Origin of the sequence: Pseudomonas silensiensis (assembly GCF_050434865.1) — a bacterium.
Classification (GTDB): domain Bacteria; phylum Pseudomonadota; class Gammaproteobacteria; order Pseudomonadales; family Pseudomonadaceae; genus Aquipseudomonas; species Aquipseudomonas fluorescens_W.
In genome coordinates this window covers 1-410,985 of sequence record NZ_JBNDJH010000004.1, presented here as the reverse complement: position 1 = coordinate 410,985, position 410,985 = coordinate 1, and the positions used below count along the sequence as shown (strand labels likewise).

General features: G+C 57.2%; 365 protein-coding genes and 10 pseudogenes. 177 read left to right on the top strand and 198 right to left on the bottom strand.

All coding sequences use genetic code 11. The features are described from left to right. Positions 1–158: 158 nt before the first annotated feature. The 4 genes from QF010_RS08420 to QF010_RS08405 all read right to left on the bottom strand — a co-directional run bounded on the left by QF010_RS08420 (position 159) and on the right by QF010_RS08405 (position 6,787). Positions 159–695 carry a hypothetical protein gene (locus tag QF010_RS08420; RefSeq protein ID WP_033055210.1) on the bottom strand — a complete coding sequence of 179 codons (537 nt, stop codon included), beginning with the start codon at positions 693–695 and terminating at the stop codon, positions 159–161. Between the two features lie 105 nt (positions 696–800). Next, entirely contained in the window at positions 801–2,723 is a 1,923-nt protein-coding gene (locus tag QF010_RS08415; RefSeq protein WP_429532873.1) for a hybrid sensor histidine kinase/response regulator, read from the bottom strand. 99 nt (positions 2,724–2,822) lie between these two features. Further along, a complete protein-coding gene (locus QF010_RS08410) occupies positions 2,823–5,123 on the bottom strand; it encodes an ATP-dependent DNA helicase (RefSeq protein WP_429532872.1) in 2,301 nt (766 codons plus the stop codon). Further along, a complete protein-coding gene (locus QF010_RS08405) occupies positions 5,120–6,787 on the bottom strand; it encodes a VRR-NUC domain-containing protein (RefSeq protein WP_429532871.1) in 1,668 nt (555 codons plus the stop codon). The genes QF010_RS08410 and QF010_RS08405 overlap by 4 nt, the downstream gene beginning before the upstream one ends. 207 nt (positions 6,788–6,994) lie before the next feature. Between QF010_RS08405 and QF010_RS08400 the strand changes: the two genes are divergently transcribed. After that, positions 6,995–7,219, top strand: a complete 225-nt coding sequence (locus tag QF010_RS08400; RefSeq protein WP_033054933.1) for a YgdI/YgdR family lipoprotein — start codon at positions 6,995–6,997, stop codon at positions 7,217–7,219. Between the two features lie 114 nt (positions 7,220–7,333). Here QF010_RS08400 and QF010_RS08395 read toward each other — a convergent pair whose 3' ends face one another. The 13 genes from QF010_RS08395 to QF010_RS08335 all read right to left on the bottom strand — a co-directional run bounded on the left by QF010_RS08395 (position 7,334) and on the right by QF010_RS08335 (position 27,081). Then, positions 7,334–9,187 carry a polyurethane esterase gene (locus tag QF010_RS08395; RefSeq protein ID WP_429532870.1) on the bottom strand — a complete coding sequence of 618 codons (1,854 nt, stop codon included), beginning with the start codon at positions 9,185–9,187 and terminating at the stop codon, positions 7,334–7,336. An 85-nt stretch (positions 9,188–9,272) separates the two neighbouring features. Further along, positions 9,273–12,317 (bottom strand): autotransporter domain-containing protein, encoded by a 3,045-nt coding sequence (locus QF010_RS08390; RefSeq protein ID WP_429532869.1) that lies wholly within the window; start codon positions 12,315–12,317, stop codon positions 9,273–9,275. A gap of 220 nt (positions 12,318–12,537) precedes the next feature. Next, the gene (gene eprS / locus QF010_RS08385) at positions 12,538–15,495 is read right to left on the bottom strand and encodes an autotransporter serine peptidase EprS (protein WP_429532882.1); all 2,958 of its coding nucleotides are present in this window, start codon (positions 15,493–15,495) and stop codon (positions 12,538–12,540) included. Positions 15,496–15,681: 186 nt separating this feature from the next. Beyond that, on the bottom strand, positions 15,682–17,046 hold the full coding sequence (locus QF010_RS08380) for a TolC family outer membrane protein (protein WP_429532868.1): 1,365 nt from the start codon (positions 17,044–17,046) through the stop codon (positions 15,682–15,684). 2 nt (positions 17,047–17,048) lie between these two features. Beyond that, the gene (locus QF010_RS08375) at positions 17,049–18,383 is read right to left on the bottom strand and encodes an HlyD family type I secretion periplasmic adaptor subunit (RefSeq protein ID WP_033054944.1); all 1,335 of its coding nucleotides are present in this window, start codon (positions 18,381–18,383) and stop codon (positions 17,049–17,051) included. Then, complete coding sequence (locus QF010_RS08370) at positions 18,380–20,155, bottom strand: type I secretion system permease/ATPase (RefSeq protein ID WP_429532867.1); 1,776 nt, start codon at positions 20,153–20,155, stop codon at positions 18,380–18,382. Before QF010_RS08370 ends, QF010_RS08375 begins: the two co-directional genes overlap by 4 nt. A 187-nt stretch (positions 20,156–20,342) precedes the next feature. Continuing rightward, positions 20,343–20,768, bottom strand: coding sequence for an AprI/Inh family metalloprotease inhibitor (locus QF010_RS08365; protein WP_429509921.1), 426 nt, complete (start codon positions 20,766–20,768; stop codon positions 20,343–20,345). Positions 20,769–20,835: 67 nt separating this feature from the next. Next, complete coding sequence (locus QF010_RS08360; RefSeq protein ID WP_429532866.1) at positions 20,836–22,293, bottom strand: serralysin family metalloprotease; 1,458 nt, start codon at positions 22,291–22,293, stop codon at positions 20,836–20,838. A 478-nt stretch (positions 22,294–22,771) separates the two neighbouring features. After that, the gene (locus QF010_RS08355) at positions 22,772–23,230 is read right to left on the bottom strand and encodes an REP-associated tyrosine transposase (RefSeq protein ID WP_429509917.1); all 459 of its coding nucleotides are present in this window, start codon (positions 23,228–23,230) and stop codon (positions 22,772–22,774) included. A gap of 42 nt (positions 23,231–23,272) precedes the next feature. Beyond that, positions 23,273–24,358, bottom strand: a complete 1,086-nt coding sequence (locus tag QF010_RS08350; RefSeq protein ID WP_033054952.1) for a polyamine ABC transporter substrate-binding protein — start codon at positions 24,356–24,358, stop codon at positions 23,273–23,275. Between the two features lie 68 nt (positions 24,359–24,426). Next, complete coding sequence (locus QF010_RS08345) at positions 24,427–24,768, bottom strand: cupin domain-containing protein (RefSeq protein ID WP_429532865.1); 342 nt, start codon at positions 24,766–24,768, stop codon at positions 24,427–24,429. Between the two features lie 43 nt (positions 24,769–24,811). Beyond that, complete coding sequence (locus QF010_RS08340; protein WP_429532864.1) at positions 24,812–26,215, bottom strand: NAD(P)/FAD-dependent oxidoreductase; 1,404 nt, start codon at positions 26,213–26,215, stop codon at positions 24,812–24,814. 50 nt (positions 26,216–26,265) lie between these two features. Then, positions 26,266–27,081, bottom strand: a complete 816-nt coding sequence (locus tag QF010_RS08335) for a helix-turn-helix transcriptional regulator (RefSeq protein ID WP_033054956.1) — start codon at positions 27,079–27,081, stop codon at positions 26,266–26,268. A 263-nt stretch (positions 27,082–27,344) separates the two neighbouring features. On the opposite strand from QF010_RS08335, the gene QF010_RS08330 reads away from it, so the two are divergent. Then, on the top strand, positions 27,345–27,617 hold the full coding sequence (locus tag QF010_RS08330) for a DUF1652 domain-containing protein (protein WP_008156356.1): 273 nt from the start codon (positions 27,345–27,347) through the stop codon (positions 27,615–27,617). 66 nt (positions 27,618–27,683) lie between these two features. On the opposite strand, the gene QF010_RS08325 is transcribed toward QF010_RS08330, so the two are convergent. Continuing rightward, entirely contained in the window at positions 27,684–30,158 is a 2,475-nt protein-coding gene (locus tag QF010_RS08325) for a UvrD-helicase domain-containing protein (protein WP_429532863.1), read from the bottom strand. Between the two features lie 280 nt (positions 30,159–30,438). On the opposite strand from QF010_RS08325, the gene QF010_RS08320 reads away from it, so the two are divergent. Next, positions 30,439–31,134, top strand: a complete 696-nt coding sequence (locus tag QF010_RS08320) for a pirin family protein (RefSeq protein WP_429532862.1) — start codon at positions 30,439–30,441, stop codon at positions 31,132–31,134. A gap of 62 nt (positions 31,135–31,196) precedes the next feature. Here the strand turns inward: QF010_RS08320 and pgm are convergent, their stop codons facing one another. The 4 genes from pgm to QF010_RS08300 form a co-directional block, all read right to left on the bottom strand. Continuing rightward, positions 31,197–32,843 (bottom strand): phosphoglucomutase (alpha-D-glucose-1,6-bisphosphate-dependent), encoded by a 1,647-nt coding sequence (gene pgm / locus QF010_RS08315; protein ID WP_008156361.1) that lies wholly within the window; start codon positions 32,841–32,843, stop codon positions 31,197–31,199. Positions 32,844–32,954: 111 nt separating this feature from the next. After that, positions 32,955–34,355, bottom strand: coding sequence for an aminotransferase-like domain-containing protein (locus QF010_RS08310; RefSeq protein WP_429532861.1), 1,401 nt, complete (start codon positions 34,353–34,355; stop codon positions 32,955–32,957). Between the two features lie 67 nt (positions 34,356–34,422). Beyond that, positions 34,423–35,913, bottom strand: coding sequence for a hypothetical protein (locus QF010_RS08305; protein WP_429532860.1), 1,491 nt, complete (start codon positions 35,911–35,913; stop codon positions 34,423–34,425). A 577-nt stretch (positions 35,914–36,490) separates the two neighbouring features. Beyond that, complete coding sequence (locus tag QF010_RS08300; protein ID WP_033054963.1) at positions 36,491–37,513, bottom strand: zinc-dependent alcohol dehydrogenase family protein; 1,023 nt, start codon at positions 37,511–37,513, stop codon at positions 36,491–36,493. A gap of 268 nt (positions 37,514–37,781) precedes the next feature. Between QF010_RS08300 and QF010_RS08295 the strand changes: the two genes are divergently transcribed. Further along, positions 37,782–38,699, top strand: coding sequence for a LysR family transcriptional regulator (locus QF010_RS08295; protein ID WP_008156370.1), 918 nt, complete (start codon positions 37,782–37,784; stop codon positions 38,697–38,699). A 70-nt stretch (positions 38,700–38,769) separates the two neighbouring features. On the opposite strand, the gene QF010_RS08290 is transcribed toward QF010_RS08295, so the two are convergent. Genes QF010_RS08290 through QF010_RS08275 form a run of 4 tightly spaced genes read right to left on the bottom strand, consistent with a single transcriptional unit; the run spans position 38,770 to position 42,765 of the window. Next, positions 38,770–39,858, bottom strand: a complete 1,089-nt coding sequence (locus tag QF010_RS08290) for an ABC transporter ATP-binding protein (protein WP_429532859.1) — start codon at positions 39,856–39,858, stop codon at positions 38,770–38,772. Between the two features lie 32 nt (positions 39,859–39,890). Further along, positions 39,891–40,688 carry an ABC transporter permease gene (locus tag QF010_RS08285; protein WP_429532858.1) on the bottom strand — a complete coding sequence of 266 codons (798 nt, stop codon included), beginning with the start codon at positions 40,686–40,688 and terminating at the stop codon, positions 39,891–39,893. Next, positions 40,685–41,614 (bottom strand): ABC transporter permease, encoded by a 930-nt coding sequence (locus QF010_RS08280; protein ID WP_033054967.1) that lies wholly within the window; start codon positions 41,612–41,614, stop codon positions 40,685–40,687. Before QF010_RS08280 ends, QF010_RS08285 begins: the two co-directional genes overlap by 4 nt. A 23-nt stretch (positions 41,615–41,637) precedes the next feature. After that, entirely contained in the window at positions 41,638–42,765 is a 1,128-nt protein-coding gene (locus tag QF010_RS08275; RefSeq protein WP_429532857.1) for an extracellular solute-binding protein, read from the bottom strand. A gap of 417 nt (positions 42,766–43,182) precedes the next feature. Between QF010_RS08275 and QF010_RS08270 the strand changes: the two genes are divergently transcribed. From QF010_RS08270 to QF010_RS08260, 3 genes are all read left to right on the top strand, one after another. Continuing rightward, on the top strand, positions 43,183–43,965 hold the full coding sequence (locus tag QF010_RS08270; protein WP_429532856.1) for a creatininase: 783 nt from the start codon (positions 43,183–43,185) through the stop codon (positions 43,963–43,965). A gap of 71 nt (positions 43,966–44,036) precedes the next feature. After that, positions 44,037–45,416 carry a GABA permease gene (gene gabP / locus QF010_RS08265; protein ID WP_429532855.1) on the top strand — a complete coding sequence of 460 codons (1,380 nt, stop codon included), beginning with the start codon at positions 44,037–44,039 and terminating at the stop codon, positions 45,414–45,416. Between the two features lie 266 nt (positions 45,417–45,682). Next, entirely contained in the window at positions 45,683–46,699 is a 1,017-nt protein-coding gene (locus QF010_RS08260) for a GlxA family transcriptional regulator (protein ID WP_033055213.1), read from the top strand. A 136-nt stretch (positions 46,700–46,835) separates the two neighbouring features. Here QF010_RS08260 and QF010_RS08255 read toward each other — a convergent pair whose 3' ends face one another. From QF010_RS08255 to QF010_RS08245, 3 genes are all read right to left on the bottom strand, one after another. Next, complete coding sequence (locus QF010_RS08255; RefSeq protein WP_429532854.1) at positions 46,836–48,176, bottom strand: MFS transporter; 1,341 nt, start codon at positions 48,174–48,176, stop codon at positions 46,836–46,838. Positions 48,177–48,400: 224 nt separating this feature from the next. Further along, a complete protein-coding gene (locus QF010_RS08250; protein ID WP_033054978.1) occupies positions 48,401–49,612 on the bottom strand; it encodes a M24 family metallopeptidase in 1,212 nt (403 codons plus the stop codon). A 246-nt stretch (positions 49,613–49,858) separates the two neighbouring features. Further along, on the bottom strand, positions 49,859–50,824 hold the full coding sequence (locus QF010_RS08245; protein ID WP_429532853.1) for a GlxA family transcriptional regulator: 966 nt from the start codon (positions 50,822–50,824) through the stop codon (positions 49,859–49,861). Positions 50,825–51,257: 433 nt separating this feature from the next. On the opposite strand from QF010_RS08245, the gene mexE reads away from it, so the two are divergent. From mexE to QF010_RS08230, 3 genes are read left to right on the top strand one after another with little or no spacing between them, the layout of a single operon-like run. Next, on the top strand, positions 51,258–52,511 hold the full coding sequence (gene mexE, locus QF010_RS08240) for a multidrug efflux RND transporter periplasmic adaptor subunit MexE (RefSeq protein WP_033054979.1): 1,254 nt from the start codon (positions 51,258–51,260) through the stop codon (positions 52,509–52,511). A 12-nt stretch (positions 52,512–52,523) separates the two neighbouring features. Beyond that, positions 52,524–55,706 carry an efflux RND transporter permease subunit gene (locus QF010_RS08235; RefSeq protein ID WP_033054980.1) on the top strand — a complete coding sequence of 1,061 codons (3,183 nt, stop codon included), beginning with the start codon at positions 52,524–52,526 and terminating at the stop codon, positions 55,704–55,706. After that, a complete protein-coding gene (locus QF010_RS08230; protein ID WP_033054981.1) occupies positions 55,703–57,124 on the top strand; it encodes an efflux transporter outer membrane subunit in 1,422 nt (473 codons plus the stop codon). The genes QF010_RS08235 and QF010_RS08230 overlap by 4 nt, the downstream gene beginning before the upstream one ends. Positions 57,125–57,265: 141 nt before the next feature. On the opposite strand, the gene QF010_RS08225 is transcribed toward QF010_RS08230, so the two are convergent. Genes QF010_RS08225 through QF010_RS08215 form a run of 3 tightly spaced genes read right to left on the bottom strand, consistent with a single transcriptional unit; the run spans position 57,266 to position 60,573 of the window. Continuing rightward, a complete protein-coding gene (locus QF010_RS08225; RefSeq protein ID WP_429532852.1) occupies positions 57,266–58,231 on the bottom strand; it encodes an HlyD family secretion protein in 966 nt (321 codons plus the stop codon). A 4-nt stretch (positions 58,232–58,235) separates the two neighbouring features. Then, positions 58,236–58,436 carry a DUF1656 domain-containing protein gene (locus QF010_RS08220; protein WP_033054985.1) on the bottom strand — a complete coding sequence of 67 codons (201 nt, stop codon included), beginning with the start codon at positions 58,434–58,436 and terminating at the stop codon, positions 58,236–58,238. Then, positions 58,426–60,573: an FUSC family protein gene (locus tag QF010_RS08215; protein WP_429532851.1), complete on the bottom strand. Its 2,148-nt coding sequence runs from the start codon at positions 60,571–60,573 to the stop codon at positions 58,426–58,428. Before QF010_RS08215 ends, QF010_RS08220 begins: the two co-directional genes overlap by 11 nt. A 203-nt stretch (positions 60,574–60,776) precedes the next feature. Here QF010_RS08215 and QF010_RS08210 point away from each other — a divergent pair, with 203 nt between their 5' ends. From QF010_RS08210 to QF010_RS08200, 3 genes are all read left to right on the top strand, one after another. Then, positions 60,777–61,832, top strand: a complete 1,056-nt coding sequence (locus QF010_RS08210) for a tetratricopeptide repeat protein (protein ID WP_033054989.1) — start codon at positions 60,777–60,779, stop codon at positions 61,830–61,832. Positions 61,833–61,949: 117 nt separating this feature from the next. Then, the gene (locus QF010_RS08205) at positions 61,950–63,452 is read left to right on the top strand and encodes an ATPase domain-containing protein (protein ID WP_429509886.1); all 1,503 of its coding nucleotides are present in this window, start codon (positions 61,950–61,952) and stop codon (positions 63,450–63,452) included. Between the two features lie 14 nt (positions 63,453–63,466). Continuing rightward, positions 63,467–65,119 carry an ATP-binding protein gene (locus tag QF010_RS08200; RefSeq protein WP_429532881.1) on the top strand — a complete coding sequence of 551 codons (1,653 nt, stop codon included), beginning with the start codon at positions 63,467–63,469 and terminating at the stop codon, positions 65,117–65,119. A gap of 6 nt (positions 65,120–65,125) precedes the next feature. Here the strand turns inward: QF010_RS08200 and QF010_RS08195 are convergent, their stop codons facing one another. From QF010_RS08195 to QF010_RS08175, 5 genes are all read right to left on the bottom strand, one after another. Next, positions 65,126–65,503, bottom strand: a complete 378-nt coding sequence (locus tag QF010_RS08195; RefSeq protein ID WP_008146959.1) for a response regulator — start codon at positions 65,501–65,503, stop codon at positions 65,126–65,128. Positions 65,504–65,580: 77 nt separating this feature from the next. After that, positions 65,581–66,762, bottom strand: a complete 1,182-nt coding sequence (locus QF010_RS08190) for a hybrid sensor histidine kinase/response regulator (RefSeq protein WP_033054991.1) — start codon at positions 66,760–66,762, stop codon at positions 65,581–65,583. Beyond that, positions 66,756–67,349, bottom strand: a complete 594-nt coding sequence (locus QF010_RS08185; protein WP_429509884.1) for a chemotaxis protein CheB — start codon at positions 67,347–67,349, stop codon at positions 66,756–66,758. The genes QF010_RS08190 and QF010_RS08185 overlap by 7 nt, the downstream gene beginning before the upstream one ends. Beyond that, positions 67,346–68,179 (bottom strand): CheR family methyltransferase, encoded by an 834-nt coding sequence (locus tag QF010_RS08180; protein ID WP_429532850.1) that lies wholly within the window; start codon positions 68,177–68,179, stop codon positions 67,346–67,348. The genes QF010_RS08185 and QF010_RS08180 overlap by 4 nt, the downstream gene beginning before the upstream one ends. Next, positions 68,179–71,670 (bottom strand): response regulator, encoded by a 3,492-nt coding sequence (locus QF010_RS08175; protein WP_429532849.1) that lies wholly within the window; start codon positions 71,668–71,670, stop codon positions 68,179–68,181. The genes QF010_RS08180 and QF010_RS08175 overlap by 1 nt, the downstream gene beginning before the upstream one ends. A 261-nt stretch (positions 71,671–71,931) precedes the next feature. Between QF010_RS08175 and QF010_RS08170 the strand changes: the two genes are divergently transcribed. The 14 genes from QF010_RS08170 (at position 71,932) to QF010_RS08105 (ending at position 91,459) form a co-directional block, all read left to right on the top strand. Continuing rightward, a complete protein-coding gene (locus QF010_RS08170) occupies positions 71,932–72,291 on the top strand; it encodes a response regulator (RefSeq protein WP_033054995.1) in 360 nt (119 codons plus the stop codon). Between the two features lie 165 nt (positions 72,292–72,456). Next, complete coding sequence (locus QF010_RS08165; protein ID WP_429532848.1) at positions 72,457–73,962, top strand: PhoPQ-activated protein PqaA family protein; 1,506 nt, start codon at positions 72,457–72,459, stop codon at positions 73,960–73,962. 381 nt (positions 73,963–74,343) lie between these two features. Then, positions 74,344–78,108, top strand: a complete 3,765-nt coding sequence (locus tag QF010_RS08160; RefSeq protein ID WP_429532847.1) for a hypothetical protein — start codon at positions 74,344–74,346, stop codon at positions 78,106–78,108. Between the two features lie 114 nt (positions 78,109–78,222). Continuing rightward, entirely contained in the window at positions 78,223–79,518 is a 1,296-nt protein-coding gene (locus tag QF010_RS08155; RefSeq protein ID WP_429532846.1) for a glycosyltransferase, read from the top strand. A 138-nt stretch (positions 79,519–79,656) separates the two neighbouring features. After that, positions 79,657–80,514: a phosphatidylinositol-specific phospholipase C domain-containing protein gene (locus QF010_RS08150; RefSeq protein WP_429532845.1), complete on the top strand. Its 858-nt coding sequence runs from the start codon at positions 79,657–79,659 to the stop codon at positions 80,512–80,514. A gap of 191 nt (positions 80,515–80,705) precedes the next feature. Continuing rightward, positions 80,706–81,581 (top strand): phosphatidylinositol-specific phospholipase C domain-containing protein, encoded by an 876-nt coding sequence (locus QF010_RS08145; RefSeq protein ID WP_429509870.1) that lies wholly within the window; start codon positions 80,706–80,708, stop codon positions 81,579–81,581. Between the two features lie 79 nt (positions 81,582–81,660). After that, positions 81,661–82,566 (top strand): AraC family transcriptional regulator, encoded by a 906-nt coding sequence (locus QF010_RS08140; RefSeq protein WP_056740114.1) that lies wholly within the window; start codon positions 81,661–81,663, stop codon positions 82,564–82,566. 354 nt (positions 82,567–82,920) lie between these two features. Beyond that, a complete protein-coding gene (locus QF010_RS08135; protein ID WP_429532844.1) occupies positions 82,921–84,231 on the top strand; it encodes an ABC transporter substrate-binding protein in 1,311 nt (436 codons plus the stop codon). Positions 84,232–84,279: 48 nt separating this feature from the next. Further along, positions 84,280–85,206 (top strand): carbohydrate ABC transporter permease, encoded by a 927-nt coding sequence (locus QF010_RS08130; protein ID WP_046055095.1) that lies wholly within the window; start codon positions 84,280–84,282, stop codon positions 85,204–85,206. Between the two features lie 10 nt (positions 85,207–85,216). After that, entirely contained in the window at positions 85,217–86,047 is an 831-nt protein-coding gene (locus tag QF010_RS08125; RefSeq protein ID WP_033055010.1) for a carbohydrate ABC transporter permease, read from the top strand. 146 nt (positions 86,048–86,193) lie between these two features. Next, entirely contained in the window at positions 86,194–87,297 is a 1,104-nt protein-coding gene (locus QF010_RS08120; RefSeq protein ID WP_429532843.1) for an ABC transporter ATP-binding protein, read from the top strand. A 15-nt stretch (positions 87,298–87,312) separates the two neighbouring features. Further along, entirely contained in the window at positions 87,313–88,794 is a 1,482-nt protein-coding gene (locus QF010_RS08115; protein WP_429532842.1) for a mannitol dehydrogenase family protein, read from the top strand. A gap of 219 nt (positions 88,795–89,013) precedes the next feature. Then, positions 89,014–90,510 (top strand): xylulokinase, encoded by a 1,497-nt coding sequence (xylB, locus tag QF010_RS08110; protein ID WP_429532841.1) that lies wholly within the window; start codon positions 89,014–89,016, stop codon positions 90,508–90,510. A 13-nt stretch (positions 90,511–90,523) separates the two neighbouring features. Next, on the top strand, positions 90,524–91,459 hold the full coding sequence (locus QF010_RS08105) for a carbohydrate kinase family protein (protein ID WP_429532840.1): 936 nt from the start codon (positions 90,524–90,526) through the stop codon (positions 91,457–91,459). Positions 91,460–91,561: 102 nt separating this feature from the next. Here the strand turns inward: QF010_RS08105 and QF010_RS08100 are convergent, their stop codons facing one another. Further along, complete coding sequence (locus QF010_RS08100; RefSeq protein WP_429532839.1) at positions 91,562–92,863, bottom strand: OprD family porin; 1,302 nt, start codon at positions 92,861–92,863, stop codon at positions 91,562–91,564. Positions 92,864–93,105: 242 nt separating this feature from the next. Here QF010_RS08100 and QF010_RS08095 point away from each other — a divergent pair, with 242 nt between their 5' ends. The 8 genes from QF010_RS08095 (at position 93,106) to QF010_RS08060 (ending at position 103,392) form a co-directional block, all read left to right on the top strand. Continuing rightward, positions 93,106–95,160 carry a type VI secretion system Vgr family protein gene (locus tag QF010_RS08095; protein ID WP_429532838.1) on the top strand — a complete coding sequence of 685 codons (2,055 nt, stop codon included), beginning with the start codon at positions 93,106–93,108 and terminating at the stop codon, positions 95,158–95,160. Next, complete coding sequence (locus QF010_RS08090) at positions 95,151–96,014, top strand: DUF4123 domain-containing protein (protein WP_429532837.1); 864 nt, start codon at positions 95,151–95,153, stop codon at positions 96,012–96,014. The genes QF010_RS08095 and QF010_RS08090 overlap by 10 nt, the downstream gene beginning before the upstream one ends. Before the next feature lie 36 nt (positions 96,015–96,050). Continuing rightward, positions 96,051–99,353, top strand: coding sequence for a hypothetical protein (locus tag QF010_RS08085; protein ID WP_429532836.1), 3,303 nt, complete (start codon positions 96,051–96,053; stop codon positions 99,351–99,353). An 11-nt stretch (positions 99,354–99,364) separates the two neighbouring features. Continuing rightward, positions 99,365–100,339 carry a tetratricopeptide repeat protein gene (locus QF010_RS08080; protein ID WP_429532835.1) on the top strand — a complete coding sequence of 325 codons (975 nt, stop codon included), beginning with the start codon at positions 99,365–99,367 and terminating at the stop codon, positions 100,337–100,339. Positions 100,340–100,463: 124 nt separating this feature from the next. Next, a complete protein-coding gene (locus QF010_RS08075) occupies positions 100,464–101,429 on the top strand; it encodes a tetratricopeptide repeat protein (protein WP_429532834.1) in 966 nt (321 codons plus the stop codon). A gap of 83 nt (positions 101,430–101,512) precedes the next feature. Further along, positions 101,513–102,481: a tetratricopeptide repeat protein gene (locus QF010_RS08070; RefSeq protein WP_429532833.1), complete on the top strand. Its 969-nt coding sequence runs from the start codon at positions 101,513–101,515 to the stop codon at positions 102,479–102,481. A 273-nt stretch (positions 102,482–102,754) separates the two neighbouring features. Then, a complete protein-coding gene (locus tag QF010_RS08065; RefSeq protein WP_429532832.1) occupies positions 102,755–103,237 on the top strand; it encodes a DUF3304 domain-containing protein in 483 nt (160 codons plus the stop codon). Further along, the gene (locus tag QF010_RS08060) at positions 103,234–103,392 is read left to right on the top strand and encodes a hypothetical protein (RefSeq protein WP_429532831.1); all 159 of its coding nucleotides are present in this window, start codon (positions 103,234–103,236) and stop codon (positions 103,390–103,392) included. The genes QF010_RS08065 and QF010_RS08060 overlap by 4 nt, the downstream gene beginning before the upstream one ends. 260 nt (positions 103,393–103,652) lie before the next feature. Here the strand turns inward: QF010_RS08060 and QF010_RS08055 are convergent, their stop codons facing one another. Further along, a complete protein-coding gene (locus QF010_RS08055; RefSeq protein ID WP_429532830.1) occupies positions 103,653–103,949 on the bottom strand; it encodes a hypothetical protein in 297 nt (98 codons plus the stop codon). Positions 103,950–104,454: 505 nt separating this feature from the next. Between QF010_RS08055 and QF010_RS08050 the strand changes: the two genes are divergently transcribed. Next, positions 104,455–104,724 (top strand): DUF2790 domain-containing protein, encoded by a 270-nt coding sequence (locus tag QF010_RS08050; protein WP_046047138.1) that lies wholly within the window; start codon positions 104,455–104,457, stop codon positions 104,722–104,724. A gap of 92 nt (positions 104,725–104,816) precedes the next feature. Then, the gene (locus tag QF010_RS08045; RefSeq protein ID WP_429532829.1) at positions 104,817–105,212 is read left to right on the top strand and encodes a hypothetical protein; all 396 of its coding nucleotides are present in this window, start codon (positions 104,817–104,819) and stop codon (positions 105,210–105,212) included. On the opposite strand, the gene QF010_RS08040 is transcribed toward QF010_RS08045, so the two are convergent. Then, positions 105,209–105,478, bottom strand: a complete 270-nt coding sequence (locus tag QF010_RS08040; RefSeq protein WP_033055035.1) for a DUF1652 domain-containing protein — start codon at positions 105,476–105,478, stop codon at positions 105,209–105,211. The two genes, QF010_RS08045 and QF010_RS08040, sit on opposite strands and share 4 nt — an antisense overlap. Before the next feature lie 305 nt (positions 105,479–105,783). Between QF010_RS08040 and eco the strand changes: the two genes are divergently transcribed. Beyond that, complete coding sequence (gene eco, locus QF010_RS08035) at positions 105,784–106,266, top strand: serine protease inhibitor ecotin (RefSeq protein ID WP_033055036.1); 483 nt, start codon at positions 105,784–105,786, stop codon at positions 106,264–106,266. 29 nt (positions 106,267–106,295) lie between these two features. Beyond that, positions 106,296–106,601: an NIPSNAP family protein gene (locus QF010_RS08030; protein WP_033055038.1), complete on the top strand. Its 306-nt coding sequence runs from the start codon at positions 106,296–106,298 to the stop codon at positions 106,599–106,601. 24 nt (positions 106,602–106,625) lie between these two features. Here the strand turns inward: QF010_RS08030 and ilvA are convergent. Next, a pseudogene (gene ilvA, locus QF010_RS08025) lies at positions 106,626–107,621 on the bottom strand (threonine ammonia-lyase, biosynthetic); the annotation flags it as partial. A 248-nt stretch (positions 107,622–107,869) separates the two neighbouring features. Between ilvA and QF010_RS08020 the strand changes: the two are divergent. Further along, positions 107,870–108,205: a DUF2834 domain-containing protein gene (locus QF010_RS08020; protein ID WP_429532828.1), complete on the top strand. Its 336-nt coding sequence runs from the start codon at positions 107,870–107,872 to the stop codon at positions 108,203–108,205. A 26-nt stretch (positions 108,206–108,231) separates the two neighbouring features. Here the strand turns inward: QF010_RS08020 and QF010_RS08015 are convergent, their stop codons facing one another. Both QF010_RS08015 and QF010_RS08010 read right to left on the bottom strand, forming a co-directional pair. Continuing rightward, positions 108,232–109,383: a PQQ-dependent sugar dehydrogenase gene (locus tag QF010_RS08015; protein WP_429532827.1), complete on the bottom strand. Its 1,152-nt coding sequence runs from the start codon at positions 109,381–109,383 to the stop codon at positions 108,232–108,234. Positions 109,384–109,434: 51 nt separating this feature from the next. Continuing rightward, positions 109,435–109,791 (bottom strand): hypothetical protein, encoded by a 357-nt coding sequence (locus QF010_RS08010; RefSeq protein ID WP_033055042.1) that lies wholly within the window; start codon positions 109,789–109,791, stop codon positions 109,435–109,437. Between the two features lie 203 nt (positions 109,792–109,994). On the opposite strand from QF010_RS08010, the gene ku reads away from it, so the two are divergent. Continuing rightward, positions 109,995–110,843, top strand: a complete 849-nt coding sequence (ku, locus tag QF010_RS08005; RefSeq protein WP_429532826.1) for a non-homologous end joining protein Ku — start codon at positions 109,995–109,997, stop codon at positions 110,841–110,843. Positions 110,844–110,963: 120 nt separating this feature from the next. Here the strand turns inward: ku and lpxO are convergent, their stop codons facing one another. Next, positions 110,964–111,863: a lipid A hydroxylase LpxO gene (lpxO, locus tag QF010_RS08000; RefSeq protein WP_429509825.1), complete on the bottom strand. Its 900-nt coding sequence runs from the start codon at positions 111,861–111,863 to the stop codon at positions 110,964–110,966. A 497-nt stretch (positions 111,864–112,360) separates the two neighbouring features. Between lpxO and QF010_RS07995 the strand changes: the two genes are divergently transcribed. Continuing rightward, on the top strand, positions 112,361–113,950 hold the full coding sequence (locus tag QF010_RS07995; protein ID WP_080943075.1) for an ABC-F family ATPase: 1,590 nt from the start codon (positions 112,361–112,363) through the stop codon (positions 113,948–113,950). A 261-nt stretch (positions 113,951–114,211) separates the two neighbouring features. Beyond that, positions 114,212–115,402, top strand: a complete 1,191-nt coding sequence (locus QF010_RS07990; protein WP_033055046.1) for an MFS transporter — start codon at positions 114,212–114,214, stop codon at positions 115,400–115,402. Here QF010_RS07990 and QF010_RS07985 read toward each other — a convergent pair whose 3' ends face one another. Further along, the gene (locus QF010_RS07985) at positions 115,403–116,440 is read right to left on the bottom strand and encodes an alpha/beta hydrolase family protein (protein WP_033055047.1); all 1,038 of its coding nucleotides are present in this window, start codon (positions 116,438–116,440) and stop codon (positions 115,403–115,405) included. It abuts the gene before it with no gap. 179 nt (positions 116,441–116,619) lie between these two features. Further along, positions 116,620–117,231, bottom strand: coding sequence for an FMN-dependent NADH-azoreductase (locus QF010_RS07980; protein WP_429532825.1), 612 nt, complete (start codon positions 117,229–117,231; stop codon positions 116,620–116,622). Positions 117,232–117,360: 129 nt separating this feature from the next. Between QF010_RS07980 and QF010_RS07975 the strand changes: the two genes are divergently transcribed. Together QF010_RS07975 and QF010_RS07970 are read left to right on the top strand one after the other, a co-directional pair. Beyond that, positions 117,361–118,269 (top strand): LysR substrate-binding domain-containing protein, encoded by a 909-nt coding sequence (locus tag QF010_RS07975; protein WP_033055051.1) that lies wholly within the window; start codon positions 117,361–117,363, stop codon positions 118,267–118,269. After that, positions 118,266–118,625, top strand: coding sequence for an MmcQ/YjbR family DNA-binding protein (locus QF010_RS07970; RefSeq protein WP_008149946.1), 360 nt, complete (start codon positions 118,266–118,268; stop codon positions 118,623–118,625). The genes QF010_RS07975 and QF010_RS07970 overlap by 4 nt, the downstream gene beginning before the upstream one ends. Here the strand turns inward: QF010_RS07970 and QF010_RS07965 are convergent. Both QF010_RS07965 and QF010_RS07960 read right to left on the bottom strand, forming a co-directional pair. Then, positions 118,622–119,038: a DUF1294 domain-containing protein gene (locus QF010_RS07965; RefSeq protein ID WP_429532824.1), complete on the bottom strand. Its 417-nt coding sequence runs from the start codon at positions 119,036–119,038 to the stop codon at positions 118,622–118,624. The two genes, QF010_RS07970 and QF010_RS07965, sit on opposite strands and share 4 nt — an antisense overlap. After that, the gene (locus QF010_RS07960) at positions 119,035–119,865 is read right to left on the bottom strand and encodes an undecaprenyl-diphosphate phosphatase (RefSeq protein ID WP_033055054.1); all 831 of its coding nucleotides are present in this window, start codon (positions 119,863–119,865) and stop codon (positions 119,035–119,037) included. The genes QF010_RS07965 and QF010_RS07960 overlap by 4 nt, the downstream gene beginning before the upstream one ends. A 294-nt stretch (positions 119,866–120,159) precedes the next feature. Between QF010_RS07960 and QF010_RS07955 the strand changes: the two genes are divergently transcribed. The 9 genes from QF010_RS07955 to QF010_RS07915 all read left to right on the top strand — a co-directional run bounded on the left by QF010_RS07955 (position 120,160) and on the right by QF010_RS07915 (position 128,814). Further along, positions 120,160–121,794 (top strand): methyl-accepting chemotaxis protein, encoded by a 1,635-nt coding sequence (locus QF010_RS07955; RefSeq protein WP_033055055.1) that lies wholly within the window; start codon positions 120,160–120,162, stop codon positions 121,792–121,794. Positions 121,795–122,030: 236 nt separating this feature from the next. Continuing rightward, a complete protein-coding gene (pnuC, locus tag QF010_RS07950; protein ID WP_429532823.1) occupies positions 122,031–122,594 on the top strand; it encodes a nicotinamide riboside transporter PnuC in 564 nt (187 codons plus the stop codon). Next, complete coding sequence (locus QF010_RS07945; protein WP_429532822.1) at positions 122,591–123,115, top strand: AAA family ATPase; 525 nt, start codon at positions 122,591–122,593, stop codon at positions 123,113–123,115. The genes pnuC and QF010_RS07945 overlap by 4 nt, the downstream gene beginning before the upstream one ends. 329 nt (positions 123,116–123,444) lie before the next feature. Continuing rightward, positions 123,445–123,882 (top strand): hypothetical protein, encoded by a 438-nt coding sequence (locus QF010_RS07940; protein WP_033055058.1) that lies wholly within the window; start codon positions 123,445–123,447, stop codon positions 123,880–123,882. 1 nt (position 123,883) lies between these two features. Then, positions 123,884–124,456, top strand: a complete 573-nt coding sequence (locus QF010_RS07935) for an adhesin (protein ID WP_429509811.1) — start codon at positions 123,884–123,886, stop codon at positions 124,454–124,456. A 51-nt stretch (positions 124,457–124,507) separates the two neighbouring features. Further along, positions 124,508–125,968, top strand: coding sequence for an autotransporter outer membrane beta-barrel domain-containing protein (locus QF010_RS07930; protein ID WP_033055060.1), 1,461 nt, complete (start codon positions 124,508–124,510; stop codon positions 125,966–125,968). 63 nt (positions 125,969–126,031) lie between these two features. Then, on the top strand, positions 126,032–126,712 hold the full coding sequence (locus QF010_RS07925; protein ID WP_033055061.1) for a C39 family peptidase: 681 nt from the start codon (positions 126,032–126,034) through the stop codon (positions 126,710–126,712). Between the two features lie 34 nt (positions 126,713–126,746). Next, a complete protein-coding gene (locus tag QF010_RS07920) occupies positions 126,747–127,487 on the top strand; it encodes a hypothetical protein (protein ID WP_429509810.1) in 741 nt (246 codons plus the stop codon). 46 nt (positions 127,488–127,533) lie between these two features. Further along, positions 127,534–128,814, top strand: coding sequence for a transporter (locus tag QF010_RS07915; protein ID WP_033055063.1), 1,281 nt, complete (start codon positions 127,534–127,536; stop codon positions 128,812–128,814). 61 nt (positions 128,815–128,875) lie between these two features. Here QF010_RS07915 and QF010_RS07910 read toward each other — a convergent pair whose 3' ends face one another. Then, positions 128,876–130,201 carry a sigma-54 dependent transcriptional regulator gene (locus QF010_RS07910; protein WP_033055064.1) on the bottom strand — a complete coding sequence of 442 codons (1,326 nt, stop codon included), beginning with the start codon at positions 130,199–130,201 and terminating at the stop codon, positions 128,876–128,878. Between the two features lie 342 nt (positions 130,202–130,543). Between QF010_RS07910 and QF010_RS07905 the strand changes: the two genes are divergently transcribed. The 3 genes from QF010_RS07905 to nhaB all read left to right on the top strand — a co-directional run bounded on the left by QF010_RS07905 (position 130,544) and on the right by nhaB (position 133,923). Continuing rightward, positions 130,544–130,813, top strand: a complete 270-nt coding sequence (locus tag QF010_RS07905; RefSeq protein ID WP_008149930.1) for a hypothetical protein — start codon at positions 130,544–130,546, stop codon at positions 130,811–130,813. Positions 130,814–131,052: 239 nt separating this feature from the next. After that, positions 131,053–132,342 carry an NHL repeat-containing protein gene (locus QF010_RS07900; protein WP_429532821.1) on the top strand — a complete coding sequence of 430 codons (1,290 nt, stop codon included), beginning with the start codon at positions 131,053–131,055 and terminating at the stop codon, positions 132,340–132,342. A 78-nt stretch (positions 132,343–132,420) separates the two neighbouring features. Then, the gene (gene nhaB / locus QF010_RS07895) at positions 132,421–133,923 is read left to right on the top strand and encodes a sodium/proton antiporter NhaB (protein WP_429509805.1); all 1,503 of its coding nucleotides are present in this window, start codon (positions 132,421–132,423) and stop codon (positions 133,921–133,923) included. Positions 133,924–134,050: 127 nt separating this feature from the next. On the opposite strand, the gene QF010_RS07890 is transcribed toward nhaB, so the two are convergent. From QF010_RS07890 to gnd, 3 genes are read right to left on the bottom strand one after another with little or no spacing between them, the layout of a single operon-like run. After that, positions 134,051–134,872 (bottom strand): HAD family hydrolase, encoded by an 822-nt coding sequence (locus tag QF010_RS07890; protein WP_429532820.1) that lies wholly within the window; start codon positions 134,870–134,872, stop codon positions 134,051–134,053. After that, a complete protein-coding gene (zwf, locus tag QF010_RS07885; protein WP_429532819.1) occupies positions 134,869–136,392 on the bottom strand; it encodes a glucose-6-phosphate dehydrogenase in 1,524 nt (507 codons plus the stop codon). The genes QF010_RS07890 and zwf overlap by 4 nt, the downstream gene beginning before the upstream one ends. Beyond that, complete coding sequence (gnd, locus tag QF010_RS07880) at positions 136,389–137,369, bottom strand: phosphogluconate dehydrogenase (NAD(+)-dependent, decarboxylating) (RefSeq protein WP_033055072.1); 981 nt, start codon at positions 137,367–137,369, stop codon at positions 136,389–136,391. Before gnd ends, zwf begins: the two co-directional genes overlap by 4 nt. Positions 137,370–137,640: 271 nt before the next feature. Between gnd and QF010_RS07875 the strand changes: the two genes are divergently transcribed. From QF010_RS07875 to QF010_RS07865, 3 genes are all read left to right on the top strand, one after another. Continuing rightward, positions 137,641–137,823: a DUF6026 family protein gene (locus QF010_RS07875; protein ID WP_033055075.1), complete on the top strand. Its 183-nt coding sequence runs from the start codon at positions 137,641–137,643 to the stop codon at positions 137,821–137,823. A 297-nt stretch (positions 137,824–138,120) separates the two neighbouring features. Beyond that, positions 138,121–140,358, top strand: a complete 2,238-nt coding sequence (locus QF010_RS07870; RefSeq protein ID WP_429532818.1) for a TonB-dependent siderophore receptor — start codon at positions 138,121–138,123, stop codon at positions 140,356–140,358. 96 nt (positions 140,359–140,454) lie between these two features. Continuing rightward, on the top strand, positions 140,455–140,661 hold the full coding sequence (locus QF010_RS07865) for a hypothetical protein (RefSeq protein WP_429532817.1): 207 nt from the start codon (positions 140,455–140,457) through the stop codon (positions 140,659–140,661). 48 nt (positions 140,662–140,709) lie between these two features. Here the strand turns inward: QF010_RS07865 and QF010_RS07860 are convergent, their stop codons facing one another. The 5 genes from QF010_RS07860 to QF010_RS07840 all read right to left on the bottom strand — a co-directional run bounded on the left by QF010_RS07860 (position 140,710) and on the right by QF010_RS07840 (position 144,168). Continuing rightward, positions 140,710–141,201, bottom strand: coding sequence for a GNAT family N-acetyltransferase (locus QF010_RS07860; RefSeq protein ID WP_429532816.1), 492 nt, complete (start codon positions 141,199–141,201; stop codon positions 140,710–140,712). A 113-nt stretch (positions 141,202–141,314) separates the two neighbouring features. Further along, positions 141,315–141,896, bottom strand: a complete 582-nt coding sequence (locus tag QF010_RS07855; RefSeq protein WP_429532815.1) for a DinB family protein — start codon at positions 141,894–141,896, stop codon at positions 141,315–141,317. 16 nt (positions 141,897–141,912) lie between these two features. Continuing rightward, the gene (zapE, locus tag QF010_RS07850) at positions 141,913–143,031 is read right to left on the bottom strand and encodes a cell division protein ZapE (RefSeq protein ID WP_429532814.1); all 1,119 of its coding nucleotides are present in this window, start codon (positions 143,029–143,031) and stop codon (positions 141,913–141,915) included. Positions 143,032–143,057: 26 nt separating this feature from the next. Then, positions 143,058–143,399, bottom strand: coding sequence for a nuclear transport factor 2 family protein (locus QF010_RS07845; RefSeq protein WP_008069241.1), 342 nt, complete (start codon positions 143,397–143,399; stop codon positions 143,058–143,060). Positions 143,400–143,451: 52 nt separating this feature from the next. Further along, entirely contained in the window at positions 143,452–144,168 is a 717-nt protein-coding gene (locus tag QF010_RS07840) for a helix-turn-helix transcriptional regulator (RefSeq protein ID WP_033055086.1), read from the bottom strand. A gap of 205 nt (positions 144,169–144,373) precedes the next feature. On the opposite strand from QF010_RS07840, the gene QF010_RS07835 reads away from it, so the two are divergent. Continuing rightward, positions 144,374–145,426 (top strand): aldo/keto reductase, encoded by a 1,053-nt coding sequence (locus tag QF010_RS07835; RefSeq protein ID WP_429532813.1) that lies wholly within the window; start codon positions 144,374–144,376, stop codon positions 145,424–145,426. A 101-nt stretch (positions 145,427–145,527) separates the two neighbouring features. Here the strand turns inward: QF010_RS07835 and speB are convergent, their stop codons facing one another. Beyond that, complete coding sequence (gene speB / locus QF010_RS07830; protein WP_429532812.1) at positions 145,528–146,487, bottom strand: agmatinase; 960 nt, start codon at positions 146,485–146,487, stop codon at positions 145,528–145,530. Between the two features lie 13 nt (positions 146,488–146,500). Next, complete coding sequence (locus QF010_RS07825) at positions 146,501–147,592, bottom strand: polyamine ABC transporter substrate-binding protein (RefSeq protein ID WP_429532811.1); 1,092 nt, start codon at positions 147,590–147,592, stop codon at positions 146,501–146,503. A 101-nt stretch (positions 147,593–147,693) separates the two neighbouring features. Between QF010_RS07825 and QF010_RS07820 the strand changes: the two genes are divergently transcribed. Further along, positions 147,694–148,596: a LysR family transcriptional regulator gene (locus tag QF010_RS07820; protein WP_033055090.1), complete on the top strand. Its 903-nt coding sequence runs from the start codon at positions 147,694–147,696 to the stop codon at positions 148,594–148,596. Positions 148,597–148,847: 251 nt separating this feature from the next. Further along, on the top strand, positions 148,848–150,281 hold the full coding sequence (locus QF010_RS07815) for a nucleobase:cation symporter-2 family protein (RefSeq protein WP_429532810.1): 1,434 nt from the start codon (positions 148,848–148,850) through the stop codon (positions 150,279–150,281). On the opposite strand, the gene QF010_RS07810 is transcribed toward QF010_RS07815, so the two are convergent. Further along, on the bottom strand, positions 150,271–151,194 hold the full coding sequence (locus QF010_RS07810; RefSeq protein ID WP_429532809.1) for a carbon-nitrogen hydrolase family protein: 924 nt from the start codon (positions 151,192–151,194) through the stop codon (positions 150,271–150,273). The two genes, QF010_RS07815 and QF010_RS07810, sit on opposite strands and share 11 nt — an antisense overlap. An 85-nt stretch (positions 151,195–151,279) precedes the next feature. On the opposite strand from QF010_RS07810, the gene QF010_RS07805 reads away from it, so the two are divergent. Continuing rightward, entirely contained in the window at positions 151,280–152,215 is a 936-nt protein-coding gene (locus QF010_RS07805) for a LysR family transcriptional regulator (RefSeq protein ID WP_429532808.1), read from the top strand. On the opposite strand, the gene QF010_RS07800 is transcribed toward QF010_RS07805, so the two are convergent. After that, positions 152,190–152,441, bottom strand: coding sequence for a hypothetical protein (locus QF010_RS07800; protein ID WP_008155229.1), 252 nt, complete (start codon positions 152,439–152,441; stop codon positions 152,190–152,192). The two genes, QF010_RS07805 and QF010_RS07800, sit on opposite strands and share 26 nt — an antisense overlap. A gap of 164 nt (positions 152,442–152,605) precedes the next feature. On the opposite strand from QF010_RS07800, the gene QF010_RS07795 reads away from it, so the two are divergent. Continuing rightward, complete coding sequence (locus QF010_RS07795; RefSeq protein WP_033055096.1) at positions 152,606–152,923, top strand: ElaB/YgaM/YqjD family protein; 318 nt, start codon at positions 152,606–152,608, stop codon at positions 152,921–152,923. A gap of 92 nt (positions 152,924–153,015) precedes the next feature. On the opposite strand, the gene QF010_RS07790 is transcribed toward QF010_RS07795, so the two are convergent. Continuing rightward, positions 153,016–154,056 carry an Ldh family oxidoreductase gene (locus tag QF010_RS07790; RefSeq protein WP_033055098.1) on the bottom strand — a complete coding sequence of 347 codons (1,041 nt, stop codon included), beginning with the start codon at positions 154,054–154,056 and terminating at the stop codon, positions 153,016–153,018. A gap of 231 nt (positions 154,057–154,287) precedes the next feature. On the opposite strand from QF010_RS07790, the gene QF010_RS07785 reads away from it, so the two are divergent. After that, complete coding sequence (locus QF010_RS07785; protein WP_429532880.1) at positions 154,288–159,108, top strand: dermonecrotic toxin domain-containing protein; 4,821 nt, start codon at positions 154,288–154,290, stop codon at positions 159,106–159,108. Between the two features lie 99 nt (positions 159,109–159,207). Then, positions 159,208–160,209 (top strand): FecR family protein, encoded by a 1,002-nt coding sequence (locus tag QF010_RS07780; RefSeq protein ID WP_429532807.1) that lies wholly within the window; start codon positions 159,208–159,210, stop codon positions 160,207–160,209. Between the two features lie 55 nt (positions 160,210–160,264). Here the strand turns inward: QF010_RS07780 and pvdQ are convergent, their stop codons facing one another. Beyond that, on the bottom strand, positions 160,265–162,610 hold the full coding sequence (pvdQ, locus tag QF010_RS07775; protein WP_429532806.1) for a bifunctional acylase PvdQ: 2,346 nt from the start codon (positions 162,608–162,610) through the stop codon (positions 160,265–160,267). Between the two features lie 244 nt (positions 162,611–162,854). Between pvdQ and QF010_RS07770 the strand changes: the two genes are divergently transcribed. After that, on the top strand, positions 162,855–163,226 hold the full coding sequence (locus QF010_RS07770; RefSeq protein ID WP_033055102.1) for a fe2+ zn2+ uptake regulation protein: 372 nt from the start codon (positions 162,855–162,857) through the stop codon (positions 163,224–163,226). Positions 163,227–163,245: 19 nt separating this feature from the next. On the opposite strand, the gene QF010_RS07765 is transcribed toward QF010_RS07770, so the two are convergent. After that, complete coding sequence (locus tag QF010_RS07765; RefSeq protein ID WP_033055104.1) at positions 163,246–163,434, bottom strand: hypothetical protein; 189 nt, start codon at positions 163,432–163,434, stop codon at positions 163,246–163,248. Between the two features lie 157 nt (positions 163,435–163,591). Here QF010_RS07765 and QF010_RS07760 point away from each other — a divergent pair, with 157 nt between their 5' ends. The 6 genes from QF010_RS07760 (at position 163,592) to QF010_RS07735 (ending at position 171,110) form a co-directional block, all read left to right on the top strand. Beyond that, positions 163,592–163,729, top strand: coding sequence for a hypothetical protein (locus QF010_RS07760; RefSeq protein WP_008155215.1), 138 nt, complete (start codon positions 163,592–163,594; stop codon positions 163,727–163,729). A gap of 274 nt (positions 163,730–164,003) precedes the next feature. Beyond that, positions 164,004–165,245, top strand: coding sequence for an MFS transporter (locus QF010_RS07755; protein ID WP_429532805.1), 1,242 nt, complete (start codon positions 164,004–164,006; stop codon positions 165,243–165,245). 21 nt (positions 165,246–165,266) lie between these two features. Beyond that, positions 165,267–166,397, top strand: a complete 1,131-nt coding sequence (locus tag QF010_RS07750; RefSeq protein ID WP_429532804.1) for a LuxE/PaaK family acyltransferase — start codon at positions 165,267–165,269, stop codon at positions 166,395–166,397. Between the two features lies 1 nt (position 166,398). Then, positions 166,399–168,801, top strand: coding sequence for an aldehyde dehydrogenase family protein (locus QF010_RS07745; protein ID WP_429532803.1), 2,403 nt, complete (start codon positions 166,399–166,401; stop codon positions 168,799–168,801). Between the two features lie 66 nt (positions 168,802–168,867). After that, the gene (locus QF010_RS07740) at positions 168,868–170,157 is read left to right on the top strand and encodes a phenylacetate--CoA ligase family protein (protein ID WP_429509769.1); all 1,290 of its coding nucleotides are present in this window, start codon (positions 168,868–168,870) and stop codon (positions 170,155–170,157) included. After that, a complete protein-coding gene (locus QF010_RS07735) occupies positions 170,157–171,110 on the top strand; it encodes a GNAT family N-acetyltransferase (RefSeq protein WP_429532802.1) in 954 nt (317 codons plus the stop codon). The genes QF010_RS07740 and QF010_RS07735 overlap by 1 nt, the downstream gene beginning before the upstream one ends. Here QF010_RS07735 and QF010_RS07730 read toward each other — a convergent pair. Beyond that, the gene (locus QF010_RS07730) at positions 171,099–172,025 is read right to left on the bottom strand and encodes a LysR family transcriptional regulator (RefSeq protein WP_429509766.1); all 927 of its coding nucleotides are present in this window, start codon (positions 172,023–172,025) and stop codon (positions 171,099–171,101) included. The genes QF010_RS07735 and QF010_RS07730 overlap by 12 nt on opposite strands. A gap of 118 nt (positions 172,026–172,143) precedes the next feature. Between QF010_RS07730 and QF010_RS07725 the strand changes: the two genes are divergently transcribed. The 5 genes from QF010_RS07725 (at position 172,144) to QF010_RS07705 (ending at position 176,319) form a co-directional block, all read left to right on the top strand. Then, positions 172,144–173,139, top strand: a complete 996-nt coding sequence (locus tag QF010_RS07725) for an aldo/keto reductase (protein WP_429532801.1) — start codon at positions 172,144–172,146, stop codon at positions 173,137–173,139. 221 nt (positions 173,140–173,360) lie between these two features. Next, on the top strand, positions 173,361–173,807 hold the full coding sequence (locus QF010_RS07720; RefSeq protein ID WP_429532800.1) for a DUF411 domain-containing protein: 447 nt from the start codon (positions 173,361–173,363) through the stop codon (positions 173,805–173,807). Continuing rightward, complete coding sequence (locus tag QF010_RS07715; protein ID WP_429532799.1) at positions 173,807–174,241, top strand: YqaA family protein; 435 nt, start codon at positions 173,807–173,809, stop codon at positions 174,239–174,241. The genes QF010_RS07720 and QF010_RS07715 overlap by 1 nt, the downstream gene beginning before the upstream one ends. An 85-nt stretch (positions 174,242–174,326) precedes the next feature. Then, entirely contained in the window at positions 174,327–175,352 is a 1,026-nt protein-coding gene (locus tag QF010_RS07710) for an alpha/beta fold hydrolase (RefSeq protein WP_429532798.1), read from the top strand. A gap of 13 nt (positions 175,353–175,365) precedes the next feature. Continuing rightward, complete coding sequence (locus QF010_RS07705; protein ID WP_033055120.1) at positions 175,366–176,319, top strand: D-2-hydroxyacid dehydrogenase family protein; 954 nt, start codon at positions 175,366–175,368, stop codon at positions 176,317–176,319. Here QF010_RS07705 and QF010_RS07700 read toward each other — a convergent pair. Next, positions 176,316–176,662: pseudogene (locus tag QF010_RS07700) on the bottom strand (hypothetical protein). The gene QF010_RS07705 and the pseudogene QF010_RS07700 sit on opposite strands and share 4 nt — an antisense overlap. A gap of 187 nt (positions 176,663–176,849) precedes the next feature. Here QF010_RS07700 and QF010_RS07695 point away from each other — a divergent pair. The 4 genes from QF010_RS07695 to pncA are packed head-to-tail and all read left to right on the top strand — an operon-like array spanning position 176,850 to position 179,391. Further along, entirely contained in the window at positions 176,850–177,386 is a 537-nt protein-coding gene (locus QF010_RS07695) for a tetratricopeptide repeat protein (protein ID WP_429509759.1), read from the top strand. A gap of 54 nt (positions 177,387–177,440) precedes the next feature. After that, positions 177,441–177,938: a sigma-70 family RNA polymerase sigma factor gene (locus tag QF010_RS07690; RefSeq protein ID WP_197281712.1), complete on the top strand. Its 498-nt coding sequence runs from the start codon at positions 177,441–177,443 to the stop codon at positions 177,936–177,938. After that, positions 177,935–178,711 carry an anti-sigma factor family protein gene (locus QF010_RS07685; protein ID WP_429532797.1) on the top strand — a complete coding sequence of 259 codons (777 nt, stop codon included), beginning with the start codon at positions 177,935–177,937 and terminating at the stop codon, positions 178,709–178,711. Before QF010_RS07690 ends, QF010_RS07685 begins: the two co-directional genes overlap by 4 nt. Before the next feature lie 50 nt (positions 178,712–178,761). Then, a complete protein-coding gene (pncA, locus tag QF010_RS07680) occupies positions 178,762–179,391 on the top strand; it encodes a bifunctional nicotinamidase/pyrazinamidase (protein WP_429532796.1) in 630 nt (209 codons plus the stop codon). A 166-nt stretch (positions 179,392–179,557) separates the two neighbouring features. On the opposite strand, the gene QF010_RS07675 is transcribed toward pncA, so the two are convergent. Further along, positions 179,558–180,859 (bottom strand): ATP-binding protein, encoded by a 1,302-nt coding sequence (locus QF010_RS07675; protein WP_429532795.1) that lies wholly within the window; start codon positions 180,857–180,859, stop codon positions 179,558–179,560. A 4-nt stretch (positions 180,860–180,863) separates the two neighbouring features. After that, the gene (locus QF010_RS07670; protein ID WP_033055126.1) at positions 180,864–181,565 is read right to left on the bottom strand and encodes a response regulator; all 702 of its coding nucleotides are present in this window, start codon (positions 181,563–181,565) and stop codon (positions 180,864–180,866) included. A 291-nt stretch (positions 181,566–181,856) separates the two neighbouring features. Between QF010_RS07670 and QF010_RS07665 the strand changes: the two genes are divergently transcribed. From QF010_RS07665 to QF010_RS07640, 6 genes are all read left to right on the top strand, one after another. Next, a complete protein-coding gene (locus QF010_RS07665) occupies positions 181,857–183,014 on the top strand; it encodes an efflux RND transporter periplasmic adaptor subunit (protein ID WP_033055128.1) in 1,158 nt (385 codons plus the stop codon). Positions 183,015–183,029: 15 nt separating this feature from the next. Then, positions 183,030–186,128, top strand: coding sequence for a multidrug efflux RND transporter permease subunit (locus tag QF010_RS07660; RefSeq protein WP_429532794.1), 3,099 nt, complete (start codon positions 183,030–183,032; stop codon positions 186,126–186,128). A gap of 190 nt (positions 186,129–186,318) precedes the next feature. Further along, positions 186,319–186,960, top strand: a complete 642-nt coding sequence (locus QF010_RS07655) for a DUF1345 domain-containing protein (RefSeq protein ID WP_033055131.1) — start codon at positions 186,319–186,321, stop codon at positions 186,958–186,960. Positions 186,961–187,036: 76 nt separating this feature from the next. Beyond that, entirely contained in the window at positions 187,037–187,876 is an 840-nt protein-coding gene (locus tag QF010_RS07650; RefSeq protein WP_033055133.1) for an AraC family transcriptional regulator, read from the top strand. A gap of 51 nt (positions 187,877–187,927) precedes the next feature. After that, positions 187,928–188,548: a LysE family translocator gene (locus QF010_RS07645; protein WP_033055134.1), complete on the top strand. Its 621-nt coding sequence runs from the start codon at positions 187,928–187,930 to the stop codon at positions 188,546–188,548. A gap of 158 nt (positions 188,549–188,706) precedes the next feature. After that, positions 188,707–189,195 carry a hypothetical protein gene (locus QF010_RS07640; protein WP_033055136.1) on the top strand — a complete coding sequence of 163 codons (489 nt, stop codon included), beginning with the start codon at positions 188,707–188,709 and terminating at the stop codon, positions 189,193–189,195. A gap of 77 nt (positions 189,196–189,272) precedes the next feature. Here QF010_RS07640 and QF010_RS07635 read toward each other — a convergent pair whose 3' ends face one another. From QF010_RS07635 to QF010_RS07625, 3 genes are all read right to left on the bottom strand, one after another. Beyond that, a complete protein-coding gene (locus QF010_RS07635) occupies positions 189,273–191,516 on the bottom strand; it encodes an autotransporter outer membrane beta-barrel domain-containing protein (protein ID WP_429532793.1) in 2,244 nt (747 codons plus the stop codon). A gap of 217 nt (positions 191,517–191,733) precedes the next feature. After that, on the bottom strand, positions 191,734–193,737 hold the full coding sequence (locus QF010_RS07630) for a hypothetical protein (protein ID WP_429532792.1): 2,004 nt from the start codon (positions 193,735–193,737) through the stop codon (positions 191,734–191,736). 96 nt (positions 193,738–193,833) lie between these two features. Further along, the gene (locus tag QF010_RS07625) at positions 193,834–194,634 is read right to left on the bottom strand and encodes a hypothetical protein (RefSeq protein ID WP_429509747.1); all 801 of its coding nucleotides are present in this window, start codon (positions 194,632–194,634) and stop codon (positions 193,834–193,836) included. Between the two features lie 226 nt (positions 194,635–194,860). On the opposite strand from QF010_RS07625, the gene QF010_RS07620 reads away from it, so the two are divergent. From QF010_RS07620 to QF010_RS07600, 5 genes are all read left to right on the top strand, one after another. Then, a complete protein-coding gene (locus QF010_RS07620) occupies positions 194,861–195,883 on the top strand; it encodes a LacI family DNA-binding transcriptional regulator (protein ID WP_429509745.1) in 1,023 nt (340 codons plus the stop codon). Between the two features lie 56 nt (positions 195,884–195,939). Next, a complete protein-coding gene (locus tag QF010_RS07615) occupies positions 195,940–196,722 on the top strand; it encodes a sugar phosphate isomerase/epimerase family protein (RefSeq protein ID WP_429532791.1) in 783 nt (260 codons plus the stop codon). Beyond that, positions 196,715–197,764 carry a sugar kinase gene (locus QF010_RS07610; protein WP_429532790.1) on the top strand — a complete coding sequence of 350 codons (1,050 nt, stop codon included), beginning with the start codon at positions 196,715–196,717 and terminating at the stop codon, positions 197,762–197,764. The genes QF010_RS07615 and QF010_RS07610 overlap by 8 nt, the downstream gene beginning before the upstream one ends. A gap of 62 nt (positions 197,765–197,826) precedes the next feature. Further along, entirely contained in the window at positions 197,827–199,125 is a 1,299-nt protein-coding gene (locus tag QF010_RS07605) for an MFS transporter (protein ID WP_033055143.1), read from the top strand. Positions 199,126–199,146: 21 nt separating this feature from the next. Further along, positions 199,147–200,124, top strand: coding sequence for an NAD(P)-dependent oxidoreductase (locus QF010_RS07600; protein WP_429532879.1), 978 nt, complete (start codon positions 199,147–199,149; stop codon positions 200,122–200,124). A gap of 126 nt (positions 200,125–200,250) precedes the next feature. Here the strand turns inward: QF010_RS07600 and QF010_RS07595 are convergent, their stop codons facing one another. The 4 genes from QF010_RS07595 to QF010_RS07580 form a co-directional block, all read right to left on the bottom strand. Further along, positions 200,251–201,438 carry a pyridoxal phosphate-dependent aminotransferase gene (locus tag QF010_RS07595; RefSeq protein WP_033055144.1) on the bottom strand — a complete coding sequence of 396 codons (1,188 nt, stop codon included), beginning with the start codon at positions 201,436–201,438 and terminating at the stop codon, positions 200,251–200,253. A gap of 41 nt (positions 201,439–201,479) precedes the next feature. Next, positions 201,480–203,105 (bottom strand): methyl-accepting chemotaxis protein, encoded by a 1,626-nt coding sequence (locus tag QF010_RS07590; protein ID WP_033055145.1) that lies wholly within the window; start codon positions 203,103–203,105, stop codon positions 201,480–201,482. Between the two features lie 384 nt (positions 203,106–203,489). After that, the gene (locus QF010_RS07585) at positions 203,490–204,632 is read right to left on the bottom strand and encodes a glycerate kinase (protein WP_033055146.1); all 1,143 of its coding nucleotides are present in this window, start codon (positions 204,630–204,632) and stop codon (positions 203,490–203,492) included. Positions 204,633–204,903: 271 nt separating this feature from the next. Beyond that, positions 204,904–206,034, bottom strand: coding sequence for a sugar diacid recognition domain-containing protein (locus tag QF010_RS07580; RefSeq protein ID WP_429509736.1), 1,131 nt, complete (start codon positions 206,032–206,034; stop codon positions 204,904–204,906). A 169-nt stretch (positions 206,035–206,203) separates the two neighbouring features. Here QF010_RS07580 and QF010_RS07575 point away from each other — a divergent pair, with 169 nt between their 5' ends. The 3 genes from QF010_RS07575 (at position 206,204) to rarD (ending at position 209,870) form a co-directional block, all read left to right on the top strand. Beyond that, on the top strand, positions 206,204–207,514 hold the full coding sequence (locus QF010_RS07575; protein WP_033055148.1) for an MFS transporter: 1,311 nt from the start codon (positions 206,204–206,206) through the stop codon (positions 207,512–207,514). Positions 207,515–207,639: 125 nt separating this feature from the next. Further along, positions 207,640–208,653 (top strand): aldo/keto reductase, encoded by a 1,014-nt coding sequence (locus QF010_RS07570; RefSeq protein ID WP_429532789.1) that lies wholly within the window; start codon positions 207,640–207,642, stop codon positions 208,651–208,653. Positions 208,654–208,982: 329 nt separating this feature from the next. Continuing rightward, the gene (gene rarD / locus QF010_RS07565) at positions 208,983–209,870 is read left to right on the top strand and encodes an EamA family transporter RarD (RefSeq protein WP_033055150.1); all 888 of its coding nucleotides are present in this window, start codon (positions 208,983–208,985) and stop codon (positions 209,868–209,870) included. 64 nt (positions 209,871–209,934) lie between these two features. Here the strand turns inward: rarD and hppD are convergent, their stop codons facing one another. Together hppD and QF010_RS07555 are read right to left on the bottom strand one after the other, a co-directional pair. Next, the gene (gene hppD, locus QF010_RS07560) at positions 209,935–211,011 is read right to left on the bottom strand and encodes a 4-hydroxyphenylpyruvate dioxygenase (protein ID WP_429532788.1); all 1,077 of its coding nucleotides are present in this window, start codon (positions 211,009–211,011) and stop codon (positions 209,935–209,937) included. A 252-nt stretch (positions 211,012–211,263) separates the two neighbouring features. Further along, complete coding sequence (locus QF010_RS07555; protein WP_429532787.1) at positions 211,264–212,208, bottom strand: DMT family transporter; 945 nt, start codon at positions 212,206–212,208, stop codon at positions 211,264–211,266. A 78-nt stretch (positions 212,209–212,286) separates the two neighbouring features. Between QF010_RS07555 and QF010_RS07550 the strand changes: the two genes are divergently transcribed. Then, entirely contained in the window at positions 212,287–213,159 is an 873-nt protein-coding gene (locus QF010_RS07550) for a LysR family transcriptional regulator (RefSeq protein WP_033055153.1), read from the top strand. Between the two features lie 372 nt (positions 213,160–213,531). Beyond that, positions 213,532–213,894 (top strand): histone-like nucleoid-structuring protein, MvaT/MvaU family, encoded by a 363-nt coding sequence (locus QF010_RS07545; protein WP_008155126.1) that lies wholly within the window; start codon positions 213,532–213,534, stop codon positions 213,892–213,894. A gap of 175 nt (positions 213,895–214,069) precedes the next feature. Here QF010_RS07545 and QF010_RS07540 read toward each other — a convergent pair whose 3' ends face one another. Beyond that, entirely contained in the window at positions 214,070–214,594 is a 525-nt protein-coding gene (locus QF010_RS07540) for a DUF4946 domain-containing protein (protein ID WP_033055154.1), read from the bottom strand. Between the two features lie 145 nt (positions 214,595–214,739). On the opposite strand from QF010_RS07540, the gene gloA reads away from it, so the two are divergent. Continuing rightward, the gene (gene gloA / locus QF010_RS07535; protein WP_033055156.1) at positions 214,740–215,261 is read left to right on the top strand and encodes a lactoylglutathione lyase; all 522 of its coding nucleotides are present in this window, start codon (positions 214,740–214,742) and stop codon (positions 215,259–215,261) included. Between the two features lie 82 nt (positions 215,262–215,343). Here gloA and ahpF read toward each other — a convergent pair whose 3' ends face one another. From ahpF to QF010_RS07520, 3 genes are all read right to left on the bottom strand, one after another. Then, positions 215,344–216,906 (bottom strand): alkyl hydroperoxide reductase subunit F, encoded by a 1,563-nt coding sequence (gene ahpF / locus QF010_RS07530; RefSeq protein WP_033055157.1) that lies wholly within the window; start codon positions 216,904–216,906, stop codon positions 215,344–215,346. Positions 216,907–217,044: 138 nt separating this feature from the next. Then, on the bottom strand, positions 217,045–217,608 hold the full coding sequence (ahpC, locus tag QF010_RS07525) for an alkyl hydroperoxide reductase subunit C (protein WP_010460707.1): 564 nt from the start codon (positions 217,606–217,608) through the stop codon (positions 217,045–217,047). A 145-nt stretch (positions 217,609–217,753) separates the two neighbouring features. After that, positions 217,754–218,698, bottom strand: a complete 945-nt coding sequence (locus tag QF010_RS07520; protein ID WP_429532786.1) for a site-specific integrase — start codon at positions 218,696–218,698, stop codon at positions 217,754–217,756. Between the two features lie 178 nt (positions 218,699–218,876). On the opposite strand from QF010_RS07520, the gene QF010_RS07515 reads away from it, so the two are divergent. After that, the gene (locus tag QF010_RS07515) at positions 218,877–219,896 is read left to right on the top strand and encodes a DNA-binding protein (protein ID WP_033055159.1); all 1,020 of its coding nucleotides are present in this window, start codon (positions 218,877–218,879) and stop codon (positions 219,894–219,896) included. On the opposite strand, the gene gorA is transcribed toward QF010_RS07515, so the two are convergent. Together gorA and galU are read right to left on the bottom strand one after the other, a co-directional pair. Next, positions 219,893–221,251, bottom strand: a complete 1,359-nt coding sequence (gene gorA / locus QF010_RS07510; RefSeq protein WP_429509727.1) for a glutathione-disulfide reductase — start codon at positions 221,249–221,251, stop codon at positions 219,893–219,895. The genes QF010_RS07515 and gorA overlap by 4 nt on opposite strands. A 132-nt stretch (positions 221,252–221,383) precedes the next feature. Further along, positions 221,384–222,223, bottom strand: coding sequence for a UTP--glucose-1-phosphate uridylyltransferase GalU (galU, locus tag QF010_RS07505; protein ID WP_033055161.1), 840 nt, complete (start codon positions 222,221–222,223; stop codon positions 221,384–221,386). A 266-nt stretch (positions 222,224–222,489) separates the two neighbouring features. Between galU and QF010_RS07500 the strand changes: the two genes are divergently transcribed. Together QF010_RS07500 and QF010_RS07495 are read left to right on the top strand one after the other, a co-directional pair. Next, entirely contained in the window at positions 222,490–222,678 is a 189-nt protein-coding gene (locus tag QF010_RS07500; protein ID WP_033055162.1) for a hypothetical protein, read from the top strand. A 138-nt stretch (positions 222,679–222,816) separates the two neighbouring features. After that, positions 222,817–223,098 (top strand): lipoprotein, encoded by a 282-nt coding sequence (locus QF010_RS07495; RefSeq protein WP_033055223.1) that lies wholly within the window; start codon positions 222,817–222,819, stop codon positions 223,096–223,098. Positions 223,099–223,109: 11 nt separating this feature from the next. Here the strand turns inward: QF010_RS07495 and QF010_RS07490 are convergent, their stop codons facing one another. Both QF010_RS07490 and QF010_RS07485 read right to left on the bottom strand, forming a co-directional pair. Continuing rightward, positions 223,110–223,340, bottom strand: coding sequence for a hypothetical protein (locus QF010_RS07490; RefSeq protein ID WP_008155098.1), 231 nt, complete (start codon positions 223,338–223,340; stop codon positions 223,110–223,112). Between the two features lie 72 nt (positions 223,341–223,412). Further along, positions 223,413–223,769, bottom strand: a complete 357-nt coding sequence (locus QF010_RS07485) for a hypothetical protein (protein WP_033055163.1) — start codon at positions 223,767–223,769, stop codon at positions 223,413–223,415. A gap of 212 nt (positions 223,770–223,981) precedes the next feature. Here QF010_RS07485 and QF010_RS07480 point away from each other — a divergent pair, with 212 nt between their 5' ends. The 6 genes from QF010_RS07480 (at position 223,982) to ada (ending at position 227,655) form a co-directional block, all read left to right on the top strand. Further along, positions 223,982–224,284, top strand: a complete 303-nt coding sequence (locus QF010_RS07480) for a DUF1883 domain-containing protein (protein ID WP_024164534.1) — start codon at positions 223,982–223,984, stop codon at positions 224,282–224,284. A 29-nt stretch (positions 224,285–224,313) separates the two neighbouring features. Continuing rightward, positions 224,314–224,490 carry a hypothetical protein gene (locus tag QF010_RS07475; RefSeq protein ID WP_156363902.1) on the top strand — a complete coding sequence of 59 codons (177 nt, stop codon included), beginning with the start codon at positions 224,314–224,316 and terminating at the stop codon, positions 224,488–224,490. 126 nt (positions 224,491–224,616) lie between these two features. Continuing rightward, positions 224,617–225,123 carry a methylated-DNA--[protein]-cysteine S-methyltransferase gene (locus QF010_RS07470; RefSeq protein ID WP_033055164.1) on the top strand — a complete coding sequence of 169 codons (507 nt, stop codon included), beginning with the start codon at positions 224,617–224,619 and terminating at the stop codon, positions 225,121–225,123. Further along, positions 225,120–225,824, top strand: coding sequence for a 2OG-Fe(II) oxygenase (locus QF010_RS07465; RefSeq protein ID WP_033055165.1), 705 nt, complete (start codon positions 225,120–225,122; stop codon positions 225,822–225,824). The genes QF010_RS07470 and QF010_RS07465 overlap by 4 nt, the downstream gene beginning before the upstream one ends. A 4-nt stretch (positions 225,825–225,828) precedes the next feature. After that, complete coding sequence (gene alkB, locus QF010_RS07460) at positions 225,829–226,494, top strand: DNA oxidative demethylase AlkB (protein ID WP_033055166.1); 666 nt, start codon at positions 225,829–225,831, stop codon at positions 226,492–226,494. 87 nt (positions 226,495–226,581) lie between these two features. After that, positions 226,582–227,655, top strand: a complete 1,074-nt coding sequence (gene ada / locus QF010_RS07455) for a bifunctional DNA-binding transcriptional regulator/O6-methylguanine-DNA methyltransferase Ada (protein WP_033055224.1) — start codon at positions 226,582–226,584, stop codon at positions 227,653–227,655. Here ada and QF010_RS07450 read toward each other — a convergent pair. Both QF010_RS07450 and acuI read right to left on the bottom strand, forming a co-directional pair. Next, positions 227,619–228,107 carry a GyrI-like domain-containing protein gene (locus QF010_RS07450; protein ID WP_033055167.1) on the bottom strand — a complete coding sequence of 163 codons (489 nt, stop codon included), beginning with the start codon at positions 228,105–228,107 and terminating at the stop codon, positions 227,619–227,621. The genes ada and QF010_RS07450 overlap by 37 nt on opposite strands. 52 nt (positions 228,108–228,159) lie before the next feature. Continuing rightward, entirely contained in the window at positions 228,160–229,143 is a 984-nt protein-coding gene (gene acuI / locus QF010_RS07445) for an acrylyl-CoA reductase (NADPH) (RefSeq protein ID WP_033055169.1), read from the bottom strand. A gap of 189 nt (positions 229,144–229,332) precedes the next feature. Between acuI and QF010_RS07440 the strand changes: the two genes are divergently transcribed. The 8 genes from QF010_RS07440 (at position 229,333) to QF010_RS07405 (ending at position 235,551) form a co-directional block, all read left to right on the top strand. Beyond that, positions 229,333–230,397 (top strand): NAD(P)H-dependent flavin oxidoreductase, encoded by a 1,065-nt coding sequence (locus QF010_RS07440; RefSeq protein WP_033055170.1) that lies wholly within the window; start codon positions 229,333–229,335, stop codon positions 230,395–230,397. A 263-nt stretch (positions 230,398–230,660) separates the two neighbouring features. After that, positions 230,661–231,428 (top strand): molybdate ABC transporter substrate-binding protein, encoded by a 768-nt coding sequence (modA, locus tag QF010_RS07435; protein ID WP_033055171.1) that lies wholly within the window; start codon positions 230,661–230,663, stop codon positions 231,426–231,428. Continuing rightward, positions 231,429–232,109, top strand: a complete 681-nt coding sequence (gene modB / locus QF010_RS07430) for a molybdate ABC transporter permease subunit (RefSeq protein ID WP_008153716.1) — start codon at positions 231,429–231,431, stop codon at positions 232,107–232,109. Positions 232,110–232,112: 3 nt separating this feature from the next. Further along, on the top strand, positions 232,113–233,192 hold the full coding sequence (modC, locus tag QF010_RS07425; RefSeq protein ID WP_429532785.1) for a molybdenum ABC transporter ATP-binding protein: 1,080 nt from the start codon (positions 232,113–232,115) through the stop codon (positions 233,190–233,192). 75 nt (positions 233,193–233,267) lie between these two features. After that, positions 233,268–234,308: a DNA topoisomerase IB gene (locus QF010_RS07420; RefSeq protein ID WP_429532784.1), complete on the top strand. Its 1,041-nt coding sequence runs from the start codon at positions 233,268–233,270 to the stop codon at positions 234,306–234,308. A 71-nt stretch (positions 234,309–234,379) separates the two neighbouring features. Next, complete coding sequence (locus QF010_RS07415) at positions 234,380–234,601, top strand: hypothetical protein (RefSeq protein ID WP_033055174.1); 222 nt, start codon at positions 234,380–234,382, stop codon at positions 234,599–234,601. Positions 234,602–234,728: 127 nt separating this feature from the next. Then, the gene (locus tag QF010_RS07410; protein WP_010460746.1) at positions 234,729–234,959 is read left to right on the top strand and encodes a hypothetical protein; all 231 of its coding nucleotides are present in this window, start codon (positions 234,729–234,731) and stop codon (positions 234,957–234,959) included. A gap of 307 nt (positions 234,960–235,266) precedes the next feature. Next, entirely contained in the window at positions 235,267–235,551 is a 285-nt protein-coding gene (locus tag QF010_RS07405) for a hypothetical protein (protein WP_429509720.1), read from the top strand. Here the strand turns inward: QF010_RS07405 and QF010_RS07400 are convergent. Then, a pseudogene (locus QF010_RS07400) lies at positions 235,548–235,997 on the bottom strand (TetR/AcrR family transcriptional regulator); the annotation flags it as partial. The gene QF010_RS07405 and the pseudogene QF010_RS07400 sit on opposite strands and share 4 nt — an antisense overlap. A 136-nt stretch (positions 235,998–236,133) precedes the next feature. On the opposite strand from QF010_RS07400, the gene QF010_RS07395 reads away from it, so the two are divergent. Further along, positions 236,134–236,343, top strand: a complete 210-nt coding sequence (locus tag QF010_RS07395; RefSeq protein ID WP_033055177.1) for a hypothetical protein — start codon at positions 236,134–236,136, stop codon at positions 236,341–236,343. Between the two features lie 148 nt (positions 236,344–236,491). On the opposite strand, the gene QF010_RS07390 is transcribed toward QF010_RS07395, so the two are convergent. The 3 genes and pseudogenes from QF010_RS07390 to QF010_RS07380 all read right to left on the bottom strand — a co-directional run bounded on the left by QF010_RS07390 (position 236,492) and on the right by QF010_RS07380 (position 237,943). Further along, positions 236,492–236,746: a hypothetical protein gene (locus QF010_RS07390; RefSeq protein WP_033055178.1), complete on the bottom strand. Its 255-nt coding sequence runs from the start codon at positions 236,744–236,746 to the stop codon at positions 236,492–236,494. Between the two features lie 526 nt (positions 236,747–237,272). Continuing rightward, positions 237,273–237,800 (bottom strand): annotated as a pseudogene (locus QF010_RS07385) (acyl-CoA dehydrogenase family protein). Beyond that, complete coding sequence (locus QF010_RS07380) at positions 237,749–237,943, bottom strand: transposase (RefSeq protein ID WP_429532783.1); 195 nt, start codon at positions 237,941–237,943, stop codon at positions 237,749–237,751. The pseudogene QF010_RS07385 and the gene QF010_RS07380 overlap by 52 nt, the downstream one beginning before the upstream one ends. A 232-nt stretch (positions 237,944–238,175) precedes the next feature. On the opposite strand from QF010_RS07380, the gene QF010_RS07375 reads away from it, so the two are divergent. After that, positions 238,176–238,319: a DUF2790 domain-containing protein gene (locus tag QF010_RS07375; protein WP_429532782.1), complete on the top strand. Its 144-nt coding sequence runs from the start codon at positions 238,176–238,178 to the stop codon at positions 238,317–238,319. A gap of 171 nt (positions 238,320–238,490) precedes the next feature. Here the strand turns inward: QF010_RS07375 and QF010_RS07370 are convergent, their stop codons facing one another. Both QF010_RS07370 and QF010_RS07365 read right to left on the bottom strand, forming a co-directional pair. Then, the gene (locus QF010_RS07370; RefSeq protein WP_429532781.1) at positions 238,491–238,964 is read right to left on the bottom strand and encodes a hypothetical protein; all 474 of its coding nucleotides are present in this window, start codon (positions 238,962–238,964) and stop codon (positions 238,491–238,493) included. Positions 238,965–239,024: 60 nt separating this feature from the next. After that, positions 239,025–239,432 (bottom strand): annotated as a pseudogene (locus tag QF010_RS07365) (DUF4113 domain-containing protein); the annotation flags it as partial. 271 nt (positions 239,433–239,703) lie between these two features. Here QF010_RS07365 and QF010_RS07360 point away from each other — a divergent pair. After that, entirely contained in the window at positions 239,704–240,606 is a 903-nt protein-coding gene (locus QF010_RS07360; RefSeq protein WP_429532780.1) for a helix-turn-helix domain-containing protein, read from the top strand. Positions 240,607–240,696: 90 nt separating this feature from the next. Here QF010_RS07360 and QF010_RS07355 read toward each other — a convergent pair whose 3' ends face one another. The 14 genes from QF010_RS07355 to QF010_RS07290 all read right to left on the bottom strand — a co-directional run bounded on the left by QF010_RS07355 (position 240,697) and on the right by QF010_RS07290 (position 253,842). Then, positions 240,697–241,254 carry a flavin reductase family protein gene (locus QF010_RS07355; RefSeq protein WP_429532779.1) on the bottom strand — a complete coding sequence of 186 codons (558 nt, stop codon included), beginning with the start codon at positions 241,252–241,254 and terminating at the stop codon, positions 240,697–240,699. A 79-nt stretch (positions 241,255–241,333) separates the two neighbouring features. After that, entirely contained in the window at positions 241,334–242,098 is a 765-nt protein-coding gene (locus tag QF010_RS07350) for an SDR family NAD(P)-dependent oxidoreductase (RefSeq protein ID WP_429532778.1), read from the bottom strand. A 268-nt stretch (positions 242,099–242,366) separates the two neighbouring features. Beyond that, complete coding sequence (gene pqqE / locus QF010_RS07345) at positions 242,367–243,518, bottom strand: pyrroloquinoline quinone biosynthesis protein PqqE (RefSeq protein WP_429532777.1); 1,152 nt, start codon at positions 243,516–243,518, stop codon at positions 242,367–242,369. A 128-nt stretch (positions 243,519–243,646) separates the two neighbouring features. Then, positions 243,647–243,718 carry a pyrroloquinoline quinone precursor peptide PqqA gene (pqqA, locus tag QF010_RS07340; protein ID WP_080290718.1) on the bottom strand — a complete coding sequence of 24 codons (72 nt, stop codon included), beginning with the start codon at positions 243,716–243,718 and terminating at the stop codon, positions 243,647–243,649. Positions 243,719–243,947: 229 nt separating this feature from the next. Further along, positions 243,948–245,135: an MFS transporter gene (locus QF010_RS07335; RefSeq protein WP_429532776.1), complete on the bottom strand. Its 1,188-nt coding sequence runs from the start codon at positions 245,133–245,135 to the stop codon at positions 243,948–243,950. 159 nt (positions 245,136–245,294) lie between these two features. Continuing rightward, positions 245,295–246,569, bottom strand: a complete 1,275-nt coding sequence (locus QF010_RS07330) for an OprD family porin (protein WP_429532775.1) — start codon at positions 246,567–246,569, stop codon at positions 245,295–245,297. A gap of 143 nt (positions 246,570–246,712) precedes the next feature. Next, complete coding sequence (locus QF010_RS07325) at positions 246,713–247,216, bottom strand: MaoC family dehydratase (protein WP_429532774.1); 504 nt, start codon at positions 247,214–247,216, stop codon at positions 246,713–246,715. 10 nt (positions 247,217–247,226) lie between these two features. Then, positions 247,227–247,985 (bottom strand): SDR family NAD(P)-dependent oxidoreductase, encoded by a 759-nt coding sequence (locus QF010_RS07320; RefSeq protein ID WP_429532773.1) that lies wholly within the window; start codon positions 247,983–247,985, stop codon positions 247,227–247,229. Next, on the bottom strand, positions 247,982–248,599 hold the full coding sequence (locus tag QF010_RS07315; RefSeq protein ID WP_429532772.1) for a hypothetical protein: 618 nt from the start codon (positions 248,597–248,599) through the stop codon (positions 247,982–247,984). The genes QF010_RS07320 and QF010_RS07315 overlap by 4 nt, the downstream gene beginning before the upstream one ends. Continuing rightward, the gene (locus QF010_RS07310) at positions 248,596–249,744 is read right to left on the bottom strand and encodes a thiolase family protein (protein ID WP_429532771.1); all 1,149 of its coding nucleotides are present in this window, start codon (positions 249,742–249,744) and stop codon (positions 248,596–248,598) included. The genes QF010_RS07315 and QF010_RS07310 overlap by 4 nt, the downstream gene beginning before the upstream one ends. Next, on the bottom strand, positions 249,741–250,163 hold the full coding sequence (locus QF010_RS07305) for a Zn-ribbon domain-containing OB-fold protein (RefSeq protein WP_429532770.1): 423 nt from the start codon (positions 250,161–250,163) through the stop codon (positions 249,741–249,743). Before QF010_RS07305 ends, QF010_RS07310 begins: the two co-directional genes overlap by 4 nt. Before the next feature lie 20 nt (positions 250,164–250,183). Next, the gene (locus QF010_RS07300) at positions 250,184–251,344 is read right to left on the bottom strand and encodes an acyl-CoA dehydrogenase family protein (RefSeq protein ID WP_429532769.1); all 1,161 of its coding nucleotides are present in this window, start codon (positions 251,342–251,344) and stop codon (positions 250,184–250,186) included. A gap of 16 nt (positions 251,345–251,360) precedes the next feature. After that, positions 251,361–252,206: an HTD2 family dehydratase gene (locus QF010_RS07295; protein WP_429532768.1), complete on the bottom strand. Its 846-nt coding sequence runs from the start codon at positions 252,204–252,206 to the stop codon at positions 251,361–251,363. 43 nt (positions 252,207–252,249) lie between these two features. Beyond that, positions 252,250–253,842, bottom strand: coding sequence for a class I adenylate-forming enzyme family protein (locus QF010_RS07290; RefSeq protein WP_429532767.1), 1,593 nt, complete (start codon positions 253,840–253,842; stop codon positions 252,250–252,252). 402 nt (positions 253,843–254,244) lie between these two features. Between QF010_RS07290 and QF010_RS07285 the strand changes: the two genes are divergently transcribed. From QF010_RS07285 to QF010_RS07265, 5 genes are all read left to right on the top strand, one after another. Continuing rightward, positions 254,245–255,591, top strand: coding sequence for an MFS transporter (locus QF010_RS07285; RefSeq protein WP_429532766.1), 1,347 nt, complete (start codon positions 254,245–254,247; stop codon positions 255,589–255,591). 65 nt (positions 255,592–255,656) lie between these two features. Then, a complete protein-coding gene (locus QF010_RS07280) occupies positions 255,657–256,532 on the top strand; it encodes an SMP-30/gluconolactonase/LRE family protein (protein WP_429532765.1) in 876 nt (291 codons plus the stop codon). A gap of 22 nt (positions 256,533–256,554) precedes the next feature. Beyond that, positions 256,555–257,733, top strand: a complete 1,179-nt coding sequence (locus QF010_RS07275) for a thiolase family protein (RefSeq protein WP_429532764.1) — start codon at positions 256,555–256,557, stop codon at positions 257,731–257,733. Beyond that, a complete protein-coding gene (locus QF010_RS07270; RefSeq protein ID WP_429532763.1) occupies positions 257,730–258,143 on the top strand; it encodes a Zn-ribbon domain-containing OB-fold protein in 414 nt (137 codons plus the stop codon). Before QF010_RS07275 ends, QF010_RS07270 begins: the two co-directional genes overlap by 4 nt. Positions 258,144–258,191: 48 nt before the next feature. Then, the gene (locus tag QF010_RS07265) at positions 258,192–258,998 is read left to right on the top strand and encodes an HpcH/HpaI aldolase/citrate lyase family protein (RefSeq protein WP_429532762.1); all 807 of its coding nucleotides are present in this window, start codon (positions 258,192–258,194) and stop codon (positions 258,996–258,998) included. Between the two features lie 5 nt (positions 258,999–259,003). Here the strand turns inward: QF010_RS07265 and QF010_RS07260 are convergent, their stop codons facing one another. The 10 genes from QF010_RS07260 to QF010_RS07215 all read right to left on the bottom strand — a co-directional run bounded on the left by QF010_RS07260 (position 259,004) and on the right by QF010_RS07215 (position 270,857). Beyond that, positions 259,004–259,804 carry an IclR family transcriptional regulator gene (locus tag QF010_RS07260; RefSeq protein ID WP_429532761.1) on the bottom strand — a complete coding sequence of 267 codons (801 nt, stop codon included), beginning with the start codon at positions 259,802–259,804 and terminating at the stop codon, positions 259,004–259,006. Between the two features lie 165 nt (positions 259,805–259,969). Beyond that, positions 259,970–260,806, bottom strand: a complete 837-nt coding sequence (locus QF010_RS07255) for an SDR family oxidoreductase (protein WP_429532760.1) — start codon at positions 260,804–260,806, stop codon at positions 259,970–259,972. 110 nt (positions 260,807–260,916) lie between these two features. Beyond that, on the bottom strand, positions 260,917–261,687 hold the full coding sequence (locus tag QF010_RS07250; protein WP_429532759.1) for an alpha/beta fold hydrolase: 771 nt from the start codon (positions 261,685–261,687) through the stop codon (positions 260,917–260,919). Positions 261,688–261,765: 78 nt separating this feature from the next. Next, positions 261,766–263,253 (bottom strand): aldehyde dehydrogenase family protein, encoded by a 1,488-nt coding sequence (locus tag QF010_RS07245; protein ID WP_429532758.1) that lies wholly within the window; start codon positions 263,251–263,253, stop codon positions 261,766–261,768. A gap of 75 nt (positions 263,254–263,328) precedes the next feature. After that, entirely contained in the window at positions 263,329–265,560 is a 2,232-nt protein-coding gene (locus QF010_RS07240; RefSeq protein ID WP_429532757.1) for a PQQ-dependent dehydrogenase, methanol/ethanol family, read from the bottom strand. Between the two features lie 182 nt (positions 265,561–265,742). Then, positions 265,743–266,672 carry a transporter gene (locus QF010_RS07235; protein ID WP_429532756.1) on the bottom strand — a complete coding sequence of 310 codons (930 nt, stop codon included), beginning with the start codon at positions 266,670–266,672 and terminating at the stop codon, positions 265,743–265,745. 362 nt (positions 266,673–267,034) lie between these two features. Then, positions 267,035–268,366, bottom strand: coding sequence for a dicarboxylate/amino acid:cation symporter (locus QF010_RS07230; protein ID WP_429532755.1), 1,332 nt, complete (start codon positions 268,364–268,366; stop codon positions 267,035–267,037). 257 nt (positions 268,367–268,623) lie between these two features. Next, positions 268,624–269,283, bottom strand: a complete 660-nt coding sequence (locus tag QF010_RS07225) for an HAD-IA family hydrolase (protein ID WP_429532754.1) — start codon at positions 269,281–269,283, stop codon at positions 268,624–268,626. A 21-nt stretch (positions 269,284–269,304) separates the two neighbouring features. Then, on the bottom strand, positions 269,305–269,679 hold the full coding sequence (locus QF010_RS07220; RefSeq protein ID WP_429532753.1) for a RidA family protein: 375 nt from the start codon (positions 269,677–269,679) through the stop codon (positions 269,305–269,307). Positions 269,680–269,726: 47 nt separating this feature from the next. Next, positions 269,727–270,857 carry an alanine racemase gene (locus QF010_RS07215; protein ID WP_429532752.1) on the bottom strand — a complete coding sequence of 377 codons (1,131 nt, stop codon included), beginning with the start codon at positions 270,855–270,857 and terminating at the stop codon, positions 269,727–269,729. An 87-nt stretch (positions 270,858–270,944) separates the two neighbouring features. On the opposite strand from QF010_RS07215, the gene QF010_RS07210 reads away from it, so the two are divergent. Beyond that, positions 270,945–271,850 (top strand): LysR family transcriptional regulator, encoded by a 906-nt coding sequence (locus tag QF010_RS07210; protein WP_429532751.1) that lies wholly within the window; start codon positions 270,945–270,947, stop codon positions 271,848–271,850. A 43-nt stretch (positions 271,851–271,893) separates the two neighbouring features. Here the strand turns inward: QF010_RS07210 and QF010_RS07205 are convergent, their stop codons facing one another. The 17 genes and pseudogenes from QF010_RS07205 to acnA form a co-directional block, all read right to left on the bottom strand. Further along, a complete protein-coding gene (locus QF010_RS07205) occupies positions 271,894–272,250 on the bottom strand; it encodes a hypothetical protein (protein WP_429532750.1) in 357 nt (118 codons plus the stop codon). A gap of 251 nt (positions 272,251–272,501) precedes the next feature. Beyond that, the gene (locus tag QF010_RS07200) at positions 272,502–274,628 is read right to left on the bottom strand and encodes a TonB-dependent siderophore receptor (RefSeq protein WP_429532749.1); all 2,127 of its coding nucleotides are present in this window, start codon (positions 274,626–274,628) and stop codon (positions 272,502–272,504) included. Positions 274,629–275,180: 552 nt separating this feature from the next. Beyond that, entirely contained in the window at positions 275,181–276,263 is a 1,083-nt protein-coding gene (locus tag QF010_RS07195; RefSeq protein ID WP_429532748.1) for a helix-turn-helix transcriptional regulator, read from the bottom strand. Between the two features lie 253 nt (positions 276,264–276,516). Beyond that, on the bottom strand, positions 276,517–277,488 hold the full coding sequence (locus QF010_RS07190) for a SphA family protein (RefSeq protein ID WP_429532747.1): 972 nt from the start codon (positions 277,486–277,488) through the stop codon (positions 276,517–276,519). 160 nt (positions 277,489–277,648) lie between these two features. Next, positions 277,649–278,617 (bottom strand): amidohydrolase family protein, encoded by a 969-nt coding sequence (locus QF010_RS07185; protein WP_429532746.1) that lies wholly within the window; start codon positions 278,615–278,617, stop codon positions 277,649–277,651. 18 nt (positions 278,618–278,635) lie between these two features. After that, a complete protein-coding gene (locus QF010_RS07180; RefSeq protein WP_429532745.1) occupies positions 278,636–280,477 on the bottom strand; it encodes an FAD-dependent monooxygenase in 1,842 nt (613 codons plus the stop codon). 65 nt (positions 280,478–280,542) lie between these two features. Beyond that, on the bottom strand, positions 280,543–281,580 hold the full coding sequence (gene dmpG, locus QF010_RS07175) for a 4-hydroxy-2-oxovalerate aldolase (RefSeq protein ID WP_429532744.1): 1,038 nt from the start codon (positions 281,578–281,580) through the stop codon (positions 280,543–280,545). Continuing rightward, on the bottom strand, positions 281,577–282,518 hold the full coding sequence (locus QF010_RS07170) for an acetaldehyde dehydrogenase (acetylating) (RefSeq protein ID WP_429532743.1): 942 nt from the start codon (positions 282,516–282,518) through the stop codon (positions 281,577–281,579). Before QF010_RS07170 ends, dmpG (QF010_RS07175) begins: the two co-directional genes overlap by 4 nt. After that, complete coding sequence (locus QF010_RS07165; protein WP_429532742.1) at positions 282,515–283,297, bottom strand: 2-keto-4-pentenoate hydratase; 783 nt, start codon at positions 283,295–283,297, stop codon at positions 282,515–282,517. The genes QF010_RS07170 and QF010_RS07165 overlap by 4 nt, the downstream gene beginning before the upstream one ends. Then, on the bottom strand, positions 283,290–284,135 hold the full coding sequence (locus QF010_RS07160; RefSeq protein ID WP_429532741.1) for an alpha/beta fold hydrolase: 846 nt from the start codon (positions 284,133–284,135) through the stop codon (positions 283,290–283,292). The genes QF010_RS07165 and QF010_RS07160 overlap by 8 nt, the downstream gene beginning before the upstream one ends. Before the next feature lie 19 nt (positions 284,136–284,154). After that, positions 284,155–285,057, bottom strand: a complete 903-nt coding sequence (locus tag QF010_RS07155; protein WP_429532740.1) for a VOC family protein — start codon at positions 285,055–285,057, stop codon at positions 284,155–284,157. Between the two features lie 395 nt (positions 285,058–285,452). Further along, a pseudogene (locus QF010_RS07150) lies at positions 285,453–285,560 on the bottom strand (hypothetical protein); the annotation flags it as partial. 112 nt (positions 285,561–285,672) lie between these two features. After that, positions 285,673–286,410: a transporter substrate-binding domain-containing protein gene (locus tag QF010_RS07145; protein ID WP_429532739.1), complete on the bottom strand. Its 738-nt coding sequence runs from the start codon at positions 286,408–286,410 to the stop codon at positions 285,673–285,675. After that, a complete protein-coding gene (locus QF010_RS07140) occupies positions 286,407–287,117 on the bottom strand; it encodes a TerC family protein (RefSeq protein WP_429532738.1) in 711 nt (236 codons plus the stop codon). Before QF010_RS07140 ends, QF010_RS07145 begins: the two co-directional genes overlap by 4 nt. 30 nt (positions 287,118–287,147) lie before the next feature. Further along, on the bottom strand, positions 287,148–288,374 hold the full coding sequence (locus QF010_RS07135; RefSeq protein ID WP_429532737.1) for a lactonase family protein: 1,227 nt from the start codon (positions 288,372–288,374) through the stop codon (positions 287,148–287,150). A 77-nt stretch (positions 288,375–288,451) separates the two neighbouring features. Continuing rightward, entirely contained in the window at positions 288,452–289,600 is a 1,149-nt protein-coding gene (gene prpF, locus QF010_RS07130; RefSeq protein WP_429532736.1) for a 2-methylaconitate cis-trans isomerase PrpF, read from the bottom strand. Positions 289,601–289,630: 30 nt separating this feature from the next. After that, the gene (gene acnA, locus QF010_RS07125) at positions 289,631–292,231 is read right to left on the bottom strand and encodes an aconitate hydratase AcnA (RefSeq protein WP_429532878.1); all 2,601 of its coding nucleotides are present in this window, start codon (positions 292,229–292,231) and stop codon (positions 289,631–289,633) included. 354 nt (positions 292,232–292,585) lie between these two features. On the opposite strand from acnA, the gene QF010_RS07120 reads away from it, so the two are divergent. From QF010_RS07120 to QF010_RS07095, 6 genes are all read left to right on the top strand, one after another. Then, complete coding sequence (locus QF010_RS07120) at positions 292,586–293,902, top strand: CitMHS family transporter (protein WP_429532735.1); 1,317 nt, start codon at positions 292,586–292,588, stop codon at positions 293,900–293,902. Positions 293,903–294,019: 117 nt separating this feature from the next. Continuing rightward, positions 294,020–294,907, top strand: a complete 888-nt coding sequence (locus tag QF010_RS07115; RefSeq protein WP_429532734.1) for a GntR family transcriptional regulator — start codon at positions 294,020–294,022, stop codon at positions 294,905–294,907. A gap of 813 nt (positions 294,908–295,720) precedes the next feature. Next, positions 295,721–296,497: an enoyl-CoA hydratase gene (locus QF010_RS07110; RefSeq protein WP_429532733.1), complete on the top strand. Its 777-nt coding sequence runs from the start codon at positions 295,721–295,723 to the stop codon at positions 296,495–296,497. A 90-nt stretch (positions 296,498–296,587) separates the two neighbouring features. Then, positions 296,588–297,772: an acetyl-CoA C-acyltransferase family protein gene (locus tag QF010_RS07105; RefSeq protein ID WP_429532732.1), complete on the top strand. Its 1,185-nt coding sequence runs from the start codon at positions 296,588–296,590 to the stop codon at positions 297,770–297,772. Positions 297,773–297,794: 22 nt separating this feature from the next. Next, positions 297,795–298,646, top strand: coding sequence for a 3-hydroxybutyryl-CoA dehydrogenase (locus tag QF010_RS07100; RefSeq protein ID WP_429532731.1), 852 nt, complete (start codon positions 297,795–297,797; stop codon positions 298,644–298,646). Beyond that, positions 298,591–299,259, top strand: coding sequence for a TetR/AcrR family transcriptional regulator (locus QF010_RS07095; RefSeq protein ID WP_429532730.1), 669 nt, complete (start codon positions 298,591–298,593; stop codon positions 299,257–299,259). Before QF010_RS07100 ends, QF010_RS07095 begins: the two co-directional genes overlap by 56 nt. Positions 299,260–299,331: 72 nt before the next feature. Here QF010_RS07095 and QF010_RS07090 read toward each other — a convergent pair whose 3' ends face one another. The 5 genes from QF010_RS07090 to QF010_RS07070 all read right to left on the bottom strand — a co-directional run bounded on the left by QF010_RS07090 (position 299,332) and on the right by QF010_RS07070 (position 306,880). Further along, positions 299,332–300,822, bottom strand: a complete 1,491-nt coding sequence (locus tag QF010_RS07090) for an aldehyde dehydrogenase family protein (protein WP_429532729.1) — start codon at positions 300,820–300,822, stop codon at positions 299,332–299,334. Positions 300,823–300,870: 48 nt separating this feature from the next. Then, positions 300,871–302,322, bottom strand: coding sequence for an MFS transporter (locus QF010_RS07085; protein ID WP_429532728.1), 1,452 nt, complete (start codon positions 302,320–302,322; stop codon positions 300,871–300,873). Between the two features lie 64 nt (positions 302,323–302,386). Continuing rightward, on the bottom strand, positions 302,387–304,135 hold the full coding sequence (locus QF010_RS07080; protein ID WP_429532727.1) for a thiamine pyrophosphate-binding protein: 1,749 nt from the start codon (positions 304,133–304,135) through the stop codon (positions 302,387–302,389). A 52-nt stretch (positions 304,136–304,187) separates the two neighbouring features. Further along, positions 304,188–305,219 (bottom strand): zinc-dependent alcohol dehydrogenase, encoded by a 1,032-nt coding sequence (locus QF010_RS07075; protein ID WP_429532726.1) that lies wholly within the window; start codon positions 305,217–305,219, stop codon positions 304,188–304,190. A 38-nt stretch (positions 305,220–305,257) separates the two neighbouring features. Next, positions 305,258–306,880: a class I adenylate-forming enzyme family protein gene (locus QF010_RS07070; protein ID WP_429532725.1), complete on the bottom strand. Its 1,623-nt coding sequence runs from the start codon at positions 306,878–306,880 to the stop codon at positions 305,258–305,260. A gap of 358 nt (positions 306,881–307,238) precedes the next feature. Here QF010_RS07070 and QF010_RS07065 point away from each other — a divergent pair, with 358 nt between their 5' ends. From QF010_RS07065 to QF010_RS07005, 13 genes are all read left to right on the top strand, one after another. Beyond that, on the top strand, positions 307,239–307,889 hold the full coding sequence (locus QF010_RS07065) for a TetR/AcrR family transcriptional regulator (RefSeq protein ID WP_429532724.1): 651 nt from the start codon (positions 307,239–307,241) through the stop codon (positions 307,887–307,889). A 26-nt stretch (positions 307,890–307,915) separates the two neighbouring features. Continuing rightward, on the top strand, positions 307,916–308,956 hold the full coding sequence (locus tag QF010_RS07060; protein ID WP_429532723.1) for a phosphotransferase family protein: 1,041 nt from the start codon (positions 307,916–307,918) through the stop codon (positions 308,954–308,956). A 17-nt stretch (positions 308,957–308,973) separates the two neighbouring features. Further along, entirely contained in the window at positions 308,974–310,248 is a 1,275-nt protein-coding gene (locus tag QF010_RS07055) for an acyl-CoA dehydrogenase family protein (RefSeq protein WP_429532722.1), read from the top strand. Further along, positions 310,245–311,030 carry an enoyl-CoA hydratase/isomerase family protein gene (locus tag QF010_RS07050; protein WP_429532721.1) on the top strand — a complete coding sequence of 262 codons (786 nt, stop codon included), beginning with the start codon at positions 310,245–310,247 and terminating at the stop codon, positions 311,028–311,030. The genes QF010_RS07055 and QF010_RS07050 overlap by 4 nt, the downstream gene beginning before the upstream one ends. 115 nt (positions 311,031–311,145) lie before the next feature. After that, positions 311,146–311,964 carry an alpha/beta fold hydrolase gene (locus QF010_RS07045; protein WP_429532720.1) on the top strand — a complete coding sequence of 273 codons (819 nt, stop codon included), beginning with the start codon at positions 311,146–311,148 and terminating at the stop codon, positions 311,962–311,964. A gap of 10 nt (positions 311,965–311,974) precedes the next feature. Beyond that, positions 311,975–312,763, top strand: a complete 789-nt coding sequence (locus QF010_RS07040) for a fumarylacetoacetate hydrolase family protein (RefSeq protein ID WP_429532719.1) — start codon at positions 311,975–311,977, stop codon at positions 312,761–312,763. A 34-nt stretch (positions 312,764–312,797) separates the two neighbouring features. Continuing rightward, positions 312,798–313,718 carry an acetaldehyde dehydrogenase (acetylating) gene (locus QF010_RS07035; RefSeq protein ID WP_429532718.1) on the top strand — a complete coding sequence of 307 codons (921 nt, stop codon included), beginning with the start codon at positions 312,798–312,800 and terminating at the stop codon, positions 313,716–313,718. 1 nt (position 313,719) lies between these two features. After that, on the top strand, positions 313,720–314,769 hold the full coding sequence (gene dmpG / locus QF010_RS07030) for a 4-hydroxy-2-oxovalerate aldolase (protein ID WP_414907040.1): 1,050 nt from the start codon (positions 313,720–313,722) through the stop codon (positions 314,767–314,769). A 214-nt stretch (positions 314,770–314,983) separates the two neighbouring features. Beyond that, on the top strand, positions 314,984–316,141 hold the full coding sequence (locus tag QF010_RS07025) for a DUF1214 domain-containing protein (RefSeq protein ID WP_429532717.1): 1,158 nt from the start codon (positions 314,984–314,986) through the stop codon (positions 316,139–316,141). A gap of 3 nt (positions 316,142–316,144) precedes the next feature. Continuing rightward, on the top strand, positions 316,145–317,332 hold the full coding sequence (locus tag QF010_RS07020) for a sulfotransferase family protein (protein WP_429532716.1): 1,188 nt from the start codon (positions 316,145–316,147) through the stop codon (positions 317,330–317,332). A 21-nt stretch (positions 317,333–317,353) separates the two neighbouring features. Next, positions 317,354–318,148, top strand: coding sequence for an SDR family oxidoreductase (locus QF010_RS07015; RefSeq protein ID WP_429532715.1), 795 nt, complete (start codon positions 317,354–317,356; stop codon positions 318,146–318,148). 18 nt (positions 318,149–318,166) lie between these two features. After that, positions 318,167–318,649 (top strand): SRPBCC domain-containing protein, encoded by a 483-nt coding sequence (locus tag QF010_RS07010; RefSeq protein WP_429532714.1) that lies wholly within the window; start codon positions 318,167–318,169, stop codon positions 318,647–318,649. Positions 318,650–318,659: 10 nt separating this feature from the next. After that, positions 318,660–319,622, top strand: a complete 963-nt coding sequence (locus tag QF010_RS07005; RefSeq protein ID WP_429532713.1) for an acetyltransferase — start codon at positions 318,660–318,662, stop codon at positions 319,620–319,622. A 29-nt stretch (positions 319,623–319,651) separates the two neighbouring features. On the opposite strand, the gene QF010_RS07000 is transcribed toward QF010_RS07005, so the two are convergent. Further along, positions 319,652–320,890, bottom strand: coding sequence for a helix-turn-helix transcriptional regulator (locus tag QF010_RS07000; protein WP_429532712.1), 1,239 nt, complete (start codon positions 320,888–320,890; stop codon positions 319,652–319,654). A gap of 290 nt (positions 320,891–321,180) precedes the next feature. Between QF010_RS07000 and QF010_RS06995 the strand changes: the two genes are divergently transcribed. The 3 genes from QF010_RS06995 to QF010_RS06985 are packed head-to-tail and all read left to right on the top strand — an operon-like array spanning position 321,181 to position 324,539. Further along, a complete protein-coding gene (locus tag QF010_RS06995) occupies positions 321,181–321,528 on the top strand; it encodes a VOC family protein (protein ID WP_429532711.1) in 348 nt (115 codons plus the stop codon). Positions 321,529–321,586: 58 nt separating this feature from the next. Then, positions 321,587–322,561, top strand: a complete 975-nt coding sequence (locus tag QF010_RS06990) for a flavin reductase (protein ID WP_429532710.1) — start codon at positions 321,587–321,589, stop codon at positions 322,559–322,561. A 22-nt stretch (positions 322,562–322,583) separates the two neighbouring features. Beyond that, positions 322,584–324,539, top strand: coding sequence for a pyrroloquinoline quinone-dependent dehydrogenase (locus QF010_RS06985; RefSeq protein WP_429532709.1), 1,956 nt, complete (start codon positions 322,584–322,586; stop codon positions 324,537–324,539). A gap of 559 nt (positions 324,540–325,098) precedes the next feature. Here the strand turns inward: QF010_RS06985 and QF010_RS06980 are convergent. The 3 genes and pseudogenes from QF010_RS06980 to QF010_RS06970 form a co-directional block, all read right to left on the bottom strand. Then, positions 325,099–325,585, bottom strand: a pseudogene (locus tag QF010_RS06980) (reverse transcriptase domain-containing protein); the annotation flags it as partial. Positions 325,586–325,726: 141 nt separating this feature from the next. Continuing rightward, positions 325,727–327,103: a DUF1329 domain-containing protein gene (locus QF010_RS06975; RefSeq protein ID WP_429532708.1), complete on the bottom strand. Its 1,377-nt coding sequence runs from the start codon at positions 327,101–327,103 to the stop codon at positions 325,727–325,729. A 21-nt stretch (positions 327,104–327,124) separates the two neighbouring features. Then, a complete protein-coding gene (locus tag QF010_RS06970; RefSeq protein ID WP_429532707.1) occupies positions 327,125–328,687 on the bottom strand; it encodes a DUF1302 domain-containing protein in 1,563 nt (520 codons plus the stop codon). Positions 328,688–328,969: 282 nt separating this feature from the next. Between QF010_RS06970 and QF010_RS06965 the strand changes: the two are divergent. Both QF010_RS06965 and QF010_RS06960 read left to right on the top strand, forming a co-directional pair. Beyond that, a pseudogene (locus QF010_RS06965) lies at positions 328,970–330,061 on the top strand (HAMP domain-containing protein); the annotation flags it as partial. Beyond that, complete coding sequence (locus QF010_RS06960; RefSeq protein WP_429532877.1) at positions 330,047–330,919, top strand: methyl-accepting chemotaxis protein; 873 nt, start codon at positions 330,047–330,049, stop codon at positions 330,917–330,919. The pseudogene QF010_RS06965 and the gene QF010_RS06960, both read left to right, overlap by 15 nt. Positions 330,920–330,989: 70 nt before the next feature. On the opposite strand, the gene QF010_RS06955 is transcribed toward QF010_RS06960, so the two are convergent. The 8 genes from QF010_RS06955 to cysD all read right to left on the bottom strand — a co-directional run bounded on the left by QF010_RS06955 (position 330,990) and on the right by cysD (position 340,100). Further along, positions 330,990–332,369, bottom strand: coding sequence for an FAD/NAD(P)-binding protein (locus QF010_RS06955; RefSeq protein ID WP_429532706.1), 1,380 nt, complete (start codon positions 332,367–332,369; stop codon positions 330,990–330,992). Positions 332,370–332,438: 69 nt separating this feature from the next. Beyond that, positions 332,439–332,903, bottom strand: a complete 465-nt coding sequence (locus QF010_RS06950) for a nuclear transport factor 2 family protein (protein ID WP_429532705.1) — start codon at positions 332,901–332,903, stop codon at positions 332,439–332,441. Next, on the bottom strand, positions 332,903–333,382 hold the full coding sequence (locus tag QF010_RS06945; protein ID WP_429532704.1) for a nuclear transport factor 2 family protein: 480 nt from the start codon (positions 333,380–333,382) through the stop codon (positions 332,903–332,905). Before QF010_RS06945 ends, QF010_RS06950 begins: the two co-directional genes overlap by 1 nt. Before the next feature lie 29 nt (positions 333,383–333,411). After that, entirely contained in the window at positions 333,412–335,523 is a 2,112-nt protein-coding gene (locus tag QF010_RS06940) for an oxidoreductase (protein ID WP_429532876.1), read from the bottom strand. Between the two features lie 79 nt (positions 335,524–335,602). Beyond that, entirely contained in the window at positions 335,603–336,358 is a 756-nt protein-coding gene (locus QF010_RS06935) for an SDR family NAD(P)-dependent oxidoreductase (protein WP_429532703.1), read from the bottom strand. Between the two features lie 67 nt (positions 336,359–336,425). After that, positions 336,426–337,157, bottom strand: coding sequence for an SDR family NAD(P)-dependent oxidoreductase (locus QF010_RS06930; RefSeq protein ID WP_429532702.1), 732 nt, complete (start codon positions 337,155–337,157; stop codon positions 336,426–336,428). Between the two features lie 79 nt (positions 337,158–337,236). Beyond that, positions 337,237–339,141: a sulfate adenylyltransferase subunit CysN gene (gene cysN, locus QF010_RS06925; protein ID WP_429532701.1), complete on the bottom strand. Its 1,905-nt coding sequence runs from the start codon at positions 339,139–339,141 to the stop codon at positions 337,237–337,239. Next, positions 339,141–340,100, bottom strand: a complete 960-nt coding sequence (gene cysD / locus QF010_RS06920; protein WP_429532700.1) for a sulfate adenylyltransferase subunit CysD — start codon at positions 340,098–340,100, stop codon at positions 339,141–339,143. The genes cysN and cysD overlap by 1 nt, the downstream gene beginning before the upstream one ends. A 303-nt stretch (positions 340,101–340,403) precedes the next feature. Here cysD and QF010_RS06915 point away from each other — a divergent pair, with 303 nt between their 5' ends. Next, positions 340,404–341,282: a VOC family protein gene (locus QF010_RS06915; RefSeq protein WP_429532699.1), complete on the top strand. Its 879-nt coding sequence runs from the start codon at positions 340,404–340,406 to the stop codon at positions 341,280–341,282. Between the two features lies 1 nt (position 341,283). Here the strand turns inward: QF010_RS06915 and QF010_RS06910 are convergent, their stop codons facing one another. The 34 genes and pseudogenes from QF010_RS06910 to QF010_RS06745 all read right to left on the bottom strand — a co-directional run bounded on the left by QF010_RS06910 (position 341,284) and on the right by QF010_RS06745 (position 378,299). Then, entirely contained in the window at positions 341,284–342,513 is a 1,230-nt protein-coding gene (locus QF010_RS06910; protein ID WP_429532698.1) for an MFS transporter, read from the bottom strand. After that, entirely contained in the window at positions 342,510–342,914 is a 405-nt protein-coding gene (locus QF010_RS06905) for a nuclear transport factor 2 family protein (protein WP_429532697.1), read from the bottom strand. The genes QF010_RS06910 and QF010_RS06905 overlap by 4 nt, the downstream gene beginning before the upstream one ends. A gap of 28 nt (positions 342,915–342,942) precedes the next feature. After that, positions 342,943–343,710 (bottom strand): SDR family NAD(P)-dependent oxidoreductase, encoded by a 768-nt coding sequence (locus QF010_RS06900; RefSeq protein ID WP_429532696.1) that lies wholly within the window; start codon positions 343,708–343,710, stop codon positions 342,943–342,945. A gap of 77 nt (positions 343,711–343,787) precedes the next feature. Further along, positions 343,788–345,185 (bottom strand): DUF1329 domain-containing protein, encoded by a 1,398-nt coding sequence (locus QF010_RS06895; protein ID WP_429532695.1) that lies wholly within the window; start codon positions 345,183–345,185, stop codon positions 343,788–343,790. Positions 345,186–345,209: 24 nt separating this feature from the next. Then, positions 345,210–346,757 carry a DUF1302 domain-containing protein gene (locus QF010_RS06890; protein ID WP_429532694.1) on the bottom strand — a complete coding sequence of 516 codons (1,548 nt, stop codon included), beginning with the start codon at positions 346,755–346,757 and terminating at the stop codon, positions 345,210–345,212. Positions 346,758–347,048: 291 nt separating this feature from the next. Further along, the gene (locus tag QF010_RS06885) at positions 347,049–348,203 is read right to left on the bottom strand and encodes an LLM class flavin-dependent oxidoreductase (protein WP_429532693.1); all 1,155 of its coding nucleotides are present in this window, start codon (positions 348,201–348,203) and stop codon (positions 347,049–347,051) included. A 241-nt stretch (positions 348,204–348,444) separates the two neighbouring features. Beyond that, positions 348,445–349,881: an NAD(P)(+) transhydrogenase (Re/Si-specific) subunit beta gene (locus QF010_RS06880; RefSeq protein WP_429532692.1), complete on the bottom strand. Its 1,437-nt coding sequence runs from the start codon at positions 349,879–349,881 to the stop codon at positions 348,445–348,447. Continuing rightward, positions 349,878–350,231, bottom strand: a complete 354-nt coding sequence (locus QF010_RS06875) for an NAD(P) transhydrogenase subunit alpha part 2 (RefSeq protein WP_429532691.1) — start codon at positions 350,229–350,231, stop codon at positions 349,878–349,880. Before QF010_RS06875 ends, QF010_RS06880 begins: the two co-directional genes overlap by 4 nt. Positions 350,232–350,246: 15 nt before the next feature. Then, positions 350,247–351,368 (bottom strand): Re/Si-specific NAD(P)(+) transhydrogenase subunit alpha, encoded by a 1,122-nt coding sequence (locus tag QF010_RS06870; protein ID WP_429532690.1) that lies wholly within the window; start codon positions 351,366–351,368, stop codon positions 350,247–350,249. 88 nt (positions 351,369–351,456) lie between these two features. After that, positions 351,457–353,793, bottom strand: coding sequence for an efflux RND transporter permease subunit (locus QF010_RS06865; RefSeq protein WP_429532875.1), 2,337 nt, complete (start codon positions 353,791–353,793; stop codon positions 351,457–351,459). Between the two features lie 58 nt (positions 353,794–353,851). After that, positions 353,852–354,922: a WD40/YVTN/BNR-like repeat-containing protein gene (locus QF010_RS06860; RefSeq protein WP_429532689.1), complete on the bottom strand. Its 1,071-nt coding sequence runs from the start codon at positions 354,920–354,922 to the stop codon at positions 353,852–353,854. 117 nt (positions 354,923–355,039) lie between these two features. Continuing rightward, positions 355,040–355,495, bottom strand: a complete 456-nt coding sequence (locus tag QF010_RS06855; RefSeq protein WP_218473654.1) for a nuclear transport factor 2 family protein — start codon at positions 355,493–355,495, stop codon at positions 355,040–355,042. A gap of 63 nt (positions 355,496–355,558) precedes the next feature. Further along, on the bottom strand, positions 355,559–355,948 hold the full coding sequence (locus QF010_RS06850; RefSeq protein WP_429532688.1) for a nuclear transport factor 2 family protein: 390 nt from the start codon (positions 355,946–355,948) through the stop codon (positions 355,559–355,561). A gap of 17 nt (positions 355,949–355,965) precedes the next feature. Then, positions 355,966–356,424, bottom strand: coding sequence for a MaoC family dehydratase (locus QF010_RS06845; RefSeq protein WP_429532687.1), 459 nt, complete (start codon positions 356,422–356,424; stop codon positions 355,966–355,968). A gap of 10 nt (positions 356,425–356,434) precedes the next feature. Further along, positions 356,435–357,220 (bottom strand): SDR family oxidoreductase, encoded by a 786-nt coding sequence (locus QF010_RS06840; RefSeq protein WP_414907073.1) that lies wholly within the window; start codon positions 357,218–357,220, stop codon positions 356,435–356,437. A 17-nt stretch (positions 357,221–357,237) separates the two neighbouring features. After that, positions 357,238–358,452 (bottom strand): acyl-CoA dehydrogenase family protein, encoded by a 1,215-nt coding sequence (locus QF010_RS06835; protein ID WP_429532874.1) that lies wholly within the window; start codon positions 358,450–358,452, stop codon positions 357,238–357,240. A gap of 12 nt (positions 358,453–358,464) precedes the next feature. Continuing rightward, positions 358,465–359,547: pseudogene (locus QF010_RS06830) on the bottom strand (acyl-CoA dehydrogenase family protein); the annotation flags it as partial. A 38-nt stretch (positions 359,548–359,585) separates the two neighbouring features. Further along, positions 359,586–360,464 carry an SDR family oxidoreductase gene (locus QF010_RS06825; RefSeq protein ID WP_429532686.1) on the bottom strand — a complete coding sequence of 293 codons (879 nt, stop codon included), beginning with the start codon at positions 360,462–360,464 and terminating at the stop codon, positions 359,586–359,588. Positions 360,465–360,475: 11 nt separating this feature from the next. Continuing rightward, positions 360,476–361,630 (bottom strand): acetyl-CoA C-acetyltransferase, encoded by a 1,155-nt coding sequence (locus QF010_RS06820; RefSeq protein ID WP_429532685.1) that lies wholly within the window; start codon positions 361,628–361,630, stop codon positions 360,476–360,478. An 8-nt stretch (positions 361,631–361,638) separates the two neighbouring features. Beyond that, a complete protein-coding gene (locus QF010_RS06815) occupies positions 361,639–362,703 on the bottom strand; it encodes an acyl-CoA dehydrogenase family protein (RefSeq protein WP_429532684.1) in 1,065 nt (354 codons plus the stop codon). Between the two features lie 10 nt (positions 362,704–362,713). After that, entirely contained in the window at positions 362,714–363,877 is a 1,164-nt protein-coding gene (locus QF010_RS06810; RefSeq protein WP_218473675.1) for an acyl-CoA dehydrogenase, read from the bottom strand. A 15-nt stretch (positions 363,878–363,892) separates the two neighbouring features. Next, positions 363,893–364,663, bottom strand: coding sequence for an enoyl-CoA hydratase family protein (locus QF010_RS06805; RefSeq protein ID WP_429532683.1), 771 nt, complete (start codon positions 364,661–364,663; stop codon positions 363,893–363,895). Continuing rightward, positions 364,660–365,751, bottom strand: a complete 1,092-nt coding sequence (locus QF010_RS06800; protein ID WP_429532682.1) for an NAD(P)H-dependent flavin oxidoreductase — start codon at positions 365,749–365,751, stop codon at positions 364,660–364,662. Before QF010_RS06800 ends, QF010_RS06805 begins: the two co-directional genes overlap by 4 nt. Then, complete coding sequence (locus QF010_RS06795) at positions 365,748–366,653, bottom strand: enoyl-CoA hydratase (protein ID WP_429532681.1); 906 nt, start codon at positions 366,651–366,653, stop codon at positions 365,748–365,750. The genes QF010_RS06800 and QF010_RS06795 overlap by 4 nt, the downstream gene beginning before the upstream one ends. A gap of 27 nt (positions 366,654–366,680) precedes the next feature. Next, positions 366,681–367,490: a CoA-transferase subunit beta gene (locus QF010_RS06790; protein ID WP_429532680.1), complete on the bottom strand. Its 810-nt coding sequence runs from the start codon at positions 367,488–367,490 to the stop codon at positions 366,681–366,683. Positions 367,491–367,521: 31 nt separating this feature from the next. Next, positions 367,522–368,397, bottom strand: a complete 876-nt coding sequence (locus QF010_RS06785; protein ID WP_429532679.1) for a CoA transferase subunit A — start codon at positions 368,395–368,397, stop codon at positions 367,522–367,524. An 8-nt stretch (positions 368,398–368,405) separates the two neighbouring features. Beyond that, a complete protein-coding gene (locus tag QF010_RS06780; RefSeq protein WP_429532678.1) occupies positions 368,406–369,314 on the bottom strand; it encodes a VOC family protein in 909 nt (302 codons plus the stop codon). Positions 369,315–369,573: 259 nt separating this feature from the next. Next, positions 369,574–371,148 carry a FadD3 family acyl-CoA ligase gene (locus QF010_RS06775; RefSeq protein WP_429532677.1) on the bottom strand — a complete coding sequence of 525 codons (1,575 nt, stop codon included), beginning with the start codon at positions 371,146–371,148 and terminating at the stop codon, positions 369,574–369,576. 37 nt (positions 371,149–371,185) lie between these two features. Then, a complete protein-coding gene (locus QF010_RS06770) occupies positions 371,186–372,217 on the bottom strand; it encodes a 2Fe-2S iron-sulfur cluster-binding protein (RefSeq protein ID WP_429532676.1) in 1,032 nt (343 codons plus the stop codon). A 17-nt stretch (positions 372,218–372,234) separates the two neighbouring features. Next, positions 372,235–372,972, bottom strand: a complete 738-nt coding sequence (locus QF010_RS06765; RefSeq protein WP_429532675.1) for a glucose 1-dehydrogenase — start codon at positions 372,970–372,972, stop codon at positions 372,235–372,237. 198 nt (positions 372,973–373,170) lie between these two features. Then, positions 373,171–374,025, bottom strand: coding sequence for an SDR family NAD(P)-dependent oxidoreductase (locus QF010_RS06760; RefSeq protein ID WP_429532674.1), 855 nt, complete (start codon positions 374,023–374,025; stop codon positions 373,171–373,173). After that, positions 374,018–375,727, bottom strand: coding sequence for an FAD-dependent oxidoreductase (locus tag QF010_RS06755; protein WP_429532673.1), 1,710 nt, complete (start codon positions 375,725–375,727; stop codon positions 374,018–374,020). Before QF010_RS06755 ends, QF010_RS06760 begins: the two co-directional genes overlap by 8 nt. A 51-nt stretch (positions 375,728–375,778) precedes the next feature. Further along, positions 375,779–376,981 (bottom strand): acyl-CoA dehydrogenase family protein, encoded by a 1,203-nt coding sequence (locus QF010_RS06750; RefSeq protein WP_429532672.1) that lies wholly within the window; start codon positions 376,979–376,981, stop codon positions 375,779–375,781. Between the two features lie 199 nt (positions 376,982–377,180). After that, positions 377,181–378,299: a 3-ketosteroid-9-alpha-monooxygenase, oxygenase component gene (locus QF010_RS06745; RefSeq protein WP_429532671.1), complete on the bottom strand. Its 1,119-nt coding sequence runs from the start codon at positions 378,297–378,299 to the stop codon at positions 377,181–377,183. A 227-nt stretch (positions 378,300–378,526) separates the two neighbouring features. Here QF010_RS06745 and QF010_RS06740 point away from each other — a divergent pair, with 227 nt between their 5' ends. Both QF010_RS06740 and QF010_RS06735 read left to right on the top strand, forming a co-directional pair. Then, entirely contained in the window at positions 378,527–379,327 is an 801-nt protein-coding gene (locus QF010_RS06740) for an SDR family NAD(P)-dependent oxidoreductase (protein WP_429532670.1), read from the top strand. 29 nt (positions 379,328–379,356) lie between these two features. Continuing rightward, on the top strand, positions 379,357–380,301 hold the full coding sequence (locus QF010_RS06735; RefSeq protein ID WP_429532669.1) for an alpha/beta hydrolase: 945 nt from the start codon (positions 379,357–379,359) through the stop codon (positions 380,299–380,301). A gap of 56 nt (positions 380,302–380,357) precedes the next feature. Here the strand turns inward: QF010_RS06735 and QF010_RS06730 are convergent, their stop codons facing one another. From QF010_RS06730 to QF010_RS06710, 5 genes are all read right to left on the bottom strand, one after another. After that, on the bottom strand, positions 380,358–381,566 hold the full coding sequence (locus tag QF010_RS06730) for an MFS transporter (RefSeq protein WP_429532668.1): 1,209 nt from the start codon (positions 381,564–381,566) through the stop codon (positions 380,358–380,360). Positions 381,567–381,632: 66 nt separating this feature from the next. Next, positions 381,633–382,055, bottom strand: coding sequence for a hotdog family protein (locus tag QF010_RS06725; RefSeq protein ID WP_429532667.1), 423 nt, complete (start codon positions 382,053–382,055; stop codon positions 381,633–381,635). Then, positions 382,052–382,579, bottom strand: a complete 528-nt coding sequence (locus tag QF010_RS06720; protein ID WP_429532666.1) for an FAS1-like dehydratase domain-containing protein — start codon at positions 382,577–382,579, stop codon at positions 382,052–382,054. Before QF010_RS06720 ends, QF010_RS06725 begins: the two co-directional genes overlap by 4 nt. 2 nt (positions 382,580–382,581) lie before the next feature. Next, entirely contained in the window at positions 382,582–383,784 is a 1,203-nt protein-coding gene (locus QF010_RS06715) for an acetyl-CoA C-acyltransferase (protein WP_429532665.1), read from the bottom strand. A 100-nt stretch (positions 383,785–383,884) separates the two neighbouring features. Then, positions 383,885–384,664: an SDR family oxidoreductase gene (locus tag QF010_RS06710; RefSeq protein ID WP_429532664.1), complete on the bottom strand. Its 780-nt coding sequence runs from the start codon at positions 384,662–384,664 to the stop codon at positions 383,885–383,887. A 355-nt stretch (positions 384,665–385,019) separates the two neighbouring features. On the opposite strand from QF010_RS06710, the gene QF010_RS06705 reads away from it, so the two are divergent. The 11 genes from QF010_RS06705 to QF010_RS06655 all read left to right on the top strand — a co-directional run bounded on the left by QF010_RS06705 (position 385,020) and on the right by QF010_RS06655 (position 394,757). Then, the gene (locus tag QF010_RS06705) at positions 385,020–385,769 is read left to right on the top strand and encodes a hypothetical protein (protein WP_429532663.1); all 750 of its coding nucleotides are present in this window, start codon (positions 385,020–385,022) and stop codon (positions 385,767–385,769) included. A gap of 112 nt (positions 385,770–385,881) precedes the next feature. Continuing rightward, a complete protein-coding gene (locus QF010_RS06700; protein ID WP_429532662.1) occupies positions 385,882–386,112 on the top strand; it encodes an AlpA family phage regulatory protein in 231 nt (76 codons plus the stop codon). Between the two features lie 4 nt (positions 386,113–386,116). Next, positions 386,117–386,944, top strand: coding sequence for a ParA family protein (locus QF010_RS06695; protein WP_429532661.1), 828 nt, complete (start codon positions 386,117–386,119; stop codon positions 386,942–386,944). A 100-nt stretch (positions 386,945–387,044) separates the two neighbouring features. After that, positions 387,045–387,254, top strand: coding sequence for a hypothetical protein (locus tag QF010_RS06690; protein WP_429532660.1), 210 nt, complete (start codon positions 387,045–387,047; stop codon positions 387,252–387,254). A gap of 14 nt (positions 387,255–387,268) precedes the next feature. After that, positions 387,269–388,855: a ParB family protein gene (locus tag QF010_RS06685; RefSeq protein WP_429532659.1), complete on the top strand. Its 1,587-nt coding sequence runs from the start codon at positions 387,269–387,271 to the stop codon at positions 388,853–388,855. After that, positions 388,852–389,400, top strand: coding sequence for a DUF2857 domain-containing protein (locus tag QF010_RS06680; protein WP_429532658.1), 549 nt, complete (start codon positions 388,852–388,854; stop codon positions 389,398–389,400). Before QF010_RS06685 ends, QF010_RS06680 begins: the two co-directional genes overlap by 4 nt. Beyond that, on the top strand, positions 389,397–390,587 hold the full coding sequence (locus tag QF010_RS06675) for an STY4528 family pathogenicity island replication protein (protein WP_429532657.1): 1,191 nt from the start codon (positions 389,397–389,399) through the stop codon (positions 390,585–390,587). Before QF010_RS06680 ends, QF010_RS06675 begins: the two co-directional genes overlap by 4 nt. Positions 390,588–390,825: 238 nt before the next feature. Further along, the gene (locus QF010_RS06670; protein WP_429532656.1) at positions 390,826–391,581 is read left to right on the top strand and encodes a PFL_4669 family integrating conjugative element protein; all 756 of its coding nucleotides are present in this window, start codon (positions 390,826–390,828) and stop codon (positions 391,579–391,581) included. Beyond that, complete coding sequence (locus tag QF010_RS06665; protein ID WP_429532655.1) at positions 391,578–392,096, top strand: DUF3158 family protein; 519 nt, start codon at positions 391,578–391,580, stop codon at positions 392,094–392,096. The genes QF010_RS06670 and QF010_RS06665 overlap by 4 nt, the downstream gene beginning before the upstream one ends. Next, the gene (locus QF010_RS06660) at positions 392,093–392,548 is read left to right on the top strand and encodes a single-stranded DNA-binding protein (RefSeq protein ID WP_429532654.1); all 456 of its coding nucleotides are present in this window, start codon (positions 392,093–392,095) and stop codon (positions 392,546–392,548) included. Before QF010_RS06665 ends, QF010_RS06660 begins: the two co-directional genes overlap by 4 nt. Positions 392,549–392,789: 241 nt before the next feature. Beyond that, the gene (locus tag QF010_RS06655; protein ID WP_429532653.1) at positions 392,790–394,757 is read left to right on the top strand and encodes a DNA topoisomerase III; all 1,968 of its coding nucleotides are present in this window, start codon (positions 392,790–392,792) and stop codon (positions 394,755–394,757) included. Positions 394,758–394,800: 43 nt separating this feature from the next. Here the strand turns inward: QF010_RS06655 and QF010_RS06650 are convergent, their stop codons facing one another. Next, on the bottom strand, positions 394,801–395,058 hold the full coding sequence (locus QF010_RS06650; RefSeq protein WP_429532652.1) for a hypothetical protein: 258 nt from the start codon (positions 395,056–395,058) through the stop codon (positions 394,801–394,803). Positions 395,059–395,267: 209 nt separating this feature from the next. Here QF010_RS06650 and QF010_RS06645 point away from each other — a divergent pair, with 209 nt between their 5' ends. The 13 genes and pseudogenes from QF010_RS06645 (at position 395,268) to QF010_RS06585 (ending at position 405,955) form a co-directional block, all read left to right on the top strand. Further along, positions 395,268–395,609, top strand: a complete 342-nt coding sequence (locus QF010_RS06645) for a helix-turn-helix domain-containing protein (protein WP_429532651.1) — start codon at positions 395,268–395,270, stop codon at positions 395,607–395,609. An 898-nt stretch (positions 395,610–396,507) separates the two neighbouring features. After that, the gene (locus tag QF010_RS06640; protein WP_429532650.1) at positions 396,508–397,089 is read left to right on the top strand and encodes an STY4534 family ICE replication protein; all 582 of its coding nucleotides are present in this window, start codon (positions 396,508–396,510) and stop codon (positions 397,087–397,089) included. 70 nt (positions 397,090–397,159) lie between these two features. Continuing rightward, on the top strand, positions 397,160–397,417 hold the full coding sequence (locus tag QF010_RS06635) for a hypothetical protein (protein ID WP_429532649.1): 258 nt from the start codon (positions 397,160–397,162) through the stop codon (positions 397,415–397,417). Between the two features lie 100 nt (positions 397,418–397,517). Further along, positions 397,518–398,012 (top strand): annotated as a pseudogene (radC, locus tag QF010_RS06630) (RadC family protein). Positions 398,013–398,064: 52 nt separating this feature from the next. After that, positions 398,065–398,811 (top strand): DUF5983 family protein, encoded by a 747-nt coding sequence (locus QF010_RS06625; RefSeq protein ID WP_429532648.1) that lies wholly within the window; start codon positions 398,065–398,067, stop codon positions 398,809–398,811. A 105-nt stretch (positions 398,812–398,916) separates the two neighbouring features. Further along, positions 398,917–399,459 (top strand): PFGI-1 class ICE element type IV pilus protein PilL2, encoded by a 543-nt coding sequence (gene pilL2, locus QF010_RS06620; protein ID WP_429532647.1) that lies wholly within the window; start codon positions 398,917–398,919, stop codon positions 399,457–399,459. Further along, the gene (locus QF010_RS06615) at positions 399,456–400,127 is read left to right on the top strand and encodes a chemotaxis protein (protein ID WP_429532646.1); all 672 of its coding nucleotides are present in this window, start codon (positions 399,456–399,458) and stop codon (positions 400,125–400,127) included. The genes pilL2 and QF010_RS06615 overlap by 4 nt, the downstream gene beginning before the upstream one ends. A 9-nt stretch (positions 400,128–400,136) precedes the next feature. Next, on the top strand, positions 400,137–400,856 hold the full coding sequence (locus QF010_RS06610) for a TIGR03759 family integrating conjugative element protein (protein WP_429532645.1): 720 nt from the start codon (positions 400,137–400,139) through the stop codon (positions 400,854–400,856). Continuing rightward, entirely contained in the window at positions 400,838–401,386 is a 549-nt protein-coding gene (locus QF010_RS06605; protein ID WP_429532644.1) for a lysozyme family protein, read from the top strand. Before QF010_RS06610 ends, QF010_RS06605 begins: the two co-directional genes overlap by 19 nt. Next, entirely contained in the window at positions 401,383–401,898 is a 516-nt protein-coding gene (locus tag QF010_RS06600; RefSeq protein WP_429532643.1) for an integrating conjugative element protein, read from the top strand. The genes QF010_RS06605 and QF010_RS06600 overlap by 4 nt, the downstream gene beginning before the upstream one ends. 9 nt (positions 401,899–401,907) lie before the next feature. Then, positions 401,908–404,067 (top strand): type IV conjugative transfer system coupling protein TraD, encoded by a 2,160-nt coding sequence (gene traD / locus QF010_RS06595; RefSeq protein WP_429532642.1) that lies wholly within the window; start codon positions 401,908–401,910, stop codon positions 404,065–404,067. Positions 404,068–404,107: 40 nt separating this feature from the next. After that, positions 404,108–404,836 carry a TIGR03747 family integrating conjugative element membrane protein gene (locus QF010_RS06590; protein WP_429532641.1) on the top strand — a complete coding sequence of 243 codons (729 nt, stop codon included), beginning with the start codon at positions 404,108–404,110 and terminating at the stop codon, positions 404,834–404,836. Between the two features lie 138 nt (positions 404,837–404,974). Next, entirely contained in the window at positions 404,975–405,955 is a 981-nt protein-coding gene (locus QF010_RS06585) for an integrase domain-containing protein (RefSeq protein ID WP_429532640.1), read from the top strand. 281 nt (positions 405,956–406,236) lie between these two features. Here the strand turns inward: QF010_RS06585 and QF010_RS06580 are convergent, their stop codons facing one another. The 7 genes from QF010_RS06580 to QF010_RS06550 form a co-directional block, all read right to left on the bottom strand. After that, entirely contained in the window at positions 406,237–406,785 is a 549-nt protein-coding gene (locus QF010_RS06580; protein WP_429532639.1) for a hypothetical protein, read from the bottom strand. A 125-nt stretch (positions 406,786–406,910) separates the two neighbouring features. Beyond that, positions 406,911–407,126 carry a hypothetical protein gene (locus tag QF010_RS06575; protein WP_429532638.1) on the bottom strand — a complete coding sequence of 72 codons (216 nt, stop codon included), beginning with the start codon at positions 407,124–407,126 and terminating at the stop codon, positions 406,911–406,913. Beyond that, positions 407,123–407,647: a hypothetical protein gene (locus QF010_RS06570; RefSeq protein ID WP_429532637.1), complete on the bottom strand. Its 525-nt coding sequence runs from the start codon at positions 407,645–407,647 to the stop codon at positions 407,123–407,125. The genes QF010_RS06575 and QF010_RS06570 overlap by 4 nt, the downstream gene beginning before the upstream one ends. Before the next feature lie 37 nt (positions 407,648–407,684). Next, entirely contained in the window at positions 407,685–408,347 is a 663-nt protein-coding gene (locus QF010_RS06565) for a hypothetical protein (RefSeq protein WP_429532636.1), read from the bottom strand. Between the two features lie 96 nt (positions 408,348–408,443). Further along, positions 408,444–409,142: a hypothetical protein gene (locus QF010_RS06560; protein WP_429532635.1), complete on the bottom strand. Its 699-nt coding sequence runs from the start codon at positions 409,140–409,142 to the stop codon at positions 408,444–408,446. 470 nt (positions 409,143–409,612) lie between these two features. Then, complete coding sequence (locus QF010_RS06555) at positions 409,613–409,882, bottom strand: hypothetical protein (protein ID WP_429532634.1); 270 nt, start codon at positions 409,880–409,882, stop codon at positions 409,613–409,615. Between the two features lie 188 nt (positions 409,883–410,070). Next, the gene (locus QF010_RS06550; protein ID WP_429532633.1) at positions 410,071–410,652 is read right to left on the bottom strand and encodes a hypothetical protein; all 582 of its coding nucleotides are present in this window, start codon (positions 410,650–410,652) and stop codon (positions 410,071–410,073) included. Between the last annotated feature and the right edge of the window lie 333 nt (positions 410,653–410,985).

Here is a 410,985-nt window from a genome sequence, read left to right as displayed (position 1 = left end):
GCTTTTTCATGGCCTCGCCCTCGCTGTCGTTGGCTTCTATAAGAATGCCACCGTGGCGCACAGACGCCTCGGCTTGGGCGAGTCCATTCAATTACGGATTGTGTCGTTCCTGAACTGATCGGCATTAGGTATATACCGGGCCTTTTCGGGTGTTCGATTCACCCGCCAGGGTTGGTCACCTGGATATAAACCGCGTAGCTGCCCAACAGCACCCAAAAAGTGGCGAAAATCCACGGCGTACGCACGGAAAACAGCAACGACTTGCGATATCCCTTATGGGACGATTCCATCTCACTGAACAGTGGCGACTCATCGTAAGCAAGCCCCATCAAGGGCTCACTGTGCAGCAACTGACTCTGTTTGAAATGCCAGTGATCAATGATGTCGTATGCCGCGCGAATCCCCGGCCAGGCGTTGAGCGAACTGAGCAGCCCCAACAGTGCTAAAAAGGGTGGCACCACCAGCGTGAAGAGTTTTCCCCACTCAGGGTTGAGGTTAGACATGCACGATGCGAAGGCAATCACCAGAAACGATTGCGCCGCCAGGTAGGCGTCGGTGCGATTGGCCAGAATGCTGGTTTCATACTGGATTTCCCGGCGGTAGAAATCCAGACGCTCCTTGGGGGACCCGAACATCTTGGCGTTGTGTTCGGTCAGGGTTTCTTCAGCCGGGGCCTCGGTCAATATTCTGGGCACAAGAGTCACGCACGGGATGGAAAGCGTTTAGAAGTAACGTCTCCCGACAAGTTCAGCTGGAATGACAGACAAAGGAATCCGCGACCGAACTTTGAGCTCGCTTGGTCATTTCATGGTCGTGGCGATGATTTCCACCAGATTGAGTTGGGTAAAGGGTTTGGACAGGCGCGGAAGTCTGGTGGCGAAACCTTCCAGGCGTTCGGCGTAACCGGTGGCAAGGATGATCGGCAGGCTAGGCTTGATGATTCGGATAGCCTGCGCCAGTTCCGCGCCATTCATCTGTGGCATGGCCATGTCGGTGATGACCAGATCAATCGCCTGTTCACTGTCGAACATAGTCAGCGCCTGTGCGCCGGACGCGGCACTGATCACTCGATGCCCCAGGTCTTCGAGCAACAGACAGGTACTGGTCAACACCAGGCTGTCGTCGTCCACCACCAACACACACAGTCGGGGCACGGGCGGTGCGGCTTGCTCCTCGGCAACAGGTTTGGCGACTGAACCAGCGGTGGCGAAGGGTATCCACAGTTCGGCGGTTGTGCCTTTGTCCTTCAGGCTCTTGAGGACGAATCGGCCGCCCAACTGCTCGATAAAACCATGAACCATCGACAGCCCCAGGCCAGTACCTTTGCCTACTCCCTTTGTGGTGAAAAAAGGGTCCGTCGCCGATGCCAGCGTCACGTCATCCATGCCCTCACCGGTATCGGTGACACTCAGGCAGACATAACGACCGGGCGCCAGGCAAAGCTTCGTCTTGTCCAGAACAGCATCTGTCTGGGCACTGATCACGATTTTTCCGCCATGAGGCATTGCATCTCGAGCGTTGGTCACCAGGTTCAGTACCGCCAGTTCGAGCTGATTGACGTCGGCCAGGACCGGTTCAAGGTCTGGCGAAAAGCGCGTTTCGAGCACCACGGAAGGCCCGAGGGAGCTGCGCAACAGTCCGGTAATCCCTTGCACCAGCTTCGGGATCTCGACAGGTTCGGACTTGAGCTCCTGGCGTCTGGCAAACGCCAGCATGCGCTGAGTCAGGGTTACGCCACGCAGGGCACCCTGGGTGGCGTTGTCCACCAATCGGGTAATTCTCGGATCGTCCCCGACGCGTTTGCGGATGATCTCCAGATTGCCAAGGATGACGGTCAGCAAGTTGTTGAAGTCGTGGGCAATGCCACCACTGAGTTGACCGATGACCTGCATTTTCTGCGCCTGAAACAGCGCTTCACGGGTTTGCTCCAGGGTTTGCTGGGCTTGTGTGACTTCGGTGATATCACGGGTGATCTTGGCAAAGCCGAGTAACGTGCCGGTGTCGCCCCAAATCGGGTCGACCACGACATGTGCCAGGAACCGCGTACCGTCCTTGCGCACGCGCCAGCCTTTGTTTTCGAATCGCCCCTCACGTACTGCAATGTCCAGGGTCCGTTGTGGTTCGCCGGCCTCGCGGTCCTCCGGGGTGTAAAACATCGAAAAATGCTGGCCGATGACTTCTTCGGGCAAGTAGCCCTTGATGCGCTGAGCCCCGAGGTTCCAGTTGGTCATTCGGCCATCCGGGGTGAGCATGTAGATGGCGTAATCAGTAACGCTTTGAACCAGCAGGCGGAACTGCTGTTCGCTTTGCTTGAGGACTTCTTCGGCCATCTTGCGGTCGGTCAGGTCGCGGGTAATCTTGGCAAACCCCAGCAACTTACCCGACGGGTCGAGAATCGGATCAATGACGACGTGGCACCAGAAATGCGTGCCGTCCTTGCGAACCCGCCAGCCTTCCCCCTCGAAACGCCCCTCTCTGGTCGCCGTGTTCAGCGCTCGCTGGGGCAAACCGGCACGGCGATCCTCTTCGGTATAGAACCGCGAAAAGTGCTGCCCGAGGATTTCGGACTCCTCGTACCCCTTGAAGCGCCTGGCGCCGGCGTTCCAGCTGGTGATGATGCCATCGGGATCAAGCATGTAGATCGCGTAGTCAATCACAGCATCGATCAACAGGCGAAAACGACTGTCGTCGATGGCGTCGGCTTTGGTCCGATCCTCGTTCATTGATCTCTCACGTCGTTATCGTTTTTCTGGAGTATGCGACAAACCAGAAATTTGGAAAGTTCGAAAAAAACGCTGGGTGGCGGCTCTGGAACTTATGCCTCAGATTATTGGGTGGTCAGACGTTCGCTGAGTTGCAACAGAGGCTGGCGCAATCGACCACCAGCGCGGCAACAACTGCTTGACCTTACTATCGCCAAACCGGTCATCGATCAACATGACCACCCCTTGATCCTGCTGGGTGCGGATCACCCTCCCCGCCGCCTGCACCACTTTCTGCACGCCGGGAAACAGGTAGGTGTAGTCATAACCGGCACCGAAAATCGCCGCCATGCGCTGTTTCAACTGCTCGTTGACCGGGTTGAGTTGCGCCAGCCCGAGGGTGGCGATGAACGCTCCGATCAGTCGCGCGCCCGGCAAATCAATGCCTTCGCCAAACGCCCCGCCCAGCACCGCAAAACCGACGCCCTGACTGTCGGCGGTGAACTGATCGAGGAAGTCCTGACGCTGCCCTTCCCCCATGCCCCGGGACTGCGACCACAGATTGATGTGTGGGTGTTTCTCGGCCAGCAACTGCGCCACTTGCTGTAAATAATCGAAGCTGCTGAAAAACGCCAGGTAGTTGCCGGGACGTTGGCTGAACTGCCGGGCAATCAGCTCGACGATCGGCGCAAGGGATGACTGGCGATGGACGAACCGCGTGGAGATCTGGCTGACGATGTGCACTTGCAGCTGATCGGCGTGAAATGGCGATTCAACATCGATCCACACCGTGTCCGCCGGCGTGCCGAGCAGATCGGCATAGTAGTGGCGAGGGCTCAGGGTCGCGGAAAACAGCACGGTGCTGCGTGCAGCCGTCAGGCGTGGGCGAATGAAGCCGGCGGGTACCACGTTGCGCAGGCACAGCTGCGACAGGTTGCGTTGGCGGTCGAGGTCGCGCTTGCTGATGTCGAACAGGAACTGTTGATCAAAGAGCTCGGCCACCCGGCAAAATTGCAGCATGTCGAAATAGAAGTTCTGTAACGCGCCGTCCAGGCCTTGCGGATGATCGTTCAGGTAATCGCCGATGCTCGCGCTGCACGACGACAATGCCTGGAGCAGTTTTTCCGGCGCCTTGTCATAGGCCTGATAGGCGCCGAGTTGCAGGTTATGCAGGGCATTCCACTCACGGTTGACCCGTTGCAAGGGTTTTTTCAACGCATCGGGCGCGGTTTTTCGTACGCCGTTGAGGGTCGACTGGTCGAGGCTGGCGCTGTACATCTGCCGGCCGCGCTCCACCAGGTTATGCGCTTCGTCCACCAGCACCGCGACTGTCCAGTTATTGGCCTGGGCCAGCCCGAACAACAGTGCGCTGAAATCGAAATAGTAGTTGTAATCGGCGACCACCACGTCTGCCCAGCGGGCCATTTCCTGGCTCAGGTAATAGGGACAGACATCGTGTTGCAGGGCGACCTCACGCAAAGCGTTCTGGTTCAGCAGGGACAACTTGCTGGCCGCCTGGCGAGCGGCGGGCAAGCGATCATAAAACCCTTGGGCCAACGGGCAGGATTCGCCGTGACAGGCTTTGTCCGGATGCTCGCAGGCCTTGTCCCGGGCGATCATTTCGAGCACCCGCAAGGGTGGCGCGTCGGCGCTGTCGAGGATCACTTGCGCGGCGTCCAGCGCCAGTTTGCGCCCCGGGGTTTTCGCTGTGAGGAAGAACACCTTGTCCAGCTGCTGCGGCGCCAGGGCCTTGAGCATCGGGAACAGCGTGCCGACCGTCTTGCCGATCCCCGTGGGCGCCTGCGCCATCAAGCAACGACCGGTGCTGACGGCCTTGAACACCGATTCCGCCAGATGACGCTGTCCCGGTCGAAAGTCGGCATGGGGAAACGCCAGTTGTTGCGCCGCCCGATTACGCCCTTCGCGATGAGCCATTTCCTGTTCGGCCCAGTGCAGGAACAAGGCGCAATGTTGTTCGAAGAACAACCGCAGTTGCTCGACGCTGAAAGCCTCGACCAGGCAGGTTTCCTTTTCGCTGATGATGTCGAAATAAACCAGGGCCAGATTGATCTGCGCCAACTCCAGTTTCTGACACATCAACCAACCGTAAATCTTCGCCTGCGCCCAGTGCAGCTGACGGTGGTTGGCCGGTTGCTTGCTCAAGTCGCCGCGATAGGTTTTGACTTCTTCCAGGCAATTTTGCGCGGGGTCATAGCCGTCCGCCCGGCCCTTCACCTTCAACGTTTGATACAGGCCTTCAAGGGCGACTTCACTCTGGTAGCCCTCGCTGCGCCGGGACGCCACCGTACGGTGCCCGACAATCCCTTCCAGCGCCGTCGGCGAAGGCGTAAAACGCAGGTCGAGGTCACCGACCTTGGCGGTGAATTCACACAGCGCCCGCACCGCGATGTTGTAACTCAAGCGCCCTGCTCCGCCCATTGCACGTAGCAGACGGCAATCGGCATCTGGTGCTCATGACAGAACTCGAGCCAGCGCAATTGATTGTCTTGCAGGCGATCACCGGGGCCTTTGACTTCGATCATCCGATAGGTTTTGTCCTGCGGCCAAAACTGGATCAGGTCCGGCATGCCGGCGCGATTGGCCTTGATGTCCAACAGCAGTCGATTGAACCAGTGCTTGAGGTGTTCGGCCGGCAGGCAATCGAGTGCCTGATCGAGCAATTCTTCGCTCAGCACACCCCAGAACACGAAGGGCGACTGCACGCCCCACTTGTTGGCATAGCGTTCACGAATCGTCTGGCGGTAACGCCCGTCATCGAGTTCAGCCAGGCAGCTTTGGAACAGTTCCGCGCGACGTTCGTGAAAGTCCTCATTGAGCAGATCCACCGGCCCACGCTGGAACGGGTGGAAAAACGCCCCCGGCAACGGCGCGAAGATCGCCGGCCAGCACAGCAGACCGAACAGCGAGTTGATCAGGCTGTTTTCGACGTAATGCACCGGCGCCGACTCTTGCGCCAAATGCGCCTGAACGTATGACTCCACCGACAACGCCGGGTCGGTTCTGGGCAGTTGCAGGTCCAGGCGCAGCATTTCCCGTGGGGATCCGCGCTTTATCACCGGACCGCCCAGCTTGCGCCGCAGCCTGGGCAGCACACGCAGCAATTGTTGCTGCTCGGCGGCACTTTCCGGCGATTGCTCCACCGCGACGGCCAGGTCCATGGCCAGTTGGTATTCACCGCAGCGCTCCAACACGCGAATCAACCGCAGGCGCGCGCCGGGAAAAGCGCATTCGCGGTAGATCGTCAGTGCGGTAGAGAAATCCGCTATGCGCTCGCAGTGCTGACCGATATGGAACAACAGTTTGCCGCGACGTCTTTGCAGCCAGGGATTGCTCAGCGCCAGCCCTTTGATCTGCTCGACAATCTCTTCCACTGCTTCGCCGGCCTCGAAATGCTGCTGACACTTATGAAGAAAGAGGCAGGCGTCCACGTCTTCGCGACTGCGCAGGCCACGGGAGTCGGCGCAGAACTCGACTTTTTCATAGGTAAAGATGCCCAGGTCAGCCAGCACGAACTCGGACCAGTCCTGGTAAAGATTGCCGAAAAACATCAAGCGCAGCCGGTCGCACAGGCCCATGATGGTCAGGCTGAACAATCGGTCATCCAGCGACGGGCACCACTGGCCGAAGCTTTGAACCTGAGGAAACTGTTCGCTCAGTGCGGGCAGCCAATCGGTCTTCTTTCCCTTGGGCTGATCGATGGTGGCGCCAAAACATTGGAGAATTTCCGCCTTGAGCAGCATCTCGAACAGCGCTTCTATCGACAGCGGCAATTGCTCATCGATCCAGCCCAGCGCCAGCAGTGGGCCGGCGGCAATGGCGGTGTCGCCGATCTCGAGGTAATGCAGCTTGCTCGCCCGGAAGTGATTGCCCTTGCGCATCACCATCCTGACCAGCAACGCCCTGGACTCACGGGGCATCCGCTTGAACTCGCGGATGAAGTGTTGCTCTTCGACACTCAATACATCGGCATAGCGATGCTCAAGCCAATCAAGCACTTGCATGAAGTTGTTCAAGTAGTAGAACGGATCGTCGAGAGGGTTTGCAGTCACAGGGAAAAAGGCCATGGCGAGCGAGTACTGGTTATGCGTACAGATACCAGCTACGCCCTGCCCGGTGCAAACGGAAAAGGATAAGCGGCGGCGTTAATCGGTAATTTTTCGGATGGCTATGAACTTTCTGCCGATCCATCGCACAAACCGCCTTAGAGGTACAGTGACGATTGATTTCGCTCGTGGCAGTCGCGCTGCTTTTTTGAAGGATGAGAGGTAGTTATGAATATCAAGACTCTTGGCTTGCCCCTGGCGGTAGCGGCCTTTCTGGCCCTGGCCGGTTGCTCGACGCCAACGGTTGTGACGTTGCAGAACGGCACCCAGTATTTGACCAAGGACACGCCGAAAACCAAGACCAAGGACGGCTTCTTTGAGTTCGAAGATATTTCCGGGGCGAAAGTGAGGGTCAAGGCCGATGAAGTGACCACGATTCGGCAGGAAGACTAAATACCGCATTATCGTTCTTCGTCGGAACGCCGCCCGGAGCCGGCTCACTCCTACAAGGGATTTGTGAACGCCACAGATCCAATGTAGGAGCGAGCCTGCTCGCGATGAGGCCCGTCAGGCAATAACAACCCCTGAGCCGGACAAGCTATCCAGCCCAACCCCGACCAACGTCACCGAATCCCCCCCAAACGTCAGCACCGTGTCGTGCCCCACCGCCGTGGCATGCGCCCGATAGTCATCGTTCGGCGTCACCCCCTGAACCCCGAGAAACACCAGTTTGTCGCTGGCCTGGTAGCCAACCACCCGGTCCTGACCAAACGCGCCGCTAAACAGGAACGTATCGATTCCGCCCCCCGACTCCAGCAGGTCATTACCGGCGCCGCCGACAAACACGTCGTTACCGGTGCTGCCGATCAAATGATCATTGCCGTCCAGTCCAAACAGCCAATCGCCGCCAGCGTGTGCCTTGAGCGTATCGGCACCGGCGCCGCCCTTTACCGTTGACGCGTACTGGGTAAGGTTGTTGCCCGCCTTGAGGCCTTCTGCCGTGACGCTGTGGGTCACGTCATCCTTGAACAGCCCCCACAGAAACCCCGGCTCCTTGGTCACAATGCTGCCGATGTCGCGGGTCATGCTGATGCCGCCATTGGCGTCGCGGATGTACAGGTTGCCGGCGCCATCATTGGCGAAGTCGAAGTTTTTCACCGACTGCTGCACATCCAGCACGTTGTAGCCCTTGCCGCCCAGCAAGATGTTGTAGCCACCACCGTCGCGGAAGGTGTCGTTGCCATCGCGGCCTTCCAGATAGTCGTTGCCCCGGCCACCCTGGATCAGGTCATCGCCGTCACTGCCGATGATGAAGGTGCTGCCCTTGTGGGTTTCAGCGTTGCGATTCAGGTCCTGAACCCAAGTGTTGGCGCGCGCCGGATCCGACAGGTTGGCAACGATGATCGTCGAGTCTTTGCTGGTGAGGTCGTAGAACTTCGACTCGATCACCCGGTTCATGCCGTCGCCATAGGCGGTCGGCAAGTGCGAGATCCAGGTCGGGATGTTAAGGATGGAAAACGGCAGAACATTCCACGCGGTCGAGGCGTAGTGGTCGTTGAAGCTGACGATGTTATCGGTCGCCGACACCTTGGCGGCATCGTGCACGCCCACCGATGACAGGTTGAACGATGAGCCGTCGAGGGCGCGGTACACCGGATCGTTCTCGTAGCCGACGTTGAGCACTTTGTCGGTACTGCTTTGGGTCGGCGAGGCGTAAGCGATGTAGTTGGAATCCTGGTAGAACCCGTTCCACTTGCCGCTGCTCAAATCCGCCAGGCTGTTGACCGCCAACCCGCCGAGGCTGTGGCCGCTGACCAGCACGTCCTTGCCCGACAGGCCATTGGCCTGGGCAAACGCCGCGACGTCGCTCAGCAGATTACCGAAGGCTTCGCCGACGTAGTTTTTTGCATAATCCTTGGGCCCTAGCGCCGCCAGCAGATCGTTGATCACATCGCCGATGGAGTCGCTGATCTGGCTTTCCCGTGGGCCGCTGGTGCCGCGAAAGGCGATACCGATTTCGCTGAGATGACCCTGCGCGTCGTACTTGCCGAGGATTTCCACCTGAGCGCTGGTGTACCCGGCCTTTTCGCCGAAGAACGTTCCCCGTGCATCGACCTTGCCGTCATAGCCCAGTTGCGTGGCGGTGATGGGCGTCCAGCCGGCTTTCTGCACAGCATCCAGCGCGGCTTTTTCCGAATCGGGGTTCCATGGGATTCCGGGAATGACGCCCTGGGAGTCGGTCCCGCCGATCAGCGCGGTCACCAGTGTCGCCGGCAAGCCAAGGCCGAAGCCGTTGTGCTGATAGCCGGTGGCAAAGCCGTTATCCAGGTTGTGATAGGAATACAGCGTGATCGCCATTGCGTCGGTAAATAACGCTTTGGAATCGGCTGTACCGAAGTTTTTGTAGTCGTACACACCCATTGGTATTGCCTCTCTCTTTGTTGGAATTGTTAGAGATAGCTCACAACCAGGACGCCCCATCACGAGGCGCCCCGGAGCATTTAAATCAGAACTGCCAGTCAAGCGTCAGACCCACTCCGTGGTCTTTCTCGCGGGAGCCGAGCAGTCCGTTGTAATCCAGGCTCAAACGAACGTCCTGCGCCACCGCCAGACCGGCCCGCGCACCGATGACGGCAGCGTTACGGTCCAGGGACACGCTCTGCACGCTGAACGCGGTGTTGCCGTTGGCGAAGGCCAGGTGATCTTCGGAACGGGTGTTGCTCAGGTTGTGCTGCCAGCCCAGCGTGCCGGACAGTTCCAGTTGCTTGTCCGACAGGGCTATCGCTTTGCTCGCCCGCAGGCCGAGGGTCGAGAGCACAGCGTCGCGGTTGTCTTCGCCGCCCTTGAGCGCGGCGGCATCACCTTTCTCGGTGAAGCTGTCGCTGTTGAGGTGCACATAAGCCAGGTTGGCGAACGGTTCCAGCGCCAGCGGTTGCAGGTCCAGGCGATACGCCGCTTCGGTAAACAGTTGTGCGGTTGTGGCATCGCGTTTGGATTTCTGTTTGCCGCTGACGTCGCCCAATTGCAGGTCACGCTTCACATCAATGCGATGCCAGCTGTAAGCGCCGCCGACGCTCAGACGCAGTGCATCGATTTCATGGCCCAGATAAGCGCCCAAGTGGTAGCTGTCGACCGAGGCGGACGAATGCGTGCCATCGCCCATGCTCAACGAACTGTCGCTGTAGCCGGTCACGAAACCCAGCCGCGTATCTTCAGTGATCAGACCGTCGACACCGGCCAGCAAACCGCCGATGGAGCTGTTGGAGCTGGCGTTGTCATGCCCGCCATCGCTCTTGCCCCAGGCGCCGAGGACTTTGACCCAGGCGTTGCTACGGTCATCGGTCGGTGCCGCAGCGTTGAACAGATCTCGCTCACGCAGACGCTCGCCGACGGCATCGCGCAGGTAACGGCTGTCGTTGATCAGCAGCGTGCCGATCGCCGGGTGAATCTCACCAGACAGCTGCTGGAAGGCTTGTTGCGCGACGGCAGCGGTCGGCGAAAGCAGCAAGGTTTCATAGAGCGGATTGCCGGCGCCCAGTTGCTCGGCGGCCGCGGCGACGGCGCGTTGATTCGGGGTTTGGCCGACGCTGGCGAAGGACGCTGCATTGCGCTCTACCGCCAGTTGGATGCCATTGGCCGAGTAATCGAGCGTGCCTCCGATGAACAGGTAATCCGGGAGCACCGCGCCGAAACGCCCTTCGATCCCGCCGGCCGCTTGCAGAATGTTGTATTGGTTGCCGAGCAAGGATTTCACTTCGCGGGTGGTCAGCAAGGTCGGGCTGTTTTCCAGGGACAGGCTGACGGTAGCGCCGTCGATCACCGCTTTGCCGCCCGCCACGATCCGATCGCTGCTGGTCGGCGACAGCTCCACGGCGTAGGTCGAGCCAGGTTCGAAGATCACGTCGCCCGCCACCTGCAAGGTGCCGATGGAATTGCCTGGCGCTACGGTGCCACCGCTTTTCACGTTCAATGCGCCGATGCGGCCATTACCGCCGAGGATCCCGCTGTCGTTGACGGTGACCGCCGAGAGCAGCGAGCCGTTGATTGCCAGGCGGCCCTGATTGACCAGGGTCGGGCCGGCATAGGTGTTGGCGCCGGTCAGCACCAGCGTGCCGATGCCCTGTTTGGTCAGGCCACCATGACCGGAAATGTCGTTGCGCCACGTGTCGAGGCCGCAGTGCACGTCATTGCACACGCGTTCGGTCGGTTTGCCCGCGTCGATAATCGCGCCGATGCCCGGCAAATCCGCGACAAACTGGCTCGAACCGTAGGCACCCTGGATGCGGAACTCCTCGGGAATGTCTTGCTCGGTGACCAACATCGCCGGGCCATCAATGCCTTTGCGCAGGTTGATCATGCCCCAGCCGTACAGCGAATCGACACCTGGTGCACCGAGGTCGGTGGCCGTGGTGCGCAACACGCTGGCGACCTGGGCGCCGGTCATGTACGGGAAGCGTTCCATCAGCACGGCCATGGAACCGGCGACATGCGGCGCCGCCATCGAGGTGCCGTTGTAATTCTTGTAGCCGGTGGTCAGGTTGTCGGCGTTGGTACCACTGATGATCGAGCTGTAGATCTTGCTGCCCGGTGCGGACACGCAAAAGCTGGCGGTGTAGCCGCAGCGTGAAGAGAAGGTGCTGATGTTGTAGAGGTCCGGGCTGTTGAGGTCCGGGTTTTTCTGCAACGCCGCCACGGTCACCCAGTTCGGTGCGATGTCCGGGACGAAATAGCCCAGGCCTGCGATAGCGTCCGGGTTGTTGAGGTTGTAGTCGTTGCCAGCCGCGAAGATCGTCACGATACCGCTGCGGGCCGCCGCGATGGCGCCATCGTAGGCTCCGCCCGGTTTGGTCCCGAGCAACGGACGGATCTCGTTGAACTGCAATTGCGCGTCCTGCACGGTGAAATGCGGGTACGCGGGGTTGCGTCCGCCGAGGTCGAAGCGATCGGTGATGCCGATGCCCCAACTGTTGTTGATGATTCGCGCGCCGCTGGCGATCAAGGCATCCCAACCGGCCTTGTAGACCGCGCCGTCATTGCCGCGAATGATGCCGTCTTCAGGGCCCGGATCGCCGTTGTCCGCACTGATGATCTGCGAGCCGAACGCCACGCCATGCATCGGGCCGCCATCGCGACTGCCGGCAGCAATCCCGCCAACGTGGGTGCCGTGGGCACCCAACTTGCCGTCGGAACCGATCGAGGGCGAACCGTCGTAGCGAAAGGCGTCTCCCGCTTTGACCGGGATGTACGGGTCGGTGTATTCGCGGATGCCGCTGGTGACCAGCGTGATCACTTTGTTGGGGCCGGAAAACTCCGGATGCGCGGCGTAGACCGGTTGGTCGAAGATCCCCAGTTTCACGCCTTTGCCGGTGTAACCGGCGGCGTAGGCGTCTTGTGCGTTAACCGCTCCCAGCCCCCAATCGGCATTGAATTCAGTGCTGCGCCAACTGTTGGGATCGCCTGCTCTTCCGTTTTCCACGTAAGGCGCCGCTTGTGCGGTACCGAGGGTGGCCAATGCGCAGAGCATGGCCAGGTTATTGTGCTTGTTATTCATCCAGCTACCGTCCTTAGTTGTGTTGCCAAAATCCCTGTGCCTTGAAAAGCACCCATTTCTATTTGTGAAACACGCTCCCTGTAGCAGCTGGCGCAGCCTGCGTCCGGCTGCGCAGCAGTCGTAAATCCTGAATGCACGGTGTAACTGACGGACCGTGTTGTCTGGTTTTGCGACTGCTGCGCAGCCGAACGCAGCCTTCGGCAGCTACAAGGGGTCTGCGTTAAAACTGCCAATTGAGGCTGAGCCCTACGCCATGGCTCTTCTCGCGACTGGCCAGTTGGCCGGTGTAATCGAGGTTCAAGCGGATGTCCCGGCTCAGGGCCAGGCTGGCATGGGCGCCCACCAGCGCGGCATCACGCACCATTGACGAACTCTCCACGGAAAACGCTGTGCTGCCGCCGGCAAACGCCAGATGCTCTTCAGAATCGGTTTGGCTCAGGTTGTGCTGCCAGCCGAGGCTGCCGCTCAGGTCCAGTTTCTGCTGGCCGGACAGGTTCACGGTTTTCAATGCGCGCACGCCCAACGTGCTGAGCACCGCGTCACGCGTGTCGCCACTGCTTTTCAGTGCGGCGGCGTCACCTTTCTCGGTGAAACCTTCGGTGTCGAGGTGCACGTAGGCCAGATTCGCGAAAGGTTCGAGCGCCAGCGGTTGCAGGTTCAGGCGATACGCCGCTTCGCCGAACACTTGGGTGGTCCCGGCATCGACCTTGGCTTTCTGTTTGGCACTGACGTCGCCGTATTGCAGGTCACGTTTGACGTCGGCCCGATGCCAGCTGTAGGCACCACCGGCACTCAGACGCCAGGCACCTGACTCGCGGCCGGCATAAGCACCCAAGTGATAGCTGTCGACCTTGGCCGATGAGTGAGTGCCAGAGCCCATGCTCACCGAGCTGTCGCTATAACCGGTGACCAGACCGATCCGGGTTTGCTCATCAAGCGCCCCGTCGACACCGGCAAGCAAGCCGCCAATCGAGGTGGTGTAACCGGCGGTGTCATGGCGCTCATCGGTCTTGCCCCAGGCGCCCAGCGCTTTGATCCAGCCATTGCTTTGCGTGCCTTGAGCGTCAATCAGTCGCTCGCCGACAGCATCACGCAGGTAGCGGCTGTCGTTGATCAGTACCGAGCCCAGCGCCGGATAGATTTCCCCCGACAACTGCTGAAACGCCTGTTGCGCGGACGTCGCGGTGGGCGACAGCAGCAGGCTTTCGTAAACCGGATTGCCCGCCCCGAGGCCTTCCACGGCGGAGGCTACGGCGCGCTGGTTCGGCGTTTGGCCGACGCTGGCGAAAGTCGTGTCGTTGCGCTCGACACTCAATTGAATACCGGTGGCGGCGTAATCGAGGCTGCCGCCGATGAACAGGTAGTTGGGCAGCACCGCACCGAACTGACCTTGAATGCCGCCGGCCGCTTGCAGGATGTTGTACTGATGACCGAGCAGGCTTTGCACTTGTTGAGTGCTGAGCAAGGTCGGGCTGTTTTCCAGAGACAGGCTAACGGTCGCGCCGCTGACCGTGGCCGTACCGCCCACGACGATCCGGTCGCTATCGGTCGGCGACAGCTCCACCGCGTAGGTCGAACCCGGCGCAAACGTGACGTCGCCGCTGACCTGCAAGGTGCCAATGGAATTGCCGGGCGCAACCGTCGCGCCGCGGTTGGCGGTCAGTGCGCCGACGAGCCCCGATCCACCCAGCGTGCCGCTGTCATTGACGGTCACTTGCGATGCCAACGAACCGTTGACCGACAGCAGACCGCCATTCACCGTGGTCGGCCCGCGATAAGTGCTGTTGCCGGTCAGCATCAGGCGTCCGGTACCGGACTTGATCAGGCTGCCTTCGTAGACCCGAGTGGATGCGGCAAGATCGCGTGCCATGCCCACCGCATAATTGGTCTGATCCTGCTGGCTGGCACCGACCGGTACACCGCTCTCCCACCCTTTGGTCTGCAGTGTCTGTTGCCAGGCGCTGTGTTCCGCCGCGTCTTCGCTCTGACGCTGCATCAGCGCCTTGTCGGTGATGTTGTTGCTCCAGACATCACTCTGCCCTGCCCCCAGATTGGCGTCGAAACGTCCGAGCAATTGCCCCGGCCCGCGCATCGCCCGTTCGAGGTTGGCCACGCCCCAGCCGACGCGGGTATTCGGCGCCTCGGTGATCGAACCGTCGAGCTGGGTGGCGGTGGTCAGCAGGGTTTCCAGCGCCTGCTGGTTGTTCATGTACGGGTAGCGCTCCATCACCAGCGCCAGGGCACCGGTGGCATGCGGCGCGGACATGGAGGTGCCGGACTTGATCGCAAAGCCTGCGCCGGGAATGGTGCTGTCGATCTTCGCGCCAGGGGTGGTGATGCACCAATACTTGGCGATCCCGCACTGGTTGTATTTCTGCTGATTGCCTTGATCCAGACCCGACACCGCCAGCCAGTGGCCTTCCAGGTCCGGCTCAAAGTAAGGCAAGGCTGAGCGCACGCTGGCGTTGGGGTAGCCGCTGTTGCCGGCGCTGAACACGTTGATTACGCCGCGTCGGGAAACGTCCGCCGCCTCATCGAGCCAGGTGCCTTTGTTCCAGTGCTGGGCGTAGGCCGCCTGCAGATCGGCGAGGGTCCGATAGCTGACGTCCGGCGGTTGGCTGCCCCAGCTGTTGTTGATCGCTCGCACACCGGCATCCGCCAACGCGTTATAGACCGCTTTGAAGTAGCGGGGATCAGGATTGGGGCCAAACAGGAAGCTGTCGTTCTTGTTGGTGTTGCCGACGTAGACCTGCGCGTTGTAAGCCACGCCGTGCATGCCGGTACCATCGCGGGAAGCCCCAATGGTGCCGGCGACGTGCGTGCCATGGGAATCGTTGTTGGCGTTGAGTGCGCCGTCGACATTGAACCGGGAGCCGTCAACGTAACTGCCGCTGGCGGTCACCGCGTGGTAACGGCCGGTGGCGAATTCGGGATGGGCCGCATCGAAGCCTGAATCGAGCTCGCCGATTTTCACCCCTTTGCCAGTGATGCCGGCGGCATAGGCTTGATCGGCTTGCATACGGGCAAGTCCCCAGTCACGCTGGAACTCCGCTGAGCGCCAACTGGCGGCATCACCGGGCACGCCGGTTTCCAGGTAAGCGGCTTGCACCGAGACGGGCATTGCTGACACCAGGAGTAATAGCGTGCCGACCGACATCGGCTTGATCTGTACGTCCATGTTCATGACTTCTCGCTTTTTTGGCGTTTTTAGAATTCTGGTTGGGTGCTGCTTTCCTCAGGTTGTCGCTGTTCCTGTGGCGAGGGAGCTTGCTCCCGCTGGGCCGCGAAGCGGCCCTTGACGGCGGTTGCTGCGCAACCGAACGGGAGCAAGCTCCCTCGCCACATGTGGTGTTTCTTCAGGAATTCATTGAGTTCTGGGGCCTTGGCCGAAGGCCTCGTCAACCTTGGCCAGATCCTGCTCATTCAACGTCCCGGCGTAGTAGTGCAACTTGGTCCAGGCCATCAGGTAGTCGTAGCGTGCCTGGGCCAAATCCCGGCGGGTGGTAAAGAGTTGTTGTTCGGCGTTCAGCGCATCGAGGTTGACCCGTTCACCGCCCAGGATGCTTTGCTTGGTCGACACCACCAGCGCTTCGGCAGATATCAGGGCCTTCTGATAAGCGCGCAGCTTGTTCACACCGGACAAACAGGCGCTGAACTGGCGACGCAGCTGGATCAGTGTGTCCCGGGTCTTGCCGTCCAGTTCGTACTCAGCCTGTTCCATGGTGCGGCTGGCCTGGCGGGTCGATGCGGACACCCCGCCACCCGCATACAACGGCACGCTGACTTCAATCCCGATGGTGTTGGTGTCGTAACGCTGGTTGTAGGTGTTGCCGCTTTCCGACTCGTTCTGGCGCACCGAGGCGTAGGCACTGACTTTGGGCAGGTGTCCGGCGCGGTTGCGTTCGACTTCATACCGCGCAACTTCCACGGCATGGCGCTGCGAAGCCAGATTCGGGTTGTTGGCCACGGCCATCTCGTGCCAGGTGTCGTAATTGGCCGGTTGCAGCGTGAACGTCTGGAAACGCTGATCCAGCGGCGCCAAATCCCCGATGTTGATTGCCGGCTCGCCGATCAGCGCGCCCAGTTCTCGTAACGACGCGTCCTGCTCGTCACGGGCTTCGATTTCCTCGGCCGTTGCCAGTTCATAGCGGGACTCGGCCTCAAGGATGTCGGTACGCGTGCCCTCGCCCTGACGGAACATGTGTTCGTTCTGCTGGAATTGTTGCTCGAACGCCTTTTTCTTGGCCTGCGCGATGTCGATCTGATCCTGAGCAAACAGCGCCTGGGTGTAATGCTCCAGCACCCGAACCAGCAATTCCTGGCTCTTGCCGCGAAAGGCTTCGTCGGCAAACAGTGATTGCGCCACGCCTTTGCGGTACGACGCGTAAGCCTCGTAGTCGAGCAGCGGTTGTTGCAAGGTCAGGGTCGAGCCGTAACTGCTGTAGTTGCGGTCATCGCTCTGGCTACGACCGCGATCGTTCAGGTACGTCACCTTTGAGGAGTTGCGCCCCTTGTTGTAGTTGTAACCGATCCTGGGCAACAGCCCGGCGCGGCCAATGACGCGGTTTTCAAGGCCGGCATCGCGTTCCTTGAGGGCGCCGAGAAACACCGGATCATTGCGCAATGCTTGTTCGTAGATGTCGAACGGTCCCATCGCCAGCACACTGTTGCAGGTCAGCAACGCCAGGGTCGCTGCGAGCATGGAAAGCTTATTCATACAGCGGAACATCCTTATTCCTCAGTCAACGCGGAACCTGCCCGGTCGAGCAGCGGTTTGAACAAATAGTTGAGGAGTGAACGTTCACCGGTGCGCACGAACATTTCCGCCGGCATGCCGGGCTTGATCACCAGACCGTTGAGTTTTTCCATGGCCTGATCGCTGACGCTGCTGCGCAGCACGTAATACGGCGCACCGGTTTTCTCGTCGATCATCTGGTCAGCGGAGATCAGGCTGACTTCGCCGGGCACACGCGGCGTGCGGCTCTGGTTAAACGCCGTGAACAAAATGTCCACCGGCAAGTGAGTACCGACCTTGTCGACCAGGTTGACCGGCAGGTGCCCTTCCACCTCCAGACTCGTCCCCTGAGGCACGATCTCCAGCAGGGTTTCGCCCTGACGCACCACAGCGCCCACCGTATGAACCCCGAGGTTGACCGCAATGCCATCGGCCGTGGCGATGATCTCGCTGTGTTGCAGATCGAACCCGGCGGAAGTCAGCTGCTCTTCCAGCGTCACGCTTTTCAATTGCGCATCGGCCAGTTGGGTGCGGACTTCTTTCTGGTACTCCTCGATGTGCTGCTGCAGTTTCAGCCGCGATTCGAGGATGCCCTGCTCCACACGGCCGCTGTCGCCGGTGTTTTCTGCCAATTGTTGCTGAACCTGCGACAGCTGACGCTGGTACTCCATCAACCGATTGCGCGGGATGTAGCCGTTATCCGCCAAGGGCTGAAGGTTGCTCAGCTGTTGTTGCAAAGAACTGGCTTGGGCAGTCAGGTCCGTGCGGGCGCGGCGCATGCCGGCCAGTTGCGCGCTGGCGCCTTCGATGCTGGCGCGCAAGGCAGCCTGCTCGCGGGAAAACGCTTCACGGCGGCTGCTGAACAACTGCCGTTGACCTTCCAGCACCAAGGCCAGGCGCGGGTCAGGATTGTTGCTCAGTTCAGCAGGGAAACTCACCTGTTTGAGGTTGTCTCGTTCACTCTGCCACCGCGCCAGACTGGCCCAGGCCATGCGGTATTGCGCTTGCAGCGATTGCACGTCCGCGGCGACTTGCGTCTGGTCGAGCTGGAACAATGGCTGGCCCTGCTTCACCACTTGGCCCTCGCGCACCAGAATCTGGCTGACCACCCCACTGCTCATCGATTGCACGGCTTTGCGCTTGCCCGACACCACGACCGTGCCTTGCACCGGAATGCCTTGGTCGAGCGGCGCGAGGCTGGCCCAGGTGAAGAAACTGCCGGCCCCGACGATCGCCAGAATCCAGCCCATGCGGACGAAGAAACGCGCGTCGCGCTCAGGGCGTTCGGCGATGTAGTCGTGTTCCAGGGTGGCTTCGCTGATGTTACTCATACGCCCGAGTTCCTTGTCGAGGGCTGATACTGCCGGCTCATGCTGAGCCCGCCCGGTGCTTGCGCGGGTTTCTCCCGCTGCTGCTCCTGATTGCCTGCGAGTGCCTTGAGCACGTCCTGGCTTGCACCGAAGGCTTGCAAGCGCCCTTCGTTGAGCACCAACAACTTGTCGGCCTGGGCCAGTGCCGAGGAGCGATGGGTCACCAGAATCACGCTGGTGCCTTGGGCTTTCATTTGCGCGATGGCGCTGGCCAATGCGGCTTCGCCCACGGTGTCGAGGTTGGAATTGGGTTCGTCCAGCACCACCAGGCGCGGGTTGCCATACAGGGCGCGGGCCAGTGCCACACGCTGCTTCTGCCCCCCGGACAAGCCGCTGCCATCCTCGCCGAGCACGGTGTCGTAGCCTTGCGGCATGCGCAGAATCAGTTCGTGAACGCCAGCCTGCTGCGCGGCTTCAACGACTTTTTGCGGGTCCGCCTCGCTGAACCGGGCGATGTTTTCGGCGATGCTGCCGCTGAACAGCTCGATGTCCTGCGGCAGATAACCGATGTAGGGGCCAAGATCGTCGCGGTTCCAGCGATGAATGTCCGCGCCGTCGAGCCGCACCGTACCGCCCAGCGTCGGCCAGACGCCAACGAGCACCCGGGCCAATGTCGATTTGCCGGAACCGGATGCTCCGAGCACGCCCAGCACTTCCCCGGCACCGAGGCTGAAATTGACCAGGTGCAGCGTGGCCGCCCGTTGCCCTGGCGGCGCGGCGCTGACCTGCTCGAACGCGATCTGGCCTTTCGGCGCTGGCAGCGCCATGGCTTCGTCACTCGGTGGGAACGCTTGCAACAACGAATCAAGACGACGGTAAGCGAGCTTGGCGCCGCTCCACTGCTTCCACACGGCGATCAACTGATCGATGGGGCTCAGCACGCGGCCCATCAGAATGGAGCCGGCGATCATCATCCCGGCTGTCATATCACCCTTGATCACCAGCAAGGCACCCAGCCCCAGCACTAACGATTGCAGGCACAGGCGCAGGGTTTTGCTCAGAGAGCTGATGACGGCACCGGTGTCGCTGGCCTGGTTCTGCAAGCCGAGGAACCGTGAATGGACCTGAAACCAGCGTGTACGCAAAGCCCCGAGCATGCCCATGGCCTGAATGGTTTCGGCGTTGTGCAGGTGACTGGTGGCCAGTTGGCTGGATTTCTGGGAAAACCCTGCGGCTTCGCCCAAGGGCTTTTTGGTCATTGCCTCGTTGAGGCAAGCAAGGCCGATCAACAGCACCGTGCCCACCGTCGCAAACACGCCGAGCCAGACATTGAACAGGTAGATCACAAACAGATAGACCGGAAACCACGGCGCATCGAAGAAGGCAAACAGCGCAGGACCAGTAACGAATTGGCGAATTTGCGTCAGATCCCCCAAGGCTTGCCCGGCGTTGCCCTCGCCCCGAAACAGGTTGCGTTCGAATGCAGCCTGATAAACCCGCAGGTTGAAGCGGCGCTCCAGCTGGCTGCCGATGCGGATGACGATGAAACTGCGCAGGATCTCAAGCAGACCGATGAAGGCAAAGAACCCGACCACCATCAACGACAGCATCGCCAAGGTGGTTTCATTTTGCGAAGACAGCACGCGGTCGTAGACCTGAAGCATGTAAATCGACGGAACCAGCATCAGCACATTAATTAACGCGGTAAAACAACCGACGCTGATCAGGATGCTCTTATAGTCGCCCAGCGCCTTAATTAACGGTGCGGTGGCCGGGCTCTTTGCCATCTTCATGGGTTATTCCTGAGGTGTTATTCCTCGCCCTGTCTGGCGAAGTTTCCATTAACTGTCCGCGCAGGGGCGGATATAGGCCTTGCGGTAGTGCTTACAAACTAATAACAACTTTTCGTGGGCGACAGAGCGCCTGGACTAGTTGTGTTGTGCTTATGTCGGCAATGACGAGCGTTATATCCGAATCGTGTTATTGCACCTGGCGCACAAGTGTTATGACCAGATCGGATTTCAATGTGGCTTTATACGATCCGTCGCGTTGGCGACTGAGAAATAGAATCTTCGAACCTTCTTTGCCGGTGATCGCCAGGCCATCCGGCTCAGGGAACCAGCCGATCGCCGATTCGCCGCTCAGCCAGGCGCTGAGACAATCGGCGCCCTCACCCAGCGTCTGTTTCGGTTGAAAGTCGATGACGCAGACGTTGGACGGTTTGTCCTGCAACGCCTGGGACTCTGGCGAGTCCTCCTTGGCGATCAGGGTCGCCTGCCATTTGCCCGCCAATTCCGAGGGGTCTGCTAATTTCAGGCTGCTTGCCATGGCTGAATCTCCAAAAAACATCATGAACGTCGCCAATAGCCACGCGGTTGTTCTGCAGGTGAAGCCGTTATCGATCATAAGGCGCTTTACTCCGAGCAAGGTGCAGAGAGCAGCGCGTCTGCGCCGCCCTCCTTGTCACCTCAGATTACGCAGCGATGTCGGAGTAAGCCGCCTGGCCCACGGTGCTGACCAGGAAATCAGCCACGCCATGCCCGGAGAAGTCCACCGACAACAGGCTGTTGCCATCCGAAGAGGTCAACACCGCATCGCCTGCCGCACCGGTGAACGAGTTCACGAAATGCAGTCCTGCGCCGTTGGTGATGCCGGTCAGGTCGATCTTGTCCAGGCCGCTGACAAAGTCGAGGATCTGGTCGACAGCACCGGGTTTGGAATCGCTGCTGGCCGCGAAAACAAAGGTGTCCGAACCGGCGCCACCCCACAGTTTGTCCGCGCCGCCCGCGCCGAAGAGGATGTCGTTGCCGGCACCGCCCTTCAGTTCGTTGGACACGCTGTTGCCGATCAGCAGGTCGCTGCCCGAACCGCCGATAGCGTTCTCGACGGTGACGCCCTTGGCGATGGACACGTTACCCACCAGACCGCCAACGTCGGAGAACGAGGCCTCATTGAGGTTGATCTTCTGGTTCTGAGTAAAGCCGGAGAAGTCCAGGGTGTCCTTGCCGCCCGCATCCCATACCGAAAATACAACCTTGTCCGACGACGACGTCGCGCTCAGGAAGTCGCGCCCGGCATTGGAGTTGAAGCCATAGGTGGTGTCACCGGTACGGGTGGTGGTGTTGGCGCCGTAGAGCTTTTGGATGGCCGCGATATCGTCCATCAGCGGACCGGACGAATAGGCTTCGACGCCGCCCTTGCTGAAGTTCTGGCTGGTATTGCTTTCACTCCAGTAGCTCATGACGCTGTAACCGCGGGTGTCTTGCCCGTAGGAAGCGTCGTTGTAGGTCGGCGCGCCCTCGCCGGCGTTGTAGTCGCCAGGGTGGGCCATGCCCAGGGTGTGACCGATTTCGTGAGTCAGGGTTTGCCGGCCGTAATTGTTCAGGTCCGGCGTCTTGTTTGGCGTGTAGCTGCTGTTGGTCAGGTACCAGGAAGTACCGTCATAACCCGCACCCGTGCCAGGCAGATAGGCGAAGGCCGCTGCGCCATCCTGACCGCCGCTGTAGTTGCCGAAGGTCATGTGACCGTCGCCGCCCGTAGCCTTATCGGTGAACGTAACATTGGCCACATCGGCCCAGGATTGCATGGCAAGCACAGCCTGGCCTTTCTGCTGAGCACTGAACTGGCTGAACCCGGTGATCCCGTGTTTGTTCATGGTGCTCGACGACGCCGAGGTCAGGAACGTGTAGGTGAGTTCGATTTTGCCGCTGCCGTCCTTGTCCTGGTAGGCAGCGCCATCGCGCAGCAATTGGGTCGCTGCCTGGTCGACGGAGAAGGAGGGTTTGCCATTGACCATGAGGTTACCGCCCCGATCATACTGATGGCTGAAGCTATTGATCTGGTTGAACGCAGAACTGGATGCAGCCAATGCTTGCAGTGGCTGGAACGCCTGTTCGGCGGTATCAATAGCGTTGTCTTTTACTTTCGACATAAACACACTTCCTTGTTTAGCTATGGAACAGTTTTTTGTCAGACAGCGACAATCTCTGGCGAGATCGTCCTATCACTCGCCCAATGAAGGCGAAAGAAAACTGACACAATTTGAAATCAACCGTCTACATTTTTTTTGACGTCAAATTGAGTTGTTCCTGCAAGTACCCGGAAACAATGCCTGTGCTGTCGAAATATTGTTTGTTAGATGGCGGTTTGCGCAAATTGTCTGACGATTTGTTATTTAATTATTAAATAGAGGTAAGTTTCTTTTTTGTCGATGGGGTCTCACTTTGAGTGAGTTATTAATATGAGTGCCAGCGCATTGATATCAGTTGGAGATTTGTTGGGGTTTAGGTTTTTACGACTGCTGCGCAGCCGAACGCAGCCTTCGGCAGCTGCTACACGGATTGTGGCGTACGCGAAACTTGTAGCAGCTGGCGCAGCCTGCGTTCGGCTGCGCAGCAGTCGTCAGATACTCACAACCAACACGCATCCCAAAGTGGGTAGTCATGAACCCGTGTCACCAGTCCCGCTCGAATCGGATTGGCCACGACATACCGGGCAAGATCCTTCACATCTTCCTCTCGCCGAACCGCACGATCGTGATACCCCTTTTGCCAGAGGCGCCCTCGCCGCCCTAACGCCTGATTGACCGCCAAGCCACTCCGGGATTTGACTCGGCACATCAGCTCCGCCAGCGTCTTGTCATGCAGCTGCACCAGGCAATGCATATGATCCGGCATCACAACCCACGTCAAAAAATCCGCCCAACCCTCCTCCTGCACCTGACGCAACTCCTGAACGACCAACCTCCCCAGTCGCCAATCAACAAAAAACGGCTGCCGTTGGTCAACGACAGCCGTTATCAAATAAATACGCCCTGGCTCAGAGAAGCGACCAATACGCAGATGACCAGCATTCAAGCAGACAGGCATTCCATTGCCTCCTAACCATTGAAAAGAGGCCAGGAATCTACCTCAACTCCCGGTACGAATCTTGTTCCACACCCGCGTACGAACCCGGTCGATGTTCAGCGGCATCGCCTCCAGCGCAAATAATTTCCCCATCATCTCCGGGCTCGGATAGACCTTGGTGTCGTTCTTGATCGCCGGGTCGATCAGGCTGTCGGCCTGTTCGTTACCGTTGGCGTAGTGCACGTAGTTGCTGATGCCGGCCATCACGTCCGGGCGCAGCAGGTAGTTCATGAAGGCGTAGCCGGCCTTTTCGTCCGGGGCGTCTACCGGCATGGCGACCATGTCGAACCAGATGGCGGCGCCTTCCTTGGGAATCGAATAGCCGATGTCGACGCCGTTCCTGGCTTCTTTCGCGCGGTTTTCGGCTTGCAGAATGTCACCGGAGAAGCCGACGGCCACGCAGATGTCGCCATTGGCCAAGTCGCTGGTGTACTTGGACGAGTGGAAATAGCTGACATACGGGCGGACTTTCATCAGCAGCGCTTCAGCCTTTTTGTAGTCTTCCGGGTTCTTGCTGTGATGCGGCAAGCCCAGGTAGTTCAGTGCCGCCGGCAACAGTTCGGGGCCGTTGTCGAGGATGGCCACGCCGCACTTCTGCAGCTTTTGCATGTTCTCGGGTTTGAAAATCAGGTCCCAGGAGTCCACTGGTGCGTTATCACCCAACACGGCCTTGACCTTGGCGATGTTGTAACCGATGCCGGTGCTGCCCCAGAGGTAGGGGAAGCCGTGTTCATTGCCCGGATCGTTGGTTTGCAAGGCCTTGAGCAGCGCCGGGTTGAGGTTTTTCCAGTTCGGCAGTTGGCTCTTGTCGAGTTTCTTCAGCGCCACGCCTTGAATCTGCCGCGCCATGAAGTGGTTGGACGGGAAGACCACATCGTAGCCGGATTTGCCGGTCATCAATTTGCCGTCGAGGGTTTCATTGCTGTCGAAGACGTCGTAGCTGAACGCGATGCCGGTTTCTTTCTGGAAATTTTTGGTGGTGTCCGGGGCGATGTATTCCGACCAGTTGTAGATCTTGACGATCTCGGCCGCGTGGCCGAGGGTCGCGAAGAGCGCAAGTGGAGCCAGAGCCAGTGTCTTTCGGATCATGAGTCGATTCCTGTTGGGTTTGTCTTCTTTTTATTGGAGAGTTGGCAGGCAATCAGAGGATCAAAAAATCAAAAAATCAGAACGTAGGTCTTGCGCACGGTTTCCTGGATATCCCAGATCCCGAGGCTGTTGGCTGGCAACATCAGTGCATCGCCGGCTTCTATGTGCAGCGTTTCACCGTCATCCGGGGTAAACGTGCAACGCCCCTGGATGAAGTGACAGAACTCCTGGGCGACGATCTGCCGCCGCCAGCGGCCGGGCGTGCATTCCCAGACGCCGGTTTCGACACCATCGTCGCGTTCGACACTGGTGGTCGAGGCGATCGCCACGGGGGTGCCCAGCGGCACGGCGACCGGATTCGATTCTTCCAGCTTCAGGGTTGCGGTGTTCTTGAATTGCGTGATGCTCATGGGAGTACCTGTCGATTGAGCCTAGAGATGAAGAGCGCACCGTTTACTGCATGAAACCTTCCATGAAACCGGCAATACCCGTGGCCAGTTTGCGACGCCAGGGTGCGGTGGTCGGATTGGCCAGGGTCTGGTCTTCGTGGACGAAGCTGCGGATGATCGCGTTGTAACCGAGCCAGCGGCAGGGCTCCGGCTCCCAGGCCCTGAGCGCGTCGAGCCCTCCCTGGATGACCCACGGCTGGCGAACCAGCTCGGTGTCGCGCTGCAGAATCAGGTCGGCCAGGGTCCGGCCACCCAGGTTGCTGGCACCGACGCCCTCCCCGCCATAGCCACCCGACAAGGCGATGCCGCTGGCCTGATCGCACAGCATGTGCGGTTTGAAACGCCGGGACATCCCCAGATTGCCGCCCCAGGCATGGGTAATCCGCACGTTCTTGAGCTGCGGGAAAAGTTCGCCAAACAGATAACGCCGCAGCTCCACCTCGCTGGTGGTCAAGTCGAAGTCATGGCGCAACTTGGCAGCGAACTGGTAACCGCCCCGTGCGCCGAACACCAACCGGTTGTCAGCCGTGCGCTGACCGTAAGTGACCTGACGACTGCTTTCGCTGAAGGCCTGGCCGCGATTCAGGCCGATTTCGTCCCACGTGGCAGCGGATAGCGGCTCGGTGGCGACTATCAAGCTTTGCACCGGCAGTTGATAACGCCCCAACGGTGGCAAGGTGACCGAGTAACCTTCGACCGCCGGCACAATCCAACGGCTTCGAACCGAGGCTTTCGCCGTGCGCAGACCACCCGATTGCCACTGGGTGACCGGGCTGTTCTCGTAAATTCTGACGCCCATTTTCTCCACCGTCCGAGCCAGACCTCGCACCAACTTTGCCGGGTGAATGGTCGCGACGTGCGGTGCATAGATACCGCCATAAGGTTTGGCGATTCTGATCTGTTGCGCCAACTGCTCGGGGCTGAGCCAGCGGTAATCGCTTTCGGTCAATCCCTGGCGATAGAGCGTGTCGAGATAGTGCCGAAGACTGGCTTCCTGTTCCGGGTAGCGGGCAGCGCAATACAGCGCCCCGCCTTTGCGGTAATCGCAGTCGATGTCTTCACGTTCAAGGACAATCCCGACTTCATCCGGAATGCCGTGCAGCAAATCGAACGAAGCCCGGCGCTGTTCGGGCGACAGGTCGGCGAGCAATCGGTCTTCGCCCAGCACATTGCCCATCAGCCAGCCGCCGTTACGCCCCGAGGCGCCAAAACCGGCGGTTTGCGCTTCAACGATGGCAATGCTCAGGTCGGGCGCCTGGCGCTTGAGGTAGTACGCGGTCCAGAGCCCGGTGTATCCCGCGCCAATGATGGCGACGTCGACGTCCAGATCCTGTTCCAGCGCCGGACGCGCCAATAATGGCTCGTCGAGTTGATCCATCCACAAACTGATAGTGCGCCACGCCGGCATGCAAGACTCCGCCACTCAAACTTCGATGGCGTCGATCCTAGTGCGTGGGCTTAGAGGCTGTCTTGCGCGCGTGCACGCAAAGAAATTTGTTTTACGTAGGCCTTGGGCGACTGGCCGGTGTGCTGACGGAAACAGCTATAAAACGCCGAAAGCGAATTGAACCCGGCGGCAAACGCCAGTTCGTCGATACGCAGTGGCGGCGTGGCGTTATCCAGTGCCGCGAGCAAATGCTGCAGGCGTGCCTGGTTGACGTATCGATAGAAGCTTTGGCCAAGCACCTGATTCAGCAGGTAGGAAATCTGATTGCGGCTATACCCGCACTCCTTCGCCACCCGTTGCAGGTCGAGTTCGGGATCGAGGTAAGGTTGTTGGCGCTGAAAATACTGTTGCAAGTCTTCAGCCATGAAACTCAGCTGGCGTGCAGACAGCCCGAGTCGACTGACCGCCGGGCGTTGGCTGCTGGCGACCTTGCTGGAGGGCTGTTCATGCACCAGCGAGGCGTATTCGTTGACCCGCCAGATCAGTCCGTCGCGGACGGTAATCGCCTCGCTGGCCCGGAACGACACCAGGCCTTCACCGCCGCGAAGGGTTATACGGTACTGAATGAACGCCGTGTTGCCGTCCAGACGAATACGGTCCGAGTGCTCAAGGGCTTCATCGGGATCGCGGGGCATGCTGCTGCGCACGTATTCACGTAATTCGGACAGCCCCATCACACGGTTCTGGAAAAAATCGCTGTACTGAATCTCTGGGTGATAGAGCGCCATCACCCCGTCCAGATCCCGGTGTTTCCAGCGCAAGTGATAACGCATCACCGTGTCGCCCGTGGCCTGGGTTTGCAGCGGACCATCATCATCGGCGTGCATAAAGGACTCGGCGAGAAAAAGCCGAGCTTGCCGAAATTCCGTCTCAGCTTCAATGACCAACCCGTGGAGGCCAACGGTCGAACCCCGGCCATTACAGTGACCTGCATCAAAAAAACTGAACCAATCGCTAAACGGCCTGAAAAATCCACATTAATTTCACATCTGGATGCTACTTTTAAAGGCAGTCACCGGTTGAGCCATTGAAGGCTCTTCCCTCCTAACATGAGCTAAAGGAAGCGCTCGATGAATGAGGCGGGCTACATATGAATAAAGGGTTCAGTAAAGTCACCTTTCCAAACGCCTGCCAGCTGATGCGCTGGCATTTTCATCCCATGGGTTTCGAGGCGAGCATGGATGCGCCGGGCAGCATGATTGCCCGTCTATTTGACCGTGCCAGTGGCGAGACCATGATCGCCATCGCCGGCATTCCTTGCGCGACGGTAATGAATGCTGCGGATGTAGAACGCATAATCGAAGCGGTGGAAGATGAGCTTGAGGCTTTCATTCCGCCAGCCGCCCTCAGGAGCTATGCCTGAAGGCTGAACACTCAACAACAAGCCCACATTAAGTGGGCTTTTTTGTGCGCGACGATTTTTTACGGTTCACGCCGATGTCTTGCCCTGCCGGTGATCGGCAAAGAACGCCTTGCCCTTGCCGATCCGATCGGAAGCTTTAGGCAGGTTGGCTGCTTGGGTGTCTTGCCCATCGACATACCAGTAGCAATGACTCACCGCCCGAGTGATGCCGACGTAAGCCAGTCGCAGGATCTCGTCTTTTTGTGCGCTGTCATACGCTTCGCTGTCGCCTGACTTGCCCAGACCTGCCATGCGGTAGACCTGGTTCTTGTACGGTGAACTGGTCAGGTGCTGACAATCACCCAGCAGGAACACCGCGTCAGCCTGAAGTCCCTTGGCGCTGTGATACGTCAGTTGCTTCAGCCGCCGGGCTTCGTATGGCAAGCTAGAATCCACATTAACTACAGACTGAATATGCTCTTCTATCAATGACTTATCGCTGCTTTTTCGATAAAGCATCAAGATTGAATCGCCCTTTCTGTAGTGCTCCATCAGGCGCTTGGCCATGCCTTGATCGTCGCGATCGAGGACGTTAACCGGCAGCAATGCCTTCGGCTCGCCACTGGCCTTGGCCTTCTTGCCTGCGATTGCCGGTGCCGCACGAACGATGTGTTCGGCGGCATCGATGATGTGCTGATGGCTGCGATAGTTGTCGCTCAGCATGACCTTGGTGGTGCTCGGCGAAGGGAATTCCTTGTTGAATTCCATGAAGTACGTCGGCGAACTGCCCCGCCAGCCATAGATGGACTGCCAGTCATCGCCGACACAGAGCAACGACGAACGTTGTGCGCCGCGCCCTACGTGCATGGCGGGCCCGCGACTGCGGATTTCCGTCAGGCTCGCGCGAATCCAGGAAACGATCTGCGGTGAGACGTCCTGAAATTCGTCGATCATCAAGTGCGACATCGGCCTGAGCAGCTCATCGCTCAGCAGTTTCAGGTTTTCCGGCGAATGTTCGCTGAACAACGCGAACATACGGTTGTAGGTCATCACCGGTGGTTTCTGATCAAGCAGATGATCTTCCAGCGCTCGCCAGTACAGGCTCAAGGCCTCGAAGAAAAACCGGTCCGGGTCGTCCTTGGCAAAACTCATTTGGCCCACGGCATTGGGTACATCCAGGCCAAGATTCTCGATAAATCCGGCAGCAGCGACAAAACAGTCCAGTAACGGCGCAGAGCTGAGCTCGCCCTTGACCTTGTAATCGAAGCCTGGCCCGGCACTGGCATCGCCTCCAAGGGACGCCAACACACGTTTTGACGACTCGTAACTATCCAACCATATCAATGGCTTACGACAGAAAGCTTGAAACAGAGTGCGCTTTACTGCCCATTCCGCGCGCACGCTCAATTTGGCATTGGGGCGGCTGACCTGCGGGTTTTCCCGGGGGTCGAATCCCAGCACCACCCAAGCGTCCAGGCTCGGAATATAGCCATGGCAATGAAACGTTGAGCCTTTGATTTCGAACGTCTGGCGCTTCGGCTCGATGCCTTTGATTGGCCAGGCACCCGCGCGAAACCACAAATCTTCGATAGCGTCGCAGAGTTCTTCATCACGCTTGGCGGCGAGTTCGGTCACGGCCATGCGCTTCTGCACGTCCGGGTGATCGCGTTCCAACTCCTTGAGTTGCAGCGCGTGACGGGACAATGGCTTGATCAATTCGCGGAAACGCTCATCACGGGTGTGCAGCTTGTGATAGCAGGCGTTGAGTTGTTGGCGCTGGGCGTCGTTGATGCGCAGGTCGAAAGGATTGCTGTCGACCTCCTCATCGCCGTTTTGCGGACGGTGACTGAGGTTTTCGAAAGCTTGCAGCCGCTCGAAGCCCGGCAGGCTGCGAACCATCGGCAGGATTCGCGAATGGAAGGTGCGCACCAGTTCACGCGCTTCTTTGAAACTGAGCGACCGGCCCCAGAGTGCGAACAGCTCGATCAGTTTGTTGATGAAGTCTTTGCGCGATTCACGGGTAAAGGTCACCACCGTCATCGAACTCAGCTCGAACCCCAGATAATGGGTCAGCAGCAAAATGCGCAACACCAGCGTGGTCGACTTGCCCGCACCCGCGCCGGCAATCACCGAGGTCGAGGGCGTGTCGCTGAAGATCATTTTCCACTGTGCGGCGCTGGGCTGGGCGTGCGCTGGCAGCAGTCGTGCGACATCCGTCTTCATGCGCTTCTTCAACTCGGCGCTCAACGGCAGACGCCAATCGTCGAACAGATTCTCGTCAACGTTGGGTGGCCGGTGTTCGGTCGAGCGCGAGTCGCGGATCAGCAATACCTGCCGGCCTTCCTCCAACCCTTCAAGTTTGCCTTCCTTATAGCCGTAATCCACCCCGGCACTGTGCCCACTGCGAAAGCCGTCAGCCTGGCCGTGCAGCCAGGATGCCCGGTGTTGTGCGCGCAGACGCGTCAGGCCATGACCAAAGAACCGGGCGGCCAGGCGCTTGAGCAGCGGCATCTCGGCCAGGGGACGAAGTTCAGGAGGAAGATCGGGGGTGTGTTGCGGCACGCGGGCTGACTCCAGGGTGTGAGGCTGTTGAGGGCTATGGTGTCTGCATTTGCCGTTCAGTTCTAGTGAAATGCTTACAGGTCATTGGCTTATGCGATGAAGTGAAGGTTGGGTGAGAATCTTTCGAGGTCATTTGATATCAAATTATTCGATTGTATTGAGGCATTTTTTACGCTTTTTATCGATCAGTTCCTGATAGATGATGCTCGCCATCAACCACCGGTTCGCGTTTCGTGGCTCAGGCGCTCTGCCCCATGACGAACCTTTTCAGGAGACGATCATGCTTGAACTCAGACCCTTCAAATCCCTGGGCGGCGCCAACCATGGCTGGTTGGATGCTCACCACCACTTTTCGTTCGCCGAATACCATGACCCAAAACGCATGAACTGGGGCAACCTGCGGGTGTGGAACGACGACGTGATTGCCTCTGGCACCGGGTTCCCGAAACACCCGCACCGGGACATGGAAATCATCACTTATGTCCGTGAAGGCGCAATCACTCACGAAGACAACCTGGGCAACAAGGGTCGTACCGAAGCGGGCGACGTTCAGGTCATGAGCGCCGGCACCGGGATCGCCCACAGTGAATACAACCTGGAAGCGACCGAAACCAAGATCTTCCAGATCTGGATCATCCCGAACGAAACCGGTTTGGCACCGTCCTGGGGCGCCAAGCCCTTCCCCAAAGGCCAGCGCGAAGGTTTCGTGACACTGGCAAGCGGCAAGGCTGGCGACGATCAAAGCCTGCGGATTCGAGCCGATGCGCGATTGGTGGCTGCAAACCTGAAGGCTGGTGAATCTGCCGAGTATCACCTGGACAATGGCCGTCGCGCCTATCTGGTACCGGCCACCGGTATCATTGAAGTCAATGGCTTGCGCGCACAAGCTCGAGACGGTATTGCAGTTGCCGATGAGCAGGTGTTGCGGGTGACTGCGATCGAGGACAGTGAAATCGTCCTGGTGGACCTGGCTTGATCGGGTAAACGCGGGGCAAAAAAAGGGGCGACCGTCATGGTCGCCCCTTTTTACATTCTGGATTACTTCGCAGAGATCGCGCCGTCCACCAGTGTTTGCGCTTCTGCCACCAATTGCTTGAGGTGTTCGTCACTGACGAAGCTTTCAGCGTAGATCTTGTAAATGTCTTCGGTGCCCGACGGACGCGCCGCGAACCAGCCGTTCTCGGTCATGACTTTCAGACCGCCGATCGCCTGGTCGTTACCCGGTGCGTGACTGAGGATGCTCTGGATCGCTTCGCCCGCCAGTTGGGTCGAGGTGACCTGATCCGGCGACAACTTGCTCAGCAGTGCTTTCTGCTCGGGATTGGCCTTGGCATCGACGCGCACCGAGAACGGTTCGCCCAGTTCATCGGTCAAGGCGCGATAGGCCTGGCTTGGGTCGCGGCCGGTGCGGGCGGTCATTTCTGCCGCCAGCAGTGCCGGGATCAAGCCGTCCTTGTCGGTGCACCAGACGCTGCCATCCTTGCGCAGGAACGAAGCACCGGCACTTTCTTCGCCGCCAAAGCCCAGAGAGCCGTCGAACAGGCCGTCAGCAAACCACTTGAAGCCGACCGGCACTTCGTACAGGCGACGCCCCAGACGTTTTGCCACGCGATCGATCAAGCCGCTGCTGACCACGGTTTTGCCCACGGCCGCATCGGCGCGCCATTGCGGACGGTTCTGGAACAGGTAATCGATCGTGACCGCGAGGTAGTTGTTCGGCGCGAGCAAACCACCGGACGGGGTCACGATGCCATGACGGTCGTGGTCCGGGTCGCACGCGAATGCTACGTCGAAACGCTCTTTCAGACCGATAAGGCCCTGCATGGCGTGAGTGGACGATGGGTCCATGCGGATCTGACCATCCCAGTCGACCGTCATGAAGCGGAAGGTCGGATCGACCTGTTTATTGACCACTTCCAGATCCAGACGGTAATGCTCGGCAATCGCCGACCAGTAGCGCACCCCGGCGCCGCCCAGCGGATCGACACCCAGACGCAGCTTGGCATCACGGATGGCGTCGAAGTCGATCACGTTGATCAGGTCGGCGACGTAAGTATTGAGGTAATCGTGACGATGGGTCGTGCTGGCCTTCAGCGCCTGCTCGTAGCTGATGCGTTTGACACCGGCGAGCTTGTTGCTCAGCAGTTCGTTGGCCTTGGCTTCGATCCACTTGGTGATGTGGGTATCGGCTGGGCCACCGTTGGTAGGGTTGTATTTGTAGCCACCGCTTTGCGGCGGATTGTGGGACGGCGTGATGACGATGCCGTCCGCCAGGCCCGACGTGCGTCCGCGGTTGTAGCAAAGAATGGCGTGGGAAATGGCCGGTGTCGGGGTGTATTCGTCACCTTCGGCGATCATAACCGTCACGCCGTTGGCGGCCAGCACTTCAAGGGCACTGGCGCCGGCCGGGGTGGACAGCGCGTGGGTGTCGATGCCGACGAACAGCGGGCCGTCGATGCCCTGGGCTTCGCGGTACAGGCAGATCGCCTGGCTGATCGCCAGGACGTGCCATTCGTTGAAACTCAAGTCGAACGAGCTGCCTCGGTGCCCGGACGTGCCAAAAGCTACGCGCTGGGTCGAAATGGCGGCATCGGGTTGGCCGGTGTAATAGGCCGTCACCAGTCGCGGGATGTCGACCAACAGTTCTACCGGTGCCGGTTTGCCCGCAAAAGGACTGAGTGTCATGCAAAACCTCTGAAGTCGAGTGGTTCAGGAATAGGAACGCAGTTTACTGGCAGTTCGACCGCAACGCGATGGGATCGATCCATGAGTGTCACGCAGGGTATACGGCCCCGTTCAATCGATCGACTCCAGACGCAAGGCGTCCCCTAACCAGCCCATTGCCGCGCCAAGGTCGTGATCGCCGCCGAAGGTATGACTCAGGCGCAGGTGTTGCGCATGCAAGCCCTGGAGACTGAACAATTCTCCCGGTGCGATCACCACCTGGTGCTTGAGCAGGCGCTGGAACACCCGACGGACATCGACCTGGCGCAGCGAACGAACCCAGATGGTTGCACCGCCCTGAGGTTCGACAAAGTGCAAGGCATCGCCCAGACGCTCCTGCAACAACTGCGTCATCTGCACCTTGCGGTCCTTGAGCATCCGCCGTAATACCTGAAGGTGCTGATCGACACGTCCGTTGCCGTACAAGCGAGCGATAGCTTTCTGGCGAATCGGAGACAAGCGGAAAGACCGCAGCAGAAAGTACCGTTGCAGCTCAGCACTGAAATGCCGCGACAGCAGATAGCCATATGGCGCTTCCGGCCCGATGATTTTCTCGAAGGTGGAAAACACGATCAGCCGATCGGGGTCCAGCAAGTCCCGAAATCGCTGGTTGTCCGGTTCGAATCCGAGTTCGCCGTAGCAGTCGTTTTCCAACACCCAGCTGCCATGTCGCTCCAGCAACTGCGCGACGACTTGTCGGTTGTCGTCGGGTGCCAGGCTGCCTCGCGGCATGTTCAGCCCGGATGACACCATCACCAGCCGCACCGGCTCGGTCTCCAGCAGCTCCTTGAGCCATTCGACGTCCAGGCCACCGCTGGATTGCACCGCCAGCTCGATCACTCGCACCTGCGCCGCCTGGAGCAACCGCAGAATCGCCCAGTCGCACGGCGACTCGACCAACACCGTGGCGTCCTTGAGATTCAACACCGCGATCAGTATTTCCAGCACGCCACGCAGGTCGGCGCCAATATAGACATCGTCGGCATGCCAGCAGCGCAGCGGCGAAGTGGTGTAGCGCGCTGCCAGGGCAATGCGCAACTCCGGTTCGCCGCAAGGTTGCGATGCCGGTTGCGGCTGACGCGGATACTGGCGCAGCAGTTCTCGCTCCAGCAGTAACAACGGACTGTCGAGGGGTTGCAACAACGCCGGTTCATCGGCGCTCAAGACCAGCATTCCGGGGCGTCTGGCGTTGACATAAACGGTTTCGAGCAGGTCGTTGCCACTGCTGAGCGTGCTGATGGAGGACACCGGTAACGCGTAATAGCCGGACTTGGCCACCGAATAAACGCGCCCTTCCTTCTCCAGAAGCGAATAAGCGTACTGAATGGTCGAGATCGACACGCTCAGACGCTCCGCCAACTGTCGCAACGAAGGCAGACGGACTCGTGTGTCACTGACCGGTTCGTTGATCAAGTTGGTCAGATATCGGTACACAGCCTGATACGCGAAGTCAGTTTCTCGTGGCCCTTTCATGGTCGAGGGCCGAATGCCATGTAAACGTCATCACGCATCGTCAAGAAATCTGTCAAACCACGCACTTTCAGCGCCCCGCTGACCAGTCATCCGCCACCGCCGTGTCGTCGTCATAGTCGCCTGCTTCGGCTTGCAAACCCACGCCGCCGAGTTCCGGGGCGCCTGCCCTGCCCTCATCCGCAGACACCGGGCCCATGCGGTAAAGCGTGCCGATCAAGCTGACAGGCAATCCGCTGACGTCAGTCATCCATTGCAGGACCTGCTCCGGCACCGGATTGCCCTGCATTGCCCGGTGCAGATCAGGCATCGCCACGAGCATGCCGGGGTGACACTGGCGCAGAAAACGCTCAAGCGCCGCGCCATTCTCGACGAAAGGTGAAAAGAGCAGGCACACCAGTTGAGCTTCGCTCAGGCCAAGTTTTTTTTGAGCCTCAGCCGCTGCCAGAACGCGCTGCTCGGCCCACGTTGCCGGATTGCCGAACGCCTCTACCGCCTGTTCGCACAACCGTTCCGCCAGTTGTTTGCGCCGCATCATCACCAATGCCCGTTGCAGGTATTCGGCGACACCCGTCTCGTAGCCGCGGCCGTGCACGAAGCACGACTGCAAACCCTGCATGTGTGCAGAGATAGAAAGGCTGACGTACTCGTTGTCGCTGAGCTGAGCCGCCAGTTCGTCAGGTTGAAAACCGAGAAACTCCGTGAGCAGCGGCCAACGCTCTTCCAGGTTGCTGACCAGCATGTCGTGAATGTCGATGTACGTGGCGCGACGACAGGCCTCAAATCGTTCGGCCGGACGCCACGCCACCTGGTCATGCTCCGCATAAAAAGCGCGGTAGCAGTCGCTGCCCAGCTCATCGAGCAGCGCGAAAAGCTGCTCATAGCCGGTTTCGTGGTGATTCGAGGTCTTAAGCCCGGCCTTGGAGGCAGCACGTTTCAAGCCGTCGAGAAACTGCTTCTGCTGACGAGGTGAGTCGCTGCTGATCAATGCATCGACACCGCTGTCCCAACGCGCTATTTGCCCATAGAACTCGCCGGTGGCCAGATAGCCGTCGTCCCACAGATCAAGCGGCCCGCTCCAAGCGCGACGATGACCCACCATCAAAAGATTGAGCCGATTCGACTCACGGCCGCCTTCGGAAATCGGCGTCAGGTGGCTGAACGGCAGGACTTCCCGGTTATCAACCATCAACACTTCGACCCGAGGATCGTCGTAGAGGAACAAGGCGCTGTAGCTGCGATGAATGTTTTCCAGGGCCGTCGGGGTTGCGTCGTTCAAACGCAAGGATGCCACCCGCAACTGGAATGTCGCTGGCGCCCGGCCGGCGATACTCAGCTGGGCAGCGCGCAGCAGCGCCAGGGTGTAACAACTGTCACGGGACCCGGACTGAATCGCCAAGACCTTGTACTCGCCAATACGCTCCATGCCCCCGGCGGCCACCACCAGTCGCTGAATCATCAGTTGCAATGCCGTGCGCTCGGCACGCGAGAAGAAACTCAGCAATCGCTGCAGCACTTGCTGATAGACATAGTTCATTGCTTGGTCATGGATATTGGTCATCTTTATTTACCTGATGCTTGTAAGTTCGATATCGCGCCAACAACGACACGCATTGCGCAATGGGTTGCTTGCCACGATTGAAGTACTGGACGCTATTGCCAAATGCTAGCACTTAAGCCTTTAGTAATTATTTGAAATAACTGGAAGTCTCCCCTGCTCCCGCCAGAGACAGATGGTCGCCAACCCCTGTAGAACCGGCCTCTTGCGGTTGCGAGCGACGTCCTAGGAAATGTCCGACAGCGTCCCACAGACAATTAGCACAAGAAATAGAGAAAGAAGTCACCCATGTTTTTTTGGTAACTGCGCAACGACGAACTATTGGTCGGATATGTATTAACAGTGTGTATTGAAAAGTATCAAGCCGATACCCAGCCATGACTCATTCCTTGAGATGAAAGTAATCATTCAATTATCAAGGCTTATATGATGATTAGAAGATACAGATCGAGAGCAAAAACCAGTTCAGTTGCTGAACTGACCCATTGACGGGGCAATGGGACGTCTCATTTTGGCAGGTGCTGAAAACAGAAGAGTCCGTGGGGGCACGGACTCTTGCAGAGGGGGTTACATGAAGGGTTTATGCAGGTTCGACCTGGAGGGCGACCCGTTCGCGGCATGGGCATTCGTCCATGTAGCGGTGTGCTTCGACAAACTCGGAAAACGGGAAGACCCGAGTCTTGAGCGGCAGCAGCACGCGGTCGGCAGTCATCTGGTTGATGTCGCGCAAGGCGCGTTGCAGTGCGACCTGGTCCTGGATGATGCCCAGTTCAGGCTTGCCGGTAAAGTTGCCGATGCAATGCACAAAGAACTGGATGTTCTTCTGGAACGCTGCGCAGGCCGGGAATGGCGTCTGGTTGCCACCTTGCAGGCCGTACAGCACGAGGCTGCCGCGAGGTGCAAGCACATCGCCAAGCAACGACATCTGTGGACCGCCGAGACCGTCGAACACGACGTCTACGCCGCGATTGTCAGTGATCTTGTTGATCCGCATCAGCAGATCTTCTTCCTCGGTGACGATGACTTTCTCGGCACCCAGCGACAGCAGGTATTCACGTTCGTCAGCTGTCTTGGTGGCGGCAATCACCCGTACACCCAAGGCCTTACCCAGCTGTACAAAGGACGGACCTGCACAGTGACTGGCGTCGGTGACCAAGGCGAACTGCCCAGGCTTGACCCGTGCCAGATCGGCATAAGCGAAGTAAGCAATCAACAACGGCGTGTAATGCACGCTGGCTTCGATCGGGCTGAGCACGTCCGGGTAACGGGTCAGTGCCGAGCGCGGCAGAACGATCTGCTCGCCGTAGACCGGATAATCGTTGGGGCTTTCAGCCGGGAAGCTGGCGACCTTGTCGCCGACTGCCAGATCATCGACGCCTTCGCCGACCGCCGTCACGACGCCGGACATTTCATGGCCAAGGCCTGAAGGCAGACGAGCGTGGGATGAGGCCAGGTTCTGGCGCCAGAGAATGTCGTACCAGCTGATGCCAATCGCCTCGACACGCACCTGCACTTCGCCCGGCGCAGGGAGAGCGGCCGCATGCTCTTCGCATTTGAGCACCTCGGCTGGACCAAACTTGTGAAAACGGATCGTGCGGGACATCGCAAACCTCGTCAAAGAAACCTCTAATGCCATGAACTCTATCTGGGCTTTCTACCCAAGACTATCAGTGGCTATTAATAGTCGACATGCCTGTCATTGATTCCGCAGCGACGGTGACATTCGCAAATGTCGTGAAAACCGAAGCGCCCTTTCAGGAAAAACTGAATTACTCGGTGCAGAGTAGCAGCCTTTCCCCGTAATATTCATGCCGGCCATTGTTCTCATATGGCCGCTCTCGTCAAGCTTGATGACTCTGCCAGGACTCCAGATGAATCGTAATGACCTGCGTCGTGTCGACCTGAACCTGTTGATCGTTTTCGAAACATTGATGCACGAACGCAGTGTGACCCGCGCTGCGGAGAAATTGTTCCTCGGCCAGCCAGCCATCAGTGCGGCACTCTCGCGCCTGCGCGGGCTGTTCGATGATCCGTTGTTCGTGCGTACCGGTCGCAGCATGGAACCGTCCGCCCGGGCGGTGGAAATCTTCGCCCTGCTCTCTCCTGCGCTGGATTCTATTTCCACCGCGGTCAGCCGTGCGGCAGAGTTCGACCCGGCCACCAGCACCGCGGTGTTTCGCATCGGTCTGTCGGACGATGTCGAGTTCGCGTTGCTGCCGATGTTGCTCAAGCGCCTGCGCGCCGAATCACCGGGGATCGTGCTGGTGGTGCGTCGGGCCAACTACATCCTGATGCCGAGCCTGCTGGCCTCGGGCGAAATTTCCATCGGCGTCAGCTACACCGCCGACCTGCCGGCCAACGCCAAGCGCAAAGTACTGCGCCGCAGCATGCCAAAGCTATTGCGGGCCGACACGGTGCCGGGGCCGTTGAGCCTGGATGATTTCTGCGCTCGGCCTCATGCGCTGGTGTCGTTCGCCGGCGACCTGAGCGGCTTTATAGATGAAGAACTGGAAAAGCTCGGACGCAAACGACATGTGGTGCTCGCGGTGCCGCAATTCAACGGACTCAGCACACTCATCAGCGGCACCGATATTGTCGCGACCGTGCCGGATTACACGGCTGAAGCGTTGACGGCGGCTGGCGGTGTAAGGGCTGAAGATCCGCCGTTGCCGGTGCGCAGTTTTGAATTGCACATGGCCTGGCGCGGGTCGCAGGATAATGATCCGGGTGAGCGTTGGTTAAGGTCGCGGATTCAGATGTTCTTTGGTGATCCGGATAGCCTGGCATAAAGGGCCATCCGAATGTCCTCGCGAGCCCTGCATCCGCATGCCCGACTGGCGACAGCCGGGTGACCGATCCTCAGTCGCCGCGCAGAATCAGCGCATGTGCATCGTCCCACTCAGCGAAGATTTCCTGGCCACAGTGCATATTAAGCAGGCTGTAATCGGCATGCGGTTTCTGCACTTGCAGCTCGAGCCCGCCGCTGGCTTCGAGGTAAATGTTTACCATCGAGCCGATGAATTCTTCACCGACCACGGTGCAGGCCAGCCGGTTGCGCCGCACAGGTTGCGCGGTCAGGTCGATGTGCTCGGCGCTGATGCAAACAGCGACACGCTCGCCGGGGGCGACCGACTTCCCCTCCGGCAGCCGTGCCAGGAATCCGCCTTGGTTCGAATCGAGACGGACCAATCCCCCATGATCGAAGCCGACGACCGTGCCGTACAGAATGTTTTTACCGCCAATGAATTCGGCGACGAAGCGGTTGTGTGGTTCCAGGAAAACCTCCTGGGGCGAACCTATCTGTTCAACCCGGCCCTGACTCATGATCACCACGCGATCGGCCATCGCAAACGCTTCGGACTGACTGTGGGTGACGTAGACGAAGGTGATGCCAAGGTCTTTCTGCAGCCCGGTCAGCACGCCTTGCATGCGTACGCTCAAATGCGCATCGAGCGCGCTCAGCGGCTCATCCAGTAGCAGGATCGGTGGTTCGGTGACCAGCGAACGAGCGAGCGCCACGCGTTGGCGCTGACCACCGGAGAGCAGGCTGATATCGCGAGTGGCGAAGTCCTGCAGTCCAAGCCGCTCAAGCCAGAGCAGCGCTTTCTTGCGGCGCTCAGCCTTGGCCATGCCCCTCATTCGCAAACCGAACTCGACATTCTCGAGCACGTTGAGAAACGGGAACAACGCCAGGTTTTGCCAGACCAGCGGCGTTTCCCGCTCCCAGGAGCAGAGGTCGTTGATACGTTCACCGTTGAGTCGAATTTCGCCCTCGCTAGGTTTATCGAGGCCCGCCAGCATGCGCAGCGTTGTAGTCTTGCCGCAGCCACTCGACCCCATGATCGCGACGAACTCGCCTTTGTAAATTTCCAGGTTCATACGCTCAACGGCCTGGTAGCTGCCGAAATGCTTGACCACGTTGTCGAAAACCACCAGCGGTTGAGTCATGGCTTCATCCTCGGAAGATTGTCAGGGTGGTATCAGGCGCTCGCAGGCTTGCGCCGCCGCATCAATAGGAGTTGCGCGAGGATCACCAGGGTCATGGTCGTTACAAAGACGATCGTGCCGATCGCGTTGATGGTCGGGCTCACTTGCCCTTGCAACGTGTTGAGGACGCGCACGGGCACCGTCTCGTTAAGCCCCGACACGAACCAGGCGACGGCGAATTCATCGAAGGACACGGCCATGGTCACAAACAGCGCGGCGAACAGGCTTGGCGCGGTGAATGGCAGGATCACATACCGCATGGCTTTCCACTGACTGGCGCCCAGGTTCCAGGCCGCGGCCTCAATGTTGGGGTCCATCTGCGCCAGACGCATCCTGATCACCGCCATCGCGAAAGGCGCGCACATCACGATGTGGCTGATCATCACCGCATAGATCTCTCCGGAAAGTCCGACTCGCGACAGAAAAGCCAGCATCGCCAACCCCATGATCACCACTGGGATAGTGGGCGGCAGCATCGCGAGCGCCATGTACATCGACTTGCCGAAGAACTGGTAGCGAAAGTCGGTGTAGGCCGCGGTGAAGCCAAGCAGAGTCGAGACCAGCGAAACGACCACACCCACCGTGAGACTGTTCTTGAATGCCTGCCAGACTGCCGGGTCGGCGGCGATGGCTTCGTACCAGTGCAGGCTGAATCCACCCAGGGGCAAGGACGGGAAACGGTCGATGTTGAACGAGAACACGAAGCTGCCGGCAATGGGCGTGAAGATGAACATGAACACCAGCACGACAAAGCAGCGCAGCAGGAAGTTAATCAAGCGATGCTCGTTCATGCGCGCCTCCGGTAAGCGAATCGAACCGCGCCAAAAGCCGCGATGAGCAGCGTTACGATCATCATCGTGGCGATCACCGCGGCGCGCGGCCACTGTTGACCGGACTTGGTGGTGTCAGTGATCAGCGTGCTCAAGGTCGGCGGCTGCCCCCCGCCCAGGTAGAGCGGGCTCACGAAGTCACCGAAGGTCAGGATGAAGCAGAACAGTGCCGCAACGACAATGCCGATTCGCGCCGACGGAATCACCACCAGCCACACTGTTCGCAGCCTTGCGCAGCCGAGGTTGTGCGCAGCCTCGATCAACGAGCGATCGATGTACATCAGGCTGAACAGTTGCAGCAACACCACCAGTGGCAGGCACAGCGTAAAGTAGCCGACGTAGGTGCCGAACGTGGTGTTCAGCATCGCAAACGGCTCCAGTCCGATCAGGCCAAGCGCGGCGTTGAAAATGCCGTTATCGCTAAGGAACACCTGCCACGAATAGGTTCGCACCAGGTAACTGGTGAAGAACGGCGTGATCAGCAGCAACACCAGCAACTGCTTTGTCGACTCGCGGAACTTGAAGGCAATCGCGTAGGCACAGGGAAATGCCACCAGGCTGACCAGCACGGTGGCGCCCGCCGCCATTGCCAGGGTATGCACGTAGGCGTCCCAAAAGAAGCCGCGGCTGAGCATGTAGCTCCAATTCAGCCATTCGAATGTCGGCACCATTCGAAAATTGCGCACCACCCAGAAGCTGATCGCCACCAAAAATGCCAGCGGGAATAAAAAGAAGATCAACTGCCAGATCAGGATCGGCATCGAGAAACTGAGGCCGTACCAGGGCATGCGGAAAACCTTCTTGCCAGCGCGCTGACGCATCGACCTCTCGGCAACAGCGTTATCGGTGAGCACCGGCGGCGAAATCTTTAATTTGTCTGACAGCATTGCGATCACCTCCACGCGTCTCGTCAAGCACCCTTGTATTGCGACCAGAAGTCGTTCCACTCCTCCAGGCTCTGCTGGATCGGGAGCTCGCGGTACTTGATGCGGCCATCGCGGATGTCATCCATGACGTTGCGCTGACCGAGCACCATGCCTTGGCGCTTTGCTTCGGCGGGATCGGTCTGGTTCAGCAACTCCCAGCCTTTTTTGCTGGGGATGAGCGCGGGATAGGCGGCCATCTTCGCCGACTTGACCTGGCCTTGCGGTGAGGTGATGTATTGGATGAACTTCTTCGCCAGGTCCGGGCTATGCGCCTTCCTGGCGATGCAGTAAGACTCCGTCCATTGCAAACCGCCCTCCTGTGGCAGCACGGTTTTTACCGGTGCACCGGCGCGCTGCAAGACACCGGTTATCCAGTCGCCGATGCCGCACATGGCATGGATCTGACCGTTTTTCAGCGAAGAAAAGGTTCCGCCATAATCGAAGAACCCCCCAATCTGCGGGCGCAGGCTCATCATTTTCTGCTGGACGGTTTGCCAGTGCGCCGCGTCGATGTCGTAAGGACGCGCGTTGCCACTCAACAGACTGACCTGCCCAAGGTTCGGCAGGTGCCAGTCGAAATGCCCGACCTTGCCCTTGAGGCTTGGGTCCCAGAACACGTCATAGCTGCGAACTTTGGCTTCGGGAACAAGCTGGGTGTTGTAGGCGATGCCCAGAAATCCAAAGCGAATCAGCACCGAATAGAGCTTGTCACCCTGCCAGTGACCGGGGAAATGCTGGAATTGCGGGTAGAAGTCGTCAAACGGGTAGTCCGCGGGGTCGAGTTGTTCGATGTATTCGGCGGCGTTGAGTTGCTGAACATATTCGGCGTCGGACAGGATCAGATCGAAGGTGCCGGGCGGGGATTGCGCGATCAGCCCCAGCATGTTGTCCCCACCGGTGTAGTACTTGGCCCGGACCTTGACCCGGTATTGGCGTTCGAAATCGGCGACGATGTCCGGCTCGGCGTGTCCGGCCCATGCCAGGATGACCAGTTCTTTTTCCGCAGCTGCAAAGCTTCTCAAGGGCAGGAAACCGGAAAGCGCTGCCGTGCCTGCCAGGATGCTGGTGGTCTTGAGAAATGTACGGCGTGAAAGGTCGATGCGATTTGTCATTGTTGTCTCTCCCGGGTGATGGAAAGTGCGTCTGTCCGTTTCATCCTTTTGCCTTGCCTCCTGCTGCCGCTGCCAACCCCCAAGCATCAATGGCTGGCTGGATGCATTGCAGCAGATCGCCATCACCCATTTTTGTACGCGCCCGACCCGGACTTTGTCAGATCCGACCCCGACGCCTTCTTACCCGATTGCGGCGAATGCCGGTCCGATAACCGGACAGAAACGTCAAACCACAGGGTGTTTTGTCAATTACGGGTCGGATTTAGACAAATCGGCGCTCTCCCCCTCTGATCGAATTGTTCTACGCGCCACCTGTGATTTCTGCCATCCGAAAGGGCTGGTCAGACACCAGGCAAACGCCCCCCATCCAACGGTGAGCAGTCACCCAGCGGTCAATCACTTTCAGAGGGTGTGTAGATGAACAACAGCGTGGTTATTGGAGAGCTCACGTGGCCGGAGTATGCCGAGAAGGTCGCTACCGGCTGCCCGATCTTTCTGCCAGTAGGCGCACTCGAACAGCATGGCCATCACATGTGCATGGAGGTCGATGTTCTGCTGCCGACTGCGATATGCAAGGCGGTCGCGCAAAATGTCAGCGGCCTGGTTCTGCCTGCACTCGCCTATGGCTACAAGTCCCAGCAGAAATCAGGAGGCGGCAACCACTTTCCCGGAACGACCAGTCTCGATGGCGCCACGCTGACCCATACCGTGCAGGACATCATCAGAGAACTGGCGCGCCACGGCGCACGCAAACTGGTGATGATGAACGGTCACTATGAAAACTCGATGTTCATTGTCGAGGGCATTGACCTTGCGCTGCGGGAACTTCGTTACGGCGGCATCAATGACTTCAAAGTCGTGGTGCTGTCCTATTGGGACTTCGTCAACGATCCGGGCGTCATCGAAAAGCTGTACCCCGATGGATTCCTCGGATGGGACATCGAACATGGCGGCATTTTCGAAACGTCCCTGATGCTGGCGCTTCACCCCGACAAGGTCGACCTGAGTCGCGCCGTCGATCACCCGCCAGCGACTTTCCCGCCTTACGACGTCTTCCCCATCATCCCGGCGCGCACTCCGGCCTGCGGAACACTGTCATCCCCTAAAGGTTCCAGTCGCGAGAAAGGCGAGTTGATTCTTGAAGTGTGTGTCTCAGGCATCAGTGCCGCCGTACGAGAGGCTTTCGATTTAGAGACATAACGAGCACAAGGACGCGCCAAAACAACAACCCGCCGTTAACCCTCCAAAGCATAATAAAAAGGGTAAGTCTCATGTCCAGCAGCTCAACTCTGGCCCCAGGCCTCAAACAACGTCACGTCACCATGTTGTCCATTGCCGGTGCCATCGGTGCCGGCCTGTTCATCGGCTCGGGACACGCCATCGCGTCTGCGGGACCGGCCGCCATTCTGGCGTACATTTTTTCCGGCACCCTGGTGGTGCTGGTCATGCGCATGCTGGGAGAAATGGCCGTCGCATCGCCTGATACAGGCTCATTTTCGACCTATGCCGAGCGGGCGATGGGACGTACCGCCGGTTTTACCATTGGCTGGCTGTACTGGTGGTTCTGGGTGCTGGTCATTCCCATCGAAGCCATTGCCGCTGCTGCGATTTTGCACGCCTGGTTTCCCTCGATACCCACCTGGGAATTCGCGATTGCCGTAACCGGTCTGCTGACATTGACCAACCTGTTCAGTGTCGCTCGTTACGGGGAGTTCGAATTCTGGTTCGCCATGCTCAAAGTCATTGCTGTACTGGGCTTTATCGCGCTTGGCGCACTTGCCCTGGCCGGTGCTTTACCTGATACGAGCGTCAGTGGTGTCGTCCAGTTGAGTAAAGAGTTTGGTGGTTTCATGCCCAATGGCATGACCGCTGTTATCGGTGCGATGCTCACCACAGTGTTCAGCTTCATGGGCACGGAAATCGTCACCATCGCAGCGGCAGAATCGCGCAACCCCTCCAAACAGATCACCCGCGCGACCAACTCTGTTGTCTGGCGCATGGGGATTTTCTACATCGTCTCGGTGTTCCTCATCATCTCCATCGTGCCCTGGAACGACCCGATGCTGATGCAAGTCGGCTCTTATCAGAGAGCGCTTGAGTTGATGAACATTCCACACGCGAAAATGATTGTAGATATCGTCGTCCTGATCGCTGTCGCCAGTTGCCTTAACTCAGCCATTTATACGGCGTCTCGCATGGTCTTTTCACTGAGCAAGCGCGGAGATGGCCCCCGAATCCTGGAAAAGACCTCATCTTCAGGGGTGCCCTACATTGCCGTGCTGGCCAGTACAGCGGTTGGCTTCCTGACCACGGCACTGAATTATTTTGCCCCTGACGAAGTGTTCTCCTTCCTCTTGGCCAGCTCGGGCGCTGTCGCACTGCTGGTCTACCTGGCCATTGCTGTTTCTCAATTGGTACTTCGTAAAAAGATGAATGCTTCAGGGCAGCCGATCGTCTTCAAGATGTGGTTTTACCCTTGGCTCAGCTACCTGGTTATCTTCTGCATCTTGAGCATTTTGATTGTCATGCTGATTCTGCCCGAGCACCGCATGGAGGTGATTGCCACAGGTGCGCTCACGCTGTCCATTGTCTGTATGAGTGCCATTTTCAACGCCAGGAAGGGCACCGTGCGCACAGCCGAACTGGCGTGAACACCTCAATCCTCGACGCATCATTTACAGTCCGCGCCAACGATTAACCGTTCACCTCTTTCCGGCCCGCTTCCCACGATGAGCGGGCCGGTTTTTTTTACCCTTCTTCCCCTCCTTCTTCCTCCCCGACAGGCCTAATGATCCGGGACACGGTGTAATATCCGCCTACCCGCAAGCAGGGTTAACAACCATAAAAACGAGATGATGTTGCCGAGTCGGCGGCTTGCCGAAGAGCACGTCACTTTTGCAGTTGAGGAGCGGTAATGATGGCGAAACTCCAAGTGGCGAAAACCGCTGCCGGACGTTCGGCTAATGAACAACGACCGGTAAAAACCGTGGGTTTTCTGGTCATCCCCAACTTCACCACCATCGGCTTCGCCTCCGCCGTGGAAACCTTGCGCATGGCCAATATGGCAGCACGCAAACCGATGTTCCGCACGGTGATCATCGCCGCCAGCCTGGAGCCGGTCACCGCCAGCAATGGCATGCGCATACTGCCCGACTACACCATCAACGACGCACCCAAGCTCGACATTCTGTTCGTCGTCGGCTCCAACCCGATCGTTTCCAACCACAGCAGCCGACCGTTGCTCAATTGGCTACGCAAGCTGGCACATGATCAGGTGCCGCTGGGCGGGATTTGCACGGGCAGTCATTTGTTGGCACGTGCCGATTTGCTCAAAGGCTATCGCTGCACGATTCACTGGGAAGACATCGAAGCGCTGAAGGAGCGTTTCCCGGGGATCATCATTTCCAACCAGCTGTTCGAGCTGGATCGGGACCGCTACACCTGCTCCGGTGGCGTGGCGTCCATGGACATGACGCTGCAATTGATTGCCCGCGAACCCGGTGGTCGGGACATCGCAGCCCATGCGGCCGAGCTGTTGCTGTGTGATCGGGTGCGGGGGGCGCAGGAGCAACAGCGGGTGCCGTTGCGGCAAAAACTCGGCACCTCCCAACCCAAGCTCAGTCAGATGGTGGCGATCATGGAGGCCAACCTCGAAGAGCCGGTGGGTCTTGAGGAGCTCGCGCGGTTGAATGAGGTGTCGGTGCGGCAACTGGAACGGCTGTTTCACAAACACCTGCAGCGCACGCCCAGCCAATACTACCTGGAGCTACGCCTTTCACGGGCTCGTCAGTTACTGCTGCGTAGCGAGTCGCAGGTACGCGACGTCGCCCTCGCCTGCGGGTTTGTATCGCCGGCGCATTTCTCCAAGTGCTACAGCCGTTTCTTCGGCATATCGCCCATTGGTGAGCGCAAGCAAGTGGCGGCGGTGCATTGAGTGCTGCCATTGAACATTGATGTTAGCTGCACTGGCCTCTTCGCGAGCAGGTCCGCCCCCACAGTCAGCCGAGTTGCCCAGGAGGACGCGGCTTGATGTGGGAGCGGGCTTGCCCGCGAAGAGGCCGTGGGGTCGCCTAGTCCTGCAATGCCTTATGCGCCGTTTCCCGGCTCGCCAGCATGGCAACCAACGCCACCGCCGCTGCCGCCAGCAGGTACCAGGCCGGGGCCATTTTGTTGCCGGTCAGCTGGATCAACCAGGTGGCAATAAACGGCGCGGAGCCACCGAACACGGCATTAGCGATGTTGAAGCTGAAGGCAAAGCCACTGAAGCGTACGCGGGTGGGGAATATCTCGGCGAGGAAGCACGGCAAGGTGCCGTCGTTCATCGCCAGGATGGCGCCGAAGGCAATCTGGATCATCAAGATCACGATCAGCGGTTGGTTCTCCAGCATACCGAACAGTGGAAAAGTCAGTGCCAGGAACAGCACCGAAGCGGTCAGCAACATGGTCTTGCGGCCGAACCGGTCCGACAGCTTGCCCATCAGGAAAATCAGGCCGATGTAGGTCGCCAGCGACACCGTCGACGCCAGGAACGAATCACTCTCGCTCATGCCCATCTCAGTGGACAGATACGTCGGCATGTAGCTGAGCAGCAGGTAAAACGCCACGGCGTTCAGGCAGGTCACGCCAATCCCGATCAATACGCTACGCCGATGTACGGTCAGCAATTCGCGAACAGGTGCGTGGGTCGCGCACTCCTTCGCTTCCAGGCGCTTTTCCATCTCCAGAAACTTGGGTGTGTCTTGCAAACTCATGCGGATGTAGCGCCCCACCAGCCCGAACGGCGCTGCCAGCAAAAAGGGCAAGCGCCAGCCCCAACTGTGCAGGTCTTCGACGCTCATCCACGCATGCAACCCCGCCACGAACACCGCACCAAACAGCAGACCGGCCGCCGTGCTCGCCGGGACAATGCTGGTGTACAAACCGCGTTTACCCTCGGGGGCGTACTCGGCGAGAAAGGCCGATGCCCCGGCGTATTCACCCGAAGCCGAGAAGCCCTGGCACAAGCGAATCAGCAGCAACAACGCCGGTGCCCACAGGCCAATATGGTGGTAAGTCGGCAGGATGCCGATGCAAAAGGTCGAGATCGACATGATCAGGATCGACCAGGACAATGCACTGCGCCGCCCGTACTTGTCGCCAAAGTGGCCCCAGACCAGGCCCCCCAAAGGGCGAACGATAAACGACAGCGCGAACACCGCGAAGGTCGCCAGCAACGCGCTTGCCTTGTCGGTTTGCGGAAAAAACGTCAGCGCGATCACGGTGGCCAGATAGCCGTAGGCCGCATAGTCGAACCACTCGACGAAGTTGCCCATGAAGCTGGCACTGGCAGCGCGCCGCAAGGCCTTGCGCTCGGCGGTCTGTTCAAGTTTTTGCGCCAGGGTCGGCGTCAGGCTTGCACTTTGAGTGCTCATTGGGCACCTCCAGTGTTAGAGGTACTGTGATCAGGAAAAAGCGTCGGGACGTAGTACATGACAAAACCCTCTATTGTTTTACTTGGCAGGGTTAAGGCTCGTTAGATGCTGCGCGCTCTTGAGTGCGTATGCGTCGTTTTTTCCGGTTTATCTAAACCACCGGGAAGATTTTTCCCACTCATCAACATAAAACGCCGCACAGGTTCACTGTGCGGCGCAAAGTCTTACTTCTTGATGATGTTGTGTTCCGGGCCGTACGGGAACTTGGTGATGTTCTCCCCGCCCTGTTCATTGACGATCAATATGTCGTGCTCACGATAACCGCCGGCCCCCGGAAGGCCTTCGGGCAACATGATCATCGGTTCAATGGACACCACCATTCCTGGCTCCAGTACCGTGTCGATGTCTTCGCGCAGTTCCAGCCCGGCTTCACGGCCGTAGTAATGGCTCAGCGTACCGAAGGAGTGACCGTAGCCGAAGGTACGGTATTGCAGCAGATCGTGTTCCAGGAAAATCTCGTTCAATTGCTGGGCGATATCACAGCAGCGCATGCCCGGTTTGATCAGTTTCAGACCGGCCTCGTGCACTTTGACGTTCACTTCCCACAAACGCAGATGCTCGTCGGAACAGTGATCCAGGAACAGGGTACGTTCCAGCGCGGTGTAGTAACCGGCAATCATCGGGAAGCAATTGAGGCTGAGAATGTCGCCCTTGTTGACCTTGCGCGACGTCACCGGGTTATGGGCGCCGTCGGTGTTGATGCCGGACTGGAACCAGGTCCAGGTGTCCATCAGTTCGGAGTCCGGGAACGTACGGGCAATCTCGCGGACCATGGCTTGGGTGGCGTGCAGGGCCACTTCGTATTCTGGAACCTGATCACGCAAGGCTTCGACGATGGCAGCGCCGCCGATGTCCGCCACGCGTGCACCATGACGGATGATCGCGTGTTCTTCGGCGGACTTGATCATGCGCATACGCATGCAGGGCGCGGCGATATCCACCAGCTCGGCCTGCGGATAACGACTGGCAAGCTTGTCGCGGTTGAGCAAATTCAGATGGTCGAACTCAATACCGATACGCCCGGCCTTGGGTAACGCTTGCTGGATCGCAACGAAATAGTTATCACGCTGCCAGTCGGTGTAGACAATATTCTCAGTGCCCATGGTGCGGCGCCATGGTTGACCGCCATCGATGTTGGCGCTGATGGTCACGGCACTGTCCTGGGTCACGACCAATGCGTACTGGCGACCGAACGAGCAGTAGAGAAAATCGCTGTAGTAATTGATGTTGTGATAGGACGTGAAGACGGCCGCGTCGATGTTGTTCTGCGCCAGATACGCCCGTAATTTGGCCTGGCGATTGGCATATTCTTGCGCCGAGAACGTCGGTGCCACTTTTTCGCCGTTCTTGATCTGGATGGTTTTCGGCATTTGCATATCATTTATCCTTGTCAGTGATTGATCGACGGGAAGCGCCACTCTGGCGGGCCGCTGAAGATCATTCGAACAGATGCAAGGTGAGGTTTTTTGCGCGAATCCGACCTGTAGTTGACCAGATCCGCTCTTCGCCAACGTGGTCCAAAAGGCCATACACCAGAAACGACAATGCCCCCGGCAAGCGCAGTGAAAGCCGCTTGGCGGAGGCATTGGAATTGGCACAGTGAATTGCGGTTTGACGGCCTCTCAGGACCTCGTCGCGGGTTGATCCGCTTCCATATGATCGCGCGCGTGCGCACCAAAGTATTGACGGTAGCAACGGAAAAAGTGCTGCAGTGAAACAAATCCGCATTGTTGCGCGATATCTTTCATTGGCCGTTTAGTGGTCTGCAGTAACTGACGTGCCTGTTGCAAGCGCAAGTCCAGATAATGCCGCGACGGCGAACAACCCAGGTTGCGTTTGAACAGCCGCTCCATATGCCGGCGGGAAATGCCCATGGATTCGGCCAGTTCGTCGATAGCCAATGTACGAGTCAGGTGCTCATTCATCAACGCCAGCGTCGCCTGAAGTTTTGCTGGCGCGTTGTACACCGATTGCAGTGGCCGGGCCTGCCGGGTCACGTGTTTTTCCATACGCAGCACCAGGCCGCGACCGTGGGACCGGGCCAGCAGTTCGTGCATTAACCCTTGGACGGCCTGTGGGCCGACGCATGTCAGACGTTGGCGGTCGACACAAAAAGGTGCGGCCACCGGGCTCAAATCGCTGGAAGTCGTAAACGACAGCGACGGATCGGGTTCAGGCAGGCTGCAACGGAAACCGTCCAGCGCGCCAGTCTGCGCCAGCAGCCAACCGGCCTTGCCTAATGCGCCCAGGCCCACCGGCTGCGCAGCCCAGTAGTGCAACTTTTGGCGCACTGCTGGAGACTCCGCCTGAGCGTGCAGGTTGTCGCCGCCACAGAGGATCAAAACGTCCAGGGGTTGTACCTGATCCAGTCGGGTAGTGGCGGTGGTAATGCCGTTGCTGGCGTTCAGATCGCGACCTTCCAGACTGAGAATCTGCCATATACAGACGCTACGTCCAGCCATCTGGTTGGCCAGGCGCAAGGGTTCCAGCGCATTGGCCAGAGCATAAAAATCAAAGTCTTCCAGCAACCAGAAGCCGATGCGCAGTGTCGGCGGGTGTTGCCGACAAGATTCAGTCAGTGTCAGCATGTAGCGCTCTCCTGTTGCTCAGGGTGGTTCCGTCCCCAATCGAGTTCACTGCCAGCCTGCCACGGGAGGTTTCTTTATGTTTGTCATGCATGCCGGCGCGCCGATTCGAGGTTCTCAGGAACGAATTGTGGGCGTCGAGGATCAGCCGGAAGTGCCAGAAATCGACCCCCAAATGTTCGTCGCTACCACTTGAGGTCAACACGAGGCCATAGGCATTGGTGCGGCCGTGGCCCCGGCCTGGACTTTTGCAGTCCAGGCAACACTGAATTGTCATCAGCCCAATTGATAGCCGCCTAACGAAAGGTGCATGCTAGAGAGCTTGGCTGGCGCTTATATCATTCCGAATGATAGTTACCTTTGCCTCATTCGATTCGTGCGATACAACCTCGCCGAGCATCATCCGTCCATTCTCAATACATTGGCGGATGCATCCATGGAACAATCACTCAAACATTTACGCTTCCCATTGGCCCTGTTGGCCGTACTGGTGATGAGCGCCTGCGGCAAGACTCCGGACACGGCCGCCACTATGCCCGCAGCCAAAGTCAGCGTGGCCAAGGTGCTGGAACAACCGGTTAACGAGTGGGACGAATTCACCGGGCGCCTCGAAGCGCCGGAAACCGTAGAAATACGTCCACGGGTCTCTGGTCAGATCGATGAAGTGGCCTTCACTGAAGGCGCTTTGGTCAAGAAAGGCGATCTGTTGTTCCAGATCGACCCGCGTCCATTCCAGGCCGAGGTTCGCCGCCTCGAAGCCCTGGTTGCCCAGTCCCGCGCCAACGCCACCCGCAGCGAAAACGAATCCCAGCGCGGTGAGCGTCTGCGCACCAGCAACGCGATCTCCGCCGAGCTGGCCGATTCGCGCACCAGCGCTGCTCAAGAAGCCCGCGCTGCCGTCGGTGCCCTCCAGGCGCAACTGGACCTGGCCAAACTGAACCTGAGCTTCACCCGTGTCACTGCACCGATCAGTGGTCGTGTCAGCCGCGCGGAAATCACCGCCGGCAACCTGGTGACCGCCGATACCACCGCGCTGACCAGTGTGGTGTCCACCGACAAGGTCTACGCCTACTTCGACGCCGACGAGCGTGTGTTCCTCAAATACACCCAGCTCGCTCGCCAGGGCAAACGCGGTGCCACCACGCCGGTTTACCTCGGTCTTTCCAACGAAGACGGAAACCCACACCAGGGCGTGATGAACTTCGTCGACAACCAGGTCAACCCGAAAACCGGCACCATCCGCGGTCGTGCCGTGTTCGACAACAGCGACGGCGCCTACACCCCAGGCCTGTATGCCCGCCTGAAACTGGTCGGCAGCGGCACCTATTCCGCCGTGCTGATCAACGACGAAGCGGTCGGTACCGATCTGGGTAAAAAGTTCGTGCTGGTGATGGATGCCGACAACAAGACGGTGTACCGCTCGGTCGAGCTGGGTCCGAAGATCGAAGGTTTGCGCATCGTGCGCAGCGGCCTGAGCAAGGACGACACCGTCATCGTCAAGGGTCTGCAACGGGTTCGCCCTGGTTCGCCGGTCACACCAGAAGTGATCCCGATGGCCAGTGAACAAACCCTCGCGGCACTCGCACAACAACGACAAGCGCTGGAAGCCAGCAACCTGCCCCAAGTCGCACCTGCCAAGGTCGCGCCGGGTTCGGTTGTGAAACTGGCTGCTGCGACACCACGCGGTTAAGGGATCTCTACGATGAATTTTTCCCAATTCTTCATTTCACGGCCGATCTTTGCAGCGGTACTTTCGCTGCTGATCCTGATCGCCGGTGCCATCTCGCTGTTCCAGCTGCCGATCAGCGAATACCCGGAGGTGGTTCCGCCGACCGTTGTGGTTCGTGCGAACTTCCCGGGTGCCAACCCTAAAGTCATCGGTGAAACCGTGGCCGCTCCACTGGAGCAAGCCATCACCGGCGTCGAGAACATGCTGTACATGTCCTCGCAGTCCACCGCTGACGGCAAGATCACCCTGACCATTACCTTTGCGCTGGGCACTGACCTGGACAACGCACAGGTACAGGTGCAGAACCGCGTGACCCGGACCGAGCCAAAACTTCCCGAGGAAGTGACGCGCATCGGTATCACCGTGGACAAGGCTTCGCCTGACCTGACCATGGTTGTGCACTTGACCTCGCCGGACAAACGCTACGACATGCTCTACCTGTCCAACTACGCCTTGCTCAACATCAAGGATGAGCTGGCGCGTCTGGGCGGTGTCGGTGACGTGCAACTGTTCGGCATGGGCGATTACTCGCTGCGGGTCTGGCTCGATCCGAACAAGACCGCTTCGCGTAACCTGACCGCCACCGACGTCGTGACCGCAATTCGTGAACAGAACCGTCAGGTGGCTGCCGGTGCACTGGGTGCGCCACCTGCGCCGAGTGCCACCGCGTTCCAGCTGTCGGTCAACACCCAAGGCCGTCTGGTTTCTGAAGAAGAGTTCGAGAACATCATCATTCGCTCCGGCGAAAACGGTGAAATTACTCGCCTGAAAGACATCGCTCGCATTGAGTTGGGTTCCAGCCAATACGCGTTGCGTTCGCTGCTGAACAACCAACCGGCGGTGGCGATTCCGATCTTCCAGCGTCCTGGTTCCAACGCGATCGAAATCTCTAACGAAGTGCGCGACAAGATGGCGGAGCTGAAAAAGAGCTTCCCGGAAGGCATGGACTTCAGCATCGTCTATGACCCGACGATCTTCGTGCGCGGCTCCATCGAGGCGGTGGTTCACACCCTCTTTGAAGCACTGATCCTCGTTGTTCTGGTGGTGATCCTGTTCCTGCAAACCTGGCGTGCCTCGATCATTCCGTTGGTGGCAGTGCCAGTTTCGCTGATCGGTACGTTTGCCGTGATGCACCTGTTTGGCTTCTCGCTGAACGCCCTATCGCTATTCGGCCTGGTACTGGCTATCGGTATCGTGGTGGACGACGCCATCGTGGTGGTGGAGAACGTCGAGCGAAACATTGGACTGGGACTAACGCCGGTCGAAGCGACCAAGCGCGCCATGCGTGAAGTGACCGGTCCGATCATCGCGACGGCGCTGGTGCTGTGTGCGGTGTTTATCCCGGCGGCCTTCATCTCCGGGTTGACCGGGCAGTTCTACAAGCAGTTCGCCCTGACCATTGCGATCTCGACCGTGATCTCTGCGTTCAACTCACTGACCCTGTCGCCAGCGCTGGCTGCTGTGTTGCTCAAAAGCCATGACGCACCGAAGGACCGTTTCTCCAAGGTCCTCGACAAGATCTTCGGTGGCTGGCTGTTCCGTCCGTTCAACCGCTTCTTTGACAAGGCCAGCCACGGTTATGTCGGCACGGTAGGCCGGGTTATCCGCAGCAGCGGTATCGCCCTGCTGTTGTACGCAGGCCTGATGGTGCTGACCTTCTTCGGTTTCGCCAACACCCCGACCGGTTTCGTGCCCGGCCAGGACAAGCAATACCTGGTGGCCTTCGCACAACTGCCGGATGCCTCGAGCCTGGACCGTACCGAAGACGTGATCAAACGCATGTCCGACCTGGCCCTGAAACAGCCTGGCGTGGAAAGTGCCGTGGCCTTCCCTGGCCTGTCGATCAACGGTTTCACCAACAGTCCTAACGCCGGCATCGTGTTCGTCACCCTGAAACCGTTCGACGAGCGTAAAGACCCGAGCATGTCCGCCGGTGCGATTGCCGGTGCATTGAACGGCCAGTTCGCCGGGATTCAGGAAGCCTACATGGCGATCTTCCCGCCGCCGCCGGTACAAGGCCTGGGCACCATTGGTGGTTTCCGCCTGCAGATCGAAGACCGGGGCAACCTGGGTTATGACGAGCTGTACAAAGAAACCATGAACATCATCACCAAGAGCCACAACGTGCCGGAACTGGCCGCCCTGTTCACCAGCTACACCGTGAACGTGCCACAGGTCGATGCCGCTATCGACCGCGAAAAAGCCAAGACCCACGGCGTGGCCGTCAGCGACATCTTCGACACCCTGCAGATTTACCTGGGTTCGCTGTATGCCAACGACTTCAACCGCTTTGGTCGTACCTATCAGGTCAACGTTCAGGCTGAACAGCAGTTCCGTCTCGAACCGGACCAGATCGGTCAGCTGAAAGTACGTAACAACAAAGGCGAGATGATCCCGCTGGCGACCTTCATCAAGGTCAGCGACACCTCGGGGCCGGACCGCGTGATGCACTACAACGGCTTCATCACCGCTGAAATCAACGGTGCGGCAGCCCCCGGCTACAGCTCCGGCCAGGCCGAAAAAGCCATCGAGAAACTGCTCAAGGAAGAACTTCCGAACGGCATGACCTACGAGTGGACCGACCTGACCTACCAGCAGATTCTGTCCGGTAACACCGCACTGTTCGTGTTCCCGCTCTGCGTACTGCTGGCGTTCCTGGTACTCGCGGCTCAATACGAAAGCTGGAGCCTGCCACTGGCGGTGATCCTGATCGTACCGATGACCTTGCTGTCGGCCATCACCGGTGTGATTGCTTCGGGAGGCGACAACAACATCTTCACCCAGATCGGCTTGATCGTACTGGTGGGGCTTGCCTGTAAGAACGCGATTCTGATCGTCGAGTTTGCCAAGGACAAACAGCAGGACGAAGGCCTCAGCCCGCTCGCCGCGGTACTGGAAGCTTGCCGCCTGCGTCTGCGGCCGATCCTGATGACGTCCTTCGCGTTCATCATGGGTGTTGTGCCTCTGGTCTTCTCCAGCGGTGCCGGTGCCGAAATGCGTCATGCCATGGGTGTGGCGGTGTTCTCGGGGATGCTCGGGGTGACCTTCTTCGGTCTGTTGCTGACGCCAGTGTTCTACGTATTGATTCGTAACTTTGTGGAGCGCGGTGAAAAGCGCAAAGCGGCCAAGGCCCTGAAACTGGAGGCGCAACAATGAGCCTGAAAGCCTTCCTGCCGAGCCTTCTGGTACTGGCCCTGAGTGCCTGCGCCGTCGGCCCGGACTACAAGACCCCAGCCACTGAGCCGGCCAACATCACCACCGCCACCGATGGCAGCGCCGGTCAGAAGAACTTCGACCGCTCGCGTTTCGAAGGCATCTGGTGGCAGCAGTTTGAAGATCCAACCCTCAACCAGTTGGTGACTCAATCGCTGCAAGGCAACCGTGATTTGCGCGTAGCCTTCGCTCGCTGGAAAGCGGCCCGGGCCATTCGCGATGACGTCAGCAATGACGCCATGCCAACCATCACCAGCCGGGTCAGCAGTGACCTGGCCAAGGGTCAGATCCCGGGCCAGACCACCAAGCGGGTCAATAGCGAACGCTACGACCTCGGTCTGGACATGGCGTGGGAGATCGACCTGTTTGGCCGTATCCAGCGCAACCTGGAATCGGCCGACGCCGAACAGCAAGCGCTCGAAGCCGATCTGTACCAACTGCAAGTCTCGATGATTGCCGAACTGGTGGATGCCTACGGACAACTGCGCGGTGCACAGCTGCGGGAAAAGATCGCCCTGGCCAACCTGAACAATCAGCAAGAGTCGAGCAAGATCACCGTCAGCCTGCGTGATGCCGGCGTCGGCGATCAGCTCGATGTGGTTCGCGCCGATGCACGCCTGGCGTCCGTCGAAGCCAGCGTGCCGCAATTGCAGGCCGAACAGGTTCGACAGAAAAACCGCATCGCTACCCTGTTGGGTGAACGTCCGGACAAGCTGACCGTCGACCTGAGTCCAAAAGACTTGCCGGCGATCGCCAAGGCCCTGCCGATCGGTGATCCGGGAGAACTGCTGCAGCGTCGTCCGGACATTCTCAGCGCCGAACGCAAATTGGCTTCCGCCACTGCCCGTATCGGCGTGGCCAAGGCTGATTTGTTCCCTCGGGTCAGCCTAAGCGGTTTCCTGGGCTTCACCGCCGGGCGCGGTTCGCAAATCGGTTCCTCGGCGGCCAACGCCTGGGCGCTGGGCCCAAGCATTACCTGGGCGGCGTTCGACCTTGGCAGCGTGCGCGCCCGTTTGCGGGGCGCCGATGCGGATGCCGAAGGCGCCCTGGCGACCTACGAGCAGCAAGTACTGCTGGCGTTGGAAGAATCGGAAAACGCCTTTAGCGACTACGGCAAACGTCAGCAGCGCTTGATCTCGCTGATTCGTCAGAGCGAATCCAGTCGCGCTGCGGCCGACCTCGCCGAAATCCGCTACCGCGAAGGCACAGCGGACTTCCTCGTTCTGCTCGACGCCCAGCGTGAGCGCCTGGCGGCTGAAGACACTCAGGCCCAGGCCGAAGTCGATCTGTATCGCGGCATTGTCGCGATTTACAAAGCCCTGGGCGGTGGCTGGCAACCAGAGACGGTCGCCAGCAAGTAAAGTTTTAACGAGCTCCTTTGGTTGGTCGCAATCAACCAATTTCTTTGCCCCGCGCCTCATTCGGTCGCGGGGCTTTTTTTTGCCTGCAGGCTTGTTTAATCCACCACATTCCCCTGTGGGAGCAAGCCCGCTCCCACAGGGTTAGCGGTGTTCTTGAGTCTCGCGGTTTTCCAGGACCGTTACGGTGGCCGTGGTCCCGGCACGCAGTCGGTTTTTGGCCGCGTAATCGGGGTCGATCTGTATCCTCACCGGCACCCGTTGCGCCAGCTTGACCCAGGTGTAACTGGGGTTGATGTTGGCCAGCAGGCGACCGCCGGGCAGGTTCTCCCGGTCGGAAATGGCGAAGGCAATGCTTTGCACAGTGCCGCCGAAGGTTTCGCCACTCATCAATTCGATCCGGACCCGGTCGCCCTCTTCGATTCGCGGCAGCTTGGTTTCCTCAAAGTAACCGCTGACATAGAACGAGTTGCTGTCCACCAGCGCCAACAGCGCGCCGCCGGCTGCGGCGTAGTCACCCTGACGGGTCAGCAGGTTGGTGACGTAACCCGTCACGGGCGCTTCGACCCGCGTACGCTGCAAGTCCAGTTCGGCCTGGGTCAATGCGGCGATGGCCAATTGCACGTTGGCCCGGGCCAAACCGAGGTTGGCCTGGTTGCGCAGCAACTCGGCCTGCGCCACCGCCACTTCCGTGCTGGATTTCTCCCATTCTTCGCCAGAAATGGCGAACCGCTGCTTGAGCGTGCGCCGTCGGCGCTCTTCACTCTGACGCTGGCGGAGCAACGCTTCACTGGCGACAATCGTTGCCTCGGACTGGCCAAGGGTGGCTTTCGCCACTTCCACCGAGCGCTTGGCATGCTCAACCGCCAGGACATAGCGTGCCGGGTCGATTTCCAGCAGCAACTGGCCTTTCTCCACATGCTGGTTGTCCTGCACACCCAGGCCGACGATGCGCCCCGAGACATCGGCGGACAAGGTCACCACATCGGCACGCACCCGCGCATCGCGGGTCCAAGGGGCGCGGGTGTAATGTTCCCAGGCAAACCAGCCGAGAACTAAGGCCAGCAACACCACCGCCACCGTCGCAAGTCGGGCAAGGATCTTCTTCAAAGCATCAAGCTCCCATTACCAGAATCAGCGTTGCGCAAACGCAGGCGTACAACGCGCCTTCGAACAAGGCTTCATGCCAGACGAACCGCAGCACGCCGAGGCGGCGCAAGATCCAGTCCAGCACCAGGTAAATCGGTAGCGCCAGCAATAACGCCTGGGCAATCGGCGGCAAGTAGACGCCACCCAACTCAAAATCAATGGGCAAGGGCCGACACTCCTTCCGTTTCTGCGGGTTGAAAGTATTTGCGATGTCGCTCCAGAAACGACACCACAATCAACAACGCCACGCGCATCCGGAATACCGACCACAAGTGTTCATGAACGTCTAAATGCAAGTCGTCCATTTCATCGCCCAAGACACGCAGGTTTCCGAGCAGTTGCTCAAGGTCAATCCCGGGCCGCCCGGCGATCAATCGTCCGGTCTCACGGACAGCAGCCAGCAAACGGTTTTGCTGTTCAGTACTGAGCAACGTGTTGCTCTGCCCCTGTTGCCTGAGCTGGTTCAGCGCCACACCCAGCGCCATGCACCCGAGGCTGACTTCGAACAGCTCGCTGGATTGCTTGTCGTTGGTGGACGGAAGCAGCCCCAACATCATGGTCAGGCGATCGACCATGCGGCTTTCAAACGCAAATTGCTGCTCATCGGTGGCCGGTGTCTTCAGCAAAGCGTAGACCTGTTCACAGTTCTCATTGAACAGTCGGCGCATCCGCAAATCGGGCCTGAACGGGAAGATCAAGGCGTAGACACTGAGCGCCAGCGCGGCTGCGCAGATATAGGAACCGGCAAACTCGAACCACTGAATGGCACTGTTTTGGCCGATTTCTGTGTTTTGCGGGCCCAACAACAGCATTGTCGTCAGTCCAAGACCAATGCCTGTGCCCGTGGTTGGCGGACTGGACAACCCCACCGCGACGGCATACAGCAAGGGGGTCAACAACAAGGCGAGTAACTCGAAGTCACTGATCATCGGTATCAGCAGGAACAGATACAGCGCCGATACCACCAAGGCCAGGCCCAGCCCCCTGGCAAAGCTTTGGCTGGCCAGCATCGGCCGCGGAAACGTCGCCATCAGTGAACAAAGAATTCCCGTCACGATCATCCCTCCACGTGCGCCGTCCCAAGCAGTTTCGATCCAGATCAGACCGGCCACCACCAATGCGGTAAATGCGCGGATCGCGTTCATTGCCGCCAGCGTGAAGTCCAGATGCAAGGGGTTGTCCTGGCCGCGAAACATGCTACTGGCCGCACGCCCGTCCTGGATTGCGTCGCTCAGTTCGAGAATCTGGCCGAGCTGCTCCAGCATCCGCGCCTGTTCCCAGCGCAGCGCCCAGGCCAGTGAACGCAGGGTGGCTGGCATTGTCTCGGTGAGTTGTTCGGCCTTGTAGGCCTGGTCATCGAAACGCTGTTGCAGTGCCGAGAAACGCTGCCGGGCCTTGGTCGACAATGATCGCCCCTGCAAGGCCAATTCATCGAGAAAGACCAGTTCTTCGGCGCGTAATCGCTGTACTTCCTCCGGCAAGGCACCTTTCCAGCGCTCGGCAAGCAGCTCCCGCTGGTGACGCAAAGCCGTCAGCCGCGACGTCAACAACACCAGCTGATTGCCCAGCAACTGCACCAACTCATTGGAGCTGCGCAACCGGGGTGCATCGAAATACAAATGCCGCCGTACGCCTTCCAGGGCACTGATCGCGCCGAGCAGTTGCATCTGCCGTCGATGGAAATCGGCTTCGCTTTCCTCGGTCCGAATGACCGCCGCGGCGTGGGTCGCGAGCAGCTTGATGACCTGATCGATCTTCGCGAAGTAATCCCGGGCCACGGCTTCCGGTCGCGCCGTAAGCAGGCTGACCACGCACACGCAAGCCACGGCCAATAGCGTCTCGGTCACGCGGGTGACGGCGAGAAGGAACGTACCGTCCTGATCGGGTATTGCCAGCAGTGCCACGACCACCGCCGTGTACCCGCTCAAAACAAACGCCTGGGAACTGGTGTAGCGCAACAAGGTGCCACCGGCGGTACAGAGCGCCAGCCACAAGGCCAGGGTGAGGATGAAAGGCAGGGGCGCCTGGGGAAAGATCGCCATGATCAACACCGCCACCACCGCCCCGAGCGTGGTGCCGATGACCTGGCCGAAACTGCGGGCCAGGGCCATGCCGCCCAATGGCTGGCTGACGATGACCACCGCCATGATCGACCACTTGGGTTGCTCAAGGTCGAACAGGAACGCCAGATATAACGTCAGCAACCCGGCCGCGATGGTCCGCAGGGCGAACAACGCCACTCCGGGGCCGGGGTTGAGTATCGCTTTGAAGTACTGAAGCAGCGGTTGCATGGGAACGCTCATCGAGTCATCTCCAGCAAGCGTAGTCACTGCCAAGGCGCCTCGACGGGTTTCAATGTCGACGCAACCTGTAGGCAAAATCATCGAAAATGCAGACCGCGTTGAATCGACTGACTCACGTATCGAACAAGTCTGGGTTTGACTCACAGCCTTGCCTGACCGAAGCTGGCTACTTTGCAACAGCTTGCCAGCTCCCGGATTCCTGCATGCCCCAGTCTCGCCGCTACTTGCTCATCAGCCTCTGCGTTCTGTTTGCCATCGGCCTTGCCTGGTTTTTCCTGCGCAGCACAACCCCCGTGGTGCCGGAGGCGATCAAGCGCGGCTACAGCGAGGCGCTGAATCAGGCGCGCGCAGGCCAGCCGGGTGCAGCGCGGGTCCTTTACCAGCAATTGGGCCGCTCCGATATATCGGTCAAACGCCGCGTCTGGTTGCATGCCGAACTGCCCAACTACCCCAGCTCCGTGGCCCTGAAACTGGCGGATGCGGACTTGCAGCATGAATCGCCGGACGTGCGCATCGCGGCGATCAGAAGCATCAGCGGCCTGGTGCCCAGCGGTCAACGCAGCCTGCTGCTCGGCCCGTTACTCGATGACAGCGAACAGCGCGTCCGCTATGCCGCCGTGAACGCCTTGCTGGGGCTGTCGCCGGACGATCTCGGTTTGTACTTCGGGCCGCTGGAGCAAGCCATCGACGCCTGGGAACAAGACCTGAAGAGTCAACCGGAAAGCGCCGACAACCAATATCAACTGGCTCGGCTGCATCTGCACAATGCCGAATTGAAAGAGGCGCAGCAGGCGCTAGAGAACACCTTGCGTCTTGCGCCCGGCAACCTGCCCGCGCTGGTGATGCAAATCGACGTGCTGGATCGCCTGGGCCAAAACGATGCTGCCCGGCAACTGTTGGCCAAGCAGCTAAAAGCTCAGCCCGACTCGGCCTACCTGCAACATGCCTTGGGACTCTGGCTGCTGCATCACGGGCAAAGTGAATTCGCCCTGCTCGGCCTTTCCAAAGCCGTGGAGCTGGAGCCGGACAACAAGGATTACCGCTACGACCTGGCCACCACGCTTCACGATGAACAGGAGCTGGAAGCGGCGCAGAAACAGTTGCAGGAGATCGTCCAGCGCCACCCGGCCGACCGGAGAGCCCGGGTATTGTTGATCAACTACTGGAAAGAAAGCGGCCAACTGCAGAACGTGCAGATTCTGCTGGCGCAACTTGAACAACTCAATCCCGACGACCCCGCCTTACAGCAAGGGCTTTAACAACAACAAAAAATTTCGTTGAACTCGTCGTCTCGGCCCAGGGTCAAGAGAACAGGCAGCTCATACAGGCACTCACGGCCTGCTGCCTCGTTTCCCCTAGTCATGAGAGGGCATTTTTTGTCTACATCTAACGAGTTGATCAGTGCAAAAGCCGCCACCGGCATCGAAGGTCTGGATGACATCCTGGCCGGTGGCTTGTCCCGCGGGCATGTGTTTTTACTGGAGGGTGAACCCGGTACCGGCAAAACCACCGTCGCTTTGCATTTCCTGTTGGCCGGCGCTCGTGCCGGCGAGCGCTCGTTGTACATCACCCTGTCCGAGACCGAACGCGAATTGCGCCAAGGGGCTTTGTCCCACGGCTGGGAACTGGATGAGAACATCCACATCTTTGAGCTGACGCCCCCGGAAAGCCTGCTCAATGCCGAGCATCAGCAGAGCTTGTTGTATTCCTCGGACCTTGAACTGGGCGAAGCCACCAAGCAGATTTTCGAAGTGGTCGAACGGATCAAGCCGACCCGCGTGGTGCTCGACAGTCTTTCCGAGATCCGTCTGCTGGCCCAAAGCTCATTGCGCTACCGTCGCCAGATCCTCGCGATCAAACATTACTTCGTGCGCTATGACGCCACGGTGGTGTTACTGGACGACCTGACCACCGAATCCCTCGACAAAACCGTGCACAGTGTGGCCCACGGCGTTGTTCGCCTTGAAGAACTGACCCCCAACTATGGCGCCGAGCGGCGGCGCATCCGTGTGGTGAAATATCGCGGTCAGAAGTACCGTGGCGGTTATCACGACTTCACCATCATGGGCGATGGCGTGCATGTTTTTCCGCGTCTGGTGGCCGCCGAACATCGCGGTCGCTATGTCCGCCAGCAATTGTCCAGTGGCATCAAGGCCATGGACGCCCTGCTCGGCGGCGGGATCGAGACCGGTTCCAGCACGTTGATCCTCGGCCCGGCCGGTACCGGCAAATCGCTGATCTCGATGATCTTCGCCGCTGCCGCCGTGGCCCGAGGCGAAAAAGCCGCGCTGTTCATTTTCGATGAAGAGCTTGGGTTGCTGTTCGAGCGCATGAAGAACATCGGCATCGACCTCAAGGCGCTGCAAGACACCGGCAACCTGATGATCGAGCAAGTGGACGCGGCTGAGTTGTCCCCCGGCGAGTTTTCCTACCGGGTTCGTCGCTGCGTCGATGAGGGCAATATCAAGACCGTGGTGATCGACAGCATCAATGGCTATCAGGCGGCGATGCCCGAAGAAAACGCGCTGGTACTGCACATGCACGAGTTGCTGCTGTACCTCAATCGCCAGGGTGCCGCGACCTTCATGACCGTCGCCCAGCATGGACTGGTCGGTGACATGCAAGCCCCCGTCGACATCACCTATCTGGCCGACACGGTCATCCTGCTGCGCTACTTCGAGGCATTGGGCAAGGTTCGCCGGGCGATCTCGATTATCAAGAAACGCACGGGCAGCCATGAGTCAACCATTCGGGAATACCGCATCAGCGCTCAGGGCATGACCATTGGTGAACCGCTGGATGCCTTTCAGGGGGTATTGCGGGGTGTCCCGACCTATCTGGGTGCCAGCAATCCTTTGCTTGAGGAGCAAAACCCGTGATTGCCAAGGACGCAATGTCCGAGCGCGCGATCATTCTCGCACCGCTGGGTCGCGACAGCCAGATTGCGCTGATGATGCTCAACGAAGCGGGTTACGACGGGGTGATTACTCGGGACCTGGTGGCGTTATGCCGCGAGCTGGAGCAAGGGGCTGGCTTGCTGTTGATCTCTTCCGAGGCGTTGTTGGGGGGTGATCTTGAGCCCCTGCTCGGGCTGATCGAGCAACAACCGACCTGGTCGGACCTTCCGATTGTATTGATGACCCACCATGGCGGCCCGGAACAAAACCCGGCGTCGCGCTACGGCCCACAGCTGGGGAACGTGACCTTTCTTGAGCGCCCTTTTCACCCGGTCACATTGATCAGTCTGGTGACCACCGCATTGCGCGGACGTCGACGACAGTACGAAGCCAGGGACCGCCTGATCGATCTGAGTCAAAGCGAACTGCGGTTGCAAAACACCCTCGAAACCCTCGAACAACAGGTCGAGGAACGCACCGCCCAACTGCGCAACAATGAAGAAGCCCTGCGCCAATCGCAGAAAATGGAAGCGGTCGGCCAGCTCACCGGTGGCATTGCCCACGACTTCAACAACATGCTGACCGGCATCATCGGCAGCCTGGAGCTGCTGCGCCGACGTCTGGCCCGTGGGCGCACCGAAGATCTGGACAGCCTTATCGACCTGGGTGTGACCTCCGCCAACCGCGCGGCAGGCCTGACCCACCGCCTGCTGGCGTTCTCCCGGCGTCAGTCGCTGGACTCCAAACCCGTGAACATGAACACTCTGGTGGTGTCCATGGGCGAGTTGCTTGAGCGCAGCATCAACGAAACCATTCAGCTGGACATGCAACTGAACGAGCAACTCTGGGTGGCCGAGGCCGATCCCAACCAATTGGAAAGCGCCCTGCTCAATCTGGTGATCAATGCTCGGGATGCGATGCCCGATGGCGGCAAACTGGTGGTGAAAACCAGCAATCAGTATCTGGACATTGGCTTCACCAAGACCCAAAGCAACCTTCAACCGGGTGATTACGTGGTGCTGAGCGTCACCGACACTGGGTGCGGCATGCCGCAAAGCACCATCAGCCGAGCCTTTGATCCGTTCTTTACCACCAAGCCAATCGGCCAGGGCACAGGCCTCGGATTGTCGATGATCTATGGCTTCAGCAAGCAATCACGCGGCCACGTCGCCATTCACAGTAAAGTGGGCGAAGGCACCACGGTGAGCCTGTTTCTCCCGCGATTCGGCGGTGACGTGCCTCAGGACAGTCCGGTGAACGTGCAGCACGCTCCGTTCGCGCAGAATGGCGAAACGGTGCTGATCGTCGAGGACGATCCGGCGGTGCGAGTGCTGGTCAGTACGGTGTTGAGTGATCTGGGCTATGCCTTCGTCGAGGCTGGCGATGCCGCCAGCGCGGTGCCGATTCTGGATTCCGGGCAACGTATCGATCTGTTGATCAGCGACGTGGGATTGCCCGGCATGAATGGCCGGCAACTGGCGGAAATCGGCCGGCAATACCGACCGAATCTGAAGGTGTTGTTCATCACCGGCTACGCCGAACACGCGGCGGTGCGCGGCGGATTCCTTGATCCCGGCATGCAGATGATCACCAAACCGTTCACCTTCGACCTGTTGACGGCGAAGGTGCGGGAGATGATCCGCGTCTGAAAGTGCTTACGAGAGCATTTCCTGCATAAGCTCCTGCAGCACATCCAGATCGAACGGCTTGGCCAGGATCGGCGCCTTACGGGTGATCGGGCTGTCCGTCTCGCGGATCTCCTGCGGATAACCGCTGATAAAGATCACCTTGAGTTCCGGTCGCAGCTTCACGGCAGGTTCGGCAATCTGGACGCCAGAGATTCCGCCCGGCAGGCGGAAATCGGTGATCATCATGTCCAGGTGCGGTTTGCTCGACAGAATCTCGAAGGCCTGCTCGCCGTTTTCGGCCTGCAATACCCGGTAGCCCTCACCCGACAGATAGGCCGACAGCACCATCAAAATCGAGGGGTCATCTTCGACGATCAATACGACGTCTTGTGCATCTTCACTCATGGGAAGCCTTTGTTCGATCAATAGCTGCTGATACGACCGTGGGGTCGATCAGAGGTTGCGTTTATCCGGCTATTTTCCTACAGCGGCAGACAAACGCGAAACAAGGCGCCTTCGCCAATCCGGCTTTCGACGGTAATGGAACCGCCATGGGCGGCCACAATCTGCTCGGAAATAAACAAGCCCAGGCCCAACCCCGCGACAGCGTGTTTGGCCGTGACGCGTTCGAACTGCTGGAAAATACGCTTCTGGTTCTCTTCGCCAATGCCGATCCCGAGATCGCGCACTTCCACCCGAGCCTGACCGCTCTCACTGTACACCTTAACGGTGATCGGACTCTTGGCGCCGTAACGCAAAGCATTGGTCAGCAAGTTGGAAATCACCTGTTCAATGCGGAATTCGTCCCAGCTACCCACCACCGGTTGCTCGGCCTCCAGGGTGATCGAGGACTCGGCAGCATCGACCTGTGGGGCAAAGTTTTGCAACAAACTGCGAACCAGCGCCGACAGATCGAAGCGCGTCGGCCGGATCGACAACTTGCCGGTGCGAATGCGCGATACATCGAGCATGTCTTCGATCAGCCGGATCAGGCTTTTGATCTGCCGCTCGTCGCGATCGACCATCGCGTGCATCTTGTCCAGCGTGAACGCCGCGGCGTTATCCCGGGCCAGGTGCATCTTGCGCAACTGGGTTTCGAGGATCAGGCCATTGAGCGGCGTGCGGACTTCGTGGGCGACGATGGACATGAAGTCATCACGCATGCGCACCGCTTGTTCCAGTTCCAGCTGGGCGCTCTGTAACTGCTTGAGCAGCGCTTCCTGCTCACGGCGGCTTTGCTCCAGCTCTTCGACCTGTTGTTTCATCGCTTTGCTTTGGCGATAAAGCTCGACGAACACGTTGACCTTGCTCTTGACCGCATGGATATCCAGCGGCTTGTAGAGGAAGTCCACGGCGCCGCTCTCATAGCCCTTGAACGCGTAGTTCAGCTCACGACCGGCGGCACTGACGAACACGATCGGGATGTTCTTGGTCTTTTCCGTGCCGCGCATCAGCTCGGCCAGTTCGAAGCCGTTCATGCCGGGCATCTGCACGTCGAGAATGGCCATGGCGAACTCGTGTTGCAGCAACAGCGACAAGGCTTCGTCGGCGGACAAGGCTTTATAGACGATACGGTCTTCGCGCCTGATCAACGCTTCAAGCGCCAACAAGTTCTCCGGCAGATCGTCGACGATCAGCAATTTGGCCTGGGTAGTACTTAGCATGCGATTCGTTCCAGCTCGACAAGCAGACGGCCGATGCCGCGTATAGGGAGGATGTGGTCTGGCTGGTGTAAATCAAGTGCAGCCCGGGGCATGGTTGCGACCTGGGCTTCATCCGGGTCCTGGACGATGGTCATGCCGCCACGGCGCTTGACCTGGGCCAGGCCGTGGGCGCCATCACGGTTGGCGCCGGTCAACAACACCGCGGCCAAGGCTGAACCGTAAGCATCGGCGGCCGACTCGAACAGGTAATCAATGGCCGGGCGCGAATAATGCACGCGGGCTTCCAGGCTCAAGGAAAAACTGCGGTCCTGCTCCACCGACAAGTGATAACCCGGTGACGCGAAATACAGCGTTCCGGCTTCGACCAGCGTCTTGTCGCGGGCTTCCAGCACAGGCATGGATACTCGCCGTGCGAACACCTCGGTCAGATGGCTTCGACGTACTTCCGGCAGGTGCAACACCACGATGATCGGCAGCGTGAAGCCTTCTCGCAATGGGCTGAGGATACTCAGCAACGCCTCCACACCGCCGGCCGAGGCGCCGATCACGATAGCCTCTATAGAAGGCAAATCCGCTGCACTGTTCATGATTTGCGGTAAATCCGTTCTTGTTTGACCAACGGTTCGAACTGGTTGCCGTAGGCCGAGAAATCCACGGTTTCCTTGCTGCCCAGCACCAAAAATCCTCGATGGCAAAGGGAATCATGAAACAAACCGAACGCACGATCCTGAAGCTTTTTGTTGAAGTAAATCAAAACATTACGACACGAAATTAATTGAGTTTCTGAAAAGACACTGTCAGTCGCCAGGCTGTGATCGGCGAAGGTCACGTTCTCACACAGCGTCTTGTCGAAAATGGCGTAACCGTAAGCCGCGGTGTAGTAGTCGGCGAACGAACGCTGGCCACCTGCCTGCTGGTAGTTATGAGTGTAGGCGCGGACATTCTCCATGGAGAAAATCCCCTGCTTGGCTTTGTCCAGTGAGCGCGGGTTGATGTCGGTGGCGTAGATGATGGTGCGATCGAGCAAGCCTTCTTCGCGCAGCAGAATCGCCATCGAATAGACCTCTTCACCCGTGCTGCAACCGGCGATCCAGATCTTGATCGAGGGGTAAGTCTTGAGCAGCGGCACCACTTCCTGACGGATCGCGAGGAAATGCGAAGGGTCGCGGAACATCTCGCTGACCGGGATCGTCAGCAGTTGCAGCAACTGCATGAACGCCGTCGGGTCGTGCAGGACCTTTTCCTGCAACGCTGAAATGGTCGTGCACTCGAACTGGTTCAACGCGTGATTGACCCGGCGCTTGATCGAAGCGCCGGAGTAATCGCGGAAGTCATAGCTGTATTTGAGGTAGATCGCCTCGATCAACAAGCGAATTTCGATCTCGCTATTTCGTTCCACTGAAAAATTGCGTTCCACTAAATGCGTTCCATCTTCGGTAACCACACGCGAATCAGCGAGAACAGGCGATCCAGGTCAATGGGCTTGGCCAGGTAATCGTTGGAGCCCGCTTGCAAGCAGCGCTCCTGATCGTCCTTCATGGCCTTGGCCGTCACCGCAATGATCGGCAGCTTGCGCCAGCGCGGGTCCTTGCGGATCTCGATGGTGGCTTCGTAACCGTCCATCTCCGGCATCATCACGTCCATCAACACCAAATCGATGTCCTCGACTTCATTCAGTCTTTCAATCGCTTCACGACCGTTTCGGCCGATGACCACGACTGCACCCTTTTGCTCCAGGGCACTGGTGAGGGCGAAGATATTGCGTACATCGTCGTCCACCAGCAGCACCTTGCGACCCTCGAAGACCTTGTCGCGACTGCGCGCGGTCTTGAGCATCCTCTGGCGTTCATGGGACAACCTGGATTCGACTTTGTGCAGAAAGAGTGTGACCTCATCCAGCAAACGCTCTGGCGAGCGCGCGCCCTTGATGATGATCGAGCGCGAATACTTGCGCAGCTCGGCCTCTTCGTCCCGGGTGAGGTTGCGCCCGGTGTAGACAATCACTGGAGGGAACGAGCAGATATCTTCGGTGGACATGCGCTTGAGCAGGTCGTTGCCGAGCATGTCCGGCAACTTCAGGTCGATGATCATGCAATCGAAAATCGTCGTGCGCAGCAAGTTCAGCGCGTCCTGCGCCAGGCCAACGGCAGTGATCTCGATGTCATCGTCGCCGATCAGCCGGGCAATGCTGTCACGCTGCAGATCATCGTCTTCGACCAGCAGGACGCGTTTGACCTTTTGGGTCAGCTTGGCCTCAAGGCGGGCAAACACGTCCTTGAGCTCTTCACGGGTAGTCGGTTTGACCGCATAACCGATGGCGCCCATGTGCATCGCGGCTTCGGCCCGGTCTTCCGACGAAATCACATGCACCGGAATGTGCCGGGTTTCAGCGTGCTCCTTCAGGCGTTGCAACACACTCAACCCGGAGTGATCCGGCAGACGTATGTCCAGCAGAATGGCGTCCGGGATGAATTCCCTGGCCAGGTCGTAACCCTCGTCCCCCCCGTGCGCCACCAGGCACTGATAACCCAGCTCATGCGCCAGGTCGTAAAGGATATTGGCGAAGTTCGGCTCGTCCTCCACCACCAGAATGCAACGAGTGGCGAATGGGGCCTTGGTGCGATCGTCGTCGAAACGCGGGATATCGACTTCGGCAATCAACGGCACCAGCGCGGCGGGCGTCACTCTCGGCGTAATGGCCACCGGCGTGGCTCTCATCGGTTCGACAGGCTCCTCGCCCGGTTCAACGTAATGCTGCGGCAAAACCAGCGTGAACACACTGCCCTGCCCCGGCTCGCTGGTGACACTGATGGAACCGCCGAGCAAAGCGGCCAGGTCACGGGAAATCGACAAGCCCAGGCCGGTGCCGCCGTAACGGCGATTGGTGGTGCCATCGGCCTGGCGGAAGGCTTCGAAAATGCTGTCCTGCTGATCCGCGGCAATGCCTATCCCCGAATCGCGAATGATAAAGGCGATACCGTCGCCTGGCTGGCTGGCAACCGTCAGGCTGACCGTGCCTTTTTCGGTGAATTTCACCGCGTTGGACAGCAGGTTCTTGATGACCTGCTCCAGACGCTGGCGGTCGGTGTAGATCATCATCGGCGCACCGGCCTGCACCTCGACCTGGAAATCCAGTTTCTTGTCCGTCGCCAAGGGCTCGAACATCCCCCGCAAGCCATCCACCAGACGGGCGACGCTGGTGTTCTCCGGTCGCATCTCAAGCTTGCCGGCTTCGACCTTGGAAATGTCGAGAATGTCGTTGATCAAGTTGAGCAAATCATTGCCGGCGGAATAAATCGACTCGGCAAACTTGACCTGCTCGGCGCTGAGGTTTTCCTGGGGGTTTTCCGCCAGCAACTTGGCCAGGATCAACGAACTGTTCAGCGGCGTGCGCAACTCGTGGGACATGTTGGCGAGGAATTCAGACTTGTACTTGCTCGAGCGCTGTAACTCTTCGGCGCGTTCTTCGAGCTGGATCTGGGCCTGATTGAGTTCGGTGTTCTTCAGGTCCATGACGTCGCGCTGGTCGGCGAGGATCTGCGCTTGTTCGGCGAGTTGCTCATTGGTTTGTTCAAGCTCGACCTGCTGGGTTTCCAGGTGCGCCTGAGATTCCTTGAGAATCCGCGACTGCTCTTCCAGCTCTTCGTTGGCGGTCTTGAGCTCTTCTTGCTGAACCTGCAGCTCTTCGTTGAGCTGTTGGGTTTCGGCCAGCACTTCTTGCAAGCGCTGGCGATAGCGAGCGGCCTCGATGGACGTGCCGATGTTGCCGGCAATCAGTTCAAGCAATTCGACATCACGGTCCGTCAGCGGGCGCAGGAAGCCCAGTTCGATCACACCGTTGACCCGGTCGTCGTCACTGGTCGGCACGACCAGCACGCTATGGGGCAACCCTTCGCCCAGGCCGGAGCTGACCTTGAAGTAATCGCTCGGCACGTCATCAAGACGAATCAAGCGAGCCTGGTTCGCCACCTGGCCGACAATGCCTTCATCGCTGTAAATCTGCTGTTCGCGCGCTTCCTGCTCGCGGGAAAAACCGTAAGAGGCAATGCGCTTGAGACCGCCATGTTCTTCGCGGACATAGATGGCTGCGACGGCGGTGCCCAAGTACTGCGCGCAGAACTGCAGGATGTTGCGGCCCAGCAGATTAAGCGACAGTTGCCCCAGCACTTGCTCGGCCAGTTCGGTCTGGCCATTGCGCAGCCAGGCCTGTTGTTTCAGACGCTTGGCGCTGGCCTGTTGCGCGGCGAGGTTGGCGCTGTAGCTTTGTGAAAGGTTGAGCAAATCCCGACGGCCAATATAAGCCAGCAATGCGCTGATCCCGGCGATGAACAACAGATAAAGGCTGATGCTCCAGATCGTGGTGCGGCGCACGTCCTCGTTGCGCGTGGCGCGCAACTGCTGCTCCATATCGATCACGTCTTCGAATTGCTTGCGGATCTCATCAGTCAGCCGCTTGCCGCGCCCGGCCTTGACCGCGCTGCGGTAATCGCCGCTGGCGCGCTGCAATTCAATGAGTGTCTGCGCGTAAGTGGCCCACTCATTCTGCAAGGCTTGGAGCCGGTGCAGACGGTCGGTCTGCACCGGGTTGTCCGCGGTCAGTTCAAGCAACGTATTGAGGGCGACAGCGATTCGCGGCTTGGCCGTTTCGTAGGGTTCAAGGAAGTGCTCGTCGCCAGTGAGCAGGAAGCCGCGCATACCGGTTTCCAGATCGACGGTCAGTTTGATCGATTCATTGGCGTTATTGATCACCCGGTCGGTGTGTTCGACCCACTGGATCATCGACAACAGATAAGTGATCAGAGAAACAAAGAACACTGCGCTGAGCACGCCGACACCCAATGGCAGGCTGACGTTGCGGCTCAGGAGTTTGCGGAATCGTTGCTCATCAACCGAAGACGCGGATGTCATGGGGGAAACCTTGTCGAACTGTTGAAAACCAAGGAGTTTGCCCCAAAAGCGCCGGATTGATCCAATTTTCTGACACCTTTTCGCGCAAAATCCCACATTCCACTGCTCCAGCGCAAAGGAGCGGTTATCCTTGCCAACACTTGTGCGGCTATTCTTTTTTCTACCGCGTGGGAACTTGTCGGGTTCCGAAACTTACTCAAGCAAGAGCCCGGCGATCTAGATCGGCCGACAACCGCGAATTCAACCTCTGAGAACCCCACTATGTCCGCCACCGCGTCCATCATCCTTGTAGTCGAAGACGACGCCATCGTGCGCATGCTGATTGTCGATGTGCTGGAGGAACTCGAGTTCAAGGTGCTCGAGGCCGATGGCAGTGAAAAGGCACTGGAATTCCTCAACGATGAAGACCAGTACATCGACTTAATGATGACCGATGTCGGTTTGCCGGTGATGGATGGGCGTCAACTGGCCACCCAGGCCCGGATGCTGCGCCCCGAACTGCCCATCCTGTTTGCCAGTGGTTATGCCGAAACCCTTGATGTGCCCGCAGGCATGTCAGTGATCGGCAAGCCGTTTTCGATTGATCAGCTGCGCGACAAGGTCAAAGGCATGCTGGCCTGAGACAGTTGACTGGGCATCCTGGCCCCACCACTTTTCTGCATAAACCAACGTAAGGCTGCATTTTTCGGCGTTTTTGGGCGCTGACCTGTCAAGTTTGACAGTAGAAAAGACCGCCCGCCTGGCGTTTGATTGGACCGGTGACCCCACTCATAAGGAACCGAGTCCATGCCGAGTCGAACTGAACGCTACGCACGTTATTTGAAAATCAGCGGATTATTGCTGATGCTCATCGTCGGATACGGTTGCCAGTCAGCCTCTTCCGACAATCCCCAGCACTGCTTTGAACAGAGCGGACAGGCGTTCAGCGAAGTATTGAGCTGCTATCGCAAAGCCCAAGCGACGCAACCGCTGCGCTACATCAGTAAGGGACAAGAGCAACAACCCGGCGTCAACATCCGACGCTTCGAGCTGACGTCACAGTCCTGGGGCCAGGGCGGTCAAGTCACTCCGGCGGACTGGACTCATGGCGTCGACCTGTACATTCCCGACAACGTCAACGGTACGCGCGCCGTGCTGGTCGCCAATGACGGCGTCAACAACCCTTTGCCCGGTGAGTCTCCGGCAGCACCCAACAACTTTTCGCAGCAGACACTGCTCAACATTGCCCGGCAAACCGGTTTGATCGTAGTGGCTGTCAGTAATGTCCCTAACCAGTATTTGACCTACAGCGATGACGGCGTGCCGCGCACAGAAGATGGCAGCGTTGCCCACAGCTGGAAACTATTCATGCAGGCCCCGGAACAACAGCCCTTTATGTCGCTGCATGTGCCGATGATGGAAGCGCTGGTCAAAGCCATGGACCTGGCGCAAAAGGAGACGCAACCAGGCCAGGTGGTGAGTTTTCTTGCCACCGGCGCGTCGAAACGCGGTTGGGCGGTATGGCTGTCCGCCCTTGCGGACTCACGCGTCGATAGCATCGTGCCGTTTGTCATCGACGTCTTGAACACGGACAAAGTGTTCGACCAGACGTTTCTGGCCTACGGCGATAACTGGCCACTGGCGTACATCGACTACTACTTGCAAGGTGTGATCGCCCAGCGCAAGACCGAGCCGTTCAAGAAACTGATGCAGGTCGAGGATCCGATGACCTATCGGAATCTGTCCGGCTACACCGACCGCTTGAAGATCCCGAAATACATCGTCAACGCCAGTGGCGATGACTTTTTCATCCCGGATGCTTCACGTCAGTATTTTCCGGACCTGCCGGGTGACAATACACTTCGGGTCATTCCCAATTCCGCCCACGATGTGCGGGCGTTTGTTGAAGCGAACCTGATTCCTTATATCAAACGGCGGCAGACCGGCCATACCGCACCAAGGTTAAAAGCACAGGAACAGCGCCTGGACGCCACATCGTCCAAGTTGCACCTGACCTTCTCCGAAATACCGATCAGGTTGACCCAGTGGACAGCCCGTAATCCGCAGGCTCGGGACTTCCGGTACAACTGCGGCGTGCGCTACACCGCAGCACAATTGCCGGTCTCAATGGACGTCCAGACGACTCTCCGTGCTCCCAAGGTGGGTTGGAGCGCAGAGTTCTTCGAAGCTGAGTACGCGGACGGCGTTGTCGAAACGACGATGGTCAAGGTTCTTCCGGAAACGTATCCGAATCAGGCACCACCCGCCGATGAGGCGTTTTGCAGAACGCTACCCGCCACCCAGGGTCAGTAAATCAAGACACGACAATCTCAACCCTTTTGCTCTGTGGGGTTGTCGTGTTTCTTTTAGACAAATCAATATAAGAAACGAGCATGGCAATACTCAGACACCTGCCTTTCAAATAATGGATTTAGCTCAGAACAGGTCACAATGTTAACAGGATGAAAAATAGTCCAGTCGATTGTGGTTCAATCTCATTCTGCCTGCCTTCAACCCGCTGTTCGCATCCAGTTATAGCGAAGAGCTCCCTAACAACATGGCAGCAAACTAAAGCCGTCATTATTTTCATTTTCAGGAAAATGCAACACGCACTTACATACACTCACTTGCGACCATTCAAACATTAAAAGAGGATGCCTCAAACACACCACCCAGAAATTAGATAGACTCACCATGACCATTATAAATTCAGACACTACCTTTCAAAGACACCTATCAAGACCTTCAGGTTATATCCAACCCAAAGACCACAACAGTCAAAAAGATAATATCGAACGACAGGAAATCCTCAGCAAATTAAAGCGTCGCGCGCAAGACCAACGTTACTCCAAGGAAGTCAGTCTGGAAGGTGCTTCCATCTCCCTGGAGTCTGGCTCATCGCTGGAAGAAGCTCTCCAGCCGGCAAGGGTCATGTTGCGAAACATGGTCGAAAAAGCCTCTTTCAAAAAACTTTTGATGAAACTCCAGCTCTCCGAACATTCACTGTTTGAAGTGACCGCTGATGGTCAGGTCAAGGCACACTATGCAGGCAAAACCTTGAGTTTTGAGGGTGCATCCAAACTGGCTCCGGACCTGAACGATGATCTTGTTGTATTGGTTGAAATGGCTCAATTGACCGGTGGCGTCGTCACCCTTGATGACCAGGTCAGCCTGACTCAATGGTTGAAATTCCATCGTTACCTCCTCCCTCGGACGGTCATCGATGCCCAGAACCTGATTGCATTCCTGGAACAGCGAAATCCCGTCAGTCCGACATTCGGCAACTATTGGGAATTGATAAAGGCGGGGAAAAACAATCCACTCACTATGTCATCAGCACAGTGCAACCGGCTTCGAGCGCTTATCAAGGAATACATCAGGGGCCAGTCATTATTGGAACATCTGTCAGGCACTATTCTGGGTGGACAATCCACTCCCTTCAAACGATCTGATGCGGAGTTTTATCTGAAAACGCTTGTTTCCAGCTCCATTGCTCTTATCTGGGCAAAAGGTTTTGTACGAGACTTGGACTGGTATGGTGCGCAAGATAATCAGCCCTTATCGGACGAGTCTCTCCAGCAAATACTTTTGACCGCGCTATTGTTGGATCTCCATCCGATGGTCGGGGGGCAAGAGCCGCGCAATCAAGTGGCCGGTTTCGATCTCTATGCGGCCCAACACATAGAGAAGTCTTTTGCCAGTGTTCAAACGGAATTCGAAAAACATCTGATCAATAACCATCGGATCACTGAACAAAACGCAGCACTGGCCTCGCATTTATTGCTGGCCGGCACCGCGCCGGAGTTCCTGGTCAAGGACTTGCCGCCTACTCTGCTATTAGGCACCCCGCAATGGGTTGATTACTGCCGGACCATCGCGGTGCAGGAAATCATTTCACCGGGATCGTCGCGCTCAATGACCCATGCGCAAATACAACACCTGATGAAGTCCGACTCAGTCACCGAGTCGCAACAGACACTCAATGCCTTGGCTGCTGTAGACCCAGTGATCGACTGGGCGTTGCTCAACGGCATCGTCACCCACAGTGAAGTGAATCGGTCAGCCAAGGATTCGCTTGAAGTGGCAGTGGCCGCTTACGCCCGCCATGCGAAAACCTTTGCTGAAACGGCTGATGCGTTGTCTCGCCCCTTGCCGACCCGCAAGAGCGTCGCCCTGGACATCCTCAAGCAAGTCGCCAAGGGATGCACCTATCTTGAAATTGACGTCCTTCACCAAAAGCGCAATCGAACACTGGTAGACGCCTATGCCAAACCGTTTCTCATATCCCCTGTAGAACTGCACATGTCCAACGACCTGCAGACAGGTGATTGGGACTTGAAACATGGAGAGAGTATTTATCAAGCGTTTCCAAAGATGCTCCCCAATCTGATTTCCCCTGATGGAGAGTTTTACCGCCAATTCAATCGGGACTATGTGTCACATGCACAGGCCATGAGTACGCATTTGAAACTGGCCCTTTCATCCTTGCCGCTTCCTGACCGGGCGCAGCTGCTGCGCGGACAGGTGACGATATTCGCTGTACGGCCTTCAGTCGCCAAGCTTCATCCAATCACCCGCCCCCCCATGAATCCATTATCGGCAACCCTTGACGTCATCCTGAAAGTGCAGAATCGGGTTCCCATGGAGAGTCAGAAAGACAAAGAGCAGGCCACCGGTCGTTACGGCGTGGTGGTGTGTACCTACTTCGAAGGACGACTGAGTTGTTATGAGTTGTTCACCTTGCACGGCGTCTGTCGTGAAAACGCGGAGCTGGCCGAGCTGATCGAAAGGGAGAACCTGTTACACACAAGCCCCCGCAGCAGTGGAAAATACCACTCCCATCCGGCACCGGTGCATCAACTGCCCACGGACATTGAGTGCTACACCCATGCAGTCACACCTGGCCTCGTCAATACCAGTCGCGGCGTCATTGAAAAAATCGGTGAACTATCAGCGACACACCTGCCTTCGAACACTGAAAGCAAAGGCTATTACCAAAGTTTCTATTCAAGTGAATTCGACCCGCTCGTGAACTTCGTCCTCAAGCACCGGCCAATCGCAACCTACGATGAGTTGGTGAAAGAATGTTGGGGGCAAACCCGACTGGAGGCATTGCGCGCAGAACGTGAAGAAGATCTGAACACGTTTCTCAATATTGTCGTACCGTTTAAATCATGCATCGAAGACATCAGCTCAGACGACCTGGATCGACAGTTCCAAGGAGTAGCTGCGTGCACCCTGGAAGCCGCGATGACACTTCTGTTAGTGGTCGGAGCCATCGCTAAGGTAGCCAGTATTGCCGCCAGAAGCATGACCCTTGCAACGAAAGCCAGCGCCATGGCCAAGACTGGCCTGGGTCTGGTGAGCAGCTTGCTGAATCCGCTGGATGGCGTTCCGGACTTGCTTAAGGGTGGCGCAAAACTGTTGCGCAAAGGTTTTAACGGGAGTATCGCGGCCTTGGAAAACGCCACTTCCGATTTTCGCAAGTTGACGAGTCAGACTCAATTCGAGCAGTTGGCCAGAGCCGGCGATCCAGACATCATTCGTCTTGGAACCTGGCGCCCCGTGGAGTCTTCGAAAGACCTTTTCCGGGTCTGGGGTATACGCCAGAACGACCATTGGTACGCACTCAACCGGCACGGTCAGCCATGGGGAGCGAAGCTCAAAAACTTCGAACCAACGAAAATCTGGCATCTGTTCAAGCTGGATAAGCTGATGCCGGCATCGTACACCCGCAAACTGCTCAAGGACGCGTTGCCAGCCTCTAAAGCAAAGGTCGACGATGCTATCAGAGTCCTGACGGACGCCTCACTTGAAACCGACTCCGGGAAGATTGTGAAACTGCTGTTAGGTGACAACTCCAGCCAAGGTAGACGCAAACTTCTGAATCACCTGAACGAAGTAAAAAACGATGTTGCCAAAGTCACACCCGACAACTTTGTCCTGGACACCGCGGAGTCGCAAAGTTACGCAGCCCTGAACCCGGCCTGGTATGCAGAATGGGCACGCGCAACCCCGAAAGACGCAGCCCAAAAGAAGTTCATGCGCATCTATACTCATAACTTCAATCGGCAGTACCGTACTGAAGGCTATAGCCATGATGTACTCGCCGATGACATTGTTCATGAGTTGTTTCATGGCGCCCCCAACACACTGGATCACTCCTATGCCCACAATCCAATATCCGGACGCCAAGGTAACTACCAACGAGTGGATGTTGCTCCGCTGATGAACCTGGCATCCGGCCACCTGCGTGATCTGGACACCCTGAAAGTGATCGACAAGGCCAACGCTTTCAATAATGCGGATTCGTTCGCACTGACCACTTCACTGCTTAGCCAGTTATCGAAAGATCCAGTCTCGTACCGGCTAAACATTGAGACGATGTTGAAGGCGCTCGAAAGAAGCCAGAACGGCTACATCGGCTGGGAGGTGCTTGTGAAGTTGAATCCGGTTTAAGCCGCACGATCTGCCGCAGGGGGGGCCTGCGGCAGATTGACTGAATGGAAAGAACTGACTGTGGTTTAATTGCGCGCTTTTTCGACGCCCAGTGCCCGCATCAAGGAATGCCCCATGAGTCAGCCCTCCTCCACCAAAGTCCTGATCATCGGTTACGTCTGGCCCGAGCCTCGCTCTTCGGCGGCCGGCGGGCACATGATGCAAATTCTCGAGACGTTCTTGCAGCAAGGCTGGGACATTACTTTCAGTAGCCCGGCCGGCACCGGTGAGCACCGGGCAGACCTGACGGTCTTGGGCATTCGCGAAGTCCCGATCGAATTGAACAACAGCAGTTTCGACACGTTCATCAGCGAACTGGCCCCGGATATCGTTCTGTTCGATCGGTTCATGATGGAAGAACAGTTCGGCTGGCGCGTCGAAAAACACTGCCCCGATGCCTTGCGCGTGCTTGAGACCTCCGACCTGCAAAGCCTGCGGGATGCCCGCCATCAACGCCTCAAGGAGCGATTGAAGGCCAGTGACGACGCCAATGACTTCAATCAACTGTTCGCGCCGGCGTTACGTGAAGAGTTTGAGCTCATGGCCGAGACCGATCTGGCCAAACGGGAAATCGCAGCGATTTATCGTTGCGACTTGAATCTGATGATTTCCGAAGTAGAGATTGAGTTGCTGGCCGAGCAATTCAAACTACCGCGCCACTTGCTGCACTGGTGCCCGCTGATGGTCGATCTACCGAGCATGCCATCGGTTTCTTTTGACGACCGCGAGCACTTCCTCAGCATCGGCAACTTCCGTCATGCGCCCAACTGGGATGCGGTGCTCTGGATGAAAACCACTATCTGGCCGCTGATCCGCGAACAACTGCCAAAGGCTCAATTGCACATCTACGGTGCTTACACACCGCCCAAAGCGACTGCGCTGCACAACCCTGGGCAGGGGTTTCATGTAATGAACTGGGCGGAAGATGCGTTAAAAGTCATGTCTGGCGCACGGATTTGTCTGGCCCCCCTGCGCTTCGGTGCCGGCATCAAAGGCAAGATTGTCGACGCCATGTTGTGCGGCACGCCCACCATCACAACGCCAATCGGCGCAGAAGCGATGCATGGTGAACATCTCTGGCCGGGCGCTGTCACCCGAACAGCACAGGCGTTCGCCGATTGCGCGGTTCAGCTGTATAAGGACAAGGCTCTGTGGACGGACGCCCAATCCCAAGGGAAGACATTGCTGGCCGATCGTTATCGACAATCGGAACATGGCCCCGCATTGATCGAAAAGTTATTGTATTGCCAACAACACCTGGCACAACTTAGAAGCGACAACTTTACGGGAAGCATGTTGCGTCATCATCACCATAAAAGCACGCAATACATGGCGCAATGGATTGAAGCGAAGAATCGAATTTCGTTATAACCCCCACACTAACAACAAACATTTTGCATTATCACTATTATTGACCGACCCCAGCATCCTCCTTATAAACACCTGACCGAACTTAATTAAGTTCGGCACCACCAACCCTTCTTATAAATTAATGCAAGGATGCATTAAATGAGCAACTACGCCAATAATAACTGGATGGCCGCCACGCCAGCCATTGACACTTTATCGCTCTGCGAACTGACGCTGCCTGGCACTCATAATGCTGGCTGCGACTGGAAAGCCCCCTGGCCGTTATTCGGCCCTCCCGCCCACTGGGTAGCCTGTCAGCATGAATCGTTCTACCACCAGCTGTGTCATGGGTCCCGAGCACTTGATGCCCGTTTGATGTATGACGCCACTGCTCCGGGGTTAGGAAAATTCATATTTTTACATGACCGTCACCGTTCTAACCGCACGTTGGGACACCTGGTAACCGATCTGAATAAATTCCTTATGGAAAACCCTGATGAGTTTGTCATTCTGGATTTCCACCAACTCAAGGACGGCGAGCATCCATTTGACTTCAAATACTTCAACGACATGATGTTGAGGTTTATCGGCCATCGGATGATTCCTGCCCAAAACCAGGGCCTGAGCCTTAATAGCCTCAAGAAAATCAGCCCACTGCAAAGGGTACTGGTCGCGGCCCCATGGCACAGTGCACTTGATCGAAATGTGTTTCACGAGCAGATCGGGCACAAATGGTCTGGCAGCGGTATCACCAATACCGCTGATTTGAAACAGCACGTTATTAATGTACTGAAAAACCCGCCAGGCACATGGGCACCGTGGTCGCTTTCCGCCACCAGCTACAGCGCTCTTGGGGGCCCCGTAGATATTCATGACGAACTTAACGCCTGGTTCGATCCGAAGAAAAGCGACTGGGCGTCAAAGTGCAACATCATCAATGTCGACTTTATGGAAGAGTCCAACATGGTCTCTTATTGCCGAACTATAAACCTGACCAAAGCGAGCAAGCGAAATTAACCATTTTCGCGCCATCAAATAGCTATTCTTGTGTAAGTGTTTCCGACGCTGGCAATACTGCCACGTACTCCTATGCTGGGTCATGAAAGCCTTTTTTCTCAGGCGAATGATACGGATGTGGCACCCAGCCACATCCGACACATGAACTTTTTTTCCCCACGGACGGGGCGAATCAACGACAAGGAACTGTCATGACCCGCAATACAGCAACCACACTCGACAAACAGAAATGGATGAGCAACGTACTGGATATCGGTCGGTTGAAGCTGACCGATATTATCTGGCCCGGCACGCACAACGCTGGCATGGACAAAAAAGCACCCAACTATGAGGTGGTGGTAGGCAACTGGACGACGTGCCAGAACGACTCATTTGCCTGGCAACTGGCCAACGGCGCACGGGCGTTCGATATCCGGCTTGGCTGCACCGCCGGCCCGGTGGTCCCGGTGTTCTACTTCCATCACAACGGCTATCAGTCCCACCGCATTCTTGATGAACTGATCGACGCGGTGACGACATTCCTCGACCGAAACCCGAACGAATTCATCGTCCTCGACTTCCACCAGTTAGGGGATGCGGCGAAGCCTTTCGACTACCAACAACTCAATAAACTTCTGATGCGCGGCCTGGGCTCGCGCTTGATCCGACCTTCGCACGCGCGCAGTACCGTGGAACAGCTCAAGCGCGCCAGTTCGCAGCGCCGCATTGTCATGGCCGCCCCGGCGAAACCAGGACTCGACAGTGAGTATTTCTGGCCGAAAATACCTCACAAATGGAACGGCAAGGTATTCACCGACACCCTCGATCTGCAATCGCATATCCAGACCACCCTTTTGGGGGCACCTTACGAGACATTTCTATGGTCGTTGCCTGCGACCTGCTATTCGCTGCTGGGTGGCCCGCAGCACATCAAAAACCAAATCAATGACTGGTTCCACACCTCCCGCGACTGGGTCACCCGTTGCAGCATCATCAGTACCGATTTTTTTGATGAGGCAGATATTGTCCGCTACTGCTGGAGCGCCACCAGCATGAAAGCCGTTTACGGAGACAGGTTGCATGCATAGGCGAAAGCCAAAGCAAGCTGGCACAGCAGGCGCCAAAAGAGGCATGATCCGACAGCGATAACAAGAAAAGCGTCCTGACATGACCCGAACAGCCCGTGTGACAGACCCCTCCTACGAACTGATGGACGACCACAACGGGTTGTCCATCATCTACCGCCAGCACGGATTCCCCTGCCCGTTGGTGCGCTGGCATTTCCACAAGGAATACGAACTGCACCTGATCGTCGCCAGCTCCGGCAAAGTGTTCATCGGTGACTACATCGGTAACTTCTATCCGGAATCGCTGTTCCTCACCGGCCCCAACCTGCCCCACAACTGGATCAGCCAGGTGGCCGAAGACGAAGTGGTGCCCAAGCGCGACATGCTGGTCAATTTCACGGACGAGTTGTTCGACAGCGGCCACTTGGTGTTTGCCGAGCTCAAGACGCTGGCGCCGCTGTTGGAGCGCGCCCAGTACGGCATCGAGTTTCGCTGCAAGCGCACCATCCGCCAGGCCATGACTTTGATGCAGCGCATCGCCGACACCAAAGGCGTAACGCGCCTCGGGCACTTTTTCATTCTGCTGGAGTTGCTGGCGACCTCTGACGACTATCAGCTGCTGTCCGGGGCCACGACACCGCAATTGGCCGACGAGCACAATATCGATCGCACCAACCGGGCGGTGGATTACATCTTCGCCCATTACGCCCGTGAACTGCCGCTGGAGGAAGTCGCCGAGCACCTGGGCATGAAGCCGACTTATTTCAGTCGAGTGTTCAAGCAAGCCACCGGCCGCTGCTTCATCGAATTCGTCAATCGACTGCGCATCAGCAAATCCTGTGAGCTGTTGGCCGACGGTGACAAACCGGTAACCGATGTGTGTTTCGAATCGGGCTTCAACAATATTTCCAATTTCAATCGGCGCTTTCAGCAACTCAAGGGCATGACGCCATCGCATTACCGGCGGTTGGCGGTGCAGCGGTTGACTGAGCAAAATCAGCACTGACTTTGTAACACGGACGATCCCTGTAGCAGCTGCCGAAGGCTGCGTTCGACTGCGCAGCAGGCGCTAAACCTGCGACTCCATTACGCCAGGATCACCGCGTACTCTGCTCCAGCGAGAACTTCGTCCGAACGCGGCCCGACTCGAACGCAGCCTTCGGCAGCTGCTACCGGGCGCCAGGCGCCAAATCCTGCCTTTCCAGACTTCAGTGCAAAATAGTATCGATTCAAGTGCGATGGATGATTTGTCTCGCCATCAATAGAAGGCTGTAATCAGCGCACATTCTTCCTCCGCCGGAAGACACAAAAACAATAACTGTCCTTCTGTAACCCGCCGGGTGCAGAAAAGGAGTGCACGATGCAACCTTCTGTAAAAGCTCTGCTTGCCCTTACCTGCATGACCCTCAGCAGCGTCAGCCTCGGCGCCCAGACCCTGACCATCGCCACCGTCAACAACAGCGACATGATCCGCATGCAAAAACTCTCGAAAACCTTCGAGGCCGAGCATCCGGACATCAAGCTCAACTGGGTGGTGCTGGAAGAAAACGTCCTGCGCCAACGCCTGACCACCGACATCGCCACTCAGGGCGGGCAGTTCGATGTACTGACCATTGGCATGTACGAAGCCGCACTCTGGGGCACCAAAGGCTGGCTGGAGCCGATGAAGGACTTGCCGGCCAGTTACGCCCTAGACGACGTGTTCCCATCGGTGCGTGAAGGGCTGTCGGTCAAGGGTTCGCTGTATGCCTTGCCCTTTTACGCTGAAAGCTCCATCACCTATTACCGTACTGACCTGTTCAAGGAAGCCGGGCTGACCATGCCCGAGCACCCGACCTGGACCCAGATCAGCGAATTCGCCAGCAAACTCACCAATAAGGATAAAGAACAGTACGGCATTTGCCTGCGCGGCAAGGCCGGTTGGGGCGAGAACATGGCGCTGATCACCACCGTCGCCAATGCCTATGGTGCGCGCTGGTTCGATGAGCAGTGGAAGCCGGAATTCACCGGCCCCGAGTGGAAAAACGCGCTGAACTTCTACGTCGACACCATGAAGAAATCCGGCCCGCCGGGTGCATCGAGCAACGGTTTCAACGAAAACCTGGCGCTGTTCAACAGCGGCAAATGCGCGATCTGGGTCGATGCCAGCGTCGCCGGTTCCTTCGTCACCGACAAGACCCAAAGCAAGGTCAGCGACCACGTCGGCTTCACCTACGCACCGCACGAGACCACCGACAAGGGCTCGGCCTGGTTGTATTCCTGGGCGCTGGCCATTCCGACCAGCTCCAAGGCCAAGGACGCCGCGAAAACCTTCAGCGCCTGGGCCACTTCCAAAGAGTATGGAGCGTTGGTTGCCGAGAAAGACGGCATTGCCAACGTGCCGCCAGGTACTCGGGCCTCGACCTACAGCGAGGCCTACATGAGCGCCGCGCCATTTGCCAAGGTCACTCTGGAATCGCTGAAAGCTGCAGACCCGAGCAAGCCGACCCTCAAGCCCGTGCCGTATATCGGCATCCAGTTGGTGACCATCCCTGAATTCCAGGCCGTGGGCACCCAGGTCGGCAAGTTGTTCTCGGCAGCGCTGATCGGTCAGACCACGGTCGAACAGGCCCTGACCGCTGCCCAGTCAACCACCGAACGTGAAATGAAGCGCGCCGGTTACCCCAAGTAACCCCACAGTTTGATCTTCATTTGTCTGTTCCTTATCGGTTCTATCGCCATGAATATTTCAACTGCCAAAGCTCACATGGACATTCCCCAACCGGTGCGTAAAAGCCGGTTGGCCAACCCCGGCTGGTTTCTGGTCAGCCCCTCGGTGGCGTTGTTGCTGCTGTGGATGATCGTGCCGCTGGGCATGACCGTTTATTTCTCGCTGATCCGCTACAACTTGCTCTACCCCGGTGAGAACGAGTTCGTCGGGCTGGAGAACTTCAGCTACTTCCTCAGCGACTCGGGGTTCCTGCCCGGCGCCACCAACACCTTGTTGCTGGTCGGCAGCGTGCTGCTGATCAGCGTGGTGTTCGGCGTGTTGATCAGTGCGCTGCTGGAGGCCAGTGAGTTTCTCGGTCGCGGCATCGTGCGGGTGATGCTGATCTCGCCGTTTTTCATCATGCCCACCGTCGGTGCGCTGATCTGGAAGAACCTGATTTTCCACCCGGTCTCGGGGATTCTCGCCTACGTCTGGAAGCTGTTCGGCGCGCAGCCGGTGGACTGGCTGGCGCACTACCCGCTGCTGTCGATCATCATCATTGTGTCCTGGCAATGGTTGCCGTTCGCGATCCTGATCCTGATGACCGCCATGCAGTCCCTCGACCAGGAACAGAAGGAAGCCGCACGCCTCGACGGGGCCGGGCCGATTGCGATTTTCTGGCACCTGACCCTGCCGCACCTGGCCCGGCCGATTGCGGTGGTGGTGATGATCGAAACCATCTTCCTGCTCTCGGTGTTCGCCGAAATCTTCACCACCACCAACGGCGGCCCCGGCTACGCCTCGACCAACCTCGCCTACCTGATCTACAACCAGGCGCTGGTGCAGTTCGACGTCGGCATGGCGTCCGCCGGTGGCTTGATCGCGGTGGTGATCGCCAACATCGCGGCCATCGTGCTGGTGCGCATGATCGGCAAAAACCTGACAGACAAAGCCTGAGGCCTGCGCCATGACCCTTCAACAATCCCGCCGTCTGCAAAGCCTGCTGCTCGGCACCCTGGCCTGGGCCATCGCGATCCTGATCTTCTTCCCGATCTTCTGGATGGTGATGACCAGTTTCAAAACCGAAATCGATGCGTTCGCCACGCCGCCGCAGTTCATCTTCACGCCGACGCTGGAGAACTACCTGCACATCAACGAGCGCAGCGACTACTTCAGCTTCGCCTGGAACTCGGTGGTGATTTCCTTCAGTGCTACGGCGCTGTGCCTGCTGATCGCGGTGCCGGCGGCCTACTCGATGGCGTTCTACGAAACCAAACGCACCAAAGGCACGCTGCTGTGGATGCTCTCCACCAAGATGCTGCCACCGGTGGGCGTGCTGATGCCGATCTACCTGCTGGCCAAGAGTTTCGGCCTGCTGGATACGCGCATCGCGCTGATCGTGATCTACACGCTGATCAACCTGCCGATCGTGGTCTGGATGATTTACACCTACTTCAAAGACATCCCCAAGGACATCCTCGAAGCCGCGCGCCTCGACGGTGCCACGCTGTGGCAGGAAATGGTCCGGGTGCTGCTGCCGATTGCCAAGGGTGGCCTGGCGTCCACGGTGTTGCTGTCGCTGATCCTGTGCTGGAACGAAGCGTTCTGGTCCTTGAACCTGACCTCGTCGAAAGCCGCACCGCTGACCGCATTGATCGCCTCCTACTCAAGTCCCGAAGGTCTGTTCTGGGCCAAGTTGTCGGCGGTGTCGACGCTGGCCTGCGCGCCGATCCTGATCTTCGGCTGGATCAGCCAGAAACAATTGGTCCGCGGCCTGTCGTTCGGCGCCGTGAAATGAATATCCCTGTAGGAGTGAGCCTGCTCGCGATAGCGATGTGTCAGGCACCGATGATGTCGACTGACACGGCCCCATCGCGAGCAGGCTCACTCCTACAAAAAGCCTGTTCGGCTTAATCGAATAACAACATGCGGAGGCCCATCATCATGGCCAACCTGAAAATCAAGAATCTGCAAAAAGGCTTCGAAGGCTTTTCCATCATCAAAGGCATCGACCTGGAAGTGAACGACCGCGAGTTCGTGGTGTTCGTCGGCCCGTCGGGCTGCGGCAAATCCACGTTGCTGCGCCTGATCGCCGGCCTGGAAGAGGTCAGCGGCGGGACGATCGAACTGGATGGCCGCGACATCACCGAAGTCAGCCCGGCCAAGCGCGACCTGGCGATGGTGTTCCAGACCTACGCCTTGTACCCGCACATGAGCGTGCGCAAAAACATGTCGTTTGCCCTCGACCTGGCCGGTGTACCAAAAGCCGAAGTCGAGAAGAAAGTCGGCGAAGCGGCGCGCATCCTTGAACTCGGGCCGATGCTCGAACGTAAACCAAAACAGTTGTCCGGCGGTCAGCGTCAACGCGTGGCCATCGGCCGGGCCATCGTGCGCAACCCGAAGATCTTTCTGTTCGACGAACCACTGTCCAACCTCGACGCCGCCCTGCGGGTGCAGATGCGCCTGGAACTGCTGCGCCTGCACAAAGAACTCAAAGCCACGATGATCTACGTGACCCACGACCAGGTCGAAGCCATGACCATGGCCGACAAGGTTGTCGTACTCAATGGCGGAAAAGTCGAACAAGTCGGTTCGCCCCTGGACCTGTATCACCAGCCGGCCAATCTGTTTGTCGCCGGATTCCTTGGCACGCCGAAAATGGGTTTCCTCAAGGGCAAAGTCACCCGCGTCGAAAGCCAGAACTGCGAAGTGCTGCTGGACGCCGGCACCCGCATCACGTTGCCGTTGAGCGGCGCCAACCTGAGCGTCGGTGGCGCAGTCACCCTGGGGATTCGCCCGGAACATTTGAATCTCGCGCAAACCGGCGACTGCACCTTGCAGGTCACGGCGGACGTCAGCGAACGCCTGGGCAGCGACACCTTCTGCCACGTGGTGACCTCGTCCGGCGAAGCGCTGACCATGCGCGTTCGCGGCGACCTGGCGAGCCGTTATGGCGAGTCGCTCAGCCTGCATCTCGACGCTGAACACTGCCATTTATTCGATGCCGACGGCGTGGCGCTGACCCGCCCTCTACGCGCTGCGGCCTGATTTCGAGACCTTGTGATGAAACTCAATAAACAGAACCTCAACCGCCTCGCCCCCGAGGTGGTCCTGCCCGCCTATGCCCTGAGCGACACCCGCCAAGGCATCGCGCACATCGGCGTCGGCGGTTTCCATCGGGCGCATCAGGCGTATTACACCGATGCGTTGATGAATACCGGTGAAGGCCTGGACTGGGCGATTTGTGGCGTCGGCCTGCGCGCCGAAGACCGGCGCGCCCGAGACGATCTCAAAGAGCAGGATTATCTTTTCACCCTGTTCGAACTGGGCGATACCGACGACACCGAAGTCCGGGTGATCGGCGCGATTCGCGACATGCTGCTGGCCGAAGACGGCGCGCAAGCGCTGATCGACAAACTCGCCAGCCCCGAGATCCGTATCGTTTCGCTGACCATTACCGAAGGCGGCTACTGCATCGACGACAGCAACGGCGAGTTCATGGCCCAGCTGCCGCAGATCCAGCACGACCTGGCACACCCGAGCGCACCGAAAACCGTGTTCGGTTTTCTCTGCGCCGCGCTGGCTAAACGCCGTGCAGCTGGCACGCCCGCATTCACCTTGATGTCCTGCGATAACCTGCCGCACAACGGCGCGGTCACTCGCAAAGCGTTACTGGCGTTCGCCGCCCTGCGCGATACCGATCTGCGGGACTGGATCGCCAGCAACGTGAGTTTCCCCAACGCGATGGTCGACCGCATCACGCCGATGACCAGCACCGAACACAAGCTGCAACTGCACGACAAACACGCTATCGACGATGCCTGGCCGGTGGTCTGCGAACCTTTCGTGCAATGGGTGCTGGAAGACAAGTTCGTCAACGGCCGTCCGGCCTGGGAAAAGGTCGGCGTGCAGTTCACCGACGACGTCACGCCTTATGAAGAGATGAAGATCAAACTGCTCAACGGCAGTCATCTGGCGCTCACTTATCTGGGGTTTTTGAAGGGTTACCGCTTCGTCCACGAAACCATGAACGACCCGCTGTTCGTGCGCTACATGCGTGCCTACATGGACCTGGACGTGACCCCGCAACTGTCAGCCGTGCCGGGGATTGACCTGACCGAGTACAAAAACACCCTGGAGGCGCGCTTCTCCAACCAAGCGATTGCCGATCAGCTGGAGCGCGTGTGTTCGGACGGTTCGTCGAAGTTTCCGAAGTTCACCGTGCCGACGATCAATCGCTTGATTGCTGATGGACAGGAGACCAAACGAGCGGCATTAGTCGTAGCGGCTTGGGCGCTGTATTTGAAGGGCGTGGATGAGAACGGCGAAACCTACAGCATTCCTGATCCGCGGGCGGCGTTTTGTCAGGCGCTGGTGGCGGATGATGCGTTGATCACGCAGCGGTTGCTGACGGTTGAGGAGATTTTTGGAGCGGCGATTGCGCATTCGCCCGAGTTTGTGGCGGCGTTTGAGTGGTGCTGTAACAGCTTGCGCGATGTTGGGGTGTCGCGGACGCTGGAGCGGGTGCTTGCGGATGTTAGTTGAGTGTCAGCGGGAACCACCCCTCACCCTAACCCTCTCCCCAGGGGGTAGAGGGGACTGACCGAGTTGTTTTTTAGACATGCATCGACCTGAAAAATCGAGTCGAACTCTGGCTTGAAAAACACACAGATCGGCCCCCTTTCCCCCTCTCCCCACTGGGGAGAGGGCTGGGGTGAGGGGTGGTTTTCGGAACAGACTTGTATTCAACGTTTGGGACATTCTATGGCAACCCAACATTTATTCCTCGGCATCGACTGCGGCACCCAAGGCTCCAAAGCCATCATCCTCGACGCCGTCAGCGGTCAGGTGCTGGGCCAGGGAGCCGCCGCGCACAGCCTGATCAGTGGCGCCAATGGCCGCCGCGAGCAAGACCCCTCGCAATGGCTGGAGGCCTTCGCGCTGGCCAGCCACCGCGCATTGCTCGCGGCGAACGTCGACGGCCAGGACATCCTCGGCATCGGCGTTTCCGGCCAGCAACACGGGCTGGTGCTGCTCGACGATCAGGGCCAGGTGCTGCGTCCGGCCAAACTCTGGTGTGACACCGAATCCACCCCCGAAAACGACCGTCTGCTTGCCCATCTGGGTGGCGAAAAAGGCTCCCTGGAACGCCTCGGCGTTGTGATCGCGCCGGGCTACACCGTCTCCAAACTGCTCTGGACCCAAGAACAACACCCGCAGATTTTCGCTCGCATCGCGCGCATTCTGCTGCCCCATGACTACCTCAACTATTGGCTCACCGGCCGCAGTTGCAGCGAGTACGGCGACGCCTCGGGCACCGGCTATTTCAATGTGCGAACGCGTCAGTGGGATTTGCAGCTGCTGCGTGACATCGATCCCACCGGGCGACTGCAAGCCGCGCTGCCGGAGCTGATCGACGCTCATCAAGCCGTTGGCACGATCCTGCCAAGCATCGCCGAACACCTGGGCATCAACCCGAAGGCGCTGGTCTCCAGTGGCGGTGGCGACAACATGATGGGCGCCATCGGCACCGGCAATATCAAGCCCGGCGCTATCACCATGAGCCTCGGTTCTTCGGGGACGGTCTACGCCTATGCGGATCAACCGAAGGTCAGTCCGGACGCGTCAGTCGCAACGTTCTGCTCCTCCAGTGGTGGCTGGCTGCCGCTGATCTGCACCATGAACCTGACCAACGCGACCGGGGTAATTCGCGAGCTGTTCGAGCTGGATATCGAACAGTTCAACGACCTCGTCGCGCAAGCACCCATCGGTGCCGAAGGCGTGTGCATGCTGCCGTTCCTCAACGGCGAGCGCGTCCCCGCCCTGCCCCATGCCACCGGCAGCTTGCTGGGGTTGACGATGACTAACCTGACTCAGGCCAACCTGTGCCGCGCGGTGGTCGAAGGCACGACCTTCGGTTTGCGTTATGGGCTGGACCTGCTGCGCCAGAATGGCTTACAAAGCCGCAGCATCTGCCTGATCGGCGGCGGCTCGAAAAGCCCGGTGTGGCGGCAAATCGTCGCCGACATCATGAACACCCCGGTGATCTGCACCAAACAAAGCGAAGCCGCGGCCCTTGGCGCCGCGATTCAGGCGGCGTGGTGCAAGTCCTGGGATAACGGGCATGAAGACAGCCTGGAGGATCTATGCGAGCGTTGTGTGAAGCTCGATCCAGCCAGCGAAACCTTGCCGATCGCAGACAATGTGATGGCCTGTCAGCAGGCCTACGAACGCTATCAACAGCATGTCGCAACCCTTTAAAGAGTGAATAACTATGTACCTGGTGTGTGGCGAAGCGCTGTTCGATTTCTTCAGTGAAGACGATGCCAGCAGCCTGGCTTCAAAAGTGAATTTCAAGGCGATTGCTGGCGGCTCGCCGTTCAATGTTGCGGTGGGTTTGCGCCGTTTGGGAGTGGATGCGGCGCTGTTTGCCGGCCTGTCCACCGACTACCTCGGTCGGCGCTTGCAGCAGGTGCTGCAGGATGAAGGCGTGCGCCCGGATTACCTGGTGGATTTCGCTGCGCCTACGACGCTGGCGATGGTGGCCGTCGGGGCCAATGGTTCACCGCATTACAGCTTCCGGGGTGAAGGCTGCGCGGATCGGCAACTGAAAGCCGAGCACCTGCCGGAACTGGGACCTGAAGTACGCGGCCTGCACATCGGCTCGTTCTCGCTGGTGGTGCAACCGATTGCCGACACATTGCTGGCGCTGGTGCAGCGGGAAAGCGGCAAACGCTTGATCAGCCTTGATCCCAACGTGCGGCTCAATCCTGAGCCGAATATCGACCTGTGGCGTTCGCGGATTGCGACCTTGGTTGAGCTGGCTGACCTGATCAAAGTCAGCGATGAGGATTTGAGCCTGTTGTACCCCGAGCAGGATCCGCAACGGGTAATCGAAGGCTGGCTGCAGCATCGCTGTCAGTTGGTGTTTCTGACCCGTGGTGGCGAGGGGGCGACAGTGTTCAGCCGTATGCACGGCGCCTGGTCGGTGCCGGCGAGTTCAGTGAAAATCGCCGACACCGTGGGCGCGGGCGATACGTTCCAGGCGGCGGTGATTACCTGGCTGACGGAGCAGCAGCTGGATTCGGTTGAGGGCGTGCAATCGCTCGGCCGCGAGCAGATCGACGGGATGTTGAAGTTTGCGGTGCAAGCCGCGGCACTGACGTGCAGCAAGACCGGGCCGGACTTGCCATATCGCCATCAGCTGTAAATGCGCTGTGGCTGAAGGCCTCTTCGCGAGCAAGCCCGCTCCCACAGGTTGTGCGCTGAACCTGTGGGAGCGGGCTTGCCCGCGATGGCGTTCTGTCAGGCGCTACAACACCGAAAAGTTGTAACTCACAATCAACCGGGTCTCATCGACATCCCGGGCAAACTTCTCGTAGTTGGTCCGGTACGTCGCATTACGCAGTCGCAGGCTGACATCTTTGAACGTCCCGCTCTGCACCACGTACTTGAGCTCGCTGTCGCGTTCCCACTCCTTCCCTTCCTGATCACTGCCCAGCACCTTGATGTGGTCACCGTTCACATAACGGGTCAGGAAGCTAAGGCCATTGATGCCAATCGCCTTGAAGTCATAGTCATACCGCAATTGCCACGAGCGCTCCTGCGCAGCGGCAAAGTCGTTGACCTGAACATAGTTGACCAGGTACGGATTGGTCCCATCCAGATACGGCATCGAATTGTCGCCGTTCATGCGCTGCCAACCGGCGCTGAAAGTGTGGCCGCTGATGGCGTAAGCAAGCATGCCGCTCAGGGCACGGTTGTCGATGGAACCTGCACGCGCGGCGCCGCTGTCGGCACTCTTGAGCAGTCGAAGGTCAGCCTTGAGCACGCCCTCGCCCAACGGCTGGTTGGCCAGCAGACCGACGAAGTGCTGACGGTAGATGTCTTCCAGCTCGGCGTAGTGATATTGGCCGGTCAGGCGCTCGTTGATCTTGTAGTCGAAGCCGTACATGTCGAAATGATCGGCGGTGACGTTGCAGGCATAACGTTTGTTCTTGCAGTGCACGCGGATGTCCTGGGAGTCGGTGGAATCCCGGGCGGTGTACTTGTCCAGCCGCGCCGCCATAAAGGTCAGGTCCTTGACCTCTTTGGAAGTGAGCATTGCGCCGTTGAACATCGTCGGCAGCAACCGACCATCGTTGTACTTCAGCAGCGGCACGTCCGGCAGCAGTGCGCCGTACTTCAATACACTTTGCGAGAATCGCACTTTGGCGGTCAGGCCCAGTTTCGCGTATTCATCTTTCGACCCACGCGGATCCTGCCCCGTGGACGGCAGCAAACCGCTGTTGCTGCTGTCGGCGCTGGAGTCGAGCTTGAGCCCCAGCATGCCCAAGGCATCGATGCCGAAACCGACGGTGCCTTCGGTGTAACCCGATTGCAGATTGAGAATAAAACCTTGAGCCGACTCGTCACGTTTCGAAGCGCCCTGCTCGTTGGACGTGTGCCCATCCCGGAAGTCGCGATTGAAGTACACCGTGCGCGACTCGAGTTTCGCCGTGGTGTCGTCGATAAAACCGCTCGCGAAAGACGACCCGGTAAAACCGGCGCACAGGACTAAAGCGCCGAAGCCGAGTGACTGGCGCGCGGTGATGAGAGTAAAGGGGGGACGCATGAAAAAAAGCTCCAACAGTGCAGCGTTTGCGCAAGGCGCAATAAGCCAAAGAAATAGCCTTCGTCCCGGACAAGTAACTTGCCAGGATGAAGTGGACACACAGAAGTGAGCGGCGATGATGGCAGAAGGCTGTTACGGGCTACAGACGACTTTAGTCGGTAAATGACTGTTCGTTTCCTTGAACGAGGCGCTTTAATCCTGCACCATCCGCCCCAGCTTATTCAAAGGACGGAATTAAAGGCATGCTGGACGCGAACGCAACCCATATTTCCCTGACGCTGGAAGGCGTTTCCGTTGACCTTCAGGTACTTAGCTTCGTCGGTCGCGAAACCCTCAATCAACCGTTCTGTTTCGACATCGAACTGGTCAGCACGCGCCCCGACCTGAAACTCGAAGAGTTGCTGCACAAGCCCGGCTGCCTGACCTTCGGCGCCACCGGCAAAGGCATCATCCACGGTCTGGTGTACCGCATCGAGCAAGGCGACTCCGGCAAAAGCCTGACCCGTTACAGCATCAGCCTGGTGCCGCAACTCGCCTACCTGCGCCACAACCATGACCAGCAGATCTTCCAGCATTTAAGTGTGCCGAAGATCATCGCTCAGGTCCTCGAAGCGCGCGGCATCCTGGCCGACGCCTACAGCTTCCAGCTCGGCGCGATCTACCCGGAACGCGATTACTGCGTGCAGTACGACGAATCCGACCTGCATTTCATCCAGCGTCTGTGCGAAGAAGAAGGCATTCACTTCCACTTCCAGCACTCGTCCAGCGGTCACAAACTGGTGTTCGGCGATGACCAGACGGTGTTCCGCAAACTCGCGCCCGTTGCCTATCAGCAAGATTCCGGCATGGCCGCCGAGAAACCGGTGATCAAACGCTTCAACCTGCGCCTGGAAACCCGCACCACCCGCGTCAGCCGCCGCGACTACGACTTCGAGAAACCGCGCATCCTGCCCGAGGGCTCCGCCAAAAGCGCGTTCGCCCCGGACCTGGAAGACTACGACTACCCCGGCCGCTTCACCGACCGCGAACGCGGCAAGCAACTGGCAACCCGCGCCCTGGAACGCCACCGCAGCGACTACAAGCTTGCCGAAGGCAAAAGCGACGAGCCAACCCTGGTCAGCGGCCACTTCCTGGCCCTGAGCGAACACCCGCGCGCCGAGTGGAACGACCTCTGGCTGCTGCTGGAAGTGGTGCACGAAGGCAAACAGCCGCAAGTGCTCGGCGCAAACGTCACCAGCGACGTCACCCAGAACAAAGACGATTTCCACCAGGGCTACCGCAACCGCTTCCTCGCCACCCCGTGGGACGCGCACTTCCGCCCGGCCCTCGAACATCCGAAACCCAAAGTCCTGGGCAGCCAGACCGCCATCGTCACCGGCCCCAAGGGCGATGAAATCCATTGCGATAAATACGGCCGCGTCAAAGTCCAGTTCCACTGGGACCGCGAAGGCCAGGCCGACGACAACACCAGCTGCTGGCTGCGCGTCGCCACCGGCTGGGCCGGCAATGCCTACGGCGGCATCGCCATCCCGCGCATCGGCATGGAAGTGCTGGTGTCATTCATGGAAGGCGACCCCGACCAACCGCTGATCACCGGCTGCCTGTACCACAAGGAAAACGTCGTCCCGTACGACCTGCCGGCGAACAAGACCCGCAGCACTTTCAAGACCCTGAGTTCACCGGGTGGCAACGGTTACAACGAGTTTCGGATTGAAGACAAAAAAGGTGCGGAACAGATTTATCTGCACGCCCAGCGCGATTGGGATGAAAACATTGAGCACGACCAGAAGATTCGCATCGGCAACGAGCGACACGACACGGTCGAGGCCAATGTTTTCAGTGAGTTCAAGGTTGAAGAGCATCGGATTACCCACCTCGATCGTAAAACTGAAACGCGGGCGAATGATCACCTGACAGTTGCTGTGACTCAGCATGTAAAGGTGGGGACGGCGCAGTTTGTCGAGGCCGGTCAGGAGATTCACTACAACGCTGGGGAAAAGGTTGTGGTTGAGGGTGGCATGGAGCTGACGGCCAAGGCTGGCGGGAGCTTTGTGAAGGTGGATGCGGGGGGCGTGACGATCAGTGGCGCGCAGGTGAAGGTTAACTCGGGCGGCGGACCAGGTTCGGGGACGCCTGCTGCGCCGTTGTTGCCGGGGCCGATGAAGGTGGCGGATGCGGATAAGGCCGGCAAAGTCCCGATACCACTGCCCAAACGCCTGAACGAGTCCGGCATCACTCCGTTGTGCGGAAAACAGAGCAACGGCGCCTGCAGCCGTAAGGATTGCACATGCATGTAAAAGCGTTGAACGCCCTCCTCGCCGAACCCCGCCATTCGTTCGAGCAACTGCCGAGAGAACCGTCGAGCCAGACGCTGTGCTTCATCATCGATCGCACCCGCCAGCCTGAGGCCATGAGCCGCCTCTACCGTGTCGGCGAACCGATGAACTCCCAAGGCTTGTTCATCGGCACCGATTTCGCCGAGATCGCCGCTGACGGCCCCTTGTGGCTCAACGCGCCATGGGGCAGCCGCCTGGCCGCCGAAGCCGCAAAGCTATGTGAAGAAAACTTTTCCGGCATCGCCTTGACCACTGACGACCCAGTCAAAGCTTTGGCCCATGCACGCTGGCTGTTGCGCGCCAATGACGGCTCCGGCGGCCAAAGCCTGCTGAGCTACCACAAACCAAGCCTGTGGGCCGCACTGGCCTACACCGCTGGCGAAACCTCGCATCAACTCTTCGGACCTTGGCAACACGTCTACACCCCCGCCCCTGCTCATTTCGGTGCCGGCAACGGTAATTGGTTGAGCTGGCGTCCAGTCTCGGAACTCGAATGGCTGGGCGACGTCTCAGCGTTCAACATCCCGGACGATGCACCAAAGGTTCAAGAGCGATTGGGTTGGGTCTATTGGGTCGATGAGCAATACGCCGCATTTGGCGAGCCGACTGACGAAGAGCTGCCCAATGTCGCAGAAAACCTTGATGTGCTGGTCAATCACAACATCTACGAAGGCCGGCATTTGCTCAAGCTGGCCCACATCGCCAATGGCCCGCTGCTCGAAACACAGCCCCAGGCCATGGCCATCCTGCAATCCAGGGAAGAGTCGTTCATCAAGGTTGAACAGCTGAAGCAACTCGCTACCAGCGCCGCCTGATGAACCCGTCCGCGTAACGAATGAATGGAAGCATTTATGGAATCCAATACCAGCGCTGTACCCAAGGCCGACTTATCTACTCCCGCCACACAGCCATTGGCAGGCGCCGCCTCCGTCAAAAAACAGCCAGCTCAGGAACTAGATCCGCAGCCGGAAGCACCTCAAAGCTGCTCGAACGCTTTCGACAAGGTAAAAACGCCCTGCTCGACGACTTATGGCGAAGTGATTTACGCCACGAAAGAAAAAATGTTCTACCTGTTGCCCGAAAAAGCGGCGAGTTCCATTAAAGAAGCGATGAATGAGCTGGAACAGCATGTCAGTGCCAGCAAATCGCCGGAGGAACGGCTGAAAGGGATGAATGCAACGGGATTGCTGGAGTACTTTCTGGAACCCAAGCTGACAAACTTCCTGAAAGGTGAACAACAAAGCAGGATGCTGGAGATTGAGGCGCAAGAGCCAGATATCGCGCAGCCGACTATGGCAATGCGCTTGAAGGCAGTTAGCAGAGAAGCCGCAAATGCAGCCCAGCTCGACAAAATGCCTGACCAATCCGATTACTCCCGCAATCGTGAACTGGCCAACCAGCAACAGGACAGCTTGCTTGAAGCCAACAATCAGGGACAAAAGCTACAGAAGCTTTATCACGAGTGGACGAAGCTGAAAAATATCGCTGTCGCTCAAGCTAAGGAAGAAGGTTACTTCTATGAAAGTGGCAACCTGTTCTCGCCCGGCGCTATAGAGGCACGCAAACGCGTACAGACCTATCTGAAGGCTCGCCAAGCCCTTACGGTGAGCGGAAAGCTGACCACGTTGAAGGAAGAAGACTTCAAGAAAAACAAGAAGGCTTATGCCGACGCTACCAACTGCGTAATCGACGGCAAAGCTCGCATGTGCAGTTACTTGGAAGGCGTCGCCAGTGAGCGCAAAAAAGTCGAAAAAGACTTCGCCGCCTATATCGATTCGATTTTGAAGGTTGCAGATTACGGCTTGGCATTGCCGGAGTTCGCATTCATTCCAGACACCGGAGACATTAGCGCTGGGGTCGAGAAGTTCAAGTCGTATCTTGAGATGGAGCAACAGCAAACAAAACTCAGTGAGCAGATTCGGTCGAAATATAAAGCTTGGATCGACGCGAGCGGTCAAAACGTCGCCGCGCCCGCAGGCATCGTGGAGGCAGAGGAAGCTGAATGGCAGCGTATTCAACAGGCTCGTTTCCAGCTTCGGGAAGACGCTGAAGCTGCCGTCGCTGCTGCATTGCCACTACGACATCTGCTTTGGGAACCTGAACAGTTCCAGCCAAAGCCTGAAGAGCGCCTGGTCAAGGCGGGTTTTCCGCTGCGGGAGGTTGCCCTTTTCAACAGTCCGAACTCGGCCTTGAAACACTTGAGTCTTCTGAACCTGGAAGGCATCGAAAAATCGTTGAAGAAAGACTGGAGTGAAGTCGGCGCCAGTGCAAAGAAAGGACTGAGTAAGGCCCCCGGTGATAGCACTGCTAAAGCGGGAACTGATACCGAAGACAACCCCTTCCATGAGTGGCTACGCCTACAAGGCGCCGTCGCCATCAAGGACCAACAAAGTAACTGGTTTGACGAAAAGGGTTGGTTTGATGTTGAAATCTTTCACACCTACCTGAAATCGAAAAACTATAAAGTCGACACATTGGATGACGAAGGTGCACGCAAAGCCTGGGGCTTGCGCCTGCGCCAGCTTCTATTCAAAGAAGAGGTCCGAAGCTCCCTTCGACTGTTCGACAATAGCCCGCAAGCGCAATTGGTTCGGTGTCTGACACCACCTCAATCGTCAATCCATGTCTCTGCAAAGGTCACCGGCCCTAGTTTCAGCGTGGCGGATAACTTCAAGGCGTCTGCCAAAGCAGAAGTGAGCTTAGGTATCGACCTCGCTCGTGGCGAAGTCGAGTTGATGAAACTGGATCTTCCGGGCAGAGATCAGGCCAAAGACATCCTGATTCCGTACCTTGATTACGAGAAAAATCGCAAAAACTTGAATCTTGGCAGGTTCTCCCTTCACTTAGGTGCCAGAGCTTGGGGCTATACCGGCGCATCCCTACTCCTTTCATCCAGCGTGCAGCTAGGACGAGCCAACGTACAAGGCGGCCTGAATCTTCCAGAAATCCAGGACGCCAAACGGCCAGAAACCTCTAAAGCAACAGCCGCAACGGTACGTAGTGGGCAAGAACTTACCGGGGACGCAGCGAAAGTCAGGATCGAAGACGCTGGTAAAGCGGAATTCAACCTGTTCGCCGGTGTACAGGCAGGGATCTTGTTGACCGGTGCGTTGAACTGGGCACCTCCCAAAGAAATCGCGGCCCTGCGCACCCCACCTGCACCGGGAATGGCAAACAGTGCAAACAACGCGAAAACCAGTCAATGGTTCAGCTTGGCGCGACTGACAGCAGGCTTCACCGCTGCATACGGCTTGGGGGTAAATGCCGATGTCGCCATTTCTCTGAACGAAGGCCGCTTTATCATGCGGTTCAAGGCATCGCTCATCGTCGGGCCGGGGGCTGGTGGAGAATTCCAGTTCGAAGTGGGCTACGACGGTGTCACTGACCTGATCAACTTGCTACGCCGCGAAATGCATAAAAACCAGGATAAATCCCTGATATTTGTGACCGATGAGGCAGCCGACTATATCGATAAACTAAACTTCCTCGGTGCTGCCGGCATGGAAGTCGCCATGGTTTATATGGTGGGTATTGATATGGTGATGTCATTGTATGAGGTGTTGACTGGTGGTGGTCGTGGTGGATCTATTGCTCACACTATCATGACATACCGTAATCAGGCGGAACTTGAGCAATGGGTAGTAACGGCTACTCCCGGCGCTCTGGGGCCAATGTTGATGACACTCATCAGTGCGGCAAGCGCCTTCAAAATTGCGGTGGGAACGTCAACTAGTGGAACCGTACAGAGTCAAGCAAATGAATATAGCCATGACCAATCGCACCTACTTCAACAAAAAGCCATTGAACGAATTTTAGGTTGGATCGTGAACCGTGCAAAACAAGACGGCTCCATATCCAAAGCTCAAAGTCAGTTTGTAGAAGCATGCATGTGCATGAATAGATTCGGCACCAAAGAAATCAATTACAACCAATATTACTGCGAGAATCGACTCCATTTGGATAACTTCATGGGGGAAGCAGTTATGAGACTTCAAGATCGTACGGGAGACGAAGTTCGATCCCGATATAAGTCTCACGCCAGTTTGCTAGGCCAAAGGCTCGACGGATACTGCACTCGAATCAAACACTACGGGCGAACATATCTACCAGGCGGACAAGCATCCTATACTGGGCCAGACGGCCAGGCCAAATGAAGGAATACAAGATGCATTTCAAACACTTAATAACCACAGCACTTATGGCTCTGGCAATTACAGCTCACGGTGCTATCAATCTTACAGCTTCTCAACAATCTGCAAAAGAAAAAGGCATAACACTATACAACCAATACAAGCCGTCTGAACCGGAGTTGCGAATTGCCGCTGAAGCAGGCGATGCCGAAGCACAGTTTTATCTAGCTGAAGAACTTCGTCAAAAAAGCCAGTACATTACTCCTGAAGCAACAAAGTGGTTCGAAGCGGCGAGCGCTCAAGGAAATCTTTACGCGATGCTTAGACTCGCTCGATCAGAAGGGGACCTATGCGCAACGATGAACAATTGTTCCCCAGGAAAAAAAACACCTGCGGAATGGCTGAAACAAGCTAGAGAACTAGCAGCATCGAAAGCTAGCAAAGGTGACGCAGAGGCAGCATACGTAATGTATCTCGCGACCGCTGAACTTGAATGGCTTGAAAAGTCCGCCGAATCTGGCTATGCACTTGGTCAGTGGCTATTGGCCACCCGATACAAGGAGGGTGACGGTTCATTTCTCCTGCCTTGGAAACGCGCTGAAGCAGTTGAACACTGGGCAAAGGAATCTGCCATAGGTGGAAACCCCAAAGGGATGATGGAGTACGCCGCAATACTTTTCGAAAAAGGTGACGCAGAAGGATTTCGTCATTGGAACGAACAAGCCGCACTAGTAGGTTACGCCACAACTGTATACGGATATGGGTCGGATCTTGCTCATGAACCTGATACGTATGGTTTTCCCTACGATGTAGTCAAGGGATATGCTCTTATTTATCTTTTAAAAGAGTTGGACGGTGGAGGCGGCATGGACGCTAACGTCAACGACAAGCTACCCAAGATAGCTAAAAAAATGACTCCGGAGCAAATTGACGAAGCCAAGAAGTTTGCAAAAGAATGGAAAAACACTCATCCGCCACTTTCATTTTATCCTGACAAACTTGGATACTGAGAGACCAATAGCTTGACGACTAGAGCTCAGTTGCGGGGCGACTTTTCCTGAAGTAATTATTTTTTGCAGATATATCGCCGACTTTATCGCCGGCGCTTATAGTAAAAGTGAGTCGCAAGTGCCTATGAAACGTCTCCGAATAACAGCGCTGTTCGTACTATTTTTTTCAGGCTCTTCATGCGCAGACCTCACCGTTGTTGAGCAAGCAGCAAAAACTCGGGGATTGATGCTGTTCAATCAATATAAAGGTGCCCAACCCGAATTGCGGATTGCAGCAGAAGGCGGAGATGCAGAGGCTCAATTCTATTTGGCCGAAGAACTGCGTAAAGAAAAGCAATATATCTCTACCGAAGCCTATAAATGGTATGAGGCTGCCGCTGAACAAGGTGATCTTTACGCAATGATCCGACTTGGCAGGAGTTACAGCGATCTATGCAGGACCATGAACAATTGCCCAAGTGGAAAAAAGAAACCAGAGGAATGGTTGGCAGAAGCGACAACGATCGCACAAGAAAAAGCTGATCAAGGTGACGCTGAATCACTATATATAATGTATGAATTAACAGCCGACCGGAAATTGTTAGAAAAATCTGCTAATGCTGGAAGCCCCGTCGCGCAATATCGGATGGCTATCGGTGACCGTCAAGGAGAAGGTTTTTTGCTACCTTGGAAGCGCCAGCAATCGGTTGAGACTTGGTTTTTGGCCTCCGCAAAAGGCGGAAACCCTAAAGCAATGATGCAGCTCTTTGGAATATACCGAGAAAAAGGAGATCTAGAACAGGCCCGATATTGGGTAGAGCAAGCGGCTTCTACTGGATATGAATCCGGCGTTTATAACTATGGCTATTTTCTGGCTGTCGAGCCTAATACATTAGGCTTTACGATGGATAAAACTAAAGGCTACGCATTAATTTCGCTATTGAAAGAACTAGGCGGCGGAGGAACTGCTCAGGTTGACGTCGAAGAAACGCTACCGCAAATAGCAAAAGATATGCCCCCCAAAGAAATTGAACTTGCAATGCAGCTTGCTAAAAAATGGAAAAATGAGCATCCCCCGCTGTCTTTTTATCCTGAAAAAATCGATTTCTAATATCAGCCTCCATCCATAGGAGTTTCAGCGTGTTTAATCTTGCCCTTGGAAGGAAGCTAGATAGCCTATCTCTGAGATGTGAAATGAAAAAAATCATTATTGGTGCGTTACTTATTTCAGCTTTATCAGGCAACGCAAACGCACACCTTACTCCGGATGAGCAAGCTGCCAAATCGCGAGGAATCTTGCTATTCAATCAATATAAAAATGCGCAACTTGAGTTGCGTATTGCAGCTGAAGCTGGAGATGCAGAAGCACAGTTTTATTTAGCCGAAAGGCTACGCAAAGAAAAGCAGTTTATGACCGCCGAAGCTCAAAAGTGGTACGAGGAATCAGCAAACCAAAATAACGTTTATGCGATGATTCAGCTCGGACGAAGTGAAGATAATCTTTGCGTCAACATGGGCAACTGCCCTGCAAGTACAAAAACACCGGCGCAATGGTTGAAACACGCGCTAGATTTGACGAAACCTGTTGCTGAAAGTGGTGACCCCGAAGCGATGTACTTAATGTATGAACTAACACTTAAGGAGGAATGGCTTGAGAAATCTGCAAATTCTGGATATGCATTAGCTCAATACTGGATGGCAATTGGAACTCGGCAAGGAGACGGTTTTTTCTTGCCGTGGAAGCGGCATGAGGCAGTTGGAAACTGGTTGAAACTATCTGCAGAAGGAGGATACCCGCCTGCAATGATGGAATACGCTGCGTTTATTTATGAAGACCAAGGTGATTTAACAGTCGCTCGCCATTGGATTGTCGAAGCAGCTAAAAAGGGGTACAAGTCAGGCGTCAGCAGTTATGGCGCATATTCGGCCCACTCACCATCGCTTTACGACTTCCCATTAGATAGGGTTAAAGGTTATGCGTTAACCTCGCTACTATCTGAACTTGACGGAGGCGGAGATGTACAGGTCTACGTAAATGAAACCCTTCCGGAAATTGCCGAAAAAATGACATCGGATGAAATTTCAGAAGCTAACGAATTTGCAAAAAACTGGAAAGCGACTCATCCACCCCTGTCGTTTTTCCCGGAAAAGTTGAGCCGTTAACATTGATTAAGAACTGGCCACAGTGGCTGCAGGCGAAAGACCTTGTTCGCGACGAGAAGCTGCCGCTGGGGATCGCGATGAGGCAGCTTTCGGAATGAGCATTACGCTTGACTCACCTGCGCAACGCCGTTGGTGTCGTCGCAGTCTTGTCATTGTTTTTTTTAGTTCTTCTACTTCCTACTATTGGCTTCTATCTTTATAGAGTACTGCGTACACCTGGTGGCGCGTTGATCTCGCATAATTACACAGACAAACCAATAGGAACTTCTCCGCATGAGCCTGACAATGAATACGTCTCGGCAACGTCGATGGAACCGGCGCATCCTGATCATTACCGTTCTGATTCTGCTGGTACCTGCCTTGGGTTTTTATCTTTACAAGCTAATCCGCACACCAGGTCCAGCATTAATGTCCCACAACTATACGGATCGACCCGTTTTTAGTTACTGGGTCAATGATAACTGGGGTGGAAACGGCGGCGTCACCTGCTGTTGGCATTTGGATGGATCAGTCGCGAAGGTTGTCTGGATCCTCGATATGACACGTAAACAGCAGTTAGAGGGAGCGGTAGAAGAGCGTCATGAAATAACGGTCCCCATGCCTCCGCGCAAATCGGGCGACGATACGTTGCATGTGTATTTTTTTCCCGATAATCGTGTCGAGTTGATATGGGCCTCAACGATGCTGAGTCCGTTGCACTACCCGAACGGAGTTCCCGCCGGTGACAATATTAATGAACAAGGAAGTCGTCTATGAGTAGTCCGGCCAATCTCGACAACGCCCAAGCAATCAGCGCTCGCTCAAGTGCAGCAGCCGGAACCAAAAATACTGCGGCGCTACCCTGCAACGCGTCATTGCATATTGGTTTCTTTTTCGATGGTTTTGGCCGCAACCTCGAGGATGACTTATGAGAGGATCGGCTGAGCAATGTGGGTCGATTATTTTTGGCCCACCCTTATGACCAAACAACTCCTCCTACCGTGATGAGTCAGATGCCGCAAACTCAAACCACCATCAAGTACTTCCTGGTGCGAGAGTTCGACAGCCCCGATCTCACCAAAACCAAAGGTATGGCTCCGGATTACCTGGAGCAGATCAAAGGCTGACTCTGCACAGTTCACAAACAAGCCAGGCTCCCACAAGAGCCTGGCTTGTTTGTGAAAGTGTGGCGTCAGACCGGAGCCTTCCACCCCATCATCTGCTGCTGCGCAACCAGCAGCAAATCGGACCCATCCTGCGTCAGCAAATAAAGCGCGTGAGTAATGTGCGGAATATCTTGAACATCACCGTTCTTGAAACACTGGCAATGAAGCGTTTCGAGTAACTGGCTAGCGGCTCGGACACGCTGTAAAGCGGCTTCGAGAATGTCTTGGGGATCGGCCTGTGTATCGATGACCATTGGGTTTGAGTCAGTAACGCTGCTTTTGATTGAGCGATAGCGATCGGGAAATGGATTTAGCGTTGGCATAGTAATTACTCGAGCATTAATTAGTAATCGCCAGCACCGTGACCAAACGATGGAGGCGGCTGTGTACAGGCTTGGTCAACCGCTAACACTCAAAACGGCTCGCCCGAAAGCGTCCTGCACACAGCCACCATTGCAACGCACTACGAGACGTAGAAGTCCGCAGCGCGAATGATGGCACATATGTGCAGTGTTAATCAGGTGACCAAACCTGTTCGCTGATTTTGCAGCGACGCCAAACAGTAAGCGTTAGTGACCGGCAGGCGAAAGACGACAAAGAGTCCGAGCGTGTAGGAACTCGCCGAACCTCCCTCAGTTTTTTTACCTACATGAAACCTCTGACAGAAACCTCCTCACGACAGGCGGCATTCAGTCGGGTTAACCATCGCTTAACCCCGCGGTCCAAAACTTTACTGGACCGCACGCCCTCAGAGTTCTCTGACGCCCAGTGCGGCAGGTTCGACGCCTTAACGTCGAGCTGACTTTAAGCCTGCATCGGAGATCGTTCATGAACATGCGCACCTTGCTGATCACCACCGCCCTCGCCTGCACCGCGTTTGCCGGCCTGGCCCAGGCCAATGACACTTCGAGCTCCCAGGCGGTGCCGTACCACTACGGTATGCCGCTGCACGTGGGCAAGGTCATTACCTTGACCGAACCGTCGACGCTGGACTGCAAAGTGGTCACAGCCGATATGAAGTACATCGATAGCACCTCGGGCAAGCCTGCGGAAATCTCCTATCGGAAGCTTTCCGACGCTTGCAGTTATCAAAACTGACGGAAAGGTCTGATTCAATACTTTGCGGTATTCCTGTGAGGGGTTCTGGCGCTATGCTCTAGCGCCTCCCCCCACTGCCGCAAGGATTCGCCATGCAGTTATCGTTTCGTGCCTTGTCGACCTTCACTTCCCTTCTGTGTTTTGTGCTGGCCCTGGTTTGGGGTTTGATGCCCGACTGGTTGCTGTCAATCTGGAGCATCGAATACTCGTTAGCGGTTGGTGTTGTCGCGCGGCGCAGTGCAATGCTGTTTGCGGCATTGGGTGTGATGTTTTATCTGGTTCGAAACGAGTCGCCTTCGATCACCCGCCATGCGCTGAGCAATGGCTTCATGGTCGGCTGCTGGGGGCTGACAGCACTGGGCTTCGGCGAATGGCTCAATGGCCATGCCGGTCCGGGGATTTTGCTTGCGGTGGTGTTCGAACTGGCGCTGGGTCTGGCATTTCTCCAGACCCAGCGCGTGTCGATGGAACTCGAAACCGTGGGTTAAAGCGCTTTTCTGTCTGGATGCAGGGTCTGGGCAATGGTTTGGCGCTGCATGTCAGAGCGCAGTCCAGCAATCAGGTCATTGATTTCCCGGCAACCATTCAGCTGTTTGGCATTTATTCCTGTTTTCATTAGATCGAGGTGATCGGTTTCACGATCGGAATACACCTTGACGGTCATCGACAGGTCCGGCGACAGCGTGCATTGACAACGTTTCGGCAAAAAACTGCTTTCAATGATATTGCGAAGTTCCAAGGCAGAAAGAAACATGACGACCCTCTCCTTAATGTGAGACTGCCAATCAACGATCGACACTGACTCAATGAAATCCCTGGTCAGCTTAAGACCAGCTACAGCATAAAACATGCCTTGGATTTCGCACTGCAGCTCATCGGTAAATCAACGATTTAGCGAAACCGCGCGTAAATAGCCCATGCAATATGCAAGAAAGGCGTTGTGGTGCCCCTGCAATTTGCATACATCCAGCGACAAGTTTGCATTGGCCGACGACGCCAGTAAGAATGCGGCCAATCAATTCAGTATCCGCTGACCCCACTCGCACGCAAGGAGGCACCATGGGTTCTTTGACCTGTATCACTACCGTCGGGCTGATTGTTGCCGGGATGTCGACCATTGCTCACGCCGCGAAACTCGAAGAAGTTGCGCCGTTTCCGAAGCCCGAGAGCGGTTTCGCCCGCCAGGTCATTCACCTTGCCCCGCAGGCTCAGGAAGACAGCTTCCAGGTCGAGGTCCTCGCCGGCAAAACCCTGACCGTCGACTGTAATCGCCAACGCTTGGGCGGCATTCTCGAGGAGAAAAACCTCGAGGGCTGGGGCTACCCGTTCTACCGACTGGAAAAAGTCATCGGCCCGATGAGTACGCAGATGGCCTGCCCTGACGGCAAAAGTAAAAAGGACTTTGTGCCGGTGGTCGGTGACGGTTTCATGCTGCGCTACAACAGCAAACTGCCGATCGTGCTCTACGTGCCCAAAGACGTCGAAGTCCGCTACCGGATCTGGTCGGCGTCAAGCAAGGTCGAGAAAGCCGCCCAGGAATAACCTTCCTATCCCGTTACAGGAGCGCCATTTTGATTACCTGCCACGTCAAATATGTGATCGATCCGTATCAACTCAGCGAATTCGAAGCCTACGCCAAGGCCTGGCTCGGCATCGTCGAGCGTTTGGGCGGTACGCACCACGGGTACTTCCTGCCTTCCGAGGGCGCGAGCAATATCGCCTACTGCCTGTTCAGCTTTCCTTCGCTGGCGGACTACGAAAGCTACCGGCATATCGCGATGACTGACGCCGAAAGCACCGCGCTTGTAGCTTCGCTGGTCGAGAAGAAGTTTATCGTCAGTTACGAGCGGACCTTCCTGCGCCCGCTGCTGGCCTGACACCGCTCACGCCGGGGCGCCGCTCAATGCGGCGCGCTCGGCCACATGGCGCAAACTGTCGAAATTGATATTGGCGCCCGAGTCGATGGCTACCAGTGTCTGACCACACGCACCGGTTTGCGCCACGTATTTCTTGATTCCGGCCACGGCCAAGGCACCGGAAGGTTCGGTGATCGAGCGGGTATCGTCGTAGATATTCTTGATCGCGGCGCAGAGTTCGTCGTTGCTGACGGTCAACACCTCATCGACGCAAAACCGGCAGACTTCGAAACCATAAGCACCGATCTGTGCGACGGCCACACCGTCGGCGAAAGTACCTACGGTTGGCAGGACAACTCGCTCGCCGACCTGTAATGCCGCATGTAAACAGGCGGAATGCTCCGACTCGACGCCGATGATGCGGACTTCAGGTCGCAAGTATTTGACGTACGCCGCGATGCCGGCGATCAGGCCGCCACCGCCGACCGGGACGAAGATCGCGTCCAGTGGACCTTGATGCTGACGCAGGATTTCCATGGCGACGGTGCCCTGCCCCGCGATCACGTCCGGGTCGTCGAAGGGCGAGACAAAGGTGCGACCGGTTTGCTGCGCCAGGTTCAGCGCATAGTCCAGCGCAAACGGAAAACTCTCGCCATGCAGCACGGCATCGGCGCCTCGACTGCGTACGCCCAGCACCTTCAGTTCCGGCGTCGTACACGGCATGACGATAGTCGCCGCAATTCCCAGTTCACGGGCCGCTAATGCCACGCCTTGGGCATGATTACCGGCGGAAGCGGTGATGACCCCGCGAGCCCTTTGCTCATCGCTCAACTGCACCAGTTTGTTGTAGGCGCCGCGGATCTTGAAGGAAAAGGTCGGTTGCAGGTCTTCGCGTTTGAGCAGGATTTGATTACCGAGCGCCTCGGACAACGCTGGCGCCGGTTGCAGCGGCGTACGCACCGCGAGTTCGTACACGGGCGCGGCGAGGATCTTTTTCACGTAGTGCTCAAGCAAGGTCTGCTGGGCGGTGGTGTTGCTCATGGTCGTCTCCTGACTTTGATCGGAGCCCAAGAGACAGAAAGTAAAAACCCGCCTCTAGGGCGGGTTGGGTGCTGCAGTCGTGAGCTAGCCCGCCAAATAAGGAATGGCGGTAATAATGCTTGGCTGGCAGCGCAATACAGTAGAAGTCATGTCCGGAAATTAGCCGGACGCTGATGGCAAGTCAATGGCCAATTTTACTCGGCCTCTGTAGGCTGGCGACTCTGCTCATTGTCCCAAGGAAGGAAACCATGAAGTCTGTCGCCCTGCCCCTCATTGCCCTGATTGCGTTCGCCGGCTACACCGTTTCGGTGATGCTCCAGGCTGAACAGTCATTGATCGACTTCGGCCTCAGCCTGATGTCGCGCCCCGACACGGCGCAGGTGGTGATTGATTTGTACCTGCTGGCGACGCTCGCGGGCATCTGGATGTACACGGATGCACGCAAGCGTGGCCAGTCAGGGTGGACAGTGATTCCTTATCTTTTGATCACCGCACTATTCGTTTCCATCGGGCCGTTGTTGTACTTGGTGGTGCGTGGGCTGCAGGATCGAAAGAAAGCCGTAACAGTCCATCAAGAGACCTGATCCTGGAGTTTTGGGGCGGTGGTTTTTCACTTCAATCCGACTTTGTACAACGCCCCGTCATCCTCATCGGTCAACACATACAAATACCCGTCCGGGCCTTGCCGCACATCGCGAATTCGCTTGTTGAGTTCGCCCAGCAATCGTTCTTCGTGAACGACCTTGTCGCCATCGAACTGCAAGCGGATCAACTCCTGGCTCACTAACGCGCCGATAAACACGTTGTGCTGCCAGGCCTTGAAGCGGTCGCCATCGTAGAACGCCATGCCGCTGAGGCCGGGGGACTTTTCCCAGACATGGTGCGGGGCGACGGTGCCTTCGGCGGTCTTGCCCTTGGCTTCCGGAATCGGCTGGCCGGAATAGTTGATGCCATGGGTTGCCATCGGCCAGCCGTAGTTCTTGCCACGCTCGATGATGTTGATTTCATCGCCACCCTGGGGACCGTGTTCGTTTTCCCAGAGGGTGCCGGTCCAGGGATTGAGCGCCGCGCCTTGCGGATTGCGCTGGCCGTAGGACCAGATTTCCGGGCGTACGCCGGCCTGGCCGACAAAGGGGTTGTCATCCGGCACCTTGCCGTCCGGGTAGATCCGCACGACCTTTCCTTGCAGCTTGTCGAGGTCTTGGGCGGTCGGCCGGTCATTGTTCTCGCCAAGGGTGATGAACAGATAGCCGTCGCGATCGAATACCAGGCGCGAGCCAAAGTGGTTACCGAGTGAAAGCTTGGGCTCCTGGCGAAAGATCACTTTGAAATCCTTTATGGCTGTCAGGTCGTCAGACAGACGTCCGCGACCCACCGCCGTCCCGGCCTTGTCGCCCTCACCGCCACCTTCGGCATAAGACAAGTAGACCGTGCGGTCTTGCTTGAAGTCGGGCGACAACGCGACATCCAGCAAGCCGCCCTGCCCCTTGGCCCAAACCTTTGGCACACCGCTGAGCGGAGCAGAAAGTTTACCGTCGGCGCTGATCACCCGCAGGTTGCCGGGCCTTTCGGTCACCAGCATCCCTTGGCGATCGGGAAGAAACGCCAAGGCCCAGGGATGTTCAAGCCCCTTGGTCATTGTCGTCACCTCGAGGGTGCCCTGTTCGCTTTTGAAATTCTGGGTTGGCGCTGCGAAAACGGGCGCCGTGACAGTGATCAGTGCGCTGGCACACAGTGTGGCCAGAAGGGTTTTACGCAACATGCACGATTCCTTTTGTCGTTTGAATGGCTGGCAAGAACGCTGTTGTGCCGTTCAACGGTTGCTGGTGCCTGAGTCTCGAGGAGGTGGATTGGGAATGAATTTCGGTGGAGTGGCGGAAGGCGAGCGATCCTGGGGATAGCGGTTGCCGATGCCACCATTATCAAGCGTCGGTGGCCGCGGCACGGGCACTGTGTTTGGGCCTCGGATGGCCGGCGCGCTGGGTTGCGTGCCTTGCATGCTGTTGGGATTGGCCCGGCGAATCGGACTGTTGTAAGGATTGCTGGTGTGGCCCGTCGGGCTCTGGGCCAACAGCAGTGAAGAAGGTGGCGATGCGGTGTTAGCCTGGGCCAGATGGCTCAGCACGCCACTCAACGCCAACGCGGTGCAGCCGAGCACAAATCTGTTCATGGGGAGCCTCTCGCCATCAGCGTGGATAGGAACTTCGATATCACGCTACGCCCGGGGTTCGGATTTGTTAACTAAAACCTCCTTCACAAGATGTAACACGAGTTGACACGACCGCCGATACGCCCGCAGGACCGGGTCGCAGCCCGCGGAAACTTTTACACCGCGTCACAGGTCACCTGAACATCACTCGCGAGAAGACGACCATGGCACGGGCAATCTGGAAAGGCGCGATCAGTTTCGGTCTGGTGCATATCCCTGTGGCGCTGGTCTCGGCGACGTCCTCGCAAGGGGTGGATTTCGACTGGCTCGACAGCCGCAGCATGGACCCGGTGGGCTACAAGCGCGTCAACAAGGTCACCGGCAAGGAAGTGACCAAGGAACACATCGTTAAAGGTGTGCAGTATGAGAAGGGTCGGTATGTGATCCTCAGTGAAGAGGAAATCAAGTCGGCGCACCCGCTGTCCACTCAAACCATCGACATCTTTTCCTTTGTCGACAGCGACCAGATTCCCCTGCAAAACATCGATACGCCCTACTACCTCGCGCCGGACAAACGCGGCGGCAAGGTCTATGCGCTGTTGCGCGAAACGCTAAGCAAAACCAATAAAGTCGCCCTCGCTCATGTTGTGCTGCACACGCGCCAGCACCTCGCCGCGCTGATGCCGCTGGAATCGGCAATGGTCTTGGTGATGCTGCGCTGGCCCGCCGAAGTGCGAAGTCTGGATACGCTGGAGTTGGGCAGTGAAGTCACCAAGCCCGAACTGGCCAAAGGTGAACTCGATATGGCCAAACGATTGGTTCAGGACATGAGTGCCGACTGGAAACCCGAGGACTATCGCGACAGTTTTGAAGACAAGATCATGGCGCTGGTCGAGAAGAAGGCTAATGAAGGCAAGATTGAGGATGTCGAGACTGCGACGGGTGAAGAGGAACGCAAAACCGCGGATGTTATTGATTTGACCGAGCTGCTCAAACGTAGCCTTGGCGGTAAGAGCACGGGGAAAACGAAGCCGGCCGCAAACAAAAAAGCCACGAAGACTTCTCGTGGCTGATTGATGATTTTGCGGTGAATGTCAGGCCCTCTTCGCGAGCAGGCTCACTCCTACAGGTGATCGCGATTAACTGTGGGAGCGGGCTTGCTCGCGAAGGCGTCATACGCCACAACGCGGAAATCAGATCAGCACCAAAATCGCCAGCAAACCACCAAAAATCGCCCACTTCTCCAGGTAATACAGCTTGCGATTGCGCTTCTTGAGCGCTTTGCCGCGAAGGCGAATCTTGTAGATTTTGGCGAACAAGCGGTTGATAGCGCCGGTCTTGTCACTCGAATCGTTCGGTGCGCCCGCCGCCGACATCACATTACGGCTGAACCAGCCATTGAACGCCGCCGCCCAGCGATACTTCATCGGCCGCTCAACGTCGCAGAACAGAATGATGCGGTTCTGCTCGGTGGTGTTTTCGGCGTAATGAATGAAGGTCTCATCGAACATGACCGCTTCACCGTCACGCCAGTGGTAGTGCTCGCCATCGACGTTGATGTAGCAACCGGCATCGTTCGGCGTTTCCAGGCCCAAGTGATAGCGGTAGGAACCGGCATACGGATCGCGATGACGGACCAGTTTCGAACCCGGGGGCAATTCGGCGAACATCGCAGCCTTGATCGAGCCGATGCTTTGCACCAGTTCGGTGGTGCGCGGGCAGAGTTTCATGGCCGAAGGATGGCTGTCGCCGTACCACTTCAGGTAGAAACGTTTCCAGCCAGTCTTGAAGAACGAGTTGAAGCCGACGTCGTCGTATTGATTCGAGCGCTTGATCTCCCCGGCCCTGAGCAGGTTTCGGCCCTCGGCGCGAATTTCTTCCCAGTGGTCCTGCAACGGACTCAGATCAGGAAAGTCGGCCGGGTTGAGATAAGGCTTGTTGGGGATTTTCGAGAACATATAAAGGAAGCAGTTGATCGGCGCCAAAAATGTCGAGTGGTCGCTCAGTTGGCGGCCCAGCTTGTGGCGCACACGTCCGCGCAAGTGGACGTACGCAATGGATACAACGTAAATAGCGGCAATGATCAATTTCACAACAAATCGTCACACGTCAGAAGTGAACATACTGCGTCCCTTGCCGGCCAATCGGCCCAAAGGTCTTGTGCAGCGTCTGAATACGAAATAGCGCTCCCGAATGGCGCGTCCTTGAGCCTGTGCCGCCTGTCGGCATCAGTTGATAGATGGCATTTTAGCCACAGTTTGTAACCAATAGTTAACCTTCAGATGTGAAAATCTGTCCACTGATGCTGCCAAAGTGGCCGTGCGGCCCTAACGCCCTATCGTTTAAAGAGCCAGACCAGTACAATCGCCGCCAAACATTACGCGCCCCCCTTGGTTGATGACGGGAATGAACCCCGTCTCAGCGCACTTCGACTCGGGCCAAGCGCTCCATATGCTGCTGTCCACTTATTGCCAGATGGACCTTCCGCTTCTGACCGGGATGCATTTCCTGTGGTTCGAAAACCGGAAACGGGTACTGAATCGGTACTGCCGCAACCCTAGCTACTCTGAATGCTTCGCAGGAAAAACCTTTGATCTCTACAGCTAACATCACGATGCAGTTCGGCGCCAAGCCGCTATTCGAAAACGTTTCGGTCAAATTCGGCGCGGGCAACCGCTACGGCCTGATCGGCGCCAACGGTTGCGGCAAGTCGACTTTCATGAAAATCCTCGGCGGCGACCTCGAGCCGTCCGGCGGCCAGGTCATGCTCGAGCCGAACGTGCGTCTGGGTAAATTGCGCCAGGACCAGTTCGCTTACGAAGAATTCACCGTGATCGATACCGTGATCATGGGCCACGAAGAACTGTGGAAGGTCAAGGCCGAGCGCGACCGTATCTACTCGCTGCCGGAAATGACTGAAGAAGACGGCATGGCCGTGGCCGAGCTGGAAACCGAGTTCGCCGAAATGGACGGCTACACCGCCGAATCCCGTGCTGGCGAACTGCTGCTGGGCCTGGGTATCGGCATCGAGCAGCATTTCGGCCCGATGAGCGAAGTGTCCCCGGGCTGGAAACTGCGCGTATTGCTGGCTCAGGCGCTGTTCTCCGATCCTGAAGTGCTGTTGCTCGACGAACCGACCAACCACCTGGACATCAACACCATCCGCTGGCTGGAAAACATTCTGACCCAGCGCTCCAGCCTGATGATTATCATCTCTCACGACCGTCACTTCCTGAACAGCGTGTGCACCCACATGGCTGACCTGGATTACGGCGAGCTGCGCCTGTTCCCGGGCAACTACGACGAGTACATGACCGTGGCGACCCAGTCCCGCGAGCAACTGCTGTCGGACAACGCCAAGAAGAAAGCACAGATTTCCGAGCTGCAATCGTTCGTCAGCCGCTTCTCGGCCAACGCCTCGAAAGCCAAGCAGGCCACTTCCCGCGCGAAGGCGATCGACAAGATCCAGCTGGCCGAAGTCAAGCCTTCGAGCCGTGTGAGCCCGTTCATCCGTTTCGAACAAACCAAGAAGCTGCACCGTCAGGCGGTCATCGTCGAGCGCATGGCCAAAGGCTTCGACGGCAAGACACTGTTCAAGGACTTCAGCTTCCAGGTTGAAGCTGGCGAACGCGTGGCGATCATCGGCCCGAACGGTATCGGTAAAACCACCCTGCTGCGCACCCTGGTCAACGAACTGACCCCGGATGCCGGTACCGTGAAGTGGACCGACGCCGCGGAACTGGGCTACTACGCCCAGGACCACGCGCACGACTTCGAAGACGACTGCAACCTGTTCGACTGGATGGGCCAATGGACCCAGGGCGGCGAGCAAATCGTTCGCGGCACCCTCGGCCGGATGCTGTTCTCCAACGACGAGATCCTCAAGTCGGTCAAGGTCATCTCCGGTGGTGAGCAAGGTCGCATGCTGTTCGGCAAGCTGATCCTGCAAAAGCCGAACGTGCTGATCATGGACGAACCAACCAACCACTTGGACATGGAATCCATCGAGGCGCTGAACCTGGCGCTGGAGAACTATCCGGGCACGCTGATCTTCGTCAGCCACGACCGTGAGTTCGTATCGTCCCTGGCCACCCGCATCATCGAGTTGAGCCCTAGCGGCGTGATCGACTTCAGCGGCACTTATGACGACTACCTGCGTAGCCAGGGCGTTGTGTTCTAAGTAAGCCTGCTTCAATAGAAAGCCCTGTCCTGGTGACAGGGCTTTTTGCATTTCAGGATTTAATAATTCTGTGGTGCTGAAACCTTCGTCGGAACGCCGCCCGGAGCCGGCTCGCTCCTACAGTGGATTGCGGTCACCTGTAGGAGTGAGCCTGCTCGCGATGAAGCCCAGAAGTGCAACGAATATAGTTAGCCTGCTTTCTTTTATTTCATGCCCGCGCCATGATGCAGTTCTCCTACCGCCGCCCGCGAACGAGCCCTCATGTCTGTGCAGCAACTGCCCCCACAAAGCTCCATGGCGATCACTCGGCAGATCGTCTCCATCGTCTTTTATACCTTTATTGCCTTCCTCTGCATCGGCCTGCCGATTGCGGTATTGCCAGGCTACGTCCACGAGCAGCTCGGTTTCAGCGCGATCATCGCGGGGCTGACCATCGGCTCGCAGTACCTGGCCACCCTGCTCAGCCGCCCGATGGCCGGGCGCATGTCGGACAACATCGGCACCAAGCGAGCGATTGTTTACGGCTTATCGGGGATTGTGTTGAGCGGCGTGCTGACGCTGATCTCAACGCTGCTGCAAAGTTTTCCGTTGCTGAGCCTGGTGGTCCTGATCGCCGGCCGCTTGTTGCTGGGCGTTGCCCAAGGCTTGATCGGGGTCGGCACCATCAGTTGGTGCATGGGTCAGGTGGGGGCTGAACATACCGCGCGCTCGATCTCCTGGAACGGCATCGCCTCCTATGGCGCCATCGCCATTGGTGCGCCGCTGGGCGTGGTGATGGTGGGCGAGCTGGGGTTCGCCAGTCTTGGGATCGCGCTGTCGGTGCTGGCGCTGGCGGCGCTGTTGCTGATCCGAAACAAACCCTCGGTGCCGGTGATTCGCGGCGAGCGCCTGCCGTTCTGGGCGGTGTTCGGGCGAATTGCACCGTTCGGCGCGAGCCTGAGCCTCGCCTCCATCGGTTACGGCACCTTGACCACTTTTATTACCCTCTATTACGTCAGTCGTGGCTGGGCCGGTGCGGCTTACTGCCTGACGGTGTTTGGCGTGTGTTTCATTCTGGCGCGATTGCTATTCATCTCCAGCATCAGCCGTTTCGGTGGATTCACCTCGGCCATTGCCTGTATGAGCATTGAAACGGTGGGCCTTGCATTGCTATGGCTTGCACCTTCGACCGGTTATGCACTGATCGGCGCAGGCCTGACCGGGTTCGGTCTGTCGCTGGTGTATCCGGCGTTGGGGGTCGAAGCGATCAAGCAAGTGCCCAATTCCAGTCGCGGGGCGGGACTGAGTGCTTACGCGGTGTTTTTCGATCTGGCGCTGGCGATTGCCGGGCCATTGATGGGCGCGGTGGCGTTGAACCTGGGGTACACGTGGATTTTCTTTAGCGCGGCGTTGTTGTCGGTAGCAGGATTGGGCCTGACGCTGTTGTTGAAACGTCGTGCGATGAACGCCTGATTATTGATCCGCCGTCTGCATTCCTGCCCGGGTCGGTTTGCTCAGCGCGTGAGAGAAGAAACGCCCGGCTTCGGACACCATGTTGCGATGGATGTCTTTGCGATCGACGCCATCGGCATCGGTACACAGCGCCGGCATGGCGAGGATCTGCTCTTCATTGCAAGGCGCCAGGAACACAAAGTGCCCTGCCCCCGCCAGCAACTTGAAGTCCGGTGCGATCGGCAGTTTGCGCGCCAGGGCGGCGGCATTTTTGTCGAACGCCACCAGTTTGTCGCCGTCGCCGCTGTAGAGCAGCACCGGCACATGCACGTCGGCCAGGGTATGGCGGCCAAACTTCAGGCTCAGCGGCGCCATGAGCAGCAAGGCGCGCACCCGCGGGTCAGCCACCGGTTGCAAGTCATCACGGTCAGCAATCAATTCGCCCTGGGTGTTGCAGGCATCGTGGTCGTCCGGGCGTTCCTGACAGTAACGGCGCAGACGGTCCAGGTCTGGTGTCGCGCCGGACAGAATCAGCGCCGTCTCCCCACCCGCCGAATAGCCGATCACACCGACCTGATCGGCATTGACGAAGGGCGCGAGCATACGATCGCCGAGTGTCGCGGTAATAGCTTCGGAAATCTGGATGGGCCGACCGTAAAGGTTACTTAACGTACCAAGGCGGCTGTGGTCTTTGGAGTTGTCACCGGGGTGGATCACCGCCACCACCACAAACCCTTTGCGTGCCAGCGACGTGGCCAGGTCGTGCAAGGCCAGCGGGGTTCCGGTGTTGCCGTGGGACAGCATCAGCATCGGGAAACGGCCGATGGCGACTCGGGTGTCTTCGCCCGCTTCGACCGTGTAGCCCTCGAGGATGCTGGAGTGCTCCTTGTCACTGGAGGGGTAGAAGGCGATGGCGCGCATCGGCTGCAAGTCCAGAGGGTCGAGAAAGCTCATCTCATGGAAGCCGACGCTCCAGCGAGGCTGCGGCACAGGCGCGGCGTGCACTGAATTCAGGCTGCTGAGCAGGCAAATCAGTAAGGTTGCACAAAGACGCACCATGGGAGGCTCCACCTGGCTACTGACCGGGGACGTTAACCCTCGACTGCATAACTCGGGCCACTGTTTAATGAAATTCCGAAACAGCCAGAAACAAAAAACTCTGTATCTGGCACTTGCGTGATCAGAATACAGAGTTTTTTGAATGTTGCTCGAGCTGTTTGATTTTCTTTACAGAAGCCTTACGCAGCGGCGAACAACTGCTCGCTGATTTGCGTGTGAGCGTCGCTCATGGCTTTGGTGCGGACTTCGTCGCCGTAGGCAAGACCATGGGCACGGACGAACTCGATGTCAGTGATGCCGATGAAGCCGAACAGCACTTTCAAGTACTCCTCGTGAGCAACGCCAGTCGCCTGACCCGCATGCAGACCGCCGGAAGTCGATACGATCACGACTTTCTTGCCACCGCACAGGCCTTCAGGGCCGGCTTCGGTGTAACGGAAGGTCTGACCGGCAACGGCGATGCGGTCGATCCAGGCCTTGAGTTGGGTCGGGATGGTGAAGTTGTACATCGGAGCTGCAATCACCACGGCATCGGCGGCGAGGAATTCGGCCAGGGTGGTGGCGCTCAGCTCGGCTTCGTGTTGCTGCGCGGCGTTGCGCAATTCAGCGGCGGTGCCGGCGGCAACCAGGGTGGTGGCGGAGAAATGGCTGATGGAATCGGCGGCCAGGTCGCGGTAGCTCACCACGGCGGTCGGCTCGGCGGCTTGCCAGGCTTTAACGACTTCGCTACTCAGCTGACGGGAAGCCGAGTTGTCACCAAGAATGCTCGAATCGATATGCAGCAGTTTCATGTGGGATCTCCAGGTGAGGATCGCTACGAGGCGATCTGATGGGGAGAATCCTACAGGCGAAACCAATAGCTGATTAGACTGCAACAATGCGATAGTTCGTCCCACTGATAGAACAATCGAGCTCGCACCATGCAAGATCTCAATGATCTCTACTACTTCGCCAAGGTGGTTGAAGCCGGTGGCTTCGCGGCGGCCGGGCGTTTGCTCGGCATTCCCAAGTCGCGGTTGTCGCGGCGCATCGCCGAGCTCGAAGAGCGTCTCGGCGCGCGCCTGCTGCAACGCACCACCCGACAACTGAAGTTGACCGCCGTGGGTGAACGTTACCTGCGGCACTGTCAGGCGATGCTGCTGGAAGCCGAGATGGCCGATGAAGCCGTCGCCAGCATGTCCAGCGAACCTCGGGGGCGCTTGCGGGTGTCCTGCCCCGTCGGTCTGGCCCATGAGATGTTGCCGACGGTGATCAGCAAATTTCTTGAAAAGTACCCTCAGGTTCAACTGGAAGTCATGCTGCTCAATCGCCGCGTCGACCTGGTGACCGAGGGCGTCGATGTGGCGCTGCGGGTGCGTGAGTTGGGCGATGAGGATCCGCTGCTGGTCACCCGACGTTTGCGCCAGGCGCAGATGGCAATGGTCGCCAGCCCTGGTTTTTTGCACGGACGTGAAATCAGCCACCCCGAAGACCTGAAAAACCTGCCCGTGCTCGGCGCCCTGGAAGCCGACCGCCTGGTGCATATCCGTATGCTCGACCAACAGGGCAAAAGCTGCGATCTCACCCTCGAAGCGCGATTAGGCATCGATGACTTTATCGTGCGCAAGGCCTGCACCCTCGCCGGCCAGGGTTTTACCATGCTGCCGATGATGTATTGCGAGCAGGAACTGGAAAACGGCTCGCTGGTGCAATTGCTGCCCGATTGGTCGCTGCCTGGCGGCTGGCTGCAAGCGGTCTACCCTCATCGGCGCGGGGTGATGCCGGCCGTACGCGCCTGGCTCGACCATTTGATCGAATCATTCAATGCCTGTGGGGACCGACTGATATGAAGGCTGGACGTATGAGCGAAGAGGATGTCGCGCAATTCTGTCTCGCGCTGCCGGGTGCGCGGGAAGACTACAAATGGGGTGGCGTACGGGTGTTTTCGATTGCGGGGAACAAGATGTTCGCCTTACAGAATCTGCGGGGCGAATCCCTGGCGTTCAAGGTCGACAAGGACTTGTTTCTCGGTCATTGCGACCGCCCGGGAATCCGCCCGGCGCCGTATCTGGCGCGGGCTCAGTGGATCATCATGGAAACGCCCTACCCGCTGGGCCCTGAAGAGCTGCAAGGCTTGTTGCAGCGTTCCCATCAATTGGTGGTGAGCAAGCTGCCCAAGCGCACCCAGGTCGGACTGCTGCTTTAAAACAGCGCGAACAGATGGGCGCCGAGAAACAGCTGGTCGATCCAGAACACCTGATGCATCAGCACGATGATCCAGAACACCAATTGAAACGAGAGCTTTCGCGTCTTGTGCCGAAACACCTGTTGGGCCAGTAAGGCACCCGGCCAGCCGCCGGCGAGTTCCAACGCATGCAGCACGTTCTCGGGTGTGCGCCAATCGTCGGCGCGCGCCTTGCGCTTGTCGCTCCAGTACAGCAAGAACGCCAGCAGGCTGACGACCCCGTACGCAGCCAAGGGAATCACGGAAACCCCGCGCAGCCACAACGACATCGAGCCGTACAGCGGCAGCGCGCACAGGACCGCAAACACCGACAGTTTCAGCCGAAGATTGCGGATCTCTCCACCGGCCTTGTTGCGCGCGCTGCCATCATTCATGGCTTGACCGCGGTCCAGTCGACCCAGCCGAACTGCCAGGTGGCCAGGATGACCAGGCCGAACGCGATGCGATACCAGGCAAACGCTGCGTAGCTGTGGCTGGCGATGAACTTGAGCAAGCCCTTGACGGCAATCATTGCAAAGATGAACGCGGTGACGAAGCCGATTGCGAACACCGGAAAATCCGACGGGACGAACAGGTGGCGGTATTTGTAGCCCGAGTAAACGGCCGCGCCGACCATGGTCGGCATCGCCAGGAAGAACGAGAACTCAGTAGCGGTCTTGCGCGACAGCCCGAACAACAAGCCACCAATGATGGTCGAGCCGGAACGCGAAGTTCCGGGAATCATTGCCAGGCACTGGGCGAAGCCGACTTTCAGGGCGTCTTTCCAGGTGATGTCATCAACCGTTTCGGCATGCACTTCATGCTGACGCTTTTCGGCCCACAACATGATGATCCCGCCCACAACCAACGCCGTCGCGACGGTGATCGGGTTGAACAGGTATTGGTGGATCAAATCGGAAAAAATCACCCCCAATACCACGGCCGGCAGGAAGGCGATCAGCAGGTTCGCGGTAAAGCGTCGAGCGCTCGGCTGCGTCGGCAAACCGATAACCACATCGAAAATCTTGCGGCGAAACTCCCACACCACCGCCAGAATCGCCCCCAACTGAATAATGATGTTGAAGGCCATGGCCCGTTCGCCGCCGAAGTCGAGCAGGTCAGCCACGATGATCTGGTGGCCGGTACTGGAAATCGGCAAAAACTCCGTCAGCCCTTCTACAACCCCAAGTATCAATGCCGAAAAGGCAGTCCAAAGATCCATCAATCCCCCAAGAAGCCATGCGCCACGGCATGCCCCGTTAATATTTGTTCAGAACGTTTACTGCGATCAGCCTAGCTGAAGTCCCGCGCGCACAGGATCCAGACGGAACCATCAAAATTCCGTGAAAAATCAACTTGGACTCAGGTTTTTCCGCGCGGGGCCGAAATCCTATCAGACAAGCCCGATTAGCGCTGCCGCGTTATTGGACTTGGGTCGGATATGACCGATCGGCAAAGTGTGGTTGGATGCTGGCGATCATTTATTACAAGAAAAAGAAACCGGAGTGACAGCGTTATGAACAGCTTGCGCAGTATGTCGATCAGCCGACGTTTGTGGCTCATCTTGATCGTGGCCGTCCTGATGCTATTGACGTTGGGCGTCTTGATGCTCAAGCAGATTCACGATGACCTGTACCACGCCAAGGCTCAGAAAACCCAGCATGTGGTGCAAACCGCCAGTGGCATTCTGACCTATTACCACGACCTCGAAACTGCCGGCACCCTCACCCGCGACGCTGCGCAGAAGCAGGCATTGAGCGCCGTTCGTGGTTTGCGTTATGACCAGAACGACTACTTCTGGATCAATGACCTGACGCCGGTGATGATCATGCACCCGGCCAACCCGAAGCTCGATGGCCAGAACCTCTCGGCGATTCGCGACCCGGACGGTTTTGCCCTGTTTAACGAAATGGTCGCCGTCGCCAAGTCCAAGGGTGCCGGCACCATCGACTATCGCTGGCCAAAACCGGGCGCCAGCGCGCCTGTAGAAAAAACCTCCTACGTCAAACTGTTCGAGCCTTGGGGTTGGGTGATCGGTTCGGGCGTGTATATCGATGACATGCAGGCCGAGTTCTATGGCCAGGTCTGGAAGGCCTCGTTCATAGGGCTGGTGATCGCCCTGATCATGGCGCTGCTGGTGATCCTGATTGCCCGCAGCATCGTGCGTCCACTGCAGGAAACCGTGAACGCCATGGCCAACATCGCCAGTGGCGAGAGCGATCTGACCCGCAGCCTCGATACCCATGGCCAGGATGAAGTCACGCAACTGGCACGCCACTTCAACGCCTTCACCGCCAAGCTGCGACTGGTGATCAGGGAACTGCAAGTGTCCGCCAGTGCCCTGGGCCAGTCTTCCAGCGAACTGGGCAACGACGCCGCGCAGGCCCAGCAACGCAGTCAGCAACAGTCCCAGCAAATGGAACTGGTGGCCACGGCAATCAATGAAGTGACGTATGGCGTACACGACGTCGCGAAAAACGCCGAGCACGCCGCCAGCGAAATGCGCGATGCCGAGTCTCAGGCGCAGCAAGGCCAGGTCAACATCGATGGCAGCCTGCAACAGATCGACAAGCTGTCGTCGACCATCGACCAGGCGGTGGAAGTGATTCGTACCCTGGCCGCCGAAAGCACGCAGATCGGCAGCGTCCTCGAAGTGATCCGCTCCATCGCCGAGCAAACCAACCTGCTGGCCCTCAACGCGGCCATCGAAGCCGCCCGGGCCGGCGAGCAAGGTCGGGGTTTTGCGGTGGTGGCCGACGAAGTGCGACTGCTGGCCCAGCGTACCCAGAAGTCCACGGCCGAGATCCAGTCGATGATCGAACGCCTGCAAAGTCACTCCGAAGCGGCGGTCAAAGTGATCAGCGACAGCAGCCGTGCTTCGCAGTTGACCATCGAACAGGCCGGCCTGGCCGGTGCAAGCCTGAATGCCATTGCCCAGGCGCTGCGCAACCTCAACGGATTGAACGCCTCCATCGCCAGCGCAACCTTGCAACAGGCGCATGTGGTCGAGGACATTAACCAGAACGTCACCCAGGCGGCCGGTTTGTCCCACAGCACGGCGCTGGCGGCCGAACAGTCGAGCGTGGCCAGCGTTCACCTGAAGGAATTGAGTGAGCAATTGAACGGGCTGCTCAAGCAGTTCCGGGTGTAACCATAGATGTAGCAGCTGCCGAGCCTGCGAGGCTGCGTTCGGCTGCGAAGCAGTCGTGAAATCAGATACCGCGGTGTGTCAGAAAGAACTTGCATACCGGTTTGGCGACTGCTTCGCAGCCGAACGCAGCCTCGCAGGCTCGGCAGCTGCTACAAGAGGGGGCGCACGCCGGTTCTACTTGGCAGCGCCTGCCGTTACAATCCGCCCCCTCTTCGACTTTTCCCCAAGGAACCTCCATGTCCGGGCTTGAACTGTTCGCCGCTGCCCTCGGTGTCATTGCCGTCTGGTTGACGGTCAAACAGAACCCCTGGTGCTGGCCGATCGGTCTGGTCATGGTGCTGCTTTATAGCTGGATCTTTTTTGAGGTGAAGCTCTACTCGGACATGCTCCTGCAGGTGATCTACGCCGCATTGCAGCTCTATGGCTGGTGGCAATGGACGCGTGCGGGGGACGCGCGCCATGGTCGGCAGGTCAGCCTGCTCGACGGAAAATCGGTCGCTATCAGTCTGGTCATCGGAGCGGTCGGCAGTCTGTTGCTGGGCGCTGCAATGGCGAACTGGACCGATGCCGCACAACCCTGGCTCGATGCGGCACTGACTGGCTTCAGCCTGGTGGCGCAGTTATGGATGGCGCAAAAACGCGTTCAATGCTGGCCGCTGTGGTTCACGCTGGATGTGATCTTCGTCGGGCTGTTTATCTACAAAGGCCTGTACCTGACCGCCGGGCTCTACGCGCTGTTCGCAATGATTGCCGTGCAAGGCTGGCGGGAATGGCGGGCCGATCCGGCGTTGCGCACATGAAAGTCCTGGTACTCGCAGGCCCCGAATCCAGCGGTAAAAGTTGGCTGGCAGCCGAGTTACAACAGCATTTCGGCGGGGTCCTGGTAGACGAATATGTACGCTGGTTCATCGAACAAAACCCACGAGACACCTGCCTGGCCGACATTCCGGAAATCGCCCGAGGGCAGCTGAAATGGGAGGACGAAGCACGCGCCCGACAGCCACATTTGCTGATTCTCGACACTCACTTGCTGAGCAACATCCTCTGGAGCCAGACCTTGTTTGGCGCCTGCCCGACGTGGATCGAGCAAGCATTGCTGGCACGGCACTACGACCTGCATTTGCTGCTGAGTCCTGAAACCGTGGCCTGGCATGACGACGGGCAGCGTTGCCAACCGCAACTGGCAGAACGCCAGGCGTTTTTCCAGGCCAGCCGCCAATGGCTTGACCTGCACCACCAGCCTTTCCAGGTGCTGCAAGGTGATTGGCAACAACGCAAGGACACAGCCTTCGAGGCCGTGATGCGCCTGCTCAAAGCCTGACAGCGCTACCGCGTCCTGTCGAAAACGTCCACTCCTGAAACACCAACCCCTGCGCAAACCCGCGAGCTAAAGCGGCTAAAGCACTCCAGCAAGAATATGTTAAGCCACTGATACAACCTGCCTTCAGCGCCCTTAGCGAGCAATATCGCCTGCTTGGACGGCGTTTTTGCGTGGATCTGTCTCAGAGGCGTTACAAAACTTATTGACCACCTCGACAATTAAAGCCAAGCCACTGTTTTCAATAGATAAACGAAAACCGGCACACCTTCTGCTCTCTTCCTCGCAACGCTATAAGGGCCAGCGTTCCACTTACAGAAGGAATTGCCGCTGTGGGGAAACTTGAAAACAACTTCTTTAGCCTCCTGCTGATCGGATGCGCATTGGGCTCAAGTGTTTGCCTGCCTGTACAAGCTGACAACGGCATCATCATTATCAAACGCGATGTTCAGCCGCGCATGGCAACGCGTGCGCCGATAATTCCCGATCCGAGTCCCACGACTGCCAATGCCAACCCGTCCAAACAAATCCTCAGTCAAACGAACGAGTTGAGCGACGGCGACTTTGCCGGTGTCGCCAGTGGTGCAGGCATCTCCCGCCTGGTCACTCAAAACACCAACAACCTGGGCGGCAATATCAGCAACCAGACCCAGCTTTCCAACCTCCCCGCCGGACGTTCGGGAAATGCCGGCAACGGTATTGCCAACATGGTCAATTCAAGCGTCCAGCAAGGCCTGGGTGCTCTGAAAGTCATAACGGGAGACCGTTAAGATGAATCGTACGCTGCTGATTATCGCCATGTTTTGCAGTGCATCGACCTTTGCCCAATCTCCCGTCATCAACAATGCCGAAATCGACGGTTCGGGCGCGCAGTACCAAGGCAACCTCGGGGTCAACCAGGCCGCCGGCGATTTACAGCAACAGGCTAACGCCCGGGCTATCGCCGTGGGCCATGGAGCCAGCGCGACCACACAGATCCGCCAACGGCTGCGTACGGTGGTCGACCCCAGGATCGATGCTCGATCCAGCATTCAAGGCGACTCCTTCAGCCACGGCAACGGCGTACTGGGCGTCAACCAGAGCGCGGGCGCCAGCAACCAGCAAGCCAATGCCGTGCGAATAAGCATTGGCGCACAGCCGCAAAGCATCGACGACAGCGTCCTCAGGCAACAGAACGTGACGCTGATCATCAACTCCGATCCAACTGACTCTGAACCAGGCTATCGCCAGATCGCTACCAGCGATCAGGCCTTCACCGGTAGCCGTGGGGTGATTCAGTTGAATCAGAGCGCCGGGGTGGGAAACCGAACGGCCAATACCCTGAGCGTACGGGTCACGGACTGACCCAAACAGGTAGGTACAACACTTAACCTAAAATAAGTACGGAGAACCACCATGAAACCTTCGATGGCAATAAAACCTCTGGTTTTTGCAATCGCTGCGGTCTTGGCTGTTGCTGCACAAGCTGGACAGAACGATCGGCGTGGTCACCATCACAATGGCCACCACACTCCTCCTCCAACAGTGATCCATACCGACGCGACCGCCACTGCGCACGACAGGCAGACCAGTACCGGCAACCGCATCTACAACGAAGGGACTGAGAACTCAGCCGAGATGAGCAGCTCTGCCTCAGGCGCGAGCGGCAACGTCGGCGTCAACGTGGCAGCAGGCGCCGGCAACCAACAAGACAACGCGGCCGCCATCGCAAACGCCGGTTCCACCTCCAGCCTCGATAACAGCTTCGTGTTCGGCAATGCCGACGCCAGCGCTCGAGTCACGCAATACAGCAACAACAACAAGGTGTGGAACTACGGCACTCAAAACTCTGCTGTGATGAGCGGATCGGCCGATGGCAGCAGCGGTAATATGGGGGTCAACATTGCTGGTGGCGACCTTAACCAACAGAAAAACACCATGGCAATTGCCAACTCCAACGCCCCGTTGGGTAACGCAACAGCCAGCGCCTCTGCCAATCAAAGCGGTCCTGGCCTGACAGTGAATAACAACGCTGATCGGACCTATCGCGTAGATACCATTACGGTAACTAAAACGGCCAGCGGCAGTTTCTCTAAAGATAAGTCGTTCGAGGTTAGCGGCAGTGAAAGCGCTTCTTCGAGCTGGTCCGCGTCCGGTGCCAAGAGCTCTAATTCCGCCGGTTCCCTTAGCGTTGATATAAGCGGTTCGAAGAGCAGCAATGCGAGCGGTTCCAACAGCAGTTCTGCGAGCGGTTCTAACAGCAGTTCTGCAAGCGGTTCCAACAGCAGCAGTGCAAGCGGTTCTTCGAGTGCATCCCTGGATGCTTCCTTGACCGCTAATTTGGACGCTGCTGCGGCGGCTTCCCATTCCACTACCGTCAACAATGGCTATGGCGATCGCACCCGCAGCAGGAGTTCCGAAGCATCGCTTACCGCATCGCTTGACGCATCGCTTAGCGTATCGGTAGACAAATCGTTCGATAAATCGCGCGAATCCTCGTTCGACAGATCTCACGACTCCTCGTTCGACAAGTCTCGTGAATCTGCGTACAACAAATCGCGCGATTCGTCGTTCGAAAAATCGTTCGATAAGTCGTTCGAGAAATCGAACTCCTCCTCGTTCGAAAAATCGGCCAGTAAATCGTCCGAATCCGAGTTCGCAAAAGCGGGAAGCTTCAGTGAAAGCAGTTCATTTGATTTGAGCAACACCTACTCCTATCAAGTGCTGACTCCAACTGGCTGGGCTAACCCTGTGACCAACACTGCAACCCTGAGCGGTTCGGTGAATGGTGGCAGTGGCAACCTGGGCGTCAACGTGGCTGCCGGTGTGGGTAACCAACAAAGCAACTCGCTGTCCATTGCCAACCAGTCGTTCTAATTGTTGTCTCTTGAGGCCCCCTTACGGGGGCCTTTTTCAACACAACCAGAAGGGCGTCCCACTATGCGCATAATCGCCTTGGCATTTTTGCTTTGCGTGGCCAGTGTGATCGAGGCTGCACAACTGCCGCTTTCCGTCTTGCCGGGCGGCGCGGTGGTGTATAAGCCGATCCAGAGCATCCGCGAGCGTAAATTTGCCGACCTGGTGCAACAGAAAACCGACTTCAGTTGCGGCGCGGCTGCGCTGGCGACCGTATTGCGCCAGGCCTATTGGCTGGACGTGAACGAAGAACAAATCATCGAAGGCATGCTGGCACACTCCGATCAGGATCTTGTCCGCGTCCAGGGCTTTTCCATGCTCGACATGAAGCGCTACGTGGAAAGTATCGGCATGCGGGCCCGTGGCTACCGGGTAGCGACGGAAACGTTGAGCCAGATCAGAATTCCGGTGGTGGTGCTCATGGATATCCGTGGCTACAAACATTTTGTGGTCATGCAAAGAGTCCATGAGGGCTGGGTCTATATCGGAGATCCGGTACTCGGTCATAAACGTTACAAAGTCGACGACTTTGTTAAAGGCTGGAACGGCATCATCTTTGCCGTGATCGGCCAGGGCTACGACAAAACCAATGCGTTGCTCACCCCCCCGCTACCACTGACCGCCAAGAACCGCATCAACACCTTCAGCCCGGTGCAAGACGCAGAGTTGATGGATTTCGGATTCATCCAAAGCGACTTCTTCTAATAGCAAGGGAGCACGACGCTCCGGGAGCATTCCAATGAAGACTCCAATCTGGCTGGCCGTGGTTTGCCTGGCCGCCAGCCTGCCGACCCAGGCACAGACGTTCAAACCCATTGAACTGAATGATCAGGAACTGTCGATCTTGCGAGGCCGCTATGTGATGCCGGGACGGATCGTCAGTTTCGGCATTGTCATGACCAGCACTTGGCAAAATGCCAACGGTGAAGTGATCGGGGCAACTTCCTCGATGCAAATTCAACAATCGACCCTCCAGCCACAGTTCTATGTATCGATGATCGACGAAAAAGGTAATGGTTCGGCGAGTTCGCAAGGCACCGGCACCGTCACTGGCGGCAACGGCCTCAACAGCACCGAAGGCGTTACTCAAGTCGTGCGCGCTGCCGGCGACCATAATACTGCCTACAACAACGTTGATATCAACGTCACAAAGGGTAACCAGGCACCCACAACGCAACAGCAGGGCCAGGCACTGGGCGCAGGCCAGACGTTGGTCGGCGCCAATGGCGCGGGCTCGCTGAGCGTTTCCTCGACCGGTACCGGTGTGCAACTCAACATCGTGGCCAACAACAACCAGGGCAGTACCGTACAACGCCTTGCCCAAGGTGGGCTGATGCAGAATGCGACGTTGCTCGGCGGTGGCAACCAGGTCCGCAACTTCACGTCCCTCAATGTCGTGCTGCGTGACAACGTGGCGACAACCGGATCGCTGAACGGCAACCTGGACCAGCTTAAAGGTCTTCGCACTCAAGGATTCTGATCTACGCTCAGTCTCATCAGATGTACTCAGAAGGGACGGCTAACCCATGCACCGATCGTTAACGTTCAGAGCTATCGTTTGTTTGAGTAGCCTGGCCCCGGCGACACTGCTGTACGCAGCACCGGACCCCCAGGTCGAGATACTAAAACAAGAACTCATGGAGTTGAAACAGCGTTACGAAGCACAACAGAACGCGCTGATGGTACTCGAGCAACGCGTTCGCCAAGTCGAAGAAACACCGGCGCCACCGCCTCCCAAACGCCTGACCAAATCCCCTGCGGAACCGACCAGGGGTGCCCAGACGGTGGCCGCCGGTGCGCCGGGAACCACAGGCAGTTCATACGGCCAATCGCTCAAGGATGATTCGGAGCCTGCGCAAAGCGTTTCCAACCTGTATGACGAAGCCAGCGGCTTCTTCGGTGGCGGCAAGTTCAGTTTCGAAACCGGCCTGACCTACACGCACTACGATACCCGTGCGTTGGTACTTAACGGGTTCCTGGCACTGGACTCGATTTTCCTCGGCAACATCAACCTCGACCGTATCAAGGCCGACAACTGGACACTGGACCTGACTGCCCGCTACAACACGGGGCAACGCTGGCAGTTCGACATTAACGTCCCCGTGGTTTATCGCGAATCAACGTACTCCTCCGGTGGCGCTGGTGGCGCAGGCCCGGTGACGTCGGACGCAACCGTTACCCGCGACCCGACCATCGGCGATGTGAACGTTGGTGTTGCTTACAAGTTTCTGGATGAGTCGGCCAATCTGCCCGACGCGGTCGTTACACTGCGCGTCAAGGCCCCGACCGGTGATGACCCTTACGGCATCAAGCTGGTCAATGATCCGTCCAACGATAACCTCTCGGTACCCGAGGACTTGCCTACCGGCAATGGTGTCTGGTCGATCACCCCGGGTATCTCGCTGGTCAAGACCTTCGACCCGGCCGTACTGTTCGGCAGCCTGGCCTACACCTACAACATGCAAGACTCTTTCAGCGACATCAGCCCTCAGGTCAACTCCAAGGTGCCCGGGGACGTGAAACTGGGCGATTCCTGGCAGGTCGGCGCTGGTATTGCATTCGCCTTGAACGAGAAGATGAGTATGTCGTTCTCGTTCACCGATCAGTTCGCCCGCAAGAGCAAGATCAAGCCGGACGGAGGTGATTGGCAATCGATTACCAACAGCGACTACAACTCGGCCAACTTCAACATCGGCATGACCCTGGCAGCAACCAATAACCTGACAATCGTTCCCAACCTGTCCATCGGTCTGACCGACGACTCGCCAGACTTTTCCTTCAGCCTGAAATTCCCGTATTACTTCTAATCCACAACAACAAAGCCCCGCCGCGACTTCAATCCCGGCGGGGCTTTTTTGTTGTTTGCGTCTAACGTATCTGATGCTTGTGCAACAAACGGTAGAAGGTAGGCCTGGATATCCCCAGCACCTTGGCGGCGATGCTCAAATTATCGCTGTGGCGGTTAAGTACATCGCACAAGGCCTGGCGTTCTGCCCGGTGTTTGTAGTTTTCCAGTGTGCCCATCGGCGCGGCAATGGCCTGCTGGCTGATCAGCCCCAGGTCTCGCGCTTCGATCTGACGGCCTTCGGCCAGTACCAACCCGCGACGTACCCGGTTGGCCAGCTCACGCACATTGCCCGGCCAGTCATGCTTGCCCATGGCAATCAACGCGTCTTCACTGAAGCTGCGCGGACGGCGGCCGGTTTCATGGCTGTAGAAATGGGAAAAGTGGTTGGCCAGCATCGACAGATCGCCATTGCGCTCACGCAGCGGCGCGGTCGCGACCTGCAACACGTTCAGGCGATAATACAAATCTTCGCGAAAGCGTTTCTTCTCGATCGCGGCCTCAAGATCGACATGGGTCGCAGCCAACACCCGCACATCCACGGGAATCGGCTGACTGCCGCCCACCCGCTCGATGTGTTTTTCCTGGAGGAAACGCAACAGGTTCGCCTGCAGCTCCAGGGGTAGATCACCGATTTCGTCGAGAAACAGCGTGCCGCCGTTAGCCGCTTCGATCCGCCCGACCTTGCGTTGATGGGCGCCAGTAAAAGCCCCCTTCTCGTGGCCAAACAGTTCGGACTGGATCAAGTGTTCGGGAATTGCGCCGCAATTGATCGCGACAAAGGGTTTGCTGTGACGTTGGGATTGTCGATGGAGCGTGCGGGCGACCAGTTCTTTACCGGTACCGCTTTCACCACGGATCAATACCGGAGACTCGGTGGGCGCCAGTTTGCTCAGCAACTTGCGCAGTTCACGAACGGGTTTGCTGTCGCCAAGTAGCTCGTGTTCAGGCTGATCAATGTGAACCGTGCCCTGCCCACGCAAGCGTGCCATCCCGAATGCCCGGCCCAGCGTCACCTGAACCCGGGACACATCGAATGGCAAGGTATGGAAATCGAAAAACCATTCGCAGACAAAGTCCCCGACATTCTGCAATCGCAGGACTTCCTGGTTGAGTACGGCGATCCACTCGGTACCGCTACGGCTGATCAGCTCTTTGACGGCTTCCGGGCGTTCGAGGTGAAAAGGCTGTAAACGCAACAGGCCGACATCGCAGGTTTTGTCGGCAACGTTTTCCAGGGTGCAACTGTCAACGTCCCAACCCACAGAGCGCAAAACCGGCAGCAGACGATGGCAGTCGTCGCAAGGATCCACTACTAACAGACGTCGTAACGCAGGCGCTTCGATCATGACTGTTCCTTGGCGCCAAATTTATCAAATATTATTAAAAACAGTCGTTTGGCGGGCCTGGCTGTAACGTTAGCAATAATTTGACGTGACCTTGTACCGTTTGACTATAGAGCAGTTGCGTTATTAGTTATAAGAAGCGATTTAGTTAGTGACCTAACGACTCCTTCTTTTCATTCAGCTTTCAAACCCTGCCCACACCTTGAGCCAATGAAAGAAAGTTGATATTTCTTTTAATTGTATGTGACCCGCCCCCCGGTTGCGGGCATCAGTACAAGTAACCAGCCGAACGGTAAGCCCAGCCGACGGCACATCACTTGATTGGGCATACAGAGAGAAAAACCCATGAACGCCCCGCTCCGCATCAATGAAGCTCTTTTGATTGCCGACCGCGCATTCCAACCGTTCCAATGCGTGGCCTGGGCCCCACAAGACGGCAATGGCGAACTCAGCCTGACCGTCATCGATCGCACCAATACCCGCAGCATCGGCCGTAAGCAAATCCCAAGCAGTGCCTATACCGATCCTGCGCAACTTGAATGCCTGCTTGAAGCGGCACGTGCGGAATTGAGTGAGGAGGGTTACAAACTCCAATCATGGTCGATGCCGCACTAAGCGTTTTGCGGGTTACTAAACGGTAACCCGCCCCCTCCCCCGATTAATATTCGAACTTACACGCGGCCAACTACTTGGCAGGCTTGTCAGTGGGTCGAAAAGACACTGTTCTGGCACACAGCGACCCTCCGCCTGTTAGTTATGACAGTTGTGCATCCAGGCGTTCAGGGATTGAATGTTTCCTTATAAAGTCGCCGCCCAAACTCCCGGTTCAGGACGACTCGCAAGGAGCTGCGTGCATGTCAATCCAGACCGCGTTTGCGTTACCGGAAACACTGAGCGACGCCGGAAAACTTGATCCTACCTTTGCCTCGGCCGGCAAAACCCAGGTGTATTTCGCTGGCAGCCTCTCAAGCATGGCCAACGGGGTCGCGATTGATTCACGTGGCAGGTTGTTAGTCGCAGCGAAGGTAGGAACGCCAGGCGGTAGCCGCTTCGGCGTGGCACGTTTGCTCGAGGACGGCTCGGCAGATCTGGCATTCGGCAATCAAGGCAGCGTCATCGGGCAATTCGAACACGGCTTCGAGGCCATGGCGGGTAAAGTCCACGTACTGCCCGATGGGCACATTCTGGTAGCCGGCCTGCACTACGAAAATGCTCACCGGACACTGCCCGCCCTCGCCCTGTTTGATCAGCAGGGTCGGCCGGCTCACGGTTTTGGCGACAATGGCCGCTGCGTCGTGCGCCTGCCGGGCGGTCTTTCCCAAGGCGTGCGTGATACCTGGCTCCCCCCCGGCGTACCGGGTGCAGAGGCTTGTGATTTCTGCGTGCAGGAAGATGGTCGAATCCTGCTGCAGGCCAATCATCACTTCGAACTGTCCGATCATGTCGGCATCCTGATACGGCTCAACACCGACGGTTCGCTGGACGACACCTTTAATGGTCGTGGCTTCGTGATGGTCAGGCACTTGTTGATGAACACTTGGCTCAGCAGCCTGATGGTGCAACGAGACGGGCGGATCCTGGTGGGCGGGTCGATCAACTTTCCTGAAGAAGGTCTGCTGGCCCGCTATCACACCGACGGCAGGCTCGACGATTGTTTTGCCGTGGATGGTTTCATGACCTTCAAGGCCCGTGGGTATAGCGCTCAGGTCAGCCAGATCGTCCAACAGGAAAATGGCGATGTGCAGTGCTTTGGCAGCAGCCGCGACCCGATGCATTGCCTGGCACTGAAAGTACACAGCAACGGCCGCCCGGACATTCATTGCAATGGAGGCCAGGCCCAACTGCTGGAAATCGGTCACAGTGGCTGCCAGTGGACCGACGCAACGGCACTGCCGGACGGCGGCGTGGTGACGGTCGGGGCCACGATCGGCGGCGTCGAGGCGGATTTCATTCTGGCGCGGCATCTGCCCGACGGGCAACTCGATCGCAGCTTCGGCAATGGCGCCGGCTGGGTTCGCACCCGCCTGAGCCGCAGCCTGGATACCGCGACTTCAGTGGTCATGCAGGCCGATGGAAACATCGTCGTCGGAGGCTATTCACTGGACGGCAACTATCGAGCGATCGTCGCACGCTATCTCGGGTAAGCCCGCACAGTATTCCTACACTTGATCTTCCCTTCCGCTTACGGCAAGTTGCGCGCTTCTTAATACAAGGAGTAGCCGATGCCCGGTTCAATGGCTCAGGCGTTCGCGCACAATTTTCTCGGGCATTCACCCCGCTGGTACAAGGCAAGCATTATCGGCTTCCTGATTCTCAACGCCTTGGCGCTGTGGACCGTAGGCCCAGTGGTAGCCGGTTGGCTGCTGGTGCTGGAGTTCATCTTCACCCTGGCGATGGCGCTCAAGTGTTATCCGTTAATGCCCGGCGGCCTGCTGTTGATCGAAGCCCTGTTGCTGAAGATGACCACGCCCCAGGCACTCTACGACGAGCTGGTGCACAACTTCCCGGTGATCCTGCTGCTGATGTTCATGGTGGCCGGCATCTACTTCATGAAAGACCTGCTGCTGTTTCTGTTCTCACGACTGCTGCTCGGGGTTCGTTCCAAGGCGCTGCTGGCGTTGATGTTCTGCTTTCTGTCGGCGTTTCTGTCGGCGTTTCTTGATGCCTTGACCGTGACCGCCGTGATCATCAGCGCCGCCGTCGGGTTTTACTCGGTGTATCACCGCGTCGCCTCCGGCAATGATCCGCGTCAGGACAGCGCGTTTGGCGATGACCAGCACCTGCCCGCCCTCCATCACGCCGACCTCGAACAATTCCGCGCCTTTCTGCGCAGCCTGCTGATGCACGGTGCCGTGGGTACCGCACTGGGCGGCGTGTGCACATTGGTCGGCGAGCCGCAGAACCTGCTGATCGGCCACGAGATGGGCTGGCACTTCTCTGAGTTCTTTGTGAAAGTCGCCCCGGTTTCATTGCCGGTCCTGGTGGCAGGCCTGGTGACCTGCGTCCTGCTGGAGAAACTTCGCTGGTTCGGTTACGGCACGCTGTTGCCGGACAACGTGCGTGCGGTGCTGGCCAATTACGCTGCAGAAGACAATGCCGAACGCACCTCGCGCCAACGTGCAGCGCTCATCGTGCAGGGATTGGCAGCGCTGATTCTGATTGCGGGGTTGGCGTTTCATATTGCTGAGGTCGGCCTGATCGGTTTGATGGTGATCGTGCTGATCACCGCATTCACTGGCATCACCGACGAGCACCGTATCGGCAACGCGTTCAAGGACGCCATGCCGTTCACTGCGCTGCTGGTGGTGTTTTTCGCGGTGGTGGCGGTGATTCACGATCAGCAGCTGTTCACGCCTTTGATCCAGTGGGTGCTGGCGCTGCCAGCGGATCAACAACCGGGCATGCTGTTTATTGCCAACGGCTTGCTGTCGGCCATCAGCGATAACGTGTTCGTCGCGACCATTTACATCACTGAAGTCAAACAGGCCTTCATCTCTGGCCACATGAGCCGTGAGCATTTCGAGACGCTGGCGATTGCGATCAACACCGGCACCAACCTGCCTAGCGTGGCGACGCCCAATGGTCAGGCTGCGTTTCTGTTCCTGCTGACTTCGGCGATTGCACCGCTGATTCGCCTGTCGTACGGGCGGATGGTGTGGATGGCGTTGCCGTACACCGTGGTGATGGGTGTTCTGGGGTGGTATGCAGTGAGCTTCTGGCTGTAACACCAATCAACCTGTAGCAGCTGTCGAGTACAACGAGGCTGCGATCTTTTGATGTTGCTTTTACAAGCGAAGATCAAAAGATCGCAGCCTCGTTGCACTCGACAGCTGCTACAGAGGTTTCAGCGTTTCAGCGTTTCAGGATATAGCGTTCGATTGCCTGGGCCGCACCGTCTTCGGTGTTGGTTCCAGTGACAACATCGGCCTGGCGCTTCACCGCTTCTTCCGACTGCCCCATGGCAATCGACAAGCCTGCGCGATGGAACATCGGCGGGTCGTTGCCGCCGTCGCCCAGCGCCGCGGTCTGCTCCAGCGGTACACCGAGGAACTCTGCCAGTGTCGCCAGTGCTGCACCCTTGTTGGCTTGCATCGCGGTCACGTCCAGATAAATCGGCTGTGAACGGGAGACCTGTGCCTGGCCTTCCACTTCGGGCAGCAGGAGCGCTTCCAGCTCAATCAACAACTGCGCGTTGTTGCTGGTGGCGACGATCTTGTCGATGCGTTCCAGGTATGGCTCAAAACTCTCGACCACCACTGGCGGATAACCCAGGCCGTGCTGTTCACGCGGCACCATTGGGCCGTCCGGATCTTTCAGCAACCAGTCGCCACCACTGAACACCCAGATTTCGATGTCCGGCCGGTCGGCAAACAACGTCAATGCCGTCAGCGCCGCCGTTGCCGGCAAGTAATGCGCGACCAGCAAACTGCCGTCCGGGTTGACGATAGTGCCGCCATTGAAGGCTGCCGTCGGCAGGTCGACACCCAGGGCTTCAATCTGCTGCAACATGGCTTTGGGTGGACGACCGGTGGCCAGGCTGAACAGCACGCCGGCTTCGCGCAAGGAGCGGACTGCTTCGATAGTGCGTTGGCTAAGGCTGTGATCGGGCAGCAACAAAGTGCCGTCCATGTCACTGAGCAGAAAACGGATGGGCTGTTGCGTCGGCTCACTCATCCGAGGCCGTGCCAAACGCGACCGTCGCGAGTCAGCAGATCTTGCGCAGCCTGCGGGCCGTCTTCGCCAGCGGCATAGCTCTGCACGCTCGTGTCCTGCTGCCAGGCATCAAGGAAAGGCTGCACGGCGCGCCAGCCGTTCTCGATGTTGTCGGCACGCTGAAACAGCGTCTGATCGCCGGTCAGGCAATCGTAGATCAGGGTTTCGTAGCCGGTAGACGGCTGCATTTCAAAGAAATCCTTGTAGGCAAAGCCCAGTTCGATATTGGCCATTTTCAAGGCCGGGCCGGGCCGTTTGGCCAGCAGATCGAACCACATGCCTTCGTTAGGCTGAATCTGGATTCGCAGATAGGTCGGTTGCAGCTCATCGACCTCGGTATCACGGAACTGCGCATACGGAGCCGGTTTGAAGCAGATGACAATCTCGGTATCGCGCACGCTCATGCGCTTGCCGGTGCGCAGGTAAAACGGCACGCCGACCCAGCGCCAGTTGTCGATCATGACTTTCAGCGCAACGTAGGTTTCGGTATTGCTGTCAGGCGCCACGTTGTTTTCCTGGCGATACCCCGGCAACTCTTTGCCGTCGACTTCACCAGCGGTGTATTGGCCGCGCACCGAGTTGGCCAGCGCCTCCTCGACCGACCAGGGGCGAATCGCACCGACCACCTTGGCTTTCTCGCCGCGTACCGCATCGGCGCCAAAGGCGGCCGGCGGCTCCATGGCGACCATCGCCAGCAATTGGAACAGGTGATTGGGCACCATGTCCCGCAAGGCGCCGGTGTTTTCGTAAAAACTGCCACGGGTTTCCACGCCAACGGTTTCGGCGGCGGTGATTTGCACGTGGTCGATGTAGTGATTGTTCCAGAACGCTTCAAACAGGCTGTTGGAGAACCGGCTGATCAAAATGTTCTGCACGGTTTCCTTGCCCAGATAGTGATCGATCCGGTAGATCTGGTTTTCCGTCATCACCTTGAGCAAGCAAGCGTTCAAGGCTTCGGCCGTTGGCAGATCGGAACCGAAGGGTTTTTCGATCACTACCCTTCTGAACGCTTCTGGCGATTCCTGCAGCAAGCCGGCGGCGCCGAGACGACGCACCACTTCGCTGAAGAATCGTGGCGCGGTAGCCAGGTAGAACACCGCGTTGCCAGTGCCGCTGTCGGCAATTTTCGCCGCCAGCGCTTGATAAGTGCTGTCGTCCAGGAAGTCGCCCTGGACGTAGCTGATGCCTTTGGCCAACTTGGCCCACAAGTCCGGGTCAAGGGCTTGATCGCCCTTGCCGACCTTGGCGGCCACTTCGGCCCGAATGAAGTCTTCGAGTTTTTGCGCAAAGGCTTCATCGGTTATGGCGTTGTGGTCAACGCCGATGATCCGCAGTCCATCCCCAAGCAGACCGTCACGACTCAGGTTGTACAGCGCCGGCATCAGCAGACGCTTGACCAGATCACCATGGGCACCGAACAGAAACAGCGTGGTCGGTGGTGCGGGCTCTGCCTTGGATTTATTGCGGATCAGACGGGTCATTTTTTCGAAGTCTCCACGTGGCCACCGAAGCCGAAGCGCTGGGCCGAGAGAATCTTGTCGCCAAAGGTGCCTTGCCCGCGCGAACGGTAGCGGGAGAACAGCGAGTTCGACAGCACCGGCACAGGCACCGATTGCTCCATGGCGGCTTCGATGGTCCAGCGACCTTCACCGCTGTCAGCCACCGAACCCGAGTAACCGTCGAGTTTCGGATCGCTGGCCAGCGCGTCGGCGGTCAGGTCGAGCAACCAGGACGACACGACGCTGCCACGACGCCAGACTTCGGCGATATCGCCAACGTTCAGGTCGAAACGCTGGTCTTGCGGCAGGTTGGTGCTGGCCTTGGTCTTGAGGATGTCGAAGCCTTCGGCGAAGGCCTGCATCATTCCGTATTCAATGCCGTTGTGGATCATTTTCACGAAATGGCCCGAACCGGCCGGGCCTGCGTGGATGTAACCGCGCTCGGCACGATCGTCTTCTGACTTGCGGTCCTTGGTCCGCGGAATGTCGCCCAGGCCCGGTGCAAGGCTGTCGAACAGCGGATCAAGGCGTTTAACCACCTCGGCTTCGCCGCCGATCATCATGCAGTAACCACGCTCCAGGCCCCAGACGCCGCCGGAGGTGCCGACGTCGACGTAGTGCAGACCTTTTTCCGAGAGGGTTTTCGCCCGGCGGATATCGTCCTTATAGAAGGTGTTGCCGCCGTCGATGATGGTATCGCCAGCTTCGAGCAAGGTGCTCAGGGTGTCGATGGTGTCTTCGGTCGGTGCGCCAGCCGGCAGCATGACCCACACCGCACGTGGCTTGGCCAGGCCAGCGACCAGCGCCGGCAGGTCGATGACGCCAGAGGCGCCCTCTGCGGCCAGGGTGTCGACAAAGGCGGTATTGCGGTCGTAAACAACGGTGGTATGCCCGTTGAGCATCAGGCGCCGCGCAATATTGCCGCCCATGCGGCCCAGTCCAATAATCCCGAGTTGCATGTGCTGATGCTCCCTACTACAAATAATGTGTGTCAAAAGGTTATAGCCCAACGCGACTATTGAGGGTTAGTCCAGAGCGCTGCCACATAGTTTCCGGGCATTGTGCCCGATCCAGATTGATAACGTCGGGAATCGTGCCGAAGACACAACGACCATGAAAAATAAAAAAGTTCCCTTCAGGGGCAAAAGAAATCAAAATCGCAGCCGATAGTAAATAAGCACCGATGTCGGGGCGGATTTACAGTTGAGGCAGCCATTTGCGAGGTGAGCAATGGGCACAGTACACGCAGCACGACCAGCACAAACCCTTTACGTCACGATCCGTCGCGATGAATTGCGCCAGTTGAAAGACGAGCGCGACCAGTTGAAGCAGGAGCTCGCGCAATTGCGCTTGTTGACACAAAGCAATCAGGCCCAGCCTTTGCCCGTCACTCACCGTGTGCCTCACGCCTGATCCCCTCGCTTGATTCGGAAGCAGCCCACTGCTGTTTCCGACCTGCCATCCCCTTTTTGACAGCCCCGTCAACTCACGAAGTTTTCACATCTGCCTGTTGATACTCCCGCGCCCTATGGCCGCTCGGTATCCGCGACTGGCATTAGCTCCGGCCCCCTTTTCCTACGCCATTGCGCGACTGTGCTGTCCGATACTTCGCAAAGATAACAATTATTCTCGTTTACAGCTAAATCCCGTCCCTCCCCTTCGTCTTTGAACAAACGGAATTTTTTCCTCGAAGACAAGGAGTCGGCTGCGATGTTCGCGCCTATCACCCGTTCCATGACCTTTACCCTGGGCCTGTGCAGTGCCGCCCTGTGCCCCGACTTGCTGGCTGAAACCGGACCTGAGAAAGAGCCCGGCCGCACCCTCGAACTGGGCGCCACCCATGTCACCGCCCAAGGTTTAGGCAGCACCACCGAAAACACCGAGTCGTACACCACCGGTGCCATGAGCACTGCGACGCGCTTGAACCTGTCGATCAAGGAAACGCCGCAATCGGTGTCCGTGGTCACGCGACAGCAAATGGACGATTTCAAACTCGGCACGCTGTCCGAAGCCATGAGCCAGACCACCGGCATCGTCGTTCAGCACAACGATTCGGACCGGGTCAGCTATTCGTCCCGGGGTTACTCGATCACCAATTTCCAGATTGATGGCATGCTGAACACCTTCAGCTACATGAAGTCCGATTCCGACACCATCATCTACGACCGCATCGAAGTGGTTCGCGGTGCCACCGGCCTGACCACCGGTGCGGGCGACCCTTCCGCCACCATCAACATGGTGCGTAAACGGCCGACGGCGCAGTGGCAAGTCCAGACCGGTGTCAGCGGCGGCAGTTATGACGACTACTACAGTTATCTGGATGTCGGCGGCCCGCTGGCGTTCGACGGCCGTTTGCGCGGACGCAGTGTGCTGGCCTATCGCGACAGCGATTCGTTCCGCGACAAGTACCAGCAACAAAGGGAGGTCGGTTACGGCATTCTCGAAGCCGACCTGACCGATGACACCGTGTTGGCCGTGGGTTACGACTATCAGAACAAACACGTCCAGGGCACGTCCTGGGGCACGGTGCCGTACTGGAACGCCGACGGTGGCAAGGCCAACCTCGGACGCTCCACCAACATGGCCACGTCGTGGAGTTCCTGGCCACTCAAGGACAAAACCGCGTTCGCCACGCTGGAACACCAACTGGGTGCCGGCTGGCACGCCAAGGCCGCCTACACCCATCGAGAGAGCGACACCGACGGCAAGATCTACTACGGCGGCGGGGGTTTTCCTGAAGCAGATCGCAGTGGCATGAGCGCCAACGTCAGTCACATGCTCAGTACGCAAAAAATGAAGGCTTATGACTTCAACGTGGCGGGCCCTTACTCGCTGTTCGGACGGGAACACGAAATGATGATCGGCTATGGCGAGGCCGAGCGCCGGGAAGACTCCCCCTACATGGTGGACGGCCCAAGGGCGGAGGATTACGAAAGCATCCGCGACTGGAAATACATGGGCAACATCGCCAAGTTTCCCGACACGGTCACCCGCCTTTCAGGTTCAAAAGACAGTACCCGCCAGAAGGCCGGTTACCTGGCCACTCGCCTGAGCCTGACAGATGACCTGCACGCCGTACTCGGCAGTCGTTATGGCAGCTGGAAAATGTCGAGCAAGACCAACAAGTACGACGCCAACCTGCAATTGAGCAGCGTCGATGCCACCCGCCAGGAACACAACGACATGTGGACGCCCTACGCCGGGCTGCTCTACGACCTCACCCCCGAATACACGGCGTACGTCAGTTACACCGACATCTTCAACCCGCAAGACAATCGCGACAGCCATCGCAAATACCTCGAGCCAGTGGTGGGCAGCAACTATGAACTGGGGCTCAAGGGCAGCCTGCTTGAAGAACGTCTGAACCTCGCCACCGCGCTGTTCTGGAGCAAACAGGACAACGTTGCCGAACTCGACGATTCGGTGCCGCCGGACCCGGTCACCGGCGAGGAGTTCTTCAAGTCAGGCGGTAAAGGCAACAAGGTTCAGGGCTTCGAAGCCGAGCTCTCGGGCGAGCTCATGGCGGGCTGGAACATGACGGCCGGCTACACCTACACCCACTCGGCCAATGGCGAAAAGAAACGCGCCAATACCAACCAGCCGCTGAACATGTTCCGGCTCTCCACGGCCTATCGTCTGCCCGGCGACTGGCAGGCACTGACCGTGGGTGGCGCGGTGAACTGGCAGAGCGATGTGTTCCGCGCCGCCAGTCATCCGGTGGGACGTAATGCCAACGGTGCGGTGATCACCGAAAGGACGAAGATGCGGCAAGAGGCCTACACCGTGGTCAAACTGATGTCGCGGTATGAGTTCGACCAGCACCTGTCTGCCTCGCTGAACGTCGATAACCTGTTCGACAAGAAGTATTACGACAACGTCGGGTTCTATAACGGTGTGTTCTGGGGTGACCCGCGCACGGTGACCCTCAGCCTGGACTGGAAGCTCTAGGTGCTGGTAATTCCCATTTGACGGAATCGGCGGATAATGTCCCTTCGACACTGCTTCATGGAAGAAAGGACCCGACAACTCGTAGTGGGGCACACCATGAAACGTACAACCATGATCCTCGCTGGCCTGATGATGTTCAGTTCAACCGCTGCATTCGCCGAAGGTGGTGCTGAACGCATGCGGTATTACTTTGAGAGCCTGCGGCTCAGCCAAGCAGCCAATCAAAGTAACGCCAGCAACACGACTGAAATCAGGGTTCCGGATGATCAAACCGCGCAAGTGACCGAGCACTACAAACCGTAACGACAAAGGGCGTCCTGATGGACGCCCTTTTTCTTTGCTCGTAATACCTTAAAGCGCTTTGGTCCAGAACAGCATCCGACCGTGCGCCGGGTCGAACATGCCTGCGGCAAAACCGAACTTGCCATAGGAAGCCTGGGCGACCGCATTACCTTCCAGCACCTCCAGTGTGATTTTGCAGCAACCGCGCTGGCGAGCGATGTCCTCGACCTTTTGCAGCATCTTCTGGCTCAACCCCAAGCCGCGAAACTTCTTCACCACCATCACATCGTGCACATTAACCAGCGGTCGACAGGCGAAGGTCGAGAAACCTTCAAAGCAATTGACCAGCCCGGCCGGCTCGCCACCGACAAAGGCCAGAACGCTGAACGCGTGGGGACGTTTGGCCAGTTCCGCCGGCAGTTGCTTCAACAAGTCGGCGGGCAACGAGTGGCCGCCACCCATCGGGTCTTCGGCGTAAGCATTCAGCACCAGTCCAATAGCCTCGGCATGCACCGCATTGGTGTAACTGGCCTGAAGCACAAGAATTTCTGCGGATTCCATTTCCACCCTCGTTCACACATTAAGTTGCCCCAGTGCATCTCGCACTGAAGGGCCGACCGACAATATCGCGGGCACAGTTGTGTCGACAACCCGATCCTGCGGTAATTTTTCGCTCAAGCGCCCCAGATCAGCGCCTCGGTCCACCCCAGCTCGGCAAAATCCTCAGCCCTCAGGCCTGACTCACCGGCACAGAAAAACTCGTCCAGTTGCGGTGGTTTGACCGGGGTGCCGCTGAGCATGGCGTGAACCTGCCCGCGATGATGGATCTGGTGCTCGAACAGATGGGACAGCAGGCGCAAGCGGCTGTCATGTTGCGGCGTGTCCCGGGCGATGGTCACGATCTTGCCGAGGTCTGCATCGCGCATTTGCTCGCAATAGGCGATCAGTCGACGGTCCACCAGCGCTTGTTCACGCTTAAGGTCCCCGGCGTGCGTAAACGGCTCGTCCTGGTTGAAAAACACATAGCATTCGGGATGCGGATCATCACCGCGCAACTCGCGCTCCAGCGCATCCACGTAAAACCAGTCGCAGGTCAGGATGTGATTGAGGGTGGCGCGCAGACTGGGAAAGAAGCTGACCCGCGGTGCCGCCAGATCGGCCGGAGTCAACTGGCTCCAGGCCTTGGCGAGACGATGATTGGCCCAGGCGTTTTGATAGGCCATGGTCAGCAAATGGTGCGACAAAGGCTGATTCATGTTCGCGGCTCCTTGTTCAAGCTTCGGCGAAGCGTTGCAGCTGCATTTCCTGTAAACGGCTGAGGGTGCGGCGGAACGGAAACTCCAGATAACCTTCGGTGTACAACGACTCCATGGGCACCTGCGCTTCGAGGCACAGCGGCACCTTGCGGTCGTAGCACTCGTCCACCAGGGCGATGAAACGCCGTACACCGTCGTCATGCACCGACAATTGCGGCAACTCGCGATCGCCCGCCACCACCCGTTCGACGCCGTCTTCAGTGCCTCGGGCGATGCGCCCTTCGCGCTTTTGCGCGCTGAGGTTGGGCACGTCACTCAACAGAATAGCGCTGAAGGTGTCGCACAGGGCGATGAAATCCATGGCGGCAAACGGCTGTTCACAGAGATCGGCGTAACGAGTCCAGAGCACGGTTTGACTGGCCTGAACGACATTGAGAGAGCGGTAGCCCACCTTGATCGGGTCACTGGACACCGACTGGCCGACGGTCAATGCCTTGAACACTTCACCCAGCGCGCTGGGCTGCCCGGGCGCCGCCACCCAGTAACGTTGCAAAGCTTTGCCTGGGTGCAGGCGATGATCTTCGCCGCCATCCACCGCGATCACCTGCATATGTTTCTTGATGGCTTCGATGGCGGGCACGAACCGATCGCGATTGAAGCCATCGGCGTACAGCTGGTCCGGTGGCTGATTGGAGGTGCAGACCACCACCACGCCCTGCTCGAACATCACCTGAAACAAACGCCCGAGAATGATCGCGTCGCCAATGTCGTTGACGAACAGTTCGTCAAAGCACAGGACCCGCACTTCCTCGCTCAGTTCGCGAGCCAGCGCCTTCAACGGGTCGGCGGTGCCGGTCAGCTGGAACGAACGCTGATGGACCCAGCCCATAAAATGGTGAAAGTGTTGGCGACGGGCCGGAACCTTCAGACTTTGGTAAAACTGATCCATCAACCAGGTCTTGCCGCGCCCGACCGGGCCCCAGAGGTACACGCCAGTGATCGGGGTGCGCCCTTCATGCAGCGCCTCGTAGCATTTCTGCAGCGCCCACACGGCATGTTCCTGGGCTTCGTCCTGGACGAAGCCCTTCTGTTCGATGGCGTGTTGCCAGGCGCTTAAGGGGGAGTCGACATTCATGCGCGGCAGTATGCCATGCCCCTTGGTTAGAGAGAGATGTCTAGCCGGGCAATCTTGCCCTGTTCATTCAGGCGAAACATGTAGCGCAATTCCAGCGGGCTGCCCGGAAACGTTCCGGAGATCAGGTTATGCACCAGCACTTTGCCGGTGCGCAGTTGCACGTCGAGCACTTCGACCCGTGGCTGATAACGCTGGGCGGTGTCTTGCATCCATTGCGCGATGGCGTGAGTGCCGACCTGGTGCTGGCCTTCATCGAACACATTGGCATCCTCAGCGAAAAAACTGGCGACCCGCGAGGTGTCGCGAGCATTGGCGGCAGCAATGTAGGCGGCGATGGCGGGTGCCAGTGAAGAGGCGGGATTGGACATGGTTACGGCTCCTTGTTTGTTGATTCTGGAGCCATGCTAAAACAAGCCTGTGTCAGTTCTTGTCAGGAGTGAAGCGCCCTGCTTCGTCCAGTTGCATCTGCTTGCGCCAGGTGCGCAGCAGGTCGCTGCGCCGCCCCGGATAACGCTCGCCCTGCTCGTTCGCCGCCGAGATCCGGTCGGTGCGAAAGGTGCGATAGGCGCTGCGCAATTCACACCAGGCGACGATGATTCGCACCTCGTTCAGAAACCCCAGGGCCAGCGGCCAGATCAGCCGTTGGCTCGGCACCTGATGGGCGTCCGCGTAATCAATGTGCAGCTTGATCTGATCGCGGATGGCCTGGCGAAACACATTCAGTGGCACCGCGTTGGGCGCAAAGCCATAACCGGGCGGCCCCGGCAACACTGTCGGGTTGCGTAACGCGTCCAGCGCTTCAGGCGCCAATACCGCAGCAATCTTGGCCAGCGCATCCGCCGCCGCCTTGCTCAACACCTCATCGCCGCGCTGATCGACATAGCGCAACCCCAGCACGATGGCTTCGGTTTCATCGGCGTTGAGCATCAACGGCGGCAGAAACAAACCGCTGCGCAGCACATAGCCGATCCCCGCTTCGCCGTAGATTGGCGCGCCGAGCGCGGTGAGTTCGGCGATGTCGCGGTACAGCGTGCGCTCGGAAATCTCCAATTCACCGGCAAGCGTCGCCGCGGTCACCGGTCGACTTTTGCCACGCAGCACTTGCAACAAGGTCAGTAAACGAGTGGTCCGCGACACGATTGGCAGGCTCTGTCCGTAAAAGTTGTCGGAGCTTAGCAGAGGACCCTGTCAGAAAGTGGCAGTAGCAATGAGGCCGGTGGTCGGCCTTTCTCTTGCGAACGGAAAAGCCCCTTGACGCCAAATATTACTCGCATCATATTAAATACATGTCGACAGACATTTATATTCGACCCCCAACGCTTTTTCCTTCAGGAGTCATCCCATGCATTACAAAGTCTTCGGCCGCAAAACCGGCTTGCGGGTCTCGGAACTGGCGCTGGGCGCCGGTAATTTCGGCACCGGTTGGGGTCATGGCGCCGAGCGTGACGAAGCCAAACGCATTTTTGATGGCTACCTGGAGGCCGGCGGCAATTTCATCGACACCGCGAACGGCTATCAGGCGGGCCAGTCGGAAGCCATGCTCGGCGAGTTCATCGCAGCGGAACGGGATCGTCTGGTTATCGCCACCAAATACACCCTGGGGACCACGCCGGCTGCGGGCATTTCCCACACCGGCAACAACCGCAAGAACATGGTTCGCGCCGTGGAAGAAAGCCTGAAACGACTCAACACCGACCACATCGACCTGTTCTGGGCGCACATGAGCGATGGCGTAACGCCGATGGAAGAAATCCTGCGCGGTTTCGACGATCTGGTGCGCGCCGGCAAAATTCACTACGCAGGGCTGTCGAACTTCCCGGCGTGGCGCATCGCGCGAGCCGATGTGCTGGCCGAAGTACGTGGTTTCTCACCGATTGCTGCGATTCAGGTGGAATACAGCCTTGCCGAACGCACCGCCGAACGTGAACAGCTGCCGATGGCCGAAGCCTTGGGCCTAGCCGCGACGTTATGGTCACCGTTGGGTGGCGGCTTCCTCACCGGCAAGTACCGCACCAACGATGGCGACAACCGCGCCGCCAAACTCGGCGTGCTGATCCACGCCGAGAAAAGCGCCCGTGAAACCGCCCTGCTCGACACGTTGCTGGCCGTCGCCGCAGAACTGGGCGCCAGCCCGACGCACGTGGCCATTGCCTGGCTGCGGGAAAAAGCCAAGCGTTCGACCACGGCGCTGATTCCGATTCTCGGCTCGCGCACCCGTGAACAACTCGATGCGACCTTGGGTGCTTTGGATGTGCAATTGAGTGGGGATCAACTGTCGCGGCTTGATGGGGTCAGTGGTGTGGAGATGGGCGTGCCCCATGAATCCATTGCCGGGTCGATGGCGCGATTTACCGGGGCTGAAACCCTGGATCTGCCTATCATCCCAGTGGCCTGAAAAAGCTTCGCGGGCAAGCCTCGCTCCTACAGGATATCGGCGAACACAAATGTGTGAACGCCACAAAACTTGTAGGAGCGAGGCTTGCCCGCGAAGGCGTTTTACCGGTCGACCTTATGCTTCGCTGCATAGAGGCACAGCATTTCCATCGCCAACATCGCCGCCGCCAGTGAGGTAATGTCCGCACTGTCGTAGGCCGGCGCCACTTCCACGACGTCCATCCCCACCAGATTGATCCCGCGCAAGCCACCGAGGATTTCCAGCGCCTGCACCGTGCTCAAGCCGCCGCACACCGGCGTTCCGGTGCCTGGAGCGAAAGCCGGATCGAGGCAATCAATGTCGAACGTCAGGTACACCGGGTTATCACCGACCCGCGCCCGAATGGCTTCGACAATCGCATCAACACCACTTCGATGCACTTGCCGCGCATCCAGCACTTGAAAGCCCTGGTGATCGTCATTGGTGGTGCGCAACCCGATCTGCACCGAACGCGACGGATCCACCAAACCTTCCTTGGCCGCGTGCCAGAACATCGTGCCGTGATCGACGCGCTTGCCGTCTTCGTCCGGCCAGGTGTCGCTGTGGGCGTCGAAGTGGATCAACGACAGCGGACCATGTTTACGCGCATGAGCCTTGAGCAGCGGATACGTGATGAAGTGATCCCCGCCGAACGTCAGCATCGCGCTACCGGCATTGAGAATGTGCTCGGCATGGGCTTCGATGCTTTCCGGCACCGACTGCGGTGTGCCGTAATCGAAGTCGCAATCGCCGTAGTCGATGACCGCCAGATGGTCGAACGGGTCGAAGGTCCATGGCCAATGGCGTTCCCAGGCAATCCCGGTGGACGCGGCACGTATGCCGCGTGGTCCGAAACGCGCGCCGGGGCGGTTGCTGGTGGCGGTGTCGAACGGGACACCGCTGACCGCTACATCAACGCCGCGCAAGTCGCGACTGTAGCGACGACGCATGAAACTGGTGATGCCGGCGTAGGTACTTTCGGCGGCAGTGCCGTAGAGGCTGTCGCGGGTCATGGCCTGATCGTTTTGCATCGGGACGTCCATCTCGGGTTCCTTATTATTGGCGGCTACGGAAAGTGGTCCACACACGGGTGCGCTGACGCATGTCCTTGAGGCTCATGCTGCGGTCGGCGTACAGCCGGTCACGCACGTCGGCGGGTGGGTAAATGTCCGGATCGGTGCGCACGGCCTCATCCACCAGCGGCGTGGCGGCCTGGTTGGCGGTGGCAAAGAACAAGGTGTTGGTCAGCGCCGCGACGGACTCCGGACGCAACATGAATTCAATGAACTGGCGGGCGGCTTCGGGATGTGGCGCGTCCTTGGGGATCGCCAGGTTGTCCTGCCACACGAGGGTGCCTTCCTTAGGAATCCGGTAGGCGATTTCATAGGGTTTGTTGGCCTTGCGCGCCTGATCGGCGGCCATGCTCGCGTCACCGTTATAGGCCAGGGCCAGACAGACGCTGCCGTTGGCCAGATCGTTGATCTGCCGTCCGCTGGCGACGTACAACACGTTAGGCTGCAACTGATGCAGCAACGCTTGCGCCGCGTCCAGGTCGTTCTTGTCCGTGCTGTAGGGATCTTTACCCAGATAGTGCAACGCCAGACCGATCACCTCCTGTGGCGAGTCGATGATCGCGATGCCGCAGTCCTTCAGTTTGCTGGCGTACTCCGGTTTAAACAGCAGGTCCAGGCTGTTGAGCGGCACGTTCGGCAAGCGCTTGCGCACCGCTTCGACGTTCATCCCAAGCCCCAGCGTGCCCCAGGTATAAGGCACACCGTAGAGATTGCCCGGGTCGACCGCGGCGAGTTTTTCCAACAGATCCGGATCAAGGTTGGCGTAGCCCTTCAGGCCTTCGTGAGGAATGGCCTTCAGCGCACCGGCCGCCAACCCGCGTGCCAGAACACTGGACGACGGCACCACCACGTCATAACCGCTGCCACCGGTGAGCAGTTTGGTTTCGAGCACTTCCGGTGCGTCGAACGTGTCGTAACGCACGTGAATGCCGGTTTCCTGCTCGAACCGCTGCAAGGTTTCCGGCGCAACGTAATCGGCCCAACTATAGAGATTGATGACTCTTTCCTCGGCCTGAGCCGATACGGCCATGGCGAGAAACAGCGCGGATAAACACAACTTGAAGGTGGGAGCCATGACGAACACCTGACCAGAGGAAGTGGATGCAGAATGCGTCGTCGGATACATTGGTGAAATATCAAGTTTGTTATCCTGACTTTATCCCGGAGTAATGTTTGATGCTCGGCCAACTCCATGATCTCGACCTGCAACTGCTGCGCCTGTTCGTCAACGTGGTGGAGTGCGGCGGTTTCAGCGCGGCTCAGGGTGAGTTGGGCTTGAGCCAGTCGAGCATCAGCCAGCAAATGGCCAAACTGGAAACCCGGCTCGGCTATCGCCTGTGCAGTCGTGGCAAGGGTGGTTTCAAGATCACGCCCAAGGGCGAACAACTGCTCAGCGCGACTCGCAGCCTGTTCGAGTCCATCGAAGCCTTCCGCCACCAATCCAATGGTGTGGCCGGGCGTTTGATCGGCGAGGTTCGTCTGGGGCTGTCCGAAGCACTCGATCAATCCGTGCTGCAACGGGTCGCCGATGCGATCCGGCGCTTCCGTGAACGGGACGAATCGGTTCGCATCGAGTTGATCAGCGCCATGCCTGGCGAAATGGAACGGTTGCTGCTGCAACAACGACTGGACCTGGCGATCGGCTATTTCTCACAAGTGCAAAGCGCTTTTGACTATCGCGAACTGTTTACTGAAACCCAGCACTTGTATTGCGCCCCTGGCCATCCGCTGTTCACCGACGATGCGCCTGATGATCTGGCGCTACAGGCTTGTGACCGGGTCGATCACCCTTACCGTTTCCTGCGCAGCGACGAGCCCTTCCAGGGGAAGATGTGTTCGGCGCGCTCGGAGCAAGTCGAAGGCACCCTCGCCTTCATTCTCTCGGGCAAGCATGTCGGTTATTTACCCGAACACTTTGCCCGCAGCTGGGAAGACAAGGGACTGCTGCGCGCCGTGCGCCGTGGCGATATGAGTTTTGATGTGGCCTTCCATCTGGCCCGCCATCGTGCGCAGGTGCCGGGGGATGCGCAGAAGGCGTTTGAAGAGGATTTGTTAGCAGCGTTCGCGGCGCCCGTTTGATCTCCACTGCACCCTGTGGCGAGGGAGCTTGCTCCCGCTCGGCTGCGCAGCAGCCGTAAATCCGTCACATACGGTATGACTGAAATACTGCGATAGCCGATTTTGGGGCCGCTTCGCAGCCCAGCGGAAGCAAGCTCCCTCGCCACAGGTTCTGCGTACACCGCCTCTGTATCGTTTGCCCTCGATGCCCGCTGCTGGCATCCTGCGCCTCCATTTTTTGACCCGGCCCGCCTTCTGGCATGCACACCACCATGACCGCCTCTGAAAAAGCCCCCGCCCCGCGTAATAACGACCTGATTTACGGCCTCGACGACCGCCCGCATCTGACCGCCACCGTCTTCGCCGCCCTGCAACATGTGCTCGCCAGTTTCGTCGGCATCATCACCCCGACCCTGATCATGGGGGGCGCCCTCGGTCTGCAAAGCGAAGTGCCTTACCTGATCAGCATGGCCCTGTTCGTTTCGGGGCTGGGCACGTTTGTTCAGGCACGACGTTTCGGCCCGATCGGTTCTGGCCTGCTGTGTCTGCAAGGCACCAGCTTCTCATTCATCAGCGTGATTCTCAGTGCCGGTTTCATGGTCAAGGCCCGGGGTGGCGGCACCGATGAGATCCTGTCGACCATCTTCGGTGTGTGCTTTTTCGCTGCCTTCATCGAAGTGGTGTTGAGCCAGTTCATCGGCAAATTGCGCATGCTGATCACCCCGGTAGTGACCGGCACGATCATCACGCTGATGGGCCTGTCGCTGATCAAAGTCGCCATGACCGACATCGCCGGCGGCTTCGGTGCGGCGGACCTCGGCGCGGCCAGTCATCTGGCCCTGGCCGCCCTGGTGCTCGGAACGATTGTGGTATTGAACCGGGTCGATGTGCCGTTCCTGCGTCTCGGTGCGATCGTCATCGGCCTGACCCTCGGTTATGTCGTGGCCTGGCTGATGGGTGACGTCAACTTCGCCAGCCTGCCCGACGTACCGCTGATGAGCGTACCGGTGCCGTTCAAGTACGGCTTTAACTTCGATTGGGTGGCGTTTGTGCCGGTGGCGGTGATTTTCCTCGTGTCGCCACTGGAAGCCGCCGGTGACTTGACCGCCAACTCAATGATTTCGCGGCAGCCGGTCAAAGGCCCGATCTACCTCCGCCGAATCAAGTCCGGCCTGCTCGCCGATGGCCTCAACTCGGCCATGGCCGCCGTGTTCAACAGCATGCCGATGGTGACCTTCGCCCAGAACAACGGCGTGATTCAGCTCACCGGCGTGGCCAGCCGCTACGTGGCGTTCTTCATTGCCGGTTTGTTGGTGGTGCTGGGGTTGTTCCCGATGATCGGCGCGGTGCTGCAACTGATGCCCAAACCGGTACTCGGCGGTGCTGAACTGGTGATGTTCGGCACCGTCGCCGTCGCCGGGATCAAGATCCTCGCCGAAGCCGGCCTGCATCGGCGCAACATGCTGATCGTGTCGATTTCGCTCGGCATGGGCCTGGGTGTCGCGGCGGTTCCGGAAGTGCTGCGCGAGTTGCCGAAGGCGCTGCACAACATCTTCGAATCGCCGATCACCGTCGGCGCGCTGTGCGCAATCGTGCTGAATATCTTCCTGCCCGAAGAGTTCATTGAGCTGGAAGAGGACGATTTCGATCCGGAAGCCTCGATCCTGCGGGTCATGGAGAACCCGGATGTCCCGGTCACGCGGTGAAGCGCACACCAGGCTTGGCCCGCTCATCCACCGTTAACTCAAACACGTCCGGGCGCGCGTAGTGCCCGACCACGTCGTAGTCGTAACGGGCGCGGACCAAGTCATCGGTGTCGATTTCTGCGGTGAGCAAACCGGCGCTGTCACGCAACGGTCCCGCCAGAATATCGCCCATCGGCCCGACGATCACGCTGCCACCGGCAATCAATGGCCGGTCCGCCGGCCAGTTGGCGATCGCCACGCCCAAGGCTTGCGGTGAATCCTGGACCTGACAGGCGCTGACCACAAAGCAGCGTCCTTCATGGGCGATATGGCGCATGCTGACCTGCCACATTTCTCGCTCGTCCACCGTTGGCGCGCACCAGACCTCCACGCCTTTGGCGTACATCGCGGTGCGCAGCAGCGGCATCATGTTTTCCCAACACACCACCGCGCCGATCCGCCCGACCTGACTGTCGATCACCGGCAGCGTCGAGCCATCGCCTTTGCCCCAGATCAACCGCTCGGTGCCGGTGGGCATCAGTTTGCGGTGCTTGGCGACCAGCCCGGCCTGCGGATCGAAATACAACGCGGTGCAGTACAAGGTGCTGCCGGCGCGTTCAATGACGCCGATCACCAGGTTGGCGCCGGTGCGCGCAGACAGCCCGGCCAACGTTTCGGTTTCCACGCCGGGCACGTCGATCGCATTGGCGAAATACCGGGCAAAGGCTTCACGCCCTTCCGGCAGTCGATAACCCAGCTGAGTACCAAAGCCCTCGCCTTTGGGGTAGCCACCGAGCAACGCTTCCGGCATGACCACCAGCGCGGCGCCGGATTCGATAATCGCGTTTTCCCAAGAAAGGATCTGTTCCAGGGTCTCGGCTTTGCCGCCGGGTAAAGAGCCGATTTGCAGTGCAGCAACGATTGACTTGGGCATCGCAGTAACTCCGAAAGCAATGAGGTGTTGCTCATTCTCAGGCGCCACGGGATCATCAATAAAGCCCCGTTCACTGCTGAATGATATGAACCAAATGAATATCGCCACCGTCGATCTCAACCTGCTGAAAGTCTTCGAAGCACTGCATGAAGAGTCCAGCGCCAGCCGGGCCGCGTTGCGTCTGGGCGTGACGCAATCAGCCGTCAGCGCCGCATTGCGAAGGCTGCGCGAGGTGTATGGCGATCAGTTGTTTGTGCGAACCGGCCGAGGGCTCGCGCCTACGCTCAAGGCTAATCAGTTGAAACCGGTGGTCAGCGATGCCCTGAACAAATGCCGGCAGAGCCTGGCGATGGTCGATCCGCACGCTCACCATTACGACGGGCGTTCGGTGACCGTGGGTATGTCCGATGATTTCGAAATCGCTTATGGGCGCCGGCTGATCGAGGAAATCGCCTGCGTCGCGCCGAAGCTGCGGTTGATCTTTCGTCAGACCCATAGCCAGATCGTCGCCCAGGCGTTGATGGAACGCAGCATTGATCTGGCGATCACCGCAGGCGGATTTGCCGAGCGCTTGCTCAGCCGTCAGGTGTTGGGAGAAGGCGGTTATCTGTGCCTGGTGGACCCGCTCAGCCTGGCCGAGGGACAGCAGACCCTCAGCCTTGATGAGTTCGTCGCCCGCGAGCACATTCTGGTGTCGTCGGGCGGCTTTATCGGGATCACCGATGAGGGGCTGGCGGCGCTGGGGTTGAGTCGGCGTGTGTGCGCCTCGACCACACATTTTGCGGCATTACCGCACTTGCTCAAGGGCAGTCAGGCCGTGGCGACCATTCCGGCCCATGCGGCCCAAAGCATTGCGGCGCTCAGCAGACTGGCACTGCTGCCCTGCCCTCTGGCGTTGCCGCGTTACCCGATCGAACTGGGCTGGCGCACCAGTACGCAGCTCGATCCGGTGGTGCTGAAAGTGCGGGAAGCGATTGTCGCGAGTTTTACGAGCGCTACTTGGCAGCCATCAGGCGATTGACTTCACTGCGCACCATGTTCGCAAATTCCGGGGGCGACATGCCGTCAAGTTCGGCACGGACCCACTCCGCCCATTTGCCTTTGCGCTTGGCGCGTTCACCGAACAGTCGTGCGGCCTCGCCCTTGGACTTGCCCAGGTTGCTTTGCCAGAGATCGAACAGACGGGATTTCTCATCTTCAAGCGCAGCGCGCTCGGCAAGGGGTTTGTCGGCCAGATTGAAGCTCATGGGAGTTACCTGCTGCGTAAAATAGGCGACATCTTACACTGTAGGAAGAAATGTCCGACTCAGGATTTTTCGTCAGGGTTGGGTAAACGCGAAATCCACTGCAACTTTTTCGCTGACGACAGACTCCACTGTTCACTGTCCATTTATCTGCAAGGAGTACCTCAATGGCCCGGAAAACCGCCGCACAAATCGCCGAAGACCAGATCAAGGATCAAGCCTTCAGCGAACTTCAGGCTCTGATCGAAGAGTCGGAAAAGTTGCTCAAAAGCAGTGCCTCACTGGTGGGTGAGGAAGCGGACACCCTTCGTGGGCAGATCGCCCTGAAACTTCAGCAGGCTCGGGACTCTGTCACCAGCGTTCGTGACCGGACCAAACCTGCGGTCGAAGCCACTGAAACCTACATAGGTGGTCATCCGTGGCAAACCGTGGCGATCTCTGCCGGTTTCGGCCTGGTAGTCGGGTTGTTGCTCGGTCGGCGGTAAGCGGTTCTGCTTTAGGTACAAAAGCAAAAAGGCGAGCATTGAGCTCGCCTTTTTCTTGCCCGGCTTTTATGCAGACTGAGAGTATGCAGACCTCAGAGCCCGGCCAATGCCCGTAAATTCGCCAATGTCTGCGCGTCGAGCGGGATGCCATCGGTGCTGGCCTTGGCTCGCTGGTAGTGACGTCGATCACCCGGCAAACGCTTGAGCCCTACCCCGTGCATCTGCCGGACCAGTTCCTGACTGCGCTCGGCAAAGTTCTGCCCGGCCGCCTTGCTCGGGTCGATCACGATCAACAGTTGGCCCGTCCACGGCGTCTTGGCGCCCGGATGATTCGACCAATCGAACTCGAAGGAAAAATTGCCACCGGTCAACGCCGCCGCCAACAGCTCCACCATCATCGACAGCGCCGAACCTTTATGCCCGCCAAACGGCAGCAACGCGCCGCCCTCGAGAATTGCTTTCGGGTCTTGGGTCGGCTGGCCAAGACCGTCCACACCCATGCCTGGCGGCAAACGCTCGCCCTTGCGTGCGGCGATCTGCACATCGCCATGGGCAATGGCGCTGGTCGCCAGGTCGAAGACTATCGGATCGCCGTCAGCCCGAGGCGCGGCGAAAGCAATCGGGTTGGTCCCGAACAGCGGACGATCGGCGCCGTGCGGCACCACGCAGGTCATGCTGTTGACCACGCTCAGCGCCACGAGCCCTTCATAGGCAAAGGGCTCGACATCCGGCCACAAGGCGGCGAAATGGTGGGAGTTACGAATCGCCAGCACCGCAATGCCAGCGCTGCGGGCCTTCTCAACCAACAGTGCGCGTGCTGCCGCGAGGGCCGGTTGGGCGAAACCATTACCGGCGTCGACCCGGACAAAGCCCGAAGCCACGTCCTCGACCACCGGCACGGCCTGGCCATTGACCCAGCCGCTCTGGAGCGTTGATACGTAACCGGGAATGCGGAACACGCCATGACTATGGGCGCCATCGCGTTCGGCGCCGGCGCAGTTGAGGGCCAGTGTCCTGGCTACCTCAGCGGAGGTGCCATGGCGCTGAAAAATCTGCTCAAGCAAAAGAACGAGCGCGTCGAAATCGAGCGTTTGAGTGTTCGAACTGACGGCCACTTCGGGCGTTGCGGTCATCTGAAGCTCCAGTTTTATTATTGAGTACGGGCAACAGGGTGAAACAAGGTTGCAAAGCAACCCAAAACAGTTGTCGATTAAGCGCTGTTTTACCGGCGTCCTGTCAAGTCTCGACAGCCTGTTTGGCTCAAGCAATATGTACCGCACTCGAGCCTTCCATTGACCGTACTGTTTTTCCTCAATCCAACGGCCTGCGATCACCCGCCGATCGCAGCACATCGAGGAAAAACCATGAGTAGTCCATTACCGTATTTTTTCGACGAGGCAGAAATTGCATCCAGAGCCAGACAGCCCGATGAACGCGAAAATGAACTGTCCTTCACGATTGATGACCTGAAGTGGTTGCAGGTTGTTTATCTGGCGACGCATCAAATCCGTATCGCCAATAGCAAGCCCATGCACGTCGACCAGCTGCTTTTAAGCGTACCTGATGCACCCGATATCCCCCTGGCCGGCGCTTTTGCCATGAGCCGGCCCAACGCTGGAGAAGTCACGCTCTACACCCCGTGGAAAGGCCTGGTCAAATTCGCGGACATGGAGGACCTCAAAAGCAGACTCAAGGAATGGTTGGCACAGCCCACCGGGAAGCGTGAGCTGCTGCGCTTTCTCTCCATCGAACAACGCAGCGCTTTAGCGGCCGCCACTGCGCCAGACATTGCCACGAAAACAATCGAAGGGGCAGTGTTCCAGGACCAGCAACTCACCCTCGAGCGCAATCAGGCTCAGAACCTCAAGACGATGATGGGCGAACTGGCCAAGCTGCCAACACTGCAATCGATGCTGGACGAGACCCTCAAGAACGCGTTGCACAATCCGTTCCCCAAACTGGACCAGCGCCTTACTCGACTGAGGAGCTTTGTCAGGACTATTTCAGCCTCCAATGGCCGCGATGACCCGCACACGCTTTCCTCGCTTTCACTGAGTGATGCCCTGCTGCATTACTACCTGACCAACCAGTGGCCGGCTGGTGACTCCAGAGTCTTTTCCAATCCCCAACACAGTGTGAGCAGCGACGCCGATAACCGGGCCTGGGAAAGCGCAGTCAAAGAGATCGCGCAAAGTTTTACCCCTCACTTGCAGAGCCTGCTCAAGACGTTCTGGAACACACCGATGATCAACGGGCAGTCACGCTCGGCGTTTTTTGCCGAGGGTTTGCGCGATACCTTTCACGTGAAGCTTTTGCTTCAGCGTCAACAAGGTGTTCTAACGACGCAGGAATACCTGAGACTGATGAATGTCAGCCTCGAGCCTGAAACCGTCGATCCTCTTCGCATCGAAAAAGTGCGTATCACCGCGCCCTTCAAGCATTACGCGCAGCTGGCCTTGACCCTGATGATCGGCAGCCGCGAAACCCTGGGCTTTCTGTACACACAGTCCAGGGGCATCGAGGCGACGAGCGATCTGCCCGCTGTCAGGAGAATCGTCCTGGAGATGATGAAAAGCGAAGGCCACGAAGACACGCTGCTCAACTTCATGTCTTCGGACGAGCGCGGCACGTTTCTGTCATTGACCGCGGATGAGCGTGTCATCGTCGGTGAGCCGATCATCGGCCCGGTATTTGAACAATTAATGGATGACATCCTTGGCAAACAACGGGAGAACCTGTCCCACGCGCTGAGCCGTTACCGTGAAAGCGACGGTACACAGGATCCTCAAGCCTTGATCGACAAGGCGCTGGATGTCCGGGGACTGATCGACGATCGACTGCTGGCGGCCGATACCGAAGGACGCTGGAGTACACACGCTGACCAGCGCTGGAGCGCGCAACCGGCCACCGTTCGCGCCGAGTCGGCCAAAGAGCAGCTGGCGCGACTCTCCTCCGTTGAGCATGCGCTCGACCATCTCCTCGACAACCATCCAGTCATTCCCACAACAACCCGCACAATTGCCGAGGCACAGCGCATCGTCGAGTCGTCGCTCGGGAGCTTGCAATCGAGTTTTACTCACGCCCTGTCAACGGCATTGCGCAGTGAATTGAATCTGCACGCTGTCATGCGCACCTTGAGTGCGACGGAACAGGCGATCATCAAAACCGTACTCGATACTCCGGTACGCTTGCAGCGAGCTGCATTGAACGGCTTTTTGCCGGACGTATTTTCCTTGGCGTTGAAGGCAAACGAAGCCACAGCCCCGTTGAAACTGGCCAGTTGTTTTGTGCTGACTGAACGTGGAGGCCTGGACCCGAAGCATTCGGGCAAGGCAATTTTGTGGACGCCGGCGTCGGGATTTGAAGCCTTCAGGGCATTGACTCCGTTGCTGAGCGAGCTGGATCGACGCCTCAAGGACGCCGATGTTCGCACCACTCTTCTGGAGAACCTTGGACGTAGCGAGAGAGTGGCCGGAAAGACTTACACCCTGGCGCCGCTGCAGCGAATAGATGAGCATTTTCTCGATCACGTGCAAAAGCCCTATGTCCAGCTGGACCAGGTGTGCGTCACCGGTGCGCTGGCTACGAAGCTCCCCGCGACAACCCTGGCCAGTCTTCTGAAGCTGGTGGCGCTACGCCAACCGATGACTGGGTTGGACCGTGCGGCGGACATTGCCCTATCCCTGACGACCCAGCAAAAACTGCCCGCATGGCTGGCCAAGGCGTCCATCAAAGATCAGATATTGCATGGGGAGTTGCTTCAGCAATACCTCAACAATGTCACCGACGACCAGGACTACCTCACCGGCATACGCTCCCTGGCTCGCACGGCACACCATGCACTTGAAAAACAACTCAAGGCAGATACGTTCGACATTGATCCGGACAAGATCCAGATCCTGATCAACGCAAGCCCGAGGTCTGCGGCCAGCACTCAAACCTTGAGCGACTTTGCATTGACCCATTTCAAGGATTTGGACATAACCCATTTCAGACTGGAGTCGCTTGATAACACCGAGATTCCCGAGGACATGGACCAACGCTACATCAGAGACCTGATACGAAACTTGAAGCTGGGTGAACATCAACAAACGACATTGAACGAAGCCTTTGCAGACAGCCAGGCGAATGCAACGGACCGCCGGAAGCGGTTTTACGCACAATTACCCTGGCAGCTGATGCATTACGCCCATTCGGAAAAACTACAAGAGCGCCTGAGCGAAACCGGGTTTGACCTTATTCGCCAAGTCATGGATATGCCCGACGCCATCGCCCGCGCGGCTGTCGACGGTGCCCACGCGATCATCCGCCCACTTGAAATCCTGGGTATCAAGAGCGAACAGGCGATTAAAATACCGGGGGTCTATCTGATTGGATCATCGGCCGATAGTGCAGCGCCACAGGTCCTTCTCGCGCCTCACAGCCCTCGGCACGGCGTGAAAGAATACAAGAATGAAACACAACTGCTGACAGAACTTAAGACTCGCGGCGGCCTGCTCGACTGGGTACTCATGAACCTTGCGCAGCCTGATCGGATACAGCTTGAGTACAGGATGGCGACCTCCAGTAACCGCCTCCCCGAAGTGACGCTGGCGTCCAATCCGATCAAGGGGAATCTGTTCGAACACCTGTTCAACGACAACGTCGGGTTATTAACCCGATTGCTCGGTTGTCAGACCGATGACAGCAAGCAGGGTGAATGGGCAACCATCAAGCATGTGCTGGGTGAAGATTTGCATGAGGCCTTTACGTTCTTGACCGGCAAGCTTGCCTACCCGATCACGGTGTGGCGCATTTATCGCGACATCAAGCAGTCCGCCGAGGACCTACAAACGCACAAATGGGGGGCGGCGATAAAGGAATTTATCAGCGGCATTGCACAACTGGCCTCATTGCGGCAATCGATGGAGGATCCAGTGACGGAGCCTTCGACGACCAGCGTGCCGGCGCCAGAAACGCCCGCCCCCCGACTCAAATGGCAGGCCATCGACATCACCGCACCCGAGCGCACGCAGTTGAAGCGTCATGAAAGCATTGACGTCGATCTAGGTTCGCTGGCACACGACTCCAGGCTTGGGCTCTACTCTCATCCGTCGACAAAAAAACACTACGGGCCGGTTGAAGGCAAAGTGTATCCCGTCGAAAAGCACGGCACCCGCTGGCGCATCAGCGACACAAAAAACCGTGGCCCTTATCTACGTCTGAACGAATCGAAGCAATGGGTTCTGAACAGGGAAACACCGGCGCCCCGCTTCAGCCTTGTAAACCGGGTACAGAACGCTATTTCGGTGTGGGTAAGCATTAATGTCGAAGCTCGTGGAATGCCCCAAATCCGTCAAATTTTTCCGCAAAAGGCTCGTCAAATTGACGAGGCGCTGGATCTGGCAACCACCTATGCATGGAACAGCTTCCGCAACCTGCAACTGCTGAAAACGTCAGACGGCACGGTCACCCCCGTGCATCGCCTCATCATGGATTTTATCGATGTGCCCGCAGTGACGGACGCACATGTGGAGAAGCTCGAAAAAGCCTTGGGCGACATTTTTGCGGCCCTGTTGGACCCCTCACTCAGAAAGCCGAACTCCAAGCGTTTTGTGATCGGCAAGCTGCTCAATCACGAGGAAAACTCCTACGCCTTCACCCTTCCCAAGGACCTGAAAAGGAAAATTTACCTGACAGAGAAATTCTTCTTCCCCAATTTCGACTTCTACCATCCACACCTGTCCGACTCCGCCTTCCCCATCAACACTCATGCCCGGGCGGCAACCCTGATCCATGAGGTTTCGCACATTGCCTGCAATACCGAAGACATTTCTTATCTCGATACCGGCAGACCGTTCGTCGACCTGATAGGAGCGGCCAGTCCTTACGCCACTGAGCTCAAGACTGCCTTAAGCGATCTTCAGGGCAGCGCATTGTCAATCAAGACGCCGTATACACAGCTGTTCAAAGTCCTGAACCCTGATGACGGTGAATGGGAGGACCTGGGTCATACTTCTGATGGAAATACGGATCGGATAAAGAAACATATCTTGACCTTGACCGGCCAGGACAACCTCAGCGGTGCCCGCACAACCTTCAAAAAAGACCCACTGATCAGACTGGGGGTGCAACTCGCAAACGCCGACAGCGTGACCTGGCTGATCACTCATCTGGGTCGCCAATTGCACACCAGCACCCCTTAAATTTTTAATAATAAGCGCCAGTTTGATGGGTAATTGCCATGACGGTTGTTCTCGCAGACTTCCTCACAAGGTTAGAATGCAGGAAATCAGGATGAGTCAATGACCGACAACCCTCTCTCGCAAGCCCAATATGACGCAATCACCGATGCCGCTGCGCATTGGTGCATGCGTCTGCACGCCAACGATTGCACTGCTGAAGAGCGGCTGGCGTTCGAGCAATGGCATGACGCTCATCCGCTTCACGCGTTCGAGTACGAGGCCATGCTGGAGATCTGGGATGTCGCGGGGGACTTGCCACGTCCAGAAGCCGTGGTCCCGATGGTCCGCGCCAAACCTGCTACGCCTTGGCGCACCTTCGGTATTGCCGCCGCGGTTTGCGCCATGGCATTGCCGCTGGCGGCCTATAGCGGCTGGAACCTGGGCTGGTTACCCAATTCCTACCAACATTTCGAGGCGAACGACAATGTCCGCCAGGTCACCCTGAGCGATGGCAGTCAGGTGGAACTTAACCTGGGCAGTGAGCTGACGTTCAGCAACTACAAGGATCAACGTCGGATCACGCTGAAAAAAGGCGAAGCCTTCTTCAGCGTCAGCCATGACACTCGACACCCCTTCATTGTCAAAGCGGCCGAAGGCAGGATTCGAGTCACCGGCACCAAATTCAATGTCTGGATGTATGAAGACCAGGTACGCGTGAACCTGATAGAAGGGTCGGTGCTGGTGAGCAGTAATGACGCCGTTACAGGTGACGGTTTGCGCCTCGAGCCAGCGATGCAGGCTAGCTATAGACGCGGCGACTTCACTCCCCGGATCAGTCAGACTTACGACAATGACAACTCACTGGCCTGGCGCAGCGGAAAACTGGTGCTCGATGATCTGGCGCTGACCGACGCATTGCCATTGATCAATCGCTACTTGAGCAAACCGCTGATGGTGGCCGACAACAGCACTGGCTCGATTCGCATCGGCGGCATCTACAACATCAAAGAGCTCAACAACCTGGTGGCTTCCCTGCCCAAGGTGTTGCCGGTCTACCTGACCCGCAACAAGGATGGCAATCCGGTCCTCAATTCCATTCCGCAACAAGCCCCAAAAAGCTGAAGGCCGCGACCTTTGCAAGGTGCGGCCTTCATTCTTCGTTCAAACACCATCAGCGTTACTGTACGGCCACCTTCCCGGCTTTTTCATCCTGCTCGCGGATCGTCTGAACCTGGTACTGCGGATCGGACGTGATCTGCTGTTCGGTGAACGGCAACACACTCAACTGCTTCCTGGAAAACGCCACGGTCTGATCTCTGGAGTACTTGGAGGCCGGGTCACTGGATAGCGAAAATGCCAGCAGCCCCTGGGCCTGCGGTCCCTTGTCATCGAAGGTCACGACCTGCAAATAGCTGGTACCGCTGACGACCTCGAGTTTCCCGTCGGTTCTCGGCACGCTCTGAATGGCGTTATAAACGCCAAGCGTGCCAGGTCCACCGTGAATCGGTGTCTGCTGGCCACCGCTGCTGACCACCTGGATATCACCCCAGCGGCTATCGGCCTTGAGCCCCCTCTTGTTCACCTGAGCGACCGACGCCAGCATCGCTTCGCGAACTGCCTTTGCGACTTCCGGACGATTGACCGCCAGGCCACGCGGTGTGTGTTGCGGGTCTTTCGGATCGAACGCCACACGCCACAGATCAGGCGTTTCCTGTAGCGACGCCATGACATCCTGGAAATGCACAAACCCCAGACCACTGTCCAGATTCGCGCTGCGATCCCAGGTCTTGAGGCTGGCACACAGCGGCGCGAGCGCCGGCGCATCGGCACCCAGTGCCGCCGCACAGAACTGCAGCAGGTCCGGCATCACTTGTGCCGCCTGATACACCTGGTCGTCCATCACCATGTGTTGCAGATCCATCGCCGTTATGGGACCTGCCTTGTTCAACGAGTTCAGGCGATCCAGCGCAAAACGCGAGCGCAGCCCCAATGGCTGGCCATCCTGGCTGATCAGGGGCGAAAAACCGGTAAGCGGTTGTGCCGGGTTGGCCATCCAGGCCGAATCGTTGGAGTGCTGCACAAAATCCTTGCGCAATAGCTGCGGCAACTTGTCTGCCGCAAAAATGCCTTTTTGTGCGGCCGTCGGGTCGATGTCCCAGGCACACGCACTGTTGGAACCGTCGAGGACGATCATCTGCAACCCGGCCCGCGGATCACTGCACCTGGCCAGTTTGTCGGCACTGACGTTCGGCACGACCGAGAGGTTCATGTACAGCGTCTGCCCCTGATCATCCGTCGCCAGGGTGTTGACCCACGGAATCCCCTGGATCTTGTGCACCGAGGCCTGCAGGTCCTTGAGGCTGACCGAGCGGTTCATTGCATACCACTGCTGCAAGACCCGGTCGTTATCCAGATTGGCGTCGCGCAAGCTGTAGGCGAACTGGTTGTCCCAGTCGAGCTTTCCGGGCCATTGCACGATCGGGCCGAACTGCGATCTGTAGACCACATGAGAAACCGGTCTGGTCTGGCCATCCGGTTGTTTCACGTTCACGGTCAGGGTCTGTTTCTTCATCGGCAATGACTTGCCGTCGAGCAGATAACGGGTCGAATCCTTGGGATCGAGTTGCAGGCGATACAAGGTGAAATGCTTGGACGAGTCCACCGTGTGGGTCCACGCCAGGTGCTGGTTGAAACCGATGTTGATCATCGGCAACCCCGGCAGCGCCGCGCCCATGACGTCCAGTTTGCCGGGAATGGTCAGGTGCATTTGATAGAAACGCATCCCGCCGACCCAAGGGAAATGCGGATTGGCCAACAACATGCCGCGGCCATTGAACGAACGCTCACTGCCGACCGCCACGGCGTTGCTGCCGCGATCCAGGGCAAAACGCTGCATGCGCGAGGCGGCCACCTGGAACGACAAGGGGTCGCCTGCCACATGAGCCACGGCGTTGGGTGGCGTTGCGCCGGCCAATGCTTCGGCAAACTGCCCTGATCCGCCTTCGACCAGCAGGCGCCGGGTCAACTTGACCAGATCCTGGGCGGTAATCTCGCGCACCCAGTCGCCCTGACACTGCGGCGGCAAACCCTGCACCCGACGCTCTGTCAGCGAACGGTTATAACCCGCCACATACCCTTCAATGAGATCGCGCACTGGCGGGGTTTGCGCCTGCCAGAAACCCTCGACGGCCTGTGGCGTGTTCAGCCAATTGAAAAACAGATCGCTGACCAGGTTTTCGCGTTCTTCGACCGTGAACTGATCCGGGCCGAAATAGCGCGAACGTTCGCCGTTCACGGTAGTGATCTCATTGGCCAGCAAGCACAGGTTGTCCTGAGCGTAGGCGTAACCAATGCCATAACCGAGCCCGCGTTCGTTGTCGGCACGGATATGCGGCACACCGAAACTGGTCCGGCGAATGTCGGCGCTCGCCTGCTCTGGCTGACTGCGTGCGTTTGCCGCAAGACTCAAGCCTACCAACACGCCTGCAAGGCTCAACCGGGTTAACTGCCTGGAAATAATCACGCTCGCTCCTGATCGAAAAGACAAACACCCTGCGTCATACACGCACTGCGCCTTCCCCTAGGAACGAAACAAATGACAAAAATTTAGGCCGTGAAAGACGCTTTTTACCGCCGTCTCACAGGCTGCTGACGTGATGGCGACAAAATTTCTACATTCGGGGCTTCATTATTTGCCTTGCTCGTACGTCTTATTGAGTGAGAGCACCCATCACATTTCCTGGCCGGCTCTGAAAAGGAGTTTTTGCATGTACAACTCGCAACTGCCAACGGACGGTAGCAATGCGCCAAAGGGCTCCGCCATGGGCTCCGGTGTTTTCAGTCAACGGGGCGAGCGCAATGGCAACGAACGGATCAGGCTGTTGCTCAAAAGCTATGGTCTGCGAACCAGCCTGATCCGCCTGAAAGTCATCGACGCCTTGCTGACTGCCGCCGAAACCGACCGTAGCCTTGGCGTCCGCGGCGTGCACAGCCACTTGCTGGACCTGGATATTCCCCTGTCCTTTCTCAGTGTGCGAGAAGTGTTGAAACGCTTGTGCAGCGAAGGCGTGATCACGCTCAATGCAGACAAAAGCTACAGCCTGCATCCGCACGCTGCAGCCATTCTCCAACGCGAGTGATCCGCTCAAGGTGCGTCGTTCAGGGTTTGACCTTGCGACGCATCATGCCATTGATCACCACCACGATTACCGCCACGCCGATGGCGATGTACTGAAACAGCTTCTCGCTGATGACGCCTGCGTTTTGCAGATACGAAAGGCCGAACATGATCCCCAACACCACGAGGGAGATCAGAATCGAGTATTTCAAACGTTGCGACTGAGTCATTGCGAGTTCCTGAACCTGAAAAATGTATCCGGTTTGTATCAGAACGCATGCCAAGCCCCTACCTTTCTCCGGGGATGGGACGCTACAAACGGGGTCTCATGTTACAGCCGATGAAGAGTTTTGGCTTCATAGCGGCGATAACCATGAGGATTTTGAAATGTTCCGTCGAATCACACTGCTGATTCCCCTGCTCGCTCTCCTGACACTGAGCGGCTGCATCGTTTTCCCCCACGGCGGCTGGCACGGCGGTCACCATTACGACCGTGGCGGACCGGGTTATTACCAGCATCGATAAGGGTTGGTTGTGTCATAAAGCGTGAATAAATGAACATTCATTCGTAAGACAAATACCCTACCCCATAACTACTGAACAAATGCCCGCCCTGTCGCGGGCATTTTCGTACATGCATATTCACTTATTATTTCCTTCCCTGTGCACATCGAAACATAGCGATAACCATTGAAGCTTTCGGTCTCAATCGTCCATTTGAGCTATTGATATTCGATGATTACTCTCGGGGCATCGCAATAAAACCCGCTATTGAATTTTGAGCAAAGACAGGGATGCCATGCACAAGCCTTTAATCAATATCAGCCCCTACCATTTGTTTGGCTTTTGCCTTGCAATCACTCTGTTCGAACTGCTGACCTATATGGCCAGCGACATGATTATGCCGGCCATGTTGACCGTTACCCGACAACTGGATGCCAGCCCCGACCATGTCCCCTACGCCTTCAATCTTTATCTGGCCGGCGGAATGCTTCTGCAATGGCTGATTGGCCCGCTGTCTGATCACTTCGGTCGTCGCCGGTTGTTGCTCATCGGCTGTGCGGTATTCGCCCTGGCCTGTGCCGCGGCGTTCAACGTGCAAAGCATTTATGCGTTCAACGGCTTGCGACTGATTCAGGGCATGGGGTTGGGGTTTGTCATCGCGGTCAGCTACCCGGCCCTGCAAGAAGTTTTCTGCGAAGCCGACGCGGTCAAAATCATGGCGTTGCTGGGGAACGTTGCGCTGCTCTCCCCGCTTCTGGGGCCGTTGCTCGGCAGTCTGCTGCTGGAATGGTTGTCCTGGCGGGAATTGTTTTTACTGCTGGGTATCGGCGGCGTGCTGGTCTGGCTCGGGCTTTACCTGTTCATGCCGGAAACCGTTGGCACCCTGCGCCACGACGGTCAGCGACTGGAAGCCGTGCGTTTTGAATGGCACGGCACCGTGCGCCGCTATGCCGCGTTGCTGACCAACCCGCAATTCCTTTGCGCCGCCGTCGCGCTGGGCGTGATGAGTCTGCCCTTGATTGCCTGGATCGGGTTGGCGCCGCTCTTGCTGATCCACAACCAGGGGCTTTCAACCCTGCACTATGGCCTGTGGCAAATCCCGGTGTTTTCGGCGGTCATTCTCGGCAATCTGATCCTCAACCGACTGATTGCCAACACTGAACTGCCATCCCTGATTCGATATGCGCTTTGGCCGTTTTGCGGCGGGCTCATCGCGCTCGTCGCCGTCAGCTTCTACGGTGCTTCGACAGTCGTGCTGATCAGCTGCCTGGCGCTTTACGCCGTGGGTCTTGGCATGAGCAATGCCGCGTTGTACCGGCTTGCGCTGTTCGCCAGCGACGACAGCAAAGGCCTGGTCTCGGCCATGATCGGCATGATCTCGATCGCCGTCATGGGCGGTGGCGGCTCGCTTATTGCGGCTGCCGGTGCCGGTGACAGCCACGAATCCTTCGCCCTGATGGCGGGTCTTGCGGGGCTTCTGAGCCTGGCGCCATTAAGCCTGTTTCTGCGGCGCTCTCACATCGCGCTTGCCGTCTGACACCACACAGTAGGTCTCTTGATGATCCATTTACCTCACACCGACGCGCTCTGCGCGTTAACGCAACCCTATTGCCTGGATTCCGTACCCGAGGGCCTGTTTGACCAGGCGATGGGGGAAATCAGCCTGTTTCATTGTCACCACACGCCTGGCTACGAACGCTGGCTAAACGCAAACGGGCTCGAGGCAAAGGACCTGGAGACGCTGGATGACTGGTCCAGGTTGCCACCGATTTTCGCCAACTATTTCAAACGTCGCTTATTGTTCGGCCCCACCGGCGAAGGCGCGTTGGAGCTGACATCGTCTGGCACCAGCGGCCAGAAGAGTCGCATGCGCTATGACCTTCGCAGCATGGCAGCGGCTCAAGGCATGGTGAGCCACATTTTCCGGCACTACGGCTGGGATACGCCGGACAGCCCTTGCAACTACTTGCTCCTGAGCTACGAACCCGAGGCGGCCATCACCTTGGGCACCGCTTACACCGACCAGTTTCTCTGCAGCTATGCGCCCCTCAATCGGGTCGTCTACGGCTTGCGCCGGACGGGTGAAGGTCACGAGTTCGACCTGTTTGGCGTGACTCGCGCCTTACAGGAGTTTGCCGACGAAGGATTGCCCGTGCGGATTCTCGGATTTCCTGCGTTGCTTTCCCATGCGCTCCAGCACATGGAAAACACCGCCGCACCCAATCTCAAGCTACCCGCCCAGTCATTGGTGTTTTTGGGGGGCGGCTGGAAAACCCAAGCAGCACAAGAGGTTCCCCTGCTTGAGTTGTATGCCCGAATCAATCGGCAATTGGGTGTCGACCTGTCCCGCTGCCGGGATGGCTACGGTGCCGTCGAGCATGCCGTGCCCTATATCCAATGTGCCCGCCATCATTTCCATGCCCCCCTTTACTCGAAGGTTTTCGTGCGCAACCCATCCGATTTCACGGTCCAGCCATACGGCCAGCGCGGCTTGCTGGAATTCGTCTCCCCGTACATTTCGTCAAGCCCGGCTCACGCGGTGGTCATGGGCGATCTGGCGACATTACACCCCGGTGCACATTGCGGATGCGGCCTGGCGACCGATTGGTTCGAGCTGCACGGACGCGCGGGTACCACCGCCAGTCGCAGCTGCGCCATGGCGGCTTCCGAATTGCTGGGAGGGGCTTGATATGTACCTCATCAATGGCCAACTGCGTGATGACGTTACCCCGCAAAGCGCCCTCGATCACCTTCAGAAACAATTGCCCGGATTGCTTTCTGCACCGATCGACAGTGAGACCGTTATCGAAACCGCGGCTCGTTTCGCCACGCAACTACAGACTCGCAGCCTGAACCTGCCTCTGGACGACGATCAATGTCAGGGGCTGATCGAGTTCTGCCAGCGCAGCAACCTGAGCAGGAAGCTTGAGCGGGAACTGGGTTCGCAACCCCGTTCGCTGAGGCGTATCGACTACCGGCAGCCACACTTTGAAAGCTGGCACCCCTTGGGGCTGGTGGTGCATGTGACACCGGGAAACGCGCCGATGCTGGCGTTCTGCGCGGTTCTCGAAAGCCTGCTGGCCGGTAACATCAACTGGTTACGCCCCAGCGCCAGCGATGCGGGTTTGACAGCGCAATTGCTGGCTGCCTTTGTGATGTGCGACGCCCGTGGCCGGCTTGCCGAATTCGTCGCCGTGCTGCCCGTGGGCACTTCCCGGATAGCCGAACTCTGCGTTCAGGCCGATGGCGTGTCAGCCTGGGGCGGTGAAAAGGCGCTCAAGGCGATTCGTCAGCAGATCCCCGCCGGATGTCGCTGGATCGATTGGGGGCACAGGATTAGTTTCGCTTATCTGACGCCTGACGCGGCCAACGCTTCGGCGCTGGATGCGTTGGTGGATGAGGTTTGCAGTCTGGATCAGCAAGCGTGTTCCAGTCCTCAATGGGTGCTGGTGGACAGCAACGATCCGGCCATCCTGCAGGACCTGGGCGAGCGTTTGAGCGAGGCCTTCAAACGTCGTGCGTCGCACTGGCCGGCGCTGGTGCCTACGGACCAGGAAGCGTGCGAGATCACCACCCGCACGACCATGGCGCAACTGGATTACTGCTTTGCGAACCAGACCGGCCAGGTCTGGGCCGGCCCCGGATGGCGGATCATCTGGGAACACCATCAGACGCTCGCGCCTTCGCCGCTGTTTCGCACGGTGCTGCTCAAACCCGTACCGCAACACTTGATCGCCGAGACGCTGTTGCCTTGGCGCACGGTCCTGCAAAGTTGCGCGCTGATTTGCTCTCCGGCAGAAACGCCAGGCCTTGTGCGAACGCTGGTCAACGCTGGGGTCACCCGTATTGCGCCTTGCGCGGGGATTCATGACGGCTACGCCGGTGAGCCCCATGATGGCGTCTACGCGTTGACGCGTCTGAGTCGTCGCCTCTCGGTGAGTCTGTCGCCGGATGTATTGCCTGGCCGGGCAACGCTCGACCCGCTCCCGCCCGCCCCCGACACCGTCCATGCGCCGATCATGGACAAAAACACCTTCACGACCCAGCCGATGGGCACCGCGGCGCAATTGTATTTTCGCTCAGGAGGGAGCAGTGGCACTCCGGCCCTCGCCGGTTTCAGCTATCGCGACTTTCAACGGCAGATGCGCGCAGCGGCCGACGGCCTGTTCGCCGCCGGGCTCGATCCTTCACAGGACCGGGTCATGAACCTGTTTTACGGCGGCAGCCTGTACGGAGGTTTCCTCAGTTTTACCAAAATACTGGAACAGATGGGCGTCACACATTTCCCCATGGGGGCGCCCCAGGACGATGACTTCAGCGAAATCGCCCAACTGATCATTGACCAGCGTGTCACCGCACTGATTGGCATGCCGAGCACCTTGCATCGTCTGTTTTTCAACGAGCAGGCCCGACTCCGCGCATACGCAGGTATAGGCAAAGTGTTCCTCGGCGGCGAGCATCCGGGCCAAACCAGCCTGAGCCTCATGGAAAGCTGCGGGGTCTCGATGATCCGCTCGGCGATCTATGGCTCCGTCGACGCCGGCCCCTTGGGACATGCGTGCGCAGCCACCGCGAACGGGGTGTTTCACTTGATGTGCGACACCCAGCATCTGGAAATTGTGCAGATCGAACGGGATGAACCGGTTCAGGCCAATGAGATCGGGCGCCTGTTGTTTACTTCACGAGCGCGGCAAGGCCAGACCGTGCGCCGATATGACGTGGGCGACACCGGTCGCTGGATACCCGGAGCCTGCGCGTGCGGGCTGGACACACCCCGGTTCGAACTGCTCCAGCGCCATGGCAAGCTAATGCGAATGGGCACGGAGTTCATTTCGCCTTCGGCTCTGCAGGATAGCGTCGGCGCACCCATTCAGATTGTTCTCGACCACGCCCCTGATGGCGTCGAGCGGCTGACAGTTCTAACGGATGTAGACGCCCACCAGGTTCGCAACGCATTGCTGAGCCATCAAGCACTGGCCAATGCCGTAAACGCCAAACTGTTAACTGTCGAAGTTCAAGTGTGCTTGGAACAAGCGTTCACTCGAAACAAACACAGCGGCAAAACACCGTTGGTTATTGATAAAAGAACATAAAACCATCACCCACTACTCACAGCCTGTCTTAAACCATCAAGACGCCTGATATAAAGAGAGCATCCAGTGAAATCAACTTATTCGCTCGAACAACTGCTGCCTTATATACGACAACATTCAAACTTCTATAGCAAACAACTGAAACACTTACCGCCGCAGGGAATCACACTAAAAGATCTACCGCTGACCAATGCGGCAGACTATTGGGCTGACAGCCATGATTTGAGTCATTGGCCGGTCCTGACCGGAAAGGTCGACGATGCGCTGGTGTTTAAAACCGGCGGATCGACCAGCCAGGGCAAACTGACGGTGTACACCTATGACGAATGGCAAGTACTCGTCAGTACGTTTGGAGAAAGTTTTTCCTCTCAGCTGAACGACGGCGACCGTGTCGCCAATCTGTTTTTTTCCGGTGATCTTTACGCCAGCTTTCTGTTCATCCACGACTCCCTGGCACATGTCAGGCGATCCATTTGCGAATTTCCGTTTACCGGACACGTCGAGCTGGATGTACTGGCCAATGCGATTGATCAGCACCGGATCAACGTGCTGGTCGGCGTACCGGCACAGCTGCTGAGATTCGCGGCCTACCTGAACCAGCATCGGCGAGTATTGTGCGGGGTTGATACGCTGTTGTACGGCGGCGAAAGCCTGTTTGCCCCGCAGTTGGCGATCCTCACCGACGTGTTTCCCAACGTGCGCATTGCTTCCATTGGCTACGCCAGCGTAGACGCCGGCCTTATCGGGGCCAGCGGCCGCGACTGCGCCTTGGGCGAGCATCGGGTGTTTGAACCACACACCTTGCTGGAGATCGTCGATGAACTCACTGGTGAAGTCATCGAAGACTGCGATCGAACCGGATTGTTGGTGGTGACCAATCTGACTCGCCGGCTCATGCCACTGCTGCGTTATCCGGTGGGCGACCGCGCGTGCTGGCGGGAACCTGGCTCAACCCCGAAGCGCAAATTCGCCCTCAAGGGCCGTAGCGCGCACAGCCAGCGCGTGCGAGTCGGGGTACTGTCGCTGCTGATCGATGACATCCAGCAGATCGTCCAACGCATCGCCCACAACGACCAATGGCAATTGCTGATCGAACATGACGGATACAAAGATATTTTGAGTGTGAAGTGGGTTCCCTCAGCGCTATCAATGGCCACCGTACCGGTGTGCCGAGCGTTGTACGAGGCGCTGGTTGAACACTATCCCGCCCTCGAGGAACTGAGCCGCGAGGGTCTGTTGGAGTTGCGAGTGTTGTCCTGCGATGTCACCGCACTGAAACTGCACCCACGTTCCGGCAAACAGCTGCGGGTCCTGGACTTGCGCGTGTATGACGCACCGTCGCCGGAGACTGCCTGATGCCGCATTTGATTTTTCGACCCTATCGGCCATCCGACGCACGTGCCGTGAGCCAGTTGTTTCGCGAGGTCTATGGCGATCATTACGTTCAGCCGGATGTTTACTTGCCGAATATGATCAATCAGCACAATGCCGAGGGGCACTGGAAGTCGATGGTGGCGGTGGACGACGTACGCGTTCTAGGGCATGCCGCGTTGTGCCATGACACGCCTGCGTACACCACCGAGCTGGCACTCAGCGTGGTGCATCCCGCCGCGCAGGGCCACAGTATCGCAACCCGCCTGGGCCGGGAGTTACTGTCGCGCTCGGGTTCCCTGGGATTCAAGGGCGTCTCGATCAAACAAGTGACCCACCATCCTTACACGCAACGCATGGCAGCAAACATCGGTTTCCACAGCACGGGATTGCTTCCTGACTACGTCCCTTCGCCCTTCGCTGAGCCGCTGCCGGAAACCATCGTGATGGGTTGTCATGTCGTCGAAGGACATACGCGACCGCTCCCCGACATCCCATGGCCTGACAGCTGCCGGGGGTTTATGCAGCACTTGTGTTCCGTGTTCGGGACTCATCCGGACACGACGCCGTTGTCTTCTCTGCCCTTGCAACTCAAGCAACACCATAAAAGATTCGACATGGTCATTCAGCGTTTGACCAAACGCCTGCTTGACCAGATCGGTCAATTGCCCAGGCACTGGCTGATCTCGGCCAGACTTCAGATGTCACGGCACTTTGCCCAGGACTTTCGCAATTTAGCGGCCCGTGGCTTCACCTTTACCGGGCTAATGCCTACATCAGTCAGTAATGGGTGGTTCGCACTGTTTCATCGAGGCGCGCAGGCTCGACACCTCAACCTGCACTGCCCGCACATGCAACGTTTGCATGACGATTTACAGCAAAACACCAACACGCAGAGTTGCGCCGAAGCGCTGAACAAAGCCCGCTCAGCCGCGTGAGTCTTTTCGATAAAAGTCATTGCCTGGCTGCGCGCAAAGCTCCACCAGCCAGTCGACAAACACCCTCACCCGCCGGGACAACTGGCGGTGCGGCGGGTAGAGCGCCGTCAGCGGCATCCCCGGTGTCGGCACCGTCCTGAGGACTTCACACAAAAGGCCTTCGCTCAGCTGGCGGGCTACGTGGTAATACGGGGTCTGGACCAAACCATACCCCGCCTCACAAGCGGCCAGATAACCGTCGGCGCTGTTAACCGAGACGTGCTTGGGTAGATTAACCACCTGAACCTGATCATTGACCATGAATTCCAGCCCATACCGCTTGCCATTGCTGCTGGAGAAGTACTCCACCATCTGATGACCTGCAAGGTCAGCCAGAGACTGCGGCGTTCCGAATCGCTTCAAGTAGTCGGGGCTGGCACACGTGACCTGGTCCAGCATGGCCAGCGGCCGCGCCACCAGAGAATCGTCCAGAGCGTCGCCACCGCGCAGCACGCAATCGACGCCTTCGCGTATCAGGTCGACAGGCCGGTCATTCAAGCCGATTTCCAGCTCGATCAAGGGATACCGGGCAGTAAATTGCGGCAATGCCGGGATCACCATCAAACGTCCCACGCCCGCCGGCATGTCCACGCGCAACAGCCCCTTGGGGTTATTGCGTGCAGCGTTGAACACCGCTTCGGTTTCCTCCAGATCCGCCAACAACCGCACGCAACGAGGGTAATAGGCCGCGCCGTCGAGCGTCAGGCTGATCTGCCGCGTCGTGCGTTGCAGCAACTGCACACCGAGATGCGCCTCCAGCTGCTTGATCAGAATGGTCACTGAGGCCCGGGGCAATTGCAGGCTATCCGCCGCCTTGGCAAAGCCGCCCAGTTCGACGATTCGAGTGAATACGCGCATCGCGTTAAAACGGTCCATTACTTTTGCTTACCGGCTGATTATTTAGAAATTACGAACAGTGATAGCAGTTTTAACCGGTTTATCTTGCTTCTGTCGAGATCAACAATGGACTCCACATTCACAGGGAGCTGATTTCATGCAAACACGTCAACTGGGCAAAAACGGCCCACAGGTGAGCGCGATAGGTCTGGGCTGCATGGGCATGACCGATTTCTACACGACGGGCGTGGACATCCGTGAAGCCACGGCCACTCTGCACCGCGCGCTGGAGTTGGGGATCAACCTGCTCGACACCGCCGACATGTACGGCCCGCACACCAACGAAGATCTGATCGGCAAAGCCATCGTCGGCAAACGCGACCAGGTGTTTCTGGCCAGTAAATTCGGGATCGTCCGCGACCCGGGCAATCCGGTTGCGCGGGGCGTCAACGGCCGACCGGAGTACATTCGCGCCTCTATCGACGGCACCCTCAAGCGCCTCGGTGTCGAGACCCTGGATTTGTACTACCAGCACCGCATCGATCCGCAGGTGGCCATCGAGGAAACCGTCGGCGCCATGGCCGACCTGGTGAAAGCCGGCAAGGTTCGGTACCTGGGTTTGAGCGAGGCCTCGGTCGCAACGCTTGAGCGGGCACACAAGGTTCATCCGATCAGTGCACTGCAGAGCGAGTATTCGTTGTGGAGTCGTGATCAGGAGGAAAACGGTTGTCTGGCTACGTGTCAGCGCCTAGGGATCGCCTTCGTCCCTTACAGCCCTTTGGGCCGTGGCTTTCTCACCGGAGCGCTGAAAAGCCCCGATGATTTCGCGGCAGACGACTACCGTCGTTTCAGCCCGCGTTTTCAAGGCGAGAATTTCGCCAGGAACCTGTTGCTGGTGCGGCAAGTGCAGGACCTGGCCGCAGAAAAAGGCGTGACCGCTGGCCAACTGGCGCTCGCGTGGGTACTGGCTCAGGGTGATTACGTGATCCCGATTCCGGGAACCAAACAGCGTAAATACCTGGAAGAAAATGTGGCCGCGCTGAACGTGAAACTCAGCGGCGAAGACTTGCAAGCGCTGGAAGCGATATTCCCGGCCAATGCCACGGCGGGCTTACGTTACCCGGAGGAAGTCATGAAGTTGCTTGACCGGTAACGGACACTTGGCCCGGCTGCGTAGCAGTCGTAAATCCGGCTTACACGATCTGGCTGATGCACCGTGAGTTCTGATTTTACGACTGCTTCACAGCCGGACGCAGGCTGCAAAGAATGCGTGGCTGCTGAAACTCGTATTACTTCGAAACAATCTCCTGCCTCGATGCGGGCTAAAATGGTCAGAATGCATTTTTTTGGCCGCCATTCGAAACGAGATTCCCCATGCGAACCCACCTGCGTCTGGTCGCCCTGAGCGCCCTGTTCATTTCCTCCCTGGCCCAGGCCGCCGACCTGATCCCGATCGAGGTCCACCGCGATGCCAATTGCGGTTGCTGCAAAAAATGGATCAGCCATCTGGAAGCCAACGGCTTCAAAGTCGACGATCACGTCGAAGCCAACATGAGCGAATTCAAGCAACAGCACGGCGTACCTCCGCGTCTGGCGTCGTGCCATACCGGCTTGATCAACGGCAAATTCGTTGAAGGTCATGTCCCCGCCGACCAGGTGCTGGCCTTGAGCAAGCGCAACGATCTGTTGGGCGTTGCCGCCCCCGGCATGCCCATGGGTTCACCCGGCATGGAAATGGACGGCATGAGCGATGCGTATCAAGTGATCGGCCTGAAGAAAGACGGCACTGACGTGGTGGTGGCGGACTACCCCACCCATTGATGTTCGGTGCGTACATCGGGCTGTTCTTCGCCGCATTCGGTGCGGCAACCTTGCTGCCCTTGCAGTCCGAAGCGGTGTTGGTGGGGCTGTTGCTCAGCGGCAAGTATTGGCTCTGGTCGCTGCTTGCCGTGGCGACATTGGGCAATGTCCTGGGGTCACTGCTGAACTGGTGGCTGGGGCGCGGTATCGAGCGGTTTCGCGATCGGCGCTGGTTTCCGGTCAGCCCGCGCCATCTGGAAAATGCCCGAGTCCATTATCAGCGTTACGGTCATTGGTCGTTGCTGCTGAGCTGGGTGCCGGTGATCGGTGATCCGCTGACCCTGGTGGCCGGCGTGATGCGCGAGCCGCTGGGGCGATTCCTGCTGATCGTGACCCTTGCCAAAGGCGCCCGTTATGGTGTGTTGGCCATGGCCACAGTGGGCTGGATGGGTTGAACGATCATCCACGGCGATTGCCTGTGTTTAATGTCGCCCTAATCATGCCGATCCAGCATCGGCCGATTTCCAATGGAGTTCCCCCATGCCCCTCACCCGCTCCCGCTGGCTGCCCGGCCTGCTGCTGACCGCTGCATTGCCCGTCATCGCCCACGCCGAAGGGCCGGAATATGGCCCGCAGCTGCAAGGCTTCGAGTACCCCTACACGGTCAAGCATTTCGCCTTTGAGTCCCAAGGCAAATCCCTGCAAATGGGTTACATGGATGTCGCCGCCCACGGCAAGGCCAATGGACGCAGCGTGGTGCTGATGCACGGCAAGAACTTCTGCGGTGCCACCTGGGACACTTCGATCAAGGCCCTGAGCGAGGCCGGTTACCGGGTCATCGCCCCGGACCAGATCGGTTTCTGCACCTCCAGTAAACCCGACAACTATCAGTACAGCTTCCAGCAACTGGCAACCAACACCCAGCAGCTGCTCAAGGCCCTGGGCATTCAGAAAGCCAGTATTCTCGGGCATTCCACTGGTGGCATGCTCGCCACTCGTTATGCGCTGCAATACCCCGATCAAGTCGAACAACTGGCACTGGTCAACCCCATCGGCCTGGAAGACTGGAAAGCCCTCGGCGTTCCCTATCGCACGGTTGATCAATGGTACGAACGCGAGCTCAAAGTCACGGCCGAAGGCATCCGCACCTATGAACGCAACACCTATTACGGCGGTCGCTGGAAGCCGGAATTCGATCGCTGGGTAGACATGCTCGCCGGGCTGAACAAAGGACCGGGGCATACGCCGGTGGCGTGGAATTCGGCGCTGATCTACGACATGATCTTCACCCAGCCGGTGTACTACGAGTTCAAGGACCTGAAGATGCCGACGCTATTGCTGATCGGTACATCCGACACCACCGCCATCGGCAGCGACATCGCATCGCCCGAGGTCAAGGCGAAACTCGGTCACTACGACGTCCTCGGCAAGCAGGTGGCGAAGCTGATTCCCCGGTCGACGCTGGTCGAATTCCCCGGCATGGGCCACGCGCCGCAAATGGAAGAACCGGCGCAATTCCACCAGGCCCTGCTCGCCTGGCTGAACAAAACCAACCCCGTTCATTGATGAGGTAAGGCTGATGGCAGTGCAGATTGCGGTGATTGATGACTGGCAGGACGTGGCCCGTGATGTGGTGGACTGGTCGGTGCTGGACGACATCGGTGAAGTTCGCTTCATCCATGACTACCCTGCCGACAACGAGACCCTGGCGGCACGGCTGGGCGAGTTCGAGGTGATCTGCGTGATGCGCGAGCGCACCCGGTTCGACGAGGACCTGTTGCGGCGCTTGCCGAAACTCAAGCTGCTGGCCACTGGCAGCATGCGCAACGCCGCCCTGGATCTGAAAGCCGCCGCCGCGCTGGGTATTCAAGTCTGCGGCACCGACAGTTACAAACATGCCGCGCCGGAACTGACCTGGGCACTGATCATGGCCGCGACCCGCAATCTGGTGGTCGAAGCCAAGGCCCTGCGCGCCGGTTTATGGCAGCAAAGCCTGGGTGGCGACCTGCACGGCAAGACCCTGGCGATCCTGGGTCTGGGCAGCATCGGCGCTCGCGTTGCCCAGTTCGGTCAGGTGTTCGGCATGCGGGTGATTGCCTGGAGCGAGAACCTGACCGCCGAACGTGCGGCCGAGGTCGGCGTGACCTACGTCAGCAAGCAGGAACTGTTCGAGCAAGCCGATGTGCTGTCGGTCCATCTGGTGCTCAGCGATCGCAGCCGAGGCTTGGTGGACACCCAGGCGCTGGACTGGATGAAACCCACGGCACTGCTGGTCAACACGGCCCGTGGTCCGATTGTCGATGAGTCCGCATTGATCAAGGCATTGCAGAAACGGCGACTGGCAGGCGCTGCGCTGGACGTTTTCGACCAGGAACCCTTGCCGCCTCATCATCCGTTCAGAACCCTGGACAATGTGCTGGCCACGCCCCACGTCGGGTATGTCAGTCAGCAGAACTACCACCAGTTTTTCTCGCAGATGATCGAGGACATTCAGGCCTGGTCTGCGGGACAACCGATTCGGTTGTTGGGCTAACCGCCCTTCACCGCCACAAACGCTGCCGTCTCATAGGGCACCGTAACGACGTCTCTGCCACGCAGATCAGGCTCCGCCGCGATCAGCGCCCTGATCTGCTGATCAACCTTCGCCCGCTCCACCGCCGGTAATGCCGCCACAAAACTGGTGGAGCGCACGCGGTTGAAAATCACAACTTGCCAGTGCCGGCGCCCAGATCAACCACGGCTTTGTTCGCGTTCAAACCAAGGGTGCCCGTGAGCCAATCGGCCACTTGCGGCGGATAGTCCGGACGACCGCGAACGTAGGTATCAGCGCCGGTTTTATAGCCGGCAGCCGCCGAGTGATGGACCTGATCTTTCATGACAGTGCTCCAGATCGACAACGAATGCTGTCGAGCATAACGCCTCGATTTGAGCTTTCCTTGCACAGACCGCCAGAAAGAAATGAATAATTGTTCACCCTGTGGTGTTCATCTTTCATCGACCCTGAGAATTGCCCATGAACAACTCAAACCGAACTGAAGCGAATTAACCTGTGGAGCATCGCCCATGAACACCCGTTTCGCTGTGTTAACCGTCCAGTTGCTGCTGGCAATCGCATTGTCCAGTTCGCTGGCGTTCGCCAATGGTGGTGGCGATGACGCTCCCGCAAGACCCAATTGCCCCAAAGGGCAGGTCTTCGACTCCCGGTCGCAAAAATGCCTCAAGCAAACCAGCAGCCTGGTACCGGACGCCGACCGTACCGATTACGCTTATCGGCTGGCCAAGGACGGTCGCTACGAAGAAGCCCTGGCCCTGCTCGACACCCTAAAACAGCCAAATACCGCCAAGGCCTTGAACTATCGCGGCTACGCTACACGTAAACTGGGGCGCACCGACGAAGGCATCGGTTATTACCTGCAATCGGTCAAACTTGATCCCCACTACGCGCAAGTTCGCGAATACCTCGGCGAAGCGTATGTGGTCAAAGGTCGACTGGATCTGGCGCAAGAGCAGTTGCAGCAGATCAAAACCATCTGCGGCAGCACCACCTGCGAGGAATACCAGGACCTGGCCGAATCCATCAACGATTCATCGAAAACCTGACACACCGAGCAGACGGAGGTCGCCATCGCCAGCGATCAGGCAATACGGGCAGAACTGGGCCAGCACCTGGCGCGTTTATGGCGCTACGGCTTGCTGTTGTCCCGGCAACGGCATGTCGCCGAAGACCTGGTGCAGGCCACCTGCGTGCGGGCGCTCGAGCGTGCCGGGCAGTTTGTCCCGGGCTCGCGCATGGACCGCTGGTTGCTGAGTATTCTGCACTCGATCTGGCTCAACGAAGTTCGCTCCCGAAGGGTGCGTCATGGACAGGGGCTGGTGGATGCCGACAACGCTTTGTCGTTCGACGGTGAATACGCGGCGCAAACCCATGTCCTCGCGGCTCAGGTGATCCGGCGCGTTGATGCCCTGCCCGAAACCCAACGCGAAACGGTGTTTCTCGCCTACGTCGAAGGTTTGTCCTATCGCGAAGTGGCCGACGTGCTGGACGTACCCATCGGCACTGTCATGAGTCGCCTGGCTGCGGCACGCGCAAAACTGGCCGAATACCCGCCATTGCACACCGTGCCGAACCCTTCCACAGGAGAACGTCGATGAACGATCACGCACGCCCGACGGTACCCTCGGATGAGCAACTGGTGGCCTACCTCGACAACCAGCTCGACAGCGAACAGCGCACCCGCATCGACGCGGCCATTGCCGAGGACCCGACGCTCAACCTGCGCCTGCAATGGCTGGCCCGCAGCAGCCTGCCGTTCAAGGAGGCCTACGACGAGTTGGGTCGACAGGCGCCCGTGGACCGCTTGCAATCGATGCTCGACACCTTGCCTTCACCTGAACGCCCAGCCATGAATCGGCGCTGGTTTCTCGCGGCGGCCGCCGGGTTGGTGTTGAGTGGTGTGGTGGCGGATCGGCTGTTCCTCGGTTGGCAGTTGAGCCAGCAAAAGGAAAACTGGCGCGGGCTGGTGGCCGAGTACATGTCGCTTTACGTGCCGCAAACCCTGGACCACCTGGCCACTGACGAAGCCGCTCAACAGGCGCAACTGCGGACCATCGATGCACGTCTTGGCCTTAATCTTGTGCCGGCGAAACTGGCCCTGCCACGGTCTGAGTTCAAGCGCGCGCAAATCCTCGAGTACGACGGCGTCGCCATTGCCCAAATCACCTACCTGGACCCGGCGCACGGCCCCATGGCGCTGTGCGTCACCCGCTCCAACAGCGGCAGCCGGCATTTCGCCCAAGAGCGCCGGTACGGGATGAACATTGTCTATTGGGCTGACATGGAACATGCCTGGATGTTGATCGGGCATAACCCGGTAGCGGATCTGGAGGACATGGCCAAGCTGTTGCGAAGCCGGCTGAGCGCGTGATCTGTTTTGACACTATGCTGGGGGCCTCATTTCCAAGGAGGAACCTACCCATGCCAATCTCTTCACGCACAGCCTTGCTCGTCATCGACGTACAGAACGACTTCATCCCCGGCGGCCAGTTGCCGGTACCCGAAGGTGATCTGATCGTCCCGCTGATCAACCGCCTCGGCGCCCGGTTCAACCAAGTCATCATCGCCCAGGACTGGCATCCGGCGGGACATGCATCCTTCGCCTCCAGCCACCCGGGGCGCACGCCTTACGACGTCATTCAACTGCCTTACGGCGAACAGACGCTCTGGCCGGGCCATTGCGTGCGAGCCACGCCCGGTGCCGAGTTGCACAAGGATCTGGATCTGCCCCACGCCCAATTGATCATCCGCAAGGGCTGCAACCCGGACATCGACAGTTACTCGGCGTTTCTGGAGGCGGACCGAACGACCACCACAGGCTTGGCCGGGTACTTGAAGGAACGCGGTATCGACACGGTTTATCTGGTTGGGCTGGCACTCGATTTCTGCGTGATGTTTTCCGCGCTGGATGCGCGGGCGACAGGGTTTAACGCGTTTGTGGTGTTGGATGCGTGTCGGGCGATTGATCTGGACGGCTCACTGGCCGCGGCGATCGAACGGATGCAGGTGGCTGGGGTTGGGTTGATTGCATCAACCGAAGTGCCAGGCTAACCCCCTGTAGCAGCTGTCGAGCTGTGGTGAGGGGATTTATCCCCGTTGGGCTGCGAAGCGGCCCCTGTTTTTCCAGCCACACCGCGTCCAATGGATTACGACGGCTTCGCCGCCGAACGGGGATAAATCCCCTCACCACAGCTCGGCAGCTGCTACACAGAATGCGTCAGACTGAGGTGGGCAACCACAAACGAAACCGTGCCCCACCCAGCGGCGACGCTTCGACGGTGAGCGTGCCGCCTTGAGCTTCCAACGCCCGACGACTGATGGCCAACCCCAGACCGAAGCCTCCCGTGGCCCGATCCCGACTGCGATCCAGTCGATAGAAAGGTTCAAATATCCGCTCACGCGCCTCATCCGGAATACCGATCCCGTCATCGTCCACCCAGATTTCAGCCCCCTTGGCACACACCTGCACACCAATCTGAATGCGTTTTTCGCAGTAGCGCATCGCATTGCGCAGCAGGTTCTGAATAGCGCGGGCAGTCAGCCTTGGGTCGAGGGCGAAGCGTTCAAGTTGTCCGTGCAGGAGCACATCGATAACGATGTCCGGGGATTCCAGTTCTTCGTCGACGCTGCCAAGAATGCTGTCGATAAATTCATCCAGCGACACCTCGACCCGCTCCGGCAGCCGCGCCGGGTTTTGCAGGCGGCTGTAGGACAGCAGTTCCAGCACCAGCTCATCGAGCTCTCGAATGTGCGCGACCAGACCTTGCAGACGCTCGCGACTGGCGGCGGGTAAATCGTCGGACAGTGCCAGCGCCAGGCCGAAATCCAGTCGTGTCAGCGGCGTGCGCAATTCGTGAGAGACGGCATTGAGCAGGTCCCGCTGCTGGTTGAGCAGGTTTTCTATATCGCCAGCCATGGTGTCGAAGACGTTGGCCAGGCTACCGATGTTGGAGCTTTTGGAAATCTGTGTGCGCTCGCTCAAGTGGCCCTTGCCGAAACGTTCAGCCGTACCTTTGAGGCGTTCCAGGTCGCGCCAGTGCGGGCGCAACCACAGCAACAGGCAGGCGAGCATGGTCGCGCCGATCAGCACGTTGATGCTCCAGTACAACAGGCTGACGTCCACCGGGTCCGGTGGCACGACCATCTCCACCACCGTCCGCTCGTTCAGCGGCGACACCGCCAGGGTGCGCCAGCCCCAGTCGCCAATGCGCACGACGTTCTCGCCACGCTGCAAACGCTTGCGCTCATCAAGGGTAAAATCGGCATCGTCGTTACCGGTGAGGACGATGTGCAGGGGCTGGAATTCCTTGTCCATCTCCGCGGCCAAGGCCGGCCACTGTTCCGGGGGCACGGCGTGAAACTGTTTGACGATGAGGGTTTGCAGCCCGCGCGAATAATCGAGGTTGTAAGTGACAAAGCGCTCCTGGAAGACCTTGATCACCACGTCAGGCACCAGATAGATCGCCGCGCTGTACGAAACGATGGTGACCAGGTACAGGCGAAACAGGATTCTGAACATCGACTCAGCATTCCCACTCGGAGCGGCTGAACAGGTACCCCTTGCCCCACACGGTCTTGATCTTGCGCGCCTCGCCGGCGTGGTCGTCGAACTTGCGTCGCAGCTTGGAGATCGCCACGTCCACCGAGCGGTCGGTGCCATTGAACTCGATGCCGCGCAGGCGTTGCAGAATCTGGTCGCGACTGAGCACTTCGCCGGCATGCCGAGCGAGTACCACCAGCAGGTTGTATTCACCGCTGGACAGTTCGACCAGTTGCTCGCGCCAGGTCACGGTGCGCTCGGACAGGTCGATGCACAGATTGCCCATCAGAATGCGGTCGTTGGCCGTCTGCGGTTCGGTGAGGCTGCTGCGCCGCAACAAAGTCCGCACCCGGGCCAGCAACACGCGCGGTTCGCAGGGTTTGGTGACGTAGTCGTCGGCGCCCATTTCCAGGCCCAGCACCTGATCGTGGCTGTCGTCACGGGCGGTGAGCATCAGGATCGGCAACGAGGCCGAATCGGCGCGCAGCAAGCGGCAGACTTGCAAGCCATCGAGCCCCGGCAGCATCAGGTCGAGAATCACCAGGTCCGGCGGATTGACCCGCGCACGTTCGCGCACATGGTCACCACGGCTGATCACGTTGACGCTATAGCCGTTGCGTTCCAGGTAACTGGCAATCAGTTCGGAGAGCGCGGTGTCGTCTTCGACCAGGAGGATGTTGGGCATGGGTGTTTCCAGAAAGTGCAGTGGCGACTGATACACCGCTATCGCGAGCAAGCTCGCTCCCACAGTGTCCGGTGGTGTTCACAAAGTCTGTGTCCACTCAGATCTCTGTGGGAGCGAGCTTGCTCGCGAAGGCGGCCTGACCGTCGCAAAAAGTTTCAAGCCGTGAAGGATATACGCCTGCGCCCGCCCGTGAGTAAAACCCTTACACAATTTCACACAGCGCCTACAAAGCTTCACCGCTACCCTCGTCGTCTCCCCGTAGGATGCTGGGGGTCATTATTGGGGTATTACATGTCAAAGAATCTGCTTGCCAGGCTCAGCCTGATTGCACTGGCGGTGACGCTGAGCGCTTGTGACAAGGCTTCGACGGCCGAAGAACAGGCGCCTCTGGCCACGGTTCGCATCGAAACCATCCAGGCCAGCCCCCTGTCGATCACCAGTGAACTGAGCGGGCGGATTGCCGCGCCACGCATTGCCGAAGTCCGCGCCCGGGTTGCTGGGGTGGTGTTGCAACGGGCGTTCCGTGAAGGCAGCGATGTGAAAAAAGGCGAAGTGTTGTTCCGTATCGACCCGGCGCCGTTCAAGGCTGACCTGGACAGTGCCGAAGCGGCACTGCGCAAGGCTGAAGCCAATGCGTTCCAGGCCCGCCTGCAAGAGCAGCGTTACGCGCAGTTGATCGAAGGCAACGCCGTCAGCGGTCAGGATTATGACAACGCCCGGGCCAGTGCCCGGCAAACGGCTGCCGACGTCGCCGCCAACAAAGCCGCCGTGGAACGGGCGAAACTCAATCTGGGTTACGCCACGGTCACGGCGCCGATTTCCGGGCGCATCGGCCGCGCACTGGTGACCGAAGGCGCACTGGTCGGGCAGAACGAAACCACACCGTTGGCATTGATTCAGCAACTGAACCCGATTCACGCCGACCTCACCCAATCGACCCGCGAACTCAACGACCTGCGCCGGGCATTCCGTTCCGGCCAGTTGCAGCAGGTCGGTCAGGACCAGGCCAAAGCCACGCTGATCCAGGACGACGGCAGCCTCTATCCATTGCCGGGCAAGTTGCTGTTCGCCGACATCACCGTCGACCCGGGCACCGGTCAGATCATTCTGCGCAGCGAATTCCCCAACCCGGACCTCGACTTGCTGCCGGGCAGCTTCGTGCGCGTGCGTCTGGAGCAAGCGGTCATTCAGCAAGGCATCAGCGTGCCGCAACGGGCCATCCAGCGTGACAGTGCCGGCATCGCCCAAGTGCTGGTGCTCGACGCCGAACAACGGGTCGGCCAGCAACCGGTTGAACTGGGCGCTGTGCAGAACGATCGCTGGATCGTCACCGCCGGGCTCAAGCCCGGTGACCGCATCGTCACTGAAGGCCTGCAGCACGCCCGCCCCGGCGACAAAGTGCAGATCGACGACACCCCTCTTCCACTTGCCCAGGCTTCTGGTCAGTAAGCAGGACGCTTCTTTATGCCGCAGTTCTTTATCGATCGTCCGGTGTTCGCCTGGGTGGTTGCCCTGTTCATCCTGTTGGCCGGCGCCCTGGCCATTCCACAGTTGCCGGTGGCGCAATACCCTAACGTCGCGCCGCCGAAAGTCGAAATCTACGCCGTGTACCCCGGCGCTTCGGCGCAGACCGTGGACGAAAGCGTGGTCAGCCTGATCGAGGAAGAACTCAACGGCGCGGACCATCTGCTGTATTTCGAATCCCAGAGCAGTCTCGGCAGCGCCACCATCACCGCGACGTTCCAGCCGGGCACTGACCCGGAAATGGCTCAGGTCGATGTGCAAAACCGCCTGAAAGTGGTTGAGTCGCGCCTGCCTCAAGCGGTGACGCAGCAGGGTTTGCAGGTGGAGAAAGTTTCCGCCGGTTTCCTGCTGTTGATCACCCTCACCTCCAGCGACGGCAAGCTCGACGACGTGGCGCTCAGCGATTACCTGGCGCGCAACGTGATGAACGAGATCAAGCGTCTGGACGGCGTCGGCAAGGCGCAGCTATACGGTGCCGAACGGGCGATGCGAATCTGGATCGACCCGCAGAAGCTGATCGGTTTTAACCTGACCCCGGCTGACGTCAATGCCGCCATCGTCGCGCAGAACGCGCAAGTGTCGGCCGGCAGCATCGGCGACTTGCCGACCCGTACCACCCAGGAAATCACCGCAACCATTTTGGTCAAAGGCCAGTTGTCGACACCGGAAGAGTTCGCCGACATCGTCCTGAAAGCCAATCCCGACGGCTCAACTGTGCGCATCAAAGACGTGGCGCGCGTCGAGATCGGCAGTCAGGAATACCAGTTCTCCACCCGCCTCAACGGCAAACCGTCGACCGCCGTCAGTGTGCAATTGGCCCCGGGCGCCAATGCCTTGAGCACTGCCACGCTGGTGCGGGCGAAGATGGACGAACTGGCGCGCTACTTCCCGGCGGGTGTGGAATACAAGATCCCGTATGACACCTCGCCCTTCGTCAAAGTCTCGATCACCAAAGTGGTTTACACCCTCGGCGAGGCGATGCTGCTGGTGTTCGCGGTGATGTTTCTGTTCCTGCAAAACATCCGCTACACGCTGATCCCAACCCTGGTGGTGCCGGTGGCGCTGATGGGCACCTTTGCGACCATGTTGGCGCTGGGCTTTTCGATCAACGTGCTGACCATGTTCGGCATGGTGCTGGCGATCGGCATCCTGGTGGATGACGCGATTGTGGTGGTGGAGAACGTCGAGCGCATCATGGCCACCGAAGGCCTGTCGCCCAAAGAGGCAACACGCAAGGCAATGAAGCAGATCACCGGCGCAATCATCGGCATCACGCTGGTGCTGGTGGCGGTGTTCATTCCGATGGCGTTCATGCAGGGTTCGGTCGGGGTGATTTACCGTCAGTTCTCCTTGTCGATGGCCACCTCGATTCTGTTCTCGGCGTTCCTCGCCCTGACCTTGACCCCGGCACTGTGCGCAACGTTGCTCAAGCCGATTGCCAAGGGCGAACATCACGAGAAGCGCGGGCTCTTTGGCTGGTTCAACCGACGTTTCGAGCAACTGACCGAGCGATATCAGGGCTGGGTCGCCTATGCGTTGAAGCGCTCTGGCCGTTACCTGCTGATCTACGGCGTGCTGCTGATCGGATTGGGCGTGTGCTTCAGTCGACTGCCCTCCTCGTTCCTGCCGGTGGAGGATCAGGGTTACACCATCACCGACATTCAACTGCCACCGGGCGCGAGCAAGAACCGCACGGTGCAGGTGGTTGAACAAATCGAAGCCCACAACGCCACTGAACCCGGCGTTGGCGACAGCACGGTCATTCTCGGTTTCAGCTTCTCCGGCAGCGGCCAGAACGCGGCGTTGGCGTTTACCACGCTCAAAGACTGGTCTGATCGGGGTAGCGACGACTCGGCAAGCTCCATTGCCGACCGCGCCAACATCGCGTTGAGCCAGATCAAGGACGCCGTAGCATTTGCAGTACTGCCGCCGCCCGTTGACGGTCTGGGCACCTCCAGCGGTTTCGAGTTCCGCTTGCAGGACCGCGGCGGCCTCGGCCATGCCACGCTGATGCAGGCGCGTAGTGAATTGCTCGCTGCCGCCGAGAAAAGTCCGATCCTGATGAACGTGCGCGAAAGCGCGCTAGCTGAAGCGCCGCAGGTGCAACTGGTCATCGACCGCAAACAGGCCAACGCGCTGGGTGTTTCCTTTGCCGACACTGGCAATGTGCTGTCCACCGCCGTCGGTTCGGCCTATATCAACGACTTCCCCAATCAGGGGCGGATGCAGCGTGTGGTGGTTCAGGCTGAAGGCGATCAGCGCAGTCAGGTCGCCGACCTGCTGAAGATTCACGTGCGCAACAACACCGGAAAAATGGTGCCGTTGTCGGCCTTCGTCCAGGCCAAATGGACTCAGGGCCCGGCGCAGTTGACTCGCTACAACGGCTACCCGGCGATCAGCATTTCCGGCGAACCGTCGCCCGGTCACAGCACTGGCGAAGCCATGGCCGAAATCGAACGGTTGGTGGCGCAAGGTCCAGCGGGATTGGGTCAGGAATGGACCGGGCTGTCGTTGCAGGAACGCTTGTCCGGCAGTCAGGCACCGATCCTGCTCGGGTTGTCGCTGCTGATCGTGTTCCTGTGTCTGGCCGCGTTGTATGAGAGCTGGTCGATTCCGACCTCGGTGCTGCTGGTGGTGCCGCTCGGCGTGCTCGGCGCGGTACTGGCCGTGACCTTGCGCGGAATGCCCAACGACGTGTTCTTCAAGGTCGGGATGATCACCATCATCGGCCTGTCGGCGAAGAACGCGATCCTGATCATCGAATTCGCCAAGAGCCTGTACGACGAAGGCCACGACTTGATCGACGCCACGCTGCAAGCCGCACGCCTGCGCCTGCGGCCGATTGTCATGACGTCCCTGGCGTTCATTCTTGGTGTTGTGCCGTTGGCAATTGCCACCGGTGCCAGTTCGGCGAGCCAGCAAGCCATCGGCACCGGGGTGATTGGCGGGATGATGACGGCGACGCTGGCGGTGGTGTTTGTACCGGTGTTTTTTGTGGTGGTGATGAAGTTTGTGCGCAGGCGCCATAAGAAAACCTGACCAACACCTAATTCCCTGTGGGAGCGGGCTTGCCCGCGATGAGGTCATAACAGTCAATATCTCTTTTGACCATTACACCGCTATCGCGGGCAAGCCCGCTCCCACAGGCTTCGTGTTGTTCTCTCGAGTGTGGTCACAACGAACTGCGCTGGGCTAAGGTGTTTGCAAAGCCCTGACGCATCGAGTTCACATGCCCTTCCTCGCCCGCACCCACCCTCGCCTGTCTGCCGCCACCACCCTCGGCATTGCCGTGGGCATACTGGCGCCAGCCGACTCGATCATCAGCAAAATCCTCTTCGGCTGGAATGCCGGGGTCTGGACTTACCTGGTCCTGATGCTTTGGCTCACCGCGCGCGCCAAAGCGCCAGATGTGAAACGCATTGCCGAGGTCGAAGACGAAAACGCCGGGCTGGTGCTGTTTGTTGTATGCGTCGCTGCAATTGCCAGCCTGGCGACCATCACCTTCGAACTGGCCGGCAGCAAGGACCTGGAAACCACCCGTAAGCTGTTGCACTACGGCTTTACTGCATTGACCGTGATCGGTTCATGGCTGCTGATCGGGGTGATTTTCAGCGTGCACTACGCCCGGCTGTTCTACACCTGGAGTGGCAAAGACCCGGCACTGCGTTTTGCTGAAGGTCTGACAACGCCCAATTACTGGGACTTCCTGTATTTCTCGTTCACCATCAGTGCGGCGGTCCAGACGTCCGATGTCGGCGTGGCGACTCGGGATCTGCGCAAGATTGTCCTGGCGCAGTCGCTGATCGGCTTTCTGTTCAACACGGCCATTCTCGGGTTCTCGATCAACATCGCGGCGGGACTGTTCAACTGATCCCTGCACAAACGTTCTAGTCATCGCCCTCGGCGCAGGCGTTAAATAAGTCGGCTATCCGTCTCACAGGTGCAGCATGACGACTCACAACTGGATCGACCTGGCCCAGGACGCCGATACCGGCATCGAGACCCTGCGTGCGCATTTCGAAGGCCATGCCTACGACCCGCACTGGCATGACAGCTTTCTGGTGGGCGTCACCGAACAAGGGGTTCAGCAGTTTCACTGTCGGCGGGCAAAGCACCAAAGCACGCCGGGCAAGGTGTTTCTGCTCGAGCCGGGTGACATCCACGACGGCGAAGCACCGACCGAAGACGGTTTCACCTACCGCATGCTGTACCTCGACCCGCAGTGGCTGAAACGTGAACTCAGTGCAGTCTTCGAAAATGCCCCCGACAACAGTCAATTGAGTTTCGCCAACACCCTGGCCAGCGACTCGCGACTCGCCCACGCCACCAGCCTGGCGTTTCAAACCCTGCATCACGGTGAGCTGAAAATCGTCCGCCAGACCGCCCTCGACGGTTTGCTCGAACGCCTGACCAGTCACCTGCACTGGCGCGCCCGCTATGGCGAGGATCCGCGCCTGCCGCTGGTGGCGCAGAAGGCACGGGAGTACCTGCACGCCAACGCTCAATACGACATCGGCCTCGACCAGCTGGCCGCCGCAACCGGCGTTGATCGCTTCCGCCTGACCCGCGCTTTCAAAGCCGCTTATGGCATCGCCCCGCACGCCTACCTCGTGCAATTGCGCCTGGCGACCGCCCGGCGAATGCTGGCCCGTGGCGAGCAACCAGCGACGGTGGCGATGGAACTGGGGTTTGCCGATCAGAGTCACCTGGGCCGCTGGTTTGTCCGAGCATATGGTTTGACGCCAGCGCTGTATCGCAAGCGCTGCTCAAATCTTCCAGACGCATGACCCGGACTTTGTGAGGATCGGCTCCTGAGTTAATCCACGGAGCCCGCTGCCATGTTGTCCACCTTCCCGACCTTGCTACCCTTTATGTTGTTTGCTTTCGTCGCCTCCATCACGCCGGGGCCGACCAATATTCTGGTGCTGAGCAACAGCGCCCGGTATGGCTTCAAGGCAACTTTGCCTATCATCTTTGGTGCCTGCGCCAGCGCTGCTGTCGTCGTCCTGCTGGTGGGGTATGGTTTGGGCGAATCCCTGAAGCAGAGTCCGTTGCTACAACACGCCATGCAGTGGTCAGGTGTTACCTGGTTGAGCTACCTGGCCTGGCAGATTTTCCATTCGACACCCGAAACCCTCGATCCGCACTTATCCGAAAATCATCGGCGTCCAGACCTTTTGACTGGCGCAGGCCTGCAATGGGTAAACCCGAAAACCTGGATGATGGCCATGGCGGTCGTCAGCGTGTTTTCCGACAACGGTGCCGATCGCCTGGATCACATCGTTTATTTGAGTTTTGCGTTTTTCGTTATAGCCCTGCCTTGTATGACTGCTTGGGCAGTTCTTGGGTCAAGCGTCAATCAATGGCTTCGTTCAACCAAAGCCCTGCGAAACTTTAATCGGTCCATGGGTATATTGCTGGCAGGTTCGACGTGGCTAAGTGTATGGATCGGACAGTAAAAATTTGTCCCACGCCAACGGAGAAAAAATCACATTTAGAAGACCTTGTAAACTGTCAGGTTTGACAGTTTACAAGTTAGCTTTTAAGCGCTCTGATATGTCATCCCGGACGTTTTATTGCCAGGATATTTCGAGTCATAATCGCGGAGACAACTTTAATGAACAGGATCAATAACATCACCCGATCCGGTAGCTGCAGTGGAACAATTGGCGAGGGAATCACGTTCAATGCGCACTTGGTAGAGTTGAAATCAGAGACTTTCCCACCACCGCACGGCGAGTCTCATGTCATGTTCGCCAGGCAACGTGCGCCCAGTCCGGATTTCACCACAAAAGAAGTGTACGTGTCAGTCAGGAAAGACTTGGCAGATGGCCCTTATACTGTCAGCCCGGACTCCAGTGAGGTGCGGGTAACCTTTGTGGACAATAGCGTATCGCCAGAACCCGTCATCTACATGCAGCTCAGCGGAACGATTGACATCAAGTTCGATAAAACCACAGGTGTTTTCTCTGGAGAACTCAAAGACGTCCTTCTGGAAAACCATGATGGTGACGACGATAAAACGCTAACCCTCAATCTCCAATTCAATGCAAAAAGCGATACCTCCAGCACTCGTAAAAACAAAAGCATCAGACAGGCCGCCTGACAAAGTCATGAAAGAAACGTTCAATAAAAAAGGAAGCCTAAGCTTCCTTTTTTATTGAGTCGCCGCCATTTATTTGCTTAAAAACCGTAACGAACACCCATATTCAAGCCGATTGGCCGCTCTATGTTTTTCCCTTTGCTGTAGTCCGCATCAATGTGAACTTGCAGGCGATCCGTCATGGCGACAGCGAAACCTGCAGCAATCTCACCTCGAGACCCTGAGAGATCATTGTTGAACACATTGTCGTTAACCTTGACCTCATTATTTTTGGCGAACTCGTGACCCAGCGCGACCCGTACATAGGGCTGAACTTGCAGATCGCCTTCCAGGGCAAAAGTGCGTCCAGCTGTCATGCCGGCTTCACCCACCAATGACCGTGTGCGGTCTCCATCCGCTTGCATATCGTTGTCCAGAGTGAAACTCCTGCCCTGAATGACCACACCGGACCACTTTGTGTAGGGTTCGATGAAATAGCCATCAGCCAGTTTGATATTGCGCCCAAGCTCGATGGAACCACCCAGTCCGGTATTATCGTAATCACCTTTGGCCCTGTGTCCATCGCTCAAGCCAACCTTGGCCTCGTTGCGAAAGCGGTTCAATTTAAGAACTCCGTCCAGGTAGTAACCACTACCGGCATCAATCCAGGTGAGGTAAGTCCCTAGATAGTTGCTGGTGACGGTACCGGAAGTGCCGCCATCTAGGTTCAGGTCGGACTTGCTATGCCCCGCCATCACACCTATCAGCCATTGTCCGTCGCCGAATGGCAGCGGCGCATCGGCCCCCAACGTAAAACCTCGTTGGGTTTGTTGATATCCGACACCTGAACCATCGGCCACGTTGTATTTGTTGCCATAGGTGCGGCCCCAGGCGCCGCCCTCACCCCCATTGAAACGCAACTCCCCCATGCGCGAACGCAGAGACGTAGCTTCTGCGGACCACACTGTCGATGCCGTGTTGAATAAAGCCAGCACTGAACGCGCGCCGGGGCTGACTGTCCTTGTCGCGGGATCGAGAATCCAGTCGTTGCCGCTTTTCGCCAAGCTATAAGAAAAGGCCCCGAGGTCTACCTCCCTAGCCATAAAGAATTGCGCATCGCCGCCACCTGTTTGCACCACCCGAACTGGTTGACCGGCGGCGGGGTCCACACCAGAACTACTGATAATCAGTTCATGACGACCGCTCGCCGTCCCCGTCACATTCAGCAAATCAGTCTGCCCCGTAGAGAAGTCAGTTCCCAACTCGAAGCGACCATTGCCCGCGAGCTGCCCCACATTCAATTGATAAAAAGCATTGTCGGCGCCGAAGCGTACGGTGCCACCGTTCAACGTCAGATTGTCTATCTGGCCATCGCCCACCAGTACCCATCGAGACGAATCATTGATGGTTGCGCGGGAGACATTTTCCAGGTTGCCTGTCAGAACCGAACTGTTCTGTAAAACCAGGTCAGTAGTGCTGCCTGCTTCATTGACGATATTGCCGCTCAACGTACTGTTATTGACAGTAAACGAGGCAGTAGCACCTCCTCGTACATCCAGCAAGGTATTGTTGCCTGCCACCAGCCGGGAGTTGTTCAGCGTGATCGTCGCAGTCGAAGACCCCGCACTGGCGAAATCAACCTGAATGGCCGAACCGGTGACGCCCTCGACAGTTGTATTGTTGAGGTTCAGCGTCGCGGGCTGAATAGAATTCGCGTCAAGCCCGATCGTCACACCGTTTTGCCCCCCTATGATCGTGCTGTCAGTGGCCGTGGCCTGACCGCTGGCCAACCTCAATCCGTAACTGCTGGCACCTGTTCCCTGAATCGTCGAATCAGTGACATCCAAGCGACTGAATGCACTCACCAGGGCTCCGCCCGTCACACCGGTTATGTTGCTTTTGCCGCTAACGGTGGCGGTAGACCCCGTCAAAGTATTCGCGTTGCGTACAACCTGAAGCCCGACACGATTGCCAGTGATCGTGCTGTTGACGATATTGGCCTGACTATTGACGAGTACCACCGCAGCCAGACCGCCAACGCCCGAGACGTTTGCTCCGCTCAGGTTAACTTGAGCGCCGTTGCGGGCTGCGATCTGTTGAGTGATACCTGCATTGACGTTGAGTGTCGAACTGTCAGTGTTTATGAACAGCGTCTGAGCGCCATTGACGTTCAATGTGGCATTTGAGTTAAGTGACCATTGCTCGGGAACGCCCCCGGTAATAGTTGTGGTCCCTCCAACAAGGTTTCCTGCCATGGTCAATGATGAGAATGGCAACAGCATGGAAGTAAATATCAAACTCCACCTGATAGGAAAAGGAGGCTCCGTAATTAAATTTCGTTGCATAGTAGACACCTGTCATCTAAAAAACCGGGCCACTGCCACTTGCGTAGGAGGCCATGAAAATGAGTGTCGTTAGGCTAGCGTGAAGCTACGCGCATCTCTGTAGGACTTATCTGTTTTTCAGCATCGAAAAATCCGCCATCGGATTTTTCTGACAGATCTCGAAGCAACTTAAAACAATGCGACTAAGATCATCTAGCCGCATTGTCCGTGGCGAACGTCATGGAACAGGATTTACTTCTTCGCAGTACTGCCCCTCGCTATTAGTAAACAGCATGAAATGTCTAGCCTCCGCTGAAGCAGGAGTGGGCGTAGTGCCACTTCGGGTAATGGTGTATGTGAGTACACCATTTGTCCGATTCGCCGGTTTGAAATGAGTGCCATATATACCGATATCGACTGCAGCCCCCGCCTCCGGATACGGGTCAGGTACCAGCAAATCTGCAGTGGTTTCCGTACCAGGAACAAGAACCGGTGGAGTGGCATCGGTATATGCAGCAAAACTTAACGTGATCGTCTCACCCGCTACCGTGTAAGCACTTTTCGGGATGGTAACTCTCAGATTGCGTCGTGTGGTGCCATCACCAGGAGGGACGAAGTTCAATGTTGAACAACCGATTCTACGCAGCGGGCCTGCAAGATTCTGCACCTCGGGTGCGAGAGTCTGAATAGGAAAAGCGTCTACAGGAATATCTTTGGGTACACACTGAGTCGGGTTTGGATTCAATGCGGTATGAAGTACCCAATGTAAAGGTTTGTCTCCGGGACCTTGAGCAAAGATTGTATCCCAAGGAAGCTGTTGCGTAAGTGTAGTATTTTCCTGACCCGGGGCTAAGGGGATGCGCGTACCCACTTGCACGTTATTATAATAAATCGCAACCAACCATCCTTCTTCAGTAGGCGGAGCAGCAAACAATTTAATTGAAATCGTTGCTTCCTTACCGAAATCCCCTTCTTCTACCTTATCCGTACTGCCCCCTGGAAACGTCAGTACAGGTTGGTCCAAAGCAGGGTTCACGGGATCCGGCTCACTCGGATTAATGGGTCCGATATAGTGAATATTGACGAGTGTCTTGTCATTATTTCCACCAAGACGACGGTTACCTCGAAACATGGCATAACTGAACTCGGTTTCTTCATCGCCATCTGTATTGCCATATACAGACTTGATGGTGGAATACGGAACATCCCAAACCAGTTTTCCATCAACGGCAGTACTCACAAGCTTTTCACCCAGCTCCTCTGTGCCCCAGTAACCCATGAGAGTGTCCGTTGCAGCATACGGGGCGGGCACCGTCGCCTCAAGTTTGACCCCCAGATGGCAGTCAGCCAAATCAATCAAATCGTCGTTGGCCAATGGCACCACGGGTGGTTCAAACACAGTAGGGTCGGCAATGCGCTTCACTTCACGCGAAGCTGGACTCGATACTTTGCTCAAGTGACCTACAAGATCCCTCACTCTATAGATGACTGTATTAACACCTTCTTCAGCATTGACAAATACATCGATGGGGATTGTGAATTCGCGCGTGGAGGGTAAATCAATTTCAAGCACCGGTTGGTCACGCACAGGATCCGGGGCTCTGCCCACCCAGGCCAGCAACACGTCGGTGGCGTGATAGTTCCCATAGGCTGCGGCAGTCAACGTGATTCCGTTCGTGTTGTTACCTATGTAGGCTTCATCGATAACAGCGGTCGGCGGCAAATCGACTGGAAAGGTAGCCGCTTTCGGAGACAGGTTCGAAGGTGGTTGCTTCACTCTATAGGGTGCTGTTCGGTCAATAACGTATGTAACGATGTCCGAATGTCCATCATTCACCGCGCCATACCAGTAAACGTATTGAATTTCATATTCAGTAGGGGATTCAGGTGTGTTTTTCTCGACCATCCACGGGGTCATTGGAATTGTCTTGGGCAAAGGCCATGTCCTGCCAGCAATAGGCCCTAAATCTTGCGGGGCCTCTAATTCCTCCCAGTTGAGCGTACCTTTCTCACGGATTCTAAACTCAATCATATCATCCGGATCCTCAGGCTCCGTGGGTCGCGGAATGGTGTAATTGAGCGGCGCGGACAGCGCCGCCAGCGGGATGCGCAAGTCACCTCCGGGAAGTGTTTGAGCTGTAATTGTGACGCCGACGGGGTTTGCGAATACGCCTCCCGCACCGTAACTTTTCTGAAGCACAGCGCTTCGGGACAATATGGCTTTATCAACTCTGCTGTTCATCTTTAAAATCTCCTGCCATCACATTTAAGTAGAACTTACCGGGATCAAAGAATACGATTTACAACGTCCTGCGCAGCGCACATCACTCAACATTGTTCAAGGCCCACATGGGAGTTCTTGACCACTGATGATTCTGTCGATTTTGACCAATGCTGTTTTTGACTGACCTACAAGCCTGGCTCCACGATAGATTCGATAAACAACGGTAGCGGAAGAGCTTACCATCGGCTCTATATGTATGTCGTAGGGTTCAACGACGAGTGGATATCCTTCCCGAATATCTTTATCGCTCAAGCTTTGACGCACGTTAATCCAACGTGCGTCAACGATTTCATCGCCACTGCCATTCCATGTGGAATACCCTCTCCATGTAACTTCGCATTTATCGCCAACTTTAAACAAGGTTAGCGGTGGAACAACAAAATGTATGCCAAACCATATTGGTGGATCGGTGATGCAATTATAATAACCCCAATCAGTTAAATATAAAAAACCAACCTCTTTAAGATCAATCGGCACTGGAGTGTGATCTATTGTCAGTTTTCGGCGAAATGAAAAGGATGGATTATCGGCCGAATTAAGCAATTCATACCACAATTCCACGACACCATTATTTAGCAAGTGCTCTGGACCAATATGAATGATAAATTCTGGCTTCATGTCCGTCGGTGTATAAGTATTTTCTATCTTTACAGATGGTTGTCCGGGTTGCTCAAAGCGAACCGTCAAAATGTCCCTTTCCCCCGGCTCCGTCGCCGGGTCGGGCCATAAAGGTACGATCACATCAATACCTTTGGGCAGCAATGGAAGTGGGATATAGCCCTCCGGATCAACATCGGGATCAGCTACACCTTTAACTTTCGGCGCATCGAATGTCAGTGGTTTATTAGGCGCCATATCGAAGGTCCTTTGATGGTCACGAAATTATCCTTTGGTACTGAAAGAAATTAAGCGCCGAGTTCAGTGGTGTGGCTACTGTCATATCTGACAGGTAAAGCTACCGTTTGTCGGTTTTATCCGACGCATTGGGATGTCACTGGCTTGACGTTTTCAGGTTAATGGTGTCTTCTGAAACCGGTTTCAAAGCCAGCCTGCACAAACACCAATAACAAGGTTAAAAACCGTGAACGACTTCTCCGCCGCCCAGCGCAGCCGCGTCACCATGCTCGACGTCGCCGAACACGCCAAGGTCTCCAAGGCCAGCGTCTCGCGCTTCATCGGCGATGACCGCGCCCTGCTCTCCGATGCCATTGCCCTGCGTATCGAGCAGGCGATTGCCGAACTCGGCTATCGCCCGAACCAGATGGCCCGCGGCCTGAAACGCGGGCGCACTCGCCTGATTGGCATGCTGGTGGCCGATATCCGTAACCCTTATTCGATTGCCGTGATGCACGGGGTGGAAACCGCCTGCCGTCAGCACGGTTACAGCCTGGTGGTGTGCAACACCGACCGCGATGACGAGCAGGAACGCCAGCACCTGGCCCTGCTGCGTTCCTACAACATCGAAGGCTTGATCGTGAACACCCTCGGTCATCACCGCGATGAGTTACGAGAACTGCATCGGGAGATGCCGCTGGTGTTGGTGGATCGCAAGGTCGAGCAGCTCGAGAGCGATCTGGTCGGGCTGGACAATCCTGCCGCCGTTGAAATGGCCCTCACCCATTTGCAAGAACGCGGCTATCGCGATGTGCTTTTGGTGACCGAGCCGTTTGACGGCACCAGTTCGCGGATCGAGCGGGTCAGCAGCTTCAAGGCGCAGATCGAACAACGCCCGACCCTGCGCGGCACCCTCGTCGAAACCGGCAGCGAACTGACCGCCAAACTGAAAACCTTCCTCGAAACGCCCGGCCCCGGCCCGAAAGCGCTGTTCTGCGCCAACGGCATCGCCGCGTTGGCCAGCACCCATTCGTTGCGTGAACTGAAGTGCAATCTGTTCGAGGACGTCGGCCTGATCGCCCTCGATGATCTGGATTGGTACCCACTGGTGGGCAGCGGGATCACCGCCCTCGCCCAGCCGACGGCCGAAATTGGCGCCAGTGCGTTCGAGTGTTTGCTCAAGCGTTTGCGCGGTGATGTCGGGCCAGTGCGGACCCTGGATTTTTCGGCGCGGTTGATTGTGCGTGGGTCGACGAAAATCGCTACTTAAGTCAGCAGCCCTATTTTTTTGAACAAAAATGAAACCGGTTTCAGAGGTATACAACAATGAATAAACCACCCGTTTCCATCAGCCTGTCGAGTTACGGCGCCGACCTTGTTCGCCAACGTGGCCAAGGATCGTTTATCGACGTGTTGGCCGCCTCCGGCGCCACGCGCATCGAATGGCGCGAAGAACTGCTGACCGTCGAAGACCCCGCGCAACTGGCTGACGCCACGCAGGCCCAAGGCCTCGAAAGCGTGTATTCCTCACCGATGGAATTGTGGCTGGCCGGCCAGTCAAAACCCAATCCCGAACTGATCTCTGCGTTACAGCGGGCCCAGGCATTCGGTGCCAAATGGCTGAAAGTGTCCCTGGGCTATTTCACCGACAACAGCGACCTCCAGACCTTGTCCCGCATACTGGGCAAAAGTGCGGTGCAGTTGCTGGTGGAAAACGATCAAACCTTGCACGGTGGCCGCATCGAACCGTTCCAACGTTTTTTCGCTGAAGTCGAGCAACACAACCTGCCGGTCAAAATGACCTTCGACATCGGCAACTGGCATTGGCAAGACCAGTCCGCCGCCAGCGCCGCGCGGTTGCTCGGTCGCCACGTCGGCTACGTGCACTGCAAAGCCGTGACACGCCGGGCCGACGGCAAACTGGTCGCCATACCGCCGACCGCCAGCGACCTGCATCTGTGGGAACAACTGCTGCGGCACATGGCCCAAGGCGTTATGCGAGCGGCGGAGTATCCGCTGCAAGGCGACGACCTGGTGCAGTTGACCACCGAGCATGTCGCCACCCTCGCCCGCCTCGGTCAAACCCGTCTGGAGAGCGCTCATGTCTGAGATCGATATTCTGTCGTTCGGCGAAACCATGGCGATGTTTGTCGCCGAGCAGAACGGTGATTTGGCCGACGTTGGCCACTTCCACAAGCGCATTGCCGGGGCCGACAGCAATGTCGCCATTGGCTTGTCGCGGTTGGGTTTTAACGTGGCCTGGTTGAGCCGGGTGGGCGCCGATTCGCTGGGCCGGTTCGTGATCGATACGCTGGAGAAAGAAGGTCTGGATTGCAGCAACGTTGCCATCGACACCGCGCACCCCACCGGTTTTCAACTCAAGTCGCGCACCGACGATGGCGGCGATCCGGTGGTCGAGTATTTCCGCCGTGGGTCGGCGGCGAGTCATCTGTCGCGGCAGTCGATCGCGCCTGAGTTACTCAACGCTCGACACTTGCACGCCACCGGCATTCCGCCGGCGCTGTCCGAAACGGCCCGGGAAATGTCTTTCGAGTTGATGACCCGCATGCGCGATGCCGGGCGCAGCGTGTCCTTCGACCCGAACCTGCGTCCGAGCCTGTGGGCCAGCGAGCAACAGATGATTACCGAGATCAACCGCCTCGCCGCCCTCGCCCATTGGGTGCTGCCGGGCTTGAGTGAAGGCCGCTTGCTGACCGGTTTCGAAGACCCGGCCGACATCGCGGCGTTTTACCTCGACCTGGGCGCCGAAGCCGTGGCGATCAAGCTTGGCCCGCACGGTGCGTATTACCGCACCCATCTGGATCAGGGGTTTGTAGCAGGCGTGCCGGTGGCAACCGTGGTCGACACCGTCGGTGCCGGCGATGGATTTGCCGTCGGCATGATCAGCGCCCTGCTGGGAAACCACAGCTTTGCCGACGCCGTGAAGCGTGCCAACTGGATTGGCAGCCGCGCGGTGCAGAGCCGTGGGGATATGGAAGGGTTGCCCACTCGACTTGAGATGTCTGTTGAGTTTGAGGCCGCCATTCGCGAGCAAGCCCGCTCCCACATTCAATCGGGTTTGCCCTCCCATTCTGTGTACGACACCGATTCAAATGTGGGAGCGGGCTTGCTCGCGAATAGGCCCGCATAGTCACTGAAAATCTTTAAACCGTTACCTGCTGCGACAAAAACAACAAGCTCAGGAGCACCACTATGAAAACCGCAACACTCGCCGCCCGCCGCTGGTGGTACATCATGCCGATCGTGTTCATCACCTACAGCCTGGCGTACCTGGACCGCGCCAACTACGGGTTCGCTGCCGCCTCCGGGATGGCCGCCGACCTGATGATCACTCCGGGCCTGTCGTCGATGCTCGGCGCGCTGTTCTTCCTTGGCTACTTCTTCTTCCAGGTGCCGGGCGCGATCTACGCCCAGAAGCACAGCGTCAAGAAGCTGATTTTCGTCAGCCTGATTCTCTGGGGTGGCCTGGCCACGTTGACCGGGATTGTCTCCAACGCCTACTGGCTGGTCGTGATTCGCTTCATGCTCGGCGTGGTCGAAGCCGCGGTGATGCCGGCGATGCTGGTGTATCTGTGCCACTGGTTCACCCGTGCCGAACGCTCGCGCGCCAACACCTTCCTGATCCTCGGCAACCCGGTGACCATGCTCTGGATGTCGGTGGTGTCGGGCTATCTGGTGCAGCATTTCAGCTGGCGCTGGATGTTCATCATAGAAGGTTTGCCGGCGGTGCTTTGGGCGTTTATCTGGTGGCGTCTGGCCGATGACCGTCCCGCACAAGCCAAGTGGCTGACCGATCAAGAGAAGCAGGATCTGCAAAGCGCCCTGGCTGCCGAACAGGTCGGCATCAAAGCGGTGAAGAACTACGCCGAAGCCTTTCGCTCGCCGAAGGTGATCATCCTGGCCCTGCAGTTTTTCTGCTGGAGCATTGGTGTCTACGGTTTTGTGCTGTGGCTGCCGTCGATCCTCAAGGCCGGCGCGCAGATGGACATGATTGAAGCCGGCTGGCTTTCCTCGCTGCCGTATCTGGCGGCAGTGATCGGCATGTTGCTGGTGTCCTGGGGCTCGGACAAATTGCAGAAGCGCAAACGCTTTGTCTGGCCGCCACTGCTGATCGCCTCGATTGCGTTCTACGGATCCTACGCTTTGGGCGCTGAACACTTCTGGTGGTCCTACACCTTGCTGGTGATTGCGGGTGCCTGCATGTACGCGCCGTATGGACCGTTTTTCGCCATCGTCCCGGAAATCCTGCCGGCCAACGTCGCGGGTGGCGCCATGGCGCTGATCAACAGCATGGGCGCGCTCGGTTCGTTTGGCGGTTCGTATCTGGTGGGCTACTTGAACAGCTCCACCGGCTCGCCGGGTGCTTCTTATCTGTTGATGAGCGGCGCGTTGATGCTCTCGGTGGTGCTGACGATTTTCCTCAAGCCCGGCGCCAGTGACCGGGTCGTGGCCAAGGCCGTTGTGCAACGGTCGACGGCTGCTCATTCCTGAATTGAAGTTGAGATGACGATGATGAAAAAGCAGGTTGTGCTGTACAAGAAACTCTCGCCGCTGCTGATGGCTCGCCTGCACGAGCAGACCGAGGTGACGCTGATCGACAACCTCAATGCCGACGGCCTGGCAACGCTGCGCGAGGCCCTGCCCCGCGCCCACGGGTTACTCGGTGCGAGTCTGAAACTGGATGCCGGATTATTGGATCTGGCTCCTGACCTGGAAGCCATTGCCAGCGTGTCCGTGGGGGTCGACAACTACGACATCGACTACCTGACCGAACGACGGATCCTGCTCAGCAACACCCCGGACGTGCTCACCGAAACCACCGCCGACACCGGTTTCGCGCTGATCCTGGCGACCGCCCGGCGCGTGGTGGAACTGGCGAACATGGTTCGCGCCGGTCAGTGGAAGCGCAATGTCGGTCCCGCGCAGTTTGGCACCGATGTGCACGGTAAAACCCTGGGCATCATTGGCATGGGGCGGATCGGTGAGGCACTAGCCCAGCGTGGTCATTTCGGTTTTGGCATGCCGGTTATCTATCACAGCCACTCGCCAAAACCGGCGGTCGAGCAGCGATTCAACGCGCAATACCGAAGCTTGCCGGAGCTGTTGCAGCAGGCTGATTTCGTTTGCCTGACATTGCCGCTGACCGCTGAAACCGAAGGGCTGATCGGGGTCGAGCAGTTTGCCCTGATGCGCCCCGAAACCATCTTCATCAACATTTCACGGGGCAAGGTGGTGGACGAGGCGGCGCTGATCCAGGCCTTGCGTGACGGGCAGATTCGCGCTGCGGGGCTGGATGTATTCGAACGCGAACCGCTGAACACCGACTCGCCGCTGTTGCAACTGAACAACGTGGTGGCGACGCCGCACATTGGCTCGGCGACGCACGAAACGCGGGAGGCGATGGCCACCTGTGCGGTGGACAATCTGCTGGCGGCGCTGGCGGGTGAGCGGCCGAAAAATCTGGTGAACACTGGGGCGTGGAAAGACTGAGGAATTCGGTGCCTGTCAGTCAGTCATCGCGGGCAAGCCCGCTCCACACATGGGATCTTTGGCGTTCACAAAACCCTGTGGGAGCGGGCTTGCCCGCGATGAGGCCATCAAAGCCAGTACAAATCTTCAGGCCCGGCGCGCCTCCAGAAGGTTCGCCGCACACAACGCTATCCGCTGGCACGCATCCGCCAGCTTCAGTTGATCCACCACCAACCCCAATCGGATATGCCCCGCCGCGCTCGGTCCGAACGCTTCACCCGCCAGCACCGACACGCCATAACCTTCCAGCAGCCGCTCGGCAAAACTCTGGGCACACAACCCGGTCTGGCGTACATCGATCATCACGAACATCCCGCCATCAGGTCGAATCGGCCGGATGCCCGGGCAATCCCTCAGGCTCGCGCACACCAGGTCGCGACGCTGGCGATACTCCTCGCGCATCAACGCCACTTCCGGCAGGTCCTCATCCAGTGCCAATTGCGCGGCGTTCTGAATGAAATCCGGAATGCCAAACAGCATGCATAACGACAGGTGCACCAAGTGTTCGGCCAAGGGTTTGGGCCCGATCACCCAGCCCACCCGCCAACCGCTCATGGCGTGGGATTTGGACAGGCTATTGATGGTCGCCGTGCGCTCGGCCATGCCCGGCAGGCTCGCCGGACTGATGTGCTCGCCTTCGTACAAAAGATCGCTGTAGACCTCGTCGCTGATCAGCCACAAGTCGTGACGAATGCATAGCGATGCCAGTTCCTGCCAGACCATCAGCGGCAAACTGGCACCGGAAGGATTGTTCGGACTGTTGAGCAAAATGGCGCGGGTTTTAGGCGTGATCAGTGCCGCGACATCCGCCGGATCGACCCGAAAGCCGTTCTCGGGACGCACCGCCACCGGCACCACTTTGGCTGCGCAGGCACCGAACACGCCTTCATAGGTCACGTACATCGGCTCGGCGACGATCACTTCATCGCCCGGGTCGAGCAGGCATTGCGCAACTGAATACACCGCGCATTGCGCGCCCGGCAGCACGATCACATGATCGGCATCCACCGCTTGACCACTGCGACGTCGATGACGGTTGGCAATGCTGTCGCGCAACCCCCGACTGCCACGAACTGACGGGTAGTGAGTGTCACCGGCCAACAAGCTATCGATGCACGCCTGAACGATGGGCTGCGGCGTATCGAAGTCGGGATCGCCGATCGACAGCAGTAGCACATCAACGCCCTGCTCGATTAATTCCAGTGCTCGGTCATGAATCTGCCAGGCCGCTGCGCCGTCACCGGCAATTCGTTTGGTCAAGGCTGAATAGCGCATGTAATTCTCCAGTCGCGCGGGTTCCAAGCCTCAACCCTATCTCAAATCACGAAACGCGCCACCATGGCATTTAAATCCACGGCCAGGCGCGACAGTTCGTGAGTGGCGGCGCTGGTTTGATTGGCACCGGCGGCGGACTGGGTGGCCAGGTCGCGGATGTTCACCAGGTTGCGGTCCACTTCGCGGGACACCTGGGCCTGTTCTTCGGACGCGCTGGCGATCACCAGGTTGCGTTCGTTGATCAATTGGATCGACTGAGTGATCTGCTCCAGCGCAACACCGGCGGCGCGGGCCATTTCCAATGTGCTCTGGGTGCGCTGATTGCTTTGCTGCATCGACGCGACCGCGTGGCCGGTGCCGTTCTGGATGCCGGCGACCATTTTTTCGATTTCCTGGGTCGATTGCGCGGTGCGATGGGCCAGCGCCCGGACCTCATCCGCCACCACCGCGAAACCGCGCCCGGCTTCACCGGCACGGGCGGCTTCGATTGCAGCGTTGAGGGCCAGCAGATTGGTCTGCTCGGCGATGGCGCGGATGACGTCCAGCACTTTGCCGATGTCGCGCCCCTGAGTGGCCAGGCCTTCGATCATCACCGAGGTGTTTTGCACATCGTGGGTCATGGTCTGGATCGCGCCGACGGTTTCCACCACACGGTCGCGACCTTCGCGGGCGGCCTGGGTCGACTGGTTCGAGGCTTCGGACGTCGACACCGCGTTGCGCGCGACTTCTTCCACGGCGGCGGTCATTTCGTTGACCGCGGTGGCGGCCTGTTCGATTTCGTTGGTCTGCTGTTGCAGGCCGCGGGACGCTTCTTGGGTGACCGTGCTGAGTTCTTCAGCGGCGGCACCCAGCTGGGTGGCGGAACCGGCGATCTGCTCGATGGTTTTGCGCAGGCTGGCCTGCATCGTGGACAAGGCACCGAGCAAACGGGCCGGTTCGTCCTTGCCATCGACCTCGATGACGTGGGTCAGGTTGCCGCCCGCAATGGTTTGCGCCGCCAGCAGCGCACGGTTCAGCGGTGTGACGATGCTGCGGGTCAGCAGCCAGGCCAGCAGCACGGTCATCAGCGCCGCGATGACCGCCACGGCGATGATGCCGGTAATCGCGCTGCGGTACAGCTCGCCCGCTGCGGCCGATGCGGCTTTCGCATCGGAATTATTCAGCGCCACCAGTTTGTTCAGCTGCTCGCCCATCTGGTCCGTACCGTCCTTGATCCGGGTGTTGATCAGCGTGCGCATCTCATCGAGCTTGTTCTGCCGCGACAGCTCCAGCATCTGGGTCTGGGCTTGCATGTAACTGTCCAGCGTTGCCGTGAACGTCTTGTACAGCGCCGCTTCTTCCGGGGTGGCCGACAACGCGGCATAACTCGATTGTGCACTGCGAACCTTGTCGACCAGTACGCCGATACGCGTCTGGGCTTCCTGCAACGCGTTCGGATCACGGTTGACCAACACCCGGAAAGAAAGAATGCGCAGACGCAGGACGTTTTCCGTCAGGTTGCCGAGAAACCCGACGCTGGGCAGCTGCTTGGTTTCCATGTCGATGGAGGCCTGGTGGATGCTCGTCATGCGGTTCACGGCAAACACACCCAGCACGATGACGAGCAAGGCAATGAAGGCAAAACCCAGGAAAGCTCGAGGCGCGATATTCAGATTACGCAGTGACATAGGATGACTCTCGGGTGATGGGGCTACGAGCATCCTTGCGTGATCGCTGAATCGCGGGCGGTGGCGCACGCGCGTTCAGTTTGGCGCCACTGTTGGAATAGGTTTTGTGTGCGCCTGATAGCTGTATCGGCTGGGGATGAGGATTTTTGCGGGGCGTTGAGAAATATATTTCAAGTTTGGAACCGCCCCTCACCCTAACCCTCTCCCCAGGGGGTAGAGGGGACTGACCGAGGTGTTCTTTCGAGTTACATCGACCTGAAAAATCGAGTCGAACTCAGGATCTGAAATCTATGGAGATCGGCTCCCTTTCCCCTCTCCCCCGTGGGGAGAGGGATGGGCGGGCGGCGTTCCGATGAGGGGTGGATCCAAAATCCAACGCAACTTTCAAGCCTTACGCAAAGCCACCCGCCAAACCCGCGCCACATCACTCGCCCGCTCCCGCAGCAAACGTGGCGCTTCGGCACACGCTCGCTCCAGCGTCATCGGTCCACTGGCCAAGGCAAACGCGGCATCGATGCCATGTTCATACAGTTCTTGATAACCCTCACCCAGCGTCCCGGCGAGGACGATCACCGGCACGCCGTGCTGCCGAGCCATGCGCGCCACACCAAACGGCGTCTTGCCACGCAGGGTCTGAGCATCGAAACGGCCTTCACCGGTGATCACCAGGTCGGCGCCCTTGATCGCATCGTCCAGGCCGACCAATTCGGCGACCACGTCGACCCCGGCCTTGAACTGCGCCCCCAGAAACGCCTTGGCGGCAAACCCCAGGCCGCCTGCCGCGCCGCTGCCCGGCTCGTCACGTACGTCTTTGTTCAGGACCTCAGCGCAGCGTTCGGCAAAGTGCCCGAGCGCTCGATCTAGTTGCTCGACTTGCTCGGGTGATGCCCCTTTTTGCGGGCCGAAAATCGCTGAGGCACCGTGAGGGCCGCACAGTGGATTGTTGACGTCGGCGGCGATGTCAAAGCGCACCTCGGCCAGGCGCGGGTCGATTTCACTCAGATCAATGCGGGCCAGCTGTCCAAGTGCCAGACCACCCGGTGCCAGTGTTCGGCCGTGTGCGTCCAGCAGTTTGACGCCCAAGGCTTGCATTGCACCCGCGCCGCCGTCATTGGTGGCGCTGCCGCCAATCGCTAGAATCACCCGTTGCGCCCCGGCATCGAGCGCCGCGCGGATCAATTCGCCGGTGCCGAACGTGCTGCTGAAGCACGCATCACGCTTGCCCGGCGGAACCAGTTGCAGGCCACTGGCCTCGGCCATTTCGATGATCGCGGTGTGGCTCTGGGGCAGCCAGCCCCAAGCGGCCTCAACCGTTGCGCCGAGTGGCCCACGAACGGGGGTTTGGCGCAGTTCGCCCTCGCACGCCGCCAGAATCGACTCGACGGTCCCCTCCCCGCCGTCTGCCATCGGGCATTTGATCAGGAGCGCATCGGGCCAAACCTGCGCCAACCCCAGAGCAATGGCATCAGCCACACCCTGGGCACTCAGGCTGTCCTTGAACGAATCGGGGGCGATGACGATTTTCATGCGAATTCTCCAGTTCCAATGCGTTCCATGCTGCCAGCAGGCACGAACAATAACGCCGGTCCGCTGCACAAGCGGCCATGACGATTATTGTTCATTTCCACAAAACCTCTCTGTCCCTACACATTCCTTGTAGCAGCTGCCGAGCCTGCGAGGCTGCGTTCGGCTGCGCAGCAGTCGTAAATTCTGCAAGCACGGTTTACCTGATGCTCCGCGGCGCATGATTTCACGACTGCTGCGCAGCCGAACGCAGCCTCGCGTTGCTCGACAGCTGCTACGGGTTGGTGTTCGGTGCGTCGGTTTGGGGAAGGAGCTGGACGCCGAGGTAAAGCGCGAGCATTCCGTCCAGCCTTAACGGGTCAACACCACTAAGCTCAGCAATCCGCTCCATCCGGTAGCGCAAACTATTGCGATGGATGCCCAATGCATCGGCACACGCCTGGCTCTGGCCGTCGTGATCGCACCAGCTGCGCAGGGTCGCCAGCAGTTGGCCATTGCCATCCTTGGCGATGACTTTGCGCAGGGGTTTGAGCAACTCGTCCAGCGCGTCGTCGTTGCGGTGCCGCCAGAGCATCACCGGCAACCGATAACGGTTGAGCGTCAGCAAACGCGAGTGCGGCAACACATCTCGCCCATAGGCCAGCAAGTCGCCGACGCGTCGATAGCAGCGGCGCAATCCCGACAACCCATCGGCCTGCCCGCCCACGGCAATGCGCAGAATGTTCCAGCCGAGCCCATCGAGTTTTTCCAGCAGCCGATCGTTCTCGATCGCCTGGCTGGCCGGTCGGCACCAGAGCAACGAGGACTTGGCCGAACTCACGCACCAACTGTCCGGGTAGCGCGAAGTCAGCCAGGCGCTGAGCGCTTCGACGGTTTGTCCCGGACCGTGTTCCATCCCTAACTCGAACAGATACGGCACCCGCGTCATCTGCGGTTTGAGTCCCAGCTGCTGCGCTTCGTCGATCAGCCGCGGCGAATCTCCGGCCTCACTGAGCAGCAATGCCAGCAGATCGTCGCATCGCTGGCGCCGCCATTGTTGCTCAGCTTGCTGATTGCGCTGGCCGACCAGCATCTCGGCGGTCATCCGCACCAGTTCGGCGTAGGTGCGCAATTGCTCGGGTTCACCGGTGATGCCCAGCACGCCAATCAAGCGCTGATCGAGCAACAGCGGCAAGTTGATGCCCGGCTGCACGCCTTTCAAATGAATCGCGGTCTGGGCGTCGATCTCCACCACTCGCCCGTTGGCCAGCACCAGTTGCGCGCCTTCATGGCGGGTGTTGACCCGCTCCGGTTCGCCGCTGCCGAGAATCAGCCCCTGGCTGTCCATGACGTTGACGTTGTACGGCAGGATGGCCATCGCCCGGTCGACGATGTCCTGGGCCAGGTCGTGATCGAGTTCGAACATAGCGGTGATCCTTGAAAGCGTGATGGAGCGGATTGTTCACCCGCACAGGCCTTGGTTGCAAACCCTGTGCTCAGGCACAAAGACAATGACCCAAGCGGTGGCCGAGACTCACCGGGCGGTCAACGTTACCCTTGCATCGCAAAAAATCATAATAAAGAGAGAGCCCGCCATGTCACAGAGCGCCGCCGCTACCCAGGCCATCGTTGACGAAAAAAACGCCGTCTACAAACGCATTACCCTGCGTTTGATCCCCTTCATTTTCATCTGCTACCTGTTCAACTACCTCGACCGGGTGAACGTTGGATTTGCCAAGCTGCAGATGCTCGACGCACTGAAATTCAGCGAAACCGTGTACGGCCTCGGGGCCGGGATCTTCTTTATCGGCTACGTGCTGTGCGGCGTACCGAGCAACCTGGCCCTGACCAAATTCGGCCCGCGCCGCTGGATCGCGCTGATGATGATCGTCTGGGGCTCGCTCTCGACCTGTCTGCTGTTCGTCACCACCCCGACCGAGTTCTACACCTTGCGCCTGTTCACCGGCGCGGCCGAAGCCGGGTTCTTCCCGGGCGTGGTGCTGTACCTTTCGCAGTGGTTCCCGACCTTCCGCCGTGGCCGCATCATGGCGCTGTTCATGTCGGCGATCCCTGTCTCCGGTCTGCTAGGCAGCCCGTTTTCCGGCTGGATTCTCAACCACTTCGGCGCAGGCCAGGCGGGTTTGGCCGGCTGGCAGTGGATGTTCCTGCTGCAAGGTATCCCGACCGTGATCCTCGGCGCCCTCGCCTACTTCCTGCTGAGCGACAGTTACGCCAACGCCAAATGGCTCACGCCTTTCGAGCGCTCGGTGCTGGAAGCCGACCACGCTGAAGACCTGGCCAACAAACCGAAAACCACCACTGACTCGCTGCTGGCGGTGTTCAAGAATCCGGCGATCTGGGCGTTCGGTCTGATCTACTTCTGCATCCAGAGCGGCGTCTACGCGATCAACTTCTGGCTGCCGTCGATCATCAAAAACCTGGGCTTCAGCGATAACCTGGTGATCGGCTGGCTCAGTGCGATTCCGTATCTGCTGGCGGCGCTGTTCATGTTGATGGTCGGCCGCTCGGCGGACCTGCGCAAAGAACGCCGCTGGCATTTGGTGGTGCCGATGCTCATGGGCGCGGTCGGTCTGCTGATCGCTGTGAACTTTGCGACTACGCCGGCCATTGCCATCCTCGGCCTGACCATCGCCACCATGGGCGCCCTCACCGGCCTGCCGATGTTCTGGCCGGTGCCGACTGCACTGCTCAGCGCGGGTGCTGCGGCGGGAGGTTTGGCGTTGATCAACTCCATGGGGCAGATGGCCGGATTCCTGAGTCCGTATCTGGTGGGTTGGGTCAAGGACAGCACCGGGTCGACCGATGCCGCGCTTTACCTGCTGGCGGGTGTGATTGTTTGCGGGAGTTTGCTGGCGTTGCGCATGACCCGTACGTTGCGGGTGTAACGCATCGATCGTTCCCACGTCCGCGTGGGAACGATCGGCACCCTATGTTCGATATTTCCGTTTGCCCCGCCCCACCATTCTGGTATTTGATTGAGCCTTTCTCCCACCGGTAAAAGGATTTCGTCATGAGCTATCGCACGCTGGGTCATTCGGGCCTGCAGGTATCCACCCTGACTCTGGGCACCATGATGTTCGGCGAACAGACCAGCACCGAAGATTCCCTGCGGATCATCGACAAGGCCTGGGACCAGGGCATCAATTTCATCGACACCGCGGACGTCTACACCAACGGCCGCTCCGAAGAGATCGTCGGCGAAGCGATTGCCGGTAACCGCCACGAATGGGTGCTGGCGACCAAGGTCGGCTTCGGCCCGGTGGACGGCGTTCCGAACCGCAGCGGCCTGAGCCGCAAGCACCTGTTCAATGGCATCGATGCCAGCCTGACGCGTCTGGGCACCGATTATCTCGACATCTATTACCTGCACCGCGAAGACCACAACACGCCGCTGGAAGTCACGGTGTCGGCCATCGGCGATTTGATCCGCCAGGGCAAGATTCGCTATTGGGGTTTGTCGAACTACCGTGGCTGGCGCATCGCCGAGGTGATTCGTGTGGCCGATCAACTGGGCGTCGACCGGCCGGTGATCAGTCAGCCGCTGTACAACATCGTCAACCGTCAGGCAGAAACCGAGCAGATCACCGCCGCGCAAAACTATGGCCTTGGCGTGGTGCCTTACAGTCCGCTGGCTCGTGGCGTGCTCAGCGGTAAATACGCGCCGGACGTGAAGCCGGATGCCAACAGCCGCGCCGGTCGCGCAGATAAACGCATTCTGGAAACCGAATGGCGCGTCGAATCCCTGCGCATTGCTCAGCAGATCCAACAGTACACCCAGGGTCGCGGCGTGGGCATCGTCGAATTCGCCATCGCCTGGGTGCTGAACAACAGCGCCGTCACCTCGGCCATCGTTGGGCCCCGCACCGAAGAACAATGGGATGCCTACACTAAGGCGCTGGCGGTGAAGATTACGGCTGAGGATGAAGCGTTTATTGATTCGCTGGTTGTGCCGGGGCATGCCTCGACGCCGGGGTTTAATGATGTGAGCCACTTTGTGTCGGGACGGAAACCGCGTTCGGCTTGAGATTGTTCCCCTCACCCTAGCCCTCCCGAAACGTCGGACCGCCCAAAGGGAGAGGGGACTGATTGGGGGATGTTTGGCATATGCTTCGACCTGAAAGTCCCGCGTCGAATCCATAATCGAATAGGTCTTTCAGGTCGCAGAATTTCTTGAGGCCACTCGGTCAGTCCCCTCTCCCTTCGGGCGGTCCGACGTTTCGGGAGGGCTAGGGTGAGGGGACGACGGTTTGAAACTCTGCAGTGATGTTGAAAATATTGATCACTCGGCCAATATTCAGCACAAAAACCACGTATCCTGCGCGCCCCGTATGACCTTCAACCCGCGAGGACAGTTTGTCTAAAGGTATCGCTCTATCGGTTTCAGCCTCGGTGCTGTTTGCCGTCATGTATTACTACACTTCGTTGCTCAAGCCTTTGAGCGGCGTGGAAATCTTCGGTTGGCGAATGCTGCTGACCCTGCCCTGCATGACCGTGTTCATGGTGGCCTCCGGTGAATGGAAACGCGTGGCCGCCCTTTTTCGGCGGCTGGTTGGCCAGCCAAAATTGCTTGCCGGCCTGATCGTTTCCGCGACGCTGCTTGGCCTGCAACTCTGGCTGTTCATGTGGGCGCCGCTCAACGGCTATAGCCTCGACGTGTCCCTGGGCTACTTCCTGTTGCCGCTGTCCATGGTGCTGACCGGGCGGGTTGCCTATGGCGAGCGACTGTCTTACCTGCAAAAGGTTGCCGTGTTTTTTGCTTCCCTCGGCGTGCTCAACGAGCTGTATCAGGTCGGTGGTTTTTCTTGGGCGACTTTGCTGGTCGTCATCGGTTATCCGCTCTACTTCATCCTGCGCAAACGACTGGCGACCGACAACCTCGGCGGTTTGTGGATGGACATGGCCTTGATGTTACCCGTGGCGTTCTGGTTCGTTCAGGGCGGTGAGCAGGGTTTCGCCGTGTTCGATCAACACCCGTGGCTGTCACTGCTGATCCCTTTACTCGGCGTCATCAGCGCATCGGCGCTGGTGGTTTACATCATCGCCAGCCGACTGCTGCCGTTCAGCCTGTTCGGGTTGTTGAGTTACGTCGAGCCGGTGCTGTTGCTCGGCGTCGCGTTGCTGCTGGGGGAAAGCATCAAGCCCGGTGAGTGGCTGACGTACATCCCGATTTGGTTGGCGGTGGTGGTGTTGGTGTTCGAAGGGTTCAAACATATGGTCCGGCATCGACGAAAATCGATGTAGGACCGGCACGAAAAAGCCCGGTCAGCATTGCTGCTGACCGGGCTTTTTTTACATCTGAAACGGCTTAGTCGGTGGAGAGCACGCCACGACGAACCTGGTCGCGTTCGATGGATTCGAACAACGCCTTGAAGTTGCCTTCGCCGAAACCATCGTCGCCTTTACGCTGGATGAATTCGAAGAACACCGGGCCCATCAGGGTTTCCGAGAAGATCTGCAACAGCAGACGCTTGTCGCCCGACTCGGACGAACCATCCAGCAGAATGCCGCGCGTTTGCAGTTGATCAACCGGCTCACCGTGGTTCGGCAAACGGCCTTCAAGCATTTCGTAATAGGTTTCCGGCGGCGCGGTCATGAAGCGCATGCCGATGCTTTTCAGGTGATCCCAGGTCTTGATCAGGTCATCGCTGAGGAAGGCAACGTGCTGGATACCCTCGCCGTTGAACTGCATCAGGAACTCTTCGATCTGACCGGCGCCCTTGGACGATTCTTCATTCAACGGGATGCGGATCATGCCGTCCGGCGCAGTCATCGCCTTGGAGGTCAGGCCGGTGTATTCACCCTTGATGTCGAAGTAACGGATCTCGCGGAAGTTGAACAGCTTCTCGTAGAAGTTGGCCCAGTAGGCCATGCGACCGCGATACACGTTGTGGGTCAGGTGGTCGATGATCTTCAGGCCCGCCCCGACCGGGTTGCGGTCAACGCCTTCGATGAACACGAAGTCGATGTCGTAGATCGAGCTGCCTTCGCCGAAACGGTCGATCAGGTACAGCGGCGCGCCGCCAATGCCTTTGATCGCCGGCAGGTTCAGCTCCATCGGGCCGGTTTCGATATGAATCGGCTGGGCGCCCAGTTCCAGGGCCCGGGCAAACGCCTGCTGGGCATTCTTGACGCGAAAAGCCATGCCGCACACCGACGGACCGTGCTCGGCCGCGAAGTACGAAGCGACACTGTGCGGTTCGTTGTTGAGGATCAGGTTGATCTGGCCCTGACGATACAGGTGCACGTCTTTGGACCGGTGGGTCGCGACCTTGGTGAAGCCCATGATCTCGAAGATTGGCTCCAGGGTGTTCGGGGTTGGCGATGCGAATTCGATGAATTCAAAGCCCATCAGGCCCATTGGGTTTTCGTATAAATCTGCCATGGTTGGCGCCTCATCATTTTCTTGTCAATTAACGGATCGTTAGTTGCTAGCAATGCTGAGACCGGCGGGTGGCGCGCAGGAGATGCCCCGCACGCTGCGGGCGAGGAAGTCACCGTAGATCAATTGAAACCCAAAACTCTTCATTGTCGACCCAAGGCTCTTGCGGGCGAGGCTTCTGCTGCCAGAAGACGATTATTCTTATATGCGTAACCCGATTCTACACAGCGTAAATAGGTTTGTCCGCCTTCTGTATCAAATCCCCTTTTTCCCTGCTCGCGCAAGGGGTTTGTTGCACAGGAAGATCCCCACGAGGATCAGCCCTCCTCCCAGGCACATCGCCAGGGTCAACTGCTCGCCCAACAGCAGCGCACCGAGGATCACCGCGGTCAGCGGGTTGAGGGCGATGAACACGCCTGAACGCGTCGCGCCGATTTTGCGAATGCCGTCGTAATAGCCGATATAGGCCAGCGCCGAACCTAATACGCCCAGGTACATCAGGCTCATCCATTGCGTTGGTCCGAGGCTGGCGAGTGCAGCCACACTCAACTCCCCGCGAACAGCACTGGTCACCCACAGCATCAGCGTGCCCAACAGAATCGAGTACGTCACCGTTTGCACCGGGCCCAGGGTTTGATTCAGGTCCTTGGAGAACAGCGAATAAACGCCCCAGCCAAGCACACAGCCGAAGATCAACAGATCGCCGATCCACGCGTCGGTGTTGCCGGCCAACAACTGCGGGTTGCGGCTGACAATCACCAGGCTCGCCCCGGCAATGCAGATCGCGATTCCGATGACTTTCGCTCGGTTCAAGCGCTCCTTAAATAGCAGCCATGACGCCAGCCCAATCACGGCCGGGTTCAACGCCACGATCAATGACGCCCGTGAAGCATTGATGTAGTGCAGCCCATAAAAGAAGCACAGGTTGTAGAAGAAGATCCCGAAAAAACCCAGCAGCGCCAATTGCAGCCATTGCCTGGGGCTGGGCCTTGCGAGAGGCACGCGGGCCAGTAGCAGAAACACCAGCAACGCCACGCTGGCCAGCAAGAATCGCAGGCTGGCGGCAAACAAGGGGCTGAGGCTGTCGGCCAGAAATCGCCCGGCGACAAAGGTGCCGCCCCAGATCATGGTGACGGCAGCCAGTTTCAGATAAACCGGCACATCCGAAGGGTTGGACAGGCTCTGCTCATAGGTCGTCATAGGTTTCCAGAACGAGAAATCGGGGAGATGACGTATCATTCGATTAATACTTCATCATCGTAAAATGAGTAAACACTCATGACCCTTACCCAACTGGAGATTTTTTCTCTGGTCGCCGAGCTTCACGGTTTTACGGCGGCAGCCAATCGCTTGGGGATTTCCCAATCCGCGGTCTCTCACGCCCTCAAGTCGCTGGAACAGGAATTGGGCGTTGAACTGCTGCGCCGGCATCAGTCCCGGGTCGAACTCAGCGACATCGGCCAACAGCTTTTGCTGCGCGCCCGGGCAATGCTGGGCCTGGCCAACACCTTGCGCCAGGAAGCGGCCGATGCGCGCGGAATGAAACGCGGCACGTTGCGCCTCGGCTCGTTCGGCCCGACCTCATCGATCAAACTGCTGCCGCTGATCCTGCAGCACTACCGCGCGGCTCACCCGGGCATCGAGGTCCACATCGACGAAGGCCCGGACCGGCAGGTGATCCAGTGGCTGGAGGAGCGTCGGATCGATATTGGCTTCGTGGTGTTGCCCGAGGAGCGGTTCGACACCTTTGCGCTGATCGAGGACCAAATGGTTGCACTGCTGCCCGTCGATCATCCGCTGGCCCGTCGCGACAGCCTGACCCTGAGCGATTTGTGCAACGACCCCTTCGTATTGACCGAGGCCGGCTCATCGGAACTGGTGTCGCGGCTATTCAGTGCCGCCCGGCTGACGCCGAACATCCGTTATCGCTGCTCGCAACTACTAAGTACGCTGGACACCGTTGGCCGAGGCGATGCGTTGACGGTCGTTGCCGAAGGCTCTTTGCCCGATGATCGCGACAGTCGCTACGTGAAAAAACCGCTAACGCCACCGGTCACACGCCAAGTTGGACTGGCGGTGCTCGACCAGCGCCAGTCGTCCCCTGCGGCGCTGGCTTTTATCAAACTGGCCGAGCGCCTGAACTACCGTTGAGCGGCACACGTGCCGAGGGCCAACTATCCCAGCATTCGCAAATGCCACTGACCGCCCACGGCGTGAACTTCTTGCAAGGTTATCGGTTCGGCCGGTCGATGCCCGGCGCGGACTTCATTAACGCATTAAGTCACCATTAACTAGCGACGCTAAGCGACGAGACAAGGAGATCACGCACCATTTGAATCAAAATACTACTGTTGTTACATGAAGAAAAAGACAGGATTTACTCTTGGCCAATTAACTACTACAATTTTTCATGCCTGCTCTAGATTGGCAGGTGAGCCATTATCACCGGGTCGCTTCAAGGCTCTTGGCTTATAGCTTTGTTTGCGGTTGGTATCAGCCAAACACACTATTGGAGTAAAGATATTGTCCAGACTCGCTGAATTTCGTGCAGCTGAAAAGGCCCTTCAAGAACAGCTCAAGCAGCTGGAAACCCTGAAGAATGATGCCGGGCTCAAGAAAGAAATCGAATTCGAAGAAAAGCTCCAGGGGCTGATGAAAACCTACGGCAAGAGCCTGCGCGACATCATCGCCATTCTCGATCCGAACCCGGCAAAATCCGGTCTGCAACAAGCAACGCCTAAAACCCGCCGCGCTCGCGTGGTCAAGGTTTATCAGAATCCGCACACCGGTGAACTGATTGAAACCAAGGGTGGCAACCACCGCGGCCTGAAAGCCTGGAAGGAACAATACGGTGCAGCTACCGTTGATTCCTGGCTGCGTGGCTAAGCACTCGCGGTGATAAAAAAAGCCCTGCCAATGCAGGGCTTTTTCATGGACGCCTTCTAAATGCAACGATTGGCGTCGATCAACTCTCTACTTGCTGACTAACTTTGTGCTTAATCCGTTTGGGTATCTAAAAATTTCAGAATGCGCTGAAACCGGCAGCCATTGAAATCTTTAACTAAAGTTTCAAGCTGTTACGGGCCGCGTCTATTTCTTCCTGACTTGCCTTATAAACCTCAGCCTGCCCCGCGTAGGAAAGAACATAGGCCTTATCGCCATCCACGGCAGCAACCAATGTTTGAGAGAGCACATGCCTTCCGTTCTGCGTGATGGTGCAGGTAGTTTCCAGCGCTGATAAGCGACTCAACGTCGTCGGGTGAATCTTGTTGCAGACACTTTGATAACCGCCTTGAAAGAAGTCCTTCTGCACCGACTTGCGCATCTCCAGCAACACGCCTTGCAGATTCACCTGATGACCACTTTCCACCTGAGTCGTGGTCAACTCCATCACCATTACCGGCGTGCCGCCCTGATCGTTCTTCACCGCACGCTGGCGGGACACTTGGGCGTTGGCCTCATCTTGCGGGACGGCTTCGACCTCCCAGCCGTTGGGCCAGGTCATGATTGGCTCATCTGCGAGAGCGCTGTTAACACCTGAAAGCACGCAGATCAGGACGAACATCGATTTACAGAAACGAATCATTGCAATGAACACTCACGGATTGAACGGTAAAGTCTGAGCCCCGCCCGTCTGTCAGGCAATAGCCGACGCTTTGGGTTTGGTGATGTCCGAGCCCTTGCGTATCATTGTCGCCATTCGTTAGCCCCACTTATTTTCCGGAGGGCCCATGAGCCTGCACGAATTGAACACCTTCCCAGGCGTGACTGCCCAACCTGACACCGCCACCCAGAAGTTCGTCTTCAACCACACCATGCTGCGGGTCAAGGACATCACCAAGTCCCTGGATTTCTACACGCGTATTTTGGGTTTCTCGCTGGTGGAAAAACGCGACTTTCCGGAAGCCGAGTTCAGCCTGTACTTCTTGGCGCTGGTCGATAAAAACCAGATCCCGGCCGACGCTGCTGCCCGCACTGAATGGATGAAGTCGATCCCCGGCATTCTCGAACTGACCCACAACCACGGCACCGAGAACGACGCGGATTTCGCTTACCACAACGGCAACACCGACCCGCGCGGTTTTGGCCACATCTGCATCTCGGTGCCGGATATCGTCGCTGCCTGCGAGCGCTTCGAAGCGCTGGGCTGCGATTTCCAGAAGCGCCTGAATGACGGCCGCATGAAGAGCCTGGCGTTCATCAAGGACCCGGATGCGTACTGGGTTGAGATCATCCAGCCTGCACCGATGTAACATTCCTCCCACACTTGGAATGTGTGAGGCACAAAAAACCCCATGATCGCTCATGGGGTTTTGGTGTTTTCAGTGTCGGGTTTTATGCCGGAGCCGAGGTCCGGATCAAGTGATCGAATGCGCTCAAGGAAGCCTTGGCGCCCTCGCCCACTGCAATCACGATCTGCTTGTAAGGCACGGTGGTCACGTCACCGGCAGCGAACACGCCCGGCATTGAAGTCTCACCGCGGGCATCGACGATGATCTCACCGCGAGGCGACAACTCGATGGTGCCTTTGAGCCAATCGGTGTTGGGCAGCAAACCGATCTGCACGAAGATCCCTTCCAGCTCGACGGTACGCAACTCGTCCGACTGACGATCCTTGTAGCGCAGGCCGTTGACCTTCTGACCGTCGCCCAACACTTCAGTGGTTTGCGCACGGGTGATGACAGTGACATTCGGCAGGCTGTGCAATTTGCGCTGCAAAACCGCATCGGCGCGCAGCTGCACGTCGAACTCCAGCAGTGTGACGTGGGACACGATACCCGCCAGGTCGATGGCCGCTTCGACGCCGGAGTTACCGCCGCCAATCACCGCCACTCGCTTGCCTTTGAACAGCGGACCGTCGCAGTGCGGGCAGTACGCCACGCCTTTGTTGCGGTATTGCTGCTCACCCGGGACGTTCATTTCACGCCACCGCGCACCGGTCGCCAGGATCACAGTCTTGGCTTTCAGGGTCGCGCCGCTGGCGAAGTGGACTTCGTGCAACTCGCCGTTCTTGCCCGGCACCAACTTGTCGGCGCGTTGCAGGTTCATGATGTCGACGTCGTATTGCTTGACGTGCTCTTCCAGCGCCACAGCCAGTTTCGGCCCTTCAGTTTCCTGCACGGAGATGAAGTTCTCGATGGCCATGGTGTCGAGCACCTGCCCACCAAAACGTTCAGCCGCCACACCGGTACGAATGCCTTTACGAGCCGCGTAGATCGCGGCCGAAGCACCGGCCGGGCCACCGCCGACGACCAGAACGTCAAACGCTTGTTTCGCACTGATCTTCTCGGCCTGACGCTCGATGCCGCTGGTGTCGATCTTGGCGAGGATCTCTTCCAGGCCCATACGACCCTGACCGAAGTTCACGCCGTTCAGGTAAATGCTTGGCACGGCCATGATCTGACGGTCATCGACTTCGGCCTGGAACAGCGCGCCGTCAATGGCGACGTGGCGAATGTTCGGGTTAAGGACGGCCATCAGGTTCAATGCCTGGACCACGTCCGGGCAGTTCTGGCAGGACAGCGAGAAGTAAGTCTCGAAGTTGAACTCGCCTTTGAGCGAACGGATCTGTTCGATCACTTCAACGCTGGCTTTCGATGGGTGGCCGCCGACTTGCAGCAGGGCCAGCACCAGGGATGTGAATTCATGGCCCATCGGGATGCCGGCGAAACGCAGGCTGATATCGGCACCCGGGCGGTTGATCGAGAACGATGGTTTACGCGCATCGTCACCGTTGTCGAGCAAGGTAATTTGGCTGGAAAGACTGGCAACGTCTTTCAAGAGTTCGAGCATTTCCTGGGATTTCGCACCGTCGTCGAGGGAGGCAACGATCTCGATCGGCTGGGTGACCCGTTCCAGGTACGATTTCAACTGGGCTTTAAGATTGGCGTCCAACATACGGGCGATTTCCTTTCTGGTATTTCATAAAAAGCAGACATAAAAAAACGCCCGAGCGAATCTCGCCCGGGCGTTTTTATTGGGCGGTTGCAGCTTACTTAGGTGCGGAAACCCGCCCTGATGATGCGATCCACAGACTTAGATCTTGCCGACCAGGTCCAGGGACGGAGCCAGAGTGGCCTCGCCTTCTTTCCACTTGGCTGGGCAAACCTGGCCTGGGTGAGCAGCGACGTACTGAGCAGCCTTGATTTTGCGCAGCAGCTCGGAAGCGTCACGACCCACACCGCCGTCGTTCAGTTCGACGATTTTGATCTGGCCTTCAGGGTTGATCACGAAGGTGCCACGGTCAGCCAGACCTGCGTCTTCGATCAGTACGTCGAAGTTGCGGGAGATGGCGTGAGTCGGGTCGCCGATCATGGTGTACTGGATTTTGCCGATGGCTGGCGAAGTGTTGTGCCAGGCAGCGTGGGCAAAGTGGGTATCGGTGGAAACGCTGTAGATCTCGACGCCCAGCTTCTGGAACGCGTCGTAGTTGTCAGCCAGGTCTTCCAGCTCGGTCGGGCAAACGAAGGTGAAGTCGGCTGGGTAGAAGAACACGACAGACCACTTGCCTTTCAGGTCAGCGTCCGACACTTTTACGAAGTCGCCATTTTTGAAGGCGTCAGCTTTGAACGGTTTAACTTGGCTGTTGATGATAGGCATCGGTGACTCTCCGTCAGGGTTGAAAAGTTGGGTTGAGAAGTTGATGGAGTGGATCCTACCGACTCGATTGCCGGATGGCTCATTGGCAAAGCTCATGCTGCTCATTGGTTTTCGCTATTAGCCGAACGTATTAATAGAAGAAAACTTACTTAACAGCGCCAATGGTTTTTTCCGCGAGCGGTGTCATCCCGAGAAACGGGCTGGCTTCAACATAGCGCATGGCGGACTTCATATCCTTCCAGCCCACGTAACTCATCAACGACTTCAAGTCCCAACCGCTCTGATGCGCCCAAGTGGCAAAGCCGCGCCGCAAGGAGTGACTGGTGTAGTGCTCAGCCGGGATGCCGGCACGCTCCAGCGCCTGGCGCAGTAGCGGGATCACGCTGTTGGCGTGCAACCCTTCCTCGCTCAGGTGACCCCAACGGTCGATGCCACGAAACACCGGGCCGCGGACCAGCGCAGCTTCAGTGATCCAGTCGATATACGCCTGTACCGGGCACAGACGCTGCAACGCTGGCGTCTGGTAAGTCTTGCCGAGGTTTTCGCGGTCACTCTTGGATCGCGGCAAATAGAGCGTGATGCCTGAGCCGGCAGCCGCTTGCACGTGCTCGATCTGTAACCGGCACAACTCATCGCTACGAAAGCCGCGCCAGAAGCCCAGCAGAATTAGCGCCCTGTCGCGCCGGGCCCGCAACAGGGCCGGTTGATCGTGCTCGGATTTCGCGGTTTGCGCTTCTTGCTCCAACCAGGCAACCACTTGCTCCAGATGCTGAATCTGTAACGGCTCGGCCTGTTTTTCTTGAACCGGGTGTAGCGCGCGAATGCCCTTGAAGACCTTGCGCACCACCGGCGCCTTGGTGGGGTCAGGAAAACCCTGACTGTTGTGCCATTGCGCCAGTGCTGACAAACGCAACTTCAAGGTATTGATCGACAGCACGCCTGCGTGAGCGACGAGGTAGCGCGCGACGCTGTCGCTGGTCGCCGGCAGGAAGCCGCCCCAACTGACTTCGAAATGCTCGATAGCCGCCCGGTAGCTGCGACGGGTGTTGTCGCGGGTGGCGGCTTGCAGGTAACGATCCAGCTCAGTCATCGGCTCAACTCTCTAAAACGTACCGCTTTGGCGGGTGAAAACGCGCCGCAAGGCTGATCACACGGGGTAATACCAGTATATCCCGCGTGAATACTCATCGTATTTTAATTTTTACTTTAGCGTGGTACATTGTGTACTTTGGTGGCATGTACCACAGTACGAAATCGTAGGAGAACTCATGGCTCGTGGCGGCGTTAATAAAGCAGTGGTCCAGGCAGCACGCCTGGCAATTTTGGCTCGCGGCGAAAACCCCAGCATTGATGCGGTACGGATCGAGATGGGCAACACGGGCTCGAAAACCACGATTCATCGCTATTTGAAGGAGCTGGATAACGGCGCCGAGCGCACCGAAGTGCCGCCAGAACCCATTGATGGCGAGCTGGCGGACTTGGTCTCACGCTTGGCGCAACGCCTCAAGGAACAAGCTCAGGAGCCCATTGATCAGGCACGCGCGCAGTTCGATCAGCAGCGTAAAGAGCTGGAAATACAGCTGACGGAAGCTCAACAAGCCAATGGCGAATTGCATAAACAATACGAGATTCAAAGCCTGGCACTGACCCAAGAGTCCGAGGCCCTGCTCGAAACCCGCGCCATGCTGCAGACCGAACAAACCCGCAACGCCGGTCTGAACCAGGCGCTGGCCGATTTCGAATTACGCTTGCAAGACAAGGATGAGCAGATCCGCTCATTGGAAGAAAAACACCTGCACGCTCGCGACGCCCTGGAACACTATCGCAACGCCGTCAAAGAACAGCGCGAGCAGGAGCAACGCCGCCACGAAAGCCAGGTGCAGCAGATTCAGATGGAGTTGCGCCAGGCCCAGCAGAGCGCATTGGTGCGCCAGGATGAGATCACACAACTGCACCGTGACAACGAGCGCTTGCTGACGGAGAACCGTGGCACCCTCAGAGAGTTGAGCCTGCTGCAGGATCAACTCAAGCAAACCAACGCTCGACAGGATCAGCTGCTGGAACAGGTGAACCGTATCGACAGCGAACGCACCCTCCTCCAGGAACGCTTGCGCGCTGCCTTGCTGGAAAGCCAGTCGCTGAAACAGAGTGTCGACGAACAGTCGCAGATAAACAAAACGCTGGAAATTGAGTTGCTCAAGACTCAGGTGAGCCTCGATGAGCGCGTGCGCCTGGCGGCCGTCATTGCAACAGCGCCAGACGCATCAGAGCCGCAAAAGGACGATTAACCCGCGACCGGCGTGCGCATGGTGACGAACTCTTCGGCGGCAGTCGGGTGCACGCCGATGGTTTCATCGAAATCGCGCTTGGTCGCGCCAGCTTTCAAGGCGATCGCCAGACCCTGAACGATTTCACCAGCCTCCGGACCGACCATGTGACAGCCCAGAACCTTGTCGGTCTTGGCGTCCACCACCAGTTTCATGAGGGTGCGCTCCTGACATTCGGTCAGGGTCAGTTTCATTGGACGGAAGCGGCTTTCGAAGATCACCACATCGTGACCGGCCTCACGGGCCTCCTCCTCAGTGAAACCGACCGTGCCGATGTTCGGCAAGCTGAACACAGCGGTCGGGATCATCTTGTAATCGACCGGGCGATACTGCTCAGGCTTGAACAAACGACGCGCAACGGCCATGCCTTCGGCCAGTGCGACCGGCGTCAACTGAACCCGACCGATCACATCGCCAAGCGCCAGGATCGACGGCTCAGCCGTCTGATACTGCTCGTCGACCTCGACGAAACCTTTCTTGTCGAGTTTGACGCCGGTGTTTTCCAGCCCTAGGTTGTCGAGCATCGGACGTCGACCGGTGGCGTAGAACACACAATCCGCTTCCAGCTCTCGGCCGTCCTTGAGGGTTACCTTCAGGCTGCCATCGGATTGCTTGTCGATACGTTCGATGTCGGCGTTGAATTGCAGGTTCATGCCGCGCTTGGTCAGCTCTTCCTGCAGGTGTTTGCGCACTGCACCGTCGAAGCCGCGCAGGAACAGCTCACCGCGATAAAGCAACGTGGTGTCGGCACCCAGACCGTGGAAGATCCCGGCGAATTCGACGGCGATGTAACCACCGCCTACCACCAGAACGCGCTTGGGCAGTTCTTTGAGGAAGAACGCCTGGTTGGAACTGATTGCATGCTCATGCCCCGGAATTTCCGGAATCTGTGGCCATCCACCGGTAGCAATCAGGATGTTTTTGGCGGTGTAGCGCTCGCCATTGATCTCGACCTGGTGCGGATCAACGATTTTGGCGTGGCCTTCATGCAAGGTCACGCCGCTATTAACCAGCAGGTTGCGATAGATGCCGTTCAGGCGATTAATCTCGCGATCCTTGTTGGCGATCAACGTAGCCCAATCGAATTTCGCTTCGCCCGGCGTCCAGCCAAAACCCGAAGACTGCTCGAAGTCTTCGGCGAAGTGCGCGCCGTAGACCAGCAGCTTCTTCGGCACGCAGCCGACGTTCACACAAGTGCCACCCAGGTAGCGGCTCTCGGCCACCGCCACTTTCGCGCCAAAACCGGCAGCAAAACGCGCAGCCCGCACACCGCCGGAACCGGCGCCAATCACATAAAGGTCAAAATCGTAGGCCATTTTTTCAATCTCCTCGGCAGTCCACAAGCATACCCGCAGACATCCGTTGGGCAAGCGCTGCAAACGATATGGGGACGGAAAATGAAAAAGCCACCCGAAGGTGGCTTTTCAATACAAGTGGGTCAGAGGCTATCAGTAAGCCTTGCCAGTCTTGTAGAAGTTCTCGAAGCAGAAGTTGGTGGCCTCGATGTAGCCTTCAGCGCCACCGCAGTCAAAACGCTTGCCTTTGAACTTGTAGGCAATCACGCAACCGTTTTTCGCCTGCTTCATCAGGGCGTCGGTGATTTGAATCTCGCCGCCTTTGCCTGGCTCGGTTTGTTTGATCAGCTCGAAAATATCCGGCGTCAGGATGTAACGACCGATGATCGCCAGGTTCGACGGTGCGTCTTCCGGGGCTGGTTTTTCGACCATGTTGCGAACGCGGTACAAATCATCAGCGATCAGCTCGCCGGAAATCACGCCGTACTTGTTGGTTTCCAGAGGATCCACTTCCTGGATCGCAACGATGGTGCAGCGATACTGCTCGTACAGCTTGACCATCTGGGTCAGGACGCCGTCGCCTTCAAGGTTGACGCACAAGTCGTCCGCCAGCACTACCGCGAACGGTTCGTCGCCGATCAGCGGGCGGCCAGTCAGAATGGCGTGGCCCAGGCCTTTCATTTCGGTCTGGCGAGTGTAGGAGAACGAGCACTCGTCCAACAGTTTACGGATGCCGACCAGGTATTTTTCCTTGTCGGTGCCCTTGATCTGGTTTTCCAGCTCGTAGCTGATGTCGAAGTGGTCTTCCAGAGCGCGTTTGCCGCGACCAGTGACGATGGAAATTTCGGTCAACCCAGCGTCCAGTGCTTCTTCGACGCCGTACTGGATCAGTGGCTTGTTTACCACCGGCAGCATTTCTTTGGGCATGGCTTTAGTCGCTGGCAGGAAGCGAGTACCGTAACCGGCTGCTGGGAACAAGCATTTTTTGATCATAAAAGTCCTTGATAGGGCTGTGTGTACGAGTTTCGGCGCAGTCTAATCAGGCGGCGCGCACCTTACAATGCCCCGCACTGGCCAACCAATGCCATCATAGAGAAATATTTTCGCGGATAGTTCCCGAGATAGCTCCGCAGCCTTTATAGATAGCACAGACCATCAGATCTGCACGGCCGCGAATAGCACAACCCTACACCATCAGCACCGGTTGAGTGCATTTGGCGCTATCATTGCGCGATTGAACCAGCCAACGAGGCAGATAGATGTCGGTAGCAAAAAGTGTCAACGGGTTCCTGATCAATCAGGCGAAAGACGGCCAGTGGTGGGTAGACAGTGCCAGTGGCGAGAATATTGCCGGGCCTTTCCCGACCGAGGCGTTGGCGATTGAAGTGGCATCCGTGTTAGAGCTCGAACACCCAGCCCCGAAGCGTCGCGGCAAGGACAAGTCCTGAGAAGCACCCGACTCGACCCAAGCCCTGCTCGCGCAGGGCTTTTTTGTGATTGCCTGCAAACAAGTGGCCATTCGCTATAACCTTTTGATGCCAGCGCTGTCACAGGCTCAGCCCCTTCATTCTGACGACGACAACGACATGAATAAATTTTTGCCCCTGATCGCGGTACTGGCCCTGAGCGGCTGCGCCACTTCGGAAACGACCTACCTGAACAACGGCGAGCAAGGCCTGGCAATCGACTGCTCCGGGGAAGCCAATTCCTGGGCGACCTGCTACGAAAAAGCCGATGCCTCTTGCGCCGGCACCGGCTATCGGATCGTCGGTACCGACGGATCACCTTCGCCCAAGGAAAGCGACAAGACGCTGGGTGTCGACGTCGGCAACTTCAAGAACCGCAGCGTCGTGGTGGTCTGCAAGTAAGGCGCACTGCCCTACATGTGAATTTCGGCGAACTTGATCCCGAGACCGCGCACCGTCTCGATCAACTCATCGAGGCTGCTGAAGGATTCGACTTCGTCGTTTTCATCCACCAGAAAATAACTGCGCCCGGCGCTTTTCTTGAAAAACACGATCCATTCTCCCGGATTCGCCGGATTCTGAATCACGTGGGTGGCAGAGATGTGACCCTCTGCATGGCGCTCCCGTACCTGCTCTCGCTTCATGCTCGACTCCAGAAATGACAATGCCGCCAAAGCGTTGCTTTGGCGGCATCGGTGCTGACGGGCGACAGTCTATCAGCCGGAAATGCACGCCGTAGCGGCATTACGTACATCCATGGGACGCAACGGCACATTGGAAATGCGCTCATGCAGCTTGATGCTGCTGCCAGTGGAGCGGTCTTCGATATCAAATACCGCGGCCGGGCCCGAGGAGAACTTCTGCGGCACGATGACTCGCATTCCGTCCTTGTGCGGCTCGACTTGCAGGGCGCCCCGGCTGCTGGCCAGTTTTTCGGTCAGGCATTGCGCGTACTCATGAGGTTTCTTTCCTGAAATCACGCTCATGGTCGGCAGCGTCTCATTGATCTCCGAGACAGTTGCACAACCACTCATCGCTATCGCCATAGGCAGGACCAGTACACCCCACTTCATACAAAACCTCCGATAAAGACACTCCGACAGTACAAATGCTGTTTTTCTCCGAGGCTTGCTGCGTTTATCGCACATAGAATTCCGTATAACTGTTTTTAATTGTCAAAGCAGACCTCGACGACCGGATAATAACCCGTTCGGGCTGATAAACTGCGCCAATCGCACATGCTATCGTTTTGATTTTGTAGAAAAAGCCCTTCTGGAGGCGCCTCATGAAATTTATCCACCAGCGCGAGCACCTCAACGAAGACGACATCGTCGTCATCCAATGCTCCCAAACATGCAATATCCGCTTGATGAACGACGCCAATTTTCGCAGCTTCAAAAATGGCGGTCGCCACACTTACCATGGTGGAGCATTCGACACCTTCCCGGCCCGGATTACTGCGCCAAGCACCGGTTTCTGGAACATCACCATCGACACGGTCAACCGCCGGCCGATCAGCGTGACGCGCAAACCGACCCTGACTCACACCATCAAGATCATCCGCCGCTCCAGCACGAAACTGAGCTGAGTGACACCCAAACACCAAGACAGGCAGGTATGACCGTGGCTCAAACGACCAAGTACGTCATCAAATACAAACTCAACGGTGAGCGTCGCTTCGAATTTGCCCAGCTTGAAAACGGCACCGAAGAAGAAGCCAAGGCTGCGCTGGATGCTCTTCATGGCTCGAGCGAAGACGTCATCAGCGAAATAAGCGTCAGCAAAGCGCTGTAACGGGATCCGGAGCGACAACGTGGACGTCTGCTCCTGCCTCTGGAATTCAACCGCAAGCGCCGGAGTGTTCCCTCCATCCCCGCTCCCTAGACTGGCCACCTCAACCTTTGGTTAAGGAGTCAGAACATGTCTACTTCCTCGATTCGCTTCATCAGCGGCACTTCCAGCCTTGGCGTCTTGCTGCTCGCGTTCAGCGCCGAGGGTTTGTGTGCGTTGCTGATCGGTGATGATCTGGCCACGCTGGAACGCGATCTTTCGCAACGCTTCCCCGGCCCACAAGCACCGCAGCGCGATGAAGGCTTGATGCCTGCGCTGGAACAAACCCTGCGCCACCTCGAAGACCCACGCACCACCCTGGATTTGCCGCTGGATCTGACAGGCAGCGTTTTTCAACGGCGAGTCTGGGAGGCCCTGCGGCACATACCGGTGGGTGAAACCGCCAGCTATCTGGATATCGCGCGACAACTGGGTCAACCCACGGCTTTTCGGGCGGTGGCCAATGCCTGCGGAGCAAACCCGCTGGCGGTTATCGTGCCGTGCCATCGGGTGTTGCGTCAGGATGGCAGCCTCGGCGGCTACCGTTGGGGGCTGGAGCGCAAACGGCAGCTGCTGGAGCGTGAGGCGCAGCGATGAGTGCGCAATTTCTCGACAGGCTGGACTGGGTCATGCTGGAACAGCAGCTCGATCAGGATGGCTGCGCGATCATCCGGTCGCTGTTAAGCCACAAGATGTGCGATGAAATCAGCACTCTGTATGCCAGCGCCGAACCGTTTCGCTCGCAAGTGATCATGGCTCGTCACGGCTTTGGCCGTGGTGAGTACAAATACTTTCGGTACCCATTGCCGGACATCGTCGCCCGTTTGCGCAGTGCGCTTTACCCGAGACTGGTACCGATAGCCAATCGCTGGTACGAGCACATGGACCTGCCGACCCGTTTCCCGGAAACCCATGAAGCGTTCCTCGAACGCTGCCATGCCGCCGGTCAGGAACGCCCGACGCCGTTGTTGCTGCAATATGGACCGCAGGACTACAACTGCTTGCATCAGGACCTGTACGGCGAACACGTCTTCCCGCTGCAAGTGGCGATTCTCCTATCAGAGCCGGACGAAGACTTCACCGGTGGCGAGTTCGTGCTGACCGAACAGCGCCCACGAATGCAATCGCGCCCCCAAGTCATTGGCCTGAAGAAAGGCGACGCGCTGATCTTCGCCGTCAACCAACGACCGGTCAAAGGCGTTCGTGGCTATTACCGAGTCACCCTGCGCCACGGCGTGAGTCGCCTGCACAGTGGAAAACGGCATACCCTTGGAATCATCTTTCACGACGCGTTATGACCCCATGAACCCGATCACCTTCGACTTGTTTGCCGACGCCGAACCCGAGCAGCAACCCAGGCTCGATCGGATCGGTGAACAGTCCTGCGTCCTCAGAGGCTTTGCCCTGCCCTGGCTGGATCAGCTGCTGCCTGCACTGGACGCCGTTCTGGCGGCGGCACCGTTTCGGCAGATGATCACGCCCGGGGGCTTTACCATGTCGGTGGCCTTGAGCAGTTGCGGCGCGCTGGGCTGGACCACCGACCGCAGCGGTTATCGCTATACCCGCCATGATCCGCTGACCGGAAAACCCTGGCCGACAATGCCCGAGGTGTTTTTCGAACTGGCACAAGCGGCGGCGCGGGAAGCAGGGTTCGCGGATTTCGTGCCTGATTCATGCCTGATCAACCGTTATGTTCCCGGAGCCAAGATGTCTTTGCACCAGGACAAAGACGAAGTTTCCTACGCAGCGCCCATTGTTTCAGTGTCCCTGGGATTGCCGGCGGTGTTCCTGTTCGGCGGTTTCGAGCGCAGCGATAAAAGCCAACGAGTGCCTCTGTTGCATGGCGACATCGTGGTCTGGGGCGGCGTGGATCGCTTGCGTTATCACGGCGTCTTGCCGATCAAGGACGGCCAACACCCGCGACTGGGCGAACAACGGATCAACTTCACTTTTCGTACCGCTGGATGAAGCCTTCGAATTCGACCGCAAGACCCGGGGTGCAGCGACCCTGTCGGCTGGTTAATCTGCATGAAACGGATCAACGGACATGAAGCCATGACAAGCCATTCGACAAAGATCGCCACCGAGAACGATCCTCGCTGGGCCGCCGTCGTCGCCCGTGATCCCCGGGCAGACGGACAGTTTGTGTATGCGGTGAAAACCACCGGCATTTACTGTCGTCCCAGCAGCCTGGCGCGCTTGCCGAAACCACAGAACGTCGAGTTTTTCGATACGGCCGAGCAGGCGCAAGCTGCGGGTTATCGCCCTAGTAAGCGCGCCGCGAAGGATCAAAGCGACGTCGCCGCGCAACATGCTGCGACCGTGGCGGCCGCATGCCGCCAGATTGAAACCGCGGAGAATCTGCCTGTTCTGAGCGAGTTGGCCTCTGCTGCGGGCCTGAGTAGCTTTCACTTCCATCGGGTGTTCAAAGCGGTGACCGGTCTGACGCCCAAGGGTTACGCTGCGGCCCATCGCTCCCGCAGGGTTCGTGAGCGACTCACGGATGGGGGCTCAGTGACCGACGCGCTGTATGACGCCGGTTTCAACTCCAACAGCCGTTTCTATGAAGCCGCCGATCAGTTATTGGGCATGAAACCCGGTGATTACCGCGCGGCCGGTCAGAACAACGACATTCGTTTTGCTGTCGGTCAGTGTTCCCTGGGGGCGATTCTGGTGGCGCAGAGTGAACGGGGTGTTTGCGCGATCCTGCTGGGTGATGACCCGCACCAACTGGTCTGCGATCTGCAGGACAAGTTTCGGCGTGCGAATCTGATTGGCGCCGATCACACGTTCGAACAACTGATCGCCAAGGTTGTAGGTTTTATCGAAGCGCCGGCCCTGGGACTGGACTTGCCGCTGGATGTTCGTGGTACCGCTTTTCAAGAACGGGTCTGGCAAGCCCTGCGGGAAATTCCCGCTGGTTGCACCGCCAGCTACGCCGATATCGCTCAACGAATCGGCGCGCCAAAAGCGATGCGCGCCGTGGCTCAAGCCTGCGGCGCGAACAACCTGGCGGTGGCGATTCCGTGCCACCGCGTGGTGCGCAGCGACGGCAACCTTTCGGGCTATCGCTGGGGTGTGGAGCGCAAGCGTCAGTTGCTTGAGCGCGAAAACCCGTCTGAGTCCTGAATGCCGATATAGACCGACACTGAATCCGGGCTGGTATAGACCTCGAAGTCTGTGGCGAACGTGCGGCAAATCTGCGGATTGTCCTTAAAGTAGGCCCAGATCAGGCCCCACGCCTGAATGACGCTGTCTGGCATCGCCCCTTGGGCGCTGAACACCAGGTATTCGCCTCCCTGCACCTGAACCTGCGCAAAGTCCTCGGAAGGCGCGGTGACCGCCACCCCCGCGGTCACATCGAAGTAGCCCGAAGCGTCGGACTCGTAGTTGGAATAGACGCCGTACACAAACGAATCCGGCTGTTTGTGGGCGATCTTGTCGAAGATTCCCTCAACGAAGAATTGTTCCCACATCGGGCCGATGCGCGCAGTGTCTGGTTGCTGCTCTGCGGCATTGCAGGTGCGCACTTGCAGGCCCGAGACGCTAAAGGGCCGTACTTCACGCTGCTTTACATCCATGGTCGATAATCCTTGTCTCTGTAATTTGTCTGTTTGATTGATGGTGAAACAGTCAACGATTGACGTCGACCACCACCCGCCCACGCAATTGACCGGCGAGCAATCGCGGTGCCGCCTCGATCACGTCGCTCAAACCTATTTCGTGGCTGATCAGCGGCAGCAAGGTGAAGTCTAGATCCTTGGCCAGACGATTCCAGGCCAGTATCCGCTTGGCTTTGGGCTGAGTCACGCTGTTGATCCCGGCCAGGGTCACGCCGCGCAAAATGAACGGTGCGACTGACGCCGGGAAGTCCATGCCTTGCGCCAGGCCACATGCGGCGACAGTGCCGTTGGCCTTCGTGCTGGCACAGGCATTGGCCAGGGTGTGGCTGCCGACCGAGTCGATGACCGCCGCCCAACGCTCCTTGGCCAAGGGTTTGCCCGGCTCGGACAGCGTGGCGCGGTCGATGATTTCGCTGGCGCCGAGTTGCTTGAGGTAATCGTGTTCAGAGGTGCGGCCCGTAGACGCGACCACCCGATAGCCGAGCTTGCTCAGCAGTGCGATGGCAAAACTGCCTACGCCGCCATTGGCGCCGGTGACCAATACGTCTCCCTGCTCGGGCGTCACGCCATTATGTTCCAGCGCCAGGATGCTCAGCATCGCCGTGTAACCCGCCGTGCCGATGGCCATCGCTTGCGCCGTGGTGAATGCCTTGGGCAGCGGAATCAGCCAGTCGCCATTCAAGCGAGCCTTCTGCGCCAGTCCGCCCCAATGCCCTTCACCAACGCCCCAGCCATTGAGTACGACTTGATCACCGACCTTGTAGTCTGGATGCCCGCTGACTTCGACAGTGCCTGCCAGATCGATCCCCGGCACCATCGGGAATTTTCGCACCACCGGGCTGCTGCCGGTGATCGCCAGGCCATCCTTGAAGTTCAGCGTGCTGTACGCAACACGTACTGTCACATCGCCCTCGGGCAGTTGATCGTCATTGATCTGTTGCAGTGTGGCCCGGTAACCGCTGTCGTCTTTGTCGATCAAAATGCCTTGGAACATTGCTGCCTCCAGATGGAATCACTCAGTTGTCGTGCAGTTGAAATAACACATAGCAACCTTTCACCGTACTCGACTTTCAGCCAAGAGTGACGCAGGGAACGAAAACTCGACTGGCCTTGCATCAGTCATTGCTGATACAAAAACGGTCCTACCGTCCCTGCCCTGTTATGACGTCGGAGAATCCTTCAAATGAGCAAATGGCCAGACACCCGCATTCTTGACCTGCTTGGCATTGAGCTGCCGATCATCCAGGCGCCCATGGCCGGAGCGACCACTTCGGCCATGGTTATCGCAGCCAGTAATGCCGGCGGCCTGGGCTCGATGCCGGCAGCCATGTTAAGCATCGATCAGTTGCGCGAGGAGTTGAAAACGATTCGTCAACACACTCAGCGCCCGATTAACGTCAACTACTTCTGCCATCAGACTCCCGCCGCCGATGAGCAACGCGCTCAAGACTGGAAGAATCTGCTGGAACCCTACTACCGGGAACTTGGCGTGGACTTCGACGCGCCGACGCCAGTGTCCAATCGAGCGCCGTTCGATAGTGCGGCCTGCGAGGTCGTCGAAGAGTTTCGCCCTGAAGTCGTGAGCTTCCACTTCGGCCTGCCGGAAAAATCCCTGCTGGATCGCGTGAAAGCCACTGGAGCGAAAATCCTTTCCTCGGCCACCACCGTCGAAGAGGCCATCTGGCTCGAACAGCAGGGTTGTGACGCGATTATCGCCATGGGGTACGAGGCCGGTGGCCATCGGGGCATGTTTCTCAGTGATGATCTGAGCAGCCAGGTGGGCCTCTTTGCGCTGGTGCCGCAGATCGTCGATGCGGTGAAAGTGCCGGTGATTGCTGCCGGGGGGATTGCCGATGCGCGAGGCGTCGCGGCGGCGTTCCTGTTGGGGGCTTCGGCGGTGCAAGTGGGCACGGCGTACTTGTTCACACCAGAGGCCAAGGTCAGCGCGTCTCATCACAAGGCGTTGCACACGGCCAAGGAAAGTGAAACGGCTGTCACTAACATTTTCACCGGACGCCCGGCGCGCGGCATTCTCAATCGGGTGATGCGCGAACTCGGGCCGATGAGCGACAAAGCACCGGCCTTCCCTCTGGCGGGTGGTGCGCTGATGCCATTGCGGGCCAAGGGGGAAGCGGATTTCAGCAATCTCTGGGCGGGTCAGGCATTCACGCTGGGCATTGAAATGACCACGGCTGAACTGACCCAGCGTCTGGCTGAGGAAGGATTGGCTAAGTTGCTTCGTCGCTAGGACACGTCCGTGTAGCAGCTGCCGAAGGCTGCGTTCGGCCGCGCAGCGGTCGTGAAACCAGACACCGCGGTCTTTCAGGCTAACGGTGGCAGCTGGATTTACGACCGCTACGCGGCCGAACGCAGCCTTCGGCAGCTGCTACAGGTTCATGCGTGGTCTCAACAACGCGCATCCGACACATTCCGTTTGCAGGCATTTCGCTATATATTCCGCTATATAGCGTTTCACCCCCTCGTTGAACTTGCCTACCACGGAGCCGTTTCATGACCATTCGTGCCTCACGTTTTGCCCCCACCTGCCTGGCAACCCTGCTGGCAGTGTTCGTTTTCGGGTCCGCCCAGGCGGACGAAGTCCAGGTCGCCGTCGCTGCCAACTTCACTGCACCGATTCAGGCGATCGCCGCCGATTTCGAAAAAGACACTGGGCATAAACTGGTCACCTCCTTTGGTGCCACCGGCCAGTTCTATACCCAGATCAAGAACGGCGCACCGTTCGAGGTGTTCCTCTCGGCGGACGACACCACCCCGCAAAAACTCGAAACCGAAGGCGACACGGTCAAGGGCTCGCGCTTCACCTACGCCGTCGGCACCCTGGCGCTGTGGTCGGCGAAAGAAGGTTACGTCGATGCCAAAGGCAAAGTGCTGAGCGACAACCAGTATCAGCATTTGTCCATCGCCAACCCGAAAGCCGCGCCTTACGGTCTGGCCGCCACTCAGGTATTGGCCAAGCTGGGCCTGACCGACAAGGTCAAAACCAAGATCGTTGAAGGCCAGAACATCACCCAGGCCTACCAATTCGTCTCCACCGGCAACGCTGAACTGGGTTTTGTGGCCTTGTCGCAGATCTACAAAGACGGCAAAGTCACCGGCGGCTCGGCCTGGATCGTTCCAGCCGACATGCACGACCCGATCAAACAAGACGCGGTGATCCTCAACAAAGGCAAGGACAACCCGGCCGCCAAGGCACTGGTTGACTACCTCAAAGGTCCGAAAGCCGCCGCAATTATCAAATCCTACGGTTACCAACTCTAAATGACGCTATCGAGTGCCGACTTTTCCGCCATCTGGCTGACCCTGAAACTGGCGTCGCTGACGACGGTTATCCTGCTGGTCATCGGCACTCCGATTGCGTTATGGCTGTCGCGCACCCGCTCGTGGTTGCGTGGCCCGGTCGGGGCGATCGTCGCCCTGCCCCTGGTGCTGCCGCCGACAGTGATTGGCTTCTATCTGTTGCTGGCGCTCGGCCCTAACGGGTTTGTCGGCCACTTCACCCAATCGCTGGGACTCGGGACCCTCACGTTCAGTTTCGCAGGGTTAGTGATCGGCTCGGTGCTCTACTCGATGCCGTTCGTGGTCCAGCCCCTGCAAAACGCTTTTTCCGCCATCGGCACTCGCCCATTGGAAGTGGCCGCAACCTTGCGCGCCAATCCCTGGGACACGTTTTTCAGCGTGATCCTGCCGCTGGCCCGCCCCGGTTTCATCACCGCTGCCATTCTCGGTTTCGCCCATACCGTGGGTGAATTCGGCGTGGTGCTGATGATCGGCGGCAATATTCCCGACAAGACTCGCGTGGTCTCGGTGCAGATCTACGATCACGTCGAAGCCATGGAATACGCCCAGGCCCATTGGCTGGCTGGGGCGATGCTGGTGTTCTCCTTTATGGTGTTGCTGGCGCTCTACTCCAGTCGCAAAACCAAAGCGGGCTGGAGCTGACCGATGATTCATACGCGACTGAAACTGAGGTACTCGGGGTTCGCCCTGGAAGTGGATCTGCAATTGCCCGGCCGCGGCGTCACTGCGCTTTACGGTCACTCCGGTTCGGGCAAGACCACTTGCCTGCGCTGCATCGCTGGCCTGGAGAAGGCCGAGCAGGGTTTCATCCAGGTCAACGATGAAGTCTGGCAGGACAGCGGCAAGAAGATTTTCGTGCCGCCCCACAAACGGGCGTTGGGTTACGTTTTCCAGGAAGCCAGCCTGTTTCCCCATCTGTCGGTGCTGGCCAACCTGCAGTTCGGCCTCAAGCGCATTCCTCGCCCACAGCGACGGGTCGACATGGCACACGCGACTGAACTGCTCGGGATCGGCCATTTGCTGGATCGCCATCCGCAGCACCTTTCCGGCGGTGAACGGCAGCGGGTCGGCATCGCCCGCGCCCTGCTCACCAGCCCGAAACTGTTGCTGATGGACGAGCCGCTGGCAGCGTTGGATAGCCAACGCAAAAACGAAATCCTGCCTTACCTGCAACGACTGCATGATGAGCTGGACATCCCGGTGCTGTACGTCAGTCACTCACAAGATGAAGTCGCGCGGTTGGCCGATCACCTCGTTCTGCTCAGCAATGGCAAGGCGCTGGCCAGCGGCGCTATTGGCGAAACGCTGGCCCGTCTCGACCTGCCCCTGGCGCTGGGCGACGACGCCGGCGTGGTCATCGAGGGGCACGTCAGTGCCTATGACCCCGACTATCAGTTGCTGACCCTGCAACTGCCGAACACGAACCTGAACATTCGCGTGGCTCACTCACCGATGACCCCGGGTCAGGCGCTGCGCTGCAAGGTTCAGGCGCGGGATGTCAGCCTGAGCCTGCAAAGCATCGAGCAAAGCAGCATCCTCAATCGCTTGCCGGTCACTGTGATCAGTGAAATGGGCGCGGACAATGCCGCCCATGTGCTCATCCGTCTGGACGCTGACGGCACACCGCTGCTGGCGCGGATCACCCGTTATTCCCGGGACCAATTGGGCGTGCACTCCGGCCAGCAACTCTGGGCACAGATCAAGGCGGTGGCGGTGCTGGCGTAAATCCGCTGGCACGACTGCAATGGCGCGCGGTCAATGGCTGTAACGGCCCCTGATCCCTCGCCAAGGACTACCGTCATGCCCGACATCGCGCTAACCGATGCGCTGCCATCCGACCTGCATTACGTCGATGACACCCAGCCCGGCATCACCCGCAAGAAACTGCGCGACACGTTCTGCTACTTCGACCCTGCGGGTCAGCGCATTACCGATCAAGACGAAATCAAACGCCTCAATGCCCTCGCCGTCCCCCCGGCCTACACCGATGTGTGGATCTGTGCCGACCCGCGCGGCCATCTGCAAGCCACCGGCCGAGATGCCCGAGGTCGCAAGCAATACCGTTATCACCCGCGCTGGCGAGAAGTGCGTGATGCCGACAAGTACTCACGCTTGCGGGACTTCGGGTTGGCGTTGCCGAAACTGCGCAAACAGCTTGAAGCACTGCTGGCGGCTCCCGGCTTCAGTCGCGACAAAGTCATGGCCACGGTCATCACCTTGCTCGATGCGACGCTGATCCGGGTCGGCAACACCCAGTACGCTCGGGACAACCGCTCCTACGGCCTGACCACCCTGCGCAACCGTCACGTCGAGGTCAACGGCAACGCGATCCTGTTCCAGTTCCGCGGCAAGAGCGGTGTCGAGCACCAGATCACCGTGAAAGACCGACGCCTGGCGCGGATCATCAAACGCTGCCTGGAAATTCCCGGGCAAAACCTGTTTCAGTACCTGGATGAAAACGGTGAGCGACACACCGTCAGTTCCTCTGACGTCAACGCCTACCTGCAAACCCTCACCGGTGCCGACTTCACTGCCAAGGACTACCGCACCTGGGCCGGTAGCGCGTTGGCGTTGGCGGTTTTGCGTGAACTGCAGTGGGAGCCTGAGTCGGATGCGAAGCGGCATGTGGTGGAGATGGTCAAGAACGTTGCCAAACAACTGGGCAACACCCCGACCGTCTGCCGCAAGTGCTACATCCACCCGGCGGTGCTCGATGGTTTTCTTTTGGGTGCGCTGGCTGAGCTGCCCAGGCCTCGAGCGCGCAAAGGGCTCAGGGCGGAGGAAGTCGGGCTGGCGGTGTTTTTGGAGAAGATGAGCGCAACCGTTGAAGCGACGAACTGACCTGTCTATTTTTTGCACGATCGCAAATGGCTTCTATAGTTGTTGTGAACCTGAATTAGCTGTGGTGAGCCATGGAAGACATTTTCGTTGTGAAGCGTTGCAACAAGATCATCATCTATGGCCGCCGAGCCGGAGATACCAGCCATCCACCACCCGATGCCGCCGTCTGGTATCGCATCGCCGATACTCGAACCCGTGGCTTCATCGGTGACGGTTTCGACCATGAAGAAGACGCCCGGCGTGAATGCCGGCAGCTCAATGCCAGGTCACAAGTGACGGTCCGAGAAGGCTGATGCTACCTGCCTTTCACGGGTCTATACTGAAAAAAGCTGAAGGATTAGCGACCCCATCGGCAGACAGCTCGCTCCCCCGCGGGCTTTTTGCTGCCAATTACAGGTTTCTTGAACGGAGGTGTTTGCCATGTCCGAAAAAGAGTCCATCACCACACTGCTCACCCTGCTCGACTCCCGTCAGGCTCGCCTGGCAGCGGCATGCAAGGAAATCGCCGACTGGGTCGATCATCAAGGCGGGCACCCGACGGCCCTCAGAATCCGTGATCGTCTGAACGACATTGAGAAGGACGCGCCACTGATTCGCAATACGCTGTCGTCGCTCAAACCTGTCGACCCGCCCCTGCCGCGGTTCAGATGATTCGACCTGGACATCCTCAAGGACACGGCCTGATTCAGGACGCATAAACGGCGACCTTATCGTCACCGGGTGCGTCCTTGCCTGAACACTTCCTGCTACATCCCCAACCCAGCCTGGCGCTGGGCTTTTTTATGGCTGCGCAATCTGTTTCACGCTGCGTTCACATCTCAGGCTCTAGATTGACCGGACTCCTTTGAAGAATCCCCTGGCCCGCCCGCATGCGGGCCTTTTTTTGCCCATTACGCTGGCAACGAACGTCACCGCACGCTAGAGGTCAAACGATTACACGTCACCAAGGAGGCGTCTGATGGTTACTCACTTCAAAGTCGGCGGGCATCTGGCCTGCGGTCACAAAGGCAGCAATCTCGTTTCAACCAGCGAACTGACCCGGGTGAAATGCAGAAGCTGCCGCAACACCGACGCGTTCAAGGATGCGCGCAAAGACCAACGCAACGCTGCACGCCGCGCCGCACGCAAAGCCAAAGTTACGCACACTGCCAATGACTGGCGTGCGGCTTGGGTCGAACGGCTCACCGCCATGGAAGGACTGCAACGATTGCCTCGTGGTTTCACCGGTCAGCCTTTCGTTTAGCTGACAGCATCGGTGGCCGGATCGAACTCATTCGATCCGGCCGCTGGCGCCATGATTTCCAGCAACGACATGCGTTGGAAGGCCTCGACCAGACCACGCCCCTCCTCGGGTGCGCATGAGATGGCCAGCCGCATCGTCGCCTCCCCCAGATGCCAGATCAGAAACGCAGACTCCCGAACCCGCAACGCATCACTGTCGGGGAATACCCGAAGCATCGCGTCAGCCAATAACCCGCCCGCAATACGACTCTCCTGCAGTTCCAACGCCATGAGCTGTTTGTCCGCCTGCATCCCGGACCAGATATCACGCATCGCCGGTGTAGCAAAAACGATCTCGTAATACTGATCGGGCAGCGCCGAATAGGCTGCTTGCAATCCTTGCGCGTCCTCGACTGCACCCAACGCCTCTTCGATACAGCGACGGCTTTCGGCGTTATAGCGCTCGGCGTGTGCGTTAGTTGGATGATTCTTAAGCCCCCAGCACCCTGCCATTTTTTGGCGGCGAACAGATTTCTCGACTAGGGTTCTATCGAATCGAAATTGCGCCGACGGTGTTGGCGGGCACTCATCAAGGAGGGGACAGATGACATCAATTCGAGATACCGAAAAAACCTATCGCACCTGGTCCAGCCCAATCTTGCTTGAACTCAAGGAGAGAGAAGACCAGCTAGACGCTGCAGCCCGCCAGGCCCTTCAAAATGTCTTGGTGGAGAGAAGGCTTGTCGATACCGGCAACCCTGCTGGCGAAGATCGACGCGGCGCTAATCCAGGGGTTAGCGGGCCGGGTCGATAACTGCCGCGGGCTAAAAAACAGCAAGCCAGAAACAAACAAGGGTTTGCATCAGCTTTCGCTCGCAAACCCTTGATTTTAGATGGTGCCCGAAGCCGGAATCGACAGCAGCCGCCTGACCCACCCTCACCTATTGTGCGAAGTACTGTTTTCAGGCCAAAGGAGCAGGCCCAAGAGTCAAATCGATGTCTAGCCTCGCCAATGCTTTGCCGCGGGCTAACGCCTCATTGAAGCTGTCGTACTTGGCATTTTCACGGATTGCTTCAACCCGGTTTTCTTTGTTCTCTACAGCGATTCTAAGTCCTGTTGGCACAGAATCACTGTCGCTATCCCATTCGAAATCAATCTTCGCTTTAACACCTCGATGCTCATATTCAACTGGGTACGGCCTTTCCACTAACACCATTTCGATCTCCTTGATCCGGCTCCATGCCGGGCCGAACACAAATACCCCACTTCTACGAATCACGCCAGCCGACGACGCAGGCTTCTGCCTGGGGATTGCCAATGAGCAATCCCGCAAATGCTTTGAGCGATGAAAAGTGCCCTCACTACGCCGCGCTTGATCCGGCGGGCGCCACCGCAACCACAAAGGCAAAAAAGTCTGACCAACTAAGTGAATTGCGGACCAACTCTTAAATAGCGGACCAGAAACAAACAAGGGTTTGCATCAGCTTTCGCCCGCAAACCCTTGATTTAAGATGGTGCCGAAGCCGGAATCGAACTTTCCTCTTTGTCGCTGAAAATAAAGGAAAATTTTAAGTTCGAAATTTTCTCTATCTCTATGTGTACCCTTATTGGGTTTTCAAATGGTACGACTTGAACGCAGTGGGGTACCGCGTAGACGAAAAATATCCCGGGTTAAAACAATGCCCCGCGAAACTGGCGCGGGGCTTGGTTCTAATGCTCTGGGTCAAAAGATTGAGCCGCTGTCAGCTGAATGTGGCCAGCGCGCTGTACCCTTTATCACGCAACAGCGTGTGCAATTGACGACGACGCACACCCTGGTTGCCCCCATCGAACAACGGCAAGGCAATAGCATCCTGCAACAAAGCGCCCATCGGCATTGCGTGGCTGTAGCTTTCGATACCGACCACGCGCATCAGGTCGGTGATGACCCGCACGGCCACTTCCGAGCCGTACACCTTGGAATGCAGCGCCAGCTCCAACGCGCCCGGAGTTTGCGCGTCCTGAGCCCAACAGGCTCGTCAGGCCAGGCTGCGAACGGCCTCAATGGAGCTCTTGGCGTCAGCCAGCGCATAACCCACTGGCTGGTGCTCGATGATCGGCTGCACTGCGCCACGGTGTTCGGTCCGGCAAAAATCCAGGGCGACGTCGAAGGCTGCGCGCATCAACCCGCAGGCCAGGAAGCCGACCAAGGCCGCCGTAGAGCTGAAGCTGGCCTCGATCAACCCGCAGCCCTCGCCTTCGACATCGAGGTTACCCAGCGGTACGCGCACCGGTAAAGCGGCAGCCACTTGCGGATCACGTTGGCGTTGATGCCGTGGCTGATGGCGACGCTGGATAGGGTTGCAACCGGTTGCAGGCATTCCTGAACAACCTGGGCCTTGAAGGGTTTCAGATAAGAGCTTCGATGGCGCATGGAAATCCTGACGTTAAGGCCGATAGCGTCCGCTTAAAAATACACGGACACCATCGCCCTTAATGCTGGAGTTCGGAAGGTGACTTCCCCAGACGCTTACGGTCGCTTCACGCCCAGAGGAAGTCAGTCTTTCAAAGCAGGCCTTCCTCTGAAAACCCTTTCCACCCTGTAATTATCCGTCTTCGCTAGCAGTGCTATCGCCGCTGTCGAACCGGTCAAGACCAGGACACTTTTGGATATCGCGAAAACCAGCAGCGTCACCGACACAAGCAAGGAATGTGGTGTGGTTCCGGTGCTCCTGGTTTATGAAGATTTGAAGGGCCAGCGTCACACCGCTAGCTATTCGGTACTTGACAGTGGTTGTGAAAGTAATTAATGGTTCCGTTATTCCTTATCGCGAAACCAAGGGAGGCGCGCATACAACGTGTCTCTTTTGTTTGATCGCCCTGCATACGGATAACGCGAGTTTCCTAGCGATCGAGGAGCGATAAACCGTCAGGTGTACTGGCGCGCTCCGATGTCCCCTTTACGGTTGATCGCGCCTCAATCACGACTCAACCGGCTTGATCGAAACGACATCAAAATAGCGAAACTTTTGTTTCTTAGCCTCATTTTTGGCTGCTTGTTCCGCGACAATCGTGCTTAACGTATTCGCATCGTATACGAACACTTCTGCCTCACCTTCGAACTCCCTCGTAACGCGCAGCGTTACCCGCAGCCTCGGCGAGAAAGATTTTGAAAGGGCTCGACGTACTGGCTTTTCTTGTGGCGTCGGACTAGGCACAGGAGTGGGAGCGATGAATATTGACTCAGATTCAGACTGTTTAGGTGAGCCGAAAAGCGCATGGCGCATTTCCTCCTCGCTTAGCTGTGTTGCCATGAATGCATACCCATATCGTTTGATGCGATCGAAAAAACTGAAGCTGCTTTCGGCTGCTTTGAGGAAGATGACACATCTCCCATGACAGACAAAAATTCTCTTTCTAACCAATGGAATTGTTTTGGGCATACGGCTTGACATCGCTAAGTCATTCCCTGTCGAGCCCCACGTACTAAGGCTCGCCATCTTTGATCTCTAACCCTATTTACAACTGATCGTCCACGGCTCATCGAGTTTGGTCGTGTAGCTCTGACTCAACATCTCGCGACGCATTGCCCAAGCAGGGTTAGCAGGCACACTTGCCGAACGTAGCGTACCTCTCCCCCACCTTTCGTTGATCTTGTCTAATACTCCCATAAGATTTGCAGCCTCCGTCGCTTGCGACGCAGCAAACCGTGTACTCGCCGGGTTTGCAGAAATTCAGCAGCAAAATTCGGCTTTGCTGTAGTTGAATCCAGGTCGATACACACGTTCCAACGCATCGACCGCGGTCTTTGTCAGCAATCTCACATCGTCAGTCGGATACGGCAGATCCACGACAACACCATTCTCAAATTTGGTTTCCTCTGGATTGAACTGACTGAATCTCTGCCTCTTTTGCTCGCAGAGCCTCTTTGGACACCACTTTCGGTAAATTGTGACGTAAGCGGGTCTCCCCTTCAGTTCGTCTACGCTGAACCGCTCCATGGTGAAAGCCGCGCTGGTGTCGCCCTCCAAAGGGGCCAAGGCCATTTGATTGCGAGGAAAGCTGCCTGGCATTTGGAGTGAACTGTCGGCAGATGTTGCCTGCCAAGTGGTACCTTCGCAGGTGCCTTCGCCCTTTACTCACGGAGGCATATGATAATTTTATTTTTCATAGATGCCTTTAAGGAGACGAGTCGTGGAGCCCGTAGAGCGAACCTCTGCAAGCGGTTTAGAAGCACACATCCGCGGTGAGCGCATTGCTGCAACCGACGGCATTTCCTCGAAAGAAATACTGGTCCAGATTTTTAACCGAGAACGTATAGAGGAAAGCCTCATCGTGCCCGCCGTAGCAGAACCGCTGATCGTTTGGGTTCTATCCGGTGATGCAACAGTTGAAGAACGGGTAGCCGGTGAGGAATGGAGTTCAAACGAAGTGAAAAAGGGAGACTTTTTCCTTACCACTTCCTCCGTCCCTTACGAAATGCGTTGGCACGTTTCCGGCTCGGAGCCTTTTGTGGTCATGCATATTTACATCGCACTCCAACTACTCGAACGTGCGATCCAAGAAGCGCACGAGGGACCCGCAGGCTCAATTCGTTTGCGCGAAATATCAGGAGGTCGAGACGAGTCGCTGTCGGTATTACTCGAACAGTTTAGAGTTGAGCTGACCACCATGGGAGAAACCAGCGCACTCTTGATACAAGGAATCGCTCAGTGCATCGCCGTGCACCTGGTCCGTAGGTATCTTGACGCTGGAGCTGAAAACATTGCTCATCGCAATGCGCTGCCGGTATTCAAGCTGAAGCGTGTTGTAAACACGATGGAGAAAAAGCTCGGAGAAGATTTTTGTTTGGCTGATCTAGCTAATGAAATTGGAATGAGCGAGTACCATTTCAGTCGTCTGTTCAAACGTGCGACCGGGCATTCACCCTCTCAATACTTCATAAAGCTGAGAATGAGCAAAGCAAAGCAGCTCCTCATAGAAACCGAAAGAAGCATCATTGATATTGGCATGGACGTTGGCTACAGCAGTGCCAGCCACTTCTCCCAAGTATTTAAACGGGAAGCCGGCGTTCCTCCAAGCCACTACCGAAAATGAACACCGCTCGCTTTTTATTCAGGGCGCAAAATCCATTAAAATCGACAAAGTACAGCACTTAAATGGATTATTGATCGGGCTTTGTTCAGCTCAGAGATTCTGCGGTTTAAAATCCTCACGCAAACTTATTGTCTCCCCAGCAATCATGAACTTGCCTTGGCCGCGATAATGAAGGGTTTTCGGATTTTCCACTGAAGTCGCAACGTGTGCCTTTACCACTTCCCATACAAACAGCCCATACTCTCCGATAAAGTTGGAATCGGAAAGCCGGCACTCAAAATTTGCATAGCACTCCTTAATAAGTGGAGCCTTGACCTTATCCGCCTTTTCCGGCGTAAGACCAAACTCTCTAAATTTATCAATTTTATCTCCGGTGCTATTACCCACAGCCACTACTTTTGAAGCCAACTCAACCGTAGGAATATTGATCACACACTCTTGGCTGTTCCGAATCAAATCATAGCTGTGGTTTCCGGCCCAGATGTAGCAACCGAACAGTGCCGGCTCGAACTGTATCATCATATGCCAACCCATCGTCATGATATTCGTCTCGCCCTTCCAGGCTGAACTAACCATTACAATCGGCCCCGTCTCCAAATGCCGGCGCACATCAATTAGTGGGTAGTTGGATTTTTCAAACATGGTCATGTCTTCCTCCGGCGCTAAAGCAACCTCGATCAAAATCAAGCGACACGGCCTGAGCTATGCCGCTTGCGCAACCAAGAAATCAACTTCCAACAGCGACGCTCATTCCTCCATCAGCCATAACGACCGAACCGACAATAAAGCTGGCACGCTCGGAAGCCAAAAACGCAACGATCTCCGCGATTTCGCCAGGAGAAGCCGCCCTGCCGATCGGCGCCGACTTACCGTGATCTTCCAGGAAGCCTGGACCGTCTTCCATAAAGTGATTCAGGAGATTAGTGACTACGTCACCCACGCCAATCGCGTTGACACGAATGCCATGGTCAATTGCTTCCAAGGCTTGAGTTCGAGTCAGTTGAGCGAGCGCACCTTTTGATGCGGTGTAGGCAGCAATACCAGGGAATGCGAAATAAGAGGCATAGGAAGCGATGTTGACGATTGCACCCGACTTTTGCTTCATCATTTCTTTCGCGGCTTCTCGCGAGTGGAGGAACGCGCCAGTAACGTTCGTCTCCATCTGCCAGCTCCAATCCTCGCGCGTCATTTCAATGAGCGGTTTGTAGATGATCCGACCTGCATTGTTGACCAGTACATCGAGCTTGCCGAAGTGCTGTATCGCCAAGGCAACAGCGGCTTCAGCCGAGCCATCGACGGTAATATCAGCCACGAAAGGAACCAATCCTGGGCGCTCCAGGCTTTTCACCTCTGGATTGATATCTTCAGCAATTACTTTGGCGCCCCGAGCATGGAACAGCTCGGCGATTGCGCGGCCAATACCACTTGCGGCCCCCGTAACAATCACAACTTTGCCAGCTATTTCGTTCGGCGTAGGGATAAAATCAGTCATGTCATTTCTCCAGTTAAGACAGTAGCTGAACAATTTCAGCCACTACACATACGAGTGAGCGTATGTGGCTGTCGCTTTCGACGAATCAACTTTCGCCTATTGCAACCATCCACTCTTTAGGAGCCTTGCTTGCCCTGTCGGGGTTTTGCTTTTATCTCTCGGGCAACTACTTTTTCCAAAAACCTTGACCCCATCAAGGGATGGTTTAAACCCTCATTACCATTTAACCGCACTATTGGTTACTCAGAAGTTGATAACATCGAACTGTTCAGCGAGAGGTCGCAATAATCCGAGACGCGCGCTCATTGCGAAACACCAGTTCGTCGATCCGCGGGGCCACACCTTCAGCCTCCCGACGTGCCGCCAATATCTTGTGGTGATGAGACGACTTCGAACACACCGGGTCCGCGTTGCTGGCGTCACCCGTTAGTTGGAAAGCTTGGCAACGGCAGCCACCGAAGTCGCGTGATTTTTCGTCGCAGGAGCGGCACGGTTCGACCATCCATTCGTGCCCGCGAAAGCGATTGAAGCCGAAGGACTCGTACCAGATGTGCGCAAGGCTGTGCTCGCGGACATTCGGAAACTGCACGGGTAACTGACGAGCACTGTGACAAGGGAGTGCCGTACCGTCCGGCGTGATGTCGAGGAACACACTGCCCCAACCATTCATGCAGGCCTTGGGGCGTTCCTCGTAATAGTCCGGAGTGACGAAAATCAATTTGCAGGGATGCTTCTCGGCCGCCAGTTTCTCCCGATACTCATTGGTAATGCGCTCGGCGCGTTGCAATTGTGCATGGGTCGGCAATAGCCCCACACGATTCAACTCTGCCCAACCGTAGAACTGGCAGGTCGCGAGTTCTACGAAATCAGCCTCAAGATCCAGGCAGAGTTCGATAATTTGGTCGATTCGATCAATGTTGTGTCTGTGAGTGACAAAGTTGAGCACCATTGGATAACCCGCAGCCTTGACTGCCCGAGCCATGGCTCGCTTCTGCTCAAAGGCTTTACGAGAACCTGCCAACAAGTTATTGACCGTTTCATCGCTGGCCTGAAAGCTGATCTGAATGTGGTCAAGACCGACACGCTTGAAGGCTTCGATACGCGCTTCATCAAGGCCGATACCAGAAGTGATCAGGTTGGTGTAGTAGCCCAACTCGCTAGCGGCGCGGATCAGTTCCTCCAAATCCTGACGTACCAGTGGCTCACCGCCCGAAAACCCCAACTGCGCTGCGCCTAACTCGCGAGCCTGACGAAATACATCTATCCATTCGGCGGTGGTGAGTTCCCGCCCCTGCCGGGAAAAATCCAACGGGTTGGAGCAGTAAGGACACTGCAACGGACAGCGATATGTCAGCTCAGCGAGCAGCCAAAGCGGTAGCCCGACTGAATGTTCAGGTGACTTGCAACCAGAACTGTTCATGAGCAGCCTCCAGGGACTGTATGACATCGTCTGCCAGCATTAAGGAAGTTGACCCCGACTGGGCCGGGGTCAACATGGCAGGGGCTGCTCTCGTGTCGTGGACGAAGAGACGGCCCCATCACAGCGCGTCAGCGGTTGGCAAAGTACATAGTCACTTCAAATCCAAGACGCATGTCGACGTAGGTAGGTTTGGTCCACATAGATATTTCCTCATTTTTGTTTGAATGTGTGTCGTTGTGTAAAACGCCTTTTTGTTCGCAGATAAGAACATTATTCCTTATTAGGAACAAGCCTAGCACCATAACACCCCGCTTACAAGTCACTACAGGGGGCGAGAAGACCAGCACCTTTCTGGTAAAAGAGATCGCATCAATGGGACCACTCAACAATGCAAAAAGTACATCGAGAGGTCGCGTCATTGGGGACTGCTTAAGTCGCCTGCTGCCTTCCAGCTCTTTCCATGAAGCAATAGGTGATGAGCAAAAAGGCAGGAAAACCTGCGCCCAGGAAGCACAAACCCTTCCATCCAAAATGACGCAACCAGATACTTGCGAGGGCAGAGCCGATCGCTGCACCAATGAAGTTTACCGCCACAAATACAGCGGTGATTCGTGAGTTGGCGTTTGGCTCAAGCTTGTAAATCACGGATTGATGGGTGATCTGCAAACCCATTACCGCAATGTTCAGCGCAATTGCCGACGAGATGATTACCCAAAGCCCCAGCATGGAAAACGACAGCGATATCCAACCAGTCAACATCAGAAGCGCCAGACCAATTGTCAGATGATCCTTGTACCCCTGATCACTCAAACGACCAATCAAACCTGGCACCAGGGCCCCGGCGATACCCGTGATGCCAATCAAACCAATGGTGGAAGCCGGGAAGCTGTACGGCGGTTGTGAGAGCAGAATCGGTAACCCTGTCCAAAGGCTACTAAAACTGGCCATCCCCAAAGCACCGTATAAAGCTCGTCGACGAAGTGGTGCATGCCTGGCGCTAATCTGCACAAGTGATTTCATCAGGTCGCCATAATGAATATCCCGGCCTTTTCGTTCCGGCTCTTGAGGCAAACTCCGCCGCAAGAGGAACAGCAGCAAGATCACAGCGACACACGCCACCCCATATACCATCCGCCACCCGGCGAAATTTCCAATCCCTCCAGAGACCAACCAAGAGAGTGGAATGGCCAACAACGCGCCAGTCATTACCACGCCAACCATGCGACCACGTTGCTCGATAGGCGCGATCGAAGCGACATAGGGAACGATCAACATTGCCGACGACGACGTTGTTCCAGAGATGAGTGCAGCCAAACTGAACACTACGAAATTTGGACTTAAAGCTGCGACCAACAACGCACAAGCGTTCACAGCGAACATGACTGTTAGCAGCCCTCTTCGCGCCAACACGTCGCCAAGCGGAACGACCATCAAAATGCCCAGCGTGTAACCCAGTTGAGTACAGCTAACGATAAGCCCTGATGTAGAGACTGGAATTGCGAATGTCCCTGCAACCAAGGAAAGGATCGGTTGCAGATAATACATATTGGCAATCATCGCCCCTGCGGCGAAGGCGAAAAGGAGCATTCTGACCGTTGAGAGCGACGAGTTGTTCATGTGTCTGAATCCTTTGAGCGGTGACAATAGGTCGTTGTGAGCCAGCCAAGGATTTAATCCCTGCCCCCACAGCGCAGTAGCGTTCAGTTTCTAGATTTATCTATTGGGTGCGTTACGACGCTTCTATGATGTTCTTGCCTGATTCTGTTCTGTCGTCGATTACCAGAACGCGTAGGTGTAACTGACAATCAGCCGATTTTCGTCCACATCCACCGTGTTACTACCGCGGTACATGACGTTACGCCACTGAAGCCTTACGCCCTTTAGGGCCGTGTCCTGTACTACATAGCTCAGGTCGATGTCCCGCTCCCATTCCGTTGCTGACTGGCCGGCAATTTCAAAATTGTCTCCAGTCACATAGCGCCCCATAAGCGTCAAGCCAGGAACGCCCATTGCCACAAAGTTGTATTCATACTTGAGCTGCGATGATCGCTCGTGGGCACGTAGAAAATTGGTGTATGTCGAGGTGTTGTAGGTATAGGGATCCGTTCCACCGAACACGAATGGCATGCCGGTCTCGCCATGCAGCTCCTGGTATACAACGCCCACGGAATGTGGGCCGTTTGCGAGCGTCAACATACCCGCGGTGTTTTTGTTGTCGACATTGGTATTGCCTTGGTGGCGACTGTCGAAATACCGAAATTGAGAGGTCAGCGAGACAGTTTCATTCAACGAAAACTTATGGATCAGGCTCGCATACTGCTGCGAGTAATTACTTTCGAGCGTGGCGTAATAGTAGGTACCAGTAAGCGCCGGAGTGAACGTATAAGTCCCACCCAAAAAATCAAATCCATCACTTTCGACGCCTCCCGTAGCACCATCCGCGGCCATCTTCATACGATCGTTACCACTGGAGTCGCGATAGCGGGATCGGTCAAAACGGCCTGCCATGACCTGGGTATTTTTCAAGTCGTCCGACTGAAGCTGAACACCTTCGAAGGTCTGAGGTAATGAACGTGTATCGTTGCGAAAGAGCACGGGTAAAAGTGGCTGGAAGGTGCCGACCGCAAGCTGCGTTTTCGAGACCTTGGCTTTTGCGGTAAGCCCCATAAAACTGAACTCGTCACTCGGCTTACCCGAGGCTGGATTGTAGGCAAGTGCGCCAGTGCCGGTAGTACCAGCACCAGAGTCAAGCTTGAGGCCTACCAGGCCGAGCGCATCAAGTCCGAAACCGACTGGCCCTTCAGTAAACCCCGACTCAAAACGTAAACCGAAGGCTTGCACCCAGTCCTCCGCCTTGACCTTATCGCTGTTCTTTCGTTGTGCGGGTACATCGCGATAAGGATCGCGAAAATCCCTGTTCATGTAGAAGTTGCGAGCATCAAGACTCAAGTGACTATCTTTGATTAGGTCCGCCCTGGCAGACATAACCGGCATGAGCAGCAAACATCCAAGCGATGCGACCTTCAGCGTAAAACGATTGTCGTGATACATGTGTGCATACCTTTTTTATTTTTGTGGGCATGACTTTCCCGCCACGTCCTTTTGAGGACATGCTCGGGAACAGCGAAACGAGAGACTGGTGAAGGCTTGTAATCGGCGCTGATGCCACCGATTACAAATCTCTCACTAGCGCTTCATGACTTCCTGATCGGTTCGGGCCGAGGCTGGATCGGAGCCCCGCCGGCTTTGTAAATCATCACCGTCCGGATGAATTCAATGACCACTACCCCCTCTTGGGTGTACCCGGTTGTTTTCAGCGCCATGATTCCGGCTTGAGGATGCTTCGAGGACTCACGAAGAGAGATCACTTGCGACTCGCTGTAGATTGTGTCGCCTTCATAAGCAGGAGCAGGCAGCCTCACTTCGGACCAGCCAAGGTTTGTCATCACGTTAGGTGTCAAGTCCGCAACTGACTGCCCGGTAACCAAAGCCAGAGTAAATGTCGAGTTAAAAGGCATACGTTCATGACCAGAGGCCTTCGCGTACTCATGATTAAGGTGCAGTGGTGCCGGATTCTGAGTCAGCAGCGTAAACATCATGTTGTCGTAAGTTGTAACTGTGCGAGCGTTTCGGTGCTTGCATACATCGCCCACCGAAAAGTCCTCATAAAACCGGTCACGCCATTCTTTTTCGCTCATGTCATGTCTCTCAAATTTTCGTGATCGGATCGCTGATGCTGCGTCCACCGCAAGCAACAAGCGTCTGGCCGGTGACGTAACCGCTAGCGGATCCAGCAAGAAACAATACGAGTGCTGCAACGTCCTCAACGGTTCCCGCACGGCCTGCGGGAATGGCGTCAAGGACTCGCTCGAGGATGTGAGGCGGCAGTGAACGGGCCATTGGAGTTTCAATGAAACCTGGCGCAATACAGTTGACCGTAATGCCGCTTGGAGCCAAATCGAGTGCCAAGGAACGACTGGCCCCAACCACCCCACCTTTGGCGCAGCTATAACCGGAGGACCCAAAATTACCCAGCCACGCACGCGATGCTATGGAAATAATGCGCCCCTGCCCTGCTTTTTTCATGATTGGCGTGACGGCCTCAATCAAACGCAATGGCCCGATCAGGTTGACCGAAATCAGCTGACGAAAAAGATCCGCTGGCATTTTTTGTACCCGTGCGTCCTTGAGCCATCCTGAGCAGTTAACCAATAGCTCTATTCCTCCAAAATCCTCCTGTGCTCTTTTGCAGAGCCTTGAGGGCAGATCTGGGTCGAGCATATCGCCAGCCACCCCAATCACACGCCCTGGCAAGTCATAAGTCGCATTGACCAAGTCATTCAGTCGATCCTGATCAAGGTCTGTAGCAATCAAATCAATACCAGCGCTTGCCAGTGTCAACGTCAACTCGCGGCCAATTCCACCCGCAGCGCCGGTGATGATGCCGTTCGACGGTAAAGTGCTCATGGATGCAACCTCCCCACATCTGCTGCTCCCTGCGCGTAGATTTCCTGGCCGTTAACACCACGTGTTTCTTTGCCGAGAAGCATACTGATGAGTGCCGCGAGGGACTGGGTGTCTGCGAGCATCATTTTTTCTGGAACTGATTCGCTGGGCGCTGCTGCATACATCAACGTATTTGCCGTGATCGGCGTCTTGCGCAGCTCGAGCGCCAATGTCCTAAAGAGGCTGAGCATTGCGCCAGCCAAGGTGGAGTCCACAAGTTGCGCGGGATCCCCCATCGCTGCATTGCCTGGCAACAGAGAAATCAATCGGCCAGAAACATTGCGTGCCTCGAATGACGCCAAAGCTGCTTTAACGTAAACAAAACTTGTCGCTAGAAGATCCAGCATATCGTCCAGGCTGGCAGTCAGCGTTCCATTCGCAGCAAAGGACGGGGCGATGATCAGACCGTCGAAATCAGAGTGTGCGTCTAATAGGCATGCGATCTGTTCCTCATCTGCAGAGGCTCCTTTTGGAAGAGTTAGCTCGATGGGACACAGTGTAATTAAATGCGCCTCCAGCGCTTCGGCCAGATCACTGGTATCCAGTCCATTGGCTAAGAGAAGAACCTTTATCATAACGACATCACCACCGTAGTAACCGATGCACCATCGGTTCCGCTGACCGTTCCACCTTTGCAATACGCAAGGCCAAGACGAGCATTTTCAACCTGCCGCAACCCAGCCTGGCTCATGAGCTGCCAATACAACTCACATACCTGAGCCATACCGGTAGCACCGACTGGATGACCGCGCGAAAGAAGGCCGCCGCTAGGGTTGACCGGTAACTTTCCACCGATAGAAGTTTTTCCATCTGCGGTCCAGGCGGCACCTTCGCCTTTGGGGATAAGGCCTAGACCTTCCAGACGGACGATCTCTGCGATCGTAAAGCAGTCGTGCATTTCAACCACGTCAATGTCCTGAGGAGAGATGCCGGCAGCCTCATAGGCCTGTAAGCCTGCTCGACGAGAAATATCCTCCTCATTGACGTCGTAATGACCGCTGCGAAGTGTGCCACTCACTAGCCCAATTGCTCGAACCTCAGGTCGCGCGGAAGTAATCCCTAACCTAGCTAGCCCTTTGGGACTACATACAATTGCAGCGGCCGCCCCGTCGCTAATTGGACTGCAATCTAGCAACCCCAATGGATCTGCGATAGGCCGCGCGTTGAGCACGTCTTCCAGCGTCACTCGATGCTGATACTGTGCGTACGGATTGTTCATTGAATGGGCATGGTTCTTCACCGCGACCATCGCAATCTGCTCTCTGGTCGCGCCATAGTCAGCCATGTACCGACGTGCGCTCAGAGCATGCCCGGCTGTCATCACATAGCCCTGCATTGCATCCAGATCGTTCGCATCAGGGGTTACGCCCCCCTTCACACGGTCAGTCATTTTTTCAGCGCCAATCACCAGCACAACGTCATACAGGCCGGCGCGAATTGCCATCCACGCTTCTCGCAAAGCAGTGGCACCGCTTGCGCAATAGTTTTCATGATTGCTGACCGGAAGACCGCCGAGCCCCAACTCTGTCGCCACCCTTTGGCCGGCAACAGGTCCCCCGAACACATGACCTACGAAGACTGCTTCGATTTGATTACGAGTTGCACCGCTATCGCGAAGAGCACCGTTCGCGGCCTCAACCGCCAGGAGCTCGAACGTCACAGATGGGTCGTATTTACCGAAGCGAACCATGCCAACACCGGCAACATGACTGGTATTCATTGTGCGCACTCCTTAGGAACGAAGACGTAGCCGATCAGCTCACATCCGTCCTGTTCGCCAACAGGGCGGATGTCCAAACGAACGCGCATGTTGATGTGAAGCGTATCGATGGGTGCGTCAATCTGAGCCATCACCCGCACCCCATCGGTCAAATCGACATAGGCCAGTGTGTAAGGAGTTTTGCGACCACCAGGTGCCTGGCGAATGACCGTGTAGCTATAGATTTTTCCCTCATTGGCGAGCACGACTTGTGGCTCTACATCATCAGAGTTGCACGCAGGGCAAAACGAACGAGCGGGAAAAGTACGGATCGAACATTGATTACATGCGGATCCCAAAAGACTTGGTGGATCGACATGAAAAAGCCCTTCCCGAATCGGACGAGAGTGTGAGTCCATGGACGATTGAACGGTTGTCATGAGCGTTTCCTCGCAGATCGTCAGTAGGATTTCGGAAGGCCGAGTACGTGTTCGGCAATGTAGGCGTAGATGAGGTTTGTTGAGATGGGCGCGACTTGATACAGCCGTGTTTCACGGAATTTGCGCTCAATGTGGTACTCGTTGGCAAAGCCAAAACCACCGTGTGTCTGCATGCATACGTTGGCCGCTTCCCAAGAGGCTTTTGCCGCAAGGTATTTCGCCATGTTCGCTTCAGCACCACAGGGCTGGTGCGAATCAAACAACTGACAAGCTTTCCAACGCATCAAGTTGGCCGCCTCCAGCTCCATATATGCGTCCGCTATAGGAAACTGAACGCCTTGGTTAACGCCGATCGGGCGACCGAATACTTCACGCTCATTCGCGTATTTGCGAGCCCGGTCAATGAACCAGTAGCCATCCCCAATGCATTCAGCCGCAATAAGGGTTCGCTCTGCATTAAGCCCGTCAAGGATGTATTTGAAGCCTTTACCCTCTTCCCCAATCAGGTTTTCAATCGGGATTTCGAGGTTGTCAAAAAACAGTTCGTTGGTCTCATGGTTGACCATGTTAGCGATGGGTTGAACCGACAACCCCCGACCAATCGAGTCTGCAAGGTCGACAACAAATATCGACATGCCTTCTGACTTGCGACGAACATCAGCCAACGGCGTCGTACGCGCCAGAAGGATCATGAGATCAGAATGCTGTACCCGAGAAATCCAGACTTTTTGGCCATTAACAACATAACGGTCGCCCTTCTTAACCGCGGTTGTTCTCAGCTGTGTGGTATCCGTGCCGGTCGTAGGTTCGGTAACGGCCATGCTTTGAAGCCGAAGCTCACCCGTTGCAATTTTAGGTAGGTACCGAGCCTTCTGCTCATCAGAACCGTGCCTCAGCAAAGTGCCCATGTTGTACATCTGGCCATGGCAAGCACCAGAATTCCCACCATTGCGGTTTATCTCCTCCATGATCACTGATGCCTCGGCAAGCCCCAGTCCGGAGCCACCATATTCTTCAGGGATGAGCGCGGCCAACCAACCTGCGTTGGTCAACGCATTAACGAACGCCTCCGGATAAACGCGAGCTTCATCAATCTTCAGGAAGTAGTCGTCTGGAAAGTCGGTAAACAGTCCACGAATTGCTTCCCGAATATCCTGATAGCCATCGAGTTGTTTATTCATTTCGGCAGTCCTATTTTTATTGGTAAGCCAGCGACGCTTCAGTGGTAACAAAACCCGCTGAGTCACAAGCCCAAAGATCGATTTGATTCGGGCGCGGAGTCAGGCTCGCGCACACTTTGAATGGCGCGGTTGCAAAGAGTGGCCTCACTGCCCGGAAGGTGAACTGCTTAACCCGAATATCAGGTAGGTGCCGATATACGAGATCGAGCAATAGCGTTGCGATCAAAGGTCCATGAACGACCAGCCCTGGATAACCCTCTTCCTGAGTCGCGTAATCTAAGTCGTAGTGAATGCGGTGAGCATTGAAGGTCAACGCGGAAAAACGCATCAGCAGCGTCGAGGTCGGTACCACTTCACGACTCCACTTGGCATCTGTGCGAGCAGCTTTGCCAGGGGCAGGAACTGCCCCAGGTACAGGAGCATCTCGATACACCAAATCCTGTTGCTCACGTAGGAGGAGCCCCGCATTACTTGTGACCTCATGTTCAAGACCAAGGAAAATCAGGTCACCGGAGCCCCCACGCTTGCGTTCGATAGAGCGAATTGTGCTGATGCGACGGATGCTGTCTCCCACTCTCGGCACGATTGCAGTGGTTTCTATTCGGCTGCCTGCCCACATGCGTCTCGGCAGAGTTATTGGAGGTAGAAAACCCTGTCGCATAGGATGGCCATCAACACCCAACTCTTCGGTAGGCGTGTTGGGCAGGAAGTAAAACCAACTCCAAGGCACCTGCAAGCGTTCGCTTTCTTGTCGATCAAGCGTCGCAGCAAGTAGCGACAAAGGGGAACGAGTAATCTGGTCGACGCTTGTTTGCGTCGTACCGATCCAACTCGTAAATTCATCATCTTTTTTCTGGGTCATTTTTCGGCGCTCTATACAAGGAGTGGATATGGGCCTTGTAGGCTCAAGCGCTGATCGGTGCAAAAAACAGACTGGCAATCTTGTTTTTCTGAACCTTACCGGTGGTGGTAAGCGGCAGATCGCTCTCACTTGTGAATCGGATCAGCTTCGGTACCTTGTAAGCAGCAAGGTTCTGGCGGCTAAACGATACGACCTCGGTCTCAGTCAAGCTTGCCCCTGGAGCAAGCACAATGACCGCCCCCAGAATCTCATCGCGACAGTCATCTGGTACTCCGACGACATAAGCCAGATAGATGTTCGGATGAGTCATGAGAACCGCTTCAACTTCGGCCGGAGCAACGTTGATCCCACCGGTTTTAACCATCTCTTTCAAGCGCCCACAGAAGAACAGGTAACCGTCTTCATCGACGTATCCAAGATCCCCTGTCCGAAAGAAACCTTGTTCGTCAAATGCCAGCCGGGTTTGCTCCTCGTCCTTGTAGTAGCCCATCGTCACGTGCCCTTTGACCCGTACTTCCCCGATTGAACCCGGCGGCAGGTCTTCACCTTCGGCAGAAACAATGCGTTGCTCCACACCCGGGAGCGGACGACCACATGAGCGAAGACGCATGTCCTCGTCATCGTGAGCATCGGTCACATGCGAGTTGCCGTAGGTTTCGGTGAGACCATAGATGTTGCTGACATTCATCGCGCCTAACTCGATGACCCGAGTCATTTGTTCGGGCGTACCAAGCGTCGCGCCAGCGCGCAGACATGTGAGGTCAAACTCAGGGCGTGACGGATGTTCGTGCATGGCCTGCGCCATATTTGGCGTGCCGTAGAACAGGGTGCACTTCTCCAAAGCAATCAACCGCATGGCCTCTTCAGGCTCAAACGACTCTTGCAGAACGATGCAGCCTCCGTGCGTCAGAACGTTCATCAAGGCATTAACGCAGCCAAGCCCCCAGAACAACGAAACGGCCAGCCAGAGTCGATCACCGGCAATGACATGCTGGCGCTCACCAATTTGCCAAGGGTTGGAAATTAGAGATCCGTGATTTAGCTGGACACCTTTTGGGGTGGAGGTGGAACCCGAGGTATACAAAAGAAACGCGAGGTCAGCCGCATTAACGTTGTCGCCGGCACGCCGTATCTCATCATCCAGATCTGTGTTGATGTCGCTGTCAGCGTCATTCAACGCGAGCCAGCCCACTGGCAGGTTACCCCCGACGCCCAAAATGCCCTTAAGCAAAGGGAAACGCTCGTTAAGCGGCTCCATGCTCTGGAGCATCGCGGCATAGTCATGTTTCAGGTAGCGCTGCGAAGCGATCACAAACGTGGAGTCAGAGTGCCTGATCAGGTGCTCGAGTTCTCGGGATGTGGACCATGAGTTCATCGCCACCATCGTGGCCCCCACATTCGTTATGCCCAGGGCGCTGATAATCCATTCGGGGCGGTTGCCCATCAGGATTCCGACCTTGTCTCCAGGGCCAACCCCAAGCTTGATCAGGCGTCGAGATACTTTCATGACCTCCTCACCAAGCTCTTCATAGGTATATCGCTGCCCACTACCCACCAATGCTTCGCAGTCGGAATGGTTTGCTACCAACTCGCGTATCAAACGAGGCAGGGTCACGCTTTCGGGGATCTTGTTCATTTAATTGTTCTCCACCAATTGTTCATACCGCACGCAGTCTCGGCAGCTGCGCTTTGCAGAATTCCGTGATCCTGCAAGATCGGACCTAAGTTACTTTTTCCCTTATGCATGTTCACATCCTGGAATTATGTTTGCTCATGAGAACAAAGGCTGCTACATTTTTCTCACACCGTCAAGCGACACCGAGCGTGGGATTTCGACGAAGTCTTGCGTAGACCTTGAAAGTGATGGTGGAAACGCCGACAGGATTCGGCGCTCGAATTGGATGATTGATTTGCCCGGCAAGCCGCTTAGCGCTGCGGTTCGCATCGCTAAAAACATGCCTGCCCGGCAGTTGAATCGCGTAAATAAAATAAGAAAGAGGGAGCACGCAATGACGTGCTTACCCAAAAGGTGAAAGCAGTGAGCCAAATAATTGATGTGCGCAAACTGATCAACGACCGACCGCTTGGCAGATTCCAGAAGTGGGTCGTATTTCTCGGATTTGTGATCATCGTGCTCGACGGATTCGACGCGGTCATCATGGGGTTCATAGCTCCCCAACTAAAAATGGAATGGGGCATCAGTAACCAGGAGCTAGGCGCCATTCTTAGTGCCGGACTGATAGGCCAAGCGATAGGAGCGATGCTCGCCGGCCCACTTGCCGATCGCTACGGACGCAAAGTCGTACTGGTCAGCTCCGTGATGTTTTTCGGCGTATGGACACTGGCAACGATGGCCTCAACCGACGTCACGTCGATGGCACTTCTTAGAGTGCTGACTGGCCTTGGCCTTGGCGCAGCGATCCCTAACACCAGTACATTGATCGCCGAATACTCTCCCGAGCGCTCACGCTCCTTCTTGGTCACTCTCACGCTTTGTGGGTTCACCTGCGGGGCGGCCAGCGGCGGATTCATTTCCGCCTGGGCGATTCCGTCCTTTGGCTGGCCCAGCGTCCTGCTTCTTGGCGGTGCCTTACCCGTCCTCCTAGCAATGATTCTGGTTTTCAAGATGCCTGAATCCGTCAGTTTTCTGGTCAGCAAGAACGCAAGCATCGAACGAATTCGGGCAATCATTTCTCGCCTCGCCCCAGAGATCGATACCAAGGGAGTCACTTACAATTTGGGGCGCCCTACCCTGGAAGACCGTACCTCAATTCGAATCGTTCTGTCCCGGGAGTACCGTTTGGGTACCTACACCTTATGGACAGGCTATTTCCTCGTTCTGTTCTTGATCTATCTGCTCAGCAGTTGGCTGCCAACTTTGATCAAGGAAGGGGGTGGCTACACCGTTTCCGATGCTGCCATCGCCACGGCGATGTTCCAGATTGGCGGTCAAGGCGGTGCGCTCTCCGTTGGCTGGCTGATGGATCGTTGGAATAAATCCCGCGTCCTGATGCTCACCTTTCTCTTTGGTGGTCTTGCAGTTTTTGCCATTGGCCAAATAACCGAACACTACGTTTTGCTGTGTTCTGTCGCCTTCTGCGTGGGGTTTTGCATGATCGGCGGAAGCGTAGGAATGAATGCCCTCGCTGCCTCCTTCTACCCCACGGAGGCACGGTCCACCGGTGCGAGCTGGATGGTCGGGTTCGGTCGTCTCGGGGCGATCCTCAGTGCTTTCGCGGGGGCTCAAGTGCTTGCTCTTGGCTGGTCGCTGCCTAACGTCTTCACCGCCTTGATCTTGCCGGCTCTTCTGTCGGCACTGGCGATGTATGTCCATGGGCTGCATACGAACTCATCCAATCGCATCGCCTCTCTAAGTGCTATCTAGAGAGCCGATTTCAAGATCAACACATGCTCACTTCCGTTTGTTCTGGAAGGCTACTGGAGGAATAAATGTCTGCTGAAGTGTCTTGCGTCATTGATTGCGCAAATGAATTGGGTGAGTGCCCGTTGTGGAGCCCAAAGGACAATGTGCTGTGGTGGATTGATGTGGCGAAGCCGACGCTGTGGCGCTTCGATCCAGCACGGAACACAACGTCCAGTTGGCCTCTTCCAAAGCCACCGACTGTTCTGGCGCTGCGTGAAAACGGTGGTCTGCTTATCGTCTTCCGCAGAGGTTATGCCCTGGTAGACGCATTGGAGCCGGGGACGTTGATCGAACAGCAGTACGCGTTGGACTTGGCAGAAGAGCGATTCAATGACGGGAAGGTCGATCGGTTGGGTCGCATGTGGGTTGGCACCATGGACCGCAAGCTATCGCGACCAATCGGCCAGCTCTACCGCCTCTCTATCGATCAACCTGTCCAGGCAGTTGATCAGGGTTTCGTCCTGTCCAACGGAATAGGCTGGAACCCTGAATCGACGCTGATGTACTTCGCAGAAACGCATTCTAAAAACATTTACGTATTCGACTACGACCTCAAAAACGGGACGGCCATCAATCGCCGTGTGTTCGCCAATATCGGCGGTGAAGGCGGTCCTGACGGGCTGACCGTGGACGCCTATGGAAATGTTTGGGTGGCCGTATTTGGTGGCGGGGCTATCTACAAATATGCACCCGATGGCCAACTCACTCAGCAGCTTGCTTTCCCTACTGCCCACCCCACGAGCTGCACATTTGGCGGGGCTGATCTGCAAACCCTCTACATCACGAGTTCGCGCATGAGCCTCGAGGGTGAGGCTTCAACAGACTCTGCTCAAGCTGGCGGTATGTGGGCAGTACAAATCGATGACTCTCGAGGGCAAATCGAGGCGTTTCTTGCTGAGTAAGAAACGATTGAGGCGATCGCATATGAAAAACACAAACATCAGTACGCCCGACATAAAAGGAAAGGCAGCCGTTGTCGGGGTGGGCACATCCAGATATGGCAGGCTACCGGAATACGACGCTTACGATCTTGGTCAATGGGCGTTGCGCGAGGCCTTGTTCGATTGTGGTCTGGACTATTCGGACATTGATGGCTTGATCGTCAATCGAATTCCAAGCTACGGCCGTTTCGCAGAGCTGTGCGGCATTGACCCGCGCTACACGCTATCGACACTCGGGCACGGACGGTTTTCTGGAATCTGTATTCAAACAGCCGCACTTTTAGTGGCAAGCGGTGTAGTGAATACAGTCGCTCTGGTATACGCGAATGACGGTGCTTCAGCGGGGACTGCCTATGGTGGTGATCCGAGTAAATACGGTGGCGCAGCCGGGGCCTACGGCACAACTGACGGTCACTGGGCACCCTATGGCATGACGTCGCCCGGCGCTTTTCATGCCTTGATGATGCAGCGTCATATGCATCTATATGGAACGACCGAGGAGCATCTCGGCAAGATCGCAATGACGTTTCGTGATCATGCCCACTTGAATCCGGACGCGGTGATGCGCGAACGCTTTTCAATGGATGACTATCTGGCAGCGAAACAGATTTGCTCGCCATTGCGACTGCTGGACTATTGCCTGATCAACGATGGAGCAGTCGCGATGATCATCACCCGTGCCGATCTGGCTGAGGGGCTTCGCAAGCCCCCCGTTTACATTCATGGCGCCTCTCAAGCCTCTCAGTTCACCGACTCAAGCTTTCCGCCCAAGGATTTTTGGGCAGCGCCTATGGCAAAAGTCGCCAACGATGTTTTTGCGATGGCAGGCGTTGGACGAGAAGACATCGACAGCCTGATGATCTACGACAATTTCACACCCACGGTACTGTTCACCCTGGAAGGATTTGGTTACTGCAAGCCAGGCCAGAGTGGTCCATGGGTTGCTGAAGGGCACCTTAGCCTGGAGGGTCGTTACCCCGCCAATACCAACGGAGGTCATCTGTCCGAGTCCTACCTGCAAGGCTGGGGCCTGAATGTGGAGGCCGTTCGGCAATTGCGCGGCGATTGCGGTGACAGGCAAATCAAATCCCCGAACTTCGTTCAATACATGGCGGCATCGCCGGTCGTGACCTCCGTCATCTATGGAAGAGAACGTTCATGAGCACATTCTTGATGCCCCCTAATGACCTCCGAAACCTCCCTCATTGGGACGGTGCGAAGCGTGGCGTGCTCCTGCTGCAAAGATGCAATGGCTGCGGTCATTTCAGCTTCCCGGCAACCGCGCAATGCACGAAGTGTCACCAGACAGACAGCGATTGGGTAGAAGCCAGCGGGCTTGCTACGGTGGAATCATTCTGCACGTTTCATAAGGCTTACTGGCCTGAGCTGAAAGCCAGCCTCCCCTACACGGTCATTCAGGTCGAACTCGAAGAGGGTGTGAGCTTCATGAGCAATATCACCGGTCTCGGTTACCCCGATGAATTGAAAATTGGCATGCAGGTGAAAGCGTGTTTCGAAGCAATCACTCCCGACCTGACCCTCGTCCGCTTTTCACCTGCTAATCGATCCTGAGCCGACCGCTCAAAAAGCTGTCGGTCTTCACACCCACGAGGAAGAATTTTGAATACACATCGCTCGTACTTGTTTGTTCCGGGTGATCGCCCGGAGCGATTTGAAAAAGCATGCGCCGCAGGTGCCGATGTAGTCATCCTGGATCTGGAAGATGCCGTCGCCGCGGAAAACAAACTGGCCGCCCGCAACCTGGTCGCCGAATGGCTTTCAACACCGCCCGCTGTACCCGTGATGGTCAGAGTTAACGGGGTGGATACCGAATGGCTCGACGAAGACCTTGCCGCACTTATTTCTGCCAATGCCGTAGGCATCATGCTGCCGAAGACATCCAGTCCGGCTGACATTGACTATGTTGTGGCCCGGCTTGGGGTACGACTGCCAATCATTGCCTTAATCGAAACGGCAGAAGGACTGATGCGCGCCTACGAAATAGCTCGTCACGAACGTGTCACGCGACTCGCATTCGGCTCCATCGACTTTCAGGTTGAAACGGGCATTCAAGGCGAACGCGATGCTCTACTTTATGCCCGGTCACAGCTGGTTATTCATTCACGTGCAGCCGGCGTGCAATCCCCCATTGATGGCGTTTGCACCAGTGCCAGCGATCCCAATCGGGTGCTGGAGGATAGTCGCTATGCCCGTTCGCTGGGATTCACCGGCAAACTCTGCATCCACCCGTCACAGGTAACGGCGGTACACGAGGGATTTGCACCGACCGCCGAAGAGTTGAAGTGGGCGTGTGCGCTGATGAAAGTTGTCGAATCCAAGGGCAATAGCGCCATTAGATTTGAAGGAAAAATGGTGGATCTGCCAGTAATCGAACGAGCCAGACAGATCCTTCAACACAACAGTTAACCCGCTTAGGCGTCAACCTCCTCTTCCTTGAACATCTCAGCCGGCGAAGCGGTCAGCTTTGCGCCGAGCCGGCGGGACAGTGCGTTCGCTGTTTTGAGCAGCAATGCACACACTCGCTCCTCATGCGCGGCGTTATTACGTCCCGTAGGCAACGCAACGCCAATGGAAGCAATCGGACGGCCATTGACATTGAAAACCGGGGCGGCGAAACCGGTGATCCCCAGGCGGTACTCTTCCTTGACACACGAAATACCACTTTCCCGGGTGTCCTTCAGCTCCTGGCGAATTTCATCCAGAGTCATCTTGGTGTGCTCAGTATAGGCAATCGGCTTGAAGCGTTTCAGGTAACCCTTGAGTTCGTCTTCCTCCACGAACGCCAGGATTGCGCGACCCAATGCGCTACTGACCATCGGCAAGTGCTCACCGAGATTCAGAGAGTGCGAGAGAGGCGACGGGAGCGTCTCGGAGCAGACCACTACGCAGCTATCCCCTTTTGGGATCGCCATTGTCGTGTACTCGTTAATGTCCATGAACAAGTCATGCACAAATGGCGAACCTACCCGCACAATGTTGAGCCCCTTGATGTACGCATGAGCGAGGAACATCACCTGGGATCCGATTGAAAATCGACCGGTCTCTTTATCAAGCTGAAGATAGCCTGGTCGCTGAAGATCACGAAGTAACCCGGTAAGGCTGCTTTTTGGGATCCCCAGCGCTATTGAGATTTCGGTGTGTGTGGCTCCACCGCTTTTACCATCAGCCACATACTCCATGATTTCTAATACGCGCAGCGCTGACTTAGCCATGTTTACCCTCTTGGATCTGCTGCAAAGTGAGTCGTCTGGCACAGCGTGAAAGTTGCGCCCCGCCGAACCTAGTTTACATATAAAAACACAACAGGCACGGCTTTTCTTGGTATTGATCACCAAGGCGGGGAGCAAGCTGGTTGGACATGGCGCAATGCGCTGAAGTCAGGTATCTACGTCGGTCGAAAAGGCTATCTCCTTCTGGGCATCGAGCGCGGCGATACGATCAACAAGGGCGGCGCGAATTTGTGTATAGGCATCACTGCCCAGCGCAAGGCGTTTGGGCGCAGGACTGCGATCTACTGAGTCGATCATCGCCTGGACCATTTTTTGCGGATCCCCAGGGAGCGGGAAGTCAGATGCCAGGGCGCGGCGGACTTCGCCTGCGGGTGTGTTTTCGTAGATACCCATCGGTGCCGCGCTTATCAACCTTTCTCCGTCGAAAAAATTGGTCCGTGCACTGCCTGGCTCGACCAACGTGAACTCGACACCAAATGCCGCTACCTCCTGTGCAACGGACTCAACAAACCCTCCTAGCGCCCACTTTGTCGTATGGTAAAGGCTAAGGTTCGGAAAGGTGATTTGGCCGCCCATCGACGCTATCTGGAGTATTCGGCCACCGCCCTGAGCCCGAAGGTGCGGTAATGCAGCCCGCACAACCTGGATTGATCCAATCAAATTAGTGTTTATCTGGTGGTGAATTTGCTCGTCACTCAACTCCTCGGCAGCCCCGGAGACGCCATAACCCGCGTTGTTGACGATGACATCAATCCGTCCCAGTTCGGCGTACGCTTGATTGATCACTCTGCGCACTGCGCTCGTATCGGTGACGTCCAGCACACCAATCCACAACTGATCTCCGTACTGTGATTTAAGATCCTCAAGTGCGTTGACCTTCCTTAGGGTCGCCGCCACACGATCTCCGCGTGCCAATAGTTTTTCGGTCAGGGCACGACCAAAGCCAGAAGACGCACCTGTTATGAACCAAGTCTTGTTAGTCATGATGTGAGGGCCTTTCAGAAAGCCACTGGATCGCGGCGAGGGTCATTTGGCGAAACACTGGTCGGCATGGAAGTCTGCGAGAACCAGCGACTGAATGCTTGAGTAGGTAACTACCAGGCAGGCAACCTTCCCAAAAAATCAGATAACGCCTGGTTAACCCGATCAGGAGTCTCCTCGGTGATGGCGTGGCCCGCGCGCTCAAGCCCAATAAGCGTGGAGCCTGAAATCCCCTGATGCAGAACCTCAGCGTGATGAAAAATGATCCCGCGATCGTCGCGCCCATGAAGGATCAATGTGGGGACTTTAATTTCCTCAAGACGGGGTCGATAGTCGTCTTTTGCCATCCATGCGCGGTGCTCGTTCAAAATCGATCGGGCAGAGCGCGAGCCCCATCTTCTGGTCCAGTGCTCAATCAAACCAGGCTGCTCATTTTCAGCGTTCTGACTGAAGATCACGGGTACAAACTGATCAATGAAGGACTTCGGAAGCAGACCATCTGTGTCGAGAGGATCGAAAATGCTCGAGAACAACGTGCGCTCTTCGGCGGTATAGTCCGCGGCCATCGTGTCCATTAAGACAAGGCCCGCAAGGCGTTGGTCCTGACGGAACGCCAACTCCATCCCGAGAAAACCGCCCATTGACAGACCGGCCAGAACAAAACGCTCGACCTTAAGTTCGTCCGCTAAATTCAGACAGCCATCCACTAAATCCGAAAGGCTGTAAGGCGCTTCAGTAACGGGCCGAAGGTCGTAGCTGATACAGCGAAACCGAGGGCTGAGTGCCTGGGTCTGGCGCTCGAACATGCTGCTATCCATCAGTGCGCCATGGCAAAAAATAACGGCAGGACCGTTCCCTATATCTATCAATGCTTGAGGTTTCATTCTTATTTTTCCCGGCATCTTGGAGTCGAGGACGTGGCACAAGCCCGCCCTCTACTGACGTTAAAGGATTGATTTCGCTTAGAGCTTTGCAGTGACAGCCTTAACCTCCGTGTAGGCATGAATAGCCTCTTCGCCAAGCTCGCGCCCCCAACCAGATTGCTTGTAGCCACCAAACGGTTGCGCTGCGTCGATCACCGAGTGGCAGTTGATCCAGACACTCCCTGCATTGAGTCGGCGTGCGACTTTGTGTGCCATGCCAATGTTCTGGGTCCACACACTCGCGGCTAGGCCATAGGGCGAATCGTTAGCTTCGCGAACGACGGCATCGACATCTCCATCCCTGAAACGCATAGCACTCACCACCGGACCAAAAATCTCTTCCTGGACAATCTTCATCGAGCTATTGGTATTGGCAAAAACCGTGGGTTGCATGAAGTAGCCCGAGCTTCCAACTCGGGCACCGCCGGCGACGAGTTCTGCACCTTCGGACTGACCAATATCGACATACCGTGCGACGCGATCGAACTGTTGGCGCGAGACCAAAGGCCCCATTTCTGTCGACTCATCGAGCCCGTCCCCAACACGGATATTTCGAGCGATTTCAGCGACGCCCTCCACAACCCGGTCGTAGATACGCTCATGTATGTAGAGACGCGAACCTGCGGTACACACCTCACCCTGGTTGGCGAAAATCGCCTGCGCCACTCCGGGTATGGTCAGTTCAAGATCGGCGTCATCAAAGACCACCACAGGGGACTTGCCACCCAGTTCCAGCGATACCTTTTTGAGGTTGCCGATAGCCGCCTGAAGTATCAAACGACCGACACTCGTCGAACCGGTAAAGGATATTTTGTCTACCCCGGGATGCGCCGCCAGCGCAGCACCTACGCGCTCTCCAAGGCCGGTAATAATGTTCACCACACCGGGCGGGAATCCCGCTTCGATAATCAGTTGTCCGAGCAGAATTGCCGAAAGCGGTGTCTGCTCAGCCGACTTCAGAATGATGGTGTTCCCAGTGGCCAATGCGGGGGCAAGCTTCCACGCGGCGCTCACAAGTGGAAAATTCCAGGGAATGATTTGCCCTACGACGCCAATAGGTTCGCGAAGCGTGTAACCGAGCCAATCGCCCGGCCAGGAGATCGCATTTGTCTGACCGGAAATTTTAGTCGCCCAACCCGCGTAATAGCGGAAAACGCTGACTGCGACCGGTACGTCTCCGCCTCTCGCGGCGGCGACCGGCTTACCGTTGTCCAACGAGTCGATTTGTGCAAATTGCTCCGTATGCTCTTCAATCAGATCCGAGAGTTTCCAGATCAAACGTCCGCGTTCAGCCGCGCTCGTATTGGCCCAGCTTCCTTCAAACGCCGTACGCGCAGCTTTTACTGCGCGATGGGTATCCTCGACATCCGCTTCGGCCACCTTGGCGATAACCTGCTCATTGGCTGGATTGATGACATCCAACTGCTTTCCACTGGCCGATTCGACGAACTTCCCGTCGATTAACAGCAATCCCGGTTGCAGCAGAAAGTCGGCGACGGCTGGAAGAATTCTTTTATCAACGCTCATGGTGTTCTCCGTACCAAAGGGTTGTTGAAAACGGCCATCGAGCCAATAGCGGCGCAACGACGACCGTTCGCGGTTTTACTTGGGCGATGCCTCGGTGCTGTTGGCCGTTGCGGCAGTTTTAGCGTTGGCAAAGCTTTCTATTCGACGGTGCACGAGATACGCCTTGATCTTGTCCAGATCATCAGTGGTCAGGTATTTACCGAAGTTCGGCATACCCAAAGGCTCTAGGGCCCCTTTGAGAACAATGGCTTCCAACGCCGCGTAAACCGCCGGGTCAGACTTACGCAGGTCTGGAGTCAATCCACCGCTCATTGCACCGACGCCATGGCAGGCGAGGCAGTTGTTGGCATAGGTGACGGCGCCCTCCTCGATCACCTTTGGATCGGTGCTTGCCGGGATGTCCATGGACATTTGCGCAGGGTCTATCTCCGGTCGTGCTGTTCTCTTTTGCATAGCGGGGAGTTGAGCGGTGCCGCCCAGCTTGAAGATCAGCAATCGACTGTTGTTCCAACGACCATCGACTTGTGCAGCCTCGCCACCTACGGTTGCTGCCGCCCCACCCCAGCCAGCCATGACGGCAATGTATTGTTCACCGTTCAACTCATAGCTCATCGGGCCGGCGACAATGCCGGTCTGCGCATCGAAATCCCAAAGCTCTTTGCCCTTGTCGGCGGTGTACACGTTGAAGTGCCCACGGGCGTTACCCTGAATGACCAGGTTGCCCGCAGTACTCAAGACCCCACCGTTGTAGTAGTTGGGGTGAGGCACACTCCAACGCGCTTTCTGTGCTATTGGGTCCCAAGCCAGCAAGGAGCCCTGCACCAGGTTTTTTGGAAACTCGCGAGCATCCGAGAAGCCATTGCCCGTATTGAAACGATGCGGACGGTACACAAACTCCTTGGCTTGATTACGCAACGCACCCGGCACCTCGTGGTAGGGGATATAGACGAGACCGGTAATCGGGCTGTAGGACATTGGGTGCCAGTTGTGTGCACCGAAACCGCTTGGCCATTGAACGACAGGCTTGTCGACATAGCGTGCAGCCGGATTTTCCACAGGCCGACCGGTTTTCAAATCAATACGATCAGCCCAGGTAACTTTGCCGAATTTTTCGGCCGATAATAGTTTGCCGGTGGCTCGATCAATGACGTAGAAAAAACCGTTTTTCGGGGCATGAAGAATCACATCGCGAGGCTTTCCATCAAGCTTGAGTGTCGCGAGAGTAATTTGCTGGGTAGATGTAAAGTCCCAGGAATCCCCAGGGGTTTCCTGATAGTGCCAGACCAGTTTTCCGGTGTCTGGACGGACCGCCACAATGGAGGAAATGTAGAGATTATCGCCACCACCGGGACTACGAACCTCACGGTTCCATGGACCTCCATTACCTGTACCAACGTAGAGAAGATCGAGCTTGGGATCGTAGGACATACCATCCCATGGGTTACCGCCGCCGCCCATCTTCCAGTACGCATCACCCTTCCAAGTCTTTGCTGCTTCGGCAAGCTCGGGGCTTTCATAAGGCTTCGAAGGATCGCCAGGGACCACATAGAAACGCCACACCATCTTTCCGGTATTCGCGTCATAAGCAGAGAAGTAACCACGGGTACCAAAGTCAGCACCACTGTTCCCGATGATCACCTTACCTTTAACGACACGCGGAGCACCCGTGATCGTGTAGGCCAGAGCAGGATCAGTGGTCTGCTCATCCCATAGTTTTTTACCCGTCTTTGCATCCAGAGCAATCAGACGGCCGTCGAGGGTGCCAATGAAGACCTTGCCTTCCCATAACGCAACGCCGCGGTTGATGGAGTCGCAACAGGCATCGATGGCCTTGCCTTTAGGAACTTCCGGATCGAACTTCCACAGCACTCTTCCAGTGGCTGCGTCCACGGCCATCACCTTGCTCCAGGAAAGCGAAGTGAACAAAACACCGTCCGCCATCAACGGCGTGGCCTCCTGGCCGCGGTTTTCGCCCAGATCAACAAATGCTGTCAACCCCAGTTTGCTGACATTGCCTTCGTTAATGCCTGAAAGCGGACTGAAACGCTGCTCTGAGTAATCACGCCCGTAGCTGAGCCACTCAGTACCACCTTTCTCCAGCGCCTCGATGCGTTTGCCATCGACCGCAAAATCGTCAGCATGAGCCGCAGAAAACACCCCCGACAAAGCCAGGGCAGAGAGTAGGCAACGTAAAGCGCGCGACGGCCTCGCGTTACTGATTGAACCACAATGATGTGTGTGTGCATGCGGGCCAGAACACAAGAGCGTCGTGTCGGTAGGCTCGATCACGATGGTGGGTTGGTACATAAACGTCATACCTCATATTGTTCTTATTTGTGAATTCTGTTCGTAATCACGAACAATCTAGCGCTATCTTTCACTCGATGCAAGTGGCGCGATGGCCACAAGATAGTGAAGAGGTAGAGGTGATAGCGCTGGATTGCTCGGTAACAGGAACACCGTCAGCAGATGAGGGTGCTTAGGACTCTCTAGAAGACGTGGAGGTAACGGAGCTTGAACTGGCGGCCCATTTTGAAACCGTTTTCGGTATCAATGTCGCGGCTGAAACCCATCAGGATCTGGTCACTAGGGGTGACAAAAGTACTGGCTTGGACGTAAAACGCCGTGGTGTCCATCCGATCGTGTTGGTCGACACCGTCCAGCTCATTCTCCCCCCCAATGTCACGCAGTAGTCCACCTCCGATCAGCGTATTACCGGCATTGTTGAACTGATACGAAATGGCAGCCCGAGCCTCATAAAATGGCTCTTGCCGCAGTGTTTTCTTCGCAGGGCCATACTCAGCGTTCTTCCCATAAATAGTCGTTTCGCCCATCAATTCCAAGTTGAAGTGCTCACTCAACCCCCGTTGATAGCCAAATTGAAAAACGCCCTTCCAGCGATTTTCACCGATGTTCAGGTAGTCCTTGTGATCGTATTCGCCAAGCGGCAAATACAAAAATGGCGCGAAGACGAAATACTCACGGTTGGCTCGATCCAAGGGGAAAAAAATCGGAAAGGACACAAACGGATCCCCCATACCCGAGGCGTCTTTCGGCCCATTCATGTGCTTGGGCGACAGCTCTGCAACCTGCAACGCGAATTGAGGATTACCAATCCAAGAATCACCGACATGCACAGGATTGGTAAATCGCACGAGGCTCACATTTGCATCTAGCTGCGCCTCCTTATTGACGACTTTGCCGTTTTGATAGATTCCGGAATTTTCAGCTCTCACGCCATACCAGGCGAATAGATTGTGTCCGGGCGTAGGGGGAACCCAGTCTCCAATGTCCGCCCCAAGCGCATGAGCCTGTAGCGATGTAGCAGCCAAGACAGGGAATACTAGCGCAGTGGAAATTTGCTTTGCCTGAGTTAAAAGAGGGGGATTCTCTTTCAAACACGAACGGAAAACCGTCATCGTCATCTCCATTTTTTGTAATTATTTTGGAAATTGCGGAATACTCAGCGACAAACTAGTTCTCATATGAGAATACTGTTCCGCCACACGACCAATGTTAGGTTCGCACTTTCAGAATGACAAGATTTTTTTTGTGAGAGATGCGAGATGTGGTGCGAGACATCGGTTGATTGGTACTGATAGTTGCCACGCCTGCTTTGACTGAAAAATGTTGAAAGTCGGTCCCCTCAATGGCAGACGGGGCGGATCCTCTCCGTGCAGCGCCCCCCCTTGATGGGTATGTGCTGGCCTGACTTCTGGAACGGCTTGCTGACAGAACGCAAAAGCCCGTCGCAAGGACGGGCGTTCTTTACCGCACGAAATCAGGTGCGCGCAGTTGCTTCGTCAGTTAGCGAATCCGGCGGCGCGGTAGCCGCTGCTCTGGGGCCCTCTTCCAGTCCTTGTTGAAGCACCTTTTCGTCCAACTGACCACACCACTTGGCGACCACGATTGTCGCTACCCCGTTGCCGATCAGATTGGTCAATGCCCGCGCTTCGGACATGAAGCGGTCGATACCCAAAATCAGGGCCAGCGCCGCAACCGGTACATGCCCTACCGACGACAGCGTAGCCGCCAATACGATGAAGCCACTGCCCGTCACACCCGCCGCGCCCTTTGATGTAATGAGCAAGACCAGCAACAACGTGATTTGGTGCGTGATGTCCATGGGCGTATCAGTGGCTTGGGCAAGGAAAACCGCCGCCATGGTCAGGTAAATGGAAGTGCCATCGAGGTTGAAGGAGTAACCGGTCGGGATGACCAGACCGACGACTGACTTATGCGCACCGAGTTTTTGCATTTTGACGATCATCAGTGGCAGCGCCGTCTCCGACGACGAAGTACCCAGGACAATCAGTAGCTCTTCACGGATGTACTTGATGAACTTGAAGATGCTGAACCCGTGGACGCGTGCGATCGCGCCCAATATTCCCAGTACGAAGACCACGCAGGTGAAGTAAAAGCACAGCATCAGGTAGCCCAACTGGACTAAAGAACCTACACCGTACTTACCGATTGTGAACGCCATCGCACCCAGCGCACCGATTGGCGCGACTTTCATCACCACGCCCATGATGCTGAACAACACCTGCGAGATGCTCTCGATGAATTCGAACACCCGACGGCCATAGTTACCGATGCGATGCAGCGCGTAACCAAACAGTACGGAGAAAAACAACACCTGCAGGATCTCACCCTCAGCAAACGCGCCAACAATCGTATTGGGAATGATGTGCAGCAGGAACTGAATCGTGCTCTGTTTTTCTCCCGCGGCGGCGTACGCGGCAATCCCCGACGCATCGAGCGTGGACGGATCGATATGCATACCCGCGCCCGGCTGAACGACGTTGACTACAGCCAGCCCTATCAACAGGGCAATTGTCGAAACAATCTCGAAGTAAAGAAGCGCATAACCACCGGTCTTTCCGACCGCTTTCATGCTTTGCATGCCGGCGATACCCGTGACCACCGTACAGAAAATGATGGGGGCGATGACCATCTTGATCAGTTTGATAAAACCATCACCGAGCGGTTTTAACGTGGTACCCGTTTCCGGATAGAAATGGCCAATCAGGATGCCGATTGCGATCGCGAACAAGACCTGGAGATACAGAATCTTGTAGAACGGTTTGCGTATATGGGTTTCAGCAGACATGGCGGAACCTCGCTTGGGACGCGTGCGTAGTCCTCGGACAACAGCACCCGTTACAGACACCTTCCTTTGATGGAAGAATTTGTTTTGAAGTTAAAGTCCGCTGAGTTGGGCGAAGTGCATTAACTGCGCCTCAAACCAGGAACAACCGCGTGCGTTGGCGGCCTATTGCAAGAGCCCGGCGGAGACGCCTTTGTTAGCACTACCCCTGCCGGTGTTGATTTAAAGAGTGACGGGGCGCAGGACGGCGATCAGCAGCACTACTTGCTCAGGCTTCTAATATCCTCAAGCAGGCTATCGAGGGTCGGACGCATGATGAGTGGATCAGGCGCACCGTCGGGAGCGTCGAGCCCTATTCTGTTGTGCCAAAAGGTTGGCAAACCGACTTTCTCCGTACCAAATAAATCGTAGGCTGAACCCGCTACGAATAAGGCGTTAGCAGGCTCGACACCGGCTACTTGCAGGGCGAGTCTGTAAGGTTGCGGATCGGGTTTATAAAAACCGGCCTGTTCAGAAGTGACAATCACGTCGAACGGCACTCCGAGAAGATCCGCCGCGATGCGTCCCAAACGCTCCGAACAGTTGGTGACCACGCCCAATTTGTAGTGCGGCGCCAACTCGGTGAGCACGCGTTTGGCCTCTGGCCAAGGTTGCAACTCGGTCCAGCGTGCCTCCAGATTTTGCGCGGCCTCTTTACCCAGCCCTACACTGATCGCAGCTTCTTCGACCAGCGTTTCATAAGGCCGGTAAGCGCCACAGCCGTAAGTCGCCTTCAAATAAGCCATGCGCCAGGTACGCCCCATCTCAGCGGAGCCTGCAACGGAATTCCAAAGCGTCCACGAGTCGAGCAAAGCGGTGAGTAAATCGAACAGGACGAGTTTGACTGGAGCCTGCTGATCATTGTTTTCAATTGAATTCATAACGACTGCCCTTCTTTAGAGTCATGCAAGTTCAGCGACTGCTGAAATTTCCACCAAAGCCCCATGATGGAGCGGACCACACGGGATAATTACTCTTGCGGGACGGTGCGCGCCCATTAGCGTTGAATAAGCCAGGTTGACGATCGGCCAATAGGCAACATCAACGATGTAGATTTGTACGCTGACCAAATGACTCAACGACGCACCCGCGGCTTGAAGCACCGCTTGTATATTGGCCATTGCCTGAAGAGTCTGGGCTTCTATTCCATCAGGAAATTCATGAGCATCCGGTGGAAACGGCAACTGGCCGGAAATGAAAAGAAGTTTTCCTGCCATTGCACCGTGCGAGTAATGCCCACCCGGTACAGGCAGCTTCTCTGCTGTAATCAACTTCATGTGCCCACCTTGACCGATCAAGTTTTGAATTCTGGTGAATGAATGAATTACCAGCCGGTGATGCGTGGCCAGTAACCGAGACTGCGTCCCTCACTGAAAACGTGATAACCACCGTGCTGCGCCGACGTGGCGCAGGCGTGATTCGGCAAGATCCGCAAAAGCGTGCCCAACGGCAGCAAGCTCTCGGGTTCAAGCGTCCCGGCCCGCGATGAAATGATTCCGTGTTCTTGATTTGTGGAGCTGACAATCAGGTCATCCATCGGTTGGCCGGCGGCGTCACACACGACGCCATATCCCTGATCGACCGTTTGCCTGGCGGTACCACGATCACGGGAAAGTGCCATCCACCCTGCATCGGTAATGATCCAGCCTTTCTCAGCCTGATGACCAATAACGGTCGTCAGAACCGAGACCGCAATATCCTGCACCTGGCACACACTCAGACCCGCCATGACCAGATCGAAGAAGGCGAACACCCCCGCACGAACTTCAGTCACACCGGATAAATCCTCGGTAAAAAGCGCCGTGGGCGTTGAACCGATACTGATAATCGACAGGTTGAAACCCGCACGCGTCAGCATTTGGCTGGCATCGACAATCGCCGCGCGCTCCTGTCGGGCGCAGGCTCTTATTTCGGCGATCGACTGGCTGTCGTAGGACTTGCCGGCGTGAGTCATTACGCCGCAGAGTCTGACGCCGTTGGCTCGCAACAACAGCGCGATTTCCACCAACAGCGGTGATTGCGGGCCGAGGCCGGAACGGTGGCCGTCGCAATCGACTTCCAGCAAGACCTCAAAAATATGCCCCGACGTTTGGGCGAAGTCGGCCAGCAACTTGGCGGTGTCCAGGTTGTCGAGAACCAGCTTGAGTTGCGCGCCTTTGCTGATCAACGCGGCGGCGTGTGCGAATTTGTTGGGTGCAATGCCAACGCCATACAAAATGTCGGTAAACCCGGCCTCGAAAAAGAAGTCGGCCTCTCGCAGGGTTGAAACCGTGATGGGCCCGCGCCCGCCTGCAAACAGGCGCTCGGTGACTTCCAGCGATTTGTTGGTCTTCACGTGTGGACGCAATACCACGTTGAATGCTGCCAGCTTATTGCGCATCCGTTGGATGTTGGCGTCGAGTCGATCGCGATCCAGCAATAGGGCGGGGGTTTCGATATGAGTGAGTGCTGACATGTTTAGTCTCCTGGAATGGCGCTATTCTAAGCCTCCAGTTTCAGATTAAAATTTAATAATACTAATTCTAATATTCAGTGATTCTTAATGAACGAGACATTTGATATTCGTTTTCTCCTGGTCATCCGGGAGAGCGAGAGTTTGTTGGCCGCGTCACGCAAGCTGGGTCTGACGCCCTCGGCGGTGACCCAGCGACTTCAGCAAATGGAGAAAAAACTGTCGATTCGATTGCTGGACCGGTCAGCCCGTCAGCTGCGTTTTACCGATGAGGGCGAGTTCTTGTGCCTGCGTGGGGCAGAGCTGGTCGAGCAGTTCGATACTCTGTTGGCGGACCTGCATGAACGACGCAGTGGCTTCGTTGGCAGGCTGAAAGTCAACGCACCGTTCGGATTCGGGCGCCTGCACGTGGCGCCCGCGGTGGCGGCTTTCCAGCGCCTGCACCCAGACGTAGAGATAGCATTGAGTTTGTCCGAGCAACCGATGGTCGAAGCGGCGGATCGGTTTGATGTCGTTATCCATATTGGAGAACTGCGCGCCTCCAATTTGGTGGGCCATTCCATTGCCCCCAACCGTCGGTACGTATGCGCTTCACCCGCCTTTCTTGAGCAGCACGGTCTACCGGAACACCCCGACCAGCTGGCTGCCCTGCCCTGCATTGCGCTACGTGAAAACAACGAAGACGTCACGCTCTGGCATTTCACACGCGCACGCAACACCCTCAACGTGCGCATTCGTCCGGCGTTGAGCTGCAACGACGGAAGCGTTATCCGGCAATGGGCGTGCGAAGGCCACGGCATCATCATGCGTTCTGAATGGGATGTTGCTGATGCGCTGGCGGATGGGACGTTGATACGACTACTGCCGGGTTGGAAGCTGCCAGATGCCAATATCGTTGCGCTGACGCATCAACGCGAGGGACTGCCTGCGCGAACGCGCAACTTTTTGCGATTTCTACAGGATCAATTCCGACCGCAACCCTACTGGCGACAATAGATGGTTGGTGGCGGCACTGAGTGTGCGGTGTATAGCCATTCCTTCAGCCACCCATAGCGCCAATCAATTCGGCAGAAGTGCGGTAGAGCCTAACACTACCGCGCATCAGGATTTGCGCACTACGTCGATATGCCGCACTGCAAATCTCGATTTTACTGCCTTCCAGCCTTGCAACAACGGTTGCGTCCAGTCTGCCTGCAGGATTTTCGATGCTCACTTCGATATCCGAAAAACACACTTCAGGCGGGATTATTCCCTGAGCAATTTTATTGGCAATAGTCCCCGGTATCAGGCACGCAGCCGCCAGGCAGCGAGACAGGAATCGAACCTTGCGCTTTGTCGTTGAAAAAAAGGAGTTTTTAAGATCAAAAAATTCCTCTACCTCTATGTGTACCCTCATTGAGCTTTTCCAATGGTACGACTGGAACGCGGTGGGGCACCGCGTATACGAAAAATATCCCGGCAGCCCTGCTGAAATAGAGATGATCCTCAGCGCCATCCCATTTATAGGCATCCGAGTGGTGAAAATTTGGGGGCTTTTTAAGTGACTTCGCGAGGACTATAGCGCTATGCCTGGATATCAAATAGAAGAGCAGACACAGCGCATGGTACTCGGATCAGAGGTGCGAGTATTTGCGGAAGTCCGTAAGGTTACAAGGTGTAGGAAATACCAACCTGCACTGTTCTCGGTGCACCAGGGTAAGCGTAGACATTGCCGAAAGCGCCTTCCTCATAATCCCGGTCGAACACGTTCCTCACATCCAGGCTCACCCTGACCTTGTCGTTGATCTTGTAGAAGCTTAGCAAGTCGACGACGGTGTAACTGCCCATCGAAAATGCTGTGTTGGCCGTCTGGCCTGCGCGCTCATCGACGTACTTGCCACCCACACCCAGACCCAGCCCTTTCAGACTGCCATCCTGGAATTCGTAAACGTTGAGCAGGCTGAAGCTGTTCTTCGGAATATTCATCAACCGAGTACCCGACTGGATCACGTTGTCCTTGGTGACCTCGGCATCGACATAGGCATAGCCGCCAATCACCCGCCACTCTGGGGTGACATTGCCCGCCACGTTCAAATCAAATCCACGACTGCGCACTTCGCCAGCGGCCACGCTGAAGGTCGAGTCCACGGGATCGGTGGTCAGGACATTGCGTTTTTCAATCTGGTAGATCGCCGCGTCCACACTCAACTGACGATCCAGGGCTTCCCATTTGATACCCATCTCGTAGGACTTGCCCTTTTCCGGTTCAAAGCCGCCGCCCACTCGACTGGCCCCGCTGTTAGGTTTGAAGGAGCGCGCGGTATCTGCATACACCGCCACGGTATCGGTCAGGTCATACAGCACACCTAGACGCGGCGTTACTGCATTGTCGCTCGCTTCCCAGCTCCTGCCACCCGGAACGAAGGTTTCGTAGTCATGCTCGAAGCGCTCGAAACGCGCGCCTGCCAAGACTTTCAAGCGCTCAGTCAACGCCACCTGATCCTGAACGAAGGCGGCATAGGTCTTGAGATTTTCCTTGTCGTTGGTCGGCGTGCGGGTCAGGGTCGGACGTGGCTGGCCATACACCGGATTGAAGATATCAATCGGGTAGGCACCCACCGCACCGCTGGAGCGCTGGATGATGGACTTGTAGTCGTAATCCTCGTACTCGACTCCGGTCAGCAGGGTGTGATCGAAGCCGCCGGCAGAGAAATGTCCGGTGAGGTTCAGTTGAGTATCCTTGTCTGTCCACTCCAGCTTGCGATAGTTGAAGTTGCGCCCCAACGTACGCCCATCCGCAGCGACGCCGTTCGCTTCGATGGCATTGCCCTTTAAGGTGCCGTCCAGCCACTGGAAACCACCGCCTAATGTCCAGCTGTCATTCAGGAAGTGCTCGAAACGTAGCTGCGCCATGTTGTTGTCGTTATGCAACTTGCCAACGTTTTTTTCGCCAAAGAAGGTGTCACGCGACGCGGTGCCGATCTGATTCGGATAGCGTGTCAAACCGCGATCGAGGGGGTGATTGTTGCGCATGAAGTCGCCTTCTAAGATCACCTTGGTGTCGTCGGTAGCCTGCCAGGAAATAACCGGTGTCACACCATAACGCTCGGTTTCAACATGATCGCGAAAGGTATCACCGCCCTCTCCCACCACGTTCAAGCGGTAGGCCAGGCGACCCTCTTCATCAAGCGGGCCGGAGGCATCCAGCGTGCCGCGACGCATCCCCTGATCATCGAGCTGGCTGCCCAGCGTCACGCTGCGCTCAGCCAGAGGCTGCTTGGAGACAACATTGAATGTGCCGCCAGGATCACCACGGCCATAGAGAGTCGTTGCGGGGCCTCGCAGCACTTCCAACCGCTCAATGCTGTTCGCATCCGGCATGTTCGGGTAACCACGGTTGATCGGAAAACCGTTGCGATAGAACTCGCCGGTGGTAAATCCACGCACCGTGAAAGTGGTCAGCCCCTGACCGCCGAAGTTGTTAGCCCGGCCCACTCCGCCGGCGTAGTCGAGCGCGTCCTGAAGCCGGGTTGCCCCGATGTCATCCACAACGTCCTTGGTCACCACACTGATGGACTGCGGCGTTTCATGAATCGCCGTGTCAGTTCGTGTCGCGCTGGCGGAACGGGTTGCTCGATAGCCCTCCACCGGCCCTTGGGCAGTTTCGTATGCCGACGTGCCGACGATGTCGGTCGCTTGCAGCTCCAGGCTGGCTTTATCGGTTGTCGCTTGCTCCGCCCAGGAAGGAACGGAAAACGCCTGAAGCACACAGATAGAAACCAACGTACGACGCATCGAGGAAGCCTTGTGAAAATAGCCAAATGGGGGGCATACATGCCAATAATCGCCGCGCATGGTATACCACATCATTAGCATTCGATACGTATTCGCATTTGTATTTGTATTTTATTAACTCCACCTGCGGATTTACGAGGTGCTTAAAAAACCTCCAACAAACAAGACCCTACACCGACGCTAATTGACCCACCTGCCGAGGCAAGACGTCCCCATCTCCAAACCTTCAAAAATCCAGCATAGGCAAGGATTTGCGAGGAATCAGACTGGGTGAGTGAAATCTCAGCAACTGGGGTAATTCGGCGTAGGCGCCAACAGCCTGATTCTTTACCATGCATTTTCGTGAGGCTGGACCAGAGGCTTCGGCAACCCATTCGGGCTATTGTGTGGATGTCCGTTCCTGGCCGAGGCTGTGTGAAAACGTATTAGATGTTGTATAAAACCCCGAGAAATCCAATCGGCGCCCGCTCGGAAGCTGAAATTTTTGTATTGTTTCCAGCCATCTACGGACAGGAACTCTGTAAGGCATCTCTTTTCTTACAGAGCCTACCCCTAAGCACTCTGTGCTGAAGTCTCCCGCATCGCTCCAGGGGTCAAACCACACCACTTGCGGAAGGCCCGATTAAATGCGGCTTCCGAACTGTAGTTGGTTTTCTCGGCAATCGTGGCGATGCTCAGTCTGGTGTTGGTAAGCAGTTCACTGGCGCGGGCAAGGCGCACGTGACTCACGAAATGCCGCGGCGACATGCCTACCGAGGCGCTGAATCGGCTGGTCAGCGCAGAGCGACAGACGTGGGCGATCTCGACCAGATCCTGCAGGTCCCAGTCTCTGTGTGGCTCCTTGAGCACGGCGGAAATCACCCGCGCGACAGCAGGATCGGCCAGCCCCTTGTAGATTGGTCCGGCGTCCGGTTGCGAGGTGGCTTCCTTGAGGGCGATGGTCAGTAGTGCTTCGGTCAAGCGGATGGCGGCAGGCTGGGTGATCGATTGGCTGACGCGCTGTACGTCGAGTTCGTCATGTATAGCGTTGAGCAGCGAGCGGTGCTGGTCGGCGAAGTTCTTCAACAGCATCGGCCCCGGCAAACCGTTGATCAGCGCGCCAGAAGTCTGCTTGTCGACGAACATGATGACCATGCGCAGTTCGAACAACTCACCGCCGCCGCCATAATTTACGTGCTGATTGAGCAGCAGGCCGAGCGAGGGATGGCCCTGTGCGTCGATGAGATGAGGCTCCACCTGCCTGGCCATCAGATCACGAATGTCGATGCACGGCGTGTGCTCCGGCGCCATGATCCTGTGGCGCGTGTGGCAGGGCAGCACCAGCATGTCACCTTGACAGAAGGTCACGGACTCCACCGGTGCGTCGAACGCCACCACACACCGGCCGCGATAGGCCTCATAGATCACGAAGGTATCCGGCCCGTAACTGACATCCACGCCGAACGGTGCGGTGAGGTTGGCATGCCCCGGCACGGCTGCGGACAACCGGATGGAGCGCAGGAGATGATCGATTGCTTCCGAAGGCAGGTAACGCGCAGGATTGGAAAGCGACCACATGACCTCGTCGCGGTACTTGAAAAGCCCTTGATCAGGGACTTTCAGCGTGGGTGCAATAGCCTTGGCTACCTGAGACATACTCTTTCTCCAACTGCACGAGCAGAGAGGCATGGCGTGCCTGATTATTGTTGTTGCGACAAATTAGCGCACCCCTTCGAGGGCGTCCATCGGCTTTTATGTCGGCCAGATGCCGCGGTGGGGGTGCCCGTGAGCAAAGGCCATTGAGGTCGCAGCTAAGCCCCGCCTGACGAGGTAAAATTCTGCCGCGTGCACGCGACAAAGCCGGCACCCCGCGGGACCGGCCTTGTGGAGAACGCGGCAGTAGTAGGCTTCAGAAAACCTTCCAGCCCATGATCATCACCAGGCTGTAGCCGGAAAAGGTGTTTTCCGCATCGTAGTTGGCAGCCGCTTTCACCTTGAGCTGGCTACCAAGGCTGGGTAGGAACACGCTGACCACCGGACCGACCGAGCCGGAGGAGAATTTGCTGTCGTTAGTGCGGGTGCCGTCGGGAAGTTTGTCACCGTCGATCTGCTTGGCCTGCTGCCCGGCGATGCCTACTTGCCAGTTACCGTAGCGCTCGGTGATCGCCCAGTCCAGGTTGACCACCGTACCGGCGTCGAAGTCGGTGGCACTGTTTTTTTGCGGCATCGAATAGAACAGCCGCGCACTTAACTCGGTGCCATCGCCACCCAGCGAGTACTTCGGCCCGGTCAGATAGCTCACCGCCAGGTTCGGCGAGACGATCCAGGTGTTGCCACCGGTGTTGACCGGCTCGTGTTTGTCATAGCGCCCAGTGGGCATGGTGAGACCTAGACCACCACCAAGAGTCAGACCGTAGGGCAGCGGTGCCAACGTGGTATTGCCCGCCTCGCCGCCACCCAGGTATTTGCTCCAGAAAAACAGGTCGCTGTAGATGTCGGCAGTACCCGAACTGCAGTTGCGCTCGCCGAAACGAACGCAGCGACGGCCATAACCAAACTGCGCAGAGGTGGCGATACTGCCGCCGAAAACCTTGGTGTCATAGACATAGTTGAACCCGACGACACCGGCCGACGCATCGAAGCCGGTGTCGAACGGAACCTTGTCGCCTTTGACGTCGCGGTAGTCATCGGATGTGACACCAATATAGCCGGCGCCCATATACAGCCCTGGCTGAGGGGGTAGATACGCGGCGCCAATGTCGGTCCCGCCGATAGGGCCACCGTAGATAGGTGTTTCGCCGGCTAGAGCGGTGCTCAGCATGAAGAGTGCCGCCAGTCCGGCCAGAAACGGAACAAAGCGTCGTGTTGGTTTTGCGCGCATGAAGGTTGCCTCGATTATTTTTGTTGTTTTTAGTTTTTTAGTTTTTTAGTTTTGTCGTTTTGTTTGTTTTGACAGCGGAGCATGGCGGCCTGCAGCTTGGCGCCGTGGAACGCCTAGCTGCAGACAGCCCGATACCGTCAACCGGAATTCGTTCAGGGGGCTATCGAGCGTCGCTAATTCTCTTCGCCGCGCGGGGGAACAACGCCAGCGCGTTACGGCCGATCTGCTCGACCTGCTCACGCCGTAGCCCATTGAAAGCAAGTATCTGCTCGATATTGGCGATGGCCGTGTGTTCAGCGGTGCATGGAGCCCCGCAGTCCGATCCGTACACCAGGTGTTCGGCGCAGGTCATCGCCAGGCCCGCAGACAGGCTCTGCGACGAGCCGCTCATCGCGGTATCCAAGTACAGCGCTGCCAGTTGCTCGCGCATTTCCTGCTGGGAAACTCGCTGCGGGTTGGGCACCCAGGACTCGTTGCCGAGCAGGATCAGCCTTCCCGACAGTGCGGGCAGCGCACCGCCACAATGGGCAAGAATGAACCGGATGCCTGGGTAACGCCTGAACACGCCGGCATATAGCATGTCGGTGATGACGCTCGCTGTCTGGTAGGCCACCTCCAACAGCACGCCGGGCCGGGCAAACTCTCCCGGCACGGCGTGATTGGGGTGCACGAACACGACTGCCTGGCGCGTATTGAGCTCGATCCAGAGTGGTTCCAGATGCGGGTCGGAAAGAAACACGCCGTTGTACTGGCAATACACCGCGAACCCGTCCGCCTGCAGCGCGTCGGTGCGCGCCAGTTCGCGCAGAGCAGCCTCGCTGTCGTCGGTGGGCAGTCCTGCCAGCAGGCCGAAACGCGCCGGGTAACGGGCAACCAGTTCAGCGCCGTAGCGGTTGCTCGCTTCCAGCACCGAATGATTGGTCGCCACCATGCTGAGCATCTGCATGCTGATGCCGACCCTGTCCATGTAGGCCAGACGCTCTTCGAGCGACCACTCCGGCGGCTGTTCTCCAGACCAGTGATCCTGCTGCAGGCCCTGCCACATCGCCGAGTATTGCTCGGTCGAACGTGGCGGGCTGAAGTGTGCGTGGACGTCGATCCACGCATCGACCAAGGGTTTGTTGTTCATCTTTAGGCTCCTGAGCAATCAGCCGTGCGCGGCGAGCGCAAGGTCAGGGCGTTGCAGCTTCACCTGTTCGGCACCTGCGGAATGCGCGGTATCAAGCAACTGCGCCATCACCGCCGGCAACTCCGCAGCACCGGCCGAAGTCTGCGCCCGCCAGGCGATGTGGCCATCCGGCCTGACCAGCACGGCGCCATCGGCGTCGGTACCGCGCACTCGCGCCCAGTAGCCTAGGGGATCGCGCACTGCGCCAAAGCGCGAGTCGATCTGCAGCACGTTGATCACCACACCGCTGTCACGAAGAACGGTCTGCGCGGCCTCAAACCAGGCGCCACCACCGCGACCGGTGAGCAGCGCGAACTGGCCGCGACCGACCAGGTCAAGGGTGGAAATACGTCGACGCCCCTTCTCGACCCAGGCATGCGGCAGGCGTGCGCCCGGCCAGGTGGTCGGCGTATAGGCGACGTCCGGATGACCGTCGACCTGCGGTTCCGGCGAGCCGTCGTCGACCCGCGCGCCAGTCCGGTAGCGGTAGCCCAACTCGATGCCCAGGGCATTAAACGCCGGGTCCAAAACTTCCTGTTTGAGCCGCTCGAAACCCGCGCGGCGGGCATCACCCACGGGGCCGTCCTCGTGCAGTAGCAGCAGCGACTGCTTGACCTCATCCGGCGTGGCGCCTGGGTGAATGCCAAGAAACTCGGCATAGAAGCGACCCCAGAAACCCATCGCCGAATCCCAGGCGCGGTTGACGATGCGCTCACCCACCGGCTGGCGTTCCTGCTCGTAGCTCTGGAGCAGCTCCGGCCCTGCCTTGCCTTCCAGCAAGAGTTTGAGTTTCCACGCCAGGTTGTAACCGTCGGCGACCGACGTATTGGAACCCAAGCCATTCATCGGCGGGTGTCGATGCACCGCGTCGCCCATGCACCACACCCGGCCCTCGCCATAACGAGTTGCCCACATCTTGTTCATGGTCCAGCGCGACACGCCCTTGACCACGATATCCACGGTGTTGTCGCCGATTACCGACTGCACGCGCTTGCGAATGGTTTCGGGGTCGCCATCAAAGGTCATACCCGGCGGCATGCTCCAGCCGGCGATCCATTCGTCCCAAGGGGCGACGTTGACGAAGGTGGCGCCGTTGTACATGTCGGTAGACCAGAACATCGCGCCCGGACGATGGGCACAGTAGCGGGCCAGGTCGCCCTTGAACCACACGTAGATGACTTCACCAATGCCCGCGTCGCCACCAATGCCCATCTGCCCCTCGAACGGCAAGGCCAGTGCCTCGACGACCTTGCTGCGGGCACCGTCAGCGCCCAGTAGATAATCGGCACGCACTTGGTAGCTCACGCCGCTCTGCACCTCGACGACGGTGGCGGTAACTCCCTCCTCGTCCTGCACAAAGGATTCCAGGCGATGGCTGAAACGCAGGTCAGCAACGCCAGCATCCTCGATGGCCTCAATCAGCACAGGTTCCATGATGTTCTGTGGGATATTGCACATACCGCAGGGGCTCGCCTGGGCGTACCGCGCAGCGTGTTCTTCACCGGCGCCCCAGGCCTCGGAGCGATAGACTTCCGGGCCGGACAAAGTAGTAATCCAGGCATTGCTCCACATGCCTTCGGCCGGTGTGGCTTTGGCTTTGATGGCCTCCTCGATGCCGAGGTCGCGGAAGATTTCCATGCTGCGCTGGTTGGTAATGTGCGCACGCGGCGTGTGGGCTGCGCCAGGAAACATCTCGAGCAGCATGTGCGGAATGCCATAGCGGCTCAGTGCCAAGGAAAGCGTCAGCCCGGCAGGGCCGGCACCGGCGATCAGAACGGGGGTACGCAGGTCATACGGGGTCTTCACGGTAGACGTATTCATTACCGAGTTCCTATTCATTTTGTTGTTCCCGCAGCGGGATTTGTAGAAAAGGTAAAACCTGACAGTCATCTGGGTCGGCTATTCGTCCCAGGTGTGGTGCCCTTGAGCAGATCCAGCGCCACGTCGACGATCATGTCTTCCTGACCGCCGACCATTCGCCGTCTGCCCAGCTCGACGAGGATGTCGAGGGTCTTCAGCCCGTATTTTTCGGCGGCTACTTCGGCGTGACGCAGAAAGCTGGAGTACACACCGGCATAACCCAGGCCGAGGGTTTCGCGGTCGACCCGGACCGGCCGATCCTGCAGTGGGCGCACCAGATCGTCGGCCGCATCCATCAGCCTGTAGAGGTCAGTACCGTGATGCCAGCCCAGGCGCTCGGCGGCGGCGATGAACACCTCCAACGGCGCGTTGCCGGCGCCGGCGCCCATGCCGGAGAGGCTGGCGTCGACCCGATCACAGCCCTCTTCCACCGCGACAATGGAGTTAGCCACGCCAAGGCTAAGATTGTGGTGGGCGTGCATGCCGGTCTGGGTTTCCGGGCTCAGCGTTGCCTTGAACGCGCGCATGCGGTCACGGATATCGTTCATGTTCATGGCGCCACCTGAGTCGGCCATGTAGATGCACTGCGCGCCGTAGCTCTCCATCAGCTTGCCCTGACGCGCCAGCTCTTCGGCGGAAATCATGTGGCTCATCATCAGAAAGCCGACGGTGTCCATGCCTAGCGAACGGGCGTACTCGATGTGTTGTCTGGACACATCCGCCTCGGTGCAATGCGTGGCCACGCGAACGGTGCGCGCGCCGGCGTCATAGGCGGCCTTGAGGTCATGCACGCTGCCGATACCCGGCAACAGCAGCACAGCGATACGAGCGTGATGGATGACGTCCGCAGCCGCTTCGATCCACTCCAGATCGCTATGGGCGCCGAAACCGTAGTTGAAGCTGGACCCTTGCAGGCCGTCGCCGTGAGTGACTTCGATGGAGTCGACTTTGGCCTGATCGAGCGCGCGCGCGATGTCCTGCACGTTCTGGATCGAGTACTGGTGGCGGATCGCGTGGCTGCCGTCGCGTAGGGTCACGTCGGAGATATATAGTTTCTTGCTCATGCCGAGGCTCCCATGGCCAGCGCCATGCGCTCGGCGGTGGCCAGCGCGGCGGAGGTCATGATGTCGAGGTTGCCGGCGTAGGCCGGCAAGTAATGCGCGGCACCTTCCACTTCGAGGTAGATCGAGGTCTTGAGGCCGCTAAAACGACCATGGCCAGGAATGTTCAGCGGGGCCGACTCGGGGATCACGTCGAACTGCACAGTCTGTTTGAGCCGATAGCCCGGCACGTAAGCCTGCACGGCGGCAACCATTTCCTCGACGCTGGCGGAGATCTGCGCCTGGTCGGCGGCTTCACTGAGCACGAATACCGTGTCGCGCATCATTAGCGGCGGCTCGGCCGGGTTCATGATAATGATCGCCTTGCCCTTGGCCGCACCTCCGATCACTTCGATGGCCTTGCTGGTGGTCTCAGTGAATTCGTCGATGTTCGCGCGGGTGCCGGGGCCGGCGGACTTGCTGGCGATCGAGGCGATAATCTCGGCGTAGTGCACTTTGGCCACCCGCGACACGGCAGCGACCATCGGGATGGTTGCCTGGCCACCGCAGGTGACCATGTTGACGTTGAGCTGGCTGAGGTTCTGCTCCAGATTGACCACCGGCACACAGTACGGGCCGATGGCAGCGGGCGTCAGGTCGATCAGCCGGATCCCCGGTTTGATGCCACGCAGGAAGGCGTCATTCTTCACGTGGGCGCCGGCGCTGGTGGCATCGAAAACGAAGTCGATTTCGGCAAACACCGGCAGGCGGGTCAGGCCTTCGACCCCTTCATGGGTTGTCGCCACTCCCAGTCGGGCGGCTCGGGCCAGGCCGTCGGAGTTGGCATCTATGCCGACCATCGCGCCCATTTCAAGGTGCTTGGCGTTACGCATCACCTTAATCATCAAGTCGGTGCCGATATTGCCCGAGCCGACGATGGCGACTTTCAGTTTCCGGCTCATGTCGCGTCTCCATAGCTGAAGGCAACCGTACCCAGGCCGCCTATCTTCGCCATCACACTGTCACCGGGGTTAAGGCTGACCATTGGACCGAGCGCGCCAGTCAGCACGATGTCACCGGCGCGCAGCGGCTCGCCAGCGGCAGCCAGGGTGCGTGCCAGCCAGGCGGCGGCCTTCAGCGGATGACCCAGGCAGGCGGCGCCGGCACCGACCGACGCCACTGCGCCATTGACCTCCAGCACCATGCCGCAGCTGTACAGATCCAGCCCAGCCAGGCCGTGGCTTTGCCGACCCAGCACGAAACCGGCACTAGAGCCGTTGTCGGCGACGGTGTCGGCAAAGCTGATCTTCCAGTCGGCAATCCGACTGTCGACGATCTCCAGCGCGGCGACCGCATGCAGCGTGGCGGCTGCGATGTCGTCTTCGTTAGCCGTCAGGCTGGTCACGTCACGGGCCAGCACCAGCGCCACTTCCGCTTCGACACGTGGCTGCAGCATGGCCGACGGGCTCAGCATGCCACCGTCCGGCAGCCACATGTCATCAAACAGCACGCCGAAATCCGGCTGATCGACGCCAAACTGTTTCTGTACCGAGAGTGACGTGAGGCCGACCTTGCGGCCCACGATGCGCCGCCCCTGCTCCAGCCAGTGACGGGTGTTGATCGCCTGCACCTGATAGGCACCGGCCGCATCATCGGTCGCCAGGCCGTCACGCAGCGGCGCCACAGCCCCGCCCTGGTACGCGCTCCGCAGGCGCTTGGCCAGCGTTTGATGATCACTCATGGCGCTGCTCCAAGAAGCCATGCACCAGGGTGTTGAATTCGTCAGCCTTTTCCAGCTGAGCCCAATGGCCGCACTGCGGGAACACGTGCAGGCTGGCGTTGGGTAGCAGACGCAGCAACAGCAGGCTGGTGTCCCACGGGATCACCCGGTCCTCCTTGCCGTAGATCAGCAGTGTGCGATGCTGCAGGTCGGCGCCCACTAGACGCTGCCAGAGGTTGAGCATCGGGTGGCCTTTCCACTCACGTTTTTTCAGCAGATCGGGATGGGTCGCGGCCTGGTAGCGGGCTTCGATCAACTCGGGGGTGATCATCGACTGGTCGTAGACCATGATGCGCATCGCTGCTTCGAGCTTCTCGCGGCTCGGGCCCTCGCCCTGGTAAAAGCCACCGAGAATCTTGATGCCCTCAGTCATCATTGGCGTGAACATGGTCGGCGAACCGCCCGGCCCCATCAGCACCAGATTGCCCACCAGCTCCGGCCGGGTCATCGCCAAGGTGAGGGAAATGGTGCCACCCATGGAGTTACCAACGAAGTCCGCGCTTTTCACCCCCAGTTTGTCGAGCGCCTTGCCAAACAGTTCGGTATAGAAATCGGTGTCCTGATAGGCACTAAGCGGCTTGTCCGACTGGCCGTAATGCGGGGCGTCGAAGGCGATGACACGGTACTGCTCGGCGAAGGCCGGCAGGTTGGTGCGGTAGTTGCTCCAGGCCGAGGCGCCGGGGCCGCCACCGTGCAGCATCACCAGCACGCGATCGCCCACTTCGGTGTCGTGGTAATGGATGTTGAGGCCGTCGATCTCGATGAATCGGGAGGTGCTTTCGGAAGTATGCGTAGTCACAATCGAATCCTTATGGGCATCACTTGGAGGCTTGAAAAGCGGGCGGCATGCGGAACTCATGACCCCAGCTGCTATTGGTGGGGTAATGGGTCACGTGCCAGGTTTCGTCGTCGATCTGGATGCCGCCCCAGCCGATTTCCACCGACCAGCCGGACGGCGTCAGCACGTAGAACGAGAACATGTTGTCGTTCACGTGGCGGCCTAGGTCGATGAGGATGTGCGCACCTGCCGCCTTGGCGCGGCTGTAGGCGAAGCCCACTTCATCAAGGGAATTCATTTCCAGCAGGATGTGATGCAGACGCGGGCCATTGGACGGCGGCATGTCGACGATGGCCAGAGAGTGGTGACGCTCGTTGACCCGCATGAACATCGCCTCACGGTTGATGCCGGAGATCATCAGTGAGTCGGTAAGTTTGAAGCCCAGCACGCGCTGGTAGAAGTCGATCTGCTCCTGATAGCGATCAGTGGCCAGCACCAGATGCCCTAGGCCCTGTTCCTGGGTAAGAAACGGCCGCGCACCGACCGGCGACACGAATGGTTGGTTGGCCAGCAGGGTCGGCCCGTAATGCGCTTCGATCAGCACACCATCGAGATCGCGGAAGCGGATCATTTCCCGCACGCTGAGAGCTCGCGCCGCTTCGATGTCGACCTCGTCGAAGGGAATCTGCGCCGCGCGCAAGTCATCGCGCAGCTGGTTCAGGTCGGCGCTACTGCGGCACTCCCAACCTACATAAGCCACATCATCATGGTCGCCGGGGTGGATGATAATACGTCGCTGATGCAGATCGGCTCTTAGTACCAGAGTGCCGTCTTCTAGCTCCTGACCAATCTGCAGGCCAAGCACGTCAGGGGCAAATTTCTTCCATGCGCCGATATCGCGCGCCGTGAATCCGATGTAGCCGAGGGTATCAATACCAAACATGGTGGCTCCTCTAGCGAGTCATTGTTCTTGTATTGCGATCCGGTCCGTTACCGGTCTCGCTTGCCAAGAATTCTGCTGCAGAGCCACTAGGCGGTCATTACCCGATGTACCGTTACTCTTGATAGTTCGTACATGGATGACTTGATAAGCGCTGGGGTTTCGGAGGTACTAAGAGGAAGTCGTACGACAGCGCTAATCAACTAATACTGCTTCATTCCCGCCAGCTCTCAAAGACGGCGATTAAAGAGGCGAGCTCTCACTCAGGAGATCGGACATTGGCGGTTAACTTTAAGCGTCGCGGTAATATCGCGGCGGCTGGCAGCCGCTGGCTTCAATGTCGCCATGCTGTCCTCGTCTCGCATGTGAAGCGCTGGCAAAAGAGCTGGGTAGTATCAAATCAGCCGGATCTGAGACTTGCGCAAGGACTCAAGCAAATCCAGGCTTTCTTCTTTTACGCCTTAGTTTTCCAGACGTTGCACAACGACACCAGCAGCCTTTGCCATTTCTACTTACGTTGATAATCGAGGCGATCTTTCACCTCACCTACTGATTTAAAATCACAGAACCAATAGATCAGCCGTTTTTTGGGGGCAGCCCCAACTGCTGACGTAGAAGTTACTCAGATGGACGCACGACCCTCGCGTCACGCTCACCGGTTTCGCTGAAAGCTTTGGCGACAAAGCCGCTTCGCAAGTGCCGACCAATGAAATCTTGGACGTATTGCGCAGCGACGATGCGGTGTTTGGGAATGGCCATCGCCTGACGAATCTCAGTGAAGTTATCCGTCAATACTCGGACGCCTGGAGTCGCCCTGGAAAACCGTTCCAACGGCTGACGAACACCTGCGGCAGCCTCGAGCCCCATTTCCAGGAATGTATCGACAGCGCCTGTCGAGGTGGTTGCTCGCACCAATTGGGCATCCTTTAACGTTCGAGTCAGGTACAGGTCATAAGCCGCCCCGCGACCAACAGCAATGCGGTTTCCGCCGACATCCAGATCACAAGCTCGATGGAACTGACTTTCCGATTTCACGAGGTAAGTACCATCGATGCACACGTAGGGATTCGAAAACGCGATTTTCTCAGCCCGGACGGGTTCGATAGCCAGGAAAGCCAGATCCCATGCGTCTTCTTCCAGCACAGCGAACACCTTGCCAGCAGCATCGTAAGGAGTCAGTGAAATAGAGATTCCGAGTTCATCCGCGAGCACGTTAGCCAAAGCCACCGAGACACCCGATAGAACGCCAGTATGCTCATCCTGTTTGGCCAGTACAGGATTCCCAAGATTTATCGCAACTCGGAGCACGCCATGAGGCGCCAAATCCGTTCGCACATCGGCACCGTCAAATTTCATGGCAACTCGCTCCTTTCATTTTCTGGCGTGCTTTCGCTAGCCTCATTTCTGGTGACTATGATTTTTCCGATCATCAATACCAAGAGCACACCTACCGCACCGGCGACGTAATGTGCCCATGCGGGCACCGATGGCAGGCTGATATCGCTGATTGCCATGCTCCCTGCGATCCAGCCAAGAAGAGCAGCTCCGAGGGTGATGACGATCGGATATCGATCCATGAAATGGAGCACCAGCTTGCTGCCCCAAATGATGATTGGAATGCTGATGACGATACCGAAGATCACTAGCTCAAGCTTCCCATTAGATGCACCCGCAACAGCAATGACGTTGTCCAAGCTCATGACTGCATCGGCGACGATGATGGTTTTGACCGCGCCTAATAGCTTGGGGCTCGCCGTCATGTCGTCATGGGCGTCGTCCCCCTCAGGCACCATCAACTTGATGCCAATCCAGAGCAACAAAGCAGCGCCAATCAGCTTGAGATAGGGCAGCTCAAGCAGCTGGAGTGCAAAGAAAATCATCCCGACCCGCAACAAAATCGCACCCAATGCACCGCCGATGATGGCGCGATTGCGTTGTATTTCCGGGAGTTTTCGACATGCCAGTGCAATGACGACTGCGTTATCACCACCCAATAAAATGTCGATGGCGACAATTTGCATCACCGCCAGCCAGAGCCCTGGCGAGTTTATGAGTTCGATCAAAATGAGCTCTCCAAGCCAGGGACCGGTCGATCAGACAGTTTTAAATATCATGCAAACAGGGCTGCCAGTCTTGATGACTTGACCATTGGGAGAGAGCGAACCCGAGCTCTGATCGACATCAAAGGCAACGATGGTGTCGGTTTCTTCATTGGCTACGAAAAGGCGAGAGCCATCCGGGGTCAGATTCATGAAACGTGGTTTGCGACCCTGCGACGGTGTGTGTCCTTTAGCGGTAAAAGCGCCACTCTGCTCAAGCGCGAAAGTAGCCACCGTATCGTGGCCTCGATTCGACACGTACAGATACTTTCCTGAAGGTGCCATCACAATAGCCGCCGCTCGGCTGTTGCCAGTGAAGCTCGCAGGCAGCGTGGAGACAATCTCTTGTGGAGTTAACCCGCCCTGCTCAGGATCGTAGGCGTAGCCCGTCACACTGCTGTCGAGCTCGTTCACCACATAAGCGTTTCTGCCCGCACGCGAGAAAACCACATGACGCGGGCCTGAGCCGTCTCGGGACTTGATCAAACTGACCTGAGTAGCGCCATATTTCGCATTGTTCTGGTTCATGCGATAAACAAAGATGCTGTCCAATCCTTTGTCGGGGATTACCAGGAAGCGTCCCGACGGATCGAAAGGAATCATGTGAGGATGGGAACTCGTTTGCTCTACTTTGTGGGGGCCGGGTTCGCCAGGCAATGACTCCAGATGAACCAACTCGCCTAAGCGTCCATCTTCCTGGATCGGAAAGACCGCGAAGCCACCCGTTGCGTAGTTGGCAACGGCTAAGAATTTATTGGTGGGATCAACGCTCAGGTGTACTGGGTTTTTGCCCTGAGTGCCCACTGTATTCAGCTTGGTCAACTCCCCGGTCTTGCCATCGATGTCAAAAGAGCTGACCTCGCTCAGATCACCATGCACGCAGTAAAGGTGGGTCTGGGATTGATCAAAGGCCAAAAACGATGGATTCACAAGTTCATTTAGCGTTTGAACCAGCGTGCACGCACCTGTTTCAGGCGCATAGCGGTAAACAGTAATGCCGACGCCACGCGCGTTTCGCTCTTTGGTCGTGCGTGATCCAACATAAGCAAACCTAGGGGTCTGCGAAAGTTTGTTGTTCATCATTTTGCTTTCATCACTTGTGGAGGCAGCATGGGCTGAGAGAGTGAAACCACCAGCCAACGCGCCACCCGCCGCAATGGCCGATAGCTGAATAAATTGGCGGCGCAGCATCGAGTGACGAAGGGTTTCGGATGAACTCATGGTGTGGTTCTCTGTTGTATTTATTGTTGAAACAGCGACGCTCATGCCGGGTGTTGCCGGCATGAGCATGGGCTGAATCAGAGAGTTTCGGGAATGCGTATCCAGCCTTCCATCAGCCGGCGAGCACTACGGCTCATGACAGCTTTTTCAACCACCCAGGCTCCGTCCTCCAACGCCGTTTTCGCACCAACTGCAACGCTGCCTGCGGTGTGGCCCATACGTACCTGGCGATCACCGATATCACCGACAAGGCGATTGATGAGCGTGCCATCCAGACCCGCTGCGACAGCAACAGCCACGGCACCGGTACCAGTGATCGCATGATGAAGTTTGCCCATTGAGAGAATGCGCGCGATGACGTCGATATCGCACGGCTCTACTTGTTTGCCACCAGCCGCCTGGTAGGCTTGAGGTTTGGCAACCATGCAGAGTTTCGGAGTATGGGGACGCAAACGTGTCGCCTCTTCGGCGCTTTCCGCCAAGCCCATTGCCACAGTGCAATGAGCGCGGATGGTCTCCAGTTGCGCGAGCAGTTGGGTGTCACTATTCACTCGGTCTTGAGTTTCGGTTCCAATCAACCCCACCTTTTCAGCATCTATGAAAATGGTTGGGTTGCCTGCATTCAACAGCGTAACGGACAGTTTGCCGATGCCTGGGATGTCCAATTCATCCACGGCATTGCCCGTCGGCAGAATGCTGCCATCTGAACCACCTGGGTTCAGAAACTCAAGAACAACTTCGGCTGCTGGGAAGGCGACACCGTCGAGGACAAAGTCGCCTTCTTCCTGAACTTCACCGTTACACATTGGTACGTGGGCAATGATTCGTTTCTGGATATTGGCCTGCCAGATCCGGACGACTGCAATACCATCGCGAGGTGCAACCACCAGACCTTCAGAGATCGCATATGGGCCGACCGCCGAGCTCAAGTTGCCGCAGTTCCCTGACCAGTCAATGACCGGAGTTTGGATAGCCGGAGCGCCGAACAAGTAATCCACATCGCAGTCTTCGCGAGTGGATTTACCGATGATCACCACCTTACTGGTACTGGAAGTCGCGCCGCCCATACCGTCGATCTGCTTGCCGTATACATCTGGACTGCCGATTACACGAAGCAAAATGGCGTCGCGCTCGGCACCTGCCGGTGGCAGATGCTGGTCGAGAAAAAACACACCCTTGCTGGATCCGCCGCGCATGTATACAGCTGGAATACGTCTTTGAGTCATCAAAATTCTCCTGAAGCAGATCAGCGCTACTTAGCTAGCGGATACGTTCTTCATACTTTCGATAAGCAGTTGCGGCAGCAGACCACCGCTGCGGAAGTAACGAACGTCTTCGAAGGTATCCAGACGGCTCACTACGGTGATGTGCTCCGTTTCACCGTTTTCGCGCTCGATCACAAGAGTGACTTTCGCACCAGGCTGGAAATCATCGGTGATGCCTTCAACGCTGAAAGTTTCGCGTCCGTTCAGCCCTAGGCTCTGGCGCGAGCCACCCTGCTCGAATTGCAGCGGGAGAATACCCAGGCCTGCCAAGTTGGTGCGGTGGATGCGTTCAAAGCTTTCGGCGACAACAACACGGACACCTAGCAGACGCGGGCCTTTTGCTGCCCAGTCTCGAGAGGAGCCGCTGCCATATTCCTTACCGGCCACAACGATCAATGATTGTTTGCGATCTGCGTATACCTCGGCAGCCTGGAAAATTGTGGTGACTTCTTTTTCAGGCAACAGCAAAGTCCACGGGCCTTCACGACCGTCTTCAAGCAGTTCGTTTTTCAGGCGCGGGCTGGCGAAAGTGGCGCGCTGCGCCGCCTCATGGTTACCGCGACGAGTGCCGTAGGAGTTGAAGTCAGGCACCGCAATACCGTGCGACTGCAGGTACTGACCAGCATCACTTTCCGGGAGAATCGCACCAGAAGGCGAGATGTGATCGGTGGTGATGTTGTCCGCCAGCATGGCGAGAACGCGCATGTTGCTGAGGTCTTTGCTGATATCGGTTGCAGTGACGGCATCGCTCCAGTACGGAGGTTTGCGGATGTAGGTGCTGTTCTCTTGCCAAGCATATTGATCGCTGACACCGGCGCGCAGATCGCTGGCAATCAAGCCCGCTTCACGCGGAACATCTTCGTAGGCCTTGTCGAACAAATCGGCAGTCAGATTATCCGCTTCGATTTGAGTTAGCTCCTCATCGCTCGGCCACAACTCGTGCAGATAAACCGGCACGCCATTGTCATCGAGACCCAATGCATCCTTTTCTGGATCGATCAGGTAGGTACCTGCAATCGCATATGCCACGATCAACGGAGGTGACATGATGAAAACTTCACGCGCAAGTGGGTGAACTCGGCCCTCAAAGTTACGGTTGCCTGATGTCGCGGCCACAGTTTCCAGCTTGCGAGCACGAATTTCGTCTTCGATTTCCGTGCTCAGCAGTGGGCCGGACATACCGTTGCAGGTAGTGCAGCCGTACCCAACGAGGTTGAAACCCAAGTCATCCAAGTCTTCATTCAGTCCGGAACGTTCAAGATACTCCGATACCACCATGGATCCTGGTGCGAAGGAGGTCTTCACCCATGGTGCTCGTTTCAGGCCACGTTTACGGGCATTGCGTGCAACCAGACCTGCGGCAATTACACCGCGTGGGTTAGAGGTGTTGGTGCAGCTGGTGATCGCGGCCAAAACGACCGATCCATTATCGAGGACGGTAGGCAAGTTGGTTGCAGGCGCCTTCTGGCCCAGCACGATGCGCTGGTGCGGTTGTTTTGGGCCGGCAATTGAACGGGCAACGGTACTGAGGTCGAGCGTTACGACTCGGTTGTATTCAACCTCAGACAGGCTGTCATGCCACAAGCCTTGTGCCCTAGCATAGGCTTCCGTCAGACCAGAGATCTGACCGCCACGACCGGTCATGCGCAGGTAGTGCAGAGTACGATCATCAATGGCAAACATCGCAGCTGTCGCACCAAATTCCGGTGCCATGTTCGACAGTGTCCCACGGTCTGCCAGCGATAGCTGCGGAACGCCTGGACCGAAGAACTCTAAGAACGAACCAATCACACCGGCTTTACGCAGCAGTTCGGTCAGAGCCAGTGCGATGTCAGTTGCCAGGTAGCCCTGAGGCAGCGCGCCTTCCAAACGAACACCCACGATTTCAGGTAGTCGCAGCATGAGGGATTTACCCAGCATTGCCGCTTCAGCTTCGATACCACCGACACCCCAGCCCAATACGCCGATGGCATTGATCATGGTGGTGTGGCTGTCGGTGCCTACAAGCGTATCGGGGAATGCCCACAGTTCGCCGTCGCGACGCTGAGTACCGACAACAGTGGTCAGTCGTTCCAGGTTGATTTGGTGAAGGATGCCTTTGCCCGACGGAATGATCGAAAGATTGTTGAATGCCTTATTGCACCAGTCCAGGAACTGGAAGCGCTCCGCATTGCGTTCACGCTCGATGGCCTCGTTGTCAGCGAGTGCGCTGGCATCACCCCAACGCTCAACATTAAGCGAGTGATCCACCACTAAGTGAGTTGGAGTAACTGGGTTTACCAACCGTGGGTTTCCGCCTTTTGCGGCTACGGCATCACGCAGACCAGCAAGATCGACCAGTGCCGGCGTACCGAGCAGATCCTGGAGTACAACCCGAGCTGGACGGAATGGGATGTCGAAATCTTTGGAGCGGGCACAAATCACTTTCAGTGCGGCCTCGGGATCAGCCCCACCACGCAAAACGTTTTCGGCAAGGATTCGCAAGCTGTAAGGCAGCTTCGCGTAATCACCGCCCAGGTCAGTTACAACCCCACGGATATCACTGACACGGTATTCGATTCCGTTTGCGGTAACGGTTCGACCCTTTGACATAGGCATTGGCTAATCCTCACAGGCTGTACGGGCAATGTTTTTGTGAGGGTCATATTGCACTTTGTCATGATATAGGTCAATGTTGATTCATCCGATTCCTCCCAACCATGAGATCGGACGTACCCAACCAACGATTTCTACTGTGCACAGTCGCTCCTCCGATGCAGCGCCCAGTTAGGTACGGTAGAAAAAATAAACATAAGAGAATCGAGGCTCACCATGACCAAGCTCCCATGCCCCAGCTCCACCTTCACTCCCATTTGTATCGAGCCAGTCTCGATCTAAAAGCCAAGGCGCTATCCGGCCACATGGCTGACGAGAGCCACATACGTCTACAAAAATGGGAGTTCGACCGTGCTAACAGTCCTTGGCTTTTCAATGGTCATCTGTTTCATGTACCTGATCATGATGAAGCGCCTTTCCGCGCTCATCGCATTGATCTTGATACCGATCATTTTCGCGTTGATTGGAGGCCACTACGTAGGTCTCGGCGCCATGATGCTCGACGGCGTTAAAACGCTCGCACCAACGGGCGTGATGCTGACTTTTTCGATTCTTTACTTCGGCATCATGATTGACGCAGGGTTGTTTGACGGCCTTGTGCGCTTCATCCTGAAAGTGGTGAAAGGCGACCCTCTTAAGGTCTCGGTAGGGACAGCCATTCTAACGATGCTTGTATCGCTGGATGGTGATAGTTCGACTACGTACATGATTGCCTGTGCTGCCTTCTTACCGCTGTACCAGCGGCTGGGAATGAGCGTACTGGGCATGACATGCCTAGTGAACATTGCCAGCGGCATCATGAATATTTCTCCGTGGGGTGGCCCGACCGCCCGCGCAGCCGCGGCACTGCACGTGGATGCGATGGAGATTTTCCTACCAATGATTCCAGGTATGCTGCTAGGCGCGGCATGTCTGATCTTGACCGCTGTAGTCATTGGTCGCAAAGAGCGCACGCGCCTTGGCATCCTTCACCTGGATGACGTCCATCATGGCTCCATGTCGCTGGGTAACGGCTCAGCAGAAGAATGTGATGAGAATCGTCGCCCGAAGATGTTCTGGCCAAACTTGACCCTGACGCTGGGCCTGATCGCGTGCTTGATCATTGGTGCCATGCCAATCCAGATCTTGTTCATGGTCGGCTTCGCTATCGCCATCATGCTCAACTATCCAAACATCGAGCAGCAAAAAGCTCGTATAGCCGCTCACGCAATGAACGTGCTTGCAGTTACAGCTGTCATTTTCGCGGCAGGCATTTTCACGGGGATCCTTTCCGGAACCGGCATGGTGGATTCCATGGCCAAGAGCTTGCTGCATGTAATTCCACCAAGCTTCGGCCCGTTCCTGGCTGTATTCACCGCCCTCGTCAGCTTGCCGTTTACATTTTTCATGTCTAACGATGCGTTCTACTTCGGCATTCTGCCGGTGATTGCTCAAACCGCCGCTCAGTACGGTATAACCCCATTGGAAATCGCACGCGCTTCGGTGGTGGGTCAGCCAGTACACCTGCTCAGTCCACTAGTACCTTCGCTGTATCTCCTTGTTGCTCTGGCAAAAGTGGATCTCGGCGATCACCAGCGCTTCGCTCTCAAATGGGCCATTTTGGCGAGCTTCGGCCTGCTGGTAGGCGGCCTTTTGTTTGGTGCATTCCCACTTTACCAAGTGCGCTAGGAGACGCTTAAAGCTTTATAGAGTATGGGCAGAGACAAAAAATTGGTCTCTGCCGCTAAGCCTACCAACGCGATAGAATGAGAATTCCATGGTCAGCTCTATTCGGTTCTCTATCCAATGCCTCTAAGCCCTCTGCAAGCACGCATTGCGCGTGACATTGTCTCTCACGTTCGTCGTGAGCGGTTCGATATAGGCCACCACTTGGTCGAGTCACAGCTCGCAGCAACGCTCAATGTTTCACGTACGCCGGTCAAGTTTGCCATGGGCCATTTGGTCGAAAAGGGCATGCTCACCTACGACCGAAACCGAGGCTATTTCTTGGCCAGATCCAGTGACGATCTAATAGACGTTGCCTCAGAAGTCATGGAGAGCAGTGACGACCCGCTCTACCTGAAAATTGCAGAATTGCGTCTCAGTCGACAGCTCCCTGAGCTGTTTACAGAAATTGAATTCATGCGCCAGTTTGATGTGTCACGGGCAGCCCTCAGGGTGGTTCTAGCACGTATCCAACAGGAAGGATGGATTGAACAGCGTGCCGGCCAAGGATGGCGCCTTCTACCCATGATTGACTCCGTAGAGGCGTACGAAGAAAGTTATTCGTTCCGCGCAACTATAGAGCCCTCAGGCCTGCTCTCACCTACCTTCCTGATTGATCGGGAAACGCTCGCAACCTGTCGTAAACAGCAGGAGTTCATTGCCAACGGCGGTTTTCTTACGATGACGCCTCAAGAGTTGTTCGAGGCGAACTCACTGTTTCACGAAACTCTTGCCGCTTGTTCCGGCAATCGCTTCCTAGAACAAACTGTTCGACGCCTTGACCAATTGCGTCGACTGGTTGAGTACCGTCAAGCCAGTACACGAGCTCCACGTAAAGGCCAGGCGGAAGAACATCTCGCTATCCTCGACTGCCTGGAGCGCGGGGATCGGCTGGCGGCTGCGGACCAAATGCGCAAACACCTGGAACAAGCCCGACGTAAAAAAGTAGATCCCGCGCTGTTCGAGTAACCCTCCCGCCTCAATCAATCCCTCCCAAGCACTCCCTGACAAGTCGCGCTCGCTTTCCTCTACTTGAATTTCGCCAAACGACTGCATTCCACTATCGCCGGCGTCATAAAATGATTGGTCACTAAATTGACTTATATTCCAACAAAGAACATTTTATGATTGTGCGACTTGATTATCGACTGACCCATCCGCCCAAACACAACCCCATTAACCATTGCGTCGATCCGAGCATGCCCTCATGGCAAAGACGTCATCCTGCATCGCAGGCTGAAAGAGGAAGGCACTACCTTCCGCAAACTCGTCGAGCGGAGCGGAAACTACTCGCAGGGCAACTGTTGGAAAATACTGAGTCAAGCAGGAAAATCTAGGGTTTCAGCTTGGATACGCTGAGTCTAAGGCCTTCGCGCGTGCGCACTGGCGCTGGCTTGGACAGTTCCTAACGAGTATCGGAAAGTCTTAAAGTGGTGAGCGCACTGGACTACAGCGCCCCAGTCTGATCAACGCCAACCTTCAACGCCAATCAAAACCTCCAGGCCCTTCCCTCTCGGCAAGACTTCCAGGCACTCATTCCGGAGGAGTTGACGTGGCATCTCCAATTAGTCCGTTCAGACGATCACACAAAAATTCACAAACATTACATTGGTAGCTGCTACAGGACCCATGCGGACCAAAATTTAGCTCTCCGGTAGCGATCAATTATGGGGCTGGAGGTCGCCGTAGAGTTAGCTGAAAGGTTTCCGAACCGAGCGGGATCCCTTTTCACCTCGGTTCAATTTACCAGCGCAGCCTCAACTCCATTAAAGAGACTCCCCAATGACCTACACCAATCTCCTGCTGGAAATGTACGGAAAAGTCGCTCTTATTACGCTCAACCGTCCGCAAGCACTCAACGCACTGTCTCCAGATTTAACAGGGGAACTCTGCCACCTTCTTGATTTACTGGAGGTTGATTACAACGTGGGGGCCGTTGTCTTGACTGGCAACGCGAAAGCCTTCGCTGCCGGTGCCGACATCAAGTCAATGCAAAGTTTTTCTTACATGGAGGTCTACAGAACTGACTTCATCACCGCTACCTGGGACCGTTTGGCGGCGTTTCGAAAACCCACAATCGCTGCGGTAGCTGGATACGCTTTAGGAGGCGGCTGTGAGTTTGCAATGATGTGCGACTTCATCATTGCCGCTGACACAGCGAAATTCGGGCAGCCGGAAATAACCATCGGAACAATTCCCGGGTGTGGTGGCACCCAGCGATTAGCTCGCTTCATCGGTAAATCCAAGGCCATGGACATGATTCTGACCGGACGCATGATGGATGCCGACGAGGCGGAACGTTGTGGTCTGGTGAGCCGATTGGTACCCGCAGCCCGACTGCTGGAAGAAGCGCTCAGCATAGCCGCAGGTATATGTCAGCAATCAGCGCCCATCAACACGATGGCTAAAGAAGCGGTCAATCGCGCGTTCGAGACCAGTCTTGCCGAAGGTGTGCGCTTCGAGCGTCGCCTGTTTCATTCCACCTTCGCGACTGAAGATCAGAAAGAAGGCATGCAAGCGTTTATCGAAAAGAGAAAGCCAGTCTTTTTGGATCGTTGATCCAAGGATTCTCTATCCCCTTGTCTGCGGTACTTCCAATATCAGCATGCGCACACTTGGTAAACCCCATAAGTTCTATCGGAGATCCCCATGTCCTCGCCTGATGTTTTTGTTCTCAGCGCAGTCAGAACGCCCATTGGAACCTTCGGCGGTTCACTCAAGGATGTGCCACTCACGCAGCTTGCAACCACAGTGGTAAAAGCGGCATTAACGCGCAGCGGGTGCGACGCACAACAGATTGGTCATGTGGTAATGGGCAACGTCATTCCAACCGACCCCAAAGATGCCTACGTGTCGCGTATCGCTGCCCTCAATGCAGGCATTCCACAGGAAACTCCTGCGTTCAATGTCAACCGGTTATGCGGCTCTGGCCTGCAAGCGATCATTAGCGCGGCTCAATCGCTGATGCTGGGTGATGCTGAAATCGCCGTTGCCGGTGGAGTCGAGTCCATGAGTCGCGGCCCTTACATGTTGCCCGGTGCACGTTGGGGCGGACGGTTGGGCAATCTTGAAGCCATCGACTACATGCTCGGCATTTTGCATGACCCTCTATACGGCATCCATATGGGCATTACGGCTGAAAATATTGCAGAGCGATATGGCATCAGCCGGGAAATGCAAGACGCTCTGGCGCTACAAAGTCAGCAACGCGCGAGCGCAGCGATTGCCAACGGGCACTTCCTGAGTCAAATCGTGCCCGTTGAGATTACCAGCCGTAAGGGCATCGAACGCTTTGAAGTGGATGAACATGTCCGCAGCAATACCTCTCTGGATCAGTTAGCAAAAATGAATCCAGCTTTCAGGAAAGATGGCACCGTTACTGCGGGCAACGCTTCAGGCTTAAATGACGGTGCCTCAGCGTTGGTGCTGGCAACCGGTGCGGCGATCCAGAACAGCAACCTGCGTCCCCTCGCCCGCCTTGTGGCGTATGCCCATGCCGGGGTCGACCCGCAACTGATGGGGCTCGGCCCGATCCCTGCCACACGCCAGGCATTGGCACGCGCCGGTTTGACGGTGGCCGATCTGGATGTCATCGAATCAAACGAAGCGTTTGCGGCCCAGGCTTGTGCTGTGACACGTGAGCTGGACCTGGATCCGGCAAAGGTCAATCCCAATGGCTCTGGTATTTCGCTCGGACATCCAGTGGGCGCCACCGGCGCCATCATCACGACTAAGGCCATTCATGAATTGCATCGCATCCAAGGGCGCTATGCATTGGTGACGATGTGCATTGGTGGTGGACAAGGGATCGCTGCGATCTTCGAGCGCGTTTGACATTGACTCAATGGAAAATTCTATGAATAAGCAACGAATAGCTGTGATTGGTGCAGGCACCATGGGCAATGGTATCGCTCAGGTGTGCGCTATCGCAGGCCTACAGGTGACTTTGGTGGATGTCAGCGATGAGGCATTGGCACGAGGCCTGAAAACCCTTGCGACTAACCTGGAACGCCAGGTTCGCAAAGGTACTTTGACGCAAGAATCGAAGGACAATGCTCTAATCCGGATTCATACCACGACGGACTATGCCGCATTATCCGACGCAAGCTTGATTATCGAAGCCGCCACAGAAAACCTTGACCTGAAGTTGCGCATCCTTCAGCAAATTGACCAACAGGTCGATGCCGCAAGCATCATTGCCAGTAACACGTCATCGCTGTCCATTACCCAACTGGCCGTAGCGGTCAGCCATCCCGAGCGTTTCATTGGCCTGCACTTTTTCAACCCGGTGCCGATGATGAAACTGGTGGAGTTGATTCGCGGCCTACAAACCTCCCACGCCACCCATGCCCGTACGTTGGCCTTCGCCGAACAGATTGGCAAAACGCCGATTACGGCAAAAAACAGCCCCGGCTTTGCAGTTAATCGCATTCTGGTGCCCATGATCAATGAAGCCATTTTCGCCCTGCAGGAAGGCTTGGCCAGTGCGGAAGATATCGACACCGGCATGAAGCTGGGGTGCAACCAGCCGATCGGCCCGCTGGCACTGGCTGACTTGATCGGTCTCGATACTTTGCTGGCGGTACTTGAGTCGTTCCATGACGGCTTTGGTGACCCTAAATACCGCCCTGCTCCATTGCTCAAGGAGATGGTTGCTGCGCGATATCTGGGGCGCAAAGTCGGCCAAGGGTTTTATCGTTATGACTGAACAGCGGACCATGGCAACCGTCGAAAGCTTGCCTTCTTCCCTGACACGTCAGCTTCAGGCACGTCAAAAAGCGGTAGAGCTTTTCGCCATCAGGGGTTTCGGTCAGGTGAGCATGCGCGACTTGGCAGCTCATCTCGGCATCCATGCTGGATCGCTGTATCACCACTTCGAAAGCAAGGAAGCCCTTCTATTCGAAGTGATCGAAGAGCTTTACGAGACACTGCTGGTTAATGCACAGAACCAATTGAGCAAGAACAGAAGCGCCACAGCAAAATTGAATGCGTTACTACAGGCTCACATCGCCCTGCATGAGCAAAGAGCGGCGTATTTCCAAGTGGCCGAGCATGAATCGCGCAATCTCTGCACTCAACATCAGGAGCGGATCCAGCAGCTGCGCCAACGTTATGAAGGGTACTTTCTGATGTTGCTTGCAGATACCGGATCGTACTCCCCACACTTGAAGGCTGCGGTTCAAAGCATGGTGTCTATTCTGAACAATATCCCGGCGTGGCTTGAACGTACTCCGCTGTCTAAAACCGAACGCATGAAGCTGATGCTTGAGACCGCTCAGGGTTCAATTGCCTGGGCACTCGGGATGCAAAGGACCGCCTGAACCCTGCCCCACGTCCCATCAAACAAATGAGGGTGTACGCTGTACACCCTCAAGATTGCGACTGACATAGCTTCAATAGGCGATGACGATCGACTTGGTTTCGGTGTAAGCCTCAATCGCTGCGCGGCCGTTTTCGCGACCTATCCCTGACTGTTTGAAACCACCAAACGGGATGTTCGGATCCGACGGCAGATGGGTGTTGATCCAGACCGTGCCCGCCTCGATGCGCTCGGCGACCCGTAACGCATTACTGATATTGCGCGTCCAGACACTAGCTGCCAGGCCGTAGGGGGTATCGTTGGCCTGACGAATCACTTCCTCTAAGTCATCGAAAGGCTGAGCCACAAGTACCGGACCGAACACTTCTTCCCTAACCAACGTCAGTGGCTTACCCGAAGTATGAGCAAATACTGTGGGCTGGACAAAATATCCAGCCCCCTCCGGCGCCGCACCTCCCGCCAGCAACTCAGCGCCCTCGCGCTCACCCGTCTCGATCAGCCCCAACACTCGCTGGCGTTGCTTGGCCGAAATCAACGGGCCAATTTGGCTCTGTGGATCGAAGCCTGACCCCAGGCGCAAGCTCTTCGCCGCCTGGGCAACCCCATCGACCACTTCATCGAAGTGTTTCTTGTGCACGTACAAACGCGAGCCTGCGGTACAGACTTGCCCTTGATCATAAAAAATCGCGCTACTGGCACCGGCAATCACGGCTTGCACATCAACGTCATCCAGAACAATGACCGGGCTTTTACCGCCCAATTCCAGCGACACCCGTTTGATGTCATGCCCGCATTGCTGACCAATTATCCGACCGACTTCGGTGGATCCGGTAAACGCGACTTTATTCACACCAGGATGGCGGACCAGAGCGGCACCCGTTGCACCATCGCCGGCAATGACATTGAAAACACCTGGGGGAATGCCCGCCTGCAACGCCAATTCAGCCAGCTTTAATGCGGTCAAAGGTGTCTCTTCAGAAGGTTTCAGCACCAAGGTACAACCGGTGGCCAGCGCTGGTGCGATCTTCCAGATCGCCATTAACAATGGATAGTTCCAAGGCACAATGGCCGCCACTACACCCGCCGGCTGGCGTTTGACGATAGCCTGAAAACGGGTCCCAGGAGCAGACGCCGAGACGTCCAGCGCCAAACCTTCGATCTTGGTTGCCCAGCCGGCCATGTAACGCACCCACTGTGCACCGGCGAGTACGTCGAAGCCTCGGGAGTTAGCCAACAGTTTGCCGTTATTAAGCGTCTCCAGGCCTGCCAATAGATCGGCGTTCTCCTCGATCAAATCAGCAAAGCGCAAGATCATCCGCTCACGGACTGCCGGAGTGATATCTCGCCAGTGAGTGCTGCTCAAGGCGGCCTGAGCCGCGCGCACCGCCGAATCCACGTCCTTTTCACCAGCGTGAGAGATCTGTGCGATCTCCTGGCCAGTTGCAGGGTCATGGATCGCAGCGGTACGACCATCGATCGCTGCTCGCCATTCACCATTGATCAGTAACTCACGGGGCATCGCCAAGGCCGTTTTTAGAGCGGCTTCATTCGTATGTGCGTTCATCGAGTAACTCCCATTTCATTTTCGGGGGTGTGTTTCCCAATTTGTTGTTCAGGGACATGAGGGAATCTTGCTTGCATCAGAACCGGATGCCGGCTCGATCAGGGTGGACTTGCAAATGAATACCGCCGGTATCAGTGCACACAGCATTAACAGTGCTGCCAACCAGAAGCATTCATGAAAGGCTTCAAACGCTGCCGTCGAAGCATTGGTTATGGCATGCCCCTCTTGCCGCCATTGGTAAAGGATCGCCAACACATTGATTCCGACCGCCCCGCCCAACTGCATGAAAAAATTCATGGTGGTAGAGGCGTAAGGCAGCAACGCAGGCGAAACCGACTGAATGGCGGCAACACTGGTAGAGGGAATCAGCATCCCCATCGCCACACGGCTAAGCGTGAACCACGCGGCAACCACCCAGAAGCCGGTCACGGCGGTTGTAAAGGTGAAGCCTATGCTCGCTAGCGCAAACAAAAACAAACCACCGATGGTCACAGTTCGGGCACTGAGCTTGTCGCATAAGGCACCCGCGCTGAAAATGACCAGGACAAGAATAATCCCCCCCGGAACCTGCATTGCGCCGGAATCTGCCGGCGAGTAACCCGCAGCACTTTGAAGGAAATACGGAATCAGATAGCTCGTACCATAGAGACAGAACCCATAAGGTACCGCCACCAGAAACACGGACCAAAACCGTGGGTTGCGAAACAGACTGAGTTCGACCAATGGAGCCTTGCAGCGCAGTTGCCAGAACACCAGCCAGACCAGACTGACCAGTGTCAGTGCCAGGCACCCCAAGGTCTGCCAGGTTGTCCATCCTTTGCTCAACCCTAGCCCGGTAATGTTCAGCAGAGCGAAAATAAAGACTGTCAACAGCAGCATTCCCAGCCAATCAAATCGACCGTGAACGATGGTTGGGTCCGCCTCGGGTACATACTTGAACGCCAGTAACAGTGCAGGTAAGCAGAACAGAACCGGAAACAGGAAAATCACAGGCCAACCAAAAGGCCCCAGCAATAGACCGCCCACCGCGGGGCCAATGGCAGGAGCCAGCACCGCACCGACGCCAAAGACTCCCATGGCCATCCCTACAGCTTGAGGCGGGAACACTCGGGCAATCGTGATCAGTGCCACCGCAGGTACCAGTCCCATAGCGATGCCCTGCATGACGCGAGCAAAAATGGCCACCTGCGCATTCCAACTCATAGCGCCGAGCAGCGAAACACCGACAAACAACAACAGGGTAAATATGTAAACACGCCGCAGACCAAATCGCCCCGTAAGCCACCCGGTGGCCAGAATTGAGGTGGTCGCAGTGACCTGAAAGCCAGTTGCAAGCCACTGAATGACCTCTTGACCAACATTGAAAGCGGCCATCATCTCCGGCAAAGCCACCATCACCATGGTCGCGGAAAACCCCAAGGCAATAGTGCCCAGCAGCACAGTAATGCTGGACATCCAACGATAGTTTCGAGTGAGTTGTTGCGTATCCTGAGTACTCATGGGGATGCCCTGCTCATACGGTTGGCCGCAGCACCGCACAGAGCGGCGCTACGCATGCTTGCAATCACTCGTCGCTGTAGACCGCTTTGTCAGCGTGCCAGCGTGTCCAGAGATGGGTATTGGGCATTTGGTAGGCATTCACCTCACGATCTATCACCACCTGGACGATGGCCGGTTTTCCGCTGGCAAATGCACGCTCCATGGCCGGAGCGATTTGTTCACTGGTTTCACAGAATTCGCCATGTCCGCCCATGGCTCGGGCCATGTCATCCAGACGGACAAAGGCGTGATCGACCTCGAAGGTGCGTCCGCAGACGTGCATGTAGTAAGGCACCTCCAGAGACCAGCCTTGGTCGTAACCCACCACAATGACAATCGGCAATTGATAACGAACCGCCGTTTCAAACTCCATCGGGTAGAAGCCGAAAGCACCATCGCCGGTGATCAGACAGACACGCTTGTCAGCATTCGCTTCGGCCAGTGACGCACCCAGCGCGTAAGGCAGGCCTGTCCCCAGATTGCCCAGCTTGCCGGCAAACATGAACCCACCGAGCGAATGTTGGATGTAGTTGTGCATCCAGATACTGAATGCCCCACCATCCCTGATCAGGACCACGTCTTCAGGCAAAGTCTTTTGGACTTCGAGCACTGCGCGCCCTGGATGAATCGGCGTGCTCGAGATGGTCGCAACCTGAGCGCAGAAATCGGCATAACGGCTTTGCCGCTCGGCTTGCCAGCGCTCCACCTGGGCGTTGTGCTGAAGTGGCTGATGGCGACGCAGCGCAGCGATCAACCGCGGCAAAATCTGCCGCATATCACCTGCCAGGCCCACGTCCACCGGACGATTTCGACCAATGTTATGTGGATCTAGATCAAGCTGAATCCAACGCTGTGTCCCTTGTTTACCGAAATAATTCGGAAAGCCCTTCTGTTCATTTGAATAGGCGTAACCGCCGAAACCCAGCTTTTCGCCGATGGGGGTTCCAATCGCGAAAATCACGTCCGCGTCGCGACTGATGCTTGCCCCTGGTTCAAGACCCAGATCAAACACATACGGATGTGTATCCGCCAACACCCCACGACCGGACGCAGTAAAAATTACGGGTGCTTGCAGTGCTTGCACCAGCTCATCGAACAGCGCCTGGGAACCCGAGTTACGAATCCCGGCGCCGCCAACCAGCAAAGGCGATTTGGCCTGAACCAACATCGAAGCGACTCTTTCGATCTGCGCGTCGCTGACCGTTTCCTCGAATGTAGTCGGGCGATAATTCTGCGGAGCCACCAGCTCACCGAAATCGCGATCTTCCAACAACATATCAAAGGGAAGCCCAATGTAGACGGGCCCAGGAGTACCGGATCGCAATTGCCGGAAAGCCTCATGAAAGAGTTCATCGGCCTCCATCGGATTCTCCAGCACTGCGGCAAACTTGGTCATGGGCCTGACCACTTCAATGCTCGGCGGGCACTGGAATTTCGAGCGCCGGGGAGAATTACGCGCCAACGACGTGCGTTCGGAACCGATGTACAGCACAGGAAGGTGCTCCTCCCATGAGTTGGCGATGGCCGAATATAGATTGATCACGCCGGGGCCACAGTTGGCGCCCACCACTGAAATATTGCCTGTGAATGCGGCATAGGCCTCAGCCATGAACCCGCTGGCAGTTTCATGGTGGGGAGCGATCAATGGGACACCACGATCATGCAGTGCATGATGCAACTTGCCGAAAGTGACTTCTGGCAGTGAAAAAAACTTGTCTATGCCTTCGGCAACTAACAGGTCAGCGATACGTTCACCTAGTGATTGCAGGGCCATCGTCTCTCTCCATTTATTGTTATGTGTACTGTGAAACGCGATTGAGTCAGGCTCAAAGCGTCTCTCGATTGGGCAGCAGCATGACCTTGATCGCTTGCCCGCTGCCTTGGACCTCAAAGGCCTGGCTGACGTCGGCGAGTGCAAACTGATGGGAGATCAAACGTTCACGGTCAAGCTTGCCTTCAGACATCAACTGCAAGGCCAGTTCAAGCTCTTCGGCCGCGTAACCATTGGAGCCAAACAGGCTGATTTGCTTGTTAATCATCGGCATCATGTCGATGTTCAACCGGTCCTCGTAGGCGCCAAAACAGATGACCCTGCCGTCGCCCGGACGTGCCATGCGCAGGGCCGACTCCAGAGGTGCCGGCCCGATCATGTGTTTCAGGTACCCGGCACACTCGAAAACAACACTGATATCTGTGGGCTCGATCTCGGGATAAGTGATTGGCAGAAAGCCACAGATGGCTTTAGCCGCGGTGAGCAGGTCCTGGTGTCGGGGATTGATCGTATCGGTCGCCCCGATCTCCAAGGCCATAGCCAGGCGTTCATCAGACACATCGATGGCGACAATTTTCCCGACGTCGACTTCCAGCGCTTTGAGCGCCTGAATCACCCCGAGACCGATAATGCCCACCCCGAAAACTACAACGTTGTCGCCCGATTTCAGGTTGGCCTTGCGGATCATTTGCAGTCCATCGGCCAAGGGTTCGGTGGTCGCCGCAGCAGCGAAAGAAACATTTTCGGGAATGCGCACCAGCTGAAACGGATTGACAGGCACGGGCACCAAGTCAGCCATTCCCCCCATTCCCACACCTACCACACGCTCACCAATGCTGTAATCGACCACCCCCTCCCCAACGGCAGTGATCACCCCACTGAATTCATGCCCGGGAATCTCCAGCCCTTCAGGGTCGACACGCACCAGTTGCTTGCGATGGGCGTCGGTGCGGAACATATGCAGGTCACTGCCGCAAATGCCGCAGGCCTCCACGCGTATCAACACTTCGCCAGGTGCGACTTGCGGCACTGTCGCCCGCGCATTCATTTCTATATGCCCAGGGTCGTGAAAAACGGCTGCTTTCATGGACTCATCCCTTCTAAAAGTTGGATATGGCGTACCCATCAGCGCAATTCCTTACGCATGATTTTTCCACTGGTGGTTTTGGGTAAATCGTCGCGAATCTCGATTTGCCGTGGGTATTTATAGGCAGCCATGCGTGATTTACAGAAAACAATAAGCTGTTCAGGTGTGACCTGGGCGCCCGCCTTCAGGCTAACGACGGCTTTTACGCTCTCTCCACGATAGTCATCTTTAACTCCAACCACAGCGACTTCACGCACGTCAGGATGGCCGTAAAGAACGTCCTCTACTTCTCGTGGCCAGACTTTAAAGCCGGAGGCGATGATGACGTCCTTCATGCGATCAACGAGGAAAAGCCAACCCTCAGCGTCCAGATACCCAACATCGCCGCTACGCAAAAAACCATCACTCATGACTTCGCAAGTCGCCTCAGGGCGTTGCCAGTAGCCACGCATAACTTGCGGGCCACGAATCAAAATCTCACCGACGCTGCCCGTCGGTAGTGCCTGGCCCTGCTCATTGGCAATTCGCAGGTGGGTAGCATGAATGGGTAATCCAACCGACAACACGCCCTCTTCGTTACACACTGCCAATCGATCATGAGGCACTGCCGTTGCCACAGAAGTGGTTTCAGTCAGTCCATAGACCGCTCGGATGTCGTGCCCAAATTTTTGCCGGAAAGCAATGACCACTGCTTCAGGAATGGGCGCGCCACCTGAATAGATTTTTTTCAGTGACGCAAGCTGTTCTGGACGAACCTTGTCAGCATTAAGCAGTGCAATGAACGCGGTGATGGCACCGATAGTGAATGCAGCCTGATAGGTCTGCACGGCTTCGGCAAAAACCTCAGGATGAAAGCGAGCAGTCAGCACAAGAGGAGTGGAGCAGGCAAAGGCGACGCCGATATGCAGAATCAGTCCGGTGACGTGAAACAGGGGAGCCATCGCCAGGATCGGCACACCATCATCCAGAGCAGCCCAGCTGCGAAAAGCCTCACTGTTGAAGGCATAACTCGCATGACTATGTTCAACCCCCTTGGGTAGACCGGTGGTTCCCGAGGTGTACACAATGGTGGCAATGTCACTGCTCTTGATCCGTGTACGAACCGGCTTGGCATTGGCCCACGCCGCAGTAATGTCGCGCAGGAAAAAGCCTTCGCCCGCGGGTGCCGAGGGCACTCCGAAAATACGCGGATCATTGCGGTTCTGAAGTTCATGATCACCCGCAACAATCAACAGCAAGTTGTCGGGTCGTTGGTCAAGCTGAGACACCACCTCATGGTAGAGGTAGTCATGGCACATCAACACTCTGGCCTGACTATCCTCAAGCAATAACGAGAGCTCTCGAGCCCGGTTCATCGGGTTGATGCTCACAGCAATTGCCCCCAGCTTCCAACTGGCAATCAAGCCAATCACAAACTGCGGCACATTTTGCAGAAACAACCCGACACGATCTCCAGCGAGCACACCTTGCTCTTGCCAGAATGCCGCCAACGCATTGGCATCCTGATCCAGTTGGGCGTAGCTAAGCGTCGTGTCGAAATAATGCACGGCAGCGGCCTGTGGAGCCTTGTCGCGGGCGGCGTCGAACATCTGCAAGGCATCGGTAAAATGCGCCTCAAATGCGCAATCAGGCGAAGACTCAACAACTCGTTCAGCACTCATGACGCTGCGGCTCCTCTTGCTCCATGGTGGCGAGGCAGCGCGTGGGCTTCGCTGATCCATTTTCGAGCGTTACAAGGCACAAACTGGCCTTCATCACAGACCTCGCATTTTCTTGTTTTTTTGGATTATCGCGGCGTATAGATCGAGCAATGGCCTTGGAAAAATCGAGCGCCAGCACCGCAGTTGCTATAAGTGTTCGCCCCTCCATCATCCGACCGCATCGTCTGTTCAGACTATTCTTGAAGCCCCCTACTCGCGAGTAAGCTATTTCCTTGAAAGCACGGATGCGACCTCTTGGGTCGAATGGCTTTCAGGCAATGATGTCATTCAGCCGCAACTCGTTTGATCAGGGATTTCCATGACGAACACCATCGACAATCGCTCACCGTGGGCAAAGAAGCAGGACCGCCTGACCGAGCGAGAATACAAACGCGATGCTGTACTACGCACGGCAGCCGAGTTGTTCAACGAGAAAGGCTTTCACGCCACCTCCCTTGACGAAGTGGCTGAGCGGCTGAATGTGAGCAAGCCGACGGTGTATTACTACGTGAAGAACAAGGATGAAATCCTCTTCGAATGCGTACGTATCGGTCTGGAGATGCTGGAGAACGCCTCGAACGAAGCAATTCAGAGTGGTAGTGATTCAAAGGAAAACCTGATCGCCGTGATGCGCAAGTACGCCGAGATCGTGACGATGGATTTCGGTATGTGCTTGATTCGCGTCGGTGAAGACCCCTTGCCTTTGAAAAGTCGCCGCAAACTGCGACGACTCAAGAGTCGCATCGATCTCAAGTTCCGCAGCCTGATTCAGCAAGGTATAGCCGACGGGGTCTTGATGCCCTGCGATCCAAAAATCGCAGCCTTCACCATCGCCGGTGCGTTGAGCTGGATTGCCCGTTGGTATGACCCCAAGGGCCCCCTCAGGGCCGAAGACATCGCTAACCAATGCATCGACTTGCTGATGAACGGGCTCAATAGCAGATCGCCCCCCAGCAGTGATGTCAACTGATCCAGTCCCACCGAGAAGTGCTTACAATGACAAAAAAAGAGACCTCAAACATTACCGAATTTTATCCCAAACAGCTCCAGGCCTTCCTCAAGGACACAATCAGCGGGCTGCAAGGAAACATGCGCCTTGAGCGCATCGGTGGTGGCCAGTCCAACCCGACGTTCTTTGTCACCTTTGACAATCGCGAACTGGTACTTCGCAAAAAACCAAGTGGCGAGATCCTGCCATCGGCTCACGCGGTTGATCGTGAATACAGGATCATGACCGCACTTGCGCAGTCCCGGGTCCCAGTGCCAAAGACAGTTCTGTATCACGCAGAACCCGACATCGTCGGAACGCCCTTCTATTTAATGGAAAGACTCCAGGGGCGCGTTTTTCCGGAATATAGCCTGCCCGGGGTATCACCCGACGATCGCAGAGCCATGTATGAGTCCATGGCCCGGACGCTGGCAGAGCTGCATCAAGTTGACTGGCAGGCGATCGGCCTTTCTGACTATGGTCGGGAAGGCAATTACTTTTCCAGACAGCTGGCGCGCTGGGGTACGCAATGGGAAATGGCCAACCAGCACGATAATCCCGAGCTTGACAACCTGCTGGCCTGGCTACGTGTCAATTTACCCCAAGACGATGAAACCACGATATGCCATGGCGATTTCCGACTGGGTAACTTGATGTTTCACCCCACCGAACCAAGGGTCATCGGCGTGCTCGACTGGGAGCTTTCAACCCTCGGCCACCCACTTGCCGATCTGGCTTACAACTGCATCGCCTGGCACACCTTGCCGTCTGAGTATGGCGGCATCCGCGGCCTGGATCTGCGGACACTGCGCATACCCTCGCAAGCAGAGTATTTGCAGCAGTACTACCACGCCACCCAACGCAACCGAGGGGCCGAAACTTTTCACTTCGCTTTCGCGCTGTTTCGCCTGGCGGTGATTTTCGAAGGCATAGCAGCTCGGGCACGGTCCGGCAGCGCAGCTTCGGAGAACGCCACAAGTGTCGGCCCCTTGGGAAAAGTTTTCGCCCGACGCGGCCTTGAGCTGCTCGATAACGCCATTGTCATTTGACCCGTCGAGACTCGCCCATGAACTTTGAATATCCGCCCCACGTCGTTCAACTGCAACAACGCCTTCAAGCGTTCTACGATAATTACTTGCTGCCGGCCAACGTCCAATGGCATCACCAGGCTGAGCAAGGTATTTATCCACTCGAGCTGATCAATGATCTTAAAGCGCTCGCCAAGGACGAAGGGCTATGGAACCTGTTTCTGCCAGCCCTGCGATCAGACGAGCCAGGCACCCGGCTAAGCAATCTCGAATACGCGCCGCTGTCGGAAATCATGGGCAGACTGCCTTGGGCTGCCGAGGTGTTCAACTGCAACGCGCCAGACTCCGGGAATATGGAACTGTTGCACCTCGCGGCCAGCCCCGAGCAGTACCAGCGTTGGCTCAAGCCGCTGCTGGAAGGTGACATTCGCTCCTGTTTCGCCATGACCGAGCCAGACGTCGCTTCCTCTGATGCCACCAACATCGCCACGCGCATTGAGCGCGACGGTGAGCAGTATGTGATCAACGGGCGCAAATGGTTCACCACAGGCGCTCTGCACCCAAACTGCAAACTGATGATCGTATTGGGCCGCAATGCCGATGAAAGCAGCAGCCATCAAAACCACTCGATGATCCTTGTGCCGATGGACACTCCCGGCGTCCAGATCGTGCGCAATGTGCCGCTCATGCATCACTATGCCGTAGAGGGGCATTGCGAAGTATTGCTCAGCAACGTTCGTGTTCCCCTTGACCACCTGCTGGGCAAGGAAGGCGGCGGCTTTCCCCTCGCCCAGGCACGTCTGGGACCGGGACGCATTCATCATTGCATGCGCACCATTGGTCAGTGCGAACTGGCGCTTGAATTGATGTGCACCCGCGCTCTGGAGCGCAAAGCTTTCGGTCGTCACCTGGCAGATTTCTCCAATGTGCGTGACTGGATTGCCGAGTCGCGAGTCGAGATCGATCAGGCGCGCCTCCTGGTGCTGCGCGCGGCAGACACTATCGATCGTTTGGGCAATAACAGCGCCCGTGTCGATGTCTCGGCCATCAAACTGGTCGCCGCACGCCTCCAAACCCGCGTGCTGGATCGTGCCATTCAGGTATTTGGTGCAATGGGCATGACCGCCGATACCCCGCTCGCATTCCTCTGGACCTGGGGGCGCGCGCTGCACTTCATTGACGGCCCGGACGAGGTGCATCTACGCACCGTCGCCAAGGATGAACTCGCCAAGGCCAAAACCCGAGGTGCGGCCTGCGCTGCCTACTTCACCCCAAATTTGCCGTCCCACTCCCTCGCGGGAGATCAGCAATGAACAGTGAAGCTGCACCATTGACGTTAACCCTGGACGGTCCGGTTGCTCACCTTCTTTTTGATCGCCCTGCGGCACTGAATGCAATTAACGTCCCCATGGCCATGGCGTTTCGCGACGCCATGCGGACCATCGCCGCATCAAACGATATTCGTGTTGTTATCCTCAAGGGCGCCGGCCGGGCGTTCATCGCAGGGGGCGATCTGGCCAGCCTGCGAGAAAACCCGCTGGAAAATGCCCAAGCACTGATTGAACCCTTACATGAGGCGCTGGCGATCATGACCGGACTGTCACAACCGGTGATTGCCAGCCTACATGGCGCCGTCGCAGGCGCTGGCGTCAGTATTGCGTTGGCCTGTGATTTTGTTCTGGCCGCGCAGGGCACACGCTTCAACCTGGCTTACGCCTCGATCGGCACCAGCCCTGATGCATCAGCCTCGTGGCACCTGCCAAGGCTGGTCGGCCTGCATAAAGCAATGGAACTGCTTCTGCTCAGTGAGCCGTTCGATGCCGACGAAGCATTGCGTCTGGGTTTGATCGGAAAAAAGGTGGCCGCGGATCAGCTCCAGGTTGAAACCGAACGCTTGGCCAATCGCCTGGCACAAGGCCCGACATTCGCGCTAGGGCAAACCAAACGGCTGCTGCGAAACGCCTTTCAACGTAGCCTTGAGGAGCAACTGGACGCCGAACGCGAAGGGTTTTGCGCGTGCACTCAAACCGAGGATTTCGGTCGTGGAATAGAAGCGTTCTTCACCAAGGAAAAAGCCCACTATCTCGGCTCTTAGTCTGAACAGACGATGCCTCAAACCGGGCGCACATTGAAGATATCGTTGAAGCTGAAATGACCACTCGATCTTGAGTTGTCACACGCTACCAACGGACTAACCTATGGCGCCCCAGATGACTCCTATTCCATCGGCCAAACAAATACGCACACCCAGCGGTCTGGATATCCACTATCAGGACGACGGTCAGGGTGACACGTTGGTGTTCATTCACGGCAGCGGTCCGGGCGCCAGCGGCTATAGCAATTTCCAGGGCAATTACCCATGGTTCAATGAGCACGGTTATCGGACGCTGGTTCCCGATCTCCCTGGTTATGGCTTGTCGTCCAAACCTGAAGACGTCGACTATGTGCTGGACTTCTTCGTCAGTGCCTTGCATGAGTTCCTGCAGGCACTGGATGTGCAGCGCTGCGTACTGATTGGCAATTCACTGGGTGGCGCGATTGCAATCAAATTTGCGCTCGACTTTCCGCAGGCGGTAAGCAAGCTGATCCTGATGGGACCTGGCGGGCTGGAGGAACGCGAGGTGTACTTCCAGATGGAAGGCATCCAGAAAATGATGCGCGACTTCGCCGATGGGGCACTGGACCGTGAAGGCATGCGCCGCCTGCTCTCAATTCTTGTCTATGACCCATCGCTGATCACTGAAGAGTTGCTTGATCAGCGCGTCCCGATTTGTGCCCTACAACCCAAAAGCGTGCTCTCGACCATGCGCGTGGCCAATATGAGTGAGCGCCTGGCTGAAATCACCTGCCCGGTGCTTGGCTTCTGGGGCAGCGACGATAAATTCTGCCCAGCTCAAGGCGCGCACAAAATCCTGGCGCATTGCCAAAACGCACGCTTTGTCCTTGTCAACCGCTGCGGGCATTGGGTCATGGTCGAGCATCGCGACCTGTTCAATCGGACCTGCCTCGACTTCTTGCAAAACGGCTAAGGAATTCTCCATGGACCAGCACCTCATCAGTGAATTGGGTGACGCGTTGTACGCCGCGTTGCGCTCGCGCCAGACACTCTTGCCACTGACCACGCACCACCCCGAGATCAGCATCGACGACGCCTACCATATTTCCTTGCACATGCTGCAACGACGGATCGCCGCCGGCGAACAACTGGTGGGCAAAAAAATCGGTGTTACCAGCAAAGCCGTGCAGGACATGCTGAATGTGCACCAACCGGACTTTGGTTTTCTGACTGACGCGATGCACTACCCCAACGACGCCTGCATCAGCCTGAGTCAATCCGGTCTGATCCAGCCGCGGGCGGAGGGTGAAATCGCCTTCATTCTCAAGGAAGACCTCCACGGCAACGTCACGCGTGAAGACGTATTGGATGCCACTGAATGGGTGCTGCCGTGCTTCGAAATCGTCGACTCACGGATCACCGATTGGAAAATCCGCATCCAGGACACGGTGGCAGACAACGCTTCATGCGGTGTTTTCGTGCTCGGCGATCAGCGCACCGCACCTCGCGAATTGGACCTGGCCAGCGTCCGTCTCGACGTGCTGCGTAATGGACTCGCCGCGGGTTCTGGACTGGGTAGCGCCGTCCAGGGCCATCCCGCCGAGGCGGTGGCCTGGCTCGCCAACACCCTGGGACGCTTCGGCATTCCATTCCGTGCCGGGGAAATCATCTTGTCCGGGTCTCTCGCACCGTTGGTACCAGCCAGCGCCGGTGACAGATTCGAGCTCACCATCGAAGGATTAGGCGCAGCTTCGGTCAGTTTCATCGACTGATACCTGCCCCCCATCACGTTTCAGGAGGTGCAACATGCGAAGAATCAAATGTGCAGTGATCGGTCCAGGCAATATCGGCACTGATCTGCTCTACAAACTAAGCCGGAGCCCTGTGCTCGAACCCGTCTGGATGGTGGGTATCGATCCCACATCCGAAGGTCTGGCGCGTGCGCGCGAGATGGGCATGAAGGTCACGGACCGCGGCGTAGACGGGCTATTGCCCCATGTGATCGAGGACGGTATTCAGATCGCTTTCGATGCCACGTCAGCCTACGTGCACGCCGAAAACTCGCGAAAGCTCAATGCGCTTGGCGTGTTAATGATCGACCTTACCCCGGCCGCGATCGGGCCGTATTGCGTGCCACCGGTCAACCTGCGCGAACAGGTCGGACAACGGCAAATGAACGTGAACATGGTGACGTGTGGCGGTCAGGCGACGATCCCGATGGTGGCCGCGGTTTCACGGGTGCAACCAGTCGCCTATGGTGAAATCGTCGCGACCGTTTCCTCTCGCTCAGTCGGCCCGGGCACCCGCAAAAATATCGATGAATTCACCCGCACCACTGCCGGCGCCATCGAACGTGTCGGAGGCGCAAAACAAGGCAAGGCGATCATTGTCATCAACCCGGCAGAACCGCCCATGATGATGCGTGACACCATCCACTGCTTGACTGAATCCGAACCCGATCAAGCGGCGATTATCGCTTCGGTGAATGCCATGATCGCCGACGTGCAAAAGTACGTGCCCGGGTACCGCCTCAAGAACGGCCCGGTATTCGATGGCAATCGCGTGTCGATTTTCATGGAGGTCGAGGGTCTGGGGGATTACCTGCCCAAGTACGCCGGAAACCTGGACATCATGACTGCCGCCGCAGCCCGAACTGCAGAGATGTTCGCAGAGGAAATCCTCAACGGTAACTTGAACCTCGAACCCCAGACCGCGCTGGAGGCCTGACATGAACCTGCAAGGCAAGAAAATCATTCTGCATGACAACACTCTGCGCGACGGCATGCATCCCAAGCGTCACCAGATCAGCCTTGAACAAATGCGTGCGGTCGCCCGCGGCCTGGACGATGCCGGCATGCCGCTGCTGGAAGTCACCCATGGCGACGGCCTGGGCGGTGCGTCGGTGAACTACGGTTTCCCGGCCCATACAGACGAGCAATACCTGAGCGCGGTGATTGGCGAACTTAAACACTCCAAAGCATCAGCCCTGCTGCTGCCGGGTATTGGTACGGTCGATCACCTGCGCATGGCGAAGGACCTGGGCGTGCATACAATCCGCATTGCCACACACTGCACCGAGGCCGACGTCTCAGAGCAACACATCGCACTGGCTCGCAAGCTGGAGATGGACACTGTGGGCTTTCTGATGATGGCGCACATGGTCTCCGGCGAGCAGTTGGTCACTCAGGCCAAGCTGATGGAGTCCTATGGCGCCAACTGCATTTATGCCACCGACTCCGCCGGCTACATGCTTCCTGGCGACGTGACCGAGCGTATTGGCGCACTGCGTGCAGCGCTTAAACCTGAAACCGAGATCGGTTTCCACGGCCACCACAACATGGCGATGGGGATTGCCAACTCCCTGGCCGCCATCGAAGCTGGCGCAGTCCGTATAGACGGTTCGACCAATGGCCTGGGCGCCGGAGCGGGCAATACACCGCTTGAAGTGTTCGTTGCCGTGTGCAATCGGATGGGCATCGAAACCGGTGTCGATCTATACAAAATCATGGACGTTGCCGAAGACATCGTACTGCCGATGATGGATCACATGGTACGTATCGACCGCGATTCATTGACATTGGGCTATGCCGGGGTTTACTCGTCTTTCCTGCTGTTCGCCAAACGCGCCGAAGCTAAATACGGTGTCAGTGCCCGGGATATTCTGGTCGAGTTGGGCGCTCGCGGCATGGTCGGCGGTCAGGAAGACATGATCGAGGATACCGCCATGGACATGGCACGCGCCCGCGACAAAGCACAAGCCATCGCCAAAAGCGCCTGACACGTCCCTTCGGACTCGGCGCCCCCACGCAGGCGCTGAGTCCGTCTTTTCTCCTTTCCTGTACCCCTTCGATGCGCCCCTCCTCCCTGCCTCACACCGCTGCGAACGCCACCAAACGCGGTGTCACTCAGAACACTCTCCGGGGTGCCATGCGCCCGGCAAACAATCCGCTACACCCGTGCAGATAGTTAGTCCGAAAGGACGATGAGCATTCTTGACAGGTTTTCTACTCTGCGGGCATACCAACCAGATCGAGGAAGCCCACGTGGTAGACCTGACAGAGGCAAAGAGTGAAAACATTCGCACTTGGGAACTGTACTGCGACACTCTGAAGCGCGCAGGTCTGCAGCTGCAACGCCAGGAGGCGCCTCAAGACGACTTTAACCAAGCAGAAGGTATGCGTTATCTGAGCCGCTTGGCGCGCATCGGTCTTGAGATGTTTGTCGAAGGCGGTGACGAGCAATTCCCGACCTTTATGGTGCCGTCCCACGAGACCGCGAAAATCGGCGCGGACAATCCGGACATGGGGTATCTGGCTGCACGCATTAATGGTCAGTTCACCTATCGGGTCAGTGGACTGCGTGGATCGGCCGCCTCGATTAACTTCAGCACCAAGCGTGGTGGATACGACAAATCCGGCAAGCTGGAACCTGGTGGCTTCATCGACAGCAACAATCTGACGTTCGCCCAAGATGGAAGTTTCGAACTCGTTATCAGCCAATACCCGCAACCGGGTAACTGGCTGAAAATTGACCCAGACAGCATTCAATTGCTGATTCGCCAGGTGTTCCTTGATCGAGCCAATGAGAAACCGGCCCAACTGAAGATCGAGCGTATCGACGCCGATGGCAAACCCTTCCCGATCAACCCGGGGAAGCTGCGCAACAATCTGGTTCAAGCCGCCCGTTTTGTCGAAAACACTGCGACCACCTTTGCCAATTGGGCGCAAAGCTACGAGGGGCATATCAACCAATTGCCCCCTGCCGACCAAGCGCTCTGCCAATCGGTTGGTGGCGACCCAAACATCTTCTACTACCACTCGCGCTGGCAACTGGCTGAAGACGAAGCGCTAGTGATTCATCTCGACCGTATCCCGGACTGCGAGTACTGGAACATCCAGCTCAACAACTACTGGATGGAGTCGTTGGACTATCGCTACTTCCGAATTTCACTCAATCAACACTCCGCCAAGCCAAACCCTGACGGCAGCGTAACCCTGGTGATCGCTCATCGTGATCCGGGCACCTCAAATTGGCTGGAAACCGCAGGCCATAACGACGGCACGTTGTGCTTTCGCTGGATAGGCTCAAAAGAACAGGTTCACCCCAGAACGCACGTGATGAAGCTCATCGAATTGCCACTAGGACTCTAGAACATGACCACTACACTCCCGCTTGACGCCGAGGCCCTGCTCGACGAGGCGATTAATCGCAATAACGGCCTGAATGATTTCGGCGACCCGAGTTTTCGTGAAGGTCTGGACGTGCTGCTGGCCTCGATTAAAAAAGACGGTCAGCTGTCCACTGTCGGCAGCCAAATGTTCGCCGAACGTCTTGTCGAAAGCCTGGGCTCGCGTCTGGTGCTGGAAAACTATGTGCAGCGACACCCTGAGATTCTGAAGGAGACGATTACAGATCCAGTGGTCATCGTCGGTCTGCCGCGCACCGGCACCACCATGTTGCATCGGGTTCTGGCGCGGGATCCGCGCTTTTACACGCCAGCCTGGTGGGAAGTCCGCTATCCGGCACCACTGGCCACTGCCGAGGTCGGCAAACCGGACCCGCGGATTGCCCTAGGCAAGGCTGAGGTCAAGATGATGATCGAGGCCATGCCGGAATTGCTGACCATGCATCCATTGGATGCCGAGTTGTGCGATGAAGAAGTCGTGCTGATGGAGCACTCGTTCCTGAGTGCCATGTACGCCTATGCCAACGTCCCTGACTACACCGATTGGCTCGGTCGTCAGGATCAAACCCCAGCCTATGTGTATTTGAAAAAACAGCTGCAATTCTTGCAATGGCAAAAGCGTCAACGCGGGGAAGTGGCACAACGTTGGGTCATGAAGGCACCGCACCACACTCACGCCATGGACACGCTGTTCAAGGTATTCCCGGGTGTGAAAGTCATTCAGACGCACCGTGATCCGCTGGAAACCATTCCTTCGATGAGCAGCTTCGCTTACACCATCTGGGGCGTCTACAGCGACAAGGCCGACCCGAAAAAAGCGGCAAGCATCTGGTCGGCGAAATTCGCCAAAGGTCTGCGTGATGCCCTCGCCGTGCGCGACAACCAGCCCAAGGACCGCTTTCTCGATGTCTGGTATCTGGACGCCGTCGCTCGCCCTCTGGAAGTCATCAAGCTCATCTACCCCTTCATCGGTGTTGAGCTGACGCCGGAAGTCGAGCAACTGATGCAGCAATGGTTGTCCTCCAGCAGTCGGGATAAACGGGCCGCACATGAGTACTCCCTGGAGAAGATGGGGTTGACCAAGGAACAGCTCGAACAAGACTTCGCCGCCTACCGCGCGCGCCACATCCTCCCGCGCCTGGAGAAGAGCGCGTAACCATCGTCAAGGACTGCCAACATGATTCTGCAGAACAAAGTCGTAGTCATTTCAGGGATAGGTCCAGGTCTTGGCGTAAAACTGGCCATTGAGGCTGCGCGAGCAGGCGCGCGCGGCGTCGTACTGGCGGCGCGAGGCATGGCCAAACTGGATGATGCGCAAGCCCGCATCAATGCTTTGCAGCTACCTTGTGAAGTACTCAAAGTGCCGACCGACATTCTCGATCCCGGCCAGTGTCGCAACCTGATAGAAAAGACGGTGGCGCATTTCGGTCAGCTGGATTGTCTGGTCAACAGCGCCTACAACCCCGGCAATGTCATGGATAATTTGCAAAACGCCGGCACTGAAGGCTGGCAAGAGATTTTCCAGACCAATGTTTTCGGCACGATGAATCTCGCACTGGAGGCCGCCAAACAGATGAAACTCCAAGGTGGTGGCGCCATGGTAATGATTAATTCACTGGTGACCCGCAAACCATTGGTTGGCCAAGGTGGCTACGCCGCGTCGAAAGGTGCCTTGGCCACTGCCGTGAAGTATCTGGCGCAGGAATATGCGCCGTTCGGCGTGCGAGTCAACACGGCGGCCATGGGCTGGATGTGGGGCACACCGGTTGAGCAATACATGCAGCACATTGAGCAAGAACAGGGCATTAGCGTGCAAGAGCAGGTTTCGGCGGTGTCGGTCAATATTCCCATGGGACATATCCCGACCGACGACGACTGCGCCAAGGGCGCGCTGTTTCTGGTATCTGACTACGCCAAGGCCATCACTGGCGCCTGGCTCGACATCAATGGCGGCGAATTCATGGCGCCCTGAATCACTGGAGCTGAGCATATGAGTAAGGCAAAAAATATTGTCACATCCGTGGTGGTCGAGATCGAAGCGCCAGCCGAACTGGTCTGGGAGATTCTGGTGGATCTCCCTCAATATCATCGATGGAATCCCTTTACTGTAGCTGTCGAGTCAAGCTTGCAACTGGGCGCCCCGGTCAATCTATACATCCCGGACCCTGCCAAACCCGGGACGCGTTTTTGCGTGGTGGAGCACCTAGTTGCGTACGAGCCCAACCGATTGCTGTCCTGGGAGCAACGACCGACTGCGGACTCCAAGGATGCTGCCCGTCGGGACCAATACATCGAAAGCCTGGGCGCCGAACGCTGCCGGTATTTCACCACTGACATTTTCCTGGGGCTCAATGCTGACAACATCATGCAGACCTTCGGGCCCTGGGTGAAACAGAGTTTCGATGCCGTAGCCAATGGCCTGAAACAGCACGCCGAAGCATTGCATACCGCCAGCAAGGCGGGTAACCGTTGAGGATTCTCGGATGAGTTTGATTTATGCCTTCAATGGTGACGCAGATGGACTCTGTGCGCTCCAGCAATTGCGCCTTGCCGATCCGCAGGAAGCGCAACTGATAACAGGGGTCAAACGCGACATAAAGCTGCTGGATCGAGCCCTGGCCGGCGTCGGTGATGAGGTGATTGCATTAGACATCTCCTTGGATACCAATCGTGCAGGTCTGACCAGACTGCTCGACAACGGTGCTCGCGTTCGGTACTTCGATCACCACTTCGCGGGCGAACAACCAGACCATCAACGTTTCACATCACACATCGACACAGCGGGCGACGTATGCACCAGCATTTTGGTCGACCGCCATCTGGAAGGCACTTATCGCGCATGGGCTATCACGGCTGCATACGGTGACAGCCTGCCAAAGGTAGCCAACGCAATGGCGATTGCGGCCGGCTTCAACGCCACCGCTCGAGCCACCCTGGAAAAGCTGGGCATCTACCTGAACTACAACGCCTACGGCGAGAGCATCGAAGACTTGCACTTCGATCCTGCATTGCTGGCTCAAGAGATGCGCCCCTATAGTGATCCACTTGAGTTCGTCCACAACTCAAAGGCATTTGCAGCATTAAGCGCCGGTTATGAGGCCGATATGGAGCAAGCCCGTCAGCTGCAGCCAGTGCGGCAGGGGCCGACCTCGTCGATTGTCATACTGCCGGACGCTGCCTGGGCTCGTCGGGCAATTGGCGTGTTAGCCAACGAGCTGATGCTGGCTCAACCTGGGCACGCCATCGCCATTCTGTCGCCAAAATCCAAAGGTGGTTTCACCGTTAGCGTCCGGGTACCCACCAATAGTAGTTTGGGTGCTGATGAGTTCTGTAGAGAGTTCCCCACGGGTGGAGGTCGACGCGGGGCAGCCGGTATAAACGATTTACCACTAGCCGAGTTCGATAGTTTTGCCGACCTTTTCCAAACACGCTTTACGGCCTCTTGAGAGGCCGTTTTTCTATCGACTGATCCAGCTCAATCGTTGTTGGGTGTAATACTGCCCAACAGCAGACGCACCAGAGCTGTTTGACGTGTAACCCCAGTCTTGGAAAAAATCGAGCGTAGATGCGCTCGCGCCGTGTTCTTGCGAATATTGAGATCATCCGCGGCCTCTTCCAGCGTCATACCGTCAGCCAGTAAAAGCGCCAGAGCCGCTTCGGCCGGGGTCAATTCGAACAGCGACTGAATCACGTCCGGCGACGCCTGGGATTTGTGCTCTGGATCGCGTAAAAACACCATAACCGCTGGCCGATGTCGTCCTTCCGACCACTCGCTCAGAGGTACCGAGCGTATTGCCACGCCATATTTGGCCAGTCCCGATGGTCGAGTGATCGACATCGCTTGCGGAAGATTGGTGGCGTTTTCCAGTGCCTGCCGGATAAATTGTTGAAGAGCGCGATTTTCAGTCGAATACTTGGCCTCCAGCGTGCCGTTCGACATGTGGATACCGTCATGCGCCCGAAGAATTTCATCGGCCACTTTGTTGGTTTTCATGATGGTTCCGGTCTCATCGAACACCACAGTACCCAGCATCATGCGATCCACAGCACCAGCATACAGGCGGCGTTCCGACTCAATATGATCCAGTCGGGAGTGCAACTCTATGGAGCGTTTCAGATGTGGCAACAGAGCCTCGCACACCGCACGATCCCGATCGGAAAACGGCTGCGACGTATGGCTGCGACAGACACGGAAACGGCACTCGGAACCATCTTTGGTATAGATATCGAACCCCAACAGATAACGTATATCGTAGGGCTCGACAAACTGCTTATAGAAGTCGCTGGTATGCCAATCGCCGGCACCGATCATCTCCTCCACCGTCAGGACCTTGTCTGGCGGTAAGCCTACAAAGGGATCAAGGGTAAAAGCGGTACGGCTGGAAAATTTGCCTTGCTCCATAAACGGGCCTTTGGGGCCGGCATTGATAATCAACGCATCATTTCTTTCCGAGGCAGGACGCAAGATTAACGTGACCCAATTCGCATCCAGAAGGTCGCGCAAAAGATTGAGTGAGCTCGCCCAAGGCAAGGTCTCCAGGGGACCTTCATAAATTAGCGAAATCAGCTCATTGAACTTTGCCGGGGCCATACGGCTGCGTGAAAAAACGTCAGGGCTGGCAGCCCCATCTTGTTGCTCGCTCATGTCGGCAGGTTCACAGGTGGGATGACAAACATCGCTGTGCGATACAGGTTCAGGCCAAACGAGTCTCATGCTTTTCTCCCGCTTATTTTTATTGTGGAGCTCGACACTTTCGTTGATGACGCAACGTCAAAATTATTTCTTACGATCCTACCTCATCAAATCCTACAAAGTCTGCGGAATGCTAATTGAAATTTAGGCGTCCTAGGCGGCGCGGCAATCGTTCATATGGACGATGTCGTTGCTCATCTGCCTAAATCGCTGGAAAACCGGCAAAGGACTTGCCGGCTAGTCTCATCGGACGATGAAATCCAGAGGGGGGACTCCGTAGGCTAGGGTCATCACCGCTGGAGTTAGTACCCATGAAGCTCAATGCCCTCTTACTACCCGTCGCAAACCTGGAATCAACCTTGCGCCTGCTTCAGGACGTCCTGGGCCTGACGCTGAAATTTCGTGATGCAGACCGCTACGCTGCGTTCGAATCAGCCCCTTTGAGCCTCACTCTTGCCAGCGACGCCGAACGCATCATTGATAAACCAGCGTTGGTTATCCAGGTTGAACGGGATATCGAGGTTGTCGTTGATCGCCTGATTGCAGCCGACATCCTGGTCATGCGCCCGATCGAGAAAGGCCCCCATGAGTGGCGCGCCGTCCTCGAACCGTTCAATAGCGCCTATCAGTTGGTCATCACGCAAAAACTGGCCAATTGAACCGAGACCTCCTCCGCGCCCATCACTTTTGACAAAAACAAGATCCGTGAGGCCCACCATGAACGCTAAAACCCAGTTCGATCCCCGCGAATTTCGCAACGCTCTAGGCACATTCACCACCGGCGTCACCATCATTACCGCCAGCGCGCCGGATGGCACCCCGGTCGGCATCACCGCCAATAGCTTCAATTCAGTCTCACTGGACCCACCGATGGTGCTGTGGAGTCTGGCCAAGAGTTCTCGCAATCTGGAGGCTTTCGAAACCAGCGAATTCTGGGCTGTGCACATTCTCTCGGCCGAACAGGAAGCCCTGTCGAACCGTTTCGCCAAAAGTGGTGAAGACAAGTTCAGCGGCGTCGATATAGACCTCGGACTCGGCGGCGTTCCTCTGCTTAACGGCTGTTGCACCCGCATGCAGTGCAAGACTTCCTTTATGTATGAAGGCGGCGATCACATTATTTTCGTCGGTGAAGTGATTGAGTTCGACCACCAACCTGTTGCGCCATTGGTGTTTCAGGCAGGGAAATACGCCGTTGCCACCCGTAAAAGCGCAACCTTGTCGATGGCGCCCGGAGCCGATGTGGACTCAAGCTTCAGCGAGGATTTCATTGGCTACCTGCTCGCACGTGCACACTTCCAGTTCTACAGCCAGATCCGTCAACACGCGCTGAGTTATGGCCTGAACGACACCGAGTACTTTTTCCTGAGTGTGCTCAGCGTGAAAGACGGGCGAAGCCTGGAAAAACTCAACAGTCTGTTCTCGTACACCGGCTTCGAGGCCAACGAGCAAGTTTTGCAAGGCCTGCGCGACAAGGGCTTCGTGCGACTCGATGGCACTACCTGCTACCTCACAGAAGTAGGCCGCGACTCAACCTTGCGCATTATCGCTGCGGCCAAGGCCCTGGAGGCGGACGTACTCGACCGCTTCGGCTATTGGGAAACCGTCTCCCTCAAAAACCTGCTCAAACAGCTGATTATTCAAACCGATCCAGGCCTTGCCCACCCTTGGGATGACGGTACCGAAGTTAAATAACTTCAAGAAATGGATGCCTTGCATGCACCTTTTTTTCAAGCTGACGGCGCCTCGGCGCCGGACTGTCGCCGGCCTACTGCTGCCGTTCGCTGGCATGGCACTTGCCGAAATACCCGCGAACGACCAATGGCCTCATTACGGTCGAACGCAGTCTGGTACACGCTTTGTGCCGGCCACACAGATCGGACCGCAAAACGTGCAAAATCTGCAAGTCGCCTGGACGTACCGTACCGGCGACCTGGCAACGCAGGACGCCAAGAACTTGCCGGCATTTGAAGCCACACCGCTGAAAGTCGATGACAGCCTGTATTTTTGCACACCGCACAACACTATCATCGCCCTTGATGCCGACAGCGGCAAAGAGCGCTGGCGGTTCGACCCGCAGAGCAATACCTCAGGACATTATCTAGTGACCTGCCGAGGCGTGGCTTACCACGCCGATGCTCCCGACAATCGGGCCAATGATTCTCCTTTGGCCTGTCCGAAGCGAATTCTGGCGGCCACGCTGGATGGACGATTGCTGGCACTGAATGCCCAAACCGGTAAACCTTGCACCGATTTCGGCGTCAATGGCACCGTGTCATTACTTGAACACCTAGGTAGCGTCAAGCCAGGTTTTTATAGCGTCACCTCCCCCCCCACCGTAGTGGGCGACAGCGTGATGGTCGGCGGTCTGGTGCTTGATAACCAGTCAACCGATGTACCGAGCGGAGTGGTCCGGGCTTTTGATGTCCGAACAGGCAAGCCGCTCTGGTCTTGGGACTCCGGCGCCATCGAGGCCGATCAGAGTGCAAATACATACACCCGAGGCTCGGCCAATGCCTGGTCGGTGTTCAGCGCAGACCCACAACTGGGTTTGGTCTACATCCCGACCGGCAACCGTTCGCCTGACTATTTCGGTGGAGAGCGCAGTCCGAGCGAAGAACGCTACAGCAGTTCGGTCGTCGCACTGGAAGTGAGCACTGGCAAGGTCCGCTGGGCGTTTCAGACCGTTCATCATGACTTGTGGGACTATGACGTGGCTTCCCAGCCGGTACTGACTGAGTTCAACGGGACCCCCGCACTCATCCAAGCCACCAAGACCGGCCAACTGTTCGTCCTCGACCGTCGCACGGGCACCCCACTCAGCAACGTGAGTGAGCGCCCGGTACCCGGCGGCCCTGCACCCGGAGACCAAGCTTCACCCACTCAGCCGTTCTCGAGCGACATGCCGTCCCTGCATCCCACCGTGCTGACGGAGGAGGATATCTGGGGGTTGACACCCATCGACCGCCATTTGTGCCTGCGCGAGTTCCGTCGCTACCGCCACGAAGGCATCTTCACTCCGCCATCACTGCAAGGTACCGTAAATTACCCCAGCAACCTGGGCGCCAGCAGCTGGGGCAGCGTTGCAGTGGACGAGCAGCGTCAGATCCTGATCACCAACACCAACCGAATCGCCTCCATCGTCAAGCTCATCCCCCGCGACGAGTCCGATCGACAGGAAAAAGCCGGTGTGGCCCAGTACAACCCGTCATACGGCACACCGTACGCAGTGCAGAACACTCCTTTCCTATCTGCGTTAGGCATCCCTTGCACGCCACCACCGTGGGGGGTGTTGACGGCCATTGATCTGAAAACCAAACAACGGCTGTGGGAGATCCCCCTGGGCACGACCCAAGACAACGCCCCGCTCGGTATTGCCCTCAAACTAGGAATGCCGAATCAGGGCGGGTCGATAGTCACGGCCAGCGGCCTGGTTTTCATTGGTGCAACCACCGACAACTATTTGCGTGCCTTTGAGACTAAAACAGGCAAAGAACTCTGGAAGGCCCGCCTTCCCGCGGGTGGCCAGGCCACGCCGATGAGCTACGTCTCATCACATGATGGACGCCAGTACGTGATCATTGCCGCTGGCGGGCATGCCCATATGGGAACCACTTTGGGCGATTACATAATCGCCTACGCGCTACCAAACCCAGAACCTTCGAACGAGTAGTCCATTTGGACGATTCCAGGAAATACGCGCCCACGTAGCCTGTAGATGGAGCAATTTCTACTCGATACAAGATAGACAGGGCGCTCCACTAAAAACCTTCACGATTGCGTTTGCAGACTGGAGTCAGCATGAAAACAAAAATAAGAATTGAAAACATGTTCGTCGTTTTGCTATCGATCATTGCCATGGCAATGACGTTAACGGTCCTCGAATCGCGGATAAACCCTCACCCCAACAACTACGCGATGTGCAATTACACCACCCCAGGCCCAGGTCAGCTCTGTGTTGCGCCCTCACAAATCAATTTGACAGGCATTTTTCGTTGATCGTCTGGCAGTGAATGAATCACAAGTTCTGGCTCGATACGATCCATCATCCAGCAAATGCCCTTTCAAATGATGAAGGGGCACCTGCCCAATAACACAACGGTTCCAGCCCGTTGATGTCTTTCAATCCGATAAACAGGCAGTGCAATCGGCATCGACCTGCTTATTGTTCCGCGCTTGGCCTCCCGCATTTCTCAGTGATCTCGACTGTCATCCATACGGATAGAAGGCCTATTCGACAGCAACGGCGAGAGTGGGCCGCCCAGCGGTGTCCCGTCCTGTCGTTGGCTGATAATCCCACCAACATAATCCCGGTTTCAAAGTCCCGACAGATCAGTTTGAGCGCTCGCCTATCTTCGACGTCACGCTCCATATAGGCCATCAAGAGGTCGTGACTTACCCGATCAATGAACCTCTACAGATTAAGCTCCCAGGCACCAACGGTGACCCGCCACCACATGGGCGCAGGTCTTTTTCGATAGATTCATGAGCGCTTCTGCCCAGACGAAAACCATAGTTGTAGCCCGAGAACAGAGCATCGAAGATCGGCGTGAGCTGTTGCAGTAGTGCCTGTTGAACCAGACGCGCGTACACCTTGCGGATGGTACTCGCCAGCCAGTAGTCGAGCCTTAAGGATCGGCCAGTACTGTTTCGTAGGCCGCCAACTCGACGTCATGCCATCGGCACCCGGCGTCTCTTGTTGCTGACTACGCTCTGATAGCGGACTTTCACCCCAAGTCACCAGCGAGGCCACCACAGTCAAGCCGGTAGTACTTGCGCGCAATACCTGACGCACAAGCAAAAAAGGCTCCCCATTAGCTGGAGAGCCTTATCTGTTACCACTGGACAACCTCTGGTGTTTTAGCGCCCTGCCCCGCGCAACATATCAGGAGAGAATTGCTCTTCCTTGAGGCTGCCGTCATCCACCAACGTGACAGGTTTCTGCTCGGTCGTCAGGCGATCGGCAATATAAGATCCCGATACCAGGTCGTGATACACAGCCACATGCGGCCAAACGGTTTGAGCATCAAAGGCATACACCGTGTGGTTCATAACTGTGCGCCAGAATTGCCCTCGGGCATCGTAGTTGTCACCCATCAGTGGCAACCAGGTATCTTCATCGATGTACATGACTCGCTTGGGATACAGATGTCGGAAACCAGGTTTTAGCTCGGCTTCAACGACCCAGACCCGATGCAATTCGAATCGCGTGTACTCCGGACTGATATGCCCTTTGTTCTTCAGCAAGTCCGCATATTTGAGTTTCGGGTCGAGCAATTTATACGTGTTGTAAGGAACATAGATCTCGCGCTTGCCGACCAGCTTCCAATTGTAACGTTCGGGAGAACCATTGAAGATCTGTCCCTCGTCCAATGTGGTGTATCCCCCAGGGCCGGGCTGGTCGAATCCGTAGTTAGGCAACTGGCGGACACGGCGAGTGCCCGGGCTGTACTGCCAAACATCAAGAAAATCCGATTTGTAGTTATAGGGAACCCGGGCATACGTAAGGGTTCCTTTGTCGCGCTGAGGCACGAGCTTCTCGCCATAACTCCAGGCTGCTGATCCCGTCGTTTCCACTCGATTCTTGGGGTCGGCCTTGCTGAGTACGATTTTGTGAAACTCACGCGCCCAGGAAATTCCGCCACTCGGGTTCACAACCGCCGTATCGAATGTTCCCACCTCTCGAGGAGACGCCGCAGGCACCGTCATGTTCCATACCAGTTCCAGGCCGCTTTTTGGAATAGGAAATGGAGAACTGCCATTAGTTGCCTTTATACCCAACCCGTCGTCAACAAGTTCGGCCGTAACAGCATTCTTTTTCGAGACATCACAAATCCATTGCGGATAAGCCCAGTCTCTATGCGTTTTATAGACAGGGAGATTGAAGGTGTCCGGGTATTTTTTTAGCAGCGCTTTTTGACCATCGGTCAATTTGGCCGCGTACTGCTCCATGTTGCTGGCTGTGATGACATAAAGCGGTTTTTCATCCGCATACGGGTCGGTGTAGGGTGTGCCAGTCCCTGCATAAGCAAGGCCCGAAGGCTTGCCGAGCCACTTACCTGAATACTCAGGAATCGTACCCTCGGCATTACCCGCCTTCTCGGCACCTTGGCAGGTCAGTTCATTACCAAGCTTGGACGCCTCTTCAGCAGAGACCTTGGCCCAGACTGGAACGCTGACAAAACATGTTACCGCCAAGGTGCAAGCGACTGCACCGGAATAGTATTTACTGAACATTTTTATACCCTCTTATACCGTTCAGAAACTGTATTTTGCGTTAAGCGTGACAAAGTCCCGATCAGCCAGCTGACTCGGATCATTGACATCACCGAAGAACATATTGTATTTAACGCCGATTTCGAGATTGTCCAGATAAATCAAACTGGAACCGACACTTAGACGTTTGTCACCCTCATTAAGAAGACCACTGCTTTGTATGACTCCGCTGCCTTTCACCCCTTGGTTCCAAGCTATCGGAACGGTCATATCCCAACCGTCGAAGACACCCAGATATCGGTTGATATAGGCAAACGAATAACCCCAACCTGTACGAGTAGAAGACGCAAGGCTAGTATTTTTGGTACTCGCCCCATACGGATTACTATCAAGATCAAGCAATTTCTGGCCTATAACTTCCGCCAGCACGATCACTTGATCAGACATAAAGTTAGGTCCGAACGATCCATATATATTGGCTTGTGCTTGCACCGCATCACCGCGGACTTGTTGCGGCAAACCAGCTGTATTTACTTGAACTGGTAACCCTTGATAGTAGCCGACCTCCCCGCCCAGACTGTAATCCCCCAAGCGCGTGGAAATACTCATGGCGGTGGCTTTGATATCTTCAAAGTATTTCACATGGTATGAGCTGCCAGAAGGATCGAAAACGACAGAAGGTGTTTTGGCGTGGTAGTTAATATGATAGAGGCCAAGTTCCGTCGAAGGTGTCACTCGATACCGAGTGCCAATGCCCCACTGGCCGGAATCACGTGCATCGTCCGTTGACGTGCGCGGAATGGCGACACCGGGCGCGAAAAACAGCTTCTCCGAACCCGGACCAATGACATCGGTGGAGAACAGATAGTCGCCCGTCGGCGACAACTCTGTCGGACGGAAACGGAACTGCGAATACCCCACCAGAGACCAGTCCTGAGTGATATTCCACTGACTGGAGAGAGCCTCTGCACCTAGCAGTACATCCTTGGTTTCAACCCCCGGGATGTTACTCTTTGAGGCATCTGCGCCGTTCTGTCCGCCCGAGATGCCCGGGAAAAACACGTTTTCACCCCAAGCAACTAAATGCTTACCCAGCTTTGCACTGAGTTTACTTTCGCCCCCCAGATCCCAGGCCCCATAAGTGTAAGCATCAAGCATGACAGTGCGGCTGCCGTCCCACTTGCGAGTCTCTGAACTGAACTCGTCGGCGTCGCCATCATGGTTCAACGTGCTTTGCGACTTATTATCAGTTGAGCCTTTATAGACTGCGTCATAGAAAGTACTACCACGCAAGAACAACCCATAATTGTCCTTATGCAGATCGGACTCGATCAATAAACTCAGGCGATTGGTGGTCAGACTCCCACGATCGAAATTTCGATCGGAATCGTCTGCGTTAAGCTGATTAAGAATTCTCCTGGACTGTTTCTCCGCGCGAACTCCGATACCGTAGTTGGCCGTCAGCGTGTAATCCATGCTCGCGCCATTGTCAAAATTTATTGTTTCACCCGCAAAACAGCTAATATTTGGCAAGGCCAGAGTAACGAATGCTGCCGACATCGGCACCCGGGCCAGTTTGCCGAGAACCCTTGATGAAATCTTCATTTTGCTGCGTCCTCTTATTGTTGTTGATCGCAACGCGCGGTACCTACCTACTGCGAGTATTCCCTCCTACTCTCCAGTAACCTAAGTTTTGCCGCTCTCTCGAGCATCGTCTATTTGGACTACTCCTGAAAAGTAAAAATGCGTGCGATCGGTTAGTCCATATGGACGAGGTATAACAGAGCAATAACCGATAATTTAATAATGGGATAATGTTAACTTGACTGTTGCTATTGCAAGCGCGCTAACGAAGTTCATCCCTCTAGAATAATAAGGAGCAATCAGATGCTACGTGTCGCCTCTCGTGCCTGCGCCAACTTGGCTGTAGGTAAAAAGCTAATTCTTGGGTTTGGCATGGTGCTTGGATTGACGTTAACCGTCGCCATCACCGGTTTATATGCAGTCAACGCTATTATTCAGAGGCACACACGGGCGATGTTGCTCACTCAAGTCAATACCCAGATTTTACAAACACGCCAAGCTGAAAAAGACTTCGCTCTGACTCGGAATGCGGAATCGGTGCGGGAGGTAAACGCTCGCCTTGACAAGGCGACCCTTCAGATCAACAACCTAAACGCAGCGGGTCCAGCGGATCCGAATCTAAAAAAAATGACTGATGCTGTTGTCATTTACCGGCAACAATTCCAAGACTACGTTGAGCAAGTGGCCAAAGCTCAAACGGCGCGTAACGTCATATCAGAAGATGCCAATGATGCACGCCGGCAGTTCGAAGTCATTGAACAAGACATGTATAACGCTGCCCGCGACGAACAATTGGCCAAAGACATACTGCGTGGCGGTGACCCTCTGTCTTTGGCCGAGAGCGCCTCAAAATTGAGCAAGTACATGCTCGACCTGCGCAGCAATGAAAGCCTCTATATCATCGAAGGGACGCAAGAGGCCTTGGACACCTGGGGACAGGTCAACGATGAGCTTCAAGCTCAGGCACGCAACCTCTCGGTATGGTTGGGTGAGGAACAGATGCACGCACTCAACGGCGCTCTGGAAGCGCTGTTTCGCTATCAGCAATCCTTCGAGAATTACCATCAGGCACGTCTGGATAGCAAGGCCATCGAAGCCAGGTTGATCGAACGGGCACAGACTGTCACCGCGCTGAGCGAAGAGGCCCTGTTAACAGAAGAACAAGTCATGGGCTCCGATAGCCAGCAAGTTTTTGTATTGCTTGGTGCAATGACGGCCTTTGCAATTGCGCTAGGTATCTACGCCACGGTGATCATTTCCAGGCTGATTGTTACTCCCCTGCTGCAAACTGTCGCGTTCGCCCAAAAGGTCGCCGCGGGCGATCTGCGACAAAACCTGAAAGTTGAGCGTACCGACGAACTTGGACAGTTGTTGACGGCCATGCAAGACATGATGCTCAGTCTAAGAAATCTGATTGGGAAAATTGGTACAGGCGTAAGTCAAATCGCCAGTGCATCCGAAGCTCTTTCAAGCATCACCGCGCAAACACGTGAGGGGGTGTTTATACAAAAAACAGAAACCGAGCACGCCGCCTCAGCCATCCAGCAGATGGGTATCACCGTTCAAGAGGTCGCCATCAACGCCGAAAACGCCTCTCGAGCCGCCTATGAGGCAGATGAAGAGGCCCGTCAGGGTGATCGGGTCGTGCGCGAAGCCGTCGCACAAATTGATCATTTGTCCACAGGGATCGAACACTCCGCTCAGGCCGTCCAGCAACTGCACCAGGAAAGCGCCCAGATCAATACAGTGCTGGAAGTCATCCGAAGTGTCGCCGAACAAACCAACCTGCTGGCGTTGAATGCCGCGATTGAAGCCGCTCGGGCCGGCGATCAGGGCCGAGGATTTGCTGTGGTGGCGGACGAGGTTCGCGCTTTGGCCAGGCGCACCCAGAGCTCGACGCAAGAGATCGAGATATTGATCACTACTCTCCAGCGGATGGCGCAACAGGCAGTCGTCGAAATGGAAAGCAGTCGTAAACTGACGCAAAGCACCGTCAACCTCGCCGGCCAGGCCAGTTCGGCCCTGGGCCGCATTACGCAGTCGGTCTCCATCATCAAACAGATGAATCAACAGATCGCCGCCTCAGGCGAGGAGCAAACCGCGGCTGCCAAATCGATCAGCACCAGCATGGTCCAGGTACGTGGCATTGGGGAGAAAAGCGCGTCCACGAGCGAAAAGACCGCTCAATCGAGCGCTCATCTCGCAGGCTTGGGCGGAGAACTTCAAGAATTGCTTAAACAATTCCAAATCTGAGACCCGGGAGGCTACCTGGGGTACCGTTGGCTTGGCGCATTACCCGTGCGAGACGTTACCCCACAAGGTACTACTGCGCTGCGCCAGCAATCAATTTCCGCGCCAGTTGCCAAGCGTGTTGGCGCAGTTCAGGAACCGCCGTCGCCTCCCAATAGTCGGCCTTGAGCATTGGGCCTACGTAGCTCAACCATGAAATAGGTCGACCCTCTCGATCTTTCACTGCAAGACTGGAATCAACATGCAAACCCATTCCATCAGGATCGATACTGATCAGGTCATCTGCTTGCAACTGTTTGATCAACCGGTCATCGACACGTCGCAGGTCTGAGTTCGGCCCGGTGCAATTAATCAGTTGGGCCACCTTGATGTAGGTAAGCTTGTGACTCCCGCGCAGCTGAATACCTATACGTAACCCATGCTCAAATGATTCAAGAGTTTTGATACGTCCCGCCATAGGCTTGAGTCGACCCTCAGCCACCGCGGATTGAAATGCTTGAAAAGCGCCCGGAGCCACCCGATGACGATGTACGTCCCAATACGCCTGGGCATGACGAAGAAAACGTCTGCGCTCAATGACCGGAAGACGCGCCCACAGCGTTGCTGTATGAGGGCGCAACATTACAAACACATCCCGCCAATTGACCCCATCCCCCTCCCCCAAACGAACCTGGCGCCGAATCTCTTGCATGTAGCAACGCACCGTCGCGGGTCCTTCCAGCATTCTCTGGACCAGCTCATCACACACTTGAGTATTCACCGGGCCCGCACGATGCGGCAGCGGTAACAGCCCTCGGCGTGACAACAAATAAATGGGTGCGTGAGGCGTTTGACGCTCAAGACTCAGCGCAACATCCATTGCGGTCAGACCGCTGCCCAATAAGAGCACAGGTTGATTAACAAAGTTTGATACCAGCCCCTCGGCTGCCCACGGATCGCGTTGATAACGACCAGAGTCCAGATCCGTATCAATTCCTTTGGGGTCAAGTGGCGCAAAGTGCCCGAATGCCAGGACCACATGCGCGGCTTCGATCAACCGGCCATCGGCCAACTCGACCTGAGCCCCCTGTTGACATGGTCGTAACGCCAAGGCTTCTCCTGCCAGACAAGTCAATGTACTTCCCGAGCGACATTGTCCTTGGGCACTGTTCAGCAGCGCAGCCAGATAATCGCCGTAACGCTTGCGCGAGACGAAATCCGCAGCGCCGATCGAGGCATCATATTCCTGGCAGTAGCGCAGAAAATCTTGCGGATCATCGGCCAGCGCACTCATGTTTCCTGCAGGTACGTTTAACCGATGATGCGGGCTATTGGTTCCATAGGCGATACCCCTGGCCATGCCTGCAGTGCGGTTAACCATCACGATATGCAGGCCGACCGGACTCTGTCGCAGTAGTTGAACCGCCGTCGCCGTGCCGCTGAAACCCGCGCCGATGATAACGATAGTCTGCATGGGAGGGCTCCACGGTTGTGACCGGACATAAATGTTCAAACTATCCAGGGCAGTTGACCCAAGTCGAACTCAGCGCTCCTGAGATTCTACGAACAGTCGACTGATACGGCATGAATGGAGCTGCCAGCGCCCGGCGACACGTCGATACTCGTCGTGGTAGTGGCCATAACCCTGCAGGAATCTCAGCGGCGAGTCCGACTCTTCAGACCAGTGCAAAACATCTTCCATCGCCCAGATACCAATCGCCGAGTCCTGACTGATTATTTCAATCTCAGGCATATGCCCATGGTGCATTGTGGTTACTCCGGCCAATGCCTCACGCAAATAGGCGATGATATTCGTTCGGCCCTCGCACAAGGCCTTGGGGTCATGCTGGAGGCCGCTCGCATCACGCATGTCGAAGCGTGCGTCTTGCGTAAACAAATCAGCGAGTGCCAGCCAATCCTGGCTATCAACACACCGGAAATAACTGGCTTTCAGGCACTTGATCAGCTCAATGGACAGCAGTTGGTCCAGGGTGTCCGCCACGTTCATTACGGCTCACCCATGTCCGGATCTGCCGAAACAGGCTTGGTGAAATCGTCGAGCAAGGCCTCCTTGATGACCAGCGGGTTTACGTACTCGCGCCAGTACACGATCTTGTCGTCAACAAACCGGAAAATACTCAGATAGGTGTTCGAATAAGGTTTGTTGGTGGGATGGTAAAAAGTGTGGGAGCTGTATTCGGCGATCAGCGTATTGGGATCGAGCAAGTCATGTATCGATTCGATCTCATACGCATAAGGGTCAAAAGGCGCCGTGCCCCGCTCGATCAGTGTACGTAATGCGCGATTACCAACCAGGCTCGAGGGCATGTTCGGCACAGGGCGATAAGGCCATTCCTGAACCATATCCGACGCGAGGCAAGCCTCGAACTCGTCAAATTCCTTTCGTCCAAGATGACCCAGCATGCGTACGAACAACGCTTTATTTTTATCGCGAACGGCTTGATCGCTTGAAGGCGAGATGTTCATCGTTCAACTCCCAAACATTGGCAAAAATCTCAGAGCGCGCGGCCAACGGCGTTGCCCGTCCGGATCGCTCCCTCGATATAACCCAGCTCCTGAGCATCGCCGATGCAGTGCACGTGGGCACACTCGGCTTCAAGGCTCCTGGACAGCTTTTCTCCGCTCGGTTTGGCGCCCAGCGCCATGATGACGGTATCGGCCTTACGCGATTGCACCTGGCCAGTGGCTGTGCGGTAAACCACACGATCAGCTTTGATCTCAAGCAGATCGCTGGACGACAGAAGCGTTACTTTCAGCTTGCGAAGGGTGTCCATCAGGCGCCAGCGGCGAACCATCATCAGCTCTTTACCGAAGCTGACGCCTGGCTCGATGACAGTGACCTTGCGTCCACGCTCGGCGAGGAACTCGGCCAGTTCGACACCCACCAACCCACCGCCGTAAATCACCACATGTTTGCCGAGCGGTAGCCAGTACTCGCTCATATGGCTGATGGTTGCCGCGTTATGGAGAAAGCCCAGCGTCCTGCCGGTAGTGATCAACAAGCGAACATACGCTGGCAGCTTGCGAGCGAGTTCAGGACCGTACTGGCCGGTCACCATGGAGCGCATTTCATCGCCGCTGAATACGTGGGGCAATTTGGATCCGGGTAAATCGATCAAGCTGCGCGTGGCGCCTGTCGCGACCACCACAGCATCCGGTTGCATCTGCCTGACCAACTCAGGGGTGACGGTGCAGTTCAAATGCACCGAGACTTTGAGTTCGATCATCTGCCGGGCAAGGTACTTGATGAGTTTGCCGTTTTCCGGATAGACAATGGACGAGAAAAACACCGTTCCGCCAAGACGTTTGGATGCCTCATACAGCTGTACCTCGTGACCACGCAAGGCCGCGACTCGCGCCACTTCCATACCTGCCGGCCCACCACCAACCACTAGTATTCGCTTGCGCGGACCCTCGATGGGCATGATGGGCGCGGTATTTTCATAGCCAGTCTGCGCATTGACCGCACAGCGCACATTGGTACCCAAAAATATCTGGCTGATGCAGGTGTAGCAATAGATGCACGGACGAACCAATTCCGGACGATTGATTGCGAGTTTGTTCGGTAACTCAGGGTCGGCCAGGAGCTTGCGCGCCATGGTAATAAAGTCCAACTTGCCTTCACCGATCAACCGATCACCGACTTCCGGCTCGATGCGCCCGGGGCAGATCACTGGAATGTTGACCGCGGCCTTGATTGCCTCGGCATTTTTGACGAAGTAGCCGGGAAAATGCGTGGCATGGCCTTCTGTGAAACTGATGCCCTTACTTTTATCTGCGTTCGCCGTCACATGGATCGCGTCGGCGCCAGCCTGCTCGCCAAGTCGGGCCACTGCGATTGCATCTTCCAGGGTGATACCGTCATCCATCAGGAACTCTTGAGAATCGAGACGGAACCACACCGGGTACTCTGCGCCCACGGTACTCTTGATCCGCTTGATGACCTCGATCAACAGCCGTGCGCGATTTTCCAACGAGCCGCCCCAGCGGTCATCGCGCTTGTTACTCGAAGGAGACAAAAAACCGGACAGCAAGTAACCATGTCCTGCGTGGATCTCAACACCGTCCATACCAGCAGCCTTGGCTCGACGCGCCGCCTGGGCGAAACAGTCGATTACCCATTCCAGATCTTCTTCAGTGGCCACCTGATGACTGATCACCACACCGGGTTTGAAAAAGGCTTCGAACATCTCCTTGTTTTCTTCCGGGGTCAGATCGACGGGCCAGTCAAACGCCTTATCTGTCGGTATCGATGGCACCAGCAACGGCAACCCGCGCAATGGCTCATTCACCGCAATGGCTCCGGCATGTTGCAACTGCATAGCGATTTTTCCGCCGTGAGCATGCACCGCATCGGCCACAGCCTTAAGCCCTGGAATGAAATGGTCCTCAGAGATCGCCACCTGCAGTTGATTACCTGAGCCACGCGGCCACGCCACCCCCGTGGATCCCATGATGACCATTGCTGCGCCGCCTTTGGCACGCGCTTCGTAATAACGCACGATGCGCTCGCCACAGAAGCCTTCAGGCTCTGCCAGGTTCGACCCCATCGGCGACATGATGATCCGATTGCGCAGGGTCATGGATCCGATCGACCCTGGGGACATGAGATGGCTAAAGCCACTGGACATACTGATGGACTCCATTTTTTATAATTCTAATCGGCTATCGCGGATGAATGCCCGTTCAGGACATGGTTTGCCCGCCATCGATGGAGAAGTCGATGCCGGTGACATAGCGTGCTTCATCAGAGGCCAGGTAAGCGACAGCGGCAGCGATTTCCTCGGGCTCGGCAATGGCTGACAGTGGATACAGCTTGGCCATCAAATTCTGATCGATATCTTTCGGGAACTGGATGGTGGCATGGATGTTGGTGTTCACCCCGCCCGGACAAATCGCATTCGCCCGCACACCATCAGCGGCAAACTCGACAGCGATACTTGTGGTCAACGCAACCACCGCAGCCTTGGAAGCACAATAGGCCGCCAGATAAGCCTGGCCTTGTTTAGCCGAGGCGGAAGCCATATTGACGATATTGCCTTTACTGGCAATCAGGGCCGGTATCGCCGCTTGGGAAATGGCAAACACGCTGTCCAGGTTAATAGTCAGCATCCGCCGCCATTGGGTATCGGTCATCTGCGTGAAGTGCCAACCACCGGCAATGCCGGCAATGTTGCACAGCACATCGAGACGGTCGAAATGTGCCACTGCCAGTGCAACCATTTCCCGGCAGCTTTGCATGTCAGTGGCGTCAAAGGTAAAACAGGCGACCTCGGTCCCATGAGCTTCTCGCAGCTGTGCGGCAACAGACTCAAGGCCCGCTGCATTGATGTCTGCCAGCAGCAGTTTTGCGCCCTCTTGTGCCAGGCGCACTGCACTGGCACGCCCAATACCGGAGGCTGCACCGGTCACAAGCGCTACTTTCCCGTTGAAACGTTGCATGTCTTGCTCCTCATTTTATTGTTATGGCCAGCTTGCAGCTCTGTATCCCTGACGCGTCCGGGCTGGATCAATCGATGACCGAATAACCACCGTCGACCACCAAGGTATGACCGGTGATGTAACTGGCCGAAGGCGAACAGAGAAACATGATCGGCTCGGCCATCTCCTGCGGCGTAGCCCAACGCCCCAAGGGAGTTTTGTCACTGACCACCTTGGCCCAATATGGATTGTCCGCGTAGGTCGCTGTCATGCTGGTCGGCACCGAGCCTGCAGCAATCGCGTTGACCCGGATATTTTCCTTCGCCCAGGCCACCGCCAGGGTTTTCGTCAGTTGCACGACCCCAGCCTTCGCTGCGCCATAACCTGGCAGATGCGGACTGCCAAAATAGGACATCATCGAGGCGATATTGATGATGCTGGCGCCCCCTGCAAGCAGGCTTTTGGTCAGCGTGTGACGCAACGCTGCGCTCAACTCGTAGACGGCATTCAGATTGACTTGAACGGCCTCGGCAAAATCAGCGTCGGGCATGATATGCCCTGCGTTATTGATCAAGATGTCGACAGACTTGACCGAACCTGCAAAGTCCGCAATTGAGCCTTTGTTATCCAGTTGCAGGCAGTGGTAATCAAGACCACTAAGATCCACATCTGGATACTCACTAAGCGCCGCACGTTGTCCGGTAACAGTCACCCTTGCACCGGCAGCCAGAAACGACCTGGCGGTTGCCAGACCGATGCCGCTGGTACCGCCGGTGACGATGACATTCAACTGGCTAAAGTCGAAGACGATTCCGCTCATCCACAATTCTCCATCTGCGTGATCGACACTGCCCAAATAAGTCCGAAGACTTATCCGGGCAGCTTCAGGCTCGACGCACTCAGGTCAGGATGCCCATGGTGCGTAGGTGTTCGACAATACGCTCCGCCGCATCTTCGGGCGATAGCGAGGTGGTGTCGATACGCAACTCAGGATTCTCTGGCGCTTCATACGGCGAGTCGATACCCGTGAAGTTTTTCAGATCGCCACGCCGTGCTTTTTTGTACAACCCTTTCGGATCACGCTCTTCGGCCACTCCCAACGGCGTGTCGACGAACACTTCGCAGAACTCGCCCTCCTGCATCAGGCTGCGGGCCATATCACGTTCGGTACGGAATGGTGAGATGAACGAAACCAGGGTGATCAAACCGGCATCAAGCATCAGCTTCGAGACTTCGGCGACTCGACGGATGTTCTCTACTCGATCCGCTTCGGTGAAACCAAGATCTTTGTTCAAACCGTGACGCACGTTGTCGCCGTCCAGCAGATACGTATGGCGACCCAATGCGTGCAAGCGTTTTTCCACGAAGTTGGCGATGGTCGACTTGCCGGCACCGGACAAACCGGTAAACCAGACTACCGCGGGACGCTGCCCTTTAAGTTTCGCATGCGCGGCTTTGTTGACCTCAATGGCCTGCCAGTGAATATTCTGCGAACGGCGCAAGGCGAAGTGCAACATTCCCGCAGCGACCGTAGTGTTGCTGGCCCGATCGATGATGATGAAGCTGCCCATGTCACGGTTTTCGGTGTAGGGGTCAAACGCCACCGCCTGATCCAGGCTGAGGGTGCACACACCGATTTCGTTGAGTTCCAGGGTCTTGGCCGCCAAGTGTTCAAGGGTGTTTACATTGACCTTGTACTTGGGCGCGGCAATGGTCATGGTCACGATCTTGGCGCCGATTTTCATCAGGTACTGACGCCCAGGCACCAATGCCTCATCACTCATCCAGACCAGATTGGCTTCAAACTGATCCGCCACCGATGCCGGCGCATCGACCGTAACAATGGCATCGCCACGGCTGATATCGACTTCATCCGCCAAGGTCAAGGTGATCGACTGTCCCGCCACAGCAACCGGTAGGTCACCGGTATAAGTGACGATACGTTTGACCGTACTCTCGCGCCCGGATGGCAGGACACGAACCCGGTCGCCCGGCTTGATCGCACCGCCAAGGATACGCCCCGAAAAACCACGGAAATCCAGGTTCGGACGGTTGACCCATTGCACAGGCATACGGAAAGGACCACGAATCAACAGATCATTGTCGATTTCGACCGTTTCCAGGTACTCCATCAGTGTCGGACCGTCGTACCAAGGCGTATTAGGGCTCTTGTCGATGATGTTGTCACCCTTGAGCGCCGACATCGGAATGGCCTGGAACTGTTCGATACCAATCTGCTGCGCGAATGTACGGTACTCAGCAACGATCTCGTCGTATCGCGCTTGTGAGTAATCGACCATGTCGAGTTTATTGATTGCCAGCACCACATGGCGAATACCGATCAGAGACACCAGATAGCTGTGTCTACGGCTCTGAGTCAGCACACCACGACGGGCGTCGATCAGGATGACTGCCACATCGGCGGTCGAAGCTCCGGTAACCATATTGCGGGTGTATTGCTCGTGGCCCGGGGTATCTGCAACGATGAATTTACGGCGGTCGGTGGAGAAGAATCGGTAAGCCACATCAATGGTAATGCCCTGCTCGCGCTCTGCACTCAAGCCATCGACCAACAGTGCAAAGTCCAGCCCCCCCCCTTGGGTACCGACTTTTTTGGAATCAGCTTCCAGTGCAGAGAGTTGGTCTTCAAACAGCATCTTCGATTCATAGAGCAATCGACCGATCAGGGTACTTTTGCCATCATCGACACTGCCGCAGGTAATGAAACGCAGCAAACTCTTGTGCTGGTGGGCGTGCAGATACTGTTCGATATCCTCGCCAATCAAATCAGAAACGTGTGCCATTAGAAGTACCCCTCTTGTTTTTTCTTCTCCATCGAGCCGCTTGAGTCGTGGTCGATCATACGACCCTGGCGCTCGGAGGTTTTAGCCAGGAGCATTTCCTGAATAATTTCCGGCAACGTCGAAGCAGTACTCTCGACAGCGCCGGTCAGGGGGTAGCAACCCAAGGTTCGGAAGCGCACGCTTTTCATCATCGGAGTTTCGCCTGGAAGCAATGGCATGCGCTCGTCATCGACCATGATCAGCGTACCGTCGCGCTCGACCACAGGACGCTCTTTGGCGAAGTACAGCGGAACCAGCTCGATGTTTTCCAGATAGATGTATTGCCAGATATCCAGTTCGGTCCAGTTCGACAGGGGGAATACCCGAATGCTCTCGCCTTTGTTTTTGCGAGAGTTGTACAACCGCCAGAGCTCTGGTCGCTGCATTTTCGGATCCCAGCGATGCTGGGCCGAGCGGAACGAGAAGATGCGCTCCTTGGCGCGTGATTTCTCTTCATCGCGGCGTGCACCACCGAACGCTGCATCAAAGCCGTACTTGTCCAGTGCCTGCTTGAGACCTTGGGTTTTCCAGATGTCAGTGTGCAGCGAAGAGCCGTGATCAAAAGGATTGATGTTCTTCTCCAACCCTTCCGGATTGATGTGCACTAACAAATCCATGCCCAGCCTTTCCGCGGTCTTGTCGCGGAACTCGATCATCTCGCGGAACTTCCACGTGGTGTCCACGTGAAGGAACTGGAACGGCGGCTTGGAAGGGTAAAAAGCCTTCATTGCCAAATGCAGCATCACCGAACTGTCTTTGCCGATGGAGTACATCATCACCGGGTTTTCACTGTCCGATACCGCTTCGCGCATGATATCGATGCTTTCAGCTTCGAGACGCTGCAAGTGAGTCAGTGTTGCGCTTGGGAGCACACGCGCTTGCGAATGCTCGGCCAATGGTTCTCTATTTTCGACGTTCATGCCCGAGCTCTCTCCTGGCTGATTTCTACTCACACCAATCCCCGTAACGACCGCTTTAGCGTCTCGTCGGCGACAGGCCTTTGAATTGAAATTACGGCAATGAAGCGCGTCATCCATCGTCCGTCCGGACTACTTTTGAGCGAGATTGCATCGGGGCGGCAGCAATAGGTTGAACGTTGTTTTGTTAGTCCAAGCGGACGATGGCCGAACAATACAAAAGGAGGATCTTCAACGCGCGCGGGAAGCGGATACGTCAACCGGCAAGGTACTAATCCACAGCACTGATCAATGAAGAGAGAAGCGATGAATATTCAGTTCAAGGCCAGAGGCTTATGCGTCCATGACCTCAATAGATCAGTGCGTTTCTATAAAGATGCCTTGGATTTTACGCCGCAACTCTCACCGCACACACGGGACCTGGCCTGCCTTCCAGGAAGCGGCGAACTCCACAATCCACGGGGCCGTCTTCAAAGCGTCCGCAACGCTCAAGGTGTAGATTTAACCCTGGTTGAACTGGATAACCCACAATCCTCGGGCTCACTGGAACGACGCCCTAACAATCAATACGGACTGACGCACCTGGCATTCTGGGTGGCCGATATTTCGCGCAGTGCAGAACGGATTGATGCAGCGGGTGGCAAGATCTACCCGCACACCCGTGCATTTTTTTCCGAGGCGCAGGTCACGATGATGTATGCCACCGACCCGAACGGGATTCGTATCGAACTCATGCACCACCCGGAAGAAAATGACCGTTTTTCGCATTCAGGGATGTGTACTTCAGCGATAGAGCCTACCCTCGACTTCTATTCGCAACTCAACTTTGCCAAAGCCGAACGTTTCGATTTGCAAAGCGAGTGGCTGGACACCATCAACGAACTGGACGACGTCCGCCTCAGTGCGCAGATGGTCCGAAACATCCAAGGCGACACACTCGAACTGCTTAAAATTGATCATCCACTTTGCTTCGGTTCACTCACTCGGGCGCCATTGAGCAGTTACGGCTTTAACTTTCTGATGTTGTCCGCCACCGACCTTACCACCGCTGCAGATGCTATCGAGGCAAGAGGCGGTATCGTCCACTTTCGCGCACAGGACCGACGCGGTCTATGCGGTTTGTCCTGTAGCGACCCGAACGGCATCCGCCTGGAAATACTCAGGCGTCAGCCATACTCATCGTGATTCAGCTTGCTGGCGAAGACGGCACTCGGGCAGTAGCCGTCGGCGATTGATCAGCCCGTTCACGCCGCAATAGAATGAGCAACGCAAAAATCGTCAACACTATGCCGATCCCCAACACCGCCGTATGACGTCCAAACCATGCGGCCAAAGGCGCCATGAGCAGTGGATTGAGGAAGCTGCCAAGGAACAGTGCGCTGTACATGACGCCAACGGCTCGTCCTCGCTGGCTTTCGCCGGCCCGGTCGAGCACCAGATTGACAAGATGTGGAGTCAGAATTCCTGCTCCCAGGCCCGTCATGGCGCACCCTAGACCGGCTACCAATGCACCACTGGACAAGCCCAACACCACATGCCCGATCGAAAGCGCGATGAGCCCGAGAAAAAACACGCGACGACTTCCCATCCGGCTCCGCAGAAATCCATATCCGGTGGCTCCCACCGTGTTGGCAAGCGCTGACATTGCAAGTACCAGTGCCAGTATCGTCGGCTTGGTCACACCACTTTCCGCCAGCAGAAACGACGTTTGCGTGCTACTGGTAAACGCGGCATACAACGGGATAAAGCTTAGATAGAGAGGAATCAAACCGCGCACCGAACTCTTCGCTGTCGACTCATGTCCCTGATAAATTCGAGCAACCGAACGCTTGGGGATCACCAGCATCGACAACACCAGCAGCGGCACGCCGAGCAAATAGAAGCTAAAGGGCAGCCTCCAGCCAGCCAATTGGCCTAGATATCCCGCCAATAGCATCGACAGCAAGCCCATCAGCGCGCCGCACGCCGACTGATAGCCCACGATTCGATTGCGAGCCTGGGCATCGAAGCTTTCGCCGATCAATACCAGCGTGGACGTACCCAATCCCGCCGCGGCCATCCCCAGAACAAAGCGAGTCAGCAATAAGCTCCAGGCACTGTCCAGATACAGACCTGCCGACCCGGTGAGCGCATAGATTCCGGCACAGGCAATCAGTAAAAATTTCGCCCCCAGCCGATCGACCAACCAGCCGGTCAGCGGGCCGCCAACCATCAAGCCGATGCTCGGAACCATCATCACCAGTTGCGCCATCAATGCCGCCTCGCCAGGTTCTCCACCCAGATAGTCGGCCAGCTCCGGCAGTACCGGACTAACGGCGGTGTACAACAAGGCCATTGCCGGCGAACTGGCTAGCAGTGCGGGCATAGCCCAACGCAGATGCCCGGTAGAATGCGATTGGATCGTGGGGCTGTTCATTTCAGAGACCCTCCCGTGCGCACGTTGGCTTGACTCCAGATCGCAACCAACGAGCCAAACTGCCCTTGCTCATCGAACCGAGCGATGTCTAGCGTATCGACCTCAAAGGGTGGGTCGACACGATCACAGATGGCCGTAAAGGCACAGGCGGCATGCTCATTGTGAATGCGCACCGGACCTTCAGGCTCGAAGCGTATGCGACCGCCGACACCGTTGAAGCTGCGTTGAAAAAAATCGCGGATTGCCGCATGTCCGCGATATTCGGTTCCTATTGGATCCTCTAATAATGCTTCTGGAGCAAACAACGATACGACACCCTCAACGTCACCTTCACTCAGGCAAAAAGCATAACGTTCGAACATCTGACGAATATGTTCGGCACTTGGAATAATCTGGGCCATGACTGGCTCCTAAGAGTTATTGGATGATCTACCCCACCACCGAATAGCCGCCATCAACCGGCAGCGTTTGCCCCGTGATGAATGCGGCAGCGGAGCTGGTCAGAAAGAGCACGGCGCCGGCGATGTCCCCCGGCCGGGCGACTCGTTTGAGTGGCGTTCGCTGCAGCAAAGGCTCAAGCGCTTGATCATTGGCGATGTGGTTTGCCGTCATGCGAGTCTCCGTCAGGCCCGCCGCTACTGCATTGACTCGAATCCCCTGCCCGGCCCACGCGATGGCCAGTGTTTTGCTCAGCTGCACCAGCCCTGCCTTTGCCGCGCCATAGCCAGGGACCTGCGGATTGCCAAAGAACGATGTCATTGAGGCAATGCTGATCACACTCGCGCCACCCGGCAGCGAACTCACTGCCAGCTTCGGGCATAGAGCCAGGGCCATGCGATAGAAGCTCGACAGATTGATCTGCAATGCACGCTCAAACGCTTCGGGGTCGAACTCACTGCCACCATCACCGCACAGGGCCACCCCCGCGCAATGCACCAGGATGTCGAGTTGCGGCAAAGCACACGAAACGTTTTCTATTTGATCGTTATCAAGCACATTGAGTGGCAGATAGCAGTAGTCGCTTAGATCCTCTGGGTAGTCGGCTGCTGCCGGACGCGTTCCGGTCACACTCACATGCGCGCCTGCTGTGCTGTAAGCCGCAGCGATCACGGCACCGATTCCACTGGTTCCACCGGTAACCAACACATGTCGGCCACGGTAATCGAAGGTCAGATCAGGCCAGTCGATATGATTCATCACTGATGATGCCCCCATGATGAAAATGCCCCGGACTGGCCGGGGCATTCTCTGGTTAACTGTTCAGCAAATGATCGTTAACGACCGGCGCGAGCAGCCGCCTCAGGCGTGAACATGGCTGGAGTCATCCCCCCCTCGTTGAGTTTTGGCGCACCACGGCCCATGGTCATCCGGTCGACCAAGTAGGCACCGGAGATCAGGTCATGATGTCCCACCACGCCGTAGTAGTAGCCCTGGATCTCATAGGCGTATAGCCAGTTGGTCAGCACCGTACGCCAGAGTTGGCCACGGCTGTCGTACTCGTCCGCGGTCACCCCCGCCCAAGTGTCCTCATCAACGTAAATCACGCGCTTGGCATATTGATGCCGGAAGCCAGGCTTGAGATTACCTTCGAGCACCCAGACACGATGCTTCTCAAAGCGCATCTTGTCGGTGTTGATATGACCTTTATTCTTGAGCAACTCATCCGTGGTCACGTCGCTTTGGTGGATACGATAACTGTTCCAGGGAATGTAGATTTCACGCTTGCCCGCAATTTTCCAGTCATACCGTTCTGGCGAACCGTTGAACAAGTGATCGTCGTCCACCGTGCGGAAACCTCCCGGCCCTTGCGGCATATCAAAACCGAAGGAAGGTAGCTGGCGTACACGACGGGTGCCTGGGTTGTATTGATAAGCATCCCGAGGGCGCTTGGCGTAGTTGAAGTAGTCGCCCGCCACCAACACTGAGCCTTTATCCCGCTGCGGAAGGATGGTTTTGACGAAACACCAGGAGTTCACACCTCCGTAAGGTTGTTCATCAGAATCAGTGCTCCTTCGCACAGTCGGCTCGCCTCGTGGGGACAGGCAGCGCATGTCCACCTCACCCCATGCGGTGTTACCGTCCGGATAAACTACGGCTTGCTGCTGGACCGAGGCCTCAGTCCAGGGTTGCAAAGAGGTGTTGTTGAAGTTCCAGAACAGTTCCAGCCCGGTCTTTGGAATCGGGAATGGAGGTGCTCCAGTGGTTGCGATGAACCCCTCGCCGTTGTCGACCATTTCTGCTTGAGTAGCGTTCTTTTCGGCTGTTGCACACACCCAATCCGGATAACGGAAATCACGATGACTGGCGTAGACCGGGATCTTGAAGGTATCCGGATATTTTTTCAGCAGCGCTTGCTGGCCAGCAGTCAGGTTGTCCGCATACTGGGCCATGTTCTGCGCAGTAATGGTGAACTGAGGTTTTTCATCCGCATACGGATCAGGCCAGTAGTGGCCCGTCCCAGGGAATTTGAGTTGTGGTGGAACACCCAACCATTTGCCGGAAAAAGCTGGAATCGATCCATCAGCATTGCCTTGTTTCTCGGCCCCGACACACGTCAGGTTGCCCTTCAGTTTGGCTGCTTCATCAGCGGACACTTTTGCCCAAACCGGTTGGGTCAATGCAAAACTCAAACACACGGTGACCGCTGCAGTACGAAGTACATTAATCGTCATCGTAAATCTCCTGTTCTTGTCTTTTTACAGGTCGTATTTGACGTTGAAGGAGACGAAGTCTCTATCGGCCAGAGGACGTTCCACCGGGTCTGGCGAACCGAGGAAGGCGTTGTACGTCAGCCCGACTTCCAGGTTGCTCAGGTACTTGAACTTGGCGCCGATGCTGGCGCGCGAATCTCCATCGCCGCCAAACCCGAAGGTCCCCACTGAAGACTGATTGAACTGACGGCCATAGCTGACTGGTACCGACATGTCCCAGCCACTGAAGACGTCGGGATAAGTCATGGTCGCCGTCATTTGGCCCATCTGAGCGTTACGATCTCCCGCCAGTTTGCCTTGGTCTATGTCATTGACATGCAAGGCGCCGACTTCGGCCACCAGCGTGGTTTGCGGGGCAATCCAGCTCGCGCCCCAGGTCCTGATGGTCGAGATTTGCGCTTGGCTGGCAGAACCACGAGAGACGCCAACGGTGGTGCTGGCGAGTGGCAAGCCATCCTTGTAGCTGACCTCGCCCGATACCTGCCAGTCACCAATACGGGTGGAGACGCTGGCCCCCGTCAGATCAATATCTTCAAAATATTTGACGGTGTACGTACCTGCAGTCGGGTTGAGCAGGACACTCGGCAGACGGTCGTGGTAACGCAGCCGATAAACACCCACCTGGGTGTTCGGTGTCAGCATATAACGCACACCAAGGCCCCACTGCCCACTGTCACGCGCATCCTCGTCGCTGGTCCGTGCGAGCTTGCCCACGCTGGCCAGATCACCCTCAGAGAAACGAATGTATCGTGCACCGGCACCCACTACATCGGTGGTGGAGAAGTAATCACCCACCGGCGACAGTTCGTACGGGTGACTCTTGAACTGGTAATAGCTGAGCAACGTCCAGTCATTGAAGGAAAAGCTTCCGGCGATCTGACTTTCCGGTAGCAGTATTTCCTTGACCTCGGTTCCTGGCACGTTGGCTTTGGTCGCATCTACCGGCCCCTGCACCGCAGAAATCCCGGAGATGAACAGACTCTCACCCCACGCGACCACCTGATTACCGACTCGCAGATCGTAGAAGCTGCTATCACCTACCGCGCCACCCGTATAGGCATAAGCATCAAGGAGGCGAGTACGTGATCCGCTGCGGTCTTTAGCTTGGGATGAAAAGTGGTCTACGGGACCAAATTTGTTGATCGTGTCCGGCGAGTTGTTGTCGTTCGAGGTGTTGTAGGCAAAATCGTAAAAGGTCGAGCCACGCAGCATTACGCCGGTGCCATCCTTGGAAATATTCATTTCACCTATGGCACTGATGCGATTGTTGACGATGCTCCCTCGCTTGAAATTGCGATCACCGTCATCGCCGTTGATGTTGTTATCGATCAAGTCATTCGATTGTTTTTCAGCACGTACATTCAAGCCATAATTGACGGTCGTGAGGTAATCGACATTGATGCCGTCACCAAATTGGAAGTTCCCCGCATGCGCTGAGGACACTCCCATTGCGACAAAGGCGCACGTCACCATATTCAGCTTTAAACGCAGCCGTGGACCGCCAGCGTTCGCCTTGCAATTTCGAGCGTTCATTTCAGTTTCGCCTCCGGGACAGTATTGAATTTATTGTTCGCCCTGGAACGCTTGCCGGCCATTTCACTACTGCCGCCAAAGCCCCTGTGAGTGATGCGTCTCGACCTGTGTTCAGGACGTTGAGCGCTTCCTTATCAGCAGGTGCCCTTACTATTGCTTTGCAGATCCCCCCTCACATCCTTCATTTGGACGAGGGCCGAAAATACCTCGATTTTATCCGTACGCCTCTCGAATACACTTACCCCACAAAGCGACGCTGCTCCCGCCGGAGCAACGCCCGTATTCTGTTGATCAGGCCTCTACAGCCGTTTCCCGTCCTTTGACAAGTACATCGCGGAAATAAGGGATGACATGCTCGCCGATGTTACGAATGGTCTCCAGTTGAGCCTCCTGCGGAATAGTCCCCATCTGGCAAATGAATAGAATTTCATCCGCGCCGGCATCCACGAGCCGCTGGACATAACCAATACAGTCGGCAACCGTGCCATAGGCATGATTGGGATTGAGCAACTCAAGGGACGGATCACTGAAGTCCACCGATACTTTCTCGGATCCCCACGAGGTATTGAGTACAGCTTGCCCGCTACCCGTGGTGGTTACATCCTCATCCCACTTCGATGGATCAGGCTTCTCCCCTCCCGTGTACCAGTGAGCCAGGGACTCGAGGAAGTAGCGCTGCCCACGTATCCCGATCTTGCGGGCTGCTTGTCCGTCCTGCATGACGATAGCTGGGCAAAGGGCCGCCAAATGCTCGGTCGGGCGGAAGCCCACCTGATCTTCAGCCTTGCGATTGGCAAATGCCTCTCGGTAGGTTGCATTCTTTTTCGCGACCTCATCAGGACCGCCAAACCCAAGGACCAGAGCGCCAAGACCACGCCCCCCCGCAGTCGCCAGACTGGTCGCATTGGTACAGGCCATATACATCGGAGGATGCGGGTATTGGTAGGGCTTTGGATGGATAGGGCGACGTGGAATCTTGACGAATTCGCCGTCATGTTCGATCTCATCCTGAACAAACATTTTCGGGATCAAGTACATCATTTCGTCGATTTGCGGCTGCAACTTGGCCAGGTCGTAACCGAAGGTGCCTGCCTCTTGCTGCGTTCCACCTTTACCCATACCGAAATGCACTCGCCCTTTGGATAACAGGTCGAGAGTAGAGATTCGTTCAGCGATTTTTACCGGGTGGTTCATCGCCGGAGGCAAGCACACCACACCGTGACCAATACCAATGCGTTCAGTCTTGCCAGCGAGAAATGCCAGTAACGTTTCAGGTGCGCTCGAATGCGAATAGTTGCTCAGGGCAGTGTGTTCTACCGCCCATACCACATCGAAACCGAGCTTGTCCGCCAGCACTACTTGCTCGACGGTATCGTCAAACACCTTCCGGTCACCTTCGCGCGAAGAGTCTGTGGTTTGTGCTTCATAAATTAACGAAAACTTCATGGTTTTTCTCCTTATCGCTGGGCTCTACCTGTAGCGTCGCAACCGCTTTGTGTGGTCGTCGCTCAGAAGTTGTGCCAAGTATGGATAGAGTTAAATCTTTCGCGCATCGTCTGACTGGAGTAGTCAACTTGGGCGATTTGATGTTGAGGGATTAATAGCGAACAGCGGGTCATTTTTTGCCAAGCAGTAGCTCGCCCGACCGGCATTGCGCCAGCGGGCGGCAGAGGTACTTGTGGAGGCTTTACTCGACGGCTTTGACCATGTCTTCGATGACTTTCTTGGCGTCACCAAAGACCATCATGGTTTTGTCGAGGTAGAACAGTTCGTTGTCCAGACCGGCATAGCCGCTGGCCATCGAGCGCTTGTTGACGATGATGGTCTTGGCCTTGAACGCTTCGAGAATCGGCATGCCGGCAATTGGCGATTTCGGATCGTTCTTGGCGGCCGGGTTGACCACGTCGTTGGCGCCCAACACCAGCACCACGTCAGCTTGGCCAAACTCAGAGTTGATGTCTTCCATCTCGAACACCTGGTCGTAAGGCACTTCGGCCTCGGCCAGCAATACGTTCATGTGGCCAGGCATACGACCGGCGACCGGGTGGATCGCGTACTTCACGGTCACGCCGCGATGGGTCAGCTTCTCGGTCAGCTCTTTCAGCGCGTGCTGCGCCCGTGCCACTGCCAGGCCGTAGCCTGGAACGATGATCACGGTGTCGGCGTTGGTCAGCAGGAAAGTCGCGTCGTCAGCCGAACCGGATTTCACCGGACGGGCTTCTTTCGAGCCAGCAGGACCAGCCGCATCCGCGGTATTGCCGAAACCACCGAGCAGTACGTTGAAGAACGATCGGTTCATGGCTTTGCACATGATGTACGAGAGGATCGCACCGGACGAACCCACCAGCGAACCGGCGATGATCAGCATCGAGTTGTTCAGCGAGAAGCCGATACCCGCCGCTGCCCAGCCGGAGTAGCTGTTGAGCATCGACACCACCACCGGCATGTCCGCGCCGCCGATCGGGATGATGATCAGCACGCCCAGCACGAAGGCCAGGGCCAGCATCAGCGCGAAGGCGTTCAGGTTGCCGGTCAGCATGAAGGTCACGCCGAGGCCCAGTGTCGCCAGGCCCAGCAGCAGGTTCAGCTTGTGCTGGCCGCCGAACTGTACGGGTGCGCCCTGGAACAGGCGGAACTTGTACTTGCCCGACAGCTTGCCGAACGCGATCACCGAACCGGAGAAGGTGATTGCACCGATGGCGGCACCGAGGAACAGCTCCAGGCGGTTACCGGCAGGAATCGCATCACCCAGTTGCTTGACGATACCCAGCGATTGCGGCTCTACGACAGCAGCGATGGCGATGAACACCGCAGCCATACCGATCATGCTGTGCATGAAGGCGACCAGTTCCGGCATCTTGGTCATCTCGACGCGCTTGGCCATGATCGACCCGGCGGTACCGCCGACCAACAGACCGACGATGACGTAACCGATACCGGCGGTGGCCAACTCGGCGCCCAGCTTATAGACGAGGCCCACGGTGGTGAGGATCGCCAAAGCCATGCCGAGCATGCCGTACACATTGCCGCGCCGCGACGTGGTCGGGTGCGACAGGCCCTTGAGCGCCTGGATGAAGCAGATCGACGCGAACAAATACAGGGAGGTAACCAGGTTCATGCTCATGCGTTTTGCACCTCTACCTTACCTGTTGCTGACTTCACTGCAGGCGCTTTTGCAGGAGCGGCTTTTTTCTTGAACATTTCCAGCATGCGCCGGGTGACCAGGAAACCACCGAACACGTTCACCGCGGCCAGGGCCACCGCCAGGGTGCCCATGGTCTTGCCCAGCGGGGTCACGGTCAGCGCCGCCGCCAGCATGGCGCCGACGATCACGATCGCCGAGATCGCGTTGGTCACCGCCATCAGCGGCGTGTGCAGTGCAGGTGTAACGTTCCAGACCACGTGATAACCGACATAAATCGCCAGCACGAAGATGATCAGGTTGTAGATACCGGGGGAGATAAGCTCTTCCATCGTCTGAATCCCTGCTTAGGCGTTTTTGCGGATGACTTGGCCGTCGCGGCACATCAGGCACGCGGCGACGATGTCGTCTTCGAGGTTGATCTCGAACTGGCCTTCTTTGTTGAAGACCAGCTTCAGGAAGTCCAGCAGGTTGCGCGCGTACAGTGCCGAAGCGTCTGCCGCGACTGCGCCGGCCAGATTGGTCGGGCCGCAAATGATCACGCCATTCTCGACGACGACTTGGTCGGCCACGGTCAGCGGGCAGTTACCGCCCTGGGCTGCCGCGAGGTCGATGACCACCGAGCCCGGCTTCATCTGCGCCACGGTTTCCGCGCTCAACAAGGTCGGTGCCTTGCGGCCCGGGATCAGTGCCGTGGTGATGACAATGTCAGCCTGTTTGGCGCGTTCGTGCACGGCCAGGGCCTGGCGTTGCATCCAGCTGGCGGGCATTGGTCGTGCGTAACCGCCGACACCGACGGCGCATTCGCGTTCTTCATCGGTTTCGTAAGGTACGTCGACGAACTTGGCGCCGAGGGATTCGATCTGCTCTTTTACCGCAGGACGTACGTCAGACGCTTCGATCACTGCACCCAGACGTTTCGCCGTAGCGATCGCCTGCAAACCAGCGACACCTGCGCCGAGAATCAGCACGCGCGCCGCTTTCACGGTACCCGCAGCGGTCATCAGCATCGGCATGAAGCGAGGATAGTGGTGAGCGGCCAGCAACACGGCTTTATAGCCGGCGATGTTGGCTTGGGAGGACAGCACATCCAGGCTCTGAGCGCGGGAGGTACGCGGCGCGGCTTCCAGCGCAAACGCGGTAATGCCGCACTCAGCCAGCTTGGCAATGGTTTCATTGCTGAACGGGTTGAGCATGCCCACCACAACGGTGCCGCTTTTAATCAGCGTCAGCTCGCTGTCGCTGGGGGCGACTACCTTGAGAATCAGCTCGGCACCAAACGCATCGTTGGCGCTGCCAATAATTGCGCCTGCCGCTTCATAGGCACTGTCGACAACGCTGGCGTTAATGCCGGCGCCGCGTTGCACAGTGACCTTATGACCCTGGCCGATCAGCTTCTTGATGGTTTCCGGGGTTGCAGCAACCCGTGTTTCACCCGCGAGTGTCTCCCTCGGTATTGCGATATGCATAACGTCCTCGACTGAATATTAAATAGAGGGCACAAAGGTGCATCGACAACAAAGTTGTCGATGCGATGTACAACCAGAAAGTGTTGTTTTACTTGACGGACGCTGGAGCGTTGAATTTGGATTCAGCCTTGGCTCCGACGTTAAGCCAACTGGCAAATGCCGGCAGCAAAAGCACCGCGCCGAACATGTTCACCAGGAACATGAAGGCCAGCAAAATACCCATGTCGGCCTGAAACTTCAGGGCGGAGAATGCCCAGGTGCCTACACCGACCGACATAGTCACGGCAGTGAACACCGCAGCCGTCCCGCGCTGACGCATTGCTTCATAAAACGCTGAGCGCAAGTCATCCCCTTCGTCGAGATGATGCTTGATGCATTCATAGAGATAGATCCCGTAATCCACCCCTACCCCGACACCCAGCGCGATGACTGGCAGCGTCGCGACTTTCAGGCCGATCCCCAGCTGCGCCATCAGCGCATTACACAGGATCGAGACAATCGCCAGCGGCATGATGATGCATAGCACCGCCTTCCAGGAGCGGAAGGTTAATAGACAAAGGAGTGTGATCGCACCGAAGATTGAGGCCAGCATGGTCACTTCCGCTTGCTCGACAGCTTCGTTGGTGGCGGCCATGACGCCAGCGTTGCCACCCGCCAGACGGAACGACTGATCGACCCGAAACTCAACGCCCTCAGTCGGCTGCTCAGCAATGTAGCGTTTGATCTCCCTGGTCAAGTGATCAAGCGTCGCACCCTGGTGATCTTTGGTGTAGATCAATACTTGCATGGCAGTGCAGCTGTCCGTATTCAAGCCCAAGTCAGGGTTATAGGCTGCAGATCCCTGCTGCAACGCCTGACTGCTTCGCGGTAGCGCCGCCCAACGCGGATTACCTTCGTTGTTGGCAGCAATACCGACCTTGGCCAGGTCCGGCACACTGACCACCGACTGCACGCCGTAGACGCCGCGCAAGAACATTTCAAAACGATCGACGTTATTCATCACCGAATAATACAGACAGGCATCGCCATCGAACCCCTTGGCTTCGACTACCACTGTCAGTACGTCGACGCCAATAGCGTAGTGGCTGACGATGGCCTCATTGTCTTGGTTATAACGTGAGTCGGTCCGCAGCTCTGGGGCGCCGCTACCAATATCACCCACCGTGAGGTGGCGCGACTCCAGCGTCCCCACCACCAGCAATGCCAGCCAAACCACAAAGACAGCCATGGCCGGCCCAGGCCGCGTCACCGCCGATAGCTTCCACCAGACAGGATGACGACCGACCGGATCGGTCTTGATGTTCCGCGCAGAACTCTCCAGACGCATTCTGGAAAGCAGTATCGGCAACATCATTTTATTGGTGATGATCATCAATAGAACGCCCAGGCACGCGGTAATGCCCAGCTCACGCACGCTATCGATCTGAATTCGCATGATCACCGCGAAGCCCAGTGCGTTGGTCAGCAAGGCCAACGCCCCGGGAATAAACAGTCGACGGAACGCCGAATGCGCGGCGGACAGTGAGTCGGCACCACCTAGTACCGACTGCTTCCAGGCATTCGTCATCTGCACCGCATGGGAGACACCGATGGAGAAAATCAAAAACGGCACCAGAATAGACAGTGGGTCGATTCCATAGCCCAGCAGCGGCAACAAACCCAACAGCCAGATGACGGGCAGCAACGCTACCGCCAGGGTCAGCAGGGTCAGGCGAAATGATCGGCAATAGAAAAACAACAAGATTGCAGTGATCGCGAATGCAACCCCAAAAAACGCAATTACCCCAACCAAACCGTTGATAATCTCACCGATCAATACCGGAAAACCGATGATATTGACCTCAAGCTGATCGCTGCTGAATTTGGCTCTAACTTTTTCCAGTGCGGCCGCGACTTTTTCGTAATCGACCTTCTCGCCGGTTTGCGGATTGAGCTCCTGCAGATCGGCGCGAATCAGGGCACCCTTCAGATCGATCTGGACCAGGCGTCCAATGACACCAGAACGAGCCACGTTGCGCCGAACCACCGCAAGGTCCTCATCGGTTCCGCCAAACCGCGACGGAACCACCACATCACCGTAAAAACCCTCTTCTGTCACTTCGATAAAGCGCGTATCAGGGGTAAACAGTGAAGAGACCCGTGTGCGGTCCACTCCGGGAATGAAAAACACCTCATCGGTAGCTTCGCGCAAGGCTTGCAGAAATTGCTTGTTGTAGATGTCACCCTCACCTTTCCAGCGAAGGTTAACTAACACCCGATTTGCCCCGGGAAACACCTTCAGATAATCAACGAAGGTCTGCATGTAGGGATGTTGCAGCGGGATCATTTTATAGAAACCAGGGTCCAGTTTGATGCGTGTGGCCGTGCCGGCAAACACCAATGTCAGCAGTACAAACAGCACGAACAACCAACGGCGGTGCGCCATCAATAGATCGGCACATCGATCGACGAAGATGGATTTCTTGTTATTCACGACGCGGTCCTCATTCGACGGCTTTGCGTTGCACAGGCTGTTGTGCCTGCTGCGTGATACCCGCCGGGCCGACAAATATCAGTCTTGCGTCAGTAGCCTCACTGACACTCGAGAGACTTTGGCCTCCTCCGGCGTGCGTGCGCTTAAATGTCTGGCCGTGATCTTCCGAGACGGTGACCACACCGCCCTCACCCACCAGAACAACGTTGCCTTCCCGGCTCTCGGTCCCACCGTAAAGCGCAGCGGTAGTGCCCGAGTCAATCTCCTTCCAGGTCACACCGAAATCCTGAGTGCGGTAGACCTTGCCACGCATGCCGTACACCAGCCAGGTATCAGGGGAAAGCGCGACCAGACCGAAAAACGAACCTTTGTAGAACTCCGGCAAGCGAGTCCAAGTCGTACCTTGATCAGAAGACCTCGCTACCAATCCACTCTCCCCCACCAGCATGAGATGAGTCTCGCCGGCTCCGGACAGTGCATACAAATGTCGGTCACCCAGCCCCGTATCACGTGGCGTCCAGGATTTCCCCTTATCTGTCGAGGTGAGAAAACTGCCAAAACTACCTACAACAAAAAACGGCCCCTGCGCCTGACCCCAGACATCAAGCAATACTTCTGAGTTTTCACCCATGAAGCCGGCCTCCTGCCAGGTCTTGCCACCGTCCTCAGTACGTAAAATCCAGTTGTCGTGACCGACCGCAAAACCGAGTGTCGGGCTGGGGAAGAAAACCCTTGTCAGGGTCGAGCCACGTTGCGGCTCGACTTTAGCGTCCTGCCAGCTCTTGCCTGCGTCCGCACTGAAGAAAAGATGTCCCAACTCCCCGGCTGCAACAATTTGCGCATCAACTTGAGTGGCACTATTGATCAGCATGCGCTGCGGCTGGACTGCGGTAGCAGGGAAGTGTGGGCTCGGCCGAGGCAAAAAGGAAACAACCGTGCCGATAGCAACCAGAAGAGCCATGGCCAAACCGCCCCAAACCCGATGTCGTCCTGAGTCGGTGGAGTGCAGGCCTAACGGCGGCTGCCGATGGGCACTTCGCGTAGCAGATTCATTGTTGATTATTGTTGACTGCTGATTCATGACTCCTCCTGATTAAGCATGGCCGAGCAGTCACGGATCACTGCATCATAGGCTTACTGGAATGTGCCGTGCAGAGACCCCCGCGGCATCGTCCATCCGGAGTAGTCGTTTATGACTTTATGCTCCGCCTGGAGCATAGGTGTACTTTCCATGGGCACTCAGGTCCCCGTATAAATCATTGGCAATGATCCGTTCGGAAAACCGCCAGACGTTATCGACCTTCTCGAACCGATCGACATAGTCACCGCCAATGATCGGCTGCAGCGGCAGTTCAGCGGTCTGTTGAAACACCACCACATAGACATTGGCCTTGGCCCGATTCGTACCATTGGGGCGGATCTGCACATTGCTCATCATATGCCGGGTACGCGGTTTACCGTCATACAGGCGAACAAAGTCCCTGAACAGTTCGGACAACAGCTTAGGGTCGTTGCTCACCGGAGCACTGCGCCCTGGAATATGAACATCCGCGTGTGCGAACAGCCTGCCAACACCATCAAGATCACCTTGATCCAGACGCGCCGCATATTCATAAATCAGGTTCTGGATTTCAAAGTAGTCAGTTGCATCCACGGTGTTCAAACCTCATAGAAAAGTACGCCTCCGAATGAGGGGGCAATGCAGTTATCGATAGAACTAACCAGGCGTGACCAGTAACAAATCATCAGGCCCGTAAAAAGATTGTCGTGAAATTATTTTTTCCGAATCATCGAACCTAAACACGTCAATTCTCGAGTAGACCTCAAGACCTTTTGCCGTGGGTTCCAACGTCTCCAGGACAACGGCTAACGCGTTACCATGAGGAGCGCCTCGGATCGGTCCTCGAACCTTCACAATTGTTTCTGCTGCAATGGCTTTGTTGTAGAAATCGACGATAGCTGCTCTGCCAACATGAGTTTTCGATCCAACTGGATCTTCGATACTTGCGTCTTCAGCGAAGAGTGCGATGACCGCCTGAGCATCAGCACGCTCAAAGCCGTCAACATAATGCTGAAAAATTGACTTCATACGTACGATGTTAAGCATTGGATGACTCCGTTGAATCAATCGAAGTAATAACGACTGATTGTGTCGACGATGCAGGCCGGTCGCTCAGCCCCTTGAATCTCCACCGTGACCCGCACAGTTGCCTGCACTCCTCCATCCACAACCTCAGCCTTGATGATCTCTCCTCTCCCCCGAATCGACGCCCCGACGGGCACTGGTGCAGGAAAGCGGACACGGTCGGTACCGTAATTGACGCCCATGCGCATTCGCACATCGATAAGTTGCGAGAGGAAGTAGCTGCCGGCCAGGGCCAACGTCAAATACCCATGCGCTATGGTTGTGCCAAACGGTCCCTCCTTGGCCCGCTCGCCATCGACATGAATCCATTGATGATCATTGGTCGCCTCGGCGAACCCCGTTACCCGAGACTGATCGATACTCAGCCACTCGGTCACACCAAGAGAAGTGCCTACGGCTGCGAGCACTTCTTCGGCATTGTTGTAGATGTTTACCATGCGCCGCCCCTCAGGCCCGTTGACTACTGGCAGAAATGACTTCTCCCACGAGATAGGACGCATATTCACTGGCCAGGAAGACTGCAATATTGGCCATCTCCCAGACTTCCGCAGGGCGTCCAAAGGCTTCGTTAGCGGATAAAGCTGAAAGCAGGTTTTCATCTGCTGTCTTTTTCAGGAACGCATGCATGGCAATGCTCGGAGATATTGCATTGATGCGGATACCGTATTCGGCCGCTTCCAACGCACTGCAGCGCGTCAGGGCCATGACCCCGGCCTTGGCCGCCGCATAGTGTGCCTGCTCTTTCTGTGCGCGCCAGCCCAGCACCGAGGCGTTATTGATGATTGCGCCATGGCCGCGCGGTTGCATGACCTTAAGCATTGCGCGGGTCATGCGGAATGTACCGTTGAGCGATACATCGATTACCCGCAGCCATTCCTCATCGCTCATTTCAATGATGCGCTTTTGCCCACCCAGACCTGCGTTGTTGAACAGGATATCGGTGCCGCCCAGACGCGCCTCAGCCTCGGCAACCAAAGCCTGAACTTGATCTTCTTGTGTCACGTCACAGACCTGGCCGTAAATCGCGTCGAGTCCGGTTTCCTCACGCAAACGGGCTACCGCCTCTTCAAGGCGACGCGGGTGCACGTCAGAAAGCATCAACGCGCGCACACCCTCCTCGGCAAATCGTTGCGCAGTGGAATAGCCAATACCACCGCCAGCGGCGGCGGTGACCAGCGCTGACTTGCCCTTGAGCAGATCATGGCCGGGAACATAGGCAGGAACATTAATCATGCGAGACTCCTGTTGATCTAGCGCGTCGGTCGTGCTTCTTTGGGCATACCCAAGGCACGTTCGGCAATAATATTGAGCTGAATCTCGTTGGTACCCGCGACGATGGTGTCCGAGCGACTGAACAGGAACACTTGTTGCAGTCGGGTTCGAGAGAAGTCATCGACATAGATATCGCCTTCAATACCTAATGCATCCATGGCCAACTTGCCCAGATCGCGGTGCCAGTTGGACCAGTAGTGCTTGATGATGTAACCCTCTCGGGAAAGACTTCCATCGTCCCCGCCGCTGAGTGTGCGCAAGGTGTTGTAATGCATCACCTTGAGGCCCATCCAGGCTTGGCCGATACGCGCACGAATCAATGGGTTGTCGACACTGCCGGTATCCCTGGCTGCTTTACACACCAGCTCGAGCTGATGCGCAAAATGCATCTGCATGCCAATCCAGGACAGCCCGCGCTCAAAGCCAAGCAAGGCCATGGCGATCTTCCAGCCTTCACCAGGCTGACCGATGACATTCTGTGCGGGACAGCGCGCCCCATCGAAGAACACTTCGTTGAACTCACAGGTGCCGGTGATCTGTTTGATCCCACGAACGTCGACACCCGGCTGATCCAGCTTGACCAGCAGGAAGATCAGCCCGTGATGCCCACGAGACTCGGGTTCACAACGGGCCACTACGAAAATCCATTGCGATTCGTGTGCCAGAGAAGTCCAGACTTTCTGACCGTGCAGCACCCATTCACCGGTCATCGGGTCAAGGCGTGCCCGGGTCTGTACATTGGCTAGGTCCGAGCCCGCACTGGGTTCGGAATACCCCTGGCACCAATACTCGGTACCCGCAACGATCCCGGGTAAAAACTGCTGTTTCTGTGCTTCGCTGCCAAAGGCAATCACGGTGGGACCGAGCAACGTTTCACCCAAATGACCGATATTTCCCGGACCACCTGCGCGAGCGTATTCCTCGTGAAAAATAATCTGCTGCGCCACACTGAAGCCTCGGCCCCCGTATTCCTCGGGCCAGCCGACACAGGTCCAACCACCTTTGGCGAGTTCCTGCTCCCACTCCTTGCGCAGCTCTGGATAGGCGTCCTCGTCTCCGGCGCCACCGCGATGCTTCAGACAGGCAAAGCGACCCGTTAAATGCTCCCCCATCCACTGCGAAACCTCTGCGCGAAAAGCTAGCGCTTCATCCGCCTCCTCAGTCTTTTCCCGCTTGGCTTCGCCACCCGTGATCAGCCAGCTGGCAATGGCTTCGCGGGACGCGTCGACATCGCCAAACCAATGAGCACTGGCCTGGGCACGCTTGAAATACAGCTGCGGATCGTATTCCCAGGTGAACCCCACGCCGCCGTGCAACTGAATCGCTTCTTGAGCGCAGAAATAGAAGGTCTCACTGGCGAAGGTCTTGACGCAGGCTGCCTCTCGCAGCAACTCGGCGGTTCCCGGTACAGTAGCTGCAACACGAGCAGCACCACCGACGGCAGAACGTGTCGCCTCGATCTTCACCATCATTTCCGCACAGCGGTGTTTGACCGCCTGAAATGCATTGATCGGACGACCAAACTGCACCCGTTCAGCGGCATAGGCCAGTGTCAGATCCAGGCACTGTTGCGCACCGCCCAACTGCTCTGCGGCGAGCGCCAGCGTCGCCAGGGCCTGCACACGTTGCAAGCGGTCATCAAGTTGTGGACCTGCGGCCAGTTTGCAGGCTTTTCCAACCGTAACGTCGGTCAAAATGACCTCAGCCACGCGTCGCGTCAGATCGACACCGACGTGTTCCTGCCGCTCGATCCCCTGGAGGTCGGCAGCAACCGCGAACAACGCCAACTCACCGTTTTCCAGCCGCGCAGGCAACAAAAAAAGCTCGGCGCTGGCGCCATCAGGGACGTGTCGGAATCGTCCTTGCAGACGATAGCCCTCAGCGCAGGCCTGAGCCGTGGCACCAGGCGACTCGGCGCACCAGGATAAGCCTTTGCCTGCCAACGCCACGGTCGCCCGCAACTGCCCGACGGCAATTTTCTCCAGATAAGGAGCACGTGTGGATTCGTCCACCGCTTCGAGCAATGTCGTCGCAGTCAGGCCCACTGTGGCGAAAAACGGCGATGGTAGCAGACGTCGTCCCATCTGTTCGAAAATCAAGGTCAGCTCGACCCACGATAAACTCAGTCCGCCCTGGCTTTCAGGAATATGCGTGGCGCACCAGCCCATGTCCTCAGCAATCTGCTTCCACAGCGCGGCGTCGTAGCCAGTCGGGCTTTCCATGGCCTCACGCACTGACGACGATGGACAGGCCTCGGCCATGAAGCTTTCGGCGGCTTCAGCGATCATCTTCTGATCGTCGTTGAGGGAAAAATCCATACCGGCACTCATGCCCCATACACCTTTTGTGGGGGTACCGCTTCAGCAACCAGTGCATCGACGACCTCTGCAATTTCAGCCGGCAGCCAACGCGCCGCTTTATCGCGCTGTGGGCCAAGGCGCCAGCCATCGGCCAGCGACAGCTTGCCACCGGAAGCCTCGAAGACCCGCCCGTTGATGTGTCGAGACTGTTCACTGCCTAGCCAGACCACCAGCGGCGCGACGTTGGCGGGGTCCCAAAAATCAAAGCTGTCGTCACTGGGTTTTTTCACCACGTCGGGCATTGCCGACTCGGTCATGCTGGTACGCGCTGCCGGCGCCAGGGCATTAGAGGTGATGCCATAGCGGATCAACTCTGCCGACTGCACCAGTGTCAGTGCACAAATGCCGGCTTTAGCGGTGGCGTAATTGGATTGTCCGACCGAACCTTGCAGCCCGGCACCGGAGCTGGTGTTGATAATCCGTGCATCGACGGGTTCGCCCGCCTTGGCCTTGTCGCGCCAGCGTTTGGCCAATGTATTGGCTAAGCAAAAGTGACCTTTGAGGTGGACGCGCATGACCTCGTCCCAGTCATCTTCGCTCAGGCTGACAAACATCCGGTCGCGCAGGTTGCCGGCGTTGTTGACCAGTACATGCACTTCACCAAAATGTGCCACGGCCTTCTCGACGATCGCTTGAGCGTGGTCGAGACGGGTGATGTCGTCATCGTTGGCCAGTGCCTGCCCACCGGCGGCGACGATATCGGCGACCACCGCCTCGGCAGCCTCACGACGAATGTCGTTGACCACCACATTCGCGCCTTCGGCGGCGAAGGCCAACGCATAAGCACGCCCAAGACCGCCACCGCCGCCGGTGATAATCACTGTTCTGTTAGCACAAATACCCATTTTCAAATCCCTCACCCAAGTCGTTCGATGATGGTGACGTTGGCTTGGCCGCCACCCTCGCACATTGTCTGCAAACCATAACGGCCACCGGTACGTTCCAGCTCATGCAGCAAGGTTGTCATCAAGCGTGCGCCACTGGCGCCCAGCGGATGACCCAGACCTATAGCCCCACCATTGACGTTGGTTCGTTCATGGGGATAGCCGGTCTCTTTGAGCCAGGCCTGGACCACGGAAGCGAAGGCTTCATTGATCTCTACCAGATCGATGTCTTCCAAGCGCAGGCCAGCCTTTTTCAAAGCGGCAGCGGTGGCTGGAATCGGCGCAGTCAGGTGCCAGATCGGATCATCGGCACGCACGCTGATGTGCTCGATACGTGCACGGGGCGTCAGGTTGTAACGTTTGAGCGCAGCCTCGGAAACCACCAGCAGAGCGGCGGCCGCATCACAGGTCTGACTGGACACCGCGGCAGTGATCATCGGGTAAGCCGGATCGACTGGCTCCAGCGTGGCCATTTTTTCCAGACTACTGACACGCGGTGTCTCGTCGATGGAAAAGCCGTTGAGGCCGACGATCTCGCGCTCGAAGCGCCCTTCCTTGATAGCCCTTAACGCCCGCTCATGGCTCTCCAGAGAGAATCGCTCCATGTCTTCGCGGGTTAGTTTCCATTTCTCGGCGATAATCTGCGCCGCATAAAACTGATTGACTGGCTGATCGCCGTAACGCGCTTTCCAGCCCTTGCTGCCCGAGAACGGGTCGGTAAAACCCAAGGGGTTCGCGGCGGTCATGGCATAGGCAATCGGAACCATGCTCATGTTCTGCACGCCGCCCACGGCAATCACATCCTGGGTGCCGCTCATCACTGCTTGCGCGGCGAAGTGCAGGGCCTGCTGCGAGGAGCCGCAGGCGCGGTCGATCACCGTGCCCGGCACATGGTCAGGCAAACCGGCCGCCAACCAGGACGTGCGGCTGATAACTCCGGCATTGGGGCCGACCGCATCCACGCAACCGAAGATCACATCTTCGTAGTCTTCAGCAGGAATATTGTTGCGTTCGACCAAGGTTTTTAAAACGTGTGCACCCAGGTCAGCAGGATGAACCTCGGACAACGAGCCGCGACGTTTACCGGTCGGCGAACGCAGTGCATCGACGATATAGGCTTGCGCCATGCTGGACCTCATTCATTCAGGTTAAAGGTATTGCCCGGACCGAGCTGGTCGACGTTACCGAGTACGAACTCGGCAACCCGGGCTTTGTGGAAGCCACGATCGCCCCAGGTGCCCACCAGGGCCCAAGCGCGCTTCATGAAAATTTGCAGGTCAACTTCCCAGGTGTAACCCATGGCCCCATGAACCTGAATCCCCATTTTCGCGGCGAGCAAAGCGGCCTCGCCCGCCGCCAACTTGGCGTGGGATACATAGATTTCACGGTTTGGGAGTTGATGCTCGACTGCATAAGCCGCCCGATAGAACACGGGCTTGGCGAACTCGATCAGCACAGCAACGTTTGCCAAGTGGTGCTTGACCGCCTGAAAACTGCCAATCGGCTTACCGAATTGCTTGCGTTCGGCGGTGTAGTCGATGGAGAGGTCAAGCATGCGTTTGGCCAGGCCCAATAGCTGCCCACTGGTGGCCAAGGCACCACGCTCAAGGGTGTCGGTCCAGATCAGTTGTCCGCTCTGGGCATCGGCAATACGGCTGCTGTCGCTCGGAGTCCAGCTCACTTGGGACAGACGTCGTGATAAATCGACGCTAAAATTGCGCTCCAGTTGCACCTCGTCACGATGCAACGCATGGACCTCACCTTCATGCGCCAACAGCAACAAGTCACAAAGGTGCGCGTCAGCCACCAACGGGTTGATCGGGTGGCCCACGGCAATCCTCGCGCTGCCATCAGCAACACGCGGCAACCATTCCTGCTTGATCAGCGACTCATCCGGCAACGCACTGAGCATGGCTGCCGCCAGGTAGGCGGTACCCGCCAGTGAGTCGGGGATCGCGAAGTAGCCCAGCTCGGGCATCATCAACGCCCAGTCAACATCGCCACACCCCAGGCCACCGTAGGCTTCACCGACCGACAGAGCAGTCAAGCCCTGTTCGGCAATCTTGCGGCGCAACTGCGGAGAACGACCGGCTTCAGTTTCCCAGAGCTCGCGAAGCATTTCAGGGGCGGCTTCGACCAGAAAGAATCGCCGCATGGTGTCGCGAAACAGAATCTGATCCGCTGTAAATTTAAAGTCCATGGACGTCTCCTCAGCGAGGCATGCCGAGCATGCGCTCGGCAATAATGTTGCGCTGGATCTCGTTGGTGCCAGCGTAGATAGGCCCGGCCTGGGCGAACATGAACCCCTCCAGCCAAGTGCCAACGTCTTGGGCCGCAGGTGAGTGCGGCAACAGCTCTGCGCGCGCACCGAGTATTTGCATGGCCGTCTCGTGCATACGTTGATCAAGCTCGGACCAAAAGATTTTGTTGGTGCTGGACTCAGCGCCGATATGCCCGCCGGCAATCAGGCTGCTGGCGGTGCGATAGGTCGCGAGCGCGTAGGCCTCTGCTTGCATCCAGGCACTGACTACCGCCTCACGGACCGATGGATCCTGATCGGCCGAAGCCCGGTTCGCCAGATACAGTTGCACCAGCGCTTTAGCAGTCGCCTGGAACCGCGCGGGTGAGCGCAGCATCAAACCGCGCTCGAAACCGGCCGTGGACATCGCCACCTGCCAACCCGCACCTTCCTCACTCAACCGGTTTTCAACCGGAACCCGTACATCATCGAAGAACACTTCGGCAAAACCGGGCAGACCGTTGAGCTGACGGATCGGACGAACCGTGATGCCTGGCGAATCCAACGGCACCAGAAGAAAACTCAAGCCATGATGACGCTGCGAGTTCGGGTCGCTACGGAACATCCCGAACAACCAGTCAGCCCAGACCGCTCGGGTCGACCAGGTTTTCTGACCGTTAAGCACATAGTGATCACCATCACGGGTCGCTTTGGCACGAATGGCCGCCATGTCCGAGCCAGCATTTGGTTCCGACCAGCCTTGAGCCCATATGCTTTCACCGCTGGCCATCATGGGCAGGAAACGCTGCTTCTGTTCGGGTGTGCCAAAATCCATCAACGTTGGGCCGAGCAGGAAAATTCCGTTCTGGTTAACCCGCATTGGCGCACCGGCGCGCCAGTATTCTTCTTCGAAGATCAGCCACTCAATCAGATCGCAAGCGCGACCACCCAACTCCTTGGGCCAGGTCACCATGCTCCAGTTGCCGGTTGCCAGCGTTCGCTCCCATTCGCGGTGCTGTTCGAAGCCCTCCGCCGAGTCGAAACTGTCCAAAGGTCGCTTGGGTACATGCACTGCCAGCCAATTGCGGACTTCCTGGCGGAACGCCTGTTGCTGGTCGGTATATTCGAGTTTCATCAAAGGCTCTCCTGGTCAATCCGCGCTGTGTGGAATAAAGCTTGCCTGGCGCTTCTCGACGAAGGCCTGGCGGGTTTCGGCGGAGTCGGCATTCAGATAGGCCTGAAGCGTAAAACCCTGCTCCCAGCGATACTTGTCCTCCAGGTTTCCGTCTTCGACACCATTCAATGCCTCTTTGGCCAGGCGAATCATTGCCGGGCTTTTGGAAGCGATCTTGCGCGCGACGGCCAGCGCGGTTTCCCGTAGCTGCGCGCGCGGTACAACCTGCTCCAGCGCACCAAGGCGATAGGCCTCGGCGGCAGTGATTTTTTCTCCGGTGAAGTACATGTGGCGCACTTTCTGTACCGGGAATAGACGCTGCAAATGCGCCCCGCCCCCCATCGCGCCACGATCAACTTCCGGTACACCGAACGTTGCGCACTCGGCACCGATAACGATGTCTGCCGCACCGGCGATGCCGATGCCTCCACCCAAAACGAAGCCATGCACCGCTGCAATCACGGGCACCGGACTGCGGTGCACCGACCTGAAGGTTTCGTAGTTACCTGCGTTGACTGCAACAATGCGCTCCGGATAGGTCGCCAGCTCTTTGATGTCGACACCTGCGCAGAAACCTCGACCTTCAGCTCGAATCACAATCACATGAACGTCGCTTCGCGCACCTAGAGCATCAATCGCCAAAGCCAGGGCGAACCAGCCCGCGCTGTCGAGGGCGTTGACCGGGGGATGATCGATGACCAACTCCGCGACACCGTCTTCTATCGAGCTATGAAATCCTTGAGTCATATCTTTACCTCCGGAGTCGTTGCCATCCAGGTCTGAAGAGCGAGTAGCCGTTGACGGGCCTGGACAACGATTGTTTCCATAACCTGTGCACAGCTCTGTAGTCGATCAATGTTGGCAGCCACCTGGCCACTGGGTAGCACGCCGTCGTCGGGACGTCCGTCACTCAATGCCAGGCGAATCAGTTGTGGGGCGTTGGCGGCGCGGGCGGCCATACTCAGCGAGAGCTCGCTGTCAGCCCGCCAGGTACTCAGCGCGACGCGCAACAATTGGAAAAAGTTCAGACCTGCCTGTTGTTTGTAATACCAGGCACTGCGCAAGGCCTGCGAGGCCTGACATATCAAACCCGCCCGCTCCAGCCGCTGCAGTGTGGGGTTGTCAATCATCCGTTGCGGCAAGCCGTCTACCGCCAGGGAAACGCGAATACTGGCTGGATCTCTAACACTCAAATAGCGTTCCAACGTGGTGGCCGGCACGGGTGATTCCTCAGTCAGCAAAAAGCGTGTGCCCATTGCTATCCCCTGAGCGCCACACGCCAAGGCCGCTGCCAGCCCCCTACCATCGTGCAGTCCGCCGGCCGCCAGAACCGGCACATTCACCGCATCGAGTACCATCGGCAGGAGCATGCTGGTAGGCACGACACCGGTATGCCCACCGCCTTCGGCCCCCTGGATGACCAGGGCGTCAGCACCAAACTCCACGGCTTTACGCGCATGCCTTACGGCACCCACGGTAGGTATGCAAATCACCCCTGCCTGCTTCAAACGATCAATGCTCTGACGATCCGCACCTCGCCCATAACTTGCTGCGCGTAAACGGTATTTGACGATCAAGGCCAGCACTTGCTCGGCATTCGCCTGGAACATGTGAAAATTGATTCCGAACGGCTGATCAGTAAGCGCCAGCACCTGACGAATCTCCGCCTCCAAACGGTCCGCTGGCAGGGTCGCGGCTGCCAGAAAGCCAAAACCGCCTGCATTGCCGACTGCCGCCACCAGCCGCGCGTCCGCCACCCAGCCCATCGCGGTTTGAATCACCGGATAGCGGCAACCCAGCAAGTCACAGATCGGTGTATGCAGGCTCAAAGTCATTTGTTTTGCGCCTCGCCGGAACGGACTTCACCTGGAGTACGCTGCGAATCAGCCATGGCTTTGGCGTCGTAACCGCCCAATTTATCGCCGGAAATCAGCTCATTGTGGGCATGGGCAAAATGGTGCCAGGCAAACGCAGCATCCATGCCGGCCCGCTTGCCCTGCAGGTCTTCGATGTGATTGATCGCCTGTTTGGTCAAGGCCAGCCCCATGCGAGGCATCTTGCCGATCCGTTGGGCGATGCCGTAAGTCTCTTCCTCAAGGTTCTCCCGACTGGCGATGCGGTTGACCATGCCCATCTGGTAGGCCCGCTCGGCGCTCATGCGCTCTCCGAGAAACAGAAACTCCTTGGCGATACGTGGGTTCAATTCAAAAGCATGGGCAAAGTACTCGACACCCGGAATCCCCATGCGCACAACTGGATCGGAAAAGAATGCATCGTCACTGGCAATGATCATGTCGCAAACCCAAGCCAGCATCAGACCACCGGCTACACAGGCCCCCTGGACCATGGCAATGGTCGGTTTGGGCAGATCGCGCCAGCGTCGGCACATGCCCAGATACACCTCTTGCTCACGCACATAAAGAAACTCGCCACCTGGCTTGTTCACATGGTCGTACCACAGCGATGCGCGATCAAAACTCTGATTGATGTCTCGTCCTGGCGTGCCGATGTCGTGGCCGGCAGAAAAGTGTTTGCCACTGCCACGCAGGATGATGACCTTGACCTCGTCATCATCCACCGCGCGGCGAAAGGCAGCGTCCAGTGCATAGGTCATCTTCGAGTTCTGCGCATTGTTGAACTCGGGGCGGTTCATCGTCACTGTCGCGATGCCATCCTGCACGGTGTACAGGACCACCTCTTGCGCGCTGTCGACGCCTGCTTCTTGTTGTTCAGCCATACGGTGCTCCCCGTTCTTGCAGCGGCTTCAGGCGGTGCGTACGCCAGGCGGATTGTTTTTGATCACACTTGCTCGCAAGTTGTGCGGATCGAGGCGGCGAATGATTTCCAGCTGCTCTTCGGTCGGTGCCGGCGTCGTCAGCAGATTGTCAGTCTTCAGCAAGCTAAAACCGGTGGCACTCTGGACCTGCTCAAAACTCACACCCGGATGCAGGGAAACCACTCGAACCCCATGATCCGGTCCGCGGAAATCCATGACGCACAGATCGGTGATGATCAATCGCAGATCGACAAAATCATTGCGTGCGCCTTCTGGCCAACGTTCTGGGTTGTATCCGGCACCGGAGACCATATCGACCTCGCCACTGACGAATACCCTCACACCGTGGTTAGGCACGAACAACGAGTTGGCGTGATTGATGCTGTTACCTGGCAGTCCGCGAACACCCAGAACGGCGGTTTTCGGCTTGGCGTAATCACCTATCAATGACAAGTTTGTCTGACCGTAGCGATCAATCTGTGTCGGACCGATCATCGCGTGCCGACGACCGCCCCAAACACATTCGAACACTCGGTCGAATGACATGTAGCCTGAATACTTGGGCTGGTACTCGCCACGTGGGCCAAGGGGGATTGGCTCCTCGACCAGAAAGCATTCGCTGTCGGTCATCAACAGCTCCGGCGAATGAGTCAGCTTTGCCAGGCTTGCCCCCAGGCGCGGCACTACGCCGATACCGGAAGCTAGAATTTCACCATTGCCACGCCAGGCTTCGCTGGCGGCGACAATCAACAGCTCAGCAAGGCTGTAGCCAGCGGCGGCGGTAGACGCTTGAGTCATGATGGTTATCCTTATCTTTAGGCTGCGAAAGCTAGAAAATCGGCAAAGGCAATTTGCTGACGCGCTCGGCGCCTCCGACCTTGCTCAGGTACTCGGCTTCACTACAGGCAATGAATTCATCGACGTAGCCTTGCCAGCCATTTTCCTGGGTGGCACTGGCGCAATAACGCTTCAAGTGCTCCAGATCCCAGCCGTAGTCGGGGCCACTGTAGGTGGGGTGCGCGCCATAGGGTGCGTGCACCACGCCAGTGACCAGATAACGCTCGAAAAAATTCAGACGAGCCATGTCTGGTCCAAGGCCAAAGCAGTCATGCAGGACTTCCGTGCTGACGTAGCACTCTTTGGCGGCACGGGCGAACAGGTGATCAAAGAGCGGATCGGCCCCCTTGACCAGGGTGTTACCCAAACGGTCCGATTCATTGACGTGAATCAGCGCCACGTCGAGATTAAGCGCCGGCATGGCGACATAGACCTCGCCGTCGTCATAAGGCGAACGCACAGTGCGCAGATCAGGATTGCGGTCAAGCACGTCGGTGCCCAATCCGCAGCGGGTCGGCAGGAAAGACATACGCATACCTGCAGCGCGCAAGCCCCACTCAAACATCCCTTCGTCCAGTTCCATGACCTGTAACTCACCGGCTTCACGGGCTTTACGGAAGTAAGGTTCCAGCGGAATGGCGTCGAGTGTGACGAAGCCGAAAATCAGTTTTCTGACCTTGCCCGCGGCACAAAGCATTCCTACCTCTGGCCCACCGTAGCTGACGATCGTCAGATCTTTGAGGTCGGAGCGCAGCAGTTCTCGAACAATCGCCATCGGCTTGCGGCGAGGTCCCCAGCCACCGATGCCAATGGTCATGCCATCACGCAGTCGAGCGACGACATCCTTCGCGCTGAGTTCTTTATTCATCGTGAGCCTCATTTATCCAGGTGTGCAGTGGCGAGACCGAGACTCCAGTCATGCCCCCAATAACTGATCGCAGTGGCCTCAAAGACCGAGTGCTGGTTCCAGTCGACGACCAATCCGCCATAGCCGTACTCCAACGCGAAACCTCCGGGGGTTTCCATGTAGAAGGAAACCATTTCGTCATTGACGTGCTGACCCAGGCTCGCCAGAAGCTTGAACCCCTGTGCCTTGCAACGATCCATGGCCCGTCCGACTTCGGTCATCGAATCGACTTCGGCCATGACATGAATGCAGCCGGACGGCGCCTCAGCTTCGAACAACGCCAAGCTGTGCTGACGACCGTTATTGCAATGGGTAAAGTGCAGACGCTGGACTGGCGCATCGGGACCCGCCTGATGGTTGTAGATATCGGACAAACCGAAACCCATCACATCGCGGAAAAAAGCCCAGGTGGCGTCGAAATTGGTGGCAGGCAGCACGGTGTGCCCCAGCCCCATGTCTCCTGTAATAAATTTCGGGATACCGACCGGCGAGTCGAACAGTTTGAAGTCAGACTTCATGCCCCAGACCACTTCATGGCGATTTCCAGAAGGGTCGAGGAACCAGACCATGTCTTGAAACATGCGTGAAACCAGCTCAACCGCGGTTGCCTTGCGCGGGCTGACACCGGCAGCCTCCAGTTCGACAACGGCCTTGTCGAATGCCTGTTGATCGGCAACTTCCCAACCGGAAGCGAAGTAACAATCACGCTGACCCGGTGTGATGACATAGCGATAGGGACGCTCGTCGAGCTTGAGATAGACGCCACCTGCCATCGTCGGTGTCGACATGCAGCCCATTACCTGTTCGCCATAGCGTTTCCAGCGGGCAATGTCGGTCGACTCCGCGACCACGTAGGCCAGTCCTCTGATATCGATCATGAGTGCCTCTCAGAAATTTCAATTACCTGATGAGGATTCTCAGACGGATAGCGGGATCAAACATCGTCCATTGAGACTATCGATTCGATAATCAAAAGCCCGCGAAGATCGGCGGTTCGACGGCCCCTCGAACCCTGCTGGAGAGGATTCGATGCGCATGTTGACAGACAGGACTATTGTGTGCTCGATTCGCCAGGTACAGCGTAAAAAAGGGAACCAATCGGTTCCCTTTCACTTAATCACTACGCTCGCTTCCCGTTCAGGAAACCTGCGCCAGCGCCACCGACCTCAGCTCACGCTTGAGGACTTTACCACTGGGGTTAGTGGGCAGGCTGTCAACGAAGTCGACGTAGCGCGGCACTTTATAGTTCGACATGTTCGTACGGCACCAGGCAATGAACTCCTCGCCATTCATCATCGCACCTGGACGTAACACCACAAAGGCTCGCCCGACCTCCCCCATACGATCATCCAGGACACCGACTATCGCCACTTGAGCGACGGCTGAGTGAGCAGCGATCAAACGTTCGATCTCGGCCGGGTAACAGTTGAAGCCACCTACTATGTACATGTCCTTGAGTCGATCCGTGATGCGCAGACAGCCCGCCTCATCAAGCAAACCGATATCTCCGGTGTGCAGCCAACCCTCGGTGTCGACCACCTCACGCGTGGCGGCATCATCGGAAAAATACCCCTGCATGACGTTGTAGCCACGAATCAGCACCTCACCCGCCGTTCCTGGCACAACCTCGCGGTCGTGCTCATCAACAATCCTCAGCTCAACGCCCGGCATCGCTCGGCCACAACTATGAGCGACCACCTGTGGCGAATCATCTCGGGAGGTCAACGTGGCAAACCCGCAGGATTCCGTCAGACCGTAACCGGTCAGCACAACCTTGAAACCCAACTCGCTACGCATACGTTCAATCAGGCTGGGGGGGATGGTGGTCGAACCGGTGATGGTTGCGCGCAAGCTTGAAAGATCAGTCGTCGCCAACGCAGGGTCGGCCAGCAAGCTATGGAATACCGTGGGCGGTCCAGGTAATACGCTGATGCGGTCACGCTCGATGGCTTTCAATACGGCCGACGTATCAAAAACCTGTTGCGGCAGGATTGTCGCGCCGCGCAACAAGGCTGCCAACCAGCCCGCCTTGTAACCCATGGCATGAAAAAACGGATTGACGATCAAATAGCGATCTTCTGCGCACAAGCCCATGGCCTGGGCCCAGCCGTCGATAGCTTTCAGGTTCTGCCCATGTGCGGTCATGACGCCTTTGGGGTTGCCCGTAGTGCCAGAGGTGAACATCACATCGCTGAGCATGTCCGGCGTCACCGCTGCCGCACGCTGGAAAGCCACGGAATCATCAATTTCCTGCGCCTTATCGAGAAAGTTTTCCCAGCTCAGTTCGGCGGGACGTGCGTCATTGAGGACGACGACCTGCGCCAATGAGGAGGGACGATGTTCAGCCAGCAACTCAGGATAGTGACTGCCGAGAAACTGCCCGGCACTGAACAAGACGCGCGCACCACTGGATGCCAACACATAACCGGCTTCACTGCCTTTCATGCGGGTGTTGACCGGCACCAACGCCCCACCTGCGCAATGAATACCCAGCGCCGCGACGATCCACTGGCTGCCGTTGGGTGCCCAGATGGCCACTCGGTCACCGGGCTCGACGCCCAGGGCGATAAGTCCCGCGGCGACTTTCAAGGCGTTGCGATGTAACTGCGCATACGTGATCGCAACACCGTTTTCCTCGATAGCGATACGTTCACCGTGGCGCTGCGCCGAGTGCGCCAGCATGCGAGGGATTGTCAGAGTATTCGACGCCATGTTCAATAAACCTCAATGTTTAGACGACCCGGGACGATCAATCCGGGAAGCGCAAAGTGATGTGATCGCTGTCGGCGACCGCCTGGCATGCCAACGTCCAGCCTTCAGCCAGCTCGTTTTTGTCCAACACATCATTCACGCGTAAATTCACTTTTCCGCTCACCAACGTGCACATGCAGGTGGCACAGGCACCGGCGCGACAGGAATAAGGCGCATCGATACCAGCGCGCAGCATGGCGTCGAGCAGGGATTCTTGATTGGTGCAGGTCAATTGGTGATGCTCACCATCAAGCGTGACGTCAAGACGCACTTCCTTGACCGGGCCATCGCCTTGAATCGGCACGACCTCAGCCCCCTCTTCAGGCAAGGACACGAAGCGCTCAACATGGATCCGTGCCTGGGGAATCTCCAGACCGTGCAGCGCCTCGACTGATGCATCCATGAAAGGCCCTGGACCGCAGATAAAACAATTGGCCTGGCGCCACGGCCGGGCCAGTTCCGCAAGTTGGGCGACCGAAGGAATACCCTGAACTGAGTCCAGCCAATGCAAGACTTGCAGGCGAGATGGGTGGGCGGCAGCAAGGGTTTTCAACTCATCACGGAAGATGATCGAGGCTTCATCGCGATTGGCATAGATCAAACAGATCCGTCCCGTACCCGCCACCAATACCGAGCGCAGGATCGACAGCACCGGGGTGATGCCACTCCCCCCACCAAAGAGCAAGAAGTCGCCCTCGAAGGATTTCGGGGTGAATACGCCAGCAGGTGGCAGCACCTGCAACTCATCGCCGGCGTTCAGGTTATCGCAGACCCAATTGGAGCCCCGCCCGTCGCGAACGCGCTTGACGGTGACCCGCATCGCACCGTCGACCAAGGGCGAACTGGCCAGAGAGTAACAACGGGGCAAGTGTCGCTCGCCAACGGGTAAACGCAATGTAAGGAACTGCCCTGGCCGATAGCGAAAGGTGTCAGCCAACGACAGCGGAACATCGAACACGAGAGACTTGGCGTCCAGCGTTTCTTCAATGACGGTTCGGATACGAAGGGTGTGATAAACCGGGCCGCTCATGTTTTAAAATCTCCTGCTCAACCGAGCGCCACAAGAAATGCATTATCGACTCGCATTTCGGCACCATTGATGTATCGCGATTCATCCGAGACCAGGAACACGATCAGATTGGCGACATCCTGCGGCTCACAGAAAGGTGATTTGGGATTGTCAGTAAAACTGAGGTCATCATTCCCACTCCAGATGGCAGCCGTCATTGGCGTGCGGATTCCCCCAGGAATGATCGTATTGCAGCGGATTCGATAGCCATGATTGAGACAATGCGCAGCCACGTTACGCGTCAGCGCAGCCACGGCCCCCTTGGAAGCCGAGTAAGCGCACATACCAGGGTGACCCGCGACAGCGGCGGTGGAAGCGAGGTTGACGATCGCGCCGCCCTTCTCACGCAGCGCCTGAATGGCGTATTTGCAGCCAAGGAAAGTCCCATCGGCATTGATCGAAAGTGTTCGCCGCCACTCTTGCAGACTGGTCTGCTCGATATCGTCCATCGGCAAAATACCGGCATTATTGACGACCGCGTCCAGGCGTCCGAAATGCGCATAAGTCACGGCCATAGCCTGTTCCCAATCGTACTCATCAGCGATGTTCAAGCGTACGAACAGTGCAGCCTCGCCCAAGCGTTGAGCGGTTTCACGACCATTGTGCTCATCAACATCGGCGACGACCACGCGGGCTCCCTGCTCCACCAGTGCTTGCGCGGCCGCTTGGCCTACACCACTGGCTGCGCCGGTGATCAACACCACCTTGTCTTGCATGCGAGTCTTCAATAGCGCGCCCCTTACTTTTTTGTAATTGGTTCTGGGATGTCTGGATTCTCGGATTCAATGCGTCTGAACTCATCGTCCAATAGGACTATCGCCAGTGGTTTAAATCTTTGCCGCAAAAAAAACGCCCCTTTTACGGGGCGCCATGATCAGTTTGTGAAGGGGAGCAATGATCAAAAAAATTGCGTGCTACTCCACCACTGCCGAAGAGAACTCAGGAGGATCACCGAGGAACGCACGATGGGATGGAGGCTGTATGCCGCCATCATCCTGCACGCCGTAAACCACTGCCAATTCGGCGGCATAGAAGACTTTTCCCGAACGCGTCTGTCGCTCTCTGTCTAGATACAACGCCGCCACTACCCGCCCAAGAAACTCCGGCGTTTCGCCCATGGCCAGCCAGTCGCCGTACTTCTCCGGCTCCGCCGCACAGACAGCCAAGGTCCGCTCGGTTTTGACCAGCCCCGGCCACAGAGACACAACACTGACTCCAAATGTGCGAAAGTCGTGAGCCATGTCATGGGACATTTTGTCGGTCGCAGCTTTTGCACCACCATAAGCCGGGCCATGCATATAGCAACGTCCGCCAGCGGAAGAAATATTGACAATCAACCCCTGGGTTTCGAGCAGCAAGGGCGCCGCGTGATAGCAGGCGACATACACCGAATGCATACCGACCCCGAATAACTCGGTCATTGCCAGCGGCTTCTTCCAGAACGGCGCGATATCCGTCAGCTCTGCAGGAATTGCGATGGCACAGTTGACCAGAATATCGAGCCGTCCCTGCTCACGCTGAACCCGCTCGAACAAGGCCTGGACCTGAGCGTCGTCGGCATGATCACAGACCACGGCGATGCCCTGCCCGCCTGCCTGGTCGATATCTTCAGCGGTGCGATAAACTGTGCCGGGTAAAGGCGCATCACCTTCACGCACACTGCGTCCTGTCACGTAGACCGTAGCGCCCGCGGCGCCGAGCGCGAGTGCTACGCCACGGCCAACGCCTCGACTCGCACCCGTAACTAAGCAGATTTTTCCTTCAAGCATTTTTCTCTCCTGCAAGATGGTTGGCGGCGATGAAACCGAATGTCAACGCGGGTCCAAGCGTGGCGCCCGCCCCCGGATAAGAAGGCCCGGTTACCGAGGCCGAAGTATTGCCGGTGGCATAGAGGCCAACGATAGGCTGCCCGGACTCGTTCAACACCCGAGCGAACTCATCGGTCACCAGGCCACCCTTGGTTCCGATCTCTCCCGCGTCGAGTTTCAGTGCGTAGAACGGTGGTTTGAGGATTGGTCCAAGACACGGATTGGGCTTGACGGTAGGGTCGCCATAGAACAAGTCATACTGGTTACCGCCCTTTGCAAAATCTGTATCGATACCCGTGGCCGCGTAGTGATTGATCCGCTGCACGCTGTCCGTCAGACCTGCGGCATCGACACCAATGGCGCTGGCGAGGGATTCGAGGGTTTGACCGCGATAGAACACATTGCCCAGCCAATCACGCGGCAGCAGCGCATCAGGCATGACCGAAGCAGACACCAGCGGACCTGCGTTGTACTTGCGCCGGAAGTTAGCGTCGAAAATCATCCAGGCCGGTAGATTGGCTTTTGTCCTGGCGTGGTCTTCATACATCGCCAGGACGAAGTCCAGGTAGTCCTGCGCTTCGTTGGCAAAGCGTTTGCCCAGTTGATTGACCACGATGCACCCTGGCAAGGCGCGCTCGGAAAACAAGCCGCGCTGTTTCTCCTCACCCGGTACATGCACGGTAGGAGTCCACCAGGCATGCTGCATCAGATCCACCGCAGCCCCCAGCTGTTGTCCGGCCAGAATCGCATCCCCGGTATTGCAGGGCGGCGCTGCAGTCCAATCGGTTTGAGTGGGCCTGGGCAAGTACTGTTCACGCATCTGCTGATTGCGCTCAAATCCACCGGCAGCCAGCACAACGCCCTTGCGGGCACGAATGAACAACTCCCGCCCCTGATGAGTCACCTGTACGCCAACCACACGGCCGCCCTCTTCACGCAGGCTTTTTAACGGTGTGTTCAACCAAATCGAAATTTTGCGATCCAGCAACGAGCGCAGAAGCGCGCCCACCAGCGCGTTGCCCATGGTCAACCGACGATCGCGCTTACTGCGAAGCCGTCCAGGCAAGTCCAGCCAGTACTTGCAACCCAGCTTGAACGCGAGCTTCTTCCAACCGGGCACACGGGCTAACAGGGTCATGGCTTCGAACGTGGTCATGCCCATTCGCCCGAATATCAGCATGGTGGGAGAAGTTTCACGCAACCGGGGTAATAGCGAACCGAGGGAGCGACCATCGAATGCCAAAGGATCGAGAGTCCGGTAGCCAAGTTTGGCACCAGGCAAATCCTGATAATAATCGGCGTAATTGGGCACGGCGCGATAACGCATGCGCGTCTTTTCTTCGGCATAGCGCAACATAAGTGGCGCCTGTTCGACATAGGCGCGAATGCGCTCAGGGGCCACTTCGCCCTTGGCCGCAGCAACCAGATACGCCTTTGCGTCCTCTACGCTGTCGGTACCGCCGCTGGCTGCAATGTGGTCGTTGTTGGGAATCCAGATCCCCCCACCCGACACTGCAGACGTGCCGCCGTATTTGTCGGTTTTTTCGATCACCAGTACCGACAGCCCCAAATCATGGGCTCGGGCAGCCGTCAGCATCGCGCCCGCCCCGGTCCCGACCACCACCACATCGTATGCTTCTTCCCGGTTTGCTATCGCATTCATGGCCTGATCTTGTCGTTATTATTGGCGGGACTGAAAGATGCCCAGAGGCGCTTAAACAGTAGTGTCTTTATTCTCAAGACCACAGAGCACCCCACCGAAGTTGCGCCCTACGGGGTCTGCATAGTTGGCGACGTGCGCTCGCCCCGCATGAATATCGAGGAAATAGCGCACCACCGGATGGCTTTGATAAAGCCCGGAACCGCCACAAGCCTTGAGTAGACGACTGACATGATGCGCGCAGATTTCCGGCGCCTGAGACGATTGAAAGCGATACAGCAAACGATCTTCGATAGGGGCCGACTCACCCTTTTGAGCAGCGCTCATAAGCGCCTCGAAATTGCGAAACAATGTCGTTTTGAGCTGATCAACCGCTGAAGCCGCTTCGCTGGCCACAAGTTGAGCCGACGGATCATTGGCGGTCGCACCGAGGAAATTGCGGCTGACCTGCACTGCGGCACTCGCTCGAAATGCATTCAGCGCGCCCTGCAGACCGCCAATACAGGAAGACGACACTGCACGCACAAACACCTGTGCAAATGGCAAGAGGTACAGCGGCGCATCGTTGATGGCCAAGCCTGGACGGGCCGCTACTGAATCGTCACGGGTGCGATGGGTTCGATACTCCGGAACGAAAACATCCTCGACAACAATATCGTGGCTCCCAGTGCCCTTGAGGCCGAAGGTATTCCAGTTGCGGACGATCTCGAAGTCACTTTTTGGCAACAGAAAAGTCCGGTATTCCGGCGTACCACCCTCGTTGCAGGGAGGAACCATTCCCCCTAGAAAAATCCACTCAACATGTTCGCAACCGCTGGAGAAACTCCAACGACCACTCAAACGAAACCCCTTCTCTGCCGGCGTGACTTTACCGACAGGCATGTAAGTTGACCCTACCAGAGTGGAAGTATCGCTCCCCCAAACTTCGTCCTGGGCACGTTCATCGAATAAGGCCATCTGCCAGGGATGGACTCCCAAAACGCCATAGATCCAAGCGGTCGACATGCAGCCCTCGGCCAAGGTCATCTGCACCTTGTAGAATGTCGCCGGTGACATTTCATAACCGCCATACCGTTTGGGCTGCAAGACACGAAAGAAACCGGCTTCCTGCATTTCACCGACCGTTTCATCGGGGACCTTACCGTCTCGCTCGGCCTGTTCTGCACGCTCAAGCAATCGCGGCACCATCGCGCGAGCACGCTGTACGAGGTCGTACTCACTCGGGATCGCCGTCTTGGGTACGGACTGAATGGACATGCAATTTCTCCCTATAAAAGCCTGATGGTCACACCAGAGACTGTGTGCCTTTAACCCTATCCTTCCATTCGCACGGGCCCCAGGCATCGTCCAAAAAGACTAACGCCCCGCCCCTCCCCGACCGGTGTTTCACTGACGCAAAAAAAAGGCGAACCAAGATCAACCCGGTCCGCCCTCCACCCGCCTTGCATCTGTCAGATCATGCCGTGCGACCAGCCTGTAGTGGCGTGGAACATTGATCCCCTGAATCTTCCTGCTCGAACACATGGTGCATCGCAGGCGATGTCACTTTGGTAACGGTTTCGAAAATCTTGCGCTCACCCACATCCGCAGGCAGATCTGCGACGTCGGTGTAGAACTGCGAGTACCACTTGCGTAATTGATAAATCGGGCCGTCGTTCTCACAAAGCATAGGATTGTCGATTCGCACCTTGTTATCCCAGATCACCTGGTCCTGGGCGAAGGCATCGAACACCGCCTTCGAGTACGCTTCAGCCAACGCCTCGTTCTCGGCATCGGACATTCCTGGCACGCGCTTGACGATCACACCAAAACGCTGATGAAAGCTGTTGAGATCCCGCGGCACATGAGAGTTCAATAGAATCGACTCAACGGCCATACCGCCTTGTTCGGCGACCATGTGGGTAATGTGGTAAGCCGGTCCGAAATAGGTGTTGTAGGTACTCAACCCCCCCTCCGTCAGCGTTTCACTTCCACCAATAGTGATTTGACTGGCTTTGTGACCTTCGAAGATGTTGGCGAAATAATCATTCGGAGCATGGTGGACCGCATTGAAGTGACCTTCGTCCGCCAGGTTGTCGACCAGCTCGCGGCAGTTAGTATTGAACAGCCAATACTTGACGCTCCAATCCGTCCATTCATCAGAGAAACACGCATCGATGCGCGGAATTTCGACTTCTGGCGGCGGTGGATTGCCCTCCGGGTCGTTGTAGACGAACAACAGTAGATTTTGCTCACGCGTTGGCCAGGTTTTGGTCTTGGCTCTTGGAGGAATTCGCTTGCAGTAAGGAATGCTGTTGCACTTGCCATCCGCCCCCCAACTCCAGTGATGGAAAGGACAAACGACAGAGTTGCCTTGCACTTCTCCCATACTCAGATCGGCGCCCATGTGAATGCAATACGCATCGAGTATATGCACATTGCCATCTTCACCCTGAAAGGCCACCAGCTTGGTGCCAAACACATCGAGCTTATGTGGCTTGCCGTCTTTGTAATCCTGCGCCAACCCCAGACAATGCCAGCCACGGGCGTAACGCTCCGGGATCGCTTGTGACTCGATCTTGTGTCCCAGTGCCATCTCTCTCTCCTCAAAACGTAGCGCACGTTGGCGCCGAATCCAGCCGGACCACATAAAGCGCGCGCGTCAGGCACGCATCGCGCTCAGGTTTTGCTCACGTTAGGCGCCACCTCCAATCTGCACATACCCCATTTGGACGAGTTGCCGGTTAGTCCGTGCGGACGATGCTGCGCAGACGTCTCTCACGCTAGAACAATGTTTATTACAAAGTTGGAGCACACCCCCCAATGCGCATCTGCAAAAACTCGGTCGCTGTCGTGACCGGCGCGGCCAGTGGCATCGGCAAAGGCCTGGCACTTGCACTGGCCAAGCACGGCTGCAAGCTGGTGCTGGCGGATATCAACTTAGCTGGTCTGGAGCAGGTTCACGCAGAGGTGAGCGCGCAGGGTGTCACGGCCATGTCTGTCGAAACGGATGTCGCCGAGTTCGCTGCTGTTGAGAACCTGGCCATCAGGGCATTCGAACAGTTCGGCCGCGTCGACCTGCTGATCAATAATGCTGGAGTGTTGAGCAGCGGTGCCAGCTGGGAACTCGATGTACAAGAATGGAAGCGAGTACTGGACATCAATCTGTGGAGCGTGATTCATGCCATACATGCCTTCATCCCACGCCTGCTCAAACAAACAGGCGGCGCCCATGTCGTGAACATCGCCTCACTGGCCGGCCTCACCAGCGGTGCTTGGGTGGCGCCCTATACCGTGTCCAAGCATGGAGTGATAGCACTGAGCGAATGCCTGGCTGCGGAAATGGCAGCTACTAAACATCCGATCACCATCTCGGTGGTCTGCCCTGCTGCTATCAGCACAGGTATCGCCCGAAACCTGAATGACAATGGCTCTGTCCACAGTGGGGAGCTGAATGCACATCTACGTGATTTGATCACCCATGCCATGTCCCCCGAAGTTCTGGCTGAAAAAGTGCTGGCCGGTATCGAAGCGCAACAGTTCTGGATTTTTCCCCAACAGGAAGTTCGCACCGCGGCCGAGCGACGACTACATCGCATCCTGGCGAGCACCAAGCACAATTGATTACCTTCACAACGAACAGGAGCAGACTCATGCCACTTCACCCACAAGCTAAGGCCGCCCTGGAGTTACTAGCCTTGATGCCTCCGATGGATTACAGCATGGACGGCGCCCAGATCCGAGCCGCCTTGGCCAAGATGCCTGAAGGCGAATCACCCTTCAGTCCCGGCGATGAGGTGCAACGTATTGAAGACGTCAGTATCGAAGGCTCCGCTGGTCGATTAAGCCTGCGCTTGTACTATCCCGACGCTGAAAGTCCGCTACCCATTACCCTTTATCTGCACGGCGGCGGTTTTGTCTTCGGCTCACCTCAGATGCACGACAACGTCTGCCGTTGTCTGGCTAATAGGGCCGCATGTCTGGTTGTGTCGGTCGACTATCGCCTGGCGCCAGAAGCGAAATTTCCCGCGGCCTTGGATGACGGCCTTACCGCGCTGAACTGGATCATCACAAATGCCACCTCACTCGGTGGAGACCCAAGTCGCATAGCCATCGCCGGAGATAGTGCTGGAGGTAATCTGGCCACTGTGATCGCCAACATCGACGCACAAAACGTCACACCGACACTCCGCCATCAAGTGCTGCTGTATCCGGTAACCGACTGCCGCTTCGACAGCCCCTCCTACCGGGCACGTGGCGAAGATTATTTTCTTACTACTGAAATGATGCAGTGGTACTGGAAACAGTATCTACCTGATCAATCGGCGGCAAACGACCCACGTGCCTCTCCGTTACGCGCCACACTTTCACCTGCTGTAGCGCCAGCCACCGTGATCACCGCCGAGTATGACCCCTTGTGCGACGAGGGCGAGGCATATGCCAAAGCACTGAGGGCGGTAGGAGTCGTTACTCGCCTTCACCGGTGGGAGGGGCAAATCCATGGTTTCGCCAGCATGCTCGGGGTCATCGATGCAGCCGACGAAGCCTTGAGCGTGGCAGCGACTGCCCTACAGCTTGCCTTCAAAAAAACACAATGAAGAATGCCCCAGCCTGAACACCGGGCTGGGGCATTTGAGGATCGCTAACGCAGCGCTCAAAGTTCGCTTTTGAAAGGCATTGGCACCGAGCTATCTGCGCGCTTGCGTTTGACCAACCAAAGCATAATCGCCAGACCAACGAAGATCAGACCGACACCGAAAAACGCACCATGGATACTGTAAAGAGTCCGCAGAGGGCCAACCGCCAATGGGTTAAGGAACTGCCCGAGGAACACCGCACTTAGGAGCAATCCAACAGCCCGTGCCCGAACGGGTTCCGGTGCACGGGACAAAATCATTGATACCGTAATCGGCTCCACCAGACCCGCCCCAATCCCGGTAATCACACAACCCAGGATCAATCCGAGGACGCCGTGAGCAGCGGCCATGACCAGACTGCCGATTCCCAGAGCGAGTGCCGTGAGTACCAATACTGCTCTTGGCTCTAAACGACGGCGCAAGTAACCGAAACTGCCCGCGGCAATCGCAGCCACCAATGAGTATGTCGATAGCACCAGACCTCGCGTCGTCGCGCTCTCGACTCCATCAGCCTCAAGTAGAAACGGTCCTTGAATACCCGGCATGAATAGGCCGATGGTCAAAACAATGGTCAGCAGATAAAGCGGCCAAAGGTTGCCTATCGGAAACCTGACGTCGCTATAAACAGATTCTACAGCGCGATGTCTAGCCACTACAAACCAGCCCAGAAGTACCACAGGCAAACCTAGCAAGTAGAGTACGAAAGGCCCTCGCCATCCCAGTAAATCCACCAGATGCCCGCCGGCGACCATCGCGACAATGGCCATCAGCGCTGCGCCCGCCCCGGCGAAACCAAGTACGCGCTCTCGAAGGTGTCCCTGGAAATCACCCGCCAATGCAAACGAAATGGTTAACAACCCACCGCCAGCAACACCCAACAATAATCGTGAGGCGATCAGCAACCAGGGATCGCTCACCAACATCACACAAGCACCCGAAAGGGTGAACAAAAACAGACAACTGAGCAGTACCAGTCGACGCCCAATACGCTCAGCGAGATAGCCCATGAGAGGAGCGGCGAGAATGACCATGACTGCGGGAATCGTCATTACTAGCTGCGCAAATAGTGCTCCGTCACCTTCGGCGGCAAACTGTACCGCCATGGCTGGTAGCGCGGGCGCTGCCGCCATAGGGATTAATGCAACCAGCGCAGGGCCGGCCACAACCACACACGCTTTGGCGTTTTCGTTGGGGCCGATAGCGGCCGCCGTACTGCCATCGTTCATCAGGTCATCCTCTGCTTATTCTTATTTGAGAATCGGACACTACATTTGCCGGCTGAAAATAACCACTCAAGGCCACTCCAGCCTAACCACCCCACTGGCATGCGCGACTTCATTCCCGTATGCGCGTATCTCAATTTCAACCCAGCGTATTGGCGCGCGCCCTAAGTCGCTGACAGCACCCTCGATGCGCAACGTATTACCTGCATAACACGGAGCACCAAGCCGAATACTCATTCGGCTCAGACGCGCCTCGGTACCTGCCCATTGACTGACAAAGCGCTCGACATAGGCATTACTGGCAAAAATATTCAAGAAAAGCTCTGAATGCCCCAGTTCACGGACCTTATCGAGATCATGGTGAATTGGATGAAAATCGCGAGTGGCCATGGCACTGGCAACAATGCTGCTGGTCGTCACCTCCTCCCGAAATGCCGGCAAAGATTGGCCAACACTAATATCCTCAAAGCGCACAGACACGGCACTGCTCATGACGACTCCTTCGGCGAATAGCAAAACTGGCGGAAGTGCAGCACTGCAACCTTTTCACCGTCCTGAGTAAACACGTCTTGGCGCACAGTAAAGAAGTATCCGTGACCCAACCCTGTGGCTTTGCGATCACTCACCAACACAAGGGTACTAACGCTATGAAGCCGCTCGCCTGCGCGAAGGTATCGAACAAACTCCTGATCAACATTGACGCCGACCAGACCGGTATAACCTCCCTCACTGAACAGCCGGATAATTTCCGTCGCATCCATTTGCGCCGAGCCTTCCGGCCGCCAGCCTGAAGGGCCCGGCTGAAGCCACACTTGCAACATGCTCGGCGGAGCCAATAACCTATCGTTACTGCATCCACCCGCGTCTACCCGATAGCGTGAGTCATTGATGCCGTGGGCCTCGCACCAGTGCCGAATCATGCTGGGATTCACAGGATCACACGCCAATACCCGAGCATAAGGTTGATCAAGGCGTGATTGAATACGTGATAACCAATCATCGGTTTGGGCGTTCACGCTCATAACACCTCGAAAAGCCCGGCAGCTCCCATGCCACCGCCGATACACATGGCCACCACCACATACTTGACGCCACGACGCCGGCCTTCAAGCAAGGCATGGTTCACCATCCGCGTGCCACTCATTCCAAACGGGTGTCCAATGGCAATAGCTCCGCCATTTACGTTCAACCTGTCCTGAGGAATACCCAACTGATCTCGGCTGTAAATCACCTGACAGGCGAATGCCTCGTTGATCTCCCACAGCCCAATATCCTTTACTGTTAACCCGTGCTGCTTGAGTAGTTTGGGAATCGCATAAACCGGACCGATGCCCATTTCTTCAGGTTTACAGCCAGCCACCGCAAGGCCGAGGTAAGCCCCCAGCGGTTGTAATCCACGGCGTTTTGCTTCAGAAGCACTCATCAGCAAACTGGCGGCTGCTCCGTCGGACAGTTGCGAGGCGTTGCCCGCAGTTATGTGTTGTCCTTCAGCAATCCAATTGCCCCCCTTCCAAACCGGCTTCAGGTTCGCCAGGCTCTCGAGTGTTGTATCTGCCCGATTGCATTCATCCTGGGTCAGAGTGACCAGTTCATGGCCAAGGCTGTTGCCTTCTTTGTCGAACAGCTGTTTGGCCGTGGTGATGGGTACGATTTCATCGCTGAATAGGCCATCACGTTGAGCCGCTGCGATACGTTGCTGGCTTTGCAGGGAATACTCATCTTGTAAGGCACGCGGGATCGCATATTTCTTAGCGACGATTTCAGCAGTTTCAATCATCTGGATGTATGCGCTGGGCGCGACCTCCAGCACAGCTTTGGACTGGAGCCGATAAGTATTTTTGTGTTTGTTCTGGATCAGCGAAATTGACTCCAGACCACCGGCCACTGCAATGTTCAGTTCGCCACACATGATGCCCTTGGCGACCGTTGCGATGCTCATCAATCCCGATGCGCACATCCGGTCCACCGCCATGCCAGGCACAGAGTCAGGCAGGCCGCCCGTGTAAGCGCACAACCGCCCCAGATTGTAGCCCTGAGTCCCCTGCTGAGCCGCTACGCCAATGACCACATCATCGACCTCGGACGATTCGATACCTGCCCGTTCGACCACTGCACGCACTACATGACCACCGAGTACTGGCGCTTCAGTGTCATTGAAAGCCCCTCGATAGGCCTTGCCCATTGCCGTGCGCGCTACGGATACGATGACCGCCTGTGTCATTTGTCATTTCCTATTCTGAAGAAGTAGAACCTGGCCAGATGCTGGCCGAGAGAACAAACAGACTCATCGTCCATCAGGACTAGAGCAAAGGGGGGGGGATTCATTCGCTGTTCACACTCGCCGCATTGAGAAAAGCAGGACGCTCGCCCCCTCCATGGACCAGTAGGTCTACCCCACTGATGTAGGCCGCCTGTGCAGACGCCATGAACAAGCAGGCCTCACCGATATCTGAAGGCTGTGCCATACGTCCAAGTGGCACGGTAGCGGACACAGCAGCGATGCCGTCATCATCGCCATAATGCAAATGAGACTGCTCAGTTTGCACCAGCCCAGGGCTGACGCAGACCACCCGGACTTTGGGTGCCCACTCCACCGCCAAGGACTTGGTCAAACTAAGTACGCCAGCCTTGGCCGCTGCATAGGTAGCACTACCCGGCCTGGCCGAGTAAGCGCCCACGCTGCCGACAAACAGAATTACTCCTCCCGTGTCCTGATCCTGCATAAGGGCATTCGCCCGCAATGCAGTAAGCAAGGGCGCGGTCAGGTTCAGGCTGATCAACGACTCGTGGAAGCGAGCTGAACCGCTGGCTGCAAGAGAGTAAGGAGTACCACCAGCATTGTTAACCAACACATCGAGCCGGCCATAACGCTCATGAATGTGGGTGAAGAGTCTGTCCAAATCGGCGTTATCACGTACGTCTGCAGGAATAAACTCGGCCGATCGACCCTCTGCGCCCGGTAATGTCAGCGGAGCATTGCGTCCGCACACTAGCACCGTGGCGCCGGCCTTCAGGAAGCATTCTGCTATCCCGAAGCCAATTCCTTTGGTGCCACCTGTAACTAACACCACTTTCTTTGAGAAATTTTTTTCGACAGTCATACCCGATGCTCTCTTTCGAAGTGACCTTTGGATCTGATCCTAAAGGTCAAACAGTCGGGCGTCTTAGTCTGAAAAGACGATGAAAGATAGGCTATGAACAATTCATTTTTTAAACTCTGGTCGGTGAAAACTCCGAAGGCGTGACCACAGGCAGGCAAACTGCCTCTTGATGATGAGATAGGTCTTGTTACGAAGGGTCATTCGTCCCAGAACCTTCGACAAACCATGAGCAATCGATAATCATTGACATTTTAAAAAAAGCACCTCCAGCTCTATCCGAACGAAGGAATGACGATATGGGCGCTGAGTCCCCCGTTACTCACTCCCGACCTTGATCGACGGACAGGAACTCTTTATGGATGATTATCGCAACCACCCTCATGCAAAACTTTTTTATCGCCCCATTGAGATTGCTGTTCGCTGCTGCCAGTTGATGCCGTTTGAAACCCGGATTTTACAAGAGACTGAGTATTCGATCCTATTCGAAGGAAAACTCAAGCAATGGCCGTGTCTCCGCCACAGAATCGAGCTCTTGAGGGATGCAATTCGTCATAAAGAATTACCTTATGGCTACATGGGAGTCACCGTGACTACAGGTGAAATTGTGGAGCCTCCCTTTTTGACCATTCGACATGCGCACCTAAAAAACTGGTTTGTCCAGTACTACCCTACAGAGAAGCCCGACTTCTTGTTTGGTCAGTTCGAAAGGCAGGCCATCTCACCTCACACCCTAGATGTTTACAAGACGTTGTTGGTGGAACTCGGGATGTACAAAGCAGAGCGCGAACAAGCCCAAAAAAGCATCCTCGAGCTGACCAAAGAACGAAATAGTCTGCGTCATGAAAACGCCAAGTTACTCATCCGTATGCGCAATGCTGGCAAACCGAGTGAGCGATCTGAACGAGCGTATTTGCGGCTAATCGAAGCGTTTATCAGACTGCTACTTGGCAAAACACCCAGCGGCGTCCATTACTCAAGCTTCACCAGCCAAGCATCAATCATCAGTGTCCTCATGGCGAACAACCGTGGCAAGCCAGGTTTTACTCAGCGCACGCTTGAGGAGAAATTCGCCGCAGCCAAACGCAGCACCGACAGTTCGGATTAGTACCGAAAATCGCGGCCACGATTATCGCAATATGCGGTGCTTTTTGCCGCGTTATGATTTTGAATGCCATACACATCCTCGCCAAACCGATATGTGCTACGGAGTATTCGTCATGAGAGATCAGCGGTCAGCTACCGAGCCCGCCAGCCTTCTAAATACTGAGCGCCACATCATGCGTCGTGATGAAGTTGAACGGAAAACCGGCTTCAAGCGTGCGCACATCTACAACCTGATGAAGGAAAAGAAATTCCCTCAGGCTAAGCGCATTGGGTTGCGTGCTGTGGGCTGGGATTCGCTGGAGATCGAGCGGTGGATCAGCGAGCGCTTGGCTCAGCACAGTTGACGTCATGCACGTGGTATCGATTGTTTCCACCAAGGGTGGCGTGGGTAAAACCACGGTGGCCGCGAATCTTGGCGGTCTTCTGGTGGATGCTGGCCTGCGCGTCCTGTTGCTGGACCTGGATAGTCAGCCCACCCTCTCCAGCTATTACGCGTTGAGCCACTTGGCTATCGCCGGGACGTACGAGTTCATTACACTCAACCTGACAGATTCTGCGCAGATAATTTCCAGGACTTCGGTTGTCGGTCTCGACCTGATTCATTCCAACGATGACCAAGGCCAACTGAGTACATTGCTGCTGCACGCCCCCGACGGGCGATTACGGCTGCGCAATTTGCTCGGCAATTTCCGCCCCTACTATGAAGTGCTTTTGATCGACACCCAAGGCGCACGTAGCGTGCTGCTGGAGATGGCCATCCTGGCCTCCGATCTCGCCCTCTCTCCTATCACGCCGGAGATGCTCGCCGCCCGCGAACTGCGCCGCGGCACCTTGAAGCTGCTGAGTGAGCTCGAACCGTTCCGACAACTGGGCATTCCACCGCCGCCCTTGCGACTGCTACTGAACCGAGTGAATGCCATTCGGGTGGACACACGGATGATCATCTGTGGCCTACGCGAGACCTTCGCTGGGGCCACCCACATCTCGGTTCTAGACACCGTAGTTCCAGACCGAGTGGCATACCTCAACGCCGCCACCCTCGGCCTATCGGCCCATCGAATAGAGACGCGCCAGTCACGTGAACGACGCTCGCCATCGGCGCTGGAAACCATGCAAGCGCTGGCCATTGAGTTGTTTCCGGAATGGCGCGAGGCGATCTCAACGGTGAGCAGATAAGCGGAGGTTCAATGACACGAATCACCAAGCCGGCATTTCTCACCCAGTCATTGGGTTTGACCAACCTTGAGGCCAACAGCGTTTGGCAAGGAGTTCTTTGATGTTGGATCAGCTTCCCATCATCGTTCCACCCTCCATTCGACCACATCATCCACCTTGCGAGGAGTACTGCACCGTGGTCTTTCGCCTGCAGGCTGGGCGCTCGGCCACGGGGTGGTTCCTCGCACAACTTTCCCGACACTTCGAAGTTTCGGGAATTGCCGAGATCGTCAAGTTCGAGGTCGGTGACCGGTTGCGCAACCGGCGCTAACTGAGGTTGTTCAGATGAAGAAGCTCAGTCAGGAGCAGATCACCGACAAGTTGCATCAGGACCACTTCCCTCGGGGGCCAGAACTGGAGCAGCTGTCCGATCCAGTCATGGATACACCTATGCTGGTTACGCTGGAGCAGTTGCGGCCCTACGAACACAACCCGCGCTTCATCCGTAATCCGCTTTATCAAGATATCAAGGCCTCAATCCGTGAACGCGGGCTGGATCAACCACCGCCGATTACCCGCCGCCCGGGTGAAACCTGTTTCATCATCCGCAACGGCGGTAATACGCGCTTGGCGATTCTCGGCGAGCTGTGGCAGGAAACCCGTGACGAGCGCTTCTTTCGCATTCATTGCCTGTTCCGACCATGGACCAATGAACTCGCCGCCCTACTCGGCCATCTGGCCGAAAGCGATCTGCACGGCCAACTCACCTTCATCGAGCGTGCGCTAGCGGTAGCCAAACTCAAATCCATGCTCGAACCAGAGGGAGTTGTGCTCTCGCAACGTGAGCTGGCACGACGTCTTGCCGCTGGAGGTTATCCAATTTCGCAGTCACACATCAGCCGGATGCTCGACACCCTCGAACACTTACTGCCCGCCATTCCCCAAACCCTCTATGCCGGCTTGGGGAAGCCCCAGATCGAACGCCTGATCGCTCTGCGTAGTCAGGCAGAGCGAACCTGGAACCGTTATCCAACCGCGCCCCTCGTGTTCGCCGAGTTTTGGCTCGATACCTTGGGCTACTTCGATGCCGAACCCGAGGCCTTCGATATTGAGCAAATCCAGGATGAAATGCTCGAACGCATGAGCCGCTTGCTCGGACAGTCCTACCGTATGTTGGCCCTGGAGCTGAGCGATACCCAACGGGTCATCTCGACGCCTAGCGATGTCGTCGCTACGCCCTCAGAGAACAAGCATTTGCCGAGTGTTGATGGAGCTGCGGCGGGACCTCTCACCTCCGAGTCCCGTCCCAAACCAACTGAGACCGGAGCCCAGACCGAAACAGCTCGAGAGGAGCTGCTCACCCCGCCCGAAACGAATGTCATATCAGCAGTCAGCCCTCCATCACGTGTCCAACAGATTCGCAAACAGATTGATCGCTCCACTGCCACTGAAGCAACACCGACCGTCGAAGCCTGCACGATCGACGACATCTGGAACATCGCCCCCGCACTGGATACTCCCGGACAACTGCGTTTAGCCATTTCCGGACTAGCACGGGAAATGGCGGCCTATTCCGGGGATTCCGAGTGCATCGTTGATCAGAAGCTTGGCTTGGGTTTCGCCCTGGACATCGAGCGACTTGATCTTTCGACAGCTCGTGCGACCGGCGTTCATCTGCTACTCCTGGCCCTGCTACGCGCTCAAGACGACGTGAACTGGGAGGATCGCAAACAATTGCCCTCGGCCTTGTTCGGCCAATTGTTACTGGGGATCTATCAACTCCCGCTGCAAAATCGTCCCGCCGTTGAGGTAGGGCTGGAGCGACTGCCCGACGACCTATTACTCAAACTGTATCGACTGATTCGCCTGGCCCGGCGCCTGATCGACTTAACGCTTACCCCTGAAGATGAGTCACCCAAGGAGCTGCCATGAACCTGTCCTTCAATGTGCTCAACCAGGCCATGCTGACCCAGGTACTACACGAACTGCGCCTGGGTAACCTGCAACGCTGCAAAGCACTCGGACTGAGTGAGGATGACATCTTCTTACTGCAATCCTTACCGCCTACCACGCTGTCGCGCCTGGCCCACGCCACCGTACCTTGGGTTGAGGTCAAGATTGATTCGCCGGTGCTGCATCGATTGATCGAGCAAGCCGAACGCGACGATCAGAACGAGCGTTTGATCAACCGAGCACTCAAGCTCGGCGCCAGCAGCACCATCATGTATCAGTGCTTTGGTTTGGCACATTCAGAAACCGCCCTGCGCCGACGACTACTTAAGATAGAAACCCGTAAAGGCCGCCCCCTACATTTGAGCGAAGCGCAGGAACATGCGCTCTGGCAGCGTTGGTGCCAACTACGCGCTCAAGACGGGTCCGAGGATCAGCTCGACGCCATGATGATGCTGGCGGAGGAGCAACAGATCAGCTTGACCATCGTTTGGCAGCAGATTGACCATTACAGCAACGGAACATGAACACCGCCCCTCCCAATCGCTGGCAGCGTGTCCTACAGCAAAGCACCCAGCAGTTGAATGAACGCTGGCCGTCACGCCCAACCACTGAACAACACTCCTACCAGGCTCTGCAGGCTGGTTTTCTGTTCAGTGGCCAATCACATGAAGTCGTGCCGCGTCGGCTGCTGTTGGATAATCGCCTGACACCATTGGAGCGTAATGCCTGGCAGGTGTTTCGACTCATGCTGCAAGGCCAGGGCGTGGTCACGCCGCGCTATGAGGATTTGCAGCCTTACCTGTCGAGCGTGCCCTATGGCGCGTCAGCCTCCCGTGAAACCATTGCTCGCGTGTTGACGATGCTCAGGCTCACTCGCTGGCTCAGCTTGGTGAGTCGCGGGCGCGATCAGGTCAGCGGGCGTCTTCAAGGTTCGCTGTATGTCCTGCACGATGAACCGTTAACCCCTGTAGAAGCCATAGAGTTGGATCAGGATTACCTGGAGCTGGTCGGACATTGCCTCAGCCATAACACCAAGGCGGTGCGTATTGTCGCCCAGCACATTCTGGAAGAAATTCGCGAGGACACCCATATCGATCTGGGTCGACTACCGACGCGGCTCGACAGCTGGGGCGAACACTGGACGCAGCAAGGATTAGATCAGGCAACCGATGACGCGATGCACGATTCCGAACTGGGGGAAGATCACCGCGTTCGGAATCGTGCAGACCCTCGTTCGGATTCCGAACCAGGCCTGAACGCCAATGTTTCCGGCGCAGTGCGGAATCCGAACGCCGCCTGTACTGTATTAAAAGAAAGTACTTGTACTGTACCGCGCGCGACCCCAGCGGTGGATAACCTGCGCTGGCCCGTTCCGCTGCACCTGAGTCCAAGCGAGCGTCAGGCCGTCGCCGTGGCGCTGAACAAGCTAAAGCCAGCGGATCGTCAGGCGGTGCTCAACGAAGCGGGTGCGCGCTGTGCGGCCGGTGGTATCCGCAAGCCGGCGGCCTACCTGATGGGCCTGATCCAACGCGCGCTGAAAGGCGACTTTCGTCCTTGGGCCGGTCAGGCAGAGCCCTCACCCATTGCAGAACCGCCCCCTACAGCACCGTCACGCCCGTCCCGACAACAGGGAGAACCCGCTTCCGCCCTCGCCCAAGCGTGCCTGAAGGAGCTACGCCAACTGCGTGGAAAACGGCCTGGACCTCAGTAGATTTGATGCCACTGGCATCAAATCTACTGAGTTCTACTGTGAGATCACAAAGGGCCGAACCTGCGCAATCCGAACGATACGGCCATCACCCCCCCTTGGAAATTATGCCAACGGCGTCACTCACGAACGTCGCCGAAATTAACCCTCTCAAACCGAATAGACCGCATTCAGCTTTTTGGCTGCCCTTGACCGTCATCTGTCGCAACGTTCCCGTCCAAGCCCATGCGAGGACAACACCGTGGCCGATCACTATCAACTTAACCTGGGGTCATTGCGCAGCAGCATCACCCTGACCCTGCACACTCACCACGCCGCCCGTATCTGGCAAGGTCGAACCGCACGTGAAGGCGTTCATTCGATCATGGGCATGGCCGGCTACATCAGTGTCACCAACCTGATCAAACAAACCGCGGCCCAGGATGATCCCTATGCCGACTGGGCCATCGTGCAACTCGAAGAAAAGCTGATGCAGGCCAAAGCTGGGATGCTGGAACTGACCCAACAGCTGGATCGGATCAGGCAGGACCTACCGATACAGATCGACATGAGCGACAACCTCAACATCCACCCCGTCACCTTGCCGCTGTACATCGGCAGCCAGCTGGGCTTTCTGGCGGTCTACCTGCTGACCGATTACGACACCCTGGTGCGTCGTACCCTATTGGCTCATCACACCGCCTTGATCGGTCGCAGAGACTTGGAAGCCTGGATCGACGACGGCGCCCATCTGCTGCGCAGCCTGTTCGGCCAGGCGCAGCGCTATCGGCATGCCGGCGTCACACGTGATGACATGGCGGCGAACAACGCCCGTGCCATTGCGGCTATCGAGAAACTGGGGCTGCCTCCGATGGACATCCTTGAGGGGCATCGCCGCTCCCAGTTCGCGCCGCCAATCGTTCGTCGTGGTGCTGTGGCAGTGGATGACGCTGATGCGTTGGCAGAGGAAGCGGGAGAGCCATCTGCGACAGTGGATGAGCCGGAGGACGAAGCATGAATCCCATGATCCTGGCTCAACCAATGCCCTTCGAAGCATTGACACCGGAGGCCTATCGGCAGCTGGAACACGCCGCCTCCCTAAAAGGCCTTTTAAAGCCCTTTAAGGGTAAGGGGGAGTTGGAGCATCTGGCGCAGGTGGCGAGGGAAATCGAGGTGCAGCTATGTCACCTGATGGAGGCTGTGGTGCAGCAGGCCGGACAGCCCCCTTACTCACTGCTGGATATTCGATTGGTGCTGCAGAACACCAGTGCCGGCATCACTTTTTTGCGTTGGCGCGCCCGTGATTTCTCTCGCATGGGCGTTGCAGTCTGGGAACGCCAGGTCTGCAACAAAGCCCTGCCGCAGGTCGTACGCCTGGGATTGCACCGTTTCGAATGTGATCGCATTGCACTGAACCTACAGATGAGCGTGGTGCATTCGCTCTACCGCCAGGCCTCGACCTGCGCGATCAAAATGGCCAGTGCCGAACGGTTACTGCGCCAATTCACAACCGCAGTGGAGGTATCAGGATGAGTACTTTTTTTGTCGGCGAAGGCAATATCGGCAGTGCGCCAGAATTCCAGGAATTTCCATCAGGCAATGACGAGCCACGGCGTTTGCTGCGGCTGAATGTGTACTTCGACAACCCCGCGCCACGCGAGGGCAGCTATGAAGATCGGGGCGGCTATTGGGCGCCGGTTGAACTCTGGCACCGCGACGCTGAACACTGGCGCACGCTGTACCAGAAAGGCATGCGTGTATTGGTCGAAGGCCGCACAGTCCGAGATGAGTGGGAGGACAGCGAAGACAATGCGCGAGTCACCTTCAAGATCGAGGCCCGTCGAGTCGGCATCCTGCCTCACCGCCTGCACAGTGTGGTCATGCGGGAACGATCAAGTGAAGCGGCGGTATCTGCGACACCCGCCGGGCAAAATACAGAGCAGGCCAGTTCGACTGCATCGAAACCCAAAAAGCGCAGAGGGTAGCCACCTACAGACTGACAGACTTCAGGCATAAGAATTGCGCCTTTGCGCGAAGTTGCTGGAGTTTTACTACTCGCTGCTCGTGAAGACCCACACTGTCGTCCACGCTAAAAACGGAGAAGCAGCCTCGGATCTTCAAGGCTGCCCTCGCCGACTAATATGAGGAACCTGCCATTCAGGTTTCTCATATCTCGCCACCGCTGTTTCCAACAACGCTGCTCCGAACTCAATCTGGAGCAGTTCCATGCGCCTCTTCCTCTGCGAGAAACCTTCCCAAGGTCGAGACATTGCCAAGGTACTCGGAGCCAGCCGGCGCGGTGATGGTTGCCTGATCGGCACCGATTCAACCGTCACCTGGTGTATCGGCCATCTGCTGGAGACGGCCCCACCCGAAGCCTATGGCATTCAGTACAAGAACTGGTCGTTGGATCATCTACCGATCATTCCCACGCAGTGGCAGGTCGAGGTCCAACCCAAGACTGCGGCGCAGTTCAAAGTCATCAAGCACCTGCTCAGTGAAGCCTCCGCCGTCGTGATCGCGACCGACGCCGATCGCGAAGGTGAAATGATTGCCCGCGAGTTACTGGAGCTGTGCAACTATCGAGGCCCCCTTCAGCGCCTCTGGTTATCTGCACTCAACGAGGCGTCGATTCACAAAGCACTGTCCTCGCTAAAGTCTGGTCAGGAAACCTTTTCGCTCTACCACTCAGCCCTCGCCCGCAGCCGTGCTGACTGGCTGATCGGCATGAACCTCAGTCGTTTGTTTACCCTCCTCGGACGACGGGCAGGTTACGACGGAGTATTGTCGGTTGGGCGCGTCCAGACACCCACCTTACGTCTGGTGGTCGATCGTGATCGTGCGATTGCCAGCTTTGTCCCAGTGCCCTACTGGGAGGTGAATGTGCACCTGTCCTCAATGGGGCAACCATTCATCGCGTCGTGGTTACCACCCAGCTCTGGGCGGAATGAGGCCGGTCGTTGCCTGCAGCAGGCGCTTGCCAGTCGGACGGCCCAAGCGATCTCTTGCAGTAAGACCGCCACAGTACTCTCGCTGCAGACTGAGCATTCCCGAGAAGCGCCACCCCTGCCCTTCGACCTGAGCACATTGCAAGAAGTCTGCTCACGCAAGTTGGGTCTCGGCGTCCAGGAAACCCTGAACATCGCCCAGGCTATGTACGAAACCCACAAAGCCACCACCTACCCGCGCAGCGATTGCCGCTATTTGCCAGAGAGTATGTTCAACGAGGTACCCGCGGTATTCGATGCCCTGCTCAAAACGGATCCCGCGCTGCGACCCGCATTGGAAAGACTCGATCGATCACAGCACTCCAGCGTGTGGAACGATGCCATGGTCACCGCGCACCACGCCATCATCCCCACCACCGAGCCGGCGAACCTGGCACGGATGTCCGAACAAGAACGCCAAGTCTACGAACTGATTCGTAGCCACTACCTCGCGCAATTTCTGACGCATCATGAGTTTGATCGGACCCAGGTCGAACTGGAGTGTGGCGGAGAGCGTTTGACCGCTGTTGGCAAACAGATCCTGGTCCAGGGCTGGAAAGGCTTGCTCTACGAAAACACCGAGGACGATGAGCCCAGTCACAAGTCCCAAGTCTTGCCCGTCTTGCAACAGGGTACTCAGTGCGCAGTGGACGACGTCGAACTCAAGTCCATGCGCACTGCCGCTCCCAAACCACTCACCGAGGGTGATCTGATCAAGGCCATGAAAAATGTGGCCAAGCTGGTCAACGACCCACGCCTGAAACAGAAGCTTCGGGACACCACCGGTATCGGCACCGAAGCCACGCGAGCCGGTATCATCAAGGGGTTGATTGATCGCGGTTATTTGCTGAAGAAAAAACGCGCCTTAATGGCTTCCGCCGCCGCCCATACCCTGATTGAGGCGGTTCCCGCTGCAATCGCAGATCCAGGTATGACCGCGATCTGGGAGCAGGCCCTGGACGAAATCGAAGCGGGACGCCTGTCTCTGGATGCGTTCGTCGCCAAGCAGGCGACTTGGATTGCGCAATTGGTCGAACACTGCGGAACGCTCACCTTGGCGGTACCTGTCGAAGCCGGTCCAGCCTGCCCCATATGCAATGCCTCAACACTCAGACGAAAGGGGAAATCAGGGCCGTTCTGGTCGTGCTCCCACTACCCCGACTGCAAGGGCACTGTGTCGGTCAGTAAAAATACGCGTCGCCCATGACGCGCCATTGAAGATCAACATGAATATTGGGGCGATCTGCTGGTCAGTGCATCATCAACGGCGACTCATCCCTCTCCAAGTCGCTTAGCGGTTGTCCGATTTCACGGGCCAAGGCGATGCCGGTCGAAATCCATATCTGCCCCAGTTCGTTAAACGCTTTCAGGTGAGCAGGATTTTCGTTGAGCCAATGAACAAGGCTGTCGAAGTGTTCGGGGTTACCCGGGCAATCATGGATCTTGATGAACAGCTCCAGTGTTCGATCCCAGATCAGATCCATGACGTTCTCGCTCTTCTCTTCCATGCTCAACCGTTCCTCAGCTTGGCCCTATCAGGCCGTTCATTCCCACTGACCACCTTGGACTCTGATTCCTGGTGGAATAGAAGCCACATCGCATTACACAGCGATTTCAGCCAATATAACAACCTTATAAGTCGATACTCAACCTTTAAGGATGTTCATGTCAACGGGTCTTTGCTCAACCATTCGGGTTGAACTGGAGAACTCATCACTTGGCACATAAACATCCAACCCAAGCCCAAATCGGGCGCATGATCGCGAAGCACCGCACCGAGCGTAATTTGACTCAGGAAGAGGTGGCTGAACGCTTGGGCATCGGCAGCGAAGCTGTATCGCGTCTAGAGCGAGGTGTGGTGGAGCTTTCCGTGGTCAAGCTGATGCAACTGGCGGATATTTTCGACTGCCGAATGGATGAACTGTTGACGGAGTCGAGCAATCGCCCCAATGACCAGGGCCAGATGATCGCGGGTCTACTGAGGGGTCTGAAAGAAAATGATCGCGCCTTTATCCTGGCGACCGTCGAACAATTGGCTGCTCATCTCGCCAATAAGTGAGCTCATTCACTCGCATTCGATAGGGGCACTGAGGGTTGCTCTCTGCCTTGACGTCATCCCTCCCTCTCTGATGTAGTGCCTCAGGATCATCGCCAACGGCGACCCAAGACCGATTCGCTCCGGGCAGCTCGGCCGAACTCATTGAGTTCGGAGCCTTCTCTTCTGCGGGATTTCATTCCCGTTATGTGCTCGACCAGATCGTGGTGGCGGATGACCACTGTTGCTTCTACCAGGCAATAGCGGTCATCCGCTTCGACGCTCGCATTCAGTCCCGGAGCCCACCGGGGAAACACTGGGCACCCTTTGTGCGCGGATGCGTGCCAGTATGTTCCGACCCAGGCCACGACAAGGGTCGGTTGGGGAATCATGGCGGAGTCAAACCAAGTTTTTCGAGGAGCTTGTCGACTGCGTCAGATCGCCAAAGGTGGCTTTTCTCTTCCTCGCCTGGCTATCCGTCAGGCCCACTCTTCATTTTTTCATTCCAATAACTGCCACTGTATTCCGGCCTTAAAAAATCGGGTTGCAGCGTCTTGACGCTCCCCTGTGACAGGCTTATACAAAGGGCATGGTTCGCTGTCGTTGACAGCCCAGCCCAGGTAGCTTGAACCTTCAAGGCTACGCCACGTTCGTGGTGGTTTACCCAAGTGCGATCAGCGTTCGGAAGCTCGCGCGGTTACCGCTTCAGCGGTGATGAATGCCTACTACTCCATGCCTGCGGATCACCACCGCAGACGCTCCTCTGCTGCACTGCTATTCCCCAGACGCATCGTTCTGGTCGTCATCGGCTTGCCGATGACGAGTCGTTCATCGCTCGCCTTCACTTTACCCACCCTGACGGGGGCTCACTTCCCCGTCAGGGCTGTGCGTCGCCGTTTTCCCTTGAAACAGGAGAACCACCATGGCCCACGCCAACCAACCCCAAGAAGCGATCACTTACTTCAATCTGCACACCGTCGGTATCGGCTACCTCAACCGGGTTCGTGAAGTACAAGTCCGCCGCGGCCAGCCGTTCATGGCCTGCGATATCGCAGCCCTGCACGGTGCCACCGATGCGGTCGAGTACACCCGCTTCGACTGCAAGGTCGCTGGGGGTGAAGCTGAACGCTTGATTCGTCTCTTTATGGACGCCGTCAACGCCGAGAAAAAGGTCTTGCTGTCGTTCCGTATCGGCGACCTGTGGATCGATCCGTTTCTCTACGAGAAAGGCGACAAACAAGGTCAACCGGGCGCCAGCCTGAAAGGCCGTTTGCTGTTCATCGACTGGATCAAGGTCAACGGCACGTTCGAGTACAAAGCGCCCGCCAGGCAGGAAGCAACAGCACCTGCTGAGCAAGCGCCGATCAATGAACCCTCTCCAACGTCGGCTGATGCCGAAGCCGAGGAGACCGAAAACCCAACAGAGGCTCGGGTCGAACCTGAATCTCCACCCACTCCCCGCACGGCTCGCCGTGACGCCTCCCGTACCGTTCAGTCCGCCTGAACAGTCCACGATGTTCCTCATCAAGGCGCTCCCTCGAGCGCCTTTTCTTCGATCAGACAGGAGAACCAACATGGAATCCTTCTGGCTTTGCGACGAGTGCCTGATCGCTGCGGCTTACGAAGACTACAGCACGTTGTCGCTCTACTACTCGACGAATGAAATCGAGAAACGTATCGCCGGCATCCATCGTGGACTGGTTCGCTTAATGCCCATCAGTGCCGACTTCGATCCCCGAGCCGGTTGGGGAATAAGAGCCTTTTCCCCGTTGCCCTGCGACGGCTGTGGTTCACCCCTACACGGTCAACGCCACCGATTCACTCGGCTGTAAACAGCGCGTCATCGGCTAATGCCCGCGACTCCACATCCACCTCGGGGACACCACTCCCCTCGGGCGTGTCCCCCTGATTGTTCCCTTCGGAGGTACCACCATGAGCACCCAACTCACACTGATTGAAACCTCGGATGTCGAGGCTGATCGTATCGTCCAAGAAAACCAGGTGATCGACTAAGCGCTGCAGATACTGGATCGTCGGTTGTTCGCCCGCGGCCCTGACCTGACGTCGCCTGGCGCCGTGGCCTCCTACCTAAAACTGCATCTTGCGCAACAAGAGCATGAAGTCTTCGGTGTGATTTTTCTCGATGCCCAGCACCGGGTGCTGGCGTTCGAAGTCCTCTTTCACGGCAGCATCGATGGCGCCAGCGTTTACCCCCGCCAAGTCGTTAAGCGCTCCCTAGCGCATAACGCAGCGGCCGCCATTTTTGTTCACAACCACCCCTCTGGTTGTACGGAACCCAGCCAGGCGGATCGCGTCTTGACCGCACGGCTTAAGGAGACCTTGGCCTTGATCGAAGTGCGTGTACTGGATCACTTCATCGTCGGTGAAGGTCGTCCGCTCTCCCTTGCCGAACATGGCTGGCTTTAACCCTTACAGGCGCCTTGGGGCGCCTGGTTCATTTTCATCCTGGAGAACCCTCATGAATCCCACACACCAAGCCCCAGCCCTGCTGACGGCCTCAAACCCATTTGCTCGCGGTTACGACAACTTGCATATCGAACGGCTGCTGCTGATCACCAACGAGAACGACCGCCCTCCCTGCTTTCTCCCCGTACATGACGCACAAGCCCATCTGCCCGACGATGAGTTGCAACTGTTCCCCTGCCTGTTCAATGACGATTTCGCCTTGATCAGCGAAGGCCAATCCATTCCGGATGAGTTGGATGAACGCTGTCAGTCCACCGGGCTGGTGCGCCAAGTGATCTATGCCGTGATGGTCGAAATACTCAACGAGCGGCATCACCTCGGCGACCTGTACTCCCTGGAAGAGGCTCAAGCCATGGTCCATCGCTTGAGCTTCGAAACGGGACACTACAGTCGAGCCTGGGAAATCAGTACCGCCCACCTCACTGAAGAAGCATTGCGCTACTTGGAACGCCGGGCTGGCAATTTCGACTCCAGACCAACCGGTCTGCTGTTCGAACCCTTTGCCCTGACAGACTGCAATGGCGTCGGGTGTAAGCTGATCGGCACGCCCTGGACCGACGATAACCTGGTGAAGATCGAGTGCCGTCCTTACTCCTCGCTGAGGCAAGAGCAACTCGATGCTGGTACGCCAGTAGCGTTGATCGAGGTGCTGTACCTCGCGGCATTGGCGGATGTGCGATTGTTGATCTTCGACCCCGACGCTGCCGTTTTGGATGGGCTCGCCCTTTATGGCGAATAGCAACGCGTTCAGCGTTAACACGACCCATCATGAATCAACTTTCTCACTGAGTCGCGCCTTCACCTCTGTCAGGTTCTGCACTGAATCTGACATGAGGTTTTTTCCATGGAGCGTTTTTTCACGCCTGTCTGCCTGCTGGGTTTGTTGAGCGCCTGCACCGCGCAAACCCCCAATACATTGCCGACTAATCCAGAGATCGACAATGGCTCCAATCGGGCCCAGCTCTCGAGGGGGCCAATCGAAGGAAGCCATCCGGCAGAACTCCGCTATGGCCGCTATACGCTGATCAGCACCGAGCCCACCACGGAACAACGCGATCTTCTTGCCCAAATCATTGACGTGAGCATCCCGTCCAGCCTGAACCCTTCGGTGCAGGATGCATTGCAGTACGTATTGCAGCGCTCGGGCTATTCGCTCTGCCCCGTTACCGCGTCCGTGAGGGTGCTGTTTGCTCGGCCCCTGCCCGCGGCCCATTACCGGCTCGGCCCGATCTCTTTGCGCCGCGCGCTACAAGTGCTCGCTGGCCCCGCCTGGCAACTCACGACCGACGAAGTCAGCCGTTCGGTCTGCTTCGAACAGCAGAAAACGGAGGCCGGCGTCGCGCGGGTCACACCCGTCTTGCCCCATCAGTCGGAGGCACGGCCATGAAAGCCTCAACGTTTCAAACCCTTATTGTCGGGCTTCTTTGCCTGGCAATTGCCGGCCTGAGCGGTGGTTTGTATAACCAGTATCAACGCGTGGCCGAACTGCAGAGCACGAACACGCAATACCGACAAACCCTGGACTCCCTGCAACATGATTTAAGCGCCCTCAAGGACGCCCAGGAGAAACTGCAGTACGCGCTGAAAGACCTGAAGCAGATGGTCGATACTGGTGAGCAACAGGCCAATACCCTCGATCCGATGTTGGATCAGTGGGCGCAAGAGATACAGGAACTGCGCGATGGTCTCGCAGCCCGCGCCACCCAGGCAGACCTGACAGCGCTGCGCGCACGCATTGAACAGGTCGAGCAGCAGCTCCTGGACCTCAGGACAAAGCCATTCCCTCCACCGCCGACACCTTCTGCGACCAAACCGAAAAAGACCGCTCGCCCCAAACCCACCCCGCTCTCGCCACCGTTTTCAGTATTAAGTGTCGAGTCTCGCGGGGGTGAGCGCTTTCTGGCGGTCGCACCTCATGACAGTCGCTCGCTCACGGATGTCCGGCTGCTACATAGCGGTGAGCAGCAAGGGGCTTGGCGCCTGAAAATACTGGAGCCGAACTCAGCCATCTTCGCGGTGGCCGCTCAGCCAGATCAGACCGTGCTCCTCCCTTGAGAAGTGATCATGAACAGAGCGCTACTGCCCACCGTTGTCTGTCTCGCTTCGTTACTGGCCATGGGCGCTGCGATGGGCAACCCCGTCACGACACAGTCACGGACCCAGGACACGCAGTCTGCTCCGTTGGGGCGCTCTGACGCTGAACAGGCGGCGAGCTGGGGTCTGACGGAGCAGGAGTGGACGCGCTTTGAACAGATCCAAGCCGGCCCGCGCGGTTTCTGGAGCCCGAACCTCGATCCGTTGACCGCACTCGGGGTCGAGGCCCAGACCGACCAAGAGCGCCAGCGCTATGCCGAATTACAGGTAGCGCTGGAAGCTAAACGCGCCGAGCGCGAGTTTGCTTACCAAAACGCTTACACCGCGGCCTGGGCCAAGCTGTTTCCCGGGCTGCTGCCGATCCAGGGCATGGCGTCCCCGCCCCCTGCCAGCTCATCGGTCATGCCGCGCCAGGCCCTGTTTGTGGAGGACCAATGCCCAGAGTGCACCGCCGAAGCGCAGCGTCTGCAAAGCAGCGACACGGCGTTCGATATCTATCTGGTGGGCAGCCAAGGCCAGGATGAACGCATCCGTAGCTGGGCTCGGCAAGCGGACATCGATCCGGCGAAGGTCCAACGCCAGCAGATCACCCTGAACCATGACCGTGGTCGTTGGTTCAGCTTGGGTGCCCCGGGGCCGTTGCCTGCCACATTTCAACAGGTGAATGGACAATGGCAACGCCTCGACTGAGTGGTATTGCGCTCATGCTGACAATGCTCGCCGTCCAGGCTGACGAACTTCCGCCTCCTGCCTACCAACTGGCGGCGCATGACGCCGACATCCCTTCTATGGTGCTGTTCGCGATTGCCCTGCAGGAGAGTGGTATCCGCGTCCGTGGTCGACTGCGGCCCTGGCCCTGGACCCTGAACATCGCCGGAACACCCTACCGCTTCGCCACTCGCCAGGCCGCCTGTCACGCCTTGCTTCAGGCACTCGCCCGACATGACGCCAAGCGGGTCGATGCCGGTCTCGGGCAAACCAACCTGGGTTACCACGGACAACGTTTTTCCAGCCCTTGCGAAGCCCTTGATCCCTACCGAAATCTCGCCGTGACCGCCGCGCTGCTGCAGGAGCATCACGATGCCACCGGTGATTGGGTGTTGGCTGCCGGGCGCTATCACCGTCCGGCAGGAGGCACGCCAGCAGCACGCTACCGTGCTGGCTTTTCCCAGAGACTCGAACAGCTGCTGATTTCCTTTGAACAGGGCACACCACCATGAAGCGAATCCCCATTGTCTGTTATTGCATCCTGCTCTTGGCACCTTTCGCCCAGCCGGAACTGACCGTTGCCGAGGATCAGCCTAGCGACTTCACCCGCCCCCATTTTCAAGTTTCCAGGCCGCCAATAAACAACAAGACCCAGCCTGATCGGGCCATGCATGCGGACCTGTCCACGTTTGCCGATGAAGCCTGGATACTGCCCATCCGCAGCTCCCACTTGAGCCCCGGCCAGATCACATCTCGCGCCCTGAACATGCCGGGCTTGCGGCCATTTTTTCTGGTCGGTGACGATCCCCAGTCGCTGACTTGGCTGCGTCAACGCGCGGCTGAACTGCAGGAAATGGGCGCGGCTGGCCTCGCCGTCGAAGTGGCCGATAATGAAGCCCTGGCCCGGATTCGAGCAGCCGCTCCAGGCATCACCATCCTGCCGGTCAATGGCAACGACATCGCTACCCGCCTGCAGATCGAGCACTACCCCATCTTGATCACCGCCACCTCACTGGAACAATGAGTCCGAGCCATGGCCGAGCATGCGATGGAGTCCAAGCTCCGGCCAGCAGTGGAGCTGTACACCGTAGCGATCTGCATCGCCGCCGCGGTGTTGTGCGTGTACTCTCCCTGGGCCGTGGCCCTGTCACCCGAGATCGGGCAGGTTGCGGCGCTGGCCTATGCCCTGTTCGGCCTGATCCGCCTGCGACAAGCCTGGGAGGTGTTACGCTATCGACGCAATATCCGCCGGCTGCCCCGCTACGAACTAACCAGTCGCCAGATTCCGGTCAGCCGAAAGCGTCTGTTCATGGGGCGCGGCTTTCGCTGGACTCGCCTGCACACCCAGCGCTTGGTCGAAGCCCAAGACCCGGCGGTCGCTCACTATGTCGACCAACCGACCAGTTACCGCCTGGCCCGTGGACTCGAACGGCGCCTAGAACATGCACCGTTTCCGCTCTCGACATTGGCCCGTGTCACCGCCTGGGATAGCGCGTTCAATCCGTTGCGCCCTTTACCCCCGGTCGGAGGTTCGCCGCTGTTGCATGGGGTCGAACCCGATGAAACGGAAGTCAGTCTGCCGCTGGGCGAACGGGTGGGACATACCCTCGTGCTGGGCACTACCCGTGTTGGGAAGACCCGGCTCGCCGAGGTGTACATCACCCAGGACATTCACCGCGTCGAACATGAGGTGGTCATCGTCTTCGACCCGAAGGGTGATGCCGACCTGCTCAAGCGCATGTACGTCGAAGCCAAACGCGCCGGGCGGGAAAAGGAATTCTATGTTTTTCATTTGGGCTGGCCTGAGATCTCCGCGCGCTACAACGCCGTGGGACGTTTCGGGCGCATTTCGGAGGTAGCATCGCGTATCGCCGGGCAACTCAGTGGCGAAGGCAACTCCGCAGCCTTTCGCGAGTTCGCCTGGCGCTTCGTCAACATCATTGCCCGGGCCCTGATCGAACTGGGTCGACGTCCGGACTATCTGCAAATCCAGCGACATGTGGTCAACATCGACGCCCTATTCATCGAATACGCCCAGCAGTTTTTCGCCAAGACCGACTTGAAGGCGTGGGAAGTGATCGTCCAACTGGAAGGCAAGCTCACCGAGAAGAACATCCCCCGGCATATGATCGGGCGCGAAAAACGTGTGGTGGCCATCGAGCAGTACCTGACGGTGAAGCGGGTATTTGATCCGGTAATGGACGGACTGCGTTCGGCGGTACGATATGACCGTACTTACTTCGACAAAATCGTTGCGTCGCTACTGCCGCTGCTGGAGAAACTCACCACCGGCAAGACCGCCCAGTTACTGGCCCCTAACTACACCGATTTAGATGACCCGCGGCCAATCTTCGACTGGATGCAGATCATCCGAAAACGCGGCATCGTCTACGTCGGTCTGGATGCGCTGACCGACGCCGAGGTGGCCGCCGCTGTTGGCAACTCTATGTTCGCCGACTTGGTCTCGGTCGCCGGGCACATATACAAACACGGCATCGACCATGGCCTGCCCCAATCGGGTAACAACAGTGACAAGTTGCCGATCAACCTCCACGCCGATGAGTTCAACGAGTTGATGGGGGATGAGTTCATTCCGCTGATTAATAAGGGCGGCGGTGCCGGTATCCAGGTAACCGCCTACACCCAGACTCTCAGCGATATCGAAGCACGTATTGGCAACCGCGCCAAAGCTGGCCAGGTGATTGGCAACTTCAATACCCTGCAGATGCTCCGCGTGCGCGAAACCGCCACCGCGGAACTACTCACCCAGCAGTTGCCCAAGGTTAACGTGCTGACCAAGACCCTGGTGTCGGGTGCCACCGATACCTCCGATCCTGAGGCCAACACGGACTTCACCTCGTCCTCACAGGACCGTGTCAGCAGCACTAGTGTGCCGCTGATCGAGCCTGCTCATATCGTCAGTTTGCCCAAAGGGCAAATGTTCTCCTTCCAGGCCGGTGGGCAGCTCTGGAAAGTCCGCATGCCGTTGCCAAAACCCTCCAACGACGACGCTATGTCCAAGGATCTGCAGGAACTCACTCAACGGATGCGGGCGGCCTACAACGCGCAGGCGGGGCAGTGGTGGATCGCAAGCGGTGGCGGCCCGACGCTCGACTTCGATCCAGATCGGGTTACGCCTCCACGCACTTCTTCAGCGGTGGTTGCAAGTGTTCCTGCTCAGGAGGCCCCATGACACCGTCGGCCCTGCAGTGCATCTCGCGGAGTCAAGAAGGATGACTTCAGCTCAGAACCCTACACCGCAACCCATCCAGCGCCCAGGGCTAATCGTCTCGGCGATTAACCTGGTCCTGCACGTCATCGGTTTGCTGATCGCCTCGTTGCTGTTCTCGATTCTGATCGAGTGGGCCGGTCTGCTGCTGTTCTGGGGTGATCAAGGCCGGCGACACAGTCAGGCGATGCTGAGCAGCGAACTGGGCTGGCTCAGTGAGCACTTCACATCCTCACTGATTATCCAACAGCCTGGACAGACGATTGTCCAGTGGCTGGATTTCCTCCAGCAGTGGTTACTGGACAAGACCGGTTTTACGGATTTCGCCCAGCAGGCGCGGGCGTCGGGCCAGGACAACGGCTTCTGGAGCGGGCTCAATCAGCTGTATGTGAGCATCGAGGATTTTGTACTGGCGGCGGTGTATGTCACTTTCACTTTCGTGGTGCGTCTGACCATTCTGGTCTTGGCGACCCCCCTGCTTCTGCTGGCCATGTTCACCGGCTTCATCGATGGTTTGATGCGCCGCGACCTGCGTAAATTCGGCGCTGGGCGCGAAAGCAGCTTTGTCTATCATCGGGCCAAGCGAGCGGTCATCCCACTGCTGATCGTGCCCTGGATCCTTTACCTGTCCCTACCCTTTTCGCTCAACCCAATGGCGGTATTTCTGCCTTGCGCCGTGATGCTCGGGGTCGCCATGGCCATCACGACGGCGACATTCAAAAAATATCTCTGAGTGCGACACGAATGCTTATCTGCGGAAGTGTTCAGGAGGCTAGCTCATGAGAGGCCCAAGCTCCCAGTCGTAAGGAGCCGCCAGTCCCGCGTTAGTGGAGAACCCTCACGGGTGTTTGGCTTCGAGAGGAGTTTGATCATGGCATTGGTTGGTAGACGAGATGGGCGCAATTTTGGCTATGGCCGACAACTGAGTTATGCCGGACCGCAAGCCTTGCGCGATCTTTTTGGCGGCGGGCATTACGCCACGGTCAAGGCGCACAGTGATCGCTGGCAGGCGTTCGTCCGCTGGTGTCGTTCGGAGGATGGGCCGGGGTTTAACGATGCGCGACAGATAGATCGGCAGACCTTGCTGGACTACGCAGGGCATCTGCGCCAACAAGTTGAACAAGGCGCTATCGGCATCGCCACCGCGCAAAACCGGTTGTCCAGCGTGAACCGGACTATGGCGGCGCTTCGCGGCGATCAGTCTGTGGCGGTGCCGAGCCCGAGTAAGGTCTTGGGAATGCGGCGTACCAATGTTCTTCGCTCGACGCCGCAAGGCCAAGACCATGAGCAGGTGAAGCGGATCGTCGACGTGCTCTGCGAACACCAAATGCCGCGCGCGGCGGCCATCGTTCAGTTGGCGCGAGCCACCGGCATGCGCTTGCGCGAGGCCATTTTGGCCGACCTACCGCGCCTAAAACATGAGACCGAACACTACGGCAAAATCAACATCCGAGATGGCATCCAAGGTGGCCGCTCACGTGCGTCGGCGCTTCGTTGTATTACGGTAAATGATCCTATTCGTGACGCGCTGAAATTTGCCGAACAGGTTTCACCCAACGGTAGCCGCAATCTGCTTGCACCGAACGAAAGCTATGTCGATTTACAACGGCAAATCGTCCGCCCCGCACGAGAGATCCTCCATTCGCACAACCTCAAAGGCTTCCACGAGCTTCGGGCCGCCTATGCGTGCGAACGCTATGAGCAGAGCACTCATCATCTTGCGCCCATCAACGGTGGCCGTTGCTACCAACTCGACCGACGCCTAGATCAGGATGCCCGAGTGCAAATCAGCTACGAGTTGGGACTCGGCCGTATCGACCTGTTATCGACTTACATTGGTGGTCGAACATGAGTAAGCCATTCGATATGAAGCCGTTGCTACTGCTCGCGAACATAGTCCGACATGATCGGATCGGCCGTGACGTGTGAATTGTGCTGGTGGATCTTTGGGAATGGCATGGTCTTTTCCTTTGTGCCACTACATGTAGTGGTAGATCAGCTAGCCAGCGACACCATATGTACGAACGCCGCTTTTTTTCGTTGTTCGTGGAGCTAGTGATGGAGGGGGTTGACTTATCGCCCTGGGCGACATCAGCCAGCACGCCCATAGGCGCGGAAGCCGCTTTTTCTCGATCACGTGGAGACGTCGCTGGAGACTTGGAAAACCATCTGCATTGCTGCTTTTTGAGCAGCCCGAGTATGCGCGGTTGCGTCTGCCAGTAGGTGCGCGTGAAAGCGGCTCAAGGCATCAACGAACTCTGTCGAGAGCCAGTGGTAGTCCACGATCACTACTTGGCTCCGAGTAATACCATGCGCCGTCAGTACGGGATTGAGCATGCTTTCATCCGGTTGTGATTCGCCGACAACGTAATAGGCAAGCTTCGCTCTACCATCCCTGTAGAGGTCGGACTCAGCTGCTCCGGTATGAAGGAGGCCGCATCTTGCCGCCCACAGGTCCTCAGCGTTGAAGTCGAAAGTGTTGCCATTGAACAGAAATCGGTTCACCCAATCCTTAAAGCCTCGGCCGCCAGGCTCGCCTGCTGCGTTCAGCCAGGACATGTGGTCGATCGCCGAATAAATTAAGGTAATTGCATGGGTATGGTGCCCCGCCTCCATCAGCGTGGTGATTGCTGAAAGGTTGGAGCTGAAGGTGCTGAAGATTCTTCTATCAAGCTGGGTCATAGTCGTACTCATGGCAGTGTTTTTTTCGTGTCAGTTTCCTAGGCGCGAAAACTGCGCCCTGGTACTGCCCCCAATTAAGGGGTGGGGTGTTCGCCGCTGCCTACGGCTGCGGCCGGGGCATTTCCTCAACCTTTTTGCTCGGGGCGTTCAACCGGGGTAGCAGTAGCCGTCAGCATGCGGCTGGTCGGCATCCGAATACGCCGGGCACTGCCCATTCTGTGGGCGCACGCCATCTGGTTGGCCATCCCCGGTGACATCCCGACCGCCGTAGCCATCGCACCCAGCGAGCGCACGCTGAGACAGACCGCGCCTAAGGTTTGAACGGTAGTTGGTTTCTTCACGGTTTTCCTTCGAGAACTCGCACAGGCTTCCCAACCTCGCGCTCAATCGCAGCTAGGTGTCCCTTTTGACGGTCAACAATATGAAGCTCAACTAGCCGGATCAGCTTACGTAGCTCGTAAAGACGATCAAAAGGAAAAGAGATTTCGTACTGCAGGTGAAGCACAAGCTCTCCTGGCGCTTGCTCCTCACGAACTGTCACCGACTCAAACTCGTTTTCGTCATTGTGCGCAACGTAGGTATGGCGCAATTCCATGATTTTTTTGTGTTGTTCCAGACACGCCTCCTCAGCTTTAAAAATCGAGGAAGCTTCAAGCTTATTCCGACCTTTCCCAGTACTGACAAAGCATTTCGCATACGAGTTGAGCGCGCTTTTGAAGTGTCCTAAGAACTCTAGGATCGGGATGTATGAATTCCAGAGATGAGGATGGCCAAGCTCTTCTGCTTTGCCGATGTAGTAGCTGGCTTCGTGAATCTGCCGCATCAGATGGATCTGACCCTTATAGCTGCTCAGCGCACTCATAGAGATTTTCCGTTATCCGATCACGGGTAAGCTAGCGTCAGATGCGTTTGGAAAAACCAGTAACTGTCTTTGCAGGTGCGGTTTCGAAAGCAGTTGAGCGGTCATGGGCCTCGATTACAAAGGCGCGCATATACTGTTTTACCAACGGCTTCAGGCGCTCGTAAGCTTTGTCGAGGTCGAGGAGCTCGGCGTTTTTAACCCATACCGGATACTTGTTCGCCAGATCCGCGTCAGCCTTTGACCCGGCGTGTTTGATCAGGTTGTTGAGCATTCTCAACTCATCCACCGCCTCGAAGCCTACGAGCTTGGAACCGTCAATTTCTAACTGGGGTACGCCAAGAAGAATTTTACCGATCTTCTTTTGGCCGATATCTGGAAACGTTGATCCAAGCACACGCTTTATGTGTGTCTCGACTTGTCGATATAGACCACTGATCGCGAGTGCATGACCGAGCTTCTTAGCTTCACCTAGTTGGTAAAAATCATCCTCGAGGAAAGACTGGTAGGCCTCCATTTCGCCTTCGTTCTCGAAGCTATCCGCGCTCAATCCTTCATACTGTTCACGAAGGTGTTTCTCGCTCTGACTTGCAGCAGAGTGCAGCAGCGAGTGGAATTCATCCAGCACGTCAAAACTGTGTAAAAGATGGATGGTCCTCAGGCTCCGCCCGAAGCTGAAAGATTTTTTTGGTGTGGTGCTCATATCTGTTCCCTGCTCGATCATGAGGGCCGAAAGCACCCTGTTCCTATTGCAAAGCCCGCAACAGAGGCGGGCTGATGGCACAGCGATTTTCCTAGTTCAATTCATCATCAGCCGAGGAGGAAGCTCTACAAGTGCGTCCATCGCGTGGATGAGACATGCTCCATGAATGAAATGGATAAGCCCGGCATCTTGTCCGGCTCTGATGACTACACCGGCGAACAAATGAGGGTCACCTGATATGAAGACGGGTGATCCACTCAAACCATCAATATCATCCACATGACCAAAATCAGTACGCATCGTAATCACTGCGTCAGTGAGCTCCCCCACCAAGGGGCCACTGAACGCTGCCAAGTCAGCCACAAATCGTTTCGTATCGTAGTGAAATTCTCTTCGACATTGCGGGTACCCGACAGCCAGAAACACTGAATCCTTTTTGAAATCCTCGGCCGGAACTATGAAGGAATTCAAATCTAACGCGCTCATCAAAGCTGGGGGATTGCTGGCCATTATCTGACTATCGACCCGGAGAACCTTCAGATCACTACGCTCTTCAGGGCCAAAAACGGCTTCATAGTCGAACGGCAGCGCCCAATCATACCCTGGGATAAATATGCGAAAATTCTCAATCGTAATCCCCATATTTTCCCAAGAGTGACGAGCACAAACTACGAAAACCTGACCCCTATACTGGCAGATAAAGGCTGTCCCACTGCCGATGAACTGGTAATAGTCATCGTCGCACGCAATCGTTATTGGCCTAATAAAAGTCTTCATCGCTGAGCCGAATGTCATCGCAGCTTTTTCCCCATGCTGCCGTGTCTTGGTTTGAGACCAGCTTTTGCAACACTCAAGAAAGAAAGTCCTTGGTTGGGCGGTCCTTACTGGAGCGGCGCAGATGCTCGTGACGCTTTGAAACCGCCTGTAGATAACATTGATCGCAACAGGCGTCTTTAGCTGCACTGGCTATGGCCGGACTGTTCCGCATCGAGTATCGGCCACAGACGCAGCGGCATACCCAGCGACCTTTTCGGTCAGCTGAGAGGCCTAAAACCGTAAAGCGTCCGAAGCGCTCCCCGGTGTAATTCTTAAACGAAGGGTTTGCCCGAGCTGCATCAGGTATTGGTTTAACTGCCAGTGGTAGGTCGGAGTCCAGACTGGTTTCATTTGCCTGGTATTCAAATTGCTCCCCCTCGCGACAACCCGCGCTGCTACCGCGTCAATGGGCTTCTCATTGCCTGCTTTCATTGGTATTTCCTATGCGATTACGCTGGCTGCTCGACCAACTCGAAAACAAGTCCGTCCTTACGGGTCAACGTTAAGCTATCCACATGACCTGCGATGTGATCCGGGTATTTTGGGGAACCGTCAGGTAGGTTGACGCGGTAGCGGAATGTCCCATCAGCTTCAACATCACCAACATGGTGAGAGCCGCCTTCATAAAAGCAGTTGTCCTGAAGAAAACCATCACTGAACTGTTGGCTTCCGACTGGGCGTAAGCGATATATCTTCCCGGCTTCCATGGCTTGAGTCATTAGGTAGTCCCTCGATTAGCGGACGCGAAAATTGGCGTCCTTCTACTGACCCGGCCCAGCATGGGCTGGGCTTGGGCGTTCCTGCGACTTTTTCCGTGGCTCGTTGAATTGGTGGTTGACGGAGTGATTTGTCGCCCTGGATGGCCAGGACTTAGGCGTACTTGGGCAACTTTTCCTTGCGGCCTGAGTTAAGCATCGTCCTGGTACAAATCAGGGTCGAGGTAGAACAGATACGGGCCTAGCGATTTCAGATCTCCATTGCCGCTCGCTATCTCATCAAGAATCTCGTCGGCGGCATAGTCACTCATGCGTGCCATCCCTTCGATTTCCTGGCGTTGGTACGCCCGATCAATCCCCGGTAAGCTCCGACGATAGTGCGAAAGATGCGCGAGGGTGCCGGCGAGGATGATCGCCTGGGCGCAGCCATCTGCTGATAACCCAAGCTTCTCAGCAGCATGGAGGATTGCCATCGCGTTGCGCTCGATGGTCCCAGCAAGGCGGTGACGCGGCAATGACCCGTTTAACACCAGCTTTCGAGCGGCACCGAGAACATAAGGCAGGGATGGGGCAGTCTTGTGGTGCAAGGCATACCACTCGCCGACCTGCCGCATCTGGTCTTCACTGGCGCCAGTTTCAGCCAACGGCGCCGACCACATGTCGAATGCGCTCTTGGGGACCTGTTCCTCCTCAGGGAAGCTGCTCAGGCAGGCTGCGAACGCTTTCACCAGTTGGTAACCAGCCAAGCTCACGGGCTCATCGAAGATATTCAATTGGTGGTCCTCACTTCACAAGTTCGGTATTTCGGAAAACCCGGGGGCGCTTCTAATGGCTCAGCCCGCACGACGGCGGGCTTGTGGGTGCTCGATCTTTTCCTTCCTTTTCACTTGGGATGCCACTGACCAAGGCCACCAATGTATATCTGGGGCGGGTAGGCGTGGCCAACATCACTTCTGGCACCATGTTCAGGTTCATAAGTCGCTGGGGCAACCTTTCGCCGGCAGGTATGTGTGTAGTGGTCTAATGAAACCGGACACCCATTTAGGCGAGAATGCTCGCCAGATCGAGGTGTCAGATGACCAAACAACGCCGCTCCTTTACTCCTG

Bases quoted from the DNA above. Each gene is read 5' to 3' on its own strand.
- QF010_RS08415 (WP_429532873.1), bottom strand. From the start codon at position 2,723: ATGAACGAGGATCGGACCAAAGCCGACGCCATCGACGACAGTCGTTTT.
- QF010_RS08405 (WP_429532871.1), bottom strand. From the start codon at position 6,787: ATGGCCTTTTTCCCTGTGACTGCAAACCCTCTCGACGATCCGTTCTAC.
- QF010_RS08400 (WP_033054933.1), top strand. From the start codon at position 6,995: ATGAATATCAAGACTCTTGGCTTGCCCCTGGCGGTAGCGGCCTTTCTG.
- QF010_RS08395 (WP_429532870.1), bottom strand. From the start codon at position 9,187: ATGGGTGTGTACGACTACAAAAACTTCGGTACAGCCGATTCCAAAGCG.
- QF010_RS08390 (WP_429532869.1), bottom strand. From the start codon at position 12,317: ATGAATAACAAGCACAATAACCTGGCCATGCTCTGCGCATTGGCCACC.
- eprS (WP_429532882.1), bottom strand. From the start codon at position 15,495: ATGGACGTACAGATCAAGCCGATGTCGGTCGGCACGCTATTACTCCTG.
- QF010_RS08380 (WP_429532868.1), bottom strand. From the start codon at position 17,046: ATGTTCCGCTGTATGAATAAGCTTTCCATGCTCGCAGCGACCCTGGCG.
- QF010_RS08375 (WP_033054944.1), bottom strand. From the start codon at position 18,383: ATGAGTAACATCAGCGAAGCCACCCTGGAACACGACTACATCGCCGAA.
- QF010_RS08370 (WP_429532867.1), bottom strand. From the start codon at position 20,155: ATGAAGATGGCAAAGAGCCCGGCCACCGCACCGTTAATTAAGGCGCTG.
- QF010_RS08365 (WP_429509921.1), bottom strand. From the start codon at position 20,768: ATGATCGATAACGGCTTCACCTGCAGAACAACCGCGTGGCTATTGGCG.
- QF010_RS08360 (WP_429532866.1), bottom strand. From the start codon at position 22,293: ATGTCGAAAGTAAAAGACAACGCTATTGATACCGCCGAACAGGCGTTC.
- QF010_RS08355 (WP_429509917.1), bottom strand. From the start codon at position 23,230: ATGCCTGTCTGCTTGAATGCTGGTCATCTGCGTATTGGTCGCTTCTCT.
- QF010_RS08350 (WP_033054952.1), bottom strand. From the start codon at position 24,358: ATGATCCGAAAGACACTGGCTCTGGCTCCACTTGCGCTCTTCGCGACC.
- QF010_RS08345 (WP_429532865.1), bottom strand. From the start codon at position 24,768: ATGAGCATCACGCAATTCAAGAACACCGCAACCCTGAAGCTGGAAGAA.
- QF010_RS08340 (WP_429532864.1), bottom strand. From the start codon at position 26,215: ATGCCGGCGTGGCGCACTATCAGTTTGTGGATGGATCAACTCGACGAG.
- QF010_RS08335 (WP_033054956.1), bottom strand. From the start codon at position 27,081: ATGCACGCCGATGATGATGGTCCGCTGCAAACCCAGGCCACGGGCGAC.
- QF010_RS08330 (WP_008156356.1), top strand. From the start codon at position 27,345: ATGAATAAAGGGTTCAGTAAAGTCACCTTTCCAAACGCCTGCCAGCTG.
- QF010_RS08320 (WP_429532862.1), top strand. From the start codon at position 30,439: ATGCTTGAACTCAGACCCTTCAAATCCCTGGGCGGCGCCAACCATGGC.
- pgm (WP_008156361.1), bottom strand. From the start codon at position 32,843: ATGACACTCAGTCCTTTTGCGGGCAAACCGGCACCGGTAGAACTGTTG.
- QF010_RS08310 (WP_429532861.1), bottom strand. From the start codon at position 34,355: ATGAAAGGGCCACGAGAAACTGACTTCGCGTATCAGGCTGTGTACCGA.
- QF010_RS08305 (WP_429532860.1), bottom strand. From the start codon at position 35,913: ATGACCAATATCCATGACCAAGCAATGAACTATGTCTATCAGCAAGTG.
- QF010_RS08300 (WP_033054963.1), bottom strand. From the start codon at position 37,513: ATGTCCCGCACGATCCGTTTTCACAAGTTTGGTCCAGCCGAGGTGCTC.
- QF010_RS08295 (WP_008156370.1), top strand. From the start codon at position 37,782: ATGAATCGTAATGACCTGCGTCGTGTCGACCTGAACCTGTTGATCGTT.
- QF010_RS08290 (WP_429532859.1), bottom strand. From the start codon at position 39,858: ATGACTCAACCGCTGGTGGTTTTCGACAACGTGGTCAAGCATTTCGGC.
- QF010_RS08285 (WP_429532858.1), bottom strand. From the start codon at position 40,688: ATGAACGAGCATCGCTTGATTAACTTCCTGCTGCGCTGCTTTGTCGTG.
- QF010_RS08280 (WP_033054967.1), bottom strand. From the start codon at position 41,614: ATGCTGTCAGACAAATTAAAGATTTCGCCGCCGGTGCTCACCGATAAC.
- QF010_RS08275 (WP_429532857.1), bottom strand. From the start codon at position 42,765: ATGACAAATCGCATCGACCTTTCACGCCGTACATTTCTCAAGACCACC.
- QF010_RS08270 (WP_429532856.1), top strand. From the start codon at position 43,183: ATGAACAACAGCGTGGTTATTGGAGAGCTCACGTGGCCGGAGTATGCC.
- gabP (WP_429532855.1), top strand. From the start codon at position 44,037: ATGTCCAGCAGCTCAACTCTGGCCCCAGGCCTCAAACAACGTCACGTC.
- QF010_RS08260 (WP_033055213.1), top strand. From the start codon at position 45,683: ATGGCGAAACTCCAAGTGGCGAAAACCGCTGCCGGACGTTCGGCTAAT.
- QF010_RS08255 (WP_429532854.1), bottom strand. From the start codon at position 48,176: ATGAGCACTCAAAGTGCAAGCCTGACGCCGACCCTGGCGCAAAAACTT.
- QF010_RS08250 (WP_033054978.1), bottom strand. From the start codon at position 49,612: ATGCAAATGCCGAAAACCATCCAGATCAAGAACGGCGAAAAAGTGGCA.
- QF010_RS08245 (WP_429532853.1), bottom strand. From the start codon at position 50,824: ATGCTGACACTGACTGAATCTTGTCGGCAACACCCGCCGACACTGCGC.
- mexE (WP_033054979.1), top strand. From the start codon at position 51,258: ATGGAACAATCACTCAAACATTTACGCTTCCCATTGGCCCTGTTGGCC.
- QF010_RS08235 (WP_033054980.1), top strand. From the start codon at position 52,524: ATGAATTTTTCCCAATTCTTCATTTCACGGCCGATCTTTGCAGCGGTA.
- QF010_RS08230 (WP_033054981.1), top strand. From the start codon at position 55,703: ATGAGCCTGAAAGCCTTCCTGCCGAGCCTTCTGGTACTGGCCCTGAGT.
- QF010_RS08215 (WP_429532851.1), bottom strand. From the start codon at position 60,573: ATGAGCGTTCCCATGCAACCGCTGCTTCAGTACTTCAAAGCGATACTC.
- QF010_RS08210 (WP_033054989.1), top strand. From the start codon at position 60,777: ATGCCCCAGTCTCGCCGCTACTTGCTCATCAGCCTCTGCGTTCTGTTT.
- QF010_RS08200 (WP_429532881.1), top strand. From the start codon at position 63,467: ATGTCCGAGCGCGCGATCATTCTCGCACCGCTGGGTCGCGACAGCCAG.
- QF010_RS08195 (WP_008146959.1), bottom strand. From the start codon at position 65,503: ATGAGTGAAGATGCACAAGACGTCGTATTGATCGTCGAAGATGACCCC.
- QF010_RS08190 (WP_033054991.1), bottom strand. From the start codon at position 66,762: ATGCTAAGTACTACCCAGGCCAAATTGCTGATCGTCGACGATCTGCCG.
- QF010_RS08185 (WP_429509884.1), bottom strand. From the start codon at position 67,349: ATGAACAGTGCAGCGGATTTGCCTTCTATAGAGGCTATCGTGATCGGC.
- QF010_RS08175 (WP_429532849.1), bottom strand. From the start codon at position 71,670: ATGACATCCGCGTCTTCGGTTGATGAGCAACGATTCCGCAAACTCCTG.
- QF010_RS08170 (WP_033054995.1), top strand. From the start codon at position 71,932: ATGTCCGCCACCGCGTCCATCATCCTTGTAGTCGAAGACGACGCCATC.
- QF010_RS08165 (WP_429532848.1), top strand. From the start codon at position 72,457: ATGCCGAGTCGAACTGAACGCTACGCACGTTATTTGAAAATCAGCGGA.
- QF010_RS08160 (WP_429532847.1), top strand. From the start codon at position 74,344: ATGACCATTATAAATTCAGACACTACCTTTCAAAGACACCTATCAAGA.
- QF010_RS08155 (WP_429532846.1), top strand. From the start codon at position 78,223: ATGAGTCAGCCCTCCTCCACCAAAGTCCTGATCATCGGTTACGTCTGG.
- QF010_RS08150 (WP_429532845.1), top strand. From the start codon at position 79,657: ATGAGCAACTACGCCAATAATAACTGGATGGCCGCCACGCCAGCCATT.
- QF010_RS08145 (WP_429509870.1), top strand. From the start codon at position 80,706: ATGACCCGCAATACAGCAACCACACTCGACAAACAGAAATGGATGAGC.
- QF010_RS08140 (WP_056740114.1), top strand. From the start codon at position 81,661: ATGACCCGAACAGCCCGTGTGACAGACCCCTCCTACGAACTGATGGAC.
- QF010_RS08135 (WP_429532844.1), top strand. From the start codon at position 82,921: ATGCAACCTTCTGTAAAAGCTCTGCTTGCCCTTACCTGCATGACCCTC.
- QF010_RS08130 (WP_046055095.1), top strand. From the start codon at position 84,280: ATGAATATTTCAACTGCCAAAGCTCACATGGACATTCCCCAACCGGTG.
- QF010_RS08125 (WP_033055010.1), top strand. From the start codon at position 85,217: ATGACCCTTCAACAATCCCGCCGTCTGCAAAGCCTGCTGCTCGGCACC.
- QF010_RS08120 (WP_429532843.1), top strand. From the start codon at position 86,194: ATGGCCAACCTGAAAATCAAGAATCTGCAAAAAGGCTTCGAAGGCTTT.
- QF010_RS08115 (WP_429532842.1), top strand. From the start codon at position 87,313: ATGAAACTCAATAAACAGAACCTCAACCGCCTCGCCCCCGAGGTGGTC.
- xylB (WP_429532841.1), top strand. From the start codon at position 89,014: ATGGCAACCCAACATTTATTCCTCGGCATCGACTGCGGCACCCAAGGC.
- QF010_RS08105 (WP_429532840.1), top strand. From the start codon at position 90,524: ATGTACCTGGTGTGTGGCGAAGCGCTGTTCGATTTCTTCAGTGAAGAC.
- QF010_RS08100 (WP_429532839.1), bottom strand. From the start codon at position 92,863: ATGCGTCCCCCCTTTACTCTCATCACCGCGCGCCAGTCACTCGGCTTC.
- QF010_RS08095 (WP_429532838.1), top strand. From the start codon at position 93,106: ATGCTGGACGCGAACGCAACCCATATTTCCCTGACGCTGGAAGGCGTT.
- QF010_RS08090 (WP_429532837.1), top strand. From the start codon at position 95,151: ATGCATGTAAAAGCGTTGAACGCCCTCCTCGCCGAACCCCGCCATTCG.
- QF010_RS08085 (WP_429532836.1), top strand. From the start codon at position 96,051: ATGGAATCCAATACCAGCGCTGTACCCAAGGCCGACTTATCTACTCCC.
- QF010_RS08080 (WP_429532835.1), top strand. From the start codon at position 99,365: ATGCATTTCAAACACTTAATAACCACAGCACTTATGGCTCTGGCAATT.
- QF010_RS08075 (WP_429532834.1), top strand. From the start codon at position 100,464: ATGAAACGTCTCCGAATAACAGCGCTGTTCGTACTATTTTTTTCAGGC.
- QF010_RS08070 (WP_429532833.1), top strand. From the start codon at position 101,513: ATGAAAAAAATCATTATTGGTGCGTTACTTATTTCAGCTTTATCAGGC.
- QF010_RS08065 (WP_429532832.1), top strand. From the start codon at position 102,755: ATGAGCCTGACAATGAATACGTCTCGGCAACGTCGATGGAACCGGCGC.
- QF010_RS08060 (WP_429532831.1), top strand. From the start codon at position 103,234: ATGAGTAGTCCGGCCAATCTCGACAACGCCCAAGCAATCAGCGCTCGC.
- QF010_RS08055 (WP_429532830.1), bottom strand. From the start codon at position 103,949: ATGCCAACGCTAAATCCATTTCCCGATCGCTATCGCTCAATCAAAAGC.
- QF010_RS08050 (WP_046047138.1), top strand. From the start codon at position 104,455: ATGAACATGCGCACCTTGCTGATCACCACCGCCCTCGCCTGCACCGCG.
- QF010_RS08045 (WP_429532829.1), top strand. From the start codon at position 104,817: ATGCAGTTATCGTTTCGTGCCTTGTCGACCTTCACTTCCCTTCTGTGT.
- QF010_RS08040 (WP_033055035.1), bottom strand. From the start codon at position 105,478: ATGTTTCTTTCTGCCTTGGAACTTCGCAATATCATTGAAAGCAGTTTT.
- eco (WP_033055036.1), top strand. From the start codon at position 105,784: ATGGGTTCTTTGACCTGTATCACTACCGTCGGGCTGATTGTTGCCGGG.
- QF010_RS08020 (WP_429532828.1), top strand. From the start codon at position 107,870: ATGAAGTCTGTCGCCCTGCCCCTCATTGCCCTGATTGCGTTCGCCGGC.
- QF010_RS08015 (WP_429532827.1), bottom strand. From the start codon at position 109,383: ATGTTGCGTAAAACCCTTCTGGCCACACTGTGTGCCAGCGCACTGATC.
- QF010_RS08010 (WP_033055042.1), bottom strand. From the start codon at position 109,791: ATGAACAGATTTGTGCTCGGCTGCACCGCGTTGGCGTTGAGTGGCGTG.
- ku (WP_429532826.1), top strand. From the start codon at position 109,995: ATGGCACGGGCAATCTGGAAAGGCGCGATCAGTTTCGGTCTGGTGCAT.
- QF010_RS07990 (WP_033055046.1), top strand. From the start codon at position 114,212: ATGTCTGTGCAGCAACTGCCCCCACAAAGCTCCATGGCGATCACTCGG.
- QF010_RS07985 (WP_033055047.1), bottom strand. From the start codon at position 116,440: ATGGTGCGTCTTTGTGCAACCTTACTGATTTGCCTGCTCAGCAGCCTG.
- QF010_RS07980 (WP_429532825.1), bottom strand. From the start codon at position 117,231: ATGAAACTGCTGCATATCGATTCGAGCATTCTTGGTGACAACTCGGCT.
- QF010_RS07975 (WP_033055051.1), top strand. From the start codon at position 117,361: ATGCAAGATCTCAATGATCTCTACTACTTCGCCAAGGTGGTTGAAGCC.
- QF010_RS07970 (WP_008149946.1), top strand. From the start codon at position 118,266: ATGAAGGCTGGACGTATGAGCGAAGAGGATGTCGCGCAATTCTGTCTC.
- QF010_RS07965 (WP_429532824.1), bottom strand. From the start codon at position 119,038: ATGAATGATGGCAGCGCGCGCAACAAGGCCGGTGGAGAGATCCGCAAT.
- QF010_RS07960 (WP_033055054.1), bottom strand. From the start codon at position 119,865: ATGGATCTTTGGACTGCCTTTTCGGCATTGATACTTGGGGTTGTAGAA.
- QF010_RS07955 (WP_033055055.1), top strand. From the start codon at position 120,160: ATGAACAGCTTGCGCAGTATGTCGATCAGCCGACGTTTGTGGCTCATC.
- pnuC (WP_429532823.1), top strand. From the start codon at position 122,031: ATGTCCGGGCTTGAACTGTTCGCCGCTGCCCTCGGTGTCATTGCCGTC.
- QF010_RS07945 (WP_429532822.1), top strand. From the start codon at position 122,591: ATGAAAGTCCTGGTACTCGCAGGCCCCGAATCCAGCGGTAAAAGTTGG.
- QF010_RS07935 (WP_429509811.1), top strand. From the start codon at position 123,884: ATGAATCGTACGCTGCTGATTATCGCCATGTTTTGCAGTGCATCGACC.
- QF010_RS07930 (WP_033055060.1), top strand. From the start codon at position 124,508: ATGAAACCTTCGATGGCAATAAAACCTCTGGTTTTTGCAATCGCTGCG.
- QF010_RS07925 (WP_033055061.1), top strand. From the start codon at position 126,032: ATGCGCATAATCGCCTTGGCATTTTTGCTTTGCGTGGCCAGTGTGATC.
- QF010_RS07920 (WP_429509810.1), top strand. From the start codon at position 126,747: ATGAAGACTCCAATCTGGCTGGCCGTGGTTTGCCTGGCCGCCAGCCTG.
- QF010_RS07915 (WP_033055063.1), top strand. From the start codon at position 127,534: ATGCACCGATCGTTAACGTTCAGAGCTATCGTTTGTTTGAGTAGCCTG.
- QF010_RS07910 (WP_033055064.1), bottom strand. From the start codon at position 130,201: ATGATCGAAGCGCCTGCGTTACGACGTCTGTTAGTAGTGGATCCTTGC.
- QF010_RS07905 (WP_008149930.1), top strand. From the start codon at position 130,544: ATGAACGCCCCGCTCCGCATCAATGAAGCTCTTTTGATTGCCGACCGC.
- QF010_RS07900 (WP_429532821.1), top strand. From the start codon at position 131,053: ATGTCAATCCAGACCGCGTTTGCGTTACCGGAAACACTGAGCGACGCC.
- nhaB (WP_429509805.1), top strand. From the start codon at position 132,421: ATGCCCGGTTCAATGGCTCAGGCGTTCGCGCACAATTTTCTCGGGCAT.
- QF010_RS07890 (WP_429532820.1), bottom strand. From the start codon at position 134,872: ATGAGTGAGCCGACGCAACAGCCCATCCGTTTTCTGCTCAGTGACATG.
- zwf (WP_429532819.1), bottom strand. From the start codon at position 136,392: ATGACCCGTCTGATCCGCAATAAATCCAAGGCAGAGCCCGCACCACCG.
- gnd (WP_033055072.1), bottom strand. From the start codon at position 137,369: ATGCAACTCGGGATTATTGGACTGGGCCGCATGGGCGGCAATATTGCG.
- QF010_RS07875 (WP_033055075.1), top strand. From the start codon at position 137,641: ATGGGCACAGTACACGCAGCACGACCAGCACAAACCCTTTACGTCACG.
- QF010_RS07870 (WP_429532818.1), top strand. From the start codon at position 138,121: ATGTTCGCGCCTATCACCCGTTCCATGACCTTTACCCTGGGCCTGTGC.
- QF010_RS07865 (WP_429532817.1), top strand. From the start codon at position 140,455: ATGAAACGTACAACCATGATCCTCGCTGGCCTGATGATGTTCAGTTCA.
- QF010_RS07860 (WP_429532816.1), bottom strand. From the start codon at position 141,201: ATGGAATCCGCAGAAATTCTTGTGCTTCAGGCCAGTTACACCAATGCG.
- QF010_RS07855 (WP_429532815.1), bottom strand. From the start codon at position 141,896: ATGAATCAGCCTTTGTCGCACCATTTGCTGACCATGGCCTATCAAAAC.
- zapE (WP_429532814.1), bottom strand. From the start codon at position 143,031: ATGAATGTCGACTCCCCCTTAAGCGCCTGGCAACACGCCATCGAACAG.
- QF010_RS07845 (WP_008069241.1), bottom strand. From the start codon at position 143,399: ATGTCCAATCCCGCCTCTTCACTGGCACCCGCCATCGCCGCCTACATT.
- QF010_RS07835 (WP_429532813.1), top strand. From the start codon at position 144,374: ATGCATTACAAAGTCTTCGGCCGCAAAACCGGCTTGCGGGTCTCGGAA.
- speB (WP_429532812.1), bottom strand. From the start codon at position 146,487: ATGGACGTCCCGATGCAAAACGATCAGGCCATGACCCGCGACAGCCTC.
- QF010_RS07825 (WP_429532811.1), bottom strand. From the start codon at position 147,592: ATGGCTCCCACCTTCAAGTTGTGTTTATCCGCGCTGTTTCTCGCCATG.
- QF010_RS07820 (WP_033055090.1), top strand. From the start codon at position 147,694: ATGCTCGGCCAACTCCATGATCTCGACCTGCAACTGCTGCGCCTGTTC.
- QF010_RS07815 (WP_429532810.1), top strand. From the start codon at position 148,848: ATGACCGCCTCTGAAAAAGCCCCCGCCCCGCGTAATAACGACCTGATT.
- QF010_RS07810 (WP_429532809.1), bottom strand. From the start codon at position 151,194: ATGCCCAAGTCAATCGTTGCTGCACTGCAAATCGGCTCTTTACCCGGC.
- QF010_RS07805 (WP_429532808.1), top strand. From the start codon at position 151,280: ATGAACCAAATGAATATCGCCACCGTCGATCTCAACCTGCTGAAAGTC.
- QF010_RS07800 (WP_008155229.1), bottom strand. From the start codon at position 152,441: ATGAGCTTCAATCTGGCCGACAAACCCCTTGCCGAGCGCGCTGCGCTT.
- QF010_RS07795 (WP_033055096.1), top strand. From the start codon at position 152,606: ATGGCCCGGAAAACCGCCGCACAAATCGCCGAAGACCAGATCAAGGAT.
- QF010_RS07790 (WP_033055098.1), bottom strand. From the start codon at position 154,056: ATGACCGCAACGCCCGAAGTGGCCGTCAGTTCGAACACTCAAACGCTC.
- QF010_RS07785 (WP_429532880.1), top strand. From the start codon at position 154,288: ATGAGTAGTCCATTACCGTATTTTTTCGACGAGGCAGAAATTGCATCC.
- QF010_RS07780 (WP_429532807.1), top strand. From the start codon at position 159,208: ATGACCGACAACCCTCTCTCGCAAGCCCAATATGACGCAATCACCGAT.
- QF010_RS07770 (WP_033055102.1), top strand. From the start codon at position 162,855: ATGTACAACTCGCAACTGCCAACGGACGGTAGCAATGCGCCAAAGGGC.
- QF010_RS07765 (WP_033055104.1), bottom strand. From the start codon at position 163,434: ATGACTCAGTCGCAACGTTTGAAATACTCGATTCTGATCTCCCTCGTG.
- QF010_RS07760 (WP_008155215.1), top strand. From the start codon at position 163,592: ATGTTCCGTCGAATCACACTGCTGATTCCCCTGCTCGCTCTCCTGACA.
- QF010_RS07755 (WP_429532805.1), top strand. From the start codon at position 164,004: ATGCACAAGCCTTTAATCAATATCAGCCCCTACCATTTGTTTGGCTTT.
- QF010_RS07750 (WP_429532804.1), top strand. From the start codon at position 165,267: ATGATCCATTTACCTCACACCGACGCGCTCTGCGCGTTAACGCAACCC.
- QF010_RS07745 (WP_429532803.1), top strand. From the start codon at position 166,399: ATGTACCTCATCAATGGCCAACTGCGTGATGACGTTACCCCGCAAAGC.
- QF010_RS07735 (WP_429532802.1), top strand. From the start codon at position 170,157: ATGCCGCATTTGATTTTTCGACCCTATCGGCCATCCGACGCACGTGCC.
- QF010_RS07730 (WP_429509766.1), bottom strand. From the start codon at position 172,025: ATGGACCGTTTTAACGCGATGCGCGTATTCACTCGAATCGTCGAACTG.
- QF010_RS07725 (WP_429532801.1), top strand. From the start codon at position 172,144: ATGCAAACACGTCAACTGGGCAAAAACGGCCCACAGGTGAGCGCGATA.
- QF010_RS07720 (WP_429532800.1), top strand. From the start codon at position 173,361: ATGCGAACCCACCTGCGTCTGGTCGCCCTGAGCGCCCTGTTCATTTCC.
- QF010_RS07715 (WP_429532799.1), top strand. From the start codon at position 173,807: ATGTTCGGTGCGTACATCGGGCTGTTCTTCGCCGCATTCGGTGCGGCA.
- QF010_RS07710 (WP_429532798.1), top strand. From the start codon at position 174,327: ATGCCCCTCACCCGCTCCCGCTGGCTGCCCGGCCTGCTGCTGACCGCT.
- QF010_RS07705 (WP_033055120.1), top strand. From the start codon at position 175,366: ATGGCAGTGCAGATTGCGGTGATTGATGACTGGCAGGACGTGGCCCGT.
- QF010_RS07695 (WP_429509759.1), top strand. From the start codon at position 176,850: ATGAACACCCGTTTCGCTGTGTTAACCGTCCAGTTGCTGCTGGCAATC.
- QF010_RS07685 (WP_429532797.1), top strand. From the start codon at position 177,935: ATGAACGATCACGCACGCCCGACGGTACCCTCGGATGAGCAACTGGTG.
- pncA (WP_429532796.1), top strand. From the start codon at position 178,762: ATGCCAATCTCTTCACGCACAGCCTTGCTCGTCATCGACGTACAGAAC.
- QF010_RS07675 (WP_429532795.1), bottom strand. From the start codon at position 180,859: ATGTTCAGAATCCTGTTTCGCCTGTACCTGGTCACCATCGTTTCGTAC.
- QF010_RS07670 (WP_033055126.1), bottom strand. From the start codon at position 181,565: ATGCCCAACATCCTCCTGGTCGAAGACGACACCGCGCTCTCCGAACTG.
- QF010_RS07665 (WP_033055128.1), top strand. From the start codon at position 181,857: ATGTCAAAGAATCTGCTTGCCAGGCTCAGCCTGATTGCACTGGCGGTG.
- QF010_RS07660 (WP_429532794.1), top strand. From the start codon at position 183,030: ATGCCGCAGTTCTTTATCGATCGTCCGGTGTTCGCCTGGGTGGTTGCC.
- QF010_RS07655 (WP_033055131.1), top strand. From the start codon at position 186,319: ATGCCCTTCCTCGCCCGCACCCACCCTCGCCTGTCTGCCGCCACCACC.
- QF010_RS07650 (WP_033055133.1), top strand. From the start codon at position 187,037: ATGACGACTCACAACTGGATCGACCTGGCCCAGGACGCCGATACCGGC.
- QF010_RS07645 (WP_033055134.1), top strand. From the start codon at position 187,928: ATGTTGTCCACCTTCCCGACCTTGCTACCCTTTATGTTGTTTGCTTTC.
- QF010_RS07640 (WP_033055136.1), top strand. From the start codon at position 188,707: ATGAACAGGATCAATAACATCACCCGATCCGGTAGCTGCAGTGGAACA.
- QF010_RS07635 (WP_429532793.1), bottom strand. From the start codon at position 191,516: ATGCAACGAAATTTAATTACGGAGCCTCCTTTTCCTATCAGGTGGAGT.
- QF010_RS07630 (WP_429532792.1), bottom strand. From the start codon at position 193,737: ATGAACAGCAGAGTTGATAAAGCCATATTGTCCCGAAGCGCTGTGCTT.
- QF010_RS07625 (WP_429509747.1), bottom strand. From the start codon at position 194,634: ATGGCGCCTAATAAACCACTGACATTCGATGCGCCGAAAGTTAAAGGT.
- QF010_RS07615 (WP_429532791.1), top strand. From the start codon at position 195,940: ATGAATAAACCACCCGTTTCCATCAGCCTGTCGAGTTACGGCGCCGAC.
- QF010_RS07610 (WP_429532790.1), top strand. From the start codon at position 196,715: ATGTCTGAGATCGATATTCTGTCGTTCGGCGAAACCATGGCGATGTTT.
- QF010_RS07605 (WP_033055143.1), top strand. From the start codon at position 197,827: ATGAAAACCGCAACACTCGCCGCCCGCCGCTGGTGGTACATCATGCCG.
- QF010_RS07600 (WP_429532879.1), top strand. From the start codon at position 199,147: ATGAAAAAGCAGGTTGTGCTGTACAAGAAACTCTCGCCGCTGCTGATG.
- QF010_RS07595 (WP_033055144.1), bottom strand. From the start codon at position 201,438: ATGCGCTATTCAGCCTTGACCAAACGAATTGCCGGTGACGGCGCAGCG.
- QF010_RS07590 (WP_033055145.1), bottom strand. From the start codon at position 203,105: ATGTCACTGCGTAATCTGAATATCGCGCCTCGAGCTTTCCTGGGTTTT.
- QF010_RS07585 (WP_033055146.1), bottom strand. From the start codon at position 204,632: ATGAAAATCGTCATCGCCCCCGATTCGTTCAAGGACAGCCTGAGTGCC.
- QF010_RS07580 (WP_429509736.1), bottom strand. From the start codon at position 206,034: ATGTTCGAACTCGATCACGACCTGGCCCAGGACATCGTCGACCGGGCG.
- QF010_RS07575 (WP_033055148.1), top strand. From the start codon at position 206,204: ATGTCACAGAGCGCCGCCGCTACCCAGGCCATCGTTGACGAAAAAAAC.
- QF010_RS07570 (WP_429532789.1), top strand. From the start codon at position 207,640: ATGAGCTATCGCACGCTGGGTCATTCGGGCCTGCAGGTATCCACCCTG.
- hppD (WP_429532788.1), bottom strand. From the start codon at position 211,011: ATGGCAGATTTATACGAAAACCCAATGGGCCTGATGGGCTTTGAATTC.
- QF010_RS07555 (WP_429532787.1), bottom strand. From the start codon at position 212,208: ATGACGACCTATGAGCAGAGCCTGTCCAACCCTTCGGATGTGCCGGTT.
- QF010_RS07550 (WP_033055153.1), top strand. From the start codon at position 212,287: ATGACCCTTACCCAACTGGAGATTTTTTCTCTGGTCGCCGAGCTTCAC.
- QF010_RS07540 (WP_033055154.1), bottom strand. From the start codon at position 214,594: ATGATTCGTTTCTGTAAATCGATGTTCGTCCTGATCTGCGTGCTTTCA.
- gloA (WP_033055156.1), top strand. From the start codon at position 214,740: ATGAGCCTGCACGAATTGAACACCTTCCCAGGCGTGACTGCCCAACCT.
- ahpF (WP_033055157.1), bottom strand. From the start codon at position 216,906: ATGTTGGACGCCAATCTTAAAGCCCAGTTGAAATCGTACCTGGAACGG.
- ahpC (WP_010460707.1), bottom strand. From the start codon at position 217,608: ATGCCTATCATCAACAGCCAAGTTAAACCGTTCAAAGCTGACGCCTTC.
- QF010_RS07520 (WP_429532786.1), bottom strand. From the start codon at position 218,698: ATGACTGAGCTGGATCGTTACCTGCAAGCCGCCACCCGCGACAACACC.
- QF010_RS07515 (WP_033055159.1), top strand. From the start codon at position 218,877: ATGGCTCGTGGCGGCGTTAATAAAGCAGTGGTCCAGGCAGCACGCCTG.
- gorA (WP_429509727.1), bottom strand. From the start codon at position 221,251: ATGGCCTACGATTTTGACCTTTATGTGATTGGCGCCGGTTCCGGCGGT.
- galU (WP_033055161.1), bottom strand. From the start codon at position 222,223: ATGATCAAAAAATGCTTGTTCCCAGCAGCCGGTTACGGTACTCGCTTC.
- QF010_RS07500 (WP_033055162.1), top strand. From the start codon at position 222,490: ATGTCGGTAGCAAAAAGTGTCAACGGGTTCCTGATCAATCAGGCGAAA.
- QF010_RS07495 (WP_033055223.1), top strand. From the start codon at position 222,817: ATGAATAAATTTTTGCCCCTGATCGCGGTACTGGCCCTGAGCGGCTGC.
- QF010_RS07490 (WP_008155098.1), bottom strand. From the start codon at position 223,340: ATGAAGCGAGAGCAGGTACGGGAGCGCCATGCAGAGGGTCACATCTCT.
- QF010_RS07485 (WP_033055163.1), bottom strand. From the start codon at position 223,769: ATGAAGTGGGGTGTACTGGTCCTGCCTATGGCGATAGCGATGAGTGGT.
- QF010_RS07480 (WP_024164534.1), top strand. From the start codon at position 223,982: ATGAAATTTATCCACCAGCGCGAGCACCTCAACGAAGACGACATCGTC.
- QF010_RS07475 (WP_156363902.1), top strand. From the start codon at position 224,314: ATGACCGTGGCTCAAACGACCAAGTACGTCATCAAATACAAACTCAAC.
- QF010_RS07470 (WP_033055164.1), top strand. From the start codon at position 224,617: ATGTCTACTTCCTCGATTCGCTTCATCAGCGGCACTTCCAGCCTTGGC.
- QF010_RS07465 (WP_033055165.1), top strand. From the start codon at position 225,120: ATGAGTGCGCAATTTCTCGACAGGCTGGACTGGGTCATGCTGGAACAG.
- alkB (WP_033055166.1), top strand. From the start codon at position 225,829: ATGAACCCGATCACCTTCGACTTGTTTGCCGACGCCGAACCCGAGCAG.
- ada (WP_033055224.1), top strand. From the start codon at position 226,582: ATGACAAGCCATTCGACAAAGATCGCCACCGAGAACGATCCTCGCTGG.
- QF010_RS07450 (WP_033055167.1), bottom strand. From the start codon at position 228,107: ATGGATGTAAAGCAGCGTGAAGTACGGCCCTTTAGCGTCTCGGGCCTG.
- acuI (WP_033055169.1), bottom strand. From the start codon at position 229,143: ATGTTCCAAGGCATTTTGATCGACAAAGACGACAGCGGTTACCGGGCC.
- QF010_RS07440 (WP_033055170.1), top strand. From the start codon at position 229,333: ATGAGCAAATGGCCAGACACCCGCATTCTTGACCTGCTTGGCATTGAG.
- modA (WP_033055171.1), top strand. From the start codon at position 230,661: ATGACCATTCGTGCCTCACGTTTTGCCCCCACCTGCCTGGCAACCCTG.
- modB (WP_008153716.1), top strand. From the start codon at position 231,429: ATGACGCTATCGAGTGCCGACTTTTCCGCCATCTGGCTGACCCTGAAA.
- modC (WP_429532785.1), top strand. From the start codon at position 232,113: ATGATTCATACGCGACTGAAACTGAGGTACTCGGGGTTCGCCCTGGAA.
- QF010_RS07420 (WP_429532784.1), top strand. From the start codon at position 233,268: ATGCCCGACATCGCGCTAACCGATGCGCTGCCATCCGACCTGCATTAC.
- QF010_RS07415 (WP_033055174.1), top strand. From the start codon at position 234,380: ATGGAAGACATTTTCGTTGTGAAGCGTTGCAACAAGATCATCATCTAT.
- QF010_RS07410 (WP_010460746.1), top strand. From the start codon at position 234,729: ATGTCCGAAAAAGAGTCCATCACCACACTGCTCACCCTGCTCGACTCC.
- QF010_RS07405 (WP_429509720.1), top strand. From the start codon at position 235,267: ATGGTTACTCACTTCAAAGTCGGCGGGCATCTGGCCTGCGGTCACAAA.
- QF010_RS07395 (WP_033055177.1), top strand. From the start codon at position 236,134: ATGACATCAATTCGAGATACCGAAAAAACCTATCGCACCTGGTCCAGC.
- QF010_RS07390 (WP_033055178.1), bottom strand. From the start codon at position 236,746: ATGGTGTTAGTGGAAAGGCCGTACCCAGTTGAATATGAGCATCGAGGT.
- QF010_RS07380 (WP_429532783.1), bottom strand. From the start codon at position 237,943: ATGCGCCATCGAAGCTCTTATCTGAAACCCTTCAAGGCCCAGGTTGTT.
- QF010_RS07370 (WP_429532781.1), bottom strand. From the start codon at position 238,964: ATGTCAAGCCGTATGCCCAAAACAATTCCATTGGTTAGAAAGAGAATT.
- QF010_RS07355 (WP_429532779.1), bottom strand. From the start codon at position 241,254: ATGACCATGTTTGAAAAATCCAACTACCCACTAATTGATGTGCGCCGG.
- QF010_RS07350 (WP_429532778.1), bottom strand. From the start codon at position 242,098: ATGACTGATTTTATCCCTACGCCGAACGAAATAGCTGGCAAAGTTGTG.
- pqqE (WP_429532777.1), bottom strand. From the start codon at position 243,518: ATGAACAGTTCTGGTTGCAAGTCACCTGAACATTCAGTCGGGCTACCG.
- QF010_RS07335 (WP_429532776.1), bottom strand. From the start codon at position 245,135: ATGAACAACTCGTCGCTCTCAACGGTCAGAATGCTCCTTTTCGCCTTC.
- QF010_RS07330 (WP_429532775.1), bottom strand. From the start codon at position 246,569: ATGTATCACGACAATCGTTTTACGCTGAAGGTCGCATCGCTTGGATGT.
- QF010_RS07325 (WP_429532774.1), bottom strand. From the start codon at position 247,216: ATGAGCGAAAAAGAATGGCGTGACCGGTTTTATGAGGACTTTTCGGTG.
- QF010_RS07320 (WP_429532773.1), bottom strand. From the start codon at position 247,985: ATGAGCACTTTACCGTCGAACGGCATCATCACCGGCGCTGCGGGTGGA.
- QF010_RS07315 (WP_429532772.1), bottom strand. From the start codon at position 248,599: ATGATAAAGGTTCTTCTCTTAGCCAATGGACTGGATACCAGTGATCTG.
- QF010_RS07310 (WP_429532771.1), bottom strand. From the start codon at position 249,744: ATGAATACCAGTCATGTTGCCGGTGTTGGCATGGTTCGCTTCGGTAAA.
- QF010_RS07305 (WP_429532770.1), bottom strand. From the start codon at position 250,163: ATGACAACCGTTCAATCGTCCATGGACTCACACTCTCGTCCGATTCGG.
- QF010_RS07300 (WP_429532769.1), bottom strand. From the start codon at position 251,344: ATGAATAAACAACTCGATGGCTATCAGGATATTCGGGAAGCAATTCGT.
- QF010_RS07295 (WP_429532768.1), bottom strand. From the start codon at position 252,206: ATGACCCAGAAAAAAGATGATGAATTTACGAGTTGGATCGGTACGACG.
- QF010_RS07290 (WP_429532767.1), bottom strand. From the start codon at position 253,842: ATGAACAAGATCCCCGAAAGCGTGACCCTGCCTCGTTTGATACGCGAG.
- QF010_RS07280 (WP_429532765.1), top strand. From the start codon at position 255,657: ATGTCTGCTGAAGTGTCTTGCGTCATTGATTGCGCAAATGAATTGGGT.
- QF010_RS07275 (WP_429532764.1), top strand. From the start codon at position 256,555: ATGAAAAACACAAACATCAGTACGCCCGACATAAAAGGAAAGGCAGCC.
- QF010_RS07270 (WP_429532763.1), top strand. From the start codon at position 257,730: ATGAGCACATTCTTGATGCCCCCTAATGACCTCCGAAACCTCCCTCAT.
- QF010_RS07260 (WP_429532761.1), bottom strand. From the start codon at position 259,804: ATGGCTAAGTCAGCGCTGCGCGTATTAGAAATCATGGAGTATGTGGCT.
- QF010_RS07255 (WP_429532760.1), bottom strand. From the start codon at position 260,806: ATGACTAACAAGACTTGGTTCATAACAGGTGCGTCTTCTGGCTTTGGT.
- QF010_RS07250 (WP_429532759.1), bottom strand. From the start codon at position 261,687: ATGAAACCTCAAGCATTGATAGATATAGGGAACGGTCCTGCCGTTATT.
- QF010_RS07245 (WP_429532758.1), bottom strand. From the start codon at position 263,253: ATGAGCGTTGATAAAAGAATTCTTCCAGCCGTCGCCGACTTTCTGCTG.
- QF010_RS07240 (WP_429532757.1), bottom strand. From the start codon at position 265,560: ATGTACCAACCCACCATCGTGATCGAGCCTACCGACACGACGCTCTTG.
- QF010_RS07235 (WP_429532756.1), bottom strand. From the start codon at position 266,672: ATGACGGTTTTCCGTTCGTGTTTGAAAGAGAATCCCCCTCTTTTAACT.
- QF010_RS07230 (WP_429532755.1), bottom strand. From the start codon at position 268,366: ATGTCTGCTGAAACCCATATACGCAAACCGTTCTACAAGATTCTGTAT.
- QF010_RS07225 (WP_429532754.1), bottom strand. From the start codon at position 269,283: ATGAATTCAATTGAAAACAATGATCAGCAGGCTCCAGTCAAACTCGTC.
- QF010_RS07220 (WP_429532753.1), bottom strand. From the start codon at position 269,679: ATGAAGTTGATTACAGCAGAGAAGCTGCCTGTACCGGGTGGGCATTAC.
- QF010_RS07215 (WP_429532752.1), bottom strand. From the start codon at position 270,857: ATGTCAGCACTCACTCATATCGAAACCCCCGCCCTATTGCTGGATCGC.
- QF010_RS07210 (WP_429532751.1), top strand. From the start codon at position 270,945: ATGAACGAGACATTTGATATTCGTTTTCTCCTGGTCATCCGGGAGAGC.
- QF010_RS07205 (WP_429532750.1), bottom strand. From the start codon at position 272,250: ATGAGGGTACACATAGAGGTAGAGGAATTTTTTGATCTTAAAAACTCC.
- QF010_RS07200 (WP_429532749.1), bottom strand. From the start codon at position 274,628: ATGCGTCGTACGTTGGTTTCTATCTGTGTGCTTCAGGCGTTTTCCGTT.
- QF010_RS07195 (WP_429532748.1), bottom strand. From the start codon at position 276,263: ATGTCTCAGGTAGCCAAGGCTATTGCACCCACGCTGAAAGTCCCTGAT.
- QF010_RS07190 (WP_429532747.1), bottom strand. From the start codon at position 277,488: ATGCGCGCAAAACCAACACGACGCTTTGTTCCGTTTCTGGCCGGACTG.
- QF010_RS07185 (WP_429532746.1), bottom strand. From the start codon at position 278,617: ATGAACAACAAACCCTTGGTCGATGCGTGGATCGACGTCCACGCACAC.
- QF010_RS07180 (WP_429532745.1), bottom strand. From the start codon at position 280,477: ATGAATACGTCTACCGTGAAGACCCCGTATGACCTGCGTACCCCCGTT.
- dmpG (WP_429532744.1), bottom strand. From the start codon at position 281,580: ATGAGCAAGAAACTATATATCTCCGACGTGACCCTACGCGACGGCAGC.
- QF010_RS07170 (WP_429532743.1), bottom strand. From the start codon at position 282,518: ATGAGCCGGAAACTGAAAGTCGCCATCGTCGGCTCGGGCAATATCGGC.
- QF010_RS07165 (WP_429532742.1), bottom strand. From the start codon at position 283,297: ATGAGTGATCATCAAACGCTGGCCAAGCGCCTGCGGAGCGCGTACCAG.
- QF010_RS07155 (WP_429532740.1), bottom strand. From the start codon at position 285,057: ATGTTTGGTATTGATACCCTCGGCTACATCGGATTCACGGCGCGCGAT.
- QF010_RS07145 (WP_429532739.1), bottom strand. From the start codon at position 286,410: ATGAAATTTGACGGTGCCGATGTGCGAACGGATTTGGCGCCTCATGGC.
- QF010_RS07135 (WP_429532737.1), bottom strand. From the start codon at position 288,374: ATGAGTTCATCCGAAACCCTTCGTCACTCGATGCTGCGCCGCCAATTT.
- prpF (WP_429532736.1), bottom strand. From the start codon at position 289,600: ATGACTCAAAGACGTATTCCAGCTGTATACATGCGCGGCGGATCCAGC.
- acnA (WP_429532878.1), bottom strand. From the start codon at position 292,231: ATGTCAAAGGGTCGAACCGTTACCGCAAACGGAATCGAATACCGTGTC.
- QF010_RS07115 (WP_429532734.1), top strand. From the start codon at position 294,020: ATGCCTCTAAGCCCTCTGCAAGCACGCATTGCGCGTGACATTGTCTCT.
- QF010_RS07110 (WP_429532733.1), top strand. From the start codon at position 295,721: ATGACCTACACCAATCTCCTGCTGGAAATGTACGGAAAAGTCGCTCTT.
- QF010_RS07105 (WP_429532732.1), top strand. From the start codon at position 296,588: ATGTCCTCGCCTGATGTTTTTGTTCTCAGCGCAGTCAGAACGCCCATT.
- QF010_RS07100 (WP_429532731.1), top strand. From the start codon at position 297,795: ATGAATAAGCAACGAATAGCTGTGATTGGTGCAGGCACCATGGGCAAT.
- QF010_RS07090 (WP_429532729.1), bottom strand. From the start codon at position 300,822: ATGAACGCACATACGAATGAAGCCGCTCTAAAAACGGCCTTGGCGATG.
- QF010_RS07085 (WP_429532728.1), bottom strand. From the start codon at position 302,322: ATGAGTACTCAGGATACGCAACAACTCACTCGAAACTATCGTTGGATG.
- QF010_RS07080 (WP_429532727.1), bottom strand. From the start codon at position 304,135: ATGGCCCTGCAATCACTAGGTGAACGTATCGCTGACCTGTTAGTTGCC.
- QF010_RS07075 (WP_429532726.1), bottom strand. From the start codon at position 305,219: ATGAAAGCAGCCGTTTTTCACGACCCTGGGCATATAGAAATGAATGCG.
- QF010_RS07070 (WP_429532725.1), bottom strand. From the start codon at position 306,880: ATGAGTGCTGAACGAGTTGTTGAGTCTTCGCCTGATTGCGCATTTGAG.
- QF010_RS07065 (WP_429532724.1), top strand. From the start codon at position 307,239: ATGACGAACACCATCGACAATCGCTCACCGTGGGCAAAGAAGCAGGAC.
- QF010_RS07060 (WP_429532723.1), top strand. From the start codon at position 307,916: ATGACAAAAAAAGAGACCTCAAACATTACCGAATTTTATCCCAAACAG.
- QF010_RS07055 (WP_429532722.1), top strand. From the start codon at position 308,974: ATGAACTTTGAATATCCGCCCCACGTCGTTCAACTGCAACAACGCCTT.
- QF010_RS07050 (WP_429532721.1), top strand. From the start codon at position 310,245: ATGAACAGTGAAGCTGCACCATTGACGTTAACCCTGGACGGTCCGGTT.
- QF010_RS07045 (WP_429532720.1), top strand. From the start codon at position 311,146: ATGACTCCTATTCCATCGGCCAAACAAATACGCACACCCAGCGGTCTG.
- QF010_RS07040 (WP_429532719.1), top strand. From the start codon at position 311,975: ATGGACCAGCACCTCATCAGTGAATTGGGTGACGCGTTGTACGCCGCG.
- QF010_RS07035 (WP_429532718.1), top strand. From the start codon at position 312,798: ATGCGAAGAATCAAATGTGCAGTGATCGGTCCAGGCAATATCGGCACT.
- dmpG (WP_414907040.1), top strand. From the start codon at position 313,720: ATGAACCTGCAAGGCAAGAAAATCATTCTGCATGACAACACTCTGCGC.
- QF010_RS07020 (WP_429532716.1), top strand. From the start codon at position 316,145: ATGACCACTACACTCCCGCTTGACGCCGAGGCCCTGCTCGACGAGGCG.
- QF010_RS07015 (WP_429532715.1), top strand. From the start codon at position 317,354: ATGATTCTGCAGAACAAAGTCGTAGTCATTTCAGGGATAGGTCCAGGT.
- QF010_RS07010 (WP_429532714.1), top strand. From the start codon at position 318,167: ATGAGTAAGGCAAAAAATATTGTCACATCCGTGGTGGTCGAGATCGAA.
- QF010_RS07005 (WP_429532713.1), top strand. From the start codon at position 318,660: ATGAGTTTGATTTATGCCTTCAATGGTGACGCAGATGGACTCTGTGCG.
- QF010_RS07000 (WP_429532712.1), bottom strand. From the start codon at position 320,890: ATGAGACTCGTTTGGCCTGAACCTGTATCGCACAGCGATGTTTGTCAT.
- QF010_RS06995 (WP_429532711.1), top strand. From the start codon at position 321,181: ATGAAGCTCAATGCCCTCTTACTACCCGTCGCAAACCTGGAATCAACC.
- QF010_RS06990 (WP_429532710.1), top strand. From the start codon at position 321,587: ATGAACGCTAAAACCCAGTTCGATCCCCGCGAATTTCGCAACGCTCTA.
- QF010_RS06985 (WP_429532709.1), top strand. From the start codon at position 322,584: ATGCACCTTTTTTTCAAGCTGACGGCGCCTCGGCGCCGGACTGTCGCC.
- QF010_RS06975 (WP_429532708.1), bottom strand. From the start codon at position 327,103: ATGTTCAGTAAATACTATTCCGGTGCAGTCGCTTGCACCTTGGCGGTA.
- QF010_RS06970 (WP_429532707.1), bottom strand. From the start codon at position 328,687: ATGAAGATTTCATCAAGGGTTCTCGGCAAACTGGCCCGGGTGCCGATG.
- QF010_RS06960 (WP_429532877.1), top strand. From the start codon at position 330,047: ATGCAAGACATGATGCTCAGTCTAAGAAATCTGATTGGGAAAATTGGT.
- QF010_RS06955 (WP_429532706.1), bottom strand. From the start codon at position 332,369: ATGCAGACTATCGTTATCATCGGCGCGGGTTTCAGCGGCACGGCGACG.
- QF010_RS06950 (WP_429532705.1), bottom strand. From the start codon at position 332,903: ATGAACGTGGCGGACACCCTGGACCAACTGCTGTCCATTGAGCTGATC.
- QF010_RS06945 (WP_429532704.1), bottom strand. From the start codon at position 333,382: ATGAACATCTCGCCTTCAAGCGATCAAGCCGTTCGCGATAAAAATAAA.
- QF010_RS06940 (WP_429532876.1), bottom strand. From the start codon at position 335,523: ATGTCCCCAGGGTCGATCGGATCCATGACCCTGCGCAATCGGATCATC.
- QF010_RS06935 (WP_429532703.1), bottom strand. From the start codon at position 336,358: ATGCAACGTTTCAACGGGAAAGTAGCGCTTGTGACCGGTGCAGCCTCC.
- QF010_RS06930 (WP_429532702.1), bottom strand. From the start codon at position 337,157: ATGAGCGGAATCGTCTTCGACTTTAGCCAGTTGAATGTCATCGTCACC.
- cysN (WP_429532701.1), bottom strand. From the start codon at position 339,141: ATGGCACACGTTTCTGATTTGATTGGCGAGGATATCGAACAGTATCTG.
- cysD (WP_429532700.1), bottom strand. From the start codon at position 340,100: ATGAACGTCGAAAATAGAGAACCATTGGCCGAGCATTCGCAAGCGCGT.
- QF010_RS06915 (WP_429532699.1), top strand. From the start codon at position 340,404: ATGAATATTCAGTTCAAGGCCAGAGGCTTATGCGTCCATGACCTCAAT.
- QF010_RS06910 (WP_429532698.1), bottom strand. From the start codon at position 342,513: ATGAACAGCCCCACGATCCAATCGCATTCTACCGGGCATCTGCGTTGG.
- QF010_RS06905 (WP_429532697.1), bottom strand. From the start codon at position 342,914: ATGGCCCAGATTATTCCAAGTGCCGAACATATTCGTCAGATGTTCGAA.
- QF010_RS06900 (WP_429532696.1), bottom strand. From the start codon at position 343,710: ATGAATCATATCGACTGGCCTGATCTGACCTTCGATTACCGTGGCCGA.
- QF010_RS06895 (WP_429532695.1), bottom strand. From the start codon at position 345,185: ATGACGATTAATGTACTTCGTACTGCAGCGGTCACCGTGTGTTTGAGT.
- QF010_RS06890 (WP_429532694.1), bottom strand. From the start codon at position 346,757: ATGAACGCTCGAAATTGCAAGGCGAACGCTGGCGGTCCACGGCTGCGT.
- QF010_RS06885 (WP_429532693.1), bottom strand. From the start codon at position 348,203: ATGAAGTTTTCGTTAATTTATGAAGCACAAACCACAGACTCTTCGCGC.
- QF010_RS06880 (WP_429532692.1), bottom strand. From the start codon at position 349,881: ATGAGCATGAACCTGGTTACCTCCCTGTATTTGTTCGCGTCGATCTGC.
- QF010_RS06875 (WP_429532691.1), bottom strand. From the start codon at position 350,231: ATGGAAGAGCTTATCTCCCCCGGTATCTACAACCTGATCATCTTCGTG.
- QF010_RS06870 (WP_429532690.1), bottom strand. From the start codon at position 351,368: ATGCATATCGCAATACCGAGGGAGACACTCGCGGGTGAAACACGGGTT.
- QF010_RS06865 (WP_429532875.1), bottom strand. From the start codon at position 353,793: ATGGCGCACCGCCGTTGGTTGTTCGTGCTGTTTGTACTGCTGACATTG.
- QF010_RS06860 (WP_429532689.1), bottom strand. From the start codon at position 354,922: ATGAATCAGCAGTCAACAATAATCAACAATGAATCTGCTACGCGAAGT.
- QF010_RS06850 (WP_429532688.1), bottom strand. From the start codon at position 355,948: ATGCTTAACATCGTACGTATGAAGTCAATTTTTCAGCATTATGTTGAC.
- QF010_RS06845 (WP_429532687.1), bottom strand. From the start codon at position 356,424: ATGGTAAACATCTACAACAATGCCGAAGAAGTGCTCGCAGCCGTAGGC.
- QF010_RS06840 (WP_414907073.1), bottom strand. From the start codon at position 357,220: ATGATTAATGTTCCTGCCTATGTTCCCGGCCATGATCTGCTCAAGGGC.
- QF010_RS06825 (WP_429532686.1), bottom strand. From the start codon at position 360,464: ATGGGTATTTGTGCTAACAGAACAGTGATTATCACCGGCGGCGGTGGC.
- QF010_RS06820 (WP_429532685.1), bottom strand. From the start codon at position 361,630: ATGGCGCAAGCCTATATCGTCGATGCACTGCGTTCGCCGACCGGTAAA.
- QF010_RS06815 (WP_429532684.1), bottom strand. From the start codon at position 362,703: ATGGACTTTAAATTTACAGCGGATCAGATTCTGTTTCGCGACACCATG.
- QF010_RS06810 (WP_218473675.1), bottom strand. From the start codon at position 363,877: ATGAAACTCGAATATACCGACCAGCAACAGGCGTTCCGCCAGGAAGTC.
- QF010_RS06805 (WP_429532683.1), bottom strand. From the start codon at position 364,663: ATGACTCAAGGATTTCATAGCTCGATAGAAGACGGTGTCGCGGAGTTG.
- QF010_RS06800 (WP_429532682.1), bottom strand. From the start codon at position 365,751: ATGACTTTGAGCCTGCATACACCGATCTGTGACTTGCTGGGTTGCCGC.
- QF010_RS06795 (WP_429532681.1), bottom strand. From the start codon at position 366,653: ATGGCTGAACAACAAGAAGCAGGCGTCGACAGCGCGCAAGAGGTGGTC.
- QF010_RS06790 (WP_429532680.1), bottom strand. From the start codon at position 367,490: ATGACTCAAGCGTCTACCGCCGCCGCTGGCTACAGCCTTGCTGAGCTG.
- QF010_RS06785 (WP_429532679.1), bottom strand. From the start codon at position 368,397: ATGAATAAAGAACTCAGCGCGAAGGATGTCGTCGCTCGACTGCGTGAT.
- QF010_RS06780 (WP_429532678.1), bottom strand. From the start codon at position 369,314: ATGATCGATATCAGAGGACTGGCCTACGTGGTCGCGGAGTCGACCGAC.
- QF010_RS06775 (WP_429532677.1), bottom strand. From the start codon at position 371,148: ATGGCGTCGAATACTCTGACAATCCCTCGCATGCTGGCGCACTCGGCG.
- QF010_RS06770 (WP_429532676.1), bottom strand. From the start codon at position 372,217: ATGAGCGGCCCGGTTTATCACACCCTTCGTATCCGAACCGTCATTGAA.
- QF010_RS06765 (WP_429532675.1), bottom strand. From the start codon at position 372,972: ATGCAAGACAAGGTGGTGTTGATCACCGGCGCAGCCAGTGGTGTAGGC.
- QF010_RS06760 (WP_429532674.1), bottom strand. From the start codon at position 374,025: ATGCTTGAAGGAAAAATCTGCTTAGTTACGGGTGCGAGTCGAGGCGTT.
- QF010_RS06755 (WP_429532673.1), bottom strand. From the start codon at position 375,727: ATGAATGCGATAGCAAACCGGGAAGAAGCATACGATGTGGTGGTGGTC.
- QF010_RS06750 (WP_429532672.1), bottom strand. From the start codon at position 376,981: ATGTCCATTCAGTCCGTACCCAAGACGGCGATCCCGAGTGAGTACGAC.
- QF010_RS06745 (WP_429532671.1), bottom strand. From the start codon at position 378,299: ATGGCACTGGGACACAAGATCGAGTCACAAGCGATCCCGGAGCGTTAC.
- QF010_RS06740 (WP_429532670.1), top strand. From the start codon at position 378,527: ATGCGCATCTGCAAAAACTCGGTCGCTGTCGTGACCGGCGCGGCCAGT.
- QF010_RS06735 (WP_429532669.1), top strand. From the start codon at position 379,357: ATGCCACTTCACCCACAAGCTAAGGCCGCCCTGGAGTTACTAGCCTTG.
- QF010_RS06730 (WP_429532668.1), bottom strand. From the start codon at position 381,566: ATGAACGATGGCAGTACGGCGGCCGCTATCGGCCCCAACGAAAACGCC.
- QF010_RS06725 (WP_429532667.1), bottom strand. From the start codon at position 382,055: ATGAGCAGTGCCGTGTCTGTGCGCTTTGAGGATATTAGTGTTGGCCAA.
- QF010_RS06715 (WP_429532665.1), bottom strand. From the start codon at position 383,784: ATGACACAGGCGGTCATCGTATCCGTAGCGCGCACGGCAATGGGCAAG.
- QF010_RS06710 (WP_429532664.1), bottom strand. From the start codon at position 384,664: ATGACTGTCGAAAAAAATTTCTCAAAGAAAGTGGTGTTAGTTACAGGT.
- QF010_RS06705 (WP_429532663.1), top strand. From the start codon at position 385,020: ATGGATGATTATCGCAACCACCCTCATGCAAAACTTTTTTATCGCCCC.
- QF010_RS06700 (WP_429532662.1), top strand. From the start codon at position 385,882: ATGAGAGATCAGCGGTCAGCTACCGAGCCCGCCAGCCTTCTAAATACT.
- QF010_RS06695 (WP_429532661.1), top strand. From the start codon at position 386,117: ATGCACGTGGTATCGATTGTTTCCACCAAGGGTGGCGTGGGTAAAACC.
- QF010_RS06690 (WP_429532660.1), top strand. From the start codon at position 387,045: ATGTTGGATCAGCTTCCCATCATCGTTCCACCCTCCATTCGACCACAT.
- QF010_RS06685 (WP_429532659.1), top strand. From the start codon at position 387,269: ATGAAGAAGCTCAGTCAGGAGCAGATCACCGACAAGTTGCATCAGGAC.
- QF010_RS06680 (WP_429532658.1), top strand. From the start codon at position 388,852: ATGAACCTGTCCTTCAATGTGCTCAACCAGGCCATGCTGACCCAGGTA.
- QF010_RS06675 (WP_429532657.1), top strand. From the start codon at position 389,397: ATGAACACCGCCCCTCCCAATCGCTGGCAGCGTGTCCTACAGCAAAGC.
- QF010_RS06665 (WP_429532655.1), top strand. From the start codon at position 391,578: ATGAATCCCATGATCCTGGCTCAACCAATGCCCTTCGAAGCATTGACA.
- QF010_RS06660 (WP_429532654.1), top strand. From the start codon at position 392,093: ATGAGTACTTTTTTTGTCGGCGAAGGCAATATCGGCAGTGCGCCAGAA.
- QF010_RS06655 (WP_429532653.1), top strand. From the start codon at position 392,790: ATGCGCCTCTTCCTCTGCGAGAAACCTTCCCAAGGTCGAGACATTGCC.
- QF010_RS06650 (WP_429532652.1), bottom strand. From the start codon at position 395,058: ATGGAAGAGAAGAGCGAGAACGTCATGGATCTGATCTGGGATCGAACA.
- QF010_RS06640 (WP_429532650.1), top strand. From the start codon at position 396,508: ATGGCCCACGCCAACCAACCCCAAGAAGCGATCACTTACTTCAATCTG.
- QF010_RS06635 (WP_429532649.1), top strand. From the start codon at position 397,160: ATGGAATCCTTCTGGCTTTGCGACGAGTGCCTGATCGCTGCGGCTTAC.
- QF010_RS06625 (WP_429532648.1), top strand. From the start codon at position 398,065: ATGAATCCCACACACCAAGCCCCAGCCCTGCTGACGGCCTCAAACCCA.
- pilL2 (WP_429532647.1), top strand. From the start codon at position 398,917: ATGGAGCGTTTTTTCACGCCTGTCTGCCTGCTGGGTTTGTTGAGCGCC.
- QF010_RS06615 (WP_429532646.1), top strand. From the start codon at position 399,456: ATGAAAGCCTCAACGTTTCAAACCCTTATTGTCGGGCTTCTTTGCCTG.
- QF010_RS06610 (WP_429532645.1), top strand. From the start codon at position 400,137: ATGAACAGAGCGCTACTGCCCACCGTTGTCTGTCTCGCTTCGTTACTG.
- QF010_RS06605 (WP_429532644.1), top strand. From the start codon at position 400,838: ATGGCAACGCCTCGACTGAGTGGTATTGCGCTCATGCTGACAATGCTC.
- QF010_RS06600 (WP_429532643.1), top strand. From the start codon at position 401,383: ATGAAGCGAATCCCCATTGTCTGTTATTGCATCCTGCTCTTGGCACCT.
- traD (WP_429532642.1), top strand. From the start codon at position 401,908: ATGGCCGAGCATGCGATGGAGTCCAAGCTCCGGCCAGCAGTGGAGCTG.
- QF010_RS06590 (WP_429532641.1), top strand. From the start codon at position 404,108: ATGACTTCAGCTCAGAACCCTACACCGCAACCCATCCAGCGCCCAGGG.
- QF010_RS06585 (WP_429532640.1), top strand. From the start codon at position 404,975: ATGGCATTGGTTGGTAGACGAGATGGGCGCAATTTTGGCTATGGCCGA.
- QF010_RS06580 (WP_429532639.1), bottom strand. From the start codon at position 406,785: ATGACCCAGCTTGATAGAAGAATCTTCAGCACCTTCAGCTCCAACCTT.
- QF010_RS06570 (WP_429532637.1), bottom strand. From the start codon at position 407,647: ATGAGTGCGCTGAGCAGCTATAAGGGTCAGATCCATCTGATGCGGCAG.
- QF010_RS06565 (WP_429532636.1), bottom strand. From the start codon at position 408,347: ATGAGCACCACACCAAAAAAATCTTTCAGCTTCGGGCGGAGCCTGAGG.
- QF010_RS06560 (WP_429532635.1), bottom strand. From the start codon at position 409,142: ATGACATTCGGCTCAGCGATGAAGACTTTTATTAGGCCAATAACGATT.
- QF010_RS06555 (WP_429532634.1), bottom strand. From the start codon at position 409,882: ATGACTCAAGCCATGGAAGCCGGGAAGATATATCGCTTACGCCCAGTC.